Consider the following 461,373-nt stretch of genomic DNA (forward strand, 5'->3'; position numbering starts at 1 on the left):
GCTCATCGCTCTCTATCATTCTTCGAGGATTCCGGCATGTCGCCTCTCGACCAAGCCCAGGTCCCGCTGGACACCTTTCTGGAACAACAGCGCGCTGAACTGGCGTCGATCATCGACCGCAACACCAGCGAAGACGGCAGCTACGCCACGGCCATCGGCTCGCTGCACCTGTCGCGCCACAGCAAGCCCCAGGCGTTTGCCCCGGTTCTGGCACAACCGGCGCTATGCATCATGGCCCAAGGCAGCAAACAGGTGCGCCTGGCCGATGAATTGTTCAACTACGACCCGCTTCATTACCTGGTGGTCTCGGTGTCGATGCCGTTGAGTGGTTGCATCGCCAACGTGTCGCCCGAACAGCCGATCATGGCCTTGCGCCTGGATATCGACCCGGCGGAAATCACCGCGTTGATCGCCGATGCCGGCCCGCTGGGTGTGCCAACCCGCCCCGCCGGACGCGGCCTGTATGTCGAACGCCTGGACACGCCGATGCTCGACGCCGTGCTGCGCCTGGCACGATTGCTGGACAGCCCGAAAGACATCGCCATGCTCGCGCCGCTGGTGCGTCGGGAGATTCTGTATCGCCTGCTGCGCAGCCCACAGGGCTATCGGCTGTACGAAATCGCCATCGCCAACAGTCAGAGCCATCGCATCAGCCAGGCGATCAAATGGCTCAATGGCCATTTCGAACAGCCGTTGCGCATTGATGACCTGGCCCGGGAAGTGAACCTCAGCGTCTCGACCCTGCATCACCGCTTCAAGGCCATGACGGCCATGAGCCCGCTGCAATACCAGAAGCAACTGCGCCTGCAGGAAGCCCGGCGACTGATGCTCGCCGAAGGGCTGGAAGCGTCGGCAGCGGGGTATCGGGTGGGTTATGAAAGCCCGTCGCAGTTCAGCCGCGAGTACAGCCGGTTATTCGGCGCGCCGCCGTTGCGGGACCTGGCGCGGTTGCGGATGACCGTCTGATCCGGGTTTTGTGTTGACTGGGCCGGCCTCATCGCGAGCAAGCTCGCTCCCACATGGGGTCTGTTGTGAATAGAGAATCTATGTTCAATGAAGATCCCCTGTGGGAGCGAGCTTGCTCGCGATGAGGCCAGTAAAAACCCCTCAACATTTCGATGTCCAAACACCCTGGTCAATCTCAATCAATGTCGGGCCTTGCCGCTCACGGGCCGCCAGCAACGCGACGCGCAGTGATTCTACCCCTCCGATGGTTTCGGCAGCGCAGCCCAGAGCCTTGGCGACGCCGATGAAATCCGGGGTGTAGATATCCACACCCACTGGCTCGATGGCGCGGTTGACCATGTATTTCTTGATCTCCTCATAACCCTGGTTATTCCACAACAGCACGATCACGGGCGTGCACGCCTCCACGGCGCTGGCCAGTTCCGGCAGGGTGAATTGCAGCCCGCCGTCGCCGATCAGGCACACCACGGGCGGGCGACCGTGGCCCCGGTCCTGGCCGCCGAGCCAGGCGCCGATCGCCGCCGGCAACGCATAGCCGAGGGTGCCGTAGCCGGTGGATGAATTGAACCAGCGGCGCGGTTGCTCCAGGTTGAAGGTCAGGTTGCCGCTGTACACCGGTTGGGTGGAGTCACCGACGAATACCGCGTCGGGCAACGCCTGCAAAACAGTCTTCAGAAAGACCGTCTGGGCGCGGGTCGGCGCGTCCCAGCCGCCTTCAAGATCGGCGCGCAACCGAGCAGCGCGAGCCGAGCCCCAATCGGCGCGGCGCTCGGCCAGGGTTTGCAGATTCAATTCATCGAGCAAGGCCCGGGCAGCGATGCGGGCATCGGCCACCAGCGCCAGCCGCGGTGGATAGTTGCGCACGGTCTGGTCCGGATCGATGTCGATGCGCAGCAGCGCACCCGGGATCTCGAAGCCGCCGGCGAAGGTAACGTCGTAATCGGTCTCGGCCAGTTCGGTGCCGATGGCCAGCACCACATCCGCCTCGGCCACCAATGCACGGGTGGCGACCAGGCTCTGGGTCGAGCCGATCAGCAAGGGATGCCGGGACGGCAACAGGCCCTTGGCATTGATGGTCAATGCCACCGGCGCGCCGAGGCGTTCGGCCAGTTCGGTCAATTCCACCGCCGCGTCGATGGCACCACCACCGGCGAGGATCAAGGGACGTTCGGCCGATGCCAATTTTTCCGCCATGTGCGCCACGGCACTGGGCGCGGCACCGGCACGGCTGATGTCGACCGGCGTGCTGGCGAGCAAGGCATCGGCGTCTTCAACCAGCACGTCCAACGGAATTTCGATGTGCACCGGCCGTGGACGCCCGGCCTGGAACAAGGCGAACGCCCGGGCCAATACGCCGGGCAGTTCAGCGGCGGACATCAGTGTGTGGGAAAACGCCGCGACCCCGCCCACCAGCGCGCTCTGGTTCGGCAGCTCATGCAGTTTGCCGCGCCCGCCGCCCAATTGATTGCGGGCCTGTACGCTGGAGATCACCAGCATCGGGATCGAATCGGCGTAAGCCTGGCCCATGGCGGTGGCGATGTTGGTCATGCCGGGGCCGGTGATGATGAAACACACCCCTGGCTTGCCCGTGACGCGGGCGTAGCCGTCGGCCATGAAGCCCGCGCCCTGTTCGTGACGCGGGGTCACATGGCGGATGCTGGAGCGGGCCAGCCCGCGATACAACTCCACGGTGTGCACGCCGGGGATGCCGAATACCTGCTCCACGCCATAGCCTTCGAGTAACTTGACCAATACTTCGCCACACGTTGCCATTGCCACTGCCCTTTTCTTGTCTTGGACGGAGCCCCGCGCAACACGCGGCGGGCCTCCTTGGTGTTTGGGAATGGCGTTATTGGAACGGTCGAGCCATAGCGGCAACAATGGATAAAAAGTCATACTAGCCATGTCTTCACGTCATGGCTGGGCTCCACATGAAACGACTCCCCCCGCTTCCAGCGCTGCACACGTTTCTGATCACGGCCCAATGCTGCAACTTCACCCGGGCCGCCGAACAGTTGCACATTACCCAGGGCGCGGTGAGCCGGCAGATCGCCGGGCTGGAAAGTCATTTGGGTTATGCGCTGTTCCTGCGCCAGGCACGCGGCCTGAGCCTGACCGCCGAGGGCGTGGCCTGGCTACCTCGGGTGCAGCAGGTGTTCAGCCTGATCGGCGAGGCGGTGGATCAGATCGGTGAGAAGCGCCAGACCCTGCAGCTCAAGGCCCCGACCTGTGTGATGCGCTGGTTGCTGCCGCGCTTGCTGCAATGGCAGAAGGAACGGCCGGACGTGCCGGTGGAATTGACCGCCACGGCCAGGCATGGGGTGGATTTCCACCGCGAAGCCTTCGACGCTGCGGTGGTCTATGGCACGCCACCCGACGCCTCACTGGCATGCCTGCACCTGTTCGATGAACAGCTGACGCCCGTCTGCTCCCCTCCGCTCCTGCAAGGCCCCGTGCCGCTGCGCTCGCCTGCCGATCTGCAACAACACTTGCTGCTGCACCCCACCCGTGACGAACGCGACTGGAACGCCTGGCTGGAGGTGGCGGGTGTGCACTTGGGTAATGTCAGCAAGGGCCAGCATTTCGAAACCCTGGACCTGGCGATGTCCATGGCGTCCCAGGGTACGGGGGTGGCGATTGGCGACTGGTCGCTGATCGGCGACGACCTGAACGCCGGCAGGCTGGTGATGCCGTTCGAACTGAAGGTCAAGACCGGGCTGGGTTATCACCTGGTGCATCCACGCAAACCCGAGGCATCGGGGCCGTTGCAGGAATTGCTGGGGTGGTTGGTGGGGCAGGCTCGGGGGCGGTAGGACCACTCTCTCTGGAAAAACACAGTCCCCCGTGGCGAGGGAGCTTGCTCCCGCTGGGCTGCGAAGCAGCCCCCTAGGATCTGCCAGACACATCGAGTTGCCAGAGTGTTATTGGGGCTGCTGCGCAACCCAGCGGGAGCAAGCTCCCTCGCCACATTTGGATCTCACCCGCCTCAAGTGATCAGTACGGGCTTGTCAGAGCAAATTCGGCGCCTGCACCGGTTCGATCTGCGCCCAGTGCGAGGTGTCTTCGCGATGCTGCTGCAGGTAGGGCAACACCGCCCCCAGCAACGGCGCCTTGAACGCATCCTGGAAGCGGTGGGCCAGGCCCGGGATCAGCTTCAACTGGCTGCCTTGGATATGCGCCGCCAGATGCACACCGTGCATCACCGGCAGCAACGGGTCAGCAGTGCCGTGCACGACCAGGGTCGGTACCCGCAGTTGATTGAGCAGCGCCACCCGGCTCGGCTCGGCCATGATCGCCATGATCTGGCGCTTCACGCCCTCGGGGTTGAAGGCCCGGTCATAGGACAGGGCCGCCTGATGCAACAGCGCCTGACGGTCGTCGACCACCATCGGGCTGCCCAGGGCCGCCAGCAGATCAGCCTGCTGTTCAAGGGCCATTTCGCGATTCGGCGCACCGCGCCGGGACAACAGTTGCACCAACCGTTCGCTGGGGGCGGGCAGGCCTTGGGCGCTGGAGCTGCTCATGATCAGCGTCAGGCTTTCGACCCGCTCCGGCGCCATGGCCGCCATGTGCTGGGCGATCATCCCGCCCATGCTCGCGCCCAGTACGTGAAAGCGTTGCACGTGCAACGCCTCCATCAACCCCAGCCCGTCGCCGGCCATGTCAGTCAGGGTATAAGGCGCGGCCACGGGCAAGCCGAGTTTGTAGCGCAAGGCTTCAAAGGTCAGGTTGGCGCTGCCGGGGGCCTGGCGCCAGGTGGACAAGCCCACGTCGCGGTTGTCGTAGCGAATCACCCGGAAACCCTGCTCGCACAGGGCGACCACCACTTCGTCCGGCCAATGGATCAACTGCCCGCCCAGCCCCATGACCAGCAGCAACGCTGGATCCGAGGCACGACCAATGCTCTGGTACGCCAGGCTTACCTGGTCCAGATCGACCCGTTGGGTCGCGACATTGACATCACAACGAGACGCCGCAAACGACGGCAGGCCGCAGAACAACGCGGCCAGAAAAATGAATACACGCATGAAGAAACACCGAAACGCAGAACCCCAGTAGAGCGCGAGTCTGATGAAGTTTGTTAAAGCGCGCTGCCACAGTTGCGTGACAGTTTGATGAAGATTGCCGAGTGGTTGCCATGCTGACCTGAAACCAGCGGTAAACGGCGGGCGCTTGTTTCCTCAAGGTGAAAAAGAAGGCCTCTTGTCGACAGTTCGTCCTGCATGAGACAAACTCAACCTTTTCGTACTTTCCACAAGTTTCCCTCATGGAGCCCCCGGTGCTTGAAATCCGCCACCTCAAGACTCTGCACGCACTGCGCGAGGCCGACAGCCTGGTCGAAGCCGCCGAACGCCTGCACTTGACCCAGTCCGCCCTCTCCCATCAGTTCAAGGAACTGGAGGAACGCCTGGGGATGCAATTGTTCGTGCGCAAGACCAAACCGGTGCGCTTCACCAGCGCCGGCTTGCGCTTGCTGCAATTGGCCGACGCCACCCTGCCCTTGCTGCGCGGCGCCGAACGAGACATCGCGCGCTTGGCGGGTGGCACCGCCGGGCGTTTGCACATGGCGATCGAATGCCACAGCTGCTTTCAGTGGCTGATGCCGACCATCGATCAGTTCCGCGATGCCTGGCCGGAAGTCGAACTGGACCTGGCCTCGGGCTTCGCCTTCGCTCCGCTACCGGCCCTGGCCCGGGGCGACCTGGACCTGGTGGTGACTTCCGACCCGCTGGAACTGGCCGGGATCACTTACGTGCCGCTGTTCACCTATGAAGCGATGCTCGCCGTGGCCAACCAGCATCGACTGGCGGGCAAACCCTACGTCGTGCCCGAAGACCTGGTCAGCGAAACCCTGATCACCTATCCGGTAGAGCGGGACCGACTGGACATCTTCACCCGGTTCCTGGAGCCGGCCGACATCGAACCGGCCCAGGTGCGCACCTCTGAACTGACGGTGATGATGATGCAGTTGGTGGCCAGCGGCCGAGGTGTGTGCGGCATGCCGCACTGGGCACTGCATGAATACAGCTCGCGGGGTTACGTGAAGGCCAAGCGACTGGGGGAAAAAGGCTTGTTCGCCACGCTGTATGCGGCGGTCCGTACCGACATGCTTGATGCGCCGTACATGCGCGACTTTTTGCTGACAGCCAAGGACACGTCGTTTTCGACATTGGATGGGGTCAGTGCGGTTCGGTGATACTCGGTCCTTTGTGGTGAGGGGATTTATCCCCTCACCACAAAGCTCAACAGCCAGGACCGGGTGGTTCTAGAGCTCACGCCACATGTGGATTTTGTCCAGGTAGTCCTCGCCCACCCGTATCGCCTGCGGTTCGAGGCCGTATTGCTTGAAACCGCAGCGCTGGTAGAGCTTCAGGGCCGGGGCGTTGCCGGCCGTGACGGTCAGTTGCACCAGGCGCAGAAAACTGTAGCGGCGGGCTTCGTCGAGGGCCGTTTGCACCAATTGGTAGCCGAGCCCTCGATGGCAATGGGCATCGGTGACGTACATGCCGAACAACGTCACCTTGTGCCGGACCTTTTCCCGAGGCTCCAGGGACAGCCCGACAATCCCCACCAGCTCATCCTCCACAAACGCCCCCAGCAACACATCGAGCCGGCTGGTCAGGCGTGACTCCCACCAGTTGATGGGCAGCGCCGCCCGCTCACTGACGCTGGAGGTGAAGGCTTGCGGATGAAGCGCGTAGGCCTGGAGCATCAAGTGACGATACGCCTCGACGTCGCGCGCCCCCAGCCGTCGAATGCTCACGCCGAACGCCGTTGCTCAAGCATCAGGCGCAGCGCCAACGCCCCCAGCACAAAGCCCATGAAATAGCGCTGGGCCGCCAGCCAGGTGGGGTTGTGGACGAACCACGAGGCAATGCCCGCCGCGAACAAGGCAATCAGCAGGTTGACGCTGAAACTGACGCTGATCTGGGTCAGCCCCAGGATGATGCTCTGGGTGAACAGCGAACCGTGTTCCGGGCTGATGAACTGCGGAAACACCGAGAGGTAAAACACCGCAATCTTCGGGTTCAGGGCGCTGGTGAGAAAGCCCATGGTGATCAACTTGCGCGTCGAGTCCGCTGGCAGCTGCTGGGCCTCGAAGGGTGAGCGCGCCCCCGGCTTCACGGCCTGCCAGGCCAGCCAGAGCAGGTACAGCGCACCGGCCCACTTCAACACTTCATAGGCCATGGGCACCGCCACGAACACTGCCGTCAGCCCCGCTGCCGCCGCGAACATGTGCACGAAAAAACCCGCCACCACCCCCAGCAAGGACGTGACCCCGGCCTTGCGACCCTGGCAGATCGAGCGGGAGATCAGGTAGATCATGTTCGGGCCGGGCGTGAGCACCATCAGCAATGCGGCGACCGCGAAAATCAGCAGATCCGGCAATGGAATCATCGGCAGCAATCCTTGAGTCAGCAGGTTACAAGATGGGTGGCTCGATAAAACGGCAGGATCACCTCGCCTGTCAACGGGGCCAGCAGAAGATCGCTGTCGCCGGCCGGATCGATCCAGCGGACTTCCTCAATTTCAGCGGCGGGAGACACCGGGGCGTCGATGGCCAGTAAAAACACTTCAGCCTGCACGATAAAACCCGGCTCATTGGCGGCCGGCGCGCTGAACGCCCCCAGGTAGTGGGCCTGTGCCGGGTCGATCGTCAGCCCAAGCTCTTCATCCAATTCCCGGACAAGGGCCTGGACCGGTTGTTCATGGGCCTCGATCTTGCCGCCCGGCTGCATGAAAGCCAGGGTGCCGCGCTTGCGCACCAACAGGGTTCGACCGTCCGGGCCGATCAACAGGGCGGCGGCGATGCGGATGAGGGAAGTGGTCATGAGTGATGAAAGCCTTGGGGGGGAAATGCCGGGGAGATTACAGACCAGGGCCGCAGGAGCAAAGCCTTGCCCCCGTTTCAGGCCCCCACACATTCCCCTGTGGGAGCGAGCTTGCTCGCGATAGCGTCCGGCCAGTCAACAATGCAGTCACTGACATTCCGCTATCGCGAGCAAGCTCGCTCCCACAGTTCGAACGGTGACATCTGCAGAACCGCATTACCCCAACATCGGCTTCGGCACCGCAGGGTCTGCTTCCTCTTCCGGGATTTTGACAAACACGCTGTACCGGGCCCCTTCCATCGATTCGAAGGCGATGAGCTTTTCCACCAGCGGGCCGCTCAGGACCTTGCCGGCGTTGAGCAGCAGCATGCCATTGTCGGCGTTGAGGTTGCGAGCCAGGATCATGCCGGGCGCCAGTTCACGGGTGGTCTTGACCTCCACCGTCGGGTCGGACAGGGTCACGTCGTCCAGGTATTCGCCGCAGGCCTTGATGAAGTCCTCGATCATGCTCGGGTCGTACAGCTTGCCAGCGTACTTGCGGATGTAGACCAGTGCTTCGTCGCTGTTCATCTGCCGTTCGAGGATCAACCCGCGCTGCAGTTCGATGAAATCCACCGCCAGTTTCAACAGCCGCGACCCGAATGGAATGGCCTCGCCCTTGAGGTGCTCGGGGAAACCGCTCCCGTCCCAACGCTCCTGGTGATGGCGGATGATCCGTGCCGCGTCTTTCATCGGGTCCAGGGTCATCAGCAGCGACTCGCTCTGCTTCGGATAGGCGCGATACAGATCAAGCTCGCTGTGATGCAGCATGTCGGCGGGCGTGGTCATCATGTTATCGGTCCAGCTCAGCTTGCCGATGTTGTAGAGCGCCGCGGCCATGGTCAGGTCGCGGTCGGTGGACTCGTCGAGGAAGTGCAGCCGGCTGTAGACCCTGATCAACTCGATGATCTGCCGGTTGGTCTGCTTGGCCTTGGGCAGGCGCAGGTTGGCGATCAACGAAAACACTTCGGTGCTGGTCACATAACTGCGCTTGAGCTCGTCATAGGCCAGGTCGAGCATGTCGGCGGTCTGCTGCAGTTCGGAGGTGCGCGAGGCCACGCGTTTTTCCAGGGTGGCGTTCAGCGTCTTGAGTTGCTGGTTCTGCTCGCTGTTCAGCGCTTCGAGGCGCTGGCGTTCGCTTTCGGAATGCTGGTGGGCCAGGGCCTGGCGCAGCGCCTGCACCAGTTCCTCGTCATTCCAGGGCTTGCTGAGGTAGCGATAGAGCTGCCCCTCGTTGATGGCCTTGGTCATCATGTCGACATCAGCATACCCGGTGAGCAGGATGCGCAAGGTCGACGGATAGAGCTTGCGAATCTGCGCCAGCAGCGTGGCGCCATCCATGTTCGGCATGCGGGCATCGGTCATCACCAGGTCGACGGGGCGCTCCTTGAGGATTTCCAGGGCCCTGGCACCACTGTCGGCCAGCAGAATCTCGTACGGCTGGCTGCGCAGCAGCCGACGCAGGCTGCTGAGAATCGACTCTTCATCATCGACCAGCAGCACCGTGGGTTTCCTTGCCGAAACTTCCGGCGATTGATCTTCCATTTTTACCCCCTCCTATTAACCACAACCGTTCTACCGCTCCCCTGAAGAACAGGCTAGTAGATTGCGTTCATTTAGTCACAATTCGCCATCTCTGGCCGAGCGCATCCCCACGAGCCGACTATGCTCTACCCCATGAAGGGCCATGTACAGGCCAGAAGACTCATGCCAGAGAAAGGGATATCAGATGTACCCATGGTTCTATAGTCAGCATCTTCGCGGTGCACGGCCATGAGCCTGCCGATGGAGAAAGGCAATCGGCGGATCCTGATCGTCGACGACACCCCGACCATCCATGAGGATTTTCGCAAGATCCTCAGCCCCCAGGGCACCCCAGAAGACAGCCTGAGCAGTGCCGAAGAGGCCCTGTTCGGCGCGCCAGTGGCGGTCGCCCAGCAGCGATTCGAGCTCGATTCGGCCTTCCAGGGCATGGAAGCCCTGAATAAGGTGGAATCGGCCCTGGCCGAGGGGCAGCCCTACGCCTTGGCCTTCATTGACATGCGCATGCCCCCGGGCTGGGACGGTCTTGAAACCATCGAACGGCTGTGGCGGGTCGATCCCAAGCTGCAAGTGGCCCTGTGTACCGCTTACTCGGATTATTCCTGGGAAGACATCGCCGAGCGCCTCGATCTGGGCGACCGGTTGCTCATCCTGAAAAAACCCTTCGACGCCATCGAAATCCGCCAGATGGCCAGCGCCCTGACCGTCAAATGGCAAATGACCGAAGACGCCGCGCTGAAAATGGACATGCTCGAACGAGCGGTGGAAGAACGCACCCGGGAGCTGGCAGACGCCAACATCATCGTGCAGAACAGCCCGACCATCCTCTATCGCCTGCGCGGCGAGCCGCCATTCCCATTGATGTACATCTCCCACAACATCACCAAGTTCGGCCATGTGGCGGCGCAACTGATCAACTCGCCAGACTGGGGGCAAGTCCTGATTCACCCCGATGACCGGAGCAAAGTCGACACCGCCATGGTGCGCGTCCTGGGCCGCGACACTGCGGGCGCTTCGATTGAATTTCGCATGCGCACGGGCGACGACACGTTCCGCTGGGTGGAGAACCGCTACATCCCGGTGCGCAACGAGCAAGGCCAGTTGCTGGAAGTCGAAGGCATCATCCTCGACATCACCGAACGCAAACTGGCCGAGGAAAAAATCGCCCTGCTGGCCCGCACCGATGGCCTGACCGGGCTGGCCAACCGCGCCACCATGATCGAACGCCTGCACCAGGCCTTCGCCGCGGCTCGCCGGGGGGCGGCGCCGTTTGCGATGTTTTACCTGGACCTTGACCACTTCAAGCGGATCAACGACACCCTCGGCCACCCCATCGGCGACCTGTTGTTGCAGGAAGTCGCTGCGCGCATCAAAGGCTGTACCCGGGAAAACGACGTGGTGGCGCGCTTGGGCGGCGACGAGTTTGCCATTTTGCAGCTGGATGTCCACGAGGCCACTCATTGCGCCGCCCTGGCGGGCAAGATCCGGGATGCGCTGGTGGCGCCCTACTCCCTGGACGGCAACGACGTGCGCATCTCGGTGAGCATCGGCATCAGCCTGTATACGCCCCAGAGCCTGAGTGCCGACAGCCTGATGGCGCAGTCCGACATGGCCCTGTACCGCTCCAAGGAAAAGGGCCGCAACCAGTACCATTTCCATAACGAGGAAATTAACCAGGAAGTGACGGATCGGGTCGCCCTCGCCAGCGACCTGCGCCTGGCCATCGAACATAACGAGCTGCAATTGCATTACCTGCCGGAAGTCGACCTCGGCACCGGCAAGATCCTCGGCATGGGCGTACAGGTCCGCTGGAAACACCCTCAACGCGGCTGGCTGGAACCAGCGGCCTTCATGCCGGCGGCCGAGAAGACCGGGATTATCATTGGCCTGGGCCATTGGGTGCTGGACCAGGCCTGCCAACAGATGCGCCAGTGGCGCGACCAGGGCGTGGCCCCGCCGGTGATCGCCATCGACCTGTCCCTGACCCAACTCAAGACCGGCCCGGAGCTGATCTACGACGTGCTGCGCACCACCGCGCGCTGGGAGCTGGCCCCCTGGGACCTGCGTTTCGACGTCACCGAAGCCACCCTGGCCCAGACCAAGTGGACCCACAACGACGTGCTGCCGCGCCTGTGCGAATTGGGCGTGCAGATTGCAATCGATGATTTCGGTACCGAGTACTCCTCGTTCGATTACCTCAAGACCTACCGGGTCAATCACCTCAAGCTCGCCCAGCGCTTTCTCGACAGCGCCAACGACGACCCCGAGAACGCCACGACCCTGCGGGCAATCATCAACTTTGCCCGGGATGTCGGCATCGGCATCATTGCCGAAGGTGTCGAAACCCAGGAGCAACGCTCTACGCTGATGTCCAGCGGCGGCGCGATGCAGGCCCAGGGGCATTACTTCAGTACTGTGGTCGACAGCGGCCAGGCCGCCGAACTGCTCAAGGCCGGTACCATCATTCCCACAACCGACCACTGGACCCGACCTGCGAACCAGCTATCGGAGAGCAATCCATGAACCCCATGTCAGTACCTGCCAACCGGCGGATCCTGGTGGTGGACGATACACCGGCAATTCACCAGGATTTTCGCAAGATCCTCAGCCCCGGCGTCAGCACTGATGGATCACTGGACGACACGGAGAGCCTGCTGTTCGGCACGTCCCAGGTCAGCCAGCTGCAATTTCAGATCGACTCCGCCTATCAGGGCGAAGAGGCACTGGAACTGGTCAAGCGCGCCCAGGCCGAAGGCCAGCCCTATGCCCTGGTGTTCGCCGACATGCGCATGCCCCCGGGCTGGGACGGGCTGCAAACCATCGAGCGGCTGTGGGAGGCCGACCCGCGCCTGCAAATTGCCCTGTGCACGGCGTTCTCGGATTACTCTTGGGAAACCATGTCCGAGCGGATCGAGTTCGATGATCAGTTGCTGATCCTCAAGAAACCGTTCGACACCCTGGAAATCCGCCAGATGGCCAGCGCCATGACCTGGAAATGGCAACTGGCCCAGGATGCCGCGCGAAAAATGCGCAGCCTGGAGCGCACGATAGAAGAGCGGGTCCAGGAATTGCTCAAGGTCTCCCACCTGCTGCAATACGACGTGCTCACCGAACTGCCCAACAGCATGCTGCTGGGCGATCGCCTGACCCAGGCCATGGCCCATTGTCGCCGGCATGACCGGCAACTGGCGGTGATGTTCATCGGCCTGGACCGCTTCAAGCGCATCAATAACGCCCTGGGTCACCCGGTGGGCGATGAGATGCTCAAGCGGGTAGCCCGGGCACTGGCGACCGTGGTGCGTGAATCCGACTCGGTGTTTCGCTACGGTTCCGACGAGTTCGTAGTGTTGGTGGGAGACGTCAGCGACCCGCAGCAGACCAAAGGCGTGGCCGAAAAACTGCTGAACGCCATCAGCTCCCCGCAACCCATCGACGGCCACGACCTGACTGTCACCGCGAGCCTGGGCATCAGCCTTTACCCAGCGGACGGTTACGATGCGGTGGCGCTGATCAAGAAAGCCGAGACGGCGATGCGCAACGTCAAGGAAACCGGCCCCAACGATTACCGTTTTTTCACCGAAGACATGAACCGCCGGGCGCGGCAGCAGCAGACCATCGAATCCGGTCTGCGCCTGGCGCTGCAACACAAGGAATTCGTGCTGCATTACCAGCCCAAGCTCGACCTGACGAGCGGCAAAGTGGTCGGCGTCGAAGCGCTGGTGCGCTGGAACCGGCCGGATCAAGGCCTGATCTACCCGTCGGACTTCATCCCGGTGGCCGAAGACAGCGGGCTGATCGTGCCGCTGAGCCAATGGGTGCTCCAGGAGGCTTGCCAGCAGGCTTGCCGCTGGCAGGCGCAGGGCATGCGTCCGCTGATCCTGTCGGTCAACATTTCGGCCATCGATTTTCGCCAGCGCGGGTTCGTCGAAGGCATCGCCCGCACGCTCAAGGAAACCGGGTTCGACCCGACACAGTTAGAACTGGAGATCACCGAAAGCGTGCTCATGCATAACATCGATACAACGGTCGCCACCCTCAAGGCTATCAAGCAACTGGGGATACGCCTGGCCATCGACGATTTCGGCACCGGCTACTCAAGCCTGAGCTACCTGCAGAAATTTCCGGTGGACGTGTTGAAGATCGACCGATCGTTCGTCGGCGACCTGAGCATCGACAGCAACGACGCCAAACTGGTGAGCACCATCATCAGCCTGGGCAAGAGCCTGAACCTGCACATCATTGCCGAAGGTGTGGAAACCCGTGAGCAACTGGAGTTTCTCAAGGCTCACCAGTGCGAGGAGGCCCAAGGTTATTACTTCAGCAAGGCCGTGGAACCGCAAGCCTTCGCCGAATGGATGGCTGAATGGGAAACCCGCCAGAGCCCGTTTTCGTAAACACCTGAGTTTCTAAACCAAGCGTTCCAAGGAAAACATCCCATGGCATCACATGGACTGATTCTGGTTTTTGGCCTGCTCATGGGATTAAACGTGGCCGCTCACGCCGAGCCACTGGACGAACCCCTCAAACCGCTGCCTGCGGCTCCAGCGCTGGACCCCAAGCGTGTCCAGCTGGGCCTGCGGTTGTTCAATGACCCGCGCCTGTCGGTCAACAACACCCTGTCCTGCGCCAGCTGTCATCGCCTGGACAAGGGCGGTGCCGACGACAAGCCGTTTTCCCTGGGCTTTGACGGCAAACCGGTGGAGGTCAATACGCCGACCGTGCTCAACGCCAGCCTGAACTTCCATCAGTTCTGGGACGGTCGCGTCGACACCCTGGAAGAACAGGTACACGCCGTGGTGACCAGTCCCGTGGAGATGGGCAGCACCTGGGAATCCGTGGTCAAGCGCATCGCCGAGGACCCCGGCTATACCAGGGACTTCAAGGACGCCTACCCCGACGGGGTGACCAAGCTCAATGTCCAAGGCGCCCTGGCGGACTACGAACGCAGCCTGCTGACCCCCAACTCGCGCTTCGACCAATACCTGCTGGGCAATACCGACATCCTGACACCCCGGGAAAAATTCGGTTACCAGCGCTTCAAGGAATACGGCTGCATCGCTTGCCATCAGGGTGTGAACATCGGCGGCAATATGTTCCAGAAGTTTGGCGTCATGGGCGACTACTTTCAGGACCGGGGCAACGTGACCCGCGCCGATGAGGGTCGCTTCAACATCACCGGCGATGAAGCCGACCGCCAGGTGTTCAAGGTGCCCAGCCTGCGCAACGTGGCCGTCACCGCCCCGTATTTCCATGATGCGTCCGCGCCGACCCTGGAGGACGCGGTGAAGGTCATGTTCAAGTACCAATTGGGACGTGAACCACTCAAAAACGATACGGCACTGATCGTCGAATTCCTCAAGACCCTCACCGGTGAATGGGAGGGCAAGCCGCTATGACGATTCTCCGTCGCCTGGGCCTGGTACTCATTGGTCTGTTGCTGGCTTCTGTCCTGCTGTTCATGTACATCCAGTCGGGCGCCCAACAGGCCGCCTCCTACATTGAATCCCGGGACCTGGTCCGCCTGCTTAAACAACAGGATGCCATCTGGGACAACGAAGTCCTCAAATCGCGGATCGCCCTCACCCACAATTACGATCCCCTGGTTTCCCCTCTTCATGAGATGTCACGTCTCTGGCAACGCCTCGACGCCATTGAATTGGTGGAAGGTCGCCACGCGCCATCACTCTGGAAAAACGAACGCGACGAATACCTCAAGGCAGTCAAGGAGAAAACCCGTCTGGTGGAACAGTTCAAGTCCCACAACGCGGTGCTGCGAAACTCCTTGGCCTTCCTGCCCACGGCCGAAGACGACATTCAGGGACAGTTCGCCCGGCTGTCCGACGAGGACAAACTGCGACTGCAAAGCGTTGCCATCGATACGTATGACCTGTTGCTCAGCAGCATGGAATTCGCCCAGGTCACCACCCGGGAACAGGCGGCCGAAGTCCTGCTGGGCCTGAACAGGCTGGAGATCAACAAGGAGCGGCTGCCGCCAGGGCTGCGTGCTTCCGTCGATATCCTGCGCAGGCACATCGCCCTGATCCTGCGCGAACAGCCACTGGTCAATGGGTTGCTGCAAGACATAGAAGCGGTCCCCGTGGCCAGTCGCCTGGACATCATTACCAACCTGCTCGACAAGGACCAGGGAAAGGCCGCCGCCAAGCACCAGCGCAACCATATCTACCTGTTGGTATTCGCCACGTTCCTGGTGCTGATCCTGATCTGGCTGGCGATCCGGCTGATGCGCAGCTTCGCCGAGATCAAGCGGGTCAACACCGCCCTGCACACCGCCAACGACGAGCTGGAACAACGGGTCGAGGAACGGACTCGCCAGCTCAAGGACACACAAAGCGAATTGATGGACACCGCCCGCCAGGCTGGCATGGCGGAGATCGCCACCAACGTGTTGCACAACGTGGGCAATGTGCTCAACAGCGTGAACATCTCCGCTGACCTGGTCTCCCGCAAGCTGCGCAGCAGCAAGGCCCTGGGGCTGGGCAAGGCGATGCAGCTGATTAACGAGCATTCCCGTGACCTGGGGCACTTCCTCACCGAAGACGAGAAAGGCAAGCTGTTGCCCGGTTACCTCAATCAACTGGTGGATGCCATCGCGCTCGAGCAGCAAAGCCTTACTGACGAACTGGCCCAGTTGAGCAAGAGCGTGGACCACATCAAGGACATCGTTTCCACCCAGCAATCCTACGCCGGCGCCAATAGCATGGTAGAACCCCTGGTGGTCAGCGAATTGCTCGAGGACGCCCTGCGCATGAACTCCGGCGCCCTCACCCGCCACCACGTGACGGTCATCAAGGAATACGGCGACGTGCCGCGCATCATGGGCGACAAGCACCGCTTGCTGCTGATTCTTATCAACCTGATCAGCAATGCCAAATACGCCATGGCGGGAGTTTCCAACCATGCGCGCAACATCACTCTGAAGGCCAAGGTCGTAGAGGGTGAAACCCTGCAGATCAGCGTCAAGGATGAAGGTGAAGGCATTCCGGAGGAAAACATGACACGCATCTTCGCCCACGGCTTTACCACGCGTAAGGAAGGCCACGGGTTCGGCCTGCACAGTTGTGCACTGGCGGCGATTGAAATGAACGGCCAACTCACCGCCCACAGCGAGGGGCCAGGCACCGGGGCAACGTTCGTCTTGCAACTGCCCCTGAAACTCGCGGAAGGTGAACCATGAACAACATGAGTAATCGGCGCATCCTGTTGATCGATGATACGCCCGCCATCCATGACGACTTTCGCAAGATCCTCACGCCGGAGGATGAGAACAATGCCGACCTGCAAGACATGGAAAGCGCGCTGTTCGGCGACGCGCCGAAACCGACCGCCACCGTATTCGAACTCGACTCGGCCTACGGCGGCCAGGAAGGCCTGAAAAAATTGCAGGAGGCCGCCGCGAAAGGGCGCCCGTATGCCCTGGCGTTTGTCGACATGCGCATGCCCGAAGGATGGGATGGCGCCAAGACCATCGAAGAACTCTGGAAGCGCGACCCGCAGTTGCAGGTGGTGGTTTGCACCGCGTACTCGGATTATTCCTGGGATGAACTGCTGGACCGCCTGAACGGCCACGACCGGTTGCTGATCCTGAAAAAACCCTTCGACAACATCGAAGTCCAGCAGATGGCCAACACCCTGACCACCAAATGGGAAATGACCTCCCGCGCGCAACTGCAGATGAGCAAGCTCGAAGACCTGGTGGAACAACGCACCCTGGCGTTCAAACAGGCCAGTGAGCTGCTGCAAATGGAAATCGACGAACGCAAGATGCTCGAAAGCCAGTTGGTGCAATCGGAAAAGCTCGCCTCGCTGGGTCAGTTGGCGGCCGGGGTGGCCCACGAAATAAACAATCCGATCGGCTTCATCTCCTCCAACCTGGGCGCCTTGGACGGCTACTTTGGCAAACTCCAGGAAATGCTCGAAGCCTATGGTGGCGCGGAGGAATCCATCGCCTCGCAGGAGCTGGTGGTGCAGTTGAAGAGCCTGCGTGATCAGGTGGAACTGGACTTCCTCATCGAGGACATCCCGATGCTGATCAAGGAATCCAAGGAGGGCATCGCCCGGGTGGGGCGGATCGTCAAGGACCTGAAGGACTTCTCTCGCGTCGACGCCTCCCAGGAATGGCAGTTGGCCAATTTGCAGCAAGGCATGGATTCGACGTTGAACATCGTCGCCAACGAAATCAAGTACAAGGCCGACGTGGTCAAGCAATACACGCCGTTGCCGGAAGTGGAATGCCTGCCGTCGCAGATCAACCAGGTGATCATGAACCTGATCGTCAACGCCGCCCAGGCCATCGGCCCCGAACGCGGCACCATCACCCTGCGCAACGGTGTGGAAGGTGACAACGTGTGGATCGAAGTGGCCGACAACGGCTCGGGCATGCCCCCCGAAACGCTGCAAAAAATCTTCGATCCCTTCTTCACCACCAAACCCGTCGGCCAAGGCACGGGGCTGGGGCTGTCACTGTCCTATGGCATCGTGAAAAAGCACCATGGCGAGATCACGGTGAGTAGCGAGGTTGGCGTGGGTACTACGTTCCGCATTGAATTGCCGATGCGGCAGTTGAAGCAGGCGGTTTGAGAGGCTCGGTGCAACCACTGGTTTGATGGAGAGTAAACGTCCCACCTGTGGCGAGGGAGCTTGCTCCCGCTGGGCTGCGCAGCAGCCCCCTCTCAAAAGTCACTCAATCAACCTGACCCACCGCGTCGCCGGGTTTCAGGGCCGCTGCGCGCCCCAGCGGGAGCAAGCTCCCTCGCCACAGGGGTTGGGCACGGCGTGGGCTAAGGGAGTGCCTCGAATCAGGGTCAGTCTCGAGCAAATCCCCTGGCTGCCCGGAATGCCTTTGTGGCGAGGGAGCTTGCTCCCGCTGGGCTGCGCAGCAGCCCCCTCTCAAAGGCCACTCAATCAACCTGACCCACCGCGCTGCCGGGTTTCAGGGCCGCTGCGCGCCCCAGCGGGAGCAAGCTCCCTCGCCACGGGATGGGTGCACGGCGTGGCTAAGGGAGTGCCTCGAATCAGGGTCAGTCTCGAGCAAATCTCCTGGCTGCCCGGAATGCCTTTGTGGCGAGGGAGCTTGCTCCCGCTGGGCTGCGCAGCAGCCCCTCTCAAAGGCCACTCAATCAACCTGACCCACCGCGTCGCCGGGTTTCAGGGCCGCTGCGCGCCCCAGCGGGAGCAAGCTCCCTCGCCACGGTATGGGTGCACGGCGCGGGTTAAGGGAGTGCCTCGAAGCAGTGTAAGTCTCGAGCAAACTTCCTGGCTGCCCGGAATGCCTTTGTGGCGAGGGAGCTTGCTCCCGCTGGGCTGCGAAGCAGCCCCCTCTCAAAGGCCACTCAATCAACCTGATCCACCGCGTCGCCGGGTTTCAGGGCCGCTGCGCGCCCCAGCGGGAGCAAGCTCCCTCGCCACAGGGGTTGGGCACGGCGTGGGCTAAGGGAGTGCCTCGAATCAGGGTCAGTCTCGAGCAAATCTCCTGGCTGCCCGGAATGCCTTTGTGGCGAGGGAGCTTGCTCCCGCTGGGCTGCGCAGCAGCCCCTCTCAAAGGCCACTCAATCAACCTGACCCACCGCGTCGCCGGGTTTCAGGGCCGCTGCGCGCCCCAGCGGGAGCAAGCTCCCTCGCCACGGGGTTGGGCACGGCGTGGGCTAAGGGAGTGCCTCGAATCAGGGTCAGTCTCGAGCAAATCTCCTGGCTGCCCGGAATGCCTTTGTGGCGAGGGAGCTTGCTCCCGCTGGGCTGCGCAGCAGCCCCTCTCAAAGGCCACTCAATCAACCTGACCCACCGCGTCGCCGGGTTTCAGGGCCGCTGCGCGCCCCAGCGGGAGCAAGCTCCCTCGCCACGGTATGGGTGCACGGCGCGGGTTAAGGGAGTGCCTCGAAGCAGTGTAAGTCTCGAGCAAACTTCCTGGCTGCCCGGAATGCCTTTGTGGCGAGGGAGCTTGCTCCCGCTGGGCTGCGCAGCAGCCCCTCTCAAAGGCCACTCAATCAACCTGACCCACCGCGCTGCCGGGTTTCAGGGCCGCTGCGCGCCCCAGCGGGAGCAAGCTCCCTCGCCACGGGATTGTGTGCCATCCCTTCACCACAGGAGCGGTGTTCCTGAGTACCATATCCCCCCATCAAACGCTCAACCCCAAGGAAACCGCATGAGCCTGTCGCTGCTAAGCCGTTACGCCTTCTTTGCCGGCTGTGTGATCTTCACCCTCGCCAGCCTGCCGTTTCTGCAACACGACTGGCTCTGGCCGATTGCATTGGTGACAGGGCTGTTAAGCCTGCTGGGGCTGTTCGACCTGCTGCAAAGCCGCCATGCGGTGCGCCGCAACTATCCGATCCTGGGCAATATCCGCTACTTGGTTGAAGGCATCCGCCCGGAAATCCGCCAGTACCTGCTTGAATCCGACAGTGACGCCCTGCCGTTTTCCCGGGCCCAACGCTCGCTGGTGTATTCCCGGGCCAAGAACGAAAGCGCCGACAAACCGTTCGGCACCTTGATCGATGTCTACCAGAGCGGCTTCGAATTCATCGGCCACTCCATGCGCCCGGCCCCGTTGAGCGACCCCAGCGGTTTTCGCGTGACGGTGGGGGGTCCGCAATGCACCCAGCCGTATTCAGCCTCGGTGTTCAACATCTCGGCCATGAGCTTCGGCTCCCTGAGCGCCAACGCCATCCGCGCATTGAACCAAGGGGCGAAGCTGGGCAATTTCGCCCATGACACGGGGGAAGGCAGCATCAGCCCCTACCACCGCGAACACGGCGGCGACCTCACCTGGGAGCTGGGCAGCGGCTACTTCGGCTGTCGCACCAGCGACGGGCGCTTCGACCCGGAGCGCTTCGCCGTCCAGGCGCAGAACCCGCAGGTGCGGATGATTGAAATCAAGATGAGCCAGGGCGCCAAACCCGGCCACGGCGGGATCCTGCCCAAGCACAAGGTCACCCGGGAAATTGCCGAGACCCGTGGCATTCTCATGGGCGAGGATTGTGTTTCACCGTCACGCCACAGCGCGTTCTCCACACCCATTGAGCTGATGCAATTCGTCCAGCAACTGCGTGAGCTGTCCGGCGGCAAACCGGTGGGTTTCAAGTTCTGCCTGGGTCATCCGTGGGAATTCATGGGCATCGCCAAGGCCATGCTGGAAACCGGGATCCTGCCCGATTTCATCGTGGTGGACGGCAAGGAAGGCGGCACCGGTGCCGCGCCGGTGGAATTCACCGACCACATCGGCGTGCCGCTGCGCGAAGGCCTGCTGTTCGTGCACAACACCCTGGTGGGCCTGAACCTGCGGGACAAGATCAAGCTCGGCGCCAGCGGCAAAATCGTCAGCGCCTTCGACATCGCCAGCGTCCTGGCCATCGGCGCCGACTGGGCCAACGCCGCGCGCGGCTTCATGTTCGCCATCGGCTGCATCCAGTCCCAAAGCTGCCACACCAACAAATGCCCCACCGGCGTCGCCACCCAGGACACCCTGCGCCAACGCGCCCTGGTCGTCCCGGACAAGGCCCAGCGGGTCTACAACTTCCACCGCAACACCCTCAAGGCCCTGGCCGAAATGCTCGCCGCCGCCGGGCTTGAGCATCCTTCGCAATTGCAGCCCAAGCATTTGGTTCGGCGCATGTCCGCCACTGAGATCAAGCTGTTTTCTCAGTTGCATGTGTTCTTGAAGCCGGGGGAGTTGCTGACCGGTGAGGTCAATGGGGCGTTTTATTCGCGGATGTGGCAGATGGCGCGGGCGGACAGTTTTGAGCCGCAGGAGGTAGTGGCGGCGTAGTGGTGGCTGGATTACCAGCCTCATCTGAGGCTGGTGACGCTTTGAGGATGAACAGAGAAGCAACCATCTCTCGATCTACAAGAGTAAGTTTTTTTTCCCAACCTTTCTCCTGCAGCAGCTCGTCCTTAGGATGAGTTTTTGCCGCTATCCACCAGAGCCTAGGCTCATTGCATTTAAGTACCTGCAAACTATTGAAATTAATCCATCTAGCATCTTCAGAAATCAGGGCGTAACCGTTACGGTCAAAACCTTTTAGAGCTGTACCGGAAGGTATGTGGATATAAAGCGTCGGTCGCATACCCGTTTGATTGTAATAACTGAATGGCAAGTACCAAATTAAAGAATCAAGCAGAATGTCATCACCTGGCCGAATCATTTGTTGAATCTCAGCGGCCAACACATCAAGCCTGAAATCCCTACGTAAATCGGTTCCATTCAAGCCATCCGCTTGTCGGTACACCGAATGCAGTCCCTGTATTTCTGCAGTAACCACAATCACCACGGCCAAGGCCAGAACGCCTGTCCGACGCCCCAATATATCCAGCGCTACTGCGACGATGAAAGGCACTCCAACTGCGGAAAATACCAGGTAGCGAGGAACGAATACCGGAACGATTAACGCCAGCAAAGCAAGAACTACAACCGGGATAAAAAAATAGCCTACCAATAAACCATTGAAACGATGCCGGAGGTTGTCCTTCCGAATCAGCACGAGTGCGCATGCAATAACCAACCCTAGGGGCACCATGCGCAGAAGCAACGATTGGGTCCCCCAAGCACTCATCACAATAAACTGCCAAACGAGACCCAACACTGACTGTCCTGTGACAGGCGGTATCCATCCAAGACCCGATCGGCCAGTCAGATGATCAATAAAATGAGGCAGCCAAGGCAGGAACAACACGACGATCAGAACGTTAGCCAGTACCCAGGTGCGCGTCGGTAGCACGGTACTAGCAGCGCCCGGACGCCCCCACCACCAATAAAACCAATGAACAAGGACACACAGCGCTGCAAAATAGTGGGTGTAGAAAGCGGCGGTCATCAGCAGTACATAAATGAATGCAAATGGCTTCCTCTCACTCTCCTTAACCCAGCACACCAATGCCACGGTTGCCCCCATCAGCCAAAACCCGAGCAAGGTGTACATCCGCGCTTCCTGACTGTATCGAACCGAAATTGGCAGTAACGCCAATAACAACGCAGCGATCCAGGTTGCTCTTCGCGTCGAAACCAGGCTCATCAGCTTTACACCCAGCAAGACAGTGCCAACATCAACCAACGCACTGAGCGACCTTACAGCCATGGCACCGTCGCCGAACAAAACCATCCAGTAGTGCAGCACGAGGTAATACAGTGGAGGATGAACGTCTCGTGCCGTAAGAGACCAGATCTGCCCAGGCTCGTGCCGGGCAAGCAGCACGCTGAACGCCTCGTCATACCAGATAACGGGTATCGTGATTCCGTGAAAACGCACCACGAGCGCAAGGACTGCCACAGCCGCCAAAGCTGAACGATCGACAAACCGGCTGGGGAGTGCTCCTGAGTAAACGCGAGGCATCTTCATCGATCATGATTTCCCTGGCGATAAGGACTTGCGGTAATCGCGGTGATGACTTCCTTCACAACATCAGGATCCATCCCGGGATTTCATCCGGCCTTCCCTGATCATTTCCTTGATGACATACCGGGGCCGATGCTTGGTCTCCAGATAAATCCGCCCGATGTACTCGCCCAGCACACCGATACCCACCAGTTGCACACCGCCCAGGAATAAAACTGCAACCATCAACGACGGATAACCCGGCACGTCGTTACCAAACAGAATCTTGTCCAGCACCATGTAAATCGCGTACAGGAGCGAAACCAAGGAGATGCAACCGCCCACGTAAGTCCACAGCCGCAACGGCACCGTGCTGAACGACGTGATGCCTTCAAGGGCAAGATTCCACAACTTCCAGCCATTGAACTTGCTCTTGCCGGCAGCGCGGCGGGGGCGGTCGTATTCGATGACCACGGTGTTGAAACCGGCCCACGACAACACGCCCTTCATGAACAGTTGGTATTCGGGAAGGGTCTTGATCACCTCCACCACCTTGCGATCCATCAAGCGAAAATCCCCGACGTTCTGCTCGATGTGCGGGTAGGCGATGTGATTGAGCACCCCATAGAACAACGCCGCGCCCCGGCGCTTGAGATAGCTGTCGGATGAGCGATCGCGGCGCTTGGCCAGCACCACTTCGGCGCCCTTTCCCCATTCGGCGATCATTCGTGGAATGACGTCGATGGGGTCTTGCAGATCCACGTCCATGGGGATCACCACGTCGCCGCTGGCGTGTTCAAGGCCGGCAAACAGGGCCGGTTCCTTGCCAAAGTTGCGGGAGAAGTTGATCAACAGGACCCGGCTGTCCATCAGTGCAATATCGCGGGCGATGGCGGCGGTCTGGTCGCCGCTGCCATCGTTGATGAAGACGATTTCGACGGCATGGTCTTTCAATGCCGGATGCTGACGGACACTTTCATAAAACAGGCTGATGGCTTGTTCTTCATTGAAGACCGGAACGATCAAAGAAACGTTCATGGACAATGTCCGCGAAACACCACAAACCGCGACAACAGAAAACCGATCACCAGGCTCAACAGCGAAAATACCGCCACGGTCAGCAGGCCGTGGACGTGCCAGCGATCACCCAGATAACCGACGGTGAAACTGAGGGCACCCATGACGCCTAGGAAAAGAACATAGCCCAATGCCGAGGTTTTGGCTTCGAAGGTGTAGAGCGCATTGACATAAAAAGAGAAGGAGGCCGCCACGCAAAAGGCCGTGAAATTGCTCATCGCTTGATTGAGGCCGAACGCCACCCGCAGCACGAAAAATATCTGCCAATGGATCAGCGTATTAGCCAGCCCCACCAGGGAGTAGCTGAAAAAACCTTTCCATAATGTTTTCATGGATGCCCCCGACCGTGCGGGTGGTTCAGGCGACTTAATCTAGGGTTCTATCGGTGTGCGGTCTACTGTAGGAGTTAACAGGTAGGACCTCACGGGAAGGTGATTGGCGCAGAAAAAAAGCCCCGATCATCCGACCGGGGCTCCTTTTACATCACCGTCAACTTACGAAGTTGAACGCACCGCCCCCTGCACATCACCGGTGGGTTGCAACTTGAAGGTATAGAACAGCACCGTTAGCAACGCCAGGAATGCCGGGCCAATGTAGAGCGCCACGCGGGTGTCCGGGAAGTACGCCATCAGGCCCACCACCAGCACCAGGAATGCCAGCGCCAGGTAGGAACTGACCGGGTACAGCCACATGCGATATTTCAGGGCCGCACGTTCCGAAGCACTCAGGCTTTTACGGAATTTGAGCTGGGCCAGCAGGATCATCACCCAGGTCCAGATTGCGCCGAAGGTCGCGATAGAGGTCACCCAGACGAAGACTTTCTCCGGCACCAGGTAATTGAGCAGCACGCCCAGCAGCAGCGCGGCGATGGACAACAACAAGGCGCGACGCGGCACGCCGTTGGCCGAGGTCGTGGCGAAGCCGGCCGGGGCCTGGCCATTCTGCGCCAGGCTGTAGAGCATCCGCCCAGTGCTGAAGATGCCGCCGTTACAGGACGACAACGCCGCAGTGATCACCACGAAGTTGATGATGCCGGCGGCGGTCTTGATGCCCAGGCGCTCGAAAGTCATCACAAACGGGCTGCCCTGGGTGCCGATCTCGTTCCACGGGTAGATCGACAGGATCACGAACAGCGCGCCGACGTAGAACAGCAGGATCCGCCAGAACACCGAGCCGATGGCGTTGGGGATGGTTTTCTGCGGGTTCTTCGCTTCACCGGCGGTCAGACCGATCATCTCCACGCCCAGGTAGGCGAACATCACCATCTGCAGGGACATCAACACGCCCTGCACGCCGTTGGGCATGAAGCCACCGTGGGTCCAGAGGTTGGAAAGGCCCAGGGCCACGCCGTCGTTGCCGAACCCGAAGGCGATGATGCCAATGCCACCGATGACCATGGCAATGATGGTCACGATCTTGATCAGGGCGAACCAGAATTCGAATTCACCGAAGGCCTTGACCGCGATCAGGTTGATCGAGCCCATGCTGACCAGCGCGGCCAGGGCCCAGATCCAACGGGGTACGTCGGGGAACCAGATGCCCATGTACACCGCCACTGCGGTGATCTCCGCCACGCAGGTTACCAGCCACAGGAACCAGTAGTTCCAACCGGTCAGGAAACCGGCCAGCGGACCTAGGTAGTCCTGGGCATAACGGCTGAACGACCCGGCCACCGGGTTGTGCACGGCCATCTCGCCGAGGGCACGCATGATCACCAGGATCGCCAGGCCGCCAATGATGTAGGACAGCATGATCGCCGGGCCGGCCATTTCAATGGCCTTGGCCGAGCCGAGGAACAGCCCGACACCGATACAGGCGCCAAGCGCCATCAGGCGGATGTGCCGCTCACCGAGCTCACGTTTGAGCGGACCACCCTGAGCGGTCTCGCCATGGGGCAGATGATTGCCGACAGGCATAGGGATACAACCTCGTCTTGTTATTGGATTAACCGCCGAGTCTCCAAAGCCGCAGGTTGGTAAGCCTGCCACCTTGCCGAAACCGGTCTGCTTCGTGGACAGACCGTCCTGTAGAACAACGCCCTCAGGATCAGCGGGCCATGCAGTATAAAAAGCCGGGGACAGAGAGATTCACTGTAAAACCGGGGAATTTCAGGGAGAACCCTCAGCAAAAACTGTGTTTCCGGAGATGCATTGTCTGGGATGACAGACACTTCTGAAAACGGCGCCGAGTATTGCACAGGGAGGGTGCCAGGTCACACGGCGACAGCTCTAGCACAAGGCTTTCGGACATCACTGAACCTGCGGCGAGGGAGTTTGTTCCCGCTCGGCTGCGCAGCAGACGCAACGATGGCAGGCCGATGATTTCAACGGGTGGGAAAAGCGGGGGCGGCTTCGCCACCCAGCGGGAGCAAGCTCCCTCGCCACGGGTACTACATCGTTTTCAGAAAATTCGTTCAATCATCACCGCGTCGGATTGTCGAGGGCGGAGCTACCGTAAGTGGGTACCCCCAACCACAGGAAGCCAAGGAATGCGTCCTCTACGTCCAAACTCTCATCGCCTGCGTCATGGCCGCTCTTCGGAACGTGGACGAGGTTATCTCGTCACTACGGTCACACACCAACGGGCGCCTATTTTCAAGGACCTGCGACTGGGTCGCTTACTGATTGCAGAAATGCGTCTGGCTCATGAGCGAGGCTTGGTTAATTCGCTCGCCTGGGTTGTGATGCCAGACCATCTGCATTGGTTAGTGCAACTGGAACAAGCCCAACTCTCTCAGGTAATGCAGACGATCAAATCCCGCAGCACTCTTACAATCAATCGAGCCATGAACAGAAACGGCGCCTTTTGGCAAAGCGGCTTCCATGACTGCGCGATCCGCGATAACCAATCCCTTCGCCCCGCTGCCGACTACATCACCGCCAATCCTATTCGCGCTGGGCTGGTGGAGCATATTGGCGACTACCCGCATTGGGATACTGCATGGATCTAATCGTTTTTTGAGCCAAGGCTGACGCCCCCCACTCTTGAAGCCACCGGGCACCTGTGGCGAGGGAGCTTGCTCCCGCTGGGTGGCGCAGCCGCCCCCGCTTTTCCCATCCGTTGGAAATTTTTCGGCTGCCATTTTTGCGTCTGCTGCGCAGCCGAGCGGGAGCAAGCTCCCTCGCCATAGAAGCTAGTCAGCCAGATGATCAGTCAGCCAATCAGCTAATCCGTCAGCCAGACCGGCAATGACATCAGCCCACAATTTCCCCTCCCCCACGCCAACCACCGTCTAAGCTTCAAGCAAGTCCGATCAATCTGCGTGAATGGATCAGTCGACTATGGGCGCTTTATGGCAAACCGATCCGAATAAACCTATGGTCCCGACTGAACGTATGGAAGAAGCACCTTTACCCCAAAAAACTCGCCGCGCACGGCATGGCTGGCGGGCGTTCTGGTTGTTGTTGCTGATTATCGTCGTGGTGGTCGGCCTGGCGGTGGCCAAGGAAATGCGCACGTCGCGGTTTCAGGCCGAGGAGCTCAGCAAGTACGCCGCGTCCCTGGGCTATTCAGTGCAACCGGGCCCCAGCGATGCCATCGTCTATCCCGGCGCAGGCCCGTTCGACCGGCGGTTGGGCTACAGCGCCCTGGGGGAATTCCTGCCGCGTCTGCTCAAGCGCGACTACGTGATCCAGGCCCAGGCGCGTTTCTCGCCGGCCTTGATGGATTACGTCGAAAAAGGCCTGTTCGTGCCCTACGCGGAAAAGATCCAGGCCGGTCTGACCATCACCGACTGCCGCGCCGCGCCGGTGTATCAGTTCAAGTACCCGCAGCAGCTGTATGCGAGTTTCGACGCGATCCCGCCCGTAGTGGTGCAAAGCCTGCTGTTTATCGAAAACCGCTTTCTGCTCGACCCCAAGCACCCCCAGGCCAACCCGGCGGTGGACTGGCCGCGTTTTGGCATGGCGGCCTGGTCGCAAGTGGCCAAGCTGTTGAGTTTGCCGGGCCAGTCCGCCGGGGGCAGCACACTGGCGACGCAACTGGAAAAATACCGCCATTCCCCCGAAGGCCTCACCGTGTCGGGCGCGGAGAAAATCCGCCAGATGATCTCCGCCAGCGTGCGCGCCTACCAGGCCGGTCCGCAAACCCTCGAGGCTCGGCAGCGGGTCGTGCGCGACTACCTCAACAGCGTGCCGCTCTCCGCCGTGCCGGGGCATGGTGAAGTCCATGGCATGGCTGAAGGCTTGCGGGTCTGGTACGGCGCCGATTTCAACCGGGCCAATGAACGCCTGGCCAGCACCGCGACCGATCCCCGGAGCCTGGCGGAGAAGGGCCTGGCCCTGCGGGAAATGCTGTCATTGATGATCGCTCAGCGGCGCCCTTCTCACTTCCTGTCCAAGGGCCGTGACGAACTGGCGCGCCTGACCGACAGCCACGTCCGATTGCTGGCGCAAAACGGCGTCATCGATGCGCCCCTGGCCGAGGCTACCCTGGCCAGCAAGGTCAGTTATCGCGACTGGGTCCAGGACCCGACCGTGCAGCCCAACGAAACCAACAAAGGCATCAGCGCCGCCCGCAGTCGTCTCGCCAACCTGCTCAACCGCCCGCTGTACGACCTCGATCGCCTGGATCTTTCCGCCACCAGCACCCTGCAAAGTGACTTGCAGGCCCAGGCCACCGAGTACCTCAAGCGTTTGGCCGACCCGGCCTTCGCTGCCGAGATCGGCCTGATGGGCGAACGCTTGCTGACCCCCACCAGCACCACCCAGGTGCGCTACAGCTTCACCCTGCTGGAACTGACCCCCGACGGCTCGCGAGTTCGGGTGCAAACCGACAGCACCGACCAGCCCTTCGACATCAACGAAGGCAGCAAACTGGAACTGGGCTCCACCGCCAAGTTGCGGGTCCTCACCACGTACCTGCAGATCATTGCCGAACTGCATGATCGCTATGCCCAGCAAACTCCGGCGGCGTTGAAGAAAACCGACATTTCCGACCAGGACCGCCTCTCCCGCTGGGCCGTCGACTACCTGATCCAGAACACCGACCGCAGCCTGCCGAAAATGCTCGAAGCTGCCCTGGACCGTACCTATTCCGCCAGCCCCGGCGAGGCGTTCTTCACCGGTGGCGGGCTGCACACCTTCCACAACTTCCGCAACGAGGACAACGGCCGCATCCCGACCTTGCGCGACTCCCTGCGCGAGTCGATCAACCTGCCGTTCATCCGCCTGATGCGCGACCTGGTGCGCTACGCCACCTACGCTGGCCCGAGCAACAGCGCCGAATTGCTCAAGGACGACAAGGACCCGCGCCGCCAGGAATACCTGGCCCAATTCGCCGACCGCGAAGGCACCTCGTTCCTGCTCAAGTTCTGGAAGAAATACCAGAAAAAAGACACGGGTCAGCGTCTCGAAACCTTCCTCGACAGCATGCACCCCACGGCGATCCGCCTGGCCGCCGTGCACCGGTACTTCTTTCCCAACGACAGCCAGGAAAGCTTCAACCGCTTCGTGCGCTCGCACCTCAAGTCGGCCAAGAGCGCCGAAAAACTCACCGACGAACGCCTGGAACGGCTCTACCAGAGCTACGGCCCCGGCGCCTATGACCTGCCCGACCAAGGCTTCATCGCCAAGGTCCACCCGCTGGACCTGTGGCTGATGGGTTACCTGCTGAACCACCCCGACGCCAAGTTCAGCCAGATCGTCAAGGCCAGCGAGTTCGAGCGCCAGGAGGTCTATAGCTGGCTGTTCAAGAGTCGGCACAAGAGCGCCCGCGACAGCCGCATCCGCACCATGCTGGAGATCGAAGCGTTCCTGGATATCCACCAGCGCTGGCAGAAAGTCGGCTACCCGTTCGATCACCTGGTGCCGTCGCTCGCCACCGCCATCGGCAGCTCGGGCGACCGCCCCGCTGCACTCGCGGAGCTGGTGGGCACCATCCTCAACGACGGCATCCGCCAACCGGCGCTGCGCGTCGACAGCCTGGACTTTGCCGTCAATACGCCCTATGAGACGCGGCTGGTCAACGATCCGGATAAAGGCAAGCGAGTGATGCCGGTGGAAGTGGCCCAGGCCTTACGCGGCGCGCTGTCCCAGGTGGTCGATGCCGGCACCGCGAAACGGGTGGCCGGCAGTTTCAAGCTGGCCGACGGTACACCGCTGGCCATGGGCGGCAAGACCGGCACCGGCGACAACCGCATCGAAGCCGTCGGCTCGGGTGGGAGAGTGATCAGTTCCAAATCGATCAACCGCACCGCCACCTTCGTGTTCTACATCGGCGACAGCCATTTCGGCACCCTCACCGCCTTTGTCCCGGGGGCTTCGGCGCAGAACTTCAAGTTCACCTCGGCCTTGCCGGTGCAGGTGCTCAAGGGCATGGCGCCGTTTCTGTCGCCCTACTTGCAGCCGGGTAGCCAGACCCAGTGCAAGCCGTTGGTGGCTCGGCAATGAGTTCCAGCAGTGAGAGGGGCAGACACATGTGGCGAGGGAGCTTGCTCCCGCTGGGGCGCGTAGCGGCCCTGAAACCTGGCGACGCGGTGGATCAGGGGGATTGAGTGGCCCTTGAGGGGGCTGCTTCGCAGCCCAGCGGGAGCAAGCTCCCTCGCCACACAAAGTCAGAGGGTTACACGGGGTACCGCATCGAAGATGACAGTGAAGTTCCCGGTGTACAGGCCAGGCGTGCGAGGGATGGGCCAATGACTCGCATGGATGAACATCTCCACCTGGGTCCCTGGCGTGGATGTGGCGTCATCTACTACTTCTTGAGGCAACTCGTTCAAGAATACGTCGTTGAAAAAGACACGCAGAGGTATGCGCACACTACCATTAGACAAAAAAGAGTCCCCCTCAATGTAGGCATGAACCGAGCCATCGGTATTCTTCACATCAAAGGTCTGGCGTATGGAGCTCAAGTCGTAGGTGACAGTGTTGTAATACATGTACTCATCTTTACCAAAATCCGGATTGCGTGGCTGCACATGAAATTGCTTGTTCGGAATGTTCGCGGTGATATGGATCGGTGCGCGGGCATCATCAGCGGCCAATACCAACGTAGGGCTCAGGGCTGCAACAACAAGGGCCGTTACGGACACGATTTTGTTTAACATATTTCTTTCCTTCTGATTAATAAAACGAAGTGGAGACTCCCCGTGGCACGGTGAGTTACAGGCTAACCCGAGGGACTGCGTCGAAGATCACGGTGAATTGCCCGGTGTACAAACCAGTCTGTTCCTGGGGATTAATCGGAAACGCCGTGGAGATGTGCAACTCTGCCGTCATACCTGGCGTGGACGTTACGTCATCAACCACTTCCTTCGGCCAGGTGTTCAGATAAACGTTGTTAAACACAACAGCAATGGGGATCGAGTTACAGCCGTTGAACAGATCGGGTCGCCTATCAATGTAGGCGTGGACCGAACCGTCGGTGTTCTTCACATCAAAGAGCTGGCGCACCGGCGACAACGCGCTAGTCACAGGATTGAAATGCATCACCTCGTTCTTACCAAACTCCGGATCCCGTGGCATCACATGAAATTGCTTATTCGGAATGTTCGCGGTGATATGGATCGATGCGAGTGCATCATCTGCCGCCAACACAAACGAAGGGCTCAGGGTCGCAACGACCAAAGCCGTTACTGACACGATTTTGTTCAACATACTTGTTCTTCTTTTGAGTAATAAAAACGAATTGAAAACTTCCCGCGGCACCGCGAACTACAGGGCCGCAAACCGAGGAACTGCGTCGTAAATCACAGTGAATTGACCGGTGTATAAGCCCGGGTGGCGTTCGACCGACATGGCATTCGGACGGATCAACATCTCGGCCTGGGTGCCTGGTGTGGACGAGGCATCATCGACGACTTCTTGAGGCATGCCGTCGAGATAAACGCCGTTGAACGTAACGCTCAGGGGAATGTGATCCCTGCCATTGTTCAGATAGGCCCTGCCCTCTTGAATGTAGGCATGGATCGAGCCGTCGGTGTTCTTCACGTCGAAGGTCTGGCGTACGGAACTCAGGGAGTTATTCGCGGGGTTGTAATGCATGACCTCGTCCCTGCCGAAATCCGGATTGCGTGGCTGCACATGGAACTGCTTGTTCGGAATATTCGCCGTGATGTGGATGGATGTGCGTGCATCATCCGCCGCCAATGCCCATGAAGGACTCAGGACTGCAACAACCAAGGCTGTTACGGGCACCACTTTTTTTAACATCGATTGACACCTCTTCTGAGTAATAAAACGAAACGCAAACTCCCCCGTGGCGAGGGAGCTTGCTCCCGCTGGGTGGCGAAGCCGCCCCCGCTTTTTCAACCAGCTGGAAATCTCTGACTTGCCATCTTTGCGGCTGCTGCGCAGCCGAGCGGGAGCAAGCTCCCTCGCCACAGGAGATTCGTGGTCCTGACGCCTTCGGGTAGGCTGACCCGCGGGGGTCACGGCGCAACCGCATCGAACACCATATGCACCGTGCCGTAGTAATCACCCGAGCTGTATCCGTCACCGGGCTTGATCGCGGCGATTTCCAGGGGCACCTGGCGTCCGGGCCTGGCCTCGAGGGCCGTCACGACCTGGGTCGAGTCCAGGGTCAGTTCGACATTGTTGAACTTCACCCTCAAGTCGATCCGCTCACGGCCATTGGACAGATAAGCCTCCTCGGCCAGGCGCGCACCGATGGCGCCGGTGGTGTTCTTCACTTCATACGTCGCCCGCAGCGAACTGAGCTCGCCGGTGATGGAGCTGAAAGGCAAGCGTTGCTCACGCTGGACCAGTTGCGGGTCGAGGGGCAGCACAAAAAAATCGACCGTCGGAATGGTTACGTGGAGTTCGAAGGTTTCCCGCTCGACCGCTCCCCAGGCCGAAACCCAGGGCAACATCAGCGCGGTCAACGCAAGAGGGCGTAGCAGTGTCTTGGACATATTGATTACCTGTGGCGTCTGCGACGGTTCGGCGACGATAACCGTCAACCCTTGATCTCGACGGCTTGGCTCTTGCCGCCCTCGATCAGCGTGAAGCGGTATTCACGCCCCGACTCCTTGTCGAAGGAAAACGTGCGACCGGCCATAACGTGGTGCTTGGTCGTCGGTCGGCAGTCGCTTTCCGTCTTTGCGTCGCAATCCTTGAACTCATCGATCACCACGACGCTGTTGCCGTTGTTGCGCATCAGGTAGCGATTGGCGCTGTCGTCGATCACCGTCTCGAAACGGGTGTCCTTGGGCCGTACGAAAAACACCGTGCCATAGCCCGCCAGGACCTTGACCCCCGCCGCTACGCGCTCCTTCTTGTACGCTTCGCGTTCCTCGGCGCTGACGGCGAATTCATCCTCGGCTTCCGGCACCACCGGCACGAAACGCACCCGGAAGTACCGCTCCTTGTCGCGGTTGCCCATGAACAGCAACCGAGTGCCCTGCATGCCGTTGGCCGGCACGATCAGGCGCGCCGGGCTGGCCATCAGGCCATCCTTGGAGGTGGCGCCGGCCTGGTTCTCCAAAGGCAATTCCTGGTAGCTGCCGTCCTCGTTGTAGACGATCTCCAGGATGTTGACCTTGACGAATGCCGTGGACGTTCCGCCGTTGAACACCCGCTTCATGTAGGTGCTTTTGTCGCCGTCGAGATAGTCGTAGACCACCCCGACACCAATCTGCGGCCCGGCCTGGGCCATGCTGCAAAACAGAAGAAACCCAACCCATGCCAATAGATGTTTCATCACTTCTCTTAACCTCATGTATTAAACGCAACTCACTGATCACTACTTACCGAACTCTGCCGGACGGCACGCCATTCAAACCTCTGAATCCCAGATCACCGTGACGCTGCCGGTATAGGTGTCGGGCGTGCGATCGAGCATCGCTGCGACACTGCTGGTGCGGATCTTGAAATGCAGGGTTCCGAGCTTGCGATCGACATACCTGACCGGGAGAAATCGAACAGGATTGGAAAAGGCCCCAACAGGCACCGTTTGGCGAATGACCGGTTGCCCGTTGGTATTGGTCAAGCCGTCGGGCAGCGTCACATCGACATCCACCGGGTAGTAGATTTCGGAACCCGGCGCCGTGACACCGCACTCGGTGCCGGCCATGTACCGGCACTCAAGACTCATGGTGAAAGGTGAAGACGACGAGATACGGAACTGATGATCGCGAAACAGCACGGTCGGTTTGCTACCGTTACTCAACCAGGCCTTCCAACCCTCTCTAGGCTCCAATTCCGCCCGGCGGAATTTCAACCTTGAGGACATGCTCGACATCCAGGGTGAAATTGAGCGTGAGCGCCGAATCATTGGGGATCACGACGTCACCGAAATCAAAATCCTGGCCCGGCCCGATGCCGAGATTCAGTGAGCCGCGGTACTGGCCGCCCGCCATTTGCAAAGGATTGGGCGTGCGCAGCTCGTAGGCAAAGCTCAAGCCCTGGTACTCGAATCGAGGAATCAGGTAGCGGGCCGGTTTGGCGCAGGCGTCTTCAACCGGAGTCCTCCAGAAGAACCACGCGTGGGAAATGGTCGCCCCCTGTCTTACACAGGGCGCCGGGGCTTGCCACCAGGTCGAGCCGAAGATCATGTTATAGGCGGTTTCGTCACTCACGCCGCCGCCGACGATGTCAGCCGGGCTGGGCGTCAGCCCGATCGCCCCGCCCATTCCGACTACGCGAAATTCAAGCGTTTCGGTATGGCCTGTACCGGTATGGGTCACCTGTACCGTACGCCAGTTAGCCGGTGCCTTGAGCATCGCACCTTGCCGGCTATCTTCATGATTGGCCTGGATCGGCCCCCCCGAAGCGCCTGTACCCAATATCAAGCTGAATATCCCGGCCGACTGGCACAGCACGACGAATTGCTCGCAATAACCGCTGTTTCGGGTGGTGTTGACGAACTTATTCTCGTGGGGCTTTGCGCTATCGGCTCTGAATTGCGCGGTAATGTCCAACGTGGCGGCTTCGACAGCCGGCAAGCAGGCAAGCCAAACTGCGGCAGTCATACCACTTGCCAGTTTTCTCGAAAGTTTCATCTATACAACCTCATGCATCCGAGCAAATCGTGAGGGGGTCAAACATCCATTGAACAGGCTAGGTTTTTTAAACTTCCGAATCCCAGATCACCGTGACGTTGCCGCTATACGCCTTGGCGCCAGTGCCCAGCATCGCGTCGACTTGAGTGCGGCCAACTTCGAAGTGGAGCATTCCCGGCCGGCGATCGACATAGAAGCCCGGCTGGAACAGTTCAGTGCCACTGCCGTCACGCAGTAGCCGGCGACGGTTGACCGGTTGTCCGGCGGCGTCGGTCAAGCCATCGGGCAGGGTCACGCTGACGTCCACTGGCACGGCATGGCCGGTGCCGGTTTCGGAGATCGCGCAGGTATTGCCGCTGACGTATTGGCATTCGAGCCCCATCTTGAAACGTGAGGAGGCCGAGATATGGAAGCGTTGATCGCGGAACAACTGTGTTGGTTTTTGGCCCTGGTTCAGCCAGGCTTGCCAGCCGCCTTGGGGAACCAATTCGACGCGGTTGCCGCCGGGGGGGATTTCGATTTTGAGGGTGTGTTGGACTTCGAGATTGAAGTTGAGTGTGATCGTCGAGTCGTTGGGGATCATGACATCGCCCAGGTCGAAGTCCTGTCCTGGCCCGACGGTATAGCTCAAGGTGCCGGTGTAGTGTCCGGTCGACATTTTCAACGGGTTGGGCGTGCGCAGTTCGTAGGCAAAATCCAGGTAGTTGTACCTCATATCGGGTACCCGATATTTAGCCTGTTTGGCGCAAGCATTTTCCTGCGGGGTCTTCCAAAAAAAAGCGTACTGATAAGTGCTGTAGATCGAAACCCCACTGTAGCGGCAGGGCGCCGGAGCATACACCCAAGCACTGCCCCATAGAGCTCCATGAGCCCCGTAGACGGTGCCTCCCCCTACCAGCTCGACGGGGCTCACACTGAGCCGATATTGCGAGCCGATACCGGACACACGAATTTCAACCAGTTCACTTTCACCAGTAATCGAGTTGACCACGGTGGCTGTACGCCAATTGGCGGGGACCTTGAACATGGCGCCTTGGCGACTGTCTCCGTGATTGGCCTCAATAGCTTTGGACGAATTGAAAGTAATGGGCATCCGAATACTGAACATGCCAGTGATTTCGCACTCCCGTGGGAGCGTGGCGCAATACCCGCTCACCGGCGTGGTATTGGTGAACTTGTTCTCCGTGGGTTTCGCCGGATCAGGCCGAAAACGCGCACTGATATCCTGGATCAATGCACTGGCCGTTGTCGGGCCAGCAAGAAGCGAGGCAAACAACAGCACCGAAACCACGCTGCGCACGGCTACCGATAAGGGTTTCATCTATACAACCTCATACATCAAAGCGAATCCCTGCAAATTGGAGAAAGAACCTTCACGCGGGGCGCGAACCTTGCTCCCCACGACACATCAGGATTCAGGAACGCTGCCGGTCCTTCCCGGCCTCGCCCAATGAGTTATCCGCCAGGGTGTCCGGCGTGCAGCGCAAATCACCGATCATCAACACATCGCCTTCGCGGTTGGCGTTGTCCGGGTCGAGGCGGAAGCGGCAGAACAATTCACTGCCGTAGCGCACTTCCAGGGTCGGTGAGCTGGCGTTCATTTCCATGGAGAAGAACCCATCCGCCTCGCTGACGCCGCGACTGGCGTGGTTGATCACGTGATGGCCCCGAAGCGGCTCGCCCTCTCCGTCCACCAGGCGCCCGAGCACGGTCACGGTTTTCATCACGTGGACCTTGCGGTAATCCACGCCGCCTTTGTTCAGGTGATAACGGGTACGCGCAGGCTCGATGTTCGCCGCCGGTGGGTGCACGCCGTCGAAGTCGAAGGTCACCATGCTGTTCTTGTAGGCGGTGATGGGGATGAAATTGCGGCCCGGGCGCAACGCCGTGCTGCCACCGGTCAAATCGTCGGCACGCAGGGCGACACCGTCCAGATCGGTTTCCACATCGACGATCATCCCCGCGCCCCGCCCTTGGGGCAGGCCGGTGAAGGCGGTTTTCTGGCCGCCCACGGCCACGGTGCTGCTCAGGTTCAAGCCGCCGGTGAGGTTGTCGTTATAGGACGAGCGCTGGACGAAACCGTCGCCGTACAGCGAATCGGTCATGAAACTGGCAATGCCGGACAGGCCCACGCCATAAGTGTCGGCCATTGCCGTGGCGGAAACACTTTGCAAGACGTGATCCTGCAGGTCCCGGCGATAGGTCACCGAGGCATTATGGTCGCGGTCCCCGTCCCGTGATGTGCGAGTGCCGATGCTGCCCGACCAGTACTCGCCCGGCCCGCCCAACGCGACACTGATGCTCAGGTCGACGCCGCGGTTGCGCCGGTCGGCGGTGCTCGACGTACCGGGGCGGTCGAATACCGACAACCGCCAGTTGGCATCACTGCCGCCCAGCTTGCCGCGCTGGGTCCAGCCCAAGTCCAGCCCGGTGCCCTGGACATTGCCTTCGCTGTAGGCCAGCCGTCCATTGATGGAGGTCTTGTTGCTCAAGCGATGATTGACCGACAACGAGGAGTTGCTGGTTTGGCCGACGAACACGTTGCGTTGGCGGATGCGGGTGCCGTCCGGCCGGGTTTCATAGGTGTTGCGGGTGTCCAGCCAACTGCGGTTGTGGCTCGCCACGACGCTGCCATGGCCATAGCTGTACAGGCCTTGCACGTCCATGCCGGTGCCGTACTGCTGGGTCTGATAGACGTTGGCGTACAGGCTGGTGTTGCTGGCCAGTGTCCAGTCAATCGAGGTGCCCACTTGCACTTTATCCTGCACCTGGCGCGTGGAGGCGCCGAGGATCACCCGGGGATGCAGCAGATAGTTGAAGCCCAAACCCGCCGTGGTGAAACCCGAGGGCTGGTCTTCCCAGTTGCTCCAAAGCCTGGTTTCGCGCCCGGCGAACAGGTTGTAGCGCCAGCGGTCCTCTGAATTGCTCCAATTATTGGGTTTGTAGACCAGCTCCTGGCTGGTGGCGGTGGTTTGCCCGTCCTCGACCAATCGCACCTCCACTTCGTAGATGCCGCCGGGCAAGGGCCGGGTGTCCAGGCTCTGCAAGCCGGCGCTGACCGCCTGGGTATTGATCAGCAGGCCGTTGCGATAGATCTCCACCGAAGCCTGGCGGCTGGCGGTGACATAAATGGGGTAGACGCTGGGTTTGGGATTTTCCATTACCAGGCTGTCGGAGCTGCCGTACATGACCCCGAGTGCGGTGTCCGGGTTGGCACCGAACGAACGGATCTGACGGTTCAAGCCATCGGAGTTGGGTGTGAAATAACCCAGGCGGAAAAAATTCCCTTCCATCTCCCGTTGGGTATAAAGCTCGTGGACGGCGTGGTACAGCTTGTCGTCCGGGCCGCCAAGACGCGACAGCTGAAGGTCCATTGACTGGCTCCAGTTGCCAATACTGGAACTGGCGTTGAGGCCATAACGCCCGCCCGTGTCCTGTTCCTGGCCACCATTGATATTCAGTTGGTTGTTGAAGATCAGGCCGAGGCTGCCACCTGCCGGCTGATCGTAGTAACGCTTGGTTTCGTTGGCTCGCTCCACATCCCTGGTCAGGATCGACACCAATGAGTTTTCAAGACTGTAGTGCACCGCCAGCAGCCCGGACGGGCAACTGCCTTCACAGGCACCCAGCCTTTGTCCTTGCTTGAGATGTTGCTCCCATTGCTCGATCTCGACCGTTTTTAGCGTGCTGTCCTGCGTGTCGGTGAATTCGAGCAGGGTAATACGATCATCCCGTGTCAAGACCACCATGGCTTCGCCGAGGTACTGTTGATTGAGCTCAACTCGAACCGCCAAAGGCACATCGAAAAAGTGCGATTCAAACTCAGCCGGCAGACCCTTGGCCTGGGCTAGCAGGCTTCTGGGTGTGGTACCGGGGGCAGTCGGCGCAGCCAATGCACTCGCGCACAGAAATAGCGCGAGGGCACCCGCGATGGGTGGCATCGGAAACATCAACGGATTCTCATAATCAGCGAACGATCAGGGCGTTTCAGGTGCGGGCCGCCCGGCTGGGGAGCGCCGGACGGCCTGCGGCAATGCCCAGGCAATGAGGTGAAACTCACCGGGCATCGAGCGGCATCACGGGCGCGGCACGGCGTCGAAGATCACGGTCATGTCAGCGGTGTACAGGCCGTTCTGGGTATCCAGGGGGCGGGCCGGGATGATGGTCATGTCAGCCTGGGTACCTGGAGTCGACGTTGCATCGTCCACTACTTCCTGAGGAAGGGCAGTCAGGGTGACGCCGTTGAACGTGGTGGTCAGGTCGATGGCGTCACGGCCGTTGTACAGCGCTGCCGGGCCACCCTCGATGTAGGCGTGGACCGAACCGTTGGTGTTCTTCACGTCGAAGGTCTGGCGCAGGGAGGTCAAAGTGCCGCTGACCGTGTTGTAGGTCATGACTTCGTCTTTACCAAAGTTCGGGTCACGTGGCTGCACATGGAACTGCAGGGTCGGGATGTTGCCGTGATGTGGATCGAGGAACGAGCATCGTCGAGGGCGAACGCCGCCGAAGAACCCAAGGCAGCAGCGACCAGAGCAGTACCGGATACGAATTGTTTGAGCATGTTGTTAACACCTGTTCTTAGCATAAAGAGAAGGGTTGAAGTTGCAGACCAACAACCACTTGGCCTGCCCCTTCAACGCCGGGGCATGATCGGCTCTCTTTAACTAAAAATAAGCAGGCACTTTCCCATAAGGGTGTAGTACTTCGCGCATACATAACAGGGAAAAAGAAGCAGATTCATATAAAACTGAAGTTTGGCTGTCAGAAACAACCCACATCTCCCGCCTACACGCTATTCAATCATTACAAATGAATGCAACCCCGAACCTTGTCACCCCGGATTTAGAGCATTCATGTAAGGTTTTTTCCGAAAGCAAGTAAGAGCCCTGCAAATAAAAATACTTCTTAGTTCCAGAAAAATATCAAAGATATATCTTCGGATAAAGATATATCTCAGTTCTATCTTATGCAGAATGGAGAGCACGCATATGACAATCACTTATTCCCTGCCCAGGAACGACGGTTTCGAACAGCCCCTGGCAGTCCGTGAGCGTGGCAGCCGTGGTCCACGGGTGTTCGCCCCCGGCGATCTGAAACTGCTGTTGCTGGCGCTGATTGCCGAACAGCCTTGCCATGGCTATGACCTGATCCGCCGGATCGAGAATATGTTCGACGGTGCCTACAGCCCCAGCCCCGGCGTGATCTACCCGACCCTGACCTTCCTGGAAATGAGCTCGTTGGTCACCTGTGGCGTCGACGACGGAAAAAAATGCTACAGCGTGACCGACGCCGGACGTCTATCCCTTGAAGAGCAGGCCGTGGCGCTGGATGAGGTGCTGGGGCGCGTAGAAACACGCAAGCGCACGCTGCGCGGCCATGACCGCCCCGCAGAGATCCACGAAGCGGTGTATAACCTGCGGCAGGCGCTGCAAAAGCATCCTGGCCACTGGAGCCCGGAAGAAATCACGCGGGTATGCGACTTGCTCAACGACACCGCCAAAGCCATTATCGACGGCCCCGACCGTCCACCCGTTTCGGAGTCAACACCATGACTGAAGTCGATCCAAACACCATTCACCGTGTCAATCACGAGGTCAAACGCCGTCGCCTGGAAGTCTTGCGGGTGCAGGACCTGACCCCGCGGATGCGCCGCATCACCGTCGGTGGGCCGGAACTGGCCGGGTTCGTCAGCCTGGGCACTGACGATCACGTGAAGCTGTTTTTCCCGCAGAACGCTGAGGAACGGGCGGCGCTGGAAAGCGTCAACCTCAGCGCCGGCAAGGCCCAGGGTACGTTGCCGGAAATGCGCGACTACACCCCGCGCCGCTATGACCTGGACACTCTGGAGATGGACATCGATTTCGTGCTCCACGGTGACGGCCCTGCCTCGACTTGGGCATCCCAGGCAGCCCCCGGGCAATACCTCGACATCGGTGGGCCACGGGGTTCGATGATCGTGCCGGACATCTTCGACAGCTACCTGCTGATCGGCGACGAAACCGCCCTCCCCGCCATCGCCCGCCGCCTCGAAGGCCTGGCGCCGAACCGACGGGCCCTGGTGGTGGTGGAAGTGGAAAACGGTGCCGAACAGCAGATCCTCCAGAGTCCGGCGCAGGTCCACGTGATCTGGGTGTTGCGCGAAGGTCGCCAGGACAACCTGTTGACCACCGTGCAACAGCTGGAAGTCCCGCCGGGCAAGCTGTACGCCTGGGTTGCCACCGAAAGCAAGCTGTCACGGCAGATTCGCAAGGTGTTGCTGGAGGAGAAAGGCTTGGATCAGGATTTTGTGAAGGCTGTGGGGTATTGGAAGGCGGAGGGGAGTGAGGAGGATTGAAAGGCGGTGTTCTGGCCTCTACTGGCTGAACACAAGACCCGTGGCGAGGGAGCTTGCTCCCGCTGGGCTGCGCAGCAGCCCCCTCTCAAAGGCCACTCAATCAACCTGATCCACCGCGTTGCCTGGTTTTGGGGCCGCTTCGCGGCCCAGCGGGAGCATGCTCCCTCGCCACGGGGCTAACGTTGCCCTTGAGAGTTTTACCCGACACCCCACCAGAGACTCCGCCCCATGCTCTTCCTGATCGCCTACATCGCCAGCGTCGTGCTGATCAACTTCGCATTTTCCGCCGCGCCGCACTTGGACATCATCTGGTCGGCCTGGGGCGGCCTGGTGTTTATCCTGCGGGACATGGTGCAGACCCGCTTCGGCCATGGCGCCATCGTGGCGATGCTGGCGGCGCTGGTGTTGTCCTACGTCACCTCGGACCCGACCATCGCTCTGGCCAGCGCCACGGCATTCGCCGTGTCCGAGTGCATCGACTGGCTGGTCTTCACCATCACCAAACGCCCGTTGCATGATCGGCTGTGGATCAGTTCGGCCCTGAGCATTCCGTTGGACACCTTTATTTTCTTCGGTCTGATCGACGCCCTGACACCGGGTGTGGTGATCACCGCCCTGGCCTCGAAATTCGCCGGGGTCACGGCCGTCTGGCTGATCATGGCCTGGCGTTTACGCAAACAGGCCGTCGCCACCTGAAGCCAAACCCTGCGGTTCATGTAAAATGCCGCGCTTTCTCCCCATGGGAAGCTCGCCCGGCGCGCGACCCTCGATGCTCCGCTCCTGTTTGAGGACCTTCAGATGACCCGTATCGGAACTCCATTGTCGCCCACCGCGACCCGCGTTTTGTTGTGTGGCAGCGGTGAGCTGGGCAAGGAAGTGGTAATCGAACTGCAGCGCCTGGGCGTTGAGGTGATTGCCGTGGATCGCTACGCCAACGCGCCGGCCATGCAAGTGGCCCACCGCAGCCATGTGATCAACATGCTCGACGGCGCCGCCCTGCGCGCGGTGATCGAGGCCGAGAAGCCGCATTTCATCGTGCCGGAAATCGAAGCCATCGCCACTGCGACCCTGGTGGAGCTGGAGGCCGAAGGTTTCACCGTGATCCCCACCGCCCGCGCCGCGCAGCTGACCATGAACCGTGAAGGCATCCGGCGCCTGGCCGCTGAAGAGCTGGGCCTGCCGACCTCGCCGTATTTCTTCGCCGACACCGTCGAAGACTACCGCAAGGCCGTGGAGACCCTGGGTTTCCCATGCGTGGTCAAGCCGGTGATGAGTTCGTCGGGCAAGGGCCAGAGCCTGCTGCGCAGTGCTGATGACGTGCAGAAAGCCTGGGACTACGCCCAGGAAGGCGGCCGTGCCGGCAAAGGCCGGGTGATCATCGAAGGCTTTATCGATTTCGATTATGAAATCACCCTGCTCACCGTGCGCCATGTTGGCGGCACGACGTTCTGCGCGCCAGTCGGCCACCGTCAGGAAAAGGGCGACTACCAGGAATCCTGGCAGCCGCAAGCCATGAGCCCGGTGGCCCTGGCCGAATCCGAGCGCGTGGCCAAGGCCGTGACCGAGGCCCTGGGTGGTCGCGGTCTGTTTGGCGTCGAGCTGTTCATCAAGGGTGACCAGGTGTGGTTCAGCGAAGTTTCGCCACGCCCGCACGACACCGGGCTGGTGACGCTGATTTCCCAGGACCTGTCGCAGTTCGCCTTGCACGCCCGCGCCATTCTCGGCCTGCCGATCCCGCTGATCCGCCAGTTTGGCCCATCGGCTTCGGCGGTGATCCTGGTGGAAGGCCAGTCGACCCAGACCGCTTTCGCCAACCTCGGCGCCGCCCTGAGCGAACCGGACACCGCCCTGCGCCTGTTCGGCAAACCGGAAGTCAACGGCCAGCGCCGCCTGGGCGTGGCCCTGGCCCGCGACGAATCCATCGAAACCGCCCGCGCCAAGGCAACCCGGGCTTCGCAAGCCGTCAAGATCGAGTTGTAAGGCTGGCACAACCCCTGTGGCGAGAGAGCTTGCTCCCGCTGGGGCGCGCAGCGGCCCTGAAACCCGGCGACGCGGTGGGCCAGGTTGATTGAGTGGCCTTTGAGAGGGACTGCTGCGCAGCCCAGCGGGAGCAAGCTCCCTCGCCACAAAAGCATTCCGGTCGGCCAGGAGATTTGCTCTCGAGACTGACACTGATTCGAGGCACTCCCTTAACCCGCACCGTGCACCAATCCCGTGGCGAGGGAGCTTGCTCCCGCTGGGGCGCGCAGCGGCCCTGAAACCCGGCGACGCGGTGGGCCAGGTTGATTGAGTGGCCTTTGAGAGGGACTGCTGCGCAGCCCAGCGGGAGCAAGCTCCCTCGCCACAAAAGCATTCCGGTCGGCCAGGAGATTTGCTCTCGAGACTGACACTGATTCGAGGCACTCCCTTAACCCGCACCGTGCACCAATCCCGTGGCGAGGGAGCTTGCTCCCGCTGGGGCGCGCAGCGGCCCTGAAACCCGGCGACGCGGTGGGCCAGGTTGATTGAGTGGCCTTTGAGAGGGACTGCTGCGCAGCCCAGCGGGAGCAAGCTCCCTCGCCACAAAAGCATTCCGGTCGGCCAGGAGATTTGCTCTCGAGACTGACACTGATTCGAGGCACTCCCTTAACCCGCGCCGTGCACCAATCCCGTGGCGAGGGAGCTTGCTCCCGCTGGGGCGCGCAGCGGCCCTGAAACCCGGACGCGGTGGGCCAGGTTGATTGAGTGGCCTTTGAGAAGGACTGCTGCGCAGCCCAGCGGGAGCAAGCTCCCTCGCCACAAAGGCATTCCGGGCAGCCAGGAGATTTGCTCGAGACTGACCCTGATTCGAGGCACTCCCTTAGCCACGCCGTGCACCCATCCCGTGGCGAGGGAGCTTGCTCCCGCTGGGGCGCGCAGCGGCCCTGAAACCCGGCGACGCGGTGGGCCAGGTTGATTGAGTGGCCTTTGAGAGGGACTGCTGCGCAGCCCAGCGGGAGCAAGCTCCCTCGCCACAAAAGCTCAGAGGCCTGTGCTCACAAGCCATAAAAAAGGCGACACCCGCCAAGGTGTCGCCTTTTTCATGAGCGCCGGTTTTGCTTAATCCGGCAGTTTGTACGCGATCACATAGTCGCCCTGCTTGGTGCCCAGGGAACCATGGCCGCCGGCGACGACCAGTACGTATTGCTTGCCGTCCTTGCCGGTGTAGGTCATCGGCGTGGTCTGGGCGCCGGCTGGCAGGCGGCCTTCCCACAGTTGCTTGCCGTTTTTCACGTCGTAGGCACGCAGGTACTGGTCAAGGGTACCGCTGATGAACGCCAGGCCGCTGGCGGTGGTGAACGGGCCACCCAGGCTCGGCACACCCATGCTCAGCGGGATCGGGACCGGCGAGCTGTCACGCACGGTGCCGTTCTTGTGCTTCCACAGGGTCTTGTTGGTGGTCAGGTCCACAGCGGCGACATAACCCCAGGCCGGTGCCTGGCAGGGCAGGCCCATGGGCGAGAGCAACGCTTCGAGGATCACACCATACGGTGCGCCCTTGTTCGGCTGCACACCTTCGGTTTCGCTCTTGCGACCCGGACCACCGGCCACTTCCGCCGCCGGTACCAGTTTCGACTTGAACGCCATGTAGCTCGGGTTGACGAAGGCGATCTGACGCACCGGATCAACCGAAATGCCGCCCCAGTCGAACACGCCGAAATTACCTGGGTACACGATCGAGCCTTGCAGCGACGGCGGCGTGAACATGCCGTCATAGCGCAACGACTTGAAGTCGATCCGGCACAGCATCTGGTCGAATGGCGTCACGCCCCACATGTCGCGTTCCTTGAGGACCGGCGGCACGAAGTTCAGGTCGGACATCGGTTGGGTCGGCGAAGTGTGATCGCCTTCCACCGCGCCTTGCGGCACCGGGATTTCCTTGATCGGCACGATGGGCTGGCCATTGCTGCGGTCCAGCACGTAGATGCTGCCCTGCTTGGTCGAGGCCAGTACCGCCGGTTTCACGCCATCAGCGGTTTTCATGTCCATCAGGGTCGGTTGGCCGCCGACGTCCATGTCCCACAGGTCGTGGTGAGTGAACTGGAAGTACCAGCGTACCTTACCGGTGGCGATGTCCAGCGCCGTCAGGCCAGCGGCGTATTTTTCCGATTCCGGCGTACGGAAGCCACCAAACTGGTCAGGGGTCTGGTTGCCCATCGGCAGGTAGAGCATGCCGAGTTTTTCATCGACGCTGAACATCGACCACATGTTCGGTGAGTTGCGGGTGTAGGTCTGGCCTTCGGCAATCGGCGTGGTGTCGTCCGGGTTGCCGCTGTCCCAGTTCCACACCAGCTTGCCGGTGTGCACGTCGTAGGCGCGGATCACACCGCTTGGTTCGTCGGTGGAGACGTTATCGGTGACGTGGCCGCCGATCACCACCAGGTTCTGGGTGACCGCCGGTGGCGAAGTGGAGTAGTAACCCCCGGCCGTGAAGCCGCCAATGTTGGCGGTCAGGTCGACCTGGCCTTTATCGCCGAAGTCTTCACACATCTTGCCGGTGTCGGCGTTGAGGGCGATCAGACGGGTGTCGGCGGTGGGCAGGAAGATACGGCGCGGGCAGACGGTGCTGGCGGGCGTGGTGCTGGCCGCGCCCGTCGGGCTCTGTTCGGCCGAGGCGTACACCGCATCATCGTGGTAAGTCACGCCACGGCAGGTCATGTGCGCCCAACCCTTGAAGTTTTCCGCTTTTTGCGTGGAAAGCTTCGGATCGAAACGCCAGATTTCCTTGCCGGTTTCAGGCTCCAAGGCAATCACCTGGCTGTGGGGCGTGCACACGTAGAGCATGCCGTTGACCTTCAGCGGGGTGTTTTCAGCGGTGGTCTCGCCGGGATCGTTCGGCCCAGGCAGGTCGCCGGTGCGGAACGTCCAGGCTTCCTTCAGGTTGCTGACGTTTTGCGGGGTGATCTGCGCCAGCGGCGAGTAACGATCGCCATGGGCACTGCGGCCGTAGGAGTTCCAGTCGCCATCCGGCATGGCCGGTGCGGTGTTGGTCATGCCCGGCACGGCGTCGCGGTCCAGTTGCCCCTTGATTTCACCCGGGTTGGTGAACTGGCTGGCGAGGGCGGCGACACCTGCGATGACCACGGCGGCGCCCAATGCGCGGGTTCCCGTGGCCGGGGCATCGGCGCTCAACAGCGGACGGCGGAACCACGGCAGCAACAGGACGATGCCCAGGGCGAACAACATCGCCAGGCGCGGCACCAATTGCCACCAATCCAGGCCCACTTCCCACAACGCCCACACGGTGCTAGCGAACAGCACCAGGGCATACAGGCCCAGGGCCGCACGACGGGCCATGATCAGCAGCACGCCGGTCAGCGCCAGGCCGATACCGGCCAGCAGGTAATACCACGAGCCGCCAAGCGTGCTCAGCTTGACTCCCCCGGCCAACAGGGCCAGGCCCATCAATAGAAGCAGAATGCCGAGCAGGCTCGGGAGCAGACGGCTTCGACTCAAAGCACCCTCAGTGCTCATAGTGTGATTCTCCGTGAGGTTTTAAGGAGTCCCGCGCAAGTAGTCACTTTAGATGACGATCTTGAGGGGGCATGGTTCAGTTGAAAAAGGCAAATTCGGTTGACGCGGTCCCTGTGGGAGCGAGCTTGCTCGCGATGGCGGCGTGTCAGCCGACTTCAATGCTGGTTGTGCAATCGCTATCGCGAGCAAGCTCGCTCCCACAGAAATCGGCTCGTCACGCCGAGCGGGACAGCGCTGTCTTTCAGAGTCTGAACATCGAGCATAGTGGAAGCGTTCTTGGGTCTGGATACGGGAATGAGCTGAACGCAGAGGCTTTGCCACGGCAGAAGAAGCGTTTCAGCAGGCGGCGCAAGGATAATGTCCTGTCACTCATAGAGAAAGCGCTTTTGTTGACATGGATCATTTCGGTTTTGGTAACAGTGTGCCCGGCACGATCCTGGTCTTGAGACGAAACGATCAGGCTATGCTTCCACCACACGGGCACCTCGGCTAAGGTGCGCGGCTTTACACCCTCTTCGCGCAAAGGCCTGCCATGAACGAACCGAACAACAACCCGCTGCACGGCGTGACGCTGGAGCAGATTCTCAACGCCCTGGTGCAGCATTACGAATGGTCGGGCCTGGCCGAGCGCATCGATATCCGTTGTTTCAAGAGCGACCCGAGCATCAAGTCGAGCCTGACCTTCCTGCGCAAGACACCGTGGGCGCGGGAGAAAGTCGAGCGCCTGTATATCAAGTTGATGCGCACCAAGCGGCCGGACTGAGCCATGGGCATGCCTATCGCTCGGCGTCCCGCGCGGCTCGTGGCGGTGGCGGCATTGCTCGGCTGGACGGGATTGAGCATCCAGTTGTACCTGATTCTGCTGGGCCGCTGGGAACTGGGCGCGAGCTTGCTGGGCGGGCTGGTGAACTTCTGCAGTTTCTTCACGGTGTTGACCAACACGCTGGTGGCGGTGGTGCTGACCTGGGAACTCACCCCTGGCGAATCCGCGGCCCGGCGCTGGTTCCTGCAGCCCAGCGTACGCAGCGGCATCGCCGCGAGCATCGCGTTGGTCAGCCTGGCCTACAACCTGCTACTGCGGCACCTGTGGCAACCCGAAGGCTGGCAGTTCGTGGCCGACGAGTTGCTGCACGACGTGATGCCGTTGCTGTACCTCGTCTATTGGTGGCTGCATGTGCCCAAAGGCACTTTGCGCCTGGGCCACATCGGGCTTTGGGTGATCTACCCCTTGGTGTATTTCGCCTGGCTCCTGCTGCGTGGGGAATTACTGGCGGCTTACCCCTACCCTTTTATTGATGTGGCGACCCTGGGTTATCCACAGGTGTTCATCAATGCCGGGGGGATACTGGCGGGGTTTGTCGGGATTGCGCTGGGGGTGGTGGGGGTGGATCGGTGGTTGGGGCGGCGGTCGGCTAAAGCCTTGTGAGATGCCTTTGTGGCGAGGGAGCTTGCTCCCGCTGGGCTGCGCAGCAGACCCCTGGGATCTGCCAGACGCACCGAGTTGCCAGAGTGTTATTGGGGCTGCTTCGCAGCCCTGCGGGAGCAAGCTCCCTCGCCACAGGGGGGTGTACACAAATAGATATCAAGGCCGCGCCGGCAACATCCACATCAACCCACTGGCCTTGGCCCGCTCATCACACAACGCCAAGACGCTGCGGCGCTCTTCGTTGTCCATCCGGCTCCAACGGGTGATCTCCGCCACGCTGCGCTGGCAGCCGGTGCAGATATCATCATCGTCCAGCGCGCAGATGTTCACGCAGGGCGACGGGACCGGGCGTTCGGGCGTGGTCATGGCTCTTGCTCGGCCAGGTCGCGGGCGTAGCGCTGTGAGTTGTGCACATAGTGCGCCGCGCTGGCCTCGAGCATGTTCTTCTGGGCTTCAGTCAATTCCCGCACGACCTTGCCAGGCGAGCCCATCACCAGGGATCCGTCGGGAATCTCTTTGTTTTCGCCGATCAGCGAATTGGCGCCGATGATGCAGTGCTTGCCGATCTTCGCGCCGTTGAGGATCACCGCGTTGATGCCGATGAGGCTGTAGTCGTCCACTGTGCAGCCGTGGAGCATGGCGTTATGGCCGATGGTCACGCCGGTGCCGATGGTCAGCGGGAAGCCCATGTCGGTGTGCATCACCGTGCCGTCCTGCACATTGCTGTTCTTGCCGATCAGGATCAATTCGTTGTCGCCGCGCAGCACGGCGTTGAACCAGACATTGGCGCCCTCTTCAAGGCGGACCTTGCCCACCAGCGTGGCATTGGGCGCGACCCAGCTTTGTGGGTGGGTTTCGACACGGGCATCGCCCAGGCGGTATTTCATGAGGATCCTCGGGGCGTCAGGTATTGATGAAACTCTTGGGCGGTTTGTGCAGGTCGATGCCAGCGTCGAACATCAGGTTGACCAGTTCGACGATCATGATCGCCGTCAACCCCCAGATCTTGTATTCGCCAAAGCGATAGCTGGGCACGTACCAACTGTGGCCCTGGTAATCGATGCGGTGCGTGTGTTCGCGCGGGTCCTTGCGGAAAAACTCCAGCGGCACGCTGAACACCGCGGCGATCTCGGCATCGTTGGCCAGGTACTCGACGTAATCCGGGATCACCCCGACATACGGCGTGACCTTGATGCCATGCAACGAAATCAGTGGGCTGAGGGGACCGATCACTTCCACCAGGCCGGGGGGCAGACCGATTTCTTCCTCGGCTTCGCGCAGGGCAGTGAAGATCAGGTCCGGGTCTTCCGGGTCGCGACGCCCGCCGGGGAATGCCACTTCGCCGCCATGGGTCGACAGGCCGCTGGCGCGCAGGGTCAGGACCAGTTCCGGTTCGTCACTGCGGGTAATCGGCACCAGCACCGCCGCTTCAGGAAAACGTCGGTCGGTCTCCAGGGTTCGCGGGGTATGGTTGCTTACTCGATGCAGTAGCTCGTCCAGCATGAGACTTCTCGATTTATTCGCTACCTTGCATCATGCACCAATCATGCAAGCGGCCCAACCCCCGCACCGCGTCGTGTCGCGAAACGACAACTTGCCGACCCCGCCCTCGCACGCCAAGATAGGCGCAGCCTTCAGGAATCCAAGCATGAAATTCTGCAGCCAGTGCGGTAACCCAGTGATCCAGCGCATACCCGAGGGCGACTCGCGCCTGCGCTTTGTGTGCGACACCTGCCACACCATCCATTACCAGAACCCCAACATCGTGGCCGGTTGCGTACCGACCTGGGGCAGCAAAGTCTTGTTGTGCCGGCGAGCCATCGAGCCAAGGCGTGGTTACTGGACGCTGCCGGCGGGGTTCATGGAGAACGGCGAAACGGTCGAACAGGCGGCCGTGCGCGAAACCGCCGAAGAAGCCTGCGCCCGGGTGCGAAATTTAAGCATCTATACGCTGATCGACGTACCGCACATCAGCCAAGTGCATGTATTCTTCCGCGCCGAACTGGTGGACGAGGATTTCGCCGCTGGGCCCGAGAGCCTGGAAGTGAAACTGTTCGACGAAGCGGACATTCCTTGGGATGAACTGGCTTTCCGCACGGTGGGCCGTACCCTGGAATATTTCTACGCGGACCGACGAGCCGAGGATTACCCGGTGCGATCCGAATCGATTCCGCCACTGGCTCAGCCTGCCAATACATAAAAACCAATATAGCCGCGACACTCTAGGGATATCGTTTCAATGCGCTGGTTGCTTGTCTTGTTCTGCTTGTCGTTCACCGCTGTGTCCCAGGCTTCTGCGCTGGGAACCTACAACGGCAAGACCATCGAAAAAGTGTTGGTGCTCAAGTCCGCCCATCAATTGCAATTGATCAACGACGGCAAGCCGCTCAAGACCTATCGCATTTCCCTGGGCAAGGGCGCCAAGAAAGGCCCCAAGCTGATCGAAGGCGACAAGCGCACACCCGAGGGTTTCTACTGGATCGACTGGCGCAAGACCAGCGACCGCTTCTACCTGTCGATGCACATTTCCTACCCCAACATCAGCGACTCCGCCCGCGCCCGCCGCGAAGGCGTGGAACCGGGGGGCATGATCATGATCCACGGCACCCCGGATACGGAAGAAAACCCTGAACAGTTGTTCCATACCTTGGACTGGACTGATGGCTGTATTGCCATGCGCAACGTGGATATGCGCGAGGTTTGGAACCTGGTGCCGGATGGCACCATGATCGAGATTCGCCCGTAGCCCCTCGCCACAAAGGCTTTCTGACCCGGCATCAAATCTTCGTTGCCTGACCTGGCCTCATCGCGAGCAAGCTCGCTCCCACAGGGGCGGGTGTCGATCCCAAGTTTTATGCACAGCACCAAACTACTGTGGGAGCGAGCTTGCTCGCGATGAGGCCGGCACTTAATGCATCAAGTCCGAAGCCCTGCCCTGCTCAACATGTTGGATCCCCAGATGCGTCTGACAGACCACTATCTCTGTGGCGAGGGAGCTTGCTCCCGCTGGGCTGCGCAGCAGACCCAAGGCAGGCAACTCAATTTGCCTGATACACCGCGCTGTCAGGTTTTGGGGGCGCTTCGCAGCCCAGCGGGAGCAAGCTCCCTCGCCACAGGGGACGGTGTCGGTTTCACATCTTGCTACAAGCCCCGGAAGCGGAACGCAACCGCCTCACCAACTTTGATCTACCCTCAGAACTGATGCGGTGGCGCGACGCCCCGCAGAATTCATAGTGAGACGTGTCACGTCGAAGCATAGGCAGTCATGACGTATGTGATTCGACAGGGCTTCACCGTTCCAGATGGACATCAAATCATGACAACTCATAACAGTTTTATACGGACGACCGCGGTTGCGGTGGTGGTGTTGGCGGGTGTGTGGCAGTCGGGGGCCGATGCGTGGGGGGCCGGGGCGCCTGCGGAGGGTAAAGAGGAGCCGTGGTATCGAGCCTGGCTTCAGGTTACGGCGGATCCGAGCGTACCGATTCGCAATACTAAGCCATTCTTGCAGTGGCGCACCGACATGGACGCGCTCTATCGCGGCGACACCACCGGTCAGGGCCTCGAGGCCTTCAGGGACGGTATCTTGCCCAAAGCCATAGGCTTTCCCGTGATCGATTGGATGTATGACTGGTGGGACCACGGGGCTGGAGTAGGAAAATCGATCTATAGCAGTACAACCCGTGATCAGGCTATCGCTCAGAGTTTCGCCCAGGAATGGGTATACGAGATCAAAGCCCCCCATGGCATCGATCAGGATAAATCGGGAGGGGCAGTCAGTGAGCAGGAAATCAGTTTCCCTGGGGGAATCAAGCGTCAGTTCGTCAAGCAGGCGTGCAAGAAGGAGAATCTCTCCGATTGCGCCGCGAACCCGAACTACCGCGAACCGACCGGCCAGGAAAGCCCATCTGAAGTTGCGGCCGTGACCATTGACTGGAGTCGGATAGCCCCCCCGGAAGGCATGCCATGGGTAAACACCAAAGACTCTCTATGGGCAGTCAGTTCTCCGATCGCCAACCCCGTACAGGGAGCGGATGCGCTTGCTAACGGATTACGAGGCAGGAACTCTATGGCTCCCAATTTGAGGCTGGGGACCTCCCCGGAAGGCAATATCTACACGAACTCGGCTGTTATAGCCTTCTATGAATACAATGACGCCAGGGTCTGGGCGATCACGGAAGCACAGAACGGCGGCTGGGTGTATGAAGTCAGGCCCAACACCCCAGCGGTGGATCTCGCACGGCCAAATTTCGGCGGACGTAACGGCGCTGTCGCCTTCATCGGCGGCATCAAAGGCGGACTATTGATGAACGCCCGCCGTTTCGAGAAAGGCGTGAGCCAACCGGTCGAGTGCATCGGCATCGAAAAAGAAGCGTGCCGGCTCGAGAACCTCCACCAATAGTTTTCAAGGAATGAATCCCCTCGCCACAAAACACCATCCCCCGTGGCGAGGGAGCTTGCTCCCGTTGGGCTGCGCAGCAGACCCAAGGCAGGCAACCCCAATTTGCCTGACACACCGCGCTGTCAGGTTTTGGGGCCGCTTCGCGCCCCAGCGGGAGCAAGCTCCCTCGCCACAAGGTTTGGTGTCGATTGGTATATTTGTGACCGACACAAATCCACTGTGGGAGCGAGCTTGCTCGCGATGAGGCTGGCCCTTATTGCATCAAGTCCGAAGCTCTACCCGATCCAAAGCCTTGTTCGCCAACAAAGCCCCCAACTCAATCATCTGCACCACCCCCAATGCCACATGCCGCCGCGAGCCGTCCAGGTCGAAGGCAAGGTCGCTGAGCATTGCGTTGGCTGACGCCAGGGTTTCGCTGAGGTTGGCTAACAGGGCTTCGGTATCGACACTGTATCTAATGGAGCCCAGGACAAAACGTCCGGGCTTGTTGCCCTGTGATTTTTCGGACGGTCAAACCCGGTCGCTGAATTGGCAGCGACACCCAAAGGCTAGAGCCCCCACTTCCGAGGGACAACCTTAAAAACCTGTCGGAAACTTCGGTGCGCCTGACAAACCGCAAATCTCTGTGGCGAGGGAGCTTGCTCCCGCTGGGCTGCGCAGCAGACCCAAGGCAGCCAGACTCGATTTGCCTGATACACCGCGTTGTCGGGTTTTGGGGCCGCTTCGCGCCCCAGCGGGAGCAAGCTCCCTCGCCACAACAGCTCGTTAGCCTTAGTAGCTCGAACGACCGCTGGTCAGCGTCGAAAAATAAAATCAAAAAATCGCAACGTCAGAAATTGCCTACAGATGAATACCAGTTAATCCAGTAGGTGTTGTCGCAGCTGAAGATCTTTGCCTTCGAATTCCCATCCTCTAATACCACTTCAATCCCACCCCACCAAACCCCTCCTAAAATACCTCTAAATCCAGGGCAAGCACCGTTGACATGGTATTCAAGTGGTATTAGCTTCCACCTCACTTACCGGGCGACAACAACTCAACAACCGCATCGGACACCCACATGAACGACATCCTGGCCCTGCGCCCCGACGACACTCAACCCACGCCGCTGTACCTGCAGCTGGCGCGCAATCTGGAGACGGCGATTCATGCCGGCCAGTGGAAAGCCGAGCAGGCGATGCCGTCCGAGCGCAGCTTGAGCGAGCAACTGGGCATTTCCCGGGTCACTGCGCGCAAGGCGTTGGAGGTGTTGTTCGAACAAGGGCTGATCCGCCGCAACCAGGGTTCCGGGACGTTCATCACTCCGCGCCTGGAACAACCGCTGTCACGCCTCAGCGGCTTCAGCGAGATGCTGCGGCTCAAGGGTTTCGTGCCTGGCTCCCAATGGCTGGAGCGGGACATCACCCCGCCGACCCACGAAGAATTGATCCGCCTGGGCCTGTCACCCACCGACAAAGTCGCGCGGCTCAAGCGCCTGCGCAAAGCCGATGACACGGTCATGGCCATCGAGATGAGCACCCTGCCCGCCTCGATCATTCCCAAGCCACAGGCAGTGGGCGATTCGCTCTACGCATTTCTCGACAGCATCGGCAAGCCGGTGGTGCGCGCCCTGCAACACATCCAGGCGATCAACGCCTCGGACGAGTTCGCCGCCCTGGTGGGCATCGCCCCCGGCACCGCGATGTTGCTGATGACCCGGGTCGGCTACCTGGAAGACAACACCCCCATCGAAGTCACCGACACCTATTGCCGCAACGACTACTACGACTTTGTCGCAGAGCTGCGGCGCTAGACGACCAGAGAGTCCCCATGTCCGAAGACAATATCCTCACCGCCAATGGCTGGGTTCGCGGCCGCCTGATCCATAGGCACGGCAAAGTCGTGTCCATCGAAGGCCAGCCGTGCGATCCGACCCGCAATGACTTGCCCTACCTGCTGCCCGGTTTCATCGACTTGCACGTCCACGGCGGTGGCGGCAAGGACATCATGCAAGGCGCCTCGGCATTCGAAACCATCACCCGCACCCACGTGCGTTTCGGCACCACCGCGCTGCTGGCCACGACCATGACCGCGCCCAGTGAAGAGATCGCCAGCGTGCTGCAGGCCCTCGGTGAGTTCTGTGAGCAACGCCCGAACGGCAGCGCCCGGGTCCTGGGTGTGCACTTGGAAGGCCCTTACATCAACCCCGGCAAACTCGGCGCCCAACCGAATTTCGCCCACACCGCGCTGATGGCCGAGGTGGAGAGCTATCTGGCCCTGGCGCCGATCCGAGTGATTACCATCGCCCCGGAAATCGCCGGTCACGATGCCTTGATCCGCGCCCTCAGTGCCAAGGGCGTGCGCATGCAGATCGGCCATACCTTGGGCAGCTACGAAGAAGGCGTCGCGGCGTTGGCCGCCGGGGCCAGCAGTTTCACCCATTTGTATAACGCCATGAGCCCGCTGCATCACCGTGAACCGGGCATCGTCGGCGCGGCGCTGGCCCACGCCCAGTACGCCGAACTGATCCCGGACTTGCTCCACGTGCACCCCGGCGCCATGCGCGTGGCCTTGCGCTCGATTCCGTGCCTGTACTGCGTCACCGATTCCACCGCCGCCGCCGGCATGCCCGACGGTGAATACAAGCTGGGCAGCCACACCGTGACCAAGTGTCTGGGCGGTGTGCGTCTGGCCGATGGCACGCTGGCCGGCAGCACCCTGACCATGGACCAGGCCCTGCGCAACCTGGTGAAAATCGGTCTGCCCATCGCCGAAGCCTCCCAGCGCCTGTCGCAATTTCCCGCCGATTACCTCGGCCTGCCCGAGCGTGGCCGCTTGCAGCCGGGCGCCTGGGCCGACTGCGTGCGCCTTGACCGTTCCCTGACCCTGACCGACGTGATGGTCGAAGGAGAAGCCATTGACTTCAAAAATGCTTGAAGAGGCCCTGGCCTCGTGGGAAGCCGTCGAGCGCCAGTTGCAGCAACTGGACCCGGCCCTTGGGGAAATCGCCGGACGCCTGCGCCGTCAGCCGCCGCAAGTGGCGATGACCGTCGCCCGCGGCAGCTCCGACCACGCCGCCAGCTACTTCGCCTACCTCACCATGCAGCAACTGGGCATCCCGGTGGCCTCGTTGCCGATGTCGGTGGTGACCATGCAACAGGCGCCGCTGAAGGTCAGCGGCCAGGTGGCATTTGCGTTCTCCCAATCGGGACAGAGCCCGGACCTGGTGAACAGCCTGCGCCTGCTGCGCAAACGTGGCGCCTTGAGCGTAGCCCTGGTCAACGCCACCGATTCCCCTCTGGAGGCGGCGTGTGAATTCAGCGTGCCGCTGTGCGCCGGCGTCGAAAGCAGCGTCGCCGCCACCAAGAGTTTCATCGCCACCCTCAGCGCCAGTGCGCGGCTGGTGGCGCACTGGAAGGACGACGCCGAGTTGCTCGATGCCGGCAGCGCCCTGCCCGAAGGTTTGCGCGAGGCCGCCCGCCAGGATTGGCGCGCCGCCGTCGAAGCCCTGCGCGACTGCCAGCGGTTGATGGTGATCGGCCGCGGCGCCGGGTTCGCCATCGCCCAGGAAGCGGCGCTCAAGTTCAAGGAGACCTCGGCGATCCAGGCCGAAGCCTTCAGCAGCGCCGAGGTTCGTCATGGGCCGATGGCGCTGATCAATGAAAACTACCCGCTGCTGGTGTTCGCCCCGCGCGGTGCCGAACAGGCCGGCGTGCTGAGCTTGGCGGCGGACATGCGCCAGCGCGGCGCCCGGGTGTTGCTGGCGGCGCCGGATGACATCGCCGAACGCGACCTGACGCTGACCCGCGCCGAACACCCGTCCCTGGACCCGATCCTGGCGATCCAGAGCTTTTATGGGATGGCCGCAAGCCTGGCCGTGGCCCGAGGTTTGGACCCGGATCAACCACGGCATCTGAGCAAGGTCACCCGTACGCACTGAACCGACGGTTGTCTTTTATAGAGAGTCTGATGAGAGCGCCCCATGCCCAACAACAATAAAGAGCTGACCCTCAGCGCCCCGCTCAGCGGCCCGGTGCTCACCCTCGCCAATGTCCCGGACGCGGTGTTCGCCAGCGGCGCCATGGGCGACGGGATCGCCATCGACCCGCTGAACGACACCCTCTACGCACCCTGCGACGGTGAAGTGATTCACGTCGCCCGCACCGGCCATGCCGTGACCCTGCGGGCCGACAACGGCGCCGAACTGTTGCTGCACCTGGGCCTGGACACGGTCGAACTGCAAGGCGACGGGTTTTCCATGCTGGTCAAGGAAGGCGCGCGGGTCAGCAACGGCCAGCCGCTGCTGCGGTATGACGTGGACAAAGTGGCCCTGCGCTGCAAGAGCCTGGTCAGCCTGGTGGTCATCACCAATGGCGAGCACTTCCAGGCGCGGCCCATCACCCTCAAGGGGGTGAAGGTCGGCGAACCGCTGCTGCATATCCTCGCCAAGGCCCCTGGCGAAACTCGCCACGCTGACCAGGACATCGGCAGCGAAGTCTTCGGCCAGGTCCGCATCGCCCATCGCGGCGGCCTGCACGCCCGGCCGGCGGCGCTGATTCGTCAGACCGCCCAGGGTTTCAAGAGCCGCTCGCAGCTGCACTTCCAAGGCAAGTCGGCGTCCTGCGACAGCGTGATGGGGATGATGGGCCTGGCCATTACCGAACAGGCGCAAGTGCACGTCAGTTGTCGAGGCAGCGATGCCGAGGCGGCCCTGCAAGCTTTGCTGGCGATCTTATCCACAGCCTTGGCCGAAGAAGCCCATGCCGTCGCACCCGTAATCAAAGCGCAACGCCGTAGCGCCGAAGAGGGTGTGCTGCACGGCGTATGTGCCGCCCCCGGCCTGGTGACCGGGCCGCTGGTTCGGTTGAATGGCATTCAGTTGCCCCAGGACCCTGGCGGCCATGATGTCGAAGAGCAGCGACAACGCTTGGACAGCGCCTTGTCCCAGGTCAGTGGCGAAATCCACCTCACCCTTGAAAACGCCAAGACCCGACGCCACCGCGACGAAGAAGCGATCTTCAGCGCTCATCTGGCCCTGCTGGAAGACCCAGTGTTGCTGGACGCCGCCCACCTCTTTATCGAACAAGGCAGCGCCGCGACCCACGCCTGGAGCCGCGCCATCGACGGGCAATGCCAGGTGCTGCAGCAGCTGGGCAGCACGCTGCTGGCCGAGCGCGCCAACGATTTACGCGATCTGCGCCAACGGGTCCTGCGGGCGTTGCTGGGCGAGGCCTGGCAATTCGACGTGGCGGCGGGCGCCATCGTCGCCGCCGAGGAACTGACCCCGTCGGATCTGCTGCAACTCAGCGCCCAAGGCGTGGCCGGCGTGTGCATGGCCGAGGGCGGCGCAACCTCCCACGTGGCGATCCTGGCCCGAGGCAAAGGCTTGCCGTGCCTGGTGGCGCTGGGTGAAACACTGCTTGCCCAGGCGCCGGGGCAAGTGGTGGTGCTGGACGCCGATGGCGGCCGCCTCGAACTCACGCCCACGGCCGAGCGCCTGGCCCAGGTGCATCAGGAACAAGTCCGCCAAACCGGCCGACGCGCCGAGCAACAAACCCTCGCCCACACACCGGCCCGCACCATCGATGGCGTAACCGTGGAAGTGGCGGCCAACGTTGCCTCCAGCGCCGATGCAGCCCAGGCCTTGGCAAATGGTGCCGACGGCGTTGGTTTGTTGCGCACGGAATTTCTCTTCGTCGACCGTCACACCGCCCCTGACGAAGAGGAACAACGCCAGGCCTATCAAGCCGTGCTCGAGGCCATGGGCGACAAGCCGGTGATCATCCGTACCATCGACGTCGGCGGCGACAAGCATCTGGATTACCTGCCCCTGCCGAGCGAAGCCAACCCGGTGCTCGGCCTGCGCGGCATTCGTCTGGCCCAGGTGCGGCCGGAGCTGCTGGACCAGCAACTGCGGGCCTTGCTGCAAAGCCGTCCCTTGAGCCGCTGCCGGATCCTGTTGCCGATGGTTACTGAGGTCGACGAGCTGCTGCACATCCGCCAACGCCTCGATGCCCTCGCCACGGAAATGGGCTTGAGCGAACGCCCGCAACTGGGGGTGATGATCGAAGTGCCCGCCGCCGCGTTGCTGGCCGAACAGTTGGCCGAGCACGCGGACTTCCTGTCCATCGGCACCAACGACCTGTCGCAATACACCCTGGCCATGGACCGCGACCACGCCGGCCTCGCCGCCCGGGTCGATGCCCTGCACCCGGCGCTGCTGCGGCTGATCGCCCAGACCTGTACCGGCGCGGCGAAGTACGGCCGTTGGGTTGGCGTGTGCGGCGCCCTGGCCTCCGATCCACTGGCTACGCCGGTGCTGATCGGGCTGGGGGTACGCGAGTTATCGGTCAGCCCGCCGCAGATCGGCGCAATCAAGGACCGCGTGCGTCACCTCGACGCCGCCCAGTGCGCTCGCCTCAGCGGCGAACTGTTGAACCTGGGCAGTGCCGCCGCCGTGCGCCAGGCCTGTCGTCAACACTGGCCCCTGGGCTGAGCCACCTCGAAGAACAATAAAGGGAGAGACGCCATGTACCAGCATTTCATCGAAGGGCTGCAACGCCTTGGCCGGGCACTGATGCTGCCCATCGCGATCCTGCCCATCGCCGGCCTGTTGCTGCGCCTGGGCGACACCGATCTTTTGAACATCGCCATCATCCACGATGCCGGCCAGGCAATTTTTGCCAACCTGCCGCTGATCTTCTCCATCGGCATCGCCGTGGGCTTCGCCCGGGACAACAACGGTACGGCGGGGTTGGCCGGGGCCATCGGTTATCTGGTGATGATCGCCACCCTGAAGGTGCTCGATGCCAGCATCAACATGGGCATGCTCGCCGGGATTATCAGTGGCCTGCTGGCCGGTGCGCTGTACAACCGTTTCAAGGACATCAAGCTGCCGGAATACCTGGCGTTCTTTGGTGGGCGGCGCTTCGTGCCGATTGTCACCGGCTTCAGCGCGGTGGGCCTGGGGGTGGTGTTCGGCCTGATCTGGCCGCCGATCCAGCAGGGCATCAACAGTTTTGGTGCCTTGCTGATGGAAAGCGGCAGTTTCGGTGCCTTCGTGTTCGGCGTGTTCAACCGGCTGCTGATCGTCACCGGCCTGCACCACATCCTCAATAACATGGCCTGGTTCATCTTCGGCAGCTTCACCGATCCGCAAACCGGCGCGGTGGTCACCGGCGACCTGACCCGCTACTTTGCCGGCGACCCGAATGGCGGCCAGTTCATGACCGGTATGTTCCCGGTGATGCTCTTCGGCCTGCCCGCCGCGTGCCTGGCGATGTACCGCAATGCCCTGCCCCAGCGGCGCAAAGTCATGGGTGGGATTCTGTTGTCCATGGCGCTGACTTCGTTCCTCACGGGCGTTACCGAACCGATTGAGTTCGCCTTCATGTTCCTCGCGCCGCTGCTATTTCTATTGCATGCCTTGCTCACCGGGCTGTCGATGGCGATCACCGATTGGCTGAACATCCGCCTGGGCTTTACCTTCTCCGGCGGCTTCATCGACATGGTGCTCGGTTGGGGCAAGTCGAATAACGGCTGGCTGGTGGTGCCGGTGGGACTGGTCTATGCGGTGATCTATTACACAGTGTTCGACTTCTGCATCCGCCGCTTCGACCTGAAAACCCCTGGGCGTGAAGAAGTGCCGGCGGGCGACAAACCGGTCATCGCCCAGAACCAACGGGCCGGGGCCTACATCGAAGCACTCGGCGGTGCCGACAACCTGATCACCGTCGGCGCCTGCACCACGCGGTTGCGGTTGGACATGGTGGATCGCAACAAGGCGTCCGATGCGCAACTCAAGGCCCTGGGCGCCATGGCCGTGGTGCGCCCCGGCAATGGCGGGAGTTTGCAGGTGGTGGTGGGGCCGATGGCCGACAGCATCGCCGATGAAATCCGCCTGGCACTGCCCTCCTCCGACCGCCCTGCCGCTGCGCCCGTGGCCACGGTGGTTGAACCGGCCACAGCGACCAGCGTGTCCGAGGTTGAAGCGCAACAGTGGCTGGATGCGCTGGGTGGCGGTGGCAATGTGTTGCAGCTCGATTGCGTGGCGATGAGCCGGTTGCGGGTGCGCCTGGCCGATGGCAAAAGACTGTCGGAAAGCGGGCTCAAGGCGCTGGGATGCCAGGGGGTCAGCTCGTTGGAGGGGGGTGTCTGGCACCTGTTGCTCGGGGAAAAAGCGCCGGGGTTGTGGCAGGTGTTGGAGGGGGTGGTGGTGAGCCGTCAGGTGGATGTGAAGGCCTGAGTTTTCGTTGCCTGATAGTCCGCTATCGCGAGCAAGCTCGCTCCCACAGTGGATTTGTGTTGTTCACGAAACCTGTGTTCCACACCACTCTCCCCGGAAGAACACAGTCCCCGTGGCGAGGGAGCTTGCTCCCGCTGGGGCGCGAAGCGGCCCCCCTGGATCTGCCAGACACACCGAGTTGCCAGAATGGTATTGGGGCTGCTGCGCAGCCCAGCGGGAGCAAGCTCCCTCGCCACGGGGGGTTGTGTAAATAGATGGATTGGCTTTATCCCGCCCAATAAAAAACCGCTGATTCAATCAGCGGTTTTTTATTTTCAACGGGCGGAAGATCAAAAATCCTCCAACCGCCACACTTCATAAGCCGGCGTTTCGTAGGGATGGCTCTGTTTCAACGCCTCCACTACCCCACGAATCAGCTCATCGGCAACGACAAGCTCCACTTTCCATTCCTCGACCTGCTCGACCTGCCCCGCCTCGCCAATGAACGGCTGGCTGCCGTCCAACGGGCGAAACTGGCCCAGGCCCAGGACTTGCCAGGCGCAGTGCTCATAGTCGCCGATTCGCCCGCCACCGGCAGCGAATACGGCGCTTTTGACCACGTCCACATGGCTGGCCGGGACGAAGAAGCAGAGCTTGTACACCGCCTCAGTTCACCCAGACGCGGGCGTTGCGGAACATGCGCATCCATGGCGCGTCTTCGTTCCAGTCGTCCGAACGCCACGAGTTCTGCACCGCGCGGAATACGCGCTCGGGGTGCGGCATCATGATCGTGACGCGGCCGTCGCGGCTAGTCAGGCCGGTGATCCCGCGCGGCGAGCCGTTCGGGTTGGCCGGGTAGGTCTCGGTGACTTTGCCGTGGTTGTCGACAAACCGCAGCGACACGCAACCGGACAGGTCGGCTTCGAGCAGGGCTTCTTCGCTTTCGAATTCGGCATGGCCTTCGCCGTGGGCGATGGCAATCGGCATGCGCGAACCGGCCATGCCCTGCAGGAAGATCGAGTTCGACTCCTGCACCTGGACCATCGCCACGCGCGCTTCGAACTGCTCGGAACGGTTGCGCACGAAGTGCGGCCAGAACTCGCTGCCCGGGATCAGTTCGTGCAGGTTGGACATCATCTGGCAACCGTTGCACACGCCGAGGGTGAAGCTGTCGGTGCGCTCGAAGAAGCCTTGGAACGCGTCGCGGGCGCGGCTGTTGAACAGCGCCGACTTGGCCCAGCCTTCACCGGCACCCAGCACGTCGCCGTAGGAGAAACCGCCACAGGCAACCATGCCCTTGAAGTCGTTCAGGTCGACACGACCAGCCAGGATGTCGCTCATGTGCACGTCGATCGCGCTGAAGCCGGCGCGGTCGAACGCCGCCGCCATTTCCACCTGACCGTTGACGCCCTGCTCGCGCAGGACCGCCACTTGTGGGCGAATGCCTTTCTTGATGTAGGGCGCGGCTACGTCGTGGTTGACGTCGTAGCTCAGCTTGGCGCTCAGGCCCGGGTTGTCTTCTTCCAGCAGCGCGTCGAATTCCTGCTCGGCGCACTCCACGTTATCCCGCAGGCGCTGGATCTGGTAACTGGTTTCAGCCCATTGGCGCTGCAACAGGCGGCGCTGGCCTTCGAAGACGGTGTCGCCATTGAAGGTGATGTTGATGTGGGCATTGTTGATCGGCTGGCCGATCACCGAGACGCAGTCGGCCAGGCCGGCCGCGCTGAACTGGGCGAGGATGTCCGGGGTGGCGTCCTGGCGAACCTGGATCACCGCACCCAACTCTTCGTTGAACAGGATGGCCGGGATTTCAGCCGTGGATTCGGCAACGCTGTCGAGGGTCAGGCTCAGGCCGCAGTGACCGGCGAAGGCCATTTCCACCACGGTGGTCAGCAGGCCGCCATCGGAACGGTCGTGGTACGCCAGCAGGTGACCGTCGGCGTTGAGGCCCTGGATCACAGCGAAGAACGCTTTCAGGTCTTCGGCATCATCGACATCCGGCGCTTGCGAGCCGAGCTTGCCGTGCACCTGGGCCAGGATCGAGGCGCCCATGCGGTTCTGGCCACGGCCCAGGTCGATCAGGATCAGGTCGGTGGTGCCCTTGTCCATGCGCAGTTGCGGGGTCAGGGTCTGGCGGATGTCGGTGACTGGAGCAAAACCGGTCACGATCAGCGACAGCGGCGAGGTCACGCTCTTGTCCACGCCTTCGTCGTTCCAGCGCGTGGCCATGGACATGGAGTCCTTGCCCACCGGAATGGTGATACCCAGCTCCGGGCACAGCTCCATGCCGACGGCCTTGACGGTGTCGTACAAGCGGGCGTCTTCACCCGGGTGACCGGCGGCGGACATCCAGTTGGCCGACAGCTTGATGTCGGAAATCTTGCCGATGCGCGAGGCCGCGATGTTGGTCAGGGTCTCGCCGATCGCCATGCGGCCGGACGCCGGGGCGTCCAGCAGCGCCAGCGGCGTGCGCTCGCCCATGGCCATGGCTTCGCCGGTGTAGACGTCGAAGCTGGTGGCGGTCACGGCCACGTCAGCCACCGGCACTTGCCACGGGCCGACCATCTGGTCACGGGCCACAAGACCGGTGATGGTGCGGTCGCCGATGGTGATCAGGAAGCTTTTGCTTGCCACGGCCGGGTGATGCAGGACGCGCTCGATGGAGTCGGCGATGTCGAGGGTGGACGGATCGAAATCATCGCCCAGCTCGGCTTCACGAACCGCCGAACGGTGCATGCGCGGGGCCTTGCCCAGCAGTACTTCCAGCGGCATGTCCACCGGGCTGTTGCCAAAGTGGCTGTCGGTGACGGTCAGTTGCGGCTCGGCGGTGGCTTCGCCGACCACGGCGAACGGGCAGCGCTCGCGTTCGCAAATGGCCTGGAAACGCTCGAAGTCGGCCGGGCCGACCGCCAGGACGTAACGCTCCTGGGATTCGTTGCTCCAGATTTCGTGCGGGGCCATGCCTGGCTCGTCGTTCGGAATGTTGCGCAGTTCGAAGCGGCCACCGCGGCCACCGTCGTTGACCAGCTCCGGGAAGGCGTTGGACAGGCCGCCCGCGCCGACGTCGTGGATGAAGCTGATGGGGTTGTGTTCACCCAACTGCCAGCAACGGTCGATGACTTCCTGGCAACGGCGTTCCATTTCCGGGTTTTCCCGCTGGACCGAAGCGAAGTCCAGGTCCGCCGAGCTGGTGCCGGTGGCCATAGAGGAGGCAGCGCCACCGCCCAGGCCGATCAGCATGGCCGGGCCACCGAGGACGATCAGCTTGGAGCCGACCAGGATCTCGCCTTTCTGCACATGGTCGGCGCGGATGTTGCCCATGCCGCCAGCGAGCATGATCGGCTTGTGGTAACCGCGAACTTCCTCACCGCGAGGGGTGGTGATGGACTGTTCGAAGGTACGGAAGTAACCGGTCAGGGCCGGACGGCCGAATTCGTTGTTGAACGCCGCGCCCCCCAGGGGGCCTTCGATCATGATGTCCAAAGCGGTGACGATGCGCTCAGGCTTGCCGTAAGGCTTTTCCCACGGCTGTTCGAAGCCCGGGATCTGCAGGTTCGACACGGTAAAGCCAGTCAGGCCTGCCTTGGGCTTGGCGCCGCGACCGGTAGCACCTTCGTCGCGGATCTCGCCACCGGAACCGGTGGACGCACCCGGGAACGGGGCGATGGCGGTCGGGTGGTTGTGGGTCTCGACCTTCATGAGGATGTGCACCGGCTCCTGGACCGCACCGTACTGGCGGGTCTCAGGGTTCGGGTAAAAACGACCGGCAACGTTGCCGACGATTACCGCGGCGTTGTCCTTGTAGGCCGAAAGAACACCTTCGTTGTGCATCTGGTAGGTGTTCTTGATCATGCCGAACAGGCTTTTTTCCTGGCTCTGACCGTCAATGTCCCAACTGGCGTTGAAGATCTTGTGGCGGCAGTGCTCGGAGTTGGCCTGGGCGAACATCATCAATTCGATGTCGTGAGGGTTGCGCTTCAAACCCTGGAAGGCGGTGACCAGGTAATCGATCTCGTCTTCGGCCAGGGCCAGGCCCAGTTCGGCGTTGGCTTTTTCCAGCGCGGCACGGCCGCCGCCCAGTACGTCAATGGCGGTCAGTGGCTTGGGTTCGGCATGGCTGAACAGGCCGGCGGCCTGCTCCAGGTTGCCCAGCACGACCTGGGTCATGCGGTCGTGCAAGCCGTCGGCGATCAGTTGGGCCTCGGCCTCGCTGAACTGACCGGCGACATAAAAGGCAATGCCACGCTCCAGGCGCTGGATTTTCGCCAGGCCGCAGTTGCGGGCGATGTCGCTGGCCTTGCTCGACCACGGCGAAATGGTGCCGAAACGCGGCAGCACCAGGAACAGACGACCGGTCGGCTCCTGGACGGGAACACTGGGACCGTACTTCAGAAGGCGCGCGAGCACCTGCTGTTCGTCGCCGGTCAAACCGCCGGTGACTTCGGCGAAGTGAGCGAATTCAGCATACAAGCCACTGACAGCCGGGACCTTCTGGCTCAGTTGCTCAAGGAGTTTGCTGTGGCGAAAGGCAGAAAGGGCAGGAGCGCCGCGCAGGATCAACATCTTCGGGACAGCCTCGGGAAGGGGGTGTGCTTTGAGGCCGTGCATTCTAGCCTAAACCGCTGGCGACGGCACCCGAAACGGCACGTGCGGTGCTGGCCGAATGTCGGTCTTTGCGCCAACGAGCCTATCGGGGGCTCATTCCTGTGTTCATGGTGAGATATTTTTCATCGGTACAACACCCGCCGCACGCCGGCCCGCCTGTGTTGTGGACATGTTTTGCAACGGCTAGCAGACTGGCCTTTTGCTGTCGAGATATGGCGGCAGGGGCCGTTTGCGTATACTGCGCAGATGTTTTCCCCAACGGCTTTGCGTCCGCGGTACGCCAAATGGCTGATCGCAACCGGACTCTTCCTGGTGCTCGGTGGTTGTGTTGAGAAGCCCAACACACTGGAGCGCGTAAAGGAGGATGGCGTGCTGCGGGTGGTCACCCGAAACAGCCCTGCCACCTACTTTGAGGATCGCAACGGTGAAACCGGCTTCGAATACGAGCTGGTGAAGCGCTTCGCCGAGGATTTGGGGGTGGAGCTGAAAATCGAGACCGCCGACAACCTCGACGACCTGTTCAGCCAGATCGGCAAGCCCAACGGCCCGGTATTGGCGGCTGCCGGCCTGGTCAGCAGCGAGCAGCGCAAGAAACAGGTGCGGTTTTCCCACGCTTACCTGGAAGTCACCCCGCAAGTCATCTACCGCAACGGCCAGTCACGCCCCACCGACGCGGCAGCCCTGGCCGGCAAGAAGATCATGGTGCTCAAGGGCAGCACCCACGCTGAACAGCTGGCGCAGCTGAAACAGCAGTATCCTGGCATTGAATACGAAGAATCCGACGCGGTTGAAGTGGTCGACCTGCTGCGCATGGTCGACGAGGGACAGATTGACTTGACCCTGGTCGACTCCAACGAAGTGGCGATGAACCAAGTGTACTTCCCCAACGTGCGCGTGGCTTTCGACCTGGGCGACACCCGCAGCCAGAGCTGGGCCGTGGGCCCCGGTGAAGACAACAGCCTGCTCAACGAAATCAACAGCTACCTCGACAAGGTCCAGAAGAACGGCACGCTACAACGCCTCAAAGACCGTTATTACGGGCACGTCGATGTCCTCGGCTACATGGGCGCCACCACCTTCGCCCAGCATTTGCAGCAACGGCTGCCCAAATACGAACAACACTTCAAGGCCTACGCCAAGAAAGAGAAGGTCGACTGGCGCCTGCTGGCCGCAATCGGCTATCAGGAATCGCTGTGGCAACCGGCGGTGACGTCCAAGACCGGCGTACGCGGCCTGATGATGCTGACCCAGAACACCGCCCAGGCCATGGGCGTATCCAATCGCCTGGATCCGAAACAGAGCATCATGGGCGGCGCCAAGTACCTGGCCTACATAAAGGAACAACTGGACGAGAGCATCGAGGAGCCGGACCGCACCTGGTTCGCCCTCGCCGCCTACAACGTGGGCAGCGGCCACTTGGACGACGCCCGCAAACTGGCAGCCAAGGAAGGGCTGAACCCGAACAAGTGGCTGGACGTGAAGAAAATCCTGCCGCGCCTGTCCCAGAAACAGTGGTACAGCAAGACCCGCTACGGCTACGCCCGGGGCGGCGAACCGGTGCATTTCGTGGCGAACATCCGTCGCTACTACGACATCCTGACCTGGGTCACGCAGCCGCAGCTCGAAGGGGACCAGGTGGCCGAGGGCAACCTGCACGTGCCGGGTGTCGACAAGAGCAAGCCGAACCAGGAAACACCGCCGCTCTGATGGCTGTGCACAAACCTGATGCAGTGATGAACCTGTGGCGAGGGAGCTTGCTCCCGCTGGGGCGCGAAGCGGCCCCAAGATTTTGCGGTTGCTACGCAACCGAGCGGGAGCAAGCTCCCTCGCCACAATGGATCAGGCAAGCCTTAAAACTGAATCAGGCAAGCCTTAAGTGAGCAGCCACATTGGGTCTTATGGCTGCGGTCAGGACTTCGCGGCAGCCAGAATCAGCGCCTTCATCTCCGCCACCGCCGACTTGAACCCGACGAACAACGCATGGGCTACCAGTGCGTGGCCGATGTTCAGTTCGTTGATACCCTTGATCGCCGCGACGGCTTCGACGTTATGGTAGTGCAGGCCATGACCGGCGTTGACGATCAGGCCCTGGGCCAGGCCGAAGGCGACGCCATCGGCCACTCGTTGCAACTCATCGGCCACGTCCGTGGGCGTTTCGGCATCGGCGTAACGGCCGGTGTGCAATTCGATGGCCGGCGCGCCGACACGCTTGGCGGCTGCGATCTGCCGCTCGTCGGCGTCGATGAACAGCGACACTTCAGCGCCGGTTTTTGATAGCCGCTCCACCGCCAGGCTGATCCGCGCCTCCTGCCCTGCCACGTCCAGACCGCCTTCGGTGGTCAATTCCTGACGTGTCTCGGGCACCAGGCAAATGTGCGCCGGGCGAATGTGCTCGGCGAACGCCATCATTTCTTCGGTCACGCCCATTTCGAAGTTCATGCGGGTTTGCAGCACATCCTTGAGCAGCAGCACGTCGCGCTCCTGGATGTGGCGACGGTCTTCACGCAAATGCACGGTGATGCCGTCGGCGCCCGCCTCTTCGGCGTCCAGTGCGGCCTTGACCGGATCCGGGTAGCGCGTACCGCGGGCCTGGCGCAGGGTGGCAACATGGTCGATGTTCACGCCGAGAAGAATGCGATTGCTGGTGCTCACGAAAAGACTCCTGAATGGACAAATAGTCGGCCCACAGCATACGGGTTGCTCAGGGCTTGCGAAACAGCTCGCGGCTGACCAGCGGTCGACCACCCAGATGAACCGCCAGGGCTTGGCGCATCAGGCGCTTGGCTGCCGACAGCGCGCCCGGCGCACTCCAGTCGGCCTCGGCCATGGCCAGCAGTTCGGCGCCGTTGAACAACCCGGGTTGCAGCAGGTAGACCTGCTCCAGGCCGGCATCCACCTGCAAGCGGTACAGACCGTCTGCCGCGATGGGCTCGCCGTGCAGGTCAGTGTTCAGGGCGAAACCGTAGCCGAGGTCATCCAGCAGTCGCCATTCGAATGAACGCAGCAGCGGCTCCAGCGGACGGCCTTCGGCCAGGGCCGACAGCGTGGCGGCGTAGTGATCGAAGACGGCGGGATGGGGATCTTCGGCGGGCAGCAGGCGGATCAGCAACTCATTGAGGTACAAGCCGCTGAACAGCGCCTCGCCGTTGAGCCAGGTCGCCACGCCGTTGCTTTCCATGCGCCCGACGTTCTTCAACTCGCCCCGACCGCGGAACTCGATTTCCAGCGGCACGAACGGCCGCGCCAGCGTCCCGGCCTTGCCCCGCGCGCCGCGCAACACCGCCCGCAGCCGACCTTGTGGCGTGAGGAAATCCACCAGGGCGCTGCTTTCGCGGTAGGCGCGTGAGTGCAGGACGTAGGCGGGTTGGGCGATGGGTTGGGTGGGGGACATGGGAATCGCAGTTCTCAATGAGCGAGCACAGTTTATGAACAGCCCCAAACCAATGTGGGAGCGAGCTTGCTCGCGATGGCGGACTGTCAGTCAACATCTATGTTGAATATCAGGTCCTCATCGCGAGCAAGCTCGCTCCCACAATGGTTCTCGGTAGATCCGGTTATGCGATCAGAGGTCGCCGTAACCCAACGAACGCAACGCCCGCTCGTCATCGGACCAGCCGCCCTTCACCTTGACCCACAGGTTGAGCATGATCTTGGAGTCGAACAGCAGCTCCATGTCCTTGCGCGCCTCGGTGCCGATGCGCTTGATGCGCTCGCCCTTGTCACCAATGATGATTTTCTTCTGGCCGTCACGTTCGACGAGGATCAAGGCATGGATGTGCAGGGTCTTGCCCTGCTGCTTGAATTCTTCGATTTCCACCGTGATCTGGTACGGCAGCTCGGCGCCCATCTGGCGCATGATTTTCTCGCGCACCAGTTCCGCGGCGAGGAAACGGCTGCTGCGGTCGGTGATCTGGTCTTCGGGGAAGAAGTGATCATTTTCCGGCAGGTGTCCGGCAATCACCCGCTCCAGCGCTTCGAGGTTGTGACCATGCTGGGCGGAGATCGGCATGATCTGGGCGTTCGGCAACTGTTCCTGCAACCAGGACAGGTGCGGCATCAGTTCTGCCTTGTCTTCGATGCGGTCGGTCTTGTTCAGTGCCACGATCAGCGGGCCGGTGACGTACTGGACGCGCTCGAGGACCATCTGGTCTTCGTCGGTCCACTTGGTGCGATCGACCACGAAGATCACCACGTCGACGTCTTTCAACGCCGCCGAAGCGGTCTTGTTCATGTAGCGGTTCAGGGCCTTTTCGCCGCCCTTGTGCATGCCCGGGGTGTCGACGTAGATCGCCTGGACGGCGCCTTCGGTCTTGATGCCCAGCATGTTGTGGCGAGTGGTCTGGGGCTTGCGCGAGGTGATCGCCAGCTTCTGGCCCAGGATGTGATTCAGCAGCGTGGACTTGCCCACGTTCGGCCGGCCGACAATGGCGACATAGCCGCAGCGGGTGACGGTTGTATCAGTCATTGCCATTCTCCACGCCCAAGGCAATCAGTGCTGCGGCGGCCGCTACCTGTTCGGCAATACGACGACTCACACCCTGGCCCCGGCTTTTCTCATTCAATAAGACCACTTCGCATTCGACGAAGAAGGTTCGGCAATGCGGCTCGCCCTGGATATCCACGACTTCGTAGCGTGGCAGATCGCAACTGCGTGATTGCAGGAATTCCTGCAAACGGGTTTTCGGATCCTTGTTGGTGTCCACCAGCGTCAGGCTGTCGATCTCGGAGGTCAACCAGGCCAGCACGCGCTCGCGCGCCATCTCCATGCCGGCGTCCAGGTAGATCGCGCCAATCAAGGCTTCCAGGGCGTCGGCCAGAATCGACTCGCGCCGGAAACCGCCGCTCTTCAATTCACCGGAGCCCAGGCGCAGGTATTCGCCCAAATCGAAACCACGGGCCAATACAGCCAGGGTCTCACCTTTTACCAATCGCGCGCGCAGACGCGACAACTGGCCTTCGCGGGCCAACGGGAAACGCTCGAACAGCGCCTCGCCGGCCACGAAGTTGAGGATGGCATCACCGAGGAATTCCAGGCGTTCGTTGTTGCGCCCGGCAAAACTGCGGTGAGTGAGGGCCAGGACCATCAGTTCCTGGTCCTTGAAGGTGTAGCCGAGCTGACGCTCGAGACGGCTAAGAGAAACGCTCACGGTTTACCCACGCTGAGTTCGTGGCTGGTTTCCACTGCCACGGCGGCTAGGCGCCGGTGGCTTGGGACAATTAACGCTGTGTTCAAAAATGACGTCCTGACTATCGTTGGCTTCATGCTTTCTGGCGCCTTGTGCAGGCTCCAGAAATGCATTCGGCGCTGTGTTCAACAGCGCCGTGGGTGATTACTTGATCAGGCCAACCCGCGAGAAATTCGGCAGGTGACTGAGTTTGGGTTCCGGCCAGCTCATCCAGACCGCGAAGGCCTTGCCGACGATATTCCGGTCGGGGACCATGCCCAGCATGTCCTTGGGAATGTTTGGATCATCCCAGTAACGGCTGTCGTTGGAGTTGTCGCGGTTGTCGCCCATCATGAAATAGTGCCCGGCCGGCACGGTCCAAGAACGGTCCGGCGTAGCGCGGTAGCGGCTCATTTCCTTGCGGATCAAATGCTCGGCTTCGCCGAGTTTTTCCTGGTAGAGCTCAGCGCTGCCCAGCGTGCCCGGCTCGGAGCCGATCAGCTGTTCGGCCACCGATTCGCCATTGACGAACAGGCGCTTGTCGGCGGTGTAGCGGATCGTGTCGCCCGGCAGGCCGACCACACGCTTGATGTAGTTGACGTTCGGGTCGCTCGGGAAGCGGAACACCATGACATCGCCGCGTTGCGGGTCACCGACCTCGATGACCTTTTTGTCGATCACCGGCAGGCGGATCCCGTAGGAGAACTTGTTCACCAGGATGAAATCGCCCACGTCCAGGGTCGGCTTCATCGAGCCGGACGGGATCTGGAAGGGTTCCACCAGGAACGAGCGCAGCACCAGCACGATGAACAGCACCGGGAAGAACGACTTGCCGTACTCGACCAGCAGCGGTTCCTTGTTGAGCTTTTCGACCACCACACCATCAGGCTGGCTGACGCTGCCCTGATAGGAGGCGATGGCAGCCCGGCGCCGAGGCGCCAGGAACAGCAGATCAAGCAACGCCAACAGACCGCAGACGAACACGGCGATAACCAGCAACAGCGGGAAATTTAGCGACATAGGACCTAACTATCCAACCTGAGCACCGCAAGGAAGGCTTCCTGTGGAATTTCCACGTTACCCACCTGCTTCATGCGTTTTTTACCGGCCTTCTGCTTTTCCAACAGCTTGCGCTTACGGCTGACGTCGCCGCCGTAGCATTTGGCCAATACGTTCTTTCTGAGAGCCTTGACGGAGGTCCGCGCAATAATCTGTCCGCCAATGGCGGCCTGGATTGCAACGTCGAACATCTGACGCGGAATCAGTTCTTTCATCTTCTCGGTCAACTGGCGACCTTTGTAGTGCGCATTGTCTTTGTGCACGATCAGCGCCAGGGCGTCGACTTTGTCACCGTTGATCAATACATCCAGCTTCACCAGATTAGCTGATTGATAACGATCGAAATGGTAATCCAGCGAAGCATAGCCGCGGCTGGTGGATTTCAGGCGATCGAAGAAGTCCAGGACCACTTCGTTCATCGGCAAATCGTAGGTCACCTGGACCTGGGTACCGAGGAACAGCATGTCGTGCTGCACGCCACGCTTTTCGATACACAGGGTAATGACGTTGCCCAGGTGTTCTTGCGGCACAAGAATATTGGCCCGCACGATCGGCTCGCGCATGTCTTCGATGGCCGACAGGTCTGGCAGCTTGGACGGGTTGTCGACGTAGATGGTTTCGCCGTTCTTGAGCAGCAGCTCGAAGATTACGGTCGGCGCCGTGGTGATCAGGTCCAGGTCGTACTCGCGCTCAAGGCGCTCCTGGATGATCTCCATGTGCAGCATGCCGAGGAACCCGCAACGGAAGCCGAAGCCCAGCGCGTCGGAACTTTCCGGGGTGTACTGCAAGGAGGAGTCGTTCAGCGTGAGCTTTTGCAGGGCTTCGCGGAAGTCTTCGAAGTCGTCGGAGCTGACCGGGAACAGACCGGCATAAACCTGCGGCTGAATGCGCTTGAAACCTGGCAGCACGTCGACGTCAGGGGTCGAGCTCAAGGTCAGGGTATCGCCTACTGGCGCGCCGTGAATGTCCTTGATACCGGCGATGATGAAGCCGACTTCACCGGCTTTCAGGTCAACGGTAGCGGTATGTTTCGGGTTGAATACACCGACGCTGTCCACCAGGTGGATCTTGCCGGTGGACTTGACCAGGATCTTGTCGCCCTTCTTCACACAACCGTGGCGCACGCGTACCAGGGAAACGACGCCCAGGTAGTTGTCGAACCAGGAGTCGATGATCAACGCTTGCAGCGGATCTTCGATGTTGCCGGTCGGCGCAGGAATGGTGCGAACCAGACGCTCGAGCACTTCGTCGACGCCCAGGCCGGTCTTGGCACTGCACTCGACTGCATCGGTAGCGTCGATGCCAATGATTTTCTCGATTTCTTCCTTCACGCGGTCCGGATCGGCCTGGGGCAGGTCGATCTTGTTCAGCACCGGCATGACTTCAAGGCCCTGCTCGATCGCGGTGTAGCAGTTGGCGACCGACTGGGCTTCTACGCCCTGGCCGGCATCGACCACCAGCAACGCACCTTCACAGGCCGCCAGCGACCGGCTGACCTCATAGGTGAAGTCGACGTGGCCTGGGGTGTCAATGAAGTTCAGCTGGTACTTGATACCGTCGCGGGCGGTGTAATACAGAGTGACGCTATGGGCCTTGATGGTGATCCCGCGTTCACGCTCCAGGTCCATGGAGTCCAGGACCTGGGCTTCCATTTCGCGCTCGGCAAGGCCGCCACACATCTGGATGAAGCGATCGGCCAGCGTCGACTTGCCATGGTCAATGTGGGCGATGATGGAGAAATTGCGGATATGACTCAAATCACTCACGGATCAACACTCAAAAAGGCTGCAGGCATGGCCCGCCGAAAAATAGCCGGGAATTGTACCTGATACAGCGCGCAAGCGTCACGTTCGCCTGTCGACGAGCACATGTGGCGAGGGAGCTTGCTCCCGCTGGGCTGCGAAGCGGCCCTCGATTTATTCGCCGCGGCGGCATGTCAGGCAGGCGGTAGGGGACTGCTGCGCAGTCCAGCGGGAGCAAGCTCCCTCGCCACAGGAGCCCGCTCACCATAAGAAATTTGCGTCAACCCGCCCGGCGCAGCAGCCAGAACCCGGCCAATGCACAGACACCGGCCGGTACCAGCACCGCAAACAGCGGCGAGAAACCGAACACCAGGCTCGATGGGCCCAGCAAATCCTGGGCAATGCGGAACGTGAAGCCCACCAGCACGCCGGTAAACACCCGCTGGCCAAGGGTCACCGAACGCAGCGGGCCAAAGATGAAGGAAATCGCCATCAGTACCAGGGCGGCGGTGACCAGCGGTTGCAACACCTTGACCCAAAAAGCCAGCCAGTAGCGGCCATTGTTCAAGCCCTGGTCCGCCAGGTAGTGGATATAGCCCCACAACCCGGTAATCGACAGGGACTCTGGTGCCATCACCACGGTACTGAGCAGCTGCGGGCTGATCGACACGTCCCAACGCTCTTGCGCGGAGGCGACCACCTCGGTGCGCTTGTCATGGAACAGGGTGGTGGTGACATCGTTCAGTTGCCAGTGATCCTCGGCAAACTTGGCGCGCTTGGCGAAGCTCGACGACAGCATGTGCCGCTGCTCGTCGAAACGGTAACGGGTCACGCCATACAGGATGCCGTTGGGCTGGACCGAGTTGATGTGGATGAACTCATCGCCCTGGCGGTGCCACAGGCCGTGCTTGGCGCTTTGCGCATCACCGCCGCCCTGGGCCAGGGAACGGTTGGCCTGGGCGGTATTTTCAGTGGCCGGGGCAACGTATTCGCCAATCAACACCCCCACCAGCATCAGAACCAGCATCGGCTTCATCACTGCCCAGACGATCCGACCAATGGACACGCCGGCGGCGCGCATGATGGTCAGCTCGCTGTTGCTGGCCAGGCTGCCCAGGCCGATCAGGCAACCGATCAGCGCGGCCATCGGCAGCATGTCGTACAAACGCCGCGGCGCCGTCAGCAGCACGTAGCTCAAGACGTCCAACAGGGTATAGGTGTCGCTGACGTCGCCCATTTCATCGATGAAGGCAAACAGGGTCGCCAGGCCAAGAATGATCCCCAGTACCGCAAGGATCGCCATGAACACGCTGCTGCCGATGTAGCGATCGAGTTTAACCACGGGCCACCTCCAGCGCGCTGCGACGACTGGCCAGTTTCAGGCGTAGCGGCTCCCAATAGAGCAACCCCAGGCCGATGGCCAGGAAGATCGAGTGCACCCACCACAAGCCCAGGGCCGGTGGGATCTTGCCTTTCTCCAGCGCACTGCGGGCGGAAATCAGGATGGTCAGGTAAGCCATATACAGAAGAATCGCCGGCAGCAGCTTGAGGAAACGGCCCTGGCGCGGATTGACCCGCGACAGCGGGACCGCCATGAGGGTCACGATGAACACCAGCAGCGGCAGCGACAGGCGCCATTGCAGTTCGGTGCGTGCGCGGATGTCGTTGTTGCCCAGCAGGCTTGCGGTCGGCATCGCATCGCGGTCGGTGACTTCGTCGCTGACCTCGGGCTTGGGCAGCAGCACGCCATAGGTGTCGTACTTGATGGCGCGGTAATCGGCCTGCCCTGGCTTGCCGTCGTAGCGATAGCCATTTTCCAGGATCAGGTAGCGGTTGCCGTCAGGGTTGATTTCCTGCCGGCCCTTCTCTGCTACCAGCACCGAAATGCCGCGATCCTTCTTGGTATCGGAAGACAGGTTCTTTTGGGTAATGAAGACGCCGCCCAGGTTGACCCGGTCGTCCGAGAGCTGTTCGGTGTAGGTGACACGCGTGCCGTCACGCAGGGCCTGGAAACGCCCCGGCACCAGGGTATCGAATTCGGTCATGGCGTCCTGCTGGTTGATCAGCAGTTGAAACTGGTTGGCGCCCTGGGGCGACAGGCTCAGGCTCAGCCAGGCCACGACCAGCGCCACCAATGCGGCCGGGAACAGCGTGATGCGAAACAGTCGCTGCTGGCTCATGCCGGTGGCCGACAGCACGGTCATTTCGCTGTCCAGGTACAAGCGACCATAGGCCAGCAAAATGCCCAGGAACAACCCCAGCGGCAGGATCAGTTGCAGGAAGCCCGGCAGGCGGAAACCCATGATCAGGAACAGGGAGCCCGGGTCCAGGGCACCAGAGGCCGCTTGCGCGAGGTATTTGATGAAGCGCCCACTCATGATGATGACCAGCAGCACGGCGCTGACGGCGCTTAGGGTCAACAGGACTTCGCGGGATAGATAACGAAAGACGATCAAACCAGACACTCCAAGGTTGTCAGGCTAAGGCGGCCAAACAAGCAAACGTATCGAGCCGGCCCACCAAGGCGAACCGCCGAAAAAAGAGCCGCATTATCCTGTGATTGTGGGCGCCTGTCACTGCGCACGCTTTAAACCGGTGCTTAAAGCCGCAAAGTTAGCGTTGTCGAGGGTTGTCAGGCTCGGGCACCGGGGTTCAAACTGCGGCCTTTGTCGCCGGCGCGACCGTGACCGTTTCACTCAGGACTTGTGGCGAGGGAGCTTGCTCCCGCTCGGTTGCGCAGCAACCGCAAAGAAGCGGGGTCTGCTGCGCAGCCCAGCGGGAGCAAGCTCCCTCGCCACAAGTCGGCGCCTGGCATCTTGACCATTCATTCAGGGATCCGCACATGGAACTGGTTGTAAAAAGCGTCAGCCCAGAAACGTTTAAAACCGCCACGCTGGTGGTTGCCGTCGGTGAAAACCGCAAACTCGGCGTGGTCGCCACCCAGCTCGATACCCTTAGCGGCGGCGCCATCAGCGCCGTGCTCAAGCGCGGCGACCTGGCCGGCAAAGTCGGCCAGAGCCTGTTGCTGCACAACCTGCCCAACCTCAAGGCCGATCGCGTGCTGCTGGTGGGCGTGGGCAAGGATGCCGAACTGGGCGACCGTCCGTTGCGCAAAATCATCGCGGGCATGCTGGGCACCCTCAAGGGCCTGGGTGGCGCTGATGCCGCCCTGGCGTTGGACGAGTTGGTGGTCAAGGGCCGCGACAGTTACGGCAAGAACCGCCTGCTGGCCGAGACCCTGGTGGATGGCGAATATCAGTTCGACCAGTTCAAGAGCCAGAAAACCGAACCTCGTGCGCTGAAAAAAATCACCCTGCTGACCATCAAGGCCGCCCAGGCTGAAGTGCAGCGTGCCGTCACCCACGCCACCGCGATTGCCAACGGCATGGCCTTCACCCGCGACCTGGGCAACCTGCCGCCGAACATCTGCCACCCGACGTTCATGGGTGAACAGGCCAAGGCCTTGGGCAAGGAATTCAAAGGCCTGAAAGTCGAAGTCTTCGACGAGAAGAAAATCAAAGACCTGGGCATGGGTTCGTTCTACGCCGTCGGCCAGGGCAGCGCCCAACCGCCGCGCCTGATCGTCATGCAATACAACGGCGGCAAGAAATCCGAGAAGCCTTACGCACTGGTGGGCAAGGGCATCACCTTCGACACCGGCGGCATCAGCCTCAAGCCGGGCGCCGGCATGGATGAAATGAAGTACGACATGGGCGGCGCCGCAAGCGTGTTCGGCACCCTGCGTGCCGTGCTCGAACTGCAACTGCCGATCAACCTGGTGTGCATCCTGGCCTGCGCCGAGAACATGCCCAGCGGTACAGCTTCGCGTCCGGGTGACATCGTTACCACCATGAGCGGCCAGACCGTGGAAATCCTCAACACCGACGCCGAAGGCCGCCTGGTGCTGTGTGACGCCCTCACCTACTCCGAGCGCTTCAAGCCGCAAGCGGTGATCGACATCGCGACCCTGACCGGCGCGTGCGTCGTCGCCCTCGGCGCCCACACTTCGGGCCTGCTGGGCAACAACGACGAACTGATCGGCCAACTGCTCAGCGCCGGCCAGCAAGCCGACGACCGCGCCTGGCAGTTGCCATTGTTCGATGAGTACCAGGAACAACTGGACAGCCCGTTCGCCGACATCGCCAACATCGGCGGTCCGAAAGCCGGGACTATCACGGCGGCGTGCTTCCTGTCGCGCTTCACCAAGAACCTGAACTGGGCGCACCTGGACATCGCCGGCACGGCCTGGACCAGCGGCGGCAAGGACAAGGGCGCCACCGGCCGTCCAGTTCCCCTGCTGACCCAGTACCTGCTGGACCGCGCCAAGGCCTGACACCGATGACCGTCGTTGACGTCACCTGCGGGTGGCGCCATCGGCGGCTCAGGAACTGCAATGACCAAAGTCGATTTCTACATCCTGCCCAGCGCCGATCCGTCGGCGCGGCTGGATTTCGCCTGCAAGCTCACCGAAAAGGCCTGGCGCATGGGCCATCGCATCTATCTGCATTGCAGCGATGCCGCCCAGCGCGATGACCTCGATGCGCGCCTGTGGGCCTTCAAGGGCGAAAGTTTCGTGCCCCACGGCCCGGCCGAAAGCGAACCTGAAGGGCTGATCGTGCTAGGGCTGGGGGATGACTGCGGTCAGCACCAGGACCTGCTGGTCAACCTTGATCTGAAAGTGCCGACCTTCGCCCAGCGCTTCGCCCGCGTGGCGGAAGTAGTGGTGGAAGACCCGGCCATCCGACAAGCCGCGCGGGAGAGTTTTCGTTTCTACCGCGAACAGGGCTATCCTCTGCAAGACCACCGTTTACAGCGACTCTGAGCCTACGATGGACACTCCAAAACCGCCGCAAAAGCCCACGCACCTGCTGGATGACCTCGAATCGATCCGCCAGTTGCTCGGCGACGACAACCTGCAACCACCGCTGCTGACCGATACGGTGGAGCACGACCCCGTACACGACGAACAGATCCCGCTGTTGTTCGAGCCGATCAACGGCCAGCCCGAACCCAAGCCTGCGCCCAAGCCCGAGGCCAAAGGCCCCGACGCCCTGCTGCACCTGGACAGTGAGTTGCGCGCCGCCGCGCAGTTGATCATGCAAGACGTCATCGACGACTTCGCCCCCCACATCGAGACCGAGATCAAGCGTCGGCTGGATGCGCGGATGGAGCGGTTGCTCAGTCAGTACGAGTAATCGAGCCCTGCAGGATCAGCTCACACATTTCCTGATTGCTGAACACCTTGTGGGAGCGAGCTTGCTCGCGATAGCAGTGAGCCAGTCAACCTGAATGTGGCTGACCCACCGCTATCGCGAGCAAGCTCGCTCCCACAGTGTTCGGCTGCACCCACAAGCCCTCTGCCCGACAAGCCGCTCGCCGCTTGTGGCTTGCATCTCCCCCTCCCGCTATACTTCCCGGCTTTTCCTGAATAAATGCCAATAGGGTCCCGCCGCGCATGGATAAGACCTACCAGCCGCACGCCATTGAAACTTCCTGGTACAACACCTGGGAGTCCGAGAATTATTTCGCTCCGCAAGGCGCGGGCGATTCCTACACCATCATGATCCCGCCGCCGAACGTCACCGGCAGCCTGCACATGGGCCACGGTTTCAACAACGCGATCATGGACGCCCTGATCCGTTTCCGCCGTATGCAAGGCCGCAACACCCTGTGGCAACCGGGTACCGACCACGCCGGTATCGCCACCCAGATGCTGGTGGAGCGCCGCCTCGAAGCCCAGGGCCAGAGCCGTCATGACCTGGGACGTGAAAAATTCCTGGAGAAAGTCTGGGAATGGAAAGACGAGTCCGGTGGCAACATCAGCCGTCAAATCCGTCGCCTCGGCTCGTCCGTGGACTGGAGCCGCGAGCGCTTCACCATGGACGATGGCCTCTCGGAAGCGGTGAAAGAAGCCTTCGTGCGCCTGCATGAAGACGGCCTGATCTATCGCGGCAAGCGCCTGGTCAACTGGGACACCAAGTTGCACACGGCTATTTCCGACCTCGAAGTGGAAAACCACGACGAGAAAGGTTTCCTGTGGAACCTGAAATACCCGTTGGCCGACGGCGCCAAGACCGCCGAGGGCAAGGACTACCTGATCGTCGCCACCACGCGTCCGGAAACCATGCTCGGTGACGCTGCCGTGGCGGTGAACCCGAACGATGAGCGCTATCAGGCCCTGATTGGCAAGTTCGTCGAACTGCCTTTGGTTGGCCGGCGCATCCCGATCATCGGCGATGACTACTGCGACCCTGAATTCGGCACCGGCTGCGTGAAAATCACCCCGGCTCACGACTTCAACGACTACGAAGTCGGCAAGCGCCACAGCCTGCCGCTGCTCAACATCTTCGACAAGAACGCCAACGTGTTGCCGGCGGCCCAAGTGTTCAACCTTGACGGCACGCTGAACGAAAGCGTCGACGGCACGCTGCCGGCCGAATACGCCGGCCTCGACCGCTTCGAGGCGCGCAAGCAGATCGTCGCGGCGTTCGACGCCGCCGGCCTGTTGGTCAGCGTTGATGATCACGGCCTGAAAGTCCCGAAAGGCGACCGCTCCGGTACGATCATCGAACCGTGGCTGACCGACCAGTGGTACGTGTCCACCAAGCCGTTGGCCGAGCCGGCGATTGCCGCCGTGGAAGACGGTCGCATCCAGTTCGTGCCCAAGCAATACGAAAACATGTACTTCTCGTGGATGCGCGACATCCAGGACTGGTGCATCAGCCGCCAGCTGTGGTGGGGCCATCGCATCCCAGCCTGGTACGACGAGTCGGGCAAGGTCTACGTCGGTCGCGACGAAGCCGAAGTCCGCGCCAAGCACAACCTCGGCCCGGACGTTGCGCTGCAACAGGACAACGACGTACTCGACACCTGGTTCAGCTCGGGCCTGTGGACGTTCTCCACACTGGGCTGGCCGCAACAGACCGAGTTCCTGAAGAAATTCCACTCCACCGACGTGCTGGTCACCGGCTTCGACATCATTTTCTTCTGGGTCGCCCGGATGATCATGCTGACCATGCACCTGGTGAAAAACGAAGACGGCACACCGCAAGTGCCGTTCAAGACCGTCTACGTCCACGGCCTGGTACGCGACGGCCAGGGCCAGAAGATGTCCAAGTCCAAGGGCAACGTCCTGGACCCGCTGGACATCATCGACGGCATCGACCTGGAAACCCTGGTGCAGAAACGCACTTCCGGCCTGATGCAGCCAAAACTGGCGAAGAAGATCGAGAAGGCCACCCGCGAAGAATTCGCCGAGGGCATCGCCAGCTACGGCACCGACGCCCTGCGTTTCACCTTCTGCTCGCTGGCCTCCACCGGTCGTGACATCAAGTTCGACATGGGCCGCGTCGAAGGCTATCGCAACTTCTGCAACAAGATCTGGAACGCTGCGCGCTACGTACTGGATAAAGGCGAAGACTGCGGCCAGAACGGCGAAGCCTTCGAACTGAGCCTGGCCGATCGCTGGATCATTTCGCAGTTGCAACGCACCGAGGCCGAAGTGACGCGCCAGCTGGACCAGTTCCGTTTCGACCTGGCCGCACAAGCCTTGTACGAGTTCATCTGGAACCAGTATTGCGACTGGTACCTGGAACTGTCCAAGCCTGTGCTGTGGGACGAAAACGCACCGGTCGAACGCCAACGCGGCACGCGCCGCACCCTGGTGCGCGTGCTGGAAGTGGCCCTGCGCCTGGCCCATCCGTTCATGCCGTTCATCACCGAGGAAATCTGGCAGCGCATCGCACCGCTGGCCGGCGCCCAAGGCAAGACGATCATGCTGCAACCTTGGCCGGTGGCCAATGAAACCCGCATCGATCCGGCGGCTGAAGATGACATCGAATGGCTCAAGACCTTCATGCTGGGTCTGCGTAACATCCGCGCCGACATGAACATCGGCCCGGGCAAACCACTGGCCCTGTTCCTGAAGAACGCCAGCGCCGAAGACTTGCGCCGTCTCAACGAAAATGAGGCGCTGCTCAAGAAACTGGCGAAGCTCGAATCGGTGACCGTCCTGGCGGCCGGCGAAGAAGCGCCGCTATCGGCCACCGCCCTGGTCGGAGAGATGGAAGTGCTGGTGCCAATGGCCGGCCTGATCGACAAAGCGGCGGAACTGGCGCGCCTGGACAAGGAAATCCTGCGCCTCAAAGGCGAAGTGCAGCGAGTCGGCGGCAAGCTGTCCAACGCCGGGTTCGTCGACAAGGCCCCGGCCGAAGTCATCGAGAAGGAACGGGCCAAACTGGCCGAGGCCGAACAGGCCTTGGGCAAGCTGGCCGAGCAGCATGCGCGGATCGCCAGTTTGTAAGGGTGGTTCGTCACTGAAGAAGGAGGCCCTGGTGGCCTCCTTTTTTCTGCCTGTCGCTTTCTTACTGACGCAGCCCCCCCTGTGGGAGCGAGCTTGCTCGCGATAGCGGTGGGTCAGCTTGCATCAATGCCGGATGTGTCGCCGCCATCGCGAGCAAGCTCGCTCCCACATTTGAATTGTGCAGTCATCACGGCCAGGCTGGATGTGGGACAATACCCGCCACTTTTTGAGCCATCCCCGAATCGACCCGCCCATGACCACCCCCCGCACTCCCAAACCTGCACGCCAGAAGCCCAAGTCCACCACCGAGGCCAAGGCCGTGGCGCCGCGGGAGAAGGCCAGCCTGCATCCACGCAATCGTCACCAGGGCCGCTACGACTTCCCGGCGTTGATCAAGTCCACGCCTGAACTGGCCAAGTTCGTGATCATCAACCCGTACGGCAAGGAAAGCATCGATTTCGCCAGCCCCGACGCGGTGCGGGTGTTCAACCGGGCGCTGCTCAAATCCTTCTATGGCATCGCCCATTGGGACATTCCAGCTGATTACCTGTGCCCTCCGGTGCCAGGCCGCGCGGACTATGTGCACTTCCTCGCCGATTTGCTCGCCAGCCTTAACAACGGTGAAATCCCTCGGGGTGCGGCGGTGAAGGTGCTGGACATCGGCACGGGCGCCAACTGCGTCTATCCGCTGATCGGCTACAGCGACTACCGCTGGCACTTCCTCGGCTCGGAGATTGACCCGACGGCCATCGCCTCGGCCAAGGCCATTGTCCAGTCCAACGGGCTGAACAAGGCCATCCAGTTGCGCCAGCAAGCCAACCGCAAGCAGATCCTGCTGGGCTTGCTGGAGGACGCCGAGCGGTTCGACCTGACGATGTGCAATCCGCCGTTCCACGCGTCCCTGGAGGAAGCCACCAAGGGCAGCCAGCGCAAATGGCGGGCGCTGGGCAAGGCCGATCCGAAACGCAAGCTGCCGGTGCTGAACTTTGGCGGTCAGGCGGCTGAGCTGTGGTGCGAGGGTGGGGAAGCGCGATTCGTCACGCAATTGATCAGCGAGAGCGCACAACTGGCCGGGCAAGTGCTGTGGTTCAGCACGCTGGTGTCGAAGGCTTCGAACTTGCCGGCGATTCAAGCCGCATTGAAAAAGGCCGGTGCGCTGCACAGCCAGGTGGTGGAAATGTCCCAAGGGCAAAAGCAGAGCCGCTTCGTGGCCTGGAGCTTCCAGACTGAGGCCCAGCAACAGGCTTGGCGCCAGTCGCGGTGGGTCCGCAAGGACGCTGTGGCGAGGGAGCTTGCTCCCGCTGGGCTGCGCAGCAGCCCCAAGACCTGACACTTCGGCGAATCAGGCAGATCAGGTTCAGCCTGTTTTGGGGTCGCTGCGCAACCCAGCGGGAGCAAGCTCCCTCGCCACAAAAGCCGACTAGGAGGGGTTTATCCCCTCACCAAAGGCCACCTTTTCCAAGGCAACAAAAAACCGTGCCCGGATCGCTCCGCAGCACGGTTTTTTTTGCAACGATCTTACTTGTTGACCGCGTCGGTCAGGCCTTTGGCCACAACCAGCTTGATCACTTTCTTGGCAGCGATTTCGATGGCAGCGCCAGTCGAAGGGTTGCGGCCAGTACGGGCAGGACGCTCGGTGACTTTCAGTTTGCCAACACCTGGCAAAGTGATTTCGCCGCCGTTTTCCAGCTGATCGGCAACGATTTGGCCCAGTTGGTCCAGCAGCGCACGCACGGTGGTTTTCGGCGCGTCTACAGCTTCAGCCAAATCAGCGATCAGTTGGTCTTTAGTAAGAGCCATGTAGTGTTCCTTCCCTATCAAATTCATATGGATTGCAGAGTGCAGTGTCAGCCATCGAGCCCGATCTCTCTTGATCAGGCACCCTCGGCAATCACCACGACGGATCGGGGTAATAGATGCCGAAAACCGGGTTTGGTTCGACCTGACAGATGCTGAATGCACGCTTAACGCAGTGACTTCGCGTAAGACCGGGCAAAACTAGCACAACGCCTCTGAAATATCCGCCTCTAGCTACCCATTTGGTCAGCTTTCTTGCGCTAAAACGGTAAAATTTTGCATATGGGCTGTCGGAAGGGTCTGAAAGAGCCTTTGCAGGGTTCCAAAACCAGTGATTGCGGTACACTTGGCCTTTTTTGGGGAGCGCGCCCTCCTCTCTTTCATCAGCCGAGAAACCCATGCCGATCCGTCATTGCATCGTCCACCTGATCGACAAGAAACCCGACGGCACGCCTGCAGTGCTCCATGCCCGCGACTCCGAACTGAGCGAGTCCACAGCCATCGAGAACATGCTCGCCGACCTCAACGAGAGCTACAACGCCAAACAAGGCAAGGCCTGGGGCTTTTTCCATGCCGAGTCCGGCGCGCACCCGTTCAGCGGCTGGTTGAAGGAATACCTCGACGGCGGCAAGGATTTCACCGTTTTCAGTCGCGTTGCGGTGGAACACCTGCAAAAGCTGATGGAAGAATCCAACCTGTCAGTCGGTGGCCATGTGCTGTTCGCCCACTATCAACAAGGCATGACCGACTACCTGGCGATCGCCCTGCTGCACCACAGCGAAGGCGTGGCCGTCACCGATGAGCTGGACGTCACCCCGTCCCGTCACCTGGACCTGGGCCAACTGCACCTGGCGGCGCGGATCAACGTGTCGGAATGGCAGAACAACAAGCAATCCAAGCAGTACATCTCTTTCATCAAGGGCAAGAACGGCAAGAAGGTCTCGGAGTACTTCCGCGACTTCATCGGCTGCCAGGAAGGGGTCGACGGCCCCGGCGAGACCCGCACCCTGCTCAAGGCCTTCAGTGACTTCGTCGAAAGCGAAGACCTGCCAGAAGAGGACGCCCGGGAAAAAACCAAGACCCTGGTGGATTACGCCAGTAGCCAGGCCAAGCTTGGCGAGCCGATGGGCCTGGCCGAACTGTCCGAGCTGATCGACGAAGAGCGCCCGAAAGCCTTCTACGATCACATACGCAACAAGGACTACGGCCTGTCACCGGAAATCCCGGCGGATAAACGCACCCTCAACCAGTTCCGCCGCTTCACCGGCCGTGCCGAAGGCTTGTCCATCAGCTTCGAAGCGCACTTGCTGGGCTCCAAGATCGAATATGACGAAGAAGCCGGCACACTGATCATCAAGGGTTTGCCCACGTCGCTGACCGACCAGCTCAAGCGGCGTAATTGATGCTCGGTAGGGTGCTGAAGAAGTTTCTGCTGATTCTGCTGGTGGTGGTGACGTACCAGAACTGGGGCAAGATCGAGCGGGTGTTCAACCCGTCGCAGGGGGTTTCCGAGCAGGTCCGGACCAATGCCCGCGTCGTGCTGTATGCCACCGACTGGTGCGGCTACTGCAAGGCCACCCGTCGGTTCCTGGATGAGAAAGGCGTGCCGTTTCGCGAGTTCGATATCGAGAAAGATGCCCAGGCGCGCAAGGCCTACGAGGCGCTGGGCGGCCGGGGGATTCCGATCCTCGACGTGAATGGCACGTTGATGCGTGGGTTTGAGCCGGAGAATATTCTCAAGGCGTTGTCCGCCATCTGATCCCCCCCTTGTGGGAGCGAGCTTGCTCGCGATGGTGGCGGCACATTCAACATCACTGGCCCAGGCGGACCGCCATCGCGAGCAAGCTCGCTCCCACAGGTCATTCGTTGCTCAGCGCGCCTCGATCCGAAACCCAAACCGCGGGAAGTGCACATGCACCACTGCGCCACGCTCGTCTTCACGGCGCAGGACCAGTTCTTCACGGCCGGCAAACAGCAACTCGCCGATCACAGGGTCGACGCCATAGTCAGTCGCGGCAATCGATACCTGTTGCCCCTTCGTAAACCCGTTCGGCTCTTCGAATGCCTCATCCGGCAGCGCCTGCGGTGTTGCGTTGCGGGCCACTTCCAAGGCTTCTTCGGAACTCATCGCGTTCGACGCACCATGGCCGAAACCCAACACCCGCGCCAACCAGGTCGAGATGGCCGGGTAAGCGTCCACCAGCGGCGAAGTCACCGGCGTGCCCTTGAGGAACCACAACGAGTGGGCCATGGCGAAGTCGGCAATCGAGGGGTCACCCAACAGGAAGTCACCTTCCTCGCGCTGCAACTGTTGCTCAAGGCGCGCCATGATCGTCGGCCACTGGTGCCGGGCCTGCTCGGCCGACAGACGCGTGGTCGTGCCGCCACTGAACAACCCGGCGCGGTCGGCGATGAATGCCTTGATCGCTTCAGGCGGTAGCTTGGCAAAACGCACCGCCACCGATTCAGGCTGGAACACCAGGCTCACCGCATGCTGGAACACCACCGAATCGGCCCACGCCGCAAAAGACGCCGCGATCATTTCCCGGCCTTCGGGGAACAGCGCCGGCGAGGCTTTTTCCTGTTCCAGTCGGCGGGCAATCAGGGACGTGTCGCAATACACATCCGCACCAATCTGCAATACCGGAGTCTTGCGGTAGCCGCCCGTCAGGGCCGTCAGGTCGGGCTTGGGCATCATTGGCGGAATATGCACCGAACGCCAGGACAACCCCTTGAAACCCAACAACAGGCGGGCTTTTTCCGCGAAGGGAGACGTCGGGTAATGATGAAGAATCAGCTCTGACATGGGATTCGCCACTGCGGGGAGGAAGTCCCGCAGCTTAGCGCGCCATGGACGGGCGGCCTACCCTCCTGATGAGGGCCTATCAGTCTGGTTGATGAGGCAGCGCAGCACTCGCCACCAGGCATTCCTTGGCGCTTTTGCGGAGCTTTTTGATCAGCCGCTCCTGGCGCAGGGCTTCGCCCTTGTCGCGGCAAGCTTCGGTGTACACCAACGCCACCGCCGGGCTGGAGAGAAAGAAACGCGCGCCCTTGCCGCTTTGATGCTTGGCGAAACGCCGTACCGGGTCATCACTGATGCCGCAGTACAGCGAGCCGTTGGCGGCCCGTACCAGGTAGACGAACCAGGGTTTGCCCGGTTCGCTCGCGGTTTGCACAGGCGGATCGGCAGATAGGTTGGCGATGGTCACGGCATGTTCAACGGGCGGAAGGAAACAAGCCGCGATCTTATCAGCGACTGGCCTGGAATGCCCGCAGCCCCTTGAGGGCCTGGGCCCTGACGGCGTTGCGCACCAGCGGCGTCCAGCCCAGCAACAACCCTTTGGTGCCCAACGCCTGCCGGGACCAGCGCCACAGATCAAAGCTGTCATGGTGCTCGCAGATCTTGTCGTCGCGAAAAACGAAGCGCGCCTGAATGTCATTGATCACGATGTTGCCGGTCTGGCTGAACAGATAAGTCGCCACCCAATGGGCACCACCGGTACGCTCATCGCTGCGCACGTTATCGAAGGTCAGGGAAAAGTCCTTGGCCCGTGTGGTGAGCATGCGCCACATGTCGCCGGCATCGCGCCCGCGCAGCTCGCCGAACGCCGGGTCGCTGAACACCACGTCATCGGTGTAGCAGGCGCTCATGGCTTCGGCGTCCAGGCGCTGGAAGGCCTGGTAGAACCGGGTGATCACGGCGTTGTGGGCATCACTCATGGGCAGACTCCGAAAATTCGCTTCAATAGACCTGCACGATAATCTGCCGTCGCGGGGAACACTACCGTCATTCGCCATGAAAATGACATCAGCTAAGAGGAGGGACTCTTTCGCTGCTGACCCCAACGTACAACGTCCGGCCGGCTCCGATGCCCGCGATGATCGCTCCCAGGCCTACCAAGCCGAAGATCCAGCCCAGGGCATTCCAGCCGCCGGTCAGGTCGTGGACCACGCCCACCGCGAATGGCCCCAGGGACGCCAGCGTATAACCGAAGCCCTGGGCCATGCCGGAAAGGTTCGCGGCCACATGGGCGTCCCGCGAGCGCAGCACGATCAGCGTCAACGCCAGGCTGAACGCCGCGCCCTGCCCCAGGCCCAGCAAGATGGCCCAGCCCCACAGGCCCTCGATGGGTGCATAAAGGCAACCGAACAACCCGCCAAGGGCCATGAGCATGACGATCACAATGGCCAGGCGCTGGTCCTTGCCCCGCGTTGCCAGCCAGGGCGCCGCGAGGGAACTGATCAACTGCACGATGACCGAAACGGACAGCACGAGCCCGGCCTGGGTCGGGGTCAGGCCACGTCCGATCAGGATCGAAGGCAGCCAGCCGAACACGATGTAGGCCAGGGACGATTGCAGCCCCATGTACAACGTCACCTGCCAGGCGAGGGGATCACGCAACAAGCCGCGGACCCGATACGCCACTTGATGAGCACCGTGTTTCTGGCCCACTTGCGGCAACCAGAATACCGCCGCCAACAGTGCCGGAATCGCCCAGAAACCCAGGCCCAGGGCCCAACGCTGGTCCAGGTGCTCGCTCAACGGCACCGTCGCCCCGGCGGCCATCGCCGCGCCCAGGCACAGGGCCATGGTGTAGACACCGGTCATGGTACCGGCCTGTTTGGCGAAGTCGCGCTTGACGATACCCGGCAACAACACGCCGATCACGCCAATGCTCGCCCCGGCCAGGATACTGCCGGCGAACAGGCCGACCTGGCCGAAAGAGCTGCGCAAAATGATCCCGGCAGCCAGCGTCAGCAAGATCCCCAGCACCACGCGCTCGGCACCAAAGCGCCGCGCAAGCACCGGCGCCAGCGGCGCGAACAGGCCCAGGCACAGCACGGGCAGCGTCGTCAGCAAACCGGCCTGGGCAGCCGAAAGGCCCAGGCTTTTTGAAACGTCGCTGAGCAGCGGCGCCATGCTCGACAGCGCCGGACGCAGGTTCAGTGCCACCAGGATCAACCCGAGCAGCAATAACCAGGGCCGACACACCAACGGCGGCCGCTGCTGGGCCTGCTCGTCGTCGGCTTCGGCGTCGATCAACAGTTCTTCGAGTTCGGCGGCGCGCTTGGGCGTCGTCGAGGGAGTACGGTCAAGCAAATCGTGGGACATGGAAAGCTCGGGTTCAGGGTTCATTGATCAACTGCCGGCACAGGGCCTTGGCCCGTTGCGCATCCTGCCGTTCGACGGCGTCGAGGATTTCGCCGTGCAGGTCGAACACATGTTGATGACGAGGAACGATGTTGAGGCTCTGGCGCAATTGCGCGCCGATCACACTGGAAAAATAGCGATACAACTCGCTGAGGGCCGGGTTGTGCGCGGCGTCCACCAAGCGGCGGTGGAAGGCCAGGTCGCAAGCGATGTATTGCTCCAGGTCGCCGTGGTAATGCTCGCCACTGGCTTTAAGTGCCTGGCGCAAGGCCCGTAAATCTTCATCGGTGCGCCGCAGCGCGGCCAGGCCGATGGCCTCGACTTCGAGGATATGCCGGGTTTCCCGAGCCTGCTCCAACGAACAGCGAGACAGCACCTTGAGCGTATCCAGCGGGTCCACCGTCGCTCGCACGTAACTGCCGTCACCCTGGCGAATCTCGATCAACCCGGAAAACGCCAGCACGCGCATGGCTTCACGCACGGTGTTGCGGCTGATGCCCAGCTCGGCCACCAACTCGGGCTCGGTGGGCAACCTTTGCCCCACGACCCACACGCCATCACTGATGCGCTGGCGCAGTTGGTCCAGGGCTTGATCGACCAAGGAACGCTTAATCAATGGAGAAATGTCTGACATGGAACCCATCCTTTCATCCAATCATAGGATGAATTTTCTGACATGTTAGTCAGCTTCATGTGGGACGGCAACCGCCTACGGTCAGTGGGAGGGAAAAGAAACAGGATTTTCGATTAGTCAAAATTACCCTTTAAGGGTAATTTTAAGCGCAAGGGCAACGGTTTCTTATGGAAAAGAGCACACCCCATTACGACCTGGCGGCGATACAGGCAGATGTCAGGCAGCTTAAAGGGAAAGCTTTCACCAGCACTGCGAAGAACACTGCTCGGACGCTCGGTTTAAACGTCTCGGACATGCAGCAGATCATCCATGGGCTTGAGCGAAAACAGTTCTACAAATCGATGACCACCTATGACGATCATCGAGTCTGGCATGACGTCTACCACGCCAATTCACACGGTCTGCAGATTTACCTGAAGGTGACGTACCGCCCCAGCGGAGGCCCACCGGTAATTTCCTTCAAGGAGAAAAACTCATGAAACACCAGCAATGCTTCAGCTGTGGTGCCCCGGAAGGTATGTTGCATTTCGAAGGTCGCGGCGAAACCATGAGCGTCAAGGGACTGGAACGCCGGGTCGATGACTTGTCTGGCTGGGAATGTCAGATGTGCGGCGAAGTCGAGCTCGATGCAAGCTGCTCGGATCGCTACGACCACGCAGGTGATGAGCTGGTCAACGCGGCCAGGCGAATGATCGGCGAAGAGATCAAACGTGTCCGGCGCAAACTGCATCTATCGCAAAAGGAAGCGGTACTGCTGCTATCGGGCGGTGGACACAATGCGTTTTCCCGCTACGAGCGCGGCGAGGTAGTGCCACCCAAGGCGTTGATCTTGCTGATGCGCCTGCTTGATCGCTATCCGCATTTGCTTGCCGATGTCCATGCCTTCGCTGAAGACGCAGACTTGCGGCAATTCAAAACGACGGTGCACAAGGAACACGAGACCCTCACGGCTTGCTGAGCGGCCCATTAAAAACAAACCCGGACAAGTCCGGGTTTATTTCACCGCCTAAGACCGGATCAATGCAGGATCTGGCTCAGGAACAGCTTGGTGCGGTCGTTCTGCGGGTTGTCGAAGAAGTCGTTCGGTGCGGCCTGTTCGACGATTTCACCCTTGTCCATGAAGATCACACGGTTGGCCACGGTGCGGGCAAAGCCCATTTCATGGGTCACGCACAGCATGGTCATGCCGTCTTCAGCCAGGCCGATCATGGTGTCGAGTACTTCCTTCACCATTTCCGGGTCGAGGGCCGAGGTCGGCTCATCGAACAGCATGATTTTCGGTTTCATGCACAGGGCACGGGCGATGGCCACACGTTGCTGCTGACCGCCGGAGAGCTGGCCCGGATACTTGTTCGCCTGCTCTGGAATGCGAACGCGTTCCAGGTAGTGCATGGCGATTTCCTCGGCCTTGCGCTTAGGCATCTTGCGCACCCACATCGGCGCCAGGGTGCAGTTCTGCAGGATGGTCAAGTGCGGGAACAGGTTGAAGTGCTGGAACACCATGCCGACTTCACGGCGGATCGCTTCGATCTGCTTGAGGTCGTTGGTCAGTTCCACCCCATCGACCACGATGCGCCCCTGCTGGTGTTCTTCCAGGCGGTTGAGGCAGCGGATGGTGGTGGACTTGCCGGAACCCGACGGGCCGCACAGCACGATACGCTCGCCCTGCTTGACGTTCAGGTTGATGTCTTTCAACACGTGGAACTGGCCGTACCACTTGTTCACGCCCTGCATCTGAATAATGCCTTCAGGGCTCACAGGCTGTTTGATCGCTTCACTCATGAGTCAACTCCTAACGCTTGTGGCCAGTGTCCAGCTTGCGTTCCAAATGCATGGAATAGCGGGACATACCAAAACAGAAAATCCAGAACACCAAGGCGGCGAACACATAGCCTTCGGTGGCCATGCCCAGCCATTTCGGGTCGGCGGCAGCTTGTTTCACGCTGTTGAGCAAGTCGAACAGGCCGATGATGATCACCAGGCTCGTGTCCTTGAACAACGCGATAAAAGTGTTGACGATGCCCGGAATCACCATCTTCAAGGCTTGCGGCAGAATCACCAGACCCATGCTGCGCCAGTAACCCAGCCCCATTGCTGCAGCCGCTTCGTACTGGCCCTTGGGAATGGCTTGCAGGCCGCCGCGCACCACTTCAGCCACATAGGCCGACTGGAACAGGATTACCCCGATCAGCGCTCGCAACAGCTTGTCGAAGTTCATGCCTTCGGGCAGGAACAGCGGCAGCATCACCGACGACATGAACAGCACCGTGATCAACGGCACACCGCGCCAGAACTCGATGAAGGTCACGCAGACCACGCGGATAGCCGGCATGTTCGAGCGACGGCCCAGCGCCAGGACGATACCCAGCGGCAAGGCTCCGGCAATACCGACGGTGGCGATCACCAAGGTCAGCATCAGGCCGCCCCACTGGCTGGTCGACACGGTGGTCAGGCCGAACACACCACCGTGCAGCAGGCACCAGGCGATGATGGGATACAGTACCAGGAAGCTCAGGCCGTAGATCGCCTTGCGCGGGAAGCGCGAGATGAACAACGGTGCCACGCCGATGACCGCCAGCCACACGGTCAGGTCCACGCGCCAGCGCAGGTCCGTCGGGTAGTAGCCGTACATGAACTGGCCGAAGCGCTGCTGGATGAACACCCAGCAGGCGCCCTCCTTGGTGCAGTCAGCCTGAGTGGTGCCGACCCAGTTGGCATCGAGAATCGCCCAGCTGAGGATCGGTGGAACCACGAGGTAAATCAGGTAGAACGCGAACAACGTCAGCAAGGTGTTGAGCCAGCTGGAGAACATGTTCGCGCGCATCCACGCCACCACGCCGATGCTACTGCTCGGTGGGGGCATGTCGGGTTTGAAAGTATGGGATGTCATGCGCTTTTCCTCACCGCTCGATCAGCGCAATGCGCTTGTTGTACCAGTTCATCAGCAGGGAAATGCTGATACTGATCGCCAGGTACACGCTCATGGTGATGGCAATAACTTCAATCGCCTGCCCGGTCTGGTTGAGAACCGTACCGGCAAACAGCGAAACCATTTCCGGATAACCGATACCGGCCGCCAGCGAGGAGTTCTTCGCCAGGTTCAGGTATTGGCTGGTGAGCGGTGGAATGATCACGCGCAGGGCTTGCGGAATGATCACCTTGCGCAAGGTCGGACCGTTGCGCAGGCCCAGGGAATGGGCCGCTTCGGTCTGGCCGTGGCTAACCGACTTGATGCCCGAACGCACGATCTCGGCGATGAACGCCGCGGTGTACACCGTCAGCGCCAGGGTCAATGCCAGCAATTCGGGAATCAATACCCAGCCACCGACAAAGTTGAAGCCCTTGATTTCTGGCATTTCCCAGTGCACAGGCGCGCCGAAGACCAGGGCGCAGAGCGCCGGGATCACCAGGAACAGCGCCAGGCCCACCCAGAACTTATGGAACGGCTGACCCGTGGCTTCGAAACGCTTGTTGGCCCAACGAGTCATCAGCACGATGGCGACAATCGCCAGCACAACACTGACCACGAACGGCCAGAACCCTTCTGCTATCAATGCCGCCGGCATGTTCAGGCCCCGGCTACTGACAAAGAAGGTGTCGCCGAAGTTATGGGCGGCGCGCGGCCCCGGCATGGTCAGGAATACCGCGAAGTACCAGAACAGGATCTGCAGCAGCGGCGGGATGTTACGGAAAACCTCCACGTAGACCGTTGCGACTTTGGCGATGATCCAGTTCTTCGACAGTCGGGCCACGCCGACTATGAAACCGAGAATCGTCGCCAGGATCACGCCGATGAACGTCACCAGCAGTGTGTTGAGCAGCCCGATGACGAAGACGCGGGCATAGCTGTCCGCTTCGCTGTAGTCGATCAGGGTTTGAGCGATGCCGAACCCGGCGCTGCGCTCCAGAAAGCTGAAACCGGAGGTAATACCCCGGTGCTCCAGGTTGGTTTGCGTGTTGTCGAACAGAAACCAGCCTAGCGAGACCACCGCCACTATGGTGACGATCTGAAATACCCAGGCACGCACTCGTGGATCGCTGAGGCTGAGCCTCTGCTTAGGTGCGCCGATTGAATTTTGCATGAAGTGCCCCGCAAAGAATGGAACAGAACATCACCCGGTGGTTGGCCCACCGGGTGATAGAACCATCAGCGCACTGGTGGTGCGTATTGAATGCCGCCAGCGTTCCACAGAGCGTTCAGGCCGCGATCGATTTCCAGCGGGGTGCCTTTGCCGAGGTTGCGCTCGAACACTTCACCGTAGTTACCGACTTGCTTGACGATCTGGACAACCCAGTCTTTCGGCAGCTTGAGGTCTTTGCCGTATTCACCATCAGCACCGAGCATACGGGCGACGTCCGGGTTCTTGGTGGATTTGGCTTCAGCTTCAACGTTCTTCGAAGTGATGCCGGCTTCTTCGGCGTTGAGCATGGCGTAGCCAGTCCAGCGCACAACAGCCAGCCACTCGTCGTCGCCATTACGCACGACCGGGCCCAATGGCTCCTTGGAAATGGTTTCCGGCAGAACCACGTAGTCCTTCGGCGCGGCCAGCTTGCTGCGCTGGGCGAACAATTGGGATTTGTCGGAGGTCAGCACGTCGCAACGACCGGATTCCAGCGACTTGGCGCTTTCATCGGAGGTGTCGAAGGTGATCGGGGTGTATTTGAGGCCGTTGCCACGGAAGTAGTCGGAAACGTTCAGCTCGGTGGTGGTACCGGCCTGGATGCAGATGGTTGCACCGTCCAGTTCCTTGGCGCTCTTGACACCCAGCTTGTTGTTCACCAGGAAGCCGATGCCGTCGTAGTAGGTAATGAAGCCTGGGAATTTCAGGCCCATGCCCGCATCACGGGAACTGGTCATGGTGGTGTTGCGCGAAAGGATGTCGATTTCGCCGGACTGCAGCGCGGTGAAGCGCTCCTTGGCGTTCAACTGGCTGAATTTCACTTTGGTCGCATCGCCAAACACGGCAGCAGCCACGGCACGGCAGAAGTCCGCGTCAATGCCGAGAATCACGCCCTTAGCATCTGGGACCGAGAAACCCGGCAGGCCATCACTCACGCCACATTGCACAAAGCCTTTCTTCTGTACAGCATCCAGGGTTGCACCCGCCTGAGCGAACCCGCTGACACCGAGTACTGCTGCAGCAGTCACGACGGCCAGGGTGGATTTCAGTAACTTCATTCAAACCTCCAGTTTTGCTCTTGTTGTGTCGGAGCTCGAGTCCCATCGCACCCTTTTGAGGCATTGCCGACCCTTGTTGGCTTTTTTTCGGGTCAACCGACGTTTTGGACCTTCGCTATGAGTCTATTAATGAGAACGTCCACAAACAGTGGCCATGCCCACTTCTCACCAATCGGCCGAACGGGCTGTAGCCCTTCACGTTCGCGAAGCCCCGTAGCGGCTATTGGCGAACATCCATCACCGGATTTCTGATATCCCATGCGTCGCGTCTAGCTGATAGTGTTACCGCGCAGCGTAAGAATCATCACTCAGGGTTCCTCATAGCAAAGCCCGTACCACACCGCTGCGCTTAGCCCTTGTGAAACACGTCAAGACAAAAAGTTGTAGTTTTGCGACATCTAATTAACTGAGACACCAGGCGCGCACTGTAATCACGCACTGATTGAGCGCGACCGCACACTTTTGGAGCACACCATGACCGACCCCTTGATTCTCGAGCCCAGCGGCACTGCCGATGCGTGCGTTATCTGGCTCCACGGCCTGGGCGCCGATCGTTATGATTTTTTGCCAGTCGCTGAAATATTGCAGCAAAGCTTGCTCACCACGCGCTTCGTTCTGCCCCAGGCACCGACCCAGCCAGTCACCATAAACGGTGGCTCCGCCATGCCCAGTTGGTACGACATCCGTGCCCTGAGCCCGGCCCGGGCCATTGACGAACAACAACTGGAAGTCTCGGCTCAACGGGTCATCGACCTGCTCGAAACCCAGCGAGCCAGCGGAATAGACGCCTCGCGGATTTTCCTGGCCGGATTTTCCCAAGGCGGCGCGGTGGTTTATCACACCGCTTTCGTGAAATGGCAGGGTCCGTTGGGAGGCGTGATTGCGCTGTCCACCTATGCCCCGACGTTCAGTGATGAACTGCAGTTATCGGCCAGCCAGCAACGCATTCCGGTGTTGGCACTGCACGGGCAATACGACGAAGTGGTACTCAACCCGATGGGGCGCACCGCAAAGGAGTATTTAAAGCAGCATGGTGTCACCGTGACATGGCAAGAATACCCAATGGGCCACGAAGTGTTACCCGAAGAGATTCGCGACATCGGCGCCTGGCTGACCGAGCGGTTGCGCTAATACGCCTGTTAGCCATGTCAATGCATTGATCATCACACTACGCCGCGCCCGGTTCTTGCATTACACTGGCCGGCGTACATTCCTTAACCAATCGATGAGATGACCGTGCTCAAAGCACTCAAGAAGATGTTCGGTAAAAGCGAGGCCGAGCAGCTCGCGCCTGGCGCCAGCGCCCCTGTCCACAGCCAGAGCCGTACCGATGCGCAACAACCGCGCCGGGCGGCCCCTGTTGCACAGGCCAAAAAAGAGCCCGCCGCCCAGCCTCTTATTGCTCCTGAACCCGAAATGCCACATAACGAAGCCCCCAAGCCACGCCGCGAACGCGCACCAAAACCGCCGGTCGTCGCCTGGAAGCTCGAGGACTTCGTTGTAGAACCCCAGGAAGGCAAGACCCGCTTCCACGATTTCAAGCTCGCCCCTGAGCTGATGCACGCCATCCAGGACCTGGGCTTCCCGTATTGCACGCCGATCCAGGCGCAAGTACTGGGCTTCACCCTTGCCGGTAAAGACGCCATCGGCCGCGCCCAGACTGGCACCGGCAAGACCGCCGCATTCCTGATCTCCATCATCACCCAGCTGCTCCAGACCCCACCGCCCAAAGAACGCTACATGGGCGAGCCGCGGGCACTGATCATCGCGCCGACCCGCGAACTGGTGGTGCAAATCGCCAAGGACGCCGCCGACCTGACCAAGTACACCGGCCTGAACGTCATGACGTTCGTGGGCGGCATGGACTTCGACAAGCAGCTCAAGCACCTCGAAGCCCGCCACTGCGACATCCTGGTCGCCACACCGGGCCGTCTGCTGGATTTCAACCAGCGCGGCGACGTGCACCTGGACATGGTCGAAGTGATGGTGCTGGATGAAGCCGACCGCATGCTCGACATGGGTTTCATTCCCCAGGTACGCCAGATCATTCGCCAGACCCCACCGAAAAGCGAACGCCAGACCCTGCTGTTCTCCGCCACCTTCACCGAAGACGTGATGAACCTCGCCAAGCAATGGACCACCGACCCGTCCATCGTCGAGATCGAGGCGCTGAACGTCGCCAGCGAAAATGTCGAGCAGCACATCTACGCAGTGGCCGGCGCCGACAAATACAAGTTGCTCTACAACCTGGTCAACGACAACGGCTGGGAGCGGGTGATGGTGTTCGCCAACCGCAAGGATGAAGTGCGACGCGTCGAAGAGCGCCTGGTGCGCGATGGCGTCAACGCCGCCCAACTGTCGGGCGATGTGCCGCAGCACAAGCGCATCAAGACGCTGGAAGGTTTCCGCGAAGGCAAGATTCGCGTGCTGGTGGCCACCGACGTGGCCGGTCGCGGCATTCACATCGACGGTATCAGCCATGTGATCAACTTCACCCTGCCGGAAGAGCCGGATGACTATGTCCACCGGATCGGCCGGACCGGCCGTGCAGGCGCCGCGGGTGTCTCCATCAGCTTCGCCGGTGAGGATGATTCCTATCAGTTGCCGTCCATCGAGGCGCTGCTGGGGAAAAAGATCAATTGCGAAACGCCGCCGACGCATCTGTTGCGGCCGGTTGAGCGCAAGCGGCCCTGACCGCCGCTAGAAAAAAGAAAAGCGCATCCGTAAAGGCTGCGCTTTTTTTTCGCCTGTGATATTGCTCGAATAAACTAAAAGTCCATAATGGACAAATAAGTTTAAACACGGCAACTCGGAGTCCCGATGTCCAGCACGCCCTACGTGATGAACCAAGCCCAGGCCCGCGAACTACTCGCTCAGGTCGATGTGCCGCAAATCCTGCGCAAGCTGTTCCGCGATCTCGCCGCCGGGCAAGCGGTGCAACCGTCCCAGCAACTTGTGGAATTCCCCCAAGGCGCCGGGGATTTCATCAACTACCTTGGCGTGCTGGCGCAAGACCAGGTCTACGGGGTCAAGACCTCGCCCTATATCGTGCGCGAACAAGGTCCATTGGTGACCGCCTGGACCTTGCTGATGTCGATGCAGACCGGCCAGCCCCTGTTGTTGTGCGATGCCGCCGAACTGACGACCGCCCGTACCGCCGCTACCACGGCCGTCGCCGTCGATGCCCTCGCCCCGCTCCACACCCGGCGCCTCGCGGTCATCGGCAGTGGCGCAGTGGCGCGAGCCCACGTGCAGTACGTCAAGGGCTTGCGGGACTGGCAAGGTATCAGCCTCTATTCGCCTAGCCTGAAAGGCAAAACGGCACAGGAACTGGCGTCGATCACCGACTTGGACCCGCGCCTGCAAATCGCCGCCAGCCTTGAAGCAGCGCTACAGGACGCCGATGTGGTGATGCTCTGCACCTCCTCCGCCAAAGCGGTGCTCGACCCACAGACCCTCGGCAAACCGGCGCTGATCACCTCCATCAGCACCAACGCCCCCCGCGCCCACGAAGTACCGCCGCAGAGCCTCAACGACATGGACGTGTTCTGCGATTACCGTCAGACCACGCCCGGCTCGGCCGGTGAAATGTTGATCGCTGGCGAACAGCACGGCTGGCAGGCGTCGAGCATTGTCGGCGACTTGCCCGGACTGCTTAGCGGACAGGTCGCGCGCCCAGACTATCAACGCCATGTGTTCTTCCGCTCTATTGGCCTTGGGCTGGAAGATATTGCGCTGGCGAATGCGCTGTACCGACTTCAAAACTGACACACCACATTCCCGTGTGGGAGCGAGCTTGCTCGCGATAGCGGTGTATCAGATAAATATATGTGGCTGACACACCGCTATCGCGAGCAGGCTCGCTCCCACAGGGTTGTACGAACTCCCGGCAATGTGCTCCATAGGAGAGCTTCATGACCTCAGCAGATTTCATCATCATCGGCGGCGGCATTGCCGGGGCTTCCACCGGTTACTGGCTGGCCCCCCACGGTCGGGTCATTGTGCTCGAGCGTGAATCCCATCCGGCCTACCACTCCACCGGACGTTCCGCGGCGCTGTACACCGCTGCCTACGGCACTCCTCAGGTACGGGCGTTGACCCAGGCCAGTCGTGACTTCTTCGACACCCCGCCGAGCGGATTTTGCGAACATCCCTTGCTCACGCCGCGTGGCGAAATGACCGTGGATTTCACCGGCGACCCCGCCGAGTTGAACAACCAGTACCTCAGCGCCAAGGCTACCGTGCCGCAAATGCAGCTGCTCAGCGCCGAAGAAGCTTGTGTGCGGCTGCCGATCCTGCGACGGGACAAGGTCCACGGCGCGATCTACGACCCCACGGCTTGTGACATCGATACCGATGCACTCCACCAAGGCTACCTGCGCGGTATTCGCCGCAATGGTGGTGAAGTGCACACCGACAGTGAAGTGCTCGGCCTGAGTCGCGACGAACAGGGACTGTGGCAGGTGAAAACCGCCAGCCAGGCCTTCAGCGCGCCGGTGCTGATCAACGCCGCCGGCGCCTGGGCCGACCAGATCGCCGAAATGGCCGGCGCCCGGAAATTGGGGCTGCAACCCAAGCGGCGCGCGGCCTTTATCTTCGCCGGCCCCGAGGGCGTGGATATTCATGACTGGCCGATGCTGGTGAGCCTGGACGAATCCTTCTACATGAAGCCCGACGCCGGCATGTTCCTCGGTTCGCCGGCCAACGCCGACCCGGTGGAACCTCACGACGTGCAGCCCGAAGAACTGGACATCGCCATGGGCATCTACCAGATCGAAGAAGCCACCACCCTGACCATTCGCCGGCCGACCCGCACCTGGGCCGGATTGCGCAGTTTCGTGCACGACGGTGACCTGCTGTGCGGTTTCGATCCACAGGTGCCCGGGCTGTTCTGGGTCGCGGCCCAAGGCGGCTATGGCATCCAGACCTCCCCAGCCATGGGCCAGGCCAGCGCGGCGCTGGTGCGGGGCGAACCGCTGCCCGAGGGCCTGGCCGGTTTCGGCCTGAGCAGCGCCCTGCTGTCGCCCAAGCGCCTGGGTTGATCCACCCAGGTGACGCATCGCCACGATTGCGGCACACTCCCCCGCGCCCCTGCTTCACGGGGCGCTGACGCTGCCTGGAGCCCTGTCATGAACGCCGCACAACCCGATCCGGCACTGGATAATTTCCGCACCATCGCCGACGCCATCGCCACGCTGTTCTATCCCCACGCCGAAGTGGTGCTGCACGATCTGCGCACGCAGAAAGTCGACTACATCGCCAACAACCTCTCCAAGCGCGAGATTGGGAATGATTCGTCCCTGGAGGATATGCTCAGCGACGACACCCGCGAACGTAACATCGGGCCGTACGAAAAGCTGAATTGGGACGGACAGAAAATTCGCAGCCTCAGCAGCGTACTGCGCGACGCCCAGGGCCGTCCGCTGGCGGTGCTGTGCATCAACCTGAATATCTCGTTGTTCGAAAATGCCAAGGCGGCGCTGGACCTGTTCCTGTCGCCAGGCAAATTGATCCCCCAGCCGGACTCACTGTTTCGCGATGACTGGCAGGAGCGAATCAACACCTTTCTGCACGCCTGGATGCGCGAACGTCAGTTGAGCCTGAACCTGCTGACCCGTGACCATAAACGCGAGTTGGTGCTGGCGCTGCACGCTGAAGGCGCCTTCAAGGGCAAAAGCGCCTCCAACTATGTGGCCAATGTACTGAACATGGGGCGGGCGACGGTGTACAAGCATTTGAAGGAGTTGAAGGGCTGAGATTTGTATTGCCTGGTCTGGCGCCATCGCGAGCAAGCTCGCTCCCACAAGGTATCTGCGTCGAACACATTTTTGCGTCCAATGACATCCCGTGTGGGAGCGAGCTTGCTCGCGATAGCGATTAATCAGTCGCCATAGATATCCGACTTGAAATACTTGCTCTGGATCTTCTGATACTCCCCATTGGCCCGAATCCCATCAATGGCCTTGTTCAAGTCCGTCACCAATTCGGTATTGCCCTTGCGCACCGCGATACCGGCACCTTCACCAACGTATTTCGGGTCCTTGAGCTCCGGCCCGACAAACGCGTAGCCCTTGCCCCGAGGCATCGACAGGAAGTCCTCCAGCGGGATGGTGTCGGCGAAAATCGCGTCCAGGCGACCGGACGCCAGGTCCATGTAGATTTCTTCGTTGTTGCTGTAGCGCTTGACCGTCACGCCCTTGGGTTCGAAGACTTCAGTGGCGAAGCGGTCGGTGGTGGTCGCGCGCTGCACGCCCACGGTCTTGCCCTTGAGGCTGGCGTACTGGTCATCGACCACCGCCCCCTCCTTCATGACCAGCCGCGACGAGGTGAAGTAGTACTTGTGGGTAAAATCCACCGACTTCTTGCGCTCTTCGGTGATGGTCATGGACGACAGCGCCATGTCGATTTTCTTCACCTTCAATGACGGAATCAGCCCGTCGAACTCACTCTCGATCCACTCGCACTTGACCTTCATCTGCGCGCACAGGGCATTGCCGATGTCGTAGTCGAACCCCTCGATCTTCCCTTCCGAGGTTTTGGAAGCAAACGGCGGATAGGCCGCTTCGATGCCGATGCGCAGGGTTTTCTCAGCGGCAAACAGACTGCTGGCGGCCAACAGACTCAAGGCCAGGCCGGTGAAGAGGGGGAGCTTTTTCATGATCGATCTCTCGCGGATTGTTGTTGGTTTGGCAGAGAAAGGTGAGGCAATGACTTTACGTGTACTTATAAATCCATACTGGACTTTAATGTACAGATCGTCAATTGGGGGACAGGAGAAAGTGATGGGAGGCTGATGGCCTCATCGCGAGCAAGCTCGCTCCCACAGGGGGACTTTGTCGAAACAAATACTGTGTACGACACCAATCCCGTGTGGGAGCGAGCTTGCTCGCGATGGCGGCATGACACTCAATGAAAATCTGTAGGGTATCTACTGCTTCCAGCGATCCGCCGCCGCATGATCACTGTCCCGCCCTTCAACCCACCGCGGGCCGTCGGCGGTGTTCTCTTTCTTCCAGAACGGCGCGCGGGTCTTGAGGTAGTCCATGACAAAGGCGCAGGCGTCGAATGCCGCCTGGCGATGGGCACTGGCGGCCGCCACGAAAACAATCGGCTCGCCCGGTTCCAGGACACCGATGCGGTGCAGCACCTCCAGCTTGAGTAACGGCCAGCGTTGCTCCGCCTCGGTGGCGATCTTGCCCAGGGCCTTTTCAGTCATGCCCGGGTAGTGCTCCAGGAACATCCCAGACACATCGAGGCCGTCATTGAAGTCACGTACGTAGCCGACAAAACTCACCACCGCCCCGACGCCGACGTTGGCCGCGTGCATCGCGTTGACTTCTGCTCCCGGATCGAACGGATCGGCCTGCACACGAATCGCCATGGCTCAGCCTCCGGTCACGGTGGGGAAGAACGCCACTTCGTCGCCATCGGCCAGCGGCTCGTCGAGCTGGCACAGGTCTTCGTTGCGAGCGCACATCAGGTTTTGCTCGCGCAACACATCAAACCCCTCACGCGCGGCCAGCAGTGTCCGAACGTCGTCCACCGTGGAGAAATCCCCTGCGATCTGCTCCGAATCCACGCCCACGGCCTCACGATAACGAGCAAAGAACTTCACGGTGATGTTCATCGTGCATCCGCCTGGAAGTGACCACTTTTACCGCCGAGCTTTTCCAGCACCCGCACGCCTTCGATGGTCATGCCCCGATCCACGGCCTTGCACATGTCGTAGATGGTCAGCGCGGCAACACTGGCGGCCGTGAGTGCCTCCATCTCCACACCGGTCTGCCCAGACAGCTTGCACCGGGCAACGATGCGCACCTGATCCTCGCCTTCGGCACTGAGCTCGACCTTGACGCTGGTGAGCATCAACGGATGACAGAGTGGAATCAGATCGCTGGTTTTTTTCGCCGCCTGAATGCCGGCAATGCGCGCAACAGCGAATACATCGCCCTTGGGATGGCCGCCGCTGACAATCATCTGCAGCGTGTCGGGCAACATGCGCACAAAGGCTTCGGCCGTGGCTTCACGGAACGTCACGGCCTTGTCGGTCACGTCGACCATGTTGGCGCGACCTTGGGAATCGAGATGAGTCAGCACAGGGTTACTCCTGATCGGGAGCATCGATTGTAAACCCGCCGGTCAGATTCCGGCACGACTGATTGTCGCACCTGCAATTTGCCAGACACCGCGGATCCCTGTGGGAGCGAGCTTGCTCACGATGGCGGTGGGCCAGACACTTATTTTTTATTTGATGCACAGTCATCGCGAGCAAGCTCGCTCCCACAGGGGTAATTTGTCGGGCGCAAAAAAACCGGGCGATGTGGAGGTCGCCCGGTTTGGCTGGGGTTACAGATGCGATTCGGCGTATTCGGCCAGGATCGAGCGTGGCACGCCCTGCAGGGTGATATGGACCCCGTTGGGGAAATCCTTGAAGCGTTCAGTCAGGTAGGTCAGCCCGGAGCTGGTCGCGGACAGGTAAGGGGTGTCGATCTGCGCCAGGTTACCCAGGCACACCACTTTGGAACCGGCCCCGGCACGGGTAATGATGGTTTTCATCTGGTGCGGGGTGAGGTTCTGGCATTCGTCGATCAGGATCAGGCTCTGCTGGAAGCTGCGGCCTCGAATGTAGTTGAGGGATTTGAACTGCAACGGCACTTTGCTGAGGATGTAGTCGACGCTGCCATGGGTACTTTCGTCATCCATGTGCAAGGCTTCGAGGTTGTCGGTGATGGCGCCCAGCCAAGGCTCCATTTTTTCCGCTTCGGTGCCGGGCAGGAAGCCGATTTCCTGGTCCAAGCCCTGCACGCTGCGGGTGGCGATGATGCGCCGGTAGCGCTTGCTGACCATGGTCTGCTCGATGGCGGCGGCCAGGGCCAGGATGGTCTTGCCGGAACCGGCGGCGCCGGACAGGTTGACCAGGTGGATATCCGGGTCGAGCAAGGCGAACAGCGCCAGGCTCTGGTAGATGTCCCGCGGCTTGAGGCCCCAGGCCTCCTGATGCAGCAAGGGCTCCTGGTGCAGGTCGAGAATCAGCAGCTTGTCGACGTGGATTTCCTTGATCCAGCCGACGAATCCTTGTTCGTCGATGATGAATTCATTGATGTGCACCGCCGGCAGGTTGTCGATCAGTTGCACCTGGTGCCAGGTGCGGCCGTGGTCCTGGCGGGTTTCGACCTTGCTCACACGGTCCCAGAAGGAGCCGGTCATGTTGTGGTAGCCATTGGGCAACAGCGAGACGTCGTCGACCAATTGGTCGGTGCTGTAGTCCTCCGCCGCGATCCCGCAGGCGCGGGCCTTGAGGCGCATGTTGATGTCTTTGGTCACCAGCACCACGGCTTGGTCCTTGTTGCGCGCGTGCAGGTCGATCAATTGGTTGATGATGATGTTGTCGTTCAGGTGTTCAGGCAGCACCAGGTTGGGTTCGGTGCGCTTGCTCATCAGGATCGACAGCAGGCCCTTGGGGCCGCTTTTGCCACGCTGGATCGACACCCCGAGTTCAACGTCTTCAGGGGAGGCATCGCCCAGGGTCTTGTCGATCAGGCGGATTGCCTGCCGGCATTCGGCCGCAACGCTGTGGTGCCCGCTCTTGAGTTTGTCCAGCTCCTCAAGCACGGTCATTGGGATGGCAACGTGGTGTTCTTCGAAGTTCAGAAGTGCGTTTGGATCGTGGATCAATACGTTGGTATCGAGTACATAGAGGATTGGCTGGTTGGAGGAAGGGCTACGTCCGTGGTCATCCATACTCGGTCACCTTTGTGGGGGCCATTCGACGCAATACCGTGACAGTGCTGCGCCTCGAAGTAGCCACCGAATTCACCCGCGACGATTCAGGTGAACTGCACACAAACTGGGTCTTGGAAGACGCCACCTGTGTTGCAGGTTTCGGCGGTCTGTCTTCTTGATACTCCAAAAACCATGACAGGAAAAAGTACTTTGACGTTTTTTTGAAGTTTATTTTTCAGAGTGACGAATAACCCTTGGCGTTGCGCCACTGCACCGTTAAAGTCGGAAGTCCGGTCGCCATGAATGTGTCCCGTTTTTTCCTCCTGCCCCAGTGTTTACGGCCTTTCGCGGCCTCAGTGAAACGCCTCCTGACAATCCTCCCAACCGATCCCACTTTGCGCCGTTTGCGTCATCAGCCAGGGCAGCGCCGTCTTCACCGCATCCTGCTTGGCGTTGAAGTTGATCACTCCGTGGCGCCACAACAGCATCAATGTCAGCACGCGCTGGGCGCTTTGCTCGGGTTTGAGCCGATTGCTGCTGTCCTGGGGGTCGATATCCCACAGTGCCACTTGCAGGCCCTGGTTCCGAAAAAAAGCCCCCGCATCGCCACGGCGCTGGCCCTGGGGTGGCCGGAACAGCGGCACGTAGTTCTCCGGCAGCTTGCCCTTGACCAAGTCGACGCTGCGTCGCACCGAATCCTGCCAGTCCTGCCAAAAGCTGTGGGAGCGAAATTCCCAGCCCTGCACCCCCACGCATTGACCCGAATATAAAGTCTGGAGACTGTTGACCGAGCGATCGGCGAGCCGCGCCTGGATGTCTTTGCCCAGCACAAAGAAGGTGCCGCTCATGTTCGATTTGCGCAGGTATTCGGTCAGCCACGGCGTATTGTCCGGCACGATGTTGGCACCGCTGTCGAAGGTCAGCAGAAACAGCCGGTCGTTCATGTCGTCGCCGTTGCGCTCGTACTCGCCGAAACGGTCGATTTCGCTGCTGCTCTGCGGAAACAGCGCAGCCTTGCGCAGTAATTCATCGCGGTACTGGGTATGGAAGATCCGGCTCGGCTCGGCCCACTTGATGTAATAGGAGTTTTCATCGAGCTGGAATCTGCCCGCCTCTTCGCGCAGGGAGGCCATGTCCTCGACCAGATAACAGAAGGAAGCATCCTGGTCGCAGCTTTGCTGGGCAAAGTTGTAGCTGGTCAGCAACCGCTGCCACAACCGCGCGCGAAGGGTGGCGATCGCCGCCATATTGATCGAGCGCAGACCCAAGTACTGCTTGAGCGCGATTTCGTCCATGGCGTCGGTGTCCAACAAGACACGGGCGAACATCAGGATTTCGGCCCGCGAGGCCACGTCGAACAAAGCCGGGCTGGTGAGTGACTCCGGCCAGGTGCTGCGGTCCAGGGTGGCGACGTCGTTGGGCGCGGCAAAGGCGCCGAGGCTCAACAGCCAGGCCGATAGCAGAAGCACGATACGCAAAAGTGATGTCTCCATAACGAAACCCGCGCGGCATCATAGCCGATCCAGCCAAACCCATCGTGGTGGGGAAGCTTTTGTGGGGAGAGAAGCTTTTGTGGCGAGGGAGCTTGCTCCCGCTCGAGCGCGAAGCGTCGCCATCTTCCTTGGGGTTGCTTCGCAACCCAGCGGGAGCAAGCTCCCTCGCCACAAAAGCTCATCTGTACTCGCCCATCCATCACCTATCGCCCCAATAGCTGGAGTCCACCCGGACAACCCCCTAGAATCGCGGCACCTTTGAAGGAGATGATTGCATGCTGATGGTGATTTCCCCCGCCAAGACCCTTGATTACGAAACGCCGCCGGCCACTGAACGCTTTACCCAGCCGCAATACCTGGACCATTCCCAGGAGCTGGTCGAGCAACTGCGTGAATTCTCGCCGGCGCAGATCAGCGAATTGATGCACGTCTCCGACAAGATCGGCGGCCTCAATGCCGCGCGGTTCGGCAGCTGGACCCCGGCGTTCACCCCGGCCAATGCCAAACAGGCCCTGCTGGCCTTCAAGGGTGATGTCTACACCGGCCTGGATGCTCAAAGCTTTGGCGAAGCCGACTTCGACTACGCCCAACAGCACCTGCGCATGCTCTCCGGCCTTTACGGGCTTCTGCGCCCGCTGGACCTGATGCAACCCTATCGCTTGGAAATGGGCACGAAGCTGGCCAATGCCCGCGGCAAGGACTTGTATGCGTTCTGGGGAACGCGCATCAGCGAATGGCTGAACGAAGCCCTGGCTGACCAAGGCGATGACGTGTTGTTGAACCTGGCGTCCAACGAATACTTTTCGGCGGTCAAGCGCAGCGCACTGAAAGCGCGCGTCATCGATACCGAATTCAAGGACCTGAAAAACGGCCAGTACAAAATCATCAGCTTCTACGCCAAAAAAGCCCGAGGCTTGATGAGCCGGTTTGTCATTCAAGAGCGCATCAATGATCCCGCCGCCCTCAAACAGTTCGATGTGCAGGGCTACCGCTTCAACCCACAACAGTCGAGCCCGGACAAACTGGTCTTCCTGCGTGATCATGCCCCTGAATAACGCACCACCTTATTAACGCCCCCTGATCGGGGGCCTCGATTAAACTAGTATTCGTCATCCAACTTCCCTCGCGCTTCGTCAGTTCAATGACGCCAATAAATCGCCCCCTCCATTCGCTAACTTTTCTTTCACTCGACACTCGTCAGTTTTTTGCGTAGTGGCACAAAAATTTTTTATCGGTAGTGGCACATAAATATCTACCCCGCCTAACTCCCCATTTACAAAGGATGAAATGGCAAGTGCCATCATCTTGAGATTAGTGCCATCTTGCAAAATATTTCGAAAAATTTCGAAAATGCTGATGAGCGGATCGGAACTATGTCGAAATGCACGGCTCATACCACCCGTAACGATTCTCGCTGAGCGTGTAAGAGATGACTTACATGGGCGCCGAGCCAAGTAACCAAGTTGTCATGGCAATTTAGCGAAACGGTCGCCTATTTGGATCCATCTTATAAAGGACAGGAGATACTGCACCATTACTATCCCCTACAAGGCCAAGGCTGCGCCCCTATAACGTGCTCACCCGAGCACACAAGCTTCTGATTTTGTGGGCTTTTTGCCAGAGATCGGAGGTAAGGACTTTTTGCACGAGCGTTCTCGAAAAAAGAGAACTGGCTGCATAACAGGGCAGGTCATAACAACTAGGCCGCTTTGCGCACAACTTGAGTGCACTTATTTAGACACTCGGAACTTAGTATGCCTGCACACGGCACTGTGGCGCCTGCATTCCACACTTCCGAGTGCTCGATGACCGCTGAACACTATTAACTCCGGCCATTTAATGGCATGAAAACAGAGGGAAATGCGATGCGCATTAGCATATTTGGTTTGGGTTACGTCGGTGCAGTATGTGCCGGTTGCCTGTCTGCACGGGGCCATGATGTAGTTGGCGTAGATGTCGCCAAAGACAAAATCGACATGATCAACTCGGGTAAATCACCGATCGTTGAACCGGGTCTTGGCGAGCTGTTGGCACAAGGCATTGAAACAGGTCGTCTGCGCGGCACTACCAACTTCGCCGAAGCGATTCGCGATACTGACCTGTCGATGATTTGCGTCGGTACTCCGAGCAAAAAGAACGGCGACCTGGAACTGAACTACATCGAAGCGGTGTGCCGCGAGATCGGTTTTGTCCTGCGTGAAAAGACCACTCGCCACACCATCGTGGTGCGCAGCACCGTCCTGCCGGGCACCGTGGCAAACGTAGTCATCCCGATCCTCGAAGACTGCTCCGGCAAGAAAGCCGGGGTTGATTTCGGCGTCGCAGTGAACCCAGAGTTCCTGCGCGAAAGCACCGCGATCAAAGACTACGATCAACCTCCGATGACCGTTATCGGCGAGTTCGATAAAGCTTCTGGCGACGTTCTGCAATCGCTGTACGAAGAGCTCGACGCACCGATCATCCGCAAGGACATCGCCGTCGCTGAAATGATCAAGTACACCTGCAACGTGTGGCACGCCACCAAGGTGACCTTCGCCAACGAGATCGGCAACATCGCCAAGGCCGTCGGCGTCGATGGTCGTGTCGTGATGGACGTGGTCTGCCAGGACAAGGCCCTGAACCTGTCCCAGTACTACATGCGTCCAGGCTTCGCCTTCGGCGGCTCGTGCCTGCCCAAGGACGTCCGCGCCCTGACCTACCGCGCAGGCTCCCTGGACGTGGAAGCGCCACTGCTCAACTCGCTGATGCGCAGCAACGAATCCCAGGTGCAGAACGCCTTCGACATCGTTTCCAGCCATGACAAGCGCAAGGTCGCCCTGCTGGGCCTGAGCTTCAAGGCCGGCACCGACGACCTGCGTGAAAGCCCTCTGGTGGAACTGGCGGAAATGCTGATCGGCAAGGGTTTCGACCTGAAGATCTACGACGCCAACGTCGAATACGCCCGCGTCCACGGTGCGAACAAGGATTACATCGAGTCGAAGATCCCTCACGTCTCGTCCTTGCTCAACTCCGATTTCGATGCAGTGATCGACAGCGCCGACATCATCATTCTCGGCAACCGCGACGAGAAGTTCCGCGCGCTCACCGAGAACGTACCGGAAGGCAAGCAGGTCATCGACCTGGTCGGTTTCATGTCCAAGGCCACCGACCCGAGTGGCCGGACCGAAGGCATTTGCTGGTAAATCTGTTTGCCGGCCGGGGCTTGGCCCCGGCCGGCCTTTCGCCTGCCTTAACCCATCGGGCCGCCCACAAGGCCCGCCCGAGATAGAGACGGATGCAGATTATGCACAGGCTAAAGCACGGCCTGCTTCAGGCCGCCGGTTGGCTGTTTTACTTGAGTTTATTGATGGGCATCGCCATGGCGCTGCCCACGTCCACGTTCGACTCCGACTCCAAGGACTTCATCTTCCTGATCGGCGCCGTGGGCATCTGGCGTTACTCCATGGGAGCAACGCATTTCGTGCGCGGCATGATCTTCCTGTACATCGTCTACCCGCATCTGCGCCGCAAGGTCCGCAAGCTGGGCAAGGCGGCGGATCCGTCCCACGTGTACCTGATGGTCACCAGTTTCCGGATCGACGCGCTGACCACCGCCCAGGTCTACAGCTCGGTGATTCGCGAAGCGATCGACTGCGGGCTGCCCACCACCGTGGTCTGCTCCATCGTGGAAATGTCCGACGAACTGCTGGTCAAGAGCCTCTGGGCCCGCATGAACCCGCCAGAGCGGGTCAAGCTGGATTTCGTGCGCATCCCGGGTACTGGCAAGCGTGACGGCCTCGCCTTTGGTTTCCGCGCGATCTCCCGCCACCTGCCGGACGACCGTGCAGTGGTTGCCGTGATCGACGGCGACACCGTGCTCGCCGAAGGCGTGGTGCGCAAGACCGTGCCGTGGTTCCAGCTGTTCGGCAATGTCGGCGGCCTGACCACCAACGAGTTCTGCGAAGTTCGCGGCGGCTACATCATGAGCGAATGGCACAAACTGCGTTTCGCCCAGCGTCACATCAACATGTGCTCCATGGCCCTGTCCAAGCGCGTGCTGACCATGACCGGGCGCATGTCAGTGTTCCGCGCCACCGTGGTGACCAACCCGGACTTCATCGCCGACGTGGAAAGCGACTCGCTGCAACACTGGCGCCTGGGTCGCTTCAAGTTTCTCACCGGTGACGACAAGTCCAGCTGGTTCAGCCTGATGCGCCTGGGCTACGACACGTTCTACGTGCCTGACGCGGCGATCAACACCGTTGAGCACCCGCCAGAAAAGAGCTTCATCAAAGCCAGTCGCAAGCTGATGTTCCGCTGGTACGGCAACAACCTGCGGCAGAACTCCCGGGCACTTGGCCTGGGCATGAGGCGTCTGGGCCTGTTTACCTCGGTGGTGCTGTTTGACCAGCGCGTGTCGATGTGGACCTCGCTGCTGGGCCTGACCGTGGCACTGATCGCGAGCTTCAAGTACGGCACCGCGTTCATCCTGGTTTACCTGCTGTGGATCGGCATCACACGGTTGCTGTTGACCTTGCTGCTGTCGTGCTCCGGACACCGGATCGGCCCTGCCTACCCGGCGATTCTCTATTACAACCAGATCGTCGGCGCGCTGGTGAAGATCTACGTGTTCTTCCGCCTGGATCAACAATCCTGGACGCGCCAGCCCACCCACCTGACCCGTGATCTCGCCAGCTTTCAACGTTGGTTCAACACTTGGTCGTCTCGGACCATGACCTTCTCCGCCGGTAGCATTTTTGTCGCCGTGCTGCTGACGATGGTCTGACCGGACTTGCCTGAATTAACTAGGAAATCGCCCCTATGAACACCGCCGTGAATGTCAACGTAGTGCATGAATCCGAAGCCCAGCGCCAACACGCCCGAGTGAAAATCCCGGCCAAGTTGCGCTTCTTCGGCCCCGACCGTACGCCCATGGAAGTCAAGGTCCTGGACCTTTCCGCCGGAGGCCTGTGCTTCAACGCCGGCCAGATGCCGCTCAAGGTTGGCGAATCCTACAAGGGTCGCCTGCAGTTCGTGATCGACAACCTTGGCCTGGCCATGGACGTGGAACTGCAGATCCGCTCCTACGACCGCCAGACCGGTCGCACCGGTTGCCAGTTCCAGAACCTGGAACCTCGGGACATCTCGACACTGCGCCACATCATCACCTCGCACCTGGCGGGCGACATCGTCGGCGTCGGCGACGTGCTGGCGACCCTGCAGCGCGACAACTTCACCAAGGCGCGCAAGCAGAAGGACCAGAACGGTGGCATGACTGCCCTCGGGCGCCTGCGTGCCGTGACCTTCAGCCTGGCGATTTTCATCGTCGGCCTGGCAGCGTTCGGCTTCATCTTCAAATCGCTGTACGGCATGTACTTCGTCAGCCACGCCCAGGCAGGCCTGGTGAACGTACCGGGCATGGCCATCACCATGCCACGCGACGGCACCGTGCAGAGCCTGGTCAAGGCTGACGGCGTCGCCGCCAAAGGTGCCCCGCTGGCCACGTTCAGCACCAGCATGCTCGACGTGCTCAAGGGTCACCTGGACGACAACCAGCTGCAGCCAGCCAAGGTCGAAGAACTGTTCGGCAAGCAAATGACCGGCACCCTGACCTCTCCGTGCGACTGCATCGTGGCCCAGCAACTGGTGTCCGACGGTCAGTACGCCAGCAAGGGTGACGTGATCTTCGAACTGGTTCCTCGTGGCGCTGAAGCCAACGTCGAGGCGCGCTTCTCCTATCGCCAGTTCGGCGACGTGCGTCCAGGCACCGCAGTCAGCTTCCAGGTTGCCGGCGAAGACACAATCCGCACCGGCAAGATTGTCAGCAGCACCAGCTTGAAAAGCGCAGACCTGTCCTCCGATATCCGTGTGCTGATCAAGCCCGACGAACCACTGGACAGCTCGTTGTCCGGCCGTCCGGTAGAAGTCAACAGCGACCGTGGCCCGAACCTGAGCTGGCTGATCGACAAAGCCATGGCCGTCGGTATTTAAGTCGAGGATATGCCCGTGACCATTACAAAAATCCTGACCACGCCGCAGACCCTGTGGGAGCGCGCTCGCTCGCGCAATGCCCACACCGGGTATGCGATGTGTGCACTGGCACTGGCAGTCAGCCTTAGCGGCTGCGCCGGCTTGCCCGACCAGCGCCTGGCCAACGAAGCGCTCAAGCGCGGCGACACGACACTGGCGCAGCAGAACTATCAGCAACTGGCAGACCTGGGCTACAGCGAAGCCCAGGTCGGCCTGGCCGATATTCAGGTGGACAGCCGCGATCCCGAGCAGATGAAAAAGGCCGAGGCGACTTACCGCGCCGCGGCCGATATTTCCCCACGCGCCCAGGCTCGCCTGGGGCGCCTGCTGGTGGCCAAGCCCGGCTCCACCGAAGCTGAAAAACACGAAGCCGAAGGCCTGTTGAAGAAAGCGTTCGCCAACGGTGAAAGCAGTACCCTTATCCCGCTGGCAATGCTGTACCTGCAGTACCCCCACAGTTTCCCGAACATCAACGCCCAGCAGCAGATCAGCCAATGGCGCAGCGCCGGTTACCCGGAAGCGGGCCTGGCGCAGATTCTGCTGTATCGCACCCAAGGCACCTACGACCAGCATCTGGACGAGGTGGAAAAAGTCTGCAAGGCGGCCTTGGCCACCACCGATATCTGCTACGTCGAACTGGCCACGGTCTATCAGAAACGTGGCCAGCCGGAACAGCAGGCCGAGTTGCTCAAGCAGATGCAGGCCGGTCACCGCGCTGGTGTGGTATCCGCCCAACGGGTAGACAGCGTCGCCCGGGTACTGGCCGATGCCAGCCTGGGCAAGACCGACGAAAAAACCGCCCAGTCGCTGCTCGAAGAAATCGCCCCTGCCTACCCCGCTGCCTGGGTCAGCCTGGCGCAGATTCTCTACGACTTCCCCGAACTGGGCGACGTCGACAAGATGATGCAATACCTGGAAAACGGCCGCGCCGCCGACCAGCCTCGTGCCGAACTGCTGTTGGGCAAGCTCTATTACGAAGGCAAGTGGGTACCGGCTGACGCCAAGGTCGCCGAGGCGCATTTCCAGAAAGCCGTTGGCCGCGAAGTGGCAGCCGATTACTACCTCGGCCAGATCTATCGCCGCGGTTACCTGGGCCAGGTGTACTCGCAAAAAGCCCTGGACCATCTGCTCAAGGCCGCACGCAACGGCCAGAACAGTGCCGACTTTGCCATCGCCCAGCTGTTCTCCCAGGGCAAGGGCACCAAGCCAAACCCGCTCAATGCGTATGTGTTCAGCCAGTTGGCCAAGACCCAGAACACCCCGCAAGCCACTGAGCTTGCCCAGACCCTCGAAGCACAATTACCGCCGGAGCAGCTTGCACAAGCCCAGCGCCTGCTACAACAAGAGCAGGCCATTCGCGGCGCCATGAGCCCCGATACGCTGGAACTGCAAGCCCTAAAAGAAGATGACGGCGAGGAACCTCTATGAAGCCTTTGAAGCTCAATCCTTTTGTGCAGGCCGGTATTGGTCTGTCGTTTGCCCTGCTGTGGTCCTGCCCGACCTTGGCGGCCCTGACCGATGAGAAGAACTTCGGCCTGGAAGTGAAAATCACCGGCCAGTCCGAAGACGACCGCGACCTCGGCACCCAACGCGGTGGTGATGTCAACGGTATCGGCCTGGACGTGCGCCCTTGGGTCTATGGCGAAAGCGGTGCCTGGAGCGCGTACGCCATGGGCCAGGCCGTCACGTCGACCGACATCATCGAGACCGATACCCTGCAGCAGTCCGATGGCAGCACCCAGCAAACCGAAAGCGGCGACCGCGAAGCCAAGAAAAGCTACCTGGCAATGCGCGAATTCTGGATTGGCTACCGTGGGCTGACCCCCTACCCTGGCGAGCAGTTGAAGTTCGGTCGCCAGCGCCTGCGCAACGACGATGGCCAATGGCGCGACACGAACATCGAGGCCCTGAACTGGACCTTCGATACCACGTTGTTGCGCGCCAACCTCGGCGTTGCCGAGCGTTTCAGCGAATACCGCACCGACCTCAAGGAATTGTCCCCCAAGGACAAGGATCGCCTGCACGTCTACGGTGACGTGGGTTACCAGTGGATGCCAGGTCAATGGGCCGGTATCCGTGCCCACCATTCCCATGACAATGGCAGCCTCGATTACCCGACCCCGGGCGAAGCGCCAGATTCCCTGGACAAGACCCAGAACGGCGACATCTCCTGGCTGGGCCTGGAAGCCAACAGCGATGCCTACAACTGGCGCAACACCAACACGGTCAACTACTGGGCCAGCATCACCGGCATGAGCGGCGAGCGCGACACCGTCAACCCGCTCAACGCCGACGGCACGCGCCCCACAGAAGCCAAGCACAGCGATGACGTGGACGGCTGGGCCACTGACCTGGGTATCCGCCTGCGTCTCGACCCGCAATGGCAAGTCGGTGCGGCCTACGCCCGCGCCAGCGATGAGTACCAACAGAACGGCCTGCAAAGCAACCGTTCGAACTTCACCGGCACCCGCTCGCGGGTCCACCGTTTCGGCGAAGCCTTCCGGGGCGAAATGGCCAACACCCAGAGCGCCAGCCTGTTCGGCTCCTGGCAGCTGCGTGACGAATACGACGCCAGCCTGGTGTACCACAAGTTCTGGCGCGTGGACGGCAACAAGCCGGTGGGCAGCAACGGCATCAACGCCGTTGAAAACGATATCGACGACGTGACTGGCGCGATTCTCTCCACTTCGTCCCTGCCGCTCAATGACGGTAACAAGGACCTGGGCCAAGAGGTCGACCTGGTGGTCACCAAGTACTTCAAGCAAGGTCTGCTGCCAGCCGCACTGAGCCAGTCTATCGATGAGCCGTCGGCGCTGGTGCGCTTTCGTGGCGGTGTGTTCAAGCCAGGCGACGCCTACGGCAAAGAGGTCGATTCGTACATGCATCGCGCCTTCGTCGACGTGATCTGGCGCTTCTGATGCGAATGGCCATGGGAGTGCCCGATATGAACCGCTACCTCAGGAACAGCCAGGCGATGAAAGGTTCGATCAGCCTGTTGGTCGCAGCGATGCTGCTGGCCGGCTCGCCGGCGTTCGCCAACGTTGAACCGGTGGTCAAGCCGGGCAACGTGGTCAAGGGTCTGCAAGAAGCCAAGACCTACACCGTCAGCACTGCGCCGACCGAGCCGCTGGAACTGGCCAAGCCGACCTTGCCCGACCTCTCCGGCTTCACCGCCGAAGCGGCCGCGAAGAAAATCGTGCGGACCAAAACCGGCAAGATCAGTGTGCGCCGGATGATGCAGGAAAACGCCTTGAAGGACTTCATCGGCGGCGACAACAAGATGGCCGAGTGGGTGGTGCGTCAGCACGGCATTCCACAGGCCATCTTCCTCGACGATGGCTACATGAACCTCAAGGACCTGGCCAAGAAGGTGCCCAAGTACGTCATCGAATCTTCGCCAGGTGTCTACCTGGCGAAGATTCCGATCGTGGTCGGCCAGAAAGGCATCCTGGAAATCGACAAACAGACCCAAGAGCTGCGCCTGTCCCAGGAAGGCGGCTCGTTCCTGGTCAACGATGGCCAGATGTTCATCAGCGACACCAAGGTCACCGGCTGGCGCGAAAAGGACAATGGCCCCGCCACGTTCCGTTCGCCCAAGGAATTCCGTCCGTTCCTGCTGTCGTGGGGCGGTACCGAGACCTACATCGTCAACTCCAAGATGGCCAGCTTCGGCTACGCCAACAGTAAGTCGTACGGGGTGAGTATTTCCCAGTACACGCCGAACATGGCCAAGGTCCTCAAGCGCCCGGAACCGACCGGCTGGATCATCGGTTCCGAGTTCTCGGACATGTGGTACGGCTTCTACTGCTACGAGACCCGCGACTTTGTCATCAAGGGCAACACCTACAAAGACAACATCGTCTACGGCATTGACCCCCACGACCGTTCCCATCGGTTGGTCATCGCCGACAACACCGTCTACGGGACCAAGAAGAAGCACGGGATCATTATTTCCCGTGAGGTCAACGACAGCTTCATTTTCAACAACCGCAGCTACGACAACAAACTCTCGGGCCTGGTGATCGACCGTAACAGCGTGAACAACATCATCGCCTACAACGAGATCTACAAGAACCACACCGACGGCATCACGCTCTATGAGAGTGGTGACAACCTGTTGTGGGACAACAAAGTGATCAGCAACCGCCGACACGGCATCCGGATTCGTAACAGCGTGAACATTCGCCTCTACGAAAACGTGTCCATGGCCAACGGCCTGACCGGTATCTACGGCCACATCAAGGACCTGTCCGATACCGACCGGGACATCAAGCTCGACCCGTTCGACGCCCAGGTCTCGCTGATCGTGGTCGGTGGCGAACTGGCCGCCAACGGCAGCGGCCCATTGTCCATCGACTCGCCCTTGAGCGTTGAGCTGTACCGCGTGTCCATGCTCGCACCGACCAAATCCAGCGGCATCAGCTTCTCGGGAATTCTCGGCGAGCGCCAGGATGAAATTCTCGACCTGCTGGTGCGCCAGCAGAAAGCCGTGCTGATCGACCCTGTCGAACGCCAGACCGAAATGCGGGACTGAGGATGACCTTTATGAACCCACAGATGATCAAACTTCTGGGCCTGTCCGCCCTGACGGCCGGCATTCTCGCCGCCACCAGCGGCGCACGCGCCGACGAAATCAAGGCCCCGAGCTTCACCGCCGAGCCCTGCTGCAACCTGTGCCCTGCCGCCCACGATGCGAAGAACTACACCACGCGCTATCAGCAGAACTTCACCACGCTGGTGCAGGCCCAGGGCGACTGGCTGTTCCGTACCCAGGAAGACCTGCGTACCGAGTTCAACACCACCCCGGCCGGTTACAAGCGCCTGCAACAATTGCACGATGCGTTCAAGAAAAAAGGCGTCGAGCTGGTGCTCGTCTACCAGCCGACCCGGGGCCTGGTGAACCGCAACAAACTCAACCCGCAGGACAAGGCCAGCTTCGATTTTGAAAAGGCCCTGACCAACTACAAATCCATGCTCGGCCGTTTCGCCCAGATGGGTTATGTGGTGCCGGACCTGTCGCCGCTGACCAACGAAAACCTGCCCGATACCCTGCCGGCCCACGATTTCTACTTCCGTGGCGACCAGCACTGGACGCCATACGGCGCCCAGCGCACCTCCAAGATCGTCGCCGAGAAGGTCAAGCAGCTCCCGGCCTTCGCCGACATTCCCAAGCGTGAGTTCGAGACCAAGAAGTCCGGCCGCATGGGCAAGACCGGCACCCTGCACAACATGGCCGGGCAGCTGTGCGGTACCAGCTACGCGATCCAGTACATGGACCAGTTCACCACCGAGCCCAAGGGCGAGGCAGGCGACGGCGACCTGTTCGGCGATTCCGGCAACCCGCAGATCACCCTGGTGGGCACCAGTCACAGCGGCAAGAACTACAACTTCGCCGGTTTCCTGGAAGAGGCCATCGGCGCCGACATCCTCAACGTGGCCTTCCCCGGCGGTGGTTTCGAAGGCGCGATGATCCAGTACCTGGGCAGCGAAGAATTCCAGAAAAGCCCGCCGAAAATCCTGATCTGGGAATTCTCGCCGCTGTATCGCCTGGACCAGGAAACCATCTACCGCCAGATGATGGCGCTGCTGGACAACAACGGTTGCGAAGGCAAGCCAGCGCTCATGAGCAGCAAGACTGCGCTCAAGCCAGGCAAGAACGAATTGATGGTCAATAGCAAGAATATGGACCTGCGTAATAGCAGTCACCAGATCGACATCCGCTTCGCCGACACCTCGGTGAAAACCTTGCAAGCCACCCTCTGGTACATGAATGGGCGCCACGAGGATATCAAGATCGAAAAACCGGATACCTCCGACACCGACGGACGTTTCGCCTTCCAACTGCGCACCGACGAAGACTGGGCTTCGCAGAACCTGCTGGCTGTAGAAGTCCAGGGGCCTGAAGCCGGTACGGCGCCACAGCAAGTAGAAGCGAAAGTCTGCAAACGCAATGCATCTCCGCAAGCCGAACAAACGGCTCAAATCGGACAATGAGGTCTCGTCTCATGACCAGAACCATGCGCACCCGAACGTTGAAAACGCTGCTGGCACCGTCGCTGCTGACCCTGGCGATGTTCGCCGGGGCCACGCAGGCAGCAGCGCCGCTGCGCCCGCCACAGGGTTACTTTGCACCGATCGAAAAGGTCAAGGCGGGCGATCCTGCCCAAGGCTGCGATGCAACACCGACGCCCTACACCGGTTCCCTGCAGTTTCGCAGCAAGTACGAAGGCTCCGACAAGGCCCGTGCAACCCTGAACATGCAATCGGAAAAAGCCTTTCGTGACAGCACCGCCGACATCACCAAGATCGAGCGCGGCGTCAGCAAGCAAGTGATGCAATTCATGCGTGACGGTCGCCCCGAGCAACTGGAATGCACCCTGAACTGGCTGACCGCATGGGCCAAGGCCGACGCGTTGATGTCCAAGGACTTCAACCACACCGGCAAGTCCATGCGCAAATGGGCCTTGGGCAGCATGGCTTCGGCGTATGTGCGCCTGAAGTTTTCCGAATCCCAGCCGCTGGCCAACCACCGGGAACAGGCGCAACTGATCGAAAGCTGGTTCAGCAAGATGGCCGATCAGGTGGTCAGCGATTGGGACAACCTGCCGTTGGACAAGACCAACAACCATTCCTACTGGGCCGCCTGGTCGGTGATGGCCACCTCCGTGGCAACCAACCGCCGCGACCTGTTTGACTGGGCCGTCAAGGAATACAAGGTCGGCGTCAATCAGGTCGACGCCGAGGGCTACCTGCCCAACGAACTCAAGCGCAAGCAACGGGCACTGTCCTATCACAACTATGCCCTGCCGCCACTGGCGATGATCGCCAGTTTTGCCCAGGTCAACGGTGTGGACCTGCGCCAGGAAAACAACGGCGCCCTCAAGCGACTGGGTGACCGGGTGCTGGCCGGGGTCAAAGACCCGGACATCTTCGAAGAGAAGAACGGCGACGAACAGGACATGAAGGATCTGAAGGTCGATTCGAAATTCGCCTGGCTCGAACCGTTCTGCAGCCTCTACACCTGCTCCGAGGATGTGCTGGAACGCAAGCATGAAATGCAACCGTTCAAGACGTTCCGCCTCGGTGGCGATTTGACCAAGGTGTACGACCCTTCGCGGGAAAAAGGTGAAAAAGGAAGCTGACACCCTTCTCCCTGCCTGGCAGGGAAATCCTGTGGGAGCGAGCGTGCTCGCGATAGCGGTCTGACATTCGCCATGGATGTCGACTGAAACACCGTCATCGCGAGCAAGCTCGCTCCCACAGGGAATGTGGTCTGTTTCGAATGTATCAACCCCTCCGTTTTTCATGGGGGGGTTTGGGGGGGCTCTGGCCCTTGACTGTTGATTCAACATGGAGAGATCGGGATGGTATTTTCATCCAACGTGTTCCTGTTTCTGTTCTTGCCGATCTTTCTCGGCTTGTACTACTTGAGCGGGCAACGCTATCGCAACTTGCTGTTGCTGCTGGCCAGCTATGTGTTCTATGCCTGGTGGCGAGTGGATTTCCTGGCGCTGTTCGCCGGCGTGACCCTGTGGAACTACTGGATCGGCCTGAAAGTCGGCGCCGCCGGCGTGCGCACCAAACCGGCCCAGCGCTGGTTGTTGCTTGGCGTGGGCGTTGACCTGTGCATCCTGGGTTACTTCAAGTACGCCAACTTCGGCGTGGACAGCCTCAACGCGATCATCACCGGCTTCGGTCTGAATCCGTTCATCCTGACCCACGTGCTGTTGCCGATCGGGATCTCGTTCTACATCTTCGAGTCCATCAGCTACATCATCGACGTCTATCGCGGTGACACCCCGGCGACCCACAACCTGATCGACTTCGCAGCGTTCGTGGCAATCTTTCCGCACTTGATCGCCGGCCCCGTGTTGCGTTTCCGCGACCTGGCCGATCAGTTCAACAACCGCACCCACACGCTGGACAAGTTCTCTGAAGGCTGCACGCGATTCATGCAGGGTTTCATCAAGAAAGTGTTCATCGCCGACACCCTCGCGGTGGTGGCCGACCACTGCTTTGCCTTGCAGAACCCGACCACGGGCGATGCCTGGCTCGGCGCCCTGGCCTACACCGCACAGCTGTACTTCGACTTCTCCGGCTACAGCGACATGGCCATCGGCCTGGGCCTGATGATGGGTTTCCGTTTCATGGAAAACTTCAAGCAGCCCTACATCAGCCAGTCGATCACCGAGTTCTGGCGGCGCTGGCACATCAGCCTGTCCACCTGGCTGCGCGATTACCTCTACATCACCCTGGGCGGTAACCGCAAAGGCACGCTGATGACCTATCGCAACCTGTTCCTGACCATGCTGCTCGGTGGTCTGTGGCACGGCGCGAACATCACCTACGTGATCTGGGGCGCCTGGCACGGTATCTGGCTGGCCATCGAAAAGGCGGTGGGCATCAACACCTCGCCACGCAGCATCAATCCGATCCGCTGGGCGCTGACCTTCCTGCTGGTGGTCATGGGCTGGGTGATTTTCCGCTCCGAAAACCTGCACGTGGCCGGTCGCATGTACGGCGCCATGTTCAGCTTCGGCGACTGGTCGCTGTCGGAACTGACCCGCGCCAACCTGACCGGCCTGCAAATCGCCACGCTGGCGGTGGCCTACATCACTCTCGCCTTCTTCGGCCTGCGGGACCTCTACACCAACCGTCCGCCGGTCAAGACCAAGCCTGAAGTGAACACCGAGGCCGATGGCCCGGCCACCGCACAACCGGGCCTGATCAAAGCCGTCCCAGGCGACAACCCGTCGACTATTCATGAACCGGGCTACACCGTGGGTGTCGAAGCCCAGGTGCAACCGGCCTACTGGACCGCGGACTGGTCACGCTACGCGATGCGCGCCCTGGTACTGCTGCTGTTCATCGCCTCGATTCTCAAACTCTCGGCGCAAAGCTTCTCGCCGTTCCTTTACTTCCAGTTCTGAGGGATCTGAACATGACCCGCTCATTACGCATCTTCTACATCGCACTGTTCCTGCTGACCTTGACGGTCCTGGGCCTGTGGTCGGTGCGCAGCTTCTTCGGCTTCAGCACCAATCCCGATGCGACCGTGCTCAACGGTCGCTGGACCAAAGCCGTCGAGACGCACTACGACGAAGAGTTCCCGATCAAGCGCCTGGGCACCAACATCTGGGCCGCACTGGACTACAAGCTGTTCAATGAAGGCCGCAAAGGCGTGGTGCTGGGCCGCGACCAATGGCTGTACAGCGACGAAGAGTTCAACCCGATCGTCAACGAAGAGCTGAACCTGCAAGGCAACTACGCGCTGGTCGAAGGCGTGCGCCAGAAGCTCAAGGAACAAGGCATTACCCTGGTCATGGCGATCGTGCCAGCCAAGGCGCGCCTGTATCCAGAGCATCTGGGCGAAGTGAAGCCGTCCAGCATTCACACCAACCTGTACCAGGATTTCCACGCTCGCGTGGCGGCCGACAAGATCCTCGCCCCCGACCTGCTTGGCCCGCTGCAACAGGCCAAGCAGAGCGGCCAGCAAGTGTTCCTGCGCACCGACACCCACTGGACCCCGGAAGGCGCGCAAGTGGCCGCCGAGAACCTGGCCAAGGCCATTGCCGAGAAGACACCGCTCAACGGCGAACCGCAGCGCTTCGTCACGGAGACAGCGGAAAAAATCACCCACAAGGGCGACCTGCGGCAGTTCCTGCCCCTGGACCCACTGTTCGAAAACCTGATGCCCGCCCAGGAGCCCCTGGTCAAACGCAACACCCGCGAAGCCGACGATCAGCCGGCCAGCGACGACGCGCTGTTTGCCGACGCACAGGTGCCCGTGGCCCTGATCGGTACCAGCTACAGCGCCAACCCCAACTGGAACTTCGTCGGTGCACTCAAGCAAGCCCTGCACAGCGACGTCGTGAACTACGCCGAAGACGGCCATGGCCCGATTCTGCCGATGCTCAGCTACCTCAAGAGCGACGCCTTCAAGAACAGCCCGCCACAGGTGCTGATCTGGGAGTTTCCTGAACGTTATCTGCCTGTGAACAACGAAATCGGCGACGCCGACCCGCAGTGGGTCGCAGAGCTCAAGCAAGCCGGCGCCCGTCAACAGAACGTCGCCGCCAACACTCAATCCGAGACGCCCGACCGGGCGCAAAACTGAAAGAGAGGTCCACCATGACTTTCAACACTACTCCTCGCCGTCTCGCAGCTCGCTCCCTCAAAGCCGTTGCCCTCGTCGCCAGCATGAGCGCCCTTTCCCTGTCTGCCTTTGCAGGTGATTCGGCCCTGTACGGCCCAGTCGCGCCAAAGGGCTCGAGCTTCGTACGGATCTACAACGCCAGCAACGCCGAAGTCAGCGCTACCGTCGGCAGCACCAACCTCAGCGAAGTGGCCCCCTTGGCCAGCAGTGACTTCAGCTTCATGCCCGGCGGCGACTACAGCGCCAAGGTCGGCAGCCAGACCGTTCCGGTTAAACTGGCCCCCGATCACTATTACACCCTGGTCAACAACGCCAGCGGCCAGCCTCAACTGATCGAAGAGCCGCCGTTCAAGAACAAGCAGAAATCCCTGGTTCGCGTGCAGAACCTCACCGACAAGGCACTGACCCTCAAGACCGCCGATGGCAAGACCGAAGTGGTGCCGAACGTGGCCGCCAAAGGCCGTGGCGAACGTGAAATCAACCCGGTGAAAGTGACCCTGGCGCTGTTCGAGGGCGACAAGAAAGTCGGCGACCTCAAGCCCGTGGCCCTGGAGCGCGGCGAAGCCGCCGTGCTGTACGTCACCGGTTCAGGCAGCAGCCTGTCGCCAGTGTGGGTGAAGCGCCCGACGTCGACCCGCTGATGAATTTTCCTGACTGACGCTGTGCCCTGTGGGAGCGAGCTTGCTCGCGATAGCTATCTGACATTCAACATGGATGTCGATTGATACACCGCCATCGCGAGCAAGCTCGCTCCCACACTGGACACAGGCGTCATTCAGGCACGGAACAACAACAAGAGAGTGAAACGACAGAACGCAGTAGCTCTAAAACCATTTCGATTTGTAGGAGTAACAAACATGATTCCGGTGATCTTGTCAGGTGGTAGCGGCTCACGTCTTTGGCCGCTTTCGCGCAAGCAATTCCCTAAACAGTTCCTGGCTCTGACCGGCGAACACACCCTGTTCCAGCAGACCATCGAGCGCCTGGTGTTCGAAGGCATGGACACGCCGATCGTGGTCTGCAACAAAGACCACCGTTTCATCGTCAACGAACAGTTGAGCAACCGCAAACTGGAAGCCCAGCGCATCCTGATGGAACCGTTCGGGCGCAACACCGCACCGGCCGTGGCGCTGACCGCGATGATGCTGGTCAATGAAGGTCGCGACGAGCTGATGCTGGTGCTGCCGGCCGACCACGTGATCGAAGACCAGAAAGCCCTGCAACGCGCCCTGGCCCTGGCCACCGTGGCCGCCGAGCGTGGCGAAATGGTGCTGTTCGGTGTGCCGGCCACCAAGCCGGAAACCGGCTATGGCTACATCAAGTCGACCAACGATGCGCTGCTGCCTGAAGGCGTGAGCCGTGTCTCGCACTTCGTCGAAAAACCCGACGTCAAGCGCGCCACCGAGTTCGTTAACGCCGGCGGTTATTTCTGGAACAGCGGCATGTTCCTGTTCCGCGCCAGCCGTTTCCTCGAAGAGCTGAAAAAGCACGATCCGGACATCTACGACACTTGCCTGCTGACCCTGGAGCGCAGTGAACAGACGGCTGACACCATCACCCTCGATGAAGCCACCTTCGCCTGCTGCCCGGACAACTCCATCGACTACGCGGTGATGGAAAAGACCCAGCGCGCCTGCGTGGTACCGCTGTCGGCGGGCTGGAGCGATGTCGGTTGCTGGGCGTCGCTGTGGGAAGTCAACGAAAAAGACACCCACGGCAACGTCACCAAAGGCGACGTGGTGCTCCAGGACAGCCGCAACTGCATGATCCATGGCAACGGCAAACTGGTGTCGGTGATCGGCCTGGACAACATCGTGGTGGTCGAAACCAAGGACGCCATGATGATCGCCCACAAGGACAAGGTCCAAGGCGTCAAGCAGATGGTCAACACTCTCAATGCACAGGGCCGTACCGAAACCCAGAACCATTGCGAGGTCTATCGTCCGTGGGGTTCCTATGACTCGGTGGACATGGGCGGCCGCTTCCAGGTCAAGCACATCTCGGTCAAGCCGGGCGCGTGCCTGTCCCTGCAGATGCACCACCACCGCGCCGAACACTGGATCGTGGTCAGCGGCACCGCTGAAGTGACCTGCGATGAAAACGTGTTCCTGCTCTGCGAAAACCAGTCGACCTATATCCCGATCGCATCGGTTCACCGTCTGCGCAACCCGGGCAAGATCCCGCTGGAAATCATCGAAGTGCAGTCCGGCAGCTACCTGGGCGAAGATGACATCGAACGCTTCGAAGACATCTACGGTCGCTCCACCCCGATCGAACGCGGCGTGTCGGTGAAAACCATCGCGCAGTAAAGATCAGTCGAACAAGAAGCCCCCGTCCAGCCCACTGCGTCCCCTATCCGCAGTGGGTTGGGTGGGGGCTTTTTTCATGAAGCTTTTGCCAGGGGGCTATCATCGCTTCAACACGGGCCGTTCCCTTCGGTAGGATGTGCCTACGGTCTCGGAGGCTTCAACCATGCTCATCGGCGTCTTGCTGGTCATCACCTGGCTCATCCTGTTGTTGCGCTACCCGGCCAAGGCCTTGCCGGTGTCCCTGGCCGCGTTCGTCGGGCTGGGACTGGTGGCCGCCTGGGTGCTCTGGCAGGAAAACCGCGACACCCGGCAATTGGCGCGCCTGGAGCTGCGCATCGCCTACGCCCCCGAACACTGCCCCGCCGACCGACCACTGTCGCTGACCCTGAACAACGGCAACGACGTACCGCTGACCGAACTGCATTGGCGCATCGCCGCCTATGCGCCGGGCGATACCATCAACCTGGCCGACACCCCCTACACCGCGCCCCGCTACCGTGGCCCGGGTGAACTGCAAGCCGGCGCCAGCTGGCAGGACTGTCTGCCCCTGCCCACCCTGCGTCCCGGCTATCGCCCGCAAACCCTGGAGTTTCGCGCCGAGCGATTGCAAGGTAGTTTCTCCAACTGATCGCCCTTCCCTTCTTTTGCACAAGGACCGCGCCATGCCCGTTGCGTTGATTACCGGATGTTCCAGCGGCATTGGCCGCGCCCTCGCCGACGCCTTCAAGGTGGCCGGGTATGAGGTCTGGGCCAGCGCACGCAAAGCCGAGGACGTGGCGGTACTCAGCGCTGCCGGGTTCATCGCCGTGCAACTGGACGTGAACGACGGCCAGGCCCTGGATCAGTTGAGTGAGCGGATCAACCAGCAGCACGGTGGCCTCGATGTGCTGATCAACAATGCCGGTTACGGCGCCATGGGGCCGCTGCTGGACGGCGGTGTACCGGCCATGCAGCGTCAATTCGAAACCAACGTGTTCGCGGTCGTCGGGGTGACCCGTGCACTGTTCCCGGTGCTGCGTCGGGCCAAGGGCCTGGTGGTGAACATCGGCAGCGTTTCCGGGGTATTGGTCACACCGTTCGCCGGCGCCTATTGCGCCTCGAAGGCGGCGGTGCATGCCCTGAGCGATGCGCTGCGCATGGAACTGGCGCCGTTCGGTATCCGCGTGATGGAAGTCCAGCCTGGCGCCATTGCTTCAAGTTTCGCCAAGAATGCCGGCCATGAAGCCGAACAGTTGATCAACGAGCAATCGCCCTGGTGGCCCCTGCGCGAGGGCATCCGTGCCCGGGCCAAGGCGTCCCAGGACAAACCGACCCCGGCCAGCGAGTTCGCCGCCGGGCTGCTCAAGGCCGCGCAACAACCCAAACCACCCCGCCTGCTGCGCCTGGGCAATGGCAGCCGGGCGTTGCCGTTGATGGCCGGGTTGCTGCCCAAGGGGTTGCTGGAGAAGGGGTTGAGGAAGCGGTTTGGGTTGGGTGGGCTGCTGTAACTATCAAGGGCTGGCGAGCTGTGCTGTTGTGGCGAGGGAGCTTGCTCCCGCTGGGTGGCGAAGCCGCCCCAAACCAGGCATTGCGGTGCGGCAGATCAAGGGTGGCGTCCAGGATGCGACTGCTGCGCAGCCGAACGGGAGCAAGCTCCCTCGCCACAGGAATGGGGGGGTGACAAGCCTCTTTGTCACCCCTGCCACCGTCACCTCAGCGCTGGGTTTGTGGTTCAAGCACCACCGTACAGGTCATCCCCGCCGCCAACAGCACGCCATCGGGCACTTCATCGAGATGAATCCGCACCGGCACCCGCTGGGCCAGGCGTACCCAGTTGAAGGTCGGGTTGACGTCGGCGATCAGTTCGCGGCTTGCCGGGTTGTCGCGGTCGTAGATGCCCCGGGAGACGCTTTCCACATGGCCCTTGAGCACTTCACCGCTCATCAACTGCAACTGCGCCGCATCGCCTATCCGCACCTTGGGCAATTTGGTCTCTTCGAAATAGCCGTAGACCCAGAACGAATGCATGTCCACCACGGCCATCTTCGCCTCGCCGATGCGCGCATAGTCGCCGCGATGGACGTTGAGGTTGGTGACGTAGCCGTCCACCGCCGCGCGGACTTCGGTGCGCGCCAGGTTCAGCTCGGCCGCCTCCAGTTGCGCCTGGGCGTGCTGGTAATCGGCCAGGGCCGAGTCGGCGATGTTACTGGCGTCGTCGCGGTTTTCCCGGGAGATCACCAGGCTGTCCAGGTCGGCGCGGCGATGGGCGTTGACCTTGCGCATTTCCCAGGTGGCCTTGCGCGACGCCACCAGGGCGCGCGCCTGCTTGACCGCAATGCGGTAGTGCTCCGGGTCGATGCGCATCAGCAGGTCGCCCTTGTTCACCCGTTGGTTGTCACGCACCGGCACTTCCACCACCTCGCCACTGACATCGGCGGCGACGTTGATGATGTCGGCCCGCACCCGGCCATCGCGGGTCCAGGGGGTATTCATGTAATGCACCCACAGCGTACGGCCGATCCACAGCGCCAAGGCCAGCACCAACAACGTCGCCAGCAGGCTGAAAAACTTTTTCATTCGCATCGATCTCAACGGTAGACCGTCAGCGCCAGCGCGCCGAACAGGCAGGTAAACAGACTCAGGCGCAGCAGCGCCGGGTGCCAGAAAAAGCGGTACAGGTCCAACCCCGACAGGAAACGGTCCAGCGCCCAGGCCAAGCCAGCGGCGATGAAAAACATCAGGGTCATGGTGGGCATGTACACGCCATGGAAGGCGATCTCACGGGGCATGTTCAGGTTCCAGGGACAACGGTGTGGCATGCGGCATGGCATAGCCGGCCAAGGGCGATTGCGGGTCGAGCAGCGATGTACGAATGAAATGCAGATAGCTTTTCACCCGGCGCAGGGCCGAGGTGTCGAAATGCGGCGCGAAGGGTTCGTCGCTGGCCTGTACGCGACTGATGGCGTGGTCCACCGCCACCAAGGCACGTTCCAGATTGTTCTGCCCCGGCTGGCGGAACAGGCGCACCAGCGCCCGCCCCATCACGCGGATCGCCTGGCGCCACGGCTGGCTTTCGGCATAGGCAGGATGCACCGGCAAGATCGCCTGTTCCTTGCGCAACTCGATGATCGCGTGCCCGACTTCCAGCACCACGAACATCCAACGCAGCAGATCCCGTTGCACCCGGGGCTGCCCCGCCGCCAGCCCGTAGGCTTGGTGCAGCAAGTCGCGGGTACCACTTTCAAAGCGCGATGCCAGGCCCTTGAGCTTGTCGCTGATGGCAAACACCACTTGTTCGCGCAAATCCTGTTCAAGCCGGCGCCACAACCAGCGGCTATTGGGCGGCAGGATGATCGCCCCGGCGGCGGCGCACACCAGCATGCCGAGGATCATCGCGAGGTAATCGTTGATGAAGGCGTAGGGGTTGTAGACCGTCAGGTTGTCCGGCACCGAGCCGGTGCTGAAAAAGATCAGCAGCCCCAGCCCGACCCCGGCGTATTGCGGCCGGGAGCTGAGGAATGATCCGAGCATGATCACCGGTGCCAACATCACGCAAAGCAGGGGGAAGCCGTCGATCAGAGGGAAGATGAAAAACATCTCGATGAAGCCGATCACCGCGCCGAACAGCGTGCCGCAGGCCATCTGGAATGCCATGCGCTTGGGGTTCGGCGTCGCGGCTGACAAGCCCACCGTGGCCGCGGCGATCATGGTCATGGTCGAACCGCTCGGCCAGGCCGTGGCGACCCAATAGCTGCCCAGTACCAACAGGATGAAGGCGGCACGAAAACCTGAAGCGGCCGCCGCCAACCCGTTGGTTTTTGGCACGAACGGTTCATCCCAGCGTTCGCGTTCGTGCCGATGGTCGGCCAGGGATGCGTGAGTCAAGGCGTAGCCGTGTAAATCGTCGACAAAGCGATAAAGCAATTCGTAGGCCGTGTGGAAGTCCAGTTGCGCCCTATCACTGGGCGCCGTTTCCTGGAACAACGCCCGCAGTCGCCGGACCTGGGCCGGCAACTCAGCCTTGTAATCGGCCAGCACCGCCGCCAGACGCGCCGCATCGGCGTCGGTCAGGGCCCGTGCACTGAAACCGTCGAGCAATTCAGCCAACGTTTGCAAACCGGGTTTGATGGCGCACACCACGTGATCGTCCGCACTGCTGCGCAAGCGCTCCAGCAACTGATGCAAGGCATTGAAACGGGTGGTGATGCCCATGAACTCGCTGTTCAAGCGACTCAGCCGGCCGTTGCGCCGACGCATGTGCGGGTCTTCGAACACGGTCACGCTGCGCAGGCTTTCCAGGCCCACTGCTTCGGCAATGAAGCCCACATTGCGCGCCTCGAACGCCTCTCGTTGGCTGCGCTCGCGCAAGCCATCGGTGACGAACAGGGCAAACACCCCAAAGCGCTGGTACAAGGCGTTGCGCATCGCGGCGCTGGCGGTTTGCGGCAGGATCGCGGCGCTGACCAGAGTGGCGCAGACAATCCCCAAGGAAATTTCCAGCACCCGCCAGACCGCCGCCATGAATGCCCCTTCCGGATGGGCCAGGGCCGGCAGACCGATCATCGCCGCGGTGTAGCCCGCCAGTACGAAGCCATAAGCCCGGAAGTTACGATAACGCGCCGCACCGGCCGAACAGAGGCCGACCCAGATCGCCAGGCAGCCGAGAAACAGTTCGGTGCTCTGGGCAAACAAGGCGATCAGCGCCACCATCACCGTCGAGCCGGCCAAGGTGCCGAGAAAACGATAGAAGCTCTTGGCGAACACTTGGCCGCTCTGGGGCTGCATGACGATGAACACAGTGATCATGGCCGTGCGCGGCTGCGGCAGCTCCAGGCGCATCGCCAGCCATAGCGTCAAGAACGCGGCAAACAGGACCTTGAAGATGTAGACCCAGGTCACTCCGTCGCTGCGGGCCCAGTCGAAGAGGCCACGGCGCCATTCGAGGCGGTACAGCCAGCGTACGGGGGCGAGTAAAGACGTCATTGGACGCTGCTTACGCATCGTGGCGAGGGAGCTTGCTCCCGCTTGGGTGCGCAGCATCCACTTGAGGGGACTGCTGCGCAGTCCAGCGGGAGCAAGCTCCCTCGCCACGGGGCATGGCTCAAGTCAGGGGCGTCACTACCGGCGTCGAGCCCACCTCCCAGCGCCGTCACCAGATCGGCATGGGCACTCAGGCGCGCCGCCTCCACCTGCTGTTGCACCTGTTGCTGCTTGAACAACAGGCTTTGAGCGTTGAGCACGTTGAGGTAGTCGGTCAGCCCGCGCTGGAACGCCACCAGGGCAATGTCGTAGGTGCGCTGCGCAGCGGCTACCGATTCAGCGGCGAAGACTTGTTGCTTGTCCATCGACTCACGGCGGATCAACTGGTCGGAAATGCTCTTGAGAGCATTCACCAGTGTCTGGTTGTAGTGAGCCACGGCGATGTCATAGCCGGCCGCAGCCTCGCCCAACTGTGCACGCAGGCGTCCGCCGTCGAAGATCGGCAACGTGATGGCCGGGCCGACGCTGTAGGTGAGTTTCTTGCCGGTCAGGAACTCCAGCGGCCCGCCGCCGGTGGCCATGTAGCCGAGGCTGCCCACCAGGTCGACGTTGGGATAAAAACCGGCCCGAGCGACATCGATACCCCGTGCCTGTGCGGCCACTTGCCAACGCCCGGCAACCACATCCGGACGCTGGCCAAGCAGTTCGGCGGGCAATGCCGACGGCAGCTTCAAAGGCGCACCGAGGACCAGGGTCGGGCGTTGCAGAGCTGCGCCCGCTCCTGGCCCCTTGCCCGCCAGCGCCGCCAGTTGATTACGGCTCAAGGCAATGGCTTCATCGAGGGCGTCGAGTTGGCGATGGGTCTCGGGCAGCGGCGCCTGGGCTTGGCTGACTTCGAAATGGGTGCCGATGCCGCCGGCCAGGCGCTTTTGCGCCAGCTCGAGAATCTGCTCTTGTTGATGGAGCGTTGCGGCAACGATATCGCGCTGGGCGTGGTGCAACGAAAACTGGATGTAGGTGCGCACGATGTTGTTCTGCAATTCCAGTTGCGCTTGCCGAGCCTCAGCCACGCTGACGTGAGCCAAGTCGACTGCCCGTTCGCTGGCGTTGCGCTCACGGCCCCAAAGGTCTAGGGCATAGCTCAAGCCTAGACCTGCGTTGTTGTCCCAGGTGGTGGTGTCAGCCAGTTCGCCAGGACCGTAGAACTGATCGGAGGGCCAGTTGTGGCGCTTGAGGGTCGCTTCACCGTTGATCTGCAGCGACTCCCTAGCCTCGGCGACACCGGCCATCGCCTTGGCCTGCCGCACGCGGGCGACGGCCATGGCCAGGCTCGGGCTGCCTTGCATGGCCAAGTCGATCCAACGATCCAGTTGCCGATCACCATAGGCGTTCCACCATTGGCGGGTGGGCCAGTGGGCGTCGCGGGCAGCCTCGCGGATCGCTGCATCGGTGGCCAGTTGATTGGCCGACAACGCCTCGCCGTGCGGTGCAATGCCCCCCGTGCCGATGCAACCGCTGATGGTTAACGTTAAAAGCCAAACACTGAGAGTCTTCAGCTCTCTGCTGATGCAACGCGGCACTGGCGCAAAATTCCTGAGAGGGGGGCATGACGACGAGGATGGCTGCTTGTTAATGCAAAACTTGTGGGAGCGAGCTTGCTCGCGATGGCGTCCGAACATTCACCGAAAATGTTGAATGTGATGGCCTCATCGCGAGCAAGCTCGCTCCCACAGGTAAGGCCCGCTCCTGCTTTGGCAGCAATTCTAGGCATCGCCCTCCCCGGCGATAAGCCGACCTTTCTGTGAATCTTTGTTACCGTTAACGCGATAATCCATTAGTCGGGGTCCCGCAACTCTGTAACTTCATGTCACAATTTGCCACCTCCAAAGAGAGCCCTTCATGGACACTTTGCAAAACATGCGCGCGTTCAGCTGCGTCGCCGAAGCGGGCAGCTTCACCGCCGCTGCCCAGCAGCTCGATACCACGACAGCCAACGTCTCGCGCGCGGTTTCCAATCTGGAAGCCCATCTGCAAACCCGCCTGCTCAACCGCACCACCCGCCGCATTGCCCTGACCGAGGCTGGTAAACGCTACTTGCTGCGCTGCGAGCAGATCCTGGCGTATGTCGAGGAAGCCGAAGCCGAGGCCAGCGATGCCCATGCACGCCCTGCCGGGCAATTGAAGGTGCATACCATGACCGGTATCGGCCAGCATTTCGTGATCGACGCCATCGCCCGTTATCGCAAGACCCATCCAGACGTGACGTTCGACCTGACCCTGGCCAACCGCGTACCAGACATCCTCGACGAGGGTTACGACGTTTCCATCGTGCTCGCCAGCGAGTTGCCGGATTCGGGTTTCGTTTCCCAGCGCCTGGGCATCACCTACAGCATCGTCTGCGCTTCGCCTGCCTACGTGAAAGCCAGCGGCTGCCCGCAAACACCCAGCGACCTGCTCAACCACGCCTGCCTGCGCCTGGTCAGCCCGGTCATTCCGCTGGAAAAATGGGTGTTCGACGGCCCGGAAGGCCAGGAAATGGTCACCATCAACAGCTCACCGTTTTTGGTGAACTCCGCCGATGCCATGAAAACCGCGATCACCAGCGGCATGGGCGTGGGCGTATTGCCGGTGTACGCCGCCATCGAAGGCCTGCGCAACGGCACGCTGGTGCGGGTCATGCCCAACTACCGCTCCCAGGAACTGAACCTCTACGCCATCTACCCTTCGCGCCAATACCTGGATGCGAAAATCAAGACCTGGGTCGAGTACCTGCGCGGTTCGCTGCCGGAGATCCTGGCGGCGCACCAGTCCGAGCTGACGGCTTATGAGTTGAGTGGAAGCCTGGCGGGTGCACGGGCAGCGAACTGAAGTCGCCGCCGTGGGCCACGGATGATGTTCAGCGCTTGCCCATCGAACGCCGCGTGCCTGGAGGCGCGGCACCCGGGGTCTTGGTATGGCCGTTCTTCGCGCCGTTCTTGTACCAAGGCTGCTGGCCGGCCTCTTTGGCCGCGGCCAGTTCACCGGGTTTGAACGGGAATTTGAAGGTCGGGATCGCCGCTTTGACGTTCTCGGCGCTGGAGACATCGCTGTCGGGCAGGTCGGCCTGTTCGCCGTTCGGACGTTCGTCCACGGGCGAGGGTGTTGGGGAAGTCATGTAAAGCTCCGGGTAATGCGGACAAGTCGGGCCCGGAGAGCGAGCCGCGAAAGGCGGCAGTATACCTGCCCGATACCGGCGCGCGTTGAGCAGATTCGATCAGCGCCGCCACTCGTCCGACAGTCATTCGGGACAAAACTGACAAGCCTGTCAGTTAGGCGTCACCTTCCTGACCGCCTCGCAACGCTATATAAGAACGATAGAAATCCCTTCGTCCTGAACCGGCCTCTCACATCCATGCACATCCAGAAAAAAACCGTCCTGCTCGTCGCGCTCCTGGTCGCCCTGGCGGCCCTCGTCCTCTGGTATGTCATGAAGCCTGCCACCGCCAAATCCGCTGCGCCCGCCGCTGTTCCGGTACGGGTTGTCAGCGTCGTGCAAAAGGATGTGCCGCGCTTTGCCAGTGGCATCGGTACCGTCCTGTCGCTGCACAGCGTGGTGATCCGCCCGCAGATCGACGGCATCCTCACCAGGCTGCTGGTCAAGGAAGGGCAACTGGTCAAGAAGGGTGACCTGCTGGCGACCATCGACGACCGTTCCATCCGCGCCAGCCTCGACCAGGCCCGGGCCCAGCTCGGCGAGAGCCAGGCGCAACTGGCGGTGGCCCAGGTCAATCTCAAGCGCTACAAATTACTCAGTGTCGACGACGGCGTATCGAAGCAGACCTACGACCAGCAACAGGCGCTGGTCAATCAGCTCAAGGCCACCGCCCAGGGCAATCAGGCGGCCATCGATTCGGCGCAGGTGCAGTTGTCCTACACCCAGATCCGCTCCCCGGTGAGCGGTCGCGTTGGCATTCGCAACGTGGACAAAGGCAATTTCCTGCGCACCAGCGACACCGAAGGCCTGTTCACCGTGACCCAGATCGACCCGATCGCGGTGGAGTTCTCCCTGCCCCAGCAAATGCTGCCCACCCTGCAACGGTTGATCGCCGCGCCCGAGCAAGCCTTGGTCAAGGCTTACATCGGTACCGATGGCACCACCGGGGATATGCTCGGTGAGGGTCGGTTGAGCCTCATCGATAACCAGATCAACGCCAACACTGGAACCCTGCGGGCCAAGGCTGAATTCCCCAACGCCGCGCAACGGCTGTGGCCAGGACAGCTGGTGACCCTGAAGATCCAGACCGCGCTCGATAAAGATGCCCTGGTGGTTCCACCCACCGTGGTCCAACGGGGCCTGGAGCAACACTTCGTCTATCGGGTCAAGGGCGACAAAGTCGAGAGTGTGCCGGTGGTGATGGTTTACCAGGACAGCGACATGCACATCATCAAAGGTGTGAACGCCGGTGATCAACTGGTGAGTGACGGCCAGTCACGGCTCAAGCCGGGCACCAGCATCCAGGTACTCAGTGATCCGCCGGCCCTGGCCAAGTCTTCGGAGCCGCAGCCATGAAGGGCCGCGGTTCGGTGTCAGCGTGGTGCATCGACCATCCCATCGCCACGGTGCTGCTGACGTTTGCCTTGGTACTGCTGGGATTCATCGCCTTTCCCAAACTGCCGGTCGCGCCATTGCCGGAGGCGGAATTCCCGACCATCCAGGTCAACGCCCAATTGCCCGGCGCCAGCCCCGAAACCATGGCTTCGTCGGTGGCGACCCCGCTGGAGGTGCAATTCAGCGCCATCCCCGGCGTCACCCAGATGACCTCCACCAGCGCCTTGGGCTCCACCAACCTGATCCTGCAGTTCAGCCTCGACAAAAGCATCGACACCGCGGCCCAGGAAGTACAGGCAGCCATCAACACCGCCGCCGGCAAACTGCCCAACGACATGCCAAACCTGCCCACCTGGCGAAAGGTCAACCCGGCCGATAGCCCGGTGCTGATCCTCAGCATCAGCTCCAGCCTGATGCCTGGCACCGAACTGAGCGACTACGTCGAAACCCTGCTGGCGCGTCAGATCAGCCAGATCGACGGCGTAGGACAAATCTATATCACCGGCCAGCAGCGTCCGGCGATCCGTGTCCAGGCCTCGGCTGACCGACTCGCCGCCATCGGCCTGACCCTGGCCGACATTCGCGTGGCCCTCCAGCAAGCCAGCCTCAACCTGGCCAAGGGCGCCCTGTACGGCGAATCGAGTGTTTCCACCCTGTCCACCAACGACCAGTTGTTCCAGCCGGAGGAGTACGGTGAGTTGATCGTGTCCTACAAGGATGGCGCACCGGTTTACCTCAAGGACATCGCCAAGGTCGTCAACGGTTCGGAAAACGCCTACGTCCAGGCCTGGTCCGACAACGAGCCGGGGGTCAACCTGGTGATCTTCCGGCAACCGGGGGCGAACATCGTCGAGACCGTCGACCGCATCCAGGCCGCCTTGCCGACACTGCAAGCCATGTTGCCCGCCGCCGTGCAGGTCAAGGTGCTGATCGACCGTACCCAGACCATCCGTGCCTCGCTGCATGAGGTGGAAATCACCTTGCTGATCGCCGTGCTGCTGGTGGTGGCGGTGATGGCCCTGTTCCTGCGCCAGTTGTCGGCGACCCTGATTGTCTCGGCGGTGCTGGGCGTGTCGCTGACCGCCAGTTTCGCCCTGATGTACGTGATGGGCTTCAGCCTGAACAACCTGACCCTGGTGGCGATCGTCATCTCGGTGGGGTTCGTGGTGGACGACGCGATTGTGGTGGTGGAGAACATCCACCGGCACCTGGAGGCCGGCGACGGCATGCGTGAGGCGGCGATCAAGGGCGCCGGCGAAATCGGGTTTACGGTGATGTCCATCAGCTTCTCGCTGATCGCCGCGTTCATTCCCTTGCTGTTCATGGGCGGCGTGGTCGGACGTCTGTTCAAGGAGTTTGCCCTGACCGCCACCTCGACCATCCTGATTTCGGTGGTGGTGTCCCTGACCCTGGCGCCGACATTGGCCGCGCTGTTCATGCGCGCCCCGGTGCATCATGCGCACACCAAGGCGGGGTTCGGCGAGCGTCTGCTGGGCTGGTATGAGCGGGGCCTGCTTCGGGCGCTGGCTCATCAGAAGCTGATGATCGGCGTGTTCGGCCTGACCCTGGCGCTGGCCGTGGTGGGCTACGTGTTCATCCCCAAGGGGTTCTTCCCGGTGCAGGACACCGGCCTGGTGCTGGGCACCAGCGAAGCCGCCGCCGATGTGTCATTCCCGGACATGGTGGCCAAGCACAAGGCCCTTGCCGAAATCGTTGCCGCCGACCCGGCAGTGCAGACCTTTTCCCATTCCGTCGGCGTCTCGGGCAACAACCAGACCATCGCCAACGGCCGCTTCTGGATCGCCCTCAAGCCTCGGGGCGAGCGTGACGTGTCGGCCAGCGAGTTCATCGACCGGATCCGCCCAAAACTGCTGAAAATCCCCGGCGTGGTGCTCTACCTCAGGGCCGGGCAGGACATCAACCTCAGCTCCGGCCCCAGCCGCGCCCAGTATCAATACGTGCTCAAGAGCAACGACGGGCCGACGCTCAACACCTGGACGCAAAAACTCACCGACAAGTTGCGGGGCAACCCGGCGTTCCGCGATATCTCCAACGACCTGCAACTGGGCGGCAGCATCACCCACATCAACATCGACCGCAGCGCGGCTGCGCGCTTCGGCCTCACCGCCAGCGATGTCGACCAGGCCCTGTACGACGCCTTCGGCCAACGGCAGATCAATGAATTCCAGACCGAGACCAACCAATACAACGTGATCCTGGAACTCGACACCGCGCAACGGGGCAAGGCCGAAAGCCTGGCGTATTTCTACCTGCGCTCGCCCTTGAGTGGGGAGATGGTGCCGCTCTCGGCCCTGGCCCGCTTCGACGCACCGAGCAGCGGCCCGCTGTCCATTGCCCACGACGGTATGTTCCCGGCCGCCAACCTGTCGTTCAACCTGGCGCCTGGCGTGGCCTTGGGAGACGCGGTGCGCATGCTCGACCAGGCCAAGAACGAGATCGGCATGCCGACTGCCATCGCCGGTAATTTCCAGGGCGCCGCCCAGGCGTTCCAGAGTTCCCTGGCCAGCCAGCCATGGCTGATCCTTGCGGCGTTGGTGGCGGTGTACATCATTCTCGGCGTGCTCTACGAGAGCTTCGTGCATCCATTGACGATCATCTCCACCTTGCCCTCAGCCGGCCTCGGCGCGCTGATCATGCTCTGGCTGTTGGGCAAGGATTTTTCAATCATGGCGCTGATCGGGCTGGTACTGCTGATCGGGATCGTCAAGAAAAACGGCATCCTGATGATCGACTTCGCCCTCGACGCCCAGCGCAATAGCGGGCTGTCGCCCCAGGAAGCGATTTTCCAGGCGTGCCTGACAAGGTTCCGCCCCATCATCATGACAACACTGGCCGCCCTGCTCGGTGCCCTGCCGCTGATGCTTGGCTACGGCCCCGGCGCGGAATTGCGCCAGCCCTTGGGCATCGCGGTGGTGGGCGGCCTGTTGGTGAGCCAGGCGCTGACGCTGTTCACCACGCCGATCATATACTTGTGGCTTGAGCGACTGTTTCATCGGCCCGTCCATTCGCCAGAATCTGCGCCGACGACGGCACAGACGTCCACAAACTGAGGCGGGGCCATGCGCGTTCTGATCATCGAAGACGAAGAAAAAACCGCGGACTACCTGCATCGCGGCCTGACCGAACAGGGCTACGCCGTGGACGTCGCGCCGGACGGCATCGAGGGGTTGCACCTGGCCCTGGAAACCGACTACGCCGTGATCGTGCTCGATGTGATGCTGCCAGGGCTGGACGGTTTCGGCGTGCTACGGGCCCTGCGTGCCCGCAAGCAGACACCGGTGATCATGCTCACGGCCCGTGAGCGGGTCGAAGACCGCATCAAGGGCCTGCGCGACGGCGCCGACGACTACCTGGGCAAGCCCTTCTCCTTTCTGGAACTGGTGGCCCGCCTGCAAGCCCTTACCCGCCGCAGTGGCGGCCATGAACCGGTGCAAGTGAGCATCGCCGACCTGTGGATCGACCTGATCAGCCGCAAGGCCACTCGCGCGGGTCAACGCCTGGACCTGACGGCCAAGGAGTTTTCCCTGCTCAGCGTCCTGGCCCGTCGCCAAGGCGAAATCCTCTCGAAAACCGCCATCGCCGAAATGGTCTGGGACATCAACTTCGACAGCGATGCCAACGTGGTGGAAGTGGCGATCAAACGCCTGCGGGCCAAGCTCGATGGGCCGTTCGAGCAAAAGCTGCTGCACACCATCCGCGGGATGGGCTATGTGCTGGAGAGTCGAAGCAATGACCTTCCCTAACAGCATCGCCTTGCGCCTGAGCGGCCTGTTCACGCTGGTGGCGGCGCTGGTGTTCCTGTTGATCGGCGGGGCGTTGTATCAGCAGGTCGGCAAAGGCCTTGGCCTGTTGCCCGAAGCCGAGCTCGACGCCCGCTACAGTGTCCTCGAGTCGACTGTCGGCCGTTATGGCACGCCTGAGCACTGGGTGAAAATCAACAACAAACTGCGTTTGCTGGGCGAGGAGGACAAGCGCATCCACTTCTGGATCGTCAGCGGCGATCCGCGCTTTGAATATGGCGATCCCGATCCGCAGATCCGTGCCTTTGCCGAAGGGCCGCTGGGCAAACGTGACCTGACGCTGCCAGAGCGGCACTACCCCATGAAAGTACTGGTAAGCCAGTTCCCCGCCAAGGACCAACGCCCGCCACTGCGCTTCATGATCGGGATCGACACCGAGACGTTCTACCAGACCCAGCATCATCTGCTGGTGGCGCTGGTGAGCCTGGCGATTGTCGGTGTGCTGCTGGCTTCTTTGCTGGGTTATTGGGTGGCGCGCATCGGCCTCAAGCCATTGATCAAACTGTCCGATGAGGCCCGGCGCCTGACCCCGCCCCGCCTGTCCGGGCGCTTGCGGCTGTCACCGCTGCCGCCGGAGCTCAGTCAGTTCGTCAGCTCCTTCAATGCCACCCTCGACCGGGTCGAACAGGCGTACTCACGGCTGGAGTCGTTCAACGCCGACGTTGCCCATGAGCTGCGCTCGCCCCTGACCAACCTGATCGGCCAGACCCAGGTGGCACTGACCCGCGGGCGTTCGGCCGAGCATTACTTCGAAGTGTTGCAGTCAAACCTCGAGGAGCTGGAGCGGCTGCGTTCTATCATCAACGACATGCTGTTCCTGGCCAGCGCAGACCAGGGCAGCAAAGCCACCAAACTGACCAGCACCTCCCTGGCCGGTGAAGTGGCAACCACCCTCGACTACCTGGACTTCATCCTCGAAGACGCCCAGGTTCAGGTCCGGGTCAGCGGCGACGCCCAAGCCAACATCGAGATCGCCCATCTGCGCAGGGCATTGATCAACCTGCTGAGCAACGCCGTACAGCACACCGCACCGGGACAAGTGATCGACGTGCGCATCGAAGCTCTCGGCGACCAGATCACGCTCGGCGTCACCAACCCCGGCGAGCCGATCGCCGATGAACACCTGCCGCGCCTGTTTGAACGCTTCTATCGGGTCGATGCTTCTCGCGCCAACAGTGGCGCCAACCACGGATTGGGGCTGGCGATTGTCAAAGCGATTGCACTGATGCACGGCGGGGATGTGTTCGTGACTAGTGACCGGGGCATCAACACCTTCGGGATCCGCTTGCCAGCCTGACGCCCGAAGGCCGTGACGGTACTCAAACGATCTTTTTCCAGACAGTTGAATGCTGGGCGAAAGCCGACTGGCTCAAAATCAACAAATCGTCCGAACGTGGCCCGAACTTTTGCCGACAACTGCACGTTATTGCGCGAACACCGATTGCCCGCTCTCCCTGATCCAAGCACAATCTGCAAAAGGCCAGCATCTGGCTCATTGCCAGTTATGCAATCCTTTGGGACGGAACCCAGCCACATGACAATGCAGACATCGGAACCATGAGCGCGAGCAGTGCGACACCTGGTAACAACCCGCTTTCGATACGTTCGGAACGGGCACTCGTGCTGGCCAGCTCACTGGTGGTCATTGCTATCCTGAGCATCGTGACCTTCCTGTTGATCAGCGAACACACCAGCGCCCGGCAGGCCGCTACACGTGCGGCAAGCAATATCGTGCAACTGATCGACGCCGACGTACTGCGCAATGTGGAGCTCTACGATCTGTCGCTGCAAGGCTTGGTTGCCGCCGCCAAACGCGACGACCTGAAGGACGTTTCGCCTTCAATTCGCCACCTCGCCCTCTTCGACCGCGCCACCGCCGCCCCCTATAAAGGCGACATCCTGCTGCTCGACAAGCGCGGCGATGTGGTCGCCGATTCCGCCTCGATTGAGCCACGAAAGGGCAACTACGCCGACCGGGAATATTTCCAGTCCCATGTCCAGGACCCGAGCCCGGGCATGAAGATCAGTCGCCCGTTCCGCTCCAGAAGCGCCGCGCAGGACTGGCGCATCAGTTTCAGCTACCGAGTGAGCGACGAGCGGGGCGAGTTCATGGGCGTGGCCGAGGCCGCGATGCGTTTGAACTATTTCAACCAATTGTTCAAGAGCCTGAACATCGGTCATGGCGGCACCGTCAACCTGGTCAGCCGAGACGGCATTCTATTGGCGCAAGAGCCGCCCTTGGCCGAAGACCTGACGGGCAAGGACTTCAGTAATCGGCCGAACTTCGTACGCATCCTGCGCGAAGGCAACGGCAGCTTCACCAGCGTGTCCGGTCAGGATCAGAAGCCGCGTCTGTACACCTTTTCCCAGGTGGGCGACTTGCCGTTGATCGTCGTGGTCGCGCTCTCGTCCCAGGAAGTCTTTGCTTCATGGCAACGTACGGCGCTACTGGTCAGCGGGGCTACCGGCGCGCTGTGCATCGGCTTGCTCTGGCTCACCTGGCTGCTGCGCCGCGAACTGAAGCGCCGCCACGCCGCTGAGCGGGAACTGGCCCGAAGAGCGTCCGTGGACTCGTTGACAGGCCTGGCCAACCGCCGGACCTTGGACGAAACGCTGCAACAGGAATGGCTACGGGCCCAACGCTCAGGCCAGCCTCTGTCGGTCATGATGATTGATGCCGACCACTTCAAGGCGTTCAATGATCGTCATGGCCACCAAGGCGGTGACGAGGCATTGCGAACCCTGGCGCAGTTGATCGGCAAGCACGTCCGCCGACCAGCCGACCTGGCAGCGCGCTACGGCGGTGAGGAGTTCTCGGTGGTACTGCCGGAAACCACCACCGCCGGAGCCTTTACCATGGCCCAGAACATTCGCGAAGCGGTGGAGCAATTGCCACCCGCTCTCGACGATGATGATCCCATGACGGTCAGCATCGGCATCGCCACTTGGGCACAAGGGCCGTATGACGAACTCGAACAACTCCTGTTCGCCGCCGACAAGGCGCTGTACCAGGCCAAGGCCACCGGGCGCAATCGTGTGGTCTGTGCGATGTGACACCGGAGCACCCAAGGCTATGGAGATGGTGTCTCTGTGGCGAGGGAGCTTGCTCCCGCTGGGCTGCGAAGCAGCCCCAAACAGGCCTGGCCAGTAAATCTGGTACACCGTGGTGCCAGGTTTCAGGGCCGCTGCGCGCCCCAGCGGGAGCAAGCTCCCTCGCCACAAGTACTCACCTGCCCTCAGGAAACAGCCATAAAAAAAGGCCACCCGAAGGCAGCCCTTAAAAACTAGAGAGGTTTTTGCTTACACGGCCGCAACAGGGCGCATGTAAGAGATTGGCGCGGTGCTGGCGTCTTCGAACGTCACGACTTCCCAAGCGTCTTTCTGCTCAATCAACTTGCGCAGCAGCTGGTTGTTCAGTGCATGACCGGACTTGAAGCCCCTAAACTCACCAATCAGGCTATTGCCCAGGAGGTAGAGGTCGCCGATTGCATCGAGGATCTTGTGCTTGACGAATTCGTCTTCATAACGAAGGCCGTCTTCGTTCAACACACCATCGGAATCGACCACGATCGCGTTTTCGACACTGCCGCCGAGTGCGAGGTTGTGCTTGCGCAGGTACTCGATATCACTCATGAAACCAAAGGTACGGGCGCGACTGACTTCTTTGACGAACGAAGTACTGGAAAAGTCCACGCTTGCACTCTGGGTACGGTCACGGAAAACCGGGTGATCGAAATCGATCTCGAAGCTCACCTTGAAGCCTTCGAAAGGGACAAAAGTGGCGCGCTTGTCGCCATCTTCCACAGTCACTTCCCGCAGGATGCGGATGAACTTCTTAGCGGCGTCCTGCTCTTCCAGGCCAGCCGATTGAATCAGGAATACGAAGGGTCCGGCACTGCCATCCATGATCGGGACTTCGGACGCGGAGAGCTCGACGTAGGCGTTATCGATGCCCAGGCCAGCCATGGCCGAGAGCAAATGCTCCACCGTGTCCACTCGGGTGTCACCGTTGACCAACGTGGTCGACATAGTGGTTTCACCAACGTTTTCCGCGCGAGCAGGAATCTGCACCACAGGGTCGAGGTCGGCACGACAAAACACAATGCCGGTATCGATAGGCGCGGGCTTGAGGGTCAGGTAGACCTTCTCGCCGGAGTGCAAGCCGACACCTGTGGCACGGATAATATTCTTCAGGGTGCGTTGTTTAATCATGGCATGGGCCGCTTCAGCGCAAATTGCGAACTGGTATCAACAAAGGCTGGCGATGATAGCAGACCAGACCTTTGCTGAACACCAATCACCCGTATCCCCCTGATACATTTCATCAATCGGCCTGACGACGCAGGAATGCCGGGATGTCCAGGTAATCCAGATCGTCTTGCGGATTCATCTTCGCGGCAGTCGCAGCACCGGCCTGGGCCTGGTTGCGCATGACGGTCGGACGGTCCAGGTCACGGTAGTTCACCGCTGGCGCTTCCTGACGGGCAGACGCTTGTTGTTGCGGTTGCGAAGCCATGGAGGTGTGAACGGTATTGTCGATGACCTTTACAGGTTTCTCGATTTTCGCGCCCAGACCGGTGGCAACCACGGTCACGTGCAACTCGTCGCGCATGTCCGGATCGATAACGGTACCGACCTTGACCATCGCGTGCTCGGAAGCGAAGGCTTCGATGATGCTACCCACGTCGGAGTACTCACCCAGGGACAGGTCAGGACCGGCGGTGATGTTCACCAGGATGCCGCGTGCACCTTGCAGGTTCACGTCTTCGAGCAACGGGTTGCGAATGGCCGCTTCGGTGGCCTCGCGTGCGCGGTTCGGACCGCTGGCGCAGCCAGTGCCCATCATCGCCATGCCCATTTCGCTCATGACAGTCCGTACGTCGGCAAAGTCGACGTTGATCATGCCCGGACGCTTGATGATGTCGGAGATACCGCGAACGGCACCGGCCAGTACATCGTCAGCCTTGGCGAAAGCCGACAGCAGGCTTGCGTCCTTGCCGAGGATGGTCAGCAGCTTCTCGTTAGGGATAGTGATCAACGAGTCGACGCTTTCAGACAGCAGACGGATACCTTCGTCGGCGATCTGCATACGCTTGCGACCTTCGAACGGGAACGGACGAGTCACCACCGCAACGGTGAGAATCCCCATTTCCTTGGCCACTTCGGCAATGATCGGCGCCGCACCGGTACCGGTACCGCCGCCCATGCCTGTGGTGATGAACACCATGTTGGTGCCCTGGAGGACTTCGGCAATGCGCTCACGGTCTTCGAGAGCGGCCTGACGACCGACTTCAGGGTTGGCGCCGGCGCCCAGGCCTTTGGTTACGCCAGTGCCCAGTTGCAGGATGGTCCGCGCGCCGATGGATTTCAGCGCCTGGGCATCAGTGTTGGCGCAGATGAATTCAACGCCTTCAATGTTGCTCTTGACCATGTGGTTGACAGCGTTGCCGCCGCCACCGCCGACACCGATTACTTTGATAACCGGGCTAGCGGGGATGTTGTCTACGAGTTCGAACATTTTCCCTCTCCTTACATTCTCTAGTTTTTTTCGCCTACTGCGTTTTTTACCGCCTTCCAGCGCCAAGCCTGAAACCTGCCGCGTGAAGCTTTGAACCTGTGTTAAAAATTGCCTTTCACCCAAGCCTGGAGCCGCTCGAAAAGCGGTGCCTTCGGCTCGTCGTTGCTGTAGCTGTCGCGGCTGCCTATCCCTGAGAACGAAATCCCGTCGGACTGCTTCTGCAGGCCGTACATCAACAGGCCAACGCCGGTGGAATAGATCGGGTTGCGGACCACGTCATCCAGGCCCTTGACGCCATGGGGCACGCCCAGGCGCACCGGCATGTGGAAAATCTCTTCGGCCAGCTCGACCGCGCCTTCCATCTTCGACGTACCGCCGGTCAGCACGATGCCGGCCGGGATCAGGTCTTCGTAGCCACTGCGGCGCAGTTCGGCCTGGATCAGCGTGAACAGCTCGTCGTAACGCGGCTCGACCACTTCGGCCAGGGCCTGGCGGGACAGCTCGCGCGGCGGACGGTCGCCAACGCTTGGCACCTTGATGGTTTCACCGGCACCGGCCAGTTTCGCCAGGGCACAGGCGTAGCGGATCTTGATTTCCTCGGCGTACTGGGTCGGGGTACGCAGCGCCATGGCGATGTCGTTGGTCACCTGGTCACCGGCAATCGGGATCACCGCCGTGTGACGAATGGCACCTTCGGTGAAGATCGCGATGTCGGTGGTACCGCCGCCGATGTCCACCAGGCACACGCCCAGCTCTTTCTCGTCGTCGGTCAGCACCGAGTAGGCCGAGGCCAGTTGCTCGAGGATGATGTCGTCGATTTCCAGGCCGCAGCGGCGCACGCATTTTTCAATGTTCTGCGCGGCGTTCACCGCGCAGGTGACCACGTGGACCTTGGCTTCCAGGCGCACACCGGACATGCCCAGGGGCTCACGTACGCCTTCCTGGTTATCGATCACGTAATCCTGCGGCAGGGTGTGCAGCACACGCTGGTCGGCCGGGATCGCCACGGCCTGGGCCGCGTCGAGCACGCGCTCAAGGTCCGCGGAGCTGACTTCGCGATCACGAATCGCCACGATGCCGTGGGAGTTCAGGCTGCGGATGTGATTGCCCGCCACGCCGACGAACGCCGAGTGGATCCGGCAACCGGCCATCAGCTGCGCTTCTTCGATGGCGCGCTGGATCGATTGCACGGTGGACTCGATGTTCACCACCACGCCTTTTTTCAAGCCACGGGACGGATGGGTACCGATCCCGACGATGACCAGCGTGCCGTCGTCCGCGACCTCGCCTACCAGCGCTACCACCTTGGAAGTGCCGATATCCAGACCGACGATCATTTTTCCGCTTTGCACGTTTGCCATGGGTCCTGCCTCTTCTTAATTCTTCGCGACGGCGGGTACGGCCGTCGTGGGCGCTACAGGTTCCCGCCAGCCAACAGCCAGGCCGTTGGCGTAGCGCAGATCGATGCGCGCGATGTTCGTAATCTGTTCTTTAAGCGTCTTGTCATAGATGGCAATGAAACGGCGCATCTTTTCCACCAGGTTGCCGCGACCGAGCAGCAGCTCGATACCCGGGCCCGAGCTGCCCGCGCCAGTGGTCAGGAACCAGCTGCCGCGCTCACGCAATTCCAGGCGCGCGATGGAGAAGCCCAGTGGCCGCAACATCTGACTCAACACCTGGTATTGCTGCATCACTTTCTGCTGGGCCCGTTGAGGACCGAACAGTTGTGGCAAATGTTCGTAGTTCGCCAGTTCCCGCGGCGTGAACGCCTGGCCCTGGTTGTTCAGCAACGACTCGTCGCCCCAACGGGCCACCGGCAGTTGTTCTTCCAGCCGAATAGAAACCTGGTCAGGCCATACCCGGCGCACTTCCGCATGGGCGATCCAGGGCATCTGCTCCAGTTCCTTGCGCATGCCCGCCAGGTCAATGGTGAAGAAGCTCGACGCCACGAACGGCGCAATCCGCTGCTGCACCGCTTGCTGGCTGATGTAGCTCAGGTCGCCCTGGACGTTGATCCTGGCAATCGGCCGGTCGGCATAAGGCAGCAACCGCTGGGCGCCTTCATACGTACCGAACCCCAACACCACCAGCAGCACCGGCCAGAACAGGCTCTTGAGAAAGCCAAAATTGGCTTTCGGCAGACGCGCCGACATCGGCTCCTTGGCCACCATTCGGCTGGCACCCCGCGGCACCGGCTTGCGACCGGGTGCGGATGGCTGATGACGAAGCGATGCGCCTTGCATGCTTAACCTCTTGGCTCTTGAGAGCCGACACTGGCGGCCAGGATCGACAGCACCAGTTGCTGGAAATCCAAACCGGCGGCGCGGGCCGCCATCGGTACCAGGCTGTGATCGGTCATGCCGGGGGCGGTGTTGACTTCCAGGAACCAGAACTGCCCATCGGCGTCCTGCATCACATCTGCCCGGCCCCAACCGGCGATACCCAGCGCCTCACAGGCCTTGGCCGTGAGGTCCATCAGTTCTTTTTCCTTGGTGCTGTCCAGCCCGCAAGGAATGCGGTACTGGGTATCGTTGGCGACGTATTTGGCGTCGTAGTCGTAGAACGTGTGCGGTGTGCCCAGCGCAATCGGGGGCAACACTTGGTCACGCAGGGTGGCGATGGTGAACTCTGGACCGGTGATCCATTGCTCGACCAACACTTGCGAATCGTAGGAACTGGCGTCTTTCCATGCCGCGGTCAACTCAGGCAGCGAACTCACTTTCGCCATGCCGATACTTGAACCTTCATGGGCCGGTTTGACGATCAAAGGGAAGCCCAGTTCCGTGGCCGCCGAAATACAATCGGCCTCGGACGCCAGCACGGCGTGACGGGGCGTAGGAATGCCGAGGCTGTGCCAGACCTGCTTGGTGCGCAGTTTGTCCATCGCCAGGGCAGACGCCAGGATCCCGCTGCCGGTGTAGGGAATGCCCAGGCATTCGAGCAGGCCCTGCATGCTGCCGTCTTCACCGCCGCGGCCGTGAAGAATGATGAACGCGCGGTCGATCTTCTCGCTCAGCAGGCGCTGCAGGAAGTCGTCGCCCACGTCGATACCGAAGGCGTCGACACCGGCGCTTTGCAGAGCTTGCAATACGGCGTTGCCGGACTTGAGGGACACCTCGCGCTCGGCGCTCTTGCCACCGAACAGCACCGCAACGCGGCCGAAGGCTTTCGGGTCAAGGGTCGAGACCAGGTTGGCGTAGGCAGCAGTCATTTCAGTTTCCCCTCGCTGGAGGCCACGATTGCTCCGGCGAATAACGGACTTTTCAACAGTTTCGGGGCCAGGCCACCGATGTCACCGGCGCCTTGGCACAACAGGATGTCGCCCGCGCGCAACAGCGGCTTGACCAGCGGTGCCAACTCCACGCCGCGCTCGATGTAGATCGGGTCCAACTGACCGCGCTGGCGGATGCTGTGGCACAGCTGACGGCTGTCGGCCCCCGGGATCGGCTCTTCACCGGCCGGATAGACTTCCATCAACAGCAACACGTTGGCGTCGGCCAGCACCTGGACGAAATCGTCATACAGGTCGCGAGTGCGGCTGTAGCGGTGCGGCTGGTAGACCATCACCAGGCGCCGATCCGGCCAACCACCGCGCACGGCCTTGATCACTGCCGCGACTTCGGTCGGGTGGTGGCCATAGTCGTCCACCAGCATCACGTTGCCGCCGTCCACCGGCAGTTCGCCGTAGACCTGGAAGCGTCGGCCCACGCCCTGGAACCCGGACAGGCCCTGGACAATGGCTTCATCGCTGACGCCTTCATCGGTGGCGATGCAAATGGTCGCCAACGCGTTGAGCACGTTGTGGTTGCCGGGCATGTTCACCGACACATCCAGCGGCTCGCGATCAGGACGCAACACGGTGAAGAACGTCTGCATGCCCTGCTGGCGCACGTTGATGGCGCGCACGTCGACGTCTTCGCCGAAACCGTAGGTCACGGTCGGACGCTTGATCAGCGGCAGGATTTCACGCACCACCGGGTCGTCCAGGCACACCACCGCCAGACCGTAGAACGGCAGGTTGTGCAGGAACTCGACGAAGGTTTTCTTCAGTTTGTTGAAGTCACCGTCGTAGGTCGCCATGTGGTCGGCGTCGATGTTGGTCACCACCGCCACCAGCGGTTGCAGGTGCAGGAAGCTCGCATCGCTCTCGTCGGCTTCGGCAATCAGGTAACGGCTGGTGCCCAACTGGGCATTGGTGCCCGCGGCATTCAGACGGCCACCGATCACGAAGGTCGGGTCCAAGCCACCGGCGGCGAACACCGAAGCGATCAGGCTGGTGGTGGTGGTCTTGCCGTGGGTACCGGCGACGGCGATGCCGTGGCGGTAGCGCATCAGCTCGGCCAGCATCTCGGCCCGAGGCACCACGGGAATGCGGCGTTCCAGAGCGGTGGCGACTTCCGGGTTGGAAGTGTTCACGGCGCTGGAGACCACCAGCACGTCGGCATTGGCAGCGTTCTCGGCGCGGTGGCCAATGAAAATCTGGGCGCCAAAGGATTCCAGGCGCTCGGTCACCGGGGACGCCTTGAGGTCCGAGCCGGAGACTTCATAGCCCAGGTTCAGCAACACTTCGGCGATCCCGCACATGCCGACGCCGCCGATACCGACGAAGTGGATGCGGCGAATACGGCGCATTTCCGGGTGCGGCATGGCTTTGCGATTCTCAACCATGGGCCACCTCCAGGCAGGTATCGACCACTTGGGCCGTAGCATCGGGTTTGGCCAGGCGGCGGGCGGCGCGGGCCATGTCTTCAAGTCGTTGCGGCTGCATCAAAACCTCTGTCAGGCGGGCGGCAAGATCCGCGGCGCCAGTCGTTCTTTGCGGCATCAGGAAGGCTGCGCCTTCACGGGCCAAATAATCGGCATTGCGGGTCTGGTGATCGTCGATAGCGTGGGGCAAAGGCACCAGCATCGAGGGCAGACCGGCAGCAGCCAGTTCGCTGATGGTCAACGCGCCTGCGCGGCAGACCACCAGGTCGGCCCAGCCATAGGCTTGGGCCATGTCTTTGATGAAAGGCTGCACTTGCGCCTCGACGCCTGCGGCGCGGTAGCGCTCGGCGGTCACTTCATCGTGGTTCTTGCCAGCCTGGTGAAACACTTCCGGCCGCAGTTCGGGGGCGACCTGCGACAAGGCTTCGGGCAGCAATTTGTTCAACGGCTCTGCCCCCAGGCTTCCACCCAGGATCAGCAAACGCGCCTTGCGTCCAGCCAGGGCTGGGCGCGGTGTCTCGAGGAACAGCTCGGTACGCACCGGATTACCGGTGGTGCGGCGGCTGCCCGACAGGGTAAAGGTGTCGGGAAAGGCTTCACAGACCCGGGCGGCCAACGGCACCAGTAACCGATTGGCGGTACCGGCCACGGCGTTCTGTTCATGAACGATCACCGGCACACCGGCCAATTTCGCCGCAACCCCGCCAGGACCCGTCACATAGCCGCCAAACCCCACCACACAGACCGGCCGCAACCGACGGATGATCGCCCGAGCCTGCCAAATCGACTTGAGCAGCATCAGCGGCGCCTTGAGCAACGACAGCTTGCCCTTGCCCCGCAGGCCGCTGGCGTCGATCCGGTGCAGCTCCAGGCCGGCGCCGGGTACCAGTTCATTCTCGATGCCCCGTGGCGTACCCAGCCAGTGCACGGTGTAGCCGCGCGCCTGGAACTCGCGGGCACAAGCCAGCGCCGGGAATACATGCCCGCCGGTACCGCCCGCCATGATCAGCACGTTAGCGCCCATGAGTCGGCTCCTCGGCGAAGTCGCTCTCTTGGAACTCCATCTCCTCGCTGCCCAGATGGGTTCGACTCTCCCATTCGATGCGCAGCAACAAGCCGAGACAGGCACAGCAGATCACCAGGGAGCTGCCGCCATAACTGAGGAACGGCAGGGTCAGGCCCTTGGTCGGCAACAGGCCGACGTTCACGCCGATGTTGATCAGGAATTGACCGATCCACAGGAACGACAAGCCATAGGCCACGTAGGCCGCGAAATACTGCTTGGCCTTCTCGGCCCACAAACCGATGTACATCCCGCGCACACAAACGAACACGAACAGGGCAACGGTGCACAACGAGCCCACCACACCCAGCTCTTCGGCCAGGACCGAGAACACGAAGTCGGTGTGGGCCTCGGGCAGGTAGAACTGCTTCTGCACGCTGTTGCCCAGGCCCACGCCCAGCCATTCGCCGCGACCGAAGGCGATCAGCGCCTGGGTCAGTTGGTAGCCGGAGCCGAACTGGTCGGCCCACGGGTCGGTGAAGGTAATCAGACGCGCCATCCGATAGGGTTGCGCCTGCACCAGCACGGTCACCGCGCCCACCGCCAGCGCCACCATCAGGGTGAAACGGAACAGCCCGACGCCGCCAAGGAACAACATTGCCGCCGCCGCGCCCATCATCACCACCGTGGCGCCGAAGTCCGGCTCCATCAACAGCAGGCCTGCCATCGGCAGCAATACGATGAACGGCTTGAAAAACCCCATCCAGCTCTCGCGTACTTCTTTCTGGCGACGCACCAGGTAACCGGCGAGGTAGATCACCACGAAGACCTTGGCGATTTCCGACGGCTGTACGTTGAAGAAGCTGAAGCCAATCCAGCGCATCGAACCGTTGACCTCGCGGCCGATGCCCGGCAACAGCACCATCACCAGCAGGCCGAAGGCACCGAGCAGCATCATCCAGCCCAGGCGCTGCCAGGTGGCGATCGGCACCATCATGGTGACGATGCACGCGGCCAGGCCGATCACCAGGTAAATCAGGTGGCGGATCATGTGATAAAGCGTGTTGCCCGACTGCACGGCCGCCACTTCCGACGACGCGGACGTGATCATCACCAGGCCCAGGCCCAGCAATGCCAGGCAACCGACAAGCATCGGGAAATCCAGGTCGATGCCGCGCCCGGTGATCAACGGCGACGGGTACGGCTTGATGATATTCATCAGGCTCATGCCAAGTCCTCCACGGCCCGGGCGAACAGCTGCCCGCGCTCTTCGTAGTTCTTGAACATGTCGAAACTGGCGCAGGCCGGCGACAACAGCACCGCATCGCCCGGCTGAGCCAAGGCGCGGCATTGCTGCACCGCTTCGTCCAGCGAACCGACACGAACCAGCGGCACGGCATCGCCGAGTGACTGAGCGATCAACTCGCGGTCGCGGCCCATCAGCACCACGGCACGGCAGTTGGCCGCCACCGGATCGCGCAGGTCCTTGAAGTCGGCACCCTTGCCGTCGCCACCGGCGATCAGCACAAGCTCGCCTTCAATGTCCGCACCCAGCCCTTCGATAGCGGCCAGTGCGGCACCGACGTTGGTGGCCTTGGAATCGTTGTACCAAGCCACGCCATCGAGGTCGCGCACCCACTGGCAACGGTGTTCGAGGCCGGCAAACGTACGCAGGGCCGAAAGCATGGCGTCGAACGGCAGGCCGACCGCATGCCCAAGGGCCAGGGCCGCCAGGGCGTTGGCTTGGTTGTGGGCGCCGCGAATCTTCAGTTCGCGCACCGGCATCAGGTTCTGGAATTCGAAGGCCAGGTATTTCTCGCCATGCTCTTCGCGCAACCCGAAGCCTTTGAAATCCGGAATGCCCAGGCCGAAGGACCAGCATGGCAGGCCTTCGCCCAGCAGCGGACGGGTCAGGGCGTCCTGGCGGTTGAACACCACTTGCCGGGCACCACGGAAGATCCGGTGCTTGGCCAGGTGATAAGCCGGCAGGCCGCTGTAGCGATCCATGTGGTCTTCGCTGACGTTGAGCACGGTCGCCACTTCGGCGCCCAGGTGATCGGTGGTTTCGAGCTGGAAGCTCGACAACTCCATCACGTACAACTCGACGTCATCACTGAGCAGGTCCAGCGCCGGGGTACCGAGGTTGCCACCCACGGCGACACGCTTGCCGGCCGCAGCGGCCATCTCACCCACCAGGGTGGTGACGGTGCTCTTGGCGTTGGAACCGCTGATGGCGATGATCGGCGCCTTGGCGTTACGCGCGAACAGCTCGATGTCGCCGGACAGTTTCACGCCACGAGCAGCCGCCGCCTGCAGGGCCGGAGTCGCCAGGGCCAGGCCGGGGCTCACGTAGAGCTCATCGGCGCGACACAGGAATTCGACGTCCAGCTCGCCACAACGCACGTCCACCTGTGGATAGTCACGCCGCAGCGTGGCCAGCTCAGGCGGATTTTCCCGCGTATCGGCCACGGCAAACGACACGCCCCGGTTCGCCAGGAAGCGAACCAGGGACATGCCGCTCTTGCCGAGGCCGACAACGATGCGGAAGTGGTCAGAAGCGATCAGGGACACTCGTTCTACCTCAGCTTCAGGGTGGCAAGGCCGACCAGGACCAGAATCACGGTGATGATCCAGAAACGGACGATCACACGCGGCTCGGGCCAGCCCTTGAGTTCAAAGTGGTGGTGGATCGGCGCCATGCGGAATACGCGGCGGCCGGTCAATTTAAAGGAGGCAACCTGAATGACGACTGACAGGGTCTCCATCACGAACACACCGCCCATGATGAACAGGACGATTTCCTGGCGAACGATGACTGCGATGGTGCCCAGGGCTGCGCCCAGCGCCAACGCGCCGACGTCGCCCATGAAGACTTGCGCCGGATAGGTGTTGAACCACAGGAAGCCCAGGCCGGCACCGATCAGCGCGCCGCAGAACACAATCAGCTCGCCCGCCCCCGGCACATAGGGAATCAGCAGGTATTCAGCGAATTTCACGTTGCCCGACAGGTAGCAGAAGATCCCCAGCGCGCCACCTACCATCACCGTCGGCATGATCGCCAGGCCGTCGAGGCCGTCGGTGAGGTTGACCGCGTTGCTCGAACCGACGATCACCAGGTAGGTCAGCACGATGAAGCCTGCGCCCAGCGGGATGGTGTAGTCCTTGAGCATTGGCAGGATCAGGGTGGTTTCCACCGGCGAGGCGGCGGTCATATAAAGGAAGACCGCCGCGCCGAGACCGAACACCGACTGCCAGAAATATTTCCAGCGACTTGGCAGCCCACGGGAGTTCTTCTCGATCACCTTGCGATAATCGTCGACCCAGCCGATGGCGCCGAAGAGCAAAGTCACCAGCAGCACGACCCAGACGTAACGGTTCGCCAGGTCGGCCCAGAGCAAGGTACTGATGCCAATGGACGACAGGATCAGCGCGCCGCCCATGGTCGGGGTGCCGGATTTGGACAGGTGCGACTGTGGACCGTCGTTACGCACCGACTGACCGATCTGCAGGCTCTGCAACGTGCGGATCATCCACGGGCCCAGGAACAGCGACAACGACAGCGCGGTCAGTACACCCAGGATCCCGCGCAGGGTCAGGTACTGGAAGACCGCGAAGCCTTTGTGGAACTGTTGCAGGTACTCCGCTAGCAGCAGCAGCATTAATGTTTCTCCATACGGGTGCCGCACAGCGCCGCGACGATGTTTTCCATCGCTGCACTGCGTGAGCCCTTGATCAATAAAGTGGTGTTCGGGTCTTGCTCGGCGCCCAAGGCCTGGATCAGCTCGGCCTGAGTGGTGAAATGCTGTGCGTGCTCGCCAAACGCGGCGACCGCGTGGGCCATCATCGGGCCAACGGCATACAACGCATCGACTTTGCCGCGGGCATAGGCACCGACATCGTGGTGGCCCTGCTGCGCCCACTCGCCCAGTTCGCCGATATCCCCCAGCACCAGCACGGTACGTCCGGAGAAACCGGCAAGGATATCCACCGCGGCGCACATGGACGTCGGGTTGGCGTTGTAGGTGTCGTCGATCACACGCATGCCGTTGCTGGCCAGTTGCGCGACGGAGCGCCCCTTGACCGGCTGCACCGCGTTCAGCCCGGCGACGATGCCTGGCAGCGACACGCCCAATGCATGGGCGGCAGCTGCCGCCGCCAGGGCATTGGCAACGTTATGGGTGCCGAGCAGATTCAATTGGACCCGCTCGGCACCGTCGGGGCTGTGCAGGTTGAAGGCCGGGCAACCACGGGCATCGCGGTCCAGGTCACTGGCGTAGAAATTCGCGGCGAGGTTGCTCAGGGCAAAGGTCAGCACCTTGCGTTCACCCGCACGGGCCTTCCAGGTTTCGAACGCCTTGTCATCGAGATTCAGCACGGCGACGCCATCGGCATCCAGCCCTTCGATGATCTCGCCCTTGGCCTCGACGATTTTTTCCGGGCCACCGAACTCGCCGACGTGAGCGGTGCCAGCGTTGTTGAGCACCGCCACGTGGGGCTTGGTCATGCCCACGGTGTAGGCAATTTCGCCGAGCCGCGACGCGCCCAGTTCGATGACGGCGGCAGTGTGTTCCGGCGCCAGTTCGAGCAAGGTCAGCGGCACGCCGAGGTCGTTGTTCAGGTTGCCACGGGTCGCCAACACCGGGCCGCGGGTGCGCAGGATGCTGGCAAGCATTTCCTTGACGGTCGTCTTGCCGCTGGAGCCGGTGATGGCCGCGACCGGCTTGTCAAACGCGGCGCGGTTCAGCGCGCCCAGTTGGCCCAAGGCCTGACGGGTGTCAGCGACCAGCAACTGCGGCAGGGTACTGTTGGTCACTTCCCGCTCGACCAGCGCTGCGACCGCGCCTTTGGCGGCGACTTCGTTCAAGTAGTCGTGACCGTCAAAACGCGGTCCGGCCAGGGCGACGAACAGCTGCCCCGGAGCAATGGCCCGGCTGTCGATGCTGACCCCGTCGAAGCTGGCGTCCGCGGCGATGAGGCGCGCATTCAGGGTGTTGGTCAGTTCGCTGAGTTTCAGGGCCTTAAGCATGGGCCACCTCCCACGCCGTCAGAGCGTGATCGGCTTCCACCAGGTCGGAGAAAGCATGGCGTTGGCCATTGATTTCCTGATAGTCCTCGTGCCCCTTGCCAGCCAGGACGATCACATCGTCCGCCGAAGCGCTGGCGATCAACTCGGCAATCGCCTGGCCGCGACCTGCCACGAACTTAACGTTGTCCACCGCCGAGAAGCCAGCGCGGATGTCGTCGAAAATCTGCAGCGGGTCTTCGGTGCGCGGGTTGTCATCGGTGACCAGTACACCGTCTGCCAGTCGCTCGACCACTTCAGCCATCAACGGACGCTTGCCCCGATCGCGATCGCCACCGCAGCCGAACAGGCACAGCAACTTGCCTTTGGCGTGAGGCCGCAGGGCCGTCAAGACTTTCTCCAGCGCATCGGGGGTATGGGCGTAGTCGACCACCACCAGTGGTTGCGTACCGCCACCCAAACGCTGCATGCGACCGGCCGGGCCTTCGAGCTTCGGCAGGACCTTGAGGATTTCGTCCAACGCATAGTCCAGGCCAAGCAAGGCGCCGATGGCGGCCAATACGTTGCTCAGGTTGAAGCGACCCAGCAAGGTACTGCGCAGGTGATGCTCGCCCTGGGGCGTGACCAGCGTGGCGCGTACGCCTTCGTCATTGAACTGCGCCTGGCGTACATAAAGGTAGGCGCAGGCGTCTTCCAGGCTGTAGGTGATCAACCGCGACTCACGCTTGTCAGCGGCCAGCTGCCGGCCAAACTCGTCATCGATGTTGATGACCCGGCACTTCAAGTCATTCCAGGCAAACAGCTTGGCCTTGGCTTCGCCATAGGCCTGCATGGTGCCGTGGTAATCCAAGTGATCCCGGGACAGGTTGGTCAGCACCGCGACGTCAAAGGCCAGCGCGGTTACACGTCCCTGGTCCAGGCCGTGGGAAGAAACTTCCATGGCAACGGCCTTGGCACCGGCTTTTTTCAGGTCCGCCAGGGTCGCTTGCACGGCGATCGGGTTCGGCGTGGTGTGCAGGCCACTTTCCAGTGCGCCGTGAAAGCCGTTGCCCAGGGTCCCGACGATGCCGCAATGCTGGCCGAGCAGGTCCAATGCCTGGGCCACCAGTTGGGTCACGCTGGTCTTGCCGTTGGTGCCGGTCACGCCGACCAGATTCAAGTGGCGGCTTGGGTCGCCGTAGAAGCGCCCGGCGATATCCGACAACTGAGCCACCAGCCCCTTGACCGGAATCAGTGGGACGTCGGTGATCGGCAGCACGGTCGCGCCTGCCACTTCATAAGCCACAGCCGCCGCGCCGCGCTTCAAGGCATCGGCGATGTGAGCACGGCCATCGAACCGGGCGCCCGGAACGGCCAGGAACAGGTCCCCGGCGCGTACATTACGGCTATCCAAGGCCAGTTCGCGAATCAGCAGGTCGTGACCGGCGTGGGCAAAAATCTTGTTCAGGCTCAGGGACATCAGCCACGCCCTCCTTCGGCTTTCAAGGGCACGACCGGCGCGGTATTCGCTTGCTGGGTCGGCGGCAGGTTGTCCGGGGTAATGTTCATCAGGCGCAGGGTGCCGGACATCACTTTGCTGAACACCGGCGCCGAGACCAGGCCACCGAAGTAGCCCGCCTTGCTCGGTTCGTCGATGACCACGACGATGGCGTAGCGCGGGTCGCTCATCGGACCAAAGCCGGCGAACAGCGAACGGTAGGAGTTCTCGGCATAGCCTTTGGTGCCCACGGAGGTTTTACGGGCCGTACCCGACTTGCCTGCAACGTGATAGGCCGGCACTTGGGCGCGATAGACCCCACGTGGCGCCTCGATCACCTGTTGCAACATACCCTGCATGGTCTTGGCGACGTCCTCCGGGATCACTTGGGTGGTCTGCGGAGCCTTGTCGGTTTTGATCAGGGTCAGCGGTGCCATGCGCCCATTGTTCGCCAGCGCGGAAAACGCGTGGACCAGTTGGATCGCTGTCACGGAAACACCGTAGCCGTAGGACAAGGTGGCCGTTTCAGCCTTGCGCCAGTCGCGGTAGTTCGGCAGGTTGCCGACACGTTCGCCCGGGAAGCCCAGGCCGGTGTCCTGGCCGAGACCGATTTTCTGGGCCAGGCGGTAGATCGTCTCGCCACCGATATCGAAGGCAATCTTGCTCATGCCCACGTTACTGGAATTGATCAGGATGCCGGTCAGGTCGAGCACCGGGCCTTCGGTCTTGGACACGTCGCGAATGGTGTACTTGCCGATCTGCAAAGTACCCGGATACACCTCGACGGTGTCGCTCGGCTTCCAGCGCCCGGTTTCCAGGGCGGCGGCCATGGACACGGCCTTCATGGTCGAGCCCGGCTCGAACACGTCGATCATCGCGCGGTTGCGCATCATCGCCGGTTGCAGGTTGCGACGGTTGTTCGGGTTGTAGGTCGGCTGGTTGACCATGGCCAGGATCTCGCCGGTCTTCACATCCATGATCACCAGGCTGCCGGCCTTGGCACCGTTCTCGACGATGGCATTGCGCAGCTCACGATTGGCCAGGTATTGCAGGCGCAGATCAATGGACAACGCCAAGGGCTTGCCGGCCTTGGCGTTTTTGGTGACTTGGACATCCTTGATCAACCTGCCGCGCCGATCCTTGATGACTTGTCGCTTGCCGGCAATCCCGGCGAGCCATTCGTCATAGGCCAGTTCGACGCCTTCTCGGCCCCGGTCATCAATGTCGGTAAAACCGACCATGTGGGCCGTGACTTCACCGGCTGGGTAGAAACGCCGGAACTCTTCGATGCCATAGACGCCCGGCACCTTAAGGTCGAGCACGCTCTGGCCTTGCTCGGGCGTCAACCCGCGCACCAGATAGATGAATTCCTTATTGGCCTGGGCTTCGAGACGCTCGGCCAGTGCCTTGGGATCCTGGCCGAGGGCGGCAGCCAGTGCGGGCCACTTTTCCTTGGCCTGCTGCATTTCCTTGGCGTTCGCCCACAAGGTGGTGACCGGGGTGCTCACGGCCAACGGCTCGCCATTGCGATCAGTGATCAGGCCACGGTGAGCCGGGATCGGAATATGCCGCACGCTACGGGCGTCGCCCTGCCCCTTGAGGAAGTCACGGTCGACGACCTGCAGGTCGATGATGCGCCACGAAATCGCCGCCACCATGATCCCGAGCAACCCCATGACCAGGCGAAACCGCCACGGGAACAGCGCCCCTTCGAGTTTCATCATGGCGTCACCATCTGCACTTCGGCAGCGCCGGGGATGCGCATTTTCAGTTGCTCGGTGGCCAATACTTCGATGCGGCTATGGGCGGTCCAGGTGCTCTGCTCCAGGATCAACCGCCCCCACTCGGCCTGCGCCTTGTCGCGCACGCTCAGCTCGCTGTAGAGAGCATTGAGAAGTTGACGGTTCCAGTGCGCGCTATAGGACACGGCAATGGCCGACACGAGCACGCCGATAAATAGCAGCAGCATGAAAAAGCTGCCGCCAGGCAGTGGCTTGGCGAAGAGCTTGCTCACCGCAACTTCTCCGCAACACGCATGACGGCACTACGGGCGCGCGGGTTGGCCTTGAGTTCAGCCTCGGAGGCGAACTGCGCCTTGCCATGGATCTTGATTTTTGGCACGAAGGCTTCGAAACGCACCGGCAGGTTGCGCGGCAGGTTGTCGGCTTCGCCCTTGGTGAGCTTGCGCATGAACAGCTTGACGATACGGTCTTCCAGGGAATGGAAGCTGATCACCACCAGCCGACCACCGATCTCAAGGGCTTCAAGGGCCGCCTCAAGGCCGGCCTCGAGGTCGCCCAGTTCGTTATTGACGTGGATACGCAAGCCTTGGAAAGCGCGGGTCGCCGGGTTCTTGCCCTTTTCCCAGGCCGGGTTGGCGACTTTCAGCACTTCGGCCAGATCGCCGGTGCGTTCGAAAGGCTTGATGTCGCGACGTTCGGCCACGGCGCGAGCCATGCGGCCGGAGAAACGTTCTTCGCCGTACTCCTTGAAGACACGGGCGATTTCTTCCACCGGAGCGCTGTTGACGAATTCGGCGGCACTGACTCCCCGGGACGGATCCATGCGCATGTCCAACGGGCCATCATTGAGAAAACTGAAGCCGCGTTCCGGGTCATCCAACTGCGGCGAAGACACGCCCAGGTCAAGCAGCACGCCGCTGACCTTGCCGGCCAGGCCGCGCCCGGCGACTTCCGAGCCCAGCTCGGCAAAGCTGCGCTGCACAATGACAAAGCGGCCGTCTTCGGCCGCCAGCGCTTGCCCGGTGGCAATCGCTTGAGGATCCTTGTCGAATCCCAGCAACCGGCCGTCCGGACCGAGCTGGCTGAGGATCAGCCGGCTGTGCCCGCCACGCCCGAACGTACCGTCCAGATAGCAGCCATCAGGACGTACGGCGAGCGCCTCGACGGCCTCGTCCAGCAGTACAGTGATGTGGTTGAAGCCGCTATCAGTAGTCACAGGATCAAATCACGCAGTTCATCAGGCATGGCGCCCGGTTGTTGAATAGCAGCGAGGTCGGCGGCAGAAACCGCATCCCAGGCATCTTCGTCCCACAGCTGGAACTTGTTCAGTTGGCCCACCAGCATCGCGCGTTTGTCGAGCTTGGCGTACTCGCGCAGGCGCGGTGGAACCAGGAAACGACCGCTGCCATCGAGTTCGAGGTCGACGGCATTACCGATCAGCAAGCGTTGCAAGCGGCGGTTTTCTTCTCGTAGCGAAGGCAGTGCGCGCAGTTTGGTTTCGATGATTTCCCATTCATCAAGGGGGTAAACACACAAACATGGGTCAACGGCGTCGATCGTGACGATTAACTGCCCTGAACTTCGCGAAACGAGCTCGTCACGATACCGGCTCGGCATGGCGAGACGGCCTTTTGCATCGAGACTGATAGCGTTAGCTCCGCGAAACACGTCAGCGTTTCTCCACTTTTTGGCGTTTTACGTTCAAAAAAACCCACTTCATGCCACTTTCCGCCACTTGCGCACACTATAGGAATGCGCCCACCGCACCGTCAAGGCGCGGATTGAAGGAAAAGCCTTATAGATCGGAGATTTAGGAGCGTTTCAGGAGGGGTAACAAGAATCTGACGTAGGAAATTTCGCCTCAACCCGAATGAGCACAGGAGGCTGCGCGCACAAGTTAAAGTGATTTGTTAAGAGTAAGATTTTTTTGGTATTAGGAACTGCGTCTGCCAGTGATTCCGGCAGGGAGGGAAAAAGGTGGAGAGTCGATCTGTAAGCCGGGTTCTGTCTTGAACAGTCATTCGTCTACGATGGCCATCACTGGACATCTTTAGCAACCTACCCGGTCCCAGCGCGGGCCACGCCTTGGGACCCTATTTGGTCTTGCTCCAAGTGGGGTTTACCTAGCCACGAACTGTTGCCAGACGTGCGGTGCGCTCTTACCGCACCTTTTCACCCTTACCGGCGCCGAAACGCTTAGGCGGTTATTTTCTGTGGCACTTTCCGTAGGCTCACGCCTCCCAGGCATTACCTGGCACTTCGCCCTATGGAGCCCGGACTTTCCTCCCCCCCCTAATTTTCATAGAGGGCAGCGACTGTCCGATCGACTCTCCGCCGCGAAGGTTAACGGTAGCGCGCCTGAAGAACAAGCGCTAAAAGCCTTTGGCCAGCCCGGTGTCCCGGTTTCACTGGTCCTTCTGTTTTTCCAGCGCGACCTGATACAGCACGTTCTTGCGCTCGCCGGTGATCTGCGCCGCCAGGGCAGCGGCGCGCTTGAGGGGCATTTCCTCAAGCAGCAGGTTCAGGATACGCATTGCTTCGCTGCTGACGGCCTCCTCACTTTCCGGCGCCGTCCAGCCTGCCACCAGCACCACGCATTCGCCGCGCTGTTGATTGCTATCGTTTTCGACAAACGCCCGCAACTCGGCCAACGGCAGCCCCTTGAGGGTTTCGAAGGTTTTGGTCAGCTCGCGGGCCAGCAGCGCGGGGCGCTCGGGACCGAACACCAGCTCCATGTCTTGCAGGCATTCAAGGATGCGATGCGGCGCCTCATAAAAGATCAGGGTACGCGGCTCTTCCTTTATAGCCTCCAGGCGTGCCCGCCGCCCCACCGCCTTGGCCGGTAGAAAACCCTCGAAGATGAAACGGTCCGACGGCAAGCCTGCGGCCGACAGCGCCGCGATCAATGCACAGGCCCCCGGTACCGGCACCACGCTGATGCCGGCCGCCCGAGCCTGACGCACCAGATGATAGCCAGGGTCGGAAATCAGTGGCGTACCTGCATCGGAGATCAGCGCTACGTTATCGCCTGCCAAAAGCCGGGTAATAAAACGACTGCCTTCGTCCCGCTCATTGTGCTCATGGCAGGCCGCCAACGGCGTAGAGATGCCAAAATGTTGCAACAGGCGCAGGGAATGGCGCGTGTCCTCGGCTGCGATGAGGGCAACCTCTTGCAGGATTTTAAGCGCCCGGGCACTGATATCGTCCAGGTTGCCGATGGGCGTCGCCACCACATAAAGCGAGCCCGCAGCGGAATTCAAAGCACCTGGAGCAGTCAAAGCGCATACCTCATGATCGGTAAAAACCGCCATTGTAGCGTGTGCCGACGGTCTCGGCTGTTCACATCAGCCATTGTGGGCAATACCTGTCTTTTGTGCTGCGCCGCAACATTTGAAATACCTAAATTGATCGATTCACGCCACTAACATCGCGCCCCGGCCAGTGCTTGGGTACAATTCGACGCTAATTTGATCTCGTATCAGGAACACTTTACATGATCGCTTGCCTGCGGCTGCTCTCCGCCCTCTGCCTCGCTGCCCTCCTGGCGGCCTGCGCCAGCTCGCCCTCGTCCAGCCTTGGCGAACTTCCACGGACCCCGGATGCCAGTATCGAGCAGTTGCTCGAACAGGCCGCCCAAAGTAAAACACCGGAAAAAGCCGCCCTGTTGCGCCTGAGCGCAGCAGACCTGGCCTACCGCCAGGGCAACGCTGGCCAGTCCGCGCAGATCCTGCAACAAGTACCCGTGGAGCAGCTCAAGCCCGGCCAGCAGATTTTCGCCAGCACCCTGGCAGCCGAACTGGCAATGACGCGCAACCAACCCAAGGCCGCGCTGACCGCCCTGAGCCACCCAAGCCTGCAACACCTGAGCGAGCTGCCGGTGGAACAGCAGGTCCGCACCGGCACTGTTCGCGCCCGTGCCCTTGAGGCCGATGGCCAGACGTTGGCAGCTGCCAAGGAGCGCATCTTCATTGCCCCTCTGCTGGAGAACGACGCGGCGGCGAAAAACCACGAAGCGATCTGGTCGCTGATCGCCTCGCTGCCCACCGACCAACTGCAACCGACCACCACCGACGATCTCGGCGGCTGGCTGGGCCTGGCCCAGGCCGTGAAAACCGCCGGCACCCTGGAACAGCAACAGGCCGCTATCGACAGCTGGCGCGAACAGAACCCGAAGCACCCGGCCGCCCTCCAGCTACCAACACCGCTGGTCAAGCTCAAGGAGCTGGCGAGCCAGCCGCTGAGCAAGATCGCCCTGCTGCTGCCCCAAAGTGGCCCGCTGGCCACCGTCGCCAAAGCCTTGCGTGAAGGTTTCATGGCGGCGCACTACCAGGCTCAACAAGCCGGGCAGAAGCCACCCAGCATCCAGTTCTACGACAGTGCCAGCCTGACCTCCATGGACGAGTTCTACCGCAAGGCCCAGGCTGACGGCGTGCAGATGGTCGTCGGCCCGCTGGAGAAGCCGCTGGTCAAGCAGATCAGTTCCCTTGCGCAACTGCCGATCACCACCCTGGCGTTGAACTACAGCGAAGGCGAACAAGGCCCCGCCCAGCTGTTCCAGTTCGGCTTGGCGGCCGAGGATGAAGCACGCGAAGTATCCCGTCGCGCCCGCGCCGATGGCCTGCATCGCGCAGCCGTCATGGTGCCGAAAAGTGAATGGGGTGATCGCGTATTGAAAGCCTTCAGCCAAGACTGGCAGGCCAACGGCGGCACCATCGTCGCTGTCGAGCGGGTCGACCAACCGGTGCAACTGGCCCAGCAGATCGCTGACATGTTCCAACTGCGCCAGAGCGAAGGTCGCGCCAAAAGCCTGCAAAATACTGTCGGAACCACGGTCGCAGCCCAGCCATCGCGTCGCCAGGACATCGAGTTCATCTTTCTGGCATCGACCCCGCAACAGGCCCAGCAGATCAAGCCGACCCTGAACTTCCAGTACGCCGGCGACGTGCCGGTCTATGCGACTTCCCAGGTGTTCAGCGCCAGCGGCGACCAGAACCAGTACAACGACATGAACGGTATTCGCTTTTGCGAAACCCCTTGGCTGCTCGATGCCAATGACCCGCTACGCAAGCAGGTCACCGCTCAGTGGCCCCAGGCCGGTGGCAGCATGGGCCGACTCTACGCAATGGGGGCAGACGCCTACCGCCTGGCGCCGCGCCTGGGTCAGCTCAAGACCCTGCCGGACAGCCGCATCGAAGGCCTGACAGGCAGCCTGGCCGTGTCGCCATCCCAACGCGTACAGCGTCAATTACCTTGGGCCGAGTTCGTCAACGGCCAGGTCCAGCGCCTTCCGGACACCCAGCGCTGATGCCTGACCGGTCACGCCAGCAAAGCGGACGGGATGCCGAGGGCCAGGCCCTCGCGCATCTTCAACAACAAGGTCTGCGTCTCCTGGCGCAGAACTGGTTGTGCAAACGCGGCGAGCTTGATCTGGTCATGCTTGATGGCGATACAGTAGTATTCGTCGAAGTTCGCTACAGAAAAAATACCCAATGGGGCGGTGCGCTCGACAGCATCGACGGGCGCAAGCGCCAGAAGCTGGTTTTCGCCGCGCAGTATTTCCTGCAAAAGGAGTCTCGCTGGGCCGATCATCCCTGCCGTTTCGACGTAGTTGCCATTGACAGCAATGCCGATCAGTTGAACTGGCTGCAGAACGCCTTCGACAGCTGAGCCCCATGCCGAGCCGGACACTTTCATTTAACTTTTTTGCTCTTTGCTTTGCGGGCCGCACATGTTTGTGCCGATAAGCCGCGCTACTTAAGGTCACACAGATGGACATGCAATCGCGAATTCGCCAGCTTTTTCAGGCCAGTATCGACACCAAGCAACAGGCGATGGACGTACTTGCACCGCACATCGAGCAAGCCAGCCAAGTGATGGTCAACGCCCTGCTCAACGAAGGCAAAATGCTCTCGTGTGGCAACGGCGGTTCTGCCGGGGATGCCCAGCACTTCTCGTCGGAGCTGCTAAACCGCTTCGAGCGCGAGCGCCCAAGCCTGCCGGCCATTGCACTGACCACCGACAGCTCGACGATCACCTCGATCGCCAACGACTACAGCTACAACGAAATATTCTCCAAACAGATCCGCGCCCTGGGCCAGCCCGGCGATGTGCTGCTGGCGATTTCCACCAGCGGCAACTCGGCCAATATTATTCAAGCGATCCAGGCCGCACATGATCGCGAAATGATTGTCGTAGCATTGACCGGTCGCGACGGTGGCGGCATGGCGTCACTGCTGCTGCCCGAAGACGTCGAGATCCGCGTACCGGCCAATGTCACTGCACGTATTCAGGAAGTCCACCTGCTGGCGATCCACTGTCTTTGCGACTTGATCGACAGCCAACTGTTCGGGAGTGAAGAATGACCCCTAATCGCCTAGGCCTTCTGGCCCTGACCCTGTGCCTCGGCATCAGCGGCTGCACATCGGTGGTTAACGCCAGCCGGGAAAAGCCGATTGAAGATGACCGCGGCACCCGCACCTTCGGCAGCAAGATCGATGATTCCCTGATCGAAACCAAAGTGGGAGTGAACATCGCCAAGGCCGACCCGGACCTGGATAACAATTCGCACATTGTCGTCACCAGTTTCAACGGTGTCGTGCTGCTTGCCGGCCAGACCCCACGCGCCGACCTCAAGGCCAAGGCCGAGCAGGAAGCCAGCGCTGTGCAGCGGGTCAAGACTGTGCATAACGAACTGCAGGTGCTGTCACCCTCCTCGCTGCTGGCACGCCAGAACGATGCGTGGCTGACCACCAAGATCAAGACTCAGATGATTGCTGATTCCAGTATTCCTGGCTCGCGCATCAAGGTTGTGACTGAGAATGGCATTGTCTATCTGCTGGGGTTGCTGACCAAGAAAGAGGCTGCTCAGGCGACTAACTTGGTGCAAAGCGTTTCCGGGGTACAGAAAATCGTTAAGTTGTTTGAGTACATCGATTAAGGGGTGGTTCGGTTGCGGGCTTTGTGAGACGCAGCTTGTTGGTCGTGTTGATTACTTAAAAACGGCGCTTCTTCCAGGGTGGGATGGCGCCGTTTTTTTATGGGCGGGATTTTCGGGTTTTGGGTGTATATCCGTTGCTGCGGTAACGGCTACTGGCGGTTCCGCTCTTACAGCGGGTCACTTTCGAAAATCCGGAAGCCGGCCCAGGCGAAAGTAACCAAAGCGCTTTTGCCCCACCACTCGGCACCTCGCCTAGGCTCGGTGTGCCCTCACTCCGGCATTGCTCCGTGGGCCGCCGCGAAGGGCCATCCATGGCCCAGCGCGGCTAACCCGGCATCCATGCCGGGTTGCCCACTGCGCAATGCCTGCGTTCGGCCAGCGTGGTTAACGGGGCGCCGAGATCAACGTCCGTCGCGAGGCGGCCTGAGAGCCGACCTGGTTCTCTCGGTCGTACTCCGATCCAATTGTGGGAGCGAGCTTGCTCGCGATGGCGGCCTGACAGCCGACCAAGCTTTGTGGGAATGGTCGGACACGCTTCCTGATTCAAGTAGATTTTTCCGACGAGCTCTGGCGGTTGTCGGGTGGGAAGGGCTTTCGCTAACCTTTTCCCGTCGCTGCAAGTTCAGCGACCGGGCTTGGAAACCCGATAAGTAAACAGCGCGAAAGCTCCCTTCATAACGTACGCTTGCGGTCGTTTTTTGACCATGCTTTCGTTATGGCGGCTGTGCGCGGGAGACCTTCGGGTCTGTCGGGCTCGTTTACCTCGGTTTTCCACCTGCGTACGGCTGCCACCCCTGAGCAGCAGTGAATAGATGCCACTACTTGGCCGTCTCTGCACCTCGCCGGATCCAACCTATTTTTTTGGGTAGAGTCGACGCCTTCATCACATTGTCCGGGACCGAGCTTGGCGAATTTTCAAGTGGACGCGCTCTCACGTTGGGAGCCGTTCGAGCATGCAGGGCAGTCGTGTAGCCTCGGACACCTGGATGCCCATGAAGTAGTTTTCCAAAAGGAAGAAGGCAAGGAACCGATTCGCTTTGTGGTCACCTACGGATTGCACTGCTTTACCAAGGACGACACCGATCAGAATATCCCGCTGAAATACGCGGATGGCCGTGAAAGCCGGACTATTTGCCTGGAACGTTACGAAGCGTCCAAGTGGCTACGGGGTATGATCGAAAAACTGGATGTCGCCACCATCTACCAAGTCCAAGGCGAAGTGTTTTTCACGATTACCGTGTTGAATACCAGCAGCGGCCAGCTGGAGCCTTTCAAAATCTGCATGGCCATTTTTCGCGAAAATCGATTGCTGCGCATCCATGTCACAAGCGCCTTTTTTGCCAGAACTGGCGAGGGATCCCCAGGGGTGCCGGTGCAAAAGAAAGGGCTTACCATCTTCAAGGTGGCTTTTGATACGCAGCACAAACTAAGAACCAGTTCCCAAAAGAAGTCAGGAATCGGCCTAAGCAGAAAAAATGAAGGATCCAGAAACGGCGAATCCCTCTCAAGGAGGGATTCTCAGCCGTCGATTGCATGCATTCGACGGGGCAGGTCGTTCTTGCGTCGCGCTCGGCGAACTGGTTGCCCAGTAACGGGGTGCGCTCCTTTCGGAGCCCTGTAACCACCCTGCGGTACACGACTAAGCCGCAGGTCAATTATGCAAGCAACCACAATCGTTAACAAGGACCTTTGATCACGCGGCATCACGCCACCTCACGCGCTTTGGTCCCGCCACCCATTGGGTTTCAGCGCATTCTCAAAGTGGCGCTCCACTGCATCAGCATCCCCGGCTTGGAGAGGATCGAGCTCCACTATGCAGTTGCCCGACTCGGTATTGATCACTACCGATTCCACCTTGGGGTGATCGTTGCGGTGCCAGGCAGTATCTTCGTACTCATAGCCGACCTGAGGGGGAATGTCCGACTCTGAGAGCAGATACCGCTCATAAAAAAAATGCCCGCATCTTCCGATACAGGCATTCCCTTAACCCACCAGCAAATCACCAGGCTATTCAAACAACCTGCACGCGAATCGCTTCTACTTCACCACCTTCAAACTCGGCCGACCGCTAGGACGCGGCGGCTCATCATCCGGTGGCGGCAAATCATCATCCGGCTCAAGCTCATCTTCACCATCCAGCGGCACTTCCAGCTCAAACACCATGCCCTGGCCATTCTCCCGGGCATAAATCCCCAGGATCGAGGCAATAGGCACGTACAGAGTGTGCGGCACACCACCAAAGCGCCCTTCAAAGCTGACAGCATCGTTATCCATGTGCAAATGACGCACGGCAGCCGGCGACACATTCAGGACAATCTGCCCATCATTGGCAAAACCCTGCGGCACCTGCACCGACGGATACTCGGCATTGACCAGCATGTGCGGGGTGCAATCGTTGTCCACAATCCACTCGTAGAGCGCGCGGACCAGATAAGGTCGACTGGAGTTCATAGCGGCTCCTTAAGCCTTAGCGCATGTCGCGTTCGACACCAGACAGACTCGCCTGGAAAGCCTCACGCGCAAATTGGCGCTCCATATAATCAAGCAGCGGCTTGGCAGGCCGCGGCAGTTCAATACCCAGAATCGGCAAACGCCAGAGTATGGGCAATAGGCAGCAATCCACCAGACTTTGTTCCTCACTGAGAAAGAACGGCTTGTCGACGAACAGCGGCGATACGCCAGTCAGGCTTTCACGCAACTCTTTGCGCGCCACGACCCGTGCCGGCTCCTTGGTGCGTGAATCCAGGATCAGATCCACCAGCCCGCACCAGTCACGCTGGATGCGATGGATCAGCAAACGACTGTTGGCGCGCGCGACAGGATACACCGGCAGTAAAGGCGGATGCGGATAACGCTCATCCAGGTATTCCATCACCACGGTCGACTCCCACAATGCCAGGTCACGATCGACCAGCGTGGGCAGGCTGCCGTAAGGGTTCACCTCGATCAGCTTCGGCGGCTGACGGCCCGCTTCAACGTAAATGATCTCGGCGCTGACACCCTTCTCTGCCAGTACGATGCGTACCCGGTGGGAATAGTGGTCGGCGGGGTCGGAGTAACAGGCCAACCGATTGGTCACGCCCATGGCGATCCTCCTCGCTTGTAGAAATTATCGAAAAACGGAAAAGCGAGCGCGCCCAGAGGGCGCCTCCCGTAACACCTGGCTGACCAGGCTCGTTACACTTTCAGAGACGCCCTTGGGCGCGCACGATTAACAGCAACGGATTACAGCTTTATCAATGCACGTCTTTCCAGTATTCACGCTTGAGCAGGTAAGCGAATACGAAGAAGAACGCCAGGTACAGCAACACATAAGTACCGATGCGCTGATGCTCCAGCTTCACCGGGTTGGCCGAGTAGGCCAGGAAGGTCACCAGATTCTTGACCTTCTCGTCGAACTGCTCTTCGGTCAGGCTGCCGGTGTTCGGCAACACGGTCAGTTGGTCGCAGGCTTCATGCGTCAAAGCCGTACCCGTCAACGGGTCGAATTGCTTCTTGCCGTCCTCGACGATTTGCACCTGCTTGCAGCCTACCACCTGACGACCCTGGAGGCCGACCAGAACGTTCGGCATACCGACGTTCGGGAAGACCTTGTTGTTCACGCCCCATGGACGCGCAGGGTCTTCATAGAACGAACGCAGGTAACCATAGAGCCAGTCGGTACCCCGCACACGGGCTACCAGGGTCAGGTCGGGCGGCGCAGCGCCAAACCAGGTCTTGGCGTCTGCCGGTTGCATACCGATGTTCATGTGATCGCCCAGCTTGGCACCGGTGAATACCATCTTCTCGAGCATCAGCTCGTGAGGAATGCCCAGATCGTCGGCTACGCGCTCGTAACGCTGGAACTTGGCACTGTGGCAACCCATGCAGTAGTTGGCGAACGTACGCGCGCCGTCCTGCATGGCCGCCTTGTCGGAAACGTCGATGTCGACTTTTTCCAACTCTGGCCCACCCGATGCGGATGCAAAAGACAGTACAGGCATAGCAGCAAGAATCAGTACAGCAAATAGCTTTTTCATCAGCCAGTCACCCTTTCCGGAACCGGTTTGGTCTTCTCGAGCCTGGTGTAGAACGGCATCAGAATGAAGTAGGCGAAATACAGGAAGGTGCAGACCTGCGACAGCAGCGTCCGGCCCGGCGTCGGCGCCAGCACACCCAGCACACCCAGGATCACGAACGAGATGCAGAACATCACCAGCCAGATCTTGCTCAGCCAGCCTTTGTAGCGCATCGACTTGACCGGACTGCGGTCCAGCCACGGCAGGACGAACAGCACGGCAATGGCCGCGCCCATGGCGATAACGCCCAGCAGCTTGTCCGGAATCGCCCGCAGAATCGCGTAGAACGGTGTGAAGTACCAGACCGGGGCAATGTGCTCTGGGGTCTTGAAGGCGTTCGCCTGTTCGAAGTTCGGCTTCTCGAGGAAATAACCACCCATTTCCGGGAAGAAGAACACGATGGAGCAGAAGATGAACAGGAAGACCACCACACCGACGATATCTTTCACGGTGTAGTACGGGTGGAAGGCGATGCCATCCAACGGAATGCCGTTCTCGTCCTTGTGCTTCTTGATGTCCACGCCATCGGGGTTGTTCGAGCCGACTTCGTGCAGCGCCAGGATGTGCAGCACCACCAGACCGAGGATCACGATCGGCAAGGCCACGACATGGAGGGCGAAGAAGCGGTTCAGGGTGATGCCCGAAATCAGGTAGTCACCACGGATCCACTGGGTGAGGTCGTCACCGATGACCGGGATCGCACCGAACAGCGAGATGATCACCTGGGCCCCCCAGTAGGACATCTGGCCCCACGGCAGCAGGTAGCCCATGAAGGCTTCGGCCATCAGCGCCAGGTAGATCAGCATGCCGAAGACCCACACCAGCTCACGAGGCTTCTGGTACGAACCGTAGAGCAGGCCACGGAACATGTGCAGGTAGACCACGATGAAGAACGCCGAGGCGCCCGTGGAGTGCAGCAGACGCAGGATCGAGCCGTACTCGACGTCGCGCATGATGTATTCGACGGAGGCGAATGCTTCTTCCGCCGAAGGGGTGTAGCTCATGGTCAGCCAGACACCGGTAACGATCTGGTTGACCAGAACGAGCAATGCCAGGGAACCAAAGAAGTAGAAGAAGTTGAAGTTTTTTGGAGCGTAATACTTGCTGAGATGGTCTTCCCACATTTTGGTCGCGGGAAAGCGCGCATCAACCCAATCCATGAATTTGCTCATCACGCTTTCTCCGTATCGACGCCGATGACAATGATGTCGTCGGTCTCATAGGAATGCGGGGGAACTGGCAGGTTCAAAGGTGCAGGCTGCGACTTGTAGACGCGACCAGCCAGGTCGTAGTGGGAGCCGTGGCAAGGGCAGAAATAACCACCGACCCAGTCCTTGCCCAAGTCGGCAGGCGCCACTTCAGGGCGGAACGTTGGCGAGCAACCCAGGTGCGTGCAGATCCCGATCAGCAGCAGGACTTCCGGCTTGATCGAACGCGTTTCAGGATTGACGTATTCCGGTTGGACCGAGTTCTTGGAGGAAGGGTCGGATAACTGACCCTCGATCTTTTTCAGATTCCCCAGGATTTCCTCTGTACGGCGGACGATGAACACCGGCTGGCCGCGCCACTCAGCAATCATCTGCTGGCCTGGCTCGATCTTGCTGACATTCACTTTCACCGGTGCACCTGCGGCTTTCGCCTTGGCACTGGGAAACCATGACCCCACGAACGGGACCGCAGCCCCCACCGCTCCTGCAGCACCCACCACGGATGTGGCTGCTACCAAGAAGCGACGCCGGCCTGCATTCACGCCGTCATTGCTCATTCAGTCCTCTCCCATCAGCTTTGTGGCCTGTTAAATCAGGCGTCTACTAAGTAAAAATCTGAACTTATAAAAATTTTGCCGAATGGTAATGAAAAGCCCCAATATTGACAAGGTAATTACCAAGCGGCCAAACCGCCAAGCCTTGTAGTATAGGGCTTCTACGGATGTGGCAAGTTGTCACAGCATAAATATTTAGCCCATAAAAAAACGCCCAGCTCCGTAAGGAACTGGGCGCTTTTGAACGCGAAAGCGAATTAACGCTTCGAGTACTGCGGACGCTTACGCGCTTTACGCAGACCGACTTTCTTACGTTCAACTTCACGAGCATCGCGAGTTACGAAGCCGGCTTTGCGCAGAGCACCGCGCAGAGTTTCGTCGTAATCCATCAGGGCGCGAGTGATGCCGTGGCGGATTGCGCCAGCTTGACCACTTACACCACCACCGATAACGGTGACGTAGATGTCGAATTTTTCGACGGTCTCGGTCAGTTCCAGCGGCTGACGAACTACCATGCGGGCAGTTTCGCGGCCGAAGAAGTTATCCAGGGTGCGGTTGTTGATGGAGATGTTACCAGTACCCGGACGCAGGAAAACGCGTGCGGTTGCAGTCTTGCGACGGCCAGTGCCGTAATTTTGAGTCGCCGACATAATGAACTATTCCGTTAAAACTTCAGTTCTTGGGGCTGCTGAGCAGTATGAGGGTGAGCAGCGCCCGCATAGACTTTCAGCTTACGATACATGTCGCGACCCAGTGGGTTCTTAGGCAGCATGCCTTTAACCGCGGTCTCGAGCACGCGCTCAGGGGCTTTGGCGATCAGCTTTTCGAAGTTGATCGACTTGATGCCGCCAGGAAAACCGGAGTGGGAGTAGTACATTTTGTCAGTGGTTTTAGCGCCAGTAACACGTACTTGCTCAGCGTTGATCACGACGATGTAGTCACCGGTGTCAACGTGAGGGGTGTACTCAGGCTTGTGCTTGCCACGCAGACGGCTCGCGATTTCGGTGGCCAGACGACCCAGGGTCTGACCAGCAGCGTCGACGACAAACCAGTCGCGCTTTACTGTTTCCGGTTTAGCAGTAAAAGTTTTCATTCTTTATAGCCTCAGGGGCCGCCCTGTAAATTAGACGGCGGATCTTACTGAATAGTGCGTACTTTGACAAGTCAAAGGCAGCCGGATACAGACGCTTTCGGGGGCTCGGGTCGGCGCGTCCGTTCAACGGCAAGATTCTTCGGCGGCGGCGCATCACTTCCACTGCAGAAAGAGGTGCGCAATTATGCAGATTGCGAAAAATAATTCAACCTGCTTTTATGATTGTTTTGCCCAAGGAGTCCCCGATGGATTATCGCCAGCTAGGCCGTACCGATCTGAACGTGAGCGCCCTGTGCCTCGGAACCATGACCTGGGGCGAGCAGAACAGCGAGGCCGAAGCCTTTGCCCAGATAGAACGCGCCAAGGGTGCCGGCATCAATTTCATCGACACCGCCGAGATGTATCCGGTACCGCCGAAAGCCGAGACCTACGCCACCACCGAGCGCTACATCGGCAATTACTTCAAGCGCCGCGGCGACCGCGGCGACTGGATCCTGGCCAGCAAGATCGCCGGCCCCGGCAATACCATCGACTACATCCGCGACAAAAACCTCAAGCATAACCGCCAGCACATCGTCGAGGCGGTGGACGCCAGCCTCAAGCGCTTGCAAACCGACTACATCGACCTCTACCAGTTGCATTGGCCGGAGCGCAGCACCAATTTCTTCGGCCAGCTCGGTTACAAACACAAGATCGAAGCCAACCTCACGCCGCTGGAGGATACCCTCGAAGCGCTGGACGAGCAGGTCAAGGCCGGCAAGATCCGCCATATCGGCCTGTCCAACGAAACACCGTGGGGCACCATGAAATTCCTCGCCCTGGCCGAAGCCCGTGGCTGGCCGCGCGCCGTGTCGATCCAGAACCCCTACAACCTGCTCAACCGCAGCTTCGAAGTCGGCCTGGCGGAAATCGCTATCCGCGAACAGTGCGGCTTGCTTGCCTACTCGCCGCTGGCGTTCGGTTTCCTGTCGGGCAAATACGAAGGTGGCGCGCGTCCGCCTAAAGGCCGCCTGAGCCTCTACAGCCGCTTCAGTCGCTATTTCAACCCGCAGTCGGAAGCGGCGTGCAGCCGTTATGTCGCATTGGCCCGCGAACATGGCCTGGACCCAGCGCAGATGGCCCTCGCGTTCGTCACCCAACAGCCGTTCGTGACCAGCAACATCATCGGCGCCACCACGCTGGAGCAACTGGACAGCAACATCGCCAGCTTCGACCTGAAGCTGTCGGATGAAGTGCTGGCGGGGATTGAGGCGATTCACAAGGATCACCCAAACCCCGCTCCTTGATTGATTCATTGACCCCATCGCGAGCAAGCTCGCCCCCACAGGGTTCTGTGCCGCTCACAAAATCGTGGCCAGGCATAATCAATGTGGGAGCGAGCTTGCTCGCGATGGCGGCCTCAGGCTCACAGCGAATTCAAAGCGACCGCGCAATGATCTCCTTCATGATTTCGTTAGTCCCCGCATAAATCCGCTGCACCCGCGCATCCGCCCACGCCCGGGCAATCGGGTATTCCCACATGAAGCCGTAACCGCCATGCAACTGCACGCATTCATCGAGCACCTTGCATTGCAGGTCGGTGCCCCAATACTTGGCCATGGCCGCGGTCGGCACGTCGAGCTTGCCTTGCAGATGCAACTCCAGGCAGCGGTCGACGAACACCCGGCCGATCTGGATCTCGGTGGCCATTTCCGCCAGCTTGAAGCGGGTGTTCTGGAAGTCCGCGATGGATTTTCCGAATGCCTTGCGCTCGCGGGTGTAGTCCAGGGTCCATTGCAATGCGGCTTCGGCCGAGGCCAGGCCCCCGATGGCGACGGTCAGACGTTCCTGGGGTAGTTCCTGCATCAGATAGGCGAAGCCCGCCCCGGCCTGCCCAAGCAGGTTTTCCTTTGGCACGCGGACATCCTGGAAGAACAACTCCGACGTGTCCTGGGCCTTCATTCCGACTTTTTCCAGGCGCTTGCCCTTTTCAAATCCAGGCGTGCCCGCCTCCACCAGAAACAGGCTGGTGCCTTTGGCGCCAGCCTTCGGATCGGTCTTGGCGACCACAATCACCAGGTCGGCCAGGAAGCCATTGGTGATGAAGGTCTTCGAGCCGTTGATCACATATTCGTCGCCGTCCAGCACCGCCGTGGTCTTCACACCTTGCAGGTCGGAACCTGCGCCCGGCTCGGTCATGGCGATGGCCGTGACCATTTCGCCGGACACCAGCTTGGGCAGGTACTTGTGCTTCAGCGCTTCGCTGCCGTAATGCAGGATGTACGGGGCGACGATGTCGGAATGCAGCGAAAAGCCGATCCCTGTCAGCCCCAGGCGGCCGATCTCCTCGATCACCACCGTGCTGTAGAGGAAGTCTGCGTCCAGTCCGCCATAGGCCTCGGGAAGGTGCGAGCACAACATGCCCGCCTCCCCCGCCTTGTTCCAAAGCTGGCGGTCGACATGACCCTGTTTTTCCCACTGGCTGTGGTACGGCACCGCTTCTTTTTCAAGGAAGGTTCGTACGCTGTCGCGAAACAACTCGTGCTCGGGGGCGAACAAGGTTCTTGGGATCATGGCGCACCTTTGGTTATTGTTGGATGGAGTTATCCAACAGAGCCTAAGCGCGGGACGGACGACAGGACACTGGACACATCCGACAAAAAATAAGACGATCCAGCCGTTTGGTGACCACTTTCCCCTATAAAAATAAGATGAATATGTCTATGCATGTCTCCACGCCTTTGCGGCGCGTCAGCATCCTGGCGACTGACCGGGTTTTCGCTTCCACCCTCATGCAAGCCAAGGATTTTTTCCACCTGGCCAGCCTGCGCTATGGCAAACAACTGGGCCACGGCCTGACACCGGCGTTCGAAACCCGGCTGGTCAGTCCGGATGGCAGACCGGTAAACAGCTTCAGCGACGTGATCATGCCGGTGGATGGCGGCCTGGAAAATACCGATGTGATCATCCTGCCCGCGTTCTGGGATGACTTCGCCCACCTGTGCCAACGTTATCCCCAGGTCCTGCCCTGGCTGCGGGAACAGCATGCCCGTGGAGCCGTGCTCTGCGGTGAAGCCACCGGGGTCTTCTGGCTGGCCGAAGCCGGGCTGCTCGATGGCAAGGAAGCCACCACTTACTGGCGTTTCTTCAATGCCTTCAAGGAGCGCTTTCCCCAAGTGCACCTGAATCAGGACAAGCACCTGACCGACGCCGACAATCTGTTCTGCGCCGGCGGCACGACCTCGGCCTGCGACCTTTACATTTACCTCATCGAACGTTTCTGCGGCGCCAACATCGCCCAGGCCGTGGCGAGGGACATCCTGTACGAAGTGCAACGCAATTATTCGCCAGGAAGAATCGGCTTCGGCGGGCAGAAACTGCATCAGGACGTGATCATCCTGCAGATCCAGCAATGGCTCGAAGAACACTTCGCCGACAAGTTCCGCTTCGAGGACGTCGCCCGGGAACACGGCATGAGCATCCGCAATTTCATGCGCCGCTTCCAGACCGCCACGGGTGATAAACCGCTGCATTACCTGCAACGGCTGCGGATAGAAACCGCCAAGGGCCTGCTGTCCGGCAGCCGCAAGAGCATCAAGACCATCAGCTATGAAGTCGGCTACGACGATGCGAGCTTCTTCGCCCGGCTGTTCCGGCAACATACCGACCTGTCGCCGAACCAGTATCGGCAGCAGTTTCAGCAGGCGGCGTAGGCCGAGGGCTTGGCAACGATCCACTGTGGGAGCGAGCTTGCTCGCGATGGCGGTGGTTCAGCAGAACTGATGTTGACTGACAAGACGCCATCGCGAGCAAGCTCGCTCCCACAGGGTTATAAGTGAACTGCTGATCTCGAGCGCACAAAAAATGCCTGCAATCGCTGGCCTTTTTTTTGTTTTCCGAATCGCCCTACGGCTTATGCGCCCGCGCCAGGAATTCGTGGGATTGCATTTCCAGCAGGCGACTCAGGGTCCGCTGGAATTCGAAGGTCAGGCGACCACCGGTGTAGAGGTCCTTGAGTTCGACTTCGGCCGAGATGATCAGCTTCACGTTACGGTCGTAGAACTCGTCGACCATGTTGATAAAGCGGCGGGCGATGTCGTCGGTGGTGACGCTCATCTGTTCGACGCCACTGAGTAGCACGGCGTGGAAAATCTTGCCCAGCTCGATGTAGTCATTCTGGCTGCGAGGGCCGTCGCACAATTCGCGGAAGTCGAACCAGGCCACGTCGTCGCAGGTGCGAATGGCGCGAATCTCGCGGTTCTCGATGATCAGCACATCGTTCTCGACCGCTTGGGTGCATTCCGGCGTCAAGGCGCGGAAGCTCTTGCGCAGGCTCTCTTCGGCGGCGGCATCCAGGGGAAAGTGGAACAGCTCCGCTTGCTCAAGGTGACGCAAGCGATAATCCACGCCGCTGTCGACGTTGACGATCTCGGTGTGCTCCTTGATCAACGCGATGGCCGGCAGGAAGCGCGCCCGCTGCAGGCCATCCTTGTAGAGACCGTCCGGCACGATGTTCGAGGTGGCGACCAGGGTCACACCGTTCTTGAACAACTCTTCCATCAAGGTGCCGAGGATCATGGCGTCGGTGATGTCGGAAACGAAAAACTCATCGAAGCAGATCACCCGGGTCTCGTCGGAGAAACGCTTGGCGATGAGGGTCAGCGGGTTTTTCTCGCCACCCAGGGTCTTCATTTCCTCGTGCACGCGCTTCATGAAGCGGTGGAAGTGCGTCCGCGTTTTTTCCTTGAACGGCAGCGCTTCGAAGAAAGTGTCCACCAGATAGGTCTTGCCACGGCCCACGCCGCCCCAGAAATACAGGCCCTTGACGGGTACCTGGTCTTTCTTGCCGAACAGTTTGCCCAAAAACCCTGGCTTGTTATTCGACGCGGCGACCAAGTCGTCGTACAGGCGTTGCAAATGCCGCACCGCCGTTTCCTGGGCTGCGTCGTGGAAGAACTCCGGGCGTTTCAGATCAGCTTGATATCGTTCTAGGGGCGTCATATTCGTTAGCAAGGCAACAAAAACGGGCCGTCACTGTAGCGACGGCCCAGAGGAATGGCAATCGGCCCTTATCCGAGCCGATGGTCGGGGTTACACGCTGGGTCAGTCCTGGGCAGGTGTCAGGGCACTGCGCAATGCATCGATGGCGGCATCCCGGGCGGCGCTGTTCGCGAAGGCCGGGCTGTCCGCCACGCATTCGCCCTCGAGCCAAACGCTGAAACTGAGGTCGTCGTTGCGCACGTCCAATGGCTGGCCGGCTTGCAATTGCTTGGTAACCTGGCCGGCAGCCTTGCCATCGGCAAAGTGGCGAGACAGCAACAGTTGCTCGCCGTCAGCGGCCAGCAGACGGAAGCGGAAACTGCCGTCGTCCTCGCGAAAGCTCACAAAGCGTGCGGCCTTGGCGGCTTTTTTCTTGGTGCTGGTCGCCACTTGGACTTGGCTGACAAACGAACGCAAGCCAACGGCTTCGCGCAGTTCGTTGAGGAACGGCGTCGCGACGGCCCGGGCTTTCTTCGCACCCAGTTGCAGGATGTCTTCAAGGTCCGACGGACGTTCGATGAACTGGTGATAACGCTCGCGCGCTTCACCCAGCTCGCTGTCGAGCAACTGGAACAGGCGGTTCTTGGCTTCGCCCCAACCCAGGCCTTGCAGCAGTTCGCTGCGGAACTCAGTGGACTGGGCCGGGGTGGCGAAGGCCTGGAACAAGGTGAAGAGGTGCGAGTTGTCCGGGTCCTTGGCTTCGCCCGGGGCGCGGGAGTCGGTGACGATCCGCGAGATCGCGTCCTTCATGTCCTTGGCACCGCTGAACAACGGGATGGTGTTGTCGTAGCTCTTGGACATCTTGCGACCATCGAGGCCCGGCAGCGTGGCGACGCTTTCTTCAATCAGCGCCTCGGGCATGACAAAGAATTCCTTGCCCTGGCCGAACAGGTGATTGAAGCGCTGGCCGATGTCGCGGGCCATTTCCACGTGCTGGATCTGGTCACGACCGACCGGCACCTTGTGGGCGTTGAACATCAGGATGTCCGCGGCCATCAGGATCGGATAGCTGTACAGGCCCATGGTGATACCTGCGTCCGGGTCTTCACCGGTCTCGACGTTCTTGTCCACCGAGGCCTTGTAGGCATGAGCGCGGTTGAGCAGGCCCTTGGCGGCGACGCAGGTCAGCAGCCAGGTCAGCTCGGGGATCTCGGGAATGTCGGACTGGCGATAGAACGTCACGCGGTCCACATCCAGGCCACCGGCCAGCCAGGTCGCGGCGATTTCCAGGCGCGAGCGCTGGATGCGCAACGGCTCATCACACTTGATCAGGGCGTGGTAGTCGGCCAGGAAGTAGAACGAATCAGCGTTGCTGTCGCGGCTGGCGAGGATCGCCGGACGGATGGCGCCGGCATAGTTGCCCAGGTGCGGGGTGCCGGTGGTGGTGATGCCGGTCAGGATACGGGTACGAGTCGTCATGGGTTATCGCTTGTCAGACTGCTGTCAATTCGAGAGGCGCGGCAGGAGCAGATCCTTGAGATCGGTCAGCTTGCCATGGAAAAAGTGTCCGCATTCTGCCACTTTCAGCAGCTCATGGGGGCGCTTGAGCGTGTCGGACCATTGGTAAACGAGTTGGGGGTCGACGACTTCATCGGTTTCCGGCTGGATCACGGTCAACTCGCCGCCCATCGGCAAGGGCGATTGCTCGTCCAGGCGCATCACCGCCGGGGCGACCATGAACAGGTGCTTGAGCGCCTGGCCCTGGGCTTCCAGCCGTCCACCAAGGCTGGCGGCGACGAATCCGCCGAACGAGAAACCGAACAGGGTAAGCGGCAGTTGCGGGTGTTTTTCACGCAACCAATCGGCCGCAGCCTGGGCGTCGTCCACTTCGCCGGTGCCCATGTCATGATTGCCGGCACTGGCACCGACGCCTCGATAATTGAAACGTAACGTAACCAGGCCAGCATCCCGGGCAGTACGTTGCAGGGTCGAGACCACTTTGTTGAGCATGGTCCCGCCCTGCACCGGGTTCGGGTGGCAGATCAGCGCCAGGCCACGGGGCGCGTCGCTGTCCAGGTACAAGGCTTCCAGTTGGCCCACAGGGCCATCGATGAATACAGGGGTTTCGCGCATAAGCAAGGGAAAGAACTCCGTGACCCCGAATGGGGTCGACTCGTCTAGCTAAAAGTCTGTGCTTGGCATGATTGCGATGTTCTTCGCGGTATACAGCGCAGGTCCGAGCCGTTAACGTAAAGCAAAGCCGTTTATAGAGGAAGGACTCGTGGAACACTCGCTCTTAGTTTGGCTGTTGCCGACTCTTGCCCTGGTTGCCGGTGTCGCCATTGGATTCCTGCTTGCCCGACTGCTGCCCAATGCGGTGCCTAACAGCACGCAACGTCAGCTGGACGACATTCAGGAACGTTTCGACAGTTATCAGAATGAAGTGGTCACCCACTTCAACAGCACCGCTTCTCTGGTGAAGAAACTCACCCAGAGCTACCAGGACGTCCAGGATCATTTGTCCGAGGGCGCCAATCGCCTGGCCCTGGACGAGCAGACTCGCCAACGTCTGCTGGCCGCCCTGCACGCCGACGCGGCACAGGCGCCACGGGAACGCCTGACCCCGCCAAAGGATCAGGAACCGCCCCGGGACTACGCCCCCAAGACCCCCAATTCACCCGGCATGCTCGATGAGCATTACGGTTTGAAGAAGTAATTTCCAAACGACACAAAAAGCCCGTCCGATCCCATGATCGGACGGGCTTTTTATTGTCTCCGACTCACCGGTAGGCTCAGAACGCCAGTTGCAGGGTCTGCTGGCCTTCAAGGCTGAGCAGGAACTGTTTGGCCGCCAGGCCTCCAGCAAAACCGGTGAGGCTGCCGGAGGTGCCGATGACGCGGTGACAGGGGGCAATGATCGAGATGGGGTTGCGGCCGTTGGCCGCACCCACTGCACGCACCGCAGTCGGTTGGCCGATCTGAAGGGCGATATCGCGGTAGCTGCGGGTTTCGCCGAAGGGAATGGTCAACAGGGCATGCCAGACCCGGATCTGGAAGTCAGTACCGACGAAATCCAATTGCAGATCAAAGCGCCTGCGCTGTCCAGCGAAGTACTCCATGAGTTGACGTTCGGTCTCCCGAAGGGTCGGGTGATGGTTATCCTCCTCCAAGGGCCCCAGGCGCACCCGGTTGAGCCGCTCGTTTTCCCACAGGATGGCCGCCAGTCTTGCCTCCCGGGCGACGAGGATCAGTTGGCCCACGGGGGATTGGATGGTTTTGTATCGGGGGAGCATTGAGCATTCCTTCACTGGCTCTGACTGGCTTTTGTGGCGAGGGAGCTTGCTCCCGCTGGGGTGCGAAGCGCCCCTGAAACCTTTCGGTGTATCAGGTAAAAATCATGTCTGAAGCTCTTGGGGTTGCTGCGCAACCCAGCGGGAGCAAGCTCCCTCGCCACAGGTTGCTCGGCGGATCAAAAACCTCACTCAGCCCAACAACCCCAACACCTTCGCCCGCGCCACCGCCTGGGTGCGGCGCTCCACGCCGAGTTTGCTGTTGATGTGGCTGGCGTGAGTCTTGACGGTGTGCAGCGAGATGAACAACTGGTCGCTGATTTCCTGGTTCGAACAGCCTAGGGCAATCAACTGCAGCACCGCTCGCTCGCGGCTGCTGAGTGTTTCGACAGGTGCCAATGGGTCGGCCGGTTGAATCGCCGCTGACGGCAGGCGCTCAAGCAGACTTTCGCGCAGGGTGCTGGACGGTGCATGCAGCAATTGCTCGCGCAGCCATTCACGATGTTCTTCGCCCAGCAACCATTCGAAGGGCTGCAACACACCGCCGGTGGCGGCCTCGAATGCCTGGGCCAGTGTCCGGCGGGCTTCGGGTTCGCGCCCGAGGCTCAGCAGCAAGGCGACTTTCTGGTTGAGCGCCATCACGTAGAGCAACTGCCGGTTGGTCTGCTGGCTGTGTTCAAGCAAGGCATTGAGACGCCCTTCAGCCAACATCGGTTGGCCTCGGATTGACTCCAGCAGCGCTTGCTGCAGTTCGACATGCAGCGGCAGGTGCGGGTGGAATTCCGGCGGCGCGGCGGCCTGTTCGCCGGTGTAGGTCTGTCCCAAGCGCAACAACCAGGCTTCGGCCAGGTCAGTGCGGCCTTGGGTCAGCCAAAGTTCGCATTTGACCAGGGTGATCATCGCCAGGTAGTAGATCGGCGGAACGTCCCAGATGTGCATCAGGCGCTCGGCTTCGGCCAGTTCGGCAAAGGCCCGGGCGAATTCGCCGTTGTAGCCTTCGATCCGGGCGATCACGCAATGGCCGATCAACACGCTGATGTCGCGGCAGGCCCGAGCCTCGATGAGGCCGGCCTGCAACCGCGCCAACCCGGCCTGGGGTTGCATGCGCAAGGTCAGCAGGAAGCCCTCGTACAGGATCAACCGCGCCCGCACCGCATAAAGCCGTTGGGGCGACAGTTTGTGCAACCGCTGCAATCCCTGGTGGACTTCATCCAGCGCCCGCAGGATTTCTCCCCGCGCCTGCAATACCCGGGCGCGATCATAATGGGCCAGAGCCTCGAACAGCGGATTACCCACCCGCTGGGCCAGCTCCAGGGAATCACGGTTCAAGCTGCGAGCGCGCCACAAATCGCCGTCGGCTATCGCCAGGTTCGACAGCGTGGACAGGCACATCAAGCGCTGGCCGTAGCGTTTGTGCGGCAAGCTCTCCAGGGCTTCGGTGCAGTAACGCACGGTGGCTTCACGATCGCCGCGACCACGGGCGACAATTCCACTGAGGGCCAGCCATTGGGCAAGCATGGATTTTTGTGCCGTTGCCGAAGGTGCCGGCAGGAAACGACTCAAGTGGGCGGCCAGTTCTTCAGCGGCATCCAGTTGACAAGCCAGCCCCAGCGCCCAGCTGTAAAGCACGATCAACCGCGGGGTGCTGATGAGCAGGCTGTCGGGCAGGTCCATTTTCCAGCGCAGCAGCATGCCGACGTTCTGCTCGGCCAGCAGTTGCTCCTCCGAGAGGTTCTGCACCAGGTTCGCTGCCACGTCCAGGTGCCCGGCCCGCAGGGCCTGTTCCACCGCTTCGTCGATCAAGCCCTGGGCGTTGAACCAGCGACAGGCCCGCAGGTGCAGGGTCGCGGCCGGCACCATGGCCGGCGCACTGGGCCGGCTGCGCAGCAGATCGGAAAACAGGTGGTGGTAACGGTACCAGTGGCCGTGTTCGTCCAGCGGCACCAGGAACACTTGGTGAGCCGCCAGAAACCCCAGGATCTCGGCGCTGTCATGGGCTTCGCGCACGGCATCACAGAGTTCGCTGCAAAAGCGTTCCTGAGAAGCGGTATCGTAAAGAAACGCCTGCACCTCGGCGGGCAGGCAATCGATGACTTCTTCGAGCAGGTAATCGCGAATCAGCCCTTCCCCGCCGTGCAGGGCCTGGGGCAGCAATCCTTCGGTACCGGCTTCGGAGGCGGCCAGCAGCCAGAAGCGCAACCCGGCCACCCAGCCTTCGCTGCGCTGGATCAGGTTTTCCAGGGCCTCCCCACGCAGCGAGCTGCTGTGATGCTGGAGCAGGGTCAGGGCCTCGTCGTGGGTCAGGCGCAAGTCTTGCTCGTTCAGCTCGAGCAATTGCCGCGACAGGCGCAGGCGCGCCAGATGCCAATCCGGACGCTGGCGGCTGGTGACCAACACCAACAAACCGTCGGGCAGGTGATTGAGGAAAAATTGCAGGCAGCGATCCAGCACCGGACTTTGGGCCAGGTGGTAATCGTCGAGCACCAACAGCAAGGGCTTGTGGGGGGATAGATGCATGGACAGTTCGTCCAGCAGACCGTCGAGCCATTCTTCGAAAGCAAAGGGTTGGTGGCGCTGACGCATTTTCAGCAACCCCAGCGCCCGGCCTCCCAACTGCGGAAAAAAGGCCTGGAGCCCGTCGAGCAGCCGCTCCAGAAAACGTCCCGGATCGTTGTCCCTGGCACTGAGTCCCAACCAGAGGCTTTGCCAGTGGGCCGGCAGACCCTGGCAGAACTCCACCGCCAGGGAGCTTTTGCCGAACCCTGCCGGCGCACTCACCAACAGCAACCGGCCGCCGAGCCCCGCGCTCAAACGCTCGCACAACCGCGGTCGCACCACGTGACCATCGGGCAAGGGCGGGCGGTAAAAGCGCCCGTCCTGGACCGCGATGGCTGCGCGGGCAGAATCCGGAAGTGAAGACAGATCAGTCATGGCCGGCTCTTGTTGAAGTGCGGTGGCGGCGTTGCAGATGTCCGCAGACTAGCTGTAAACGAGGAGGTATTGAAGGGAGTGCTACAAATGGCTACAAAAAGGCTACACGTTGATTGCCGCTTTTTGTGGCGAGGGAGCTTGCTCCCGCTGGGTTGCGCAGCAGCCCTAACACAGCGACAGCATTGTGCCTGACACACTGGGAACTCTGATTTGGGGTTGCTTCGCAACCCAGCGGGAGCAAGCTCCCTCTCCACGGGTTTTGTGTTTAGCGCATCCCAAAAAAACGCCCCGAACCAGGTCGGGGCGTTTCTTCGAGGATGCGGCCTCGGTAAAGCGATTTAGCGGATGCCCTCCTGACGCAGTGCGTTCGGGGTGAAGTCGGCCGTGGTGGCGGTGAAGCCGAAGTCGTAGGCTGATTTCTCTTCGTTTTTCATGCCCAGGGCCAGGTAGCGGCCGGACTGCAGGTCGTAGAGGGTTTCCAGGGCGTACCACGGCACTTGCTTGTCGTAGTAGTTCTCGGCATGGGCCTCAGCCACGCGCCACAGCTGGCCACGACCGTCGTAATGGTCGATCACCGCCGCTTGCCAGGTGTCTTCGTCAATGTAGAAGTCACGCTTGGCGTAGATGTGGCGCTGGCCTTCCTTCAGGGTCGCGGTCACGTGCCAGACCCGGCGCAGCTCATAGCGAGTCAGGTCCTGGTTGATGTGGCCGGCCTTGATGATGTCGGCGTACTTGAGCTGCGGAGAATCGATCTTGTAGCTGTTGGAGGCAATGTAAAGCTCTTTCTTGCCTTCCAGCTTCCAGTCGTAGCGGTCCGGCGCACCGTTGTACATGTCCAGGTTGTCGGAGGTACGCAGGCCGTCGGCGGCAGTACCCGGGCCGTCATAGGACACCTGCGGTGCACGGCGCACACGACGCTGGCCGGCGTTGTAGACCCAGGCCGAACGGGGCTCCTTCACCTGATCGAGGGTTTCGTGCACCAGCAGTACGCCCCCGGCCAGGCGCGCCGGCGCGGTCACTTGCTGCTTGAAGTAGAACAGGATGTTGCCAGGGTTGGCCGGATCGAAATCCTTCATCTTGTCGCGGAACACGAACTGGTCCCGGAAGTACACCAGGCTGTAGGAGCCGTTGGGTTGCGGCGTGGCCTGGGTCACCAGGCGCGTCACGCTGCCACCGCGATAACGGGTGATGTGGTTCCAGATCACTTCAACGCCGCTCTGGGGAATCGGGAACGGCACGGCCGTCTCGAAGTTCTCCAGGCCGTTACCGCCGGACACCAGCTTGGTGTTGACCGCGTTTTTCTTGATAGAGGCGAACACCTCATCCGGCACGGTGGCGCCACGATGGGTCGGGTAGACCGGCATCTTGAAGGTTTCCGGGTAGCGCTTGAACATCGCGTACTGGCCCGGGGCGAGCTTAGCCTTGTACTGCTCGACGTTCTGCGCGGTGATGGTGAACAGCGGTTTCTCACTGGCGAACGGGTCGGCGAGGAAGCCCTTGCCGTCCACGGCGGCGGCATTCTTGGCCATGGGTTTCCAGGCCGAAATCGAACCATCGGCATTGCCAGCCATCTCAGCGCCCATCGGCGTCAAGCTCTTGCCCAGTTTGTCAGCCTCGGTAGCAGGCACTGCCGCCATGACGCTGGCGGCCAGCAGGGATAGCCCCAAAATACCGGCCTGCATCAGACTCTTTGTTATTTTCATAGTGTGTCGTCCTGAAATACTGTGCTTAGAAGGTCACGCCGACGCTGAGCGCCAGGAAGTCGCGATCATCCACGGTGCTGAAGTCACCACCAAAGAAGTTGGTGTAAGCCAGGCTCGCGTTGTAGGTGTTCTGATACTCGGCATCCAGCCCGAGGCTGACAGCCTTGCGACCTTCTTCGAAGTTGCCGCCAGGGCCTGGCGAGTAGCCTTTGACGTCATGGGACCAGGCCACGTTGGGCTTGAGGTTCACGCCGGCGAAGACGTCCGGGTATTCCCAGATGGCACGGGCACGGTAGCCCCAGGAAGTGGAGGTGGTGAAGCCGTCATTGTTGCAGTTACTGTTCACGTCGCCGCTGGTCTGGCCGCCACCTGCAGCGGTCGAGCCGTTGAGCGCGGTGCAGAAACCATTTGGCAACTCGCCTGGACCGAACACCGGATCACGGCCGTAGCGAACGTCGGATTTGCTTTCCAGTCCACCCACATGCGTCACGCCAATTTCACCCACCAGGGTCAGACGACTGGCGCCCATGACTTGATCGAGGAAGTGGGTGAAGGTGGTCTGGAACTGGGTGATTTCCTTGCGGCGATAGCCGTGCAGGTCCTGGCCTGGCACACCCGTGAGCAGCGAAGCGTCGTCGAAGGGCCCCCCAGGACCACCGATCGGACGAACGCCGGCGAAAAGAACATCGGTGGTGCTCAGTTGTACCGGAGCATTCGGGCGATAGCTCAGTTCACCGCTCCACGCCGTACCAGTAGGCAAGGTCGTAGAGAAACTCAAGCCATAAAGGCGGATATCTTCTGGATACTCGACAAAATACTGCGAGTTACCCGCTACGATCAGCGGCGCCAGACCGCCAAAGAGTGGTGCGCTGTTGTAGACCGCCTGTGAAGCACCGGTAGCACTGAAAATCGGCGCGCGACTGTGGTAGTTCATGAAGTAGGCACCGAATTCGGTGTCCAGCGGCTCGAACATGTACTTCAAGGACGCGCCCCATTGGCCGCCATCACGGGCATCACGATCAGCACCACGACGGACCAGAACCCCTTCCTCGTTCACATCCACCCCGTTTCCGGCCAGGATCGGCAAGGCGAAGCCAGGGATAGTGGAACGTTTACTCAACACCCGCAGGTTATTGTCACAGCCATCGGCAATCACATCCGGCTGGGAAAAGAACGTCCCGCAGTTATCGACAACAGTCTGATCCCACTCAATTTGGTAGAACGCTTCAGCCGACAGGTTGTCGGTCAGGCTCTGGGACACATAGAACATGTTGACCGGGATCAGACCCTCCTTGACCTCGGCACCGGGACGACGGAACGCAGACACATCGACCGGGTTGATGGAGTTGATGCCACCCTGGATGAAGGTACTTTCACCCCAACTGACCACCTGCTTGCCCAAACGCACCGAGCCTGGCTGATCGGCAATCGCATAGTTGTGGTAGACAAACGCATCGAGAATCTGTCCGCCGGACGACTTGGCGCCTTCCTTGCGGTTGTTGTCACTGATGTCCTTGTACAGGCGGTTTTCGTCCTTGAGCTCAAAGTCGTACCAGTATTTGCCGCGCACAAACACGCCGGTATCGCCGTACTTCAGCTCCAGGTCGTGAATACCCTTGAAGATCTTCGAGAAGGTTTCTCCGCGCTTGAAGTTCAAATGACCGTCATCGGAGGTCTGCGACAGGCCCCGGCCGCCGTTGTTGACGCCGATCAGGTCTTTATTGGCATTGGCCGTCGACCAGCTCGCCCCCACCGACAGGGACGAGTCGAACTGGCCTTCGATTTCACCGATGTTGAAACTGACGCCGAATGCTGGGCCGGCGAGCGAAGAGGCAAGACTGACCGCCAAAGGCAGTTTTGCCCGGCGCCAGAACGTATTTGCTGTGGTCATCGACGCTACTCCATGTGCTTTATTGTTATGGCAGACAGGATTTTCAAAGAACGCTTTCAACGGCTGGAAATGGCATGCCCCGCCTTCCGTTCAAAGTCGCAGCGCCCGTTTAGTACGAGCGTCCCGTTTTTGAAAATTCTTACGCGGACTATATCCAGCAGGGAGTACTGCTTGATCCCTCTAAAGTGTGATTTGTAGCCTCGACCACTCTGGAACAGTCCTTATGCCAGGCCGACAGGTGTCGACACGGCAAGGATGGCTGAAATTTTCGGTTTGACAAGGCAAGCGCTTGCTTGGTGGGGCTGCCGCGCCCTTTCGGGCACGGCAAAAGTGTTTAGAGCGTCGAGAGGAAGGTGCTGTTGTTGCTCTGCCATTCGGTGATGTCGACGCGGATGCGCTTCTTGTCGAGCTTGCCGACGCTGGTCTTGGGAATTTCCGTAACAAGGGCGATCTGGCTCGGGATCGCCCACTTGCTCAGGTGCCCCAGCTCGACGAACGGCTTGAGGTGTTCCTTGAGCTCACGAGCCCCAATCTGATGCCCTTCGCGAATCACCAGCAAGGCAAATGGCCGTTCGCCCCACTGCGGGTCGGGGATGCCTACCACTGCTACTTCGCGTACCGCCACGTGACGACTGATGAGGTCTTCCAGGTCCAGGGAGGAAATCCATTCGCCGCCGGTCTTGATCACATCCTTGATGCGGTCGCGGATGTCGATAAAGCCCATGTTGTCGAGCGTGGCGACGTCACCGGTGTGCAGCCAGCCGCCGGCCCAGAGCTCGGCGCCCTTCTGCGGCTCGTTGAAATAGCCCTCGCTGAGCCACGGCGCACGCAGCACCAGTTCGCCCTGGGTCTCGCCGTCGGCAGGCAGGAAACGGCCCTCGGAGTCGACGATCGCCGCCTCCACCAACGGCCCCGGCACGCCAGCCTTGATCCGGTAGGTGGTGCGTTCGTCTTCGCTGCCGGCCATCAGTTCGTCATTGAGGTGAGCGCAGGACACCAGCGGGCCGGTTTCCGACATGCCATAGGCCGCGGTGAGCTGGATGCCACTGGCCTTGGCCGCGTCGTACAGGCTGCGGTTCAAGGCGCTGCCGCCGATGACGATCTTCCAGCCGCCAAAATCCGTGCCCTGGGCGCCCTTGGCGTTGAGGAGCATTTGCAGGATGGTCGGCACGCAATGGGAAAAGGTGACTTTCTCCTTGCGCCACAACTGGACGAGAAACTCCGGATCGTAGCGGCCAGGATAGACCTGCTTGAGCCCGAGCATGGTCGCCACGTAGGGCAAACCCCAGGCGTGGACATGGAACATCGGCGTGATCGGCATGTACACGTCGTTGGTGCCCAGCAGCCGCACGCTGTCGATGGAGCCCATGATGGTCGCCACGCCCATGGTGTGCAGCACCAGTTGCCGATGGGTGAAGTACACGCCCTTGGGATTACCCGTGGTGCCAGTGGTGTAGAACGTGGTGGCGACGGAGTTTTCGTCGAAATCCAGGAAGTCGTAGACGGGGCTGGCGGCGGCGAGTAGTTGTTCGTATTCACCCACCAGGTTCGGCAAGTCGGCGGTTTTTTCCGGCAGGTCGGTCAGCAGCAGCGTCTTCTGCACCGTGGTCAGGTGCCCGGCGATCGCCTGGTACAAGCCGAGGAACTCACTGTTGACCAGCACGAAGCGGTCCTCGGCGTGGTTCATGGTGTAGAGGATCTGCTCCGGTGACAGGCGCACGTTGATGGTGTGGATCACCGCGCCGATCATCGGGATCGCGAACATGCATTCCAGGTAACGATGGCTGTCCCAGTCCATCACCGCCACGGTATCACCGGCCTTGACCCCGGCCTCGGTCAGCACATTGGCCAGCCGCGCGACCCGTTCGATCAGCGTTGGATAGCTGTAGCGCAACTGGTCACGGTAAATGATCTCGCGGGTTTTCTCGTAACGCGCACCGGACATCAGTAGCCGCTTGATCAGCAGCGGATATTGATAAGCGCCTTCGGCTGGCGGAATAACGCGAGTCTGTAACATAAGAGTCCCTTTTCTGACTGCACGGTCTTGGCTGGAAGTGAGCACTCTAGAGTGCTTATACACGGATCAAATCAGCCAAAGGAATGATTTGATTCGCGCGTAAATACTAGCCTTGAGCCATGTCCGTGCAGCGACAGGGGGCCGTCAATGCATCTCGGTAAACGCCAGTTTCACGCCGATAGCGACCAGTACCGCGCCCATGGTCCGGTCGAACCAATGGCCCATGCGGGCAAACCCGGCGCGCACCCGCTGCTGGCTGAACAGCATGGCCACCAGGCAGAACCAGACCGCCGTCGCGACCGCCAGGTACACACCGTAGCCGGCCTGGATCGCCAACGGTGTATGGGGGTTGATCACCACGGTGAACAGCGAAAGGAAGAACAGCGTTGCCTTGGGGTTCAGGCCATTGGTGACGAAGCCCGAGGTGAATGCGCCGCGGGCGGTACGTTCACCGACCTCTTTGTGCAGGTTTTCCGCCGTCGGCTTGGCCGGTTTCGCGCGCAACGCCTTGAAGCCGATGTACAGCAGGTACGCGGCGGCGGCCCATTTCAGCGCGTTGAACAGCACGATCGACTGGGACACGATCAGGCCAATACCCAGCAGCGAATAGCCAACGTGCAGGAAAATCGCCGTGCCTACGCCCAGCGCCGTCCAGGTCCCGGCACGTCGGCCATGGGTCACGCTTTCACGCACCACCACAGCAAAATCCGGCCCGGGGCTGGCGACGGCCAGCAGATGGATCAGGGCGACGGTGAGGAATTCGGTGAGGTACATGGGGGGCTCCTGGAGGGTAGGTCTTGTTAAGTGAATACCGTGGCGAGGGAGCTTGCTCCCGCTCGACTGCGCAGCAGTCGCTCGCGGTTTATTGGGCCTGCTCGCAGGCCAGCGGGAGCAAGCTCCCTCGCCACGGGTGTTCGGCGCCAGGGCCGCATTCATCTGATAGGCTCGCCACATTACGCCTTCGGATCATCACGGAAAAGGTACAGCTGATGACAAACATCGCCCGCGCAGTTTTTCTCGACCACCCTTCCCTGGACCTTGGCGACCTGGACCTGGGCCCGCTGCGCAAGTGCTTCGGCGAACTGCAATTGTTCGACCGGACCACGCCGGAGCAGGTGGCCGGACGGCTCAAGGGCGCCACGGTGGCGATCACCAATAAAGTCGTGATCGATGCAGCGGCCATGGCCGCCAACCCCGAGCTGAAACTGATCCTGATCAGTGCCACCGGCACCAACAACGTCGACCTGGCCGCCGCGCGTGAGCAGGGCATCACCGTGTGCAATTGCCAGGGCTACGGCACGCCGTCGGTGGCCCAGCACACGATCATGCTGTTGCTGAACCTGGCGACACGCCTGGCCGACTATCAAAAAGCAGTGGCTGAAGGACGTTGGCAGCAGGCCGCGCAGTTCTGCCTGTTGGACTATCCGATTGTCGAACTGCAAGGCAAGACCCTGGGCTTGCTGGGCCACGGTGAACTGGGCAGCGCCGTCGGGCGGTTGGCCGAAGCCTTTGGCATGCGCGTGTTGCTGGGGCAGATTCCCGGGCGCCCTGCCCGCTCCGACCGCTTGCCACTGGATCAGTTGCTGCCGCAAGTCGACGCCCTGACCCTGCACTGCCCGCTCAACGAGCACACCCGACACTTCATCGGCGCCCGGGAGCTGGCGTTGCTCAAGCCGGGTGCCTTCGTGGTCAATACCGCCCGCGGCGGCCTGATCGACGAACAGGCCCTCGCCGAGGCACTGCGCAACGGCCACCTGGGCGGCGCCGCCACCGACGTGTTGAGCGTTGAGCCGCCCACCCAGGGCAACCCATTGTTGGCCGCTGATATTCCCCGGCTGATCGTCACGCCCCACAACGCCTGGGGCAGCCGTGAAGCGAGGCAACGGATCGTCGGCCAAATGAGCGAAAACGCCGAGGGCTTTTTCAGCGGTACAGCACGACGGGTCGTCAGTTGATAAACTGCCGCACTTTTTTTCAAGGAGCAGACCATGGATCCGCGCAGTGAAGTACTGCTTCGTCAGGCCGAGTTATTCCAGGGTTCGGTCTTGCTGGCCGGCCTGCCCGCCGACGATCTGCTCGGCCGTCTGCCGGAGGCCCATGGCTGGTGCTGGCACGCCGGTGACCAGGCCGCGCTGGATGCCCGCTTCCCCGAGCGCAGTCACTTTGGCGTAAACGTACCCGAGCGTGGGTTCGACACCGCCGTGGTGTTCCTGCCCAAGGCCAAGGACCTGACCGATTACATCCTCAATGCCGTGGCGGCGCGCCTGGCCGGTCGCGAGGTGTACCTGGTGGGGGAAAAACGCAGCGGCATCGAAGGCGCGTCCAAGCAGCTCAACCCGCTCGGCAAGCCGCGCAAGCTCGACAGCGCCCGGCATTGCCAGCTGTGGCAAGTCACCGTCGCCAACGCCCCTGAGGCAACGCCTCTGGAAAGCCTGGCCCAGACCTACGAGTTGCCCCTGGTCGAAGGCCCACTGAAGGTCATCAGCCTGCCGGGGGTGTTCAGCCATGGTCGCCTGGATCGCGGCAGTGCACTGCTGTTGGAACACCTGGACAAACTGCCCAGCGGCCATTTGCTGGACTTCGGCTGCGGGGCCGGTGTACTGGGAGCGGCGGTCAAGCGTCGCTACCCGCACAACACCGTCACCCTGTTGGACGTGGATGCATTCGCCGCCGCCAGCAGTCGCCTGACCCTGGCGGCCAACGGCCTGGAAGCCGAGGTGCTGACCGGTGACGGGATCGACGCCGCGCCGATGGGGTTGAGCGCGATTCTGAGCAATCCGCCGTTCCATGTCGGCGTGCACACCGATTACCACGCCACGGAAAACCTGCTGCGAAAAGCGGCCAAACATCTGAAAAACGGCGGCGAACTGCGACTGGTCGCCAACAGCTTCCTCAAGTACCAACCGCTGATCGAGGAGCATTTGGGGGTGTGTGCAATCAAGGCCGAGGGCCAGGGTTTCCGCATCTACCGGGCCAAGCGCGGCTGAAACCTTTTTTAAAAAACAGCACTTGCTCAATCGGATTTGCCTAGGCAGAATCCGCTCCGTCCTAGGGGAGTAGTCTCCCGCGAGCACCCTGCTCGCCCGGCATACGTCAACATACTTGGTCAGCAGACCATGGCGTATGCGGCCCAAGCGTCCACGCAGATGGTCGCTGGGTTTGACAAGACCTATGACACGCACACCTTACCCGGGGCGGGAAGGCTGTACGTGTCATAGCCGTGTCGACCCGCCCCTCTAGGAATCACCTGATGCTGGACTCTCTCCTCGTACCTACCGCTATCGTTGCGCTGGCCGAAATCGGCGACAAGACGCAATTGCTCGCGCTCATTCTTGCGGCTCGCTTTCGCAAACCCTGGCCGATCATCGCCGGCATCGTTGCGGCGACGCTCGCCAACCATGCGGCGGCCGGAGCGGTGGGGGCCTGGGTCGGCAGTATTTTTTCGGATGCGGTCTTGCACTGGATCCTGGCAGCGAGCTTCGCGGCCACGGCGCTGTGGACCCTGGTCCCGGACAAGCTGGACGACGAAGAAGCCAACACCGCTCGCAAGTTCGGGCCGTTCCTGACCACGCTGATCGCGTTCTTCCTCGCGGAAATCGGTGACAAGACGCAGATCGCCACGGTGATGCTCGCGGCGCAATACCCAGAGCTGTGGCTGGTGATCATCGGCACCACCGTGGGCATGCTGATTGCCAACGTGCCGGTGGTACTGGCAGGCAATTTCGCCGCAGAGAAACTGCCCCTGACGCTGATCCGCCGCCTGGCCGCCTCGGCATTTTTCGTCCTGGCGCTCGTCGCGGTGTACAAAGCGATGCAGAGCAGTGGGTGGGTTTGATACCGCGTCATCGTTCATCGCGAGCAAGCTCCCACAGTGCTGCGGGTGTTCACACGATTGTGCTCACTGCAGATCATTGTGGGAGCGAGCTTGCTCGCGATGAGGCCGGCAGCCTCACCGCATGACGATGCTTATTTCTTGGCCTGCTGATAAAGCGGCATCACCTTCGGAATCGCCGCCTGCAACGAAGCGATCCGGCTGTCCGATGATGGGTGGGTGCTCATGAATTCCGGCGGTGCCCCTTCCGACGCCTTGGCCATCTTGTTCCACAAGGTGATCGCGGCGTTCGGGTTGTAGCCGGCGCGGGCGGCCAGTTCGAGGCCGATCAGGTCGGCTTCGTTCTCGTTGCCGCGGCTGTTGGGCAGGGTCATGCCGTAGTTGGCGACGGTATCGGCCAACGCCAGGCTGTCCTGGCCCAGGCCGAATAGGGCGCCAGCGCCCTGCTTGGCCATCTCGATGCCATAGGCCTTGGACATCGCTTCACGCCCGTGTTCGCGCAGGGCGTGGGCGATTTCATGGCCGATGATCGCGGCAATTTCATCGTCGGTGAGCTTCAGCTTGTTGATCAACCCCGTGTAGAAAATGATTTTCCCGCCGGGGCCGCAGCTGGCGTTGAGCTCATCGCTCTTGATCAGGTTCACTTCCCAGTTCCATTGCGCCGAATCCGGACGGAACACCGGCGCCTGGTTGATCAGCCGGCTGGAAATGGCCTGGACGCGCTTGGCATCGCTGCTGGTCTTGTCCAGTACGCCTTGGGCGCTCGCCTCGCCCATGGTCTTTTGATAGGACTGGGCGTACATCTGGTTGACCTCAGCGGTCGACAGCATGCTGAACATGTACTGCTTGCGCTCCACGCCCACGGCTCCACCGCTGGTGGTGTTGACCGACTGGCAACCGGCGAGCAGCAAAGCCGCGCTCAGAGCACTCACCATCAATGTCTTGTTCATACTTAAGAAGCTCCCTGGAAACGTGGGCGTATCGTAGGCGTTGATTTGTATCGGCGCCAGATACACAGCGAGGGTTTGGCGTTTTTTTCAGACAAGCCCCATCCAGTCCATTTGCGACACCTACGAAGCCATAACAGTCACCCGACGAACAGCGCCTCATGCCGTTGCACAGAAACGCCGATACAGGCTCCAGACGTCATCTTCGCGTCCGGAGCCTTTATGAAATTCAAATCGATCCAGTTTTCCGTGGCCGCCCTGGCCGGTGCCATCGTGCTCAGCGTGGTCGGCGCCCTGGTGCTGTACGCGCTGTTTGCCGGCGCCCGCACTCAGGAGATGGTGCAACAGCGTACCAAGGCGCAGTTCGAACAGCTCATCGAGCAACGCCTCAGCGCTTTGGCCCGGACCCAGGCCAGCCTGATCCAACGGGAACTGGAAGCGCCGCTGTTGCTCGCCCGCGGCCTGGCCACCAGCAATGCCTTGATGGGCATGAACGGCACGGACGGTAACCCGCAACTGAAGGTGCCCCGTGAGCAAATGATCAGCCTGCTGCGCGAAACCGTGGTGCGCAACCCGAAGATTCTCGGCGCCTACATCGCCTGGGAGCCAAACGCGATCGACCACGACGACGCCAATTATGTGAACAGCCCGGTGTTGGGCATGGAAACCAACGGGCGTTTCCTGCCGTGGTGGTTCCGCAACCAGGACGGCACCCTGGGCCTGGAGAAACTCGCCGACGTGACCGACCAGAAACTGCTTTCCACCGGTATCCGTGCCAGTGAGTACTACCTGTGCTCCCAGGACAGCAAGAAAGCCTGCGTGATCGACCCTGCGCCCTATCGCGTGGGCGACACCATGACCATGCTCGCTTCGTTCATCGAACCGATCCTGATCGACGGCAAATTCCAGGGCATCGTCGGCGCCGACCTGTCGGTGAACTTCATCCAGGACATGCTCGTCGCCGCCGACGGCAAGCTGTACGACGGTGCGGGGGAAATGGCGCTGCTCTCCAGCAATAACCGGCTGGTGGCCTTCACCAAGGACCCGAGCAAACTCGGGGAAAAGGCCAGTGACCTGCTCGATGCCAGTGAACTGGACAACTTGGCCAAGCTCGGCACCGGCGAAGTGCGTTACGACATCGACGAAGAACATGGGCATATCGAGGTGTACATGCCGTTCGGCATCGGCGAGACCAACGCCCGTTGGACGCTGATGCTGCAGTTACCGCTGAATGCGGTCATGGCCGACCTGCAGGCGTTGCAGAAAGACCTGGACGAGCAACGCCAAACCGATATTTTCGGCATGGCGATGGTGGGCTTGGTGATTGCCGGTATCGGCCTCTTGGTGATCTGGCTGGTGGGCCACGGCATTGCCCGACCGCTCAAGCAAATGGTGGCGATGCTCGACGACATCGCCCAGGGCGAAGGCGATCTGACCCGTCGTCTGGTGAGCGACCGCGCCGATGAACTGGGGGCGATTGCCAGGGGCTTCAATACGTTCCTGAGCAAGTTGCAGGGGATGATCAGCCAGGTGGTGACCTCGGTGCAGAGCGTCAGCGATTCGTCGGAGCACACCGCCGACATCGCGATCCGCACCAACCAGGGCGTGCACAAGCAAATGTCGGAGATCGATCAGGTCGCCACCGCCGTGCACGAAATGACTGCCACTGCCCAGGACGTGGCTCGCAACGCGACCCAAGCTGCCCAAGCCGCCAGTCATGCAGACCAGGCCGCCAGCCAGGGCATGCAGATCGTGCGGGACACCTCCACCTCCATTGGCGCCCTCGCCGTGGAAATCGGCAAGGCTGTTGGCGTGGTGCAAACCCTGGCCAAGGACAGCGAGAACATCAACGCAATCCTGACTGCGATTCGTGGGATCGCCGAACAGACCAACCTGCTGGCCCTGAACGCCGCCATCGAAGCCGCCCGGGCCGGTGAACAAGGTCGTGGTTTCGCGGTGGTGGCCGATGAAGTGCGCAACCTGGCGCAGAAGACCCAGCAGGCCACGGGAGAAATCCAGACCATGATCCAGCATTTGCAACAAGGTACCCGGGATGTGGTGCGAGTGATGGAAGACAGCCAGCAGCGCACCGACGAAAGCGTGCAGCACGCGGCAAAAGCGGCCCAGGCCCTGGAGACGATCACCCAGGCCGTGTCGGTAATCAACGACATGAACACCCAGATCGCCAGCGCTGCCGAGGAACAAAGCGCCGTCGCCGATGATATCAACCGTAACGTGATCAACATCGGGCAAGTGGCGAACGAAGTCGCCAGCGGCGCCGATGAGTCCAGCGCCGCCAGTGCAGGGTTGACCAAACTGGCGGAGCAGCAACGACGGTTGATCAATCAGTTCAGGGTCTGATCCAGAGGCCTCATCGCGAGCAAGCTCGCTCCCACAGGGAATAGTGGTGAACACCATTGCTGTAACACCCGCAGCCCACTGTGGGAGCGGGCTTGCTCGCGAAGGCGGTGTGTCAGGCGATGCACTGGTGGCGGGTGTACCGCTTTCGCGAGCAGGCTCCCACAGGGATTGGCGGTAAACACCATTGTTCAGGCACCCGCAGCCCTCTGTGGGAGCGAGCTTGCTCGCGAAGGCGGTGTGTCTGGCGATGCACTGGTGGCGGGTGTACCGCTTTCGCGAGCAGGCTCCCACAGGGATTGGCGGTGAACACCATTGTTCAGGCACCCGCAGCCCTCTGTGGGAGCGAGCCTGCTCGCGAAGAGGCCGGCACAGGCGCCACGAAACTCAAGCCGGAGTCAGACACTCCGGCCCATTGAGCTTCGGATCATTGACCATGTTGGCCAACACCCGCTCGCGCAATTGCGCCGGCTCGCTGGCCAGCAACCCTTGCAACGCATACAGCGGCGTCTCGGGGTCGAGCCACAGGCGCTGGCCCTCTTCGTCCAGGATCAAAGGCCGGCGCTGACCTGCCGCAGGCTGGGTGATGACCGCCGTACTCAGCCACACCTGCTCCTGCACCGGATACGCCTCCCAGATCGCGGCAAAGAACAACGACGAGCCCTCCCCCGGCGTCAGCCAGTAAGGACGCTTGCGCGTGCCGCCGCGCCATTCGTAGAAGCCGTTGGCCGGCAGCAGGCAGCGACGCTGGCGCAAGGCTTCACGAAACATCGGTTGCTCGGCCACGGTTTCCGCCCGGGCATGAGCGGGTGTGCGGGACAGGTCGGTCAGCCACGGCGGCGTCAGGCCCCAGCGCGCCCGGGCCAGTTCGCGCTGCCCCTCGGCGCCAGCACGCAGTATCAGCACCGAATCGTTGGGCGAAATATTCCATTGGGCCTTCTGGTCGGCGGGAAAGCCGGGCAAGGCCGCGAAGGTGGGGTTCCAGCGAAACAGGGCATAACGTCCACACATGGGGCAACACGACTCTTGATCAACCGGCCGCCAGCCTAGCAGACCAGCGTGCCCGGGTAACTGTCCGGTTCATCGCCGAGCAGGGGCAGCGCAGCATTGTAGGCCGCGATCAACTCCCGGGCGGATTGCGCCCGGTCGTCCTCCACCGCCAGCCCCAGCAAGCCCTGCATCGGCAATTCCCCGGCTCCGCCCATCAGGTCGCGGCCCACCAGGTGCGCCGTGATGCCTTCGCTGGCGAGCATGCCTTGGAGCAGTTCGCCTTCCATCAGGTTTTCCAGTTCGTAGATTCGCTGCATGGGCGCCCCCATCACTCGTTTTCGCTAAAGACCTCAAGATGCCACTCTTCACCATGGACCTGCAGGACAAAGGTTATCGGTCGGCAACAAACCTGACAGTCCTCAATGTAGGTCTGATCGCCGCCGGACAGATCCAAGACAGTCTCAACCCCTTCGCCACAATACGGACATTCATAATGAGCGCTTTCCAGCATCGCGGTCTCCCAGGTGACTTGTGCGTATAATCGCCGGTCTATTTGCAGGGCTATTCGTGTCTGGCTGATGTTTCAGCCCCTGCCCTGTCGGTTTTTCGAACACACTTTTACTTACCCTAGCCGTTTCCAACAAGAGAGCATGATGGGCGAATTCGATGCCATCCGACCTTACGACGACAGCGAAGTCCCAGCGGTGCTGGCACGGCTGCTCGGCGACAAGGCGTTTCTAGATATCCTCACCCACTTCCGCTTCCCACGCCTGGCCGGCGCCTTCGGCTGGATGCTCAAACCTCTTATAGCGCAAAGATTGCGTCGTGAGTTCGCCGGAGTGACATCGGTCGCCACTTTGCAGGATAAGGTGGAGTTCTACGTCGACCACACCATCGAGCGGGCCACCGATGGCGTGACCTACACCGGGGTGGAGCAATTCAAGTCCGGCAGTGCGTACCTGTTCATCGCCAACCACCGCGACATCGTCATGGACCCGGCCTTCGTCAACTACGCCGTGTACCACGCCGGCCTGCCGACCCCGCGCATCGCCATTGGCGATAACCTGCTGCAAAAGCCATTCGTCAGCGACCTGATGCGCTTGAACAAGAGTTTCATCGTGCACCGCTCCATCACCGGGCGGCGGGAAAAAATGGCGGCGTACCAATTGCTGTCGGCCTACATCAACCACTCGATCCGCAACGATTGCGCCTCCATCTGGATCGCCCAGGCCGAGGGCCGGGCCAAGGACGGCGACGACCGTACCGAATCGGCGATCCTCAAGATGTTCCACATGAGCCGCAAGGACGAGCCGTTTGGCGAGGTGATCCGGTCACTGAACCTCACACCCGTGTCGATCAGCTACGAGTACGATCCGTGCGACCAGGCCAAGGCCCGCGAGCTGTACATTCGCGCTACCACCGGTACCTACACCAAGGTACCGGGCGAGGATGACGTGAGCATCGCCAAGGGCATCACCGGCTACAAGGGTCGGGTCCACGTGAACTTCGCCGCGCCGATCACCGAGCTGTTCGAGGACACCAAGCAATTGGCCCTGGAGATGGACCGGCAGATTCTCGGCGGCTATCGCCTGTTCCCGGTGCATTACCTGGCCTACGCCCAATGGGCCGACGCCGACCCGCAGTTGCAGGTGCCCAAGGCGGACGAGGTGTTTGGTACCGAAGAGCTGGCCAAGGCCGAGGAAGAATGGCAACGCCGGCTGGATGCTTGCCCGCAAGAACACCGGCCGTTCCTGGTGCAGCAATATGCGACGCCGGTGCGTAATCAGTATCGGGTCAAGGCGGGATTGCCGCTATAAAGCCGTGGCGAGGGAGCTTGCTCCCGCTCGATTGCGCAGCAATCGCAAAAAACAGGTTTGCGATTAAGTCTGGGGGAATGGATTGGCCTTTCGAGGGGGCCGCTTCGCAGCCCAGCGGGAGCAAGCTCCCTCGCCACGGGTTATTTCATCAGAACTGCGTGCTGATCCAAGACACCAGCAGCGCCAGCGCCAGGCAGGCAAAACCAAAACGATAGAAAAACCGGTTCATGCGCTGGGTGGCCAAATCCAGCAGCGCTTCGAATCGCTCGTTGCTATCGCGATTACGCGCTTCAAGGCAGGCCCGGGCCCGTTGTTCGCGACGGCGCGTTGCGTGCAACACCCAGCCGCCAGGGCAGGCAAGCAGCAACGCCAGCAGGTTGATCAGTTTGGCGGGGTGGGCAGCGAACAACGAAAGCACATGCAGCGACATCACAAACCTCAAGCAAAAAAACGGACAGGACGCGCCCGGGTCTACGAACGGGGCGAGGATTCTACCGAAAGCCTGCCGTACTGCGCCGTTTTTTCCGACCAGTAACGATCGGCAGGGAGAATGGCCTGGTGACTCGTGGCGAGGGAGCTTGCTCCCTCGCCACAGGGTCCGCAATCAAGCCTTGGGTTAATTTCGTCCGTCACGGTTTCGTCATCTGATTAGGCCACTCTGTCGCCCTTCAAACCTGCACGGAATCCGTCATGCTTCACGCCGAGAACCAGGATCGTCTCTATCTCATCAGCCCGAGCGAAGAACAACAGAACCTTGTTGGCAGTCTGTCTTTTAATGTGCAGGATCGACATTGGCTGGTGTATTGCGCCCTCGGTGGTCATCAACATGCTGACTTGCCGGAGACTGATCTGCTGACTGGGATTAGTGTTTTGGAGCTGTATTCCCAGGCGGCATGAATTCCGCGCTTAACAGATCCCAGCGGGGGTCGATCTTCTCGTCCTGGACTGGATATTTCGTTGCAGGTGGGGGGGGTTGGTTCGTGTGTATACCCGTTGCTGCGGTAACGGCGGCTGGCGGTTCCGCTCTTACAGCGGGTCACTTTTGGAAGAGCGCCAAAAGTAACCAAAAGCGCTTTGCCCCACCACTCGGTGCCTCGCCTAGGCTCGGCATGCCCGAACGTAGGCATTGCTCCGTGGGCCCGCCGCGAAGGACCATCCATGGTCCAGCGCGGCTACCTCGGCATCCATGCCGAGGTGCCCACTGCGCAATGCCCACGTTCGGCCAGCGTGGTTAATGGGGCGTCCAGATCAAGATCAAGATCAAGATCAAGATCAAGATCAAGATCAAGATCAAGATCAAGATCAAGATCAAGATCTAAAGCAGAGCAAGAGCGGGGTATATATCCAGCATCTATGTGGCTGGACCACCGCTATCGCGAGCAAGCTCGCTCCCACAAGGATTTGTGGGTGTTCACAGCATCTGCACACGACACAAAAAACCTGTGGGAGCAAGCTTGCTCGCGATGAGGCCAGTCCATCCAACATCTTCATCGCCAGTGACACCGCCTTCGCGAGCAGGCTCGCTCCCACAGGGGAAACGCGGTCCCACCCAAACCAGGCCGGCTATAAGGCCGCCTCGGTGCGCTTTTGATCTTAGGCGCCCCGTTAACCACGCTGGCCGAACGCAGGCATTGCGCAGTGGGCATCCCGGCATGGATGCCGGGATAGCCGCGCTGGGCCATGGATGGCCCTTCGCGGCGGCCCACGGAGCAATGCCGGAGTGAGGGCACACCGAGCCTAGGCGAGGTGCCGAGTGGTGGGGCAAAAGCGCTTTGGTTACTTTCGCGCTTTTCGAAAGTGACCCGCTGTAAGAGCGGAACCGCCAGTAGCCGTTACCGCAGCAACGGATATACACACCAACCCCAGCCCAGAAATCCGAGCAAAAAAAACGGCGCTTCCTCATCCTAAGAAGAAACACCGTTTTCCTTGAATCACAATTTCTACATACAAACCGAAACCTTACTCAGCCAGCACCTGCCCAATAGTCGGATCCTTGAACAACCGAGTCAAAGCATCGCTCAACACATCACTGACCAACTTGGTATTGGTGTCCTGATTGGGCGCCATACCAAAGCGCTGATCCAGCGAAGCACCGTAACGACCACTGTAGCGACGGTTGGCATTCTGCACATCGGAACGGAAAGTCGCGCCAATAGTAGCTTCAGTCACATACATGCCTTCCTTGGGCGACTGGTACTTGAGCTCGGCCAGGGTCACCGTCAGTTGCGGAGCATTCATGGCGTTGGCGGTGGGCGTGAAGCCCAGCAAACGCACCGCCGCTTCAGCCTGGGCCTGCAGCTTGGGCAAGATTTGCGCGCCCTGCACCGTGATCACGCTGGTTTCCGGATACAACCCGCCACGGGTACCCAGCGTCGGCGACGGACGACCATCCACAACCCGCACCACCACCGGCTGGCCACGACCTACAGGCGCCAGTTGGGCATTGAGCGTCGGCTCAGGGTTGAGTTGTTGCGGGCTGTGGGCGCAGCCGACGAGGGTCAGACTGGTCACAGCGATCAAACCGAACAACAGGCGTTGCAACATGCTCTTCTCTCCAGAATCGGGCACAAACAGGCCGGCAGTATAGCGGTGCGCCATCGCGGTGAACTAGCGCCTTGCGATGAATACTGAAATGTCTGACACGGGGCGTGATTGCCGGTTCCTGTCACCCCATTGTCACGATCCTTACACCGACCTGTCATGGCCTGCTGTCAGGCTTGTCACAAGCTCCCCGAACCGGTATCCGACCATGCGCTTTCTTATTTCCCTGTTCACCCCGCGCCCGCATCACCGCAGTTTCGCCCTGCTGGATCGCAACGGCCACTGCCAGGCCTTCAAGCAGTGCAGCCTGCAGCCCATGGGCGAAGGTTGGGTGGAAATCGAAGAGATCCGCCTCAACTGGCTGCACCAGCCATTGCCCGCCAGTGCCCGTGTGCACCCGCTTCGTGCCCACTCACGCAACCGGCAACTGTTGGCCATCTGACCGGACGGCTAATAAAAGTCATTAAACACGACCATTTCCCTGCGTTTCTTCGATACAATCTCCCCCCGATTATAAGGACGTCTCCTGATCGGGCCTCGCAACACCGCTGATGCGCTGGTATTGGCACCCCGCAACGCCCACAGAGAGCCGCCCACACAGATCGAGTGAAGCTGGCGCTTGCTGTTCTTCAGGCAAATCCCCCACTTTTCGCGAATCTGCAGAGCTGTCATTACGCTCGGTCACTGAGCTGTCTGCCCGTTTTGCCTGTCATGTATTACATGGGGGCAACCAAACCGGGCGCGGTGCCAGGCTGGGACAGCCCTTTTTTGAGGTTCACGTCTTCAAAAGAGCGTGAAAAAACGGGTTTTCACAACTTCACGAGAGTGTGGCGAGCAAATGAAGAGTTTTGCGTCTGAACAAGCACCATTGGCGTCTGGAACAGCCCAACGACACAGGACCGGATATCGCTCAAGAACCGGCGCCTGAAGCCTGTCCTCTACGGATTTGGTTGCACGTACGGATGTCTCGGCCATAAGTCGAATTGCCTGCCCGGCACTTAAATGAGTTCATGTGACTCTTGAGGCCAGGCTGCATGCATCCGCAGTAGTTGCAAAAAATTGCGAAGATTCGGACATGGCGATCCTGGCCATGGGTACCTGGGGCGCAACTGACCTGCCCCGCCAATCCTGGCCGCTATGCCGACAATTTGGTGCTGCAGATTTTGGAGACGCGTTAAATGGCGCATAACGAAGCAGTCGATGTAGTTCTGGTAGGGGCCGGCATCATGAGTGCCACCCTGGCCGTACTGCTCAAGGAGCTCGACCCCGCGATTTCGCTGGAAGTCGTCGAGCTGATGGATTCCGGTGCCGCGGAGAGTTCCAACCCATGGAACAACGCCGGTACCGGCCACGCTGGGCTGTGTGAGCTCAATTACACGCCCCAGGCAGCCGATGGCAGTGTCGACATCAAGAAAGCCGTGCACATCAACACCCAGTTCGAGGTGTCGAAGCAGTTCTGGACGTACCTGACCAAAAAAGGCACGTTCGGCTCATCCAAATCGTTCATCGCCCCAGTGCCACACCTGAGTTTCGTGCAGGGCGAGAAAGGCGTGTCGTTCCTCAAGAAACGCTTCGAACTGATGAGCCAGCACCACGCCTTCGCTGACATGGAATACACCGAGGACAAGGCCACGATGGCCGAGTGGATGCCGCTGATGATGCCCGGCCGGCCGGCTGACGAAGTCATTGCCGCCACCCGCATCATGAAGGGTACCGACGTCAACTTCGGTGCCCTGACCAATCAGTTGCTCAAGCACCTGACCAGCGCCCCGGACACCCAGGTCAAATACTGCAAGCGCGTCACCGGCCTCAAGCGCAACGGCAGTGGCTGGACCGTGAGCATCAAGGACGTCAATTCCGGTAGCAGCCGTGAAGTCGATGCGAAATTCGTGTTCCTGGGTGCCGGTGGCGCGGCATTGCCGCTGCTTCAAGCCTCGGGCATCGAAGAAAGCAAGGGTTTCGGCGGCTTCCCGGTCAGTGGCCAGTGGCTGCGTTGCGACAACCCGGAAGTGGTCAAGCACCACCAGGCCAAGGTCTACAGCCAGGCCGCAGTGGGCTCGCCGCCGATGTCGGTACCGCACTTGGACACCCGCGTGGTCGATGGCAAGAAATCCCTGTTGTTCGGGCCCTACGCCGGTTTTACCACCAAGTTCCTCAAGCACGGTTCGATCATGGACCTGCCGCTGTCGGTGCGCGCCGGCAACATTGGCCCGATGCTGGCCGTGGCCCGGGACAACATGGACCTGACCAAATACCTGATCAGCGAAGTGATGCAGTCCATGGAACAACGCCTGGAATCCCTGCGCCGCTTCTACCCCGAAGCAAAAGCCGAGGACTGGCGCCTGGAAGTGGCCGGCCAACGGGTACAGATCATCAAGAAAGACCCGAAGAAAGGCGGCGTCCTGCAGTTCGGTACCGAGCTGGTGGCAGCCAAGGACGGCACCCTTGCCGCCCTGCTCGGCGCATCGCCAGGCGCTTCGGTGACCGTTTCGATCATGCTGGAACTGATCGAGCGCTGCTTCCCGGACAAGGCCAAGGGTGAGTGGGCTGCCAAGCTCGCGCAAATCTTCCCGGCCCGGGAAAAAGTGCTGGAAACCGACGCCGCGCTGTATCGCAAGATCAACGCGCAGAACAACATCGCCCTGGAACTGGTTGAAGAAAGCAGCGAGACCCAAAGCTACGCTTGATTCGACCGCCTAAAAAGAACGCCCCGGTCTCCATGAGAGCGGGGCGTTTTTTATGGGAGAAACTTATCGTGGCGAGGGAAGCTTGCTCCCGCAGGCTCTACGAAGCAGGCCCAGGATCAATCAGCCGCGAGCCTTTTCGATCAACTCGATGTATTCCTCGGCATTACGCTGGTCGCGCACCTGCGCTACAAAATCGTTGCCCTGCTCATCCTTGCCATTGAGGTCGTAACCAGCCTCGACGAAAAACGTCAGGAACCGCTCGAAATCGTGGGTTCGCAAGCCACGGTACGCCTTGATCAGTTTGTGCAGCGACGGCGAAGTGGCATCGATCGGCTCGAAATTGAGGAACAGCTTGATCTGTTCATCGCCAATCTCGTCACCAATCACTTGTTTCTTGTCTTTACGCATTGCCGGCTCCAGCTCGCACAATTCACGGGGCAGGCAGTTTACCCCCGGCAGGCCCCGAGGCTCAACGCGGGCGTTCGGCACCGGTGTGCAGGTCGGCCCAGATATGGCCGTTGGCGTAGCTGAGAAATTGCACATACACCGTGTTGTTGCGCAGCAGATCAATGACTACCCGGTACTGAGCCTGTGGATAAGACAGGGTCAGGGTTTTGCTCGCCTCGTCAAAAACCGGCTTCTTCAGGCTTTTGCTCTCGCCGTCAAAGTTAAGAATCACCTGGTTGATGGTGGCGCCTTTATTCATGGGCTTGCCCTTGAGGCGCACCAGCAGCGGCGAAGTCACGGGGATCGGTTGTTGGTTGGACTGGCGCTGATTACCCAGCACCACCGAGTATTCGGTGACTTGCAGCAATTGCTGCTGTTGCGGCGGCTCCTGCCGCACCGCCAGGTCATCGGGCGGCAGGAACTGGCTGTGTATCGGCGCGGCAACGGCTGCCAGAGGCAGGCTGGAGATCAGCAGCAACGCGGCACAACGGCGGATCGATACACTCATGACAGGCTCCAGGGTCTTGGCTTGGCACTCTAGCATGAGCAAGAACTGCAAAAATAAGCGATCCAGGTCAATACATCGGCGCAACGGGCGCGGCATACTCAAGGAGCCATCAGCCCTGATGTCATCGTGGCGAGGGAGCTTGCTCCCGCTGGGTGGCGAAGCCGCCCCAAAATGGATTGACGCGATCCTTCAGACGGAACGCGTCAGCCGGTTTTACGACGGCTGCGCCGCCGAGCGGGAGCAAGCTCCCTCGCCACAGTGGACTGTGTCCGGCAGGTTCAGCTGCAGTGTTCCGTTCCTTTCGTGGAGTACCCATGTCTTTCTCCGCCCCACCGCTATTCGCTGCCTGGCGCCAAGCCTGGCGCGCCGGTTATACCCTCGAGCGCCTGCGTGGCGATCTCGTGGCCGGGCTGACCGTCGGCATTATCGCCATTCCTTTGGCCATGGCCTTGGCCATTGCCGTCGGCGTCCCTCCGCAACATGGCTTGTACACGGTGCTGGTGGCCGCGCCGCTGATTGCCCTCACCGGCGGCTCGCGCTTCAATGTCAGCGGGCCGACAGCAGCCTTCGTCGTCATCCTGCTGCCCATCACCCAACAATACGGCCTGGGCGGCCTGCTGTTGTGCACGATGCTCGCGGGCCTGATTCTGATCGCCCTGGGACTGATGCGGGCCGGACGACTGATCCAGTACATTCCCTATCCGGTCATCCTTGGCTTTACCGCCGGCATCGGCGTGGTCATCGCCACGTTGCAATTGAAGGATCTACTGGGCTTGTCCACCGTTGGCCAGGCCCAGCACTACATCGAACAGTTGGGCGCGTTGATCGTAGCGCTGCCCAGCGCTCGACTGGGCGACGCCATCGTCGGCATCACCTGCCTGGCAGTGCTGATGATCTGGCCGCGCTGGGTCCCGCGGGTTCCGGGCCATTTGGTCGCCCTGCTCGTCGGTGCGCTGTTGGGGCTCGCACTGGAACTCGGTGGCTGGCCCATTGCGACGCTGGGCGAACGCTTCAGCTATGTGGTCGACGGCATCAGCTATCCCGGTATCCCGCCATTTCTGCCCACCTTTGACTGGCCATGGAATCTGGCGGATGGCAATGGTCAGCGACTGGGGTTTTCCTACGACCTGATCCGCCAACTACTGGCTCCCGCCTTCGCCATTGCCATGCTCGGGGCGATCGAATCGCTGTTGTGCGCCGTGGTGGCCGATGGCATGACCGGCAGTAAGCATGACCCCAACGCCGAGCTGATCGGCCAAGGCCTGGGCAATCTCGTTGCCCCCCTGTTCGGCGGCATCACGGCCACCGCCGCAATTGCCCGTAGCGCCACCAATGTGCGCAGCGGGGCGTTTTCTCCGATGGCGGCCATCATTCACAGCCTCGTGGTACTGCTGGCCATGTTGCTGCTGGCGCCCTTGTTCAGCTATCTGCCGATGGCCGCGCTGGCGGCGCTGCTGGTGATCGTGGCCTGGAACATGAGCGAAGCCGGGCACGTGTTGCACACCTTGCGCATCGCCCCGCGCAGCGACGTGCTGGTGTTGCTGACCTGCCTCAGCCTGACCGTCTTGTTCGACATGGTCATGGCCGTCGCCGTCGGCCTGCTACTGGCGGCCGGACTGTTCATCAAGCGCATGAGTGAGCTGACCGACAGCGCCGAACTGCCGCGCCACTTCCATCAAGCCTTGCTGGACATGCCCGAGCATGTACGTTGCTACGGAATTCGCGGGCCACTGTTTTTCGGCGCGGCAGAAAAAGCCCTGGATGTGCTGCGCAAATTCGATCCAGGGGTTCGGGTCGTAGTGGTGGAAATGAGCGCCGTGCCGATGCTGGACATGACCGCACTGGCGGCTTTTGAAAACATCCTGAAGGACTACCGCAAGCAGGGCATCGGCTTGATCCTGGTGGCGACCGCGCCGCGGGTGCGCCTGAAACTGCGCCGCGCCGGCATTCATCGCGAGCAGCGGCAATTGGCCTATGTGCAAACTCTGGAGCAGGCGCGGATCAAGAGCGAGCAATGGTTGGCTGGCGGCAGCACCGCTCACTCAAGGCTGGCCTGAGTGATTTGTGGCCACGGAGTTTTTTGTGGCGAGGGAGCTTGCTCCCGCTTGGGTGCGTAGCACCCACCTGCAACTGGGGCTGCTGCGCAGCCCAGCGGGAGCAAGCTCCCTCGCCACAACAGCCCAACTGCCGCAGCGGTCAGTCGAACTGCGCGCGCATCCAGGCCTGGTATTCAGCCACGCCCGCCTCGCCTTCGCGGGGCGCCCAGTGGGCGTGCTCGCCCTCGCCCACCGGCCGGTAGGGGCCGGCCTTGCATTCGAACATCAAACTGTCGGCCTCCAGCACCACTAAACCGTGATACACACCGGCCGGCAGGTCGACACCGAGGCAATCGCCGCCGGCCTGCAGGATGCGCTTGTCCAACACTGCACCGGTTTCATCGAAGATCAACACGCCGAGCCGGCCCCTGAGCACCAGCAAGGTCTCAGCCTTGTCAGCACTCAGATGGCGATGAGGCGGGATGTACGTCGAAGGTTGCAAGCCAACCGCCATGCGGTGGCAAGGCTCGTCCATCTGATGAAAATTATGGTGTTGCCGCCCGCGGGGGCTGGCCGCGGCTTTCTCGGCCAGCTCATCGAACAGCGTTTGATCCAGAAAGCCCGGCCGGTTCATCGATTACATTCCCTTGACGGCGAAAATACCGTTGGCGTTGCGCCAGTAACCTTTGTAGTCCATGCCGTAGCCAAAGATGTAGCGGTCGATGCACGGCAGGCCAACGAAATCGGCTTTCAGGTCCGGGCGGGCCTTGCGGTCGTGGTCCTTGTCGATCAGCACAGCGGTGTGCACAGCGCGGGCACCGGCGTGTTTGCAGAAGTCGATGATCGCGCCCAGGGTATGACCTTCGTCGAGGATATCGTCGATGATCAGCACGTCGCGGTCGATGAACGAGACTTCCGGCTTGGCTTTCCAGAACAGGTCACCGCCGCTGGTTTCGTTGCGATAACGGGTGGCGTGCAGGTAGGACGCTTCCAGTGGGAAGTTCAGATAGGTCAGCAGCTTGCCAGAGAAGATCAGCCCGCCGTTCATGACGCAGAACACCACCGGGTTGGTATCGGCCAGTTGCTCGTTGATTTGGGCTCCGACACGGGCGATGGCCGCTTCGACTTCGGCTTCGGTGTACAGGCAGTCAGCCTCTCGCATGATTTGACGGATATGCTCGAGATCAGCGGACATGGCGCTCTCCAGGGGAGGTTGAGGGAGGGACGGGTTTGGAAAAACGGGCAAAGGTACGCATCCCGCCCGGCCAGATCAAGCGTTTGTGGACTAACGTTCTGTATTGTCTATAGGACAACACCCTCGGATAGATTAATCTAGGCCGGTTTTTTTGCCCGCCGCCGGAGCCTTTCCCATGCCCATCCTCGAGATCCGCCACCCGCTGATCAGACACAAACTCGGCCTGATGCGCCGCGCCGACATTAGCACGAAGAACTTCCGCGAACTCGCCCAGGAAGTCGGTGCACTGCTCACCTACGAAGCCACCAAGGACCTGCCGCTGGAGTCCTACGAGATCGAAGGTTGGGCCGGTACGGTCCAGGTGGAAAAAATCGCCGGTAAGAAGATCACCGTGGTGCCGATCCTGCGCGCCGGCATCGGCATGCTCGAAGGCGTGTTGAGCCTGATCCCGGGTGCCAAGGTCAGCGCCGTGGGCGTGGCTCGCAACGAGCAGACCCTGCAGGCTCACACCTACCTGGAAAAACTGGTGCCGGAAATCGACGAGCGCCTGGCCATGATCATCGACCCGATGCTCGCCACCGGCAGCTCCATGGTCGCCACCATCGACCTGTTGAAAAAAGCCGGCTGCCGGGACATCCGCGCCATGGTGCTGGTCGCCGCTCCCGAAGGCATCAAGGCTGTGCACGACGCTCACCCTGATGTGACCATCTACACCGCGTCGATCGACCAGAAACTCAACGAGCACGGCTACATCATTCCGGGCCTGGGCGACGCTGGCGACAAGATCTTCGGCACCAAGCAGAAGGACGCTTGAGCATGCCGGATGAGTTCAACGATCCGCTCTGGCGCCAGGTGCTGTCCGGTGCTCAGATGCTGTTCGTCGCCTTCGGCGCGTTGGTATTGATGCCGCTGATCACCGGCCTGGACCCGAACGTGGCGCTGTTCACCGCCGGCCTGGGAACGATCCTGTTCCAGATCGTCACCCGCCGGCAGGTGCCGGTATTCCTGGCATCGAGCTTTGCCTTCATCACCCCGATCATCCTCGCCAAGGGCCAGTTCGGCCTCGCGGCGACCATGGGCGGCGTGATGGCGGCCGGTTTCGTCTACACCTTCCTGGGCCTGGCGGTGAAGATCAAGGGCACCGGGTTCATCGACCGGCTGCTGCCGCCGGTGGTCATCGGCCCGGTGATCATCTCCATCGGCCTGGCGATGGCGCCGATTGCGGCGAACATGGCCATGGGCAAGGCTGGCGACGGCACCGAGCTGATTCCTTACCAAACCGCGATGCTGATTTCGATGCCGGCCTTGCTCACTACCCTGATCGTCGCGGTGTTTGGCAAAGGCATTTTTCGCCTGGTGCCGATCATTTCCGGCGTGCTGGTGGGCTTTGCCATGGCGTTTTACTTCGGCGTCGTGGACACCGCGAAAATCGCCGCCGCGCCGTGGTTCGCCCTGCCGAACTTCACCGCACCGGAGTTCAACTGGCAGGCGATCCTGTTCATCGTGCCGGTGGCCCTGGCACCGGCCATCGAACATATCGGCGGCGTGATTGCCGTGGGCAGCGTGACCGGTCGCGATTACCTGAAAAAACCCGGCCTGCACCGCACCCTGCTCGGTGATGGGATTGCCACCACCGCCGCAGGCCTGTTCGGCGGCCCGCCCAACACCACCTACGCCGAGGTGACTGGCGCGGTGATGCTGACCAAGAACTACAACCCGAAGATCATGACCTGGGCGGCGATCTTCGCCATCAGCCTGGCGTTCATCGGCAAGTTCGGCGCGTTGCTGCAAAGCATCCCGGTGCCGGTGATGGGCGGGATCCTGTGCCTGTTGTTCGGTTCGATTGCCGCGGTGGGCATGAACACCCTGATCCGCCACAAAATCGACTTGGGCGAAGCACGCAACCTAGTGATCGTCTCGGTGACGCTGGTGTTCGGCATCGGTGGTGTACTGGTAGGCACCGGCACGGGCCCGGACGACTTCGGCCTCAAGGGCATTGCGTTGTGCGCGGTGGTGGCGATCGCACTGAACCTGCTGCTGCCGGGTAATGACGGTTGGAAGCACAAGAAGGCGGATGAGCCGCTGATTTGATTGGAACTTGAAGTTTTTTGCCTTCTGTCAGATTGCTATCGCGAGCAAGCTCGCTCCCACAAGGGTTCTTGTTGTGCACACAAATTTTGTGAGCATTCGAGATCCACTGTGGGAGCGAGCTTGCTCGCGATGGGGCCCTTGAATTTATAGCGCGATGGGTGCTCGCTCACACAGCGTGCTCAACGCCTTGGCCCACTGCGCCTGGTCATTGAGGCATGGCACCAGCACCAACTCCTCCCCGCCCGCCTCGCGGAACTGCTCGCGCCCGCGGTCACCGATCTCCTCCAGGGTCTCGATGCAGTCGGCGACGAATGCCGGGCACATCACCAGCACTTTTTTCACGCCACTTTTGGCCAGTTCATCCAGACGCGCCTCGGTGTAGGGTTCGATCCACTTGGCACGGCCCAGTCGCGACTGGAACGACACCGACCACTGCCCATCCTTCAGGCCCATACGCTGGGCGAACAGTTCGGCGGTGCGAATGCATTGCGCGCGGTAACACGTGGCCATGACCTCCGGCGGCGCGTTCTTGCAGCAATCGGCATCCTTGAAGCAATGAAAGCCGGTCGGGTCGAGCTTGGTCAGGTGCCGTTCCGGCAAGCCATGGAAACTCAGCAGCAGATGATCGTAATCCTGCATCAGATACGGCCTGGCGCTGGCGACCAAGGCGTCGAGGTATTCCGGCTGATCGTAGAACGGCTGGAGAATCGAGAGTTGTACGTTGAGTTTCCTCGTACGCACGACCCGCCTGGCCTCCTCGATCACCGTGGTCACAGTGCTGTCAGCGAACTGCGGATACAGCGGCGCCAGCGTGATGTTCTTGTGGCCCTGGCTCGCCAGGCGCACCAACATCGACTCAATGGACGGCTCGCCATAACGCATCGCCAGCTCCACCGGGCCCCGGCTCCATTGAGCCGTCATGGCTTGTTGCAGTCGACGGCTGAGTACCACCAGCGGCGACCCCTCCTCCCACCAGATCGAGGCATAGGCGTGGGCCGATTGCGCAGGACGCTTGACCAGGATCAGCGACACCAGCAGGCGCCGCACCGGCCATGGCAAGTCGATGACATACGGGTCCATCAGAAATTGATTCAGGTAGCGGCGCACATCGGCCACAGAGGTGGAAGCAGGCGAACCCAGATTCACCAGAAGCAACGCGTGATCGGTCATGCAACGTCCTATTTCAAAGGCGGCCCGACAAGTCGTCCAGGGCCGCGGGCAATTCAGTGAACCGGAAAGTGAAACCCGCTGCCTGCAACCGGGCCGGCGTGGCCCGCTGGCCGCCCAGCAGCAGCAATGACAATTCCCCGAGCGCAACCTTCAGCACCAGCTCCGGCATCGGCACCACGGCCGGCCGATGCAACACGCTCCCCAAGGCCTTGGCAAAATCGCGGTTGCGCACCGGGTTCGGCGCGCAGGCATTATAAGGACCGCTGGCATCAAAGCGGTTCAGAAGAAAATCAATCAGGGCGATTTCATCATCAATGTGAATCCATGGCATCCATTGCCGACCATTGCCGATACGCCCCCCCAGCGCCAGTTTGAACGGCAGCAACAGGCGCGACAAAAAGCCGCCCTCAGCAGACAAGACCAGGCCCGTGCGCACCAATACCACGCGTATACCCATGGCCTCGGCCCGTTGCGCGGTTTCTTCCCAGGCAATGCACAACTGGCTGGCGAAATCCTCGCTGACCGGGCCCGACTCCTCAGTCAACTCACGCTCGCCACCGTCGCCGTACCAACCCACTGCGGAACCGGAAATGAGCACCTGCGGTTTCGTCTCGCAACGCTCCATCCACGCCAACAAAACCTCAGTCAGCGTGACGCGGCTGCTCCACAGCAACAGTTTGCGTTTGTGAGTCCAGGGCCGGTCGCCAATCGGCGCGCCAGCGAGGTTGACCACGGCATCCACCGGCTCATCAATCTCGTCGAGCCTGGCCACTCCTCGCACCTGTGCGCCACAGATTTTCACCACTTCTTCGGGTCGCCGGCTCCATACCGTCAAGCGATGCCCCCGTTCCAACCAGAGACGGCAGAGCTGACGCCCGATCAAACCAGTACCGCCGGTCAGCAATATGTGCATGAGATGTTCCTCGCATCGCGTTTTAATCGGCCCATTAGTCTATTTTTATAAGCAGGGATTTTTCGTATAGGACAGGGTCTGTGTTTAACAATAGGACAACCTGTCCAAACGCGAACGGTAAAACTTATACCAAAAACCCGAATTGTACAGGTTTAAACGACGGCGTAGTCTGTACAGAAAGGTAAACGAGGCCCTCATGACTGTACCTATCGCAATCATCGGCACCGGCATCGCCGGACTTTCAGCCGCCCAGGCCCTGACGGAGGCCGGGCATATCGTTCAACTCTTCGATAAAAGCCACGGCAGCGGCGGACGCATGTCGAGCAAACGCAGTGACGCCGGCGCGCTGGACATGGGCGCGCAATACTTCACCGCCCGCGATCGCCGCTTTGTCATGGAAGTCCAGCGTTGGCAAGCCAACGGCTGGGCCGCGGAATGGAACCCGCAACTCTATAATTTCCAGGGCGGGCAACTGAGTCCTTCGCCGGACGAACAGACCCGCTGGGTCGGCACTCCGCGCATGAGCGCCATCACCCGCGCCCTGCTTGGCAAGTTGCAGGTGCAGTTCTCCTGCCGGATCACCGAGGTGTACCGTGGCCAGGAGCACTGGCACCTGCAGGACGCAGAAGGCTTCACCCATGGCCCATTCGGCCAAGTGGTGATCGCCACGCCCGCGCCCCAGGCCACCGCCTTGCTGGCCGCCGTACCGAAACTGGCCGGCGTCGCAGCCGGGGTGAAAATGGACCCGACCTGGGCGGTGGCCCTGGCCTTCGAAACAGCGCTGGATACGCCCATGGAAGGCTGCTTCGTCCAGGACAGCCCGCTCGACTGGCTGGCCCGCAACCGCAGCAAACCAGGACGCGACAGTCAACTCGACACCTGGGTGCTGCACGCCACCAGCGAGTGGAGTCGACAACACATCGATCTCTCGAAGGAAGCGGTGATCGAACAACTTCACGGCGCCTTTGCCGAACTGCTGCACAGCGCGATGCCCGCTCCAAGCTTCGGCGTGGCCCATCGCTGGCTCTACGCCCGTCCTGCTGGCAGCCATGAATGGGGCGCCCTGGCCGATGCCGACCTGGGCCTGTATGTCTGCGGCGACTGGTGCCTGTCCGGGCGGGTCGAAGGGGCGTGGCTCAGCGGCCAGGAGGCCGCGCGGCGCCTGCACGCCAGCCTGCAGTAAATTGCATCACCCTGCGCCATCCGCTGCTGTCGAAAGAGACAGCAGCTCATCCGCGAAAGAAAAACCCAAGTACCTCCCTGAACAAAATCGGTTGACTTGTACAGGTTCGGACCTATGATGAAATTATTGTACAAATATTTTTTCTTGTACAATTTTTACCAGCAGAGGTTCCCATGCCCAGCAAAACCGCCGCCAAACCGAAAATCGCCATCAGCGCCTGCTTGATGGGTGCTGAAGTTCGCTTTAACGGCGGGCATAAGCAATCGCAACTGTGCAGTCGCACCCTGATCGATTACTTCGATTTTGTGCCGGTATGCCCCGAAGTCGCCATTGGCCTGGGCATCCCTCGGGCACCGATCCGGCTGGTGGGCGACCCCGCGCACCCCGAGGCGGTCGGCACGGCGAAACCTGGCCTCAACGTGACCCGGTCACTGGCCGATTACGGGCAGCAAATGGCACTGGCACTGGATGACATCAGTGGCTACATCTTCATGCAGAAATCGCCGTCCTGTGGTTTGGAGCGGGTGAAAGTCTACGACCACCACGGCATGCCCCAGGACGGCGGCGGACGCGGTATTTATACCCAGGCTTTTTGTGAGCGCCATCCAGACCTGCCGGTGGAGGAAGACGGTCGCCTCAACGACCCGGTGCTGCGGGAAAACTTCCTGACCCGGGTATTCGCCTACGCTGCCTGGCAACCGTTACGCCGCGAGGGGCTGAGCCGACGCGACCTGATCGAATTCCACTCGCGCTACAAGTATCTGCTGATGGCGCATAACCCGGTGCAATACAAGGCGCTGGGGCATTTGCTGGGTAACATGGGCAAGGCCGACCCCGATGAACTGGGTCCACGCTATTTCAGCGCACTGATGGCGGCCTTGAAGAAATGCGCCACCCGCCGCACCCACACCAATGTCCTGCAGCACCTGAGCGGCTATCTCAAGCACGTCATCGGCGCCGAGGACAAACAGGAAGTCCAGCATCTCATCGGCCAATATCGTCTCGGCATTGTGCCGTTGGTGGTGCCGCTGACGTTGCTCAAGCATCATTTGCGTCGACACCCCGACCCTTACCTGGCGCAGCAGGTCTACCTGCAGCCGCACCCGGAAAACCTGAGCTTGCGAAACGCTATCTGATGAACAACAAACCCGATTCCAGTGCCAGTGAAGACCTAGGAGCTGACTTCGCCAAAGCCTTGGCCGAAGGCTGGCTGCCTATCCGCGAAGTCGCCCGGCAAACCGGTGTCAATGCCGTCACGCTACGGGCCTGGGAGCGCCGCTACGGCCTGATCGTGCCGCACCGTACGCCCAAGGGCCACCGGCTGTTCAATGCCGAGCATGTGCAACGCATCCAGAGTATCCTCACCTGGATTAATCGCGGGATGGCGGTGAGCAAGATCAAGCCCTTGCTCGACACGCCGCAGCCACCGTCCGAACCGCAGGAAAACGACTGGCAACGTCAGCGTCACGCCCTGGTGCTGGCGGTGATGGAGCTGGCCGAGCGCCAGGTCGACGATCTGGTCAACCAGGCGATTGCGCTCTACCCGCCCCGGACCGTGTGCGAACAATTGCTACTGCCGTTGCTGGCCGAGCTGCAATTGCGCTGGCAGGGCCAGTTCGGCGCGCAACTGGAACGGGTGTTCCTGTACTCCTGGCTGCGCAGTAAATTCGGTAGCCGGATCTACCACAACAACCGTCAGCTAAAGGGCGCGCCATTGTTGTTGGTCAACCATTCTGACCTGCCGCTGGAACCGCACCTGTGGCTCACCGCCTGGCTGGCCAGCAGCGCCGATTGCCCGGTGGAAGTTTTCGACGGGCCGATACCGGCAGGTGAACTGGCCCTGGCGGTCGAGCGCCTCAAGGCCCGCGGCGTGCTGCTGTATGCCAGCAATGCCCTGAACCTGTCCCAACTGCCCAAACTGCTGGGCGGGATCGATTGCCCGATCATCATCGCCGGCCCGGCCGCGTCCATTCACCAGGCCAAGCTATCCACAAGTGTCTCGATGATGGACCTCACCTGGGCCGAAGATCCGTTATCGGCCCACCGCGAACTGAGCCGCAGAAACCTTCTTTAAATGGACAAACACCATGCAACTGATCTGGCTGCGCAGCGACTTGCGCCTGCACGACAACACCGCCCTCGCGGCCGCCGCAATTAGAGGGCCGTGCGTGGCGGTGTACCTGACAAGCCCGGAACAATGGCGTGCCCATGACGATGCACCGTGCAAGATCGATTTCTGGCTGCGCAACCTCGCCTTCCTGGGCGAAGCCCTGGCAGAGTTGAACATCCCGCTGCTGATCCGCCACGCGCCGCGCTGGGATCAGGCGCCGCAGGTGCTCCTCACGCTGTGCCGCGAACTGAAGATCAGCGCCGTTCACGTCAACGAAGAATACGGCTTGAACGAAACCCGCCGCGATGCCGAAGTCGCCCAGACCTTGAGGGGCCAGGGCATCGAGTTTCACAGCTACCTTGACCAGTTGCTGTTCAAGCCAGGCAGCGTACTGACCAAGACCGGGAATTACTTTCAGGTGTTCAGCCAGTTCCGCAAGGTTTGCTACCACCGCCTGCACGTCTCGCTGCCGAGCCTGGTCGCCACACCCCTCCGGCAAGCCCCCACCTTGATCGACAGTGATCCTGTACCGACGCAAGTCGAAGGGTTCGCCCCGCCGGGCCAAGCGCTGCGTGCGCTCTGGCCGGCCGGTGAAAGCGAAGCCCGGCGGCGCCTGGACACCTTTGTCGATCAACACCTCGACGATTACCAGCGCGAGCGGGATTTTCCGGCCAAACCGGGCACCAGCCAGCTTTCAGCTTACCTGGTGGCCGGCGTGGTCTCACCGCGCCAGTGCCTGCACGCTGCGTTGCAAGCCAACCGGGGGGAATTCGAGAGCGGAAGTGTCGGTGCCGTGACCTGGATAAATGAATTGCTTTGGCGCGAGTTCTATAAGCACATTCTCGTGGGCTATCCACGCGTATCTCGTCATCAGGCCTTTCGTCCGGAAACCGAGGCATTGGCCTGGCGCAAGGCCCCTGAGGAACTGGAAGCCTGGCAGCAAGCACGCACCGGCCTGCCCATTATCGATGCGGCCATGCGTCAATTGCTGGAGACCGGCTGGATGCACAACCGTTTGCGGATGGTGGTGGCGATGTTCCTCACCAAGAACCTGCTGATCGATTGGCGCGAGGGCGAGCGTTTTTTCATGCAGCACCTGATCGACGGCGATCTGGCCGCAAATAATGGCGGTTGGCAGTGGAGCGCCTCCACCGGCACGGACTCGGCCCCCTGGTTTCGGATATTCAACCCGGTGAGCCAGTCGGAGAAATTTGATCGCGAGGGCTTGTTCATCAAAAGCTGGTTACCTGAGCTGAACGATCTCGACAAGCAACAGGTCCATAACCCAAATACTCAGGGCGGATTGTTTGACGCAGTGAATTACCCTTCGCCCATCGTCAATTTGAGCGAGTCCCGAGTACGTGCGCTGGAAGCGTTCCGAAGCCTGCCGGCGCGACAGGACGCTACCGCTGAAAAGATGGGCGGTGAGCGAACATGAAATTGTTACTCCAAGGGATGCATTACTATTTCCTTGGCATATAGTCTTACTAATCAAAGGGTCTTCTTCAAAGCCGCTTACCAAGCGCTGCATCGAAAGGAGTATGGAATGGCTCTACGACCTCCACGGCGATATTGGCTGACCGGTGCGGGTAACGGCGTAGGTGCGTCGTTGGCCGAAGCGATACTCGACACCGGTGCGCACCTGGCCATGAGTTCACGCTCGGCTCAATCATGTGAAGCCCTTTGCGCTCGTTACCCAGGACAAGTTCTGGCGCTGCCCGGCGATTTGACCGACAGCCAGACCGTGCGTGAGATCGGCGAGAAGATCACCCAACAGTGGGGGTCCCTGGACACTGTGATTCTCAACGCCGGAACCGCTGAATACTCCGGCGACCACCCGGTCATCGAGCACATCGTACGCAGCAATCTGCTGGTCGCCAGCCTTTGCATCGACACGGCATTGCCGCTACTACGCGCGGGTATCGCGCCTCATCTGGCGGGTATCGCCAGCCCGGCGACTTACCTGCCACCCTCCTTGACGGAGGTCGGCGGCAGCGGCATGCGTTATCTGTTCGAATCGACCCGCCTTGACCTCATCCCCGAGGACATCGACGTGACATTGGTCCACCCGGGCTACGACAACCCGGCACTAAGCCACGGCGATTGTTTTCCCGCCCCAGTCCGGTGGTCAGCTGAAACGGCGGCGAATCACATACTGTCGCAGTTGATCGACCGTCACCCCGAAGTGGCCCTCCCCGCTGCGTCCATGACGGTGCTCTGGCCATTGCCTTCATCGAACGAGTCCCTTCAGGCAGGCATCGACTCAAGCCAGGCGAGTGACAAATGCCCGATCAAGGGGCAACCCTGAACGGCCGGGTTGCCTTACACTGCGCGCCATGAAAATCATCCCCCTCCATGAAATCGCCGCGCCAGCCGTCACTTGCTCGACGTGCGCGGCGTGCTGCTGCCAACTGGAAGTGATGCTGATCACCGACACCGGCGTCCCGGAACGTTTTATCGATACGGATGATTGGGGTGGAGAGGTGATGCTGCGGCTCGACGACGGCTGGTGCGCGGCACTGGATCGCGACACCATGATGTGCACGATCTACGAAAAACGCCCGCTGATCTGCCGCGAATTCGAGATGGGTGCGCCGGAATGCATCGAAGAACGCCTCGGAATTGCGACGGCGTATCGGTAGGCATCGGATCGATGGGGAGTCTGAATTTCTGTGGGAGCGAGCTTGCTCGCGATAGCGATAGACCTTTCAACATGAAGTTGTCTGACCCACCGCTATCGCGAGCAAGCTCGCTCCCACAGTGTCTGAACGCTACAGCGGCATCGTGTAGTGCAGCGCGTAGCTTTCTACACCGTCGTTGGTCGACTTGATGCCGGCATTGGAATAATGAGTGGCGCGAATGCCCACTTCATGTCCGCCATTGAAGCGCAGGCCGAAACCGATACGGTCTTCGAACTGGAAAGCCGTTCCAAGTTTGTTGCTTTCCACTTCGGTATTGGCGAACAGCGCAACACCTACACCCGCCTCGATGTAAGGCTTCACGTTCTGACCGGCAAACTCGTATACAAAGACCGGCGAGAACGACAGGCTGTGGTTGCTGGAGGTCTCGTCCCCGTCCCAATAGGTATAGGCACCGCTCCAGTAGCCGGTCAGGCGACCCACATCGCTCTGCCACCAGCTCTTGTCCCAATCGAACTGCATGCCCAGGCGATAGGTCATGGTCGAATCACTGGTTTGGCCGACCCCAAACTCCACGCCCGCCGCCTGAGCGGTGTAAGTGTGCCCCAACAATGCAGCCGCAAATGCGGCAAAGCAAAATAAGCGCTTCATTAGAAACATCCTTTTCCGAACAGACTTAGTTAGTTTTGTTACAAACAGACAAAGCTATAGAAATCCGCGACAAAACAGAAGTTCACCCCATTTCACACATTTTTCACGTTTTTCTTACAGATCGAAGCTTCGCACAACGCCAGACGAATGCCATAGCAACGGTAGGATTTTTCTCAAATGTATCGGATCTGCGCTAGTCCAGAGTTGGGTTTCGCTGGCTGGCCCTTCGGCCAATAGCGCCCGCTCGGCTAACAGCCGTTGAAGCTGGCGGGCCACGGCGGCGCCGGTGTCGATCAGGCTGATGTGTTCCGGAATCATTTGCTTGAGCAATGGCTTGAGGAACGGATAGTGCGTGCAGCCCAGGATCAGCGTGTCGCAGCCGGCTGCCAGCAACGGATCGACATATTGCTGCAGCAATTGATGCAAGGCCGGACTGTGCAGATCACCCGCTTCGATCAGTTCCACCAGTCCCGGACACGGTTGAGTGATCACCCGCACATCGGTAGCGAAACGGTCGAGCAAGGCGGCGAACTTGGCGCTTTGCAAGGTGCCAGTGGTCGCCAGTACACCGACGATACCGCTGCGGGTCGCGGCGGCGGCCGGCTTCACCGCCGGCTCCATGCCGACGATGGGCCAGTGAGGGAAATCACGACGCAAATCGGCCACTGCGGCAACCGTTGCGGTATTGCAGGCCACCACCAGCGCCTTGGCGCCCTGCCCCATGAGAAAGTCGGCGATGATCGCACAGCGCTGTCGGATGTATTCCGGGGTTTTCTCGCCGTAGGGAATGTGCCCACAGTCAGCTACGTACAACAGCGACTCATTGGGCAGTAGCTGACGGATCTCCTCCAGCACCGACAGTCCGCCGACACCCGAGTCAAGCACACCGACTGGCGCTTCACTCATGTTGACCACCGCAGACGCTGCAACCCGGGTCGCGCTTGACCCGCAATTCGCGAAAACGTGTGCCCAGGGCATCGATCAACAGCAGGCGCCCCACCAGTGGCTCACCGAAACCGGCTAACAACTTCATGGCTTCGAGGGCTTGTAGACTGCCCACCAACCCCACCAGCGGCCCGAGTACACCGGCTTCGCTGCAGGTCAACTCGGCTTCGCTGCCGTGGCCGTAGAGGCAGTGGTAGCAAGGGCTTTCAGGGCGGCGCGGATCGAACACCGACAACTGCCCTTCCAAGCGAATCGCCGCACCACTGACCAGTGGTTTACCCGCGGTGACACACGCCGCGTTCACCGCTTCGCGGGTCGAGAAATTGTCGGAGCAATCCAACACCACATCCACCGTCGCGACCACGGCGGCCAGGCTGTCTTCGTCCATGGCCGTCGGGTGAGGCACCAACCGAACTTCAGGATTGATCGCCGTCAGGCGACGCATCGCCGAATCGACCTTGCTCAAGCCGACACTGTCAGTGTCGTGAATAATCTGGCGCTGCAGGTTGGTCAGGTCGACGGTGTCGAAATCCGCCAGGTGCAACTCGCCGACGCCTGCGGCGGCCAGGTACAACGCCACCGGAGCGCCGAGACCGCCGAGGCCGACGATCAACACGCGGCTTTGCTTGAGACGCAATTGACCGTCGATGTCGACGTGCTGCAACAGAATCTGCCGGCTATAGCGCAACAGCTCCTGATCGTTCAGCACGGCAGGCACCCCAGGCTGATGCGTTCATGACCGCCCAGGTCCTTGCGGCTGTGGACTTGCGTAAAGCCTTGGCTGCCCAGCAAATCACGCACCGCCTCGGCCTGGTCGTAACCGTGCTCAAGCATCAGCCATCCGCCCGGTTCGAGGTGACCCGGTGCCTGGTCAATGATCTGGCGCAGGTCATCGAGCCCATCTTGTCCCGCAACCAGCGCACTGGCCGGCTCGAAACGCACGTCGCCTTCGGCCAGATGCGGATCGGCGGCGGCGATGTAAGGCGGGTTGCTGATGATCAACTCAAAACGCTCGCCGTCCAGAGCGCTGAACCAGTGGCTGCTCAACACCGTGACGTTGCGCAGATCCAGGCGTTGACGATTGCGCTCGGCCAAGGCCACGGCTTCCAGCACACGGTCCACCGCAGTGACCGTCCAGGCCGGGCGCTCGCTGGCCAACGCCAGGGCAATCGCGCCACTGCCCGTGCCCAGGTCCAGGACTCGGGCCGGCGTGGCCGGTAGCAAGGCCAGTGCAGTTTCCACCAGCAGCTCGGTGTCAGGACGCGGGATCAGCGTGTGGGGCGCGACTTCCAGGTCGAGTTTCCAAAAGCCTTGCTGCCCGAGGATGTAGGCCACCGGCTCGCCGGAACGACGCCGGCGCAGGTATTCGGAAAACAGCAGCGCCGCCTCGCTCGGTACGATCCGCTCCGGCCAAGTGTGCAGAAAACTGCGGGACTTGCCCAGCGCAGCGGCCAGCAGCAACTCGGCGTCCAGCCGTGACGTGGGCGAATCCGGCAGCTCGGCAGCGCGTAACAGACTGGCGATGATGGTCATTTATTCACCTGTGCTTACTCGCCAATCGCAGCCAATTGGTCGGCCTGGTATTCGGCCAACAACGGCTCGATGACCGCATCGACACCACCGGCAAGAATTTCGTCGAGGGAATACAGGGTCAGGTTGACGCGATGGTCGGTGACCCGGCCCTGGGCGAAGTTGTAGGTACGGATCCGCTCGGAGCGATCCCCCGAACCTACCAGCAGTTTGCGCTCACTGGCGATAGCGTTGGCCGCGGCGCTGGTCTGCTGGTCGTTGAGCTTGGCCGACAGCCAGGCCATGGCCCGCGCCCGGTTCTTGTGTTGGGAGCGTTCTTCCTGGCACTCGACGACGATGCCCGAAGGCAAGTGAGTGATGCGGATTGCCGAGTCAGTCTTGTTGACGTGCTGGCCACCCGCGCCAGAGGAGCGGTAGGTGTCGACCCGCAGGTCCGCCGGGTTGATCTCGATGGCTTCCTGCTCGTCCGGCTCGGGCAATACCGCCACCGTGCAGGCCGAGGTGTGGATGCGACCCTGGGATTCGGTGGCCGGCACACGCTGGACACGGTGGGCACCGGATTCGAATTTCAGCTTGCCGTAGACGTTGTCGCCCTCGACTCGGGCGATGACTTCTTTATAGCCACCGTGTTCGCCTTCGTTCTCCGACAGGATCTCGACACGCCAGCCGCGACGCTCGGCGTAGCGCGAATACATGCGGAACAGGTCTCCGGAAAAAATCGCCGCCTCGTCACCACCGGTGCCGGCACGGATCTCGAGGAACACGTTGCGCCCATCGTTCGGGTCCTTGGGCAGCAGCATGCGTTGCAGGTTATCTTCCAGTTCGAGCAACCGCTCCTTGGCTTCGCGGACTTCTTCCACGGCCATTTCGCGCATGTCCGGGTCGTTGTCCTTGAGCAACGCCTGGGCGCCGTCGAGATCGCCCTGGACTTTGAGCAACTGTTTATACGTGGCGACAATCGGCTCGACTTCCGCGTACTCCTTGGAATAAGTGCGGAATTTGTTCTGGTCGGAAATGACTTCGCCATCGCCCAGCAAGGCGGTCAATTCTTCGAAACGGTCCTGGAGGATGTCCAGCTTATTGAGCAGTGACGCTTTCATTGCGGTTTTTTATCCGAAAAACTATCCGGTGAACCCTCACCGAGGGCAAAGAGCTCCTGGGCCATCGCCAGCGCATCGAGGCGGCCTTCGGCAGTCAGCTTCTTGAGCTGGACACTGGGAGCGTGGAGCAGTTTGTTGGTCAGGCCGCGCGCCAACTGCACCAGCACCTCTTCGGCACTGCTGCCGTTGGCCAGCAGGCGCAGGGCTTTCTGAAGTTCTTCGTCGCGCAGGCGCTCGCTCTGTTGACGATAAGCCTTGAGCACATCCACCGCCGCCAGCTCGCGCAAGCGCACCATGAAATCGTCGGCGCCGACGGTAATCATCTCTTCCGCCGCCTGGGCCGCGCCTTGCCGGCTCTTGAGGTTCTCGGCAACCACTTCGTGCAGGTCGTCGACGCTGTAGAGATAAACGTCGTCCAGTTCGCCGACTTCCGGCTCGATGTCCCGGGGGACGGCAATGTCCACCATGAAAATCGGTTTGTGCTTGCGTAGCTTCAGGGCACTTTCCACCGCGCCCTTGCCCAGGATCGGCAACTGGCTGGCGGTGGAACTGATGACGATGTCGCTGTGTACCAGCTCAGCCGGGATGTCCGACAGCAACACTGCGTGGGCGCCAAACTGCTCGGCCAGGGTACTGGCCCGTTCCAAGGTCCGGTTGGCAACCACGATGCGCTTCACACCCAAGTCATGCAGATGACGGGCGACCAGGGTAATGGTCTCGCCAGCGCCGATCAGCAGCGCCTGGCTACGTTGCAAATCACTGAAAATCTGTTTCGCCAGGCTGACGGCGGCAAACGCCACGGACACCGGATTCTCGCCGATGGCAGTGTCCGTGCGTACCTGCTTGGCGGCGTTGAACGTCGCCTGGAACAGGCGCCCCAGCAGCGGGCCGACAGTGCCGGCCTCCCGCGCCACGGCGTAGGCCGACTTCATCTGGCCGAGAATCTGCGGCTCACCCAACACCAGCGAATCAAGGCCCGAAGCGACACGCATCATGTGACGAACGGCCGCATCATCCTCATGCACGTAGGCACTGGCGCGCAGCTCTTCAAGGCTCAGATTGTGATATTCGGCCAGCCAGCGCAGCACCGAATCCGGTGAAACGTGATCCTGCTCTATATAAAGCTCGCTGCGATTGCAGGTGGAGAGGATCGCAGCTTCGCGACTGTCGGTCAGTCGGCAGAGCTGCTGCAGGGCCTCAACCAGCTGCTCAGGCGTAAAGGCCACGCGCTCGCGGACGTCTACTGAAGCAGTCTTGTGGTTAATACCAAGTGCAAGGAAGGCCATTCAAGGTCGCTGATGGTGACGTGAAGCCGGCAATTGTCCTACTTCGCCAGATTCAGAACAACCACTCGATCTCTATCGTCCCGAGCCGCGCCGTAAATCGACGGGGCGGTTATGTTTGACCGAAGGCTTGTGTCATGATGATCCGACCGCAGGTTAGTCGTCCTTTTCCTATATGAATAGATCTTCCGCGTTGCTCCTCGCTCTTGCCTTGCTCAGCGGCTGCCAGTCCATGGCCCCCGTGTCGACGGACGGTACGCCGCCGGTCGAAGACAGCACTCCGGCGCCTGAAAAACCCAAGGTCTACGGCTCGTTCAGCGAAGAAACCATCTTCAGCCTGTTGAGCGCCGAACTGGCAGGCCAGCGCAATCGTTTCGACATTGCGCTGGACAACTACGTGACCCAGGCCATCAACACTCAGGACCCGGGCATCTCCGAGCGTGCGTTTCGCATCGCCGAGTACCTGGGCGCCGACCAGGCCGCGTTGGATACCGCGCTGATCTGGGCCAGAAACGCCCCGGACGACCTCGAAGCACAACGCGCCGCCGCCGTACAACTGGCGCGTGCCGGGCGCTACGACGACTCCATGGTGTACATGGAGAAAGTCCTGCTGGGCAAGGGTGATACCCACTTCGATTTTCTGGCGCTGTCCGCAGCCGACACCGACCAGGAAACCCGCAACGGCCTGACAAAAAGCTTCGATCGTCTGTTGCAGCGTCATCCGAACAACGGCCAGCTGATTTTCGGCAAGGCCCTGCTGTTGCAGCAGGACGGCGATACCCAGGGTGCCCTCACGCTGCTGGAAGACAACCCGCCTGAGCCCGGCGAAGTGGCGCCGATCCTGCTGCGCGCACGCCTGTTGCAAGGCTTGAACCGCGGTGACGAAGCGCTGCCGCTGCTGGAAAAAAGCATCAAGAAGTATCCGGATGACAAACGCCTGCGCCTCACCTACGCCCGCATGCTGGTGGAAAACAACCGCATGGACGACGCCAAGGTGGAGTTTTCCAGCCTGGTCCAGCAATACCCGGAGGATGACGAGTTGCGTTATTCCCTGGCGCTGGTGTGCCTGGAAGCCAAGGCCTGGGACGAAGCCAAGGGTTATCTGGAAGACCTGATCGCCCGAGAGAGTCACGTCGACTCGGCCCACCTGAACCTGGGGCGCATCGCCGAAGAACGCAACGACCCGGAGAGCGCGCTGATCGAGTATGCCCAGGTCGGCCCGGGCAATGACTATCTGCCGGCGCAGTTGCGCCAGGCCGATATCCTGATGAGCAACGGTAAAACGGCCGAGGCCCAGAGCCGCCTCGCCGTCCAGCGCGACTCCCAACCGGACTACGGCATTCAGTTGTACCTGATCGAGGCCGAAACCTTGTCGGCCAACAATCAGGGCGACAAAGCCTGGAACGTGTTGCTACAAGCGTTGAAGCAGTACCCGGACGATTTGAACCTGCTGTACACCCGGGCCATGCTGGCGGAAAAACGCAATGACCTGGCCCAGATGGAGAAAGACCTGCGCCTGATCATCCAGCGCGACCCGGACAACGCCATGGCCCTCAATGCCCTCGGTTACACCTTGTCGGATCGCACCACCCGCTACGACGAAGCCAAGGTACTGATCGAAAAAGCCCACCAGATCAATCCCGAAGACCCGGCAGTGCTCGACAGCCTGGGCTGGGTGAATTTCCGCCTGGGCAATCTCGACGAGGCCGAACGCTTGTTGCGCCAGGCCCTGGAGCGTTTTCCCGACCAGGAAGTCGCCGCTCACCTGGGCGAAGTCCTGTGGGCCAACGGCAAACAGCGCGAAGCCCGGCAGATCTGGAGCCGGTTCCTCAAGGACCAGCCTGACAGCCCCATTTTGCGCAGCACCATCAAACGCCTGACCGGATCAGAGACCCTTTAAGATTATGTTTTTGCGCCATTTCATCGTGTTCAGCTTCATCGCCCTGCTCGCCGGTTGCGCGGGCTTCGGCGCCCGTGAATCCGTCCAGGGCCAAGGCAACCAAGCCCAGTGGCGCGAACATAAGCAACAACTGAGTGGCCTCGATGGCTGGCAGATCGACGGCAAGATCGGCATTCGCGCCCCGAAAGACTCCGGCAGCGGCACGCTGTTCTGGTTGCAACGCCAGGACTACTACGACATTCGCCTGTCCGGCCCACTGGGTCGCGGCGCGGCGCGCCTGACCGGCCGACCGGGCCAGGTCTCGCTGGAGGTCGCCAACCAGGGGCGCTACGAGGCTCCCACCCCCGAAGCGTTGCTGGAAGAACAATTGGGCTGGAAGCTGCCGGTGTCCCACCTGACCTGGTGGGTTCGCGGACTGCCGGCACCGGACAGCAAGAGCCGCCTGACCCTCGACGCAGACAGCCGCCTGTCCAATCTGGAGCAGGATGACTGGCAGATCGAATACCTCAGCTACGCCCAGCAAAATGGCTACTGGCTGCCTGAGCGCATCAAGCTGCACGGCAGCAACCTCGACGTCACGCTGGTAATCAAGCAATGGCAGCCGCGCAAACTGGGGCAATGACATGACCGCTGCACGCCTGACCTTGCCCTCCCCGGCCAAGCTCAACCTGATGTTGCACATCCTGGGTCGTCGGCCGGACGGCTATCACGAACTGCAGACAATTTTTCAGTTCCTGGACTACGGCGATGAAATCACCTTTGCCGTGCGCGACGACGGGGTGATTCGCCTGCACACCGAATTCGAAGGCGTCCCCCACGACAGCAACCTGATCGTCAAAGCCGCGAAACGACTCCAGGAACAATCCGGTTGTTCGCTGGGCATTGATATCTGGATCGAAAAAATCCTGCCCATGGGCGGCGGCATCGGTGGTGGCAGCTCGAATGCGGCGACGACGCTCCTGGGACTCAACCACCTGTGGCAGCTGGGCTGGGATGCCGATCGCCTGGCCGCGCTGGGCCTGACGCTGGGCGCTGACGTGCCGGTTTTCGTGCGTGGCCACGCCGCTTTCGCCGAGGGCGTGGGGGAAAAACTCACACCGGTAGAACCCGAAGAACCCTGGTACTTGGTACTGGTACCGCAAGTATCTGTAAGTACAGCAGAAATTTTTTCAGATCCGCTGTTGACACGTAACTCCCCGCCCATTAAAGTGCGCCCCGTTCCCAAGGGAAACAGTCGAAATGACTGCTTACCGGTGGTAGCAAGGCGTTATCCAGATGTTCGTAACGCCTTGAATTTGTTAGGTAAATTTACCGAAGCAAAACTCACCGGAACTGGAAGTTGTGTGTTTGGGGGCTTCCCAAGCAAAGCTGAAGCTGATAAAGTCTCGGCCCTTCTGACAGAGACCCTTACGGGGTTTGTAGCAAAAGGAAGCAACGTTTCGATGTTGCATCGCAAGCTGCAAAGCCTGCTCTAAAAGGAATCGAGTGCTGGGCACTCGCAGCAACAGATACAGGGGCGTCGCCAAGCGGTAAGGCAGCAGGTTTTGATCCTGCCATGCGTTGGTTCGAATCCAGCCGCCCCTGCCATTTTCCTATACTCATCCAGGTTACCCTCAGCCTTCAGGTACTGCGCGTGTCCAAGATGATGGTCTTTACGGGGAACGCCAACCCCGATCTGGCTCGGCGTGTAGTACGTCAGCTGCATATCCCTCTCGGTGACATTTCTGTCGGTAAGTTCTCCGACGGCGAAATCACTGCCGAGATCAATGAAAACGTTCGCGGTAAAGACGTCTTCATTATTCAGCCGACTTGCGCTCCGACCAACGATAACCTGATGGAACTCGTCGTGATGGCTGATGCCTTCCGCCGTTCCTCGGCTACTCGTATCACTGCTGTTATTCCTTACTTTGGTTATGCCCGTCAGGATCGCCGTCCGCGTTCCGCACGTGTGGCAATCAGCGCGAAAGTCGTGGCTGATATGCTGACCGTAGTCGGCATCGATCGTGTCCTCACGGTTGATCTGCATGCTGACCAGATCCAGGGCTTCTTCGATATTCCCGTGGACAACATCTACGGCTCCCCAGTCCTGGTGGATGACATTGAAGATCAGCGCTTCGAAAACCTGATGATCGTGTCCCCGGACATTGGTGGCGTCGTGCGTGCACGGGCCGTTGCCAAATCCCTGGGCGTGGATCTGGGTATCATCGACAAACGCCGCGAGAAGGCCAATCACTCCGAAGTGATGCACATCATCGGCGATGTCGAAGGGCGTACCTGTATTCTGGTCGATGACATGGTCGATACCGCCGGCACCCTGTGCCACGCGGCCAAGGCCCTGAAAGAGCATGGCGCTGCCAAGGTCTTTGCCTACTGCACACACCCTGTGCTGTCGGGTCGAGCGATCGAAAACATTGAAAATTCCGTGCTGGACGAACTGGTGGTGACGAACACCATCCCGTTGTCCGCTGCCGCACAGGCCTGTGCGCGTATCCGCCAACTGGATATCGCACCGGTTGTTGCCGAAGCGGTTCGCCGCATCAGCAATGAAGAATCGATCAGCGCGATGTTCCGCTAAGGGCCCTGCCCTTGCCGTGACATCTCGTTGACGAAAAGCGCCCCGCCCCGGCATTCACTGTCGGGGCGGGGCTTTTTTGCCCATATCGCCTTTAGCGCTGGTCGCAAGCGCTGGGGTGAATGTGGTTACTTTGGAGATACAACATGAACGAATTTACCCTGAATGCTGAAGTGCGTTCCGACCTGGGGAAAGGTGCGAGCCGCCGCCTGCGTCGTCTCGCAAGCCTGGTTCCAGCTGTAGTCTACGGTGGCGAGAAAGCCCCTGAGTCCATCAGCATGCTGGCCAAAGAAGTTGCCAAACTGCTCGAAAACGAAGCGGCCTACAGCCACATCATCGAGCTGAACGTTGGTGGCACCAAGCAAAACGTCGTGATCAAAGCCCTGCAGCGTCACCCGGCCAAAGGCCACGTGATGCACGCTGACTTCGTACGCGTAGTAGCCGGCCAGAAACTGACCGCTATCGTGCCTGTACACTTCGTTGGCGAAGCGGCTCCAATCAAGAAAGGCGGCGAGATCTCGCACGTGACTTCGGAAATCGAAGTAACTTGCCTGCCGAAAGACCTGCCTGAATTCATCGAAGTCGACCTGACTGACGCCGAAGTCGGCACGATCATTCACTTGTCCGACCTCAAGGCGCCTAAAGGCGTTGAGTTTGTTGCTCTGGCACACGGCGATGACAAGGCTGTTGCCAACGTCCACGCTCCACGTGTTGCTCCAGAAGCAACTGAAGAAGGCGCTGCAGAGTAATTTCACTCTGTCGCCGGAGTGACCGGAAACATCGCGGACTGGAACGTAGCGAGACAGCGGGCGAGAACGCGAAGTTTACTTAACGGTAGATCCGCACTTTTCGTCCACTGTCGCCACACCGTTTGAGCGCGACGTTGTTATCCACACTCCAGGAAGGGCCCCTATCGTGACTGCCATTAAACTGATCGTTGGCCTGGGAAATCCAGGCGCCGAATACGAACAGACCCGGCATAACGCAGGGGCCCTTTTTGTTGAGCGCATCGCGCACGCACAAGGCGTCAGCCTGGCGGCCGATCGCAAATATTTCGGCCTGACCGGGCGCTTTTCGCATCAGGGTCAGGATGTTCGTCTGCTGATTCCCACCACCTACATGAACCGCAGCGGCCAGGCCGTAGCGGCATTGGCCGGTTTCTTTCGCATCAAGCCGGAAGAAATCCTGGTGGCCCACGACGAACTCGACCTGCCTCCGGGCGTTGCCAAGCTCAAGCAGGGCGGCGGCCATGGCGGTCATAACGGGTTGCGCGACATCATTGCGCAACTGGGTAATCAGAATACCTTTCACCGCCTGCGGCTTGGCATTGGCCACCCGGGCGTTGCCAGTATGGTTTCAAACTTTGTCCTGGGTCGTGCGCCTCGCGCCGAACAGGAAAAACTCGATGCCAGCATCGACTTTGCCCTCGGCGTGCTGCCGGATATCCTCGCCGGTGAATGGAACCGTGCGATGAAAAACCTGCACAGCCAGAAGGCCTGACACTTATCCGAGGGGAAACACCATGGGATTCAATTGCGGCATCGTCGGCCTGCCTAACGTCGGCAAGTCCACCCTGTTCAACGCCCTGACCAAATCCGGTATCGCGGCCGAGAACTTCCCCTTCTGCACCATCGAGCCGAACACTGGCATCGTGCCGATGCCGGATCCGCGCCTGGAGGCACTGGCGGCTATCGTCAACCCCAAGCGCATCCTGCCGACCACCATGGAATTCGTCGACATTGCAGGGCTCGTCGCCGGCGCCTCGAAAGGTGAAGGCCTGGGCAACAAGTTCCTGGCCAACATCCGTGAAACCGACGCCATCGCCCACGTGGTGCGCTGCTTTGAAGATGAGAACGTGATTCACGTTTCCAACAGCGTCGACCCAAAACGCGACATCGAGATCATCGACCTGGAACTGATCTTCGCCGACCTCGACAGCTGCGAGAAGCAACTGCAGAAAGTCACTCGCAACGCCAAGGGCGGCGACAAGGACGCGGTCGTGCAGAAAGGCCTGCTGGAGCAGTTGATTGCCCACTTCACCGAAGGCAAGCCTGCCCGCAGCCTGATGAAGAACATGAGCACCGACGAGAAGGTGGTGATCAAGGGTTTCCACCTGCTGACCACCAAACCGGTCATGTACATCGCCAACGTCGCTGAAGACGGTTTCGAAAACAATCCGCACCTGGACGTGGTCCGGGCCATTGCCGAAGAAGAAGGCGCCATGGTCGTTCCGGTCTGCAACAAGATCGAAGCGGAAATCGCCGAGCTGGACGATGGTGAAGAGAAAGACATGTTCCTCGAGGCCCTGGGCCTGGAAGAGCCTGGCCTGAACCGCGTGATCCGCGCTGGCTACGAAATGCTCCACCTGCAGACCTACTTCACCGCCGGTGTCGAAGAAGTCCGCGCCTGGACCGTACGCGTCGGCGCCACCGCCCCGCAAGCTGCCGGCGTGATCCACACCGACTTCGAGAAAGGCTTCATCCGCGCCGAAGTCATCGCCTACGCCGACTTCATCCAGTACAAGGGCGAAGCCGGTACCAAGGAAGCCGGTAAATGGCGTCTGGAAGGCAAGGAATACATCGTCAAGGATGGCGACGTGATGCACTTCCGCTTTAACGTCTGACCCGCCCCGCTACGCAGCATTCAAAAAGCCCCGTTATCGCCCCGCGAAGCGGGGCTTTTGCGTTGGAGCATCTCATTGCAATTTCAGAACCGTCCGACATCAATCCGTTGCCCGATCCCCTAGCCTTCGTTTGCTTGAACAGCAGCGACGTGTACCGTGTTGTCCTGCCCAAATAACGTGTAACAGCCCATTCGTAGGCGTGCTCAAATGACCAGCCGCCGGTTTGCCGTCCCATTTAGTTTGTGTCACAGGCAGCGGGTTGTTCATCAGTGTCACATGATAAAGGAAGCATCATGGCAAACCCCTACCGCGAACTTTTCTCCGCCCCGGGTGCCATCGGGCTAGTGATTACGAGCGCCATTGCCCGTCTGCCACAGGCAATGATCGGCATTGGCATCATCACCATGTTGGTGCAGCAGACAGGACTTTATTGGCTGGCAGGCGCGGTCGCCGGTACTTATACCCTGGCGACTGCGCTTTTCGGTCCGCAAGTATCGAAACTTGTCGACCGGCGGGGGCAACGCCAGGTTTTGCCCCCTTTGGCGGCCTTCAGCACCAGTATGCTGCTCGCGCTGATCATTGCCGTGTATGTGAGCGCTCCGGTCACACTATTGTTTATTCTCGCGGCATTGGCGGGCACGATGCCAAGCATGCCCGCCATGATAAGAGCACGCTGGATACAGCTTTTCCGTGGCAAGCCACAGCTACACACAGCCTTTTCCCTGGATACAGTTATAACTGAACTGGCCTTTGTCATCGGCCCACCACTTGCCATTGGTTTGAGCATCAGCTTTTTTGCCCAAGCCGGGCCCCTTGCTGCGGTCTTGTTGTTGGTGGTCGGCGTGACGGTGTTTCTTATGCAGCGGCAGACGGAACCGAAGGTGGTCGTGGGCACGGCAAGGAGCACAGGGTCGACCTTGCTTATCCCCGGCGTTCCTACCATCGTGCTAGCACTGCTGGCGATGGGCGTAATTGGAGGATCCGTTGACGTGGCGGTTGTCGCCTTTGCCAACGCACAGGGCTGGCCCGCGTCTGCCAGCTTCATCCTGGCAGCCTATGCCCTCGGCTCACTGATCGCAGGCCTGGCGTTCGGCGCCTTAAGGGTTTCCATGCCGATTGATCAGCAGTTTTTTATCGGGTCGCTGGTAACGGCAGTCACTGCTGTGTTGCCCATTCTTTCACCGAACGTCTATGTACTTTCCGGGATGCTATTTGTGGCAGGCGTGTCGTTTGCGCCGACGATGGTCATCATCATGAATCTCGGTACGATGATTGTTCCGCCTTCCAGGATCACCGAAGGGTTTACGTGGATGTCGACCGGCGTCAGCATCGGCGTAGCGCTCGGCGGCCTATTGGCGGGTTTGGTCATCGACGTCTGTGGCGCACAGGCAGGGTTCGGCGTCGCGATTGTCGCGGGCCTGGCCATGGTACTGATAGTGCTTCTAGGGCTGCGTACACTGCGCACTTCGTCTGCAACTGGTCACGAAATCACCATCCAGTGATGTGCATTACTGGTCTTGATGCACTGCGGGGCGTGGCAGCAATCACTGCCACGCAACTTCTCATGTGGCCGTCAAGTCAATAGATGCCCTGGATCGATCTCCGGGGCAACCCCAATCAGCCCTACCTCCCCGTCGGGCGCAAAGATCATGTCGTCCTCTTCAAGGTTTTCCCGCCAGTCCCCGACAAGCGCGATCTGGAACCAGTGGCCTTGTGCGTCCGCTTCCGCATCCTTTAGATAAGTGCGGTCCAGTTCCTTGTTGTAAACCATCCCCAGCGTAGTGCCCGTTCCATCTCCGAAGCCGGTATAGCCCAAGGTCGATACATCGATCTTGTCGTCAACCGTAAAACCTTCGATAAGGTCGGCAAAGCTCTGGTTGTCAGTACGGTAGCTGTCCTCGGTAGACGTATAGCGGAAGACGTCGTCGTTTTGATGGTTATCTGTCCACAACGAGATGTCGCTTCTATCCCCGCCGTTGAGGCGGTCGGCGCCTGCCCCGCCAATGATGACATCAGCCCCGGCACCGCCGTTGATACGGTCATTGCCGTCCAGGCCATGGATGATTTCCGACAAGGCAGAACCGGTAATCGTATCGTTGGCAGAGGTACCTTCAACAGTGGGCGCGGTGAACACCAGGTTGGTGCCGTCCAGTTGCCCCACCAGATTGCCGTCCAAGGCCAGTTCAAACCGTTGCCCGGAGGCGTCCGCGTCGTAGCTCTTGAGGTAGGTGCGAGTGCCGTCTGCGCTGGCCATCACGGCCAAGGTGCCGTCATGACCATCGCCAATGCCGGTGAAGCCCAGGGCAATCAGGTCGATGCGGTCTTGAGAGGCGTCGAAGTCCTGGATCCGGTCGCTGTTGTTTTGCGTGGCGGTGCGGAAACTGTCGCTCAGATCGCTAAAGCGGAAGATGTCCGCGCCAGCGCCACCTTGCAGAAGATCACGCCCGCCGTTGCCTTGGAGCACGTCGTCACCCGCCAAGCCGTGGATGACTTCGGCGGCATCGGTACCCTGCAAGATTTCTTCTCCCGCATACCCGTCCACATGGAGCTTGCCGTCCTGACTGCCGAAACTGGAATCCACACTGCCATCCGCGTTCAAGCGGATGACGCTGAAATCCCCATTGCTCGTGCCGGCAGCCAGGATCTTGCCATCGCCTTGTACCGTCAGAGCCACAGGCGTGTCAGCCTCGAAGGTCACTGTGCCATTGGAGCCAAAGCGGGTATCAAAGGAGCCGTCGGCGTTAAGCCGCGCGACAGTCGCCAAGGTATCGCCTTCGCCATGGCCCATCACGATGATCTTGCCGTCAGCCTGCACGGTGACCACTGAATCTTCGCCAAAACCCATGGCGCCGCTCAAGTAGAGGACTCCGTCATCACCGAACTGAGTGTCTGGCTGGCCGTCGGGGTTGAAGCGCTGCAGGGCGTACGTCGGATCACCCGCGCCAGCGGCATTGTATGCAGCCCCGACTACAACACTTCCATCTGCCTGCACCGCAGTAGAAATCCCGCCGTTGTAGTAGGCGTCTGCGGGAATCTTGACGGTCAGCACGCCATTGTCGCCAAAGCCATCGACGAACGTGCCGTCATTGCCGATCCGGGTCACTGTGGCCTGGTCAAACCCGCGGGCGCTGACTTGGAATGTGCCATCCGTATTGGCCGTCAGGTCGATGTCCTTGAAGTCATGGCTGATGTCGACCGTAATAGCGCCGTTTTGGCCAAAGGTCGCATCGCGTGTCCCGTCGCTGTTGAAGCGCTCCACCTGTACGCCGGTGTCCAGCGCTATAGCGATAAGCACCTTGCCATCGGGCTGCACCGCCGTCAGCTCGTAGCGCGACGCTGGGGCTATGGCGGCAGGTATGCTGTCGACGCCACCTTCATGGAAGCTGGTGTCCAGGCTACCGTCCGCGTTCAGGCGGATAACGGAATGGTTCTGTTCGTAGCCGTAGCTTTCCTCGCCTGGCGCCCCGGGATATCCCCATGCCAGGTACTCGGTATAGCCGCCGACCAGTATCTTGCCGTCGGGTTGGATAACGATGCTCTGGTTATCATCGAACTGGCCGGTGAGGTCGACCTGGACAGTGCCCGGGCTGGTCCTCACGGTATGGGTATTTGCCATCGTGCTGTCGGTGGTTGCCATGGGTTAATCCTTTAACGGGTGCTGGATTCGTCACTTTAGTAGAGCGATAAGGATTCGCACGGCGCCCCATCGTTGGCACGAGCAGAGACCGACCGGTGGTTTGTCAGGGGTTTTAGGTTTGTGTGTATATCCGTTGCTGCGGTAACGGCTGCTTAGGGTTCCGCCCTGACGGCGGGTCACTTTCGAAAAGCGCGAAAGTAACCAAAGCGCTTCTGCCCCACCACTTGGTGCCTCGCTAGGGCTCGGCATGCCCGAACGTAGGCATTGCTCCGTGGGCCGCCGCGAAGGGCCATCCATGGCCCAGCGCGGCTATCCCGGCATCCATGCCGGGATGCCCACTGCGCAATACCTACGTTCGGCCAGCGTGGTTAATGGGGCGCCGAGATCGAGATCAAGATCCAAAGCAGAGCAGAGCAGAGCAGAGCAGAGCAGAGCAGAGCAAAAGCAGGAAACCTCCAGCATCTTTGTAGCTGAACCACCGCTATCGCGAGCAAGCTCGCTCCCACATGGGTTTGTGGGTGCTCACAGCATTTGGACACGACACAAAAAACTGTGGGAGCGAGCTTGCTCGCGATGAGGCCAGCCCATTCAACATCTCCATTGACAGTGACATCGCCTTCGCGAGCAGGCTCGCTCCCACAGGGGAAACGCGGTCCCACCCCAACCAGGTCGGCTCTCAGGCCGCCTCGCGGCGGACGTTGATCTGGGGCGCCCCGTTAACCACGCTGGCCGAACGCAGGCATTGCGCAGTGGGCAACCCGGCATGGATGCCGGGTTAGCCGCGCTGGACCATGGATGGTCCTTCGCGGCGGGCCCACGGAGCAATGCCGGAGTGAGGGCATGCCGAGCCTAGGCGAGGCACCAAGTGGTGGGGCTAAAGCGTTTTGCTTACTTTTCGCCGGGCCGCGCAGGCTTCTCAAAAGTGAGCCGCTGTAAGAGCGGAACCGTCAGTGGCCGTTACCGCAGAAATGGATATACATACGAACCAAAAAATCCAAAACAAACTAGAACAGATAGCCTATGTAAATCGCAGCGCCGCCACCGGCCTGCAAGCCAGCGTTCATGCCAGCCATGACCAATGCTCCCTTGGCCGACTTCGCCAACCGCTGGTTGACCAGCGTAGAAGCGATGAGCGAAGTCGCCGGGTTGGAACTCAATGCCATCGACAACGCCAGCAACTTGGGATCAAGCCCGAACAACAGCGCCGTGGCCGAACCACCGATACCCAGGCCCACCCCTACTTCGGTGTACATGCAAGGCCCGGTGATGTCGTCACTGGTCAGGTCACGACTGACCAACGCGTCGCTGACGAACACCTTGCCAGTGCTGGGAAAAGCCTCCGCCGCACCCGCGCCCCCCACGCTCTTACCCTTGATCTGGATATTGACCTTGCCGAAACGCGGCAGCCGCGCGCCAAATCCGGCACCCACCCCGACGCCGCCATAGCGGTAGCTGACGTCCTCGCCCTGGGGCGAACGCAGGATGATCGAACCGCCACTGCCCGCCACCATGACCACGGTCAGGCCACCGCCGCTGGCGGTCTGATACTGCCAGCGACTTTCATTGACCGGGATCGGGATGTTGTAGCTCATACGTTTAAAGTCCTTTATGTGAATGAACCGCACCGCGACCGCGCTGACGGATAGCCTTTGCCAGACCGACAAGGGTGAACACCAGACCGATAAAACCCAGGACCCCGGAAGTGCCCCACAGCGCGGCCGAGTCATCGACGATGGCGCTGTTGGCCGGCTGTTCGGGGAGGTAATACACCTTCACAGGCTGATCCTGCTGATAGCCGAAGATGAAGCCGCCCTGGGGGTAGGAGATTTTTTCACCACTGCCCGTGGTGAAGGCGATTTCAGGATGCGAACCACCGGCATTCAAGCGGCTGACGATGCCGTCGGCGGTCTGTGCGCGGTCGAGAAACTCGCGTCGGTCAAGGGTGAGATTGATGGCAATACTCAACAAGCCGATACCAATCAGGGCAAACAGCAGGCCCAGCAATATCTTCCCGATGCGTGACGGGGTGTGGTTAGCCATGGTTTGTCTCAGTGTTCGTCCATGAAGAGGGCCTTCAGGATAGCAAGAAGCGGCGCTCTGCCGCACCTCCAGAAAATCATTCCCGAAAATCCTACGACGCCAGGAGAAGGCATCTCAGCGGTGAGTGGTGATAAACACCCTGATCGACTACCATGCCGACCGCCGGTTCCCCATGGGACTAATAGGGAATCCGAGATGCCTCGCACGGTATCAAACGGAACTGCCCCCGCAACTGTAGGTGCTGAGCCTGCTCCTCAATGGCCACTGGGATCGCTCCCGGGAAGGCTGGAGCCAGGCGATGACGCATCAGTCAGGAGACCTGCCGGCCAAGTCAATCACTAACCGGCGGGGTGTCCGGGAAGGACATCCTTGCGCTGCGCGTCACTGGGCTGATCAGCACTTTTGTGCTTTAGCGGCAGCGTTCGATGATGTGTTTTCCAGTCCGTCCCTGCTCCGTGTACGGTCCATTGGAGATTGCATCATGCTGCTGCCCCGCCGTGTCGCCCTCGTCATCGCCCTGGGTCTGCCCACCCTCGCCCACGCGGCCCCGACTCAATACCCCCTGACCATCGCGAACTGCGGCAGCACGCTGACCTTTGAGCAACCGCCCAGTCGCGCCGTGACCATCGGCCAGGCCGGCACTGAAATGCTCTATGCCATGGGATTGAGCGACAAGGTGGTCGGTACTTCGCTCTGGTTCAACGATGTGAAGGTGAAATACCAGGCGCAGAACGGCAAGATCGAACGCCTGGCCGATAACGAGCCGAGCTTCGAGGCGGTGATCGGCAAACGTCCGCAACTGGTGGTGGCGGAACTGGAGTGGACGGTCGGACCGCAAGGCGTGGTGGGTACCCGCGAGCAGTTTCACGAACTGAAGATCCCAACTTACCTGATGCCCTCCGATTGCGAGGCCAAGGATAATCTGGTCGGTGCGGATGGCACGCGGTTGGAGGCGTTTCGCATCGACAGCATCTACAAGAGCATCAGCCAGTTGGCTGAAATCTTCGACGTGCAGGAACGTGGCCAGCAGTTGAACGCTCAACTCAAGGACAGCCTGGCGAAGTCTATCGCCACGGTGCAGGCCAAGGACCTCAAGCAGACGAGTGCGCTGTTCTGGTTCTCCAGCGCCAGTCTGGATATCGATCCCTATGTGGCTGGGCACAAGGGCGTTCCTGACTTCATGCTCAGTACCCTGGGCGTGCGTAACGTGATCGAGTCCGACGAGGAATGGCCGACCGTCGGCTGGGAAACCATCGCCAAGGCCAACCCGACCTTCCTGGTCATTGCCCGCATGGACCGCCGACGCTTTCCGGCGGATGACCATGAAAAGAAGCTGCAATTCCTGCGCAGTGACCCGGTGACCCGCAATATGGACGCGGTGAAAAACAACCGCATCATCATTCTCGACGCCATGGCCATGCAGGCCAGCATCAGAATGTTCGACGGCCTGGAATCCCTGGCGATGGCCATCAACGGCTACGACCTACCGAAATGACTGCGACGCTGATTCGAACGTTGCTGGCTTTGGTGACCTTGCTGCTGGCGGTGATTGCCGGTGTGGCCGTCGGTGAAACGAGTATTGAACCGAGCGTGGTGTTCCAGGTGCTGGCCAACAAACTGTGGGCCGCAGGTTATGCCCTCGACCCGATAGACGAAGGCATCGTCTGGAACTACCGCCTGACCCGCGCGCTGGTGGCAGCGGCCTGCGGTGCGGGCCTGGCGACCTGCGGGGTGATCCTGCAATCGCTGTTGCGTAACCCGTTGGCCGATCCCTACTTGCTCGGCATCTCCGCCGGCGCCTCGACAGGCGCGGTATTGGTGGCGCTGCTGGGCATTGGCGCGGAGCTGATTTCGTTGTCGGTCGGGGCCTTTATCGGGGCCGTTGCCGCGTTCGCCGTGGTCGTGTTGCTGGCCCGCGCCAGCCGCTCATCCGCAGGCACCGGGCAAATCATCCTGGCCGGGATTGCCGGCTCGCAGTTGTTCAATGCGCTCACCGCGTTTCTGATTACCAAGTCCGCCAGCTCTGAACAGGCGCGCGGCATCATGTTCTGGTTACTGGGAAATCTCAGTGGAGTACGTTGGCCATCGGTGTGGCTATCGGTACCCGTGGCATTGATCGGTCTCGCGGTGTGCCTGTGGCACCGGCGGGCCCTGGACGCCTTTACCTTTGGCTCCGACTCCGCCGCCTCCCTTGGCATTGCGGTACGCCGCGTGCAATTTCTGCTGATCAGCTGCGCGGCACTGGTGACCGCGGTGATGGTGTCGATTGTCGGCTCCATCGGTTTCGTCGGGTTGGTCATTCCCCATGCCGTGCGTTTGCTGCTGGGTACCCGGCATGCGCGCCTGTTGCCGGCGAGTGCGCTGGGGGGCGCCGTGTTCCTGATCGCCGCCGATATCTTCTCCCGGACACTGATCAAAGGCCAAGTGATCCCGGTCGGGGTCATCACTGCACTGGTGGGCGCTCCGGTGTTCGCGTTGATCCTGATCGGCAGGAGGAATGCCCGATGAATGCCGTCACCTCTGCTATCGGCGAATCCGTGCTGAGTTGTTCCGGCCTCGGGTTCCGTGTGCGCGATGCCGAGTTGTTGCGCGATATCCACCTGGATATCCGCCGGGGTGAAACCCTGGGCCTCGTCGGCCCCAACGGTTCGGGAAAATCCACGCTGCTCAAACTGCTGGCGGGCGTGCGCGCCCCCAGCCGGGGCAATATTCACCTCAACAAACAGCCCCTCAAGACGCTGGCACGGCGAACCGTCGCGCAGACCCTGGCCGTGGTTGAGCAGCAGGCCGACACACTGGATGCGATCAGCGTGTTCGATGCGGTTGCCTTGGGCCGAACGCCCTGGTTGTCAGCCTTGAGTCCGTGGTCAAACGAAGACGCTGCCATCGTCCAGCAGGCGCTGTGGGACGTCGATGCAGTGCACTTGGAAAACCGTACCTGGCACAGCCTGTCCGGCGGTGAACGTCAGCGCGTTCATATCGCTCGAGCCCTGGCCCAACGCCCGCAGATTCTATTGCTGGACGAACCGACCAATCACTTGGATATCCAGCATCAGCTCGCCATCCTGAAAGTTGTACAGGCGCTACCTGTCACGACGGTCATCGCCCTGCATGACCTGAATCAGGCGTTAACCTGTGATCGTCTGGCGGTACTGGAGCGGGGCCGGCTGGTGGCCCTTGGCAAACCACTGGAGGTACTGACCCCGCAACGCTTGCAGGATACGTTCGGCGTGCATGCCCATTACCTGATCGACCCTTTCGACGGCGCGCAGATCCTGCGATTTCGTTCCGCGTGACTGAATCCCGGGGTTCGGAAAAAAACGAACCCCATGGGAGTGCCGCGATTTAGCCAATCGACGGCTCGAGTCCGCCCGGCAAAGCCACCACACTGGCCCGCGCCGCGTGCAGTTTCTTGTAGCTGTCGATCAGACGCAGGTGTCTATCGAGCCCCTCCAGTTTCATGCTGGTCGGCTTCAAGCCGTGGAAGCGCACGCTGCCGTTGACCGAGCCGATCGCGGCATCCATCCGCTCGTTGCCAAACATCCGACGGAAATTGGCCTCGTAGTCTTCCAGTTCCAGGTCTTCGTCCAGCTTCATCTCCAACACCACGTTCACAGCCTGGTAGAACAACCCACGCTCAACCGTGTTGTCGTTGTACTGCAAGAAGGTTTCCACTGCTTCTTTCGCCTCTTCGAATTGCTGCAAGGCAAGATAGATCAGCAGCTTCAACTCCAGGATCGTCAGTTGGCCCCAGGCCGTGTTGTCATCGAACTCGATGCCGATCAAGGTGGTGATGTCGGTGTAGTCGTCCAACTCGCTTTCCACCAGGCGCTCGACCAGCGCTTGCAGTTCGTCTTCTTCCAGGCGATGCAGGTTCAGAATGTCGGCGCGGAAAAACAGCGCTTTGTTGGTGTTATCCCAGACCAGATCGTCCACCGGATAGATTTCCGAATAACCCGGCACCAGGATCCGGCACGCTGTCGCGCCGATATGCTCGTAGACCGCCATGTACACTTCCTTGCCCATGCCTTCGAGAATGCCGAACAAGGTGGCGGCTTCCTCGGCATTCGAGTTATCGCCCTGGCTGGAGAAGTCCCACTCCACGAACTCGTAGTCTGACTTGGCGCTGAAAAAGCGCCACGACACCACGCCGCTGGAGTCGATAAAGTGTTCGACGAAATTATTCGGCTCGGTCACCGCATGGCCTTCGAATGTCGGCTGGGGCAAGTCGTTGAGGCCTTCGAAACTGCGGCCCTGCAACAATTCGGTCAGGCTGCGCTCCAGCGCCACTTCCAGGCTCGGGTGCGCGCCGAACGAGGCAAACACACCGCCGGTACGCGGGTTCATCAACGTGACGCACATCACCGGGAATTCCCCGCCCAGGGACGCATCCTTCACCAAGACGGGGAACCCCTGCTCTTCCAGCGCCTGAATACCGGCCATTATCCCCGGGTATTTAGCCAGCACGTCGGCCGGTACATCTGGCAGGGCAAATTCACCTTCAATGATTTCGCGTTTGACCGCGCGCTCGAAAATCTCCGACAGACATTGCACCTGAGCTTCGGCCAGCGTGTTACCCGCACTCATGCCGTTGCTCAGGAACAGGTTCTCAATCAGGTTGGACGGGAAATACACCACCTCGCCGTCCGACTGGCGCACGTACGGCAGCGAGCAGATGCCGCGTTCCTCATTGCCCGAGTTGGTATCGATCAGGTGGGAGCCACGCAGCTCGCCGTCGCGGTTGTAGATTTTCAGGCAGTACTCGTCGAGGATTTCAGCCGGCAGCGCATCTTTACGGCCAGGCTTGAACCAGCGTTCGTCCGGGTAATGCACGAACGCCGCGTTGGCGATGTCTTCGCCCCAGAACTGATCGTTGTAGAAAAAGTTGCAGTTCAGTCGCTCGATGAATTCGCCCAGCGCCGACGCCAGTGCGCTCTCTTTGGTCGCACCCTTGCCATTGGTAAAACACATCGGCGAGTGTGCATCGCGGATATGCAGCGACCACACATTGGGAACGATATTGCGCCACGAAGCGATCTCGATCTTCATGCCCAGGTCCGCCAAGATGCCCGACATATTGGCGATGGTTTGCTCCAGCGGCAGGTCCTTGCCGGCGATATAGGTGCCGGCTTGGGAAACCGAATTCGGCATCAGCAACGCCTGGGCATCGGCGTCGAGGTTCTCCACCTCTTCAATGACAAACTCAGGCCCGGCTTGCACGACCTTCTTCACCGTACAACGGTCGATGGAACGCAAAATGCCTTGGCGGTCTTTGTCGCTGATATCTGCCGGCAGCTCGACCTGGATCTTGAAGATCTGGTTGTAGCGATTTTCCGGATCAACAATATTGTTTTGCGACAGGCGAATGTTTTCGGTGGGAATATTGCGGGTCTGGCAATACAACTTCACAAAGTAAGCCGCGCACAACGCCGATGAAGCCAGAAAGTAATCGAACGGCCCCGGTGCCGAACCATCGCCCTTGTAACGGATAGGTTGATCGGCCACCACCGTAAAGTCATCAAACTTGGCTTCAAGTCGAAGGTTGTCGAGAAAATTGACCTTGATTTCCATACGGGATTACCAGAATAACGAGCAAAAAATAGGCGGCCATTATCCGCCTTTTCAATCGGAAGTCTTGTGCTTTAACCCTCTGTAGCCAAGCGCACTACGCGCCCTGCCCGACGCTCAATGAAAAAACCGAAGCACAGTGAAGGGCTTCGGTTGGGTGTCATGCGGGTAAAGCGTCAAGCCAATTCTTTACGCAGACGCCGTGCCGCACTGACCATGTGCACCAGCGCCGCTTCAGTTTCCTGCCAGCCACGGGTTTTCAGGCCGCAATCGGGGTTGACCCATAGACGCTCGGCGGGAATACGCTTGGCGGCTTTACGCAACAAGTTGGCCATTTCCGAAGCATCCGGAACCCGTGGCGAATGGATGTCGTAGACCCCGGGGCCGATGTCATTCGGGTAGTCGAAGGCTTCGAACGCATCCAGCAATTCCATATCCGAACGCGAAGTCTCGATGGTGATGACGTCGGCATCCATGTCCGCGATGGACTTGATGACGTCGTTGAACTCGCTGTAGCACATGTGTGTATGGATCTGCGTTTCGTCACGCACACCGGAGGCGCTCAGTCGGAACGCCTCCACCGCCCAGTCCAGGTACTCCTGCCATTGCGCCCGGCGCAGAGGCAGGCCTTCGCGGAATGCCGCTTCGTCGATCTGCACGATCTTGATGCCGGCCGTTTCCAGGTCGAGCACTTCGTCTCGCAAGGCCAGGGCCAGTTGTTGAGCCTGGACTTTGCGCGATACATCTTCGCGCGGGAACGACCACATCAGCATGGTCACCGGGCCGGTCAACATGCCTTTCATGACCTTGTCAGTCAGGCCTTGGGCATAGCGAATCCACTCCACCGTCATGGCTTTCGGACGACTCAGGTCACCGACAATCACCGCTGGCTTAACGCAGCGCGAACCGTAGCTTTGCACCCAGCCGAAACGGGTGAACGCATAGCCGTCAAGTTGCTCGGCGAAGTATTCGACCATGTCGTTACGCTCGGCCTCGCCGTGTACCAGCACATCCAACCCCAAGCGTTCCTGTACCAGGACCGCGTGACGGATCTCGCTGTGCATCGCTTCGGTGTACTGCGCTTCGCTCAGCTTGCCTTGCTTGAACGACTGGCGAGCGAGGCGAATAGAGGCGGTTTGCGGGAACGATCCGATGGTGGTGGTCGGGAACAACGGCAAGTTCAAACCAGCGCGTTGCTTCTCGATTCGTTGGGCAAACAGGGAATGGCGCTGACTGTCCTTGGCGGTGATCGCGGCAACGCGGGCCTGAACCGCCGGCTTATGAATACGTGGCGAGGCCGCACGATCGGCCTGGACGGCGCGACTTTGCGCCAGTGCCTGGAGCACCTTCGCAGCTTCCGGCTCATTCACGGCCTGGGCCAACACCGCGACTTCTTCGCACTTCTGCACGGCAAAGGCCAGCCAGCCTTTCAGTTCAGCATCGAGCTTATCTTCACGCTCGAGGTCGACCGGGCTGTGCAACAACGAGCAGGACGGTGCGACCCACAGACGGTCACCCAGACGCTCGCTGGCATGTTGCAGAGTGGCCAATGCTTCTTCCAGATCGCACCGCCATACGTTGCGGCCGTTGACCAAGCCCAGCGACAGTACTTTGTAAGCGGGCAGGCGATCCAGAATAGTCGGGTACTGTTCCGGGGCGCGCACCAGGTCGATGTGCAAACCATCGACCGGCAGGTTGGCGGCCAGGCCCAGGTTCTCCTCCAGGCCACCGAAGTAAGTGGCGAGCAGCTTTTTCAACGGATCACGTTGGATCAGGTTATAGGCACGCTCAAAAGCGTTTTTCCATGCTTGCGGCAAATCGAGGACCAGGATCGGCTCGTCGATTTGCACCCACTCAACGCCCTGTGCGGCCAGGCGCTGGAAGATCTGACCGTACAGCGGCAACAGACGATCCAGCAGTTCGAGCTTGTCGAATTCGGCACCCTTGGCCTTGCCCAGCCATAGGTAAGTCAGCGGGCCAATGATCACGGGCTTGACGTTGTGGCCCAGCGCGAGGGCTTCTTCGACCTCTTCGAACAGTTGATCCCAGCCGAGCTGGAATTGCTGGTCTGCGCTGAATTCAGGGACGAGGTAGTGGTAGTTGGTATCGAACCACTTGGTCATTTCCTGGGCATGCGCACCGCCACAGCAACTGTCGCTGACACCGCGTGCCATGCCGAACAGGGTCTGCAACGAAGCTTGGCCATCCGCTGGGCGGAAGCGCTCGGGGATCACACCGAACATCAGGGAATGGGTGAGGACTTGGTCATACCAGGCAAAGTCGCCGACCGGCAACAGCTCGATGCCGGCGTTTTTCTGCAAGTCCCAGTGGGTTTTGCGCAACTCACGACCAACGGCCCGCAAACCCTCTTCGTTTAGCTCGCCCTTCCAGAAAGCCTCTTGTGCTTTCTTCAGTTCGCGGTCGCGGCCAATGCGCGGAAATCCAAGGGAATGGGCCAATGCCATGACAAATATCTCCAATGTGCTCGATGGGCGCCATTGTCGACAGTTACCGCCTGGTGAGACAAACTCATTTTAATCTTGATGATCACAAGTTATCCTCATGATCACGTAATCAAGATTCGCCACCTGAAAACTCGTCTACGGCGTTGGGAGGCGTCAGTGCAGTAAGCGATCAGGAAGGGTTGCCTTGCATGGCTTGATTCATCAACGGCAACCTCACCACGAACTCGCTCCCCTGACCGTCGCCGTCGCCCGCGCTCTTGCCGATCACCGTGCCACCGTGGCTTTCGACCAACTCGCGCACCACCGTCAGACCAATGCCCAGGCCTGCGCCGTTAAAACCGACGGCATGAACGTCCTGCACAAAGGGTTCGAAGATGAACGGCAGCGCCTTGGCCGAGATCCCTATGCCGGTATCGCGGATGCTTATTTCCACTACGTCGACTTCAACGGTGACCGAAAGGACGACGGTGCCGCCCGCCGGGGTGTACTTGGCCGCATTGCCCAGCAGATTGCCGAGAATTTGAGCGAGTCGCACCGGATCGCCGTTCACCGACAGGGCACACTCGGGCAATTTTGCGCTGAAATGCAAATCCCCAGAGCTCATCACCGGCCCACAGATCTCCATGGCCTCATGAATGATCTGAAGCATATCGACCCTGTGACAATCGAGGCGAAGCTTTCCGGTCTTGACGCGAGAGACGTCAAGCAAGTCTTCGACTAATCGGGACATGTGCTGCACCTGGCCTTCGATCAACTTCTGCATGCGCGGTAACTCCTCACTGGGCACCCGCGCCAGTCGGCCGGCAATCATGCTGATGGGGGTCAGCGGGTTGCGCAGCTCATGAGCCACCAGGGCGAGAACGTTCCGTTGGCGCTCCAGGGCGCGTTCGGCCGAGGTCCTCAGGTGTTGCGCGCTGAGCGCGGCGATGACCAATAGCTCATTGGCTTCGCGCATATCCAGGTACAGCTGTTGTTCGGCCTGCGTGGGTTTTGGCTTTTCCGCCTCGGACTGGGCCGACAGGATCGCCAGGACCAACTGCTGGTTGGCCTCGATCAATTGCTCGATCTGTTGCTTGTCGGCGATCTGAGTGTTGGCGTCACTCAACTCTTTGTGCAACGCCGCCAGCACCGCCCGCGCCTCGACGGTTTTCTGGCCGAGCAGGAACAGCTCGCGAGCGACCGTGGCCACCGCGTTCTCATTCTTGTCATTGGCCTCATCCATGATGGTGGATCATCCACTGCTTTTGTCAGCTAGCTGCCGGGTAGGTCGGCCGCCGAGCAAACCCTCCTGGTCCGGCAACATTTCGCCGATCTGCAAACCGTCATCGTCGATGCGATACAGGCGCAACTCATCGGAATGGGCGCTGGCCCGCACCTTGACCACGGCCATGATGCGCAATAGACGGCTCTGCACCTCAATGTAGCGTTGTACGATGATTGCGTCAGTGAGAAAGGCCGTGCCGTAAGGACTGAAACGCAGGTCGGTGTAACGGTCTTCCAGCTCCGAAGTCAGCAAGACACTGACACCGGCACTGGTCAACGCGGTGACCATGCGCGACAGCGATTCGCGGAAGTCTTCACGAAAGGTCGGCGCCAACGCCAGTTCGAAACCCGACAGCGAATCAATGACCACCCGAGTCGCTTTCAATCGGGCGATCTCGCCCAACAGCAACTGCACGATTTCATCGATGGACAGGTCCGGAGCGCGGCTATCCACCAGCCCGACCTTACCGCATTGAATCAAGTTGGCCAGGGTAGCGTTCTGGGAATGATTGGGACGTTGTTCGAATACTGCGATCACGCCGGTTTCACCGTTTCGCGCGCCTTCGGCGAGGAAGGACGCCGCCAGGATGCTCTTGCCCGAACCGGACGGGCCCGCCACTAACAGGGAGTAGCCGCACGGCAACCCACCGCCAAGCATCTCATCAAGCTGCGGCACGCCCATGGCCAGGCGCTTGATGGGGAACTCCAGCGGGGCTTCGACCGGGTTGAAGGGCGCCGGGGCAAAGATCTTGATCCCCGACGAGGCGATACGGAAGGTGTGCAGCCCCGGCAGCGTCGGCTGGCCGCGCATCTTCATGATTTCCATCTTGCGCACCATGGAATTGCGCTGAACGCTCTGACGCAGCCAGATCAGCCCATCGGCCACGGTGAAAATCGGGTTGGTATCGGTTTCGGTGAAATATTCACCGATCAGGAACGTCGTGGCCTGCCAGGTGGTCATCAGCATGCCCAGTTGCTGGACGAACTGCGGCAGGTTGTTGTTCGGGTTGTCCTGGGTCTGGCTGGCCAGCACCACCGAACGGAACGAATCAACGAACACCAGCGCCGGGGAGTGAGCCTCCACCTCGTTGACAATACGTCGCAGCACTTCGTCCAGGTCCCCGGCCAGGGTGTCGTCAGCCAGGTTGACGTAGCGGATCGATTGATTGATCGCCTCGCTGTCGAAGAAATCGAACTGCTGCTGATAACGCAGCATCTTCAGCGGCGGCTCGCCCAGCACGGTAAAAAACAACGCGGGACGCTCAGGGGTTGCCAGGGCAAACATCATCTGGTGCGCGAGGGTGGTCTTGCCACAACCGGGCGGACCGGCGATCAGGTTGAACGAAAACTCCGGCAATCCTCCGCCCAAGACCTCGTCCAGTCCTGGCACGCCGGTGGCCAAGCGGTTGATAGTCACTTTGGTGCTCATGGCGAATTTTCCTGCGAAGGGGTGTCGCTCAAGGAAGGTTCCCACACGCCACGAAGCAAACGTGCGGTGAGCGAGGGCCCGATCAACGTGGTCAGCAACTCGTAGAAGATGGTCAGCAACATTTCACCGAAAAACAGCGCATCGGCTTCGCTTTGCTCAACGAGTACGGATTTAAGGGCAATCAGAACCTGACCGGCCTGCACCCTGTCGCAGGGGCTGGCCAGACGCGGATGAGTGGACCCACACAGATGCAGGCTGCGGCGATAAAGCGCGGCAACCCCTTGTTGACCAATGACGGGCGCGAGGGCCGCCTCTATATCCTGCAAAATTGAAATGATCGCGTGGGCGGTCTTTGCAATGTCAGCGTTGGGGCCAACGCGGTGCGCCAGAGAAGCTACGATCTGACGGCTCTCTTCGCTTAGCGTGGACATGGCTAACTGATATCCGATGGGCAGATGTCGATAGTACACCCCTCCAGCAAGTTATCGAGCACCTTTGAACAAAGCACTACCGCCAACGCCGTCTCGCTTGCTTACACTTCATCCTTGCGCAAGAGCACCCTCGTCACTCGACGCTCCTGCACCGCCACGACAGTCATGCTCCACCCTTGCCAGCTAAGTTGGTCTCCGATGACCGGCAAGCGATCCAACAGGCTGATCACCATCCCGGCGAGGGTCTGATAGTCATCCGTCGCTTTCGCCTGGAAGCCAATGTGTTCGCAAACCAGGCTGAGATTCAGCGCACCGCTGACGAGAAAGCCACCCTCTTGAGCAACGATATTCGGGCCTTCGATTTCACTGGCATCGGGCAATTCACCCGCAATCGATTCGAGGATGTCGGTCATGGTAAGAAGACCGATGAAGTCACCGAATTCGTTGACCACAAAAGCGATGTGGGTCGACTCTTTGCGCATTTGCTCCAACGCGTTGAGAATCGTGAAGGTGTCCAGCAGGTTGATCGTCTGGCGGGCGATGCTTTCCAGATTCGGCTGGTTACCGGCCAACAGCTCCTTGAGCAACTCTTTTTTGTGAACAAACCCCAACGGCTCATCAATCCGTCCCTCCCGGATCAACGGCAACCTGGAGTACGACGAATGCATCAGCCTTGTGCGGATCTTCTCGGGTGAATCGGCCAGATCAATGTGATCGATTTCAGCACGCGGGGTCATCACCGTGCGGATAGAGCGTTCCGCCAATTGAAGCACGCCGCTGATCATGACGCGTTCGCGTCGATCGAAAACCTGATCGACTTCATCGCCTGCCAACATGTCGGCGATTTCTTCACCCACCTCATCGGCGCCTAGCTTACGGCCACCCAGCAAACGCATGACGGCATGGGCGGTACGCTCGCGCATGGGGCGATGCCCTTGCAACGTCTTCTTGCGACGCAGGCGAGCCATCTGGTTGAACAGCTCGATCAGAATCGAGAAGCCGATCGCGGCGTAGAGATATCCTTTCGGAATGTGGAAACCCAGGCCTTCTGCGGTGAGGCTGAAGCCGATCATCATCAGGAAGCCAAGGCAGAGCATGATGACCGTCGGGTGCCCGTTGACGAAGTTCGTCAATGGTTTGCTCGCGATGATCATCAAGCCAATGGAGAAAATCACGGCGATCATCATGATCGACAGGTGATCCACCATACCGACCGCAGTAATCACGGCGTCCAGCGAAAACACTGCATCGAGCACCACAATCTGCGCAACGATGGGCCAGAACATCGCATAGGCCGCATTTCCCGAACGCTGCGTCACATGTCCTTCGAGTCGCTCGTGCAATTCCATGGTGGCCTTGAACAACAGGAACACGCCGCCGAACAACATGATCAGGTCTCGCCCCGAGAACGTCTTGTCGAAGACCTCGAACAATGGCTCGGTCAGGGTCACCATCCAGGAAATACTCGCCAACAGGCCAAGGCGCATCAATAGCGCAAGGGACAGGCCGATGATGCGGGCACGATCACGTTGCTCGGGCGGCAACTTGTCCGCCAGGATCGCAATGAACACGAGGTTATCGATGCCGAGCACCAGCTCCAGCACGATCAGGGTCAGCAGGCCAAGCCATGCTGTGGGGTCGGCAATCCATTCCATGGGCTTATTGCTCCTTTCGCAGCATCAAGGGCCATGGGACGGCCGAACAAGGAGAGGCATGCCTGACGAGGTAACGCGAAGGAATACAGGGCATGGCGTGAAACAAGCGACCGGGAGGCTCCGACGGGACGTTCATAAGGACCTGAAAAGAATTGGGGAAAAAATCCTACAACGTTTCGGAACTCCCCATGGGAGAGGAATTATTACGAAATCTGACAGCAGTAAGAGATCTCAAAATGGCGGACATTCGTATTACCCATTGGCATCTTTCCAAAAAATCCCCGGTATCACGCGTTGATCCGGGGATTTTGTCATGTCGCACTCACCACTGCCGGCGTTGCGCCTGGACAGCGGCGGCGATACCTAGCCTCTTTTGACTTTAAAGCGCCCCAGCACACGCTGCATCAGTGAGGCCCGCTCCGAAAGGTCCCTGGCTGCCACCGCGCACTCTTGTGAGTTGGACTGGTTTTTCTGCGTCACTTCATCGATCTGCTCCAACCCGATGCTGGCCTGCTGCAAGCCTGAAGCCTGCTCGCTGGAGGCCTGGTAGATCAGCGAAACCAGGTTGGAAACCGCGCTGGTTCCCGTGACGATGTTTTTCAGCGACTCGGCGGTCCGACCGGCGATGACCATGCCGCGCTGTGTCTTGTTCGAAGAGTCGGCGATCAATGCGGCCGTCTGCTGGGCGGCTTCGGCGCTGCGAGCGGCCAGGCTACGTACTTCATCAGCGACTACGGCAAAACCGCGCCCAAGCTCACCGGCCCGGGCCGCTTCGATGGCCGCGTTCAAGGCCAGCAGATTGGTTTGTGCGGCAATGTTATCAATGGTGGTGATGATCGCGGTGATGTCCTTGCCCGAATTGTCGATTTCGGCCATGGCGGCAATCAGCTCACTCATCAGTTTGTCGCTCTCCCCCGCATCGGCGCGCGAGGCCTGGGATTGCTCGTCGGCTTTCTTGGCGTTGGCGGCGTTATCCCGGGTCTGGGCGGCCATTTGTGTCATCACCGCGCTGATCTCGGTGATGGACGATGCGGAATTGGACGCGCCATCGGACAATGACTGGCTCAGGTCGGTGACCTGCGCCGAGCTGCCGGTGATCTGGGTCGCGCTGGTCTGGACCTCGGAAATCAGCTGGTTCAGGTTGCTGACCATTTTCTCCAGTGACTTGCCAAGGGTATCGTGGGGCGAAGACAAGCGAACCTCCAGGTCCAGGTCGCCTTCGGAAATACGCTCGGCCACCCGGACCTGCCGTTGCAGGCTTTCAGACATGTCGTTGAGCGCCACAGACAATTGCCCGACTTCATCCTCGGATTTCTGCACCAGGCGCCGAGAGAAATCCCCCAGGCTGATGTTGGCGGCCAAGGCAGCGGCCTCGCGAATCGGCCCGACGATTTTCGCCGCGGCAAACCACAGGGCGGCCAGGGCCAACAGCGAAATAACCACCCCTACCGACACTTGCCAGATGCTGTTGCTGATGCTGCGCGCCTGCAACTCCTGCTCCAGGGCAATGGCCTGGGCCATGACCACGGCCTTGGGCAAGCGAATCAGCACCGCCCAGGGCTTGCCTGTGCGACCGAGCGCAATGGGCATCAGCACTTCGATATTCTGTGTTTGCGGATTGAGCAGGCCGTCGCCACGACCGCTCTGAATATCGCTGAGTACTTTTTCCCAGGCGTCAGGCAGCAAGGCCTTGATGGGCTGGCCAATCAGATCGGTATGACGGCTGTCCGCAACCACCAGCCCCTGGTTACTCAGGATCGAAACCGTGCCTTTGCCACCGTAGAGGTCGGCAGACATCTGCTCGCTGAGCTTCTGGATGAAAGCGATATCGAAGTCTGCCCCGACCACACCGTAGAACTTGCCGTTGGACACGATTGGCACCGACAAGGTGGTCAGCCATACGTTTTTGCCCTGGACCACATAAGGAATAGGGTCCAGTACGCTTTCCTTCAGGGTGTCGCGCGGGCCAGTGTACCAGCCACCTTTAGGCACACCATTGGGATGAAGGTCCGGCGAGTCGTACTCGACCAACGGCTGCACCGCGACATTGCCACCGGCGCTGCGTGTCCAGTAAGGCGTGAACCGTCCTGTCAGGGGATTATTGCCATTTTGAGTATTGCGAAACGCGAGATCTTGTCCGTCCAGCGCATCCGGTTCCCAGCAAGAATAGGTGCCGTTAAAGTCAGGGTTGTCCTTCAGGACGCTGAGCAACACGCTGTTGATCTGCTCACGCCCCAATGCCAGAGGGCTTTGCGCAGCCTTGCTGGCGGCAAAGGTATTGGCCATGGTGCGGGCCGCATCCAGTGCATTCTGCAGCTTGGCCTGGATGGCGTTGGCACGGGACTCGGCCAGGTTCTGGATTTCCCGGATCGTTGATTTTTCTACCAACGCTGAGACTTCGGTCGCGACGTATTGCTCATTGGTCCGAGCGGTAAAGAGCCCGTAAACAACCAGGCTGATGGATGAAACAAACAGGCAAATGCCTGCCGTGACACAAATGCGTGCCTGCAATGACTTGAACTTCATATCATCCCCTGCCTGATTCTATTTATTGCCAAGGTTAAAGGCGACGGCCTCTAACTTATGCACGACGCGGCGAATAACAATCAATCGTGGCTGTTTACGCTGCCCACAAGACAACCGCCTTGAAAGGCATGGCGATACAGCTGCTTTATAAGTATTTGAAACGTGGCAGGTGGGGCGTAAATCCACTCTATCTGCCTGAAATGCAGAGAGAGGTATTCAAATCAAGAACCGAAGGCCTTAGGTGCCAGGGCAATAAGGGCGATAGGTGGAAAGAATGCGCGATCCCTGCTTTTCCAGTAACCATGGGGTCACTCTTGAATAACGTCGAAGAATCCATTCAGACCAATAACCACAACAGCAACTTAACACGGTCGACTTTTAGACAGAATCGAACTTAGGAGGCGTATAAAGTAGTACTTTGGTCGTAATTAACGAGCGAGCGCCCAGAAAAAAGCCGCGAATCAACGCGGCTTTTTTTTTGCGGCCGATGATTAGGCGTCGCTGCGGCTCAAGCTTTTTTAGTCCTCGGCAGGAAAATCGCCAACACCCCTAACAACGGCAGGAACGAGCACAACCAATACACGTACTCGATACCACGGATGTCCGCCAGATGCCCCAGCAGCGCGGCGCCAATCCCGCCGAAACCGAACATCAGGCCAAAGAACACCCCGGCGATCATCCCGACATTGCCCGGCACCAGTTCCTGGGCATACACCACGATGGCCGAGAACGCCGAGGCCAGGATGAAGCCGATCACCACGCTGAGGATGCTGGTCCACAGCAGGTCAACGTGAGGCAGGATCAGGGTGAAGGGTGCCACGCCGAGGATCGAGAACCAGATCACCGCCTTGCGTCCGATCCGGTCACCGATAGGACCGCCAAAGAACGTTCCCGCCGCCACCGCGCCGAGGAACAGAAACAGGTGCAACTGCGAGGAGGCCACCGACAGGTCAAACTTTTCGATCAGGTAGAAGGTGAAATAACTGGTGAAACTGGCCATGTAGAAATACTTGGAGAACACCAGCAGTCCCAGCACCACCAGCGCACTCAAGACCCGGCCCTTGGATAAACCGTGAGTGGCCGCCTGGCCTTGCTTGAGCTTGAACAGGTTCAGGTGATTGGCGTACCAGCGGCTGATGCGGTACAGCACGAACAACGCAAACAGGGCGAACAACCCGAACCAGGCCACATTGCCCTGCCCGTAGGGAATGATGATCGCCGCCGCCAGCAGCGGGCCGAAGGCCGAACCGGCATTACCGCCGACCTGGAACGTAGACTGTGCCAGCCCATAACGACCACCCGAGGCCAGTCGCGCGACTCGCGAGGCTTCCGGGTGAAAGGTCGACGAGCCAATGCCGATCAACGCGGCGGCCAGCAGGATCATGGCAAAACTGCCAACCATGGACATCATCACAATGCCGATCAACGTGCACACCGTCCCGGCCGGCAGCAACCAGGGCTTGGGATGTCGATCCGTGTGATAGCCGACCCACGGCTGCAACAAAGATGCGGTCAACTGGAACGTCAGCGTGATCAGGCCAACCTGGGTGAAGGTCAGGCCATAGCTGTCCTTGAGCATCGGGTAGATCGAGGGCAGCACTGCCTGGATCAAATCGTTGATCAGGTGCGCCAGTGCCACGGCGCCGATGATGCGCATGACCAACGGGCTGCTTTGCGCCGGGGCGGCAACGGATGGGGTGGCGGCTTGGGTATTGCTGATAGCCATGGGAGTTTCCATACGACAGAGGGTGCACATGGGCAGGTGCGTCAATGTGCCATTTTTCGGTGCAACAAGGCTATCCCCTTAGCTTGCTATCGACCTTGAAAAATTGTCGAGTTCCGAGGTGATAGCCCAACGCCATGGTCTGAATCTTGCCTTGTTAATGAGCTACAACGCGGCTCCTTACAAAGGAGACCGAGAATGGGAAGTTTCGCTACAGAGCTGGCCTACCGAGCCGATTTGGACAAACTTTCGAGGCCTTTTAAAAGGGCGCCCGCTTTTGCACTGTGTAAAAACGCACAAAAACAGTGCATGGGTGTCCAGGGGAGTATGGGCATGCAGGCTTTTCTATCACCGGGAATCAGGTTGTTGGGGCATTTCGGCTTCGCCCGCAAATTCCAATTGCTGTTCCTGCTTTTTATCCTGCCGCTCATGGGCAGCCTATGGCTCATCGGCCAGGACTATCGCGACAAGCTCAGCCTGATTTCCGGAGAACGCGCCGGGGTGCGGCAGTTGCTGGCCCTGGATAACCTGGACAACCTGCTCACCGCCCAACGCAACCGCGCAGCCCGTTGGCGCGCCACGGAAACCAATCGCCAACCAACACCCGCGACGCTGGCTGCGGTGGCGGATTTCGATGCCGTGCAACCGGCTCTCAACCAGGCCGCCAATGACCTGGGCACCACTTTGCAAACCGAGGGCGCCGAAGCCGATACCCTCGCCCGCTATCAAACCCTGCAAACCAGCCTCAACGGCCTGGATTCGAAAAGCCTGGGCAGCGTGGGCTGGTGGCCAGATGGCTACGACCGCTTCACCACAGCCCTCAGCGCCCTGCAAGCGTTGCGCGAGCAGATGGTCATGGACAACCGCCTGACCCTCGCCTCTTGGCTGGAGACTTATCTGCTGACCCAGATTTCCACCCAACAAACACCGGACCTGATCGAACGGGTCGGCCGCCTGGCCAGCGTTGGCCAGGCCTCCGTGGTGTCGGGCCAGTTCACGTTGCAGAGTCGCCTGCAACTGCGGGACCTGCGCAGCCGTATCGGTGACGCTCGGGATCAACTGGTCAAGACCGGCGCATTGCTGGAAACCCGCCTGCCCAGCGAGTTGCAAACCTGGGCCGGACAATTCCAAGGCAGCCTCAAGCACTTGGACGCCGGCCTGAAAGTACTGGATGACGGCGTATTCGGCGGCTCCATCAACCTGAAGCCGGAAGACTTCGAAAAACACATGGACGCCCTCCTCACCGACCTGGCGACCCTGCGGCAACAATCACTGGTGGCACTGGATACGCGGCTGGACCACTACCACGGCTCGGCGATCCGCCAGTTCACGCTGGTGGCGACGGTGCTCGGCTGCCTGGTATTGGCCGCGCTGTACCTCTTCATCTGCCTGCAAGCGTCCATCCGCCGCAGCGCCAGCGGCATCACTCTGCTGGCCGAGGCCTTGCGCGACGGCAACTTGAGCTTGCAAGTGCCCGTTCAGGGGCGCGATGAACTGGCGGCTATCAGTACCGCCCTCAATGTCGCCGTGGTGCAGTTGCGCAACAGCCTGCTGGGGGTGGACCACGAAACGTTGCAACTGAGCAATGCCGTGCGCACCCTCAATACGCATTCCAACGGCGCCCTGGGCGAAGTCGAGGCCCAGCAGATGCAGATCAGCCAGATCGCGGCCGCCGCGACGCAACTGGCCGCCACGTCTCAAGGTGTTGCGCGAAGCTGCGAACAGGCATCAGACAGCGCCCAGCAGACCCGGCGCATCGCTACCGACAGCAGCCGCGACAGCCAACGCACCACGGCCAGCATCCAGCAACTCAACCAGCGGCTCAACGAGACCGCCGCCGCGTTGGGCCGGGTCAGCGAACAGGGGCAACAGATCCAACTGGTGGTCGACACCATCCGTGGCGTGGCCGAGCAGACCAACCTGCTGGCCCTCAACGCCGCCATCGAAGCCGCACGCGCCGGGGAACAGGGTCGTGGTTTTGCGGTAGTGGCCGATGAAGTACGCAGTCTGTCGCAACGCACCCAGTCCTCCACCCAACAAATTGCCGGCACCGTCGACAGCCTGCGCGCCACGGTCAATGAAGCAGTCAGCCTGATGGAAGCCGCCTGCGGTCAGGCCCAGACCGACGCGCAAGCCGTCACCGGCCTGGGTGAACGCCTGGGAGAAATCGCCAGCGCCGTGCAAAGCGTCACCGACACCCTGGCGCAAATCGCCACTGCGGTGGACGAACAAGCCAGCACCGCCGATGAGGTCAGCGGCAATATCCAGCAGGTCGATCAAGCGGCCATGCGCTTGCTCGATGGCGCACGGGCTGTGAACCTGGCGGCCGATACCCTGAGCAAGGGTAGCCAGGCCTTGAGTGCCAATACAGGGAGATTTCAACTCGGTTGAGGGGCGTCCGCAGCGAGGATGGATAAGCGGTTGAAAGCGCAGAGAAATATTTCAGATTTACGCTTGACACATCTTCGCTACCGGCGAATAATGCGCGCCACTTGGCTACATAGCTCAGTTGGTTAGAGCATAGCATTCATAATGCTGGGGTCCGGGGTTCAAGTCCCTGTGTAGCCACCAAGTACTAAAAACGGCTTATCGAAAGATAAGCCGTTTTTTTATGCCTGGAGAAAAGCGCCTGCTCTCTCAGATGTGTTCGTTCCACCGTGGCGAGGGAGCTTGCTCCCGCTGGGCTGCGCAGCAGCCCCTTTTTTTGTGAGCGCTGCGCGCTCAAGCGGGAGCAAGCTCCCTCGCCACGGTGGTGCCAGGCAAGCTGCAAATCAAGGCGACCAGCCTCGTGTTGATTTGCGCCCCACGCCTCGCGTCGCTACAGTCGTTCTCCATACCCCAGGCCACGGATGGAGCGACACATGCTTGCAAATCTGAAACCGAACTTTCATCGCCTGTCAGCCGTTTCGCTGCTGGCTGTCGCTCTGACACTCGCTGCCTGCAAGGCCCCACCCTCCTCCACCGCTACACCTGCATTGCCCGCCCCACCGGAGGTCGTCTCCGGCTTCCGTACCGACCTGCAGACCCGCTACGCCGACAAACACATGGCCGCTGCGGCCAACCCTCTGGCGGCCGAGGCCGGGCGGGAGATGTTGCGGCGCGGAGGTTCGGCCATCGACGCGGCCATTGCGATGCAGGCCGTGCTGACCCTGGTGGAGCCGCAATCCTCTGGCATCGGCGGCGGTGCATTTATTGTGTTGTGGGACGGCAAGGCCGTGAGCACTTATGACGGGCGCGAAACGGCACCGGCTGGCGCCACCGAACGACTTTTCCTGCAAGCTGACGGCAAACCCATGTCCTTTACGGCCGCGCAGATCGGTGGTCGTTCCGTGGGCACGCCGGGGGTGCTGCGCGGGCTGGAACTGGCCCATCGCAAACATGGCCGTCTCAAATGGGCGACGCTGTTCGAGCCAGCCATCGCGCTGTCGGAGCAGGGCTTCGCGATCTCGCCCAGACTGCACACATTGATCGCCACCGACCCATCCTTGCCGGGCTCTCCAGACATGGCGGCCTACTTTCTCAACGCCGATGGCAGCCCGAAGGCGGTTGGCACGGTGCTGAAGAATCCAGCCTTGGCCGGCGTGCTCAAGCGCATCGCCAACGAAGGTCCCGACGCCTTGTACAAGGGGCCGGTTGCCGAGGAGATCGTCGCCAAGGTGCAAGGCCACGCCAACCCCGGCAGCCTTTCGCTGAACGACCTCCAGGGCTACACCGCGCGAGAACGGGCACCGTTGTGCACCGACTATAAGCGCTGGCAAGTCTGCGGCATGCCACCACCGTCTTCGGGCGGAGTTGCCGTGGCGCAGATCCTCGGGACGTTGCAGGCCCTGGAACAGCGCGATAGCCACGCGGCCCTCGCGCCCTTGAAACCCGTCAAGACCACCAAGCCCGCCGGCATTGAACCCGCCCCCGAAGCGGTGCACCTGATCGCCGAAGCCGAGCGCCTGGCCTACGCCGACCGCGCCCAATACATTGCCGACCCCAATTTTGTAGCCGTGCCGCTCAACGGCCTGGTCAATGCTGGGTATCTGGCCAGCCGCGCCGGCCTGATCGGCCCTCGCAGCATGGGCGTCGCCAAGCCCGGTACGCCACCGGGCATCCAGGTGGCCTACGCCCCGGATCGTTCACCCCTGCGTATTTCCACCTCGCAAGTGGTGGCCGTGGACGACCAGGGTGGCGCCGTGTCCATGACCACGACGGTGGAGTCGGCGTTCGGCTCACACTTGATGGTTCAGGGGTTCATGCTCAACAACCAGATGACCGACTTCTCGTTCATCCCCGAAGAGAATGGGCAGAAAGTCGCCAACCGCGTCGAACCGGGCAAGCGCCCACGCTCGTCCATGGCACCGACGCTGATCTTCGATCGCCGCGGTGAACTGGTTGCAGCTGTCGGTTCACCCGGCGGCTCGCAAATCATCGAATACGTCGCCAAGTCAGTCATTGGCCTGCTGGATTGGGAACTGGACGCGCAAACCGCCATCAACCTTCCCAACTTCGGCAGCCGCAACGGCCCCACCGAACTGGAACAGGGCCAGTTCAGCCCGACACTGATCCAGGCGTTGAAAGACAAAGGCCATGCGGTGAGCGAAATTGACATGACCAGCGGCACCCAGGCGATTGTCCGGGTGCGCGATGCGCAAGGGAAAGCATCATTGGCGGGTGGGGCGGATCCAAGGCGCGAGGGTCAAGCGCTGGGGGATTGACCTTGCCGCTACGCATACGCATACCCATAACCATAAAAAAATTGAGGTACTTGCCGTGACCACCGACATCGAAGACAGCCGTTCCGCTCGCTTCGCCCTGCGCTGCTCCAGTTTTGCCGAGCGCTGGTTCCCTGACTCCTGGGTCTTTGCCGCCCTGGCCGTGCTGGTGGTCGCGCTGGCCACGCAATTCATCGGCGCCACGCCCACGGCTGCGGCCATGGCGTTCGGCGACGGTTTCTGGAGCCTGATCCCATTCACCATGCAAATGGCTTTCGTGGTGATCGGCGGTTATGTGGTCGCCAGCTCACCGCCGGCCGTCAAGCTGATTGATCGTCTGGCGCGTATCCCGAAGAACGGCCGCTCCGCAGTGGCCTGGGTGGCGCTGATTTCCATGGTCGCGTCGTTGCTCAACTGGGGCCTGTCACTGGTGTTTGGCGGTTTGCTGGTACGCGCCCTCGCCCGTCGCACCGACCTGAAGATGGATTATCGCGCCGCCGGTGCCGCGGCTTACCTTGGCCTGGGCGCGGTGTGGGCCCTGGGATTGTCTTCGTCGGCTGCGCAATTGCAGGCCAACCCGGCCAGCCTGCCGCCCTCGATCCTGTCGATCACCGGCGTCATTCCTTTTACCCAGACCATTTTTCTCTGGCAGTCCGGAGTGATGTTGCTGGCACTGATCGTCATCTCATTGATCATCGCCTACGCCACCGCACCTGGGCCTAACAGCGCCCGGGATGCCGCCGCCTGCGGGATCGACCCCAGTTTCAGCATGCCGGCGCTGCAGCCACGCACCCGTCCCGGGGAATGGCTGGAGCACAGCCCACTGCTGACCATCGCCTTGGTGCTGCTGGCCGCCGGCTGGCTGTTCCACGAGTTCTCGACCAAGCCTGCAATCAGCGCCATCTCCGGGCTCAACACCTACAACTTCCTCTTCCTGATGCTCGGCGCGTTGCTGCACTGGCGGCCGCGCAGTTTTCTGGATGCCGTGGCCCGTGCGGTGCCGACCACCACGGGTGTATTGATCCAGTTCCCGCTGTACGGCTCGATCGCCGCATTGCTGACCACGGTCAAGGGCAGCGACGCCCAGACGCTGGCCCACCACATCTCGACCTTTTTCGTACAGATTGCCTCCCATGACACCTACGCCCTGTTGATGGGCGTCTATTCGGCGGTACTGGGCTTCTTTATCCCCTCTGGCGGGGGCAAGTGGATCATTGAAGCGCCCTACGTCATGCAGGTCGCCAACGACCTTAACTATCACCTGGGCTGGGCGGTACAGATCTACAACGCCGCCGAAGCTCTGCCGAACCTCATCAACCCGTTCTACATGCTGCCGTTGCTCGGCGTCCTGGGGCTGAAGGCCAGGGACCTGATCGGCTTCTCCTTCGTGCAGTTGCTGGTGCATACGCCACTGGTGCTGGTATTGCTATGGGCGCTGGGGAAGACATTGACTTACTTACCGCCAGTGATGCCATAAAGCCATAAAAAAGGGCCGATATTTCCGTCGGCCCACTGTTTCTTCGGCTCGGACTGTTTCAGTATGGCAACACCCTGTTTCGAGGGGCCCACACGCTGAAAAGGATCTGAGCATGTCCAAACTTGCCGTACTTTCTCTAGCCGCCCTGGCCTTCAGTGCCACCGCCCAAGCCGCCGACATCGACGTACAGCTGGGCAACACCGAACGCGTCACCCGTCTCTTCGCCTATCCCAACAACTGCAACGTCATTTGCTTTCGCGACTGGACCCTGGAACAGACCGTCGAACATTACCTGACCCAAAGCGTGCAGCGCGACGGCTACAGCGCGGCCAAGGTCAGCGTCAAAAACGACAACGGGATCGTCTATGCCCACATCAGCGGCGTACCGAAAAGCTATGGCCAACCGCTGACTGCACTGCTCGACGCCGGGGACCTGGCGTACAACGGCGCCAGCAAACTCAACAGCGACAAGAAATGGTCCTACAACTGGTACCTGTTCCTGCCGCTGGGCATGGCCCTGGAAAATCGCAAGAGTGTCGAGTTGCTGCACTTCCCGCCGGATTACTCGCTGACCCAGGCCCAGGATTACCTGGAATCGGCCACCACCGATCGCTGGGCCACGCTGCTGACCGTCAACGGCATTGCCGCTGACCAGACGCCGGCCTACCAGACCATCATCGACATCGCGCCCATCGCCGCGCCCTCCAATGCTGGCCAGACGCTGGAGGGGCTCTACGGCTACTTCAACGATTATCAGACCACCATGGTCAAGCAAGTCAGCCAGACCGCCAGCGGGGCCGCGTTGCCGATGGTGGCCTTCGGCGCTCCCGTGCGGAACTGGATCAAGACCCAGTACGGCCAGACCGTGGGTGTGCTCGGCCTGGCGACCATCACCCCCACAGCGGGAGTCAAGGTGCCGGTCCTGGGTTCCAACCACCCGAGCTATATCTGGTACGCCGCTGACAAGGACAACTACGACGGTGACGAAGCCAAGGCTGACGCCGCCGGCTTGAAAGTCATGGGCCAGGATCTGAGCGCTGCGTGCTGGCAGGCCGGCATGGGCAGCAAGCCGGGCACCGATCCAACCACCCAACTGAACCAATGCACGCAAACCTGGCAGGTCACGCAAAAGGAAAAGACCTGCGAGTTGTTCTATACCTCGGTGCGCGACCTGAAGCAGGATGAAGCGGCGAAAAAATGCGAAACGCCGGCGATCAAGTCGCAACTCCCGCAACTGAAGGTGCCCATGCCGCTGCCTGCCGAGGCGGTATAAACCCTTGAGGCGCCTTCCCGTATAAGCCATGCGGGAAAGCGCCTTCAGACCCTTTCAGAGTCACCCAGAAGATGTCGCCGACTTGGGTGAAGCTATCAAGGCCTATACCGAAACACCCAAGTCAGGGCGCGCTGACCGGACGTAAGCGATACTGCGGCGGCAATTGCTCGAAACCGCTGATGGTGGTGTCCAGGCTTTTCCAGCGACCGTCCTTGATGCCGTAGATGCAGCCATGAACCGACAGTTTCTGCCCGCGGTGCCAGGCGTTCTGCACGATGCTGGTGTGGCCGACGTTGGCCACCTGCTGGATCACGTTGAGTTCGCACAGGCGGTCGACGCGCTCTTCTTCGGTCGGCAGTTGGGCCAACGCCTCACGATGTTCGTAGTACAGGTCGCGTATCGAGCGCAGCCAGCCGTCGATCAGGCCCAGTTGCCGGTCCTGCATCGAGGCACGCACGCCGCCACAGCCGTAATGGCCGGTGACCAGGATGTGCTTGACCTTGAGTACGTCCACCGCGTACTGGATCACCGACAGGCAGTTGAGGTCGGTGTGCAGCACCACGTTGGCCACGTTGCGGTGCACGAACAGATCACCCGGCAGCATGCCGACGATTTCGTTGGCCGGCACTCGTGCATCGGAACAGCCGATCCACAGGTACTCCGGGGTTTGCTGATTAGCCAGCTTGGAGAAGAAGTCAGGATCCTCCTGCTTGATCGCATCGGCCCAGCGCGCGTTGTTATCAATCAGATCTTGTAATTCGTTCATGCTGTCCAGCCCTCGAGAATAGTGCGCAACTTTGACAGTCGACCGCCTGTCGAGGTCACTTCGATGATGCCGTTGGAATTCTCGGCACGACTGCGGGTCCACCCAGTAAGAGCCACAGTATGAGGAATTGCCATGAATGATTCACGACGTCCTTTCGATGCGGTGCAACCGGAACCCATCGACGACAACGAAGACCGCATGGGCTCGATGCATGAGCTGGAATTCGACGAAGACCAGCCCAGCGCGAAAATCGGTGACGAATTGCCGGAAGACGAACGCGAGCACCTGATGCCGCGTGAGCGCGTCCGTGAAGCCGGCCTGACGGGGGCGTCGAAAGACGACCACCAACCGACCGACGACGACATGAGCCCGGAAACACTCATTCGTGAAGACGGCGCCCGCGATGCCCACGAGGCGGGCGAAGATGGTCAGGCCGACTGGGACCTGAGCGTCGTGGATGAAAACGATATTGGCGGAGGCGACGGCCTGGACGAGGCGGAAATGGCGGATATCGATCCGCTGGATGGCAAGCGTTGATCAGAGCAGCTCACATACCGCATATCCCCTGTGGGAGCGAGCTTGCTCGCGAAAGCGTTGGATCAGCTTGCATCGATGTTGGAGGTGCCGCCGCCTTCACGAGCAAACTCGCTCCCACATTGGACCTGCTGTGGATAAAAGTGTGTTGCTGACTCGGCAGCCGTTTCAATCAACGAGGGTGCAGGCCATGACCACCGCGTCTTCACGCCCACCCACCGCCGGGTAGTAATCCCGGCGCCGGCCAATTTCATTGAAACCATAGCGCTCATACAGCCGGAACGCCGTGCGGTTGCTGTCACGCACTTCCAGGAAGCATTCCCGGGCCTGGGCCTTGTAGGCGATGGACATGAGGTGTTCCAGCAGGCGCAAACCCAGGCCACGGCCCTGGTTTTCCGGTTTGACGGTGATGTTGAGCAGGTGCGCCTCATCCAGGATGATCTGCACCACGCCGTGGCCCACCTGTTGCTGGCCTTCGAACATCAGCCAGATCTGATATTTGCCCAGTCCGTCGAGAAAGATTCCTCGGGTCCAGGGATGGCTGTAGGCCGCGTATTCGATTTTCAGCACAGCGTCGAGGTCCGCCTCGGTCATCGGGCGGAACGATACAGCGTCACTCATTCGATTCTTTCCAGCGCGCCATCAGCCGGCGCATGGCTTGCCAGACATCAGCCTTGCGCTGTGGCGTTTCCATTAACAGTTCCAACCCGGGCAATGCCCAGGCCGAGCCCAGGCCTTCGACCTGCAGTTCGCGATTGAACGCTTCGGCGTCCGCCTCGCCGGCAAACCTAACCGCCGGCAGGCCGATCAGCCACAGACACACACAGGGCTCGTCTTCGAGACGTGCCGAAACAAAGCCCTGAACGAAATCCCGTGCCGCTTCCGGCCCCTGGTCCATGGTTCCGCGAGACAACAGCGGCCAGCGCACTGGCTCGCCTATGATTTGCGGACTGTCCGGCAGACCGGCGGCGCGCAGCATGTCCTTGAGCAGCAAGTACGCCGGATCGCGACTCTGGAAGGGTTCGCCCGTGGGCAACTCCACCAGCAGCAGGCAGCGACCCGCCCGCAGCAATTGAAGGGCGAAACGCGGCGGCGCGACGTAAGGTGCCTTGACCGGGGCTGGGGTGTCATCCACCGCCTCAACCGGTTTGGCATTGGTGCGGGTCGAGGCCAGGCTTGGGCGAGGAACCTCGATCTTCGGCCGTTCGACAGCAGGCGCCACCGGCTCGGCGACGGTCTGGGCCACAGGCGCTGTCACCACCGGCATACTTTCTACCGGCTCGGGCGTTTCCAGCAGCTCGGGCCGCGACGGGGCGGCAAACGGCAATTCGGTGCGCGGCAGCCAGCTGACCACCTGCATGGCGGTCAGATAAGCGCGGCGACGGGACTCGATAAGCAAGGGTCGGCCACTTGTGGATAACTGAAAGTGGGAGGGATTCTACCGCCCTTCGACGCGGATCGCTTCCCTGTTAAACCAATAGTTGATCGATACAAAACGACAGTCCGTCTCAGGGGGTGAATCGCAAGCGGCCCGATGCAGTACAATCGCCGCTTTTAATTGCCAACCCGACGGCCATTGCGATGATCGAACCCAAGCGCGTCTTGCGCGCCCTCGCTGAACACTGGGCATTGCTGGAACCTTTGTGCGAGCACTTCGACCAGGGCACCCTGAGCCTCAACGAATTGCGTTCACAGCTGGCCGCCCAACAACTGGACAGCACGCCCCAGGACATCACCAGCCTGCTGGACGTGTGGATCCGCCTGGACATTCTCGTGCCGGTGGCGAAAAGCCCGAACCGCTTCGAGCTCAACGCCCAGATCCATGACTTCCTCGCCTACCTGCGCCGCGAACACCGCCTGGGCCTGTGCCTGGAGATCGAAGCCTACCTGCGCCACCTCGAGCGTCTGGCCGGCTACATCCAGGACGCCTTCGACGTGCGCGACGGCGACGACCTGGCCCGCCAGCTGCGCCTGCTGGACATGCGCGTGCGAGACGTCCTCAAGAAACTCGCCAACGATGAACAGGCCCTGGTGGCCGTGGCCGAACGCGCCAAGACCAGCGACCGGCAGATCCCGCTGCGTCAGCGCTATGCCGAAGTATTGGCGACCTGGGATGAATACGTTGAGCCGATGATCCAGTTGGTGAACGCCGACGGTGCATTCGAGCAAGGCGTGCGCAAGGTCGAGAACGTGCTGTTGCGCATGCTCACCGAACAGCAGCGCCTCGGCCACCTGGTGGACGACGACATGCTGCTGCGCACCCACGCGCGCATCCTTGAAATGCAGACCAGTGCCCAGCTGACTCTGCGCCATGCCCGTGAACTGCTCCTGCCGTTACGCGAAGAGGCTCGCCGCCACAACGCCGTGACCCGTGGCGCCGCCCTGGCCCTGGCCGCCATTCGCCGCAAAGGCATCGATGCCGTGCCACAGGCCGCCATGCCGCTGTTCACCCGGCCGCAAAGCACCTTCCTGGGCAGCGCCAGCCAGGTCGAAGCCTATGTCTACGCCCTGGCCCGTTTCGAACCGAAACCCGCGCGTTTCCCCAAGTCCCACAAGACCCACAAGGGCGGCGAGGCGCCGCGCGCACCGCGTACCGTGCGCGAGATGGTCGAGCGGTGCGAAGACGCGCTGCCGATGCCGGACCTGATGACCTGGCTGCTGGAGCAGGAGCCGGACGGCGCCACCGACGAATTGCTGTACTGGTTCTCGCGCCTGTCGCGCGAAAAACGCTTCAAGCGCGAGCGTCTGGAACGCCGCGACTATCACACTCACGAGCATCAGGTCAGCCTGCGCTCCTTCGCCCTGCTCTCGGCCCGCGACACCGCCGCCGAGGATTCTGCGAGCATCCCCCATGCATCTTGATCTATCCGAACTGTCCCATCTGGCGCCGATCTTTCGCGAGCTGTTCAAGGGCTACCACGTCAGCCGCCGCGACCCGGAGCTGTACGCGCAACTGTCCAACTTCCAGGACCAGTACCGCACGCTGTTCAAGGCCTTGGGCTTCGAACTGGTGTGCGATACCCGTGGCTTCTACTACTTCGTGCCGGACCTGGCCGCCGCGGCGGTAAACAAGACCGCCCAGCGCCTGGCGCTGTTCACCTTCATCCTGGTCGAGCATCTGGCCGACCAGGGCCGCGACCCGGTCGCCGTGCTCGACGGTGGCAGCCTGGGCCGCGACGAGTTGCCTTCACTGCTGGAAAAATACCGTGACCTGTTCATCCAGGCCGAAGTGCAGACCCAGGAAGAGCTGGAAGAAAAAATCATGCGCCGCATGACCCAACTGGGCTTTGCCAGCGAGGAAAACGGCGTGTACCGCTTCCTGCCGCCGATGCACCGCTTCCTCGACGTCTGCCTGTCGGTCCAGCAGGATCGCGACCTGGCCGCCAGCCTGCACAGCGTGCTGCCGTTGCCTGTGCCGGTACTGATCGACGAAGACAGCGACGAGAAACTGCTGCAAACCGATGATCCGCTGGACCTCAGCGAATTCGAAGGTGAAAGCGAAGAAGACGCCCTGGCCCGCGCCATTGCCGAAGAACAGGAGACCGACGCATGAGCAAGGAACGCTACGGCATCCGCCGCTTTGCCCTTTTGAACACCGCCGGCTACAGCCTCGGCCTGTTCCCGCTGGAAGAACCGCTGTCGGTGTACGGCGCGAACAACCTCGGTAAATCCGCCTCGATCAACGCCTTGCAGTTCCCGATCCTGGCGCGCATGTCGGACATGAGCTTCGGCAAGTACAGCCTGGAGCAATCCCGGCGGTTCTACTTTGCCTCGGACACCAGCTACATCCTGGTGGAAGTCGCCCTGCCCCATGGCCCACACGTCATCGGCGTGGTCGGTCGCGGCCCCGGCGGCGGTTTCGGTCACCAGTTCTTTGCCTACGCCGGCAAACTGGACCTGGCCCACTATCAGAAAGACGACACCTGCCTGCGTCAGAAAGAGCTGTTCACCAACCTGGAACGCGAAGGCCTCAAAGCCTACGAGCTCAAGCCCGATGAACTGCGGCGCCTGCTGGTAGGCGGTCATACGTCCATTCCGCTGGACCTGACGCTGATCCCGCTGCGCTCAACCAGCGAGCAAAGCCTCAAGACCTTCCGCGCACTGTTCATCAACTTGCTGCACATGCGCGAAATCACCGCAGCCAAGCTCAAGCAACTGTTCCTCGACGCGTTCGAACACAGCCTGCGCTCCGGTAGCGTGGACTACATTGCCGCGTGCGAAGAAGCCTTCCGCGACGTACGACGCATGGAGCAGGACTACAACTCCCTGGTGGCGGCCGGCCCGCTGGTGGAAGCCTTGGCCAATGGCGTGAAGCAACGCGACATCCTGCGCGGCAAACTGCATCGCCTCTCGCCGTTGCTCGACTCGTTGCTGGGCACTTGGTCGGACTACGCCAGTGCGCGCAAGGAAGAGCTGACCATCCAGGCCGAACACTACCGCAACGAACAGGATTCGCTGCAGAACGACCAGCGCGGCGGCACTCAGGAGCTGATGCGCCTGGAGCGGGAAATCAGCGGCATCCAGCGCTGGATCGGCGAACTGTCAGTGCTCAAGAACCGCTTCGCCCTGGTGGATGACGTCAAGGTCCTGGAGCAACAACTGCTTGCCGCCAAGGACGCCCACGACGAACTGGCCGGCGCCCTGGCCCAGTCCCGGCAGTTCAGCGCCGAAGACCTGGAAGAGCGTCTGCGGGATCTGGAAAAACGTCTGAAGTCGGTCAAGCAGCAACTTGATCACGCCGACAACAACAGCTACGCCCGCCTGCGGGAAGAATTCTCGCAGCAAGACGTCGAGCGACTGATGCGCCTGTTCAACAGCGCCTTGTTCAGCCTGCCGCTGGGCGAGCACGGCATCGCGCTGGACGAGAACGGCGAGTGGGTCAAATCCATGGAGTTGATCCTCGACGGCTTCAAGGGTGAGCGTTTCGAAGTGCCAGGCCTGTCCATCGACCTGTCCCACATCGAGCCGCCAGCCCTGCAAGCCCTGGCCGACCGCGCCGCGCTGCGGGACCAGAAAGAGCGCCTGGAAAAAGAACTCAAGCAGCTCAAGACCCAGCAAGCCGTGGCGGCCGACCGTGCGGCGAGCAAGACCCAGACCGAGGCGCTGTACCAGCAGGTCCTGGATGCGCAAAAAGCCTTGGAAGACTTCCGTCGTACCCAGACGTTGAGTGCCGAAGAAGGCGAGAAGCTCGAACAGCTGGCGCAGATGGAAGCGGCCCAGGACGAACTCAAACGCTCCAGCGACGCCTTCACCGAGCGCGTCCAGCAGTTGTCCGCCAAGTTGCAACTGGTGGGCCGGCAGATCGCCGACATGGAAGCCAAGCAACGCACCCTCGACGACGCCCTGCGCCGTCGCCAATTGCTGCCGGCGGACCTGCCGTTCGGCACGCCGTTCATGGATCCGGTCGACGATTCCATGGACAACCTCCTGCCGCTGCTCAACGACTATCAGGACAGCTGGCAAGGCCTGTTGCGGGTCGACGGCCAGATCGAAGCGCTATATGCCCAGGTGCGCCTCAAGGGCGTGGCCAAGTTCGACAGCGAAGACGACATGGAGCGGCGCCTGCAGTTGCTGATCAACGCCTATGCCCACCGCACCGACGAAGCGCTGACCCTGGGCAAGGCACGCCGTGCAGCGGTGACCGACATCGCCAGGACCCTGCGCAACATCCGCAGCGACTACGACAGTCTCGAACACCAACTGGCGCTGTTCAACCGCGAGATCAACAAGCGCCAGGTGTCCAACCTGCAGAGCTTCCGCATCGTCCTGGCGCCGAACAAGGAAGCACTCAAGCACATCGACCAGATCATCCACAGCGCCGGACAGTACGAAGAAGGCGAGACGCTGTCGGTGTTCGATCTCAGCCAGAGCGCCGAGCAGGACAACAAGAACGAAGAAGCCAAGGAATACCTGGCGCGGTTGGTGGCGGCGAACCACAACCAGCTCGGCCTCAAGGACCTGTTCGAACTCGCGTTCGAGATCACCAAGGTCAACGGCCAGCCCGTGATCCACACCGACATCGACGGTGCGGCGTCCAACGGCACCACGATGACCATCAAGGCGCTGACCAACATGTACTTGTTGCTGCACCTGATGGACCGCGAACAGGCCGGTCGCGTGCGTCTGCCGTACTACCTCGACGAAGCAGCGGACATCGACGAGAAAAACCAGGCCGCACTGCTGGAGACCAGTCTGCAATTGGGCTTCGTGCCGATCCTGGCCAGTGTGAAACCGCAAGTCTGCGCCAGTGTCGCCATCGACCTGGAAGGTGGCAGCGGGCCGAACGGCATCTACATCGACGAAGCGGACTGGAAATACATCCGTCGTCACGATGCGGTGAAAGCCACGGTGAATGTACAAGCCGATGAGCCGGAGCTGGATCCGGTGTGATATGAAAAGCCGGAAATGAAAAGGCCGCGATCCAAATGGATCGCGGCCTTTTTTATTGCAGAGTGCTTTTAGGATTTCAGTGCAACTGATGGCCTCATCGCGAGCAAGCTCGCTCCCACAGGGTTAGTGTCGCTCATGGCAGTCAAGTACGACATCCATCGAATGTGGGAGCGAGCTTGCTCGCGATGGCGTTAATCCAGACAACGCCGAACTTGTTACTTGCCGAGACTGATCTTCGGCGCCCAGGTCAGCCACTCATCTTCAAACTTATCGAACAGCGGGAAGGTCTGCTGCGGCCGCGCCGGGCTGCCCATTCTCTCGCCATCCGGCGTTGCGAAGGCAATGCCACCCTGGATCAGCGTTTCCAAAGATTCAGTTCGTACCGTCGCCCCCTTGAACAAACCGAAGTCCAAACCAAAACCGCTGGTATTCCAGAATCGCGTGCCGCTGCGCACCAGTGGCGCATATTTGGGTTCGATCAGAATATGGATCAGCACCCGGTCCGCCGTCTGGCCCAGTTCATAACCGGTAACCTTGCCCACGGTAATCTCGCGGTAGGTCACCGGCACGCCGGTCTTCAACGATCCACGGCGGGCCGCGCTCAACACCAGGCTCAAACCTGCTTCGGGCACAGCGGATTCCGGCGGATTGGCCAGAGCGACGAAACTCTTCTGCGGCCCGAGGTTTTTCGCCGAGGGTTGCACTTCGATGTACTGGCCGGTCACCAGCGTCTCCAGGTTGGATGTCTTGATCAACCCGAGTTCGGGTTTGACCACCCAAAACTGCGAACCGACCCGGGCAATGCGCTCCGGCACTTCGGTGATCCGCGCCGTGAGCAGCACCGATTGCAGATCACCGCTGAGATCCACATCCTCGATCTTGCCCACATCCAGCCCTTTGAAGCGGATCGGCGTACCGCTGCGCAAACCGTCGGCGCGATCGACTTTGATCGTCACGACGGCGCCCTTCTGTTGTGCGGCTTCACGGTCTTCGAACAAACGGAACCGTGGGACGCGCCGTTTCAACGGCACATTGGGTTCCGGTGTCTCGAAGGAAATGCCGCCGGCCATCAGACTTTGCAAGGATTCACTCTTGACCTGGATCCCGCCGGTCAAACCGCCGGTGAGGGTAATGCCACTGGCGTTCCAGAACCGTGTCGAGCCGTTGACCAGCCCTTCGTATTCTTTCTCGATGTGCACACCGATGATCAGCTGCTTTTTCTTGCGGGAGAACTGATAGCTCTGCACCGACCCGACCTTGACCTGCTTGTAGAGAATCGGGCTGCCGACCTCCAGCGATCCGAGGTTTTCGGTCAGCAAGACCAAGTGCAGCCCCGGCGAACGCAAGTCCAACGGTGGCGCCTTCGCCCTGGCTTCGAATTCCCGCTGCGGCGCACCACCCTTATCGCCTGGGCGTATGGCAATGTAATTACCCTTGACCAAGGCTTCCAGGCCCGTGATACCCGCCAGGGAGATCGAGGGCTTGACGACCCAGAACTGCGTGCCGGTTACCAGGTAATCTTCAGCCAGTGGGTCCAAGGTCAGTTCAGCCGTAGCGCTGGACAGGTCCGGGTCGACCTTGAGGTTCTTCAGACTGCCGACCTGGATGCCTTTGTACATCACCGGCGTACGACCAGCCTGCAACCCTTCGAAGTCGCTGAGTTTGACTTTCACCCGGATCCCCGCAGCGGCCGCGTCAAAGTCTTCGTAGAGACGAAACGGCAGGCTTGGATCCGTTGGAGGACTGTCTTTGCGGCTTTCCGGCGTGGCAAACGCAATGCCACCGGCCACGATGCTGGACAAGGACTCGCTACGCACTTTGACGCCCGACAGGTTGGCATCGATGCTGATGCCGCTGGCGTTCCAGAAACGCGTGTGCTTGCGTACCAGGCTGGCATAGGTCGGCTCGATGAAGACTTTGACCTCAACCTTGCTCTGGTCCTCGGACAGCAAGTAACTTTTCACTTGGCCGACCTGAATCTGTTTATAGAACACCGGACTGCCGCGGTTGAGCGAACCCAGTCGGTCTGCCTTGAGGGTCAGGTGCAAACCCGGCTTGGCGTCCGACAGCGGCGGCTCTTCGGCCAGGGCCTTGAATTTACGGGTCGGCTCCCCTTCACCCGGGTTGATCGCCACGTAGTTACCCGATACCAGGGTTTCCAGGCCGGTGATCCCGGCCAGGCTCACGCTCGGCTTGACCAGCCAGAAACGTGTTCCGGTCTTGAGGTATTGCTCGACCTCCTTGTTCATCTCGATGGTGACGAGCACGCCTTTTGAGCTGCCTTCGTCATCAAGCGTGAGGGCCTTCACTTTGCCGACCGGCATGCCTTTGTAGACGACTTCGGTCTTGTTGACCTGAATACCTTCACCGCTCTCAAAACGCACAGTGATCTCGATTCCGGTTGCGGTATAAGCCCGCCAGCCAAGCCAACCACCGATAATCAAGGCAATGAGCGGCAGGACCCAGATGGCTGACCAGTTCGAAGCCGGTCGGGTTTTAGCGGTAGGCAAATCAGTCATGGTCGTCATCCGACTCCGTGTTATCCCAAATCAGTCGGGGATCGAAGGTTACTGCGGCAATCATTGTCAAAATCACTACGCTGGCAAATGCAATCGCGCCGAGACCGGCTTCGACACTGGCAAGCCGTCCGAAATTCACCACGGCCACCAAAATGGCGATCACGAAAATATCCAGCATCGACCAGCGGCCGATGAACTCAATGAAGCGGTACATGAGGATGCGTTGTCGGGCAGACAGGGGCTGATGTCGCTGCACCGAAAACAGCAACAGGGCGATGCCCACCAGCTTGAACGTGGGCACCATAATACTGGCGATGAACACCACGGCGGCAATAGGGATCATGCCGTGTTGTACCAACTCGATAACGCCGGACATGATGGTACTCGGAGCGCCCTGGCCCAGCGAGCTAACGGTCATGATCGGCAGCATGTTGGCCGGAATGTAGAGAATCGCCGCCGTGATCAACAACGCCCAGGTCCGCATCAAGCTGTTCGGACGACGGGGATGGATCAGCGCACCGCAACGGGTACAAGTTTGTTTATCGGCGTCAGCATCCTGCCGGTTCAACTCATGGCATTCGGTACAGATCAGAATGCCAGCATCAATCGCCCGCATGGGCATCCTCTCCTGATAACGCTTGCCAGATCTGGTGCGGCGACATGACCACCTCCAGCCAGACCTGAACCAGCAACAAACTGATGAAGCACGCCAGGCCAAGGCCTACGGTGATGGCCGCCATGTCTGCCAACTTGACGATGGCCACCAGGACGCCCATGAGGTAGACCTCGAGCATCCCCCAGTCTCGTAGATGGTGATAAATGCGATACAGCAATAACCCGTAACTACGGCCGATGTTCCAGTGAATGGTCAGCAACACCGCCAGCTGACAAAGCAACTTGAGCAGTGGAATGCCCATGCTGCACAGGAACACCACTGCCGATACGCCTTGCATACCAGTATCGAACAGCCCGACCACGCCACTCCAGACGGTGTCCTGGGAGGACTGCCCGAGCAAATTGAGTTGCATGATGGGTAAAAAGTTTGCCGGCACATATAACAACAGGGCGGCGATGACCAAGGCCAGGCTGCGCTCGACCACATTGTGTCGATGGGCGTAAAGCTCATAGCCGCAACGGGGGCATTCGGCTTTTTCGCCATGGGCCAGTTGGGGCTTGCGCATCAACAGGTCGCATTCATGGCACGCCACCAGATCGTTCAGGGGTAGATCTGACAACCGATGAGCGTCTGACGGTTCGGGCATAAAGAGCTCTGGCTCAGCTAAGTTGGGGCTATTCTAGTGCTCCGGCTCAAAAATAACTGTGCAAATTTATCACGAGCGTTCGACACACTTTTATTGCGGGCAAAAAAAAACCCCTACCTGCATCAGCAGATAGGGGTTTCGGAATTTAATCTTGACGATGACCTACTCTCACATGGGGAAACCCCACACTACCATCGGCGATGCATCGTTTCACTGCTGAGTTCGGGATGGGATCAGGTTGTTCCAATGCTCTATGGTCGTCAAGAAATTCGGTAGCCGGCGCGTGCCTTGCGGTCACGTTCCAGCAAATGGGTATGCGATAGTTTGTGTGTTGCTTTGTGAGCAGCTTCGAACTTTCGGTTCGTGTCGTCTTCACACACCGCAATCTGGCCTCTTTCGAGTTCACAAATTGCTTGGGTGTTATATGGTCAAGCCTCACGGGCAATTAGTACAGGTTAGCTCAACGCCTCACAGCGCTTACACACCCTGCCTATCAACGTCGTAGTCTTCGACGGCCCTTCAGGGGACTCAAGGTCCCAGTGAGATCTCATCTTGAGGCAAGTTTCCCGCTTAGATGCTTTCAGCGGTTATCTTTCCCGAACATAGCTACCCGGCAATGCCACTGGCGTGACAACCGGAACACCAGAGGTTCGTCCACTCCGGTCCTCTCGTACTAGGAGCAGCCCCTCTCAAATCTCAAACGTCCACGGCAGATAGGGACCGAACTGTCTCACGACGTTCTAAACCCAGCTCGCGTACCACTTTAAATGGCGAACAGCCATACCCTTGGGACCGGCTTCAGCCCCAGGATGTGATGAGCCGACATCGAGGTGCCAAACACCGCCGTCGATATGAACTCTTGGGCGGTATCAGCCTGTTATCCCCGGAGTACCTTTTATCCGTTGAGCGATGGCCCTTCCATACAGAACCACCGGATCACTAAGACCTACTTTCGTACCTGCTCGACGTGTCTGTCTCGCAGTCAAGCGCGCTTTTGCCTTTATACTCTACGACCGATTTCCGACCGGTCTGAGCGCACCTTCGTACTCCTCCGTTACTCTTTAGGAGGAGACCGCCCCAGTCAAACTACCCACCATACACTGTCCTCGATCCGGATAACGGACCTGAGTTAGAACCTCAAAGTTGCCAGGGTGGTATTTCAAGGTTGGCTCCACGCGAACTGGCGTCCACGCTTCAAAGCCTCCCACCTATCCTACACAAGCAAATTCAAAGTCCAGTGCAAAGCTATAGTAAAGGTTCACGGGGTCTTTCCGTCTAGCCGCGGATACACTGCATCTTCACAGCGATTTCAATTTCACTGAGTCTCGGGTGGAGACAGCGCCGCCATCGTTACGCCATTCGTGCAGGTCGGAACTTACCCGACAAGGAATTTCGCTACCTTAGGACCGTTATAGTTACGGCCGCCGTTTACCGGGGCTTCGATCAAGAGCTTCGCGTTAGCTAACCCCATCAATTAACCTTCCGGCACCGGGCAGGCGTCACACCCTATACGTCCACTTTCGTGTTTGCAGAGTGCTGTGTTTTTAATAAACAGTCGCAGCGGCCTGGTATCTTCGACCGGCATGAGCTTACGGAGCAAGTCCTTCACCCTCACCGGCGCACCTTCTCCCGAAGTTACGGTGCCATTTTGCCTAGTTCCTTCACCCGAGTTCTCTCAAGCGCCTTGGTATTCTCTACCCAACCACCTGTGTCGGTTTGGGGTACGGTTCCTGGTTACCTGAAGCTTAGAAGCTTTTCTTGGAAGCATGGCATCAACCACTTCGTCACCCAAAGGGTAACTCGTCATCAGCTCTCGGCCTTGAAACCCCGGATTTACCTAAGATTTCAGCCTACCACCTTAAACTTGGACAACCAACGCCAAGCTGGCCTAGCCTTCTCCGTCCCTCCATCGCAATAACCAGAAGTACAGGAATATTAACCTGTTTTCCATCGACTACGCTTTTCAGCCTCGCCTTAGGGACCGACTAACCCTGCGTCGATTAACGTTGCGCAGGAAACCTTGGTCTTTCGGCGTGGGTGTTTTTCACACCCATTGTCGTTACTCATGTCAGCATTCGCACTTCTGATACCTCCAGCAAGCTTCTCAACTCACCTTCACAGGCTTACAGAACGCTCCTCTACCGCATCACCTAAGTGATACCCGTAGCTTCGGTGTATGGTTTGAGCCCCGTTACATCTTCCGCGCAGGCCGACTCGACTAGTGAGCTATTACGCTTTCTTTAAAGGGTGGCTGCTTCTAAGCCAACCTCCTAGCTGTCTAAGCCTTCCCACATCGTTTCCCACTTAACCATAACTTTGGGACCTTAGCTGACGGTCTGGGTTGTTTCCCTTTTCACGACGGACGTTAGCACCCGCCGTGTGTCTCCCATGCTCGGCACTTGTAGGTATTCGGAGTTTGCATCGGTTTGGTAAGTCGGGATGACCCCCTAGCCGAAACAGTGCTCTACCCCCTACAGTGATACATGAGGCGCTACCTAAATAGCTTTCGAGGAGAACCAGCTATCTCCGAGCTTGATTAGCCTTTCACTCCGATCCACAGGTCATCCGCTAACTTTTCAACGGTAGTCGGTTCGGTCCTCCAGTTAGTGTTACCCAACCTTCAACCTGCCCATGGATAGATCGCCCGGTTTCGGGTCTATTCCCAGCGACTAGACGCCCTATTAAGACTCGCTTTCGCTACGCCTCCCCTATTCGGTTAAGCTCGCCACTGAAAATAAGTCGCTGACCCATTATACAAAAGGTACGCAGTCACCCAACAAAGTGGGCTCCCACTGCTTGTACGCATACGGTTTCAGGATCTATTTCACTCCCCTCTCCGGGGTTCTTTTCGCCTTTCCCTCACGGTACTAGTTCACTATCGGTCAGTCAGTAGTATTTAGCCTTGGAGGATGGTCCCCCCATATTCAGACAAAGTTTCTCGTGCTCCGTCCTACTCGATTTCACTTCTAAGATCCTTTCGCGTACAGGGCTATCACCCACTATGGCCGCACTTTCCAGAGCGTTCCGCTAAAATCAAAGAAGCTTAAGGGCTAGTCCCCGTTCGCTCGCCACTACTAAGGGAATCTCGGTTGATTTCTTTTCCTCAGGGTACTTAGATGTTTCAGTTCCCCTGGTTCGCCTCTTGCACCTATGTATTCAGTACAAGATAACCATCTTATGATGGCTGGGTTCCCCCATTCAGACATCTCCGGATCAAAGTCTGTTTGCCGACTCCCCGAAGCTTTTCGCAGGCTACCACGTCTTTCATCGCCTCTGACTGCCAAGGCATCCACCGTATGCGCTTCTTCACTTGACCATATAACCCCAAGCAATCTGGTTATACTGTGAAGACGACATTCGCCGAAAATTCGTACGCTTGCTCACTTAAGAGCAACTCACAAATTTTACCTTAGCCTGAGCCGTTACCAGTGAAAGTAACGTCCAGTCTATCTTTCTATCACATACCCAAATTTTTAAAGAACGATCTAATCAAAAGACTAGAAATCAACATTCAGGCACCGTCTTGGTGGAATGCTCATTTCTAAGCTTTCAGAAGCAGTTTATGGTGGAGCCAAGCGGGATCGAACCGCTGACCTCCTGCGTGCAAGGCAGGCGCTCTCCCAGCTGAGCTATGGCCCCATAACAAAATTGGTGGGTCTGGGCAGATTCGAACTGCCGACCTCACCCTTATCAGGGGTGCGCTCTAACCAACTGAGCTACAGACCCAATTTCGAGCTTGTAACTGTTAGCTATGAGCTATCAGCTTGGAGCTTAAAGCTGCTTCTATCGTCTTCTTCAATGAATCAAGCAATTCGTGTGGGAGCTCATGAAGCAGCTGCGGTCGTCGATTAAGGAGGTGATCCAGCCGCAGGTTCCCCTACGGCTACCTTGTTACGACTTCACCCCAGTCATGAATCACACCGTGGTAACCGTCCTCCCGAAGGTTAGACTAGCTACTTCTGGTGCAACCCACTCCCATGGTGTGACGGGCGGTGTGTACAAGGCCCGGGAACGTATTCACCGCGACATTCTGATTCGCGATTACTAGCGATTCCGACTTCACGCAGTCGAGTTGCAGACTGCGATCCGGACTACGATCGGTTTTGTGGGATTAGCTCCACCTCGCGGCTTGGCAACCCTCTGTACCGACCATTGTAGCACGTGTGTAGCCCAGGCCGTAAGGGCCATGATGACTTGACGTCATCCCCACCTTCCTCCGGTTTGTCACCGGCAGTCTCCTTAGAGTGCCCACCATAACGTGCTGGTAACTAAGGACAAGGGTTGCGCTCGTTACGGGACTTAACCCAACATCTCACGACACGAGCTGACGACAGCCATGCAGCACCTGTCTCAATGTTCCCGAAGGCACCAATCCATCTCTGGAAAGTTCATTGGATGTCAAGGCCTGGTAAGGTTCTTCGCGTTGCTTCGAATTAAACCACATGCTCCACCGCTTGTGCGGGCCCCCGTCAATTCATTTGAGTTTTAACCTTGCGGCCGTACTCCCCAGGCGGTCAACTTAATGCGTTAGCTGCGCCACTAAGAGCTCAAGGCTCCCAACGGCTAGTTGACATCGTTTACGGCGTGGACTACCAGGGTATCTAATCCTGTTTGCTCCCCACGCTTTCGCACCTCAGTGTCAGTATCAGTCCAGGTGGTCGCCTTCGCCACTGGTGTTCCTTCCTATATCTACGCATTTCACCGCTACACAGGAAATTCCACCACCCTCTACCATACTCTAGCTTGTCAGTTTTGAATGCAGTTCCCAGGTTGAGCCCGGGGATTTCACATCCAACTTAACAAACCACCTACGCGCGCTTTACGCCCAGTAATTCCGATTAACGCTTGCACCCTCTGTATTACCGCGGCTGCTGGCACAGAGTTAGCCGGTGCTTATTCTGTCGGTAACGTCAAGACAATCACGTATTAAGTAACTGCCCTTCCTCCCAACTTAAAGTGCTTTACAATCCGAAGACCTTCTTCACACACGCGGCATGGCTGGATCAGGCTTTCGCCCATTGTCCAATATTCCCCACTGCTGCCTCCCGTAGGAGTCTGGACCGTGTCTCAGTTCCAGTGTGACTGATCATCCTCTCAGACCAGTTACGGATCGTCGCCTTGGTGAGCCATTACCCCACCAACTAGCTAATCCGACCTAGGCTCATCTGATAGCGCAAGGCCCGAAGGTCCCCTGCTTTCTCCCGTAGGACGTATGCGGTATTAGCGTCCGTTTCCGAGCGTTATCCCCCACTACCAGGCAGATTCCTAGGCATTACTCACCCGTCCGCCGCTCTCAAGAGAAGCAAGCTTCTCTCTACCGCTCGACTTGCATGTGTTAGGCCTGCCGCCAGCGTTCAATCTGAGCCATGATCAAACTCTTCAGTTCAAACATCTTTGGGTTTTGAGAAAACCCTAAACTTGGCTCAGCAATCGTTGGTTACATCTTTGATTTCTCGCGGAGTAACTTGTGATGCTGATAATCTGTTGACTAGCAGTCTGACTCCACAAGCACCCACACGAATTGCTTGATTCAGTTGTTAAAGAGCGGTGGGTTGAGCCTTTCGTCTCAACCGAGGCGCGCATTCTACAGCGCCTTGTGTATCTGTCAAGCGGTTATTTTCAACAACTTCAACCACTTGCGCTTCCGATCTCTCGTTAGCGGGAGGCGAATTCTACAGCGTTACTCGCTGCTGTCAACACCTCTTTTTCTCCGCTTTCGACCGAGAAGATCGAATCGTCAATAAGGCCAAACAAACCACCTTATCAACTACTTCCCAGGCTTCGATAAACTGAAGCCCGGCACTTTCAAAACAAGGATAACTCATTGAAACTCAAGGAGTTTTCCGTTTCGACTGCGCCGGAAGTGGGGCGAATTATAGACGTCCAGAATCTGCCGTCAACCCTTAATTTACGCTTTTGTTGCAGAAGGGACTTTCCTGCCCATCAAGCGCGGAGTCCGACGCGCAATCGCAGGAATTCTGAGCACCAACAGTACCGCACCTATAAAGGCGTAAATCGACCATTCTTTCAGGTCCGCCCGCACGATCCACAGCATGTGCAACAACCCAAGCCCCAAAATCAGATAAACCAGGCGATGCAGCTTCTTCCAACGCGGGCCAAGTCGCCGCTGGCTGTAGCGATTGGACGTAACCGCCAGCGCCAGCAAACCGAGAAACCCAAGCCCACCAACAATGATATAAGGCCGCTTGCTCAACTCAACGCCCAGCTGTGACCAATCAAACCCCAGTATGAACGCCGCATACCCACTCAGATGCAGCACTGCATAAGCAAAGCACCACAACCCCAACTGACGCCTGACCGCGACCCACCCCGCCCACCCCGTCAGCTTCTGCAGCGGCGTCATGCTCAAGGTGATCAGCAGCAAGATCAGCGCCCCCAACCCGAGCCGATCCACCAGCACCTTGCCCGGGTCAGGACCCAGTGAATTCATCAAGGCCTCGTACAGCCAGAACAACGGCCAGATCGCTGCGGCGACGAAAACGCCGATTCGCCATATCGGGAAACGCATCAGTAGTCCTTCCTCAAGTCCATCCCTGCATAGAGAGAAGCGACTTCATCCTGATAGCCGTTGAACATCAACGTATCGCGAACATTGGGACTGAACAGCCCACTCGGCAAACGACGCTCGTGGGCCTGGGTCCAGCGCGGGTGATCGACCGTCGGATTAACGTTGGCATAAAAGCCGTACTCATCAGATGCGATGCTTTGCCAGGTCGTCTTCGGCTGCTCGCTCACCAGACTGATGCGCACAATGGACTTCACGCTTTTGAAACCGTACTTCCACGGCACCACCAGCCGCAACGGTGCACCGTTCTGATTTGGCAGCTCTCGTCCGTACATCCCCACCGCCAGGATTGCCAGCGGGTTCATCGCCTCATCCAATCGCAAGCCTTCCACATAAGGCCAGTCGATCAAGGCGAAACCTGAGCGCTGTCCCGGCATGACCTTGGGATCCTGCAAGGTTTCGAAGCGAATGTACTTGGCCTTGGAGGTCGGCTCGACCTGCTTGAGCAGCGCCGAAATGGGAAAGCCGATCCACGGAATGACCATCGACCAGGCTTCGACACAGCGCAAGCGATAGATTCGCTCTTCCAATTGATAAGGCTTCATGAAGTCTTCCAACCCATAGCGCCCCGGTTTGCCTACCTCGCCGTCCACCACCACACTCCAGGGTTCGGTTTTCAAGGATCCGGCATTCGCCGCCGGATCGCCCTTGTCGGTCCCGAACTCATAGAAATTGTTGTAATGGGTGGCGTCCTTGAACGGCGTGATTGACTCATCCTTGACCGTGACCGCCCCCCATTGGGTGGATGGCAGCTTTTTGGCCAACCCGGACGGGGCCTTGCCGGGCTCGACATCGGCATAACGCGCAGCATCGGCAGCACCCGCCCAACGCGGCAGGCTGCTCACGGCGAGACCCGCCATGGTTGCGCCCAGCATTTGACGACGGGAAAGATAAAGGGATTCAGGCGTGACATCCGATTCACGGCAGTCGGACGTCTTGGGGATCTTGATCAGCATGACAACTCCGCAGTATTTGGAGGCAGATGCACCATAGACTGCGGAGTATGGGGGAAATTACATTAAGGCAACGTTTAGCGTCGGCGAAGACGCAGTAAGTATTGCACCGGTCCGGAAGCGGCATAGGCGAGAAAAACCAGCAGCAGAATACGCGGCGGATCACTGAAGACCACCGCGAACACCAATACCACCGCCAGGATCGCAACGAACGGCACGCGGCCCTTCAAGTCCAGCTCCTTGAAGCTGTTGTACTTGATGTTGCTGACCATCAACATCCCGGCCGCCGCGACCAGCAACGCCACCAGGAACGACATTTTCGAACCCTGGATGCCGTAGTCGCTGAATGCCCAGACGACACCCGCCACCACACCGGCCGCAGCCGGGCTGGCCAGGCCGATGAAGTAGCGTTTGTCAGCCTTGCCGACTTGCGTGTTGAAGCGCGCCAGGCGCAACGCTGCGCCCGCCACATAGATGAAGGCGACCATCCAGCCGACCTTGCCCATATCCCCCAGCGCCCAGCCGAACGCCAACAAGGCAGGAGCCACGCCGAAGGCGACCATGTCGGACAGCGAATCATATTCGGCGCCAAACGCGCTCTGGGTATTGGTCATGCGGGCCACACGTCCGTCCAGGCCGTCGAGCACCATGGCAACAAAGATCGCAATGGCCGCAAAGGCGAAGTAACGACTCGCCCCTGCACTATCGCCGGCGCTCAATGCGGCCTGGGCGCTCATGGAGCTGATGATGGAATAGAAACCGGCGAACAGGTTCGCGGTGGTGAACAGGTTCGGCAGCAGATAGATGCCACGATGCCGGACCTTACGGCCTTCAGCGTCATGCCCTTCTTCGATGTGCTCATCGATGGGGAGCAGGCTTTCAGCGTCAGGAGCCTGGTTTGGCTCGTCGGGACGTTCACTCATGGACAGTACCTTGCAACGGTGTGAAAAAATTCGACAGGTGTCTGGGACGACGGTTCGGCCACAAACGATGCTGCTTTATACCAGAAGCTACCGCCCAAACGAAAAAACGCGGCCAGGGCCGCGTTTTTTGATCAAGCTCGCGACTTAGTTCTTGGCTTTGTCGACGATCTTGTTGGCACCGATCCACGGCATCATCGAGCGCAGTTGCTCACCGATGATTTCGATACCGTGTGCGGCGTTGTTACGACGCTTGGCGGTCATCGAAGGATAGCCGGTGGCGCCCTCGCTGATGAACATCTTGGCGTATTCGCCGTCCTGAATACGTTTCAGGGCGTTGCGCATGGCCTGACGGGACTCGGCGTTGATGACTTCCGGGCCGGTCACGTACTCGCCGTATTCGGCGTTGTTGGAGATCGAGTAGTTCATGTTGGCGATACCGCCTTCGTACATGAGGTCAACGATCAACTTCAGTTCGTGCAGGCATTCGAAGTAGGCCATTTCTGGCGCGTAGCCCGCTTCAACCAGGGTTTCGAAACCGGCTTTCACCAGCTCGACGGTGCCGCCGCACAGAACGGCTTGCTCGCCGAACAGGTCGGTTTCAGTCTCGTCCTTGAAGGTGGTTTCGATGATGCCGGTACGACCGCCACCAACGCCAGCGGCGTAGGACAGTGCAACGTTCTTGGCGTTGCCGGAAGCATCCTGATAGATCGCGATCAGGTCAGGGATACCGCCGCCTTTGACGAACTCGGAACGCACGGTGTGGCCCGGAGCCTTCGGCGCGATCATGATCACGTCGAGGTCGGCGCGCGGCACAACCTGGTTGTAGTGGATCGCGAAACCGTGGGAGAAGGCCAGGGTGGCGCCTTTCTTGATGTTCGGCTCGATTTCGTTCTTGTACAGGGCAGACTGGAACTCGTCCGGGGTCAGGATCATGACCAGGTCGGCTGCGGCAACGGCGGAAGCCACGTCGGTGACTTTCAGGCCATGGGCCTCGGCCTTGGCAACGGTGGCCGAGCCTTTACGCAGGCCAACGGTCACGTCAACGCCGGAATCCTTCAGGTTGCACGCCTGGGCGTGACCTTGGGAACCGTAGCCGATGATGGCGACTTTCTTGCCCTGGATGATCGACAGGTCGCAGTCTTTATCGTAGAAAACTTTCATGAATTTCCCCTCTATCCGGCCATTCAGGCCATTCGCTAATTTGGTTTAGATGCTCAGTACTTTGTCGCCACGGGCAATCCCGGTGACGCCACTGCGTACGGTTTCGAGAATCGAGGCAGTGCCGATCGATTGAATGAAGCTGTCGAGCTTGTCGCTGGTACCGGTCAACTGAACGGTATAGACGCTGGCGCTGACATCGACGATCTGCCCACGATAAATATCGGTAGTGCGTTTGATCTCGGCGCGCTGGGCGCCGGTGGCCTTGACCTTGACCAGCATCAGTTCGCGCTCGATGTGAGCGCTTTCCGACAGGTCCACCAGCTTGACCACCTCGATCAGCTTGTTCAGGTTTTTGGTGATCTGCTCGATGACCTCATCGTGGCCAACAGTGGTCAGCGTCAGACGCGACAGGGTCGGGTCTTCGGTTGGCGCCACGGTCAGGCTTTCGATGTTGTAGTTGCGCTGCGAGAACAGCCCCACAACACGGGACAGAGCACCCGGTTCGTTTTCCAGAAGCAGGGAAATAATATGTCGCATGATTAGGTACGCTCCGTCTTGCTCAGCCACATATCGCGCATGGAGCCGTCTTTGATCTGCATCGGGTAGACGTGCTCACTGGTGTCGACCGAAATATCGATGACCACCAGACGGCCCTTCATGGCGAACGCCTCCTCCATCTTCGACTTCAAGTCCTTGGATTCGGTGATGCGCATGCCGACGTGACCATAGGCCTCTGCGAGCTTGACGAAATCAGGCAGCGACTCCATGTAGGAGTGCGAGTGACGACTGCCGTAGCTCATGTCCTGCCACTGGCGAACCATACCCAGCACACCGTTGTTCAAGATCACGATCTTCACCGGCAGACCGTACTGCAGGCAGGTGGACAGCTCCTGGATGTTCATCTGGATACTGCCCTCGCCCGTGACGCAGGCAACGTCGGCATCCGGAAAGCTCAACTGGATACCCATGGCCGCCGGGAAACCGAAGCCCATGGTGCCCAGGCCACCGGAGTTGATCCAGCGGTTGGGTTTGTTGAACTTGTAGTACTGCGCAGCGAACATCTGGTGCTGGCCCACGTCGGAGGTCACAAAGGCATCGCCCTTGGTCACTTCGCACAGGGTCTCGATCACGGTCTGCGGCTTGATCACGCTGCCGTCGCCCTTGTCATAAGGGAACAGGCCACGGTCGCCGCGCCACTCATCAACTTGCTTCCACCAACTGGCCACGGACTCCTTGTTCGGTGTCTCGCCGATTTCCTTGAGGATGGCGACCATTTCGGTCAGCACGCTTTCCACAGGACCGACAATCGGCACGTCTGCCTTGATGGTCTTGGAGATGGAGGCTGGATCGATGTCGATGTGGATGATCTTGGCGTTCGGGCAAAACTTCGCCGGGCCGTTGATGACACGGTCGTCGAAACGCGCGCCGACGGCCAGGATCACATCGGCATGGTGCATCGCCAGGTTGGCGGTGTAGCTGCCGTGCATGCCGAGCATACCGATGAACTGACGGTCGGTGCCCGGGTAGGCGCCCAGACCCATCAAGGTATTGGTGACCGGCAGGTTGAGCATCTTCGCCAGTTCGGTCAGCGGCGCGGAGCCACCGCCGAGGATCACGCCACCACCCGAGTAGAGCACCGGGCGTTTGGCCGCCAGCAGCATTTCGGCGGCCTTGCGGATTTGCCCGGAGTGCCCGCGTACGGCCGGGCTGTAGGAACGCAGCTTGGCTTTCTTCGGGAAGATGTATTCGAACTTCTCGGCCGGGTTGGTCATGTCTTTCGGAACATCGACCACGACCGGGCCCGGACGACCGGATTCAGCCAGGTAAAAGGCCTTCTTCATGACTTCCGGGATTTCCGACGCGTGCTTGATCATGAAGCTGTGCTTCACGATCGGCCGGGAGATACCGATCATGTCGGTTTCCTGGAACGCATCGGTGCCAACCAGGGTGCTGGGCACCTGGCCGGAGATGATCACCATTGGGATGGAGTCCATGTACGCCGTGGCGATACCGGTGATGGCGTTCGTGGCGCCTGGACCGGAAGTCACCAGTACCACGCCGGCCTTGCCGGTGGCACGGGCATAGCCGTCAGCCATATGGGTCGCCGCTTGCTCGTGACGAACCAGGATGTGAGTCACTTCCGGTTCTTTGAACAGCGCATCATAGACATGAAGAAGAGCACCACCGGGGTACCCGTAGATATACTTGACGCCTTCGTCACGCAAAAAGCGGACGAGCATCTCACCGCCAGATAAAAGCTCCACGTTGTTCACCTCTAAAACGCCAGAATACCGACCCTCAAAAGGGGACGGGTCTTAATAGGTTTACTTCTCGGCAGAGCATGAGCGACGGTGGTCGCCGACTACGTCAGCACTGACTGAGCAAGTATTGGGATCGTCCCAAGTGTTGCGGGCCTTTCCCACCCAGCGCGAGGTAACGCGTTGCGGGTGTAACAGGTCGGCGCGGATGTGCACCTCATGATCTGCCGAGTGGGTCTGCTTCTGGCAGTCCCTCTACAGCGGACTTTGGATTCTTCTGTTTCGCCTTCTGCAAGTCAAGTCGTCAATGTGCTTTATTCGAACTAACCGCATGAGAACGCAAGAAAAAACCTTTAAACGGCAACTGTGTTAGCTTCAATTGCGCAACCCATGACAAGGAAACAGCATGCGAATGTTCTTCTTGACGGCCAGCCTGGTGGTTGGCCTGAGCCCGATGTGCATGGCCGGCCAGGTCTACAAATGGGTCGATGCCCAGGGGGTGACCCACTTCGGCTCCCAGCCGCCCCAAGGCGCGGAGGCGACGACCGTGATCAAATCCTCGCCGTCCGTCGCCAAACCGCCAGCGCCTCCTTCCGGCGGGGTCATTGGCGACCAGAAGGCGATCGACAAAGAGGTCAAGAAACAGATTGCCGAACAGGAAGCTCAGCTCAAGGCATTTTGCGAACAGGCCAGGACCAACCTGGCGCAGTTGCAAAACAACCCGAGGGTGCGCGAAGACGTAGAAGGGGAAATGCGCCGCCTCACTGACGAAGAGCGGCGCCAGCGCATCGAGGAAAACCGCAAGCAGATCGATGAGCACTGCCAGTAACGTCGATCAGCCGACGTTACTGATCATCCGATCGAACTGCGCCAACAGCCGCTGCAACTCCACGCCCTGCCCGGGCCGCTGGGCATAGACCATCTCAGCCATGGCGAGGATGCCCGAGGCGTTGGGCAGCGGCAGGTCATTCTCCAGGATGGCCTTCATTCGCGGCAGGAAAATCCATTGCAGCCATTGTTCGAAGTCCAGGGTGTCGACCGCGAACGGCTCGACACTGGCCAGCGCTTCGGCCGAAGGCGAAACACTGCTCCACCAGCCCTGGACCCGCAGTTCCCGCTCGATCAGCAGCAACTGATCGGCAATCTGGGGAAAACGTGTATCCATCAGAGCGAAACCTTGGCCTTCTGACGGGCCAGTGCCGCGCCCGCGGAGTCGCCTTGTTTCTCACGGGCCTGGGCGATCAACTCCCACAGGCTGGCCTGAAGTGCCGGACGACCACTGCTGAAGGTCAGGCCACGACGGGCGAGTTGTTCCGCCTGCGGTGCATCGCCCTGGGCCATGCGCACCTGGGCCAGGCGATAAAGCACCTGCGGTTCGCGCGGTGCGACACGCTGGGCACGTTCCAGGCTGGAGGACGCACCATTGAGGTCACCCCCGGCCTGCTGCTGTTGCGCCGTGGTGAGCAGGGCCAGCACCGGACCGTCCAACTGCTCGTCGGCGGACAAACCGCCCGAACGGGTGGACGGAATGCTGCTCGGCGTCGAAGGCATGCTGTAGCTGCCCTGATCGATCGGCGAGGTCTCGATAGGGCCCGGCGTGATCGGACCTGGTGTGATCGGCGCGCTGCTGATCGGCGCCGAAGTCACGGCTCCGCCACCCGGCACCATCACCACGACACCGGTGTCGCCCTGGGGAATCGCCTGGGGCTGGCCCTGCACCGGCCGCTTCACGGTCGTTTGCCGGAAACCGCCGTTGGCCGAAACCCGCTCACTGTTGGAAACCGCCGTGCCGGAGTCGACCACTGGAATCGAGCCGCGCTGAACGGTAGAGCAACCACTGAGCAAAGCCACGGCCGTTACCGCTGGAATCAACCACTTGTTCACTTGAAACCCTCTTTGCTTAATTCATCCAGTCCTTGACCCAATCCATCACCGACTCGGCGGGATTCGTGCCGCCACAGGCAGCACCGGGTGGCGGCTCGCTGCCGCGAATATACGGCATCTGTACGGCGCCCGGGCAATTGGCATCGGAGCCTTGTCCGGTGCGCGAATCGACCCAGGCCTGAACGATGTTGTCCGGTTGCGGCATGTCCAGCGGTAAAGGGTCGGCCTTGCGCATGAAACTGGTCCAGACCTGCAACGCGCCGGTGGCACCGGTGAACGGGGTCTTGCCGTTGTCATCACGGCCGAGCCAGACCACGGCCAGCAGATCCTGGCTGAAACCGGCGAACCAACTGTCACGCGAGTCGTTACTGGTACCGGTCTTGCCCGCCAGATTCAGGGTCCGGGGCAACACGTTATAAACCGAACTGCCGGTGCCTTCACGCATGACCCGCTGCATGGCGCTCTGGATCAGATAAATAGACGCCGGATCAAAACGCTGCTGGATCTGGAACGGATAACGCTTGAGCGGTTCACCATCGGCGGTCAGCACACTGCGGATCCCGCGCATCGGCGTATTGAAACCACCGTTGGCCAGCGTCTGGTACATGGCGGCCACCTCGATTGGCGTCAGGCCACCGGCCCCCAGCAGCATCGACGGGAATGCCGGGAATTCGCGGCTGACCCCCAGGCGCGCCAGGGTCTTGAGTACGTTCGGCACGCCGACTTCCAGCCCGAGGCGAGCCGTCGAGAGGTTGTAGGAGTGCGCCAGCCCCTGGTACAGGAATACCGTGCCGTGGGAGCGGCGATCATAGTTCTGTGGCTTCCAGACTTGGCCGTCCGCGCCCTTGACCGAGAACGTCTCGTCCGACAGCCAACTGGTCAGCGTGTACTGGCTCGGTTTCTCCAGCGCAGTGAGGTACACCGCCGGCTTGATCAGGGAGCCAATCGGGCGGACCGCATCCAGCGCCCGGTTGAAACCGGCGAAACTGGCTTGGCGACTGCCGATCATGGCCTGGACTTCGCCGGTTTCCGGGTTGGTCACCACCATGGCGGCTTCGACTTCCTCGGCGCCCTTGCGTCCGCCAAGACGCTTGAAGGTGTCCTCGACCGACGCTTCGGCCTTCATCTGCAGGATCGGGTCGAAACTGGTGAAGATCCGCAGACCTTCTTCGGTCAAGTCTTCGTCACGGTAATCTTGACGCAATTGGCGCTTGACCAGGTCCATGAAACCGGGGAACGAGCTGTCCGCCAGGCTGCCGCGCTTGGTCACGCCCAGTGGCATTTTCTTTGCCGCTTCGACTTGCTCGGCCGTCGCCACGCCTTGTTGTTGCAGCAGGTCGAGTACCAGGTTGCGCCGCTCGAGGGCACGTTCCGGATTGCGCCGCGGGTTGTAGGAAGACGGCCCCTTGACCATGCCCACCAACAACGCCACCTGATGCAGCTTGAGCTCGGACAACGGCTGGCTGAAGAAGAACTGGCTGGCGAGGCCGAAACCGTGCACCGCCCGCTGGCCGTCCTGGCCGACAAATACCTCGTTGAGATAAGCCTCCAGAATCTCCTGCTTGTCGTAATGCAATTCCAACAGCAGCGCCATCATGGCTTCGGTGAGCTTGCGGCTGAGGCTGCGTTCGTTGGTCAGGTAGAAGTTCTTGACCAACTGTTGGGTCAGGGTACTGCCGCCCTGGCGCATATGACCCGAGGACGTGTTGACCCAGATGGCCCGGGCAATCGACTTGGGCGAGACGCCGAAGTGATGATAGAAGTCGCGGTCTTCGACGGCGATCAGCGTATCGAGCAGGAACGGCGGCACCTGGTCGATCTTGATCAGGATCCGGTCCTCAAGGTTCTTGGGGTACAGGCCGCCAATCAACAGCGGTTCGAGCCGTACCACCGACAGGCTGGCGTTGTTGGCACCGGTCAGTGCCGCCACATAGTCGCCGGAAAAACGCACCCGCACCGGTTGTGCCTGCTCCACGCCCTCGTAGAACTGGAAACCGCGGGTATTGAGGTCGACGGTATTGCCATTGACCGACGCCGCGCCCGGGCCATTGGCCACGCTTTCACGGCGATAGCCCAAGGCATCGAGTTCGGTCAGGAAATCACCCTTGCTCAGTTTTTGTCCGACGAACAGCTCCAACGGTCGAGCATAGACCTTGGCCGGAATGGTCCAGCGCTTGCCGGAGAACTTCTCCTGGACCACGGCATCGAGGTAGACCGCGAAACCGGCGAGCACGACGAGGCCAACCAGGCTGAGTTTAAGGGCCCAGCCCAGCCAGGGCCGCAGGCGGCTGGCGGGTGGTTTCTTGGGGGTACGGGAGGATCGGGTACGAGTCATGGCGGCGGATTATACGCACTTTGCGGCGGTTCAACATGAGGCCGACGAGGTTTGCGTTAGCGCGGCTTGCCGCCATAATGACGGCCTTGAATTTTCCAGACTCTGAAGGACCGCCCGTGAGCCAATCCCTGATCGCTGCCCTGCAAAACCCGGCCCTCTACCCGCATCCCGTCGAAGGGTTCCAGGTCATCGAAACCCACATCTCCTGGGTGTTGCTCACCGGGCCCTACGCCTACAAATTCAAAAAACCAGTCAATTTTGGCTTCCTCGATTTCACCAGCCTGGAGGCGCGCCAGCATTTCTGTGCGGAAGAGTTGCGCCTGAACCAGCGCCTCACCCAGGACCTGTACCTGGAAGTCCTGCCGATTACCGGCAGCGTCGAAGCGCCGCAATTGGGCGGCGACGGCCCCGCCATCGAATACGCGCTGAAGATGCGTCAGTTCCCGCAAAGCCAACTGCTCAGCACCTTGCAAGCCAACGGCGAACTGACCACCGCGCACATCGACGAGATGGCCGCGCAGATCGCTCAATTTCACCTGAGCACGCCGAAGGTGCCCGCAGAAAATGCCGCCGGCACCCCGGACAGCGTGATGGCGCCCGTGCTGCAGAACTTCGAACAGATTCGTCCGTTCCTCAGCGACAAGGCTGACCTGCTACAACTCGAAGCGCTGCAAGCCTGGGCCGAAAGCAGCTTCGAACGCCTCAAGCCGCTGCTCACCGAGCGCAAGACCGAAGGCTTCATCCGTGAATGCCATGGCGATATCCACCTGGGCAACATCACATTGATCGACGGCAACGTGGTGATTTTCGACTGCATCGAGTTCAACGAGCCGTTCCGCTTCACCGACGTCTACGCCGACACGGCGTTCCTGGCGATGGACCTGGAAGACCGTGGCCTCAAGTCGCTGGCGCGGCGATTTGTCAGCCAATACCTGGAGTTGACCGGCGACTACCAGGGACTGGAACTGCTGAACTTCTATAAAGCCTACCGCGCCCTGGTCCGTGCCAAGGTCGCGCTGTTCAGCATGCCAGCCGAAGCCGATCCGGTGCAGCGCGCCACCACCCTTCGCCAATACCGCAACTATGCCAACCTGGCCGAAAGCTACAGCACCATCCCGTCTTGTTTCCTGGCCATTACCCACGGCGTTTCGGCCGTTGGCAAAAGCCACGTCGCCATGCGCCTGGTGGAAGCGCTGGGGGCGATTCGCTTGCGTTCGGACGTGGAGCGCAAGCGCCTGTTCGGTGAGCAACCAGTACCCAACGACCCACAGGCTGGCATCTATAGCAGCGACGCCAGCAGCGCCACCTATGCCCGCCTGCATGAGATCGCCGACGTGATCCTGCGCGCCGGTTTCCCGGTGGTGGTCGATGCCACTTACCTCAAGTGCGATCAGCGCGACGCAGCAGCGAAAGTCGCCGAAGCCACTGGCGCTCCGTTCCTGATCCTTGACTGCAATGCGCCGCAAGCCGTCATCGAAAGCCGGCTGGCGCAGCGTCAGGCCGACCAGAAAGATCCTTCAGACGCGAACCTGGCCGTCATCGCAGCACAACAAACCAATCGTGAAGCCCTCACCCCGACGGAAATTCTCTGCAGCAAACGGGTCCAAACCAACGAAAGCGGCACACTCGATGTTGTGGTCGCACAGATCCGTCAGCGCCTGCCAGGTCTGTAAGTAACTATTTCGGTCGTGAGGCGATACCCGGCTTCACGGCCGCCAAATAGTGGCACTATACTGGCGTCATAAAACCAACAGGTGATATGAAATGAGCCAACCCAAGCTTCTCAATACCCCGCTTTATGCCTTGTTGCGCAAAGACGATGTTGCAGGTTTCAACAGCGAACGCCCTCAAGGTCCGGTCGACATGCGTGGCGGTGATTTTCGCGGCCTTGATCTGCGGGAACTGAACGCAGACAACATTGACTTCAGCGATGCTTATTTCCGTTCCGCCGATCTGCGCGGCATTGATTTTCGCAAATCGTCGCTGGAAGGCGCGAGCCTGGCCCATGCGCAAATCTCCGGCGCCTACTTCCCGCCTGAGTTGTCTGCCGACGAAATCCTGATGTCGATGAATTTCGGCACCCGGTTGCGTTACCGTACCCGCTGACACTGTGGAAACCGGGTAGGCCGATACACGCGGCAGACCTCCACAGACCGGACTGAGCTCCAGCGCCCCCGCTCGCGCTGGACGATGCACCTTGCTGCGCCTTCCACTCCATCGTGCGTAATGCATTAGAAGCTTTTGCGTTGAATCCCACCAAAGAATCACGCTTTTCCTACTGACCGCTACACTGCTCAGAAGCTTGCCCAACGCACCAGTCGGCCGTCGCAAGGAGGCTCGATGAATGATGAACTGCAACACCTGAAGAATCTGGGCAAGACATCCGCCCAGTGGCTGCATGCCGTGGGCATTCATAGCGCCTCGGATTTACGCCGGCTTGGCGCGGTGGATGCCTATCGGGCCGTGCGCACTCGCGGCTTCCGGGCTTCCAAGGTGTTGTTGTATGCCATTGAAGGCGCGTTGATGGATGTTCATTGGAACGACATTCCTGCCGAGCGCAAGGAAGCCCTTAATCAGCAGTTGGATGCTATTTCTACGCGTCATAAGGTCTGATTTTCTTCTTTGTCTTTCGATGGGTGCTGTGATTGATCGGGTTGTTTTGGCGATTTGGAAAAACAATGTTTGACATGGTAATGAGAATCGCTATGATTAGCGCATCCGGTCGCGAGACTGGTCGATATTTGAACAGCCCTTGGTTCGGACTCTCAGATATCTCCTCATCAGGCTAATCACGGTTATTTGACCCGGCTCTTGCCGGGTCTTTTTTTGTCTGCACAAAAGCCCCCTCTACGGGGCTACTCGCGAGATTCGGAGACCGTGTGAATATCCGTTTCTGGGGTAATGGCTGCTTAGGGTTCCGCCCTGACGGCGGGTCACTTTCGAAAAGCGCGAAAGTAACCAAAGCGCTTTGCCCCACCACTTGGTGCCTCGCCTAGGCTCGGCATGCCCTCACTCCGGCATTGCTCCGTGGGCCGCCGCGAAGGACCATCCATGGTCCAGCGCGGCTAACCCGGCATCCATGCCGGGTTGCCCACTGCGCAATGCCTGCGTTCGGCCAGCGTGGTTAATGGGGCGCCGAGATCAACGTCCACAGCAAAAGCAAAAGCAAAAGCGGCTTTTCGGCGAATTGGTTCGCGGAAAAGTGTCCACTATGTCCCCGCACAGTCGTCAACCCTGTGTCCGGTCCGTACAAGCGGCTTCAACCCTTCATGTTCTCCCGCATCTGCGCGCAGTAATCCTGAGGTGGTGTGGCGGGGGTGTACCACACGTAATCGGCCATGGCTGATGTCACGTCGCTGCCCTCCTCGGCCAGCATCAGGACTATGGGTGCTTCGTCAGCGCCGAGGTCCAGCGTGTGCAGCGGTACCGCGACGTCCTTGCGTCCATGCCAGGCGCCGGCCAATAGCAATGCGGGCGTCGGTGCGCTCAGTAGACGTTCAGCCATGCGCCGGTCACGCTGTTGTTGGACGGCCAGCATCGCCGGCATTTGTGATTCCGGCAGCAGGCCGCAGTGGGATTCGCGGATCTGTCCCAGGAGCGCGTCCTTTACAGCCTCCGCATTGGCGCGGGTGCCGTTCAAGTCCGGCGCTTGGCGATAGAAGCGTTGGATCTCGGCGGCATCCAGATTGGCGGCCAGCAAAGGATAATGTTGCGCCAGGGCGAACTCGACGACGGGCCCATACAGGCTCCAGTCCCAGCCCGGCGACCAATCCAATGCCCCAGGCAGATCCTTTGGCAAGGCGGGTAACCGGCGGACTGCGTCCACTCGCGGCTGTTGGGATGGCGTCAGCATTTCCAGCAACAAGCTGCCTTGATCCCGCTGCCCAGCCAAGGCTTGGAGCAGCCATAGCTGCAAGGCGTGGTGATCTCGATTGTCGTGCTGCTCGCCCACCACCACCCGGGGTGCTTTCGCCAGGCGTTCGGTCAGTGCTTGGGGCGTCAGGGCCTGGCCAGTGTGCATATCTCGGATCTGCCCGTCGACCGGGGGCGGCGTGAGGCTCTGACACGCCGTCAATAGAGTCAATGCCAGCATCAGGATCAGGCGCACGTCTATATCCTCAAGGAACCCTCAGCGGGCGATGATCAATGGATGCCCGCGTTCCGGATGGGGTTGCACCAGCACCTCCAGGCCAAACACCGCTTTGAGCGGCTCCGGGCGCAGCACTTGCTGGGGGGTATCCAGGGCGACCGGTCGGCCGGACGCGAGCAGCAACAGGCGATCACAGTAACGCGCCGCCAGGTTCAGGTCATGCAGGATCACCAGCACGGCAGCGCCGCGATCGGCGAATTCACGCACCGCCTGCAGGATGGTGTGCTGATGCAGGGGATCAAGCATTGAGGTTGGCTCATCCAGCAACAAGGTCTGCCCCGGCTCTCCCGGCCACAGTTGCGCGAGCACCCGCGCCAGATGCACGCGCTGGCGTTCGCCACCCGATAAGGCCAGGTAACTCCGCCCGTGCAGATGCGTCGCGTCTGCGATTTGCAACGCCGACGCGACGATTTGCTCATCGCGCACTCGACCACTTTGATGAGGCAGGCGCCCCATGCCGACCACCTCCTCGACGCGGAAGGCAAAATCCAGGGTCGAAGACTGTGGCAACACCGCCAGGCGACGGGCGCGCTCGGCACCGTTCCACTGCGCCAGCGGCCGATCATCGAGCCAAACCTCTCCCCGGGCCGGGCGCAATTCGCCGCACAGGCCCGCCAGCAAGGTACTTTTACCGGCGCCATTGGGCCCGAGCACCCCAAGCACTTCGCCGGGTTGAAGCACAAGGTCGACATCCGCCAGCACGGTTTTTCGGCCACGGTGAATGTGCAGGTTCTGCGCTCGCAACATCAGGCGCGCCCTCGCAGCAACAGATAGAGAAAGAAGGGCGCCCCGATAAATGCCGTGATGATGCCGATCGGCAACTCCGCCGGCGCCAATGCCAGGCGCGCCACCAAGTCGGCGAACAGCAGCAGGCTCGCCCCCGCCAGCACTGAAGCCGGCAGCAGGACGCGATGGTCGGGGCCCGCCACCAGCCGCACCAGATGGGGCACCACCAGCCCGACAAAACCGATCATGCCCGCTGCCGCCACCGCCGCGCCCACGCCCAAGGCCGTGCAGAGCACCAGCTCACGCTTGAGGCCTTCGACGTCGACGCCCAGGTGGGCCGCCTCGGATTCACCCAACAACAATGCATTGAGCGCCCGGCCCCGACGTGGCAACCACAGTGCTACCCCGGCGCTGACCAGCAACAGCGGCCACAACCGCGCGTAGCTGGCGCCGTTAAGACTGCCCAGGTTCCAGAACGTCAGGGTGCGCAAGGTTGCGTCGTCCGCCAGGTAAGTGAGCAGCCCAACGGCCGAACCGGACAACGCGGTCAGGGCAATACCGGCCAGGAGCATGGTCGCGACGTGGGTCTGGCCGTTGCGTCGACCGAGGCGATAGACCAACGCCGCGACCCCGAGCCCACCGAGAAATGCACACAACGACAACACGTAGGGACCAAAGGCCTCGGGCAATCCACCCAGCGCCGAACCACCGACAATGGCGAAGGCCGCACCCAGCGCCGCGCCGGCGGAAACCCCCACCAATCCCGGATCAGCCAGGGGATTGCGGAACAGCCCCTGCATCGCCACACCGGACAACGCCAATACCCCGCCCGCCGCTAGCCCCAGCAAGGTGCGCGGCAAACGGATCTGGCCGAGGATCAGTTCGGCCTGCTCCAGGCCATCGGCGGCCACCGGCAAACCCAACAGGCGCAACGCGGCGCGCAGGGTATCGAACAACGGCAAGCTTACCGGCCCCAGGGCCAGGGACAGCCAGATCGCCAGCAGACACAGCAGACTCAGGCCGATGAACAGGGTGCGTGGCTTGACCGACCGAGTCATGGCGCCTTGGCCGACGGGGTCGGATAGAACCCGGCCGTCAGTTCCGCCAGGCTTTGCGGCAACCGCGGACCCAAGCCACCTACCAGCAGCGTCGGGTCGAGTTCGATGACACGCCCAGCAGTGGCGGCCCGGGTCGATGAGAGGATCGGGTTTTCCTTGAACAATGCCGCGCGGGCTTCTTCACCGCTCAAGGCGCGGTCGGCGAAGACCAATACTTCGGGATTCAGGCTCGCCAGGGTCTCCTCGGAAAACGGCTTGTAACCGCTATGGGTCGCCAGGTTGTGACCGCCGGCCTGCTGCAACAGCCAGTCGGCGGCAGTGCCCTTGCCCGCGACCAATGACTTGCCGCCGGAGCTGCCCACCAACAGCAATACGCCGGGAGCCTTTTGTTTACGCCGGGCTTCGGTCACCCGGGCATTTTGCTCGGCGAGCTGTTTTTGATAGCGGTCAAACAACTGCGCCGCCTCGGCCTCGGCCCCCAGCAACTGCCCCAGGTGCCGTAAATTGCCCTGAAGGGTCGGCAGATCCGGTGTAGCCGAGAACAACTCAACCCGTACCCCGGCGCTACGGATTTGCGACAACACCGGCGGCGGCCCCATTTCTTCGGTGCCCACCAGGATCTGCGGCCGCAGGCTCAGCACGCCCTCCGCCGACAGCTGTCGCTGATAACCGATACTGGGCAGGGCCCGCAAGGATTCGGGATGCTGACTGGTGGTGTCCACGCCCACCAATTTCGACTCGCCACCCAAGGCACTGACCCATTCCGACAATGCGCCGCCGGCACTGACCCAGCGTTGTGGCAAATCGGCCGCAGTGGCCCCTTGGTTAGTCAGCAGTGCGACACAGAGCGCAACAACGCGGATATTCAGGCGCATCAGGCAGCTTCCTCAAAGAAGTTTTCCACAGGGTCGAGCATGGACCCGCCTGGCCAAGTATCCTCAGCCCCTGCGAAGGAGGCGCCATTTGATAATTGTTTTCATTTAGCCGTCAAGCATGAACCTTTAGCCACACGAAACCCTGTGGGAGCGAGCTTGCTCGCGATAGCGACGTGTCAGTCACCAAGATGTTGAATGTACCCTCGTCATCGCGAGCAAGCTCGCTCCCACAGTGGATTCACTCGACAAATATCGAGACACACATGAAGTTTCTTTGTACCGCCGACCAATTGCCCGACAACGGCAGTCGCGGCTTCGACATTGATGGACGCAAGGTACTGGCGGTGCGGCGCGCGGGCCAGGTCTATGCTTATTTCAACCGCTGTCCGCACCGCGGCGTGCCACTGGAATGGCAACCCGACCAGTTTCTCGACCCCAGCGCCAGCCTGATCCAGTGCGCCACCCATGGCGCACTGTTTCTGATCGAAAGCGGTGAGTGCGTGGCCGGCCCCTGCGCCGGTCAGTCCCTGGTGGCGTTAGACTGCCGGGAGGACGAGCAAGGCATCTGGGTGCAGTTGTAGCGGTTCGAGCAACACCGGCAGCGGACGATCCACCCACATCTGCTCGGGCGTCAGCGTGACCCCGTAGGCCAGCACCTCTACCCCCGCCGCCACCGCATCGCGCAAGGCAGCCGCGTACACCGGGTCGATTTCCTGCGCCGGGCGCACCGCTTCAATGCCGCTCAGGTTCACGCAATACAGCTGCACCGCCCGTACGCCCTCCCGGGCCAGACAGGCGAGTTCGCGCAGATGCTTGGCCCCGCGCAAGGTCACCGCATCGGGAAACGCCGCCACGTTCGTACCATCAAAACCCAGCGTGACGCTTTTGACTTCGACCCAGGCCGAACTGTTTTCGTAGTCCAGTCTGAAATCGATACGGCTGTTTTCCTGACCATAGGCCACCTCACGCTTGAGCCCGGTAAACCCGTTCAATTCGCTGATGACCCCGGCGCGCAGAGCCTCTTCGATCAAGGCATTGGCCCGTGCGGTATTGATGCAGGCGAGCCTTCCCTGCGGGGTTTCGCCGATTTCCCAAGTGCCGGGCAGCTTGCGCTTGGGGTCGCTGGAGCGACTGAACCAGACGCGTGCGCCTTCGGCCATGCAATTGAGCATCGAACCGGTGTTCGGGCAGTGAATGGTCAGCAACTCGCCATGAATGGTCTCGATATCGGCGAGAAAACGCTTGTAACGTCGAATCAGTCGACCTTCTTCCAAAGCAGGGAAAAAAAGCATCAGCCTTGCCAGCTCCGCAGTCCACGTTCGATGCGCTCCACCGCCTCCTGAAGCCGCGGCAGGCTCTGGGTGTAGGCAAAACGCACATGGTGGCCGGCCTGATGACGCCCGAAATCCAACCCCGGCGTGAAAGCCACGTGTTCGGTTTCCAGGAAGTGCTGGCAGAACGCAAAGGCGTCGCCGCCGAAGGCGCTGATATCGGCATAGAGGTAAAACGCCCCTTCCGGCTCTACCGCGATACCGAAGCCCAGATCACGCAGGGCCGGCAGCAGAAAGTCACGCCGCAGCGCGAACTCGGCCCGACGCTGCTCGAAGATCTCGATGGTGGCGGGTTCGAAACAGGCCAGGGCCGCGTATTGGGCCATGCTCGGCGCACTGATGTAGAGGTTCTGCGCGAGTTTTTCCAGCTCGCTAACGGCTGCCGAAGGAGCCACCAGCCAGCCCAGCCGCCAACCTGTCATCCCGAAATATTTGGAAAAACTGTTGAGGACAAAAGCATCGTCGTCGACTTCCAGCACGCTGGCGGCGTCGGTGCCGTAGGTCAAGCCGTGGTAGATCTCATCCACCACCAGATGGCCGTTGTGCCGTTTGATAGCCTTGGACAACTCGGCCAACTCGTCCCGGGTCAGGATTGTCCCGGTCGGGTTGGCCGGCGACGCCACCAACGCGCCGACGCTGTCGTGGTCCCAATGGCGGTCCACCAGATCCGGCGTCAACTGGTAACGCACGTCCGGACCCACTGGCACCAATTGCGCCGCGCCTTCCACCAACCGCAGGAAGTGCCGGTTGCACGGATAGCCCGGGTCGGCGAGCAGCCAATGCTTGCCCGGGTCCACCAGCAAAGCCGTGGCCAGCAGCAACGCGCCGGAGCCGCCCGGGGTGACCAGGATCCGTCGAGGATCGATGTCCACTCCGTAGCGCTGGGCGTAGAAACCGGCGATGGCTTCACGCAATTCGGGGATGCCGCGGGCAGCGGTATAGCGGGTCTTGCCCGCCGCCAGCGCCGCCTGGCCAGCCTGGATGATCGGCTCAGCCGTGGTGAAGTCCGGCTCGCCGATCTCCAGGTGAATGACGTCGTGCCCCGCAGCCTGCAATTCATTGGCACGGGCCAGCAGCGCCATCACATGGAAAGGTTCGATGGCGCGGCTACGCGCACTGTAGGGCTGAGCCATTAGCCTTCCTTCAGGTAAAAAAGAACCGATTCTACCCAACTCTCTACCCAAGTCAGAAACAACTGTGGGAACGAGGGCGAACCTGAAGCGGTCAGAGCCCTCGAATTTCTGGAAATGACTCCGGCGATTGGCCCAGGCTTGACTAGAATCAAGCATTGAGCAGGATTACATCTGCACCGAACCGAACCCGACCACGCTTTACAAAGCCCCGGCAGCCGCAGGCTCGACAACCGGGAGTAGCGCGGCCCGATTTGATCTGGTAAGTTCGCCCGCTTGCAGCCGCAGGGCCGGCAGGTGTCGGTGATGGAGCAATCCTGCGTAGTGGATTACAAGAGTAGAGGCGGTCCATTCATGCCCACCCAAGCAAAGCAGAATCAAAATCAGTCGCTCAGCGGGTTTGAGCCTTACGTCCCGCAAGCTGGCGAAGAGTACATGGGCGCCCCCATGCGCGCGCACTTCACCAAGATCCTGAATAAGTGGAAACAGGACTTGATGCAGGAAGTCGACCGCACCGTGGACCACATGAAAGACGACGCGGCCAACTTCCCTGACCCGGCCGACCGTGCCAGCCAGGAAGAAGAATTCAGCCTGGAACTGCGCGCCCGTGACCGTGAGCGCAAGCTCATCAAGAAAATCGACAAGACCTTGCAACTGATCGAAGACGAAGAATACGGTTGGTGCGAGTCCTGCGGCGTCGAGATCGGCGTCAAGCGACTGGAAGCACGTCCAACCGCGGACATGTGTGTCGACTGCAAGACCCTGGCGGAAATCAAGGAAAAACAGGTCGGCAAGTAATTGCCCGGGCTGTCACAAAAAAACGGAGCGTTCACACGCTCCGTTTTTTGTTTCTGAAACTTTCTCCAAGCCTGACAAAACCCTGTGGGAGCGAGCTTGCTCGCGATAGCGCTGGATCAGCCAGCATCCATGTGACTGACACCCCGCCATCGCGAGCAAGCTCGCTCCCACAGAGTGATCGCAGATAGATACATGTTCCTGCCAAACCGGACCTAGTAACATTCTTCCCATGACGCCCACCATCCCCTACCTCGGCCGCTTCGCCCCCACCCCCAGCGGCCACCTGCACTTCGGCTCGCTGGTCGCCGCGCTGGCGTCGTATCTGGACGCCCGGGCCGCAGGCGGACGCTGGCTGTTACGCATGGAAGACCTCGACCCGCCACGGGAGGAACCTGGCGCGCAAACAGCGATTCTCCGGGCGCTGGAAAGCTACGGGTTTGAATGGGACGGCGAGATGGTCCGCCAGAGCGAGCGCCATGAGGCCTACGACCAGGTCATCAACCGGCTGCTCAGCCAGGGCCTGGCCTACGCATGCACCTGCTCGCGCAAACAATTGGAGGCATACCAGGGCATTTACCCTGGATGGTGTCGCAACGCCGGGCATGGCACTGAAAACGCCGCCATCCGCCTGCGCGTTCCGGAGCTTGTGTACCACTTCACCGACCGGGTCCAAGGCGAGTTTCGCCAGCACCTGGGCCGCGAGGCCGGTGACTTTGTGATTCGCCGTCGTGACGGGCTCTACGCTTATCAACTGGCGGTGGTGCTGGACGACGCCTGGCAAGGGGTGACCGATATCGTGCGCGGGGCCGACCTGCTGGACTCCACGCCGCGCCAGCTGTACCTGCAAGAACTGCTCGAGCTGCCACAACCGCGTTACCTGCACGTACCGCTGATCACCCAGCCGGACGGGCACAAGCTGGGCAAGTCCTATCGCTCGCCACCGCTGGCGGCCGATCAGGCCACGCCGCTGCTGTTGCGGGCGTTGCGCGCGCTGGGCCAGCAACCGGGCTCAGAGCTGGCCGATGCCAGCCCACGGGAGCTGCTGGATTGGGGCGTTCGCCACTGGGATGCAGCCAAGATCCCGCGCACACTGAGCCTGCCCGAAGCGCAAATACGTTGACGGCCCTTGCAGCTTGGCGCCCATCCGTTACCATCGCCGCACGTTTTCGGGCACGTGCATAAATAAGAGAGGCCGGGATGTATATCTATCGCTTGGTCCTGCTCCTGGTAGTGGGGATTTACCTGTTCTCCCCGGCCATCATGGATTGGTGGATCGATGCCACGGGTGCCTGGTATCGGCCGTATCTGCTCTGGCTGATCCTGATTGTCGTGACCTTCATCCTGCAGAGCCAAAAAGATGCCGATGAGCTTTAGCCTGACCCAGATGATCCTGATCAGCGCAGCCTACCTGGCGGTGCTGTTCGGCGTGGCCTGGATCAGCGAACGAGGCATGATCCCCCGGGCGATCATCCGACACCCGCTGACCTACACCTTGTCGCTGGGCGTCTACGCCAGCGCCTGGGCGTTTTATGGCACGGTCGGGCTGGCCTATCAGTACGGCTATGGGTTCCTGTCCAGTTACCTCGGCGTGTCGGGCGCGTTCCTGCTGGCGCCGGTATTGCTCTACCCGATCCTGAAAATCACCCGCACCTACCAACTGTCATCCCTGGCCGACCTGTTCGCCTTTCGTTTCCGCAGCACCTGGGCCGGCGCGCTGACCACCATTTTCATGCTGGTCGGCGTATTGCCGTTGCTGGCCTTGCAAATCCAGGCCGTGGCCGACTCCATCAGCATCCTGACCCGAGAGCCCGTGCAGCACCGGGTGGCGCTGAGCTTCTGCGTGCTGATCATCCTCTTCACGATTTTCTTTGGTTCCCGGCACATTGCCACGCGGGAGAAACACGAAGGCCTGGTGTTTGCCATCGCCTTCGAATCAGTGATCAAACTGATCGCCATCGGCGGTGTCGGCCTCTATGCCCTGTACGGCGTGTTCGATGGCCCGCAACAGTTGGAAGTGTGGTTGCTGCAGAACCAGACCGCCCTCGCCGCCCTGCACACGCCCTTGCAGGAAGGCCCGTGGCGCACGCTGTTGCTGGTGTTCTTCGCCTCGGCGATCGTGATGCCGCACATGTACCACATGACCTTTACCGAAAACCTCAACCCGCGTTCGCTGGTCAGCGCGAGCTGGGGCCTGCCGCTGTTTTTGCTGCTGATGAGCCTGGCGGTGCCGCTGATCCTGTGGGCGGGCTTGAAACTGGGGGCCAGCACCAATCCGGAATACTTCACCCTGGGCATCGGCATCGCCGCCAACAGCAAGGCCTTGGCATTGCTGGCCTACATCGGTGGCCTGTCGGCGGCCAGCGGGCTGATCATCGTCACCACGCTGGCGCTGTCGGGCATGGCCCTCAACCATTTGGTGCTGCCGCTCTACCAGCCACCGGCCGAGGGCAATATCTATCGCTGGCTGAAGTGGACCCGTCGAGCATTAATCGTTGCCATCATCATGGCCGGCTACGGCTTCTATTTGATGCTGGGTGAAGGGCAGGACCTGGCCAACCTGGGCATCGTCGCCTTCGTCGCCACCCTGCAGTTCCTGCCCGGCGTGCTGTCGGTGCTGTATTGGCCGACCGCCAATCGTCGCGGCTTTATCGCCGGTCTGCTGGCTGGGATCCTGGTGTGGCTGGTCGCGATGCTGTTGCCACTGGTAGGCAACTTGCAGGGTTTCTATATTCCGCTGCTCAACATGATTTACGTGCTCGACGACACCAGTTGGCACATGGCAGCCATCGCCTCCCTGGCGGCAAACGTGCTGATGTTCACTCTGATTTCGCTCTTCACCAACGCCAGCAGCGAAGAGGCCAGCGCCGCCGAAGCCTGTGCGGTGGACAACGTCCGCCGTCCGCAACGCCGCGAATTGCACGCCGCCTCGCCCCAGGAGTTCGCCACGCAACTGGCCAAGCCCCTGGGGGCCAAGGCCGCACAAAAGGAAGTCGAACAGGCCCTGCGCGACCTTTATCTGCCCTTCGATGAACGCCGCCCCTACGCCTTGCGCCGTCTGCGGGACCGGATCGAAGCCAACCTGTCGGGCTTGATGGGCCCCAGCGTGGCCCAGGACATGGTCGAGACGTTCCTGCCCTACAAGGCCGGCGGCGAGAACTACGTCACCGAAGACATCCACTTCATCGAAAGCCGCCTCGAGGACTATCACTCGCGCCTCACGGGCCTTGCCGCCGAATTGGACGCCTTGCGCCGGTATCACCGCCAGACCCTGCAAGAGCTCCCGATGGGCGTGTGCTCCCTGGCCAAGGATCAGGAAATCCTGATGTGGAACAAGGCCATGGAAGAACTGACCGGCATCGCTGCCCAACGCGTGGTCGGTTCACGCCTGAGCACGTTGGGCGAGCCGTGGAAAGGCTTGCTGCAAGGCTTCATCGACCTGCCGGACGAACATCTGCATAAACAACACCTGGCCCTCGACGGCCAGACGCGCTGGTTGAACCTGCACAAGGCGGCGATCGACGAGCCTCTGGCGCCGGGTAACAGCGGCCTGGTGCTGCTGGTGGAAGACCTGACCGATACCCAAATGCTTGAAGACAAGTTGGTCCACTCCGAACGCCTGGCGAGCATCGGCCGACTGGCCGCCGGGGTGGCCCACGAGATCGGCAACCCGATCACCGGCATCGCCTGCCTGGCGCAGAACCTGCGCGAAGAGCGTGAGGATGACGGCGAACTGACGGAAATCAGTGGCCAGATCCTCGAACAGACCAAGCGTGTATCGCGCATCGTCCAGTCGCTGATGAGCTTCGCCCATGCAGGCGGCCACCAACATAACGATGAGCCCGTCTGTCTGGCCGAAGTCGCCCAGGATGCCATTGGTCTGCTAGCACTCAACCGGCGCAACTTCGAAGTGCAATTCTTCAATCTGTGCGATCCGGATCACTGGGTCGACGGCGATCCCCAACGGCTCGCCCAGGTGTTGATCAACCTACTCTCCAACGCCCGGGACGCCTCACCGGCGGGCAGCGCGGTGCGGGTCAAGAGCGAAGCCAGCGAACACACGATCGACCTGATCGTCGAAGACGAAGGCAGCGGTATCCCACAGAACATCATGGACCGATTGTTCGAACCTTTCTTCACCACCAAGGATCCTGGCGAAGGCACCGGTCTGGGCCTCGCACTGGTCTATTCCATCGTTGAAGAGCATTATGGACAAATCACCATCGACAGCCCGGCCGATGTACAAAGCCAACGCGGCACCCGTATCCGGGTAACCTTGCCGCGTCATGTCGAAGCGACGTCCGCTGTGAACTGAGACCGTCGAGAGAATCGAATCAATGCCGCACATTTTGATCGTCGAAGACGAAACAATTATCCGCTCCGCCTTGCGCCGCCTGCTGGAACGCAACCAGTACCAGGTCAGCGAAGCCGGTTCAGTGCAGGAAGCACAAGAGCGTTTCAGCATCCCAACGTTTGACCTCATCGTCAGCGACCTGCGTCTGCCCGGCGCCCCCGGCACCGAGTTGATCAAGCTTGGCCAAGGCACGCCGGTGCTGATCATGACCAGTTACGCCAGCCTGCGCTCGGCCGTCGACTCCATGAAAATGGGCGCCGTGGACTACATCGCCAAGCCCTTCGATCACGACGAGATGCTCCAGGCCGTGGCCCGCATCCTGCGCGACCGACAGACGGCAACCGGCAACACGGCGGAACCCGCGGGCAAGACTGCGGCTGCGGCGAAAGCCGGCGCCAGCAACCATAATGGCGAAATCGGCATCATCGGTTCCTGCCCGCCCATGCAGGACCTGTACAGCAAGATCCGCAAAGTGGCGCCGACTGATTCCAATGTCCTGGTTCAGGGCGAGTCCGGTACCGGTAAGGAACTGGTGGCCCGGGCACTGCATAACCTCTCTCGCCGGGCCAAGGCGCCGATGATCTCGGTGAACTGCGCGGCGATCCCGGAAAGCCTGATCGAGTCCGAACTGTTCGGTCACGAGAAAGGAGCGTTTACCGGCGCCAGTGCCGGGCGTGCCGGGCTGGTGGAAGCGGCGGACGGTGGCACGCTGTTCCTTGATGAAATCGGCGAACTGCCGCTGGAAGCCCAGGCACGCTTGCTGCGTGTACTTCAGGAAGGCGAAATCCGCCGGGTCGGCTCGGTGCAGTCGCAGAAGGTCGACGTACGCCTGATCGCGGCCACCCACCGTGACCTCAAGAGCCTGGCGAAGATCGGCCAGTTCCGTGAAGACCTTTACTACCGTCTACACGTCATCGCCTTGAAGCTGCCAGCCCTGCGCGAGCGCGGCGCGGACGTCAACGAAATCGCCAATGCCTTCCTCGCTCGCCAGAGCGCCCGGGTCAACCGCACCGACCTGACGTTTGCCCCGGACGCCGAGCAGGCGATTCGTCATTACGCTTGGCCGGGTAACGTCCGAGAGTTGGAGAATGCGGTGGAGCGAGCGGTGATCCTGTGCGAGAGCCCGGAGATCTCCGCCGATCTGCTGGGCATCGACATCGAGCTCAGCGATCTGGACGATGAGGAATTCATCGGTCTGGCCCCGCAACAGGGCGCGGCCAACAACACCAGCCATGAGCCCACCGAAGATCTGTCACTGGAAGACTACTTCCAGCATTTCGTCCTGGAACACCAGGACCACATGACCGAGACCGAACTGGCACGCAAGCTGGGCGTGAGCCGCAAATGCCTGTGGGAACGCCGCCAGCGCCTGGGCATTCCACGACGCAAGACAGGGGTGGCCAGCGAAAGCTGACTGTGTGGGAGCGAGCTTGCTCGCGATAGCGGTGTGTCAGTCGCCCCATCGGCAAGCTGATCCCCCATCGCGAGCAAGCTCGCTCCCACAGTGAATGTGAAAAAACTGTTACCTCAGTTTTTTCACGTAACAGAAGCCGGGGTTTACGGTAACGAAACCCCGGCTTTTTTTCGCCCCGGAAAAACCGCTATAAGCCTAGAAGCCCCGGTTTTACTGGGCTTTTAAAAAGTTGGCACGCACCCTGCTATAGCTTTGGTACAAGAACAATAACAAGCAATGCACAAGACAATAAAAATAAGACGAATCGACTCACGCACAATAAAAACAAGACGGCGAGAGGCGCAGCTAACTGATTCTTTTGGAGAGGCGTTGTATTTGGGGCTTGCCCCACAACCAGGCCGAGAACAATAAAAACTGTCTCAAGACAGGTGCCTGAACTGGTTGGATCGATTGATCACTGCAACACAGCGACCAAAGCAATCCGTTTGCTCTTGACTCCCGATTGGGAGGGTCACAAAGGAAAATCCTTGTGGCGCGGGCACTCAACAAAAACAAGAAGCCCGAAACCAATAATAAAAATAGAGCACGTAACTCATTCTGGGGGAGCTTCGGCTCCCCTTGTGGTTTCTGTCATTCCCCTTCCCTGAAGCCTACAAAGCTTGTCGCTTACAGCTTGCAGCTCAAAACTGCTCGGTCCTACACCATCCCTCGACTAAATGCTAGAATCCCCGCCCATCATGCGGTCATTCTTCGTTTTTGGCCGAATATTCCTTCAAACAGTGCATCCCATGCTGAAGAAGCTGTTCCAGTCATTCCGTTCTCCCTTGCGTCGTACGCAACACATTCGCAGCACGCCTGAAGTGCTCAACAGCGGCCAGCATTCCCTGCAAAAGGCCCAGTTCAGCCGTTATGCAGTGAACATTGTCGAACGCCTGCAGAATGCCGGTTACCAGGCTTACCTGGTCGGCGGTTGCGTGCGCGACATGCTGCTCAACATCACACCCAAGGATTTCGACGTCGCCACCAGCGCCACGCCGGAACAGATACGGGCCGAATTTCGCAATGCGCGGATCATTGGCCGGCGCTTCAAGCTGGTCCATATCCACTTCGGTCGCGAAATCATCGAAGTGGCGACATTCCGCGCCAATCACCCGCAAAACGATGAAGAAGAAGACAGCAACCAGTCTTCTCGCAACGAGAGCGGGCGCATCCTGCGCGATAACGTCTATGGCTCGCTGGAAGAAGACGCGCAACGCCGCGACTTCACCATCAACGCCCTGTATTACGATCCAGTCAGCGAGCGCATCCTCGATTACGCCAACGGCGTACATGACATCCGCAATCGCCTGATCCGCCTGATTGGCGATCCGAAGCAACGTTACCAGGAAGACCCGGTACGGATGCTGCGGGCCGTACGTTTCGCCGCCAAGCTGGATTTCGGTATCGAAAAACACAGCGCTGCGCCGATTCGTGAATTGGCGCCAATGCTGCGGGAGATCCCTTCGGCTCGCCTGTTCGAAGAAGTGCTCAAGCTGTTCCTGTCGGGCCACGCGGCGGACACCTTCGAGATGCTGGTGGACCTGCAGCTGTTCGACCCGCTGTTCCCAGCCAGCGCCGAGGCGCTGGAGCACAACCCGACCTACACCCACACGCTGATCAGCGACGCGTTGATCAACACCGATCTGCGCATCAAGCAGAACAAACCGGTGACCCCGGCCTTCCTGTTCGCCGCCCTGCTCTGGCCTGCCCTGCCGGCCCGGGTCCTGCGTCTGCAGGAACGTGGCATGCCACCGATTCCAGCGATGCAGGAAGCGGCCCACGAGTTGATCAGCGAACAGTGCCAGCGCATCGCGATTCCAAAACGCTTTACCATGCCGATCCGCGAGATCTGGGACATGCAGGAACGCCTGCCACGGCGCAGCGGCAAACGTGCCGACCTGTTGCTGGACAACCCGCGCTTCCGTGCCGGCTACGACTTCCTGCTGTTGCGCGAAAGCGCTGGCGAGGAGACCGATGGCCTGGGTGAATGGTGGACCGATTATCAGGACGCCAACGAAAGCGAGCGCCGCGACATGATTCGTGAGCTCAGCGGCAAGGACGACGGCGCCAGCGGCCCGCGCAAGCGTCGCCGCAGCAGCGGCGCCAAGCGTAAACGCGCCGGCGCGCCGAGCGCTTCGGGCGAGTAATCGATGGAACGCATCTACATCGGCCTGGGCAGCAACCTGGCCGAACCCAGCGAACAGTTGCGCAGTGCCATCCAGGCACTGGCGCAACTGCCCGACACCCAGCTGGCCGGCGTTTCAGCGTTCTATCAAAGCGATTCCCTGCTGCCCGGCCAGCCGCGCTACACCAACGCGGTGGCAGCGCTGGACAGCCAACTGGCGCCGCTGGACCTGCTCGATGCGCTGCAAGCCATCGAAACCGGACAAGGCCGTGAACGCCTGGAGCGTTGGGGCCCGCGCACGCTGGACCTGGATATTCTGCTGTTTGGCGATCGCCTGATCGACGAGCCCCGCCTCAAAGTCCCCCACTACCATATGCAGGCCCGGGCCTTCGTGTTGTATCCCCTGGCGGAACTGGCGCCCACCGACCTGCGCCTGGCCGATGGGCGCCGGCTCAAGGATCTGCTTGCCGCGTGCCCGTTTGCCGGCCTGGAACGCCTGCCCTCCCACTGACGAAGACCATCCCCTGTTCCGGTACCGGACAGTCATATTCGGGACGCTCTCCCGGGCTGAAACGCATCAGTCATCCCGGTAACACCCGTCGGTAACACATCCAATTGACTTCCCGGCAGCGCCTCACGACTATAGGCGTCCCGTAGCCGCCAACGCGGCGTTAAAGGGCGCAATCCAGGCCTTACAAGCACCACGCATAGAGGGTGCGCCTGTATAAATGACGATTCATGCGCGTTACTCGCAGTAGCTCAAGAGCGCCTAATGAGGACTTTTTCATGCCAGCTATTACCCTGACCACGCTGCAAGGTCTCAAGCAAAAAGGTGAGAAAATCGCCATGCTGACCTGCTATGACGCAACCTTCGCCCATGCCTGCAACGAGGCGGGTGTCGAAGTGCTGCTGGTGGGCGATTCCCTCGGCATGGTGCTGCAAGGTCACGACAGCACGCTGCCAGTGACCACCGCCGAGATGGCCTACCACGTGGCTGCCGTCAAACGCGGTAACACCGATGCGCTGATCCTCGCCGACCTGCCTTTCATGGCCTACGCCACCCTCGAACAAACCATGACCAACAGTGCCATGCTGATGCAGGCCGGCGCCCACATGGTCAAGGTCGAAGGTGCGTTGTGGCTGGCCGATTCGATTCGGCTGCTGGCCGAGCGCGGTATCCCGGTGTGCGCGCACCTGGGCCTGACCCCCCAGGCGGTGAACATTCTCGGGGGCTACAAAGTCCAGGGCCGCAATGAGAACCAGGCCCGGCAGATGCGCGCCGATGCGATTGCCCTGGAACAGGCTGGCGCCGCGATGTTGCTGCTCGAATGTGTGCCCAGCGAGCTGGCGGAAGAAATCACCCAGGCGGTAAAGATCCCGGTGATCGGGATCGGCGCCGGCAGCGCCACCGATGGCCAGGTACTGGTCCTGCACGACATGCTCGGGCTGTCGATCACCGGTCGCGTGCCCAAGTTCGTGAAGAACTTCATGATCGGACAACCCTCCATCCAGGCGGCCCTGAGCGCCTATGTCACTGAAGTCAAAGCGACGACCTTCCCAGGCGTCGAACACGGATTCTCTGCATGAACACCGTCAAAACCGTACGTGAACTGCGGGCCGCCGTGGCCCACGCCCGCGGCGAAGGCAAACGCATCGCTTTCGTACCGACCATGGGCAACCTGCACAGCGGCCATGTCGCGCTGGTCACCAAGGCAGCGCAACGGGCCGACTTCGTGGTCGCAAGCATTTTCGTCAATCCGCTGCAATTCGGCGCCGGCGAAGACCTGGACAAATACCCCCGCACCCTCGCGGCCGACCAGGAGAAACTGCTCCAGGCCGGCTGCCAGCTGCTGTTCGCCCCCAGCGTCGAGGAGATGTACCCCGACGGCATGGCCGGACAGACACGGGTCAGCGTCCCGCAGTTGTCCGAAGGCCTGTGCGGCGCCAGTCGCCCCGGGCATTTCGAGGGCGTGGCGACGGTGGTCAGCAAATTGTTCAACATGGTCCAGCCCGACCTGGCGGTGTTTGGCCAGAAAGACTTCCAGCAACTGGCGGTGATTCGGGCGCTGGTCCATGACCTGAACATGCCGATCCAGATCATCGGCGAACCCACCGTGCGCGCCGAGGATGGCCTGGCGCTGTCGTCGCGCAACGGCTTCCTCAGCCCTGAGCAGCGCGCCGTTGCGCCCTTGGTCTACCGCAGCCTGAGCCAGATTGCCGAGACGATCCGCCAGGGACAGCGGGATTTCCCGGCGTTGGTTGCCGAGCAGATCAGGCACCTCGAAGCTGCCGGCCTGCGTCCCGATTATCTGGAAGTCCGTCACGCCAAGACCTTGCGTCCGGCCACGAGCGAAGACCGCGATCTGGTGATTCTGATAGCGGCATTCCTGGGCACCACGCGGTTGATCGACAACCTGCACCTGGACCTTGACGCATCCGTCTGAACGTCGCCAATCAAGCTGAAGGAAACCCTCATGCACGCCATCATGCTCAAGGCCAAGCTGCACCGCGCCGAAGTCACTCACGCCGTCCTCGATTACGAAGGCTCCTGCGCCATCGATGGTGAATGGCTGGACCTGTCGGGTATCCGTGAGTACGAACAGATCCAGATCTACAACGTCGACAACGGCGAGCGCTTCACCACCTACGCCATCCGTGGCGAGGAAGGTTCGCGGATGATCTCGGTCAACGGTGCCGCGGCGCACAAGGCCAAGGTCGGTGACCGCGTCATCATCTGCGCCTACGCCCATTACAGCGAAGCCGAACTGCTCAACTTCAAGCCCCGCATGTTGTACATGGCCCCAGGCAACGAACTGAGCCACACCAGCAACGCCATCCCGGTTCAGGTTGCCTGATCGAAGGCACCGGCTTCACCACTCTCCCTGTGGGAGCGAGCTTGCTCGCGATAGCGATAGGTCAGTTGATAGAGATGTCGACGGACACACCGCTATCGCGAGCAAGCTCGCTCCCACAATGAGTACTCAGTGTCAGGAAGAGGCCTTTACTCTTCCGTCTGTCGGACCATTCCCCGCCTGTGTGTATAAAAAAGTACCGGGAACCGGTCTGACAAAGTCAAGACAGATCGCAACGCGAGGTTTACTGTAGTCGCCCTGCGCCCAAAGATCGTGTCGACGCAGTTGTCCGGACGCCCACCTCGGGTCGGGCCGGAATTTTTAGTGTACAAAAGGTCGTTCAAGTAAAAAGGAAACCCGCAGCGATGGCGTATTACCGAACCCCTCATGACGTGACCGCTCTGCCTGCCTGGCAAGCGCTGAATGACCACCGCAAAGCCATGCAGGATTTCAGCATGCGCGAAGCGTTCAATGCCGATCCGCAGCGTTTTAGCCAATTCACCCTGTCGAGCTGCGGCTTGTTTCTCGACTATTCAAAAAACCTGATCAACGCCCAGACCCGCGACCTGCTGGTGGGCCTGGCCAATGAAGTCGACCTCAAGGGGGCGATCAAGTCGCTGTTCGAAGGCGAAATCGTCAACGCCTCCGAAAACCGTCCGGCCCTGCACACCGCCCTGCGTCGGCCGGTGGGCGATAAATTGCTGGTCAGTGGCGTCAACGTGATGCCAGACGTGCACAAAGTGCTGAACCAGATCACCGATCTGGTGGGCCGCATCCACGACGGCCTGTGGCGCGGCTACACCGAAAAGCCGATCACCGACGTGGTGAACATCGGCATCGGCGGTTCCTTCCTCGGCCCGGAGCTGGTGTCCGAAGCGCTGTTGTCCTACGCGCATAAAGGCGTTCGCTGCCACTACCTGGCGAACATCGATGGCAGTGAGTTCCACGAACTGACCATGAAGCTGCGCGCCGAGACCACACTGTTCATCGTCTCGTCGAAATCCTTCAACACCCTCGAAACCCTGAAGAACGCCCAGGCCGCTCGCGCCTGGTACCTGGCCCAGGGCGGTTCCGAAGCGGAGCTGTACCGCCACTTCATCGCGGTTTCGAGCAACAACGCTGCCGCCGTGGCCTTCGGCATCCGCGAAGAAAACATCTTCCCGATGTGGGACTGGGTCGGCGGGCGCTACTCGCTGTGGTCGGCCATCGGTTTGCCGATCGCCTTGGCCATCGGCATGTCGAACTTCAAGGAATTGCTCTCCGGGGCCTATTCCATGGACCAGCACTTCCAGAGCGCCCCGTTCGACCAGAACATGCCGGTGCTGCTGGCGCTGCTGGGCGTGTGGTACGGCAATTTCTGGGGCGCGCAAAGCCACGCGATCCTGCCGTACGACCATTACCTGCGCAACATCACCAAGCATTTGCAGCAGCTGGACATGGAATCCAACGGCAAGAGCGTGCGCCAGGACGGTACACCGGTGTCGACCGACACGGGCCCGGTGATCTGGGGTGGCGTCGGTTGCAACGGCCAGCACGCTTACCACCAGTTACTGCACCAAGGCACCCAGATGATCCCGGCCGATTTCATCGTGCCGATTGTCAGCTTCAACCCGGTGTCCGATCACCACCAGTGGCTGTATGCCAACTGCCTGTCCCAGAGCCAGGCGCTGATGCTGGGCAAGACTCGCGCCGAAGCCGAAGCCGAGCTGCGGGACAAGGGCGCGAGCGAAGAAGACGTGCAGAAACTGGCGTCTCACAAGGTGATCCCGGGCAACCGTCCGAGCAACACCCTGGTGGTCGAACGCATCAGCCCACGTCGCCTTGGCGCCCTGGTGGCGCTGTATGAACACAAGGTGTTCGTGCAAAGCGTGGTCTGGGGCATCAACGCCTTTGACCAATGGGGCGTGGAGTTGGGCAAGGAGCTGGGCAAAGGTGTCTACAACCGTCTGGTGGGCAGCGAAGAAAGCCCGGCCGAAGATGCCTCGACCCAGGGTTTGATCAACTACTTCCGCGGGCGTCATCGCGGCTGATCGTCCCACAGCTCACCGCTGATCCCTGTGGGAGCGAGCTTGCTCGCGATGGCGGTGGATCAGTTGACACTCATGTTGACTGACACACCGCCATCGCGAGCAAGCTCGCTCCCACAGTTGTTTGTGCATGACTTGAACCCTCCGGCTACTCGGCGCATCTTTATGACTTGTCGCAAAAACAAGAATAAGGAACCGTCATGTTCGATATCAGCCAGTACCCCCAAGCCGATGCCGTCCGCCGGGCGGCGCAACTGAGTCAGGACGAGTACAAGCGGCTCTACAAAGAATCCATCGAACACCCCAGTGCGTTCTGGGGCGAGCAGGCCACGCGCTTTCTCGACTGGATGACACCCTGGCAAACCGTCCAGCGCTATGACCTCAGGACCGGTGACGCCCAGTGGTTCGCGGGCGGCAAGCTGAACGTCAGCGCCAACTGCATCGACCGACACCTGGAAGCACGTGGCGACCAGACGGCGATCATCTGGGAAGGCGACAACCCCGCCGAATCGGCAGAAATCACATACAAAAAACTTCACAACCATGTGTGCCGACTGGCCAACGTGCTGAAAAGCCGTGGAGTGAAGAAAGGCGACCGGGTCTGCATCTACATGCCGATGATTCCGGAAGCGGCCTACGCCATGCTCGCCTGCACCCGCATTGGCGCGGTGCATTCGGTGGTGTTCGGCGGTTTCTCACCGGATTCCCTGCGTGACCGGATTCTCGACGCCGATTGCCGCACCGTCATCACTGCCGACGAAGGCGTGCGCGGTGGGCGCTTCATACCGCTCAAGCGCAACGTCGACAAGGCCCTGGAAGGCTGCCCGAACGTCAGCACCGTACTCGTGGTCGAGCGCACCCAGGGTGAAGTGAACTGGGTTGAGAGTCGTGACCTGTGGTACCACCAGGCCATGCACGAAATGAGCGACGACTGCCCGCCCGAACCGATGGACGCCGAAGACCCGCTGTTCATCCTCTACACCTCCGGCAGCACCGGCAAACCCAAGGGCGTGCTGCACACCACCGGCGGTTATCTGCTGCAAGCGGCAATGACCTTCAAATACGTATTGGATTACCGCGACAACGAAGTGTTCTGGTGCACCGCCGACGTTGGCTGGGTCACCGGCCACAGTTACATCGTCTACGGCCCGCTGGCCAACGGCGCCACCACGCTGATCTTCGAAGGCGTACCCAGCTACCCCAGCAGTTCGCGCTTCTGGCAGGTGATCGATAAACATCAGGTCAACATCTTCTACACTGCCCCGACCGCCTTGCGCGCATTGATGCGTGAAGGCGCCGGGCCGTTGCAGGAAACGTCCCGCAAAAGCCTGCGATTGCTCGGCAGTGTCGGTGAGCCGATCAACCCGGAGGCGTGGGAATGGTATTTCAACGTGGTCGGTGAGCAGCGCTGCCCGATTGTCGATACCTGGTGGCAGACCGAAACCGGCGGCATCATGCTCAGCCCGCTAGTGAGTGCCCCACGGCTCAAGCCCGGCTGCGCGACCCGGCCGATGTTCGGCGTGCAACCGGTGCTGCTGGATGAAGTCGGCAAGGAAATCCACGGTGCCGGCAGCGGCGTGCTGGCGATCAAGTCCAGCTGGCCGGCGCAGATTCGCAGCGTCTACGGTGATCATCAACGCATGGTCGACACCTACTTCAAGCCCTACCCCGGCTACTACTTCACCGGCGACGGCGCTCGCCGCGACGAAGACGGCGATTACTGGATCACCGGGCGCATCGACGATGTGATCAACGTCTCCGGGCACCGCATCGGCACTGCCGAAATAGAAAGTGCCTTGGTGTTGCACGACAACATCGCCGAAGCAGCGGTCGTCGGTTACCCCCATGATCTCAAGGGCCAGGGCATCTATGCCTTTGTCACGCCCATGAACGGTGTGGAGGCCAACGACGAATTGAAGAAAGAATTGCTGGCCCACGTCAGCAAGGAAATCGGCAGCTTCGCCAAACCGGAACTGATCCAGTGGGCACCGGCACTGCCCAAGACCCGTTCGGGCAAGATCATGCGGCGGATCCTGCGCAAGATCGCCTGCAACGAGCTCGACAGCCTCGGCGACACCTCGACCCTGGCCGATCCGAGTGTGGTGGAGGGGTTGATCGACAAGCGGCTGAATCGCTGAGCCAGGCGACGCAATTCACCCGTGGCGAGGGAGCTTGCTCCCGCTGGAGTGCGTAGCGCTCCCAAAAATGAGGGGCCGCTGCGCAGCCCAGCGGGAGCAAGCTCCCTCGCCACGGGTCAGTGCCAGGCTCAGATACATATGCAATCCCCAACCCGGGTTTGCATAACTGCTAAACTCCCGCGCCTCATTTCTCTAAGGCGCGCCCGGCATGTCTTCCTTGAATCAGGCGCTGCGCGCCGCCCTCGACCAGCGTCAGGACCTGCTCAGCCAATTGCATCAGCAAGGCACCGATTGCTATCGCCTGTTCCACGGCAGCCAGGAAGGCGCGCCCGGCCTGACCGTCGACCGCTACGGCCCGCAACTGCTGGTGCAGAGCTTCCACCAATCGCTGGAGCGCGAGGCCTTGCTGCAACTGCACGGCATCATCAACGAACGCCTGGGCCTGGACACCCTGCTGGTCTACAACGACCGTGCCCGGGGCAATTCGCGCATAGACCGCCAGGACACCGTCTATCAAGCCGATGAAGCCGCCCTGAAAGACCTTATCGGCCATGAATGGGGCCTGAACTACCGCGTTCGCGGACGCCATGCCGGGCAGGACCCACTGCTGTTCCTCGACCTGCGCAACGCCCGGGGCTGGGTCAAGGAACACAGCCGCAACAAAAGCGTGTTGAACCTCTTCGCCTACACCTGTGGCGTCGGCCTGAGCGCGGCGGCCGGAGGGGCGCGGGAGGTGTGCAACCTGGACTTCGCCGAAGGCAACCTGGCGGTGGGTCGCGAAAACGGCCTGCTCAACCCCGATTTGCCCGCCATGGAATTCGTGCAGTCGGATTACTTCCCGGCGATCCGCCAACTGGCCGGCCTGCCCATCAGCCAGCGACGCGGGCAGAAGCTGCCCAGCTACGTGCGCCTGGAACAACGCCAGTACGACCTCGTGCTGCTCGATCCGCCGGCCTGGGCCAAGAGTGCTTTCGGGACCGTCGACCTGTTGCGCGACTACCAAAGCCTGCTCAAACCGGCACTGCTGACCACCGCCGACGATGGCGTGCTGATTTGCTGCAATAACCTGGCAAAAGTCTCCATGGACGACTGGCGCGAACAGGTATTGCGTTGCGCCGAAAAGGCCGGCCGCCCGGTACGCGAATGGAGCGTGCTGACGCCCGGCAGCGATTTCCCCTCCCAGGACCAGCAGCCGCCGCTCAAGACTTTGGTCCTCCAGCTCTAAGCCAGACTCGGAATTCTGACGTAGAAAACGGACAAATCTCATAAAACACAGTGGCTTCGGAACCGTAAACGCATGCCATACTCCAAGGCACTCCGAATTCACATTAGATGAAGCCGCACATGCCCAAAGGATTGATTCGCGCTTTCGGCGCCCTGTTGACCGCACTGGCCCTCTACAGCCTGTTGGGTTTTCTGATATTGCCGGGCATCGCCTTGCGGATCGCCAATCAGCAATTGGCCGAGCATGCGACGGTGCCGGCCCAGATCCAACGCATCGAACTCAATCCCTTCAGCCTTGAAGTCACCCTTTGGGGCCTGAATATCGGTGAACCGGGCAAGGAACAGGTCGGCTTCGAACGGCTATACGCCAACCTGCAACTCGACAGCCTGTGGTCCGGCGCCCTGCACCTGACCGATATCGAACTGGACAAGCCCAAGACCGAAGTCGTGTTCGCCAAGGACGGTCAGTTGAACTTGTTGAGCCTGTTCAAGTTGCCACCCAGCGAACCGAAACCCGCCAATCCTGACGCCCAGCCGTTCCCGCTGCGGGTCGATCGCATCAAGTTGGCCGGCGGTTATCTGCATTTCCAGGATTTGCGCCCCAGCGAGCCCATCGAATTTCTCTACGACACCCTCGATTTCGAGCTGAAAAACCTCAGCACCCTGCCCGACGACAACGCCGACATGACCCTGGTGGCCGCCGGCCCCGAAGGCGGGCAGATCGATTGGACCGGTAATTTCAGCCTCACGCCAATCGCCTCCGAAGGCACCCTCAAGGTGACCGGCGGCCAAATGAAAGCCTGGTGGCCCTATGTACGCGACGCGGTACCGTTGGTGTTGGAAAACGGCATCCTGAACCTCAGCACCGACTACAAGCTCAACCTGGCCAAGGGCACCGAACTGTTGCTCAGCAATGCCGCTGTCAGTGTCGCGCCCTTCTCCATCAAGGCGCCCGATGGTCGTCCACTGGTAAAACTCGAGCGCCTGGACGTCAGTGAAACCACGGTGGACCTGGCCAAGCAGCAAGTCATCGTCGGCAAGATTCGCAGCCAGAAGCTGGAAACCTGGGCCGCTCGCGAGGCGGACGGGCAGCTGGACTGGCAAAAACTCTTTGCCAGCCAGCCGGCCAAGCCGCAAGCCAAGGTCGAGCCGGCATCAGCTCCGGCCGCCGCCGATTCGCCGAAACCTGAACCCGCAGCCCCCAGCAAACCGTGGCAGGTGGTGTTGAAGGACGTGCAACTGCGCAACTATCAGGTGCATTTGGCTGACCGCCAGGCACAGCCAGCCGTGGCACTGGACGTCGGCCCGCTGAACCTCGATCTGCAGAACTACGACACCCTCAATAGCTCGCCTTTTACCCTCAAGCTGGACACCGGGCTGGGCAAGCAAGGCAAGATCCTGGCCGACGGCGAGGTCAACCTGAACCCGATCAGCGCCCGGCTCAAGGTCAAGACCCAGGACATCGACCTGCGGGTGACCCAGGCGTATATCAACCCGTTCATTCGCCTGGAACTGCGTTCCGGGATGCTCGGCAGCGAGCTGGCGGTAGACCTCAAGAGCACCGAGCCGCTGGCATTCGCGGTCACCGGTCGCGCCCAGGTCGATCAGTTGCACACCCTCGATACCCTCAAGACCCGCGATTTCCTCAAATGGCAGCGCCTGGTGCTTGAAGGCCTCAATTATCAGCACGGGGACAGCCTGTCCATCGACAAGGTCAACCTGTTCCAGCCTTACGTGCGCTTCATGATCAACGACGACCGCACCACCAACGTCGATGACTTGTTGATCCCGCAACCGGCCGACAGCGCCACAAAAAACACCGCGGCTAAACCGGCATCCCAGGAAAAACCGCTGGGCATTCATATTGGCGGGATCGCCATCAATGACGGTTCGGCCAACTTCGCCGACTTCAGCCTGACGCCCAACTTCGCCACGGCTGTCCAACAGCTCAACGGTGCGATCGGCACCATCGACAGCCGCCAAGCCAACCCGGCGACCGTGGATGTCAAGGGTAAGGTCGACCGCTATGCACCGGTCACCATCAAGGGTGCGGTCAACCCCTTCGACCCGATGGCCAGCCTCGACATCGCTACCAGCTTCAAACGGGTCGAGCTGACCACCCTGACGCCCTACTCCGGCAAGTTTGCCGGCTACCGCATCCGCAAGGGCCGGCTCAATCTCGACCTGCACTACCGCATCACCAAGGGCCAGCTCCAGGCGGAAAACAAAGTGGTGGTCGAGCAACTGCAGTTGGGGGAAAAAGTCGACAGCCCGGACGCCGTGAGCCTGCCGCTGAAACTGGCCATCGCGCTGCTCAAGGATTCCGAGGGCAAGATTTCCATCGAATTGCCGGTCACCGGTAACCTCAACGATCCGCAATTCAGTGTCATGCCGATTGTCTGGCAGACCCTGCGCAACCTGGTGGTCCGAGCGGCCCAGGCCCCGTTCAAACTCATCGGCGGGCTGGTGGCCGGTGGCGGTTCGGAGGACCTGGGCAGTGTGTCGTTCGCAGCGGGCTCCAGCGACCTGAGCAAGGAAAACGAAGGCACGCTGCTGAAACTGTCCGAGGCCCTCGGCAAGCGTCCGGAGTTGCGCCTGGAGATCGAAGGCACCGCCGCTGAAAACAGCGACGGCCCACTGCTCGCGGCCCAGCGCCTGGAGCGTGAATACCAATACAACTACTACAAGATGCTCCAGCGCCGGGGCGACAAGGTGCCGGCCCAGGCCTCGCTGTTGGAAGTGCCCGAGGATGAGAAGCCCCCGCTGCTCGAAGGCATTTATCGCACGCGCCTCAAGACCCAACCACCCGCCGAATGGACCCAATTGGATAAAAAGGCGCGTAGCGAGAAACTGCGCGAAGGCGTGATCAAGTTCTGGAGCGGCAGTGACGTGCTCTTGCGTCAACTGGGGCAAGAGCGGGCCAGCAGCATCAAGGACTTCCTGGTGGACAAGGGCCGCCTGGCCGACGACCGCGTGTACTTCATCGACGCCAGCCTCGGTCAGGCCGAAAGCGACGGTCGCGTCATTACCCCCCTGCACCTGGATGCTGAATGACATGAAGCGTTTGTATGGGCTCAGCCTGGGTCTACTGCTCGCCGTCGGCCAAGCGTCGGCGGCCGATACGCTGCGTTGCGGCAGCCAGTTGATCAGCGTCGGCGACCGCTCGAGCGAAGTGTTGCAAAAGTGCGGGCAGCCTGCGGCGCGGGATGACCTGGGCTATAAACGCAGTGTCAATCGCCGGGAAGAATACCCGGTGGAGGAATGGACCTACGGGCCCAACAGCGGCATGTATCAGTACCTGCGTTTCGAAGGCAATCGGCTGGTGCAGATCACCAGCAAGCGCGGGCGCTGAGCTTGTCCGTACAGAGGAGTTAAATGTGCTGCCGCCATCGCGAGCAAGCTCGCTCCCACATTGTTTTGGGTGATCTCAAAATCAATGTTCGCCGCCGCCCCCCTGTGGGAGCGAGCTTGCTCGCGATGGCGGCAACTCGACTCTACAGCCTATCCGCAACCGCTGACCCACAGATTGATCCACCCCAGAATAGAACAGGCCCCCGGCACGAATGCCGGGGGCCTGTAATGGCCACGTCCGTGTGGCCTTTCGCATGAACTCCAAAGCAACGGCAAACGTATATCTAGGCCCGCTTGCCGCGCCTTCTCCCAGTCCAGGCGAGAAGTCTTAAGCCTTATTCGGCTTTCAGGCCGTCAGCCGATACGGCCTTGACGCCTTTGATTTTCTTGGCGATCGCCACAGCGGTGTCTTTTTGTGCATCAGTGACTTTGGTCATCGAAGATAGGGACACAACACCTTTGTTGGTTTCGACTTTGATGTCGCTGCCAGGAATGCCTTTTTCGGTGACCAGGTCAGCTTTGACCTTGGTGGTGATCCAGGTATCGGAAACGTCTTCCTTGGCCTCTGTCACTTCGCCCGCAGCCAGCATCATTGGAGCCTGAGTTGCTTGAGTGGTCTCGGCGAAAGCGCTAGCCATGGTCAGGGTCAGTGCGGTAGCAGCGGCGGCAGTGATAGCGAACTTCTTCATACGAGTAACTCCTGTTTTTCTCAAAAACTGCCGGACGTGCATCCCGGCAGGGTTAACAGGAGTAGTGCGAAGGCTGTGCCAGTTTTGAAACATTAATTAAATCGTTTTAAATCAATAAGTTAAGCGAAGCGGCGATTTTCGTAATCATGCAAAATGCAAGACTTGCCGATTTTCAACATGCAACTTGCCGGTTCGGTGTTCATTTCTAAGTTTATGATTTCGAAGATTTTATAAGGCGGGACCTTAAATCCCGCCATATAACCACATCTAAATCACGGAGCTGTTCCAGAGCCGGTGCAACCCGCTGGCAGAAAATCTTGGGCGGCATTCGAACCACATGTCCAAGACCCTGCGGACGAGCGAGAGAGCGTAATGGTCTTGCCCATTACCTGACTGGGGGCTTTCGTAAGGGTACACACAATGGTTCCCCCAGCGGCGGCCGAGCCTGTGACGGAAAACGTGCAGTTACTGGACGTCGGGAAGTTCATGTTGGTCGCCGACGGATCGGTGCCCTGATTGACCAGATCCTCGTATGGCACCTTCAATGCGCTGATTTCCCCCAACCCGGCTGTCGCCTTCGCCCGCGCCTGGTACTTGGAATATTGCGGCAACGCAAACGTCGCCAGAATGCCAATGATCGCCACAACGATCAGCAGCTCGATCAGGGTAAAACCACTCTGCTTATTCATAAACATCTCCAATGCATGAGGCGAAATCTCATGACCTGAAACGGCCGTTGCACGGCACATGCCAACCCTGCGCGCCCTGCCGGCAAGGGGGTTCAACCAGTAAAGCTCCAGCGTCCTACCCCAACAACCGCACTATCTGACGTTTTTTGTCACCCTGCCCCGCTGGTTTGGCGTCGATGCTTGACTAGGCTATAAGTCATGAACTGTCCGCCGCCGGTATCCCCATGAATGACATCGCCCTCAGCGGTTTGACCAAGCAACTGGTGCTGGCCGAACTGATCACCGAGCAAAGTGCGCAGCAGGCGTACCAACAGGCCCAGCGCAATCGCATGCCCCTGATCAGCTATCTGGTGCAGAACAAACTGGTGCAGAGCCGCCGGGTTGCTGAAATTGCCTCGGAGCATTTCGGCGTCGCCCTGCTGGACCTCAACAGCCTGGACAAGGACTCTCAGCCCATCGGGCTGGTCAGCGAAAAGCTGCTGCGTCAACATCACGCGCTGCCGCTGTGGCGGCGCGGCAACAAGTTGTTCGTGGGCATCTCCGACCCGACCAATCACCAAGCCATCAATGACATTCAATTCAGTACCGGCCTCACCACCGAAGCCATCCTGGTGGAGGACGACAAGCTCAGCGATGCCATCGAGAAATTCTTCGAATCCAGCAGTACAGGCCTGGAAGGCATGGGCGACGTCGATCTCGACGGCCTGGACATCGAATCGATCGACGATTCCAAGCAGGAGTCCATCGGCGGCATGGACACCGACGACGCCCCGGTGGTGCGCTTCGTCAACAAGATGTTGCTGGACGCGATCAAGGGCGGCTCTTCCGACCTGCATTTCGAGCCCTACGAAAAAACCTACCGCGTGCGGGTGCGCACCGACGGCATCCTTCGGGAAGTGGCCAAGCCGCCGATCCAACTGGCCACCCGCATCGCCGCCCGCCTCAAGGTCATGGCCAGCCTCGATATTTCCGAACGGCGCAAACCCCAGGATGGACGGCTGAAAATGCGCCTGTCGAAAAACAAATCCATCGACTTCCGGGTCAACACCCTGCCCACGCTCTGGGGCGAAAAAGTGGTGATCCGGATCCTCGACCCATCCAGTGCGCAAATGGGCATCGATGCCCTGGGCTATGAACCGGACCAGAAAGACCTGTACATGGCGGCCCTCAAGCAGCCACAGGGGCTGATCCTGGTGACCGGGCCGACCGGCTCGGGCAAGACCGTGTCGCTGTACACCGGGCTGAACATCCTCAACACCGTGGACATCAATATTTCCACCGCCGAAGACCCAGTGGAAATCAACATGGAAGGCATCAACCAGGTCAACGTGAACCCGCGCCAGGGGCTGGATTTTGCCCAGGCCCTGCGCTCGTTCCTGCGCCAGGACCCGGATGTGATCATGGTCGGCGAGATCCGCGACCTGGAAACCGCCGAAATCGCCATCAAGGCCGCCCAGACCGGGCACCTGGTGCTCTCCACGCTGCACACCAACAGCGCCGCCGAAACCCTGATCCGCCTGCAGAACATGGGCATCCCTGGCTTCAACATCGCCACCGCGGTGCACCTGATCATCGCCCAGCGGCTGGCGCGCAAGCTGTGCACCCATTGCAAGAAAGCCATCGAGATTCCCGAGGAAACCCTGCTCAAGGAAGGTTTCCCCCGGGAACGCATCGGTACATTCACGATCTATGAGCCGGTCGGTTGTGAACAGTGCAACCACGGTTACAAAGGGCGCGTGGGGGTCTACGAAGTGGTCAAGAACACGCCCGAACTGCAACGGTTGATCATGGCCGAGGGCAACTCGCTGGAAATCGACCTGCAGATGCGCAAAGACGGTTTCAACGACCTACGCACCTCGGGGCTGCAAAAAGTGATGCAGGGCGTCACCAGCCTCGAGGAAATCAACCGGGTCACCAAGGATTGAACATGGCGGTCAAAGCAGTCAAAACCGATGTCTACACGTGGGAAGGCAAGGACCGCAAAGGCACGAAAATGAGCGGCGAACTGACCGGTCAGAGCCCAGCCCTGATCAAGGCTCAGTTACGCAAACAGGGCATCAGCCCGGAGAAGGTACGCAAGAAGTCCACCTCGATATTCAGCAAGGGCAAGCGCATCAAGCCGTTGGACATCGCCCTGTTCACCCGCCAGATGGCGACGATGCTCAAGGCCGGCGTGCCCCTGTTGCAGGCGTTCGACATCATTGGCGAGGGCTTCGACAACGCCAACATGCGCAAGCTGGTGGACGAGGTGAAACAGGAAGTCGCGGCCGGCAACAGCTTCGCGGCGTCGTTGCGCAAGTGCCCGCAGTATTTCGACGAGTTGTACTGCAACTTGGTGGACGCCGGTGAACAGGCCGGTGCCCTGGACACGTTGCTGGACCGGGTCGCGACCTACAAGGAAAAGAGCGAAGCGCTCAAAGCCAAGATCAAGAAAGCCATGACCTACCCGGCGGCCGTGGTGGTGGTCGCGGCCGTGGTCACCGGCATCCTGTTGGTCAAGGTGGTGCCGCAATTCGAGTCGGTCTTTTCAGGGTTTGGCGCAGAGCTACCGGCCTTCACGGTGATGGTCATTGGCCTGTCGGAGTTCTTGCAGGAATGGTGGTGGGTAGTGCTTGGCGGTTTGGTCGGGGCGTTTTTTGGTGTGAAATACGCCCTCAGGCGTTCCGAGCGTTTTCGCGACTGGCGCGATAAATGGCTGCTCAAGCTGCCGCTGATAGGCAGCTTGATGTACAAGTCCGCCGTGGCTCGCTACGCCCGGACGCTGTCCACCACATTCGCCGCCGGCGTACCGCTGGTGGAGGCCCTGGATTCGGTCTCGGGCGCCACCGGCAACGTGGTGTTCAAGCGCGCGGTGCAGCGCATTCGCCAGGATGTCTCGACCGGGATGCAGTTGAATTTTTCCATGCGCGCCTCCGGCATCTTTCCCAACCTGGCGATCCAGATGACCGCCATCGGCGAAGAATCCGGCGCGTTGGACGACATGCTCGACAAGGTGGCGAGTTTTTATGAGGCCGAGGTGGACAATCTGGTGGACAACCTCACCAGCCTGATGGAACCCTTCATCATGGTGGTCCTGGGGGTGGTCGTCGGTGGCCTGGTGGTTGCCATGTACCTGCCCATCTTTCAACTTGGCTCTGCGATCTGACATGCCCCTGACTGATTTCTTCGTGCTCTATCCCCTGGCCTTCGTGCTCACTGCGTTATTGCTCGGATTGATCGTCGGCAGCTTCCTCAATGTACTGGTGTGGCGCCTGCCGAAGATGCTCACCCGCGAATGGCGCGTGCAAGCCCATGACCTGCTGGGCCTGCCGGCCGAAGCGCCCGGCCCGGTCTACAACCTGATGCTGCCGCATTCCCAGTGCCCTCACTGTGGTCATCGTATTCGCGCCTGGGAAAATATCCCGTTGTTGAGCTACCTGATGTTGCGCGGTCGCTGTTCCAACTGCACCGCGCCCATCGGCAGGCGCTACCCGCTGACCGAACTGGCCTGCGGCGCCTTGTCAGCGTTCGTCGCCTGGCACTTCGGCTTTGGCTGGCAAGCCGTGATGGTGATGGTGTTGAGCTGGGGCCTGCTGGGCATGAGCCTGATCGACGCCGAGCATCAATTGCTGCCCGATACCCTGGTGCTGCCGTTGTTATGGCTGGGCTTGATCGTCAACAGCTTCGAGCTGTTCGTGCCCTTGGACCAGGCGATGTGGGGCGCGGTGGCCGGCTATCTGGCGCTGTGGTCGGTGTTCTGGGTGTTCAAGCTGATCACCGGCAAGGAAGGCATGGGCTATGGGGATTTCAAGTTGCTGGCGATGCTGGGGGCCTGGGGCGGCTGGCAGATCCTGCCGCTGACCTTGTTGCTGTCGTCGCTGGTGGGCGCCGTGGTCGGGGTCATTGTGCTGCGCCTGCGCGATGCCCCGGGGTCGACGCAGATCCCCTTCGGCCCCTATCTAGCGATTGCCGGCTGGATTGCCTTGCTCTGGGGTGGTCAAATAACAGACTTCTATTGGCAGTCTGTCGGTCTCTAATGTCGATCTTTTATGAATAACCCTGCGGAAAAACCCTGGATTCTCGGCCTGACCGGTGGCATCGGCAGCGGCAAAAGCGCGGCCGCCCAGCACTTCATCGACCTGGGCGTGCATGTCATCGACGCCGATCACGCGGCGCGCTGGGTGGTTGAACCAGGACGTCCGGCGCTGGCTGACATCGCTGAACACTTCGGCCCGGGCGTATTGCAAAGCGACGGCACGCTGGACCGAGCGGCCCTGCGCAAACTGATCTTCGAAAATACCGAGGAGCGCCGCTGGCTCGAGGCGCTGCTGCATCCGCTGATCGCCGAGGAAATCGCTCACCATCTGGCTCAGGCACAATCGCCCTACGCGATTCTGGTATCGCCGCTGTTGATCGAGTCGGGCCAGTACGCCATGACCCAGCGGATCCTGGTGATCGATGCACCGGAACACCTACAGATCGAACGTACCTTGCAGCGCGACCAGACCAGCGAGCAGCAGGTCCAGGCGATCCTCAAGGCCCAGTCCAGCCGCCAGGACCGCCTGAGCCATGCCGACGACGTGGTGGTCAACGACCGCGACCTCGCCTGGCTGCACAGCGAGGTCGAGCGCCTGCATCACTTTTACCTTACTTTGCGTGGAGGCCAATCATGAGCCAAACCCCAACCGTTGATTGCCCAACTTGTGGCGCCCCAGTGGAATGGAGCCCGGAGAACACCTTCCGGCCGTTCTGTTCCGATCGCTGCAAACTGATCGACCTGGGCGCCTGGGCGTCGGAAGAACACAAGATCCCGGTCAGCCCCGATGCCGAGGATGAGCTGTTCAGCGAGGATTTCGAGCCTCGCTCGCACCATTAAGGCCGCATGAAACCGTAGTCCTGCTCATCGTCGAGGTTTTCCGCCAGGAAACTCAACTCATCGGCCAGATCTTCAACGCTGCGCACTGTCTTGCTCTGTTGCACGATCGCACTGAGCAGGGCACGCAGGCTCAAGCCCGGGTCGAAGCCGATCTCCATCGCGGCATCGTGGCTACGCCTGATCTCTTGTCTCGCCCACTCATAAACACTCATGGTTGTACTCCTGGAAGTTTTCCAGAGCATGAAGGGCGCCTGCCCGGCCAGCCTTGATGTGAATCAAGGCTTGTCGTCATCGTTCCAGGGTGCCGACAGGTAGCGCGTGCGGTTGAACGTCTCCAGCCATTCAGGGCTGAACACCACCAACGCACTGATCACCATGCCGTTGATGAAGGCCTCGGGGAAGATGATCAGCCAGAGATAGCCGATGAAATCCTCCAGCCAGTAAGGCATGGCAAATAGGCCGTCGTACCAGAGCAAACCGAGCCCCAGCAGCAGGCACAACAATGCCGAAAGCGCGGCGGCGAGGAATCCCGAACAGAAGATGTACACAAACAGATTGCGCGGCTGGGCGCGCTCCACCAGGATCGCGCAACACTCGGTGACCAGCACTGGCAACAGGATCAGCAACGCACCGTTGACGCCCACCGCCGCCATGTCCTGGCGGCCCAGCAGCACCAGCGCAAGTTGGGCACAAAAGCCACCGAGGATCGCCAGCGGCCAGTCCAGCAGCAAGGTCACGGCGGTCATGCCGATAAAGTGATACGAGACGCCCGTGTCGAAGTCCCGTCGCACCAGCCACAATAGGAACAGCGCCAGCACCGTGCCGAACAGCAAGTGTTGGCGACGGTTGTCAGTGAACAGCTCGACCCACGGCGCCCGCGCCACCGCCCAGACCAACACCGGCACGTAGATCAGCCAGCCGCCCGCCAAGGTCTGTGGTGAGAGTAACTCGGCACCGATCATGGGACTGCTCCTTTCGCTTGTCCTTGCATCAAACAGGCTGTTGTGGCGAGGGAGCTTGCTCCCGCTGGGCGTGAAGCAGACCCAAAGAATTTGCGACCGCTTCGCGCTCAAGCGGGAGCAAGCTCCCTCGCCACGGTGACTTCAAGCCAGCAGTCTACACCCCACCATAAAGCCGCCATTAATCAACGCAACCCTTTCAGCTTGTCGCAATTGAACGCTAAGCTTGGGCTCATGGATGACTCCGATTATTTACGCCTGCTGACCATCGCGGCCGAGCAAGCCAACGCCTTTCTCTCCAATGCCCGCAAATGGGAGCGTGAGCGTTGGGTCTGCCAGCGTCTGCTGCAAGGGCTGAACGTACCCTATCGCGCCGACGAGTTCGCCCCCGCAGGCGAGCCGCCGGACGTGTTGTTTCGGGATGCCAACTTCGAGGTGTTTTTCGTCCTCGACGAAGGCCGGCGCCTCAATGACGAGTGGCGCGACGAACTGCAACGCCGCCGCAGCGCCTTCTCCCTGAGCCAACTGGTGCGCCGCGAAGCCAAGCCCCGGCGGATCCCGGCCAATGAGTTCCTGATGCGGCTGGCCCCGACCCTGCGCAAGAAGGCCCACAACTACACCGAGCGCGGCATGGACTTGGGGGAGCTGGACATCATTGCTTTCGCCAGCCTCAAGCGCGAAGTGCTGGACCTTAATAGCCACTTCCCGCCGCCCACCGAATACCTGCGCCAGGGTTGGCGCTCGCTGTCGCTGGTGGGACCGACGTTCGCCCGAGTGCTGTTCGCCCATCCCGATGCACCGGACTTCCTGCGGGGCAACCTGGGGCGCAGCATTGTGTTCGATGTCGGGATAAGCCTGTGAGTCCATTACAGGAACTGATTGCCACCGTGCCCCAGCAAGGCCGCGTACGCTGGATTGGCGTGCGACCCCAAGGCCATGCGCCCATGCTCGAGCTGGACGCCGTGGAGGCACGCCTGGAGGCTGGCCTGACGGGCGACCATGCCCGTCCCGGCGTGCGCAATGCGCGGCAAGTCACCTTGATTCAATGGGAACACCTGGCCGTGATCGCCTCGCTAATGGGACGCCCGGCGGATCGCCCCGTTTTACCGCAAGAACTGCGACGCAACATCGTGGTCAGCGGTATCAATCTGTTCAGCCTCAAGGGCCGGCGCTTTCGCATCGGCCAGGCTCTCTTCGAAACCACCGGTTGGTGCCAGCCGTGTGCGCGGCTGGAGCGCAACCTTGGGGAAGGTACGTTCCAGGCCGTACGCGGCCATGGCGGAATCACCGCACGGGTGTTAAAAAGTGGAATCATTCGCCTGGATGACAGCTTGAGTGTCGAACCCGTTCCAGCGAGCGGCTACGCTGCTTTCAATGCCGGATAGCCAGACGCTGTAGCGTCTACACCTTTCGCAACGTCTACCTGACGAGGCCTTTATGACCAGCCGCCTGAACCCAGAAGACCAGAAGCATGTCGAAGAGTACCTGCAACTGTCCCAGCACCGAGTCGAGCGCCGGCCTTTCCGGCCATGGATGCTCCTGGTGGTGGTGGTGGCCGTGACCATCGGCCTGGGCCTGTTGAGCCGAATGATCAGTTACCTGACGCTATGAAGCGCGTCGCGCTCGCTCGGGTAACGGCACCGATTTCCTTTAGCCTTGCGAGATATCCCCATGACTCATCGAATTGTCATCGTTGGCGGCGGCGCCGGCGGCCTGGAGTTGGCTACCCGTCTGGGTAAGACTCTGGGCAAGCGTGGCACGGCCAGTGTGATGCTGGTCGACGCGAACCTGACCCACATCTGGAAACCGCTGCTGCACGAAGTGGCCGCCGGATCCCTGAACTCCTCCGAAGACGAACTCAACTACGTCGCCCAGGCAAAATGGAACCACTTCGAGTTCCAGCTGGGGCGTATGAGCGGCCTGGATCGCGAGCGCAAGCGAATCCAACTGGCCGCCACCTACGACGAGGCCGGCCTGGAGCTGTTACCGGCCCGGGAGCTGGGCTACGACTCCCTGGTGATTGCCGTCGGCAGCACCACCAATGACTTCGGCACCGAAGGCGCGGCGCAGCACTGCCTGTTTCTTGATACCCGCAAGCAGGCCGAGCGCTTCCATCAGCAATTGCTCAACCATTACCTGCGCGCCCACGCCGGCCAGACCGATGTGGTGGAACGCATCAGCGTCGCCATCGTCGGAGCCGGTGCGACCGGCGTCGAACTGGCGGCCGAGCTGCATAACGCCGCCCACGAGCTGGCGGCCTACGGCCTGGATCGGATCAAACCGGAGAACATGCACATCACCCTGATCGAGGCGGGTCCACGGGTCTTGCCGGCGCTGCCGGAGCGTATCGGCGGACCGGTGCACAAGACTCTGGAGAAACTCGGGGTCAATGTCATGACCAACGCCGCCGTCAGCCAGGTGACCGCCGACAGCCTGATTACCGCGGACGGCCAGGTGATCGACGCGAGCCTGAAAGTCTGGGCCGCCGGGATTCGCGCACCGGATTTCCTCAAGGAAATCGACGGGCTGGAAACCAACCGGATCAACCAGCTGCAAGTACTGCCAACACTACAGACCACCCGTGACGAGAACATCTTCGCCTTCGGCGACTGCGCCGCCTGCCCACAACCCGGCAGCGATCGCAATGTTCCGCCCCGCGCCCAGGCCGCGCATCAGCAGGCATCGCTGCTGGCCAGATCCCTGAAGCTGCGTATCGAAGGCAAGGCCCTGCCGCACTACAAATACACCGACTACGGCTCGCTGATCTCGCTGTCGCGGTTCTCGGCAGTAGGCAACCTGATGGGTAACCTGACCGGCAGCGTGATGCTCGAAGGCTGGTTGGCGCGGATGTTCTACGTGTCGCTGTACCGCATGCACCAGATGGCACTGTATGGCATGTTTCGCACGGCGATGTTGATGCTGGGCAGCAAGATCGGACGTGGCACCGAGCCACGGCTGAAGTTGCACTGAGGCCTGACTGACGATTGCGCTGGATCAGCAATATTGATGCTGAATGATCCACCGCAATCGCGAGCAAGCTCGCTCCCACAGGATGACCGCGATCAACTGTGGGAGCGAGCTTGTTCGCGATGAGGGCAGAACAGTCAATGATTAACCTCGGGCAGGATCTCTGTCCGAGCTATCCATCAATCAAACCTGAAACCGCCCACAGGATGACCGCGATCAACTGTGGGAGCGAGCTTGCTCGCGATGAGGGCAGAACAGTCAATGCTTAACCTCGGGCAGAATCTCTGTCCGTGCTATCCATCAATCAAACCTGAAACCGCTGCACCATCGTGCTCAACGAATTCGCCAGTTGCGACAACTCATGGCTGGACGTGCTGGTCTGGTCAGCTCCCGTGGCCGAGCGCACCGACAAATCACGAATGTTCACCAGGTTGCGATCAACTTCACGGGCCACTTGTGCCTGCTCTTCGGCGGCGCTGGCGATCACCAGGTTGCGTTCGTGGATTTCATTGACCGACGTCGTGATGGTCTGTAGTGCCTCGCCCGCCCGCCCGCTCCGCCATCGCCAGGGTACTGGCTGCGCGCGTGGAACTGGCCTCCATGGAATCCAGCGCCTGGGTGGCGCCGCTGCGCATGCCCTGGACCATTTGCTCGATTTCCTGGGTCGATTGCTGCGTGCGATAAGCCAGCGCCCGCACCTCGTCGGCCACCACCGCAAACCCGCGACCGCTTTCACCGGCCCGGGCTGCCTCGATGGCCGCATTGAGGGCCAGCAGATTGGTCTGCTCGGCGATGCCCCGGATCACGTCCAGTACCTTGCCAATGTCCTGCGATTGGTTGGCCAGGGACTGCACCAGGCCGCCGGTCACCTGCACATCGCTGGCGAGGGCGCCGATGGCCTCGACCGTGTCGCTGACGCGCTGCTGCCCAAGGGACGCCGACTCACTGGACTGGCGTGTGGCGTCAGAGGTGGAAACCGCATTACGCGCAACCTCTTCAACTGCCGTGGTCATCTCTGTGACCGCCGTGGCCGCCTGTTCAATTTCGTTATTCTGTTGTTGCAAGCTCTGGGTGCTGTCGAGCGTGACCGCATTCAACTCATCAGCGGCGGTGGCCAATTGCGCCGCCGAGCCACTGATGCCCTGCAATGTTTCCCGCAGGTTCTGCTGCATGGCCGCCAGCGCCTTGAGCAAACGGCTCACTTCGTCGTTGCCATGGGTCTCGATCGGTCGGGTCAGATCACCTCGGGCCACGTTCTCTGCGGCATTCAGCGCCTCACCCAAGGGTTTGACAATGCTGCGGGTGAGCAGCATGGCCAGGACAACCGTGGCCAGGGCAGCGAGCACCACGAACAGGCTGACGATCATCCGGGAATTGGCATAGTGTTCCTGGGACTTCTGGCTCTCGATGGAGACTTGTTTGGAGAACAGCTCCGCCAGGTCGTTGAGCTGTTTACCGGAACCGTCCACCACGGTCTTCATGTCCACCAGCAGCAGCTTGATCAGTTCGTCCCGACGCCCCTGCTCGGCCAGGGTGAAGGATTGAGCGATACCGGTGCGGTAAGCGGCGAAGGTTTGCTTGAACTGGTCATAAATCGCCTTGCCTTCAGGCGTAACGACAAGCTTTTCGTAACTGGCAATTTTTTCGCTCAGTTCCTTGTCGCGCGTATCCATTTGCCCGCGGTACACCGGGATGTTCTTCGGGTCCTGGTCCAGGGCCATGCGCAGGGAAATCGTGCGGATACGCAACATCCACTCACGGATCTCATCGCCACCGCGAATGCTCGGCAGCCACTGGGTTTCCACCGCGACTTCGCTGTCACGGATACTCGACATCTGCCCCAGCGCAAACACCCCGAGCAACGCCACCAACACGGCGATCAAGGCAAACCCCAGCGCCGCACGGGGGGCGATATTCAGCTGACGAAGAAACATAACGAAGTGCCTTTTTTTGTTATTTGGCCTGAAATAGGGCGGACGTCCGTGCCCCTGTCGGCGGGTTATCGGCAAGTTGTACGACGACTTGAGACGATTCACATTTTTCGCAGGCAAAAAAAATCCCCGTATCTTTCGATACGAGGATTTTTAATATGGTCGGGGTAAGGGGATTCGAACTCCTGACATCCTGCTCCCAAAGCAGGCGCGCTACCGGACTGCGCTATACCCCGGTAAAAAAAAGGCGACCTTCGCAAGTCGCCTTCTTCGATCAGCGCTTTTGGCCTCTGATCTTAAGATTCGATTCCAGCGAGCTGGTTTCAAAAATGGTGGGTCGTGTGGGATTCGAACCTACGACCAATTGGTTAAAAGCCAACTGCTCTACCAACTGAGCTAACGACCCAAAGATGGTCGGGGTAAGGGGATTCGAACTCCTGACATCCTGCTCCCAAAGCAGGCGCGCTACCGGACTGCGCTATACCCCGATTGAAATGGCTCCGTGACCAGGACTCGAACCTGGGACCCAATGATTAACAGTCATTTGCTCTACCGACTGAGCTATCACGGAACTGATATTTCAAGTTACTACGTTGAAGCTAGCTTCAACCTCTTCTACCCTTACGCATCGCTGCGTTCGTGTGTCTGAGGCGCGCTATTCTACAATCTTAAAAACCTCTGTCAACCCCTTAAATTGCTTTCAAGACAATGATTTGCAACTTATTTTGGGTTCTTTCTCAGCGAGAAGTAACCCTTGGGGGTGACGTACTGCGGGGCGCACTTTACAAGCCTTTTCCTTTGAGTTCAACGGCCTGATGAAAAAAATGGCGCTTGGCAGCTAACACCCATAAATCAAAAAAAGATCAACGGTCGTGGCGAGGGAGCATGCTCGCGCTGGGTCGCGTAGCGGCCCTCAAAAAGCGAGGAGTGCTTCGCCCTCCAGCGGGAGCAGGCTCCTTCGCCACAAGAGACCAGGCAATCGCCTCAGTTGAAGACGATTTCGTCGTTCTCCACAGTGCCTGTCACGGTTTCGCCGGGCATGAAGCGACCGGACAGAATCAACTGCGCCAGCGGGTTTTCGATCCAGCGCTGGATCGCCCGTTTCAGCGGCCGGGCGCCGTAGACCGGGTCATAACCCACGGCGATCAACTTGTCCAAGGCCTCGCTGCTCAGTTGCAGCTTCAGCTCGCGCTCGGTGAGGCGGCTGCGCAGGCGACCGAGCTGGATCTCTGTGATGCCGGCGATCTGATCACGGGCCAGCGGCTCGAAGATCACCACTTCATCCACCCGGTTGATGAATTCCGGCCGGAAGTGCGTGGAAATCGCGTCCATCACCGCAGCGCGCTGCGCCTCGCGGTCCCCTACCAGCTCCTGGATCTGCGCCGACCCCAGGTTGGAGGTCATCACAATCACCGTGTTACGGAAGTCCACCGTGCGCCCGTGGCTGTCGGTCAGGCGACCATCCTCCAGCACTTGCAGCAGAATGTTGAACACATCCGGGTGGGCCTTCTCGACCTCATCGAGCAGGATCACCGAGTACGGCTTGCGACGTACCGCTTCGGTCAGGTAACCGCCTTCCTCATAACCGACGTAACCCGGTGGGGCGCCGATCAGCCGTGCCACGGAATGCTTCTCCATGAACTCGGACATGTCGATGCGCACCATGGCCTCTTCGGTGTCAAAGAGGAACTCGGCCAGCGCCTTGCACAGCTCGGTTTTACCGACCCCGGTCGGGCCGAGGAACATGAACGAGCCGCTCGGACGATTAGGGTCCGACAACCCAGCGCGGGAACGACGCACGGCATTGGACACCGCCACCACCGCTTCTTCCTGGCCAATCACACGCTGGTGCAACAGGCTTTCCATCTTCAGCAACTTGTCGCGCTCGCCCTCGAGCATTTTCGACACGGGAATACCGGTCCACTTGGAAACCACTTCGGCAATCTCTTCCTCAGTGACTTTGCTGCGCAGCAACTGGTTTTCGCTCTTGCCGTGCTGGTCGACCATTTGCAGGCTGCGCTCCAGGTCCGGGATCACCCCGTACTGCAGCTCGGCCATGCGGTTGAGGTCGCCTTTGCGGCGGGCCGCTTCCAGTTCCTGGCGGGACTGTTCGATTTTTTGCTGGATCTGCGCCGAACCCTGGACTTCGGCTTTCTCCGAGTTCCAGATCTCCTCGAGATCGGAATACTCGCGCTCATGACGAACGATTTCTTCCTGCAATTTCTCCAGGCGCTTCTTCGCCGCCTCGTCGCTTTCTTTCTTCAGGGCCTGGGATTCGACCTTGAGCTGAATCAGGCGCCGCTCCAGGCGATCCAGCACTTCGGGCTTGGAGTCGATTTCCATGCGAATGCGGCTGGCGGCCTCATCAATCAGGTCGATGGCCTTGTCCGGCAATTGCCGGTCGGTGATGTAGCGGTGGCTGAGCTTGGCCGCCGCGATAATCGCGCCGTCGGTGATCGCCACCTTGTGGTGAACTTCGTAGCGTTCTTTAAGGCCGCGCAGGATGGCGATGGTGTCTTCTTCGCTCGGCTCTTCCACCAGCACTTTCTGGAAACGCCGCTCCAGGGCCGCGTCCTTTTCTATGTACTGGCGGTACTCGTTGAGTGTGGTCGCGCCGACACAGTGCAACTCGCCACGGGCCAGCGCAGGCTTGAGCATGTTGCCGGCGTCCATCGAGCCTTCGCCCTTACCGGCACCGACCATGGTGTGCAATTCGTCGATGAACAGAATGATCTGCCCTTCCTGCTTCGACAGCTCATTGAGCAGGGATTTGAGCCGCTCTTCGAATTCGCCACGGTACTTGGCACCAGCAATCAGCGCGCCCATGTCCAGGGACAACAAGCGCTTGCCCTTGAGGCCGTCCGGCACTTCGCCGTTGATGATGCGCTGGGCCAGGCCCTCGGCGATGGCGGTTTTACCCACGCCAGGCTCACCGATCAGCACTGGATTGTTCTTGGTGCGGCGTTGCAGCACCTGGATCGTGCGGCGGATTTCGTCGTCGCGACCAATCACGGGGTCGAGCTTGCCTTCCTCGGCGCGCTTGGTCAGGTCGACAGTGTATTTGTCCAGCGCCTGGCGGGACTCCTCGTGGTTGGCGTCGTTCACCGCTTCGCCGCCACGCAGGTTGTTGATGGCATTTTCCAGGGCTTTCTTGCTCACGCCCTGGCCCAGCAGCAGTTTGCCGAGCTTGCTGTTCTCGTCCATGGCGGCGAGCAGCACCAACTCGCTGGAAATGAACTGATCGCCTTTCTGCTGGGCCAGGCGATCTGCCTGGTTGAGCAGCCGCGCCAGATCCTGGGACATGTTCACGTCCCCTGTCGGATTCTGGATCTTGGGCAACTGGTCGAGTTCTTTGGTCAATTCTTTACGCAGGCTGCTCACGTCAAAGCCTACCTGCATCAGCAGTGGCTTGATGGAGCCGCCCTGCTGCTCGAGCATGGCCTGCATCAAGTGCGCCGGCTCGATACCGGGATGGTCCAGCCCGACGGCCAACGATTGGGCATCGGACAGGGCCAGTTGTAATTTACTGGTCAAACGATCAATACGCATGGGTCACCTTCCTTTTGAGCAGGCCGGACCGAAAAACATCCTGAATGAAGAAACCTGCCAGATACCGTTATAGATGTGGTCGATTCTGGAAGATTCAAGCAGCACACCCTTGATACAGATCAGAGAAGTCTAGCGTTCGAGCCAGATCAGCGAGGCAAAGCGACCGGTGCGCGGATTGCGGCGGTAGGAAAAGAAGCGTGGGTCGGTCACGGTACATAGACCGCCACCGTAGACCGCCGTGACGCCCCGCGCCGACAGCCGCAGACGTGCCAACGCATAGATGTCGGCGAGGAACTTGCCGGCGTTGTGGCTGGGGACGAAGGCTTGGGCCGCCTGGGGCAACTGCGCGATGAAGGCTTCCCGCACCTCGGGCCCGACTTCGAAGGCTTGCGGGCCGATGGCCGGGCCGAGCCAGGCAAGGATTTCATCGGCTGGCACTGCGAGGCTGTCCAAGGTGGCTTCCAGCACGCCGTTCGCCAGCCCGCGCCAACCGGCATGGGCCGCCGCGACGCGGGTGCCGGCACGGTTGCAGAACAACACGGGCAAGCAGTCCGCGGTCATCGCCGCGCACGCGATACCCGGCGTGGCGGTCCAGCTGGCATCGGCGGTTGCCACCTGGGCCGGGTCAGCCTCGACCACGGCAATGCCGTGGACCTGCTGCAACCAGGCCGGTGTGATGGCGAAGTGATCGGTGAGGCGGCGACGGTTTTCAGCGACGGCCGCAGGGTCGTCGCCCACATGATCGCCCAGATTGAGGCTGTCGAACGGCGCCAGGCTGACGCCGCCCCCACGGGTGGTGACGCAGGCCTTTACCCGGCCCGGCGTGGGCCAGTCGGGTATCAGCCAGTCACTCATCCGATGAACGCCTCGCGGTCCTGCTTGAGCAAGGTCAGCAGCCAGACGAAGTCATCCGGCAACGGCGACTCCCAGCTCATGCGTATACCGGTGGTCGGATGATCCAGCTCCAGGAAACGTGCGTGCAGTGCCTGGCGCGGGAAGTTTTTCAGCGACTCGACCATCGTGATGCTGGCGGCTGGCGGAATGCGGAAACGTCCGCCGTAGGCCGGATCACCCACCAACGGGAAGTTGATGTGGGCCATGTGCACACGAATCTGGTGAGTACGGCCGGTCTCCAGCTTGACCCGCACGTGCGTGTGGGAGCGGAACCGTTCGAGCACGCGGTAATGACTGACCGCCTGCTTGCCCCCCTCCATCACCGCCATGCGCTGGCGCTGCTGGCCATGACGACCGATGGGGGCATTGATCTTGCCACCGGCCGTAACCACGCCGATCACGATGCATTCATAGATACGGCTGACACTGCGGCTTTGCAGCTGTGTGACCAGCTGTGTCTGCGCCTGGATGGTCTTGGCCACCACCATCAGACCGGTGGTGTCCTTGTCCAGGCGGTGCACGATGCCGGCGCGCGGCACATTGATGATACCGGGCACATGGTGCAGCAGGGCGTTGAGCAGGGTGCCATCGGCATGACCCGCCGCCGGGTGCACCACCAGGCCCGCAGGTTTGTTGATCACCAGGATGTCATCGTCTTCATAGACGATGTCCAGGGCGATGTCCTGGGCGACCCATTCTCCCTGGGCCTCCTGCTCGGCAGTCAGCTCGAGGATGGCGCCGCCATGGACGATGTCGCGCGGGCGGATCACCGCCCCATCCACAGTCAGGCGGCCGTCCTTGATCCAGGCGGAAAGGCGCGAGCGAGAGTGCTCGGCGAAGAGTTGTGCGGCGACTTGATCGAGGCGTTGGCCGCCCAATTCGGACGGCACCTCTGCGCGAAGTTCTATTTTATCGGACATGCTCGGACTAGGCGTCGGCACAGCCTTTGGTTTCGGCTGCGCGCTTGTGGTTAAATACGGCGTCTTTTGCCCCGAGGCTTTTCAACGGGGCGCTCATCATAACAGGACGGCCCCGCCCAAGACAGCGGCCGTCATAGGGACGCAAGCCGCCATGCAAGTGAAACACCTGCTGCTGATCGCCATCCTCGCATTGACCGCTGCTTGCTCGTCGAAGGAAGTCGTAGACGAAAACCTGAGCGAAGTCGAGCTGTACCAACAGGCGCAGACCGACCTGGACAACAACAGCTACACCAGTGCCACAGCCAAGCTGAAGGCGCTGGAGTCGCGGTATCCGTTCGGGCGCTACGCCGATCAGGCCCAGCTGGAGCTGATCTACGCCAACTACAAGAACGCCGAGCCGGAAGCTGCGAAGTCCGCCGCCGAGCGTTTCATTCGTCTGCACCCGCAGCACCCGAACGTCGATTACGCCTATTACCTCAAGGGCCTGACCTCCTTCGACCAGGACGTCGGCCTGCTGGCGCGCTTCCTGCCGCTAGACATGACCAAGCGTGACCCGGGCGCCGCGCGCGACTCCTACAACGAGTTCGCCCAGCTGACCAGCCGCTTCCCCAACAGCCGCTACTCGCCGGACGCCAAGCAGCGCATGATCTACCTGCGCAACCTGCTGGCGGCCTACGAAATCCACGTGGCCGACTACTACCTGACCCGTCAGGCCTACGTCGCCGCTGCCAACCGTGGCCGCTACGTGGTGGAGAACTTCCAGGAAACCCCATCGGTGGGCGACGGCCTGGCGGTGATGACCGAAGCGTACCAGCGTCTGCACCTGGACGACCTGGCCGCCACCAGCCTGGAAACCCTCAAGCTGAACTACCCGGATCACCCTTCCCTGGTCGATGGCCAATTCACCCCACGGGTGGACGAAGCCGACAACCGTTCGTGGCTGAGCAAGGCCACCTTGGGCCTGATCGAATCCCGTCCGCCGCTGCCACCAGGCGAAACCCGCGCCAACCAGGACGTACAGCGTCAGTTCCAGGATGCCAAGGAAGCCATTCCGAGCGAGCTCAAGCCCAAGGACGAAAATGGCGACGTGATCGAAGAAGAAGAGCCTGAAAGCGAGTCCAGCGACCGTTCCTGGTTCAGCTACATGACCTTCGGCGTGTTCGACTGATCAATCGAAAAACACCTGACGATGATGACTCCCACGCTACGCGTGGGAATGATCAACTCAAAAAGGGAGACCCACGGGTCTCCCTTTTTTGTGCCTGGCCTTTATTGCGCTGTGCGCCGCTCCAGTCCTTTGGCTAAACTGCCGGATCACTCGCCAGAAAGCCGCCCATCATGCTTCGTTTATTGATCTTGTTCGCCGTCGTTGCCGCCGCCATATGGATCTTTCGCGGGGTGAAGTCTGGCCCTCGCGCGTCGCGCTCCACCCCGGAGCAAGACGCACCGCCCATGGTCCGTTGCGCCCATTGCGGCGTCCACCTGCCTCGTGACCGGGCACTGGCCCTCGAACAACAGTGGTATTGCAGCCAGGCTCATCTCGAGCAAGGCCCAGGCCCCCGTGACCACTGAGGCCTCAAGCCCACGCGTCAAACAGGCGCAGCGCCTGCTGCGTCTCTATCACCTGTACCGCCTGAGCATCGGCATCACCCTGGTGCTGCTGATCTCCAGCAACATGGACAACCGCCTGCTGGAGTTCGCCAACGACGACCTGCTGCGCAGCGGCAGCTGGTTGTACTTGGTGCTGAACATCCTGCTGGTGGTGTTCCTTGAAAACACCCGCCGCCCTGCCCGGCTGTTCGGCCTGGCACTCACCGATGTGCTGTTGCTGTCGTGGCTGTTCTTCGTCGCTGGCGGCACCCCCAGTGCCATCGGCAACCTGCTTATCGTCTCGGTCGCCATCGGCAACACGCTGTTGCGCGGCCGAATCGGCCTGCTGATCGCCGCCGTAGCCACGATCGGTATCGTCAGCTCGACGTTCTTCCTCGGCCTGAGCGATTCAAACCGTCCCAGCAGTTATCTGCAGGCCGGCACCCTGGGGGCGCTGTGTTTTGCCGCCGCCCTGCTGGTGCAAGGCCTGACCCGGCGACTGGAAGCCAGCGAAACCCTGGCCGAGCAACGCGCCAGCGAAGTGATCGGCCTCGAAGCGCTCAACGCGCTGATCCTGCAACGCATGCGCACCGGCATCCTGGTGCTTGATCGCGAGCGCCGGGTGCAATTGGCCAACGAAAGCGCGCTGAACCTGCTGGGCATGCACGACCTGGTCGGCCAGCCAATCGACGACTACTCCACGGCACTGGTCGAGCGCCTGCAACTCTGGCTGAACAACCCCAGCCTGCGCCCGCAGAGCCTGACCATCAGCGGCACCGGCCTCACCCTGCAACCGAGCTTCATCGCCCTGGGGCACAACGACCAGCATCAAACCCTGGTATTCCTCGAAGACCTGGCCCAAGTTGCCCAGCATGCCCAGCAGCTCAAACTCGCCTCCCTCGGCCGCCTGACCGCCGGCATCGCCCACGAAATCCGCAACCCCTTGGGGGCAATCAGCCATGCGGCGCAATTGCTGCGCGAATCCGAGGAACTGAACACCGCGGATCGGCGTCTGACGCAGATTATTCAAGACCACTCCCAACGAATGAATCGCGTCATTGAAAACGTCCTGCAACTGTCTCGCCGCCAGCAAACCACGCCCCAACGCCTGGATCTGCGGGCCTGGCTCGACCAGTTCGTCCGTCAGACCCGCGAAAGCGCAACCGGGCACCAGCTATTGCACCTGAGTATCGATCCGGGCGACTACACCACGCTGATGGACCCCGACCAGTTGACCCAGGTGCTCGACAACCTGTTGCGCAACGCTTGGCGCCACAGCGCCATGCGTCATGAACAGGCCGAGGCCTGGCTGAAACTGTTCATCGACCCCCACAGCCAGTTATCCACCCTGGACATCCTCGACAACGGCCCCGGTGTGACACCGGACCAGCAAGCGCACCTGTTCGAACCCTTCTTCACCACCAGCAACCAAGGCACCGGCCTTGGGCTCTATCTGTCCCGTGAGCTGTGCGAAAGCAACCAGGCCCGCCTAGACTTCAAACCACGCCAAGGCGGCGGCTGCTTTCGCATCACCTTTGCTCACGGACGGAAACAGATTTGAATATTCGCTCACGGCAACGAATCCTGATCGTCGATGACGAACCGGACATTCGCGAACTCCTGGAGATCACCCTGGGAAGGATGAAACTCGGCACCCGCAGCGCCAAGAACCTCGCCGAGGCCCAAAGCCTGTTGATGGACGAAACCTTTGACCTGTGCCTGACCGACATGCGCCTGCCCGACGGCACCGGCCTGGAGCTGGTGCAGCACATCCAGCAGCGTTACCCCCAACTTCCCGTGGCGATGATCACCGCCTACGGCAGCCTGGAAACCGCCATCGACGCCCTCAAAGCCGGGGCCTTCGACTTCCTGACCAAACCAGTCGACCTGGGCCGCCTGCGGGAGCTGGTCACCAGCGCCTTGCGCCTGCCATCCGTCGCCACACCGGCCGCCACCATCGAGCGCTGCCTGCTGGGCGACTCCCCACCGATGCGCAGCGTACGCAAACAGATCGAAAAACTCGCCCGCAGCCAGGCGCCGGTGTACATCAGCGGGGAGTCAGGCTGCGGCAAGGAACTGGTTGCCCGATTGATCCACGAACAAGGTCCCCGCACCAGCCAGCGTTTTGTGCCGGTCAACTGTGGGGCCATTCCCACCGAGCTGATGGAAAGCGAGTTTTTCGGTCATCGAAAAGGCAGTTTCACTGGCGCCATCGAAGACAAACCCGGGTTGTTCCAAGCAGCCCACGGCGGGACCCTGTTCCTCGACGAAGTGGCCGACCTGCCCTTGGCCATGCAGGTCAAATTGCTGCGGGCGATCCAGGAAAAAGCCGTGCGCGCCGTCGGCGGCCAGCAGGAAGAAGTGGTGGATGTACGCATCCTCTGCGCGACCCACAAGGACCTGGACGGTGAAGTCGCCGCCGGGCGCTTTCGCCAGGATCTGTACTACCGGCTTAACGTCATCGAACTGCGCGTGCCGCCATTGCGTGAACGCCGCGAAGACATTGGGCTGTTGGCCGATCACATGCTCCAGCGCCTGGCGGCCAACGCCGGCAGCCCTGCGGTCAAGCTTCATCCCCAAGCGCTGGACGCCCTGCGCAACTACCGCTTCCCGGGCAATGTGCGGGAACTGGAGAACATGCTCGAGCGGGCCTATACCCTTTGTGAGCATCAACAGATCGAAGCCGACGACCTGCGCCTGGCCGAGGGTAATGGCAGCGCTGAGGCGGGCAATCCCGACTTGATGCAGGTCGACAACCTGGAAGACTACCTGGAAGACGTCGAGCGCAAACTGATTCTCCAGGCCCTGGAGGAAACCCGCTGGAACCGCACGGCGGCGGCGCAGCGGTTGAAGCTGTCGTTTCGGTCGATGCGGTATCGGTTGAAGAAACTTGGGTTGGATTGAGCCACGGTTTTGAAGCCCACGCTGATCCCCGTGGCGAGGGAGCTTGCTCCCGCTGGGCTGCGCAGCAGACCCGAACCTGGCACCTCGGTGTGTCAGGTTGTTTGAGTCGCTGCTTTTGGGGCTGCTTCGCAGCCCAGCGGGAGCAAGCTCCCTCGCCACGGGTTCTGTGTTCACCTTGGCTGCTTTTCTAGCCCTTCGTCACCGGCACCTGCTCGTCCAGCACACGATTGGCCAGTAACTCACTCAACTCGATCAGCTGTTGCACTCCCAATGCAACATGCCGTCGCGAGCCGTCGAGTTCGAAGGCCAGGTCGCTGATTGTTGCATTGGCTGAGGTCAAGGTTTCGCTGAGGTTGGCGAGGAGGCATTCGGTGTCTATGCCTTCCACGACGGTGAATAGCTGGTTTGAGGATGGTTTCTTTTTGGCTTCAGGCGTTGGAGCCAGGTAATAGTCGAGGGCGCGCTGGGCGGCTTCGTCGAGCTTTTTGGGGTTAAGGCTGGCGTTGGGAGAAGCGTTATTGGTTTCTGAAGGTGATGGAGGTTTGTTACACATAGCGGTACTCCAAAGGGGGAATGGATTACCAAGTTTTCGGGCCGCGACGCCCGGCCGCTGAATTGGCAGCGACGGGAGAAGGTTAGCTAGAGCCCTTCCCACCCGGCAACCGCCAGAACTCGTCGGAAATGTCTGCTTAAATTAGAAGGTTGTCCGACCATTCCCACAAATTCTGATTTGGCTGTCAGGGCATCGGGGGGGTGTATATCCATTTCTGCGGTAACGGCTACTTAGGGTTCCGCCCTGACGGCGGGTCACTTTCGAAGATCCGGAAGCCGGCCCAGGCGAAAGTAACCAAAGCGCTTCTGCCCCACCACTCGGTGCCTCGCCTAGGCTCGGCATGCCCTCACTCCGGCATTGCTCCGTGGGCCCGCCGCGAAGGACCATCCATGGTCCAGCGCGGCTACCTCGGCATCCATGCCGAGGTGCCCACTGCGCAATGCCTGCGTTCGGCCAGCGTGGTTAATGGGGCGCCCGAGATCAACGTCCGCCGCGAGGCGGCCTGATAGCCGACCTGGTTCTTGATGGGGATCGCGTTTCCCCTGTGGGAGCGAGCCTGCTCGCGAAGGCGGTGGTTCAGTTAGATAGAGATTGGATTTACTGTCGTCATCGCGAGCGAACTCGCTCCCACACTGGGTCGGTGACGATCTACAGATTTGCGGCCATTGCAAATCCCTGTGGGAGCGAGCTTGCTCGCGATAGCGGTGGATCAGCTTGCATCAGCGTTGGATGTGCCACCGTCTTCGCGGGCAAGCCACACAGTTAGATCGAAGTACAGTCGCCAGAGCCAGGTCAGCTGTCAGGCCGCCTTCGCGAGCGGGCTCGCTCCCACAGGAGGAACGCGTTCACCCTAAGCCAGGTCGGCTATAAGGCCGCCTCGCAATGGACGTTGATCTCGGGCGCCCCATTAACCACGCTGGCCGAACGTAGGTATTGCGCAGAGGGCAACCCGGCATGGATGCCGGGTTAGCCGCGCTGGGCCATGGAGGGCCCTTCGCGGCGGCCCACGGAGCAATGCCTACGTTCGGGCATGCCGAGCCCTAGCGAGGCACCGAGTGGTGGGGCAAAAGCGCTTTGGTTACTTTCGCCTGGGCCGGCTTCCGGATTTTCGAAAGTGACCCGCCGTCAGGGCGGAACCCTAAGCCGCCGTTACCGCAGCAACGGATATGTACTCAATAAAAAGCCCCAAACCTACAACCGCCCCGCCAACGCATAAGGCGCAGGATCAATCACCGCCTCCCGCCCCAACATCAGATCCGTAAACAACCGACACGACGCCGGCGCCAGCACCAACCCATTGCGATAATGCCCACAATTCAACCACAGCCCCGCAAACCCCGGCACTTCGCCAATATAGGGAATGCCCTCCGGAGACCCAGGCCGCAGCCCAGCCCAATGCCCAACCACCTCAGCCCCCGCCAACGCCGGAATCAACTGCTGCGCCGAAGCCTTCAGACTCTCCAGGGCAACATCAGTCGGCGTCTTGTCAAAACCCTCCCGCTCCAGCGTACTGCCCACCAGAATATGACCATCGCGACGAGGAATCGCATAACGCCCCTTGGCCAACACCATGCTCGATAAAAAATTCGACGCACACTTATACAAAATCATCTGGCCCTTGACCGGCTCGACCGGCAGCCTCAGCCCCAGCGTCTTGAGCAACTCGCCACTCCAGGCGCCAGCCGCCAAAACCACCTGATCGCCACGCATAGGCCCCGCCGAGCTGTCCACCCCGACAACACGCTCACCCTCGCGAATGAACCCACTGACTTCGCAGTGCTCATGAACCGTGACGTTGGGCAGCGCCAACAACGCGGCCCTGAGAGACTTCACCAACCGGGGATTGCGCACGTTGGCCACATCCGCCATGTAGATCGCCCGGGAAAAACCCGCCCCCAGAACCGGCACAGCATCATGAACAGCAGAGATATCCACAGCCCGCAGCGGGCGCCCTTGCCGCTCGGCCCAGGCCAGCGCCTCATTCTGATCATCCAGGTCCAACCAATACAGGCCAGTGACATGCACTTGCGGATCGATCCCCGTGGCCGCAAACAAACGCTGGCCCAACTGTGGATAAAAATCCTGCGACCAATGGGCCAGCGCGGTGACCGCCGGGCTATAGCGCCACGGGTACAACGGCGAAACGATACCGCCACCGGCCCAGGACGATTCCTGGCCGACACTGGACCGGTCCAACAGCACCACACGCTGCCCTTCGGACGCCAGATTGAACGCCGTCAGCAGGCCGATGACCCCACCGCCGACAATCACCACTTGCTGTTGCCTGGTCATGTTCTGATTCGACTCATAAGACAGAGGGCGCAAGACAGCGCCCCGAATAAAAGAAACTCAGCGCCCCCAGCAATCCTTGGTGGTCACCCCGGCGGCGGTGTTTTCCACGGTTCGTGCGCCGGTATTGGTGATCTTGAAGTCACCGCATTTGTCCGTCGCCATGGACGAGCCACTCTTGCGCACGGCGGTCAGGATGAAACTCTGGTCCGTCAGCGCCTGGTTGATGGTGTAGAAATCGTTACCGCCGCTTAATCCGGTCGCATTGGTATAGACGTTGTTCTTTGAATAGTGGCGTTCGAGAATCTGCGCCTGCTCCGATAACAACCCGGCGATTTCGGTGCGTCGACCCTTCTTCATGTATTCGGTCAGGCTCGGATAGCCAACGGTGATCACGATACCGATGATCGCAATCACGATCATGATCTCGATCAAGGTGAAACCTCGGTTGGATCTGCGCATACCTTACCTCTCACTGAATTTGTCGCCACATGATACGACGGCTGCCGCCCACGGTTTTTCCCAACAGTTCGGTGATGTTGCCGCTGGAGTCGTTGACGATCATGTTGGTGGCCCCGCTGGTGCTGACGACCGCGCTTAAAGTCGGGATACCGCCCGTGAAGACCACCCCGCTGGAAATCGTGTCGAGGCTATTGAGCGTGCCGTCACCGTTGGTGTCGAGCACCGCGTAGTTGAGCATCTTACCGTTGAACGCATCCACTTCGATCAGTTTGCCAGTACCGAAGCTGGCGCACAGGTCGGTGGTGTCCACGGCGGCCGTGGTAAAGACCACGCGCCCGAGCACCAGGTTGGCCGGGTTGATCACCCGCTCCCCAGTCAGCACATTGTTGTACACCAGGGGCAGGTACCAGCCTTTCTTCGCAGGATAGGTCACGTCGGTCTGGCTGGTGGTCACGAACTGCCCCGTGCTGCCTGAAAACACCCCGGTGATGGACTGGGCCTGCAGGCTCGACACCGTGATTTGCCCCGCCCCGCCGATGGCGTCCCAGATCGAGTAGAACCCTTGCAGGTCCTTGTTGAGTTTGTCCGTCGCCTCGTTGAACTTGCCGGTGCCGAAAAACACCTGGGTGCCGCCCTGGGGGTTGTCGGCCAGCAACGGTTGAACGGTGATCGGCTGGGTCGCGCCACCGGGCGCGGTGAACAATGGTTGCCCGGAAAACGCCACGCCCCAAGCGGTCGGAGAGGTGCCACTGAGGTCGAATTTCCACATCCGCCCTCTCAAGTCGCCCCCATACGCAGCCTGCACCACGTTCTGGGAATTGACCCGTAGCTTGACCGACGACAGGCCGTTATTGGTCTCACTGCTGTTGATGACGATTTTCCTGATCAACGAACCGTCGCGGATATCCACCACGTACAACGCCGCCACGCCGCTGTTGCTGCCATAGCCATTGGAGATAAATGCCGCCCAGCGTCCATCCGCCAGGCGGGCGACTTCGGGGCGGGCGTAGGCGTAGCCCAAATCATTGAAGGCGTTGGCCGCGTTGGCAACGGCCGGTGCGCTGATTTCCCACAACGCCCGCAACGCATTGCCCGCCGCCGCATCGAACAGTTGGACCGCGAAGAACGTCTTGCCTCCGGCACCCGTGCCGCCCAGGGCCAGCGTCTTCCAGGCGCTTCCCGACTGCGTATCGAATACGCCGATCTGGCCATCCACCAAAAACTTGTGGCTCACACCATTGATGTAGTTGGTATCGGCAATGTCCTGCAACGAGGGCAGCACGTTCGACGGCATGTAGGCGTAACGCCGCGTGCCGTTGGCGCTGTTGATGACACTGAAAAAGCCGTCGTTGGCGTTCACCACCAGGCTGGTATCCATGTTCGTCGCCTTGGTCGCCAGGTAGGTGCTGTAGCTGGTGTCGTTCAGCAAGTCCGCAGCGGTCTGCTCGTTGGGCGATGCCAGTACCAGCGGCGAATTGATGATGTCCCCCAGCAACGCGCTACGTACTTTGAGGCCGGTTTTATTGACGCCCTTGCTCCATTGCACCAGATCGTTGCCGGTAATTCCCGTGGGCAGGCTCTGGCTGAGGCTGGTTTGCTGGGCCGGTGAAAAGTTAGCGTAGGCCAGGGTGACAGGCACGTTGGTCGCGGTATTCCACGACTGATAAATCGGTGCCGTGGCGCTGGGCACGATGGCCGTGTCGGTGGTCCACTGCACCGCTGCCCTGTTGACCGTGCCGGCCGCGGTGAAGCCGAACGCCCGGATGGTCCCGCGCCAGTCCTTGGGGTCATAAGTGGTCTGGTAGTAACTGGAGGTGCTGGACAACGTGGCGGCATTGGTCGTGCCAGCGCCACCGGACCCGGCTTTGGAGGTGATGTCACTCAGGGCCGATGACAGGGCCGAGTTCAGGCCTTCGCTGTCGGTCGCTTGGTAATACTTGCCCGCGCCATAGCGGGCGGCATCGGACAACATCTGGTTGGTGGCGGTAAAACCCACGGTGTAGGTATTGAGGTACTGCCGGGGAAAATCCGTGGCGTTCCAGCTCTGGCCGGTGGCGTCGGTGCCGGTGGACCGCATGTCGATGTCGAAGGCGAACTTGGCGATGTCGTCCAGGTACAGCGTGTCGCCCTCGCCATCACCATTGAGACTGGCACCATCGTTGTTGATGCCATCCCAATTTGGCAATCGGGCCAAGCCCTGTGGGTCGTTGCTGGGAAACGTTCGGTCAAAGGTGGGTAACCCGTCGGTGATCACCACGCCGAAGTTCTTCTGGCAGCGGTACTGGATCGGGCTGGTGTAGGTGCTCGGCGTACCGTTGTAGTACGGCGCCATGCCCCTGAAGTAGCGGGTCACTTCGTAATAGCTCTCGGCTAGTGGCGTATTCGCGACGGCGCCCAAGGCGTTGATAGCGTTGATCAGGGCGTTGTAGTTAGTGTTGGCCTGGGTCTGGGTCACGCTGCCGCTAACCGGTGAAAGGTCGCTGACCGCGCGGGCGATGTAGCCTCCGGGACCGGAGTTGTTGCTGTTGGGCGGGTTGAAGGTGGCGAGGCCAATGCGCAAGGCACGGTTAGCGGCGACCAAGTCGTTGGAGACATCCCGTGCCACGTTGATTCGATAGTCGGTGGGAATCGTGCCGGTGGTGAAGTCCCGGCTCGAACCGTTGGCCAACGTCACCAGGTAAGACAAGTACTTGGCCGTGTATCGGGTATCGCCGTTACCCACCGGGTCAGGCAGCCTCAAACAGACCCGTCCAATATTGCTTCGGTAAAAGCCGTACCAGTTGCCCGCGCTCGAGCAGCCGCCACGGGACAGGCTCGCCAGCAGAACATTGCCATCATCCATATCCAGCGGAGCAATGCTGTTGCAGTTATTGCTGGCCTCACATGTGGAAATAGCTGGCCGGGCCACCGTCGGATCAAACCCCGCCGCCCAGATAATATTATTCATACTCCCCGAGTCATCGATCAGCAGCATCACGTTCGGCGTAACGGCGCCGGCACTCAACAGCGGCGAATCCGAAGGCGTGAACCCATAGGCCGGGGCAGCCAGGTAAAGGCTGAGCAGCGCGCCCCACAGCGCTTGCATCCAGTCGCGGCGCACCTCAGTACTTCGCATAAATGCTCTCCACTACGCTGCGCTGGTTATTCCCCACCACAGCCACCGCCGTGATCCTGTACAGCGTCGCCGACGTATTGCTGGGCACATTGACCGCCGCGAGCGTGGTACCGATGTTTTGCACGCCATAAAACCCGCCGGCGGCGGCGACCCAGGTCACTCCCGAAGATGAATTGCGCCCGGCTACCGAGAGGGTCGCCGACTCGGCCGGAGGGGCGCATTGCGTCGTCGAGGTACAGACCGCCAGCGCATAGGTCTCGACCTGCACCGCACTCTCGCCCATCCTGAGCGCCGCCTCAGCGATCTGGAAAGACTGGTTGCGCAGCATGACGCTACTGGTCATCTTTTCCTGGAGCGTGGCGCTCTGCATCGACGACAGGCCGATGAGCGTCAGCAGCAGCAGGAAAACCAGGCTGACCAGCAAGGCCATGCCGCGCTGGCTGTGTTTGATGGAGGTCGTATTCATCAAGCGCCCCTCACAAGAGCCGGTTGCGCAAAGCGGCAACCACGTTGAAGGTCTGCTCACGCACGGCGTTCTTCGGATCGAAGAGCGTCAGGGTCAGGCGCACGCTGCGAATCAGTGCCGGGTCTGTCGGGTTGCTGCTGTAGCTCGACGCCGCGACTTCCGTCGCGCTGCTGGCCACGCCGAACGTCACATTGAAGGTTCGGACGTTATCCACCAGCACCGCCATGGTCGGGTTGGCAGGACCGCCAGCGGTCTGAACCCCCATCAGCAACTGGTTATTGCTGAAGCTGTAGATCTGTCGCCTTATCGGGAACGCCATCTGCCCGGCCGCTGGCAACCGCACGGCGCTGTAGGCGGTGGCCGAGGTACGACAATCGGAAACCACTGTCCAGGTGGGCGTCCCGCCGCTGTTGCCCACATCCGCTGTCACCAGGGTCAGTTTCAGGTTGGCGTTGTCCCAGCGGATCGGGGTGATCTGGCTGGCATTGAAATCCCCCGCCGTGGACGCATCGGTAATGGTCTCCAGGCAACCGAACATGCCCACCATGCGAATCTCCTGAATCATTTTGCTCAAGGCAAAGCGGGCATCCTCCTGCATCACCGCCGCGGCGCCCTGGCTGACGTAGGTGTTTTTGGCGGCAATGAAAATCTGCACGACGCCCAGCACGACGATCAGGCTGAGCACCAGTGCGATCATCAATTCAATCAGGCCGAATCCCCGGCACTGCTTGTTCATGGCGGCGTCCCCACCGGATCGACGGCAACCCGGCTGGTGAGTACAAAGCTGCGGCGCGCCTCGGCCGCGTCGGTCGTGTTGGCGGCCCGGGTGTCGTCCCAGGAAATGGTAATGGTGTAGACCCGCTGGTTCAGCGCAACGGTACCGGTGGCCGTGGCGCCGCCGAAGGCAACGATGTTGGTCTTGAAATCGTAGAGGTCCTGGTCGCGGGCGACGTTGAGGTTAGGCGAATTGGGGGGAGTGATGGTGTAGTCGGCGCCGGAGTTGGCGCGGATGCGGTCCAGCATGTCATAGGCGATGAAACTGGCCTGGCTGGTCATGCGCGAGCTGTCGGTGTATTTGAGGGCATTGAGCTGGATCATCGCTGCCCCCAGCATGCCCACGCCGAGGATCAGCACCGCCACCAGCACCTCGATCAGCGTCATGCCTTCCTGTGCTTTTTTACTGCAATCCTTCATCCGCAACCACCGCCCAAGACGATTCTTCCATTGAGGCAAACATTCAGCGTCCTGCTCTGCGCCCCCCTTACATAATTGAAACTCACCGGCGTGGACGGGGACGACAACCCGCCCAGATTGTTGAAATCAATGTTGGTCACATCCAAGGTTAGCGTCAGAGTGGCGCCGCTGCCCATCGCTGGAACAACCCGCAATACATTGGGCGACGAGCCGGTGCTGTCGTACACCGCCAGTGCGCTGCTCCAGGCCCCGCCCTCGGCCATGGGGCGAATCCGAGTGGTGACACCACGGTCGATCGCTTCCATCCGGGCGAAGTTCAGCGCCCGGCGCAGATCGCCGATCTCGGTATCGGCCTTGGTGCTTTGCATCGATCCGGTAAACGCCGGCACCGCCATGGTGATCAGGATCAGCAGCACGCCAAGGGCCACCAACACCTCAATCAGCGTGAAACCTTTTGTACGAAGATCCATCGGTGCCCTCCGTTGCCGTCGGCTATACCTGCTTTTACACGCTAGAACATACCACCGCCTGTGGCGAGGGAGCTTGCTCCCGCTCGGGCGCGTAGCGGCCGCTATTTTGGGGTTGCTGCGCAGCCCAGCGGGAGCAAGCTCCCTCGCCACAACTTGCTTCCTGCCACACCGAGTGCCTTGCACTATCGCACCACTTCACATTCTCCAGGGAGGAGATGTCATGCACCAACAGGGCTTCAGCCTCATTGAACTGCTCATGGGACTGGCGATTGCGGCAATTGTTCTGCCCTTGGCCAGCGCTGGCTACAAAGAGCTGATCGAATCCATCGAACGCGAGGACACCGCGCAGTTGCTGATCAGCGGATTGCGCAGCGCGCGCAGCGAAGCCATCACGCGCAGCCGGACAATCGTGCTCAGGGGCATAGACAACGATTGGGGCCGGGGCTGGCGAATGACCCTGGACGACAAGGAGAAGACCGTGCTGATGGAGCGCAGGGCAAACGCTCGGGTGTTCGGCAACCAGCCGATGAGACGCCGGGTGAGGTTCGGCAGTAAAGGGGAAGCGTTGCACCCCGGCGGCGCATTCCAGGCAGGCAGGCTGCATGTCTGCGCCAAACACGGGCCGGTCAGCCACCATCAAGTGATATTGGCGCCCTCCGGCCGCGTCCACCTGGAAAGCGTCGAAGCCGAGCAGGCGCTGTGCGAAAAAGGCTTAAAGCAGGGAGCGAACGCGTAGTTCCTTGGGCATGGAGAAAGTAATGTTCTCCTCGCGACCGGCCAACTCATCGGCACCGGTTGCGCCCCAGGCCTGCAATTGCTGGATCACGCCACGTACCAATACTTCTGGCGCGGAAGCACCAGCGGTAATGCCGATACGCTCGACGCCGTCGAACCAGCTACGTTGCATGTCCTCGGCACCGTCGATCAGGTAGGCCGGTGTGGACATGCGCTCCGCCAGTTCACGCAAGCGGTTGGAGTTGGAACTGTTCGGACTGCCGACCACCAGCACCACGTCACACTCGTTCGCCAGTTGCTTGACCGCGTCCTGACGGTTCTGGGTGGCGTAGCAGATGTCGTCCTTGCGCGGGCCGCCGATGGCCGGAAAGCGAGTGCGCAGGGCGTCGATCACACGGCTGGTGTCGTCCATGGACAGGGTGGTCTGGGTGACAAACGCCAGGCTCTCGGGGTTACGCACCTGCAAGGCCGCGACGTCATCCTCGTCTTCGACCAGGTAGATTGCACCGCCATTGCTGGCGTCGTACTGGCCCATGGTGCCTTCGACTTCCGGGTGGCCCTCGTGGCCGATCAGGATGCATTCGCGACCGTCACGGCTGTAGCGCGCAACTTCGATATGCACCTTGGTCACCAGTGGACAAGTCGCATCGAACACCTTCAGGCCACGGCCGGCGGCTTCGGTCCGCACCGCCTGGGAAACTCCGTGGGCACTGAAGATCACGATGACGTCGTCCGGCACCTGGTCCAGTTCCTCGACGAAAATCGCCCCGCGGCTACGCAGGTCTTCGACGACGAATTTGTTGTGGACCACTTCGTGGCGCACGTAGATCGGCGGCCCGAAGACTTCCAGGGCGCGGTTGACGATTTCGATCGCCCGGTCCACACCGGCGCAGAAGCCACGGGGGTTGGCGAGTTTGATTTGCATGCTGTGCCTCGTGTCTTGCGCGCAAGAAATTGAATCAGTGCAATCCAGTGTGGGAGCGAGCTTGCTCGCGATGGCGGTGGGTCAGTCACCCTGTATTGAAAGTGACTCCGTCATCGCGAGCAAGCTCGCTCCCACAGTGAATCGGGTGGCAGCAGGAACTGCCCGTTAAACCTTAAACCGCCTTCACTTCGATGATTTCCACTTCGAAGTTCAAGGTCTTGCCCGCCAGCGGATGGTTGAAGTCCACGGTCACCTGGGCGTCGTCGAACGCCTTTACCACACCCGGCAGCTCGGTGTTGGCGGCGTCGTTGAAGATCACCAACAGGCCCAGGGACAACTCCATGTCCTGGAACTGGGAGCGTGGCATGGTCTGCACGTTTTGCGGGTTGGGCTGACCAAAGGCGTTTTCCGGTGGAACCACCACGGTGCGTTTGTCGCCGGCCTTGAAACCGAAGATCGCCGCTTCGAAACCTGGCAGCAGGTTGCCGTCGCCGACCTTGAACACGGCCGGGGCCTTGTCGAAGGTGCTGTCGACGGTGTCGCCGTTTTCCAGGTGCAGGGCGAAGTGAAGCTTCACTTCAGTGTTTTGAGCGATACGCTGCTCAGTCATGGACGGCTTCTCCGGTTTTCTTGCTCTTGAACATGTCCAGGGCGAGCATCACAGCGCCCACGGTGATAGCGCTGTCGGCAAAGTTGAACGCCGGGAAATACCAGCGGTTCTGCCAATGCACCAGGATGAAGTCGATCACGTGGCCGAGGGCAATCCGGTCGTACAGGTTGCCCAACGCGCCGCCGAGCACCAGCGCCAGTGCCACGGCGAGCCAGGTTTCGTCACGGCCCAGGCGTTTGAGCCAGACCACCAGCACGCCGCTGACCACGATGGCGATCAGGGCGAACAGCCAGCGCTGCCAGCCCGAACTGTCGGCCAGGAAACTGAACGCTGCCCCCGTGTTATAGGCCAGGGTCCAGCTGAAGTAGTCAGGGATGACCACGATCTGCTGGTACATGGTCAACGAGCCTTCGAAGTAGAACTTGCTGGCCTGGTCAATGACCAGGACCAGCACGCTCAACCAGAGCCAGCTCAGCCGTCCGAAACGGCCCGTTGCGTTAGGCGCCACATTAGGCATAGTGGCGAACCTCGCCGGTGCCGCTGATGTTGTCGACACAACGCCCGCAGATTTCCGGATGCTCCGGGTTCACGCCGACGTCTTCGCGGCAGTGCCAGCAACGGGCGCACTTGGTGTGGCTCGACTTGACGATCTTGAGCTTCAAGCCGCTGACTTCGGTGACCACCGCATCGGCCGGCGCTTGCACCAACGGGGCGACACTGGCAGTGGAGGTGATCAGCACGAAGCGCAGCTCGTTGCCCAGCTTGGCCAGGTCGCCGCTCAGGGCTTCTTCAGCGTAGAGGGTCACTTCGGCCTGCAGGTTGCCACCGACGGCCTTGGCCGCGCGCTGGATCTCCATTTCCTTGTTGACCGCGGTCTTGACCGCCATGATCCGGTCCCAATAGGCACGGTCCAGCTCAAAGCCCTGGGGCAATTCGGTCAGGCCTTCGTACCAGGTGTTGAGCATCACCGATTCGTTGCGCTCGCCCGGCAGGTATTGCCACAGCTCATCGGCGGTGAACGCCAGGATCGGCGCGATCCAGCGCACCAACGCCTCGCTGATGTGGAACAGCGCGGTCTGGCACGAACGACGGGCCTTGCTGTTGGCGCCGGTGGTGTACTGGCGGTCCTTGATGATGTCGAGGTAGAAACCACCCAGCTCCTGCACGCAGAAGTTGTGGATCTTGGAGTAGACGTTCCAGAAGCGATATTCGCCGTAGTGCTCCTGCAACTCGCGTTGCAGCAGCAGGGTACGGTCCACGGCCCAACGGTCCAGGGCGAGCATTTCCTCGGCCGGCAGCAGGTCGATGGCCGGGTTGAAGCCAGTCAGGTTCGAGAGCAGGAAGCGCGCGGTGTTACGGATCCGCCGGTAGGCGTCCGCGCTGCGCTGCAGGATCTGCTCGGACACGGCCATCTCGCCGGAATAGTCGGTGGACGCCACCCACAGACGCATGATGTCAGCGCCCAGGGTGTCGTTGACCTTTTGCGGCGCGATCACGTTGCCCAGGGACTTGGACATCTTGCGGCCAGACTCATCGACGGTGAAGCCGTGGGTCAGCAGCTCGCGGTACGGCGCGTGGTTGTCGATGGCGCAACCGGTCAGCAACGACGAGTGGAACCAGCCACGGTGCTGGTCCGAACCTTCCAGGTACAGGTCGGCACGCGGCCCGGTCTCGTGGCCCATCGGGTGCGAACCGCGCAGCACGTGCCAATGAGTGGTGCCGGAGTCGAACCAGACGTCCAGGGTATCGCTGATCTTGTCGTACAGCGGCGCTTCGTCGCCCAGCAGCTCGGCGGCGTCCATCTTGAACCAGGCTTCGATGCCTTCGACTTCGACGCGCTTGGCCACGGCTTCCATCAGCTCAACGGTGCGCGGGTGCAGCTCGCCGCTTTCCTTGTTCAGGAAGAACGGGATCGGCACGCCCCAGTTGCGCTGGCGGGAGATGCACCAGTCCGGACGGTTGGCGATCATCGAGTGCAGGCGCGCCTGGCCCCAGGCCGGCACGAACTGGGTTTCTTCGATGGCCTTGAGCGAACGCTGGCGCAGGGTGTCGCCAGTGGTGGGCTGCTTGTCCATGCCGATGAACCACTGCGCGGTGGCGCGGTAGATCAGCGGGGTCTTGTGACGCCAGCAGTGCATGTAGCTGTGTTCGATGACGGTGGTGTGCAGCAGCGCGCCGACTTCGGTCAGCTTGTCGACGATGGCCGGGTTGGCTTTCCAGATGAACTGGCCGCCAAAGAATTCCAGCGACGGCACGTACACGCCATTGCTCTGCACCGGGTTGAGGATGTCGTCGTTGACCATCCCGTATTTCTTGCAGGTTACAAAGTCGTCGACGCCATAGGCCGGTGCGGAGTGAACCACGCCGGTGCCCGCGCCCAGTTCCACGTAGTCGGCCAGGTACACCGGCGACAGACGGTCATAGAACGGGTGACGGAAATTGATCAGCTCCAGCGCCGAACCCGGCGCGGTGGCCAGCACCGAGCCTTCGAGGTTGTAGCGCGCCAGGCAGGATTCGACCAGTTCTTCGGCCAGCACCAGAAGTTTGTCGCCGACGTCGACCAGGGCGTAGTTGAATTCCGGGTGGACGTTCAACGCCTGGTTGGCCGGGATGGTCCACGGGGTGGTGGTCCAGATCACGATCGAGGCCGGTTTGCCCAACTGGCCCAAGCCGAAAGCGGCGGCGAGCTTGTCTTCATCGGCAATCGGGAACGCGACGTCGATGGTCGAGGACTTCTTGTTCTCGTACTCGACTTCCGCCTCGGCCAGGGCCGAACCGCAATCGAAGCACCAGTTCACCGGCTTGAGCCCCTTGAACACGAAGCCGCCCTCGACGATTTTCGCCAGGGCACGGATTTCGCCGGCTTCGTTCTTGAAGTCCATGGTCTTGTACGGGTTGGCGAAGTCGCCCAGCACGCCGAGGCGGATGAATTCGGACTTCTGCCCTTCGATCTGTTCAGTGGCGTAGGCACGGCACAGCTCGCGGGTCTTGTCCGCGCCCAGGTTCTTGCCGTGGGTCACTTCGACCTTGTGCTCGATCGGCAGGCCGTGGCAGTCCCAGCCCGGGATATAAGGCGCGTCAAAACCCGACAGGGTCTTGGAGCGGATGATCATGTCCTTGAGAATCTTGTTAAGCGCGTGACCGATGTGAATGGTGCCGTTGGCGTACGGAGGGCCGTCGTGCAGGACGAACTTCGGACGATCCTTGCCAATTTCGCGCAACTTTCCGTACAGGCCAATGCTGTCCCAACGCTGCAGAATCTGTGGTTCGCGCTGAGGCAGGCCGGCCTTCATTGGGAAGGCGGTGTCCGGAAGGTTTAGCGTGGCTTTATAGTCGGTCATTTAAGGCTCTTCATTAGCGATTGGCGCTGGTTGCGACAAGGGCACGGGCGGCGGCGATATCTGCATGGATCGCCGTCTTGAGCGCCTCCAGAGAGGCAAAACGCTGCTCTTCACGCAGCTTTTGGTGGAAAACCACCGTCAAACGCCGGTCATACAGATCGCCGGCAAAATCCAGAACATGTACTTCGAGGTGGGCCTTGCCATCTCCCTGGACCGTGGGTCGTACGCCGATATTGGCGACACCGGGCCAGGTCTTGCCATCGATCTCGACACTCACCAGGAACACCCCGGTCAGTGGCACACGACGACGCTTGAGTTGCACGTTGGCCGTCGGCGTGCCCAATTGGCGCGCCAGCTTCTGCCCGTGCAGGATCCGCCCGGCAATCCGGTACGGCCGGCCGAGCAAGCGCTCGGCCAATTCGAAGTCGGCCGCCGACAGGGCATTGCGAACCTGGGTGCTGCTGACGCGCAAGCCATCGATCTCGACCGTCTGTGCCGCTTCGACGGTGAAGCCCTGGGCGATACCGGCCTGTTGCAGGTAATCGAAATCCCCCGACCGGTCACAGCCGAAACGGAAATCATCGCCGACTTCCAGATGCTTCACGCCGAGACCGTCCACCAGGATCGTGTCGACGAACTCGGCAGCGCTGAGCTTGCTCAAGCGCTGATTGAAGGCCAGGCACAGGACCCGGTCGACGCCTTCGGCGGCCAGCAATTGCAGTTTGTCCCGCAGCCGGGCCAAGCGGGCCGGGGCGGTGTCCGGGGCGAAAAACTCCCGGGGCTGCGGTTCGAAGATCACCACGCAGCTGGGCACGCCCAATTCCAGCGCACGCTCGCGCAGTCGCGCCAGGATAGCCTGGTGGCCACGGTGAACACCGTCAAAGTTGCCAATAGTGGCGACACAGCCCCGATGTTGGGGGCGCAGGTTGTGGAGGCCTCGAACCAGCTGCATAACGCGCTTCTTGCTCATAAAGTGGCCGATTATAACCACACACGGCGGCCGACGACAGGCAACACCGCACCCCAAAGTGATCGAACCGACAAAACCGCCGTCCAGCCTTGGATTATCGAGGGCCAGCCCCTCAACTCAAGGCCTTGCGGTTGAAGTCGCGCAGGCGGAATCCCATCAGCAGCAACATGCCGAAATACGCCACCACGCCAGCAATGACGAGCACGCCCAGGCGCAGGAAACGCTCGAGCATCTGCCCGTCGCCCCAGGGCGGCATGAAATGCATCGCTCCCAGCAAAACCGCCGACATCACGGCCACGGCTACCAGCAGCTTGAGGCCAAACTTGCCCCAGCCCGGTTGCGGCTGATACATCTTCTGTTTGCGCAGTTGGTAAAACAGCAAACCGGCATTCAGGCAGGCGCCGGCACTGATTGCCAGGGCCAGGCCGGCGTGGGCCAGCGGACCGATCAGCAACAGGTTGAACAACTGGGTCATCACCAGGGTGAAAATGGCGATCTTCACCGGCGTGCGGATGTTCTGCTGGGCGTAGAAGCCCGGCGCCAGCACCTTGATCACGATGATCCCGAGCAAGCCCACCGAGTAAGCGACCAGCGCTCGCTGGGTCATCGAGGCGTCAAACGCGCTGAATTGACCGTATTGAAACAAAGAAACGGTCAGCGGCTCGGCCAGGATCCCCAGCGCCAGGGAACAGGGCAACACCAATACAAAGCACAAGCGCAGGCCCCAGTCGAGAATGCGCGAGTATTCCTGGCGGTCCTGGCTGGCGTAGGTCTTGGCCAGGGTTGGCAAAAGAATCGTGCCCAGGGCCACGCCCAATACGCCGGACGGCAATTCCATCAGACGGTCGGCGTAGTACATCCAAGACACCGAACCGGCCACCAGGAACGAGGCGAAAATGGTGTTGATGATCAGGGAGATCTGGCTCACCGAGACACCGAGGATCGCCGGCAGCATCTGTTTCATCACCCGCCACACGCCACTGTCACGCAGGTTCAGCCGCGGCAGTACCAGCATGCCGATCTTCTTCAGGTGCGGCAGTTGATACAGCAACTGGGCCAAGCCGCCCACCAGCACCGCCCAGCCAAGGGCCATTACCGGGGGATCGAAGTACGGCGTCAGGAACACCGCAAATACGATCATGCTGACGTTGAGCAGGGTCGGCACAAAGGCCGGCACGGAAAAACGGTTCCAGGTATTGAGGATCGCCCCGGCCAGGGATGACAGGGAAATCAGCAATATATAAGGAAAGGTCACCCGCAGCAGATCAGCGGTGAGCTGGAATTTTTCCGGGGTGTCGGTGAAGCCCGGTGCCGTGGCCCAGATCACCCACGGGGCGGCGAGCATGCCGGCGGCCGTGACCAGCGCCAGCACCAAGGTCAACAAACCGGTGACGTAGGCAATGAACGTGCGGGTCGCCTCGTCGCCCTTCTGGCTTTTATATTCCGCCAGGATCGGCACAAAGGCCTGGGAAAACGCCCCCTCGGCGAAGATCCGCCGCAGCAGGTTGGGCAACTTGAAGGCAATGAAGAAGGCATCGGTGGCCATTCCGGCGCCGAATATCCGCGCGATCAGCGTGTCGCGAACGAAGCCCAGGACACGGGAAAGCATCGTGATAGAGCTGACGGCAGCCAACGATTTGAGCAGATTCATGAAAAGAGTTTTTGCCTGTCGATAAACAGCAGGCGAACAACGCGCCCACTTATGCGATACTCCGCGCCGCTAAACAGCACAGAGCCAAAGCCCGCGAGTTTACAGGTCGCACGCCGGAAAGAAATCCTTCGGTGCGCTGCACCTGCCATTCAGCGGAACGCGTCACCCGCCCTTGACAACACATCAACTCATCGGCATGATTCGCGGCCTATTTTGTTTGCTATTTCCTAAAAAGTCTTTCGAGGAGCTCGACGGTGGCCAACACACCTTCCGCCAAAAAACGTGCAAAACAGGCTGAGAAGCGTCGCAGCCACAACGCCAGCCTGCGTTCCATGGTCCGTACCTACATCAAGAACGTAGTTAAGGCCATCGACGCAAAAGACGCTGAAAAAGCCCAAGCTGCTTACGTTCTGGCTGTGCCAGTTATCGACCGCATGGCCGATAAAGGCATCATCCACAAGAACAAGGCTGCTCGCCATAAGAGCCGCCTGAATGGCCACGTAAAGGCCCTGAACGTTGCCGCTGCTGCCTAAGCGACGCGTTCATTAAAAAACCGACCTCAGGGTCGGTTTTTTATTGCCTGGGATTTAACAGGCACGCCGCAAAAAATGTGGGAGCGAGCTTGCTCGCGATGGCGGAGCATCAGACAAATCTTCGTTACTGACGCACCGCCATCGCGAGCAAGCTCGCTCCCACAGGGCTATATGCTGATTATTGAGCGCGGGCCCACGGCAAGATCGGAATCGCCGTCACCGCGTTCTGCGGGCTGCCCTCGATCACACGGTCGCTGTAGACCAGGTACACCAGTGTATTGCGCTTCTTGTCGAGAAAACGCACCACCTGCATGGTCTTGAACACCAGGGAAGTACGCTCCTTGAACACTTCCTCGCCATCCTTGAGCTCACCCTTGAAGTTGATGGGCCCCACTTGGCGGCAGGCGATGGACGCCTCGGCGCGATCCTCGGCCAGGCCCAGACCGCCCTTCACGCCGCCAGTCTTGGCCCGAGACAGGTAACAGGTCACGCCCTCGACCTTGGGATCATCGAATGCCTCGACCACGATCCGGTCGTTCGGCCCGACAAACTTGAACACCGTCGACACCTGGCCAATTTCCTCGGCCGACGCCAGCAGCGGTACTGCCAGCAGCAAGCCGACCAATCCTTTTGCCAAACCCATGATTTTTCCTTAGACGAGGATCAGGTTGTCACGGTGAACCAGTTCAGGCTCAGCCATGTAACCCAACAAACCGACAATCGCATCAGACGATTGACCGATGATTTTCTGCGCTTCCAATGCGCTGTAGTTAGCCAGGCCACGGGCAATCTCGCGCCCATCCGGCGCCACGCACACGACCATTTCGCCGCGACGGAAACTGCCTTGGACCAGCTTCACACCCACCGGCAGCAGGCTTTTGTTGCCTTGGGACAGGGCCGACACGGCGCCTGCGTCCAGCACCAGCGTGCCACGGGTTTGCAGGTGCCCGGCCAGCCATTGCTTGCGCGCAGCCAGCATGCCGCGCTCAGGGGACAGCAAAGTACCGATGCGCTCGCCGGTTTTCAGGCGATCCAGCACCCGCTCCAACCGACCACCAACAATGACCGTGTGCGCCCCGGAACGCGCCGCCAGACGCGCGGCACGCAGCTTGGTCTGCATGCCGCCACGACCCAGCGCACCACCAGTACCGCCCGCCACTGCATCCAGCGCCGGATCATCGGCACGGGCTTCGTAGATCAACTGGGCATTGGGGTTGTTGCGCGGATCAGCGTCGAACATACCGTCGCGATCCGTAAGAATCACCAGCAGATCGGCCTCCACCAGGTTCGCCACCAGCGCGGCCAGAGTGTCGTTATCGCCGAAACGGATTTCGTCGGTGACCACGGTGTCGTTCTCGTTGATCACCGGGATGACTTTCAGCTCCACCAGCGCCCGCAAGGTACTGCGGGCGTTGAGGTAGCGCTTGCGATCGGACAGGTCGTCGTGGGTCAGCAGGATCTGCGCCGTATGGCGGCCATGTTCGGCAAAGCTCGACTCCCAGGCCTGCACCAGCCCCATCTGGCCGATGGCAGCGGCGGCCTGCAGCTCGTGCATCGCGCTGGGTCGCGACGTCCAGCCCAAACGGCTCATACCGGCTGCCACAGCCCCTGAAGAGACCAACACCAGCTCGACGCCGGCCTCATGCAAGGCCACCATCTGCTCGACCCATACCGCCATCGCCTGGCGATCCAGACCCTTGCCATCCGCCGTCAGCAGTGCGCTGCCGATCTTCACGACCCAGCGCCGCGCCCCCGTCACCTTGCTCCGCATCATCTTCAACCTTTGCCAGCGAACGGCGCGACCCAGCGACGTCCATGGGATTATTCGTATTTGCGTTTTACAGAAACCAAAACGCCGCTCGAATGAGCGGCGCCTTGGAAACCGGCTGGCTGCGATGATAACACCGCACCGAAACACTTGAACCTGTCCCTATGCCAGCCACTTGGAAATCCCTGTGGGAGCGAGCCTGCTCGCGATGGCGTCGGATCAGCAACATTGATGCCGGCTGACACGCCGCTTTCGCGAGCAGGCTCGCCCCACAGTTTCAGTTCCAAATGATCAGGATTGATCAGTCGCGAACGTAGATGATTTCCGGACCGTCTTCATCATCCACGTCTTCCTCGTCCCAATCGTCGTCACCGATGTCATGGACCGACTTCACGCCACTGCGACGCAGGGCACGCTGATCATCCAACGCCTGAAGCTGGGCACGGGCCTCGTCTTCGATACGTTGATCGAGCTCGGCCAGCTCTTCCCGGTAGGCCGGGTCATTGGCCAGGCGATCGGCGCGATCTTCCAGGTAGCGCATGATGTCGTGGCACAGGCGCTCGGTGCCTTCTTTGGCAATGGCCGAGATCACGTGGACCGGACCTTCCCACTCAAGGCGATCGACAATTTCCTTGACCCGCTCTTCGTGCTCTTCTTCGAGGATCTGGTCGCATTTGTTCAGCACCAGCCAGCGATCACGCTCGGCCAGGGCCGGGCTGAACTTGGTCAGCTCGCTGACGATGACTTCGGCGGCATCGGCGGCACTGGTGTCATCGAGCGGCGCCATGTCCACGAGGTGCAGCAACAGGCGCGTACGGGACAAATGCTTGAGGAAGCGAATCCCCAAGCCGGCACCATCGGAAGCGCCCTCGATCAGCCCCGGAATGTCCGCGACCACGAAGCTCTTCCAACGGTCGACGCTGACCACGCCCAGGTTCGGCACCAGGGTGGTGAACGGGTAATCAGCCACTTTCGGCTTGGCTGCCGAGACGGAGCGAATGAAGGTGCTCTTGCCAGCATTCGGCAGACCCAGCAGGCCCACGTCAGCCAGCACTTTCATTTCCAACTTCAGGTCACGCTGCTCGCCGGGCTTGCCTGGCGTGGTCTGGCGCGGCGCGCGGTTGGTACTGGATTTGAAACGGGTGTTACCCAAGCCGTGCCAGCCGCCATGGGCGACCAGCAGACGCTGGCCAGCCTTGGTCAGATCGCCAATGACTTCCTGGGTGGCGGAGTCGATCACCGTGGTGCCGACCGGCACGCGCAGGACCAGGTCTTCGCCTTTTTTGCCGGTGCAGTCGGTGCTGCCGCCGTTGGAGCCACGCTCGGCATCGAAGTGCCGGGTGTAACGGTAGTCCACCAGGGTGTTGAGGTTTTCGTCGGCAAGCATGTAGATCGAGCCGCCGTCACCCCCATCACCACCGTTCGGGCCACCGTTTTCAATGAATTTTTCCCGACGGAAACTCATGCAACCATTGCCGCCGTCGCCAGCCTTTACTCGAATCGATACTTCATCAACAAACTTCATGACACACGCCTCTCGCCATACGGACGAGCCAAAAAAACAAGACATAAGACTCTTGCAAAAATGAACGCAGCGACCTGATGAAACGCCCCAATTGCAGCGCCGACAGCCCATACAGACAGTTTTGCAAGAGACTCACCCCACAAACGAAAAAGCCCCGTCGCAAGACAGGGCTTTTCCAGCATTCTCGCGATTAAGCCGCGACAACACTCACGTAACGGCGGTTGAACGCGCCCTTTACTTCGAACTTGATCACGCCTTCGATTTTAGCGAAGAGGGTGTGATCCTTACCCATGCCAACACCGTAACCGGCGTGGAATTGGGTGCCGCGCTGACGCACGATGATGTTGCCCGGAATGATCTTCTGGCCGCCATACATCTTCACGCCAAGGCGTTTGGCTTCTGAGTCGCGACCGTTACGGGTACTACCACCAGCTTTTTTGTGTGCCATGAGTTCAATTCTCCTAGTGAGGAATTAGGCTGAAATTAAGCCTGAATACCGGTGATTTTGATCTCGGTGTACCACTGGCGGTGGCCCATACGCTTCATGTGGTGCTTACGACGACGGAACTTGATGATGCGGACTTTATCGTGACGACCTTGGGAGATCACTTCAGCCACAACGGTAGCGCCAGCAACGACTGGAGCGCCGATATTCACGTCATCGCCGTTGGCGACCAACAGAACGCGATCAAAAGTCACGGATTCGCCGGTAGCGATTTCCAGTTTTTCGATCTTCAGGTATTCACCTGGGGCGACCTTGTATTGCTTGCCACCAGTAACAATTACTGCGTACGACATGGTATTTCTCCGATAATCCTGCTCACCCAGCGCTTTATAAGAAGAGGTATTGGCTGGCATGGCTGCATGGGCTGGAAGGCCCGGATGCAATTGCGTAAGGCAGGTGCTGCCCAGGAAGTTCAGGGTGCGCGATTGTACGCAAGCTGATCGAGCCTTGCAAGTAGCCGTCCGCGCCGTACAAGCATGCGCCTTGACAGGTCTGGGTGTGGGTCCTAGCATGCCGCGCAACCCTTCTGGAGCACCTGTCGCTGATGCAACCCCAAGCTTTCTACCGCGCGGTGGCGGACGATTTTAGCGCCGTCGACGGCATCATCAAGAAGCAGCTGACTTCCCGAGTGCCTCTGGTATCGAAAATCGGCGATTACATCACTTCAGCCGGTGGCAAGCGCCTGCGTCCTCTATTGGTGCTGTTGTGCGGCAAGGCCCTGGGTCGTGAAGGCGACGACATGCGCCTGCTGGCCGCCACCATCGAGTTCCTGCACACCGCAACCCTGCTGCACGACGACGTGGTCGACATGTCCGGCATGCGCCGCGGCCGTTCGACCGCCAACGCCATGTGGGGCAATGCCCCGAGCGTGCTGGTGGGCGACTTCCTCTATTCGCGCTCGTTCGAAATGATGGTCGAACTCGGCTCGATGCCGGTGATGAAGATCCTGTCCCAGGCCACGCGCATCATCGCCGAAGGCGAAGTGCTGCAGCTGTCCAAAGTGCGCGATGCCAGCACGACCGAAGAAACCTACATGGAAGTCATCCGCGGCAAGACCGCGATGCTCTTCGAAGCCTCGACCCACAGCGCCGCCGCCCTGGCCGACGCCAGCGCCGAGCAGCGTGAAGCGCTGCGCACCTTTGGCGATCACCTGGGCGTGGCGTTCCAATTGGTGGACGACTTGCTGGACTATAAGGGCGACGCTGAAACCCTGGGCAAGAACGTCGGCGACGACCTGGCCGAAGGCAAGCCAACCCTGCCACTGATCTACACCATGCGCGAAGGCACGCCAGAACAGGCGGCGCTGGTACGCAAGGCGATCCAGAAAGGCGGGATCGAAGACCTGGAAAGCATTCGCGAAGCAGTTGAGGCGTCCGGTTCGCTGGACTACACCGCAAAACTGGCCCGTGACTACGTCGCCCGCGCAATCAAATGCCTCGACGCCCTGCCGGCCAGCGAATACCGCGATGCGCTGGTGGAGTTGAGTGAGTTTGCGGTGGCTCGTACGCACTGATTGCACAGCAACCGCGAGCTTTTGTGGCGAGGGAGCTTGCTCCCGCTCGGTTGCGCAGCAACCGCAAGTGCCATATTGGGGCTGCTTCGCAGCCCAGCGGGAGCAAGCTCCCTCGCCACAGGACCGCGTACACCCCATTTCGATAACAAAACCCTATATAATGTGCGCCCTTTTGCCCTCCTGATACCCAAGGAACCTTAGTGAGCACGTTGCCTCCCTGCCCGAAATGCAATTCCGAATACACCTACGAAGACGGTACTCAACTGGTCTGCCCGGAGTGCGCCCACGAATGGTCTGCCAGCGGCGAAGCTGAAGCGGCGTCCGATGACACCGTGAAGAAAGATTCGGTCGGCAACGTCCTGCAGGACGGCGACACCATCACCGTGATCAAGGATCTCAAGGTCAAGGGCACATCGCTGGTGGTCAAGGTCGGCACCAAGGTCAAGAACATCCGCCTGTGCGATGGCGACCACGACATCGACTGCAAGATCGACGGCATCGGCCCGATGAAGCTCAAGTCCGAGTTCGTCAGAAAGGTCTGAGCCTTGTGTATTCCATCCCGCGCGCGCGCGTGGGATGGTGCTTCGCCCTCCCCGCTTCAGCCCCCGTTTTCCGCACACAGCCAAGCCTCAGTCGGTCTGACCCGTCACGACCCACCGTCAGAAAACGAATCGGACCACCAATAGAGACTTGCTATTTAGCGAATAAGAATTATTCTCATCGAACCCATCAAGGAGATGAGAACCATGACTTATTTGATCGATGCCTGGCTGGACCGCCCACATCCCTACCTCCGGATCCTGCATCGGGAAACCGGGGAAGTCTGTGCAGTGCTTGAAGAAGAAGCCCTGAGCGAGTTGCAGGACCAAGGGGATCTGGACCTCAGCAGCCTCAATTCCAGCGAACCGCTGGTGCTCAAGGAGCTGGTGCGCAATCTGTTCCTGTTCTGTTATGCCCGGGCGTTGCGCCCGACGAGTGATTTCAATGGCAGGTTTCACGGATGAAGCAGGCAAACCCTGTGGGAGCGAGCTTGCTCGCGATGGCGGCGTATCAGCTGACAAGATGTCGTCTGACCCTCCGCTTTCGCGAGCAAGCTCGCTCCCACAAGAGCTTGTTCAAGCGTTGATGCCTTACAGCACGTCCAGCAACTCGACGTCGAATACCAGTACGCTGTGCGGCGGGATGCTGCCAACGCCTTGAGCGCCGTAAGCCAGTTCGCTCGGCACATACAGGCGCCATTTGCTGCCGGCGTTCATCAATTGCAGTGCCTCGGTCCAGCCAGGAATCACGCCGCCCACCGGGAATTCGGCAGGCTGGCCACGATCGTAGGAGCTGTCGAACACAGTGCCGTCGATCAGGGTACCGTGGTAATGGGTACGCACCTGGTCTTCACGGGACGGCTTGGCGCCTTCGCCCTGGGTCAGCACTTCGAACTGCAGGCCCGAAGCCAAAGTGGTGATGCCGTCGCGCTTGGCATTTTCAGCCAGGAACGCACGGCCTTCGCCAGCGGCGGCTTCAGCCTTGGCGGCTGCTTCGGCCTGCATGATTTCGCGGATGACTTTGAAGCTGGCGGACATCTCGTCCTGGCCCACACGGCTTGGCTTGCCGGCGAAAGCGTCGGTCAGGCCGGCCAGGATCGCGTCCAGGCTGACGCCCGGTGGCGGGTTGTCGCGCAGCTGGTCGCCCAACTGACGGCCAATGCCGTAGCTGACGCGGGTTTCGTCGGTGGACAGGTTAACTTCGGACATGATGCTGCTCCGCTGTGCGGACGGCTCGGGAAATTGCCGTGCGTGACACAGCGCCTCCCGGAGCGCCCGGAACCAAAAGGGCGAGCAGACTAGCACAGATGCCGGGGCGGGTGACGAGCCCCCGCTTCAAAGCGCCGCCCAGAAACGACAACGCCCGCCTGCCTCTCTGCAGGCGGGCGCCGCGCCAAGGCGATGAAACGATCTCAGTGCTTGGTCAGCTTATCCAGGTAGCCCATGGCAAATGCCGAGACCACGAACGTCATGTGGATGATCACGTACCACATCAGGTGTTCGGGATCGACGTTCTTGGCGTCCATGAAAATGCGCAGCAGGTGAATGGAGGAAATGGCCACGATCGAGGCCGCGACTTTCATCTTCAGCGATGAAGAGTCCATGGTGCCCAACCAGTTGAGCTTTTCCTTGTCGTCGGCGATGTCCAGTTGCGAGACGAAGTTTTCGTAGCCGGAGATCATCACCATCACCAGCAGCCCGCCCACCAGCGCCATGTCGATCAGCGACAGCAGCACCAGGATCAGCTCGGATTCGGCCATGGCAAACACGTTGGGGATGACGTGAAAGACTTCCTGGAAAAATTTCAGCGCCAGGGCCAGCAAGCCCAGGGACAGCCCGAAGTAGATCGGCGCCAGCAGCCAACGGGAGGCGTACATTGCATTTTCGATAAAGCGTTCCATTGAATCTCACCAGGGCTGAAAAATCGCGGCGAGTATATCAGCCGCGGCCGGCCCCATAAACGCCGGGCCTGTCCTTGGCTCGAGCCCTTATTTCAAAACTTTACAGCCGATGCCTGTGCGACGACGCCCTCAATGCAGCGGGCGAAACTCGAAGCCGTCGATACTGCGATAACGACCGCCGTTGATCTCACGCAATTGAGCCTGCATGTGCAGGCACCAGATTTGCGGATCGTCGGCCAACGTATAACCGTGTGTGGTCAGGGTCTGGACGATGGTATCGAGGATCGATTCCGCGGCGTTCGGACCAGGAAACGGGCCCTGGGCCTTGATGGCGGAAGGTTGTTCACCGGCCATTCCGGCGGCGAAGAGCACGGTCCACATACCGGTATCTCCCGCGAGTGGGCGGATGGCACATTCGATACGGGTGACAAGGCCCAGGCATTGACGAGTGAGGCAAAGGTTGCGCGACATGGCGGCGCCCCTCGGTAGATCCGGTATTCAGCCCCTTGAGGAGGCTGTTTCGATCCAATGATGACTCTCGTTATCCTTGAGCTGAGGATAGAAGAAAAGTTCCGGGCGCAAGGGTTTCCGAGACCAGAATACGCCGAGCGGTCATAGTGTGAATATTGACGCCAAAGTGGCGGCGTTTTTTTTGAAATAGCCCAAATAAAATTGTGGGAGCGAGCTTGCTCGCGATAGCGGTGTGACAGTCGACTGATGAGTGACTGAAATTCCGCTATCGCGAGCAAACTCGCTCCCACAGGGCCCCACATGGAATGCAGCAATCAGGCCGGCTTGGCCTCCGCCAACGCCTGCTGCGCCAGTTCCTTTTCCGCTTCCTTGATGTCGTCTTCGCTGATCATCTCGGCGATGACCCGCAGCCGCTCCACCACCCGTGCGTTGACGCTGCCCTCAGGAAACTCGCCATTTTCATCCGGTTCACCGGCAGGCTCGCCCACCAGCAGGCTCAAGGCTTCGTCGGCCTGGCGCACGGCATAGACGTGGAATTGCCCGGCGCGCACGGCGGCCAGCACTTTCTCGTCGAGCATCAGGGTAGCGACGTTGGCCTGGGGAATGATCGCCCCTTGTTCACCGGTCAGCCCACGGGCTTCGCAGAGGCGGAAGAAGCCTTCGATCTTCTCGTTGACCCCCCCCACCGCCTGCACTTCACCGAACTGGTTGATCGAGCCGGTGATGGCGAAGCATTGCTTCAACGGCGTCTTCGACAGGGCCGAAATCAGCGTGCACGCCTCGCCCAGGGAGGCGCTGTCGCCATCCACATAGCCGTAGGACTGTTCCAGGGCGATGCTGGCGGAGATCGCCAGCGGAAATTCCTGGGCATAACGGCTACCCAGGTAACCCGTGAGGATCATCACGCCCTTGGAGTGGATCGGCTGGCCAAGGTTGACCTCCCGCTCGATGTCGACGATCCCGCTGCCACCCGGATACACCGTGGCGGAAATCCGCGCCGGCACACCGAACGCCGAGTCGCCGACCTCGAGCACCGTCAACCCGTTGCATTTACCCACCGCCGCGCCGTCGGTGTCGATCAGGATGATCCCCGCCAGCATGTCGTCGAGGATCCGTGCCGAGACACGCCCGGTGCGCGTGGCCTTGGCCTTGAGGGCGCGTTCGATGTGGCCGGCGTCGGTCATCTCGTCACCGGCCAGCTGACGAATGAAATCCGCCTCGCTGACCAGCTGGAACAGGTCTCCGATCCGCGCCGACAAGCGCCCCTGGTGCTCGGCCAGGCGAGCACTGTAGGTGGCCAGGCGCGCCACCGCATCGGCGGTCAGCGGGGCCATGCCTTCTTCCGAAGTGCGGGTCTTGAGCAACTGGGCGAACTGCTCCAGGCTCTCGTCGCCCATCGGGATGTCTTCGTCGAAGTCCACCAGCACGCGGAACATTTCCTGAAAGTCCGGATCCAGGTCCTGCAACGTGTAGTAGAGCTGGCGGGCGCCGATGATCACGACCTTGACCTGCAACGGAATGTGCTGCGGCGTCAGGGTCACCGTGGCCAAACGACCCAGCTCACCCAGCGGCGATTCCATTTTCAGCTTGCGCGATTGCAGGGCGCGCTTGAGCGCATCCCACACGAACGGCTCACTGAGCATTTTTTCAGCTTCGAGAATCAGAAAACCACCGTTTGCCCGATGAAGCGCACCCGGACGCAGCTGCCGATACGTGGTGTAGAGCGCCCCCTGGTCGGTGCTGTATTCGATGCGGCCGAACAGGTTGTCGTAGGTCGGGTGCGGCTCGAACACCACCGGGGCGCCACCACTGAACGGATGCCCCACTACCAGGCTCGGTGCGTACTGTTCTTCCAGCAGCTTGCGGGCGATGGCGTCGGTCTTGCTGTCGTCCACCAGTTGCTCGACCACGGTCTTGAGCAGGTACACCTGCATCGCCTGCAAGTATCCGCAGACCGCCGCGTTCTCCGCGTATTTTTCCGACAGCGGCGCCAGCAAGGGTTGCAGGGCCAAGGTGATGGTTTCTTCGTTGAGCTGGCGCAACTGGTTGCTGGACTCGCGCTTCCACTGCGGCAGGCTGGCGAGTTCTTCGTTCAGACGCTCTTCGAGGCCGGAAATGTCGTCATGGAAACGTTCGCGCTCGGCCTCCGGCAACTGGGCGAATTCCGCCTCATCCAGCGCCTTGCCTTCGCTCATTGGCGTGAAAGCGATGTTGGTGCTGTCACGGTACAGCGCGACATCTTTCTCCAATGCCAGGCGCTCGATCACATCGAGCGCACGGTCGTAGCGCTGGTTGAACGCGCGGTCGATGGCGCTTTTTTTCTGCTGGTAGGACGGGTGCTCGAACACCGCCGGAAAGGTCGCCAACAGGTTGTCGATCAGGCCGTTGATATCGGCGATGAAAGCCCCGGCAGTACCCGAGGGCAGCTCAAGGGCCCGGGGTTCGCGAGGCTCATCGAAGTTGTTGACATAGACCCAGTCGGCCGGGGTTTGCAGGCGCTTGCCTTCGGCCTTGAGATAGCGTTTGACGAACGAAAACCGGCCAGTGCCGGGCTCGCCCATGACAAATACGTTGTAACCGGGGCGCGGCATGGCCACGCCGAACTGCAATGCTTCGACCGCACGTTCCTGGCCAAGCACACCGCGGAAAGGCTCCAGATCATTGGTGGTAGAGAAGCTGAACTGTTCAGCGGAAAACGGACGGGTCAGCGCTTCGGGCGCTAGACGCAAGCTGGCAGCAACAGGATCAGGCATCGGGCTTCCTTACATCAGGCGGGGCAGATAACGGCATTCTGGCGTCCCCCGCACCTGACTGGCAAGGAGCGCCTCAGGCCAAAGCATAGTCGAGGGACATACCCCGGGCGGGGCTCAGTAAATTCGGGACTTGAAGGATAGTTTTTGCAAAATGTCACGGAACCCTTGGATCGTGCCTAAACTCCAAATTGCGCGGCTGGAATATAACCAGCCCACTGGCAGCTGTAGGGGCCAGACCCTGTCCATTGGTATGCACATAAAGAGAACATAGCTATGAAACGGATTCTTCTCGGTACTCTCTTCACCGCTGTATCCCTCAACGCCATGGCCCAGGCGCCGGGCGGCCCGGATTGCGGCTGGGGCAACATGCTGTTCGAAGGTCAGCGTGGCACTCCAGCTCACTTCCTGGCATCCACCACCAACGGCACCTCCGGTAACGCTACCTTCGGCATGACCTCCGGCACCAACGGCTGCTCGACCAACGCGGCGCTGACCTACGGTGGCAAGTCCTGGCTGGCCATGAATGGCATGATGAACGAGCTGTCCGAAGACATGGCCAAGGGTCAGGGCGAAGCACTGACCACCTACGCCGTGGTACTGGGCGTGGCGCCGGAAGACCGTGCGCATTTCTCTGCCGTCACTCACGAGCACTTCCAGCAGATCTTCAGCAAGGCTGACGTGACTGCCGAAGACGTGCATACCAACACTCTGGCTGTACTGAAAAGCGATCCTCGCCTGGCCAAGTACGCAACTCAAGCTTAAGCTCGGTACCACTCGCTCCTCTCGGGGAGCGGGTTTTTCTTTTTGGGGCCCCTTTCGGTCTTTTATTTTCGACTTTCCAAGTAGCCGACTATGCTCAAACGCCTTGCCTGGCTGGCGCTCTGTGTGTGCGCCCCGCTGTCCGCCGCGCCTCATGTCGACCCTCAACGTTTGCAGCAACTGGCCAACGACCGCTTCTGGATTTCCCTGGGCCACTACGAAACCGCCAAGCTTGGCGGCTGGCGCAGCTATGTCAGCGACAGGAAATTCTTCCTCGCGCCCGACGGCAATGAACACCCCGACCGTGAGCTGACCGCCACGCTGCAAGCCCTGTATGGCCCGGCCAGCGCCGGCCAGCAGCACGCCCAGTGCGTGTTCCCGGCGCGAACGCGCTGGCTCAAGGCGCAGCTCAAGCTGACGGACCTGCCGGCCATCGATTGCAGCGAATTCACCCAGTGGTTCAAGGACGTGTCGCCCCACAGCGCGGTGATGATTTTCCCGGCCGCGTACCTGAACAGCCCTTCTTCGATGTTCGGCCATACCTTGCTGCGCATCGACCAGGCCGATGTGCAAAGCGACAAGACAGCCCTGCTCAGCTATGCGATCAATTTCGGCGCCTACATCGAAGGCTCGGACAACAGCATCCTCTACGCCTGGAAAGGCCTGATGGGCGGCTATCCCGGCCTGTTCGCCCTGGTGCCGTACCAGGAAAAACTCTCCGAATACCGTAGCCTGGAGAACCGCGACCTGTGGGAATACCGCCTCAACCTGAGCCAGGCGGAAACCGAGCGCATGGTCGAACACGTCTGGGAACTCAAGCAGATTCAGTTCGACTATTTCTTCTTCGACGAAAACTGTTCCTATCGCCTGCTCGAATTGCTCCAAGTGGCCCGCCCCAGCCTGCGCCTGACCGAACAATTCCCGCTGACGGCGATTCCCACCGACACCGTCAAGGCCGTGAAAGAAGCCGGACTGGTGGAGAGCATCGACTATCGGCCGTCCCGGGAACGGGAACTGCTCAGTCGCGCCGAACCGCTCACCGACGACGAGCAACAATGGGTGCTGAAGGTCAGCGCCGACCAGCAGCAACTGCAAGCCCCTGCATTCAAAGCGCTGCCACGGGCGCGCCAGGCGCTGATCATCGATGCGGCGTATCGTCTGGAGCGCTATCGCGCCAACGGCCAGGAACGCGATCCGCAACGTTCCCAACGCAGCTTCGAACTGTTGCGCGCAATCAACCAGAACCCCGCGCCGGAACTCGACATCCCGCAACCCGGCCTGCCCGAGGATGGCCATGAATCGCGCACCTGGCAGGCCGGCCTCGGCACCCGGGGCGACCGGGCGTTCGGTGAGTATGGCTTGCGCATGGCCTACCACGACCTCAACGACAACGCCGAGAGCTTCCCCCTGGGCGCGCAGATCGAAATTCTCCAATTGAAACTGCGTCAGTACGAAGGCAATGACTGGCAGTTGCAGCAACTGGACCTGGCGACTATTCGTTCCCTGACCCCGCGCAACGAGCTGCTGCAACCGCTGTCCTGGCAGGTTACCGGGGGCCTGGAGCGGGTGCCGGGCAAACACGACGATGAAACCTTGGTCAGCCACGTCAATGGCGGCGCCGGTGGTACCTGGGCGCTGGGCGAAGATGTCCTGGGCTTTGCGCTGGGCACGGTGCGGGTCGAGCACAACAATGACTTCGCCCAGTTCATCGCCCCGGCCGCCGGTTTCAACAGCGGGGTGCTGTGGAAAAATCCGTTGGGCAACCTGAGCCTGGAAGCCAAGGGCGACTATTTCGTCAACGGCGAAGTGCGCCGTAGCCTGAGCCTGAATCAACAATGGGAATTGTCCCGCAACCTCGGCCTGCGCTTGAGTGCCCAGCGGGAATTCAGCCAATTGGCTTCGCCGGAGAACGAGGTGATGCTCGAGGTGAAGTGGTATCACTATTGACCGAGGCGTCTCTGCACGCGCACAGGGACAAACGGATTAATCACAGGGCTTTCACATCGGCCTGACGAATCCGCCTCTAGACTTCTCGTATAAGCGGATATGGCGGGAAGGCACAAATGAGGCGCACGGCAGTGGTACTGGGTGTGTTGATGCTGCTCGGCGGCTGTGAAACCACCCATGAAGACCTGATCGCCCGAGGTTATCCACCAGCGTTCGCCGACGGTTACGACGACGGTTGCAGCAGCGGCCGGCAAGCGGCCGGGGTGATCACCGGACAGTTCAGGAAAGACGTGCCGCGCTATCTCAAGGACCCGCACTACGCCGAAGGCTGGAGCGATGGTTTCCGTCAGTGCCAGGCCATGCGCGAAAGCGAAGAGCGTAATGCCTACCGCGAGCGTCATTGGGATGACCACGAACGGGCCTGGCAACAAGAGAAGGATCGGGACGCCGGCCGGGCGTACCGCTCGCCGTGAGTCGCGTACAGATATCCATCGAAACCAAAAGCCTGCCACCATGGCCCAAGCTCCAATAGAGGAGAACACCATGAGCCGCGCTTTCGTCAACGAAGACAACGCCGCTGCCCAGGCCGATCAGCCGGTCGAACGCCAGGTCAGTGCGCAACCCAATTACGTCACCCCCAGCGGGTTTGCTCAATTGCAGGCCCGGGTCGCCGAGTTGCAGGCGTTGCACAGCCAGCAGACCGCCAGGAAAGATCAGTCAGACAAACAGCGCATCGCCGACATCGAACGGGACCTGCGCTATTTCAACCAACGCTTGCAAAGCGCGCAGGTCGTTGCGCCGACGTCAGCGGAACAGGTGCGCATCGGGCATTGGGTGACCTTTGTCGATGAGCACGATCAGCAACAGCGAGTGCAATTGGTGGGTGAAGACCAGGCCGATGCGGCGAGTGGGCTGATCAACTGGGGCTCCCCCCTGGGGCGGGCGTTGCTGGGGGCGAAGGCTGGGGATGAGGTGATCTGGGAGCGACCTGTCGGGAATCTCGCCATTGAAGTCGTTGCGATAGAGGTTGATTAATGGACTAGGCGGCCGGCGCTTGTTAGTACAATGATAAAAAATAAAACATTTCCAACAGGGTCGCATAAAGAGCGTTAAAGCCTCTAGCGCTAGAGCGTGGGAACAGCACATTACATGCCTGTAGCAACATGTAACCGCAACATAAGGTCATAACGACATGTTTGTGTTAGTTCAGGAGCATGCTACTGTTTTCCCCGCGCCAAAACAGGGTGCAACAACAGTAGAGGAGAAACATGATGAGCGAACAAATACTGGCCATGTCAGGTGACTTCGACGGTGACTTCAAGTCCTACCAGCAAGTTAACAGTCGCGGTATTGAGTCAGCAGCGCTGACCATTGTCGAGTGCGGCACCGCAGAGTGCACCGCTCTTTTGTGCTAAATCCCAGCCTTTCAAAGTCAACCTACGCTGGACGACTTTGATATCCCTAATCCCATTCATAAATGACTTTATTTGACATCCTGCAGTTCGGACGCAGTGACTGGCTTCCGTTTGACCATAAATCGCTGCACGCGATGCTTAATAACTGATGAGGAAATACCATGAGCGAAAAGATCCTGAACATGTCCGGTGACTTCTATCTCGAGTTCAACGCTTATCAAGCGCCTGCCAACAACATCGCGGGGATGCTCGCGACGACAATGGAATGTAACACCTTTGGAACGTGCACCAACATTGGCTGTTCGACCCTTGGCTGTTAATCCCGCTTAACTGATATCGAAACAGGCAACACCTATAAACATAGAGCAGGCAGCGCCTGCTCTATCCATGTCAGGAGATACGGCATGCTTGTTAACGCTTTGAAGTTGGATCAGCGAGGGAAGTATAGGTACGCCTCCGGCAGCGACATCGCCCTTTTTGAAAACAACCTGACCCGCCTGCATACTGATGACCAATCCTTGCTGAATCACTTTGGGCTGAACAGGGAACAGCTGGTCTCGTATATCAAGGAACCCATCAACCAGCAGCACTTGCCCGCCGATGGCAAAACCACCTTGAGCACCTTGAAGGAAAAGCTTATTCACCTCGACAGCATTAATGTCGAAGCGAAAATAAGCTCGAGCAGCAAAGACAATTTTTATTGGTTCGGCTATCGTTTTTTTCTTTATTTCATCGACACATTCAAGGCCGACGAGCGCTACTGCAATGCGTCAATATACATTGATGAACCCGCTTTGTTTGCAAGCCTTGAACGCTATGTCCTGGCCCGAGTCGGACGCACGTCAGAACAAAGCCTTGTCCATTATCTGAATACGCGGATTGCGAACGGCGATGACATTGACTTGAGCGGATTCAATGAGCAATTGCGCACGTTGCCGTTGCTGAAGTTTTTCGAATCCTACCCAGTGCTGGCAACACTGCTGTTTGATCTGCTGGAAGACACCATTCATTACCTTTATACGGTCGTTCACAACTTCGCCGACGATGCTGAATCGTTGGAGGCAGAGTTTTCGATCCCGTCTCGGAAAATCGATGCTATTGAGCTCGGCCTGGGTGACCCCCACGGTCGTGGCGAAACGGTCTGCCAAGTGAAAACGTGTACGGTTTCACTGATCTACAAGCCAAGAGCAAGCCGGGAGGCGCTTTTTTTCTATCGTCTTCTTGGGCAGTTGCGTGAGTGGACAGGCGCGGATTGTTTTTCTATCCACGCGCCAAGCATTCTCAGTCGCGAACGACATAGTTGGGTAGAAGAAGTCGACAACCTGCCTTGCGATAGCGAAACAGACATTGAGCTGTTCTATAAAAAAATGGGAGCACAAATAGCCGTCATTCATGCGTTGAATGGGATCGACTTCCACTACGAAAATATTATTGCGTGCGGCAACAGTCCGGTCATGATTGACCTCGAGTGTTTGTTCACGGCTTCCACCAGCGACCTGTTCACTGACCTGCCCACTGGCTGCGCACTGTCCAATAGCTTCAAATGGGTCCAGCAGTCAGTCTGTTCTAGCGGCTTTGTACCCTTTTCACAACAACTCAATAACGACCAAAGCGGTCTGACCCGGCAAGCGCTATTCATCTCTACCCGCCACTCCCTGGTTTTCGAGGCTGGCTTTTACCACCTGCGTAAAGTTGAATTCGAACACCATCTGATGCAAAAACATCTGCCGCTTTTACAGGCTGAGCGCAAGGGACCTGAAGCTTATAAAGCAGAACTCTTCCAAGGCTTTGAATATGCCTATGGCGAACTGATGGTTCATCGGCGCGCAATCATGCAGATGCTTGAACAATCCGCGGGCGAACTGTCAACCCGGGTATTGCTCAAAAATTCCCAGCGCTACGCTGATTTTATCGGGCTGAGCCGCCACCCACGCTTTATGCAAAACATGCTCGACAGGGAACTTCTACTCGCCACGCTGTGGAAAGATTTGAAAGAACCCTATCGGGAAAAGGGCATTCCTCGCCATGAAATAGCCGATCTGCAAAAATCCAGTATTCCGTGTTTTACCATGCCTCTGAACGCTAACTATTTTATGAGCGCACAGGGTGAACCCGTAGAAATGGCGGCCGTGGAGCAACCGATAAAAAGCTGTCTACAGAAAATAGCCAACCTGTCCCGGAATGACTGGGCCTTGCAACGCACCTTACTCGAAATCTGTTTGTTCCCAGAACCGAATGGACGTCCACCCTCCCGTATCACCCAGACACTGACGAACCTTGAACAGCGCCCACAAACGGACAGACTCGACGCGATAGTGAGCATCAGTTCCCGCCTTGAGGAACTCGCGGTAGTGGGCACAGCAGAGGATGTAAGCTGGCTGTCTTTCCATACGCACCCCACGACTCAGAGAAAATACCCGTCCCCCATGGATCACGGGCTTTACTCTGGTATCGCCGGGATTGGCCTGTTTTATCTGAGCCTGTTCAAAGTGAGCGGCAAACCGCACTTCCTGTCGCGCATGGATCAGGTCCTGTACTCCCTGGAACAACGCTTTGGCTTTTTCAAAACCGATTTGACCGTCAGTGCCTATCACGGGCTGGGGGCTTATCTCTATCTGCTGATCAATCGTCGGCAAATAACGGAAGATCCGAAACACGATGAAAAAATCGCCGGCCTGCTGACCCAACTGATTGAAGTCCCTCCTGAAGACTATGATTTCGACTTCCTGGGCGGCTGTTGTGGGGCGGTGACGCTACTGGCCAATATCCATGCGTTATCTGCGCAGGAGGACGTGCTGCCGGCCATCCGACGCATGGTCGACTACATAAAGGATCAAGTCCTGATTGAAGACGGTCAGCTTCTGCGGCGGGATGATCGCTCCGTCATTTTGACGGGCTTATCCCACGGCCTCTCGGGCGTCATCCATGCATTGTGCAAAGCCTATGACGTGACCGGCGATGCGGCTTTGGTGCCCTTGGCCATCCAGGTGCTCAAGGGCGAAAACCGCTTGAGTCGGGACGGTTTCTGGCTGGACCTGCGAAACCTCGGGCCTGCGGACCATACGTCCAAGTGGTGCCACGGCGACGGAGGCATCCTCATCGCCAGGCGCCAGCTGATGAAATCCATGGGAGATGCCTTGGACGAAGCGACCAGGCAGACGGTGCTCGACGACATACAGCGATGTGAGAGCAATCTCTGGCAGCACGGCTTTGGCGAGGGCTATAACCTTTGCCATGGCGATTTCGGCAATCTGATCTGCCTGTATGACTTGTATCGGCATTCAGATACCCCTGAAGGCATGCGCAGGGTCCGGGAGGCGCTTGGCGACATAGCCCAGCAGTTTTTTGAAGGACCATCGCTCGACAGCGACCGGGTGCCCGACGTCAGTCTGCTCACCGGCATTACGGGCGCGGGTTATGCCTTGCTATATGCAATGGATCCGACCCTCCCCAACATACTCTCGCTTGATTTTGCGATGCCTGCATAGACAACCAAAAACCCTGTGGGAGTGAGTTTGCTCGCGATAGCGGTGGGTCAGTTTGCATCAACGCTGAATGTGCCACCGTCATTGCGAGCAAGCTCGCTCCCACAGTGATTGATTGCCCCCCATAAAAAACGGAGCCTTCGAAGGCTCCGTTTTTTCATGCAACCAACCGGATCAGGCCAGTTTCTTGTGCCGTACCCGGTGCGGCTGGGCAGCCGCTTCGCCGAGGCGCTTCTTGCGATCGGCTTCGTACTCGGTGTAGTTGCCTTCGAAGAACACCGCTTGCGAATCGTCTTCGTACGCCAGGATGTGGGTCGCCACACGGTCGAGGAACCACCGATCGTGGGAGATCACAATGGCGGCGCCCGGGAAGTCCAGCAGGGCTTCTTCCAGGGAGCGCAGGGTTTCGACGTCAAGGTCGTTGGACGGTTCGTCGAGCAGCAGGACGTTGCCGCCCTCCTTCAAGGTCAACGCCAGGTGCAGACGACCGCGCTCACCACCGGACAGGTCCTTGACGAACTTCTGCTGGTCGCCGCCCTTGAAGTTGAAGCGGCCCACGTAAGTGCGCGACGGGATTTCATAGTTGCCGATGCGGATCTGGTCGGAGCCGTCGGAAATCTGCTGGAACACGGTCTTGCTGCCGTCCAGGTCTTCGCGGCTCTGGTCGACGCAGGCCAGTTGCACGGTTTCACCGACTTCGATGGTGCCCGAGTCCGGGGTTTCCTTGCCCATCAACATGCGGAACAACGTGGATTTACCCGCACCGTTACCGCCGATCACACCGACGATTGCGCCCTTGGGCATGGAGAACGACAGGTTGTCGATCAGCACGCGGTCGCCATAGCCCTTGGTGACATTCTTGAACTCGATGACCTTGTCGCCCAGGCGCGGACCGGCCGGGATGTAGATCTCGTTGGTTTCGCTGCGTTTCTGGAATTCCTGGGACTGCATTTCCTCGAAACGCTGCAAACGTGCCTTGGATTTGGACTGGCGGGCCTTGGCGCCTTTGCGCACCCACTCCAATTCGTCCTTCATGGCTTTTTCGTGGGCCGACTGCTGCTTGGATTCCTGGGCCAGACGATCGGACTTGGCTTCCAGCCAGCCCGAATAGTTGCCCTCGTACGGAATGCCCGCGCCGCGGTCCAGTTCCAGGATCCAGCCAGCGACGTTGTCCAGGAAGTAACGGTCGTGCGTGATCGCGACCACGGTGCCCGGGAAATCGTGCAGGAAGTGTTCGAGCCAGGCGACGGAATCGGCGTCCAAGTGGTTGGTCGGTTCGTCGAGCAGCAGCATGTCCGGGGCGGACAGCAGCAGCCGGCACAGGGCCACGCGGCGTTTTTCACCGCCGGACAGGTGTTCGACCTTCGCGTCCCAGGCGGGCAGGCGCAACGCATCGGCGGCGACTTCCAGCTGGCGGTCCAGGTTGTGGCCATCGCTGGCCTGCAGGATCGCTTCAAGCTTGGCCTGTTCGGCGGCCAGCTTGTCGAAGTCGGCATCCGGCTCGGCGTAGGCGGCGTAGACCTCGTCCAGGCGCGCCTGGGCATCCTTGATCACGCTGACCGCTTCCTCGACTACTTCACGTACGGTCTTGGTCGGGTCAAGCAGAGGCTCTTGAGGCAGGTAGCCGATGTTCAGGTCCGGCATCGGACGGGCTTCGCCATCGAACTCGTTGTCGACGCCGGCCATGATTTTCAGCAGCGTGGACTTACCCGAGCCGTTGAGACCGAGGACGCCGATCTTGGCGCCGGGGAAGAACGAGAGTGAAATGTTTTTCAGGATTTCCCGCTTCGGCGGAACAACTTTGCTCAGCCGATGCATGGTGAAGACGTATTGAGCCATGGTGAACCTAGCGTCAGTGACAGGTGAAAAGAACGAGCCAGGCCATGCGCGGCGCCGGCACTTGATCGTTATCAATGCCTGCGGGCAGTTCAAGCCTGGGGGTCTGGAGCCGGAGCGCTCTTGTTTGACCGGCAAAGCTACCTCAACCGTCAGTCAAGGTCCAGCCATCGAGGACTGGCACTTTGCCACAAGGCAAGGCATGCTAGCCGCCCTCCGGGCGTCCGGCTTATAGTGCACGCGCGCCAGTCCAGCAAACTGCAGGATTCCAGCTTGTCCAACGTCACGCCGCCCCTGTCCCCACGAGCACCGACTGCTGTGCCAGGCGCGCCCCTGCGCGGGACGCTGAAGAGCGCGCTGGCCATGCTGGTGCTGGTGCTGCTCGGATTGCTCTTCTGGCTATTGCTCGACCAACTGCGCGAAACCCAGCAGCAACAGCGTCAATACACCATCGAATACACCGCCGACCTGGCCGCGCAAGTCAGCCTTAACATGGCCCTGAACGCGCAAATCGCCCTCAATTTGCTACCGATCGTCGAACAACCGCAAACGGCCGACGAACAGCAGGCCCTGTTGCGCAAACTCCAGCAATCGTTGCCCGAGCTGCGCAGCCTGGCGTTGCTGAGCCCGTCCGGCAAGGTGCTCAGTGACAGCGCTGCCGACAGCCGGGACGCCGATTACCTGAGTGAACTGGTGCGCCGCAGTCGTGCCCAGGCGCACTATTTCAGCAATGCCGAAGACGGCTCCGTGGTGCATCTGCTGCTGCACCAGGCCACTGGCAGCACCCGCGGTTACTGGGCCTTGCGCCTGACCCCGAGCTTTTTCTCGACCCTGACCAAACAGGCCGATGTGGGCATGCGTCCGTTATGGCTGGTGGAAAACCGCCTTAACCAGCAGATCATCAGTCGCGACGAAGGGCTGATCTCAGCCAGCCCTGGCCGCCTATCGCCGGATGACCTGAGCAACACCGTACTGACCGTGCCCCTGAGCAGCAGTGACTGGCAACTGCGCGGGCTGTTCGACCAGCGCCAGGTGATCGAGCAATTGCTACCGGCCTTCATCGGCAAGTGCCTGCTGGGCCTGGCGTTTTCGATGCTGCCGGTGCTCGCGCTATTGAATACGCGCCGACGCCAGCGCCAGTTGCACGAAGAACGTCGTCGCTACCAGGATATTTTCGAAGGCACCGGCGTGGCCCTGTGCGTGCTTGATCTGTCGGGGCTCAAGGCCTTCTTTGACAGGGCCGGCCTGCACAATGGCGATCAATTGCGAGCCTGGGTGGAACGTGCGCACCAGTTCGAGCAACTGCGCCAGGAAGTACACGTCACCGAAGTCAATCAGATGGCGTTGAAGCTGCTCAACGTCGATTCCTGCGAAGAGGCCCGCCGGCTGTTGGTCGGTGAAGGGACGCAGGACAACAACCCCATTGGCTCGAAACTGCTCGAAGCGCTGCTCGACCCGCACAAACAGCTGGAACTGGAAATCAAGCTCCAGGATGCCCATGGCCGCGATCAACACCTGTGGCTGGTACTGCGCCTGCCGGAAAAACAGCAAGACTATAATGCCGTCATCCTGAGCATCAACGACATCACCAGTCGCAAGCTGATCGAGCTCTCGCTGCTTGAACGTGAAGGCTTCTGGTCCGACGTGGTGCGTACCGTGCCGGATCATCTCTACGTGCAGGACGTCATCAGCCAGCGGATGATCTTCAGCAACCATCACCTGGGCCAGACCCTGGGGTACGACCGTACCGAACTGCACCAGATGGGCGAGTACTTCTGGGAGATCCTGCTGCACAGCGAAGACGCCGAGCACTACCATAACCTGCGCCAGGAACAACGGCGCGGCGGGTATACGCAGCTGCTGCAATGTCAGCTGCGCTTTCGCCATCGCAACGGCAAGTGGCGGTGTTTCGACATTCGCGAACAGGCACTGGCCCGGGACCGACACAACCAGGTGACACGGATCATCGGTGTGGCCAAGGACGTCACCGAGCAGATCGAGGCCAGCGAATCGCTGCGTGACAGCGAGCAACGCTACCGGATGCTCGCCGAAAGCATCAGTGACGTGATTTTTTCCACCGACAACAAACTCTCGCTCAACTACGTCAGCCCTTCGGTCCAAGCGGTACTGGGCTACAGCGCCGACTTGATCTTCCAGAGCGGTTGGCAATCGATCATCGCCAATCCACAACAGTTGACCGGTATCTACACCCTGATGGACCGGGTCAGCAAAGCCCTCGACAAACCCGAACAACTGGCCGAACTGCGTAACCAATTGCAAACCCAGCTGTTCCTGTTCGACTGCCTGCGAGCCGACGGGCGCAAGATCCCCATCGAGTTGCGGCTGGTGCTGGTGTGGGATGACAACGGTGGGTTCGAAGGCGTGCTCGGTGTCGGCCGCGACATCAGCCAGCAGCGGCGGGCTGAAAAAGACCTGCGCATGGCCGCCACGGTGTTCGAGCATTCGACCTCGGCGATCCTGATCACCGACCCGGCTGGCTATATCGTCCAGGCCAACGAAGCCTTCAGCCGCGTCAGTGGTTACGCGGTGTCGCAAGTGCTGGACCAGTTGCCCAACATGCTGACCGTGGACGACCAGCAGGAAGCTCACTTGCGCTATGTGCTCAAGCAGCTGCAACAGCACAGCACCTGGGAAGGCGAAGTCTGGCTCAAGCGCCGCAATGGCGAGCACTACCCGGCCTGGGTCGGCATCACCGCAGTACTGGACGATGAAGGCGACCTGGCCAGCTACGTGTGTTTCTTCAGCGACATCAGCGAACGCAAGGCCAGCGAGCAGCGTATCCATCGCCTGGCCTACTACGACGCCCTGACCCACCTGCCCAACCGCACGCTGTTCCAGGATCGCCTGCACACGGCCTTGCAATCGGCCGAGCGGCAGAAGACCTGGGTGGTGCTGATGTTCCTCGACCTGGACCGTTTCAAGCCGATCAACGACTCCCTGGGCCACGCCGCTGGCGACCGGATGCTCAAGGAAATGGCCACGCGGCTGCTCGGCTGCGTGGCCGACGACGACACCGTGGCGCGCATGGGCGGCGACGAGTTCACCCTGCTGCTGCAACCTCGGGCCAGCCGGGAAATGGCGCTGAACCGGGCGATTACCGTAGCCGAGCAGATCCTCGCCAGCCTGGTCCGGCCATTCGTGCTCGAAGGTCGGGAATTCTTCGTCACCGCCAGTATCGGTATCGCCCTGAGCCCGCAGGATGGCAACGAGCTGAGCCAACTGATGAAAAACGCCGACACGGCCATGTATCACGCCAAGGAGCGCGGCAAGAACAACTTCCAGTTCTATCAAGCCGACATGAACGCCAGCGCCCTGGAGCGGCTGGAACTGGAAAGCGACCTGCGCCATGCCCTGGAGCAGAACGAGTTCGTGTTGTATTACCAACCGCAGTTCAGCGGCGATGGCAAACGCTTGACCGGCGCCGAAGCCCTGCTGCGCTGGCGTCATCCACGCCGTGGACTGGTGCCGCCAGGGGATTTCATCCCGGTGCTCGAGGAACTCGGGCTGGTGGTGGACGTCGGCGACTGGGTCATCACCGAGGCCTGCCGGCAACTCAGGACCTGGCACCAGGCCAAGGTCCGGGTGCCGAAGGTCTCGGTCAACATTTCGGCCCGGCAGTTCTCCGACGGCCAACTCGGCACGCGAATCGCCAACATCCTGCGCAACACCGGCCTGCCACCGGCCTGCCTGGAGCTGGAGCTGACCGAAAGTATCCTGATGCGTGAAGTCAACGAAGCGATGCAGATCCTGGACGGCCTGAAAAACCTGGGCCTGAGCATCGCCGTGGATGACTTCGGCACTGGCTATTCGTCGCTCAACTACCTCAAGCAGTTCCCCATCGACGTGCTGAAGATCGACCGCACCTTTGTCGATGGCCTGCCCTCCGGCGTACAGGATGCCCAGATCGCCCGAGCGATCATCGCCATGGCCCACAGCCTCAACCTGGCGGTGATCGCCGAAGGCGTCGAGACCCACGAACAACTGGAATTCTTGCGCGAACACGGTTGCGACGAAGTCCAAGGCTACCTGTTCGGCCGACCGATGCCGGCCACCCGGTTTGAAGCACAGTTCAGCAATGATGCGTTGTTCATGCTCGACTGAGGTTCTTCGGTGCCTGCAGTGGCCTCATCGCGAGCAAGCTCGCTCCCACAGGATGATGGGCACACAGGTCCAACTGTGGGAGCGAGCTTGCTCGCGATGAGGCCCGCCAAGGCAGCGCAAAATGGCACGTGAAACCCATTCGTCCGCGACATGACGTCCTTTCATATGCCTTCCAAAACCGGTTGGGTTAGAATGCCCCCCTTTTCTGCCCCGATCCTTGAGGACCGCCATGTTCAGCCGTGATTTGACTATTGCCAAGTACGACGCCGATCTCTTTGCCGCCATGGAGCAAGAAGCTCAGCGCCAGGAAGAGCACATTGAGCTGATCGCTTCGGAAAACTACACCAGCCCCGCGGTGATGGAAGCTCAAGGCTCGGTACTGACCAACAAGTACGCCGAAGGCTATCCAGGCAAGCGCTACTACGGCGGTTGCGAGTTCGTCGACGTGGTCGAGCAACTGGCCATCGACCGCGCCAAGGAACTGTTCGGCGCCGATTACGCCAACGTCCAGCCCCATGCCGGTTCCCAGGCCAACGCTGCCGTCTACCTCGCGCTGCTGTCGGCCGGTGACACCATCCTGGGCATGAGCCTGGCCCACGGCGGTCACCTGACCCACGGCGCCAGTGTTTCGTCCTCGGGCAAGCTGTACAACGCCATCCAGTACGGCATCGACGGCAACGGCCTGATCGACTACGACGAAGTCGAGCGCCTGGCCCTCGAGCACAAGCCAAAAATGATCGTGGCCGGCTTCTCGGCGTACTCGCAGATCCTCGACTTCCCGCGTTTCCGTGCAATCGCCGACAAGGTCGGTGCCTACCTGTTCGTGGACATGGCTCACGTGGCAGGCCTGGTCGCCGCTGGCGTCTACCCGAACCCGGTGCCGTTCGCCGACGTGGTCACCACCACGACCCACAAGACCCTGCGCGGTCCACGTGGCGGCCTGATCCTGGCTCGCGCCAACGCCGACATCGAGAAGAAGCTGAACTCCGCCGTATTCCCGGGCGCCCAGGGCGGCCCACTGGAACACGTGATCGCCGCCAAGGCGATCTGCTTCAAGGAAGCGCTGCAACCTGAGTTCAAGACTTATCAGCAACAAGTGGTGAAGAACGCCAAGGCCATGGCCGGCGTGTTCATCGAGCGCGGCTTCGACGTAGTGTCGGGCGGTACCGAGAACCACCTGTTCCTGTTGTCCTTGATCAAGCAGGACATCTCCGGCAAAGACGCTGACGCGGCGCTGGGCAAGGCGTTCATCACCGTGAACAAGAACTCGGTGCCAAACGACCCACGCTCCCCGTTCGTCACCTCCGGCCTGCGCTTCGGCACCCCGGCGGTGACCACCCGTGGTTTCAAGGAAGCCGAGTGCAAGGAACTGGCCGGCTGGATCTGCGACATCCTGGCTGACCTGAACAACGAAGCGGTGATCGACGCCGTTCGCGAGAAGGTCAAGGCTATCTGCAAGAAGCTGCCGGTATACGGCGCTTAATCAGCCCGTCATGCCGCAGTAAAAAAGGCCCGCATCTTTCGATGCGGGCCTTTTTTTATTGACCTTTAAAAAGACCATGCCAACTAACTAAATCGCCCTTACAACATTCAACGTCTGCCACCACACTTAACTTCCTGCAATACAGATAACACCACCCACAACCAATAAACCAATAAGATCCAGCTCGTCCCACACCATACTTCACAATTCAATACAGGATTCATTTATCACATGGACAGTGAAAAATCTTTTCATGCAACACTTCGCATGTTTGACGCCCACGTTAATTTACTTGAAACGCTGCATGGCAAACCCGCGATGGCAACCGTCAGTTCTTTCAGCGGCGGATTCTTTACCGGCAAACCGCAAACCCATGATCATTCACACCTGCTCGGCATGCGCGCCGAAGCCCAGGGCGTGGACCATAGCCAATTGTTGCTGCATTTCCGGCCTACGCCCAATGGCTACATCCTGACCTTGAAAAAACCCGGGGAATACTATAACAAACTGATCAGCAAGAGCTGGCTTGAAGTGCTTGGCGCAGAAAACGCAAACACCGTTAATCCAACGCGTTTTATCCTTATCGATCATCAGCAAAACATCGTCACACGGAAAAACATTAACGCCCAGCACATCCCTGTCTCGCTCATGACCGCGACTAATAAATATGTCGGTGGATTAAGAGTGCGCGGCTCACCCTATCTCTATCTTGCCGAGACTGAAGAAAAGTCAAAGATAACTTTTATCTTGAGCCTGCGTGAAGGCGTGTAAGGGTAACCCTTTGTGGCGAGGGGGATTTATCCCCGCTGGACTGCGAAGCAGTCCTCACAGGAACGATCCAATCTACCAGGCACACCTAGGTGCCTGGTTTTCATAGCTGCTCGCCAGCCGCCGCGCCGGGACCGGGACCGGGACATCAAGACAGGATGGCTTCGAAACCGGCGCGGATTTTCTCTTCGGGCAGTTCGTCGGCGATGAAGACGATCACGCTCTCCCGAGGTTCATCCGGGGCCCATTCGGTGTCCCAATCGAAACCATATAGCTTGAGTACGCCCTGGAACACCAGTCGACGGGGTTCGCCGGCGATGTTCAGCACGCCTTTGTAGCGCAGCAACTGCTTGCCGTGCTCTTCCAGCAACTGGTTCATGAATTCGCTGAGTTTGTCGATATCCAGCGGCTTGTCGGTGCGCAGCACGAGGCTGCTGATCCGATCGCCCGTGGTGGCCTTACCGACCGGGCGCAGGCTGAATCCCGCTCCCAGGTCCGCATTGAGATTGAAGCCACGGATATCGAGCAGTTCGGCCAGATCGATCTTGCCGTGTTCAACCACCCTGATGGGCGCCCGCCGATTGATGCGCGTCAGACGCTCGCCAAGGGCTTGGACATGGGCCGCGTCCACCAGATCGGTTTTGCTCAGGAGCAGGCGGTCGGCAAATCCGACCTGGGCCTGGGCGATGGCCTGGGTCAGGTGGACATCGGCGTGAGCAGCATCCACCAGGGTCAGAATCCCGTCGAGGATGTAGCGCTCGCGCAGGTCCTCGTCGATGAAGAACGTCTGCGCCACCGGGGCCGGGTCGGCCAGGCCGGTGCATTCGATCACCAAGCGGTCGAAGGCGATCTCACCGCTGTCCAGACGTTCGAGCAACAGGTACAGGGCCTTGGTCAGGTCGGTGTGAATGGTGCAGCACACGCAGCCATTGGCCAGGGTCATGACTTGCACCGGCTCGTCGCCGAGCAGCTGGGTATCGATACCGGCATCACTGAATTCGTTCTCGATCACGGCGATTTTCAGGCCGTGCTCGGCCTTGAGCAGATGGCGCAACAGCGTGGTCTTGCCAGCGCCGAGGAAGCCACTGAGGATGGTGACCGGGATGGGAGAGGACAAGCTGAATCTCCTTGATGCCTGAAAGGAAAGCGGTTTTGTGGGAGCGAGCTTGCTCGCGATAGCGTTGGGTCAGTCAACATTATCATTAACTGACACACCGCCATCGCGAGCAAGCTCGCTCCCACAGGGAATCCGTGGAGTATGCAAATGTTGAAACCACCCCAAAACAACTGTGGGAGCGAGCCTGCTCGCGATAGCGGTGGATCAGTCAACATCATCACTCACTGACACACCGCCATCGCGAGCAAGCTCGCTCCCACAGGGAATCTGTGGTGTATGCAAATGTTGAAACCACCCCAAAACAACTGGGGGAGCGAGCCTGCTCGCGATAGCGGTGGACCAGTCAACATCATCATGAACTGACACACCGCCATCGCGAGCAGGCTCGCTCCCACAGGGAGTCTGTGGTGTATGCAAATGTTGAAACCACCCCAAAACAACTGTGGGAGCGAGCCTGCTCGCGAATGCGTTGGGTCAGTCAACATCATCACTCACTGACCCACCGCCATCGCGAGCAAGCTCGCTCCCACAAGGGGATCTGTGGTGTATGCAAATGTTGACCCCCCCCCAAAACAACTGTGGGAGCGAGCTTGCTCGCGATAGCGGTGGGTCAGTCAACATCATCATTAACTGACCCACCGCCATCGCGAGCAAGCTCGCTCCCACAGGGGATTACCTCAACCCAAGCGGTGCTTCAACAGCACTTGGGCCCACCCTTGCCACCGTAACGGGCCTCTTGGCGTTCGCGGAAGAACGCCTCGTAGTCCATCAGCGGTTTGTCCGGGTGTTTGGCTTGCATGTGCTCGACGTAGTTGTCGTAGTCGGGCATGCCGACCATCAAGCGCGCGGCCTGACCGAGGTATTTACCGAGGCGACTCAGGTCATTGAACATCGTTGCAATCCTCTATCAAGCGTCCGGCACGGCCTGGAAGGGTGCTTCCTTGTCCGTACGTTCTTTCGTGCCCCAGGCGGCGATGCCGACCTTGAGCGCGTAGAACAGGATGCTGAACACCACCAACAGGAACAACACCGTCAGCGTGGCATTGGTGTAGGCGTTGTACACCACGTGCTGCATCTGCTCGATGCTCTTGGCCGGGGCCAGGATCTGGCCGGCGGCCAGGGCATCGTTGTATTTGCGCGCCAGGGCCAGGAAGCCGATCGCCGGGTTGGCGTCGAACAGCTTGATCAGGCCCGCCGTGGTGGTGCAGATCAACAGCCAGGCCGCCGGCAGCATGGTCACCCAGACGTAGCGCTGGCGCTTCATCTTGATCAGCACCACGGTGGCGAGCATCAGGGCAATACCGGCCAGCATCTGGTTGGAGATGCCGAACAGCGGCCACAAGGTGTTGATCCCACCCAGCGGATCGATCACGCCCTGGTACAGCAGGTAGCCCCACATTGCCACGCAACCGGCGGTGGCGATCAGGTTGGCGGCCCAGGATTCGGTACGCTTGAGCGCCGGCACGAACGAGCCCAGCAGGTCCTGCAGCATGAACCGCCCGGCACGGGTGCCGGCGTCCACCGCGGTGAGGATGAACAGCGCTTCGAACAGAATCGCGAAGTGGTACCAGAACGCCATGGTGTTCTCACCCGGCAGCACCGAGTGCAGGATCTGCGCGATACCGACCGCCAGGGTCGGCGCACCGCCGGCACGGGCCAGGACGGTGGTTTCGCCGATGTCCTTGGCCACCGCCTGCAGCGCCTCGGGGGTGATTGCAAAACCCCAGCTGCTGACGGTTTGCGCCACGGCCACCACGTCACCGCCGACGATGGCCGCCGGGCTGTTCATGGCAAAGTACACGCCGGGCTCGATCACCGAAGCGGCGACCATGGCCATGATCGCCACGAAGGACTCCATCAGCATGCCGCCGTAACCGATGTAGCGGGCGTTGACTTCGTTATCCAGCATCTTCGGCGTGGTGCCCGAAGAGATCAGCGCATGGAAACCCGAGACCGCGCCACAGGCGATGGTGATGAACAGGAACGGGAACAACCCGCCCTTCCACACCGGCCCGGTGCCGTCGGTGAACTGGGTCAGTGCCGGCATTTTCAGCTCGGGCATGGTGACCAGGATGCCGATCGCCAGGGCGACGATGGTGCCGATCTTCAAGAAGGTGGACAGGTAGTCCCGTGGCGCCAGGATCAGCCAGATCGGCAACACCGCGGCGACAAAGCCATAGCCGATCAGCATCCAGGTGATTTGCACGCCGGTGAAGGTGAAGGCCTGGGCCCAGACCGGGTCTGCGGCCACTTGCCCGCCGAGCCAGATCGAGCCCAGCAGCAACAGCACGCCGATGAGCGAGATTTCACCGATGCGGCCCGGGCGGATGTAGCGCATGTAGATGCCCATGAACATCGCGATCGGGATGGTCGCCATCACCGTGAAGATCCCCCATGGGCTCTCGGCCAGGGCCTTGACCACGATCAGTGCCAGCACCGCGAGGATGATGATCATGATCAGGAAGCAGCCGAACAGCGCGATGGTGCCGGGGACGCGGCCCATTTCTTCGCGGACCATGTCGCCCAGGGAGCGCCCGTTGCGGCGGGTGGACAGGAACAGGACCATGAAGTCCTGCACCGCACCGGCCAGCACCACGCCGGCAATCAGCCAGAGCGTGCCGGGCAGGTAGCCCATCTGCGCCGCCAGCACCGGCCCGACCAGCGGCCCCGCGCCGGCAATGGCCGCGAAGTGGTGGCCGAAAAGGATGTGTTTGTTGGTCGGGACGTAGTCCAGGCCATCGTTGTTGAGCACGGCGGGGGTGGCCCGGCGCGCATCGAGTTGCATCACGTTGTTGGCGATGAAGAGGCTGTAGTAGCGGTAGGCGACCAGGTAGATGGCCACGGCTGCGACGACGATCCAGAGGGCGTTGATGGGTTCGCCGCGGCGCAAGGCCACGACGCCCAGGGCGCACGCGCCTGTGACGGCCAGCAGGAGCCAGGGTAGATGGCGCAGCAGGCTATTATTGTTGTTCATTTTTATATTCCAGCCAGGGTGGACAAGAAAGAGTGCCATCGGAGTTTAGCGCTAACCCGCGCAAAGGCCATACCTGACATTCGTCTGTCAGCGGTCGAACGGTGACGATGGCGCGCCAGTAGGGTCTATAGTCAGTGAATCTTCAGAGGGAAAGCGTAATGAGCGAACGCCGCCGCTTCGTAAGAATCAAATTCGATGCCAAGACCGAGCTGAGCCAGCCCCCGTTCACTTGGCCGGTGAAACTGCTGGACTTGTCCCTCAAGGGCTTGCTGATCGAAAAACCCCAGCCCTGGCTGGGCAACGTCGAAGAGTCCTTTATGGCCTACATCCACCTGGGCAATGAGGTAAAGGTGGAGATGGAAGTCAGGCTCACCCATGACGATCACGGCCACCTGGGCTTTGTCTGCGAGCACATCGACCTGGACTCCATCGCCCACCTGCGTCGGCTGGTGGAGCTGAACCTGGCCGATGATGATGAGCTGGAGCGGGAATTGGCGGCGTTGATCCAGATTTGATCAGCCCTGCCACAGCTCCCGTGACAGACACGATCCCCTGTGGCGAGGGAGCTTGCTCCCGCTGGCCTGCGAAGCAGGCCCCAAAGCAGCGACTCAATTAACCTGACACATCACAGTTGCCAGTTTAAGGGGGCTGCTGCGCAGCCCAGCGGGAGCAAGCTCCCTCGCCACGGGATCGCGGGTTATTCGAACAACGCATCCAACGCCTGCTCCAGGCGTGTCACGGCAATGATCTGCAACCCCGGCGGCGCTTCCTTCGGTGCATTGCCCTTGGGCACGATGGCGCGCTTGAAGCCATGCTTGGCCGCTTCCTTGAGCCGCTCCTGGCCACTGGGCACCGGCCGTACTTCCCCCGACAGCCCCACTTCGCCGAACACCAGCAGATCATGGGGCAGCGGGCGATTGCGCAGGCTGGACATGACCGCCGCCATCAGCGCCAGGTCGGACGCCGTCTCCAGCACTTTGACCCCGCCGACCACGTTGAGGAACACGTCCTGGTCGTGAGTTGGAATCCCGCCGTGGCGGTGCAGGACGGCCAACAGCATGGCGAGCCGATTCTGATCCAGGCCCAAGGTGACCCGACGCGGGTTCGCCAAGTGACTGTCATCCACCAGCGCTTGCACTTCCACCAACATCGGCCGAGTGCCTTCCCACGTCGCCATGACCACGCTGCCCGGCACTTCTTCCTGGGCGCGCGTCAGAAAGATCGCAGAAGGGTTGGAGACTTCTTTCAGGCCTTTGTCGGTCATGCCGAACACACCCAGCTCGTTGACGGCGCCGAAGCGGTTCTTCACGGCCCGCAACAAACGCAGACGACCATCAGACTCGCCTTCGAAATACAACACCGTGTCGACCATGTGCTCCAGCACCCGCGGCCCTGCCAACGCACCCTCTTTGGTGACGTGGCCCACCAGGAAAATCGCCGTGCCGCTCTGCTTGGCGTAACGCACCAGCAACGCCGCGCTTTCGCGCACCTGGGACACACCGCCCGGGGCCGATTGCAGTTGTTCAGTAAAAATCGTCTGGATCGAGTCGATCACCATCACCTTGGGCTTTTCCAGGCGGGCCGTGGCGATGATGGTTTCGATACAGGTCTCGGTCATGACCCGCAGTTGATCCTGGGGCAGTCCCAGGCGTCGGGCCCGCATGGCGACTTGCTGCTGGGATTCCTCACCGGTGACATACAGCGCCGGCATCCGCGTGGCGAGGCTGCACAAGGTTTGCAGGAGGATGGTGGATTTACCGATGCCCGGGTCCCCGCCGATCAGCACCACCGAACCGTCCACCAGGCCACCGCCCAGCACCCGGTCCAGTTCACCGGAGGCGGTGGAAAAACGCGGGACTTCTTCAACGCTGACTTCCGCCAGGGTCTTGATCTGCGCCTGCTGACCGGCCCAGCCGGTACGGCCGGTGGGCGCCGCCGCACCGCCGCTTTCCACCATGGTTTCAGTCAGGGTGTTCCAGGCCCCGCACTCGCTGCACTGGCCGGCCCATTTGGGAAAGGTCGAACCGCACTCGGTGCAGCCGTACATGCGCTTTGCCTTGGCCATCTGAACTCCGGGATAAAAACCGCGATGATAGCCCAGGCAGCCACTAACGCGGGGCCGGCATTCTGATTTCACCCTTGGCCAGATCCACCGCCGTGTTGCCCAGCGGGTCCCGGGCCTGCAGGTCAGCGCCATTGGCCTGCAAGGCATCGAGCAATTCGGCACGCTTGAACAGCCCGGCGTACATCGCGGCGGTCTGCCCGGCACTGTTGCGCTGGTCCGGGCTGCAATCGGTGGACAGCAAGCGACGCGCAATCTGCACTTCGCCCTTGAAAATGGCGCCCATCAGCGCCGTATTGCCGCGTTTATCCTGGGCGCAAGCATCGGCGCCGGCGGCCAGCAGCCGCTCCACCGCCGGGCCATGGCCGTGATAAGCCGCTAGGATCAGCGCAGTGTAGCCCTTTTCATCCTGGGTATTGAGCGCGTAACCCGCCTCGATAAAGGTCTCGAGCATCGGCACATCACCCCGACGGGCAGCGTCAAAGTAATAGTTTTGCAACTGTTCTTGTACCGCCACCGGATCGGTAGGCACGGGCTGATCGGCCCACACGCTCAATGACCAGATTGCGAGCATCGATAATAGAAACTGACGCATGACGTCTCCTTTGGCACATGACTGTGGGAGCAGCACGCGCTCCCACAGGTTTTGCGGCGATGATCAGTCGGTCAGTTTTTCCGCCAGTGCCTTGACCCGGGCCAGATCCCCTTTGGCGACACGGGCCACGCCAGTGCCGTATTCAGGGTCAGCCTTGTAGAGGAACGACAGGATGATGTGCTTGCTCTCGTCATCGGTGGTCGCCAACGACCCGCCGAAACTTTCGATCAGGTCATTGCGCTCCTTCTGGTTGAACGAGCGGTACAGGTCGCCAGCCTGCTTGAAGTTCTGCTCGCGTTGGATTTTCGCCTGCTGGGTGCTGCCGGTCAGCGCGGTCTGGCTGTAGCGGGCCGAGGATTGCTCCTCCCGCGGTGCCAGGCGGCTCGGCTGATAATTCACGCCGGTGCTGGTGTTGCCCGGGTTCATCGCACCGTCTTGGTTACCATTGTTCACCGCCACCTTGGGGGCGTTGATCGGCAGTTGCAGGGCATTGGCGCCTATCCGGTACATTTGCGTATCGGCGTAGGAGAACACCCGCCCCTGCAGCAGACGGTCCTCGGAAGGTTCGATCCCCGGCACCAGATTGGCCGGCGCCATCGCCACCTGTTCGGTTTCCTGGAAGACATTCGCCGGATTGCGGTTCAAGACCATTTGCCCGACTTTACGCTCAGGCACACCCGGCCAGATTTTGGTCGCGTCCAGCGGATCGAAGTCAAACTTGGACAAGTCTTGTGGGTTCAGCACCTGAACATACAAGTCCCACTTCGGGAAGTCGCCTTTATTAATATGAGTGACCAGATCATTGGTCATATGGCTGTAATCTTGCCCCTGAACTTTCGCCACTTCTTTCGGATCGAGATTTTTCAGGCCCTGCAAACTTTTCCAATGAAATTTCACATAGTGAACTTCACCCTTGGCATTGACCAATTTGTAAGCATGCACACCGTTACCGTCCATTTCACGATAACTGGCCGGTGTACCGGAGTTGGAATACAACTCGGTCAGCGTGCGGGTGGACTCTGGGACATGGGAGAAAAAGTCGAAACGACGTGAGTCATCGTCCAGGTTAGTCCGCGGATCGGGTTTGAACGCATGGACCATGTCGGGAAACTTGATGGCATCGCGGATGAAAAAGGTCGGGAAGTTGTTGCCCACCAGGTCCCAATTACCATCGGCCGTGTAGAACTTTGTGGCAAAGCCACGGGGATCACGCAGGGTTTCCGGGGAGTGATTGCCGTGCACCACCGCAGAAAAGCGTACAAAAACCGGTGTGACCTGGCCAGCGGCGAACACCTTGGCCTTGGTCAGGTCGCTCAGGTCATCAGACACCGTGAAGCTGCCATGGGCGCCGGTACCACGGGCATGCACCACGCGCTCCGGAATGCGTTCGCGGTCGAAGCGCTGCAGCTTCTGGATCAACTGCACGTCTTGCAGCAGGGTCGGGCCATTGGGGCCGGCCGTTTGCGAGTTCTGGTTGTCGCCCACGGCTGCACCGTTGTCACGGGTCAGGGTGGCCGCGTTGACGGACAAGGACAGCAGGCTGGCGGTCAGCACAACAAGAGCGCGGCGGTGGGGAAAAGCCCCGTAGCCAAGGGAGGTGTTCATAGGCATGTTCCTCTGATGTTATAGAGCGCATCCATGTGCGCCATCCAGAGGCTAGTGCCCGAAAAAGGAAAACCTAAATAGAAATGCCGTACCGCTGCGATAGATAAAACGTTGTAGGGGATCGACCGGAAACCGCGTATCACGCGCGATTGATGGCACTTTGTAAACTTTTCATCCAGGCCCGGGTCGATAACTGGAGCATTGTAAGCAGGCGTTTCAAGCGCGACGCGTTGGGCTGATTTACACTGCCACTACCCCTTTATCTGTCACAAGGAATAACTCATGGGCGTGCTAAGCGAGTTCAAGGCCTTCGCGGTCAAAGGCAATGTCGTCGACATGGCCGTCGGGATCATCATCGGTGCCGCTTTCGGCAAAATCGTTTCGTCATTCGTTGGCGACGTAGTGATGCCGCCAATAGGCCTGCTGATCGGTGGGGTGGACTTCAGTGACCTGGCCATTACCCTCAAGGCCGCCCAGGGTGATGCGCCCGCCGTGGTACTGGCCTACGGTAAATTCATCCAGAGCACCATAGACTTCATCATCGTGGCGTTCGCCATTTTCATGGGCGTCAAGGCCATCAACCGCCTCAAGCGCGAAGAGGCCGTGGCCCCGAGCGCGCCGCCCATTCCGAGCAAGGAAGAACTACTACTGGGCGAAATCCGCGACCTGCTCAAGGCCCAGAACGAGCGGCCCTGAACCCTCATTTATTAAAAGTGGCGTCCCTGGGACGCCATTTTTCTACCAGTAGTTTTCCACCGCCACCTGGCCTGGCCGGCGGGTAAGGCTCAGTTGCAGGCCCCTGGCCTTGAGCAGCTTGCGCGTGTCGTCGATCATTTGCGGGTTGCCACACAGCATCACTCGCGAATGTTCCGGTGTCAGTTCTACCTCGGCCACCCGCTCCAGTTCGCCATTTTCCAGCAGCGTGGTAATCCGCCCACTGAGCGCGCCCGGATGCTGCTCACGCGTGACGGTCGCAATGAACCGAAACTTATGGGCGTACTCGGCCAGATAGTCGCGCAGGGTGAGCTCCTTGATAAGGTCCTGATAGGCCAGCTCCCGCGCCTCGCGCACGCTGTACACCAGGATAATGCGTTCGAATTTTTCCCAGACTTCAAAATCCTGGAGAATCGAAAGAAACGGCGCAACGCCCGTCCCCGTGGACAGCAGCCATAAATCCCGCCCATCAACGAAGCGGTCCAGGGTCAGGTAACCAAAGGCCTGGCGATCCACCAGTAGCTCGTCACCTGGCTTTAAGCGGCTAAGCTCGCTGGTGAATTCGCCATCCGGAACCACGATGGAAAAAAACTCGAGGAATTCGTCGAAGGGCGAAGACACCATGGAGTACGCGCGCCAGACGGTAGTCCCGTCCGCCTTGGTGACGCCCAGCCGGGCGAACTGACCCGCCCGGAAGCGAAAGCCGCGGTCCCGGGTTGTACGCAAGGTAAACAGATGAGGCGTCAATGGCTGAACATCGAGCAGGGTCTGGCGGGTGAATTTCTCTGCGTTGTCGGTCATGAGCCACTCCACTGAACAAGAGCCACAGTGTCCCGCAAAGTGAGCATCGCCACCACTGATGGCGAGTAATGGCAATTTAACTGCAGCGCTTATTTACCCTACGCTGATCTTCTACCAAACTTGTACAACTTGCGAGCCATGTAAAAATTATTAACTAAAGCGTTTACTTCCTTAAACACACCTCCTTGTAAGTAAACCAAAAAAAACTCACTACAAGTTAGGAATAGTCCTACACTGCAATTTCGCATCATGGATTGGATCCGCAGGGGCGAATCAAACCCAGGAGAGAGCGATGGACAAGTGGAAGGACTTGCAGCTGAGGAAGTTATCCTGTGAAAGAGACCTGCAGACGGCCTATCGTCTGGTCCTTAATTTCTTTAACAATCAGGGATTTGAATACTGCGCATTTGCAGCCTATCTAGGAAGCCCCGATAAGCACACCAGTAAGGTCAACCTGAACAATTACCCTTATGGATGGGACCGGCTTTATGAACAAAACGGCTATGCTTCGAGTGATCCTGTAGTAGCACATTGCAATCAATCACCGTTACCCATTTTGTGGAATGAAGATGTATTTGCCCAGGCCCCCAAGTTGTGGCAAGAACTTAATCGACAGGGACTCAAATACGGCTGGACCCAGGCAGTTCATGATGAACAGGGAACACACTGCAGTCTGTTCAGCCTCGCACGGACTCATTGCCCCATCGACATCGACGAGCATTATGGCAATCTCGGCTACGCCATCTTTGCCAGTCAAAGGCTGCATGCCCTCGCCGGCAAAAAGCTATCTGACGCCGTCGCCGTCAGGCAAAAATGTCATTTGTCGCCCAGAGAGATCGAAGTGTTGAGATGGTCTGCCGAAGGCAAGACGGCGTCGGAAGTAGGCAGGATTCTTTGTCTTTCCGAACGGACGGTGAATTTCCATGTATGCAGTTGCATGCGCAAACTGAATGTCAGCAATAAAATTTCAGCGGTCGCCAAAGCCGCTCAAATCCATGTGATCTGAACAACGGAGCACCCTTGCCGAGCTGAAAAACCCGCGAGTAATGTGCCACAAAAAAACGTACCATTTACGGCTCCACTTGAATGATGACGCTTCTCGCACGCGACGCAGTTCATTCAGGCGGTCCCGCTCAGACACCTGCCCCAGGCAGCGGGACATTCGTTGATCTCCAGAGTCCCCAGCCATGCCCCTGCTCGACAGTCCCTTCGCCCAACTCGACCTGATCCGCCAGCCCGAACAGCAGAACGAACCGCTGCAAGCCTTCGATGCGGCCGATGAATACCTGCTCGCGCATCTGGCCGAACAACAACCGGCCGCCGATACCCGGGTGCTGGTACTCAATGACGGCTTCGGCGCCCTGGCGGCAAGCCTGGCCGGCAAAGTAGAGGTGATCAGCAGCGGCGACTCATTTCTGGCCCTGCAAGCACTGGAGAAAAACCTGGTGCGCAATGGCCGGGCCTTTGACGCGGTGCCGACCTTGCCGGCCAGCGAACCCTTGACAGGACCCTTCGACCGCGTGCTGATCAAAGTGCCGAAAACCCTGGCCCTGTTGGAAGAACAATTGATTCGCCTGCAAAGCCAACTGGCTCCCGGTGCCCAGGTCATTGCCGGTGCAATGGTCAAGCATCTGCCCCGGGCCGCCGGTGATCTGTTGGAGCGTTACATCGGCCCGGTGCAGGCTTGCCTCGCAGTGAAGAAAGCGCGCCTGTTGATCGCCACGCCTGCCGCCAAGGCGCCGGTCGTATCGCCCTATCCCACCCGCTACTGGCTGGACGAGCCGAAAATAGAACTGCTCAACCACGCCAATGTGTTCTGCCGCGAAGGCTTGGACATCGGCACCCGCGCCTTCCTGCCGCATCTGCCGAAAAACCTGGGCACCGCACATGTCGCGGACTTGGGCTGTGGCAACGGCGTATTGGCCATCGCCAGTGCCCTGGAAAACCCGGAGGCCCGCTATACCCTGGTGGACGAGTCCTACATGGCCGTGCAATCGGCAGCCGAGAACTGGCGCGCCGCCCTGGGCGAACGCGAGGTGACAATACGCGCCGGTGACGGCTTGGCCGGACAGGAGGCGCAGTCCCTGGACGTGGTGCTGTGCAACCCGCCCTTCCACCAACAGCAAGTGGTGGGTGACTTCCTGGCCTGGCGGATGTTTCAACAGGCGCGCGAGGCATTAGTGGTCGGCGGCGCGCTGTACATCGTCGGCAACCGGCACCTGGGTTACCACAGCAAACTGGCGCGGCTGTTCCGAGGTGTCGAGCAAGTGGCCGCCACACCGAAATTCGTCATCCTCAAAGCGCGCAAATAATTTATCCATCGCCCGAAAAAAACCCTCCGTCAGGAGGGTTGAAACCGTGCCACAAGGCAACGGGACGGGAAATCAGTGGGTGGTCAGGCCCGCAGCGTTCATGAACATGCGCATCAGGCTGGCGACGATAAACAGCGCCAGCACACTGCCGGTCCAGATCACCGCCAGCCAGCCGAGCCGCTGCCAGAGCGGTTTTTTCTCGGCGGCTTCGATGTCTTTCAAATCAGGTCTGGCCATGCTCAATACCCCGCAGGTCGATCAATGGTAACCGTCGTCGTGGGTCACCTTGCCGCGGAACACGTAGTAGCTCCAGAAGGTGTACACCAGGATCAACGGGATGATGAACAGCGTGCCGACCAGCATGAAGCCCTGGCTCTGGGGCGGTGACGAGGCGTCCCAGATCGAGATGGACGGCGGCACGATGTTCGGCCACAGGCTGATGCCCAGGCCGCTGTAACCGAGGAAAATCAGCACCAGCGTCAGGATGAATGGCGTGTAGTTGGCGTTGCGGGCGACCGCGCGGAACAACCCGTACATGGTCACCAGCACCAGGATCGGCACCGGCAGGAACCAGAACAGGTTCGGCAGGGTGAACCAGCGCGCTGCGATGTCGGCGTGGGCCAGCGGCGTCCAGATGCTGACAATACCGATCACCGCCAGTACCACGAACGCCAGCGGCCTGGCCAGGTCATGCATCTGTTCCTGCAACTTGCCTTCGGTCTTCATGATCAGCCAGGTGCAGCCGAGCAAGGCATAGGCTGCGATCAACGCCAGGCCACAGAACATCGTGAACGGCGTGAACCAGTCCAGGGAGCCCCCGGCGAACTGACGATTGACCACAGGAAAACCGTCGATGAATGCGCCGAGCGCGACTCCCTGGAAGAAGGTGGCCGTCAGCGAACCGCCGATGAAGGCCTTGTCCCAGAGGTGGCGCTTCTCAGCCTTGGCCTTGAAGCGGAACTCGAAGGCCACGCCTCGGAAGATCAGGCCGATGAGCATCAGGATCAGCGGCAGGTACAGGGCCGACAGCACCACCGAATAGGCCAGCGGAAACGCGCCGAACAGGCCCGCCCCGCCCAGCACCAGCCAGGTTTCGTTACCGTCCCAGACCGGCGCCACGGTGTTCATCATCACGTCGCGGTCGCGCTCGCCCTTGACGAAGGGGAAGAGGATGCCGATCCCCAGGTCGAAGCCGTCCATGACCACGTACATCATGATGCCGAAGATGATGATCACGGCCCAGATCAGCGGAAGATCAATACCCATGACTCAATTCCCCTTGTTCGAGCGGTCAGTTGTGTCCACGTCTTCGCCGTCATCGGCGGCCGACAATGGTCGGGCCGGCGTCCGTTTCTGGCCGGGACCACCATCGCTCGGTTCGGCTTCGTGGGCCTCCGGTCCCTTGCGCACCAGGCGCATCATGTAGCTCAAGCCAGCCCCGAACAGCGCGAAATACACCACCACGAACAGCACCAGGGTGATGCTCATTTGCGCAAAACTGTGACCGGACGAAGCATCGGCCGTGCGCATCAAGCCGTAGACCACCCAGGGCTGGCGACCGATTTCAGTGGTGAACCAGCCGGCCAGGATCGCGATCAGCCCGGACGGCCCCATCCACAACACCATGTGGAGGAACGGTCGGGATTGGTAGATTCGATCCTTGCGGCGCAGCCACAGGCTGCAAAGGCCGGTGAAGATCATCAGCAGCCCGAGGCCGACCATGACCCGGAACGACCAGAACACGATGGTTGAATTGGGTCGATCCTCAGGTGGAAACTCCTTGAGGGCAGGCACCTGATCGGTCAACGAGTGGGTCAGGATCAGACTGCCCAGGTAGGGAATCTCTACCGCGAACTTGGTCCGTTCCTCCTTCATGTCCGGCCAGCCAAACAGAATCAGTGGGGTCGGTTCGTTGCCGACGTTCTCCCAGTGACCTTCGATGGCCGCGATCTTCGCCGGCTGATGCTTGAGGGTATTGAGCCCATGGAAGTCGCCGATGACCGCCTGTATCGGCGCCACCAGCAACGCCATCCACATCGCCATCGACAGCATGCGGCGGATGGCCGGGGTATCGCGACCGCGCAGCAGATGCCAGGCCGCCGACGAACCCACGAAGAACGCCGTGGCGACAAATGCTGCCGTGGACATGTGCAGCAGGCGATAGGGGAACGAGGGATTGAACACCACCGCCAGCCAATCCACCGGAATCACCCGGCCATCAATGATTTCGTAGCCCTGGGGGGTCTGCATCCAGCTGTTGGAGGACAGGATCCAGAAGGTCGAAATCAGCGTACCAATCGCCACCATCACCGTGGAAAAGAAGTGCAGGCCACGGCCGACGCGGTTCCAGCCGAACAGCATCACGCCCAGGAAACCCGCCTCGAGGAAGAAGGCCGTGAGCACTTCGTAGGTCAGCAGCGGCCCGGTCACCGCACCGGCGAAGTCCGAGAAGCGGCTCCAGTTGGTGCCGAACTGATAGGCCATGACCAAGCCGGACACCACGCCCATGCCGAAGTTGACGGCAAAGATCTTCGACCAAAAGTGGTACAGGTCGCGGTAGGTGTCATCGCGGGTCTTGAGCCACAAGCCCTCGAGTACCGCCAGGTAACTCGCCAGGCCAATGGTGATGGCCGGGAACAGGATGTGGAACGAGATCGTGAATGCAAACTGGATTCGGGCGAGATCGAGCGCCTCCAAACCGAACATAAGTCTTCCTCTGTCAGGTAAAACCGGCTGCGGGCGGGGCCTGCATCACAGCCTCCAGGGATATGGAGTGCGATGCTTTTCAAATCGTTCTTTTTTTAAAACCGTCACAACGCAGGACTCTGGCCGGATGGCCCCCCAGCCCAACACCCCGGTAGGTATTGACCTGGATCAAGCAATGATCAAAGAGTAGACGCATTATTGCCGATGAACGGCGTGGTCTTTTGTCGCGTGACAGGTTGTCTCAGGTCGATCAATAACGTTCAGGAGTACGCAGTACCCGTGGCGAGGGAGCTTGCTCCCGCTCGGTTGCGCAGCGACCGCAAAATCCTGGGGCCGCTTCGCAGCCCAGCGGGAGCAAGCTCCCTCGCCACAGGTGTCCGCGATGTCCCTGACCTGAACAGTCCACAGGCGAAAGTAGATGCTTGGCTAACTATTTTTTCCAGCAGGCGTAACTTCCAGTTACAGCTCGGTGATAATCTCGATGCCTTCCTCACCGGCCCCGTCCCAGATGCCCAGCCAAGCGCCGCTGCTGCTCCGTCACCATCGTCCCTTCATCGCCTTCTGGCTGGCTCGGATATTCACCGCCAGCGGCTTCCAGATGCTGACCGTGGCCATCGGCTGGAACCTCTATCAACTGACCGGCAACGTCTTGGACCTGGGCCTTGTGGGGTTGGTGGAGTTTGCCCCGCGCGTACTGTTCATGCTCCATACCGGGCACGTGGCCGACCGCTATGACCGGCGCAAGGTCGCGGCGATCTGCCAATCATTGCAGGCGATGATTGCCCTGGCGCTGGTCATTGGCAGTGCCACCGACAATGTCACCCGGGAAATGATCTTCATCCTCGCTTTCCTGCTGGGGGCCGCCCGCTCCTTCGAAATGCCCACCACCCAGGCCCTGCTGCCCAGCATCGTGCCCGCTGCGCTGTTTCCCCGGGCCGTGGCCGCCGCCCAGTCGGCCCAGCAGTCCGCCACCATCGTCGCCCCCGCCCTCGGCGGCTTGCTCTACGCCTTCGGCAGCGTCTGGGTCTATGGGCCGACGGTGCTGCTCTACATCATCGCCTGCTGCCTGATGCTCAACCTGCCCGCCCGGCAGACACCGCTGAACAAAGGCAAGGCGACACTGGACTCATTGCTGGCCGGGATTCGCTTCATTCGCAGCCGCCCGGACATTCTCGGGGCGATTTCCCTGGACCTGTTCGCCGTGCTGTTGGGCGGCGCGACAGCGTTGCTGCCGGTGTTCGCCAAGGATATTTTGCTCACCGGCCCCTGGGGCCTGGGCCTGTTGCGCTCGGCGCCGGCGGTCGGGGCCTTGCTGATGTCGCTGTGGCTGGCGCGATTTGCCGTGGAGCGCAAGGTGGGACGGGTGATGTTCACCGCCGTGGGGGTGTTCGGCGTCGCCACCATTGCGTTCGGTCTCTCCACCTCGTTCTGGTTCTCCCTGGCGGTGCTGGTGGTGCTGGGGGCGGCTGACATGATCAGCATGGTCATCCGCGCCTCTTTCGTGCAGTTGGAAACCCCGGATGAAATGCGCGGCCGGGTCAGCGCGGTGAACGGGCTGTTCATCGGCGCCTCGAACCAGCTGGGCGAATTCGAGTCCGGCCTCACCGCCCACTGGTTCGGCACCGTGCCGGCGGTGGTCATGGGCGGCGTCGGCACGCTGCTGGTGACCGGGGCCTGGATCAAACTGTTCCCGACCCTGGCCAACCGCGACCGGATGCACGAACCGGCTGAAGAGGCGAAAGCCTAGAGCAACTTATCCAGGGTAATGGGGAAGTCCCGCACCCGTTTGCCGGTGGCATGGTAAATCGCATTGGCCACCGCCGCCGCCACGCCGACGATACCGGTTTCACCGACGCCCTTGGACCCAAGGGCGTTAACGATCTCGTCATGTTCCTCGACGAAAACCACGTCGATCTCGCCAATGTCGGCATTCACCGGCAGGTGATACTCCGCCAGGCTGTGATTCATGTGGCGGCCCAGCGCATGGTCGGTCAGGGTTTCTTCGTGCAGGGCCATGCCAACGCCCCAGACCACGCCACCGAGAATCTGACTGCGCGCGGTTTTCGGGTTGACCACCCGCCCAGCCGCAATGGCGCTGACCACGCGATTGACCTTCACCGTACCCAAGTCTTCATCCACCCACACTTCGACGAATACCGCCGAGTGGGTAGCGGTGGCGTAGGCCTGGCGTTTTGCGTCCGGTTCAGCGGTAACCTGGGCCTGCAACGGCGCCTCGGCGCTTTTTTGCGCCAACTCGGCCAAGGTGACGCTCGCCTCGCCCAACCGCAACTGGCCATCCACAAACGTCACTTGATCAAGGGTCGCACCGCTGAAGGCCGGGCAAGCCTGGCGGGCCACGGCCAGTAGTTTTTCCTTCAGCGCTTCACAGGCCTGCTGCACGGCAGTGCCTACGGACGAGACGGTGAACGAACCACCTTGCAGCGGTGCGGTAGGCAGTGACGAATCCCCCAGGACAAAGGTGACGTCTTGCAGGGAAACGCCTGACGCCTCAGCGGCGATCTGGGTCATGACCGTGTAGGTGCCGGTGCCGATATCAGTGGTGGCGCTGCTGACGGTCAGCTTGCCGTCGGAATCCAGCGACGCTTTGGCGCTGGCCTTCTGTTGCATGGCCTCCCACACACCACCGGCCATGCCCCAACCCACCAATTGCCGGCCTTCACGCATGCTGCGTGGCTCCGGGTTCCGCTTGTCCCAGCCGAAACGTTGAGCCCCCTGGGCGTAACATTCATGCAGCTCCTTGCTGGAATACGGCTTGCCCTCGTTCTCGTTGCGCTCGGCGTAGTTGATCAACCGCAGCTGGACCGGATCGATCGCCAGGGCACAAGCCAGTTCATCCATGGCGCACTCCAGGCCGATCAGTCCGAGGGCGGCGCCGGGCGCGCGCATGTCCAGCGGTGTATAGACGTCCAACGGCACCAACTTATAGGTCAACGCCACGTTGTCGCAGTGATAGAGCATGCCGCTCCACTCCACCACATGCTCGGTGAAATCTTCGAAGCGCGAGGTCTGGCCGACGGCGCTGTGGGAGATGGCCAGCAACCGCCCATTGGCCGCCGCGCCCAATTGCACGCGCTGGAGAGTGCGCGGGCGATAGCCGAAGGTAAACATTTGCTGGCGCGTCAGGCTGACCCGCACGGAGCGCTTGAGGGCCAGCGCTGCCATCACCGCCAAGGGCAGTTGATACTGGGGCCGCAGCCCGGAACCGAAGGCACCGCCAACAAACGCGGCCAACACGCGCACCTGTTCTTTTTCCAGCCCGAATACTTTTTGCACATAGGCCTGGCAGTTTTGCGTGCCTTGGGTCTTGTCGTGGATGTGCAGGCTGCCATCGGCTTGATACAGCACGGTGGAGGCATGCGGCTCCATCGGGTTGTGATGCTCGATCGGCGTGCTGTAGGACACATCCACGCTGAGCGCCGCACTGGCGTACTCGCCCTGAAAATTCCCACGGGGCTTGGGCAGTTCGGCAGGTGCGGGATGGGCTTCGTTTTGCAGGATTGCCAGATCGGTCTGATGGTCCTGGACTTCATATTCGATTTCCACCAGCGAACCGGCATAGCGGGCCAGTTCGAGGTTTTCCGCCACCACCACGGCCAGGGGCTGGCCGCTGTAGAGGACCTGGTCGTTGTACAGCGGACGGAAGGGTGAACCGTCGGCGGCGTCGGCGTCCTGGTAGGGCTCATCGTAGCTGGCGATGCGAGGCCGGTTGGTATGGTCGATCACCGCGACCACGCCGGGCAGCGCCAGGGCCCGGGAAGCATCGATGCGCAGCACTCGACCGCGGGCGATGGCGCCCGACACGACGCTGCCATGCAGCAAGCCGTCCTCGGGGTACTCACCGGCATAACGGGCATGGCCCGTCACCTTGAGCAGGCCATCGACCCGATCGAGTGACTGTCCTATGGATTTGCTCGAAGCGTTCATCAGGCTTGTCCTCCCTGCGGTGCGGTACCCAACGCGGCATCGCTCAAGGCGCGGACAATCGCCCGGCGCGCCAGTTTGACCTTGAAGCCGTTGTGCTCCAGGGGCTCGGCGTTTTGCAGCAGCGCATCGGCGGCGGCGGTGAAGGTTTCGCGGCTGACGGTCTGGCCGTTCAGCCAGCTCTCCACGGCGCGGTCGCGCCAGGGTTTGTGGGCGACGCCGCCCAAGGCCAGGCGCGCCTGGCGAATCACCGGTCCGTCCAACTCCAGCGCCGCCGCCACCGACACCAGCGCAAAGGCGTAGGAGGCGCGGTCACGAATCTTCAGGTAGTGGCTATGTTCGGCGAAACCGGGCGCCGGTAGCTCAATGGCGGTGATCAGCTCATCGTCGGCCAGTTGGTTATCCCGCTCCGGGGCATCGCCGGGCAGGCGATGAAAGTCGGCGAACTCGATGGTCCGCGCCCCGCCCCTGCCCAGGACATGGACCACTGCTTCCAGCGCGGCCAGGGCCACGCACATGTCGGAGGGATGGGTGGCGACACATTGGTCGCTGGCGCCGAAAATCGCGTGGATCCGGTTCAAGCCGTCCCGGGCCGGGCAACCGCTGCCGGGGCGGCGTTTGTTGCACGGTACGTTGGCGTCATAGAAGTAATAGCAGCGGGTGCGTTGCAACAGGTTGCCGCCGGTACTGGCCATGTTGCGCAACTGCGGCGAAGCGCCGGCCAGGATCGCCTGGGACAACAGCGGGTAACGCCGCTCGATCCATGGGTGCCAGGCCAGGTCGGCATTGCTCACCAAGGCACCGATCATCACCCCGCCGGAAGGGGTTTCGCTGAGGTCCGCCAGGGGCAGCCCGGTGATGTCGATCAGATGCTCGGGGCGGGTGAGGTTTTCTTTCATCAAGTCCAGCAGGTTGGTGCCGCCGGCGATGAAGCGCGAAGCCGGACTCGACAGAGCGATGGCCGCCTGCACAGTGTCGGGCTTGCTGTATTGGAAGGGATTCATTGATCACCTCCCTGCTGGCAAAGTGGCAAGGCTTCTTCGATGGCATCGCGAATGTTGGTGTAGGCGCCGCAGCGGCACAGGTTGCCACTCATCAACTCGCTGATCTGCCCACTGGTCTGAGCCCGGCCCTCGTTGGCCAGCCCCACCGCCGAACATATCTGCCCCGGCGTGCAATAACCGCACTGGAACGCGTCGTGCTTGATGAACGCCTGCTGCATGGGATGCAGCTGGTCGCCGCTGGCCAGGCCTTCAACAGTGGTCAGTTCGGCGCCGTCACACATGACGGCCAGCGTCAGACAGGCGTTGATCCGCTTGCCGTCGCGCAACACCGTGCAGGCGCCGCACTGGCCGTGGTCGCAGCCTTTCTTGCTGCCCACCAAGTCCAGTTGCTCGCGCAGCAGGTCCAGCAGCGTGGTCCAGGGCAGCACCTGCAACTCACGCGCCTGGCCATTGAGTGTCAGACGAATCGGATGACGGACGAAGGACGCCTGCGTCGCTTCGGACAGGGTCGCGCTCATGGAACACCTCACGGTTGGTCGTACTCGCGGCGTTTTGGAAAACCGCCGTCATAAGGGGTACGACTTCAGGGTGGGGGTGAGCGTTCAAGGCAATTTCGAAGCACTGGAAAAGCCTTGTAAACCGCAGGATGCACAGATTCGCCGGGCATGTGCGGTATATAAATACCGCACCGAGTGTAATGTATCGCCTTACACTCTATTCCATGATTAAATCCTTCCAGCACAAAGGCCTCAGGATCTTTTATGAAACGGGTTCAACCCGTGGCATCCGGGCTGACCATGAGAAACGCCTGGCCCGTATGCTCCAGTTCATGGACAGGGCCCAGGTCCCAAACGACTTGGATATCCCCGGCTGGCGACTGCACCCGCTCAGGGGTGAATGGCGTGAATACTGGTCACTGAGCGTTTCAGGAAACTGGCGAATCATTTTTCGCTTCATCGGGTCCGACATCGAACTGGTCGATTATCTGGACTACCACTGACAGGAGGCTGGAAAATGCCCATGCACAATCCGCCACACCCTGGCCAAACACTGCTGATGGATGTGTTGCCCGAGTTGGGCATCACGGTCACAGAACTGGCGCGACACCTCGGTTTCGCACGGCCTCACCTCTCTCGGGTATTACATGGCCATGCGCCTGTCAGTCCCGATCTGGCCGTACGCCTGGAACGCGCCGGGATCGGCAAGGCCAGGGTCTGGCTGGGCGTCCAGACGGACTATGACTTGTGGCAAGCGGAACAGCGCGAACAGCCCTTGATCAAACCCTTTCCACTGCACGCTTGACCCCGTCAGGCCAGCAACTCCGCCGCCACCACGCCCCGCACGCCCTTGCCACAGAGTTGCTCCACCAGCGTCAAGGCGAACGCCAGGGCAGCGGCCGAGCCTTGGGCGGTGATGCAGTTGCCGTCCACCACCACCGGCTGGTCGACGAAGCTGCAACCGGACAGCTGTTGGCTCACTGCGGGCAAGCAGGTCATGCGGCGTTGGCGCAGTACGCCAAACGCCTGTAGCGCCAGGGCCGGGGCTTCGGCAATGGCGGCGAAGAAACGTCCGGTGGCGGCCTGGTCCTTGATCAGTTGTTGCAGCGGCTGGTGAGCCGCCAGGTGTTGAGCGCCGATGATGCCGCCGGGCAACACGATCAGGTCGAAATCCTGCACGAGCATGTCCACCAACATGCCATCGGCGGTCAGGCGCGTACCACGGGCACACGTGAACATCCTTCGTCCTTCGATGCTCGCCACGACCACTTCGATCTGCGCTCGACGCAGCACGTCGATCAGGGTCACGGTCTGCAGGTCATCGACACCTTCGGCGACCGTAATCAGGGCTCGAGGCAGCTTGGTTCCAGGCATCATGGGCGCGCTCTCCGCTGGGGTGGTTCCTCAAGCCTAGTCAGGATTGCCGGACCGCGTTCAGCTTGTCATACCGACAGGTCATTTAATGTACAGCTGGGCCGACATCCGATTACCCGGTGCATTGATCGACAGGTTGCTGAAGCTGAAGGTGCCTGCCTGCTTGCCCTTCAGATCGAAGATGTACAAATAGCCGACGATCTTGGTCGTGGCTGAACAGTCATTGAGATTGCCATTGTTGTATGCACACACCGGCGAGCGGGTGCCATCGACCTCGAAACCGTCCAGCGTGACTTGGGGCTGACGGCCGTAGCCAACCTCCAGCACATAGACTTTGATATTCGGCCCACTGTGATCGCAACGGGTCTGTTCCTGCCCTGGCGCGATATCCTCGAAACCACAGGCCGGCGATTCGACCTTGAGCACCTTGACCTCGCTCAAAGGCGGCGCCGACGCGGCATTGACGGCCTGCCCGGGCAACCACAAGCCCAGTGCGCAGCCCACTGCCGCCAGCCGTTTTTTATTCATGCGATACATAAAGACCTCCCCGGAACCGCGCGCAGTATGGCCCAGTTGGCGCGTTGGCAAAACATCGGCGACGATCGCAGCCACAACGCTACGCTGCTGGTATGATGCGCGGCTTTTTCCGACCCACAGAAAATTCCCGGGCGCCGCTGGCGACCTGTGCTTTGCTGTTGAGGTCGATACATTCACGGCGCCCGACGCGCCACGGGGAGCAGACATGCTGGAAAGGCTGTTTCAACTCAAGGCACACAACACCAACGTGCGGACCGAGATCCTGGCGGGCGTCACGACCTTCCTGGCCATGGCCTACATCCTGTTCGTCAACCCGAGCATCCTCGGCGAAACGGGCATGGACAAGGGCGCGGTGTTTGTCGCCACCTGCCTGGCGGCGGCCATTGGCTCGACGGTCATGGGCCTGATCGCCAACTACCCGATCGCCCTCGCGCCGGGCATGGGCCTGAACGCCTTCTTCACCTACACCGTGGTCCTGCACATGGGCCACACCTGGCAAGTGGCGCTGGGCGCGGTGTTCATTTCCGCCGTGCTGTTTTTCCTGCTGTCGATCTTTCGCATCCGCGAGTGGATCATCAACAGCATCCCGCTGCCCTTGCGTTCGGCCATCGCGGCCGGTATCGGCCTGTTCCTGGCGCTGATCGCCCTCAATAACGCCGGCATCGTGGTGAAGAACCCGGCGACCCTGGTCGGCCTCGGCGACTTGAAGCAACCGGCACCGATCCTCGCGACCCTCGGCTTCGTCCTGATCGTCGGCCTCGAAGCGCTGAAAGTGCGCGGGGCGGTGCTGATCGGCATCCTGGCGGTCACCCTTGCTTCGATCCTGATGGGCTTCACGCCGTTCGGCGGTGTGGTGTCCATGCCGCCCTCCCTGGCCCCGACCTTCCTGCAACTGGACATCAAGGGCGCCCTGGACATTGGCCTGGTGAGTGTCATCTTCGCCTTCCTGTTCGTCGACCTATTCGACAACTCCGGCACCTTGATCGGCGTCGCCAAGCGCGCTGGCCTGATGGGCAAGGACGGCCACATGCCGAAGATGGGCCGTGCGCTGATCGCCGACAGTACTGCCGCCATGGCCGGTTCGCTGCTGGGCACCTCCACCACCACCAGCTACATCGAATCGGCAGCGGGCGTCAGCGCCGGCGGCCGCACCGGCCTGACCGCCATCGTCGTGGCGATCCTGTTCCTGCTGGCGCTGTTCTTCTCGCCACTGGCCGCTAGCGTACCGCCGTTCGCCACCGCGCCGGCCTTGTTGTTCGTCGCCGTGCTGATGACCTCGGGCCTGGCGGAAATCGACTGGGACGACATCACCGTCGCCGCCCCGGTGGTGGTGACCGCCCTGGCCATGCCCTTCACTTATTCCATCGCCAACGGCATCGCCTTCGGTTTCATCGCCTGGACCGCCATCAAACTGGTGTCTGGCCGTGGCCGTGAGCTGAACCCGGCGCTGGTCATCCTGTCGATTCTGTTCGTGATCAAGTTGGGTTGGTTCAACGCATGACTTTTGATTCCCAAGCCTACGCCGCGCAGCTGCAGGACAAGGTCACCCGCTTGCGTGACCTGCTGGCCCCGTTCGATGCACCAGAACCTGCGGTGTTTGACTCACCGCTGGAGCATTTCCGCCTGCGGGCCGAATTCCGCCTGTGGCGCGAGGCCGGCGAACGGCATTACGCGATGTTCTCCCAGGACGACAAGCGCACGCCGATCCTCATCGAGGAGTTTCCCATTGCCAGCCTGCGCATCAATCAGCTGATGCCGCAACTCAAGGCCGCATGGCAGGCCAGCGCGCCCCTGAGCCACAAGCTGTTCCAGGTGGAGTTCCTGACCACCTTGGCCGGCGACGCGATGATCACCCTGTGCTATCACCGTCCGCTGGATGAGCACTGGCACGCAGCGGCCTCGAAGTTGGCGACTGACCTGGGTGTCAGCATCATCGGTCGTTCCAAGGGCAAACGGGAAGTGATCGGCCATGACTACGTGGTGGAGAAACTCGACGTCGGCGGCCGCACGTTCAGCTATCGCCAACCCGAAGGCGCCTTCACCCAGCCCAACGGCACGGTTAACCAGAAGATGCTCAACTGGGCCTACGAGGCATTGGGCGATCGCAGCGACGATCTGCTGGAGTTGTATTGCGGCAACGGCAACTTCACCCTGCCCCTGGCCACCCGTGTGCGCAAAGTATTGGCCACCGAAATCAGCAAGACCTCGGTGAACGCCGCGCTGAGCAACCTCAGCGAGAATGCGGTGGATAACGTGACGCTGGTGCGCCTGTCCGCTGAAGAGCTGACCGAAGCCCTGAACGAAGTCCGTCCGTTCCGGCGCCTGCATGGCGTCGATCTGAAAAGCTATGAGTTCGGCAGCGTCTTCGTCGACCCGCCCCGCGCCGGCATGGACCCGGACACCTGCGAGCTGACCCGGCGTTTCGAGAACATCCTCTACATCTCGTGCAACCCGGAAACCCTCGCCGCCAACATCGCGCAACTGCACGACACCCACCGCATCACCCGCTGTGCAATGTTTGATCAATTTCCCTGGACCCATCATATGGAATCCGGGGTGTTGCTGACTCGGCGGTAAGCACAGTCCCCCCCGTGGCGAGGGAGCTTGCTCCCGCTGGGCTGCGCAGCAGCCCCAAGCTTTTTGCGGTTGCTGCGCAACCGAGCGGGAGCAAGCTCCCTCGCCACAGTTTCCGTCTCCAAATTACCGACCTCTGAGGACCATGTTCGATCATCGAACACTTAATGGCCAATGACGGCGGCTTTATTTGACCAAATTAACCATCTAGTACAATTTATCTCCACCGGCCGAAACCTGGCCGACGCCAACAATAAAAATGTGGAGAAATTGCGATGCCTCCGATCGTTCTGGTGCTTAACGGCCCGAACCTGAACCTGCTCGGCACACGCGAGCCGGCGACCTATGGCCACGAAACCCTGGCTGACATCTCCACACTGTGCGGTCGCGCCGCTGAAGAGTTCGGCCTGGCGGTGGAATTTCGCCAGACCAACCAGGAAGGCGAATTGCTCGATTGGGTACATGGCGCCCGAGGCCGATGTGCCGGTATCGTCATCAACCCGGCGGCCTGGACCCACACCTCGGTGGCAATCCGCGACGCCCTGGTGGCCAGCGAAGTCCCGGTGATCGAAGTTCACTTGTCCAACGTCCACGCCCGGGAAACCTTCCGCCACCACTCCTTCGTCTCCTCCGTCGCCATCGGCGTGATGTGCGGGTTTGGCAGCCATGGTTATCGCCTGGCCCTGGAACATTTCAGTCAGCGGTTGAAGGGTTGATGAGCATGTCGAATATCACTGTGCTGGCCGGCCTGATCGGCGCGGGCATCCAGGCGTCGCGCACGCCGGCGCTGCATGAGCGTGAAGGCGATGCCCAAGGCATGCGTTACCTCTATCGTCTGATCGACCTCGATGCGCTGAAACTCGACAGCGGCGCCCTGCCCGATTTGCTCAAGGCCGCCGAACGCATGAACTTCACCGGCCTGAACATCACCTTCCCCTGCAAGCAGGCGATCATCCCATTGTTGGACGAGCTGTCACCCGAGGCCCGAGGCATCGGCGCGGTGAATACCGTGGTGCTCAAGAATGGCAAACGCATCGGCCACAACACCGACTGCCTGGGGTTCGCCGAAGGTTTTCGCCGCGGCCTGGGGGATGTGGCGCGCCGACGCGTGGTGCAGATGGGCGCCGGTGGCGCAGGCGCGGCGGTTGCCCACGCCCTCTTGGCAGAAGGCGTACAGACGCTGAGTATTTTTGACGTCGAAGTCAGCCGTGCCGAGGCCTTGGCCAACAACCTGAACCAACACTTCGGCGCCGGCCGTGCCCGGGCCGGACATGACCTGCCCACCGCCATGACCGAGGCGGACGGCCTGGTGAACACCACGCCCATGGGCATGACAAAGCTGCCAGGCATGCCAGTACCGGCCGAGTTGTTGCGGGGCGAATTGTGGGTCGCAGAGATCGTCTACTTCCCACTGGAAACCGAACTGCTGCGCCATGCGCGCGCGCTGGGCTGCCGTACGCTGGACGGCGGCAATATGGCGGTGTTCCAGGCGGTGAAGGCGTTCGAACTGTTCAGTGGCGTCGTGCCGGATGCGCCGCGGATGCTGGAGCATTTCCAGGATATGAATCACTGAAGAACCTGTGGGAGCGAGCTTGCTCGCGATGACGGTGTGTCAGTCGCAATCGGTGTTGGCTATCGACCGCTATCGCGAGCAAGCTCGCTCCCACACAAGCCCGCTCCCACATTCGGTTCGGTGTCAGGGCTGCAGGTAGCGCAGCACCGACTCACAGATCATCTCCCGATGCCGCTGCTTGATCGCTTCGTCCGACAAATCGATCTGAAAGATCTCACCGAACGTGTTGCGGTTGGACACCCGGTAAAAACAGAACGAATTGATCAGCAGATGCACATCCAGCGGTTCGAGGCCGGCGCGGAACACGCCCTCTTCGGCGCCTCGACGCAGGATCACGCCCAGGGAGTCGAGGATGGTGTTGGTCATCGCCTTGATTGCGCCTGACTGCTTCACGTATTCGGCGTTATGGATGTTCTCGATGCAGACGATGCGCACGAAATCCACATTGCGATCGTGGTGGTCGAAGGTGAACTCCACCAGCCGCCGAATCGCATCGACCGGGGCCAGTTCCGCCAAGTGCAGGCGGCTCTCGGTGTTGCGGATATCACCGTAGAGTTTTTCCAGCACCTCGACGTACAACTGCTCCTTGCTGCCGAAGTAGTAATAAATCATGCGTTTGGAGGTGTGGATGCGTTCGGCGATGGCATCGACCCGGGCGCCGGACAGGCCCTGCTGGACGAACTCGACGATAGCTTCCTGAAGAATGTTCTCCCGGGTTTTCTCCGGGTTGTTCTTGCGACTCTTGCGCGGCGCGGCGACAGGTTCGTCGAGGGCTGCGGAAAGCTCTGGATTCATAGTCATTGCGGGGCTCACGGCCATCACTGCACAGGTGGGCGATTATGGGCCGCACCGTGCAGTGAAGGAAACCACGGCGTTGCCCTTTACCGCAGCGTTTACGATTTCCCTACAACTTGGCGTGCCGCACACCACCGCTGCGGGACTTGGCCATGGCCGCCAGCCGCACCGCGACGTTGGCCGCGCCGTACCCGGCGTAACCGTTCTTGCGCTGAATAATTTCAAAGAAAAACCGCCCTTCGAACGGCTCGGTGTAAACGTGAAACAACTCGCCGCCCTGGGCGTCACGGTCGTACAGCACGTTGAAATACGCCAACTCGCTGAGGAACTCATCGTCAAAATCGAAACGCGCCGCCAAGTCGTCGTAATAGTTGAGCGGAATGTCCAGCAACGGCACGCCAGCCTCTTTGGCGCGACTGACCTGGGCGAAGATGTCATCGCAATCGAAAGCGATGTGATGCACGCCGGAGCCGCGATAACTCGACAGTGCGTGTGAGATCGCGGTGTTGCGGTTCTCGGAAATGTTCAGCGGCAGCCGGATCGAACTGCAACGGCTGCGCAAGGCCCGGCTTTTGACCAGACCATAGGGGTCGGGCAACACCACTTCGTCGTCGGCTTCGAAATCCAGCAGGCTCTTGTAGAACAGCACCCAACTGTCGAGGCTGTCGGCCGGCAGCGCCATCGCCATGTGGTCGATGCGCTTGAGGCCGGCGCCAATGACTGCACCGGGTTGCAGGTTAAAATCGGTGCCATAGACGTCGGCCTCCTGATCCACCAGGTAGATCAGGCTACCGTCCGGCGCGCGCACCGCCGCCAGCTCCAGTTCGTTGGGCCCGACCAAGCCACGATAGGGCTGGCCCTTGTAGGCCACGGCCCGCTCCAGGGCGCTGGCGCTGTCCTTGACCCGCACGGCGGTGGCGCACAGCGACGGCCCATGGGCTTCGAAAAAGCTGTGGGCAAAAGAATACGGCTCACAGTTGAGGATCAGATTGATATCGCCCTGGCGCAGCAGGCTCACGTTCTTGGAGCGATGCTGGCCGGCCTTGACGAATCCCAGCCGTTCCAGCCAATGGGACAGCTTGGCGCCGAGGTTATCGTCCACGGCGAACTCGAGGAACTCGATGCCGTTGTATTCACTGGCCGGCGGCGTGGCGAAGAGAATATCGGCATGGCTGACGGGCGTGGCGTCTTCAGCCAGGCGCTGACGGGTCTTCTCCTCCAGGTACAGCAACGAGCGCAGGCCGTCGGCGGCATTGGCCCGTGGCGGCGCGGCGCGAAAGCCGTCGTTGAAGATTTCCAGCGACAGCGGCCCGGTGTAGCCGCTCTTGATGATCGGTGCTAAAAAACCCGGCAAATCGAACTCGCCCTGGCCCGGGAAACACCGAAAATGCCGGCTCCACTCCAAGACGTCCATCGCCAGGACCGGCGCATCGGCCATTTGCACGAAAAAAATCTTCTCGCCCGGGATCTCGGCAATCGCACTCGGATCCCCCTTGAGGGACAAGGTGTGGAAGCTGTCGAGCAACACCCCGAGGCTGGGGTGATCGGCCTGGCGCACGATGTTCCAGACCTGTTGATAAGTATTCACGTGCCGGCCCCAGGCCAACGCCTCGTAGCCAATGCGCAAGCCCCGCGCACCGGCCCGTTCGGCCAATAGGCGCAGGTCATCGATCAGGATCTGTTCGTCGCCGACGCTGTCGGCCGAAGCATTGCTGCACACCAGCACCAGGTCGGTGCCCAGCTCCTGCATCAGATCGAACTTGCGCTCGGCCCGTTCCAGGTTGCGCGCCAGGCGATCGCGGCGGCAACCTTCGAAGTCACGAAACGGCTGGAACAAGGTGATTGCAATGCCCAGGTCGGCGCACATCTGCCTGATTTCCCGAGGGCTGCCATCGTAATAGAGAAGATCGTTCTCGAAGATTTCCACCCCATCGAAACCGGCGGCGGCAATGGCCTCGAGTTTTTCCGGCAGGGTACCGCTCAAGGATACGGTGGCAATGGAACGCTGCATGACGTCGGCTCCCGGTACAGGCATCGGCTACAGAAGGTGCGCCGCTTTTGAAAATACGTTTAAAAGAATGAGCCGATTATTGAGCTGCCAATTTCTTTGAGCAATTTAATATGTACCATTCGGTTAGTTTTTTGGGCGATTATCGAACAAAATGCCGATTGCTGAATTGACGATTTTTTGCTCACTGCGCACCATCGCTCCCACCTTGACGCAGGCCCTGGCCGCCAGCAAAGACTGAAAGACCCAGACCAACCATAAGAATTTCAAAAACGGGTACATGCTATGATTCCTTCCCAAAGTTCCCGCCTGGCCCCTGGCCTGGGTGCCTCGACCGGCGGCATCGGCGACAAGATCCGCGGCGCCATGGCCGTAGGCAAAACCCGCTGGGGCATGCTCGCCCTGGTGTTTTTCGCCACCACGCTGAACTACATCGACCGTGCCGCCCTGGGCGTGATGCAGCCGATCCTCGCCAAGGAGATGAGCTGGACGGCGATGGATTATGCCAACATCAATTTCTGGTTCCAGGTCGGCTATGCGATCGGCTTTGTGCTGCAGGGTCGGCTGATCGACCGGGTCGGCGTCAAGCGCGTGTTCTTCTGCGCCGTGCTGCTCTGGAGCCTCGCGACCGGTGCCCATGGCCTGGCCACTTCGGCGCTGGGGTTCATGGTCTGCCGCTTCATCCTCGGCCTGACCGAAGCTGCCAACTATCCAGCCTGTGTGAAGACCACACGGCTGTGGTTCCCGGCCGGTGAACGGGCCGTGGCCACCGGCATTTTCAACGCCGGGACCAACGTCGGCGCGATGTTCACCCCGATGCTCTTGCCACTGGTCCTGCACGTGTGGGGCTGGCAGGCTGCGTTCCTGTGCATGGCCGCGCTGGGCGGGATCTGGCTGCTGTTCTGGGGCCTGAAATACTTCAACCCGGAAGACCATCCCAGCGTCAAACAATCGGAACTTGACTACATCCAGGCCCAGGAAGAACCCGACCAGGTCCGCGTGCCCTTCTCCCGCATCCTGCGCATGCGCGGCACATGGGCCTTCGCCTTGGCCTACTCGATCACCGCACCGGTGTTCTGGTTCTACCTTTACTGGCTGCCGCCGTTCCTGAACCAGCAATACAACCTGGGCATCAACGTGACCCAAATGGGCATCCCGCTGATCATCATCTACCTCACCGCCGACTTCGGCAGCGTGGGCGGCGGGATCCTGTCTTCGTTCCTGATCGGCCGCGGCCTCGATCCGATCAAGGCGCGCCTGGTGTCCATGCTGCTGTTCGCCTGCTGCATCATCGGCGTGATCATGGCCGCCGGTTCCAGCAGCCTGTGGATGGCGGTGTTTGCCATTTCCCTGGCCATCGGCGCGCACCAGGCCTGGACCGCCAACATCTGGAGCCTGGTGATGGATTACACGCCTAAGTACATGATGAGCACGGTGTTCGGCTTCGGTGGCATGTGCGCGGCCGTCGGCGGGATGTTCATGACCCAACTGGTGGGCCACATCCTTACGATCACCAACAACAACTACACCGTGTTGTTCACCTTGATCCCGGCGATGTATTTCATAGCCTTGACCTGGCTGTACTTCATGGCGCCGCGCAAGGTGCCGACGCTGGAAAACTGATACGGCTGGAAATGACCCGTGGCGAGGGAGCTTGCTCCCGCTCGATTGCGCAGCAATCGCAAAAAAGCGAGGGCCGCTTCGCAGCCCAGCGGGAGCAAGCTCCCTCGCCACAGAGGGCTGTGCTGGCCATCAAGGGTTCTGTGCGGTTACTTACGCCGCTGCTGCCACGCCGCCGCCAACCCGCTCAAGCAGATCAGGGCGATGCCCACCACGGTGGTCAGCGTCGGTGTATGGCTGAAAAACAACCAGCCCAGCAACCCGGCAAACACGATCTGGCAATACCCGAACGGCGCGAGCAGCGCCGGGGCGGCAAAGCGGAAGGCTTGGGTCAACATCAAGTGAGCGGTCATCCCGCAGGCACCCAGCGCCAGCATCATCACCCCATGCATCAGGCTCGGCACTTGCCAGAAGAACGGCACCAGTGCGCTCATCACCAACGTGTTGCACAGGCCGGCGAAGAAATTGCTGGTGGTCGGGCTGTCGATCTCACTGAGCTTGCGCGTGAGCAACTGGTAGAAGCAGAAAAAAAGCGCCGAACAGAATGGCAACAACACCGCCGGGGTGAACAGATCGCCACCGGGATGGACGATGATCAACACCCCGATAAAACCGAAGATCACCGCGATCCATTGACCGCGCGTCACGTGTTCACCCAGCAACGGCACCGACAACGCGGTCACCAGCACGGGCGCGAGGAAGTTGACCGCCGTCGCTTCCGCCAATGGAATGAACATCAACGCGGTGGTGAAAAACAGACTGGTCCCCAGCAAGCACAACGCCCGGGCGAACTGCCATAACGGGCGCTTGGTACGTAGAACCCGCAGCCCCGAACGCGGCAGGAAGATACCCGCCATCAACAAGGTGTGCACCACGTAACGTGCCCAGACCACCATGATGATCGGATAAAAACCCGACAGATATTTGGCCAACGCGTCATGACTGGAGAACAGGAACGTTGCGACCAGAATAAGCACGATGCCCTTGAAAGCCTGATTGACGCCGGAGAGCGGTGTGCTGACGGTCATGAGGGAAACCTGCGTTGCTTGATGTAGGGGCCGTGACGCACGTTGCAGTTATTGGGCCAGCGAGCATACCGATAAGTTCTGAATCCGAAGTGTAATGAAAATTCCGCAGCCAGGCAGGATTGGCTCACCGCTGAACCAAAACCCGTGTCCGTTGCCTGACAGCTCAAGCGCAGCGCGCACCTTGGGCGCCTAAAAGCTAGACTTACCGCCACAGCAGTCATTTTTAGCAGGGTCATTCAGAGGACTTCCCCCATGTTATGGAAAAAAGGTCGCCGTAGTGACAATGTGGTGGACGCCCGTGGTGACGGTGGCGGCGGCGGGATGCGCTTCGGCGGTGGCAAGGGCCTGAGCCTGACGGCCATTGTCCTGATCGTCGGCATTGGCTGGATCACCGGCCAGGACCCGATGCAAATTCTCGGGCAATTGGCCGGGCAGATGGACCAGTCTGCACCCACGTCCTCGCAAACCCGCCAGGCGCCACCGGCCAACGATGAACAGGCCGAGTTCGTGCGCTCGATCCTTGGCGACACCGAAGACACCTGGGGCCAGGTTTTCCAGCAGGCGGGTCGCCAATACCAACAACCGAAACTGGTGCTGTTCAGTGGTCGGGTCAACTCGGCCTGCGGCCTGGCCTCCTCGGCAACCGGCCCGTTCTACTGCCCGGCCGACCGCCAGGTGTACCTGGACATGAGCTTCTTCAAGGAAATGTCCCAGCGCTTCGCCGCCGCCGGGGACTTCGCCCAGGCCTACGTGATTGCCCATGAAGTCGGACACCATGTGCAGACCCTGCTCGGCGTGTCGGCGAAAATCCAGGAGGCCCGCCAACAAGGCCGGCAGATGGAGGGTGACGGTGGCTTGCTGGTACGCCAGGAATTGCAGGCCGATTGCCTGGCCGGGGTCTGGGCCAACCACGCGCAGAAACGCCTGAACTGGCTGGAACCGGGCGACATCGAAGAAGCCTTGAACGCCGCCAATGCCATCGGTGACGACCGCTTGCAGCAACAAGGCCAGGGCCGTGTGGTGCCGGACTCCTTTACCCACGGCACCTCGGCACAACGGGTGCGCTGGTTCAAGACCGGCTTCGCCCAGGGCCAGGTCAGCCAGTGCGACACCTTCGCGGCGAAAGCCCTGTAAATGAAGTGGGGCGCATTGATTGGGCTGCTGCTGTGCTGCACCGTCGCCCAGGCAGACGAACATGGCGTGAACGTGGTCGCGCAGGGGCGACTGCAGTTCAAGGGGGGCGCCATGGCCGTCGATGTGAGCCCGCCCCCTGCGTCCATCCAACGCGTGCTGATCATCCTCCATGGTCGACTGCGCAATGCCGACACCTACCTGCACAGCGCCGAAAAAGCCGCCGAGCACGCCGGACAGCTGGCCACGACCCTGATCATCGCCCCGCAGTTTCTCAACGAACAGGATGTAGCTCGGCATCAACTGCCCAACGACCTCCTGCGCTGGCAGGGCAACGACTGGATGGCCGGTGGTTTGTCCACAGGGCCAAATCCGGTCAGTTCCTTTCAGGTACTCGATGACATCGTGGCGCGGGTCAGTGATCGCCAGCAATTCCCCGAAGTGAAGGAGATCGTCATCGCCGGCCATTCCGGCGGCGCCCAGGTGGTGCAGCGCTATGCCCTGCTCGCCCACGGCCAATACCGGATCAGCCCGCGGTTTGTCATTGCCAACCCGTCGTCCTACGCCTATTTCGATGCCCAACGGCCCATGGCCTTCGACCCTGCCAGTTGCCCTGGCTTCAATCACTGGAAGTACGGCCTGCAGAACCTGCCCGCCTATGCCGCCGGACAAACCCCCGCTCAGTTGGAGGCAAACTACGTCAGGCGCGACATCGTCTATTTGCTCGGGCAACAAGACATCGACCCGGAGCATCCGGCGCTGGATAAAGGTTGCGAGGCGCAGACCCAGGGGCCGTATCGGCTACTGCGCGGGCATTTCTTTTTCGACTACCTGACGCGGCGTCATCCCGCAGGGTTGAACCAGCGGCTGATCGAGGTGCCGGGGGTTGGGCATAACGGCAATGGGATGCTGACTTCGCCGGAGGGGTTGAAGGTGTTGTTTGGGCGGTAAGTTTTGTGTCGACTGGACGGGCCTCTTCGCGAGCAGGCTCGCTCCCACAGGAGAACTTTGTTGATCGCAGTTTTTTTGCCCACAGCAGATCAACTGTGGGAGCGAGCCTGCTCGCGAAGGCGGTGGGTCAGTCACCACCCATCTCAAGCCAAAAGCATCCGCCGCAACTCAACACAATCGCGCGCATGCCAGTCCGTCAGCTCCGGCCACGGATTATCCGGCAGGTTCACCAGTACCGTCCGCGCACCCGCCGCCCGGCCACAGTCCAGGTCGAAGCGGTAGTCGCCCACCATCACCATCGTCTCGGGCGCGACGTTCCAGGCTTCGGCCAGCTTCAACAGCCCACCGGGATGAGGCTTGGGTGGTGCTTCGTCGCGGCCCAGTACATCCTCCACGGCAAAACAGTCCGCCAGGCCGATGGCCTCGAGGGTGACATGGGCCAGCTCGCGGGCGTTGCGGGTCAGGATGCCCAGGCGATCACCCCGCCCGGCCAGTTCGCGCACCAACTCCACCGCCCCCGCCGCGGGCCTGGAGCCCAGCGCCAGGTCGCGCTCGTGCTCCAGCAGCCAGGCATGTTTGATGGCGGCCTCATCAGCCGGCAACGCCGCCAGGTGGGTCAGGATGTCGTCTTCGGCCGGGATCGCCAGGGCCACGCGGATCGCCGCGAAATCATGCACGGCGATGGTCAGCGTGCCATCCATGTCGAACACCCAGTGCCGCACTTCGGACAGGCTCATGCCCAATCCTTGCGGTGGCGGATGAGCCCTTCCTGGGTAACCGACGCCACCAGTTGCCCGGCGCGGTTGAACACGCTGCCACGGGAGAATCCACGGGAATTGCCGGCCCACGGGCTGTCCATGGCGTAGAGCAGCCAATCATCGGCGCGCAGGTCGGCATGGAACCACAAGGCGTGATCGAGGCTGGCGACCTGCATGTCTTTCTGCCACACCGATTTGCCGTGGGGCAACATCGAGGTGGTCAACAAGCCGAAGTCCGACGCGTAGGCCAGCAGATACTTGTGCAAGGCCGGCGAATCCGCCAGGGCACCATCGGCGCGGAACCACACGTACTTGACCGGATCGGCCGGTTGCGGGTTGTAGGGGTCTTTCTCGGTGACCGGGCGCACTTCGATCGGCTTGGGGCACAGCAGTTTTTCCCGCATGTGCTCGGGCAGCAGGTGCGCCCGCTGCTGAGTCAGCTCCAGCTCGGACGGCAGGTTCTCCGGCCCGACGACGTGCGGCATGGTGCTCTGATGCTCAAAGCCCTCTTCGTCGTACTGGAACGACGCGCTGCAAGTAAAAATCGGATGGCCCTTCTGGATCGCCGTCACTCGGCGGGTGCTGAAACTGCCACCGTCACGCACTCGGTCCACCTGGTAGACCACCGGCAACGCCGCGTCACCCGGGCGCAGGAAATAACCGTGCATCGAGTGCACATGACGCGCCTCTTCCACGGTCTGGCTGGCCGCTGACAGTGACTGGCCCAACACCTGGCCGCCGAACAACTGGCGGAACCCCAGGTCCTGGCTGCGACCGCGAAACAGGTTCTCTTCGATCGGTTCCAGGGTCAGCAGGTCGACCAGATCTTCCAACACGTGGCTCATTCAGACTTTCCTCACACAGCGCAACACCGCGCAGCCTGTGCTGCGGCGGTGGATCGATTGTTGGCCCGGCCATTGTCGCGGGCATTGTAAACGTCCGTGTCGGCTAACCGTGCAGGGTCTGCAGCCACTGCTCACGGTTGATGCGATAGAGCACATGGTGACGCAATGGATGATCGACTGCGAGTGTTGGGTGTTCGAAGTCGTCAGCCGGGTCATGCTGCATGCCGATGGCCTGCATGACTTTTTGCGACGGCAGGTTATCCACAGCGGTGAACGCCACCACTTCGTTCAGCAACAACTGGTCGAAAGCACAGCGCAGTGCCGTCCATGCGGCCTCGCTGGCATACCCCAGCCCCCAATGCTCCCGGGCCAGGCGCCAGCCAATCTCGATCGCCGGCGTGAAGTGCGCGTCAAACCCGACCACGCCCAGCCCGGTAAAACCGATAAAGGCCCCGGTGTCCTTGCGCTCCAGTGCCCACAAGCCAAAACCATGCTCGGCAAAATGCCCACGCACGCGCCCGATCAGTGCGGCGCTTTCCAGACGGCTCAGGCGCGCCGGGAAATAACGCATCACCTGCGGGTCTGCGCACATGGCGGCAAATTCCGGCAAGTCATCATCGCGCCACTGCCGCAAGAGCAGCCGCGCGCTTTCCAGTTCCAGTATCGGCTCCATTTTCACTCCCCTTCCATGCCCCAGAGTCTACATCGCTGGTAGGATCCGTCACTCCATCGCCACTGAAAACACCATGTCGCTGCCACTGATCTATCACGAAGACTACAGCCCCGAGTTCCCGGCGGAACACCGTTTCCCCATGGATAAATTCCGCCTGCTGCGCGATCACCTGGTAGACAGCGGCCTGACCTGCGACGCCGACCTGCTGCGCCCGGAGCTGTGTCCGCCAGACATCCTCGCCCTGGCCCATGACCGCGCTTATATCGAACGCTACATGGGCGGCGAGTTGTGCCGTGAAGACCAACGGCGGTTAGGCCTGCCCTGGAGCGAAGCCCTGGCCCGCCGAACGGTACGCGCCGTGGGCGGCTCGCTACTGGCGGCCGAGCAGGCCCTCGAGCACGGGCTGGCCTGCCATTTGGCCGGCGGCACCCATCACGCCCATTACGACCACCCGGCCGGATTTTGCATTTTCAACGACCTGGCGGTGATCAGCCGGTATTTCCTGGCCAGCGGCCGAGTCTCGCGGGTGCTTATTTTCGACTGCGATGTGCATCAGGGCGACGGTACCGCCCGAATACTCCATGACACTCCGGACGCCGTGACAGTTTCCTTGCACTGCGAAAAGAATTTTCCTGCACGCAAGGCCCAAAGCGACTGGGACATTCCCCTGCCCATGGGCATGGAAGACGGCGCTTATCTGAAAGTGGTGGACGATGCGCTCAACTACCTGCTGCCGCTCTACCAGCCCGACCTGGTGCTGTACGACGCCGGTGTCGACGTGCACAAGGACGATGCCCTCGGTTATCTGAAGCTGACCGACGCAGGCCTTGCCGCCCGGGACGAAAGCGTCATGCGCCATTGCCTGGGGCGCGACATCCCGGTGGTCGGCGTGATCGGCGGCGGCTACAGCAAGGATCGCCAGGCCCTGGCTCGCCGCCACGGGATCCTGCACCACAGCGCACAAAAGGTCTGGGCGTCATCAGGTTGTCATTGAAAGCTGGGCGCGTTACCCACAATGCCTGTGGAGCGGCCTGTGGATAACCTGAGTGAAACGGCCTACAGGCTATGTCGCTTGTAGCGTGCAGGGGCTTGGTTGTTTTTTGATCACTCATTAAAAACACCACCCCCTGTGGGAGCGAGCTTGCTCGCGATAGCGGAGGGTCAGATACATCAATGCCACTGACACGCCGCTATCGCGAGCAAGCTCGCTCCCACAGGGATCCGTACTGGTAGAATGCCCCGCCTATCCCAGCCCCCCAGTTCAAATCATGACCTCGACCGCCCAGCCATCCCCCTCAAACATCGCCATCATCGGCGGCGGCCCAGCCGGCCTGATGGCGGCCGAGGTGTTGAGCCAGGCCGGGATCCAAGTCGATCTGTACGACGGCATGCCTTCAGTGGGCAGGAAGTTTCTGCTGGCCGGTGTCGGCGGCATGAACATCACCCACTCGGAAGCTTACCCGGCCTTCCTGGCCCGCTACGCCGAACGCGCGCCGAACCTCGCGCCGCTGCTGCGAGCCTTCGGGGCCGATGAGTTGTGCTCATGGATTCACGGGCTGGGCATCGACACCTTTGTCGGCAGCTCCGGGCGGGTTTTTCCGACCGACATGAAAGCCGCCCCGCTGCTGCGCGCCTGGCTCAAACGCCTGCGCGAGGCGGGCGTGAGGATTCACACTCGCCATCGCTGGCTTGGCTGGAACCCCGACGGCAGCCTGAGGATCGCAGCCCCGGACGGTGAAAAGGCGCTGCTGCCCAGCGCGACATTGCTGGCATTGGGCGGCGGCAGCTGGTCACGGCTGGGCTCCGATGGCGCGTGGATGTTGCCGCTGGAACAACGCGGTGTGGTCCTGGCGCCCTTGCAGCCGAGCAACTGCGGATTCGAAGTGCAGGCCTGGAGCGATTTGATGGTCAGCAAATTCGCCGGCGCCCCGCTGAAAAACATCGCCATCGGTTTGAACGACGATGTACCGCGCCTCGGCGAATGCGTGATCACCGCCACGGGTATCGAAGGCAGCCTGATCTACGCCCTGTCGGCACCAATCCGCGAAGCGATCAACCAACACGGCAGCGCGACCATTCACCTGGACCTGCTGCCGGGCCGGCCTGTGGATAAAATCCAGCACGCCCTGAGCAAGCCTCGCGGTTCACGCTCGATGGCCAAGCACTTGCACAGCCAGTTGGGGATCGACGGGGTCAAGGCCGCGCTGCTGCGCGAACTCACACCAGCCGAATGCTTCGCTGAGCCGACGCGCCTGGCCCGGGCGATCAAGGCCTTGCCATTGACCCTGGTGAAAACCCGCCCACTGGATGAAGCCATCAGCAGCGCCGGTGGCGTGACATTCGAAGCCTTGGACGAACGCCTGATGCTCAAGCAGATACCCGGCGTGTTCTGCGCCGGGGAAATGCTCGACTGGGAAGCGCCGACCGGCGGCTATCTGCTGACGGCCTGCTTTGCCAGCGGCCGGGCGGCGGGGTTGGGGATGCTGGAGTGGCTAAAGCGCAAGGGTTGAAGACCGAGGCGCGCCTATCGCGAGCAAGCTCGCTCCCACATTGATCGCAATCCTTCTGACAGAACCCGGTCAACTGTGGGAGCGAGCTTGCTCGCGATAGCGATTTATCAGACCCAGCAGGTCATCAAGGCTTGCGCTTACGCGGCCCGGTATTGAACACCGGCACTTTTCGCACCGGCTTGACCGAAGGCTCCACAGGCGCGGCGTCGCCGCTGTCCACCCACTTGCCCAGGTTACGCTTGCCGCCACCGCCCGAGGTTTTCGGTTTCTTCGGCTTTTTCGGTTTCTTGATGACCTGGCCGCTGGCATCGGTGTCCGGTACGCGGTGTTCAGGCTCGAAGTCGTGTTCCATCTGGCGAGTCAACGTCTGACGGGTCAGCGTCTCGATGGCTGACAGCAAATTCACTTCATCTGCGCAGACCAGGGAAATCGCCTGCCCTGTAGCGCCTGCCCGGCCGGTACGGCCGATGCGGTGGATGTAGTCCTCGGCGACGATCGGCAAGTCGAAATTCACCACCAACGGCAAATCTTCGATATCCAGACCGCGGGCGGCAACATCGGTGGCCACCAGGATCTGCACTTCGCTGGCCTTGAAACGGTCCAGCGCTCGTTGCCGGGTGGCCTGGGGTTTGTCGCCATGGATGCCGTCGGCGTTGATGCCCAGGCCCTGGAGTTTTTCCACCAGCGCGTCGACACCGTTGCGGGTCTTGGCGAACACCAGCACTTGCTTCCACTTGTGCTTGCGCATCAGGTGCACGAACAATTCCGGCTTGCGCTTCTTGTCCACCGTCACCACCCACTGCTTGACGGTGCTGGCCGCCACATTGCGCGGGCTTACTTCAATGCTCAGCGGATCGTTGAGCATCTGCTCGGCCAGCAGGCGAATCGCGTCGGAGAACGTTGCCGAGAACAGCAAAGTCTGGCGCTTTTTCGGCAATGCCTTGTAGATGTTCGCCAGTTCTTCGGAGAAGCCCAGGTCGAGCATGCGGTCAGCTTCGTCCAACACCAGGGTTTGCAACTGGTTGAACTTCAGCGCGTTCTGCCGGAACAGGTCGAGCAAGCGCCCGGGCGTGGCGACCAGCAGGTCGACGCCTTTGCGCAGCTTCATCATCTGCGGATTGATGCTGACGCCGCCATACACCGCGTAGGTGCTCAACGGCAGGTTTTGCGCGTACTGACGCACGCTTTCATGCACCTGTTCGGCCAGCTCGCGGGTCGGCACCAGAATCAGCGCCCGCACCGAGTTGGCGGTAACCTTCGGCCCTTCGGTGGTCAGCAGTTGCAACAGCGGCACAGCAAAACCGGCGGTCTTGCCGGTGCCGGTCTGGGCGGCGGCCATCAGGTCGCGACCGGCCAGCACCGCCGGCATGGCTTGGGCCTGCACTGGGGTCGGGGTTTGGTAGCCAAGCGTCTCGAGAGCGCGCAGCAAGGGTTCGATCAGGCCAAGGGTGGCGAAAGTCATGGAAATACCGTAGGAAAAATCAGCGCAAGATGTGCAATGCGCGGCAGTTTACCCTAATTCAGGATACGGCCGGCGCAGGCTTGGGTCTGCGCCACTGGGGCAGGCCGATCAGCACCACCGCACTGATGATCACCAGCATCGCCAAGGCCTCTTCTGTGCCGATGGTTTCACCGGCGAACACGATCCCCAGCAACACCGCCACCGCCGGGTTGACGTAGGCATAACTGGTGGCCGCCGCCGGACGCACGTGCTTGAGCAGATACATGTAGGCGTTGAAGGCGATGATCGAACCAAAAAAAGTCAGGTAGGCCAAGGCAAACCAGCCTTCGAGCGGCGGCATGGCGACCAGGTGTTCGCCGCTGGCCACACTGCCGATCAACAGCACCACGCCGCCCACCAGCATTTCCACCGCACTGGCCATCGCCCCCGCCGGCAACGGCAGGTGCTTGCTCAGCACCGAACCAAAGGCCCAGGACGCCGCCGCGAACACCAGCAAGGTTGCGCCCAACGGGCTCGATTGCAAGTTGGAGCCGAGGTTGAGCATGGCGATGCCGATCAGGCCCAGCGCAATTCCCGCCCATTCCAGACGCGTATTACGTGCGCCCCAGAAGTATCCGCACAGCAGGGTAAACAACGGCACCGTCGCCACGGCTAACGCAGCCACCCCGGAAGCCACACCGGTGTGCTCGGCGACACTGACCGCGCCGTTGCCGAAACTGAGCAACAACACGCCGATGATGCCCCCGGCCTTCCACTGTGCCCAAGTCGGTGCCGGCGCCCCGCGCCAGCGCAGGAAGCCATACATCAGCGACCCGGCAATCACAAAACGAATCCCGGCCAGCAGCAGCGGCGGCCAATGCTCCACGCCGATGCGAATCACCAGGTAGGTCGACCCCCAAATGACGTACAAGGCAAAAAAGGCAGCGATCAATGGCAGAGGAAAACGGCGTGGGCCCGGCATGGTCAGCTCGAAGTCAGGACAATGAGAGACCCTATTCTAGAAAGGCGACAAGCGGAAAATAAGCTACAAAACCTGTTTATCCAGACCATACACTTTTCAAAACATGGAGATCAGCGCTATAAACCGTGCTTTCGAAAGTCACGTCACGTGGAAGCCAAACCGTGGACAAATACGACCGCATGCTACTTGCCGCCCTGCTGGAAAACGGTCGTGCGTCCTACGCCGAACTGGCCCGTAAAGTGAACCTGTCAGCCCCGGCCGTGGCCGAGCGAGTCGCCAAGTTGGAAGCCAGCGGCGTGATTACCGGCTATCAGGCAAAAGTCGACATGGCGAAGATCGGCCTGCCGGTGCAGTGCGTGATCGAACTGCGGATGAACCAGCACGGTAACCAAAAGACCTACGACGAACTGTGCAAGATCCCACAGCTGACCGAGTGTCATCGAGTGACGGGTGATCCCTGCGTGATCATGCAGGCGGCGGTCGGCTCGATGCCGGAGCTGGAAGAACTGATCAACCGCATCGCCAAGTTCGGCTTCAGCAAGACCTCGATCGTGCTGTCCAGCGCCATTGAAAAGCGCGTGCCGTTGGGGCAGTTGGAGGGGAATGGAAAATAAACTGCTTCACACAGATCAACCTGTGGGAGCGAGCTTGCTCGCGATAGCGGAGTGTCAGTCACCATAAGTACTGACTGATCCGACGCTATCGCGAGCAGGCTCGCTCCCACAGTTTTTTCGGTGGTGTGGTCAGAACCCACGATGCCGCTTGAGATGCTCATTGATCTTCGCTGCCGGCACTTTCTGCAAACTGCACAGCAAATCATGGGACAACTCCCGTAACCCATGCTTTTGCCGCAGTTCCGAGGCCAGGTGGGCGGTGAGGTTGGCGGCCATTTCGGCGTCGGCCATGGCCCGGTGAGCCTGGCCGGTGTGGGGCAGGCCAGCGAACGCGTTGAGCGTGCCGAGCTTGTGGTTCGGCGCCGCCGGCATCAGGCGCCTGGCCAGCAGCAGTGAACAGGCGAAGTTCTGCAGGCGGGTGCGTTTGATTCGCCCCAGTTCAAAATCCCAGAACTTCTGGTCGAACGCAGCGTTATGGGCCAGCAGCGGCGTGATGCCGACGAACTCGTTGACCTCGTTCATCACCCGCTCCGCTGGCGGCGCGCTGCGCAGCATGGCGTTGCTGATGCCGGTCAGTTGCTCGATGAAGGCAGGCACGCGCACACCGGCATTCATCAGGCTCTGGTAGCGGTCGACGATCCGGCCTTGTTCGAGAATCACCACGGCAATTTCGGTGGCCCGGCAACTGCTGCTGGGTGTGATGCCGGTGGTTTCAAAGTCGATGACTGCGATGCGTTCCAAACCTTTCTGAACTCCTGAAATCAATTCTTGAGCAGCAACGCGCCTTCGATGGGCACGTAGCGGCTGGCGGCGCGGATCAGCGAGTTGGCCGTCAACCCCGGCACGCCATAGGCCACGGCCTGCACGCCGTGCTTGTTGATGATGCGCTCGAGCAGCATGTCGAAATCGCCGTCACCGGAGGCCAGCACCACTTCGTCGACGTGGTCGGCGGCGTCCATGATGTCCAGCGTGATGCCCACGTCCCAGTCGCCCTTGGCCGAGCCATCGCTGCGCTGGATGTAGGGCTTGAGCTTCACGACGAAACCCAGGTTGCGCAGGATCTGCTGGAACTGTTGCTGTTTGCTGTCGCCGCGATCGATTGCATAGGCATAGGCTTCGACGATCTGCCCCTGCTTGCTGACATCGGCCCACAACGCGGCGTAGTTGAAATGGCAGCCATAGGCCTGGCGCACGGTGTAATAGAGGTTCTGGACATCGGCGAACACTGCGATTTTTTTCACCGCGTTTCCTCTTGGATGCACAAGCGCGCAGGCTGGATCGGGCCACCCGGCCCGAAAAGTCGCCCAGTATGCCAGCCCCGAGGATTGTTCCGCGAATAATCGACCCGAGGCGCCAGGGCGCCCCGGACGAATGGCAGGTCAGACGAAGGAATCGTCGTCGCCGAAGGAGGACGAATCGTCGCTGTAGTCCGCGTCGCTGAAACCGCCCTGGTCGCTGCCGTAGGCATCGTTGTCGGCCACGCGCGAATCATCACCCCAGCCGGTGTCGCTGCTGTTACCGGTGTCATTGACCGGTTGAGCCGGCTCTTCCTTGATCACCTCGACGATCTCCTGCGGTTGCTGACCGCTATGGAACAGGCTGCTGATGCCCTGGGCCAACATTACGCCACCGGCCACACCCGCTGCGGTTTTCAAGGCACCGCCGAGGAAACTGCTCGCTGCCGGGGCCTGCTGTTGCGGCGCGCCATAGTTGCCGGGCGACGCACCAAAGCCCTGTTGGGCCGGGGCATTGAAGGCCGGCCGCGCCGGTTCGCGCCAACCGCCACCACCGGATGCCGGGGCGCTGGGGGCGGACGCCGGCCGTGAATCACGGGAACCACCGCCGAAAATACTCGAAAGGAAACCACCGCCACCGCTGGGCGCCGAGGCTGGGTTGCGGGCCTGTTGCACGTCGGCCTGCAACTGCTCGACTTGCTGGGCGAGCTGTTTATTCTGCTCGTCGAGGCGCTTGATCGCGGCCTCTTGCACCAGGATCGCCTGGGCCATGAAATAGCCCGCCGCAGGCTGGTTGGCCAGGTGCTCCTTGATCCGCGCCTCGGCCTGGGCGTCGCGCGGGGCTGAATCCTTTTCGGCCTGTTGCAGCCGTGAAAACAGTCCATCGATCAGGGTTTGCTCTTCGCTGTTCATGGCGACCTCATCAGATTGCCGGGTAGATATCATTCCGGTCCTGAAGACCGGTGCCACCAGTAATGGGGCTCGCCGGATAGGTTTCAACGGTCTTTACCAGATGTTTACGTTTGCTTGTGCGGGCGCCTGATCGGTTAAAGTGTCCGACCGCTTTTTGAATTGCGATTACCGACTCATGAATCCGTTTGACGTGCTGCGCGACTCTTTGTATTTCTTCAAGCGACATCTGGGCCGGATCGCCCAACTGTGCCTGCCGCTGGTGATACTCGAGGCCGTGTTGCAGCAAGGATTGAACAGTGCCATCGGCCCCGAAGGTTTTCCCGGCTACAGCTTGATCGTCGGGCTGCTGGTGTATCCGCTTTATACCGTCGCGTTGATCTTGTTTCTCGACGCCCGCAGTCGCGGTGAATCGCCGCCCGCCCGTGACCTTCTTGCAACGGCCCTGACCCTGTGGCCACGCTTTGCCTTGCTGACGGCCCTGAACACGCTGCTGATCCTGGTGGGCATTTCGTTGTACTTCCTGCCGGGCCTGTGGCTGATGGTGGTCCTGGCCTTCGGTGAGTACCTGCTGGTGCTGCGGGGCTTGGCGCCGCTGGCCGCCATGAAGGAAAGCCTGCGCATGAGCCGCGGCCATTTCTGGCGGATCCTGTTGTGCATTCTCTGTGTGATGGTGCCGCTTTGGCTGCTCAAGGGCGCCAGTGTCTCGGTATATCCACCGCCTCAGAACCCCTTGATCAGCTTGCTGATCGAGAGCGTTCACAGCTTCTTGCAACTGTTCACCAGCGTGGTGCTGTTCCGGATGTTCATGCTGATCGAAGCGAAGCCTGACAACCGCTGACCGCACACTGCGACGGGCTTGGGCTTGAGAACCGCTCTCGGGTATGCTCGGGATCACTTTTGCGTATCGTCCATAAGCCGAGCCATGACCCGTCTACTGCGCTACACCCTGCTGGGCCTGCTGCTGATCCTCTGCCTGGCCGCCCTATCGATCTACAGCCTGACCTGGCGCCCACAAGCCAGGGAAGCGATACCGGTCAGTTGCGCCGCCAACGCCGCGCCGCTGATGCCCGGCCAGGCCTTGAAGGTGATGACCTGGAACGTGCAGTTCCTGGCTGGCAAGCGCTACGTGTTCTGGCACGACCTGGCCCAAGGCAACGACGAACGCCCGACCCCGGAAGACATGGCCTTCAGCCTCGATGAGGTAGCCCGGGTCATTCGCGACGAGCAACCGGACCTCGTGTTGCTCCAGGAACTGGACAACGGCGCCAAGGCCAGCGACTACCAGGACCAGCTCAAGCTGTTGCAGGAACGCTTGGCCGACCTCTATCCATGCAGCACCAGCGCCTTCGACTGGAAGGCTGACTTCGTCCCCGAGCCGCACATCTTCGGCAGCGTCGGCCGGCAACTGGCGACGCTGAGCCGCTACCGCATCGACCACGCCGAACGGGTGCAATTGCCGGTGGCCGACGCCAACTTCATCAGCCGGCAGTTCCAACCGAAAAATGCCTTGTTGGTGAACTATGTGGCACTGAGTGGCGGCGGTCAGCTGGTGGTGCTCAACACCCATCTGGAACGAGCCACCGAGCCCGACGACACGCTGCCGAACCAGGTCACTGCCGTGGCCAAGGCCCTGGACAAACTCGAATCCGCCGGCACGTCTTGGCTGATCGGCGGTGACTTCAATCTGCTGCCCCTGGGCCAGTACCGGCGCCTGCCTTCCGAGCAACGCACGCCCTATGCCGCCGACAGTCCTCTGCACTTGCTGTGGGACAAATATCCGATGATCCCCACCAACAACGAAGCCAGCGGCATCGACCGCGAGCACTGGCTGACCCACTACCCGAACGACCCCGGCCTCAACGGCCCGGACCGGACCGTTGACTACCTGTTCTACAGCCCGCGGATCAAACGGGTTGAAGCTCAGGTGCGGCAGGACGATACCTTGCGTATTTCCGATCATTTGCCGGTGATTGCGCGGTTCCTGTTGCCGGCAGCGCCTTAGCAGGACTCACCTAAGCCCCCTGTGGGAGCCGAGCTTGCTCGCGATTGCGGTGGATCAGCAGCATTGTTATTGGCTGAGACACCGTTATCGCGAGCAAGCTCGGCTCCCACAGGGTTTGTATTTCAGATTCAAATTCGGAATCAGCTCACTTGCGCGGCTTGACCCGGGCCGTCGCCTCCGCCACCAACGGATCATCCGGCCAGTAATGCTTGGGATACCGCCCCTTCAAATCCTTCTTCACCTCGGCATACGTGCTGCGCCAGAAGTTCGCCAAATCCTGGGTCACCTGCACCGGCCGGCGCGCTGGTGACAACAGATGCAGCTTGACCACCTGACGGCCGCCGGCGATGCGCGGGGTGTCGGCCAGGCCGAAGAGTTCCTGCAAGCGCACCGCCAGGATTGGTGGATGTTCGCTGTAGTCCAGGCGAATCGACGAGCCCGAGGGCACGCTCAAATGGTGGGGCGCCTGTTCGTCCAGGCGTTGCGGCAACGGCCAGGGCAACAAGTTGTGGACGATGCTCGACAGGTCCAGGTTAGCGAAATGACTGAGGCGCGAGACACGTCCCAGGTACGGCATCAACCAATGCTCCAGACTGTCCAGCAATGCCCTATCGCTAACGTCAGGCCATTCGCTCTCGCCCTTGGCCTCCAGCTCAAGTCGACGCAGCAGCGCCACGCGCGCCTGCCATTGACGCAGCTCCGGGGTCCAGGGCAATAGCTCCAGGCCCTTGCGCCGCACCAGGTTCACCAGCGCCTGGCTGCGGGCGGACTCGTCCAGGCCGGTCAGCGGTTCGCGGCTGAGGACCAGTTCGCCGACCTTGCGCTGGCGCTCGGCCCGCAGCACGCCTTCGCGCTCGTCCCAATCCAGTTGATCCACCACGCGAACCTGTTCGGCCAACACCGAATCGAACAGCGCCGGGGCGAAATCCGTCGCCAGGTAGATGCGCTCTTCCCGCTGGCCCTGACGACTGCCCAAGTCGGCGATCACTAACCAGGCTTGCTTCATCAGGCTGTCGGCCTCGGCAAACAACGCCGCGCGGCCGTTGGCCAGGCGATATTCCGCGCCGCCGGGCCGGCGCTGCTGGGCGACGCGGTCCGGATAGGCCAACGCCAGCAATGCGCCAAGCCAGCGCGGATGATCGGGGTCGGCGACGGCTTCCTGGGCCTTGCCCCGCAGGTAACCGCGATATTGCCGGGCCAATTGCCGCGCCCGCTGCACGCCACCCTGGGCGCCGCGCGCCGGGCGTTCTTCGCCAGACAGCAACACCAGACGACTGTGCAGGTCCGCGCCGGCACCCCGGAGAATATCGCGCTCGCCCAACAGCGCGGCGACGTTACAGGCCATGTCCGCCAGCCCCAACGCCTGCCCGCGCAGCAGCAAATGGGCAATGCGCGGGTGGGCGGGCAGTTCGGCCATGGTCTGGCCGTGGCGGGTCAGTTGCTCGCCCTCCAGCGCACCCAGGCGTTGCAGCAGGTCTTGGGCCTGGGCATAAGCGGCGGCGGGCGGAATGTCGAGCCAGACCAATTGTTGCGGCGTCACGCCCCAGCGCCCCAGTTGCAGGGCCAATCCGGCCAGGTCCGCCGAAAGAATCTCCGCACTGCCGTAGGCGGCCAATTGTTCGTGCTGGTCTTCGGACCACAACCGGTAACACACCCCCGGCTCCAGACGCCCGGCCCGACCGGCCCGCTGCGTGGCGCTGGCCCGGGAAATACGCTGGGTGTCGAGACGGGTCATGCCACTGCCCGGATCGAAACGTGGCACCCGGGCCAACCCGGCGTCGATCACCACCCGCACACCGTTGATGGTCAGGCTGGTTTCGGCGATGTTGGTGGCCAGCACCACTTTGCGCTGACCGGGCGGCGCGGGGTCGATGGCGGCGCGTTGGGCCGCCAGGTCCAGTTCGCCATGCAGCGGGCAGAGCAACACGTTGCCGCCCTCGCCCAAGGCATCGGCCAATTGCTGATGCACCCGACGGATTTCCGCTTGCCCGGGCAAGAACACCAACACGCTGCCGGTTTCGTCGTGCAGCGCATCCAGCACGGTCTGCACCAGTCGCGGCTCGATGAATTCACCGGGCTGGAACGGCCGGCCCCAGCGCACAGTCACCGGAAACATACGGCCTTCGCTGCGCAGGATCGGCGCGTCGTCCAGCAACCCGGCCAGGCGCTCGCCTTCGAGGGTGGCGGACATCAGCAGGATTTTTAGCGGTTGGTCTTCGCGAAACAGCTCGCGGCCGTTGAGGCTCAGGGCCAGGGCCAGGTCGGCATCGAGGCTGCGTTCGTGGAACTCATCGAAAATCAGTAGCCCCACGCCTTCCAGCGCCGGATCGTCCTGCAGGCGGCGGGTGAGGATGCCTTCGGTGACCACTTCAATACGGGTCTTGGGGCCGACCTTGCTCTCGAGGCGAATCCGGTAGCCGACCGTTTCACCGACCTTTTCCCCCAGCTCGCTGGCCAGGCGCTCGGCCGCCGCCCGTGCCGCCAGGCGTCGGGGTTCGAGCATCAGGATGGTCTGCCCGGCCAGCCAGGGCTCGTTCAACAGGGCCAAGGGAACGCGGGTGGTTTTACCGGCACCGGGCGGTGCTTCGAGCACCGCTTCGTGGCGCGACGCCAGGGCTTGACGCAGGGCGGGTAAAACTTCATCAATCGGCAAAGAAATCATGCTGGCTCCAAAACAGAGGGCCGAGTATAACGGCGAACTGTTTAGCGTGGTCTGGACTCCAACCAGCAACGCCTTTATCTGCTCAGGAGATTGCTATGCGTATTCCCTTTCGCGTAATCGGCGGCGTCCTGGTCGCCACCCTGCTGACCCAGGTCAGCGCCTGCGGCTCGATCTTCTACCCGGACCGGCGTGGCCAGATCGACGGCAAGATCGACCCGGCGATTGCCGCGCTCGATGCCGTCGGCCTGCTGTTCTACATCATCCCCGGCCTGATCGCCTTCGCGGTGGACTTCGCCACTGGCGCCATTTATTTCGAGCCGGGCCGAAGCGTCCAGATCGAGCCAGAAAAACTCAAGCCGGCCATCAACCCCGACGGCACCGTCAATAACCACAAGCTGCAAGCGATCCTGGAAAGCGAACTGGGCCGCAGTTTCCCGTTGGACGATCCACGGCTGATCCAGCACAAGGGCAACGCCCAGCAACTGGCCGCCCTCGGTCTCAAACCGGCGGCATGACAGGCGCCACTGAAGGAACGAGCGCGCCATGACCACCAGCACCGAACACGCTCGCCTGCTGCGCCTGGCCACCCGGGCTTCTGTGGCCGTGGCGCTCATCCTGGTGATTGCCAAGGCGCTGGCCTGGTGGCTGAGCGGTTCGGTGAGCATGCTCGCCGGCCTGACCGACTCGGCCCTGGACGGCGTCACGTCGCTGCTTAATCTGCTGGCGGTGCATTACGCATTGCGCCCCGCCGACGATGATCATCGCTACGGACACGGCAAGGCCGAATCCCTGGCCGGCATGGCCCAGGCGCTGTTTATCGGCGGCAGTGCCGTGTTGATTGCCTTGCAGGCGTTCGAGCGGTTGAAAAACCCGCTGCCGGTGGACGCCCCTTGGCTCAGCGTCGGGGTGATCGTGTTTTCCCTCGGACTGACCCTGGCGTTGTTGGCGTTGCAACATCGGGTCATCCGTGCCACCGGCTCCAATGCCGTGCGCGCCGACTCCCTGCACTATCGCTCCGACCTGTTGCTCAACGGCAGCATCCTGGTCGCCCTGGTGCTGGCCGGGTTCGGCTGGTATCAACTCGACGCCTGGTTCGGCCTGGGCATTGCGGCGTACATCCTGTGGAGCGCGATCCAGATAGCCCGGGAAAGCTTCGCCGTGCTGATGGATGAGGAACTGCCGCCCGACGTCAGCCAGCACATGCTGGAACTGGCTTGTGCCGTGCCGGGAGTCGTTGGCGCCCACGACCTGCGCACGCGGATTTCCGGCAACCACTGGTTCGTGCAGCTGCACCTGGAGTTGCCGGGGGAACTGACCCTGTCAGTGGCCCACGGCATCAGCGACCAGGCGGCCGACGCGATCCATCGCGCTTACCCGAAGGCCGAAGTGCTGGTTCATGCTGATCCGCTGGAAGTGGTGAGCGGGTCCAAAGCTTGATGGCCTGAACTGCGCTGAATCAGTAAGTCACCTGATACCCACGACTGCTCAAGCAACTACCCTGGGCCTGGCGATAGGTCTGCACCACCTCCGGTGCCGGCGGGTAGGTGTAGCTGCGCGGATCGAAACCACTCTGCTGCACCGCCCAGCGATAGCAATCGTACCCATCCTGGTTGACCTGCTCGGGCGACTGGCCGTTGGCTGGATAAGCCACCACGTCGTAGCTGTTGCCTTGGGGCTGAGGTTGCGGGTTGGCCACCGGCGGCTCGACCACGACGTAATCCTGGGTATTGGCTTCGTAGATGTAATAAGCGCCGGCGGCGAGAAAGAACAACGAGCTGCCGATCCACACTTCCCTGGCGTAATCGGGCAGATAGCGGGTGCGAATGCCCCGTGGCGGCGCGACCACCACATAACGCGGCCCTTGAGGACGATACCAATAGCCGCCGGAATAGAAATAGTCATGACCACGATAAGGCACGCGGTAGTTGCGGTCCGGAAAACGGTCGATCACGTACCCCGGGCGGTATTGCGGCCCCGGGCCCCAGCCATTGCCATGACCGTCCGGCCGACCGGGCCAATGCTGTTCGGGACGGTTGTCACGCCCCGGGCGGGGCCCAGCGTTGGGATAGCCGTCGCTGCGGCGCGGAATATCGCGGTAATACCCTGGTTGCGGTTCCCGGGTCTGGGTCACGCTGTCGGGCCGGCCCTGGATCGGCAGATTGTTGCCAGGTTGCTGCGGCCCACGACCATGGCCGTTGGGGTCTTGAGGCCCACGGTCGGGGCGCTGGCCGCCCTGGTATTGAGGCTGCGGCTTGACCTCGAACTGGCGGCTGTTGTCACCACGAATGATTTCATTGCTCTGCGGCCGGGGCTGGCCGGAATACCCCTGGCCGTTACCGCCTCGCCCGTCCTGGCCGCGACCGCCGTCCGGGCCACCGCGGTTTTGCTGATCGTCGGCCATTCCCTGCGCACTGACACTTGCCCACAACAGACCAACACCTGCCAAACGCCAGATGCGCGACTTCATGTTATTCCTCACAACGGTTCAAGGCCTGACGATAAGACTCGGAAAAGCCCAGGCCGGTTCTGCGACAGGTTATCAGTCACGGGGGTTATTTCGCAGTGCATTTTCCTGGGTCTTGCCGCCACGTTCCCCTAAAGTTCGCGTCAATACTCGCAACCAAGGGCCATAAGCCACCACCCAAAAATTACTGGCAATTACCGTTCGTCGTTTTTTCGAGCCATTTTCTAATACAAGGAGTTTTACCATTTAATATGCCCACCGATTCATCGGGCGACATGGATTCCGGTCCGCCTGAAATGACCGTTGGCATTTGCCGCAGTTGGCCGTTCAAGGGAATGAAGGCATGACCCGCTTTGGTACTACGCACATTTTGGCTTCTTGTGCGCTTTTTACATCCCTGGCTCATGCCGCTCCCCTCCAGACTCCCGGCGACCGCGATCTGATTCGTGATCGCCAGCAGCAATTGCTGCAAGAGCAACAAAAACGCCTCGACGAACTCCAGCAACTGCCCGGCAAGACATTGCCCGCGCCTGAGCCGGCCAAACCCGACGACAGTCGCTGCTTCGACATCAAGACCATCGAACTCGAGGGCGCGCCCCACCTCGACGCTGGCACGCGAGAGCAATTGCTCAGGCCCTACCAGAACCAATGCCTGTCGGTCGTGCAGATCAACACGCTGCTCAAGGCCGTGACCCATCATTACCTTGAACGCGGCTTCGTCACCACGCGCGCTTATCTGCCACAGCAGGATCTGTCGGGCGGAGTGCTGAAAATCGTGGTAGTCGAAGGGCGTCTTGAAGGCTTCGACAGCTCCGCCCTGGCCAGCCCCCGCGAGTTGACGATGACGTTTCCCGGCGAGACTGGCGAGCTGCTGAACCTGCGGGAACTGGAGCAACTGGTGGACCAACTCAGTCGCTTGCCGTCCCGCCAGGCCCAGCTTGAACTGACGCCAGGCGAGCAGGTCGGCGGCAGCCGCATCGGCTTCAAGGGCGAGCGGGAAAAACCCTGGCGCGTCTCGGCGATGCGCAGCAATGACGGCGACCGCAGCACGGGCCAACAACAGATGGGCCTGGGGTTGGACTGGGACAGCCCGCTGGGCCTCGCCGACCAATTGAGCCTGCGCACCAACCAGGACGCCGTCAGCGACCACTGGCGCCACTCCGACAACCAAAGCCTGTACTACAGCGTGCCCTACGGCTGGTGGACGTTCAACTATGCCTACAGCCAGAGTTTCTACCGCGCCCGCAACGACGCCCAAGGCTTTACATTCGGCTATGACGGCACCAGCAAGAACCATGCGCTTCGCGCCGAGCGCGTGCTGCATCGCGACAACATCAGCAAGACCGGCATCAGTTTCGGCCTCAGCCAGCTGCGCACGCGCAACTACATTGATGAAAATTTCATCGACACCTCCAGCGTGACCATCACCGAGACCCAACTGAACGTCAACCATGGCCGGCGCATCGGTTCGGCGTTCATCAACCTGGATGCCGGTTGGCAACAGGGGATTGGGGCGCTGGATGCCCAGCGGGACAGCCCTCATAGCGGACCGCAGTCGCGCTACAACAAATACAGCCTGACCCTGAGCTACTTGCAGCCGTTCCGGCTGTGGGGTGAAAGCTTCAGCTTCGACAGCCTTGCCACAGGGCAGCGCAGCGAAGATGAACTCTACAGTCCGCAACGAATCAGCCTGGGCGGTGTCAGTTCGGTACGAGGCCTGCAAGACCAGACGTTGACCGGGGACAGCGGCGGTTACTGGCGTAACCAGTTGCGCTGGCGTCGGGCAGTGACCTGGGAACCCCTGCTGCCCCTCTTGCAAGAGTACGGCGTGGCGTTCGCCTACGACGTCGGGGTCATCGAGGGCAGGTCCTCGAACCCTGATGAGCGCGGCCGCGTCAGCGGCAATGCCCTGGAGTTCAATGCCAGGGGCAAGAACCTCGCTACTTCCGTGAGCTTTGCCCGCTCACTGGAACGCCCGGGGATTATCGAAAAACGTGAACGCCCGGTGTATTTCCGCGTCGATCTGTTTTTCTGACACCGAATCGCTTTTGTACTTGGAAGACTCGCACATGGACGTCCGTACCCCGCTGTCTCAATGCATTGCCCTGTCGTTGGCCTCTATTGTGCTCCTCAATCCCATTGTCGCCGCGGCGGCGGGCCTTGCAGTGGACGCGGCGGCAGGTGGCAAAACGACCATTGGCGCGGCGGGCAATGGCGTACCGGTGATCAACATCAACGGCACCAATGGCAGCGGGCTGTCCCACAACAAGTTCGTCGACTACAACGTCGGCAAAAATGGCGTGATTCTCAACAACGCGACCGGCAAGACGCAGAACACCCAACTGGGCGGAATCATCGTCGGCAACAGCAACCTCAAGGGCCAGGCCGCGCAAGTCATCCTCAACGAAATCACCAGCGGCAATCGCAGCCAAATGGCCGGCTACACCGAAGTAGCCGGGCAAGCGGCGCGCGTCATCGTCGCCAACCCCAACGGCATTACCTGCAGCGGTTGCGGTTTTATCAATACGCCCCGCGCCACCCTGACCACCGGTAAACCGGTCATGGAAGGCCAGCGTCTGGACCGCTTCCAGGTCGACGGTGGCGACATCAGCATCGAAGGCGCAGGCCTGGACGCCAGCGATGTCGACCAGTTCGACCTGATTACCCGCAGCGCCAAGCTCAACGCCAACATCTATGCAAAAAACCTCAACGTGGTGACCGGCCGCAACGACGTCAACGCCAACACGCTGAGCGCCACCGCCCGCACCGACGACGGTAGCGAAAAACCGGAGCTGGCCATTGATAGCTCGGCCTTGGGCGGCATGTACGCTGGGGCGATTCGGCTGGTAGGCACCGAACAGGGCGTGGGTGTACGCCTGGCTGGCGACATGGCCGCCACCGTAGGAGACATCCAGATCGATGCCGGTGGCAAGGTCAGCATGGCCAACGCCAGCGCCAACCAAGCCATCGCGGTCAGCGGGCAAAGCCTCGACCTCCAGGGCAAGGTCTATGCCGGCACCCAGGTCAAGGTGAACGCCCGGGGTGATGTGACGGTGGGCAAGAGCGTTGCCGCTCGCGACAAAGTCAGCATCACCAGCGCCGGCAAAGTCACCAACAGTGGCATCGTCGAAGCCGGGGTGAACCCGAATAACACTCGCAACCAGAGCGGCGACGTCGTCGTCACCGCCCAGAAACTGAGCAACACCGGCAACGTCATCGCCAGCCGCACCCTTGAAGTGGGTGCCCGTGAGTTGATCGACAATCAGAACGGCATTATCCAGGGCACCAACGTCAGCCTGACCAGCGCTCGCCTGGTCAACCAGGGCACCACGGCACGAGTGCTGGGTACAAGTGCGCTGTCGCTGGTGACTCCGGCCATCGTCAACCTCGGCGGTCTGATCCGTTTCGGCGACGGCCAGTCCACCACCCTGAACCTGGACAGCCTGGACAACACCGACGGCCATCTTGAACTGGCCGGCGGCAGCCTCGAACTCAACGCCAAGCAACTGACCAACCTGCGCGGCTCGGTGATCGCCGATCAATTGCAAGTGACTGCCCAACGCCTGGACAACCAGCGCGGTCTGATCGCTTCCAGCGTCGGCCAATCCATCATCCAGATCAGCGACCAACTCGACAACACCGACGGCGTACTGCAAGCACAGAGCCTGTTGGATATCAGCGCTGACCAGGTGTTGAACCAGGGCGGCAAACTCGTCGCCGATCACCTGAAACTGACCGCCGAGCGTCTGAATAACAGCGCCAATGGCCTGATCAGCGCCGAGTTGGGCAACAACGAATTGACCGTCACCCAAGACCTGAACAACCAGGGTGGTCGGATCCAGGCAACCTCCGCGTTGACGCTCAAGACCGGGAGCACGGACAACACGGGCGGCGTCCTGGTGGCCCAGCAACTGAGCCTTGTCAGCCAAGGGGCCTTGAACAACCAGCAAGGCAAAATCAGCGCCGACCACCTGACCGTTTCCGCCCAGGACGTGGACAACACCGAAGGCCTGCTGCAAGGCACCGGTGTCGCCACCCTGACCGCGCGCGACCTGAACAACCTCAAGGGCAACGTCAACGGCGGCCAGCTCACCGCTGACTTGGGCAGCCTCAGCCAGAACGCTCAAGGTGTCCTCAGCGCCGAAACCGGCAAGCTGACGATGGTCGTGGCCCGGCAACTGAACAACAGTGCCGGCCACCTGCAATCCAAGGCCGGCAACCTCGACATCACCGCGGCCGACTTGAACAATCAACAAGGCGTGGTCGTCGGCAAGCAACTGCTGTTGACTCAAAGCGGCTTGCTGGATAACCGCGGCGGCCGCGTGGTGGGCGATCAGTTGACCCTCGTCGCCGGGCGCATCGATAACAGCACCAACGGTTTGCTGCTGGCCGGTACCGGCGGTGCGCTGCTGACCCTGAAGGATCAAGGCTTGACGCCTGGGCAGTTGCTCAACACTCAGGGGCGCGTGCAGAGCGACGGCCATTTGCAGGTCGACGGTAGCGAGATCGAGAACCACGGCGGCGTGCTGCTGGGCAGCAGCGTCGGGGTCAACACCACCCGTCTGGATAACAGCGCCCAGGGCTCGATGATAGCCACCGGCGGGGCCATCGGGCTGGCGGTTTCGGGCGTATTGAACAATGCCTTGGGCCTGATCGATGGCGGTGATGCGTCGGTGCTTGTGACCCAGGCGACCCGGATCGATAACCAGGGCGGCACGCTCACCGGCAAGCGCCTGGACATCCAAGGCACGGTTGTGGACAACCGCAAGGGCCAATTGTTGTCTGGCGTCGATGGTTTGAAAATAACCGCGACCAGCGTGGACAACAGCGCCGGCCTGATACTGGCGCAGGCGGGTCACGCTGACTTGCAACTCAATCAGGGCGCGCTGGACAACCAGGGCGGAGCCTTGCAAGGCAGCAGCGTCGAAGTCGTCGCCGCCTCTGCGAACAACAACGCACTGGAAGGCAAGGCCGGACTCATCAACGCCCAGGCCGGCGACCTGAAACTGCTGATCGATAACCTGACCAACCAGGCGGGTCGTCTCTATGCCCAAGGCCTGCTGAGCAGCCAGGGCCAGACCCTGGACAACCGCGCTGGCGGTGAGATCAGTGCCAGGACCTTGAGCCTCAACGCGCTCAATACCTATAACCAGACCGGCCTGATCGAATCCGGCGGCAACCTGCTGCTGACTGGCGGGAATCTTCATAACAGTGCTGGCCGCATCCGTGCCCTGGGTGGCGATCTCAGCCAGATCCTGCTCACAGGTGCCCTGGACAACCAGAGCGGCTCCATCGGCATCACCAGCCAAGCCGTCACCCTCAAGGCCGGGGCGCTGAACAACCTCGCCGGCAGCCTCGAACACGCCGGGACAGGCCTGCTCGATATTGACCTCACCAGCCTGACCGGCAACCAAGGCAGCATCACGAGTCTGGGCAGCGGGGATGTGGACATTGGCTCGATCGACGGCACCGGGCGCCTGCAACTCAACGGCGCACTGGATCTGACCGTAGGCGGCGACGTCAACCTGCTGGCCGGTGACCGCATTGCCAGCGCCGGCGGCCTGAGCCTGAGCGCAGCCACCCTGAACAACAGCGGTGAAGTGCTCAGTGACGGCGATCTGGGCCTGGTGCTCAGTGGTGACCTGAACAACAACGGCCTGCTGTCGGCAGCCAAGGCCGTCAGCATCTCGGCGGGCAACCTGACTCAAAATAACGGACGCATCGCCAGCGGCGGCAATACCACGCTCGCCCTGCGCGGCAACCTGGACAATCTGGGGCGACTGATCGCCAATCAGAACCTCAATATCCACGCCACCCAAGTCACCAACCGCGGCACCCTCGGTGCCATGGGCCAGCTGGATATCTTCGCGGGCAACGGCATCAGCACCTCGGCCAATACCCTGGTCTACAGCGGGGGCGACATGAATCTGCGCGGCGCCACCCTGAGCAACCACTACGGTGACATCTACAGCAAGGGCAACCTGAGCTTTGCCGGCCTTAACGACACTCAGGCACAAAGCCTGAGCAACCGCTCGGCGAACATCGAAAGCGAGGGCGACATGAACCTCAATGTCGCCAGCCTGGAAAACACCAAGGATGAGTTCGAAATCGGCGAATCCCTGGTCAGCCGCCGCATCGACATCAACTGCACCGACTGCTCCGGCAAGCACCACACCGCGACCTTTATCGTCAACAGCACCTACCTGGGTAAAATCATCAAGGATTCTCCGGGTGCACGCCTGATTGCCGGGCGTGACCTGCTGATCAATGCCGGCACCGTGGAAAACAAGCAAAGCCTGATCGCCGCCAACCGCGATGCGTTCGTCAACGCCACTAACTTCTACAACCGCGGCGCGACCCTCGACCAACGCGTTGAAAGCACCACTTACTTCCTGCACGGTGTGAAGCAGGGCGACTTCCGTTGGGCAGAATCCAATGCCAATGCCTGGAACGCGGCCAACGCCGGCAGCGCTCCGGATCAGCAGCAACCGATTCCGACAGCAATCACCCAATATCCGCTCATCGGCCAGAGCAGCGTTGTACAGAACGGCACCCAAACCGGTTCCGCCTCAACCTTGCAGTCGGGTCGTCAGTTGAACCTCATCGTCACCGGTAATCTTGAAAACGGCACGTTGACTCAACAGGCCCAAGCTCAGTTGACCGGCCAGAGCCTGACCAATACCGTTGGCCTGGTCGGTGGCCAGACCATCACCGTCAATGCCTTGGGCAGCGGTGGCAGCACCCAGGTGGCGGCGGATGTACGTCGCGTCGAACGTGTCACGGCCGATGGCAGCACCCAAGTGAGCTTTGCACCCGTGGACTTTGCCGGCGTGCCTTTTGTCGCCGTCGATCCCACCGCACTCGGCACTTATCGCCTGCCGGAAGGTGACTACGGCCTGTTCGTGCGCAGCCAGAACCCCGACAGCCGCTACCTGATCGAGACCAACCCGAACCTGACCAACCTCTCGCGATTCCTGAGTTCCGACTACATGTTGGGCCAGTTGGGCTACAACGACGACCGGAGCTGGCGTCGCCTGGGTGACGGCCTGTACGAAACCCGCCTGATTCGCGAAGCGGTGCTGGCCCAGACCGGCCAGCGCTTCCTTGCCGCCAGCCTGACCAGTGACTACGACCAATATCAGTACCTGATGGACAATGCCATCACCTCCAAAGACTCGTTGCAACTGAGCGTCGGCGTGGCGCTGACCTCACAGCAAGTGGCTGCGTTGACCCATGACATCGTCTGGATGGAAACCCGCCGGGTACAGGACCAGGACGTTCTGGTGCCGGTGCTCTATCTGGCCCAGGCCGAGTCGCGCAACCTGCGCGGCGGCAGCCTGGTGCAAGCCCGGGATATCAACCTGATGGCCGGCAACGACCTGACCAACGTCGGCACCCTGCGAGCCAGCAACAACCTGACGGCCGAAGCGGGGAACAGTCTCTACCAGGGTGGCCTGGCGCAAGCCAGCGAGCGGGTAAGCCTGATGGCCCAGAACAGCATCCGCAACGCACTGGGTGGCGAAGTACGCGGCCATCAGGTCGACCTTAACGCTGTCAAAGGCGATATCGTCAACGAGCGCGCCGCCATGGAAGTACTTTATGGCTCCGGCTCGCGGACCAACCTGGACCAGGGCAGCCTGATCAGTGCCCGTCAGCAATTGAATGTCAGTGCCGGACGCGACCTGACCAACAAAGGCCAGATCCACAGCGACGGCAATGCCAGTCTCAGCGCCGGTCGCGACGTGGACATGCTCGCGGTACAAGATCACACCTTTACCCAACACGCGATCCGTCGTGGCCTGGTGACCAATGACACAGTGAAGACCCTGGGCTCGAGCGTCACCACGGGCGGCGACCTGAAAGTGAACGCCGGTCGCGACATGGCTATCGTGGCGAGTCAGGTCAAGGCCGGTCATGACCTGGCCCTCAACGCCGGCAATGACATGGCCATTGTCTCAGGCCAGGATGAGCAGTCCTCGACCTTCATCCAGAAGAAAAAAGGCTCCTGGGGCAAAAGCAAAACCACCCAGAGCGCGGACTCGGCGACCACCAACGTGGCTTCGCAGATCGAAGCCGGGCATGACCTGACCGTCAACATCACCCAGGACAAGGACGGCCGCATCGGCCTCAATGGCGGCCGCGACGTGACCGTCGTCGGCAGCCAGCTCAAGGCCGGTAACGACTTGCTGGTCGGCGGTGCCGGCGACGTGAACCTGATGTCGGCGCAAGAGCAGACCGACAGCAGCTACAGCGTGAAGAAAAAGGGCAGTTTCGGCCTGAGTAAAAGCGGTAGCAGTAGCAGCTCCAGCAGCATCACCCAGGTGGGCAGCGAGCTGAGCGCCGGTAACGATGCAGTGGTGGTCGCGGGCGGTAACGTCAACGTGTCCGCCAGCCGTATCGACGCCAAGCGCGATGCCGAGTTGCGCGCCGGGATGATCGACAAGAACGGCGACGTCAACCTGATGGACGCGGCCAACGAGTCCACCAGCCACAGCGAGAAATACAAAAGCAAAGTCGGCTTCAGTACCTCCGGCAACTTCATCTCCATCGCCTCGGCGAAAAAGTCCGGGCAGGAAAACCTCCAGACCCAAAGCGTCGGCAGCCAGGTCACTGGCGGGCGCGATGTCACCGTGCAAAGTATCCGCGATGTGAACATGATCGGCAGCAGCGCCGAGGCCGGACGTAATCTGCAAGTGGGCGCCGGACGCGACGTCAACGTGTTGGCCGGTGCCAACAGCCAGGACCAGAGCAACTGGAAATCCCAGAAGCAGAGCGGCCTGTCCCTGGAAAGCGACCGCAACGGTTTCACCGCGTTTGCCGGGCGCGAAGCGACCAAGACAAAGTCCCGCGACGCACAGCAGACTACCGCCGGCAGCCAATTGGTGGCCGGGCAGGACGTCACTGTCAAGGCTGGACGCGACCTGACCCTCGAAGGTGCGGGGCTGGACGCCGGACGCGATATCAGCCTGCAAGCCTCCCGCGACATCAATGTCGATGCCGTCGATGAAACCTTCATCCAGGAGCGCAGCAAGACCCGCGACCGCAACGGCCTGACCGTCAACATCAGCCACAACTATGGCAACACCATGGATGCCATCAACGGCACCGGCAAGGGTGAAGACAACGTCAGCAAGGCCTCCAGCGTGCTCAGCACCGTGGACGCCATCAACTCCTTCACCTCCGGGCCAACCAGCGCCACCCACTTTGGCTCGGCCAGCCAGGGCACCAGCTCACGTTCGCAGATCCGTGAGAACGTTCCATCCACCCTGAGCGCGGGGCGTGACATCAACGCAGTGGCGGGTAACGACCTCAATGTTCGTGGCAGTCAGTTCGAGGCTGGACGCGACATCACCCTGGTGGGCAAGAACGTCAACCTGGACGTGGCCCGTGGCACGATCGATCAGGAAAGCCAGACGACCCGCAGCCAGGGCGGCATCAATGGCCAGAGCGGCGGCGGCAGTGCCCGCGCAGGGATCGGCGGCAGCAATGGCGTGGCCAGCGAAGAATTGACCCAGGGCACCAACACGCCAAGCGTGCTGCTCTCCGGGCGTGACACCAACATCGAGGCCTCCGAGAACCTGACCATGATCGGGACCCAAGTGATTGCCGGCAAGGACATCGATTTGCGTGCCGGCAAGGACCTGACCATCCGCGCCGCACAGAACGACTCCGACAGCGAATCCACTCGACGCAGCGGTGGTGGAGAAGTCGGCATCGCCCTGGGCGGCAAGGATTTCATCGCTGTCTATGCCAGCGTCGACATGGGCAAGGGCAAGCTGGAGCGGGAAACCGAGAAACAGCAGACCGCCTACCTGTACGCGGGCAACCAGCTGCGCTTCAACAGCGGCAACGACACCACCATCGCCGGCGCCAACCTGCGCGCCGACGAAGTGGTTGGCCGCGTGGGCGGCGACCTGCTGGTATCGTCGGTGCCAGACACCGGCAAAGTCAGCGGCAAACAGCTGGATGCCAGTGTCACCGTGAGCATCGGCCTGGCCGGCGGCGGAGGCGTCAGCGGTTCGCTGGGTGTGGGCAAGACCACCGGCAAGACCAACTGGGTCGAGCAACAAACCAGCATCACCGGTAAAAACGGCGTGGATATCCGCACCGAGAAACACACCCAGATCGACGGCGCGCTGATCGCCGCCGACAACGGCAAGCTCAAGCTCGACACCAACACCCTGGGCTTCCGTGACATCAATGGCGTGGACAAGGAGCACAGCTACTACGTCAACGTGGGTGGCGCCTTTGGTTGGGGTGCGGATGCTGGCAACGGCGCCCAGGCCACCGGCGGCAAGGACGTGGCCTTCACCAGTGACAAGAGCCTGAGCGGCGCGCCCAAGGAAGGTTTCAACGGCTGGAGTGTGAGCGGCTACGACTACCGCAAGGAGCGCGAACAGGATGTGCGCGCCACAGTCGGCGCCGGCAACATCATCGTGCGCAACGATGCGGTCACCGGACAAGACTCCACCGGCGGGCTCAACCGAGATCCATCCAAGGCTTACGACATCACCAGAGACAAGGAAAAGCGCACCGACCTGTACATCAGCGAGTCGTCGCTCAACTCGGTGGGCAGCCCGATGCAGACCTTGGACAGATGGAAAAAAGGTCTTCAGGACTATGGCAAGAACAGTTCCGATATATTCAAAAAATACGGTGAATTGACCGGGGCTACTGAGAAAGCGCTCGAAGAAAACCCTGGTCTCGCACCCCTGGCCTGGATTCCTGGCGTGATGCAAGCCGCCATGGACAAAACATCCTATGGCACTCTGGGGCTGATGCCGGGCGTGATCAGTCACGGTGGCGTGGCGACGCAGTTGCCGGTGCTGCTCAGCGGTGACATGAGCTTCTACCGCACTACAGTGGTTTACCAGAAAGATACCAGCGGCAAGGTGATCATGGACCCGGAAACCGGAAAACCGCTGCTGGATCTGAAAGCCACCCAATTCGACATGATCGTGCGTCCCGATGCGCCAGGGGTCGTTGCCATCAATGGCATCCAGAACTCATTACAGGCGGCTGCGGTAAATGGCAGCATGCAAGGTGGCCAGGACAGCTTCATGCAAGGCTATAACCCGGAACACGGTTTTCTGGGTGACCTAGTAGAGTCCTTATGGGACGTGGCCTTGGGTAGCGTCAAGCGATCCGGCAACGCGCAGCAGGTGAGTGAGTTCTACCAGGCGGGAGTTGACCAGGGGTTCAAGCTGGACCTGGTGGGGCATAGTCAGGGCGCGTTGATAACCTATCGAGGACTTGATGGGGTGTCATTTGGCAACAGTGCAGGTGGCATTCAACTGTCTGGCGCCCCGGTGTACGCGCAACACTTCTTCGACGCCGCCCAAGAGGCAGGCTTCAATACCGACAGCAACAACGCGGTTTTCCAGGTCAACCGCCCGGACAGCCAAGTGTTCTTTGGCATGTTGCCCATGACCGACACGGTGTCCGATTTGTTGGGGCACAATGCCCTTAACTCCAGCGACCCGATCAGCCGGTACCTGGGCGCCCTGTTCACAGGCCCTGGCCTCATGGGTAAAGACAGCCCGCACTCCAATTACTTGTGCCAGGTGAAATCCATGTGCCAGACAGGCACCAACCAAGTGCAACAGGACTTCAAGAACGGCACGACGACCAACAAGGACGGGACAACGAAAAAGACTTACATCGTGCCAACCTTTATCGACAAGAGCGGTAACGCCTTCGGCGCCTCGCTTTGAGGCCAGGGCTACTTGTCCTGATGCTATTGCCCGTGGCCCTGTGGGGCTGCGGGCGCGCACCTCTGGTACATGAAGATGGTGAGCGGCTGAGCCGGATGCTGTGCGAAGTGGGGGAACAACGGGTGACCCTGAGCCCACGCTTCTCCTACGACTTGCCAGGGCCATTGCGGCGCACGCCGTGCGGCACGATCAAAAGCGGCTTCAACTATGACAAGGTGCGCGACATTCAGTCGGCGAGTGCTGCCGGCGGCTTTCGCTCCGATGACCTCGTCGTACTGGCCTCATCGCGCTGGATAACCGTCGAAAGTCTGCTTGATGGCAAGGACGAAGGGACGCTCTATTCTCCCGAGCAGTTCCTGCAAAACAAACTCGCCCTGATGGACCTCACCCCGAGCAAGGCGCGCCCCGAAAGAATCGATTGGGTCACCCGACAAGGCCTGCAATGCCTGCGTTTCTACGACATATGGCACAGCCCGACGGATGCTTGGGAAGAGGACGTCACCTACTGGTGCTGGGAAAGTCAGAGCGGCTTGAAACAACCGTTCTCGGTCAGCGCCGGTCAACGCTTACCCGAAGGCACCAAAGGCTACGACCTGGAGCAGGCCTTCATACTGCCCTTCTTCCGGAGCCTGAAAATCAATCGTCTGTCCGACGCCGCCCTGGCCGAGGCCGACGCAAAGATCAAAGCCGCCTGCGCCCACGTCAAATCCCGCTATGACCAGCACCTGAACTGGGGGGCCGACTACCCGGACAAACGCCTGACCCGCCAACGCTTGCGCTCCTGCGGTTACGCCGCGCCCTAGTCAAAAGCAGAATCTGCGCCCAATAAAAAAGGGAGACCCGTCGGCCTCCCCTTGAGAATTTCGTCCGTGCTCGACGCTTTTGACGTCGGCTCACCTCACGCCGTCTTCTGGACAGTGTGCAGCTCGGGGGTCTGCCAGCACCGGTGGGTGCCGCGACCGCAGCCGTCCTGATTGGGCGGGCTGCACTGGACTGTTTGTCCGAGCAGTGATCTTGGTGATAAGGATAAGGGCGGGGCGCCGACGGATGATTGCGAAGATTGCGGAAATAAACATCACTTGCGCAATTTTTAACCTCGGATAGATAATCTGCCGCAATTATCAAGATAAAGGCCCGACTGATGAGCAAACTCGACCGTTATGACCTGAGCATTCTGGCGGAATTGCAGCGCGATGCACGCATCTCCAACCAGGAGCTGGCCGAACGCATCGGGCTGTCGCCCTCCCCTTGCTCACGACGGGTCAAGCAATTGGAGGACGACGGCTACATCACTCGTCAGGTTGCCCTGCTCGACCGCAAGATGCTGGGCCTGAGCCTGACCGCCTACGTGCTGATCGGCATGGACCGTCACACCCCCGAGCGTTTCGAGAACTTCGAAGCGGCCATCCGCAACCTGCCGCAGGTGCTGGAGTGCAGCCTGGTGACCGGCATGGACGCGGACTACCAACTCAAGGTCGTGGTGCCGGACATGGACCATTACCAGAAACTGTTGCTCGGTCACCTGACGCGTATTGATGGCGTGACCAGCGTGCGTTCGAGCTTTGTGCTGAACCAGGTGCTTAACAGCACCGAGTTGCCGTTGACTCATCTGCGCAGCTGAGCGCTTCTGTGGCGAGGGAGCTTGCTCCCGCTCGACTGCGCAGCAGTCGCAAACCGGTCCACTGGCAATCCGGTCGAAGTCTAGGGTCGCTGCGCAACCCAGCGGGAGCAAGCTCCCTCGCCACAAAAGCGCCAGCCCAGGCGATGAATAGCTGCGACACACCGCCGCAGGCCAATCCTCTGCCCTGCCCCCATGCCGTATACTCGCCGCGCCTTTTCAATCCCGCCCACGCCGGAGTGCCCCGATGGATCCTGCTGTTTTCGAAGAGTGGATGATGACCGGCCTGGTCAGCATCCTGATTATTTTCATGGGTTTCATCGTCTGGGATCTGGCGAAGAAGTCCAAGGCCGGGCGTTTCGGCTCGTTCATCCTGTTTTTTGTGCTGGGGTTGGGCGTCGCGGCGTTCATCATCAAGAGCGTGGTGATCGGCCTGATCGAGTCCGGGACGTTATAAGCGCGCAGGCACTTCTTTCCACTGGCCCTGATCGAGCCCTTCGATTGTCCAGTCGCCGATCCTGACTCGCACCAGGCGCAATGTCGGCAAGCCCACCGCAGCGGTCATGCGCCGTACCTGGCGGTTGCGCCCTTCGCGAATCACCAGTTCCAGCCAACTCGTGGGCACGCTTTTACGAAACCGCACCGGCGGGTTGCGCGGCCATAATTGCGGCTCGTCCAACGGTCGCGCCTCGGCTGGCAAGGTCATGCCGTCATTCAACTCCACCCCATCGCGCAAACGCTGCAACTGCTCGGCACTCGGCTCGCCTTCCACCTGCACCCAGTAAGTCTTGGCCAGCTTGTGCCTGGGGTCGGCAATGCGCGCTTGCAGTTGTCCGTCGTTGGTCAGCAGCAGCAACCCTTCGCTGTCGCGATCCAACCGCCCGGCCGGGTAAATGCCCGGTACATCGATAAAATCCTTGAGCGTCGCCCGCCCTTCTCCGTCGCTGAATTGCGTCAGCACATCGAAGGGTTTGTTGAACAGGATCAGCTTTGGCTCGGCCGGCGGGGCCTTGGCCACACGGCGCGGGGTGGAGGCTGAAGGCGTCGCGCCAGGGCGGCGGGAAACGGGGCGTGGTGGGCGTGGCATGGCGAACACAACATCTAGCAGTCTGGGCCGACCATGCTAGTGGCCCGACCGCTAAATAACCACCATCCGATCAGCGGAACGGCGGCTCGTCGAAACTGCGCAACTTGCGCGAATGCAACGAGTTGAGTTCGGTGCGCAACAGGTCCAGCGCCGCGATGCCGATCTTCAGATGCTGGTTGACCGCCCGCTCATAGAAGGCGTTGGCCGAGCCCGGCAGCTTGATCTCGCTGTGCAACGGTTTGTCCGAAACGCACAGCAACGTGCCATACGGCACCCGCAGGCGATAACCCTGGGCGGCGATGGTGCCGCTTTCCATGTCCACCGCCACGGCCCGGGACAGGTTGATCAACGGACGCTCCTGGGCCCAGCGCAATTCCCAGTTGCGGTCGTCGTAGGTCAGCACGGTACCGGTGCGCAGGCGTTTCTTCAGCTCGTCGCCCTTTTCCCCGGTGACGGTGGCCGCGGCTTGCTGCAAGGCCATCTGCACTTCGGCCAGGGCCGGAATCGGAATGTTCGGCGGCACCACCCGGTCGAGAATCCCGTCGCGGCGCATGTAGGCGTGGGCCAGTACATAGTCGCCAATGGTCTGGGACTGCCGCAGCCCGCCGCAGTGGCCGATCATCAACCAGCAGTGTGGCCTCAGCACGGCTAGGTGGTCGGTGATGTTCTTGGCGTTGGACGGGCCGACACCGATGTTCACCAGGGTCACACCATGGCCATCGTTGGCCTGCAGGTGATAGGCCGGCATCTGGTAGCGGTGCCAGACCACGCCGGCAGCGATGGCCGACGCTTCGCCATGGTCCATGTCTTTGTCGATGATCACGTTGCCCGGCAGGACCATGCGCACAAAGCGCGGGTCGCTGCGCAACTGCTCCAGGCCATGGACGATGAACTGGTCGACATAGCGGTGATAGTTGGTCAGCAGGATCCACGGCTGCACATGGCGCCAGTCGCTGCCGGTGTAATGCACCAAGCGGCGCAGGGAGAAATCCACGCGGGCGGCGTCGAACAGCGCCAGGGGCAGCGGGTCGGTGTTTTCCCAGTCATAGAGGCCGTCGGCGATGCCATCGGTGGCGGCCGACAGGTCGGTGCTGGGGAATACCCGCGCCAGCACCGCTGCGGTCACGCCGGAGCCGGCCAGTTCATCGCCCTGCTCCACCACGTACGGGTACGGAATGTTCTGCTCGCTGACACCCACTTCCACGGTGACGGTAAAGTCATGCATCAGTGGGACCAGCTGTTCCAGCAGGTACTTACGAAACGCGGCGGGATGGGTGACAGTGACGCTGTAGGTGCCGGGCAGCTGGACCTTGGCGTAAGCGCGGGTGGTTTGTGGGACTTCGCCGTGGCACTGGTAGGTCAGGCGCAAGGCGGGATAGCGAAACAACGCCCGTTGCTCGGCATCTGGCTCGACGCGGTCCTTGATGTAACGCATGAGCGCCTGGTTCAACGAGGTGGTCGCACGCTCGTGCAGGGCAGCCAGCCGATCCACGGCTTGCTCGGCGGTTTGAACGACAATAAACGCTTCGGTCACGATCAGCTTCCTGTGTTCTGACTTGCAGGCCTTCATCTTGCCTGCATCGCCGCCCGACGGGAACAGTGGCGTAGTCGACTCGATCGATTCCCTGTGGGAGCGAGCCTGCTCGCGTTAGCGAGGTATCAGTCACCACAGATGCTGGATGGGCCGACGCCATCGCGAGCAAGCTCGCTCCCACAAGGGTTCGATGGCGTACTCAGATGTGGCGTACAGCTCAGATCCACTGTGGGAGCGAGCTTGCTCGCGATAGCGGGGTGTCAGTCACCACAGATGCTGGATGGGCCGACGCCTTCGCGAGCAAGCTCGCTCCCACAAGAGTTCGATGGCGTACTCAGATGTGGCGTACAGCTCGCTCCCACAGGGGTATGTGTTGTTTCTAAAAGCCGTGTGGGGTGGAGCGCGTCACGATCGCTTCCACATTCAGGCCCCGGGGCAAGGCGCCGTACACCCGGCCTGTCGAGCCGAGGCGGCTGGCGATGAAGGCATCGCTGACGTCGCTGTTGCCTGCTTCCAGCAACAGCTTGGCTTGCAGGCCAACGGCAATGTCTTCGGTCAATTGCCGAGCGCGGTACTGGATATCGTCGGTGTCCTTGAACGCCGCTTGCAAGCGCTCGATATGGCCGGCCAGGCGCTTGTCGCCGTGGCCGTCGCCCAGTTCGCTAAACAGCACTTCCAAGACCCCAGGCTCCTTGGACAGGGCCCGCAACACATCCAGGCACTGCACGTTGCCGGAGCCCTCCCACGTCGAATTGACCGGCGCCTCCCGGTACAAGCGCGGCAGGATGCTGTCTTCGACGTAGCCGGCGCCGCCCATGCATTCGGCGGCTTCGTTGATCATCGCCGGGGCGCGCTTGCAGATCCAGTATTTGCCCACCGCCGTCACCAGCCGGGCGAACTTGGCCTCGTGCTCATCGCTCAAGTGATCCAGTGCCCGGCCCATGCGCAGGCTCAGGGCCAGGGCGGACTCGCTTTCCAGCGCCAGGTCAGCCAGGACGTTTTGCATCAGTGGTTGCTCGCTCAACAGCCTGCCACCGACCTTGCGGTGCGCGCAGTGATGACTGGCCTGGGTCAACGCCTGGCGCATCAGCGCGCTGGAACCGACCATGCAATCGAACCGCGTCATGGCGACCATCTCGATGATCGTCGGCACCCCGCGCCCTTCTTCGCCGACCATCCAGGCCAAGGCCCCGCGGAACTCAACCTCGCTGGAGGCGTTGGAACAGTTGCCCAGCTTGTTTTTCAACCGCTGGATATAGAACTGATTGCGGGTGTCGTCCGGGCGATGGCGCGGCAGCAGGAAACAGGTCAGGCCCTTGTCGGTGTGGGCCAGCGTGAGGAAGGCATCGCACATCGGCGCCGAACAGAACCACTTATGCCCCACCAGTTCATAGGCCTGGCCTGGCCCGCTGGCGCCCACCGGGTAGGCCTTGGTGGTGTTGGCCCGGACATCGGTGCCGCCCTGCTTTTCGGTCATGGCCATGCCCAGGGTGACCCCGGCCTTGTGGGCGATGGCGACGTTGCGCGGGTCGTACTCGGTGGCGAGCACTTTCGGCAACCAGTGCTCGGCCAGGTCCGGCTGCAAGCGCAACGCCGGTACGCTGGCAAAGGTCATGGTCAAGGGACAGCCGGTGCCGGCTTCGGCCTGGCTGTGCAGATAAGTCATCGACGCACGGGCGACATGGGCACCGGGTTGCGGATGGGCCCACGGCAGACTGGGCAGGCCATGCTCGACGGCGGTGCGCATCAACTGGTGATAAGCGGGATGGAACTCCACCAGATCGATGCGGTGGCCGTAACGATCATGGCTGGAGAACACCGGCTTATTCTGGTTGGCCAGGAACCCGGCTTCCATCAGCGGCCCGCCGGCCAGCGCACCATATTCATCAATCCGCGCCTGCGCCCAACCAGCGCCGAAACGCTGCGACCACTGCTGCAGCGGCAGGTCGATGCGATACAGATTGGCGCCGTCCAGGGACGGCGGCTGATTGGTGACATCGTGGGTTTCGGCGAACTGGTGCAGGTTCATGACGGGGCTCCTCGATCGACCAGCAGGGTTCAGTTAAGCACCGCCCACACGTCGAACAAAGTGTCATACCCGCCTAAATGTCGGCGCTTTCACCCTGTTTCGGACAAAGCACCCGTCGTTGCAGAATTGCCTGCAATGCCTCGAATTTTACCGGTTTGCTTAGATAGTCAATCAAGGCACCCGGCGGGCAACGCTCTAGGTCCAGGTGCGGGCTGACCACCAGCACCGGCAAATCCTCACCGCCAGATAGCGCACGGATCTGGCAGCAGACCGACACCCCGTCCAGCGGCGGCGACTGGCAATCGAGCACCACCGCGTCAAAGCTCTCGCCCTGCAACAAATCCAATGCCGCACGACCGCTGTCGGCGGTGCGCACCCGGTAACCGAGCTTGAGCAACATGCCGCGCATCACCCATTGATCGACATTGTGGTCATCCGCCAACAGCACCGTGCAGTCCTGGGGCAGGCGCGAGCCTTGACGACCGCCGAACGAAAACGTCGCCGGGACACCGGCGGGCAGTGCCATTTCAAACTCGACGTCCAACTGAAAACGGCTGCCGCGACCGGGCTCGGAGGTGTGGGTCAGGCGCCCACCGAGCAGATCCACCAATTGCCGGCAGATCGCCAGCCCCACACCGAGGCCGCCATACTCGCGGGTCATTGAACCGTCGAGCTGGAAAAAGCGCTGGTACAGGGTCGCCTCCCCCAGGTCCGTGAAGCCGATACCGGTGTCGATCACGGCGAAAGACAACACCACGCGATCAAGCTCCGTCGGCTTGCCACTGACCCGCAACGCCAGGCCGCCCACTCGGGTGAACTTGATGGCGTTGTCCAGCAGACACTCCAGGCTTTGGGCCAGTTTGTCGCTGTCGCCGAGCAGTCGGTCCGTCAGTCCTGGGGTCACTTCAACCTTGAAATCCAGGCCTTTGGCCGCGGCATTGGCCGCGAACTGCACCTGCAAGGCTTCGATCACACTGCGCAGGCTGAACGGTGCCGGGTAGACCTTGAGCCTGCCGGCCTGCAACTCGGTGAGGGTGAGGATGCCGTTGACCATACGCATCATGTCCCGCGCCGAACCGGCGGCGGTTTGTTGGTATTGCGTCAGCTCCTCGTCCATTTCGACGGTTTCCATCAACTCCAGAGAACCGATGATCCCATTCATCGGCGTACGCAGTTCATGGGTCAACGTGGCAAGGAACTCGTCCTTGAGCTTGTTGCTATGGGCCAGCTGCTGGTTGAGTACTTCGAGTTTCTGTCCGGCGTCGAACAGGGTCTGGGCCTGCTGCTCGCGCAGGGCATTGATGCGGTCGGCCAGGGCCAGGGACAACAGCGCCACTTCAATGGCCGAGCCGATCTGGCTCGCGTACATGGTCAGGAAGATGTTTGGCAGATAGCCAAGCACCATCATCGTGTTGACGATCCCGCCCAGCAGAAAGGCCGACCAGGCGATGATGAAATAGCGTGCCACTCGCAGGCCGCGCCACCAGGCAAACAATCCAGCGCCAAAGATCACCACCGTGAACACCAGCGCCAGCACAGTCGCCAGGCGCAGTGCCAAGGCATAGCTGGTCATCAGCGACAAGCCGACCACCACTGCGCTGTAGGCGATCAGCGCCAGCAGCAGGCGGTCAAGCCAACGACTGTGTTGCGCCGTTTGCAGGAAGCTGCGGGCGAACTGGCTGCCAAACAGGCCCGCGCAGCCGATGAAGAAAGGCGTCGCGGCATTGGCCCACCAGGGGTTGTCCGGCCAGAAATACTCCACCGCCGCGCCGTTGACCGACAACTGATACAGGCCGAACGAGGCGATATAGACGATGTAATAGAGGTAGCTGGTATCCCGCACGCTCAGGTAAATGAACAGGTTGTAGACCAGCATTCCCAGCAACACGCCATAGATGGTTCCCAACACATACAGCCGCAACGGCTGTTGTTCGAGATAAGCGGTGCTCGACCACAGCGTCAGCGGTGCCTGGATCGAACCCTGGCTTTGCAGGCGCAGGTACAGCGTCTGCCGCTGATCGGGTTTGAAATCCAGGCTGAACAGGTAATTGTTCTGGCGAATTTCCCGACTGGCGAACGGCAAGGCATCACCGGTCTGGCGAACCAGGCGATACGCCCCGGCGGCGTCTGGCAGATACAAATCGAGGTGGTCCAGCGGCGGATACGCTAGCTCCAGCAGCCACGTGCGTTGGGCGTCCGGATTACCGGGACGGTAATGCAAATCGATTTTCAGCCAGAACGCCGAGCGCGAATAGCCGGCGTTCAGCGCGGCGTTGTCGTGAGGCTTGAAGCCACCTGCGGCAGCCTGGGCGACGACATCGTCGATGGAAGCCGTGCCGTTCGCGTCTTCGAACACTTGCAGGGCATGGCCCAAGGGCAGGCTTTGGGTGAGTTCATCGAATTCAAGGGCACTTGCCAAAGGGGACAAGCACAGCAGCAATATCAGCAAATAGCGCATTTAAGCCCCAGCGTGGCCTGTCCGGTTGAGTCAGGAAGCCCCCCATTCCCTGAGTAGACGTAAAACCGGCATTACCTTTTATGAGTTGGATCCATCTGTAGCATAGCCGTTGATGGCCAATTTGCACCATTGAAATTTTTCCCACAGAAGGCTCTAGGACGGGCGCTCCAGCGCCAAGCGTTGAGATAGAGCTGTTGCCTTGGTCAGCTGCGATACCGCCTTGGAGCCAAGCTCAATTGTTTGACCAGGCACAGGGGTCCTGTGGCGAGGGGATTTATCCCCGCTGGGTTGCGAAGCAGCCCCGATAACTGTCGCCTCGGTATGTCAGATAGCTTGAATTGGGGGCGCTTCGCACCCCAGCGGGGATAAATCCCCTCACCACAAATAAATCCTGCCTGCAGATAGCCCCGTCACTACAGGCGCGCGCCGATCGAAAGGGTTTGGTGGTAAGCTCGCGCACCATGAATATCTACAGCTCTCGCCCCGTTGTCCTCTGTCTCTCCGGCCACGACCCCAGTGGCGGCGCCGGTCTGCAGGCAGATATCGAAGCCCTGCTTGCCCAGGGTTGTCATGCCGCCCCGGCCGTTACCGCCTTGACCGTGCAAGACACAGTCAATGTCAGCGATTTCCGCGTACTCGATCGGGAGTGGGTGCTGGCGCAAGCCAATGCCGTGCTCAACGATTCACAGGTCGCGGCGGTCAAGCTGGGGATGCTCGGTTCGTTGGAAATGGTCGACACGGTGGTCGAACTGCTCCAGGCGCACCCACACTTGCCGATGGTCTGCGACCCGGTGCTGCGCGCCGGCGGTGGCGGACGACTGGGCAAGGATGAAGTCGGCTACGCCATGCGCGAACGCCTGTTGCCCCTGGCAATCATCGCCACCCCCAACCTGCCAGAAGCGCGCATCCTCGCCGAACTGCCCGAGGGCAGCGCCGATGAGTGCGCCGAAAAACTGCTGCCCTTCGTCAAACACCTGTTGATCACCGGTGGCCATGGCGACGAACATGAAGTCCATAATCGCCTGTACAGCCGTGACGGTCGCCGCGAAACCTTCACCTGCCAGCGTTTACCCGGCAGCTACCACGGCTCCGGCTGCACCCTGGCCAGTGCCCTCGCCGGTCGACTGGCCCAGGGCGAACAGCTCGCCAGCGCGGTCAAGACCGCCCTGGATTACACCTGGCGCACCCTGCGCGATGCCGAACAACTGGGCAAAGGCCAGTTCGTACCGCGTCGCCTGCCGCTGGATTTCTGCTCGTAGCACCGGAGGCCTGTGGAATGAAATTACGTGGCCTGTATGCCATCACCGATAGCCAGTTGCTGGCCGGTAAATTCCTCGCTTATGTCGAAGCGGCACTGGAAGGTGGCGTCACCCTGTTGCAATACCGTGATAAAAGCAGCGACGAGGCCCGGCGCCTGCGCGAGGCCGAAGCGCTGCGTAACCTGTGCGAGCGCTACAAGACCCGACTGATCATCAACGACGACGCCGAACTGGCTGCGCGCCTGGGCGTCGGCGTACACCTGGGCCAGACCGACGGTCCGTTGGCACCGGTGCGGGCACTGCTGGGGCGCCAGGCAATCATCGGTTCCACCTGCCACGCCAGCCTGGAGCTGGCCGAGCAGGCCGCCGCCGAAGGAGCCAGCTACGTCGCGTTCGGGCGATTCTTCAACTCCAACACCAAGCCCGGCGCCCCCAGCGCAAATCTTGAACTGCTCGCCCAGGCCCGCCTCAAACTGCATGTTCCGATTTGCGCCATCGGTGGCATCACCCTGGAGAACGCCCCCCCACTGGTGGCCCACGGGGTCGACCTGCTGGCCGTGGTCCACGGCCTGTTCGGCGCCGACAGCACCGGGGAAGTGACACGCCGCGCCCGCGCGTTCAACGACCTGCTGCAGATCAAATAGCCCATTTCCGTTTTCGAGAGCCCAACCATGTCCCGTTCCGAAACCCTGTTTGCCAACGCCCAGAAACACATCCCCGGCGGCGTGAACTCCCCCGTTCGTGCGTTCAAGAGCGTTGGCGGCACCCCGCTGTTCTTCAAGCACGCCGAAGGCGCGTACGTGACGGACGAAGACGACAAGCGCTATGTGGATTACGTCGGCTCGTGGGGCCCGATGATCCTCGGCCACAGCCATCCGGACGTGCTGGATGCGGTGCGCAAGCAGCTGGTACACGGCCTGTCCTACGGCGCCCCAACCGCGATGGAAACCGAGATGGCCGACCTGGTCTGCTCGATCGTGCCGTCGATGGAAATGGTGCGCATGGTCAGCTCCGGCACCGAGGCGACCATGAGCGCGATCCGCCTGGCGCGTGGTTTCACCGGACGCGACAGCATCATCAAGTTCGAAGGCTGCTACCACGGTCATTCCGACAGCCTGCTGGTCAAGGCCGGTTCCGGCGCGCTGACCCAGGGCGTGCCGAGCTCGGCCGGCGTGCCGGCGGCGTTCGCCAAACACACCCTGACCTTGCCGTTCAACGACCTTGAAGAAGTCGAGAAGATGCTCGGCGAAGTCGGCCAGGAAGTGGCTTGCATCATCGTCGAGCCAGTGGCCGGCAACATGAACTGCGTACCGCCGGCACCGGGTTTCCTCGAAGGCCTGCGCAGCCTGTGCGACCAGCACGGCGTGGTGTTGATTTTTGACGAAGTGATGACCGGTTTCCGCGTGGCCCTCGGCGGCGCCCAGGCCCACTACGGCGTGACGCCGGACCTGAGCACCTTCGGCAAGATCATCGGCGGCGGCATGCCGGTCGGTTGCTTCGGCGGCAAGCGCGCCATCATGGAATGCATCGCCCCGTTGGGCCCGGTCTACCAGGCCGGCACCTTGTCGGGCAATCCGCTGGCCATGGCCGCCGGCCTGACCACGCTGCGCCTGATCAGCCGCCCGGATTTCCACGCCGAGCTGACCGACTACACCACCCGCCTGCTCGACGGTTTGCAGATCCGTGCCGACGCGGCCGGCATTCCGTTCGTGACCACCCAGGCCGGCGGCATGTTCGGCCTGTATTTCAGTGGCGCCGATGACATCGTCACCTTCGAAGACGTGATGGCCAGCGACGCCGACCGGTTCAAGCGCTTCTTCCACCTAATGCTCGACGGCGGCGTGTACCTGGCGCCGAGCGCGTTCGAAGCCGGCTTCACCTCCATCGCCCATGGCGAAGCCGAGCTGAAGATCACCCTCGACGCTGCCGAGCGGGCTTTCGCTGCGCTGAAATAAGCCTGTGGATAACTGACGCTGGCTGACACCAGCGTCAGTGATAACCGACAACCTCCTGCTTTTTTCCTACGTATTTACCCTCGAAGCGGCCGCTGGCGTTCCCTCGCAGCAGAAAAACGAGTAAAGACTTTGTAAGGATGGCCCTGCTTATTTCATAATGCGCGCTTATTGGATCCCCCGGAGGGTCCGCGCGCCCCTCAGAGGTAAGTCGATTCCCATGAACCGCACCGGCCGCACCCTTGCCTTGGGCTGCCTGTTGCTCCTACAACCCCTGCTCGCGAATGCACAGGCAGGCGGTAACTCGTTGTTGATCCCGGCGCTGGGCCGTTGCACGCTCAATACCCAGCCACAAGATCTCGCATTGGCACTCGACGCCTGTCAGAAAGCGGCGGACGCGGGCGATGCGCAAGCGCAATACGAGCTGGGTGAGTTCTACTACGAAGGCAAGGCGGCGCCGCGCGACCTCAAGCTCGCCCTCGACTATTTCGAAAAAGCTTCGCTGCAAGGTCATGCCCAGGCGCAATTCAAGCTTGGCGGCATGTTCTTTCATGGCGAAGGCGTGCCTGCCAATAATGTCCAGGCCTACATCGTCTTGAAGATGGCGGCGGTCAACGGCGCCGAAGAGGCCCTGGACACCGCCGACGAAGTCGCCGAGCAAATGCCCCGCGATGAGCTGGAAGTGGCGACCCAGGTGCTGGGGCAGATCTTTCGCAAATACCTGATGGAATTGCAGAACGCCGACGGGCGCACGCCTTTTTCGCCGTTGCCCTGAGTCCGCAGCAGGGCCCATGTGGCGAGGGAGCTTGCTCCCGCTGGAGTGCGAAGCGCTCCCAAAAATCTTGGGGCCGCTACGCAGCCCAGCGGGAGCAAGCTCCCTCGCCACAGAGGACTGCGCTCAGGTTTACTTCTCAGGCATCGGCATCGGAAACGGCATCACATTGCCGACCGCGCCACGGGCTTCGCTGATTTTCGGGGTGCCCAGGCGTTCGACTTCGTCGATGCGCACGATCGAGTGCATCGGCACGAAACTGCGCACCACGCCTTCGAACTGCGCCTTGAGCTTTTCTTCGCTCGGATCGACGACCACTTGCGTGCGCTCGCCAAAGACGAATTCCTCCACTTCCAGGAAGCCCCACAGATCACTTTGATAGATCTGCTTGGCGTACATTTCGTACACCTGGCCCTGGTTAAGGAAAATCACCTTGTAGATTGGAGCTTCACGTTTGGTCATGGCTGGCGAAACACATCGGCGGGTAAAAATGAGGGCGCAAACTATAGCATAGCCACTGCTCGCGCAGCGGTAGGAACCCGGGGACTTGTTCCCTATAATGCGCGGTTCTTTGAATCACGTGATGATCCCGTCCATGGCCAAGAAGCTTTACATCGAAACCCACGGTTGCCAGATGAACGAGTACGACAGCTCGCGCATGGTCGATCTGCTGGGTGAACACCAGGCCCTGGAAGTCACCGCCCGCGCTGAAGACGCGGACGTGATCCTGCTCAATACCTGCTCGATCCGCGAGCGTGCCCAGGACCGGGTGTATTCCCAACTGGGCCGCTGGCGCGAGCTGAAGCTGGCCAACCCGGACATGGTCATCGCCGTGGGCGGTTGCGTGGCCAGCCAGGAAGGCGCGGCCATTCGTGATCGCGCGCCATACGTGGACGTGGTCTTCGGCCCGCAGACCTTGCACCGCCTGCCCGAAATGATCGACGCAGCGCGCAGCACCAAGCTGCCGCAAGTGGACGTCTCGTTCCCGGAAATCGAAAAATTCGACCACCTGCCCGAGCCGCGCATCGACGGCCCGAGTGCCTATGTGTCGGTGATGGAAGGCTGCAGCAAGTACTGCACGTTCTGCGTGGTGCCCTATACCCGGGGCGAAGAAGTCAGCCGGCCGTTCGACGACGTACTCGCCGAGATCATCCACCTGGCGGAACACGGCGTGCGCGAAGTGACCCTGCTGGGACAGAACGTCAACGGCTATCGTGGCCTGACCCACGACGGGCGCCTGGCGGACCTGGCCGAGCTGATCCGTGTGGTGGCCGCGGTAGATGGCATCGACCGCATCCGCTACACCACTTCGCACCCGCTGGAGTTCTCCGACAGCCTGATCCAGGCCCACGCCGAGGTCCCCGAGCTGGTCAAGCACCTGCATTTACCGGTGCAATCGGGTTCCGACCGGATCCTCGCGGCCATGAAACGCAACCACACGGCCCTGGAGTACAAATCCAAACTGCGCAAGCTGCGGGCGGCGGTGCCGGGGATCTGCATCAGCTCGGACTTTATCGTGGGTTTCCCCGGCGAAACCGAGAAAGACTTCCAGCAAACCATGAAGCTGATCGAAGACGTGGGCTTCGACTTTTCCTATTCCTTCGTCTACAGCCAGCGCCCCGGCACCCCGGCGGCGGACCTCGCAGACGAAACATCCGAAGAAGTGAAAAAAGAACGGCTCAACGCCTTGCAACACCGCCTCAACCAGCAAGGTTTCGAGATCAGCCGACAAATGGTCGGTTCCGTCCAGCGGATTCTGGTGACCGATTACTCGAAAAAAGACCCGGGCGAGTTGCAAGGGCGGACCGAAAACAACCGCATCGTCAACTTCCGCTGCGACACCCCGGCCCTGATCGGCCAGTTCGCCGACGTGCACATCGACGCCGCGCAACCGCACTCCCTGCGCGGTTCGCTGATCCAGTAACCCCGCACGTCCTGTGGGAGCGAGCTTGCTCGCGATAGCGGCATGACAGTCAATACTGATGTTGAATGTGAGGCCCCCATCGCGAGCAAGCTCGCTCCCACAAAGACCGCGTCGGTCGCTGGAATCAGATTCGCCCGTTTAAGAGCTTTCGCACCCAGCCTACTGGCGCTATCCTTGGATTCATCTTAATTGCCCCCGGGCGGCTAAAAACGACCTTGAACGCACCCATCGAACCACATCGCTTTATTCTCGAGCCCTTTGAGGCTCGCCGCTTCGCCAATCTGTGCGGGCAATTCGACGAGCACTTGCGCTTGATCGAACAGCGCCTGGCCATCGAGATCCGCAACCGCGGAAACCAGTTCGAACTGATCGGCGAACCCAAGCACACCACCTCCGCGGAAAACCTGCTGCGTCGTCTCTACCGGGAAACCAAGGGAAGCGAGCTGTCGCCGGACACCGTCCACCTGTTCCTGCAGGAATCGGCCGTCGAAGAACTCGACAACCACGCGCCGTCGGAACCCGCCGTGGCCCTGCGCACGAAAAAAGGCATGATTCGCCCTCGCGGCTTGAATCAGCAGCGCTACGTGAAGGAAATCCTGGGCAACGACATCAATTTCGGCATCGGCCCGGCCGGTACCGGCAAGACCTACCTGGCCGTGGCCTGCGCCGTCGATGCGCTGGAGCGCGAACAAGTGCGGCGCATCCTGCTGGTGCGTCCGGCGGTCGAAGCGGGTGAAAAACTCGGCTTCCTGCCCGGCGACCTGGCCCAGAAGATCGACCCGTACCTGCGCCCGCTCTATGACGCGCTGTACGAAATGCTCGGCTTCGAATACGTCGCCAAGCTGATCGAGCGCCAGGTCATCGAGGTCGCGCCACTGGCCTACATGCGCGGTCGCACCCTGAACAACAGCTTCATCATCCTCGACGAAAGCCAGAACACCACGGTCGAGCAGATGAAAATGTTCCTGACCCGGATCGGCTTCGGCTCCACCGCCGTCATCACCGGGGACATCACCCAGGTCGACCTGCCAAAGGGCACCAAGTCCGGGCTGAACCATGTGATCCAGGTGCTCAAGGATGTCCCGGGCATCAGCTTCACGCATTTCATGCCCAAGGACGTCGTGCGTCATCCGTTGGTACAACGCATTGTCGAAGCCTACGA

Annotated in this window: 390 protein-coding genes, 8 tRNA genes, 3 rRNA genes, 1 other RNA gene, 8 pseudogenes and 2 riboswitches (1 of these 412 only partly in view); of the genes and pseudogenes, 190 read left to right on the forward strand and 220 right to left on the reverse strand. The window is 60.8% G+C overall.

Annotation, left to right across the window (positions count from 1 at the left end; translation table 11 throughout):
• The first annotated feature begins 36 nt into the window (after positions 1-36).
• Positions 37-966, forward strand: a complete 930-nt coding sequence (locus QNH97_RS22805; protein ID WP_283554013.1) for an AraC family transcriptional regulator — start codon at positions 37-39, stop codon at positions 964-966.
• 141 nt (positions 967-1,107) lie between these two features.
• On the opposite strand, the gene QNH97_RS22810 is transcribed toward QNH97_RS22805, so the two are convergent.
• A complete protein-coding gene (locus tag QNH97_RS22810; protein ID WP_283557535.1) occupies positions 1,108-2,739 on the reverse strand; it encodes a 5-guanidino-2-oxopentanoate decarboxylase in 1,632 nt (543 codons plus the stop codon).
• Between the two features lie 158 nt (positions 2,740-2,897).
• Between QNH97_RS22810 and QNH97_RS22815 the strand changes: the two genes are divergently transcribed.
• Positions 2,898-3,779 (forward strand): LysR substrate-binding domain-containing protein, encoded by an 882-nt coding sequence (locus QNH97_RS22815; RefSeq protein ID WP_283554014.1) that lies wholly within the window; start codon positions 2,898-2,900, stop codon positions 3,777-3,779.
• 195 nt (positions 3,780-3,974) lie between these two features.
• Here QNH97_RS22815 and QNH97_RS22820 read toward each other — a convergent pair whose 3' ends face one another.
• Positions 3,975-4,994: an alpha/beta fold hydrolase gene (locus QNH97_RS22820; protein ID WP_283554015.1), complete on the reverse strand. Its 1,020-nt coding sequence runs from the start codon at positions 4,992-4,994 to the stop codon at positions 3,975-3,977.
• Between the two features lie 251 nt (positions 4,995-5,245).
• Here QNH97_RS22820 and metR point away from each other — a divergent pair, with 251 nt between their 5' ends.
• Positions 5,246-6,163: a transcriptional regulator MetR gene (gene metR, locus QNH97_RS22825; protein WP_283554016.1), complete on the forward strand. Its 918-nt coding sequence runs from the start codon at positions 5,246-5,248 to the stop codon at positions 6,161-6,163.
• Between the two features lie 69 nt (positions 6,164-6,232).
• Here the strand turns inward: metR and QNH97_RS22830 are convergent, their stop codons facing one another.
• The 4 genes from QNH97_RS22830 to nosR all read right to left on the reverse strand — a co-directional run bounded on the left by QNH97_RS22830 (position 6,233) and on the right by nosR (position 9,383).
• Positions 6,233-6,730 carry a GNAT family N-acetyltransferase gene (locus tag QNH97_RS22830; protein ID WP_283554017.1) on the reverse strand — a complete coding sequence of 166 codons (498 nt, stop codon included), beginning with the start codon at positions 6,728-6,730 and terminating at the stop codon, positions 6,233-6,235.
• On the reverse strand, positions 6,727-7,365 hold the full coding sequence (locus QNH97_RS22835; protein ID WP_283554018.1) for a LysE family translocator: 639 nt from the start codon (positions 7,363-7,365) through the stop codon (positions 6,727-6,729). The genes QNH97_RS22830 and QNH97_RS22835 overlap by 4 nt, the downstream gene beginning before the upstream one ends.
• A 17-nt stretch (positions 7,366-7,382) precedes the next feature.
• Positions 7,383-7,799 (reverse strand): NUDIX hydrolase, encoded by a 417-nt coding sequence (locus tag QNH97_RS22840; protein ID WP_283554019.1) that lies wholly within the window; start codon positions 7,797-7,799, stop codon positions 7,383-7,385.
• Positions 7,800-8,015: 216 nt separating this feature from the next.
• Positions 8,016-9,383, reverse strand: a complete 1,368-nt coding sequence (nosR, locus tag QNH97_RS22845) for a response regulator c-di-GMP phosphodiesterase, NosR family (protein ID WP_283554020.1) — start codon at positions 9,381-9,383, stop codon at positions 8,016-8,018.
• Between the two features lie 228 nt (positions 9,384-9,611).
• Between nosR and QNH97_RS22850 the strand changes: the two genes are divergently transcribed.
• From QNH97_RS22850 to QNH97_RS22875, 8 genes and pseudogenes are all read left to right on the forward strand, one after another.
• Positions 9,612-11,903 carry a GGDEF/EAL domain-containing response regulator gene (locus QNH97_RS22850; protein ID WP_283554021.1) on the forward strand — a complete coding sequence of 764 codons (2,292 nt, stop codon included), beginning with the start codon at positions 9,612-9,614 and terminating at the stop codon, positions 11,901-11,903.
• Complete coding sequence (locus QNH97_RS22855; protein ID WP_283554022.1) at positions 11,900-13,774, forward strand: putative bifunctional diguanylate cyclase/phosphodiesterase; 1,875 nt, start codon at positions 11,900-11,902, stop codon at positions 13,772-13,774. The genes QNH97_RS22850 and QNH97_RS22855 overlap by 4 nt, the downstream gene beginning before the upstream one ends.
• A gap of 42 nt (positions 13,775-13,816) precedes the next feature.
• Complete coding sequence (locus tag QNH97_RS22860) at positions 13,817-14,776, forward strand: cytochrome-c peroxidase (RefSeq protein WP_283554023.1); 960 nt, start codon at positions 13,817-13,819, stop codon at positions 14,774-14,776.
• Positions 14,773-16,575, forward strand: coding sequence for a DAHL domain-containing sensor histidine kinase (locus tag QNH97_RS22865; RefSeq protein WP_283554024.1), 1,803 nt, complete (start codon positions 14,773-14,775; stop codon positions 16,573-16,575). Before QNH97_RS22860 ends, QNH97_RS22865 begins: the two co-directional genes overlap by 4 nt.
• A gap of 110 nt (positions 16,576-16,685) precedes the next feature.
• Positions 16,686-16,961 (forward strand): annotated as a pseudogene (locus QNH97_RS29620) (response regulator); the annotation flags it as partial.
• Between the two features lie 204 nt (positions 16,962-17,165).
• Positions 17,166-17,252 (forward strand): annotated as a pseudogene (locus QNH97_RS29625) (hypothetical protein); the annotation flags it as partial.
• Positions 17,253-17,696: 444 nt separating this feature from the next.
• Positions 17,697-17,978: pseudogene (locus QNH97_RS29630) on the forward strand (sensor histidine kinase); the annotation flags it as partial.
• 1,561 nt (positions 17,979-19,539) lie between these two features.
• Complete coding sequence (locus QNH97_RS22875; protein ID WP_283554026.1) at positions 19,540-21,159, forward strand: FMN-binding glutamate synthase family protein; 1,620 nt, start codon at positions 19,540-19,542, stop codon at positions 21,157-21,159.
• Here the strand turns inward: QNH97_RS22875 and QNH97_RS22880 are convergent.
• The 4 genes from QNH97_RS22880 to QNH97_RS22895 form a co-directional block, all read right to left on the reverse strand.
• Positions 21,080-22,726 (reverse strand): glycosyltransferase family 39 protein, encoded by a 1,647-nt coding sequence (locus QNH97_RS22880; protein ID WP_283554027.1) that lies wholly within the window; start codon positions 22,724-22,726, stop codon positions 21,080-21,082. The genes QNH97_RS22875 and QNH97_RS22880 overlap by 80 nt on opposite strands.
• Before the next feature lie 63 nt (positions 22,727-22,789).
• The gene (locus tag QNH97_RS22885) at positions 22,790-23,740 is read right to left on the reverse strand and encodes a glycosyltransferase family 2 protein (RefSeq protein ID WP_283554028.1); all 951 of its coding nucleotides are present in this window, start codon (positions 23,738-23,740) and stop codon (positions 22,790-22,792) included.
• Positions 23,737-24,111, reverse strand: a complete 375-nt coding sequence (locus QNH97_RS22890) for a GtrA family protein (RefSeq protein ID WP_283554029.1) — start codon at positions 24,109-24,111, stop codon at positions 23,737-23,739. The genes QNH97_RS22885 and QNH97_RS22890 overlap by 4 nt, the downstream gene beginning before the upstream one ends.
• Before the next feature lie 162 nt (positions 24,112-24,273).
• The gene (locus QNH97_RS22895; RefSeq protein WP_283554030.1) at positions 24,274-25,695 is read right to left on the reverse strand and encodes an amino acid permease; all 1,422 of its coding nucleotides are present in this window, start codon (positions 25,693-25,695) and stop codon (positions 24,274-24,276) included.
• Between the two features lie 572 nt (positions 25,696-26,267).
• On the opposite strand from QNH97_RS22895, the gene QNH97_RS22900 reads away from it, so the two are divergent.
• Both QNH97_RS22900 and QNH97_RS22905 read left to right on the forward strand, forming a co-directional pair.
• A complete protein-coding gene (locus QNH97_RS22900) occupies positions 26,268-26,729 on the forward strand; it encodes an REP-associated tyrosine transposase (protein WP_283554031.1) in 462 nt (153 codons plus the stop codon).
• Positions 26,730-27,060: 331 nt separating this feature from the next.
• Positions 27,061-30,168, forward strand: a complete 3,108-nt coding sequence (locus tag QNH97_RS22905; protein WP_283554032.1) for a transglycosylase domain-containing protein — start codon at positions 27,061-27,063, stop codon at positions 30,166-30,168.
• A 164-nt stretch (positions 30,169-30,332) separates the two neighbouring features.
• On the opposite strand, the gene QNH97_RS22910 is transcribed toward QNH97_RS22905, so the two are convergent.
• The 10 genes and pseudogenes from QNH97_RS22910 to QNH97_RS22955 form a co-directional block, all read right to left on the reverse strand.
• Entirely contained in the window at positions 30,333-30,824 is a 492-nt protein-coding gene (locus QNH97_RS22910) for a CS1 type fimbrial major subunit (protein WP_283554033.1), read from the reverse strand.
• Between the two features lie 55 nt (positions 30,825-30,879).
• The gene (locus tag QNH97_RS22915; RefSeq protein ID WP_283554034.1) at positions 30,880-31,374 is read right to left on the reverse strand and encodes a CS1 type fimbrial major subunit; all 495 of its coding nucleotides are present in this window, start codon (positions 31,372-31,374) and stop codon (positions 30,880-30,882) included.
• Positions 31,375-31,431: 57 nt separating this feature from the next.
• Positions 31,432-31,929 (reverse strand): CS1 type fimbrial major subunit, encoded by a 498-nt coding sequence (locus QNH97_RS22920; RefSeq protein WP_283554035.1) that lies wholly within the window; start codon positions 31,927-31,929, stop codon positions 31,432-31,434.
• Between the two features lie 218 nt (positions 31,930-32,147).
• Positions 32,148-32,630, reverse strand: a complete 483-nt coding sequence (locus tag QNH97_RS22925; protein ID WP_283554036.1) for a CS1 type fimbrial major subunit — start codon at positions 32,628-32,630, stop codon at positions 32,148-32,150.
• Positions 32,631-32,674: 44 nt separating this feature from the next.
• Complete coding sequence (locus QNH97_RS22930) at positions 32,675-33,418, reverse strand: molecular chaperone (RefSeq protein ID WP_283554037.1); 744 nt, start codon at positions 33,416-33,418, stop codon at positions 32,675-32,677.
• A 75-nt stretch (positions 33,419-33,493) separates the two neighbouring features.
• Complete coding sequence (locus tag QNH97_RS22935; RefSeq protein ID WP_283554038.1) at positions 33,494-33,949, reverse strand: hypothetical protein; 456 nt, start codon at positions 33,947-33,949, stop codon at positions 33,494-33,496.
• Positions 33,906-34,718, reverse strand: a complete 813-nt coding sequence (locus QNH97_RS22940; protein WP_283554039.1) for a hypothetical protein — start codon at positions 34,716-34,718, stop codon at positions 33,906-33,908. Before QNH97_RS22940 ends, QNH97_RS22935 begins: the two co-directional genes overlap by 44 nt.
• Positions 34,719-34,785: 67 nt before the next feature.
• Complete coding sequence (locus tag QNH97_RS22945; RefSeq protein ID WP_283554040.1) at positions 34,786-36,039, reverse strand: hypothetical protein; 1,254 nt, start codon at positions 36,037-36,039, stop codon at positions 34,786-34,788.
• A 94-nt stretch (positions 36,040-36,133) separates the two neighbouring features.
• A complete protein-coding gene (locus QNH97_RS22950) occupies positions 36,134-38,668 on the reverse strand; it encodes a CS1-pili formation C-terminal domain-containing protein (RefSeq protein ID WP_283554041.1) in 2,535 nt (844 codons plus the stop codon).
• A gap of 126 nt (positions 38,669-38,794) precedes the next feature.
• Positions 38,795-39,279, reverse strand: a pseudogene (locus QNH97_RS22955) (CS1 type fimbrial major subunit).
• A gap of 427 nt (positions 39,280-39,706) precedes the next feature.
• On the opposite strand from QNH97_RS22955, the gene QNH97_RS22960 reads away from it, so the two are divergent.
• From QNH97_RS22960 to purT, 4 genes are all read left to right on the forward strand, one after another.
• Positions 39,707-40,270, forward strand: coding sequence for a PadR family transcriptional regulator (locus QNH97_RS22960; protein ID WP_283554042.1), 564 nt, complete (start codon positions 39,707-39,709; stop codon positions 40,268-40,270).
• Positions 40,267-41,052, forward strand: a complete 786-nt coding sequence (locus tag QNH97_RS22965) for a siderophore-interacting protein (protein WP_283554043.1) — start codon at positions 40,267-40,269, stop codon at positions 41,050-41,052. The genes QNH97_RS22960 and QNH97_RS22965 overlap by 4 nt, the downstream gene beginning before the upstream one ends.
• A 228-nt stretch (positions 41,053-41,280) precedes the next feature.
• Entirely contained in the window at positions 41,281-41,748 is a 468-nt protein-coding gene (locus QNH97_RS22970; protein WP_283554044.1) for a preQ0 transporter, read from the forward strand.
• A 102-nt stretch (positions 41,749-41,850) separates the two neighbouring features.
• The gene (gene purT, locus QNH97_RS22975; protein ID WP_092456414.1) at positions 41,851-43,032 is read left to right on the forward strand and encodes a formate-dependent phosphoribosylglycinamide formyltransferase; all 1,182 of its coding nucleotides are present in this window, start codon (positions 41,851-41,853) and stop codon (positions 43,030-43,032) included.
• Between the two features lie 1,098 nt (positions 43,033-44,130).
• Here the strand turns inward: purT and QNH97_RS22980 are convergent.
• Positions 44,131-46,545, reverse strand: coding sequence for a glucose/quinate/shikimate family membrane-bound PQQ-dependent dehydrogenase (locus QNH97_RS22980; protein WP_283554045.1), 2,415 nt, complete (start codon positions 46,543-46,545; stop codon positions 44,131-44,133).
• Positions 46,546-47,077: 532 nt separating this feature from the next.
• Between QNH97_RS22980 and QNH97_RS22985 the strand changes: the two genes are divergently transcribed.
• Positions 47,078-47,308 (forward strand): VF530 family protein, encoded by a 231-nt coding sequence (locus tag QNH97_RS22985; protein ID WP_025215315.1) that lies wholly within the window; start codon positions 47,078-47,080, stop codon positions 47,306-47,308.
• Between the two features lie 3 nt (positions 47,309-47,311).
• Positions 47,312-47,971 (forward strand): Pr6Pr family membrane protein, encoded by a 660-nt coding sequence (locus tag QNH97_RS22990; protein ID WP_283554046.1) that lies wholly within the window; start codon positions 47,312-47,314, stop codon positions 47,969-47,971.
• 156 nt (positions 47,972-48,127) lie between these two features.
• On the opposite strand, the gene QNH97_RS22995 is transcribed toward QNH97_RS22990, so the two are convergent.
• From QNH97_RS22995 to QNH97_RS23005, 3 genes are read right to left on the reverse strand one after another with little or no spacing between them, the layout of a single operon-like run.
• Positions 48,128-48,337 carry a DUF1289 domain-containing protein gene (locus QNH97_RS22995; RefSeq protein WP_283554047.1) on the reverse strand — a complete coding sequence of 70 codons (210 nt, stop codon included), beginning with the start codon at positions 48,335-48,337 and terminating at the stop codon, positions 48,128-48,130.
• On the reverse strand, positions 48,334-48,858 hold the full coding sequence (locus QNH97_RS23000; RefSeq protein ID WP_283554048.1) for a gamma carbonic anhydrase family protein: 525 nt from the start codon (positions 48,856-48,858) through the stop codon (positions 48,334-48,336). The genes QNH97_RS22995 and QNH97_RS23000 overlap by 4 nt, the downstream gene beginning before the upstream one ends.
• Before the next feature lie 16 nt (positions 48,859-48,874).
• A complete protein-coding gene (locus tag QNH97_RS23005; protein WP_283554049.1) occupies positions 48,875-49,474 on the reverse strand; it encodes a CoA pyrophosphatase in 600 nt (199 codons plus the stop codon).
• Positions 49,475-49,619: 145 nt separating this feature from the next.
• On the opposite strand from QNH97_RS23005, the gene QNH97_RS23010 reads away from it, so the two are divergent.
• The 3 genes from QNH97_RS23010 (at position 49,620) to QNH97_RS23020 (ending at position 52,373) form a co-directional block, all read left to right on the forward strand.
• Positions 49,620-50,171, forward strand: a complete 552-nt coding sequence (locus tag QNH97_RS23010; RefSeq protein ID WP_283554050.1) for an NUDIX hydrolase — start codon at positions 49,620-49,622, stop codon at positions 50,169-50,171.
• Between the two features lie 39 nt (positions 50,172-50,210).
• Positions 50,211-50,717 carry a L,D-transpeptidase family protein gene (locus QNH97_RS23015; protein ID WP_283554051.1) on the forward strand — a complete coding sequence of 169 codons (507 nt, stop codon included), beginning with the start codon at positions 50,211-50,213 and terminating at the stop codon, positions 50,715-50,717.
• A 570-nt stretch (positions 50,718-51,287) separates the two neighbouring features.
• The gene (locus QNH97_RS23020) at positions 51,288-52,373 is read left to right on the forward strand and encodes a scabin-related ADP-ribosyltransferase (protein ID WP_283554052.1); all 1,086 of its coding nucleotides are present in this window, start codon (positions 51,288-51,290) and stop codon (positions 52,371-52,373) included.
• Between the two features lie 261 nt (positions 52,374-52,634).
• On the opposite strand, the pseudogene QNH97_RS23025 reads toward QNH97_RS23020, so the two are convergent.
• Positions 52,635-52,823: pseudogene (locus QNH97_RS23025) on the reverse strand (DUF6124 family protein); the annotation flags it as partial.
• 610 nt (positions 52,824-53,433) lie between these two features.
• Here QNH97_RS23025 and QNH97_RS23030 point away from each other — a divergent pair.
• The 5 genes from QNH97_RS23030 to nagE are packed head-to-tail and all read left to right on the forward strand — an operon-like array spanning position 53,434 to position 60,597.
• Positions 53,434-54,165, forward strand: a complete 732-nt coding sequence (locus QNH97_RS23030) for a GntR family transcriptional regulator (protein WP_092393602.1) — start codon at positions 53,434-53,436, stop codon at positions 54,163-54,165.
• 17 nt (positions 54,166-54,182) lie between these two features.
• Positions 54,183-55,289, forward strand: coding sequence for an N-acetylglucosamine-6-phosphate deacetylase (gene nagA, locus QNH97_RS23035; RefSeq protein ID WP_283554053.1), 1,107 nt, complete (start codon positions 54,183-54,185; stop codon positions 55,287-55,289).
• Positions 55,270-56,292 carry an SIS domain-containing protein gene (locus QNH97_RS23040; protein ID WP_283554054.1) on the forward strand — a complete coding sequence of 341 codons (1,023 nt, stop codon included), beginning with the start codon at positions 55,270-55,272 and terminating at the stop codon, positions 56,290-56,292. Before nagA ends, QNH97_RS23040 begins: the two co-directional genes overlap by 20 nt.
• Positions 56,293-56,334: 42 nt before the next feature.
• Positions 56,335-58,848 (forward strand): phosphoenolpyruvate--protein phosphotransferase, encoded by a 2,514-nt coding sequence (gene ptsP, locus QNH97_RS23045; RefSeq protein WP_283554055.1) that lies wholly within the window; start codon positions 56,335-56,337, stop codon positions 58,846-58,848.
• A gap of 33 nt (positions 58,849-58,881) precedes the next feature.
• Complete coding sequence (gene nagE, locus QNH97_RS23050; protein WP_283554056.1) at positions 58,882-60,597, forward strand: N-acetylglucosamine-specific PTS transporter subunit IIBC; 1,716 nt, start codon at positions 58,882-58,884, stop codon at positions 60,595-60,597.
• Positions 60,598-60,926: 329 nt separating this feature from the next.
• Here nagE and QNH97_RS23055 read toward each other — a convergent pair whose 3' ends face one another.
• Positions 60,927-61,238, reverse strand: coding sequence for a YqfO family protein (locus QNH97_RS23055; RefSeq protein ID WP_283554057.1), 312 nt, complete (start codon positions 61,236-61,238; stop codon positions 60,927-60,929).
• Positions 61,239-61,242: 4 nt separating this feature from the next.
• A complete protein-coding gene (gene purL, locus QNH97_RS23060) occupies positions 61,243-65,139 on the reverse strand; it encodes a phosphoribosylformylglycinamidine synthase (RefSeq protein WP_283554058.1) in 3,897 nt (1,298 codons plus the stop codon).
• A gap of 288 nt (positions 65,140-65,427) precedes the next feature.
• Between purL and mltF the strand changes: the two genes are divergently transcribed.
• A complete protein-coding gene (gene mltF / locus QNH97_RS23065) occupies positions 65,428-66,888 on the forward strand; it encodes a membrane-bound lytic murein transglycosylase MltF (protein ID WP_283554059.1) in 1,461 nt (486 codons plus the stop codon).
• A 201-nt stretch (positions 66,889-67,089) separates the two neighbouring features.
• On the opposite strand, the gene pdxJ is transcribed toward mltF, so the two are convergent.
• The 8 genes from pdxJ to lptF form a co-directional block, all read right to left on the reverse strand.
• Positions 67,090-67,833, reverse strand: coding sequence for a pyridoxine 5'-phosphate synthase (gene pdxJ, locus QNH97_RS23070; RefSeq protein WP_123344402.1), 744 nt, complete (start codon positions 67,831-67,833; stop codon positions 67,090-67,092).
• 49 nt (positions 67,834-67,882) lie between these two features.
• Positions 67,883-68,572 carry a DNA repair protein RecO gene (recO, locus tag QNH97_RS23075; RefSeq protein ID WP_283554060.1) on the reverse strand — a complete coding sequence of 230 codons (690 nt, stop codon included), beginning with the start codon at positions 68,570-68,572 and terminating at the stop codon, positions 67,883-67,885.
• A 171-nt stretch (positions 68,573-68,743) separates the two neighbouring features.
• Positions 68,744-69,646, reverse strand: a complete 903-nt coding sequence (gene era / locus QNH97_RS23080; protein ID WP_283554061.1) for a GTPase Era — start codon at positions 69,644-69,646, stop codon at positions 68,744-68,746.
• Positions 69,639-70,328 carry a ribonuclease III gene (gene rnc / locus QNH97_RS23085; RefSeq protein ID WP_283554062.1) on the reverse strand — a complete coding sequence of 230 codons (690 nt, stop codon included), beginning with the start codon at positions 70,326-70,328 and terminating at the stop codon, positions 69,639-69,641. The genes era and rnc overlap by 8 nt, the downstream gene beginning before the upstream one ends.
• A gap of 183 nt (positions 70,329-70,511) precedes the next feature.
• A complete protein-coding gene (gene lepB / locus QNH97_RS23090) occupies positions 70,512-71,366 on the reverse strand; it encodes a signal peptidase I (RefSeq protein ID WP_283554063.1) in 855 nt (284 codons plus the stop codon).
• A gap of 5 nt (positions 71,367-71,371) precedes the next feature.
• Positions 71,372-73,171: a translation elongation factor 4 gene (gene lepA, locus QNH97_RS23095; RefSeq protein ID WP_283554064.1), complete on the reverse strand. Its 1,800-nt coding sequence runs from the start codon at positions 73,169-73,171 to the stop codon at positions 71,372-71,374.
• 256 nt (positions 73,172-73,427) lie between these two features.
• Positions 73,428-74,489: an LPS export ABC transporter permease LptG gene (gene lptG, locus QNH97_RS23100; RefSeq protein ID WP_283554065.1), complete on the reverse strand. Its 1,062-nt coding sequence runs from the start codon at positions 74,487-74,489 to the stop codon at positions 73,428-73,430.
• Positions 74,482-75,603, reverse strand: coding sequence for an LPS export ABC transporter permease LptF (gene lptF, locus QNH97_RS23105; protein WP_283554066.1), 1,122 nt, complete (start codon positions 75,601-75,603; stop codon positions 74,482-74,484). Before lptF ends, lptG begins: the two co-directional genes overlap by 8 nt.
• Before the next feature lie 386 nt (positions 75,604-75,989).
• Between lptF and QNH97_RS23110 the strand changes: the two genes are divergently transcribed.
• The 5 genes from QNH97_RS23110 (at position 75,990) to rlmF (ending at position 82,779) form a co-directional block, all read left to right on the forward strand.
• Positions 75,990-77,480 carry a leucyl aminopeptidase gene (locus tag QNH97_RS23110; RefSeq protein WP_283554067.1) on the forward strand — a complete coding sequence of 497 codons (1,491 nt, stop codon included), beginning with the start codon at positions 75,990-75,992 and terminating at the stop codon, positions 77,478-77,480.
• Between the two features lie 60 nt (positions 77,481-77,540).
• Positions 77,541-77,969 (forward strand): DNA polymerase III subunit chi, encoded by a 429-nt coding sequence (locus QNH97_RS23115; RefSeq protein ID WP_283554068.1) that lies wholly within the window; start codon positions 77,541-77,543, stop codon positions 77,967-77,969.
• Between the two features lie 7 nt (positions 77,970-77,976).
• Positions 77,977-78,342 carry a DNA polymerase III subunit chi gene (locus tag QNH97_RS23120; protein WP_283554069.1) on the forward strand — a complete coding sequence of 122 codons (366 nt, stop codon included), beginning with the start codon at positions 77,977-77,979 and terminating at the stop codon, positions 78,340-78,342.
• A gap of 260 nt (positions 78,343-78,602) precedes the next feature.
• On the forward strand, positions 78,603-81,449 hold the full coding sequence (locus QNH97_RS23125) for a valine--tRNA ligase (RefSeq protein ID WP_283554070.1): 2,847 nt from the start codon (positions 78,603-78,605) through the stop codon (positions 81,447-81,449).
• A gap of 253 nt (positions 81,450-81,702) precedes the next feature.
• Complete coding sequence (gene rlmF, locus QNH97_RS23130; protein ID WP_283554071.1) at positions 81,703-82,779, forward strand: 23S rRNA (adenine(1618)-N(6))-methyltransferase RlmF; 1,077 nt, start codon at positions 81,703-81,705, stop codon at positions 82,777-82,779.
• A gap of 188 nt (positions 82,780-82,967) precedes the next feature.
• Here rlmF and QNH97_RS23135 read toward each other — a convergent pair whose 3' ends face one another.
• The gene (locus QNH97_RS23135; RefSeq protein WP_053149369.1) at positions 82,968-83,249 is read right to left on the reverse strand and encodes an HU family DNA-binding protein; all 282 of its coding nucleotides are present in this window, start codon (positions 83,247-83,249) and stop codon (positions 82,968-82,970) included.
• A 395-nt stretch (positions 83,250-83,644) separates the two neighbouring features.
• On the opposite strand from QNH97_RS23135, the gene yejK reads away from it, so the two are divergent.
• Positions 83,645-84,649, forward strand: coding sequence for a nucleoid-associated protein YejK (gene yejK / locus QNH97_RS23140; protein ID WP_283554072.1), 1,005 nt, complete (start codon positions 83,645-83,647; stop codon positions 84,647-84,649).
• Positions 84,649-85,005 (forward strand): glutaredoxin family protein, encoded by a 357-nt coding sequence (locus QNH97_RS23145; RefSeq protein WP_283554073.1) that lies wholly within the window; start codon positions 84,649-84,651, stop codon positions 85,003-85,005. The genes yejK and QNH97_RS23145 overlap by 1 nt, the downstream gene beginning before the upstream one ends.
• 111 nt (positions 85,006-85,116) lie before the next feature.
• Here QNH97_RS23145 and QNH97_RS23150 read toward each other — a convergent pair whose 3' ends face one another.
• The 5 genes from QNH97_RS23150 to QNH97_RS23170 form a co-directional block, all read right to left on the reverse strand.
• Positions 85,117-86,052 carry a glutathione S-transferase family protein gene (locus QNH97_RS23150; RefSeq protein WP_283554074.1) on the reverse strand — a complete coding sequence of 312 codons (936 nt, stop codon included), beginning with the start codon at positions 86,050-86,052 and terminating at the stop codon, positions 85,117-85,119.
• A gap of 79 nt (positions 86,053-86,131) precedes the next feature.
• A complete protein-coding gene (locus tag QNH97_RS23155) occupies positions 86,132-86,455 on the reverse strand; it encodes a GIY-YIG nuclease family protein (RefSeq protein WP_283554075.1) in 324 nt (107 codons plus the stop codon).
• Positions 86,456-86,495: 40 nt separating this feature from the next.
• Positions 86,496-86,966 (reverse strand): nuclear transport factor 2 family protein, encoded by a 471-nt coding sequence (locus QNH97_RS23160; RefSeq protein WP_123344389.1) that lies wholly within the window; start codon positions 86,964-86,966, stop codon positions 86,496-86,498.
• Between the two features lie 88 nt (positions 86,967-87,054).
• Positions 87,055-88,383: a CynX/NimT family MFS transporter gene (locus QNH97_RS23165; RefSeq protein ID WP_502944413.1), complete on the reverse strand. Its 1,329-nt coding sequence runs from the start codon at positions 88,381-88,383 to the stop codon at positions 87,055-87,057.
• Positions 88,373-89,032: a FadR/GntR family transcriptional regulator gene (locus tag QNH97_RS23170; protein WP_283554077.1), complete on the reverse strand. Its 660-nt coding sequence runs from the start codon at positions 89,030-89,032 to the stop codon at positions 88,373-88,375. Before QNH97_RS23170 ends, QNH97_RS23165 begins: the two co-directional genes overlap by 11 nt.
• A gap of 167 nt (positions 89,033-89,199) precedes the next feature.
• Between QNH97_RS23170 and QNH97_RS23175 the strand changes: the two genes are divergently transcribed.
• Together QNH97_RS23175 and QNH97_RS23180 are read left to right on the forward strand one after the other, a co-directional pair.
• On the forward strand, positions 89,200-89,511 hold the full coding sequence (locus QNH97_RS23175) for a type II toxin-antitoxin system MqsR family toxin (protein ID WP_283554078.1): 312 nt from the start codon (positions 89,200-89,202) through the stop codon (positions 89,509-89,511).
• A complete protein-coding gene (locus QNH97_RS23180; protein ID WP_123417102.1) occupies positions 89,508-89,990 on the forward strand; it encodes a type II toxin-antitoxin system MqsA family antitoxin in 483 nt (160 codons plus the stop codon). Before QNH97_RS23175 ends, QNH97_RS23180 begins: the two co-directional genes overlap by 4 nt.
• Positions 89,991-90,049: 59 nt before the next feature.
• Here QNH97_RS23180 and QNH97_RS23185 read toward each other — a convergent pair whose 3' ends face one another.
• The 4 genes from QNH97_RS23185 to QNH97_RS23200 all read right to left on the reverse strand — a co-directional run bounded on the left by QNH97_RS23185 (position 90,050) and on the right by QNH97_RS23200 (position 94,211).
• A complete protein-coding gene (locus QNH97_RS23185) occupies positions 90,050-90,814 on the reverse strand; it encodes an amino acid ABC transporter ATP-binding protein (protein WP_003205299.1) in 765 nt (254 codons plus the stop codon).
• 10 nt (positions 90,815-90,824) lie between these two features.
• Entirely contained in the window at positions 90,825-91,922 is a 1,098-nt protein-coding gene (locus tag QNH97_RS23190; protein ID WP_283554079.1) for an amino acid ABC transporter permease, read from the reverse strand.
• 10 nt (positions 91,923-91,932) lie between these two features.
• A complete protein-coding gene (locus QNH97_RS23195; RefSeq protein WP_283554080.1) occupies positions 91,933-93,114 on the reverse strand; it encodes an amino acid ABC transporter permease in 1,182 nt (393 codons plus the stop codon).
• A 65-nt stretch (positions 93,115-93,179) separates the two neighbouring features.
• Entirely contained in the window at positions 93,180-94,211 is a 1,032-nt protein-coding gene (locus QNH97_RS23200) for an amino acid ABC transporter substrate-binding protein (protein WP_283554081.1), read from the reverse strand.
• A 474-nt stretch (positions 94,212-94,685) separates the two neighbouring features.
• On the opposite strand from QNH97_RS23200, the gene QNH97_RS23205 reads away from it, so the two are divergent.
• From QNH97_RS23205 to QNH97_RS23225, 5 genes are all read left to right on the forward strand, one after another.
• On the forward strand, positions 94,686-95,342 hold the full coding sequence (locus QNH97_RS23205) for an alpha/beta hydrolase (RefSeq protein WP_283554082.1): 657 nt from the start codon (positions 94,686-94,688) through the stop codon (positions 95,340-95,342).
• Positions 95,343-95,441: 99 nt separating this feature from the next.
• A complete protein-coding gene (gene rhlB / locus QNH97_RS23210; RefSeq protein WP_283554083.1) occupies positions 95,442-96,905 on the forward strand; it encodes an ATP-dependent RNA helicase RhlB in 1,464 nt (487 codons plus the stop codon).
• 126 nt (positions 96,906-97,031) lie between these two features.
• Positions 97,032-97,979: an ornithine cyclodeaminase family protein gene (locus tag QNH97_RS23215; RefSeq protein ID WP_283554084.1), complete on the forward strand. Its 948-nt coding sequence runs from the start codon at positions 97,032-97,034 to the stop codon at positions 97,977-97,979.
• A gap of 146 nt (positions 97,980-98,125) precedes the next feature.
• Positions 98,126-99,253 (forward strand): NAD(P)/FAD-dependent oxidoreductase, encoded by a 1,128-nt coding sequence (locus QNH97_RS23220; protein WP_283554085.1) that lies wholly within the window; start codon positions 98,126-98,128, stop codon positions 99,251-99,253.
• A gap of 87 nt (positions 99,254-99,340) precedes the next feature.
• The gene (locus tag QNH97_RS23225; protein WP_283554086.1) at positions 99,341-99,967 is read left to right on the forward strand and encodes a helix-turn-helix transcriptional regulator; all 627 of its coding nucleotides are present in this window, start codon (positions 99,341-99,343) and stop codon (positions 99,965-99,967) included.
• 125 nt (positions 99,968-100,092) lie between these two features.
• On the opposite strand, the gene aotJ is transcribed toward QNH97_RS23225, so the two are convergent.
• The 6 genes from aotJ to QNH97_RS23255 form a co-directional block, all read right to left on the reverse strand.
• A complete protein-coding gene (gene aotJ / locus QNH97_RS23230) occupies positions 100,093-100,869 on the reverse strand; it encodes an L-arginine-binding protein AotJ (RefSeq protein ID WP_283554087.1) in 777 nt (258 codons plus the stop codon).
• 270 nt (positions 100,870-101,139) lie between these two features.
• Positions 101,140-101,592, reverse strand: a complete 453-nt coding sequence (gene moaE, locus QNH97_RS23235) for a molybdopterin synthase catalytic subunit MoaE (protein ID WP_283554088.1) — start codon at positions 101,590-101,592, stop codon at positions 101,140-101,142.
• A 3-nt stretch (positions 101,593-101,595) separates the two neighbouring features.
• Positions 101,596-101,838, reverse strand: a complete 243-nt coding sequence (locus QNH97_RS23240) for a MoaD/ThiS family protein (RefSeq protein WP_283554089.1) — start codon at positions 101,836-101,838, stop codon at positions 101,596-101,598.
• Positions 101,835-102,308 carry a cyclic pyranopterin monophosphate synthase MoaC gene (moaC, locus tag QNH97_RS23245; protein WP_283554090.1) on the reverse strand — a complete coding sequence of 158 codons (474 nt, stop codon included), beginning with the start codon at positions 102,306-102,308 and terminating at the stop codon, positions 101,835-101,837. The genes QNH97_RS23240 and moaC overlap by 4 nt, the downstream gene beginning before the upstream one ends.
• 249 nt (positions 102,309-102,557) lie before the next feature.
• Positions 102,558-103,952, reverse strand: a complete 1,395-nt coding sequence (locus QNH97_RS23250) for a PhoH family protein (RefSeq protein ID WP_025215363.1) — start codon at positions 103,950-103,952, stop codon at positions 102,558-102,560.
• 335 nt (positions 103,953-104,287) lie between these two features.
• On the reverse strand, positions 104,288-105,412 hold the full coding sequence (locus QNH97_RS23255) for a polysaccharide deacetylase family protein (RefSeq protein WP_283554091.1): 1,125 nt from the start codon (positions 105,410-105,412) through the stop codon (positions 104,288-104,290).
• A gap of 290 nt (positions 105,413-105,702) precedes the next feature.
• Here QNH97_RS23255 and yaaA point away from each other — a divergent pair, with 290 nt between their 5' ends.
• The gene (yaaA, locus tag QNH97_RS23260; protein ID WP_283554092.1) at positions 105,703-106,482 is read left to right on the forward strand and encodes a peroxide stress protein YaaA; all 780 of its coding nucleotides are present in this window, start codon (positions 105,703-105,705) and stop codon (positions 106,480-106,482) included.
• Positions 106,483-106,560: 78 nt separating this feature from the next.
• Here the strand turns inward: yaaA and QNH97_RS23265 are convergent, their stop codons facing one another.
• Positions 106,561-106,821: a hypothetical protein gene (locus QNH97_RS23265; RefSeq protein WP_283554093.1), complete on the reverse strand. Its 261-nt coding sequence runs from the start codon at positions 106,819-106,821 to the stop codon at positions 106,561-106,563.
• Positions 106,822-107,292: 471 nt separating this feature from the next.
• Between QNH97_RS23265 and QNH97_RS23270 the strand changes: the two genes are divergently transcribed.
• The 14 genes from QNH97_RS23270 to QNH97_RS23335 all read left to right on the forward strand — a co-directional run bounded on the left by QNH97_RS23270 (position 107,293) and on the right by QNH97_RS23335 (position 125,388).
• Entirely contained in the window at positions 107,293-108,609 is a 1,317-nt protein-coding gene (locus QNH97_RS23270) for a nucleotide sugar dehydrogenase (protein WP_283554094.1), read from the forward strand.
• Positions 108,610-108,710: 101 nt separating this feature from the next.
• Positions 108,711-110,192 (forward strand): mannuronan synthase, encoded by a 1,482-nt coding sequence (gene alg8 / locus QNH97_RS23275; protein WP_502944414.1) that lies wholly within the window; start codon positions 108,711-108,713, stop codon positions 110,190-110,192.
• A 35-nt stretch (positions 110,193-110,227) separates the two neighbouring features.
• Positions 110,228-111,397, forward strand: a complete 1,170-nt coding sequence (locus QNH97_RS23280) for an alginate biosynthesis protein Alg44 (protein WP_283554095.1) — start codon at positions 110,228-110,230, stop codon at positions 111,395-111,397.
• 9 nt (positions 111,398-111,406) lie between these two features.
• Positions 111,407-112,864, forward strand: a complete 1,458-nt coding sequence (algK, locus tag QNH97_RS23285) for an alginate biosynthesis TPR repeat lipoprotein AlgK (RefSeq protein WP_283554096.1) — start codon at positions 111,407-111,409, stop codon at positions 112,862-112,864.
• A 5-nt stretch (positions 112,865-112,869) separates the two neighbouring features.
• On the forward strand, positions 112,870-114,354 hold the full coding sequence (locus QNH97_RS23290; protein ID WP_283557537.1) for an alginate export family protein: 1,485 nt from the start codon (positions 112,870-112,872) through the stop codon (positions 114,352-114,354).
• Positions 114,355-114,380: 26 nt separating this feature from the next.
• Positions 114,381-115,970: a mannuronan 5-epimerase AlgG gene (gene algG / locus QNH97_RS23295; RefSeq protein ID WP_283554097.1), complete on the forward strand. Its 1,590-nt coding sequence runs from the start codon at positions 114,381-114,383 to the stop codon at positions 115,968-115,970.
• Positions 115,971-115,981: 11 nt separating this feature from the next.
• Complete coding sequence (locus QNH97_RS23300; protein WP_283554098.1) at positions 115,982-117,430, forward strand: alginate O-acetyltransferase; 1,449 nt, start codon at positions 115,982-115,984, stop codon at positions 117,428-117,430.
• Positions 117,431-117,453: 23 nt separating this feature from the next.
• Positions 117,454-118,578 (forward strand): mannuronate-specific alginate lyase, encoded by a 1,125-nt coding sequence (locus QNH97_RS23305; protein WP_283557538.1) that lies wholly within the window; start codon positions 117,454-117,456, stop codon positions 118,576-118,578.
• Between the two features lie 222 nt (positions 118,579-118,800).
• Positions 118,801-120,366: an MBOAT family O-acyltransferase gene (locus tag QNH97_RS23310; RefSeq protein ID WP_283554099.1), complete on the forward strand. Its 1,566-nt coding sequence runs from the start codon at positions 118,801-118,803 to the stop codon at positions 120,364-120,366.
• An 11-nt stretch (positions 120,367-120,377) separates the two neighbouring features.
• Positions 120,378-121,553 carry an alginate O-acetyltransferase gene (locus QNH97_RS23315; RefSeq protein ID WP_283554100.1) on the forward strand — a complete coding sequence of 392 codons (1,176 nt, stop codon included), beginning with the start codon at positions 120,378-120,380 and terminating at the stop codon, positions 121,551-121,553.
• A 14-nt stretch (positions 121,554-121,567) separates the two neighbouring features.
• Positions 121,568-122,233 (forward strand): alginate O-acetyltransferase AlgF, encoded by a 666-nt coding sequence (locus QNH97_RS23320; RefSeq protein WP_283554101.1) that lies wholly within the window; start codon positions 121,568-121,570, stop codon positions 122,231-122,233.
• A gap of 216 nt (positions 122,234-122,449) precedes the next feature.
• A complete protein-coding gene (locus tag QNH97_RS23325) occupies positions 122,450-123,901 on the forward strand; it encodes a mannose-1-phosphate guanylyltransferase/mannose-6-phosphate isomerase (protein ID WP_283554102.1) in 1,452 nt (483 codons plus the stop codon).
• Positions 123,902-124,064: 163 nt separating this feature from the next.
• Positions 124,065-124,529, forward strand: coding sequence for a multidrug transporter (locus tag QNH97_RS23330; RefSeq protein WP_283554103.1), 465 nt, complete (start codon positions 124,065-124,067; stop codon positions 124,527-124,529).
• A gap of 34 nt (positions 124,530-124,563) precedes the next feature.
• The gene (locus QNH97_RS23335) at positions 124,564-125,388 is read left to right on the forward strand and encodes an SDR family oxidoreductase (protein ID WP_283554104.1); all 825 of its coding nucleotides are present in this window, start codon (positions 124,564-124,566) and stop codon (positions 125,386-125,388) included.
• 205 nt (positions 125,389-125,593) lie between these two features.
• On the opposite strand, the gene QNH97_RS23340 is transcribed toward QNH97_RS23335, so the two are convergent.
• Genes QNH97_RS23340 through QNH97_RS23355 form a run of 4 tightly spaced genes read right to left on the reverse strand, consistent with a single transcriptional unit; the run spans position 125,594 to position 130,440 of the window.
• Entirely contained in the window at positions 125,594-126,457 is an 864-nt protein-coding gene (locus tag QNH97_RS23340) for an efflux RND transporter periplasmic adaptor subunit (RefSeq protein ID WP_283554105.1), read from the reverse strand.
• A gap of 11 nt (positions 126,458-126,468) precedes the next feature.
• Positions 126,469-126,669, reverse strand: a complete 201-nt coding sequence (locus QNH97_RS23345; protein WP_003205331.1) for a DUF1656 domain-containing protein — start codon at positions 126,667-126,669, stop codon at positions 126,469-126,471.
• Complete coding sequence (locus QNH97_RS23350; protein WP_283554106.1) at positions 126,659-128,863, reverse strand: FUSC family protein; 2,205 nt, start codon at positions 128,861-128,863, stop codon at positions 126,659-126,661. Before QNH97_RS23350 ends, QNH97_RS23345 begins: the two co-directional genes overlap by 11 nt.
• Entirely contained in the window at positions 128,860-130,440 is a 1,581-nt protein-coding gene (locus QNH97_RS23355; RefSeq protein WP_283554107.1) for an efflux transporter outer membrane subunit, read from the reverse strand. The genes QNH97_RS23350 and QNH97_RS23355 overlap by 4 nt, the downstream gene beginning before the upstream one ends.
• A gap of 319 nt (positions 130,441-130,759) precedes the next feature.
• On the opposite strand from QNH97_RS23355, the gene QNH97_RS23360 reads away from it, so the two are divergent.
• The gene (locus tag QNH97_RS23360; RefSeq protein ID WP_283554108.1) at positions 130,760-131,728 is read left to right on the forward strand and encodes a LysR family transcriptional regulator; all 969 of its coding nucleotides are present in this window, start codon (positions 130,760-130,762) and stop codon (positions 131,726-131,728) included.
• Between the two features lie 28 nt (positions 131,729-131,756).
• On the opposite strand, the gene QNH97_RS23365 is transcribed toward QNH97_RS23360, so the two are convergent.
• On the reverse strand, positions 131,757-132,014 hold the full coding sequence (locus QNH97_RS23365) for a hypothetical protein (RefSeq protein ID WP_283554109.1): 258 nt from the start codon (positions 132,012-132,014) through the stop codon (positions 131,757-131,759).
• A gap of 237 nt (positions 132,015-132,251) precedes the next feature.
• Between QNH97_RS23365 and QNH97_RS23370 the strand changes: the two genes are divergently transcribed.
• From QNH97_RS23370 to QNH97_RS23390, 5 genes are all read left to right on the forward strand, one after another.
• Positions 132,252-133,409 carry an efflux RND transporter periplasmic adaptor subunit gene (locus QNH97_RS23370; protein WP_283554110.1) on the forward strand — a complete coding sequence of 386 codons (1,158 nt, stop codon included), beginning with the start codon at positions 132,252-132,254 and terminating at the stop codon, positions 133,407-133,409.
• Entirely contained in the window at positions 133,406-136,519 is a 3,114-nt protein-coding gene (locus QNH97_RS23375) for a multidrug efflux RND transporter permease subunit (RefSeq protein WP_283554111.1), read from the forward strand. The genes QNH97_RS23370 and QNH97_RS23375 overlap by 4 nt, the downstream gene beginning before the upstream one ends.
• A 9-nt stretch (positions 136,520-136,528) precedes the next feature.
• A complete protein-coding gene (locus QNH97_RS23380) occupies positions 136,529-137,212 on the forward strand; it encodes a heavy metal response regulator transcription factor (RefSeq protein ID WP_283554112.1) in 684 nt (227 codons plus the stop codon).
• Positions 137,199-138,566, forward strand: coding sequence for a heavy metal sensor histidine kinase (locus QNH97_RS23385; protein ID WP_283554113.1), 1,368 nt, complete (start codon positions 137,199-137,201; stop codon positions 138,564-138,566). Before QNH97_RS23380 ends, QNH97_RS23385 begins: the two co-directional genes overlap by 14 nt.
• Before the next feature lie 260 nt (positions 138,567-138,826).
• Positions 138,827-140,323, forward strand: coding sequence for a GGDEF domain-containing protein (locus tag QNH97_RS23390; protein ID WP_283554114.1), 1,497 nt, complete (start codon positions 138,827-138,829; stop codon positions 140,321-140,323).
• 246 nt (positions 140,324-140,569) lie between these two features.
• Here QNH97_RS23390 and lpxC read toward each other — a convergent pair whose 3' ends face one another.
• From lpxC to rsmI, 18 genes are all read right to left on the reverse strand, one after another.
• The gene (gene lpxC, locus QNH97_RS23395; RefSeq protein ID WP_283554115.1) at positions 140,570-141,481 is read right to left on the reverse strand and encodes a UDP-3-O-acyl-N-acetylglucosamine deacetylase; all 912 of its coding nucleotides are present in this window, start codon (positions 141,479-141,481) and stop codon (positions 140,570-140,572) included.
• Positions 141,482-141,593: 112 nt separating this feature from the next.
• Positions 141,594-142,787: a cell division protein FtsZ gene (gene ftsZ / locus QNH97_RS23400; RefSeq protein WP_025215393.1), complete on the reverse strand. Its 1,194-nt coding sequence runs from the start codon at positions 142,785-142,787 to the stop codon at positions 141,594-141,596.
• Positions 142,788-142,888: 101 nt separating this feature from the next.
• Positions 142,889-144,148 (reverse strand): cell division protein FtsA, encoded by a 1,260-nt coding sequence (gene ftsA / locus QNH97_RS23405; protein ID WP_003178237.1) that lies wholly within the window; start codon positions 144,146-144,148, stop codon positions 142,889-142,891.
• A 15-nt stretch (positions 144,149-144,163) separates the two neighbouring features.
• Positions 144,164-145,030, reverse strand: coding sequence for a cell division protein FtsQ/DivIB (locus tag QNH97_RS23410; protein WP_283554116.1), 867 nt, complete (start codon positions 145,028-145,030; stop codon positions 144,164-144,166).
• 2 nt (positions 145,031-145,032) lie between these two features.
• On the reverse strand, positions 145,033-145,998 hold the full coding sequence (locus QNH97_RS23415) for a D-alanine--D-alanine ligase (RefSeq protein WP_283554117.1): 966 nt from the start codon (positions 145,996-145,998) through the stop codon (positions 145,033-145,035).
• Positions 145,995-147,455, reverse strand: a complete 1,461-nt coding sequence (gene murC, locus QNH97_RS23420; RefSeq protein WP_283554118.1) for a UDP-N-acetylmuramate--L-alanine ligase — start codon at positions 147,453-147,455, stop codon at positions 145,995-145,997. Before murC ends, QNH97_RS23415 begins: the two co-directional genes overlap by 4 nt.
• Positions 147,448-148,518 carry an undecaprenyldiphospho-muramoylpentapeptide beta-N-acetylglucosaminyltransferase gene (gene murG, locus QNH97_RS23425; protein WP_283554119.1) on the reverse strand — a complete coding sequence of 357 codons (1,071 nt, stop codon included), beginning with the start codon at positions 148,516-148,518 and terminating at the stop codon, positions 147,448-147,450. Before murG ends, murC begins: the two co-directional genes overlap by 8 nt.
• Positions 148,508-149,725 carry a putative lipid II flippase FtsW gene (ftsW, locus tag QNH97_RS23430; protein WP_502944420.1) on the reverse strand — a complete coding sequence of 406 codons (1,218 nt, stop codon included), beginning with the start codon at positions 149,723-149,725 and terminating at the stop codon, positions 148,508-148,510. The genes murG and ftsW overlap by 11 nt, the downstream gene beginning before the upstream one ends.
• Positions 149,722-151,068: a UDP-N-acetylmuramoyl-L-alanine--D-glutamate ligase gene (gene murD / locus QNH97_RS23435; RefSeq protein ID WP_283554120.1), complete on the reverse strand. Its 1,347-nt coding sequence runs from the start codon at positions 151,066-151,068 to the stop codon at positions 149,722-149,724. The genes ftsW and murD overlap by 4 nt, the downstream gene beginning before the upstream one ends.
• 5 nt (positions 151,069-151,073) lie before the next feature.
• Positions 151,074-152,156 carry a phospho-N-acetylmuramoyl-pentapeptide-transferase gene (gene mraY / locus QNH97_RS23440; protein ID WP_283554121.1) on the reverse strand — a complete coding sequence of 361 codons (1,083 nt, stop codon included), beginning with the start codon at positions 152,154-152,156 and terminating at the stop codon, positions 151,074-151,076.
• Positions 152,156-153,523, reverse strand: a complete 1,368-nt coding sequence (locus QNH97_RS23445; protein WP_283554122.1) for a UDP-N-acetylmuramoyl-tripeptide--D-alanyl-D-alanine ligase — start codon at positions 153,521-153,523, stop codon at positions 152,156-152,158. The genes mraY and QNH97_RS23445 overlap by 1 nt, the downstream gene beginning before the upstream one ends.
• Positions 153,516-154,979, reverse strand: coding sequence for a UDP-N-acetylmuramoyl-L-alanyl-D-glutamate--2,6-diaminopimelate ligase (locus QNH97_RS23450; RefSeq protein WP_283554123.1), 1,464 nt, complete (start codon positions 154,977-154,979; stop codon positions 153,516-153,518). Before QNH97_RS23450 ends, QNH97_RS23445 begins: the two co-directional genes overlap by 8 nt.
• Positions 154,979-156,718, reverse strand: coding sequence for a peptidoglycan D,D-transpeptidase FtsI family protein (locus QNH97_RS23455; protein WP_283557540.1), 1,740 nt, complete (start codon positions 156,716-156,718; stop codon positions 154,979-154,981). Before QNH97_RS23455 ends, QNH97_RS23450 begins: the two co-directional genes overlap by 1 nt.
• Positions 156,718-157,011: a cell division protein FtsL gene (gene ftsL / locus QNH97_RS23460; RefSeq protein ID WP_283554124.1), complete on the reverse strand. Its 294-nt coding sequence runs from the start codon at positions 157,009-157,011 to the stop codon at positions 156,718-156,720. Before ftsL ends, QNH97_RS23455 begins: the two co-directional genes overlap by 1 nt.
• The gene (rsmH, locus tag QNH97_RS23465) at positions 157,008-157,955 is read right to left on the reverse strand and encodes a 16S rRNA (cytosine(1402)-N(4))-methyltransferase RsmH (RefSeq protein WP_283554125.1); all 948 of its coding nucleotides are present in this window, start codon (positions 157,953-157,955) and stop codon (positions 157,008-157,010) included. The genes ftsL and rsmH overlap by 4 nt, the downstream gene beginning before the upstream one ends.
• Positions 157,952-158,407, reverse strand: coding sequence for a division/cell wall cluster transcriptional repressor MraZ (gene mraZ / locus QNH97_RS23470; RefSeq protein WP_008147486.1), 456 nt, complete (start codon positions 158,405-158,407; stop codon positions 157,952-157,954). The genes rsmH and mraZ overlap by 4 nt, the downstream gene beginning before the upstream one ends.
• A 309-nt stretch (positions 158,408-158,716) precedes the next feature.
• An RNA gene (gene rnpB, locus QNH97_RS23475) (RNase P RNA component class A) lies at positions 158,717-159,070 on the reverse strand.
• Between the two features lie 74 nt (positions 159,071-159,144).
• Positions 159,145-160,050: a 16S rRNA (cytidine(1402)-2'-O)-methyltransferase gene (gene rsmI, locus QNH97_RS23480; protein WP_283554126.1), complete on the reverse strand. Its 906-nt coding sequence runs from the start codon at positions 160,048-160,050 to the stop codon at positions 159,145-159,147.
• 182 nt (positions 160,051-160,232) lie between these two features.
• Between rsmI and QNH97_RS23485 the strand changes: the two genes are divergently transcribed.
• The 5 genes from QNH97_RS23485 (at position 160,233) to QNH97_RS23505 (ending at position 165,297) form a co-directional block, all read left to right on the forward strand.
• Positions 160,233-162,044, forward strand: coding sequence for a penicillin-binding protein activator (locus tag QNH97_RS23485; RefSeq protein WP_283554127.1), 1,812 nt, complete (start codon positions 160,233-160,235; stop codon positions 162,042-162,044).
• Positions 162,044-162,406, forward strand: a complete 363-nt coding sequence (locus QNH97_RS23490; protein ID WP_283554128.1) for a YraN family protein — start codon at positions 162,044-162,046, stop codon at positions 162,404-162,406. The genes QNH97_RS23485 and QNH97_RS23490 overlap by 1 nt, the downstream gene beginning before the upstream one ends.
• Positions 162,407-162,507: 101 nt before the next feature.
• Entirely contained in the window at positions 162,508-163,101 is a 594-nt protein-coding gene (locus tag QNH97_RS23495) for a phosphoheptose isomerase (protein WP_007904374.1), read from the forward strand.
• Positions 163,098-163,676, forward strand: a complete 579-nt coding sequence (locus QNH97_RS23500) for a BON domain-containing protein (RefSeq protein WP_283554129.1) — start codon at positions 163,098-163,100, stop codon at positions 163,674-163,676. Before QNH97_RS23495 ends, QNH97_RS23500 begins: the two co-directional genes overlap by 4 nt.
• A gap of 904 nt (positions 163,677-164,580) precedes the next feature.
• Positions 164,581-165,297, forward strand: coding sequence for a YjaZ family protein (locus QNH97_RS23505; protein ID WP_283554130.1), 717 nt, complete (start codon positions 164,581-164,583; stop codon positions 165,295-165,297).
• 416 nt (positions 165,298-165,713) lie between these two features.
• Here the strand turns inward: QNH97_RS23505 and QNH97_RS23510 are convergent, their stop codons facing one another.
• The 7 genes from QNH97_RS23510 to rplM form a co-directional block, all read right to left on the reverse strand.
• Positions 165,714-166,127: a ClpXP protease specificity-enhancing factor gene (locus QNH97_RS23510; RefSeq protein WP_092393812.1), complete on the reverse strand. Its 414-nt coding sequence runs from the start codon at positions 166,125-166,127 to the stop codon at positions 165,714-165,716.
• A gap of 16 nt (positions 166,128-166,143) precedes the next feature.
• On the reverse strand, positions 166,144-166,761 hold the full coding sequence (locus QNH97_RS23515) for a glutathione S-transferase N-terminal domain-containing protein (protein ID WP_003178195.1): 618 nt from the start codon (positions 166,759-166,761) through the stop codon (positions 166,144-166,146).
• A gap of 151 nt (positions 166,762-166,912) precedes the next feature.
• Positions 166,913-167,695, reverse strand: a complete 783-nt coding sequence (locus QNH97_RS23520) for a cytochrome c1 (protein WP_283554131.1) — start codon at positions 167,693-167,695, stop codon at positions 166,913-166,915.
• Positions 167,695-168,906 (reverse strand): cytochrome b, encoded by a 1,212-nt coding sequence (locus QNH97_RS23525; protein WP_283554132.1) that lies wholly within the window; start codon positions 168,904-168,906, stop codon positions 167,695-167,697. The genes QNH97_RS23520 and QNH97_RS23525 overlap by 1 nt, the downstream gene beginning before the upstream one ends.
• Positions 168,906-169,499 (reverse strand): ubiquinol-cytochrome c reductase iron-sulfur subunit, encoded by a 594-nt coding sequence (petA, locus tag QNH97_RS23530; protein ID WP_003205363.1) that lies wholly within the window; start codon positions 169,497-169,499, stop codon positions 168,906-168,908. Before petA ends, QNH97_RS23525 begins: the two co-directional genes overlap by 1 nt.
• A 254-nt stretch (positions 169,500-169,753) precedes the next feature.
• Positions 169,754-170,146, reverse strand: coding sequence for a 30S ribosomal protein S9 (rpsI, locus tag QNH97_RS23535; protein ID WP_003178188.1), 393 nt, complete (start codon positions 170,144-170,146; stop codon positions 169,754-169,756).
• A gap of 14 nt (positions 170,147-170,160) precedes the next feature.
• Positions 170,161-170,589 (reverse strand): 50S ribosomal protein L13, encoded by a 429-nt coding sequence (gene rplM / locus QNH97_RS23540; RefSeq protein WP_003178186.1) that lies wholly within the window; start codon positions 170,587-170,589, stop codon positions 170,161-170,163.
• Positions 170,590-170,834: 245 nt separating this feature from the next.
• On the opposite strand from rplM, the gene QNH97_RS23545 reads away from it, so the two are divergent.
• Positions 170,835-171,875 carry an NADP(H)-dependent aldo-keto reductase gene (locus QNH97_RS23545; RefSeq protein WP_283554133.1) on the forward strand — a complete coding sequence of 347 codons (1,041 nt, stop codon included), beginning with the start codon at positions 170,835-170,837 and terminating at the stop codon, positions 171,873-171,875.
• A 130-nt stretch (positions 171,876-172,005) separates the two neighbouring features.
• Here the strand turns inward: QNH97_RS23545 and QNH97_RS23550 are convergent, their stop codons facing one another.
• On the reverse strand, positions 172,006-173,142 hold the full coding sequence (locus QNH97_RS23550) for an acyl-CoA dehydrogenase family protein (RefSeq protein WP_283554134.1): 1,137 nt from the start codon (positions 173,140-173,142) through the stop codon (positions 172,006-172,008).
• 242 nt (positions 173,143-173,384) lie between these two features.
• Here QNH97_RS23550 and QNH97_RS23555 point away from each other — a divergent pair, with 242 nt between their 5' ends.
• Positions 173,385-174,281, forward strand: coding sequence for a GlxA family transcriptional regulator (locus QNH97_RS23555; protein WP_283557541.1), 897 nt, complete (start codon positions 173,385-173,387; stop codon positions 174,279-174,281).
• A gap of 193 nt (positions 174,282-174,474) precedes the next feature.
• Here QNH97_RS23555 and zapE read toward each other — a convergent pair whose 3' ends face one another.
• The 3 genes from zapE to QNH97_RS23570 all read right to left on the reverse strand — a co-directional run bounded on the left by zapE (position 174,475) and on the right by QNH97_RS23570 (position 177,681).
• Entirely contained in the window at positions 174,475-175,569 is a 1,095-nt protein-coding gene (gene zapE / locus QNH97_RS23560) for a cell division protein ZapE (RefSeq protein ID WP_283554135.1), read from the reverse strand.
• Positions 175,570-175,671: 102 nt separating this feature from the next.
• Positions 175,672-177,027, reverse strand: coding sequence for a tryptophan--tRNA ligase (locus QNH97_RS23565; RefSeq protein ID WP_283554136.1), 1,356 nt, complete (start codon positions 177,025-177,027; stop codon positions 175,672-175,674).
• A gap of 24 nt (positions 177,028-177,051) precedes the next feature.
• Positions 177,052-177,681 carry an alpha/beta hydrolase gene (locus QNH97_RS23570; RefSeq protein ID WP_283557542.1) on the reverse strand — a complete coding sequence of 210 codons (630 nt, stop codon included), beginning with the start codon at positions 177,679-177,681 and terminating at the stop codon, positions 177,052-177,054.
• A 148-nt stretch (positions 177,682-177,829) separates the two neighbouring features.
• Here QNH97_RS23570 and QNH97_RS23575 point away from each other — a divergent pair, with 148 nt between their 5' ends.
• Positions 177,830-178,264: a Z-ring associated ZapG family protein gene (locus QNH97_RS23575; protein WP_123344755.1), complete on the forward strand. Its 435-nt coding sequence runs from the start codon at positions 177,830-177,832 to the stop codon at positions 178,262-178,264.
• A gap of 76 nt (positions 178,265-178,340) precedes the next feature.
• Here the strand turns inward: QNH97_RS23575 and QNH97_RS23580 are convergent, their stop codons facing one another.
• From QNH97_RS23580 to QNH97_RS23605, 6 genes are all read right to left on the reverse strand, one after another.
• Positions 178,341-178,841, reverse strand: a complete 501-nt coding sequence (locus QNH97_RS23580; protein ID WP_283554137.1) for a methylated-DNA--[protein]-cysteine S-methyltransferase — start codon at positions 178,839-178,841, stop codon at positions 178,341-178,343.
• A gap of 189 nt (positions 178,842-179,030) precedes the next feature.
• Positions 179,031-181,769, reverse strand: coding sequence for a winged helix-turn-helix domain-containing protein (locus QNH97_RS23585; RefSeq protein ID WP_283554138.1), 2,739 nt, complete (start codon positions 181,767-181,769; stop codon positions 179,031-179,033).
• A 338-nt stretch (positions 181,770-182,107) separates the two neighbouring features.
• Entirely contained in the window at positions 182,108-183,472 is a 1,365-nt protein-coding gene (locus tag QNH97_RS23590) for a DUF1329 domain-containing protein (protein ID WP_283554139.1), read from the reverse strand.
• Positions 183,473-183,497: 25 nt separating this feature from the next.
• On the reverse strand, positions 183,498-185,363 hold the full coding sequence (locus tag QNH97_RS23595) for a DUF1302 domain-containing protein (protein ID WP_283554140.1): 1,866 nt from the start codon (positions 185,361-185,363) through the stop codon (positions 183,498-183,500).
• A gap of 334 nt (positions 185,364-185,697) precedes the next feature.
• A complete protein-coding gene (locus tag QNH97_RS23600) occupies positions 185,698-187,380 on the reverse strand; it encodes a fatty acid--CoA ligase (protein ID WP_283554141.1) in 1,683 nt (560 codons plus the stop codon).
• 144 nt (positions 187,381-187,524) lie between these two features.
• Entirely contained in the window at positions 187,525-188,154 is a 630-nt protein-coding gene (locus QNH97_RS23605) for a LysE family translocator (protein WP_283554142.1), read from the reverse strand.
• 215 nt (positions 188,155-188,369) lie between these two features.
• Here QNH97_RS23605 and QNH97_RS23610 point away from each other — a divergent pair, with 215 nt between their 5' ends.
• From QNH97_RS23610 to QNH97_RS23620, 3 genes are all read left to right on the forward strand, one after another.
• Positions 188,370-189,335, forward strand: coding sequence for a 2-hydroxyacid dehydrogenase (locus QNH97_RS23610; protein WP_283554143.1), 966 nt, complete (start codon positions 188,370-188,372; stop codon positions 189,333-189,335).
• A 33-nt stretch (positions 189,336-189,368) separates the two neighbouring features.
• Positions 189,369-190,367, forward strand: a complete 999-nt coding sequence (locus tag QNH97_RS23615; RefSeq protein ID WP_283554144.1) for a methyltransferase — start codon at positions 189,369-189,371, stop codon at positions 190,365-190,367.
• A 51-nt stretch (positions 190,368-190,418) separates the two neighbouring features.
• Positions 190,419-190,541: riboswitch (yybP-ykoY riboswitch) on the forward strand.
• A gap of 89 nt (positions 190,542-190,630) precedes the next feature.
• Entirely contained in the window at positions 190,631-191,215 is a 585-nt protein-coding gene (locus QNH97_RS23620; RefSeq protein WP_283554145.1) for a TMEM165/GDT1 family protein, read from the forward strand.
• Positions 191,216-191,346: 131 nt separating this feature from the next.
• Here QNH97_RS23620 and QNH97_RS23625 read toward each other — a convergent pair whose 3' ends face one another.
• Positions 191,347-192,162: a M48 family metallopeptidase gene (locus tag QNH97_RS23625; protein ID WP_283554146.1), complete on the reverse strand. Its 816-nt coding sequence runs from the start codon at positions 192,160-192,162 to the stop codon at positions 191,347-191,349.
• A 1,395-nt stretch (positions 192,163-193,557) separates the two neighbouring features.
• Here QNH97_RS23625 and QNH97_RS29635 point away from each other — a divergent pair.
• Both QNH97_RS29635 and QNH97_RS29640 read left to right on the forward strand, forming a co-directional pair.
• Positions 193,558-193,614: pseudogene (locus QNH97_RS29635) on the forward strand (hypothetical protein); the annotation flags it as partial.
• Positions 193,615-193,815: 201 nt separating this feature from the next.
• Complete coding sequence (locus QNH97_RS29640; protein WP_502944553.1) at positions 193,816-194,520, forward strand: methyl-accepting chemotaxis protein; 705 nt, start codon at positions 193,816-193,818, stop codon at positions 194,518-194,520.
• 384 nt (positions 194,521-194,904) lie between these two features.
• Here the strand turns inward: QNH97_RS29640 and QNH97_RS23635 are convergent, their stop codons facing one another.
• The 3 genes from QNH97_RS23635 to QNH97_RS23645 are packed head-to-tail and all read right to left on the reverse strand — an operon-like array spanning position 194,905 to position 196,018.
• A complete protein-coding gene (locus QNH97_RS23635) occupies positions 194,905-195,528 on the reverse strand; it encodes an SOS response-associated peptidase (RefSeq protein ID WP_283554148.1) in 624 nt (207 codons plus the stop codon).
• Between the two features lie 35 nt (positions 195,529-195,563).
• Positions 195,564-195,824, reverse strand: coding sequence for a putative signal transducing protein (locus QNH97_RS23640; RefSeq protein WP_265029783.1), 261 nt, complete (start codon positions 195,822-195,824; stop codon positions 195,564-195,566).
• A gap of 11 nt (positions 195,825-195,835) precedes the next feature.
• Positions 195,836-196,018: a CPXCG motif-containing cysteine-rich protein gene (locus tag QNH97_RS23645; protein WP_283554149.1), complete on the reverse strand. Its 183-nt coding sequence runs from the start codon at positions 196,016-196,018 to the stop codon at positions 195,836-195,838.
• Positions 196,019-196,157: 139 nt separating this feature from the next.
• Between QNH97_RS23645 and QNH97_RS23650 the strand changes: the two genes are divergently transcribed.
• Positions 196,158-197,324 (forward strand): 1-acyl-sn-glycerol-3-phosphate acyltransferase, encoded by a 1,167-nt coding sequence (locus QNH97_RS23650; RefSeq protein WP_283554150.1) that lies wholly within the window; start codon positions 196,158-196,160, stop codon positions 197,322-197,324.
• Between the two features lie 148 nt (positions 197,325-197,472).
• On the opposite strand, the gene QNH97_RS23655 is transcribed toward QNH97_RS23650, so the two are convergent.
• Positions 197,473-197,754, reverse strand: coding sequence for a hypothetical protein (locus QNH97_RS23655; RefSeq protein WP_283554151.1), 282 nt, complete (start codon positions 197,752-197,754; stop codon positions 197,473-197,475).
• A 260-nt stretch (positions 197,755-198,014) separates the two neighbouring features.
• On the opposite strand from QNH97_RS23655, the gene QNH97_RS23660 reads away from it, so the two are divergent.
• On the forward strand, positions 198,015-198,221 hold the full coding sequence (locus QNH97_RS23660; RefSeq protein ID WP_025215433.1) for a hypothetical protein: 207 nt from the start codon (positions 198,015-198,017) through the stop codon (positions 198,219-198,221).
• A gap of 1,062 nt (positions 198,222-199,283) precedes the next feature.
• On the opposite strand, the gene QNH97_RS23665 is transcribed toward QNH97_RS23660, so the two are convergent.
• The gene (locus QNH97_RS23665) at positions 199,284-199,868 is read right to left on the reverse strand and encodes a YajG family lipoprotein (RefSeq protein WP_265029790.1); all 585 of its coding nucleotides are present in this window, start codon (positions 199,866-199,868) and stop codon (positions 199,284-199,286) included.
• A gap of 205 nt (positions 199,869-200,073) precedes the next feature.
• On the opposite strand from QNH97_RS23665, the gene QNH97_RS23670 reads away from it, so the two are divergent.
• Both QNH97_RS23670 and mqo read left to right on the forward strand, forming a co-directional pair.
• Positions 200,074-200,307: a hypothetical protein gene (locus tag QNH97_RS23670; RefSeq protein WP_283554152.1), complete on the forward strand. Its 234-nt coding sequence runs from the start codon at positions 200,074-200,076 to the stop codon at positions 200,305-200,307.
• A gap of 736 nt (positions 200,308-201,043) precedes the next feature.
• Positions 201,044-202,552, forward strand: coding sequence for a malate dehydrogenase (quinone) (mqo, locus tag QNH97_RS23675; RefSeq protein ID WP_283554153.1), 1,509 nt, complete (start codon positions 201,044-201,046; stop codon positions 202,550-202,552).
• 120 nt (positions 202,553-202,672) lie between these two features.
• Here mqo and QNH97_RS23680 read toward each other — a convergent pair whose 3' ends face one another.
• Together QNH97_RS23680 and QNH97_RS23685 are read right to left on the reverse strand one after the other, a co-directional pair.
• Positions 202,673-202,960, reverse strand: coding sequence for a PA4642 family protein (locus QNH97_RS23680; RefSeq protein WP_283554154.1), 288 nt, complete (start codon positions 202,958-202,960; stop codon positions 202,673-202,675).
• 61 nt (positions 202,961-203,021) lie between these two features.
• Positions 203,022-203,507, reverse strand: a complete 486-nt coding sequence (locus QNH97_RS23685; RefSeq protein ID WP_283554155.1) for a hypothetical protein — start codon at positions 203,505-203,507, stop codon at positions 203,022-203,024.
• Between the two features lie 314 nt (positions 203,508-203,821).
• Here QNH97_RS23685 and dauA point away from each other — a divergent pair, with 314 nt between their 5' ends.
• Positions 203,822-205,564 carry a C4-dicarboxylic acid transporter DauA gene (dauA, locus tag QNH97_RS23690; protein WP_283554156.1) on the forward strand — a complete coding sequence of 581 codons (1,743 nt, stop codon included), beginning with the start codon at positions 203,822-203,824 and terminating at the stop codon, positions 205,562-205,564.
• Between the two features lie 139 nt (positions 205,565-205,703).
• Here dauA and QNH97_RS23695 read toward each other — a convergent pair whose 3' ends face one another.
• Both QNH97_RS23695 and QNH97_RS23700 read right to left on the reverse strand, forming a co-directional pair.
• Positions 205,704-206,177, reverse strand: a complete 474-nt coding sequence (locus tag QNH97_RS23695) for a WbuC family cupin fold metalloprotein (protein WP_283554157.1) — start codon at positions 206,175-206,177, stop codon at positions 205,704-205,706.
• Between the two features lie 3 nt (positions 206,178-206,180).
• Positions 206,181-206,738: a hypoxanthine-guanine phosphoribosyltransferase gene (locus QNH97_RS23700; RefSeq protein WP_283554158.1), complete on the reverse strand. Its 558-nt coding sequence runs from the start codon at positions 206,736-206,738 to the stop codon at positions 206,181-206,183.
• 175 nt (positions 206,739-206,913) lie between these two features.
• Here QNH97_RS23700 and upp point away from each other — a divergent pair, with 175 nt between their 5' ends.
• Entirely contained in the window at positions 206,914-207,552 is a 639-nt protein-coding gene (gene upp, locus QNH97_RS23705) for a uracil phosphoribosyltransferase (protein ID WP_283554159.1), read from the forward strand.
• A gap of 2 nt (positions 207,553-207,554) precedes the next feature.
• Complete coding sequence (locus QNH97_RS23710; protein WP_283554160.1) at positions 207,555-208,829, forward strand: uracil-xanthine permease family protein; 1,275 nt, start codon at positions 207,555-207,557, stop codon at positions 208,827-208,829.
• Between the two features lie 144 nt (positions 208,830-208,973).
• Here QNH97_RS23710 and hemH read toward each other — a convergent pair whose 3' ends face one another.
• Together hemH and QNH97_RS23720 are read right to left on the reverse strand one after the other, a co-directional pair.
• On the reverse strand, positions 208,974-209,999 hold the full coding sequence (gene hemH / locus QNH97_RS23715) for a ferrochelatase (RefSeq protein WP_283554161.1): 1,026 nt from the start codon (positions 209,997-209,999) through the stop codon (positions 208,974-208,976).
• Positions 210,000-210,012: 13 nt separating this feature from the next.
• The gene (locus QNH97_RS23720) at positions 210,013-210,912 is read right to left on the reverse strand and encodes a TIGR01777 family oxidoreductase (protein WP_283554162.1); all 900 of its coding nucleotides are present in this window, start codon (positions 210,910-210,912) and stop codon (positions 210,013-210,015) included.
• A 196-nt stretch (positions 210,913-211,108) separates the two neighbouring features.
• Between QNH97_RS23720 and QNH97_RS23725 the strand changes: the two genes are divergently transcribed.
• From QNH97_RS23725 to QNH97_RS23750, 6 genes are all read left to right on the forward strand, one after another.
• Positions 211,109-212,095, forward strand: a complete 987-nt coding sequence (locus QNH97_RS23725) for an NAD(P)/FAD-dependent oxidoreductase (RefSeq protein ID WP_283554163.1) — start codon at positions 211,109-211,111, stop codon at positions 212,093-212,095.
• 173 nt (positions 212,096-212,268) lie between these two features.
• A complete protein-coding gene (locus QNH97_RS23730) occupies positions 212,269-213,231 on the forward strand; it encodes a YbgA family protein (protein WP_283554164.1) in 963 nt (320 codons plus the stop codon).
• Positions 213,231-214,169 carry a MerR family transcriptional regulator gene (locus tag QNH97_RS23735; RefSeq protein ID WP_283554165.1) on the forward strand — a complete coding sequence of 313 codons (939 nt, stop codon included), beginning with the start codon at positions 213,231-213,233 and terminating at the stop codon, positions 214,167-214,169. Before QNH97_RS23730 ends, QNH97_RS23735 begins: the two co-directional genes overlap by 1 nt.
• A gap of 13 nt (positions 214,170-214,182) precedes the next feature.
• Positions 214,183-215,643, forward strand: coding sequence for a deoxyribodipyrimidine photo-lyase (gene phrB, locus QNH97_RS23740; protein ID WP_283554166.1), 1,461 nt, complete (start codon positions 214,183-214,185; stop codon positions 215,641-215,643).
• Between the two features lie 108 nt (positions 215,644-215,751).
• The gene (locus QNH97_RS23745) at positions 215,752-216,513 is read left to right on the forward strand and encodes an SDR family NAD(P)-dependent oxidoreductase (protein WP_283554167.1); all 762 of its coding nucleotides are present in this window, start codon (positions 215,752-215,754) and stop codon (positions 216,511-216,513) included.
• 28 nt (positions 216,514-216,541) lie between these two features.
• A complete protein-coding gene (locus QNH97_RS23750; RefSeq protein WP_283554168.1) occupies positions 216,542-216,847 on the forward strand; it encodes a YkgJ family cysteine cluster protein in 306 nt (101 codons plus the stop codon).
• Positions 216,848-216,976: 129 nt separating this feature from the next.
• Here the strand turns inward: QNH97_RS23750 and QNH97_RS23755 are convergent, their stop codons facing one another.
• From QNH97_RS23755 to hemA, 6 genes are all read right to left on the reverse strand, one after another.
• The gene (locus QNH97_RS23755) at positions 216,977-217,495 is read right to left on the reverse strand and encodes an acyloxyacyl hydrolase (RefSeq protein WP_283554169.1); all 519 of its coding nucleotides are present in this window, start codon (positions 217,493-217,495) and stop codon (positions 216,977-216,979) included.
• 114 nt (positions 217,496-217,609) lie between these two features.
• A complete protein-coding gene (gene murI / locus QNH97_RS23760; RefSeq protein WP_283554170.1) occupies positions 217,610-218,401 on the reverse strand; it encodes a glutamate racemase in 792 nt (263 codons plus the stop codon).
• Entirely contained in the window at positions 218,394-219,149 is a 756-nt protein-coding gene (locus QNH97_RS23765) for a molybdopterin-synthase adenylyltransferase MoeB (RefSeq protein WP_283554171.1), read from the reverse strand. The genes murI and QNH97_RS23765 overlap by 8 nt, the downstream gene beginning before the upstream one ends.
• Positions 219,143-219,973, reverse strand: a complete 831-nt coding sequence (prmC, locus tag QNH97_RS23770; protein ID WP_283554172.1) for a peptide chain release factor N(5)-glutamine methyltransferase — start codon at positions 219,971-219,973, stop codon at positions 219,143-219,145. The genes QNH97_RS23765 and prmC overlap by 7 nt, the downstream gene beginning before the upstream one ends.
• Positions 219,974-219,987: 14 nt before the next feature.
• Positions 219,988-221,070 carry a peptide chain release factor 1 gene (gene prfA, locus QNH97_RS23775; RefSeq protein WP_283554173.1) on the reverse strand — a complete coding sequence of 361 codons (1,083 nt, stop codon included), beginning with the start codon at positions 221,068-221,070 and terminating at the stop codon, positions 219,988-219,990.
• Positions 221,067-222,356 carry a glutamyl-tRNA reductase gene (hemA, locus tag QNH97_RS23780; RefSeq protein ID WP_283554174.1) on the reverse strand — a complete coding sequence of 430 codons (1,290 nt, stop codon included), beginning with the start codon at positions 222,354-222,356 and terminating at the stop codon, positions 221,067-221,069. The genes prfA and hemA overlap by 4 nt, the downstream gene beginning before the upstream one ends.
• Positions 222,357-222,528: 172 nt before the next feature.
• Here hemA and QNH97_RS23785 point away from each other — a divergent pair, with 172 nt between their 5' ends.
• The 9 genes from QNH97_RS23785 to QNH97_RS23825 all read left to right on the forward strand — a co-directional run bounded on the left by QNH97_RS23785 (position 222,529) and on the right by QNH97_RS23825 (position 230,950).
• The gene (locus QNH97_RS23785) at positions 222,529-224,253 is read left to right on the forward strand and encodes a tetratricopeptide repeat protein (protein WP_283554175.1); all 1,725 of its coding nucleotides are present in this window, start codon (positions 222,529-222,531) and stop codon (positions 224,251-224,253) included.
• A gap of 4 nt (positions 224,254-224,257) precedes the next feature.
• Entirely contained in the window at positions 224,258-224,875 is a 618-nt protein-coding gene (lolB, locus tag QNH97_RS23790) for a lipoprotein insertase outer membrane protein LolB (RefSeq protein ID WP_030138578.1), read from the forward strand.
• Position 224,876: 1 nt separating this feature from the next.
• Positions 224,877-225,728, forward strand: a complete 852-nt coding sequence (gene ispE, locus QNH97_RS23795; protein WP_283554176.1) for a 4-(cytidine 5'-diphospho)-2-C-methyl-D-erythritol kinase — start codon at positions 224,877-224,879, stop codon at positions 225,726-225,728.
• Between the two features lie 37 nt (positions 225,729-225,765).
• A tRNA-Gln gene (locus tag QNH97_RS23800) sits at positions 225,766-225,840 on the forward strand.
• A gap of 46 nt (positions 225,841-225,886) precedes the next feature.
• Entirely contained in the window at positions 225,887-226,828 is a 942-nt protein-coding gene (locus QNH97_RS23805; protein WP_003171603.1) for a ribose-phosphate pyrophosphokinase, read from the forward strand.
• Between the two features lie 143 nt (positions 226,829-226,971).
• Positions 226,972-227,574, forward strand: a complete 603-nt coding sequence (locus tag QNH97_RS23810; RefSeq protein WP_283554177.1) for a 50S ribosomal protein L25/general stress protein Ctc — start codon at positions 226,972-226,974, stop codon at positions 227,572-227,574.
• 166 nt (positions 227,575-227,740) lie between these two features.
• A complete protein-coding gene (gene pth, locus QNH97_RS23815; RefSeq protein WP_003185374.1) occupies positions 227,741-228,325 on the forward strand; it encodes an aminoacyl-tRNA hydrolase in 585 nt (194 codons plus the stop codon).
• Positions 228,326-228,347: 22 nt separating this feature from the next.
• Positions 228,348-229,448 (forward strand): redox-regulated ATPase YchF, encoded by a 1,101-nt coding sequence (gene ychF, locus QNH97_RS23820; protein WP_283554178.1) that lies wholly within the window; start codon positions 228,348-228,350, stop codon positions 229,446-229,448.
• 293 nt (positions 229,449-229,741) lie between these two features.
• Complete coding sequence (locus QNH97_RS23825; RefSeq protein ID WP_283554179.1) at positions 229,742-230,950, forward strand: MFS transporter; 1,209 nt, start codon at positions 229,742-229,744, stop codon at positions 230,948-230,950.
• 71 nt (positions 230,951-231,021) lie between these two features.
• Here the strand turns inward: QNH97_RS23825 and QNH97_RS23830 are convergent, their stop codons facing one another.
• The 3 genes from QNH97_RS23830 to QNH97_RS23840 form a co-directional block, all read right to left on the reverse strand.
• A complete protein-coding gene (locus tag QNH97_RS23830) occupies positions 231,022-233,085 on the reverse strand; it encodes a calcium-binding protein (protein ID WP_283554180.1) in 2,064 nt (687 codons plus the stop codon).
• 1,004 nt (positions 233,086-234,089) lie between these two features.
• Positions 234,090-234,677 carry a hypothetical protein gene (locus QNH97_RS23835; protein WP_283554181.1) on the reverse strand — a complete coding sequence of 196 codons (588 nt, stop codon included), beginning with the start codon at positions 234,675-234,677 and terminating at the stop codon, positions 234,090-234,092.
• Positions 234,678-234,681: 4 nt separating this feature from the next.
• Entirely contained in the window at positions 234,682-235,125 is a 444-nt protein-coding gene (locus QNH97_RS23840) for a DUF3592 domain-containing protein (RefSeq protein WP_283554182.1), read from the reverse strand.
• Between the two features lie 148 nt (positions 235,126-235,273).
• Positions 235,274-235,466, forward strand: a riboswitch (cobalamin riboswitch).
• A gap of 140 nt (positions 235,467-235,606) precedes the next feature.
• On the opposite strand from QNH97_RS23840, the gene QNH97_RS23845 reads away from it, so the two are divergent.
• Genes QNH97_RS23845 through QNH97_RS23855 form a run of 3 tightly spaced genes read left to right on the forward strand, consistent with a single transcriptional unit; the run spans position 235,607 to position 238,421 of the window.
• Entirely contained in the window at positions 235,607-236,620 is a 1,014-nt protein-coding gene (locus tag QNH97_RS23845; RefSeq protein WP_283554183.1) for an ABC transporter substrate-binding protein, read from the forward strand.
• On the forward strand, positions 236,617-237,633 hold the full coding sequence (locus tag QNH97_RS23850; protein WP_283554184.1) for a FecCD family ABC transporter permease: 1,017 nt from the start codon (positions 236,617-236,619) through the stop codon (positions 237,631-237,633). Before QNH97_RS23845 ends, QNH97_RS23850 begins: the two co-directional genes overlap by 4 nt.
• Entirely contained in the window at positions 237,630-238,421 is a 792-nt protein-coding gene (locus tag QNH97_RS23855) for an ABC transporter ATP-binding protein (RefSeq protein ID WP_283554185.1), read from the forward strand. Before QNH97_RS23850 ends, QNH97_RS23855 begins: the two co-directional genes overlap by 4 nt.
• A 49-nt stretch (positions 238,422-238,470) precedes the next feature.
• On the opposite strand, the gene QNH97_RS23860 is transcribed toward QNH97_RS23855, so the two are convergent.
• The 9 genes and pseudogenes from QNH97_RS23860 to QNH97_RS23895 form a co-directional block, all read right to left on the reverse strand.
• Positions 238,471-240,696, reverse strand: a complete 2,226-nt coding sequence (locus QNH97_RS23860; protein WP_283554186.1) for an OsmC domain/YcaO domain-containing protein — start codon at positions 240,694-240,696, stop codon at positions 238,471-238,473.
• A gap of 173 nt (positions 240,697-240,869) precedes the next feature.
• Positions 240,870-243,158, reverse strand: coding sequence for a 5-methyltetrahydropteroyltriglutamate--homocysteine S-methyltransferase (gene metE, locus QNH97_RS23865; RefSeq protein WP_283554187.1), 2,289 nt, complete (start codon positions 243,156-243,158; stop codon positions 240,870-240,872).
• A 169-nt stretch (positions 243,159-243,327) separates the two neighbouring features.
• A complete protein-coding gene (locus QNH97_RS23870) occupies positions 243,328-244,380 on the reverse strand; it encodes a sensor histidine kinase (protein WP_283554188.1) in 1,053 nt (350 codons plus the stop codon).
• A 9-nt stretch (positions 244,381-244,389) separates the two neighbouring features.
• A complete protein-coding gene (locus QNH97_RS23875; RefSeq protein WP_283554189.1) occupies positions 244,390-245,850 on the reverse strand; it encodes an ATPase domain-containing protein in 1,461 nt (486 codons plus the stop codon).
• Entirely contained in the window at positions 245,847-246,281 is a 435-nt protein-coding gene (locus tag QNH97_RS23880; RefSeq protein WP_283554190.1) for a hypothetical protein, read from the reverse strand. The genes QNH97_RS23875 and QNH97_RS23880 overlap by 4 nt, the downstream gene beginning before the upstream one ends.
• 101 nt (positions 246,282-246,382) lie before the next feature.
• The gene (locus QNH97_RS23885; RefSeq protein WP_283554191.1) at positions 246,383-247,936 is read right to left on the reverse strand and encodes a TerC family protein; all 1,554 of its coding nucleotides are present in this window, start codon (positions 247,934-247,936) and stop codon (positions 246,383-246,385) included.
• A gap of 363 nt (positions 247,937-248,299) precedes the next feature.
• Positions 248,300-249,205, reverse strand: a complete 906-nt coding sequence (locus QNH97_RS29645; protein ID WP_502944554.1) for a methyl-accepting chemotaxis protein — start codon at positions 249,203-249,205, stop codon at positions 248,300-248,302.
• A 42-nt stretch (positions 249,206-249,247) separates the two neighbouring features.
• Positions 249,248-250,462: pseudogene (locus tag QNH97_RS29650) on the reverse strand (cache domain-containing protein); the annotation flags it as partial.
• Between the two features lie 508 nt (positions 250,463-250,970).
• Positions 250,971-252,188, reverse strand: coding sequence for an MFS transporter (locus tag QNH97_RS23895; RefSeq protein WP_283554193.1), 1,218 nt, complete (start codon positions 252,186-252,188; stop codon positions 250,971-250,973).
• Positions 252,189-252,518: 330 nt separating this feature from the next.
• Here QNH97_RS23895 and QNH97_RS23900 point away from each other — a divergent pair, with 330 nt between their 5' ends.
• The 5 genes from QNH97_RS23900 (at position 252,519) to QNH97_RS23920 (ending at position 259,635) form a co-directional block, all read left to right on the forward strand.
• Complete coding sequence (locus QNH97_RS23900) at positions 252,519-254,576, forward strand: methyl-accepting chemotaxis protein (RefSeq protein WP_283554194.1); 2,058 nt, start codon at positions 252,519-252,521, stop codon at positions 254,574-254,576.
• 103 nt (positions 254,577-254,679) lie between these two features.
• Positions 254,680-254,756: transfer RNA gene (locus tag QNH97_RS23905), tRNA-Met, on the forward strand.
• 290 nt (positions 254,757-255,046) lie between these two features.
• A complete protein-coding gene (gene ggt, locus QNH97_RS23910; protein ID WP_283554195.1) occupies positions 255,047-256,888 on the forward strand; it encodes a gamma-glutamyltransferase in 1,842 nt (613 codons plus the stop codon).
• A gap of 55 nt (positions 256,889-256,943) precedes the next feature.
• Entirely contained in the window at positions 256,944-258,362 is a 1,419-nt protein-coding gene (locus QNH97_RS23915) for a short-chain fatty acid transporter (protein WP_283554196.1), read from the forward strand.
• A gap of 112 nt (positions 258,363-258,474) precedes the next feature.
• Positions 258,475-259,635: a hypothetical protein gene (locus QNH97_RS23920; RefSeq protein ID WP_283554197.1), complete on the forward strand. Its 1,161-nt coding sequence runs from the start codon at positions 258,475-258,477 to the stop codon at positions 259,633-259,635.
• Between the two features lie 121 nt (positions 259,636-259,756).
• Here the strand turns inward: QNH97_RS23920 and can are convergent, their stop codons facing one another.
• Positions 259,757-260,401, reverse strand: coding sequence for a carbonate dehydratase (can, locus tag QNH97_RS23925; RefSeq protein WP_283554198.1), 645 nt, complete (start codon positions 260,399-260,401; stop codon positions 259,757-259,759).
• 132 nt (positions 260,402-260,533) lie between these two features.
• Here can and QNH97_RS23930 point away from each other — a divergent pair, with 132 nt between their 5' ends.
• Positions 260,534-260,938, forward strand: a complete 405-nt coding sequence (locus QNH97_RS23930; RefSeq protein ID WP_283554199.1) for a serine kinase/phosphatase — start codon at positions 260,534-260,536, stop codon at positions 260,936-260,938.
• 165 nt (positions 260,939-261,103) lie between these two features.
• Here the strand turns inward: QNH97_RS23930 and rimI are convergent, their stop codons facing one another.
• Together rimI and QNH97_RS23940 are read right to left on the reverse strand one after the other, a co-directional pair.
• A complete protein-coding gene (gene rimI, locus QNH97_RS23935; protein ID WP_058546016.1) occupies positions 261,104-261,556 on the reverse strand; it encodes a ribosomal protein S18-alanine N-acetyltransferase in 453 nt (150 codons plus the stop codon).
• Positions 261,549-262,334 carry an energy transducer TonB gene (locus QNH97_RS23940; RefSeq protein WP_283554200.1) on the reverse strand — a complete coding sequence of 262 codons (786 nt, stop codon included), beginning with the start codon at positions 262,332-262,334 and terminating at the stop codon, positions 261,549-261,551. The genes rimI and QNH97_RS23940 overlap by 8 nt, the downstream gene beginning before the upstream one ends.
• 182 nt (positions 262,335-262,516) lie before the next feature.
• Here QNH97_RS23940 and mksB point away from each other — a divergent pair, with 182 nt between their 5' ends.
• From mksB to mksF, 3 genes are read left to right on the forward strand one after another with little or no spacing between them, the layout of a single operon-like run.
• Positions 262,517-263,797 carry an Mks condensin complex protein MksB gene (gene mksB, locus QNH97_RS23945; RefSeq protein WP_283554201.1) on the forward strand — a complete coding sequence of 427 codons (1,281 nt, stop codon included), beginning with the start codon at positions 262,517-262,519 and terminating at the stop codon, positions 263,795-263,797.
• A complete protein-coding gene (gene mksE, locus QNH97_RS23950; protein ID WP_283554202.1) occupies positions 263,787-264,488 on the forward strand; it encodes an Mks condensin complex protein MksE in 702 nt (233 codons plus the stop codon). The genes mksB and mksE overlap by 11 nt, the downstream gene beginning before the upstream one ends.
• Positions 264,485-267,325, forward strand: a complete 2,841-nt coding sequence (gene mksF / locus QNH97_RS23955; protein WP_025215488.1) for an Mks condensin complex protein MksF — start codon at positions 264,485-264,487, stop codon at positions 267,323-267,325. The genes mksE and mksF overlap by 4 nt, the downstream gene beginning before the upstream one ends.
• A gap of 215 nt (positions 267,326-267,540) precedes the next feature.
• Here the strand turns inward: mksF and QNH97_RS23960 are convergent, their stop codons facing one another.
• The 14 genes from QNH97_RS23960 to QNH97_RS24025 all read right to left on the reverse strand — a co-directional run bounded on the left by QNH97_RS23960 (position 267,541) and on the right by QNH97_RS24025 (position 282,993).
• A complete protein-coding gene (locus QNH97_RS23960; RefSeq protein ID WP_283554203.1) occupies positions 267,541-269,844 on the reverse strand; it encodes a PqiB family protein in 2,304 nt (767 codons plus the stop codon).
• Positions 269,837-270,460, reverse strand: coding sequence for a paraquat-inducible protein A (locus tag QNH97_RS23965; RefSeq protein WP_283554204.1), 624 nt, complete (start codon positions 270,458-270,460; stop codon positions 269,837-269,839). The genes QNH97_RS23960 and QNH97_RS23965 overlap by 8 nt, the downstream gene beginning before the upstream one ends.
• Positions 270,447-271,106 (reverse strand): paraquat-inducible protein A, encoded by a 660-nt coding sequence (locus tag QNH97_RS23970; protein ID WP_283554205.1) that lies wholly within the window; start codon positions 271,104-271,106, stop codon positions 270,447-270,449. Before QNH97_RS23970 ends, QNH97_RS23965 begins: the two co-directional genes overlap by 14 nt.
• 149 nt (positions 271,107-271,255) lie before the next feature.
• Positions 271,256-271,371 (reverse strand): 5S ribosomal RNA (rrf, locus tag QNH97_RS23975).
• A gap of 159 nt (positions 271,372-271,530) precedes the next feature.
• Positions 271,531-274,422, reverse strand: a 23S ribosomal RNA gene (locus tag QNH97_RS23980).
• 247 nt (positions 274,423-274,669) lie between these two features.
• Positions 274,670-274,745 (reverse strand) — tRNA-Ala (locus tag QNH97_RS23985).
• A gap of 10 nt (positions 274,746-274,755) precedes the next feature.
• Positions 274,756-274,832, reverse strand: a tRNA-Ile gene (locus tag QNH97_RS23990).
• 123 nt (positions 274,833-274,955) lie between these two features.
• Positions 274,956-276,492: ribosomal RNA gene (locus tag QNH97_RS23995) — 16S ribosomal RNA — on the reverse strand.
• Together the 16S, 23S and 5S rRNA genes with 2 tRNA genes alongside form the textbook arrangement of a ribosomal RNA operon.
• Positions 276,493-277,014: 522 nt before the next feature.
• Entirely contained in the window at positions 277,015-277,635 is a 621-nt protein-coding gene (msrQ, locus tag QNH97_RS24000; protein ID WP_283554206.1) for a protein-methionine-sulfoxide reductase heme-binding subunit MsrQ, read from the reverse strand.
• Positions 277,635-278,648, reverse strand: coding sequence for a protein-methionine-sulfoxide reductase catalytic subunit MsrP (msrP, locus tag QNH97_RS24005; RefSeq protein WP_283554207.1), 1,014 nt, complete (start codon positions 278,646-278,648; stop codon positions 277,635-277,637). The genes msrQ and msrP overlap by 1 nt, the downstream gene beginning before the upstream one ends.
• 74 nt (positions 278,649-278,722) lie before the next feature.
• The gene (gene pssA, locus QNH97_RS24010; RefSeq protein ID WP_053125264.1) at positions 278,723-279,568 is read right to left on the reverse strand and encodes a CDP-diacylglycerol--serine O-phosphatidyltransferase; all 846 of its coding nucleotides are present in this window, start codon (positions 279,566-279,568) and stop codon (positions 278,723-278,725) included.
• Between the two features lie 144 nt (positions 279,569-279,712).
• Positions 279,713-280,729, reverse strand: coding sequence for a ketol-acid reductoisomerase (gene ilvC / locus QNH97_RS24015; protein ID WP_003185459.1), 1,017 nt, complete (start codon positions 280,727-280,729; stop codon positions 279,713-279,715).
• A gap of 45 nt (positions 280,730-280,774) precedes the next feature.
• Positions 280,775-281,266 carry an acetolactate synthase small subunit gene (gene ilvN / locus QNH97_RS24020; protein WP_003176102.1) on the reverse strand — a complete coding sequence of 164 codons (492 nt, stop codon included), beginning with the start codon at positions 281,264-281,266 and terminating at the stop codon, positions 280,775-280,777.
• A 2-nt stretch (positions 281,267-281,268) separates the two neighbouring features.
• Complete coding sequence (locus QNH97_RS24025) at positions 281,269-282,993, reverse strand: acetolactate synthase 3 large subunit (RefSeq protein WP_283554208.1); 1,725 nt, start codon at positions 282,991-282,993, stop codon at positions 281,269-281,271.
• A 400-nt stretch (positions 282,994-283,393) separates the two neighbouring features.
• Between QNH97_RS24025 and QNH97_RS24030 the strand changes: the two genes are divergently transcribed.
• Positions 283,394-283,816 carry a DUF4124 domain-containing protein gene (locus QNH97_RS24030; protein WP_502944433.1) on the forward strand — a complete coding sequence of 141 codons (423 nt, stop codon included), beginning with the start codon at positions 283,394-283,396 and terminating at the stop codon, positions 283,814-283,816.
• 6 nt (positions 283,817-283,822) lie between these two features.
• Here the strand turns inward: QNH97_RS24030 and QNH97_RS24035 are convergent, their stop codons facing one another.
• The 3 genes from QNH97_RS24035 to mrcB are packed head-to-tail and all read right to left on the reverse strand — an operon-like array spanning position 283,823 to position 287,206.
• On the reverse strand, positions 283,823-284,152 hold the full coding sequence (locus QNH97_RS24035) for a YqcC family protein (protein ID WP_283554209.1): 330 nt from the start codon (positions 284,150-284,152) through the stop codon (positions 283,823-283,825).
• Entirely contained in the window at positions 284,152-284,871 is a 720-nt protein-coding gene (locus QNH97_RS24040; RefSeq protein ID WP_283554210.1) for a tetratricopeptide repeat protein, read from the reverse strand. The genes QNH97_RS24035 and QNH97_RS24040 overlap by 1 nt, the downstream gene beginning before the upstream one ends.
• A gap of 16 nt (positions 284,872-284,887) precedes the next feature.
• Positions 284,888-287,206 (reverse strand): penicillin-binding protein 1B, encoded by a 2,319-nt coding sequence (gene mrcB / locus QNH97_RS24045; protein ID WP_283554211.1) that lies wholly within the window; start codon positions 287,204-287,206, stop codon positions 284,888-284,890.
• 116 nt (positions 287,207-287,322) lie between these two features.
• On the opposite strand from mrcB, the gene QNH97_RS24050 reads away from it, so the two are divergent.
• From QNH97_RS24050 to QNH97_RS24060, 3 genes are all read left to right on the forward strand, one after another.
• A complete protein-coding gene (locus tag QNH97_RS24050; protein ID WP_283554212.1) occupies positions 287,323-288,879 on the forward strand; it encodes a bifunctional aminoglycoside phosphotransferase/ATP-binding protein in 1,557 nt (518 codons plus the stop codon).
• A gap of 91 nt (positions 288,880-288,970) precedes the next feature.
• On the forward strand, positions 288,971-289,312 hold the full coding sequence (locus QNH97_RS24055; protein ID WP_283554213.1) for a pentapeptide repeat-containing protein: 342 nt from the start codon (positions 288,971-288,973) through the stop codon (positions 289,310-289,312).
• 234 nt (positions 289,313-289,546) lie between these two features.
• On the forward strand, positions 289,547-289,819 hold the full coding sequence (locus QNH97_RS24060) for a TfoX/Sxy family protein (protein ID WP_283554214.1): 273 nt from the start codon (positions 289,547-289,549) through the stop codon (positions 289,817-289,819).
• Positions 289,820-290,465: 646 nt separating this feature from the next.
• Here the strand turns inward: QNH97_RS24060 and QNH97_RS24065 are convergent.
• Genes QNH97_RS24065 through QNH97_RS24080 form a run of 4 tightly spaced genes read right to left on the reverse strand, consistent with a single transcriptional unit; the run spans position 290,466 to position 294,015 of the window.
• Entirely contained in the window at positions 290,466-291,314 is an 849-nt protein-coding gene (locus QNH97_RS24065; RefSeq protein ID WP_283554215.1) for a ChaN family lipoprotein, read from the reverse strand.
• Between the two features lie 21 nt (positions 291,315-291,335).
• Positions 291,336-292,103, reverse strand: a complete 768-nt coding sequence (locus QNH97_RS24070) for a heme ABC transporter ATP-binding protein (RefSeq protein WP_283554216.1) — start codon at positions 292,101-292,103, stop codon at positions 291,336-291,338.
• Positions 292,103-293,086 carry a FecCD family ABC transporter permease gene (locus tag QNH97_RS24075; RefSeq protein ID WP_283557544.1) on the reverse strand — a complete coding sequence of 328 codons (984 nt, stop codon included), beginning with the start codon at positions 293,084-293,086 and terminating at the stop codon, positions 292,103-292,105. Before QNH97_RS24075 ends, QNH97_RS24070 begins: the two co-directional genes overlap by 1 nt.
• A gap of 50 nt (positions 293,087-293,136) precedes the next feature.
• Positions 293,137-294,015, reverse strand: coding sequence for a heme/hemin ABC transporter substrate-binding protein (locus QNH97_RS24080; RefSeq protein WP_283554217.1), 879 nt, complete (start codon positions 294,013-294,015; stop codon positions 293,137-293,139).
• 263 nt (positions 294,016-294,278) lie between these two features.
• On the opposite strand from QNH97_RS24080, the gene QNH97_RS24085 reads away from it, so the two are divergent.
• Complete coding sequence (locus tag QNH97_RS24085; RefSeq protein ID WP_283554218.1) at positions 294,279-294,596, forward strand: Rieske (2Fe-2S) protein; 318 nt, start codon at positions 294,279-294,281, stop codon at positions 294,594-294,596.
• Here the strand turns inward: QNH97_RS24085 and sfsA are convergent.
• Positions 294,552-295,307 carry a DNA/RNA nuclease SfsA gene (sfsA, locus tag QNH97_RS24090; RefSeq protein ID WP_283554219.1) on the reverse strand — a complete coding sequence of 252 codons (756 nt, stop codon included), beginning with the start codon at positions 295,305-295,307 and terminating at the stop codon, positions 294,552-294,554. The two genes, QNH97_RS24085 and sfsA, sit on opposite strands and share 45 nt — an antisense overlap.
• Positions 295,307-296,479, reverse strand: coding sequence for a pyridoxal phosphate-dependent aminotransferase (locus QNH97_RS24095; protein ID WP_283554220.1), 1,173 nt, complete (start codon positions 296,477-296,479; stop codon positions 295,307-295,309). The genes sfsA and QNH97_RS24095 overlap by 1 nt, the downstream gene beginning before the upstream one ends.
• Before the next feature lie 351 nt (positions 296,480-296,830).
• Here QNH97_RS24095 and dksA point away from each other — a divergent pair, with 351 nt between their 5' ends.
• The 15 genes from dksA to QNH97_RS24170 all read left to right on the forward strand — a co-directional run bounded on the left by dksA (position 296,831) and on the right by QNH97_RS24170 (position 316,796).
• A complete protein-coding gene (gene dksA, locus QNH97_RS24100) occupies positions 296,831-297,274 on the forward strand; it encodes an RNA polymerase-binding protein DksA (protein WP_018609331.1) in 444 nt (147 codons plus the stop codon).
• Positions 297,275-297,503: 229 nt separating this feature from the next.
• Positions 297,504-298,394 (forward strand): tRNA glutamyl-Q(34) synthetase GluQRS, encoded by an 891-nt coding sequence (gluQRS, locus tag QNH97_RS24105; RefSeq protein ID WP_283554221.1) that lies wholly within the window; start codon positions 297,504-297,506, stop codon positions 298,392-298,394.
• 77 nt (positions 298,395-298,471) lie between these two features.
• Positions 298,472-298,648 (forward strand): hypothetical protein, encoded by a 177-nt coding sequence (locus QNH97_RS24110; RefSeq protein ID WP_003176118.1) that lies wholly within the window; start codon positions 298,472-298,474, stop codon positions 298,646-298,648.
• Positions 298,632-301,586, forward strand: a complete 2,955-nt coding sequence (locus QNH97_RS24115) for a sensor histidine kinase (RefSeq protein ID WP_283554222.1) — start codon at positions 298,632-298,634, stop codon at positions 301,584-301,586. Before QNH97_RS24110 ends, QNH97_RS24115 begins: the two co-directional genes overlap by 17 nt.
• Before the next feature lie 22 nt (positions 301,587-301,608).
• Positions 301,609-303,039, forward strand: a complete 1,431-nt coding sequence (locus QNH97_RS24120) for a sigma-54-dependent transcriptional regulator (RefSeq protein ID WP_283554223.1) — start codon at positions 301,609-301,611, stop codon at positions 303,037-303,039.
• Between the two features lie 788 nt (positions 303,040-303,827).
• Positions 303,828-305,225, forward strand: coding sequence for a polynucleotide adenylyltransferase PcnB (locus QNH97_RS24125; protein ID WP_283554224.1), 1,398 nt, complete (start codon positions 303,828-303,830; stop codon positions 305,223-305,225).
• Between the two features lie 3 nt (positions 305,226-305,228).
• Positions 305,229-305,714: a 2-amino-4-hydroxy-6-hydroxymethyldihydropteridine diphosphokinase gene (gene folK, locus QNH97_RS24130; protein ID WP_283554225.1), complete on the forward strand. Its 486-nt coding sequence runs from the start codon at positions 305,229-305,231 to the stop codon at positions 305,712-305,714.
• Between the two features lie 275 nt (positions 305,715-305,989).
• Positions 305,990-306,790 carry a 3-methyl-2-oxobutanoate hydroxymethyltransferase gene (panB, locus tag QNH97_RS24135; RefSeq protein WP_283554226.1) on the forward strand — a complete coding sequence of 267 codons (801 nt, stop codon included), beginning with the start codon at positions 305,990-305,992 and terminating at the stop codon, positions 306,788-306,790.
• Positions 306,787-307,647 (forward strand): pantoate--beta-alanine ligase, encoded by an 861-nt coding sequence (gene panC / locus QNH97_RS24140; RefSeq protein WP_283554227.1) that lies wholly within the window; start codon positions 306,787-306,789, stop codon positions 307,645-307,647. Before panB ends, panC begins: the two co-directional genes overlap by 4 nt.
• 30 nt (positions 307,648-307,677) lie before the next feature.
• Positions 307,678-308,058 (forward strand): aspartate 1-decarboxylase, encoded by a 381-nt coding sequence (gene panD, locus QNH97_RS24145; protein WP_003228271.1) that lies wholly within the window; start codon positions 307,678-307,680, stop codon positions 308,056-308,058.
• Between the two features lie 362 nt (positions 308,059-308,420).
• A complete protein-coding gene (gene pgi, locus QNH97_RS24150) occupies positions 308,421-310,085 on the forward strand; it encodes a glucose-6-phosphate isomerase (RefSeq protein WP_283554228.1) in 1,665 nt (554 codons plus the stop codon).
• A gap of 197 nt (positions 310,086-310,282) precedes the next feature.
• Complete coding sequence (gene acs / locus QNH97_RS24155; protein WP_283554229.1) at positions 310,283-312,220, forward strand: acetate--CoA ligase; 1,938 nt, start codon at positions 310,283-310,285, stop codon at positions 312,218-312,220.
• A gap of 208 nt (positions 312,221-312,428) precedes the next feature.
• Positions 312,429-313,445, forward strand: a complete 1,017-nt coding sequence (locus tag QNH97_RS24160) for a class I SAM-dependent rRNA methyltransferase (protein ID WP_283554230.1) — start codon at positions 312,429-312,431, stop codon at positions 313,443-313,445.
• Between the two features lie 119 nt (positions 313,446-313,564).
• Positions 313,565-316,498, forward strand: a complete 2,934-nt coding sequence (locus QNH97_RS24165; protein ID WP_283554231.1) for a DUF748 domain-containing protein — start codon at positions 313,565-313,567, stop codon at positions 316,496-316,498.
• Between the two features lies 1 nt (position 316,499).
• Positions 316,500-316,796, forward strand: a complete 297-nt coding sequence (locus tag QNH97_RS24170) for a DUF2845 domain-containing protein (RefSeq protein ID WP_283554232.1) — start codon at positions 316,500-316,502, stop codon at positions 316,794-316,796.
• Positions 316,797-317,130: 334 nt separating this feature from the next.
• On the opposite strand, the gene QNH97_RS24175 is transcribed toward QNH97_RS24170, so the two are convergent.
• The gene (locus tag QNH97_RS24175) at positions 317,131-317,484 is read right to left on the reverse strand and encodes a BON domain-containing protein (protein WP_025215523.1); all 354 of its coding nucleotides are present in this window, start codon (positions 317,482-317,484) and stop codon (positions 317,131-317,133) included.
• 272 nt (positions 317,485-317,756) lie between these two features.
• Positions 317,757-318,173: a pilin gene (locus QNH97_RS24180; RefSeq protein ID WP_283554233.1), complete on the reverse strand. Its 417-nt coding sequence runs from the start codon at positions 318,171-318,173 to the stop codon at positions 317,757-317,759.
• Between the two features lie 224 nt (positions 318,174-318,397).
• Between QNH97_RS24180 and pilB the strand changes: the two genes are divergently transcribed.
• From pilB to yacG, 5 genes are read left to right on the forward strand one after another with little or no spacing between them, the layout of a single operon-like run.
• Positions 318,398-320,098: a type IV-A pilus assembly ATPase PilB gene (gene pilB / locus QNH97_RS24185; protein WP_283554234.1), complete on the forward strand. Its 1,701-nt coding sequence runs from the start codon at positions 318,398-318,400 to the stop codon at positions 320,096-320,098.
• Positions 320,099-320,100: 2 nt separating this feature from the next.
• Entirely contained in the window at positions 320,101-321,318 is a 1,218-nt protein-coding gene (locus QNH97_RS24190) for a type II secretion system F family protein (protein WP_283554235.1), read from the forward strand.
• Position 321,319: 1 nt separating this feature from the next.
• The gene (locus QNH97_RS24195) at positions 321,320-322,189 is read left to right on the forward strand and encodes a prepilin peptidase (protein WP_283554236.1); all 870 of its coding nucleotides are present in this window, start codon (positions 321,320-321,322) and stop codon (positions 322,187-322,189) included.
• Positions 322,190-322,201: 12 nt separating this feature from the next.
• Positions 322,202-322,825, forward strand: coding sequence for a dephospho-CoA kinase (coaE, locus tag QNH97_RS24200; protein ID WP_283554237.1), 624 nt, complete (start codon positions 322,202-322,204; stop codon positions 322,823-322,825).
• Positions 322,822-323,028, forward strand: coding sequence for a DNA gyrase inhibitor YacG (gene yacG / locus QNH97_RS24205; RefSeq protein WP_135847217.1), 207 nt, complete (start codon positions 322,822-322,824; stop codon positions 323,026-323,028). Before coaE ends, yacG begins: the two co-directional genes overlap by 4 nt.
• Here the strand turns inward: yacG and QNH97_RS24210 are convergent.
• Both QNH97_RS24210 and QNH97_RS24215 read right to left on the reverse strand, forming a co-directional pair.
• Positions 323,025-323,240, reverse strand: a complete 216-nt coding sequence (locus QNH97_RS24210) for a hypothetical protein (protein ID WP_003185533.1) — start codon at positions 323,238-323,240, stop codon at positions 323,025-323,027. The two genes, yacG and QNH97_RS24210, sit on opposite strands and share 4 nt — an antisense overlap.
• Positions 323,241-323,303: 63 nt before the next feature.
• Positions 323,304-323,990, reverse strand: a complete 687-nt coding sequence (locus QNH97_RS24215) for an energy-coupling factor ABC transporter permease (protein ID WP_283554238.1) — start codon at positions 323,988-323,990, stop codon at positions 323,304-323,306.
• 231 nt (positions 323,991-324,221) lie between these two features.
• Between QNH97_RS24215 and QNH97_RS24220 the strand changes: the two genes are divergently transcribed.
• The 4 genes from QNH97_RS24220 to QNH97_RS24235 are packed head-to-tail and all read left to right on the forward strand — an operon-like array spanning position 324,222 to position 326,957.
• On the forward strand, positions 324,222-324,848 hold the full coding sequence (locus tag QNH97_RS24220; protein ID WP_030140261.1) for a DUF1780 domain-containing protein: 627 nt from the start codon (positions 324,222-324,224) through the stop codon (positions 324,846-324,848).
• Positions 324,845-325,372, forward strand: coding sequence for an MOSC domain-containing protein (locus QNH97_RS24225; RefSeq protein WP_283554239.1), 528 nt, complete (start codon positions 324,845-324,847; stop codon positions 325,370-325,372). Before QNH97_RS24220 ends, QNH97_RS24225 begins: the two co-directional genes overlap by 4 nt.
• 52 nt (positions 325,373-325,424) lie before the next feature.
• On the forward strand, positions 325,425-325,598 hold the full coding sequence (locus tag QNH97_RS24230) for a DUF3094 domain-containing protein (RefSeq protein ID WP_283554240.1): 174 nt from the start codon (positions 325,425-325,427) through the stop codon (positions 325,596-325,598).
• A 60-nt stretch (positions 325,599-325,658) separates the two neighbouring features.
• Positions 325,659-326,957, forward strand: a complete 1,299-nt coding sequence (locus QNH97_RS24235; RefSeq protein WP_283554241.1) for an NAD(P)/FAD-dependent oxidoreductase — start codon at positions 325,659-325,661, stop codon at positions 326,955-326,957.
• Between the two features lie 301 nt (positions 326,958-327,258).
• Here QNH97_RS24235 and QNH97_RS29655 read toward each other — a convergent pair whose 3' ends face one another.
• The 10 genes and pseudogenes from QNH97_RS29655 to rluD form a co-directional block, all read right to left on the reverse strand.
• Positions 327,259-327,441: a hypothetical protein gene (locus QNH97_RS29655; RefSeq protein WP_502944441.1), complete on the reverse strand. Its 183-nt coding sequence runs from the start codon at positions 327,439-327,441 to the stop codon at positions 327,259-327,261.
• 19 nt (positions 327,442-327,460) lie between these two features.
• The gene (locus QNH97_RS29660; RefSeq protein ID WP_502944555.1) at positions 327,461-328,126 is read right to left on the reverse strand and encodes a methyl-accepting chemotaxis protein; all 666 of its coding nucleotides are present in this window, start codon (positions 328,124-328,126) and stop codon (positions 327,461-327,463) included.
• A 39-nt stretch (positions 328,127-328,165) separates the two neighbouring features.
• Positions 328,166-328,888 (reverse strand): annotated as a pseudogene (locus QNH97_RS29665) (MCP four helix bundle domain-containing protein); the annotation flags it as partial.
• A 156-nt stretch (positions 328,889-329,044) separates the two neighbouring features.
• Positions 329,045-329,121: transfer RNA gene (locus tag QNH97_RS24245), tRNA-Pro, on the reverse strand.
• 94 nt (positions 329,122-329,215) lie between these two features.
• A tRNA-Lys gene (locus QNH97_RS24250) sits at positions 329,216-329,291 on the reverse strand.
• A gap of 5 nt (positions 329,292-329,296) precedes the next feature.
• Positions 329,297-329,373, reverse strand: a tRNA-Pro gene (locus QNH97_RS24255).
• Positions 329,374-329,380: 7 nt separating this feature from the next.
• Positions 329,381-329,456 (reverse strand) — tRNA-Asn (locus QNH97_RS24260).
• 413 nt (positions 329,457-329,869) lie between these two features.
• Positions 329,870-332,434: an ATP-dependent chaperone ClpB gene (gene clpB / locus QNH97_RS24265; RefSeq protein ID WP_025215535.1), complete on the reverse strand. Its 2,565-nt coding sequence runs from the start codon at positions 332,432-332,434 to the stop codon at positions 329,870-329,872.
• Between the two features lie 129 nt (positions 332,435-332,563).
• Positions 332,564-333,289 carry a peptidoglycan editing factor PgeF gene (pgeF, locus tag QNH97_RS24270; protein ID WP_283554242.1) on the reverse strand — a complete coding sequence of 242 codons (726 nt, stop codon included), beginning with the start codon at positions 333,287-333,289 and terminating at the stop codon, positions 332,564-332,566.
• The gene (rluD, locus tag QNH97_RS24275; protein ID WP_283554243.1) at positions 333,286-334,248 is read right to left on the reverse strand and encodes a 23S rRNA pseudouridine(1911/1915/1917) synthase RluD; all 963 of its coding nucleotides are present in this window, start codon (positions 334,246-334,248) and stop codon (positions 333,286-333,288) included. Before rluD ends, pgeF begins: the two co-directional genes overlap by 4 nt.
• Positions 334,249-334,399: 151 nt before the next feature.
• Between rluD and QNH97_RS24280 the strand changes: the two genes are divergently transcribed.
• From QNH97_RS24280 to QNH97_RS24295, 4 genes are all read left to right on the forward strand, one after another.
• On the forward strand, positions 334,400-335,416 hold the full coding sequence (locus tag QNH97_RS24280) for an outer membrane protein assembly factor BamD (RefSeq protein WP_283554244.1): 1,017 nt from the start codon (positions 334,400-334,402) through the stop codon (positions 335,414-335,416).
• A gap of 170 nt (positions 335,417-335,586) precedes the next feature.
• Positions 335,587-335,820: a PP0621 family protein gene (locus QNH97_RS24285; RefSeq protein WP_283554245.1), complete on the forward strand. Its 234-nt coding sequence runs from the start codon at positions 335,587-335,589 to the stop codon at positions 335,818-335,820.
• Entirely contained in the window at positions 335,810-337,399 is a 1,590-nt protein-coding gene (locus QNH97_RS24290) for a two-component system sensor histidine kinase NtrB (protein ID WP_283554246.1), read from the forward strand. The genes QNH97_RS24285 and QNH97_RS24290 overlap by 11 nt, the downstream gene beginning before the upstream one ends.
• Positions 337,396-338,742, forward strand: a complete 1,347-nt coding sequence (locus tag QNH97_RS24295) for a sigma-54-dependent transcriptional regulator (protein WP_283554247.1) — start codon at positions 337,396-337,398, stop codon at positions 338,740-338,742. The genes QNH97_RS24290 and QNH97_RS24295 overlap by 4 nt, the downstream gene beginning before the upstream one ends.
• 187 nt (positions 338,743-338,929) lie before the next feature.
• Here QNH97_RS24295 and QNH97_RS24300 read toward each other — a convergent pair whose 3' ends face one another.
• The 8 genes from QNH97_RS24300 to QNH97_RS24335 all read right to left on the reverse strand — a co-directional run bounded on the left by QNH97_RS24300 (position 338,930) and on the right by QNH97_RS24335 (position 347,291).
• The gene (locus tag QNH97_RS24300) at positions 338,930-339,295 is read right to left on the reverse strand and encodes a DUF6124 family protein (RefSeq protein ID WP_283554248.1); all 366 of its coding nucleotides are present in this window, start codon (positions 339,293-339,295) and stop codon (positions 338,930-338,932) included.
• Between the two features lie 1,191 nt (positions 339,296-340,486).
• Positions 340,487-341,587: a glycine oxidase ThiO gene (thiO, locus tag QNH97_RS24305; protein WP_283554249.1), complete on the reverse strand. Its 1,101-nt coding sequence runs from the start codon at positions 341,585-341,587 to the stop codon at positions 340,487-340,489.
• A 57-nt stretch (positions 341,588-341,644) separates the two neighbouring features.
• Positions 341,645-342,046: a type IV pilin protein gene (locus QNH97_RS24310; RefSeq protein WP_283554250.1), complete on the reverse strand. Its 402-nt coding sequence runs from the start codon at positions 342,044-342,046 to the stop codon at positions 341,645-341,647.
• Positions 342,047-342,056: 10 nt separating this feature from the next.
• Positions 342,057-345,161: a pilus assembly protein gene (locus QNH97_RS24315; RefSeq protein ID WP_283554251.1), complete on the reverse strand. Its 3,105-nt coding sequence runs from the start codon at positions 345,159-345,161 to the stop codon at positions 342,057-342,059.
• Complete coding sequence (locus QNH97_RS24320; protein WP_283554252.1) at positions 345,148-345,627, reverse strand: pilus assembly PilX family protein; 480 nt, start codon at positions 345,625-345,627, stop codon at positions 345,148-345,150. Before QNH97_RS24320 ends, QNH97_RS24315 begins: the two co-directional genes overlap by 14 nt.
• A 10-nt stretch (positions 345,628-345,637) precedes the next feature.
• Positions 345,638-346,363, reverse strand: coding sequence for a PilW family protein (locus QNH97_RS24325; RefSeq protein WP_283554253.1), 726 nt, complete (start codon positions 346,361-346,363; stop codon positions 345,638-345,640).
• Complete coding sequence (pilV, locus tag QNH97_RS24330) at positions 346,360-346,821, reverse strand: type IV pilus modification protein PilV (protein WP_283554254.1); 462 nt, start codon at positions 346,819-346,821, stop codon at positions 346,360-346,362. The genes QNH97_RS24325 and pilV overlap by 4 nt, the downstream gene beginning before the upstream one ends.
• A complete protein-coding gene (locus QNH97_RS24335; RefSeq protein ID WP_283554255.1) occupies positions 346,818-347,291 on the reverse strand; it encodes a GspH/FimT family pseudopilin in 474 nt (157 codons plus the stop codon). The genes pilV and QNH97_RS24335 overlap by 4 nt, the downstream gene beginning before the upstream one ends.
• A gap of 220 nt (positions 347,292-347,511) precedes the next feature.
• Here QNH97_RS24335 and QNH97_RS24340 point away from each other — a divergent pair, with 220 nt between their 5' ends.
• The gene (locus tag QNH97_RS24340; RefSeq protein WP_283554256.1) at positions 347,512-348,027 is read left to right on the forward strand and encodes a GspH/FimT family pseudopilin; all 516 of its coding nucleotides are present in this window, start codon (positions 347,512-347,514) and stop codon (positions 348,025-348,027) included.
• On the opposite strand, the gene ispH is transcribed toward QNH97_RS24340, so the two are convergent.
• The 6 genes from ispH to murJ form a co-directional block, all read right to left on the reverse strand.
• On the reverse strand, positions 348,004-348,951 hold the full coding sequence (gene ispH, locus QNH97_RS24345) for a 4-hydroxy-3-methylbut-2-enyl diphosphate reductase (RefSeq protein ID WP_283554257.1): 948 nt from the start codon (positions 348,949-348,951) through the stop codon (positions 348,004-348,006). The two genes, QNH97_RS24340 and ispH, sit on opposite strands and share 24 nt — an antisense overlap.
• Positions 348,952-349,123: 172 nt before the next feature.
• A complete protein-coding gene (fkpB, locus tag QNH97_RS24350) occupies positions 349,124-349,561 on the reverse strand; it encodes an FKBP-type peptidyl-prolyl cis-trans isomerase (protein ID WP_283554258.1) in 438 nt (145 codons plus the stop codon).
• The gene (lspA, locus tag QNH97_RS24355; protein ID WP_283554259.1) at positions 349,554-350,078 is read right to left on the reverse strand and encodes a signal peptidase II; all 525 of its coding nucleotides are present in this window, start codon (positions 350,076-350,078) and stop codon (positions 349,554-349,556) included. Before lspA ends, fkpB begins: the two co-directional genes overlap by 8 nt.
• Positions 350,071-352,902: an isoleucine--tRNA ligase gene (gene ileS / locus QNH97_RS24360; RefSeq protein ID WP_283554260.1), complete on the reverse strand. Its 2,832-nt coding sequence runs from the start codon at positions 352,900-352,902 to the stop codon at positions 350,071-350,073. The genes lspA and ileS overlap by 8 nt, the downstream gene beginning before the upstream one ends.
• A gap of 13 nt (positions 352,903-352,915) precedes the next feature.
• Entirely contained in the window at positions 352,916-353,854 is a 939-nt protein-coding gene (gene ribF, locus QNH97_RS24365; RefSeq protein WP_283554261.1) for a bifunctional riboflavin kinase/FAD synthetase, read from the reverse strand.
• A 130-nt stretch (positions 353,855-353,984) separates the two neighbouring features.
• Positions 353,985-355,523, reverse strand: a complete 1,539-nt coding sequence (murJ, locus tag QNH97_RS24370) for a murein biosynthesis integral membrane protein MurJ (RefSeq protein WP_283554262.1) — start codon at positions 355,521-355,523, stop codon at positions 353,985-353,987.
• Positions 355,524-355,777: 254 nt separating this feature from the next.
• Here murJ and rpsT point away from each other — a divergent pair, with 254 nt between their 5' ends.
• A complete protein-coding gene (gene rpsT, locus QNH97_RS24375; RefSeq protein WP_003185593.1) occupies positions 355,778-356,056 on the forward strand; it encodes a 30S ribosomal protein S20 in 279 nt (92 codons plus the stop codon).
• A 178-nt stretch (positions 356,057-356,234) separates the two neighbouring features.
• On the opposite strand, the gene QNH97_RS24380 is transcribed toward rpsT, so the two are convergent.
• From QNH97_RS24380 to rplU, 5 genes are all read right to left on the reverse strand, one after another.
• On the reverse strand, positions 356,235-356,699 hold the full coding sequence (locus QNH97_RS24380) for a CreA family protein (RefSeq protein ID WP_283554263.1): 465 nt from the start codon (positions 356,697-356,699) through the stop codon (positions 356,235-356,237).
• A gap of 9 nt (positions 356,700-356,708) precedes the next feature.
• Positions 356,709-357,827, reverse strand: coding sequence for a glutamate 5-kinase (gene proB / locus QNH97_RS24385; protein WP_283557545.1), 1,119 nt, complete (start codon positions 357,825-357,827; stop codon positions 356,709-356,711).
• Positions 357,828-358,125: 298 nt separating this feature from the next.
• Positions 358,126-359,349 (reverse strand): Obg family GTPase CgtA, encoded by a 1,224-nt coding sequence (gene cgtA / locus QNH97_RS24390; RefSeq protein ID WP_283554264.1) that lies wholly within the window; start codon positions 359,347-359,349, stop codon positions 358,126-358,128.
• Positions 359,350-359,539: 190 nt separating this feature from the next.
• Positions 359,540-359,797 carry a 50S ribosomal protein L27 gene (gene rpmA, locus QNH97_RS24395; protein WP_003176049.1) on the reverse strand — a complete coding sequence of 86 codons (258 nt, stop codon included), beginning with the start codon at positions 359,795-359,797 and terminating at the stop codon, positions 359,540-359,542.
• 35 nt (positions 359,798-359,832) lie between these two features.
• Entirely contained in the window at positions 359,833-360,147 is a 315-nt protein-coding gene (gene rplU / locus QNH97_RS24400; RefSeq protein ID WP_003176051.1) for a 50S ribosomal protein L21, read from the reverse strand.
• A gap of 251 nt (positions 360,148-360,398) precedes the next feature.
• Here rplU and QNH97_RS24405 point away from each other — a divergent pair, with 251 nt between their 5' ends.
• The 3 genes from QNH97_RS24405 (at position 360,399) to QNH97_RS24415 (ending at position 362,371) form a co-directional block, all read left to right on the forward strand.
• The gene (locus tag QNH97_RS24405) at positions 360,399-361,367 is read left to right on the forward strand and encodes a polyprenyl synthetase family protein (RefSeq protein ID WP_283554265.1); all 969 of its coding nucleotides are present in this window, start codon (positions 360,399-360,401) and stop codon (positions 361,365-361,367) included.
• Positions 361,368-361,567: 200 nt separating this feature from the next.
• A complete protein-coding gene (locus QNH97_RS24410) occupies positions 361,568-361,909 on the forward strand; it encodes a zinc ribbon domain-containing protein YjdM (protein ID WP_053123983.1) in 342 nt (113 codons plus the stop codon).
• Positions 361,910-362,113: 204 nt separating this feature from the next.
• Positions 362,114-362,371: a PA4570 family protein gene (locus tag QNH97_RS24415; protein WP_283554266.1), complete on the forward strand. Its 258-nt coding sequence runs from the start codon at positions 362,114-362,116 to the stop codon at positions 362,369-362,371.
• Between the two features lie 126 nt (positions 362,372-362,497).
• On the opposite strand, the gene bamJ is transcribed toward QNH97_RS24415, so the two are convergent.
• The 4 genes from bamJ to QNH97_RS24435 all read right to left on the reverse strand — a co-directional run bounded on the left by bamJ (position 362,498) and on the right by QNH97_RS24435 (position 367,031).
• Positions 362,498-363,115 (reverse strand): BamJ family beta-barrel-assembly machinery protein, encoded by a 618-nt coding sequence (bamJ, locus tag QNH97_RS24420; RefSeq protein ID WP_283554267.1) that lies wholly within the window; start codon positions 363,113-363,115, stop codon positions 362,498-362,500.
• 203 nt (positions 363,116-363,318) lie between these two features.
• Entirely contained in the window at positions 363,319-363,807 is a 489-nt protein-coding gene (locus QNH97_RS24425; protein ID WP_283554268.1) for a TIGR00645 family protein, read from the reverse strand.
• A 129-nt stretch (positions 363,808-363,936) separates the two neighbouring features.
• Positions 363,937-364,278, reverse strand: a complete 342-nt coding sequence (locus QNH97_RS24430) for a PA4575 family protein (protein ID WP_283554269.1) — start codon at positions 364,276-364,278, stop codon at positions 363,937-363,939.
• A gap of 314 nt (positions 364,279-364,592) precedes the next feature.
• Positions 364,593-367,031, reverse strand: coding sequence for a Lon protease family protein (locus tag QNH97_RS24435; protein WP_283554270.1), 2,439 nt, complete (start codon positions 367,029-367,031; stop codon positions 364,593-364,595).
• A 273-nt stretch (positions 367,032-367,304) separates the two neighbouring features.
• On the opposite strand from QNH97_RS24435, the gene QNH97_RS24440 reads away from it, so the two are divergent.
• From QNH97_RS24440 to lanM, 7 genes are all read left to right on the forward strand, one after another.
• Entirely contained in the window at positions 367,305-367,793 is a 489-nt protein-coding gene (locus QNH97_RS24440) for a DUF3015 domain-containing protein (protein WP_057451579.1), read from the forward strand.
• A gap of 90 nt (positions 367,794-367,883) precedes the next feature.
• Complete coding sequence (locus tag QNH97_RS24445) at positions 367,884-369,737, forward strand: Lnb N-terminal periplasmic domain-containing protein (RefSeq protein ID WP_283554271.1); 1,854 nt, start codon at positions 367,884-367,886, stop codon at positions 369,735-369,737.
• Between the two features lie 116 nt (positions 369,738-369,853).
• On the forward strand, positions 369,854-370,210 hold the full coding sequence (locus QNH97_RS24450; RefSeq protein ID WP_283554272.1) for a hypothetical protein: 357 nt from the start codon (positions 369,854-369,856) through the stop codon (positions 370,208-370,210).
• Between the two features lie 70 nt (positions 370,211-370,280).
• Positions 370,281-370,772 carry a GreA/GreB family elongation factor gene (locus QNH97_RS24455; RefSeq protein ID WP_283554273.1) on the forward strand — a complete coding sequence of 164 codons (492 nt, stop codon included), beginning with the start codon at positions 370,281-370,283 and terminating at the stop codon, positions 370,770-370,772.
• Positions 370,773-371,008: 236 nt separating this feature from the next.
• On the forward strand, positions 371,009-371,152 hold the full coding sequence (locus tag QNH97_RS24460; RefSeq protein ID WP_283554274.1) for a hypothetical protein: 144 nt from the start codon (positions 371,009-371,011) through the stop codon (positions 371,150-371,152).
• 161 nt (positions 371,153-371,313) lie between these two features.
• Entirely contained in the window at positions 371,314-371,472 is a 159-nt protein-coding gene (locus tag QNH97_RS24465) for a hypothetical protein (RefSeq protein WP_283554275.1), read from the forward strand.
• An 84-nt stretch (positions 371,473-371,556) separates the two neighbouring features.
• Positions 371,557-374,640, forward strand: a complete 3,084-nt coding sequence (gene lanM, locus QNH97_RS24470; RefSeq protein WP_283554276.1) for a type 2 lanthipeptide synthetase LanM — start codon at positions 371,557-371,559, stop codon at positions 374,638-374,640.
• Between the two features lie 171 nt (positions 374,641-374,811).
• Here the strand turns inward: lanM and ettA are convergent, their stop codons facing one another.
• Entirely contained in the window at positions 374,812-376,476 is a 1,665-nt protein-coding gene (gene ettA, locus QNH97_RS24475; RefSeq protein WP_283554277.1) for an energy-dependent translational throttle protein EttA, read from the reverse strand.
• A gap of 270 nt (positions 376,477-376,746) precedes the next feature.
• Between ettA and QNH97_RS24480 the strand changes: the two genes are divergently transcribed.
• The 3 genes from QNH97_RS24480 (at position 376,747) to QNH97_RS24490 (ending at position 382,849) form a co-directional block, all read left to right on the forward strand.
• Complete coding sequence (locus QNH97_RS24480; RefSeq protein WP_283554278.1) at positions 376,747-380,595, forward strand: sensor domain-containing protein; 3,849 nt, start codon at positions 376,747-376,749, stop codon at positions 380,593-380,595.
• Positions 380,596-380,824: 229 nt separating this feature from the next.
• The gene (glyA, locus tag QNH97_RS24485; RefSeq protein WP_283554279.1) at positions 380,825-382,078 is read left to right on the forward strand and encodes a serine hydroxymethyltransferase; all 1,254 of its coding nucleotides are present in this window, start codon (positions 380,825-380,827) and stop codon (positions 382,076-382,078) included.
• Between the two features lie 231 nt (positions 382,079-382,309).
• On the forward strand, positions 382,310-382,849 hold the full coding sequence (locus QNH97_RS24490; protein WP_283554280.1) for a hypothetical protein: 540 nt from the start codon (positions 382,310-382,312) through the stop codon (positions 382,847-382,849).
• A gap of 145 nt (positions 382,850-382,994) precedes the next feature.
• Here QNH97_RS24490 and yjiA read toward each other — a convergent pair whose 3' ends face one another.
• The 3 genes from yjiA to QNH97_RS24505 form a co-directional block, all read right to left on the reverse strand.
• On the reverse strand, positions 382,995-383,963 hold the full coding sequence (gene yjiA, locus QNH97_RS24495; RefSeq protein WP_283554281.1) for a GTPase: 969 nt from the start codon (positions 383,961-383,963) through the stop codon (positions 382,995-382,997).
• A gap of 694 nt (positions 383,964-384,657) precedes the next feature.
• Positions 384,658-384,855, reverse strand: coding sequence for a YbdD/YjiX family protein (locus QNH97_RS24500; protein ID WP_283554282.1), 198 nt, complete (start codon positions 384,853-384,855; stop codon positions 384,658-384,660).
• A 15-nt stretch (positions 384,856-384,870) separates the two neighbouring features.
• The gene (locus QNH97_RS24505) at positions 384,871-386,937 is read right to left on the reverse strand and encodes a carbon starvation CstA family protein (RefSeq protein WP_283554283.1); all 2,067 of its coding nucleotides are present in this window, start codon (positions 386,935-386,937) and stop codon (positions 384,871-384,873) included.
• Between the two features lie 158 nt (positions 386,938-387,095).
• Here QNH97_RS24505 and QNH97_RS24510 point away from each other — a divergent pair, with 158 nt between their 5' ends.
• Positions 387,096-387,452: a PilZ domain-containing protein gene (locus QNH97_RS24510; protein WP_283554284.1), complete on the forward strand. Its 357-nt coding sequence runs from the start codon at positions 387,096-387,098 to the stop codon at positions 387,450-387,452.
• Between the two features lie 182 nt (positions 387,453-387,634).
• On the opposite strand, the gene radA is transcribed toward QNH97_RS24510, so the two are convergent.
• From radA to katB, 3 genes are all read right to left on the reverse strand, one after another.
• A complete protein-coding gene (gene radA, locus QNH97_RS24515) occupies positions 387,635-389,002 on the reverse strand; it encodes a DNA repair protein RadA (protein WP_283554285.1) in 1,368 nt (455 codons plus the stop codon).
• 43 nt (positions 389,003-389,045) lie between these two features.
• Positions 389,046-389,594, reverse strand: a complete 549-nt coding sequence (locus QNH97_RS24520) for an ankyrin repeat domain-containing protein (protein ID WP_283554286.1) — start codon at positions 389,592-389,594, stop codon at positions 389,046-389,048.
• 63 nt (positions 389,595-389,657) lie between these two features.
• Entirely contained in the window at positions 389,658-391,199 is a 1,542-nt protein-coding gene (katB, locus tag QNH97_RS24525) for a catalase KatB (protein ID WP_283554287.1), read from the reverse strand.
• 282 nt (positions 391,200-391,481) lie between these two features.
• On the opposite strand from katB, the gene mscL reads away from it, so the two are divergent.
• Positions 391,482-391,895 (forward strand): large-conductance mechanosensitive channel protein MscL, encoded by a 414-nt coding sequence (gene mscL / locus QNH97_RS24530; protein ID WP_283554288.1) that lies wholly within the window; start codon positions 391,482-391,484, stop codon positions 391,893-391,895.
• A 42-nt stretch (positions 391,896-391,937) separates the two neighbouring features.
• On the opposite strand, the gene QNH97_RS24535 is transcribed toward mscL, so the two are convergent.
• A complete protein-coding gene (locus QNH97_RS24535; protein WP_283554289.1) occupies positions 391,938-392,714 on the reverse strand; it encodes a ferredoxin--NADP reductase in 777 nt (258 codons plus the stop codon).
• Positions 392,715-393,006: 292 nt separating this feature from the next.
• Here QNH97_RS24535 and QNH97_RS24540 point away from each other — a divergent pair, with 292 nt between their 5' ends.
• A complete protein-coding gene (locus tag QNH97_RS24540) occupies positions 393,007-393,720 on the forward strand; it encodes an autoinducer binding domain-containing protein (RefSeq protein ID WP_283554290.1) in 714 nt (237 codons plus the stop codon).
• Positions 393,721-393,901: 181 nt separating this feature from the next.
• Positions 393,902-395,026 carry a methyltransferase gene (locus QNH97_RS24545; protein WP_283554291.1) on the forward strand — a complete coding sequence of 375 codons (1,125 nt, stop codon included), beginning with the start codon at positions 393,902-393,904 and terminating at the stop codon, positions 395,024-395,026.
• 72 nt (positions 395,027-395,098) lie between these two features.
• Here the strand turns inward: QNH97_RS24545 and QNH97_RS24550 are convergent, their stop codons facing one another.
• The 3 genes from QNH97_RS24550 to QNH97_RS24560 are packed head-to-tail and all read right to left on the reverse strand — an operon-like array spanning position 395,099 to position 397,732.
• Positions 395,099-395,263 (reverse strand): DUF2474 domain-containing protein, encoded by a 165-nt coding sequence (locus QNH97_RS24550; RefSeq protein ID WP_283554292.1) that lies wholly within the window; start codon positions 395,261-395,263, stop codon positions 395,099-395,101.
• Positions 395,264-395,284: 21 nt separating this feature from the next.
• Complete coding sequence (gene cydB / locus QNH97_RS24555) at positions 395,285-396,292, reverse strand: cytochrome d ubiquinol oxidase subunit II (protein WP_283554293.1); 1,008 nt, start codon at positions 396,290-396,292, stop codon at positions 395,285-395,287.
• 3 nt (positions 396,293-396,295) lie between these two features.
• Positions 396,296-397,732 (reverse strand): cytochrome ubiquinol oxidase subunit I, encoded by a 1,437-nt coding sequence (locus QNH97_RS24560; RefSeq protein WP_283554294.1) that lies wholly within the window; start codon positions 397,730-397,732, stop codon positions 396,296-396,298.
• Between the two features lie 508 nt (positions 397,733-398,240).
• On the opposite strand from QNH97_RS24560, the gene QNH97_RS24565 reads away from it, so the two are divergent.
• Positions 398,241-399,479 carry an MFS transporter gene (locus tag QNH97_RS24565; RefSeq protein WP_283557546.1) on the forward strand — a complete coding sequence of 413 codons (1,239 nt, stop codon included), beginning with the start codon at positions 398,241-398,243 and terminating at the stop codon, positions 399,477-399,479.
• Here QNH97_RS24565 and QNH97_RS24570 read toward each other — a convergent pair.
• From QNH97_RS24570 to QNH97_RS24580, 3 genes are read right to left on the reverse strand one after another with little or no spacing between them, the layout of a single operon-like run.
• Positions 399,476-401,677, reverse strand: a complete 2,202-nt coding sequence (locus QNH97_RS24570; protein ID WP_283554295.1) for a xanthine dehydrogenase family protein molybdopterin-binding subunit — start codon at positions 401,675-401,677, stop codon at positions 399,476-399,478. The genes QNH97_RS24565 and QNH97_RS24570 overlap by 4 nt on opposite strands.
• On the reverse strand, positions 401,677-402,678 hold the full coding sequence (locus QNH97_RS24575; RefSeq protein WP_283554296.1) for an FAD binding domain-containing protein: 1,002 nt from the start codon (positions 402,676-402,678) through the stop codon (positions 401,677-401,679). The genes QNH97_RS24570 and QNH97_RS24575 overlap by 1 nt, the downstream gene beginning before the upstream one ends.
• Positions 402,675-403,196, reverse strand: a complete 522-nt coding sequence (locus QNH97_RS24580) for a (2Fe-2S)-binding protein (protein WP_283554297.1) — start codon at positions 403,194-403,196, stop codon at positions 402,675-402,677. Before QNH97_RS24580 ends, QNH97_RS24575 begins: the two co-directional genes overlap by 4 nt.
• 203 nt (positions 403,197-403,399) lie before the next feature.
• Here QNH97_RS24580 and QNH97_RS24585 point away from each other — a divergent pair, with 203 nt between their 5' ends.
• Both QNH97_RS24585 and QNH97_RS24590 read left to right on the forward strand, forming a co-directional pair.
• Positions 403,400-403,678, forward strand: coding sequence for a type II toxin-antitoxin system RelE/ParE family toxin (locus tag QNH97_RS24585; RefSeq protein WP_123343954.1), 279 nt, complete (start codon positions 403,400-403,402; stop codon positions 403,676-403,678).
• Positions 403,679-403,692: 14 nt separating this feature from the next.
• Positions 403,693-403,980: a HigA family addiction module antitoxin gene (locus QNH97_RS24590; protein WP_123343886.1), complete on the forward strand. Its 288-nt coding sequence runs from the start codon at positions 403,693-403,695 to the stop codon at positions 403,978-403,980.
• Positions 403,981-403,985: 5 nt separating this feature from the next.
• On the opposite strand, the gene QNH97_RS24595 is transcribed toward QNH97_RS24590, so the two are convergent.
• Positions 403,986-404,552 carry a DJ-1 family glyoxalase III gene (locus QNH97_RS24595; RefSeq protein ID WP_283554298.1) on the reverse strand — a complete coding sequence of 189 codons (567 nt, stop codon included), beginning with the start codon at positions 404,550-404,552 and terminating at the stop codon, positions 403,986-403,988.
• 78 nt (positions 404,553-404,630) lie between these two features.
• Positions 404,631-405,086, reverse strand: coding sequence for a DUF4879 domain-containing protein (locus QNH97_RS24600; protein WP_283554299.1), 456 nt, complete (start codon positions 405,084-405,086; stop codon positions 404,631-404,633).
• A 205-nt stretch (positions 405,087-405,291) separates the two neighbouring features.
• Between QNH97_RS24600 and QNH97_RS24605 the strand changes: the two genes are divergently transcribed.
• From QNH97_RS24605 to QNH97_RS24620, 4 genes are all read left to right on the forward strand, one after another.
• Positions 405,292-406,587, forward strand: a complete 1,296-nt coding sequence (locus tag QNH97_RS24605; RefSeq protein WP_283554300.1) for an NCS2 family permease — start codon at positions 405,292-405,294, stop codon at positions 406,585-406,587.
• Positions 406,584-407,663 (forward strand): tRNA (uridine(54)-C5)-methyltransferase TrmA, encoded by a 1,080-nt coding sequence (gene trmA / locus QNH97_RS24610; protein WP_283554301.1) that lies wholly within the window; start codon positions 406,584-406,586, stop codon positions 407,661-407,663. The genes QNH97_RS24605 and trmA overlap by 4 nt, the downstream gene beginning before the upstream one ends.
• A gap of 272 nt (positions 407,664-407,935) precedes the next feature.
• Positions 407,936-408,376 (forward strand): type II 3-dehydroquinate dehydratase, encoded by a 441-nt coding sequence (aroQ, locus tag QNH97_RS24615; RefSeq protein ID WP_265030657.1) that lies wholly within the window; start codon positions 407,936-407,938, stop codon positions 408,374-408,376.
• Between the two features lie 5 nt (positions 408,377-408,381).
• A complete protein-coding gene (locus tag QNH97_RS24620; RefSeq protein ID WP_502944448.1) occupies positions 408,382-409,233 on the forward strand; it encodes a shikimate dehydrogenase in 852 nt (283 codons plus the stop codon).
• Positions 409,234-409,356: 123 nt separating this feature from the next.
• Here the strand turns inward: QNH97_RS24620 and QNH97_RS24625 are convergent, their stop codons facing one another.
• From QNH97_RS24625 to QNH97_RS24635, 3 genes are all read right to left on the reverse strand, one after another.
• Positions 409,357-410,034, reverse strand: coding sequence for a TetR/AcrR family transcriptional regulator (locus QNH97_RS24625; protein WP_283554303.1), 678 nt, complete (start codon positions 410,032-410,034; stop codon positions 409,357-409,359).
• Positions 410,035-410,137: 103 nt separating this feature from the next.
• Positions 410,138-412,039 carry a 3-dehydroshikimate dehydratase QuiC gene (gene quiC / locus QNH97_RS24630; RefSeq protein ID WP_283554304.1) on the reverse strand — a complete coding sequence of 634 codons (1,902 nt, stop codon included), beginning with the start codon at positions 412,037-412,039 and terminating at the stop codon, positions 410,138-410,140.
• A gap of 123 nt (positions 412,040-412,162) precedes the next feature.
• Positions 412,163-412,318 carry a hypothetical protein gene (locus tag QNH97_RS24635; RefSeq protein ID WP_283554305.1) on the reverse strand — a complete coding sequence of 52 codons (156 nt, stop codon included), beginning with the start codon at positions 412,316-412,318 and terminating at the stop codon, positions 412,163-412,165.
• Between the two features lie 3 nt (positions 412,319-412,321).
• On the opposite strand from QNH97_RS24635, the gene QNH97_RS24640 reads away from it, so the two are divergent.
• Positions 412,322-413,659, forward strand: a complete 1,338-nt coding sequence (locus QNH97_RS24640; protein ID WP_283554306.1) for an MFS transporter — start codon at positions 412,322-412,324, stop codon at positions 413,657-413,659.
• Positions 413,660-413,805: 146 nt separating this feature from the next.
• Here QNH97_RS24640 and QNH97_RS24645 read toward each other — a convergent pair whose 3' ends face one another.
• The gene (locus QNH97_RS24645) at positions 413,806-414,684 is read right to left on the reverse strand and encodes a DMT family transporter (RefSeq protein WP_283554307.1); all 879 of its coding nucleotides are present in this window, start codon (positions 414,682-414,684) and stop codon (positions 413,806-413,808) included.
• Positions 414,685-414,936: 252 nt separating this feature from the next.
• On the opposite strand from QNH97_RS24645, the gene ypfJ reads away from it, so the two are divergent.
• Positions 414,937-415,818 carry a KPN_02809 family neutral zinc metallopeptidase gene (gene ypfJ, locus QNH97_RS24650; RefSeq protein WP_283554308.1) on the forward strand — a complete coding sequence of 294 codons (882 nt, stop codon included), beginning with the start codon at positions 414,937-414,939 and terminating at the stop codon, positions 415,816-415,818.
• Positions 415,819-416,766 carry an alpha/beta hydrolase gene (locus QNH97_RS24655; protein WP_283554309.1) on the forward strand — a complete coding sequence of 316 codons (948 nt, stop codon included), beginning with the start codon at positions 415,819-415,821 and terminating at the stop codon, positions 416,764-416,766.
• A 143-nt stretch (positions 416,767-416,909) separates the two neighbouring features.
• On the opposite strand, the gene QNH97_RS24660 is transcribed toward QNH97_RS24655, so the two are convergent.
• The 3 genes from QNH97_RS24660 to QNH97_RS24670 form a co-directional block, all read right to left on the reverse strand.
• Complete coding sequence (locus QNH97_RS24660) at positions 416,910-417,503, reverse strand: HAD family hydrolase (protein ID WP_283554310.1); 594 nt, start codon at positions 417,501-417,503, stop codon at positions 416,910-416,912.
• Positions 417,500-418,369: an acyl-CoA thioesterase II gene (gene tesB, locus QNH97_RS24665; RefSeq protein WP_283554311.1), complete on the reverse strand. Its 870-nt coding sequence runs from the start codon at positions 418,367-418,369 to the stop codon at positions 417,500-417,502. Before tesB ends, QNH97_RS24660 begins: the two co-directional genes overlap by 4 nt.
• A gap of 103 nt (positions 418,370-418,472) precedes the next feature.
• Positions 418,473-419,042, reverse strand: a complete 570-nt coding sequence (locus QNH97_RS24670; RefSeq protein WP_283554312.1) for a GNAT family N-acetyltransferase — start codon at positions 419,040-419,042, stop codon at positions 418,473-418,475.
• Between the two features lie 73 nt (positions 419,043-419,115).
• Here QNH97_RS24670 and QNH97_RS24675 point away from each other — a divergent pair, with 73 nt between their 5' ends.
• Positions 419,116-420,036: a histone deacetylase family protein gene (locus QNH97_RS24675; RefSeq protein ID WP_283554313.1), complete on the forward strand. Its 921-nt coding sequence runs from the start codon at positions 419,116-419,118 to the stop codon at positions 420,034-420,036.
• Positions 420,037-420,310: 274 nt separating this feature from the next.
• Positions 420,311-421,552, forward strand: coding sequence for a TIGR03862 family flavoprotein (locus QNH97_RS24680; protein WP_283554314.1), 1,242 nt, complete (start codon positions 420,311-420,313; stop codon positions 421,550-421,552).
• Positions 421,553-421,676: 124 nt separating this feature from the next.
• On the opposite strand, the gene rhlE1 is transcribed toward QNH97_RS24680, so the two are convergent.
• Together rhlE1 and yedA are read right to left on the reverse strand one after the other, a co-directional pair.
• Positions 421,677-423,014, reverse strand: a complete 1,338-nt coding sequence (gene rhlE1 / locus QNH97_RS24685) for an RNA helicase RhlE1 (protein WP_283554315.1) — start codon at positions 423,012-423,014, stop codon at positions 421,677-421,679.
• 58 nt (positions 423,015-423,072) lie between these two features.
• On the reverse strand, positions 423,073-423,975 hold the full coding sequence (gene yedA, locus QNH97_RS24690; protein ID WP_283554316.1) for a drug/metabolite exporter YedA: 903 nt from the start codon (positions 423,973-423,975) through the stop codon (positions 423,073-423,075).
• 161 nt (positions 423,976-424,136) lie between these two features.
• Between yedA and QNH97_RS24695 the strand changes: the two genes are divergently transcribed.
• Positions 424,137-424,589 carry an Lrp/AsnC family transcriptional regulator gene (locus tag QNH97_RS24695; RefSeq protein ID WP_283554317.1) on the forward strand — a complete coding sequence of 151 codons (453 nt, stop codon included), beginning with the start codon at positions 424,137-424,139 and terminating at the stop codon, positions 424,587-424,589.
• Between the two features lie 129 nt (positions 424,590-424,718).
• Here the strand turns inward: QNH97_RS24695 and QNH97_RS24700 are convergent, their stop codons facing one another.
• The 3 genes from QNH97_RS24700 to QNH97_RS24710 form a co-directional block, all read right to left on the reverse strand.
• Positions 424,719-425,330 carry a 3'-5' exonuclease gene (locus QNH97_RS24700; RefSeq protein ID WP_283554318.1) on the reverse strand — a complete coding sequence of 204 codons (612 nt, stop codon included), beginning with the start codon at positions 425,328-425,330 and terminating at the stop codon, positions 424,719-424,721.
• Between the two features lie 20 nt (positions 425,331-425,350).
• The gene (locus QNH97_RS24705; RefSeq protein WP_256232795.1) at positions 425,351-425,830 is read right to left on the reverse strand and encodes a LabA-like NYN domain-containing protein; all 480 of its coding nucleotides are present in this window, start codon (positions 425,828-425,830) and stop codon (positions 425,351-425,353) included.
• 138 nt (positions 425,831-425,968) lie between these two features.
• Positions 425,969-426,736: a DUF2076 domain-containing protein gene (locus tag QNH97_RS24710; RefSeq protein WP_283554319.1), complete on the reverse strand. Its 768-nt coding sequence runs from the start codon at positions 426,734-426,736 to the stop codon at positions 425,969-425,971.
• A gap of 175 nt (positions 426,737-426,911) precedes the next feature.
• On the opposite strand from QNH97_RS24710, the gene QNH97_RS24715 reads away from it, so the two are divergent.
• Entirely contained in the window at positions 426,912-427,574 is a 663-nt protein-coding gene (locus QNH97_RS24715; protein WP_283554320.1) for a hypothetical protein, read from the forward strand.
• An 84-nt stretch (positions 427,575-427,658) separates the two neighbouring features.
• On the forward strand, positions 427,659-428,738 hold the full coding sequence (locus QNH97_RS24720) for an endonuclease/exonuclease/phosphatase family protein (RefSeq protein ID WP_283554321.1): 1,080 nt from the start codon (positions 427,659-427,661) through the stop codon (positions 428,736-428,738).
• A 145-nt stretch (positions 428,739-428,883) separates the two neighbouring features.
• On the opposite strand, the gene hrpB is transcribed toward QNH97_RS24720, so the two are convergent.
• On the reverse strand, positions 428,884-431,400 hold the full coding sequence (gene hrpB / locus QNH97_RS24725) for an ATP-dependent helicase HrpB (protein ID WP_283554322.1): 2,517 nt from the start codon (positions 431,398-431,400) through the stop codon (positions 428,884-428,886).
• Between the two features lie 95 nt (positions 431,401-431,495).
• Between hrpB and pmcY the strand changes: the two genes are divergently transcribed.
• Both pmcY and QNH97_RS24735 read left to right on the forward strand, forming a co-directional pair.
• On the forward strand, positions 431,496-431,915 hold the full coding sequence (gene pmcY / locus QNH97_RS24730) for a periplasmic Zn2+ metallochaperone PmcY (RefSeq protein ID WP_283554323.1): 420 nt from the start codon (positions 431,496-431,498) through the stop codon (positions 431,913-431,915).
• Positions 431,916-431,943: 28 nt separating this feature from the next.
• Positions 431,944-432,837, forward strand: a complete 894-nt coding sequence (locus QNH97_RS24735) for a cation diffusion facilitator family transporter (protein ID WP_283554324.1) — start codon at positions 431,944-431,946, stop codon at positions 432,835-432,837.
• A gap of 19 nt (positions 432,838-432,856) precedes the next feature.
• Here the strand turns inward: QNH97_RS24735 and QNH97_RS24740 are convergent, their stop codons facing one another.
• Entirely contained in the window at positions 432,857-433,867 is a 1,011-nt protein-coding gene (locus QNH97_RS24740) for a DUF6515 family protein (protein ID WP_283554325.1), read from the reverse strand.
• Positions 433,868-434,207: 340 nt separating this feature from the next.
• Here QNH97_RS24740 and QNH97_RS24745 point away from each other — a divergent pair, with 340 nt between their 5' ends.
• The 5 genes from QNH97_RS24745 (at position 434,208) to QNH97_RS24765 (ending at position 447,653) form a co-directional block, all read left to right on the forward strand.
• Positions 434,208-435,899: a ShlB/FhaC/HecB family hemolysin secretion/activation protein gene (locus QNH97_RS24745; RefSeq protein ID WP_283554326.1), complete on the forward strand. Its 1,692-nt coding sequence runs from the start codon at positions 434,208-434,210 to the stop codon at positions 435,897-435,899.
• Positions 435,900-435,933: 34 nt separating this feature from the next.
• Positions 435,934-445,578, forward strand: a complete 9,645-nt coding sequence (locus QNH97_RS24750) for a hemagglutinin repeat-containing protein (RefSeq protein WP_283554327.1) — start codon at positions 435,934-435,936, stop codon at positions 445,576-445,578.
• Positions 445,579-445,598: 20 nt separating this feature from the next.
• Positions 445,599-446,381 (forward strand): hypothetical protein, encoded by a 783-nt coding sequence (locus QNH97_RS24755; RefSeq protein ID WP_283554328.1) that lies wholly within the window; start codon positions 445,599-445,601, stop codon positions 446,379-446,381.
• A 338-nt stretch (positions 446,382-446,719) separates the two neighbouring features.
• Positions 446,720-447,199 carry an Lrp/AsnC family transcriptional regulator gene (locus tag QNH97_RS24760; RefSeq protein ID WP_025215622.1) on the forward strand — a complete coding sequence of 160 codons (480 nt, stop codon included), beginning with the start codon at positions 446,720-446,722 and terminating at the stop codon, positions 447,197-447,199.
• Between the two features lie 244 nt (positions 447,200-447,443).
• A complete protein-coding gene (locus QNH97_RS24765) occupies positions 447,444-447,653 on the forward strand; it encodes a DUF2788 domain-containing protein (protein WP_039594082.1) in 210 nt (69 codons plus the stop codon).
• On the opposite strand, the gene QNH97_RS24770 is transcribed toward QNH97_RS24765, so the two are convergent.
• The 4 genes from QNH97_RS24770 to QNH97_RS24785 form a co-directional block, all read right to left on the reverse strand.
• Positions 447,648-448,214: a pseudouridine synthase gene (locus QNH97_RS24770; RefSeq protein ID WP_283557547.1), complete on the reverse strand. Its 567-nt coding sequence runs from the start codon at positions 448,212-448,214 to the stop codon at positions 447,648-447,650. The two genes, QNH97_RS24765 and QNH97_RS24770, sit on opposite strands and share 6 nt — an antisense overlap.
• Before the next feature lie 139 nt (positions 448,215-448,353).
• Positions 448,354-449,853, reverse strand: a complete 1,500-nt coding sequence (gene amn / locus QNH97_RS24775) for an AMP nucleosidase (protein ID WP_283554329.1) — start codon at positions 449,851-449,853, stop codon at positions 448,354-448,356.
• A 343-nt stretch (positions 449,854-450,196) separates the two neighbouring features.
• Positions 450,197-451,846, reverse strand: coding sequence for an acyl-CoA dehydrogenase family protein (locus tag QNH97_RS24780; RefSeq protein WP_283554330.1), 1,650 nt, complete (start codon positions 451,844-451,846; stop codon positions 450,197-450,199).
• 73 nt (positions 451,847-451,919) lie between these two features.
• A complete protein-coding gene (locus QNH97_RS24785) occupies positions 451,920-454,304 on the reverse strand; it encodes a hybrid sensor histidine kinase/response regulator (protein ID WP_283554331.1) in 2,385 nt (794 codons plus the stop codon).
• Positions 454,305-454,765: 461 nt separating this feature from the next.
• Between QNH97_RS24785 and QNH97_RS24790 the strand changes: the two genes are divergently transcribed.
• From QNH97_RS24790 to QNH97_RS24805, 4 genes are all read left to right on the forward strand, one after another.
• Positions 454,766-455,563, forward strand: coding sequence for a hydroxymethylpyrimidine/phosphomethylpyrimidine kinase (locus QNH97_RS24790; RefSeq protein ID WP_092459561.1), 798 nt, complete (start codon positions 454,766-454,768; stop codon positions 455,561-455,563).
• Positions 455,564-455,580: 17 nt separating this feature from the next.
• Positions 455,581-456,207, forward strand: a complete 627-nt coding sequence (gene thiE / locus QNH97_RS24795; RefSeq protein ID WP_283554332.1) for a thiamine phosphate synthase — start codon at positions 455,581-455,583, stop codon at positions 456,205-456,207.
• 27 nt (positions 456,208-456,234) lie between these two features.
• Entirely contained in the window at positions 456,235-457,518 is a 1,284-nt protein-coding gene (gene hemL / locus QNH97_RS24800; RefSeq protein ID WP_283554333.1) for a glutamate-1-semialdehyde 2,1-aminomutase, read from the forward strand.
• Positions 457,519-457,735: 217 nt separating this feature from the next.
• Positions 457,736-458,290 carry a tetratricopeptide repeat protein gene (locus tag QNH97_RS24805; protein ID WP_283554334.1) on the forward strand — a complete coding sequence of 185 codons (555 nt, stop codon included), beginning with the start codon at positions 457,736-457,738 and terminating at the stop codon, positions 458,288-458,290.
• A 129-nt stretch (positions 458,291-458,419) separates the two neighbouring features.
• On the opposite strand, the gene QNH97_RS24810 is transcribed toward QNH97_RS24805, so the two are convergent.
• A complete protein-coding gene (locus tag QNH97_RS24810) occupies positions 458,420-458,749 on the reverse strand; it encodes a DUF1820 family protein (protein WP_007894425.1) in 330 nt (109 codons plus the stop codon).
• Positions 458,750-458,882: 133 nt separating this feature from the next.
• Here QNH97_RS24810 and miaB point away from each other — a divergent pair, with 133 nt between their 5' ends.
• Positions 458,883-460,211: a tRNA (N6-isopentenyl adenosine(37)-C2)-methylthiotransferase MiaB gene (miaB, locus tag QNH97_RS24815; RefSeq protein ID WP_038436950.1), complete on the forward strand. Its 1,329-nt coding sequence runs from the start codon at positions 458,883-458,885 to the stop codon at positions 460,209-460,211.
• A gap of 215 nt (positions 460,212-460,426) precedes the next feature.
• A protein-coding gene (locus QNH97_RS24820) for a PhoH family protein (RefSeq protein ID WP_283554335.1) crosses the window boundary here: on the forward strand, positions 460,427-461,373 show its 5' portion. Its footprint extends 64 nt past the window's final position; only the first 947 of its 1,011 coding nucleotides appear in the window; its start codon is at positions 460,427-460,429; its stop codon lies off the right edge, out of view.

Source organism: Pseudomonas sp. G2-4 (assembly GCF_030064125.1).
Classification (GTDB): Bacteria; Pseudomonadota; Gammaproteobacteria; order Pseudomonadales; family Pseudomonadaceae; genus Aquipseudomonas.

Bases quoted from the DNA above. Each gene is read 5' to 3' on its own strand.
- QNH97_RS23580 (WP_283554137.1), bottom strand. From the start codon at position 178,841: ATGCTCCCCCGATACAAAACCATCCAATCCCCCGTGGGCCAACTGATC.
- QNH97_RS23835 (WP_283554181.1), bottom strand. From the start codon at position 234,677: ATGAGCTACAACATCCCGATCCCGGTCAATGAAAGTCGCTGGCAGTAT.
- QNH97_RS24210 (WP_003185533.1), bottom strand. From the start codon at position 323,240: ATGAGTGTTTATGAGTGGGCGAGACAAGAGATCAGGCGTAGCCACGAT.
- QNH97_RS24670 (WP_283554312.1), bottom strand. From the start codon at position 419,042: ATGGAGCCGATACTGGAACTGGAAAGCGCGCGGCTGCTCTTGCGGCAG.
- purT (WP_092456414.1), top strand. From the start codon at position 41,851: ATGACCCGTATCGGAACTCCATTGTCGCCCACCGCGACCCGCGTTTTG.
- QNH97_RS23175 (WP_283554078.1), top strand. From the start codon at position 89,200: ATGGAAAAGAGCACACCCCATTACGACCTGGCGGCGATACAGGCAGAT.
- QNH97_RS22880 (WP_283554027.1), bottom strand. From the start codon at position 22,726: ATGAAGATGCCTCGCGTTTACTCAGGAGCACTCCCCAGCCGGTTTGTC.
- clpB (WP_025215535.1), bottom strand. From the start codon at position 332,434: ATGCGTATTGATCGTTTGACCAGTAAATTACAACTGGCCCTGTCCGAT.
- QNH97_RS23515 (WP_003178195.1), bottom strand. From the start codon at position 166,761: ATGGGCGTGACCAATCGGTTGGCCTGTTACTCCGACCCCGCCGACCAC.
- metE (WP_283554187.1), bottom strand. From the start codon at position 243,158: ATGGCATTGGCCCATTCCCTTGGATTTCCGCGCATTGGCCGCGACCGC.
- can (WP_283554198.1), bottom strand. From the start codon at position 260,401: ATGAACGAATTACAAGATCTGATTGATAACAACGCGCGCTGGGCCGAT.
- QNH97_RS24165 (WP_283554231.1), top strand. From the start codon at position 313,565: ATGCCCAAAGGATTGATTCGCGCTTTCGGCGCCCTGTTGACCGCACTG.
- QNH97_RS23880 (WP_283554190.1), bottom strand. From the start codon at position 246,281: ATGTCCACGCTAAGCGAAGAGAGCCGTCAGATCGTAGCTTCTCTGGCG.
- QNH97_RS24325 (WP_283554253.1), bottom strand. From the start codon at position 346,363: ATGAACAAGCAGTGCCGGGGATTCGGCCTGATTGAATTGATGATCGCA.
- QNH97_RS23190 (WP_283554079.1), bottom strand. From the start codon at position 91,922: ATGACATCCCATACTTTCAAACCCGACATGCCCCCACCGAGCAGTAGC.
- QNH97_RS23545 (WP_283554133.1), top strand. From the start codon at position 170,835: ATGGATTATCGCCAGCTAGGCCGTACCGATCTGAACGTGAGCGCCCTG.
- QNH97_RS24715 (WP_283554320.1), top strand. From the start codon at position 426,912: ATGAATCCGTTTGACGTGCTGCGCGACTCTTTGTATTTCTTCAAGCGA.
- glyA (WP_283554279.1), top strand. From the start codon at position 380,825: ATGTTCAGCCGTGATTTGACTATTGCCAAGTACGACGCCGATCTCTTT.
- QNH97_RS22995 (WP_283554047.1), bottom strand. From the start codon at position 48,337: ATGACCACGCCCGAACGCCCGGTCCCGTCGCCCTGCGTGAACATCTGC.
- QNH97_RS24445 (WP_283554271.1), top strand. From the start codon at position 367,884: ATGCTCAAACGCCTTGCCTGGCTGGCGCTCTGTGTGTGCGCCCCGCTG.
- QNH97_RS23110 (WP_283554067.1), top strand. From the start codon at position 75,990: ATGGAACTGGTTGTAAAAAGCGTCAGCCCAGAAACGTTTAAAACCGCC.
- QNH97_RS23615 (WP_283554144.1), top strand. From the start codon at position 189,369: ATGGATCCGCGCAGTGAAGTACTGCTTCGTCAGGCCGAGTTATTCCAG.
- QNH97_RS22850 (WP_283554021.1), top strand. From the start codon at position 9,612: ATGAGCCTGCCGATGGAGAAAGGCAATCGGCGGATCCTGATCGTCGAC.
- rpsI (WP_003178188.1), bottom strand. From the start codon at position 170,146: ATGTCGGCGACTCAAAATTACGGCACTGGCCGTCGCAAGACTGCAACC.
- QNH97_RS24455 (WP_283554273.1), top strand. From the start codon at position 370,281: ATGAGCCGCGCTTTCGTCAACGAAGACAACGCCGCTGCCCAGGCCGAT.
- QNH97_RS24380 (WP_283554263.1), bottom strand. From the start codon at position 356,699: ATGGGTTTGGCAAAAGGATTGGTCGGCTTGCTGCTGGCAGTACCGCTG.
- QNH97_RS23655 (WP_283554151.1), bottom strand. From the start codon at position 197,754: ATGTCGCTGCATGTGCTTTCGTTGTTCGCTGCCCACCCCGCCAAACTG.
- QNH97_RS24220 (WP_030140261.1), top strand. From the start codon at position 324,222: ATGGATGACTCCGATTATTTACGCCTGCTGACCATCGCGGCCGAGCAA.
- QNH97_RS23365 (WP_283554109.1), bottom strand. From the start codon at position 132,014: ATGACTTCCCCAACACCCTCGCCCGTGGACGAACGTCCGAACGGCGAA.
- cgtA (WP_283554264.1), bottom strand. From the start codon at position 359,349: ATGAAGTTTGTTGATGAAGTATCGATTCGAGTAAAGGCTGGCGACGGC.
- QNH97_RS23485 (WP_283554127.1), top strand. From the start codon at position 160,233: ATGATCGCTTGCCTGCGGCTGCTCTCCGCCCTCTGCCTCGCTGCCCTC.
- mltF (WP_283554059.1), top strand. From the start codon at position 65,428: ATGTTTTCCCCAACGGCTTTGCGTCCGCGGTACGCCAAATGGCTGATC.
- QNH97_RS22985 (WP_025215315.1), top strand. From the start codon at position 47,078: ATGAACGAACCGAACAACAACCCGCTGCACGGCGTGACGCTGGAGCAG.
- proB (WP_283557545.1), bottom strand. From the start codon at position 357,827: ATGCGGAGCAAGGTGACGGGGGCGCGGCGCTGGGTCGTGAAGATCGGC.
- hrpB (WP_283554322.1), bottom strand. From the start codon at position 431,400: ATGATTTCTTTGCCGATTGATGAAGTTTTACCCGCCCTGCGTCAAGCC.
- bamJ (WP_283554267.1), bottom strand. From the start codon at position 363,115: ATGTCCGAAGTTAACCTGTCCACCGACGAAACCCGCGTCAGCTACGGC.
- rpmA (WP_003176049.1), bottom strand. From the start codon at position 359,797: ATGGCACACAAAAAAGCTGGTGGTAGTACCCGTAACGGTCGCGACTCA.
- pmcY (WP_283554323.1), top strand. From the start codon at position 431,496: ATGCGTATTCCCTTTCGCGTAATCGGCGGCGTCCTGGTCGCCACCCTG.
- QNH97_RS24765 (WP_039594082.1), top strand. From the start codon at position 447,444: ATGGATCCTGCTGTTTTCGAAGAGTGGATGATGACCGGCCTGGTCAGC.
- QNH97_RS24600 (WP_283554299.1), bottom strand. From the start codon at position 405,086: ATGTATCGCATGAATAAAAAACGGCTGGCGGCAGTGGGCTGCGCACTG.
- QNH97_RS23885 (WP_283554191.1), bottom strand. From the start codon at position 247,936: ATGGAATGGATTGCCGACCCCACAGCATGGCTTGGCCTGCTGACCCTG.
- pgi (WP_283554228.1), top strand. From the start codon at position 308,421: ATGGCGTATTACCGAACCCCTCATGACGTGACCGCTCTGCCTGCCTGG.
- QNH97_RS23610 (WP_283554143.1), top strand. From the start codon at position 188,370: ATGACAAACATCGCCCGCGCAGTTTTTCTCGACCACCCTTCCCTGGAC.
- lspA (WP_283554259.1), bottom strand. From the start codon at position 350,078: ATGCCTAATGTGGCGCCTAACGCAACGGGCCGTTTCGGACGGCTGAGC.
- QNH97_RS24660 (WP_283554310.1), bottom strand. From the start codon at position 417,503: ATGAGCCTGTCCGAAGTGCGGCACTGGGTGTTCGACATGGATGGCACG.
- ettA (WP_283554277.1), bottom strand. From the start codon at position 376,476: ATGGCTCAATACGTCTTCACCATGCATCGGCTGAGCAAAGTTGTTCCG.
- QNH97_RS22860 (WP_283554023.1), top strand. From the start codon at position 13,817: ATGGCATCACATGGACTGATTCTGGTTTTTGGCCTGCTCATGGGATTA.
- QNH97_RS23030 (WP_092393602.1), top strand. From the start codon at position 53,434: ATGAACGACATCCTGGCCCTGCGCCCCGACGACACTCAACCCACGCCG.
- QNH97_RS23170 (WP_283554077.1), bottom strand. From the start codon at position 89,032: ATGTCAGACATTTCTCCATTGATTAAGCGTTCCTTGGTCGATCAAGCC.
- QNH97_RS24750 (WP_283554327.1), top strand. From the start codon at position 435,934: ATGGACGTCCGTACCCCGCTGTCTCAATGCATTGCCCTGTCGTTGGCC.
- QNH97_RS23200 (WP_283554081.1), bottom strand. From the start codon at position 94,211: ATGAAGTTACTGAAATCCACCCTGGCCGTCGTGACTGCTGCAGCAGTA.
- QNH97_RS22865 (WP_283554024.1), top strand. From the start codon at position 14,773: ATGACGATTCTCCGTCGCCTGGGCCTGGTACTCATTGGTCTGTTGCTG.
- algK (WP_283554096.1), top strand. From the start codon at position 111,407: ATGCCCGTGACCATTACAAAAATCCTGACCACGCCGCAGACCCTGTGG.
- coaE (WP_283554237.1), top strand. From the start codon at position 322,202: ATGAATAACCCTGCGGAAAAACCCTGGATTCTCGGCCTGACCGGTGGC.
- QNH97_RS23145 (WP_283554073.1), top strand. From the start codon at position 84,649: ATGCTCGGTAGGGTGCTGAAGAAGTTTCTGCTGATTCTGCTGGTGGTG.
- QNH97_RS24640 (WP_283554306.1), top strand. From the start codon at position 412,322: ATGATTCCTTCCCAAAGTTCCCGCCTGGCCCCTGGCCTGGGTGCCTCG.
- QNH97_RS24055 (WP_283554213.1), top strand. From the start codon at position 288,971: ATGAGCCAACCCAAGCTTCTCAATACCCCGCTTTATGCCTTGTTGCGC.
- QNH97_RS23220 (WP_283554085.1), top strand. From the start codon at position 98,126: ATGACCTCAGCAGATTTCATCATCATCGGCGGCGGCATTGCCGGGGCT.
- QNH97_RS23410 (WP_283554116.1), bottom strand. From the start codon at position 145,030: ATGCAAGGCGCATCGCTTCGTCATCAGCCATCCGCACCCGGTCGCAAG.
- QNH97_RS24230 (WP_283554240.1), top strand. From the start codon at position 325,425: ATGACCAGCCGCCTGAACCCAGAAGACCAGAAGCATGTCGAAGAGTAC.
- folK (WP_283554225.1), top strand. From the start codon at position 305,229: ATGGAACGCATCTACATCGGCCTGGGCAGCAACCTGGCCGAACCCAGC.
- QNH97_RS23315 (WP_283554100.1), top strand. From the start codon at position 120,378: ATGACCCGCTCATTACGCATCTTCTACATCGCACTGTTCCTGCTGACC.
- QNH97_RS23870 (WP_283554188.1), bottom strand. From the start codon at position 244,380: ATGGATGAGGCCAATGACAAGAATGAGAACGCGGTGGCCACGGTCGCT.
- miaB (WP_038436950.1), top strand. From the start codon at position 458,883: ATGGCCAAGAAGCTTTACATCGAAACCCACGGTTGCCAGATGAACGAG.
- QNH97_RS24215 (WP_283554238.1), bottom strand. From the start codon at position 323,990: ATGATCGGTGCCGAGTTACTCTCACCACAGACCTTGGCGGGCGGCTGG.
- QNH97_RS23635 (WP_283554148.1), bottom strand. From the start codon at position 195,528: ATGTGTGGACGTTATGCCCTGTTTCGCTGGAACCCCACCTTCGCGGCC.
- QNH97_RS23390 (WP_283554114.1), top strand. From the start codon at position 138,827: ATGAGCGCGAGCAGTGCGACACCTGGTAACAACCCGCTTTCGATACGT.
- QNH97_RS23830 (WP_283554180.1), bottom strand. From the start codon at position 233,085: ATGGCAACCACCGACAGCACGATGGCAAATACCCATACCGTGAGGACC.
- QNH97_RS23450 (WP_283554123.1), bottom strand. From the start codon at position 154,979: ATGTCCCTGAGCCTGAACAAGATTTTTGCCCACGCCGGTCACGACCTG.
- QNH97_RS23335 (WP_283554104.1), top strand. From the start codon at position 124,564: ATGCCCGTTGCGTTGATTACCGGATGTTCCAGCGGCATTGGCCGCGCC.
- QNH97_RS24505 (WP_283554283.1), bottom strand. From the start codon at position 386,937: ATGAACAACAATAATAGCCTGCTGCGCCATCTACCCTGGCTCCTGCTG.
- QNH97_RS22940 (WP_283554039.1), bottom strand. From the start codon at position 34,718: ATGAAACTTTCGAGAAAACTGGCAAGTGGTATGACTGCCGCAGTTTGG.
- acs (WP_283554229.1), top strand. From the start codon at position 310,283: ATGTTCGATATCAGCCAGTACCCCCAAGCCGATGCCGTCCGCCGGGCG.
- QNH97_RS23495 (WP_007904374.1), top strand. From the start codon at position 162,508: ATGGACATGCAATCGCGAATTCGCCAGCTTTTTCAGGCCAGTATCGAC.
- QNH97_RS23510 (WP_092393812.1), bottom strand. From the start codon at position 166,127: ATGAACTCCAGTCGACCTTATCTGGTCCGCGCGCTCTACGAGTGGATT.
- QNH97_RS22840 (WP_283554019.1), bottom strand. From the start codon at position 7,799: ATGACCACTTCCCTCATCCGCATCGCCGCCGCCCTGTTGATCGGCCCG.
- QNH97_RS23020 (WP_283554052.1), top strand. From the start codon at position 51,288: ATGACAACTCATAACAGTTTTATACGGACGACCGCGGTTGCGGTGGTG.
- QNH97_RS24085 (WP_283554218.1), top strand. From the start codon at position 294,279: ATGAAGTTTCTTTGTACCGCCGACCAATTGCCCGACAACGGCAGTCGC.
- rlmF (WP_283554071.1), top strand. From the start codon at position 81,703: ATGACCACCCCCCGCACTCCCAAACCTGCACGCCAGAAGCCCAAGTCC.
- QNH97_RS23490 (WP_283554128.1), top strand. From the start codon at position 162,044: ATGCCTGACCGGTCACGCCAGCAAAGCGGACGGGATGCCGAGGGCCAG.
- ypfJ (WP_283554308.1), top strand. From the start codon at position 414,937: ATGTTATGGAAAAAAGGTCGCCGTAGTGACAATGTGGTGGACGCCCGT.
- QNH97_RS23160 (WP_123344389.1), bottom strand. From the start codon at position 86,966: ATGAGTGATGCCCACAACGCCGTGATCACCCGGTTCTACCAGGCCTTC.
- QNH97_RS24340 (WP_283554256.1), top strand. From the start codon at position 347,512: ATGCACCAACAGGGCTTCAGCCTCATTGAACTGCTCATGGGACTGGCG.
- pssA (WP_053125264.1), bottom strand. From the start codon at position 279,568: ATGAGTGAACGTCCCGACGAGCCAAACCAGGCTCCTGACGCTGAAAGC.
- hemL (WP_283554333.1), top strand. From the start codon at position 456,235: ATGTCCCGTTCCGAAACCCTGTTTGCCAACGCCCAGAAACACATCCCC.
- prmC (WP_283554172.1), bottom strand. From the start codon at position 219,973: ATGACCATCATCGCCAGTCTGTTACGCGCTGCCGAGCTGCCGGATTCG.
- QNH97_RS23385 (WP_283554113.1), top strand. From the start codon at position 137,199: ATGACCTTCCCTAACAGCATCGCCTTGCGCCTGAGCGGCCTGTTCACG.
- QNH97_RS24655 (WP_283554309.1), top strand. From the start codon at position 415,819: ATGAAGTGGGGCGCATTGATTGGGCTGCTGCTGTGCTGCACCGTCGCC.
- QNH97_RS23565 (WP_283554136.1), bottom strand. From the start codon at position 177,027: ATGACGACTCGTACCCGTATCCTGACCGGCATCACCACCACCGGCACC.
- panD (WP_003228271.1), top strand. From the start codon at position 307,678: ATGCACGCCATCATGCTCAAGGCCAAGCTGCACCGCGCCGAAGTCACT.
- QNH97_RS24635 (WP_283554305.1), bottom strand. From the start codon at position 412,318: ATGTACCCGTTTTTGAAATTCTTATGGTTGGTCTGGGTCTTTCAGTCT.
- yaaA (WP_283554092.1), top strand. From the start codon at position 105,703: ATGCTGATGGTGATTTCCCCCGCCAAGACCCTTGATTACGAAACGCCG.
- panC (WP_283554227.1), top strand. From the start codon at position 306,787: ATGAACACCGTCAAAACCGTACGTGAACTGCGGGCCGCCGTGGCCCAC.
- QNH97_RS24805 (WP_283554334.1), top strand. From the start codon at position 457,736: ATGAACCGCACCGGCCGCACCCTTGCCTTGGGCTGCCTGTTGCTCCTA.
- QNH97_RS23345 (WP_003205331.1), bottom strand. From the start codon at position 126,669: ATGCCCCGTGAGATCGCCTTCCATGGCGTGTACATGCCCACCATGACC.
- QNH97_RS24115 (WP_283554222.1), top strand. From the start codon at position 298,632: ATGCCGATGAGCTTTAGCCTGACCCAGATGATCCTGATCAGCGCAGCC.
- quiC (WP_283554304.1), bottom strand. From the start codon at position 412,039: ATGCAGCGTTCCATTGCCACCGTATCCTTGAGCGGTACCCTGCCGGAA.
- QNH97_RS24175 (WP_025215523.1), bottom strand. From the start codon at position 317,484: ATGAAGAAGTTCGCTATCACTGCCGCCGCTGCTACCGCACTGACCCTG.
- dauA (WP_283554156.1), top strand. From the start codon at position 203,822: ATGTCTTTCTCCGCCCCACCGCTATTCGCTGCCTGGCGCCAAGCCTGG.
- phrB (WP_283554166.1), top strand. From the start codon at position 214,183: ATGCAACTGATCTGGCTGCGCAGCGACTTGCGCCTGCACGACAACACC.
- QNH97_RS24605 (WP_283554300.1), top strand. From the start codon at position 405,292: ATGCTGGAAAGGCTGTTTCAACTCAAGGCACACAACACCAACGTGCGG.
- QNH97_RS22895 (WP_283554030.1), bottom strand. From the start codon at position 25,695: ATGCCTGTCGGCAATCATCTGCCCCATGGCGAGACCGCTCAGGGTGGT.
- QNH97_RS24740 (WP_283554325.1), bottom strand. From the start codon at position 433,867: ATGAAGTCGCGCATCTGGCGTTTGGCAGGTGTTGGTCTGTTGTGGGCA.
- QNH97_RS22970 (WP_283554044.1), top strand. From the start codon at position 41,281: ATGCTCTTCCTGATCGCCTACATCGCCAGCGTCGTGCTGATCAACTTC.
- zapE (WP_283554135.1), bottom strand. From the start codon at position 175,569: ATGACGCCCCTAGAACGATATCAAGCTGATCTGAAACGCCCGGAGTTC.
- QNH97_RS23320 (WP_283554101.1), top strand. From the start codon at position 121,568: ATGACTTTCAACACTACTCCTCGCCGTCTCGCAGCTCGCTCCCTCAAA.
- QNH97_RS23735 (WP_283554165.1), top strand. From the start codon at position 213,231: ATGAACAACAAACCCGATTCCAGTGCCAGTGAAGACCTAGGAGCTGAC.
- QNH97_RS23455 (WP_283557540.1), bottom strand. From the start codon at position 156,718: ATGAAACTCGAAGGGGCGCTGTTCCCGTGGCGGTTTCGCCTGGTCATG.
- QNH97_RS23000 (WP_283554048.1), bottom strand. From the start codon at position 48,858: ATGAAATACCGCCTGGGCGATGCCCGTGTCGAAACCCACCCACAAAGC.
- QNH97_RS29640 (WP_502944553.1), top strand. From the start codon at position 193,816: ATGACTGCCACTGCCCAGGACGTGGCTCGCAACGCGACCCAAGCTGCC.
- QNH97_RS24170 (WP_283554232.1), top strand. From the start codon at position 316,500: ATGAAGCGTTTGTATGGGCTCAGCCTGGGTCTACTGCTCGCCGTCGGC.
- QNH97_RS23970 (WP_283554205.1), bottom strand. From the start codon at position 271,106: ATGCCCGAACCGTCAGACGCTCATCGGTTGTCAGATCTACCCCTGAAC.
- QNH97_RS23840 (WP_283554182.1), bottom strand. From the start codon at position 235,125: ATGGCTAACCACACCCCGTCACGCATCGGGAAGATATTGCTGGGCCTG.
- QNH97_RS23620 (WP_283554145.1), top strand. From the start codon at position 190,631: ATGCTGGACTCTCTCCTCGTACCTACCGCTATCGTTGCGCTGGCCGAA.
- QNH97_RS24180 (WP_283554233.1), bottom strand. From the start codon at position 318,173: ATGAATAAGCAGAGTGGTTTTACCCTGATCGAGCTGCTGATCGTTGTG.
- QNH97_RS24570 (WP_283554295.1), bottom strand. From the start codon at position 401,677: ATGAACGCTTCGAGCAAATCCATAGGACAGTCACTCGATCGGGTCGAT.
- QNH97_RS23900 (WP_283554194.1), top strand. From the start codon at position 252,519: ATGCAGGCTTTTCTATCACCGGGAATCAGGTTGTTGGGGCATTTCGGC.
- aotJ (WP_283554087.1), bottom strand. From the start codon at position 100,869: ATGAAAAAGCTCCCCCTCTTCACCGGCCTGGCCTTGAGTCTGTTGGCC.
- QNH97_RS22835 (WP_283554018.1), bottom strand. From the start codon at position 7,365: ATGATTCCATTGCCGGATCTGCTGATTTTCGCGGTCGCCGCATTGCTG.
- QNH97_RS22950 (WP_283554041.1), bottom strand. From the start codon at position 38,668: ATGTTTCCGATGCCACCCATCGCGGGTGCCCTCGCGCTATTTCTGTGC.
- QNH97_RS22925 (WP_283554036.1), bottom strand. From the start codon at position 32,630: ATGTCCAAGACACTGCTACGCCCTCTTGCGTTGACCGCGCTGATGTTG.
- lanM (WP_283554276.1), top strand. From the start codon at position 371,557: ATGCTTGTTAACGCTTTGAAGTTGGATCAGCGAGGGAAGTATAGGTAC.
- upp (WP_283554159.1), top strand. From the start codon at position 206,914: ATGCCCATCCTCGAGATCCGCCACCCGCTGATCAGACACAAACTCGGC.
- QNH97_RS22810 (WP_283557535.1), bottom strand. From the start codon at position 2,739: ATGGCAACGTGTGGCGAAGTATTGGTCAAGTTACTCGAAGGCTATGGC.
- QNH97_RS24110 (WP_003176118.1), top strand. From the start codon at position 298,472: ATGTATATCTATCGCTTGGTCCTGCTCCTGGTAGTGGGGATTTACCTG.
- mqo (WP_283554153.1), top strand. From the start codon at position 201,044: ATGGCGCATAACGAAGCAGTCGATGTAGTTCTGGTAGGGGCCGGCATC.
- dksA (WP_018609331.1), top strand. From the start codon at position 296,831: ATGCCCACCCAAGCAAAGCAGAATCAAAATCAGTCGCTCAGCGGGTTT.
- murC (WP_283554118.1), bottom strand. From the start codon at position 147,455: ATGGTTGAGAATCGCAAAGCCATGCCGCACCCGGAAATGCGCCGTATT.
- QNH97_RS23600 (WP_283554141.1), bottom strand. From the start codon at position 187,380: ATGTTACAGACTCGCGTTATTCCGCCAGCCGAAGGCGCTTATCAATAT.
- QNH97_RS23920 (WP_283554197.1), top strand. From the start codon at position 258,475: ATGTCCAAACTTGCCGTACTTTCTCTAGCCGCCCTGGCCTTCAGTGCC.
- QNH97_RS23445 (WP_283554122.1), bottom strand. From the start codon at position 153,523: ATGCTTAAGGCCCTGAAACTCAGCGAACTGACCAACACCCTGAATGCG.
- QNH97_RS29645 (WP_502944554.1), bottom strand. From the start codon at position 249,205: ATGTCTGAAAGCCTGCAACGGCAGGTCCGGGTGGCCGAGCGTATTTCC.
- yejK (WP_283554072.1), top strand. From the start codon at position 83,645: ATGCCGATCCGTCATTGCATCGTCCACCTGATCGACAAGAAACCCGAC.
- QNH97_RS23595 (WP_283554140.1), bottom strand. From the start codon at position 185,363: ATGACCACAGCAAATACGTTCTGGCGCCGGGCAAAACTGCCTTTGGCG.
- QNH97_RS22890 (WP_283554029.1), bottom strand. From the start codon at position 24,111: ATGAAAACATTATGGAAAGGTTTTTTCAGCTACTCCCTGGTGGGGCTG.
- QNH97_RS23695 (WP_283554157.1), bottom strand. From the start codon at position 206,177: ATGAACCGGCCGGGCTTTCTGGATCAAACGCTGTTCGATGAGCTGGCC.
- QNH97_RS24070 (WP_283554216.1), bottom strand. From the start codon at position 292,103: ATGTTGCGAGCGCAGAACCTGCACATTCACCGTGGCCGAAAAACCGTG.
- QNH97_RS22930 (WP_283554037.1), bottom strand. From the start codon at position 33,418: ATGAAACATCTATTGGCATGGGTTGGGTTTCTTCTGTTTTGCAGCATG.
- QNH97_RS23850 (WP_283554184.1), top strand. From the start codon at position 236,617: ATGACTGCGACGCTGATTCGAACGTTGCTGGCTTTGGTGACCTTGCTG.
- QNH97_RS23165 (WP_502944413.1), bottom strand. From the start codon at position 88,383: ATGAACCCTGAACCCGAGCTTTCCATGTCCCACGATTTGCTTGACCGT.
- QNH97_RS24450 (WP_283554272.1), top strand. From the start codon at position 369,854: ATGAGGCGCACGGCAGTGGTACTGGGTGTGTTGATGCTGCTCGGCGGC.
- QNH97_RS23500 (WP_283554129.1), top strand. From the start codon at position 163,098: ATGACCCCTAATCGCCTAGGCCTTCTGGCCCTGACCCTGTGCCTCGGC.
- purL (WP_283554058.1), bottom strand. From the start codon at position 65,139: ATGTTGATCCTGCGCGGCGCTCCTGCCCTTTCTGCCTTTCGCCACAGC.
- QNH97_RS22885 (WP_283554028.1), bottom strand. From the start codon at position 23,740: ATGAACGTTTCTTTGATCGTTCCGGTCTTCAATGAAGAACAAGCCATC.
- QNH97_RS29660 (WP_502944555.1), bottom strand. From the start codon at position 328,126: ATGCAGCAGAACCTGCGGGAAACATTGCAGGGCATCAGTGGCTCGGCG.
- QNH97_RS22960 (WP_283554042.1), top strand. From the start codon at position 39,707: ATGACAATCACTTATTCCCTGCCCAGGAACGACGGTTTCGAACAGCCC.
- radA (WP_283554285.1), bottom strand. From the start codon at position 389,002: ATGGCCAAGGCAAAGCGCATGTACGGCTGCACCGAGTGCGGTTCGACC.
- QNH97_RS22965 (WP_283554043.1), top strand. From the start codon at position 40,267: ATGACTGAAGTCGATCCAAACACCATTCACCGTGTCAATCACGAGGTC.
- QNH97_RS23670 (WP_283554152.1), top strand. From the start codon at position 200,074: ATGCGCTTTCTTATTTCCCTGTTCACCCCGCGCCCGCATCACCGCAGT.
- QNH97_RS24285 (WP_283554245.1), top strand. From the start codon at position 335,587: ATGCTTCGTTTATTGATCTTGTTCGCCGTCGTTGCCGCCGCCATATGG.
- algG (WP_283554097.1), top strand. From the start codon at position 114,381: ATGAACCGCTACCTCAGGAACAGCCAGGCGATGAAAGGTTCGATCAGC.
- QNH97_RS24430 (WP_283554269.1), bottom strand. From the start codon at position 364,278: ATGTCGCGCAACCTTTGCCTCACTCGTCAATGCCTGGGCCTTGTCACC.
- gluQRS (WP_283554221.1), top strand. From the start codon at position 297,504: ATGACGCCCACCATCCCCTACCTCGGCCGCTTCGCCCCCACCCCCAGC.
- recO (WP_283554060.1), bottom strand. From the start codon at position 68,572: ATGTCCCCCACCCAACCCATCGCCCAACCCGCCTACGTCCTGCACTCA.
- QNH97_RS24160 (WP_283554230.1), top strand. From the start codon at position 312,429: ATGTCTTCCTTGAATCAGGCGCTGCGCGCCGCCCTCGACCAGCGTCAG.
- QNH97_RS24510 (WP_283554284.1), top strand. From the start codon at position 387,096: ATGAGCGAACGCCGCCGCTTCGTAAGAATCAAATTCGATGCCAAGACC.
- QNH97_RS24465 (WP_283554275.1), top strand. From the start codon at position 371,314: ATGAGCGAAAAGATCCTGAACATGTCCGGTGACTTCTATCTCGAGTTC.
- amn (WP_283554329.1), bottom strand. From the start codon at position 449,853: ATGAAGGCCTGCAAGTCAGAACACAGGAAGCTGATCGTGACCGAAGCG.
- murI (WP_283554170.1), bottom strand. From the start codon at position 218,401: ATGAGTGAAGCGCCAGTCGGTGTGCTTGACTCGGGTGTCGGCGGACTG.
- ispE (WP_283554176.1), top strand. From the start codon at position 224,877: ATGACCGCTGCACGCCTGACCTTGCCCTCCCCGGCCAAGCTCAACCTG.
- era (WP_283554061.1), bottom strand. From the start codon at position 69,646: ATGACTGATACAACCGTCACCCGCTGCGGCTATGTCGCCATTGTCGGC.
- QNH97_RS23325 (WP_283554102.1), top strand. From the start codon at position 122,450: ATGATTCCGGTGATCTTGTCAGGTGGTAGCGGCTCACGTCTTTGGCCG.
- petA (WP_003205363.1), bottom strand. From the start codon at position 169,499: ATGAGCAATGACGGCGTGAATGCAGGCCGGCGTCGCTTCTTGGTAGCA.
- QNH97_RS24500 (WP_283554282.1), bottom strand. From the start codon at position 384,855: ATGTTCAATGACCTGAGTCGCCTCGGTAAATACCTCGGTCAGGCCGCG.
- QNH97_RS22900 (WP_283554031.1), top strand. From the start codon at position 26,268: ATGCGTCCTCTACGTCCAAACTCTCATCGCCTGCGTCATGGCCGCTCT.
- tesB (WP_283554311.1), bottom strand. From the start codon at position 418,369: ATGAGCCACGTGTTGGAAGATCTGGTCGACCTGCTGACCCTGGAACCG.
- QNH97_RS23360 (WP_283554108.1), top strand. From the start codon at position 130,760: ATGGACACTTTGCAAAACATGCGCGCGTTCAGCTGCGTCGCCGAAGCG.
- rplM (WP_003178186.1), bottom strand. From the start codon at position 170,589: ATGAAAACTTTTACTGCTAAACCGGAAACAGTAAAGCGCGACTGGTTT.
- QNH97_RS23240 (WP_283554089.1), bottom strand. From the start codon at position 101,838: ATGAACATCACCGTGAAGTTCTTTGCTCGTTATCGTGAGGCCGTGGGC.
- QNH97_RS24745 (WP_283554326.1), top strand. From the start codon at position 434,208: ATGACCCGCTTTGGTACTACGCACATTTTGGCTTCTTGTGCGCTTTTT.
- QNH97_RS24550 (WP_283554292.1), bottom strand. From the start codon at position 395,263: ATGGCCAGACCTGATTTGAAAGACATCGAAGCCGCCGAGAAAAAACCG.
- QNH97_RS24540 (WP_283554290.1), top strand. From the start codon at position 393,007: ATGGACAAGTGGAAGGACTTGCAGCTGAGGAAGTTATCCTGTGAAAGA.
- QNH97_RS24595 (WP_283554298.1), bottom strand. From the start codon at position 404,552: ATGATGCCTGGAACCAAGCTGCCTCGAGCCCTGATTACGGTCGCCGAA.
- QNH97_RS23525 (WP_283554132.1), bottom strand. From the start codon at position 168,906: ATGAGCAAATTCATGGATTGGGTTGATGCGCGCTTTCCCGCGACCAAA.
- rimI (WP_058546016.1), bottom strand. From the start codon at position 261,556: ATGAGTGACGCTGTATCGTTCCGCCCGATGACCGAGGCGGACCTCGAC.
- QNH97_RS24565 (WP_283557546.1), top strand. From the start codon at position 398,241: ATGCCCAGCCAAGCGCCGCTGCTGCTCCGTCACCATCGTCCCTTCATC.
- thiO (WP_283554249.1), bottom strand. From the start codon at position 341,587: ATGACCAGGCAACAGCAAGTGGTGATTGTCGGCGGTGGGGTCATCGGC.
- QNH97_RS24195 (WP_283554236.1), top strand. From the start codon at position 321,320: ATGCCCCTGACTGATTTCTTCGTGCTCTATCCCCTGGCCTTCGTGCTC.
- QNH97_RS22905 (WP_283554032.1), top strand. From the start codon at position 27,061: ATGGGCGCTTTATGGCAAACCGATCCGAATAAACCTATGGTCCCGACT.
- QNH97_RS23875 (WP_283554189.1), bottom strand. From the start codon at position 245,850: ATGAGCACCAAAGTGACTATCAACCGCTTGGCCACCGGCGTGCCAGGA.
- QNH97_RS24560 (WP_283554294.1), bottom strand. From the start codon at position 397,732: ATGTTCGGTTTGGAGGCGCTCGATCTCGCCCGAATCCAGTTTGCATTC.
- QNH97_RS24190 (WP_283554235.1), top strand. From the start codon at position 320,101: ATGGCGGTCAAAGCAGTCAAAACCGATGTCTACACGTGGGAAGGCAAG.
- QNH97_RS23895 (WP_283554193.1), bottom strand. From the start codon at position 252,188: ATGGCTATCAGCAATACCCAAGCCGCCACCCCATCCGTTGCCGCCCCG.
- mksF (WP_025215488.1), top strand. From the start codon at position 264,485: ATGAGCAAGGAACGCTACGGCATCCGCCGCTTTGCCCTTTTGAACACC.
- QNH97_RS24755 (WP_283554328.1), top strand. From the start codon at position 445,599: ATGCTATTGCCCGTGGCCCTGTGGGGCTGCGGGCGCGCACCTCTGGTA.
- QNH97_RS23730 (WP_283554164.1), top strand. From the start codon at position 212,269: ATGCCCAGCAAAACCGCCGCCAAACCGAAAATCGCCATCAGCGCCTGC.
- QNH97_RS23340 (WP_283554105.1), bottom strand. From the start codon at position 126,457: ATGAAAAAGTTTTTCAGCCTGCTGGCGACGTTGTTGGTGCTGGCCTTG.
- QNH97_RS24580 (WP_283554297.1), bottom strand. From the start codon at position 403,196: ATGAGCGCGACCCTGTCCGAAGCGACGCAGGCGTCCTTCGTCCGTCAT.
- murJ (WP_283554262.1), bottom strand. From the start codon at position 355,523: ATGAATCTGCTCAAATCGTTGGCTGCCGTCAGCTCTATCACGATGCTT.
- ftsW (WP_502944420.1), bottom strand. From the start codon at position 149,725: ATGAGCCTGATGAATATCATCAAGCCGTACCCGTCGCCGTTGATCACC.
- QNH97_RS24095 (WP_283554220.1), bottom strand. From the start codon at position 296,479: ATGGCTCAGCCCTACAGTGCGCGTAGCCGCGCCATCGAACCTTTCCAT.
- QNH97_RS23225 (WP_283554086.1), top strand. From the start codon at position 99,341: ATGAACGCCGCACAACCCGATCCGGCACTGGATAATTTCCGCACCATC.
- QNH97_RS23960 (WP_283554203.1), bottom strand. From the start codon at position 269,844: ATGACTGATTTGCCTACCGCTAAAACCCGACCGGCTTCGAACTGGTCA.
- QNH97_RS24575 (WP_283554296.1), bottom strand. From the start codon at position 402,678: ATGAATCCCTTCCAATACAGCAAGCCCGACACTGTGCAGGCGGCCATC.
- QNH97_RS23725 (WP_283554163.1), top strand. From the start codon at position 211,109: ATGACTGTACCTATCGCAATCATCGGCACCGGCATCGCCGGACTTTCA.
- QNH97_RS22815 (WP_283554014.1), top strand. From the start codon at position 2,898: ATGAAACGACTCCCCCCGCTTCCAGCGCTGCACACGTTTCTGATCACG.
- QNH97_RS23520 (WP_283554131.1), bottom strand. From the start codon at position 167,695: ATGAAAAAGCTATTTGCTGTACTGATTCTTGCTGCTATGCCTGTACTG.
- QNH97_RS24280 (WP_283554244.1), top strand. From the start codon at position 334,400: ATGCAAGTGAAACACCTGCTGCTGATCGCCATCCTCGCATTGACCGCT.
- ftsA (WP_003178237.1), bottom strand. From the start codon at position 144,148: ATGGCAAACGTGCAAAGCGGAAAAATGATCGTCGGTCTGGATATCGGC.
- QNH97_RS24315 (WP_283554251.1), bottom strand. From the start codon at position 345,161: ATGCGAAGTACTGAGGTGCGCCGCGACTGGATGCAAGCGCTGTGGGGC.
- mscL (WP_283554288.1), top strand. From the start codon at position 391,482: ATGGGCGTGCTAAGCGAGTTCAAGGCCTTCGCGGTCAAAGGCAATGTC.
- rluD (WP_283554243.1), bottom strand. From the start codon at position 334,248: ATGTCCGATAAAATAGAACTTCGCGCAGAGGTGCCGTCCGAATTGGGC.
- QNH97_RS24320 (WP_283554252.1), bottom strand. From the start codon at position 345,627: ATGAATACGACCTCCATCAAACACAGCCAGCGCGGCATGGCCTTGCTG.
- ggt (WP_283554195.1), top strand. From the start codon at position 255,047: ATGCTTGCAAATCTGAAACCGAACTTTCATCGCCTGTCAGCCGTTTCG.
- QNH97_RS23310 (WP_283554099.1), top strand. From the start codon at position 118,801: ATGGTATTTTCATCCAACGTGTTCCTGTTTCTGTTCTTGCCGATCTTT.
- QNH97_RS23150 (WP_283554074.1), bottom strand. From the start codon at position 86,052: ATGTCAGAGCTGATTCTTCATCATTACCCGACGTCTCCCTTCGCGGAA.
- cydB (WP_283554293.1), bottom strand. From the start codon at position 396,292: ATGGGTATTGATCTTCCGCTGATCTGGGCCGTGATCATCATCTTCGGC.
- QNH97_RS24335 (WP_283554255.1), bottom strand. From the start codon at position 347,291: ATGGATCTTCGTACAAAAGGTTTCACGCTGATTGAGGTGTTGGTGGCC.
- QNH97_RS22805 (WP_283554013.1), top strand. From the start codon at position 37: ATGTCGCCTCTCGACCAAGCCCAGGTCCCGCTGGACACCTTTCTGGAA.
- mrcB (WP_283554211.1), bottom strand. From the start codon at position 287,206: ATGACTCGTACCCGATCCTCCCGTACCCCCAAGAAACCACCCGCCAGC.
- nagA (WP_283554053.1), top strand. From the start codon at position 54,183: ATGTCCGAAGACAATATCCTCACCGCCAATGGCTGGGTTCGCGGCCGC.
- QNH97_RS24030 (WP_502944433.1), top strand. From the start codon at position 283,394: ATGCGAATGTTCTTCTTGACGGCCAGCCTGGTGGTTGGCCTGAGCCCG.
- QNH97_RS23185 (WP_003205299.1), bottom strand. From the start codon at position 90,814: ATGAGTGAAGCGATCAAACAGCCTGTGAGCCCTGAAGGCATTATTCAG.
- QNH97_RS23180 (WP_123417102.1), top strand. From the start codon at position 89,508: ATGAAACACCAGCAATGCTTCAGCTGTGGTGCCCCGGAAGGTATGTTG.
- lolB (WP_030138578.1), top strand. From the start codon at position 224,258: ATGTTTTTGCGCCATTTCATCGTGTTCAGCTTCATCGCCCTGCTCGCC.
- QNH97_RS24785 (WP_283554331.1), bottom strand. From the start codon at position 454,304: ATGCGCTATTTGCTGATATTGCTGCTGTGCTTGTCCCCTTTGGCAAGT.
- alg8 (WP_502944414.1), top strand. From the start codon at position 108,711: ATGCACAGGCTAAAGCACGGCCTGCTTCAGGCCGCCGGTTGGCTGTTT.
- QNH97_RS24760 (WP_025215622.1), top strand. From the start codon at position 446,720: ATGAGCAAACTCGACCGTTATGACCTGAGCATTCTGGCGGAATTGCAG.
- moaE (WP_283554088.1), bottom strand. From the start codon at position 101,592: ATGGCGATTCGTGTGCAGGCCGATCCGTTCGATCCGGGAGCAGAAGTC.
- QNH97_RS23810 (WP_283554177.1), top strand. From the start codon at position 226,972: ATGAACGAATTTACCCTGAATGCTGAAGTGCGTTCCGACCTGGGGAAA.
- QNH97_RS24680 (WP_283554314.1), top strand. From the start codon at position 420,311: ATGACCTCGACCGCCCAGCCATCCCCCTCAAACATCGCCATCATCGGC.
- ptsP (WP_283554055.1), top strand. From the start codon at position 56,335: ATGCCCAACAACAATAAAGAGCTGACCCTCAGCGCCCCGCTCAGCGGC.
- QNH97_RS22875 (WP_283554026.1), top strand. From the start codon at position 19,540: ATGAGCCTGTCGCTGCTAAGCCGTTACGCCTTCTTTGCCGGCTGTGTG.
- QNH97_RS23375 (WP_283554111.1), top strand. From the start codon at position 133,406: ATGAAGGGCCGCGGTTCGGTGTCAGCGTGGTGCATCGACCATCCCATC.
- katB (WP_283554287.1), bottom strand. From the start codon at position 391,199: ATGAACACCTCCCTTGGCTACGGGGCTTTTCCCCACCGCCGCGCTCTT.
- QNH97_RS23750 (WP_283554168.1), top strand. From the start codon at position 216,542: ATGAAAATCATCCCCCTCCATGAAATCGCCGCGCCAGCCGTCACTTGC.
- QNH97_RS24545 (WP_283554291.1), top strand. From the start codon at position 393,902: ATGCCCCTGCTCGACAGTCCCTTCGCCCAACTCGACCTGATCCGCCAG.
- ilvN (WP_003176102.1), bottom strand. From the start codon at position 281,266: ATGCGACATATTATTTCCCTGCTTCTGGAAAACGAACCGGGTGCTCTG.
- QNH97_RS23710 (WP_283554160.1), top strand. From the start codon at position 207,555: ATGCCGGATGAGTTCAACGATCCGCTCTGGCGCCAGGTGCTGTCCGGT.
- ispH (WP_283554257.1), bottom strand. From the start codon at position 348,951: ATGCAAATCAAACTCGCCAACCCCCGTGGCTTCTGCGCCGGTGTGGAC.
- QNH97_RS23585 (WP_283554138.1), bottom strand. From the start codon at position 181,769: ATGACTGATCTGTCTTCACTTCCGGATTCTGCCCGCGCAGCCATCGCG.
- hemH (WP_283554161.1), bottom strand. From the start codon at position 209,999: ATGACCGATCACGCGTTGCTTCTGGTGAATCTGGGTTCGCCTGCTTCC.
- lepB (WP_283554063.1), bottom strand. From the start codon at position 71,366: ATGTCGCTAAATTTCCCGCTGTTGCTGGTTATCGCCGTGTTCGTCTGC.
- QNH97_RS24590 (WP_123343886.1), top strand. From the start codon at position 403,693: ATGCCCATGCACAATCCGCCACACCCTGGCCAAACACTGCTGATGGAT.
- QNH97_RS22915 (WP_283554034.1), bottom strand. From the start codon at position 31,374: ATGTTGAACAAAATCGTGTCAGTAACGGCTTTGGTCGTTGCGACCCTG.
- QNH97_RS24585 (WP_123343954.1), top strand. From the start codon at position 403,400: ATGATTAAATCCTTCCAGCACAAAGGCCTCAGGATCTTTTATGAAACG.
- QNH97_RS24035 (WP_283554209.1), bottom strand. From the start codon at position 284,152: ATGGATACACGTTTTCCCCAGATTGCCGATCAGTTGCTGCTGATCGAG.
- ychF (WP_283554178.1), top strand. From the start codon at position 228,348: ATGGGATTCAATTGCGGCATCGTCGGCCTGCCTAACGTCGGCAAGTCC.
- QNH97_RS24435 (WP_283554270.1), bottom strand. From the start codon at position 367,031: ATGCCTGATCCTGTTGCTGCCAGCTTGCGTCTAGCGCCCGAAGCGCTG.
- QNH97_RS24675 (WP_283554313.1), top strand. From the start codon at position 419,116: ATGTCGCTGCCACTGATCTATCACGAAGACTACAGCCCCGAGTTCCCG.
- pilV (WP_283554254.1), bottom strand. From the start codon at position 346,821: ATGAAGGATTGCAGTAAAAAAGCACAGGAAGGCATGACGCTGATCGAG.
- QNH97_RS23270 (WP_283554094.1), top strand. From the start codon at position 107,293: ATGCGCATTAGCATATTTGGTTTGGGTTACGTCGGTGCAGTATGTGCC.
- msrP (WP_283554207.1), bottom strand. From the start codon at position 278,648: ATGCTGATCAAGATCCCCAAGACGTCCGACTGCCGTGAATCGGATGTC.
- QNH97_RS23755 (WP_283554169.1), bottom strand. From the start codon at position 217,495: ATGAAGCGCTTATTTTGCTTTGCCGCATTTGCGGCTGCATTGTTGGGG.
- rsmI (WP_283554126.1), bottom strand. From the start codon at position 160,050: ATGGCGGTTTTTACCGATCATGAGGTATGCGCTTTGACTGCTCCAGGT.
- ribF (WP_283554261.1), bottom strand. From the start codon at position 353,854: ATGCAGCTGGTTCGAGGCCTCCACAACCTGCGCCCCCAACATCGGGGC.
- QNH97_RS23370 (WP_283554110.1), top strand. From the start codon at position 132,252: ATGCACATCCAGAAAAAAACCGTCCTGCTCGTCGCGCTCCTGGTCGCC.
- yacG (WP_135847217.1), top strand. From the start codon at position 322,822: ATGAGCCAAACCCCAACCGTTGATTGCCCAACTTGTGGCGCCCCAGTG.
- yedA (WP_283554316.1), bottom strand. From the start codon at position 423,975: ATGCCGGGCCCACGCCGTTTTCCTCTGCCATTGATCGCTGCCTTTTTT.
- QNH97_RS24425 (WP_283554268.1), bottom strand. From the start codon at position 363,807: ATGGAACGCTTTATCGAAAATGCAATGTACGCCTCCCGTTGGCTGCTG.
- QNH97_RS24405 (WP_283554265.1), top strand. From the start codon at position 360,399: ATGCAACCCCAAGCTTTCTACCGCGCGGTGGCGGACGATTTTAGCGCC.
- panB (WP_283554226.1), top strand. From the start codon at position 305,990: ATGCCAGCTATTACCCTGACCACGCTGCAAGGTCTCAAGCAAAAAGGT.
- pgeF (WP_283554242.1), bottom strand. From the start codon at position 333,289: ATGAGTGACTGGCTGATACCCGACTGGCCCACGCCGGGCCGGGTAAAG.
- QNH97_RS24080 (WP_283554217.1), bottom strand. From the start codon at position 294,015: ATGCGCCTGAATATCCGCGTTGTTGCGCTCTGTGTCGCACTGCTGACT.
- QNH97_RS24120 (WP_283554223.1), top strand. From the start codon at position 301,609: ATGCCGCACATTTTGATCGTCGAAGACGAAACAATTATCCGCTCCGCC.
- QNH97_RS23680 (WP_283554154.1), bottom strand. From the start codon at position 202,960: ATGCGTAAAGACAAGAAACAAGTGATTGGTGACGAGATTGGCGATGAA.
- QNH97_RS23645 (WP_283554149.1), bottom strand. From the start codon at position 196,018: ATGCTGGAAAGCGCTCATTATGAATGTCCGTATTGTGGCGAAGGGGTT.
- fkpB (WP_283554258.1), bottom strand. From the start codon at position 349,561: ATGACTGAGCAGCGTATCGCTCAAAACACTGAAGTGAAGCTTCACTTC.
- sfsA (WP_283554219.1), bottom strand. From the start codon at position 295,307: ATGCTTTTTTTCCCTGCTTTGGAAGAAGGTCGACTGATTCGACGTTAC.
- QNH97_RS23650 (WP_283554150.1), top strand. From the start codon at position 196,158: ATGATGGGCGAATTCGATGCCATCCGACCTTACGACGACAGCGAAGTC.
- QNH97_RS23250 (WP_025215363.1), bottom strand. From the start codon at position 103,952: ATGGATGACCACGGACGTAGCCCTTCCTCCAACCAGCCAATCCTCTAT.
- QNH97_RS23265 (WP_283554093.1), bottom strand. From the start codon at position 106,821: ATGAGCCGTGCATTTCGACATAGTTCCGATCCGCTCATCAGCATTTTC.
- QNH97_RS22910 (WP_283554033.1), bottom strand. From the start codon at position 30,824: ATGTTAAACAAAATCGTGTCCGTAACGGCCCTTGTTGTTGCAGCCCTG.
- QNH97_RS24535 (WP_283554289.1), bottom strand. From the start codon at position 392,714: ATGACCGACAACGCAGAGAAATTCACCCGCCAGACCCTGCTCGATGTT.
- QNH97_RS24060 (WP_283554214.1), top strand. From the start codon at position 289,547: ATGAATGATGAACTGCAACACCTGAAGAATCTGGGCAAGACATCCGCC.
- QNH97_RS23015 (WP_283554051.1), top strand. From the start codon at position 50,211: ATGCGCTGGTTGCTTGTCTTGTTCTGCTTGTCGTTCACCGCTGTGTCC.
- QNH97_RS24645 (WP_283554307.1), bottom strand. From the start codon at position 414,684: ATGACCGTCAGCACACCGCTCTCCGGCGTCAATCAGGCTTTCAAGGGC.
- QNH97_RS23860 (WP_283554186.1), bottom strand. From the start codon at position 240,696: ATGGAAATCAAGGTCAATTTTCTCGACAACCTTCGACTTGAAGCCAAG.
- QNH97_RS24490 (WP_283554280.1), top strand. From the start codon at position 382,310: ATGGACAGTGAAAAATCTTTTCATGCAACACTTCGCATGTTTGACGCC.
- QNH97_RS24440 (WP_057451579.1), top strand. From the start codon at position 367,305: ATGAAACGGATTCTTCTCGGTACTCTCTTCACCGCTGTATCCCTCAAC.
- QNH97_RS22920 (WP_283554035.1), bottom strand. From the start codon at position 31,929: ATGTTAAAAAAAGTGGTGCCCGTAACAGCCTTGGTTGTTGCAGTCCTG.
- QNH97_RS24460 (WP_283554274.1), top strand. From the start codon at position 371,009: ATGAGCGAACAAATACTGGCCATGTCAGGTGACTTCGACGGTGACTTC.
- QNH97_RS24125 (WP_283554224.1), top strand. From the start codon at position 303,828: ATGCTGAAGAAGCTGTTCCAGTCATTCCGTTCTCCCTTGCGTCGTACG.
- QNH97_RS23550 (WP_283554134.1), bottom strand. From the start codon at position 173,142: ATGATCCCAAGAACCTTGTTCGCCCCCGAGCACGAGTTGTTTCGCGAC.
- msrQ (WP_283554206.1), bottom strand. From the start codon at position 277,635: ATGCGTTTCCCGATATGGCGAATCGGCGTTTTCGTCGCCGCAGCGATC.
- murG (WP_283554119.1), bottom strand. From the start codon at position 148,518: ATGGGCGCTAACGTGCTGATCATGGCGGGCGGTACCGGCGGGCATGTA.
- QNH97_RS23135 (WP_053149369.1), bottom strand. From the start codon at position 83,249: ATGGCTCTTACTAAAGACCAACTGATCGCTGATTTGGCTGAAGCTGTA.
- QNH97_RS24735 (WP_283554324.1), top strand. From the start codon at position 431,944: ATGACCACCAGCACCGAACACGCTCGCCTGCTGCGCCTGGCCACCCGG.
- QNH97_RS23700 (WP_283554158.1), bottom strand. From the start codon at position 206,738: ATGTCCGCTGATCTCGAGCATATCCGTCAAATCATGCGAGAGGCTGAC.
- QNH97_RS24780 (WP_283554330.1), bottom strand. From the start codon at position 451,846: ATGAACCTGCACCAGTTCGCCGAAACCCACGATGTCACCAATCAGCCG.
- QNH97_RS24810 (WP_007894425.1), bottom strand. From the start codon at position 458,749: ATGACCAAACGTGAAGCTCCAATCTACAAGGTGATTTTCCTTAACCAG.
- QNH97_RS23280 (WP_283554095.1), top strand. From the start codon at position 110,228: ATGAACACCGCCGTGAATGTCAACGTAGTGCATGAATCCGAAGCCCAG.
- QNH97_RS23965 (WP_283554204.1), bottom strand. From the start codon at position 270,460: ATGCGGGCGATTGATGCTGGCATTCTGATCTGTACCGAATGCCATGAG.
- QNH97_RS24790 (WP_092459561.1), top strand. From the start codon at position 454,766: ATGAATATCTACAGCTCTCGCCCCGTTGTCCTCTGTCTCTCCGGCCAC.
- pilB (WP_283554234.1), top strand. From the start codon at position 318,398: ATGAATGACATCGCCCTCAGCGGTTTGACCAAGCAACTGGTGCTGGCC.
- QNH97_RS22855 (WP_283554022.1), top strand. From the start codon at position 11,900: ATGAACCCCATGTCAGTACCTGCCAACCGGCGGATCCTGGTGGTGGAC.
- QNH97_RS23005 (WP_283554049.1), bottom strand. From the start codon at position 49,474: ATGCTGGACGAGCTACTGCATCGAGTAAGCAACCATACCCCGCGAACC.
- QNH97_RS23415 (WP_283554117.1), bottom strand. From the start codon at position 145,998: ATGACTGCTGCCTACGCCAACCTGGTCTCGACCCTTGACCCGAAAGCC.
- QNH97_RS23215 (WP_283554084.1), top strand. From the start codon at position 97,032: ATGTCCAGCACGCCCTACGTGATGAACCAAGCCCAGGCCCGCGAACTA.
- QNH97_RS22945 (WP_283554040.1), bottom strand. From the start codon at position 36,039: ATGAAACCCTTATCGGTAGCCGTGCGCAGCGTGGTTTCGGTGCTGTTG.
- ftsZ (WP_025215393.1), bottom strand. From the start codon at position 142,787: ATGTTCGAACTCGTAGACAACATCCCCGCTAGCCCGGTTATCAAAGTA.
- hemA (WP_283554174.1), bottom strand. From the start codon at position 222,356: ATGGCCTTCCTTGCACTTGGTATTAACCACAAGACTGCTTCAGTAGAC.
- QNH97_RS23605 (WP_283554142.1), bottom strand. From the start codon at position 188,154: ATGTACCTCACCGAATTCCTCACCGTCGCCCTGATCCATCTGCTGGCC.
- mksB (WP_283554201.1), top strand. From the start codon at position 262,517: ATGATCGAACCCAAGCGCGTCTTGCGCGCCCTCGCTGAACACTGGGCA.
- nagE (WP_283554056.1), top strand. From the start codon at position 58,882: ATGTACCAGCATTTCATCGAAGGGCTGCAACGCCTTGGCCGGGCACTG.
- QNH97_RS22935 (WP_283554038.1), bottom strand. From the start codon at position 33,949: ATGTCCTCAAGGTTGAAATTCCGCCGGGCGGAATTGGAGCCTAGAGAG.
- QNH97_RS23845 (WP_283554183.1), top strand. From the start codon at position 235,607: ATGCTGCTGCCCCGCCGTGTCGCCCTCGTCATCGCCCTGGGTCTGCCC.
- QNH97_RS23640 (WP_265029783.1), bottom strand. From the start codon at position 195,824: ATGCAGCGAATCTACGAACTGGAAAACCTGATGGAAGGCGAACTGCTC.
- mraY (WP_283554121.1), bottom strand. From the start codon at position 152,156: ATGCTGCTGCTGCTAGCGGAGTACCTGCAACAGTTCCACAAAGGCTTC.
- QNH97_RS23745 (WP_283554167.1), top strand. From the start codon at position 215,752: ATGGCTCTACGACCTCCACGGCGATATTGGCTGACCGGTGCGGGTAAC.
- QNH97_RS24625 (WP_283554303.1), bottom strand. From the start codon at position 410,034: ATGACTATGAATCCAGAGCTTTCCGCAGCCCTCGACGAACCTGTCGCC.
- QNH97_RS24520 (WP_283554286.1), bottom strand. From the start codon at position 389,594: ATGCGTCAGTTTCTATTATCGATGCTCGCAATCTGGTCATTGAGCGTG.
- QNH97_RS23665 (WP_265029790.1), bottom strand. From the start codon at position 199,868: ATGTTGCAACGCCTGTTGTTCGGTTTGATCGCTGTGACCAGTCTGACC.
- lpxC (WP_283554115.1), bottom strand. From the start codon at position 141,481: ATGATTAAACAACGCACCCTGAAGAATATTATCCGTGCCACAGGTGTC.
- QNH97_RS24235 (WP_283554241.1), top strand. From the start codon at position 325,659: ATGACTCATCGAATTGTCATCGTTGGCGGCGGCGCCGGCGGCCTGGAG.
- QNH97_RS23685 (WP_283554155.1), bottom strand. From the start codon at position 203,507: ATGAGTGTATCGATCCGCCGTTGTGCCGCGTTGCTGCTGATCTCCAGC.
- QNH97_RS23590 (WP_283554139.1), bottom strand. From the start codon at position 183,472: ATGAAAATAACAAAGAGTCTGATGCAGGCCGGTATTTTGGGGCTATCC.
- QNH97_RS23010 (WP_283554050.1), top strand. From the start codon at position 49,620: ATGAAATTCTGCAGCCAGTGCGGTAACCCAGTGATCCAGCGCATACCC.
- QNH97_RS23625 (WP_283554146.1), bottom strand. From the start codon at position 192,162: ATGAACAAGACATTGATGGTGAGTGCTCTGAGCGCGGCTTTGCTGCTC.
- QNH97_RS23115 (WP_283554068.1), top strand. From the start codon at position 77,541: ATGACCAAAGTCGATTTCTACATCCTGCCCAGCGCCGATCCGTCGGCG.
- QNH97_RS23350 (WP_283554106.1), bottom strand. From the start codon at position 128,863: ATGACGTCTTTACTCGCCCCCGTACGCTGGCTGTACCGCCTCGAATGG.
- QNH97_RS23380 (WP_283554112.1), top strand. From the start codon at position 136,529: ATGCGCGTTCTGATCATCGAAGACGAAGAAAAAACCGCGGACTACCTG.
- QNH97_RS22820 (WP_283554015.1), bottom strand. From the start codon at position 4,994: ATGCGTGTATTCATTTTTCTGGCCGCGTTGTTCTGCGGCCTGCCGTCG.
- QNH97_RS23855 (WP_283554185.1), top strand. From the start codon at position 237,630: ATGAATGCCGTCACCTCTGCTATCGGCGAATCCGTGCTGAGTTGTTCC.
- nosR (WP_283554020.1), bottom strand. From the start codon at position 9,383: ATGGAAGATCAATCGCCGGAAGTTTCGGCAAGGAAACCCACGGTGCTG.
- ileS (WP_283554260.1), bottom strand. From the start codon at position 352,902: ATGACCGACTATAAAGCCACGCTAAACCTTCCGGACACCGCCTTCCCA.
- QNH97_RS23305 (WP_283557538.1), top strand. From the start codon at position 117,454: ATGCGCACCCGAACGTTGAAAACGCTGCTGGCACCGTCGCTGCTGACC.
- QNH97_RS23660 (WP_025215433.1), top strand. From the start codon at position 198,015: ATGCTTCACGCCGAGAACCAGGATCGTCTCTATCTCATCAGCCCGAGC.
- ilvC (WP_003185459.1), bottom strand. From the start codon at position 280,729: ATGAAAGTTTTCTACGATAAAGACTGCGACCTGTCGATCATCCAGGGC.
- QNH97_RS23720 (WP_283554162.1), bottom strand. From the start codon at position 210,912: ATGCACATATTGCTGACCGGCGGTACTGGTTTGATCGGGCGTCAGCTC.
- QNH97_RS23570 (WP_283557542.1), bottom strand. From the start codon at position 177,681: ATGCGCGAAACCCCTGTATTCATCGATGGCCCTGTGGGCCAACTGGAA.
- QNH97_RS23195 (WP_283554080.1), bottom strand. From the start codon at position 93,114: ATGCAAAATTCAATCGGCGCACCTAAGCAGAGGCTCAGCCTCAGCGAT.
- QNH97_RS23330 (WP_283554103.1), top strand. From the start codon at position 124,065: ATGCTCATCGGCGTCTTGCTGGTCATCACCTGGCTCATCCTGTTGTTG.
- rplU (WP_003176051.1), bottom strand. From the start codon at position 360,147: ATGTCGTACGCAGTAATTGTTACTGGTGGCAAGCAATACAAGGTCGCC.
- trmA (WP_283554301.1), top strand. From the start codon at position 406,584: ATGACTTTTGATTCCCAAGCCTACGCCGCGCAGCTGCAGGACAAGGTC.
- QNH97_RS24620 (WP_502944448.1), top strand. From the start codon at position 408,382: ATGTCGAATATCACTGTGCTGGCCGGCCTGATCGGCGCGGGCATCCAG.
- prfA (WP_283554173.1), bottom strand. From the start codon at position 221,070: ATGAAAGCGTCACTGCTCAATAAGCTGGACATCCTCCAGGACCGTTTC.
- QNH97_RS23125 (WP_283554070.1), top strand. From the start codon at position 78,603: ATGGATAAGACCTACCAGCCGCACGCCATTGAAACTTCCTGGTACAAC.
- QNH97_RS22990 (WP_283554046.1), top strand. From the start codon at position 47,312: ATGGGCATGCCTATCGCTCGGCGTCCCGCGCGGCTCGTGGCGGTGGCG.
- QNH97_RS23825 (WP_283554179.1), top strand. From the start codon at position 229,742: ATGGCAAACCCCTACCGCGAACTTTTCTCCGCCCCGGGTGCCATCGGG.
- QNH97_RS23930 (WP_283554199.1), top strand. From the start codon at position 260,534: ATGAATGATTCACGACGTCCTTTCGATGCGGTGCAACCGGAACCCATC.
- QNH97_RS23300 (WP_283554098.1), top strand. From the start codon at position 115,982: ATGAACCCACAGATGATCAAACTTCTGGGCCTGTCCGCCCTGACGGCC.
- QNH97_RS24310 (WP_283554250.1), bottom strand. From the start codon at position 342,046: ATGCGCAGATCCAACCGAGGTTTCACCTTGATCGAGATCATGATCGTG.
- QNH97_RS22980 (WP_283554045.1), bottom strand. From the start codon at position 46,545: ATGAGCACTGAGGGTGCTTTGAGTCGAAGCCGTCTGCTCCCGAGCCTG.
- mksE (WP_283554202.1), top strand. From the start codon at position 263,787: ATGCATCTTGATCTATCCGAACTGTCCCATCTGGCGCCGATCTTTCGC.
- QNH97_RS24710 (WP_283554319.1), bottom strand. From the start codon at position 426,736: ATGAACAGCGAAGAGCAAACCCTGATCGATGGACTGTTTTCACGGCTG.
- rhlB (WP_283554083.1), top strand. From the start codon at position 95,442: ATGACCGTGCTCAAAGCACTCAAGAAGATGTTCGGTAAAAGCGAGGCC.
- QNH97_RS24720 (WP_283554321.1), top strand. From the start codon at position 427,659: ATGACCCGTCTACTGCGCTACACCCTGCTGGGCCTGCTGCTGATCCTC.
- thiE (WP_283554332.1), top strand. From the start codon at position 455,581: ATGAAATTACGTGGCCTGTATGCCATCACCGATAGCCAGTTGCTGGCC.
- QNH97_RS24415 (WP_283554266.1), top strand. From the start codon at position 362,114: ATGACTTATTTGATCGATGCCTGGCTGGACCGCCCACATCCCTACCTC.
- QNH97_RS23120 (WP_283554069.1), top strand. From the start codon at position 77,977: ATGGACACTCCAAAACCGCCGCAAAAGCCCACGCACCTGCTGGATGAC.
- rhlE1 (WP_283554315.1), bottom strand. From the start codon at position 423,014: ATGACTTTCGCCACCCTTGGCCTGATCGAACCCTTGCTGCGCGCTCTC.
- QNH97_RS23205 (WP_283554082.1), top strand. From the start codon at position 94,686: ATGACCGACCCCTTGATTCTCGAGCCCAGCGGCACTGCCGATGCGTGC.
- QNH97_RS23785 (WP_283554175.1), top strand. From the start codon at position 222,529: ATGAATAGATCTTCCGCGTTGCTCCTCGCTCTTGCCTTGCTCAGCGGC.
- aroQ (WP_265030657.1), top strand. From the start codon at position 407,936: ATGCCTCCGATCGTTCTGGTGCTTAACGGCCCGAACCTGAACCTGCTC.
- QNH97_RS24300 (WP_283554248.1), bottom strand. From the start codon at position 339,295: ATGTGTAACAAACCTCCATCACCTTCAGAAACCAATAACGCTTCTCCC.